Below are 461,373 nucleotides of genomic sequence, written 5' to 3' on the forward strand. Positions count from 1 at the left end.
GGCAAAATGAAGGCCCCGATGCGGAACCTGTCTACAATCATTTTCGCATCTCCGTTGACCCTTCCGTGCCTGACGGACGCTACGAAGTTCGAGCCGGTGGGCGATTCGGGATATCCAACCCGCGTTCGATCATTGTTGATCATCGAGTCAAGGTTTTAGGCAAAGATCCTCCGAGCAAAGTTAATCCGCTTCAGGTCGAAACGGGCCAGATCTACGCGACACAGGTCCAGCCCGCGAAGCGTTCTTACGTTACTTTTCGAACTGCAGCCGGCACGCCGTACCGGTTGCAATTGATTGCCAACGCCATCGACTCGCAATTGATCGGAAGGGTCTCGATTATCGATCACGATGGACGAATCATCGAAAGCCGCTTTGGCAGCGATCAAACGGATTCGATCGTGACATTCGCATCCCAATTCGATTCCGACGTCACCATTGTGTTCGGAGATGCGCTTTATCGAGGTGGGAACGGATTCGAGTGTGGGTTGTTGATCGAACCGGCGAGTGAGCAACAGGCCGAGTATTTAAATCAGCTTCGAACACCGAAGTCGATCACCAGTCGCTCTGATGAAGTTCCGGTTGCGGAGCCTGGCACGACCAAGCCGCATACCGTTCCATTCCAAGTTGAAGGCTACTTTGATACATCCGATCAACGGGAAAGCTTTCTTGTTGACCTAGCCAAGGGGCATCCCGTTTTCATCGAAGTTGTCTCGGATCAAATTGCACAGCCAACGGACGTTCGTTTGATCGTCAAACAGTCGGTTGATAGCGGGAACGGTGATATCCAGTGGAAGCCGATCGCGACAGCGGACGACAGTGCGAACATCGGAGACAGCGTAGTTCGTTTGACCAGCAAGGATCCTCGCTTGCGATTTGATGCTCCCGCTGACGGGACGTATCAGATCGTCGTGTGGGACCAGGATAATGGCGGCGCGTTGGGAAATCAGCAGTCCTATCGTTTGATCGTCCGACCTGAATTGGATGACTTCGATCTGCTTGCCTATCACGTTTTGCCTAGCAAGGATCTGAATCTATCCGAAGCGTCAGGGATCTATCTACCACGCGGCGCTTCAGAGACGATTCGCGTCTTCGCTACACGTCGTGGCCGAGCGATGCCAATCAAAGTCGACGTCGATGGTTTGCCTGAAGGCGTGACATGTCGGTCGGGATGGATCGCTGCCAATCAAACACATGTCGACCTGACGATCTCGGCAGCTATCGATGCGCCGCCTAATCAGTTGGTGCTCGATATTCACGGGCAATGTCAATTCGGTGACCAATCGGTATCATGTCGGGCGAAAGCTGCAAGCGTCATCTGGGGAACAGATGCCTTTCGATCAAAGCCGATCGTTCGACTGTGTGAAAATCTCCGCATGGTTGTCAGCGACATGGACCGCTGTCCTTTGACGTTGCAAACCAAGACGGCAGAGCCAATCAAGGTCAAGAAAGGCGACAAAGCGGAAGCCACGGTGACCGTTCAACGTGTTGAAGGGAATAAGTCAAGTTTGGTGCTCCGCGCGAAGCATTCGCCCCCCGGTGTAAAAGTGCCGGATTTAACGATCGCGGCCGACAAAAGTGAAGGTCAATGGAAAATCGAGGTGACCGATAAAGCGATTCCCGGAACCTATACTTTCTGGGGGCAGGCCGAATCAAAAGTCAAGTTTGCGACGAACCCACAAGCTCTCGATCGTGCCAAAGCTGAAGTCGAAACGCTGAAGAAGCAACTCGAAACGACTTCAGAAGCTGAGGCCCGGACGGCGCTCGAGAAAGTAATCCAGCAAGCTGAACAACGGGTGCAAACCGTGGCGAAGCAAGCGGCCGCCAAGGATATCACGCTTTACCTGCCCTCTCCGCTGATTACTGTTGTCGTAGAGTGACGGTGCTTCCGTCCAAGCGAGTGAATTGAAGCATCATGTCACCGATGGATGTGACCAAGTTTGCTCGCCATCTTGTTTGCGTTTTTTTTGATTCGCGATCGCTTTATCCCGCCAGTGTTTCTCGCCCCGCCTTTCCCACCCAGACCCCTCACCAGTCCAGTTTGCCGCCATGATTCGCTACGCAACTTTCTTGGGTCTAGTCGCAGCCGTTTCGTTAATTGGCGCCGCGTCTGAAAAACAGCCTGCTGAACCGATCAGTTTTGCTCGTGATATCGCACCATTGCTGCAACGAAATTGTTTGGCGTGTCATCGTGAAGGTCAGGCCGAGGGCGGACTTTCATTGGAGAGTGCGACCGCGATCGAAACCGGTGGGGACAGCGGCGAATTGGTCGATATCAAGCAGCCCAGCGACAGTCTGCTGCTCACACGGATCACCGATCCTGATGAAATCATGCCGCCGGATGATAATTCTGTTGGTGCCAAACGATTAACGGCTCCTGAAGTCGACCTTGTTCGCCGTTGGATCGAATCTGGTGCAAAGATCGATCGAATGGTTGACGATTCGGCCGATTGGGAACCAATTCCCGAGTCGATTCGGACAAGTTTGTCGATGGCCTTTTCACCCGATTCGCAGTCGCTTGCGGTCGCCCATGCCAACCGTGTTGACGTTGTTGCTGCTCCGGCACTGAGTGAGTCAACAAGCCTAGTCGACAGCGGCTTGCAACAAAGTGGCGTCGCATCGGTCGACTTCGTTGCCTCGATTGCTTATTCACCGACGGGAATGCAACTAGCCACCGGTGGCTTCAAAACCGTTCGCATTTGGAACCGTGTAGCCGGAACCGCTACACCCTGGCAATGGGCGATGCCGATCGCTGGCATGAGCGTATTGTCGCCAGACGCAAAGAATATCGCGTTTATCGATTCAGTGGGTGACGTTCAAGTTTGGTCCATTGAACAGCAACAATATGTCGCCACGTTTTCGATTCCGCAAAAAGCGACACTGGTAAATTGGAATTGCGATCAACAGCTGGTGATCATCGACCGGGCCCAAACTCTGCGTCTGTTCGACGTTGCCCAACGGGCTGAAACTTCGTCCAGCCTGTTATCTTCCAATGCAGATTCGCTTGACCAGTCGTCTGACGGGCAATGGGTGGCGGTGGTCGCAAGCAGCGGAAAAATACAAGCCTATTCCAAAGGGCAGCCAGTTGAAATGAATTCGCTTGCCGCGATTCAAGATGCAGCGGTGGTGAAATTCGCTTCGCCAACAGAACTGTTGGTTGGGACCAAAGGCGGCAGCGTTCAGCAGATCGATTTAAGCTCTGATAGCGTTGTCCGAACCATCTCTGCCGAGTTTTCGGTATCGGCAATCGGTTTTGATACTGACCGTTTGCTGGTTGGTAGCGCTAATGGCCAAGCAAAAGCTTTTAAACGAGGCGATGGTAGTTTGCTGAGCACGACAGCGGGCGACTGGGAAATGCAACTTGCTCGTGCAGGCTTGCAGCGTGAATTGAAGCAACAAACCAATTGGACTGATGGGTTAAAGAAACAATCCGAATCGCTTCAGGCAAACGTTGATAAAGAAAAAAAGTCGCTCGAAGAATCTTCAAAGGCACACGCCGAAGCCAAGCAAAAGGTCGATGAGAATCGCAAAAAACGTGATGACTCCAATGCTCAGCTAGCAGCCGCCAAAACCGCGGTCGCCAAGTCAGAAGAGTCAAAGAAAGTGGCGAACACCGAGTCCGTTCAACTTGCAAAAGATGTCGCAGAGCTTGAACAGCAATCGGTAGCGATGAAGCAATCCATGATGCCTTTGCAGCAAAGCGTCGATCAGGCGAACAAAGTTGTCAGTGACGCCGAAGCGAAGCTTGCCGAGGCAATGAAAGAATTGCAAACGGCAAAGGAACAAGCAGTCGCTGAAACTGCAAAGCTTCAAGCAGCTCAAAAGGCTTACGAACAGAAAGAGGAACGGAAACAGGAATCAAAAGCAAAATTGGAGACCGTCAACAAGCAATTGGCTGACCTGGAGAAATCCATTGCCGATCAAAACAAACAGATCGAACAAGTTGGTAAGACTTTGGCGGAACAAGAGAAGGCGTTAACTCAATCAGAGCAGACATTGGCCAATCGCCTGCAAGCTCTTGAGGCGACCAAAGAAGCACACAAAATCGCATCGGATCGGATTCCTGAACATCAGCGTGAAATCTTGGTCCGGTCGCTGCGGGTCGAAAACTTGCAGGCGTCGATCGATTCGATCGATCAGCAAAGGCTTCAAAGTGAGCCCGTCGTGTCCGTGCAGATTTCTGCCGATGGAAAATCATTCGATCTGCTGGATCGCGGAGGTCAACTTCGACAATTTGATCTTTCGACTGGCCGTGCGGTCGGACCGGCAACGGATACCGGGCTGACCGACGTATCCGAAACTGCCGAACTGGGAATGATCGATGATACGATTTGTATCGTTGGGGATTTCCAACCCAGATCGATCAAGGTGCCAGAGCAATGGAAACTTCATGCGGTCGTCGGCGGTTTACAGTCTGAATTGATCAGCGACCGAGTCATGTCGATTGCCTTTAGCCCCGATGGGAATTCGATCGCTTTTGGCAGTGGAGTACCGAGTCGAAGCGGCATGATTTCGATCGCCGATGCGAAAACCGGTGAAGTTGTCCGCGAGTTCCAGGGTGTGCACAGTGACGTCGTCTTGGCATTGCGTTTCTCGCCCAGTGGAGACCTACTGGCGAGCGGTTCGGCGGATAAGTCCATTCGATTGATTGATTTTCGAAAAGGTGCCATCGTCAAATCGCTCGATGGCCACACCCATCATGTAATGGCTCTCGATTGGCAGCACGACGGACGAGTCTTGGCTAGCGGTGGTGCTGACAAAAACATCAAAGTCTGGGATGTTCTCAGCGGTCAGCAAAAACGCAATATCGGCGCGTTATCAGAAGAGCTGACATCGGTCCGCTTCATTGGCGAAACGTCCAAAGTTGTCAGTGCGACCTTGGATGGCCAGATTCGAATTCACGAAACCACCAACGGGGCTCAGGCAAGCGCCACGGGTGCGGGCGACTTGGTCTACTGCTTGGACGTTTCACCCGATGCTCAATTCGTTTCCGCAGCGGGGCAGCGTGGCGAGGTCAAAATGTGGAACGTCGAAGGCCTGAAACCGATCCAGGCGAGCACATCTGCACAATGATCGGGCGGTCAATTGAGGTGTGTTAGACGCCTGATTTGATTGCAAATCGGTTCTATTTCAATGCGATCACGCGTAGACGATTGGGGCGTTAGCATCGCCTTGTGGTGCGTTGTCCGCATTAAGCCTCAAAACTATCTTCGTCTATTCGCTCTTGCGGGGAGTCGCTCTAGGAACGATGGCCATTGATCACTAGAACGTGAATTGTCGCCTTCGCACCTAGTAACCCTTCACCGACTGCTCATCGACCAGTGTCATTTGACCGATGTCAGTGGGCTGCGAAATCGAGGCCGGTTCATAAAACGACTTGCTCACAGTGTGCAACCGTTTTTGTGTTCTGCCCCTTTTTTTGTGTCGTGGGTTTTGGGTGATGAAACGCCAGTCATCCGGATGACTCCACCCCAATGTCAAATATGAGACGGCACGGACTTAGCCTTTTCTGCTTCTTCGCACTCGTTGTGTTCAATGGATTCTCTCCAACGCAACTTTTTGCGCAGTTGACCCTTCCAGAGGCGAAGGAAACGCCGACAGTAGTCGAGCCTGTCGACGACGGATTGACTGTTGCCGCGATCGATAAAGAGCTTGTCGATGTAGAGGCCAATTCGCAGCTCGAGGAGGCCCTCAAAGGCCGCTTGGTTGAATCGCTTAAACGGGCCAAAGATTCATTGGCTGCTGTGACCGCGAACCAGGAAGCAACCAAACGCTTTCAATCGATGCTGCAACAAGCACCGGTTCGGCAAGGCCAGCTTGAGGATTCGATCAAGCAACTTGCTGAAAAGAAAGTGACTGTCGACGAAAACCAGTCAACGACTGCCCTGACTACCAAGCTAGCAACGGTCACCAACGAGATCACTTCAACGGCTAAAAGGGTTTCGGATCTCACATCGGAGCCAACTCGCCGGCGTATTCGATTGACTGAGATACCAGAGCTCATTTCCAAAGCGGAGCAGCAAGCAAGTGAAGCGAAAACTCTGCTAGAGCAACCTCCTGCTGAAAACGCGAGCGAGCTGGAACGTCGTGTTCAGAAAAACTCACTGAGAGCCAAAGTCAAAGAGCAAACCGCGGTCGCCGAGGCGCTCCGTGCTGAGCAGGCTGCCTACATGGCGACAGCAGAGCTATTGCCGCTGGAGCGTCAACTTGCAGAAGCAACCACGCAGCAGCTTCGCGTCCAAGCAGAGAAGCTGCAAGCTGTGATCGCAGCCCGGCAGCAGCAGGCCGCCGAGGAAACGACGACGGATATGCGAAAGGCAGTCGACGCGGTTCCTGAAGCTCTGCGAGACCATGCGATCGCAAACATCAAACTTGCCGAGCGCAATCAAGAACTTTTGGCTATCGAAGAAAACGCCGAAATCGAACGTCTTGATGTTCAAGCGGTTTACGATGATGTCCAAGCCGACATGACCACCAGTGAAGAGCGGATCAAGGCCGTTGGATTGACAGACGCACTCGGCTTGATTTTGCGGAAGCAACGCGAAGAAGCCGTCACACTTCGATCAAAATATCAACCTAGGGCAGATCTAACGAAGAAGCTCAATGAGTATCAGATAGCCGCGTTTCAACTCGAGGACAACCTTGAACAAATCGATCAGGAACTATCGGAGCTTGAAGCCGCAACGATCGACTGGAAAGCGACCTCGATTCCATGGGGTGATCTAACCAGAGAAGAAGCCGAGTGGGTCTTGCTGCGTCGTCGCAAGGACTTGATCGATACGACATTGCAAAGCCAAAACCGCGTGTTGCAAACCATGGTCGTGATCGACACGCAGCGACGAAAGCTGGTTAAAGAGGTGGATCGCTTTACCGAATTTGTCGACCAACACCTTTTCTGGACTCGCAGTGCCCCAGCCTTTTCTGTTGACGAATTGTCTCGAGCACCAGCGGCGATCAAGTGGGTTGCCGATCCCCGCGCTTGGCAAAGTGTCTTGGGGCAAGTTTTGGCAACGATATCAAGCTACCCCCTCAAGTCATTCATCTTGACGGTCGCAGTCATCGGTTTGCTGTTGGGGCGATCGCGGATTCGACGGGTGATCGATCGCGAAGGCGACATTGCCCATCGTAGTGACGCAACCTACAGCGCCACATTGATCGCGTTATTGGGAACCGTTGCGGATTCGTTGTGCTGGCCATTGGTCTTTCTAACCTTCAGTTTTTTGCTGACGGCAACGGGAACGGCGGATTCTTTTGTCCGAGGCTTGGGTTTCGGATTTGGCGTTGTCGCGTTGTATGTCGCATCGCGTGAATTGCTTCGTCAGATCTGCCGTGAGAAAGGCCTCGCGATGGCCCACTTCGATTGGGGTGATACATTTCGTAAATACCTTCGTAGGCACCTGCGTTGGTACACTCTGCTGGGAAGTTTGTGTGTCTTGGTGATGGCCGGATTTCACGAGCATCCCGATACGGCGACACGGGCACTCGCGACACGGATTGCAGCGACTTCGCTGTTCATTCTGACGGCGGTCTTTCACCACATCATCATGCGGTCAAAAAGTCCGCTTCACGGCGAAGTTGTTCGGCACAATCCCGAGTCGAATCTTTACCATTTCCGGAAAATGATCTGGGTCGTGGCCATTGCGATACCGATCGTTTTCGGGATTCTGGCGATGGCCGGTTACCTCGACACGACGTCTCGACTTGGCAGGTCGTTGCAGTCAACGTTTTTGTTGTTGGTCGTCGTGGTACTGACGTCCGGTTTGATCTCTCGCTGGATGATGTTGAAGAAGCGAGACCTTGCCCGTCAAAAAGCGAAAGAGTTAAGAGCGCGACGAGCCGCCGAAATGCAGGCCGATGCATCGTCGCCAACAGCCGCAGCGAAAGAAGCCGGAATTGTTTTGCACGAAGAAGACATTGACTTTGGGGCGATTGACCAACAGTCGCGTCAAACTTCATTTGTGATTTCGTCAATTCTAGCAATCGTGGGACTTGGGTATATCTGGAGCGATGTGATCCCGGCGCTCAAGCTGTTTGACGAGTGGGCGATCACAATCGGATCCGGCGAAGAGGCCGAGAAAGTAAGTGTGCTCGATGCTGTTATTGCTTCAATCAGCATCGCGGTGACGATCTATATCACAAGAGTCTTGCCCGGGTTGTTTGACCTGTTGGTGCTTGGACGCACTTCGCTCGATTCGGGGGCTCGTTACGCGATTTCGACCTTGTTGCGGTATGCTTTGATCATTTTCGGTGCTGTGTTTGTGATGAACCTGTTGAGTGTTCCGTACGACAAGCTTGGATGGCTTCTCGCTGCGGCCTCGGTCGGTTTGGGTTTTGGTCTTCAGGAGATCGTCGCGAACTTTATTTCAGGGATTATTTTGCTTCTGGAACGTCCCGTCCGCGTCGGTGACGTGGTCACAATCGATGACACCACGGGGATCGTCAGTCGTATTCAGATGCGAGCGACGACGGTGACGAACTGGGACCGAAAAGAATTGGTGATCCCCAACAAAGACTTGATCACACAGAAACTGTTGAACTGGTCGCTGACCAACGTTGTGAACCGGCTGACGCTAAAGATTGGTGTCGCGTATGGAACAGATCCGAACCAAGTTCGTCGGATTCTCTTTGACGTCGTTACCAGCCATCCCGAGGTGATGGTCGACCCCGCACCGCTGATCAACTTCGAAAGCTTTGGTGACAGTTCGTTGGATTTCGTGATTCGTTTGTATCTTGAGAAACTGGATAATCGAATCGAGATCACGCATCAATTGAACACCGCGATCGCGAACGCGTTGAGCAAAGCGAATATCGAGATTCCATTCCCACAGCGAGATGTCAATTTCTCGTTCTCTGACGGGACCGATATCAAAACGCTAGGAAAGAATTTCGGCCGCGGGTTAGACGGTTGCGGCGACAGTTGAGTGTGTCTCTCCTGAGCCGCAAAGGCGCTAGCCGCGGTTGAGTGCCGCACGAACACGGGTTTTCCGATCAGCCGCTTGGCGCCAGCCTGCGGTTCCCGCTATTGGATCCATTAGAACCGCACGCTTGCGCGTCGCGGCTGATATTTGTAGCGTGAACATGAGTCATCACGATCAGCCGCGGTTGCGTGTGTCTTGCCTGAGCCGCATCGGCGTTAGCCACGGTTGTGTGCAGCGCGAACCCGGGTTTCCCGATCAGCCGCTTGGCGCCAGCCTGCGATTCCCGCTACTGCATCCACTAGAACCGCACGCTGGCGCGTCGCGGCTGATATTTGCGGCTTAGCATGGTGAGTAACTTGTGTATCTCACGAAACCGTCGCTATCGCATTACAGCTCAGTTGGACAGCCATTCGCCAAACCGTTATAGGTCTGACGGGATAAACGACTGGGCTGGTACATCGCCTCGTTTCCAGAACGCTCGAAATGATTGCCGGCGGCGTCGAGACGCTTCGTGTTCTTCTGCGACAGATTGAAATTGCGGGGCAGACTCAATCGTCGGCGGGTAAGAACTCATCTCACGAATAGGCAATGGCCCGATGGATTGTCCGGTTAAGGTATTCAGATCGGCGTCCTTATCCCATCCCACGCAGTGCAGGATGAAATCACGGCGATACCCTTCGGGAGGATCATTCTCTGGGGCTCGGAACTTCATCCGGATCTCGTCACCGCCACTGATCACCACCATTCGATCATCCCAAGCGGCTAGCTTCTCAGTACAGTCGCCGAAGTTGCTAACGGCACCGCGAAGTGGCGGCCATTTCGGGGTCTGGCTGGCATCAGCGTAGTCGTACAGTTCGGGACGCGTTGAATCGGTTTTCGATCGAGCGCTGAAGCCGTGGTACGTCAATGTCGCGGCATCAATCGGAAGCGGCCGTTCGATCACATCCGCATCAAGACTGGTGATCGCCAGTGACGCGCTATCCCAATAGATTTGCGCACTCGTCCGAATGCGTACTCGCGGGTCGTTGCGAAGCAGATGATCGGTCACATCAACGATAATGGTTTTCGTCTTGCCACCGGGAAAACCCATGAAGGCGATCGCTTGATTCCATTCGCTCGAGCCGCTTTCCTTGGGAACCCAAACCGACGGAAACTCGATCGCCGGCAGTTCGGGATTTTGATCGATTTGAATGTTCAGCGAAGTATCGGTCGGAAGAATCCATCCACGGAGGATCACACAGACACGGCGCTCGTCTTTGGCCTTTTGAAGCTCTTTCGCAGCACGGTCACCGAAATCGAGATCGATCCAGTGCGGCGGACATAGCCCCTGACGTAAGCGACGGTCAAATCCTTGAACGTAGTTTTCGTCAGCATTCGAAAGTTTGGCGGTCACATCGGTGCCAGACGTATCGGTTGCAGAATGCAAAGGAAATCGATCGTTCTGGTCGAAAGCAAAAACGGTCGGTTCGGCAATCGTTGGTGGACCCACCTTCTCGTTGGTCCAGATTTCGACGTCTTCGGGGCGGTCGACTGCGATCAATTCGACGTGATCTACGTAGGCAACTTCCCACAGCTCTTCGGTAAGTCTTAGGTCGTAATAGCCATCTGCAGTTTTCGCGATTGAGTCACTGTTGAGTTTTAAATATTCCCAGGGGCGATCTTTTTGGACCACACCGGCGGCGACTTGCAGACCAAGTGGCGCCGCCCAGAGACAATCGGTTTGGAAGGCGAGTTTTTCACCGTCCCAGCTATAGAGATAGGGGCAAGAACCTTTAAGCGTTTGTTCTTCTTCGACGACCGTATTGATTTTTGGGCTCGTCAACGTTTGAGTCAGACCGTTGGGCATGATCACACGAATGTTGTCGATAGTGGTCAGGCCGTCGAGTCCGAAGTACGTTTCGGGGCTGGTCACTATCTGGCTGCGATAATAGGGCCCACTGCGTAGTTCTAAGACCGAACCGATCGCGTAGTGATTGACGCGGCCACTGGCTGCGGCGTTGTCTGCGATACCTTTGAATCGAACTTTGACAAAGCCCGGTTTCGATCCGATCTTATTGGTCAGGACTTGCAGTTGATCTTCCCATGCGACCGCGTCGATCTTGCCGTCCGCGTTCCAATCGCCTGCCGCAATCGGGGACGATGGGATAGCCGGTTTGCTTTCCAGCTCAGCAATTCCCCACGGGCCTAAGCGGACAGCCGAGGAGCCACCAAGGATTTCCAGATAGCTATCGCCGTCAAAGTCTGCGATCGCTGGTCGATTTGAAAATCCTTTTCCCGTTTCAACTCGATCGACCGCCCAGACACCGATGTCGGATGAATTTCCCAGGGCGACCAGCGATTGCTGGCTGCTGGTCGCGACAATATCCCAGCCAACATTCGAATCGACGTCTTGAATCGAAACGGTCAGTGCGGGATCGCTTTCGCTTACTTTTAACGCAGGAACTTGTTTGATTTCGCGATGACGAAATTGCAGGTGAAGCAGGTTCTCAAGCTGGCTGATACGGCCAGAAGCATGAATCGCGATGACGTCCAGGTCGATGTCACGATCAAGGTCTCCGATGGTCATATCGGCGATCGCATCATCCGCTGGAACGGTTGATGTTTTTACGGGGGCTTCGAAGAAAGTTCGGTTCCCGCGATTGATAAAGACACGGATGCCGTTGTCTTTCGTTGCGAGAATCAAATCCAAGTCTCCGTCGCCTTCCAGGTCGCCTGTCGTCGCGGCGGTGACCGTGCCGACTGTTTGCAGTCCGGTGTCGCCTTCTAAGAATGCTAGACGTTGGTCGGCTGCGGTTTCAGATCTTGCATCGATCCGCACCATTTGAACGCCAGATTCGCCAAACAGGACGAATCCTTGAAACGTGTTGTGCCGTGCCTTGGATGAATAGTCTTGCTGTTCCGGTGTGGAAGCAGCTTGGCTCTGTTTAATTCGGTCCGTATCACTGCTGTCGACCATGAATAGGTCGGCTGCAATCATTCCCGATGGTTGGTTCTCAAGCTGAAGCGAGGCGTAGGATGTCCACTGAGTGTTGTCGTTTTCGATCAGCTGCAACTTGCCGTCGGATGTGATGACAGCCAGATCCAAGTCCAGGTCCAGGTCAAAGTCGATCGGCAGTGTTGCCACGACTGAGCCGCCTGTTTCGAAGACCGTTTCAGAAAAGCTGATTGGCTGTTTTGCCCGTGCCAGGGGATTGTCTTGGGTAATGGCCGAAGAAAGACGCCGTACAGCATCGAAATTCAAACGATCCAAAGGGTGCGGGTTTGCACGTCGACGATCCGCACGAACGATCTCAAGCGGATTTAGCACATTGGACCACAAGACGTAGGACTGATCAGCCTTTGCCCAATCGCCGTCTTGGATTGCCGTTTTGATTCGCTCGGCAAGCTCTTGCGGTTCGATGCCAATCGGTTTGGTGTAGGCACTCAAGGTCGGTTCGACAGCGGTGGCCAATTCCCATGTGCGATCGACCAGATCACCCGCAGACTTGTCGCGACTGTCGATTGCCAAACGAAGCGCCTGCATTGCGATGAATAGGTTGTCTGGATTCGAATCCGAAAGCCGCTTGAGCGTTTTCATCGCGGGACTTTGAATCTCCGCAGGCAGGCCATCAACAGGGTCGGACATCTTGTCCAGCAGTTCGATGTATGGGCCGCCAAGAATGACTGCTTGTGGCGCACCGCCTGTCTTTCCTGCGATGGCGGTGGTCAAGCGATTGAGTAGCTCTTTGCGAAGCGACTTGCCAATGGTGGCTCCCAAAAGGGCCGCCTCGTGCGCGTCAATTCGAGCGGCGAGCCATAGCTTGGTGACTTCGTCGCCCGAAACGATCGAGTAAGCTTCGATTGCCGAACGGGCGGTATCGATCGCCGATGGAAGTTTTGACCGAGCCGCCTTTTGCTCCTCTTTGGATTTCACCGAATCGGTCGCGATTCCGGTCAACTGGTCGACTCGAAGGACCGACGCGAGAGCCCGATTGAGTTCGACAGACGGATCCTCTGGCAACACCTGACCGAGCTGTTGCCACAATTGGACGGCTTGATCGGCTTCTAGATTCTCTGTAGCGGCCAACGCACTGTTTAATTTGACAAGCGTTGCCTCGGATTCACCCGAAACGCTGGGCGTGGTACCGTTTGTATTTGCCGGTTTCTTGCGACAGCCGCTGCTGGTCCCGACTGCGGTCAGCATGCACATCGCGAACACGGCAAAGTGGTTTCTGTACATAAATCCGGTCTCGGTCAGGTTCCGCAAGAAAAGAATTGAAACTCGATTCATTATGAAGTTAGCAAAATTTATCGACTCTTCCGACTCGGTGCGATTCGGTCGCGTCATCGAAAACGAATTAATTCCGCTGGTTGCTAGCGACGAATATCCGACCTTGGCTGCGATTATCGCCGCTCCCTCTCCAGCAGAGGCCGTGGATAGTCTTGCGACCGAAGATGCGATCGCCATCTCCCCGGCAGTGCGATGGCTGCCACCGATCGATCAGCAAGAGGTGTGGGCGGCAGGCGTGACCTATAAACGTAGCCAGACCGCTCGGATGGAAGAGTCTGAGGCTGCCGCTTCATGTTACGATCGAGTTTACAACGCGGATCGCCCCGAATTGTTTTTTAAAGCGACGCCGCACCGAGTTGCGGGGCATTTGCAGCCTCTTCGCATCCGTTCCGATGCGACTTGGAACGTTCCTGAGCCCGAAATTACCCTAGTTTTAAATCCATCGATGGACATTGTCGGTTTAACCGTCGGCAATGATATGAGTTCCCGCGACATCGAAGGTGAAAACCCGCTGTATCTGCCACAGGCGAAATGCTACGACCAATGTGCCGGACTTGGGCCATGGGTCGTCCTGTTCGATTCGTTACCCGCACCAAGCGAACTTCAGGTTGATCTAAAAATCGAGCGAGACGGCGAGGTTGTGTTTGATCAACAAACAGCCGGTGATCAGATGGCCCGAACGTTTACCGATTTGGTCGGTTGGCTTGCCAAAGACAACTCATTTCCTGCCGGTGCGTTCTTGATGACCGGAACCGGAATCGTCCCGACAAGCGACTTTACACTGCTTCCCGGTGATCAGGTCCACATATCGATTGCTGGTGTCGGAACCCTCAGCAATCCCATCGTCCAAGGTTAGCGTTCACGTTCGCCAACTTGTCATTCCACCGTTCATCCAAACTTTCAACAGCGCTGATCCTATGCCTGCCAAAGTGTTAATCGCCGGTACTTGGCGTGATGCCGATTTCACCGGAACATTCCAAGCGACCAATCCAAATACGAATGAAAAGTTAGCAACCGAATTCCCGATCAGCTCGTGGGCGGATTGCGATGCGGCTCTTGACGCGGCTGTCGAAGCTGCTCGCGAAATGCGTCGGCTTCCCGCTGCAAAAATAGCGGAGTTCATGGAGTGCTACGCGGACAAGATCGATGCGGCCAAAGACAGCTTGACCGAAGCCGCCTTTGCAGAGACAGGCTTGGCCAAGTCACCTCGATTGGCCGATGTCGAATTGCCACGGACGAGCAACCAGTTGCGCACCGCAGCAGCGGCTTGCCGCAGCGGTGATTGGGCTCACGCGACGGTCGACACCGCGACCGGGATCCGTTCGTGCTTGGAAGCTCTTGGTCCCGTTTGCGTTTTCGGTCCCAACAACTTTCCATTCGCCTTCGGAAGTGTTTCCGGTGGCGACTTTGCAGCAGCGATCGCGGCAGGGAACCCCGTCATTGGAAAGGCAAACAGTTCTCATCCTGATACGACTCGAATCTTCGCCGAACTCGCCTTGGCCGCTGCCGAAGAAACTGGCGTCCCTAAGGCAATCGTTCAGCTGATCTATCGAACCGGTCACGCCGATGGAGAACGCTTGGTTTCCGACCCACGTGTCGGAGCAACGGGTTATACGGGAAGCCGTCACGCAGGTTTGAAACTAAAGGAAGCAGCCGACAAGGCAGGCAAGCCGATCTACTTGGAATTGTCCAGCGTGAATCCCGTTGTGATCTTGCCAGGTGCGATGAGTTCACGCGGTGATGAGATTCTTAACGAGTTCACCACAAGTGCTTTAATGGGGACCGGGCAGTTCTGCACCAATCCTGGTTTGGTCTTGCTACTTGCCGGTGAAGAGACCGAAGCATTCATCGAACAGGTCAAGCAACGCTACGGCGGCGCGGCACCCGGAACTCTGTTATCACCTGCGGTCGCGTCAAGCTTGAAGTCGAGCGTGGAAACTTTGTGTGGATTCGGTGCTCAGTTGCTCGTTGGTGGCGGTGAAACCGAGCCCGGTCGATGTGCTCTCGCTAACACGCTTCTCCGAGCGTCCGCGGCGCAGTTCATCGACAATCCAGAAGGATTCCAGACGGAAGCGTTCGGAAATGCTTCGTTAATTGTCGTCGCAGATGATCTCGAACAATTGTGCAGCGTGATTGCCAGTCTTGAAGGCAACTTGACCGGATGCGTCTATAGCGACCCTGCAGGAAGTGATGACGAGGCCTACGATAAAGTTGCGTTCGAACTGATCCCTAAAGTCGGTCGTGTGCTGAACGACAAAATGCCGACCGGTGTAGCGGTTTCGGCAGCAATGAATCATGGCGGTCCATTCCCATCGACAGGACATCCCGGATTCACTGCGGTTGGTGTTCCGGCTAGCTTGATCCGTTTTGGAAAGCTGACCAGTTATGACAACGTACGGGCCGGTCGTTTGCCCGCGCTTCTTGGTGACAAGAACCCGACCGGAAGCACATTCCGGTTGATCGATGGTGCTTGGACCACCGGTGACGTCGGTTAAGACGTCGGTTAATTCGATCTCGCAAGCTTGATCTAGTGCTCGGCGAAGGGTCGCTTGTTGAAACGACCCAAAGCGGAGTCCTCTACGGAGTCAATGATCCAGATCGATTGTTATTCCATCGCGGCTATAGAAAGCCGTATCCGATTTAGCTGAAAACGCGACAGCCTCTGTCGCGTTTGGCAATGTGACCGGTTTTTCCGCCGGTCATCGGCTAGCGACGACGACGGCGTAGGAAGACGAGTCCGGCCACGCAAAGTGCGCTCGCATGGCTGGGTTCTGGGATCGCCGTGATAGCGGTGGATGTGATTCGCAATCCCCATCCGCCCAATGAACCTGTGTCGGCAGACACATGATCGCTGATGGTCAGTTTCCAATCACCAGCAGTCGCTTCACCGGCAAAGGTCGATACCAGGCTGGTGAAGTTTCCGTTGTCTGTCGCGGCGAAGTAAACACCTGACGCGGCAGCTGTGGCACCGTTGATCGAAGCCAGTTCGGTTTCAAGATCCGCACCCGAATCTGCAAACGTGTAGTCACCATTGAAATCCGAGCCGTCGCCATATTGCCCAGCCCCGGGACGATAGAACAAGCTGGTCGTCGAACCGTGTGGTGATTCAAGCGTCGCGATCAAGTCGCCTGCCCATTCATGAGTCAGGCCGAACAAGTCGACTTCGATACCGGAAATCATTTCATTTTGAGTAATGGAAATGATTGAGCTAAACCCTGGACTCGAGTCATCTGGGATCGCAAAACCGCTACCCGACGAATCGATGATGTCCGCAAACGAAACGCTGTGTAATGCAGCGCTAAGTGCGACGACAACCGCGCATCGCATGACATTATTCACTGATCTTCCCCCTGTGCTGTAAGGCCGAAAAATGTCAGCGAGCAGCATTAGGTTTCAATCAGATCAACGTAAGGGATTTCCCTCAAAACGTTTTAAAGTTGTTGACATCGCGCCCAGAAACGCAGCCTGTACTGATTAGTCCAATCCGTTCAGGGGAGCTGCGTGGCGGTTAGTTGACTTGTACGGTTGGGGACAGGCTGCGGGGCGTATCAAATATTCGGAAAATGCAGCCAGCGACCAAGCTGGCTCGCCATCGATTGTCGGTCCTAGCTTGTCGCTGTATCACTTGTGCTCAGCTGAGAAGTGCACTGTGGGCATCGCGTTGCACGATAAGGAATGGTCGATCGACAGAACTCGCATTTCTTGTCGCTGGGTTCTTCCGGCGCTGGAGGGTCGCCAAAACGCTCGTCCAGTTCTTCGTCCAATCGGTTGGCCGCTCGAATGATGATGAACATAGCAACCGCGACGATCAGCAACGAAAGGCAGTTGTTCAAGAACATGCCGTAGTTAAGCGTGACAGCACCGGCAGCTTGGGCATCGGCGAGAGTGGCAAATCCACCCTCGGGGATCTCTCCTTTCAAGACGATGAACAGATCGGAGAAATCGGCATTTCCGGTGACCAAACCGATCGGCGGCATGATGACATCGCTGACCAGTGATTTCACAACTGTTGTGAATGCCGCCCCCACCGTAAAACCGATGGCCAAGTCCAGCATGTTTCCACGCAATGCGAATTTTTTAAAGTCTTTGATCAGCGCCATGGTTTTAAAAGGTTTGAGCGAGAAGGATTCAGCCGGATAACAACGAGATCGAACCGACACCGTAGCATTATCACCGACCGTCCAGCGGAGTCGATCCTTAGCCGCGGTTGAGTGTGATTATGAGCCGCGATGGCGCTAGCCGCGGTTGTGTGTAGCGGCAGCCGGGAGGCTGCCATTCATAGCGTGACAAGGCGGGAGCCTTGTCACGAGAGGACGCGAGTAAATCAATCAACCGTCGCTAGCGCGAAAGCGGCTCAGCCTCAGTACCCATTAGCCGCTTCGGCGTTAGCCGCGGTTGAATGATCAACAACGATGCAGCACATCAAAGGTCGCTAGCGCGATTACGGCTCAGTTGTGTGTGAATGAGCCGCGATGGCGCTAGCCGCGGTTGTGTGTAGCGGCAGCCGGGAGGCTGCCATGCATAACGTGACAAGGCGGGAGCCTTGTCACGAGAGGGCCCGAGTAAATCAATCAACCGTCGCTAGCGCGAAAGCGGCTCAGCCTCAGTACCCATGAGCCGCTTCGGCGTTAGCCGCGGTTGAATGATCAACAACGATGCAGCGCATCAACCGTCGCTAGCGCGATTACGGCTCAGTTGCGTGTGACTATGAGCCGCAATGGCGCTAGCCACGGTTGAGTATGGCGGCAGCCGGGAGGCTGCCATGCATTGCGTGACAAGGCGGGAGACTTGTCACGAGAGGGCGCGAATAAATCAACCAACCGTCGCTAGCGCGAAAGCGGCTCCGTTCAATCCATTAAACCGCCACTCAAAACAATCTCGCTCTAAAAATCGCTTAATTCCAACCAGCGTTCTTCTGCCGATTCCAACTCTTCGGTAACCCTGGTCAGTTCTTCATGAAGCTTGACGGCTTTACTGGGATCCGTCTCCGTCAACAATTTGTCGTTGATGCTTTTCTTCTCTTCATCAAGACGAGCAATCTTCTTCTCGAGATTCTTGATTTCCTTCTCGGCCTTACGCGATTCACGTTGGCTCTCGCGATAGTCGAGCGCTGTTGACTTGGATTTGCTGCCTGAGGTCGATGCCGAATTGTTGGAGGCGCGTTCACGTTCGCCTTGGTCAATTTCGCTCTCGACGCTTTGCAGGTACGACTCGTAGTCACCGAAGTAGTTCTTAACCGTTCCGTCACGAACTTCGATGACATTCGTAGCGACGCGACTCATGAAGTGTCGGTCGTGCGAGGTAAAGATCACCGTGCCTTCGTATTGGATCAATGCCTCGGCCAACGCTTCGACGGTTTCGACGTCCAAGTGGTTGCCGGGTTCGTCAAGTACGAGAACATTGGCGGTGCCCAGCAGCAAGCCTGCCATGCACAATCGGGCACGCTCACCTCCGGACAGGACTTTGACTTTCTTGTGAATGTGGCTATCGCGGAATAGCAGCGCGCCGGCCATGTTCAAGCAATCTTGACGGGTTGTTTCCGCATTGGATTCGTATTCAAGGTGTTCCAAGACGGTTCGTCGTTCATCGATGCTGGTATAGACGTGCTGGGCGTAAGTGCCCAGTTCGGTCCCGTGCCCCCATTTAATTTGGCCTTCGATGGGAGCCAATGAATCAACCAGCGTCCGCAACAGCGTTGTTTTACCTTGACCGTTATCACCGACGATTGCGGCTCGCTGACCATGTTCGATCTCGATCGAAATATTGTCGGCAACGGTGTGATCGGGGTACCCAATCGCCAGACCGTCGGCACGCATCACCGTGCCTTGTCGAGGGTTCACCAATGGGGCGCGAATTTGCACGGTTCGCTCATCGGTTTCGACTTCCGTTGTCTGAAGTCGTTCCAGTTGCTTCGCTTTACTACGAGCTTGGCTGGCCGTCGCCGCGTTGGCACGGTTTTTGTCGATGAATCGCTTGAGTTGCTTTTGCTTGGCGGCAACCGTCGCATTAACGCGGCGATCATGTTCGCGACGTTCTTCGCGGTATTCCAAAAACCGATCGATCGTGCCGGAAAACATCGTCAGTTGGCCGCGGGACAGTTCTAACGTCTGAGAACAAGTCGCCTTCAGAAACGCACGGTCGTGGCTGACAATCAGCGCTGCCTTGTTGAAGTTGCGCAGAAAATGTTCCAGCAGAATCTGCGTACGCAAATCAAGGAAGTTTGTCGGTTCGTCCAACATCAGCATGTTGGGATCATTCAGCAGAAGGCCGGCTAGCTTAACCCGAGTTTGCCATCCGCCCGAAAGCGACTTGACGGGGCCATTGAGGTAGTCGCCTTTAAGCTCGAATTGGCCGGCAACTTCACCGCATTTCCAATCCGGTTGGCCGCTTTCACGCATCAGGAAATCGAGTGCCGATTCGCCTGGTTTGAAGGGGTCGTGCTGTCGCAGATAGCCGATGCGCAGCGAGGGATGGTGAATGACTTCGCCTTTTTCAAGTTCTTCGTCACCGAGGATTGCACGCAGAAACGTACTTTTACCGGCCCCGTTTCGTCCGATAAATCCGACTTTGACATCGTCCGTCAACGAAACTTCGGCGCCATCGAGAAGAACCTGATCTCCATAGCGTTTGTGAGCATCACGAACTTGGATCAGAACTGCCATAAGTGTCGAAAAAGTTTAGAACGAGAATGGTTTGAAAGGTGCTGGGTCCTTGAAGATCAAGCCTTCATCACCGTGATGGCAATGAAGGCTTTCGATTGAAGCATGACTTCAACAGGGATCTTTCATCAGGATATCGGCTAGGCGTTCAGCTTCGCCTTCATCGAGTCTTTGGCGTCTGCCAAAGCTTCAGGAAGTTTGGCTGGGTCTTTACCGCCGGCTTGTGCCATGTCGGGCCGACCGCCTCCGCCCCCGCCAACGATCTTGGCAGCCGCACCGACCCACTGACCAGCTTTTAAACCTTGATCGACCAGTGAATTAGAAAGACCGCCGACCAGCAAGACTTTGTCGCCTTGGACGGTCCCTAGAAGCACCGCCGAACCGCCTGGGCTTTTCTTGCGAATTTGATCGATCCAGCCACGCATGACGTTGGGGTTGGCGCCAGGGACTTCGGCAACAACGACCATGCAGTCGCCAACCTTTTCGCCTTGGGCGATCAAGTCATCTGCGGTGATCTTACCGCCGGCTGTTGCTTGTTTGAGTTGTTTGATCAGTTCTGATCGTTCACCCAAAAGCGATTCGACGCGGGTAAGCACATCGTCCTGCGAGACATTCAGTCGACGCGAGACCTGACGCACAACATCACGAACGCCGAAATAATCATCGATGTAGTCTTTGGGGCAATCGCCAGCGATCGCGAACGCTTCGGCATGATCGCCGGGCTTTCCGCTTGTCAGTTCTTTACGAAGCTGACGAACGTCATCGGCAAGTTGCTCCAGTGCGCCGTTGACTTTCGATTCATCGGTGCCAAGCAACTTGGCGAGTTTGCCAAGCAACTGCTGGGTCTGTTCGCGATGCTCTTCGGCCCGTTGCCCGGTCAAGGCAACAATTCGGCGAGTTCCAGCGGAGACGCTTTCTTCGGCCATCAATTCAAATGATGCGACGTCGCCGGTATTGCTGACGTGCGTTCCGGCACAAAGCTCTTTGCTGTAATCGCCAATGGACACCATGCGAACTGGATCGGGGTATTTTTCCCCGAACAGCATCATCGCACCGGCTTGTCGAGCGTCGGCCAGCGGTACGGTTTTCCAGCTGACATCTGACTTTTCGCCAATGCGTGCGACCACATCGCGTTCGATCTTGGCGAGAATACTGTCGTCGATTGGTTTCTGGTTGGTAAAGTCAAATCGCAAGCGGTCTTCTTCAACCTTGCTACCCTGTTGTTGGGCATGTTGCCCGACGTTGTTGTGCAGCGCGTGGTGAAGAATATGTGTCGCCGAGTGGGCACGTGCGAGGGCTCCACGTCGATCGGTGTCAACGGTGGCTTTGCAAGTCACGCCTTCTTTGATCTCGCCACTGACCAGCTTTCCGTGGTGAACGATCAGGCCACCATGTTTTTGGGTATCGATGACTTGGAATTCAAATTCGTCCGAAGAGATCGTTCCGGTATCGCCGATTTGCCCGCCGGATTCACCATAAAACGGTGAATGATCCAGTACGAGACGCAGTTCCGCGTCGTCGGGGCGGCTGAGCTTGCTAAGCAGTTGTCCTTCGTCGTCTTTGCCTTTACCGTCGCCGGTAATGATCCCTTTGACGATGGCCTCGGATTCGACAGTGTCGTATCCGACAAATGGCGTTTCACGAAGAGCTTCTTTCAGCGTTTCCAGCGGTCCGGTCTGGAACAGTTCGACTTGGCCAGCACCGCTATCGATCGCGTGTTGGTGCATCGCGTTTTTGTAGCCGTCCCAATCGAACGTAAAATTACGTTCGGCAGCGATTGTCTGCAGCAATTCTGGAGGTACGCCGTAGGTCGTGTTCAGCGAGGCGGCTTCTTTGCCCGGAACCATCACTGCGGCTTCTTCTTCCATTTCGCCGAACAGTTGTTCGATCCGTTTCATACCGCCATCGATCGTACCGAAGAAAGCTTTCTCTTCGGCTTCGATGACTTCGCTAACGCGTTCGAGTGTTTCGGCCAATTCCGGATAAGGCGTCTTGCTGGCTTCGGCAACCGCAGGAACAAGCTTGTGCAGGAACGGCTCGCGCAGATCCATTTGGTAGCCGTCTAGGACGGCGCGGCGGATCAAACGACGCACGACATACTTTGCTTTGTCGCGGCCGGGATAGACGTTTTCGTGAATGGCAAACGTGCAAGCACGTGCATGGTCCGTGATTCGTCGAAGTCGGCGACCGTTGTCACTATCGAGTTCGTACTTCACACCGCAAACTTCGCTGGCTGCGTCGACGATCGGACGCAGCGTATCGATGTGGAAGTTCGTCGGAACACCTTGCAGAACACTGGCGGTACGTTCTAGTCCCATTCCGGTGTCGATATTTTGACTCGGAAGTGGCTTGAGGTTATCCGGTGGGTCGCCGACTCGGTTGAACTGCGTGAAGACCAGGTTCCAGATTTCGACATCGCTGCCGTCATCCAGGTTGTAATAAATTTCGCTGCAAGGACCGCAGACGCCATCGGGGCCTTCGCTGGGAGCCGACGCGGGCCAGAAGTTTTCGTCTTCGTCCATCCGCGTGATGCGGCTTTCTGGCAATCCGATCGAGTCATGCCAGATTCCGAACGCTTCGTCATCGTCCTTGTAGACCGTCACGGTCAAACGTTCCGGCGCGATGCCCAGCCATTTCTTGTCGGTCAAAAATTCCCACGCCCAAGCGATCGCTTCTTTCTTGAAGTAGTCACCGAACGAGAAGTTGCCCAGCATTTCAAAAAACGTGTGGTGGAACGCGGTGCGTCCGACGTTTTCGATATCCCCGGTTCGCAGGCATTTTTGGCAAGTTGTCGCGCGGGTGAAGTCCAGTTTGACTTTCCCCAAAAAGTGGTCCTTGAACTGGTTCATCCCCGCGGGGGTGAACAGGACCGATGGGTCCCAGGTAGGGACGAGCACGTCACTCGGTTTGCGGACACAGCCTTTGGTTTCAAAGAAGTCGAGGTACTTTTCGCGTAATTCGTCTGTCTTCATGGATCGCGAACGGACGGGGGGATATGGGGCGGGACAACAATGGGCCCGCAAACGTTGCCGATGATATCGGATGGAGAGGGTTTCTCGAAGGCGGCAAGTTGAATCGATCAGCGGATCGATCGGTTTGTGTCGCCTGGGCAATCCGCTTGCCGATAGGTCCAAATGATTGGATCAAAGACGGATCTATTCGGGGCTAATCGGATCTGTTCGGGGGGAAAGCCGGTTCGGATTGGCATGTCTGTCTGCCCGAGGTGATCTGAACCAAGGTTGCATTCGGCAGATCGAGCTGGCACCTGAGCGAAAAATGATGCGAGCCATCGAGGAAATTAGATTTCCTCGGCAGGAGTCGGAATATTCGCGACCCGCAACAGGATGATGGTTTGCTCTTCAAGCTGGTTCACGTCTTTTCCACCGAGCATCATTTTTCCGATGCCTTGGCGAGTTGGCGTTTCGGCGATCACAAACAGATCGCCCTCTCCGGCCTTGAGGTCGAATGCAAGTCGATCCAGCACCCAGGCTTCGCGACGCACGTCGATGCGGAAAGCGGCGCTCGCCTGCAATCCGTCCATCTGGACATCGCCGTAGGGGATCTCCGGTCGGATCGAAAGCCGGACTTCAGCCGGAGCACGCGATGGCTGAGGTGTGATCGCGAACAGGAAGTACGGATTGACTAGCGTTCGCCCGATGGGCTGAGGTTCATCGTCGACGATGATGATTTGTGGACCGGCCATCGGATTGCAAACGGGCAACTCATGTCGCCTTCCCAAACGCATCGGGATGGTTTGCTTGCCTTCGGTTTTATGGCTCGCGACACCAGCTGAGGCAAGGAACGCGTCTAGCTCGCCACGCGCTTCTTGGCTTCGTAGGTTTTCCAGTCGCGAGGTAAGCCGTTGGGGCTGCACTGCTTTACCCACGCGCAGGCCGTTGGCTTGCAGTGCACGACGCGTATCGGGGGGCAGCACGGTTTCGTCGACCCACTGCCACATTGATTGCAATTGATCAGGGTCGCTTGGGTTGAAACGAATTTTGACGAACTGGGCATCCAATTCGATCGAGCGACGGATTTTTCGCAGAGGCGATTGCCCGTTGGCTGCGGAACTTTCGTTCGCATCTGGTTCGGACCAAGTTGATAGCGAAGCGCAGCCACAAACGGTGATGGCGAACGCTGTTGCGGCCAACACGAAAAAATTGAAAAGACGGCTAAATGGTCGACATAAGGGGTTCACACGCCGGGGAGTACGATTTTTGCCACAGCGGCGTCAAGGCGGTTCTGAAATCGACCTTTCCGTGAAACTCGCTTTTCACTAAAGTTCGACCGTCCCGCATCAGAGGTCACTCAATCCCGCAATCTGCCTGTGCTGGTTTGCCAGGCATCCCGAGTGACTACATACAATGCAATCGAGGCCAAGGAGGAGCCTGACCATGTTGTTGGATCGCATTGACATTGACACACATGGCCCACTCAATCGTGTCGAACTGGGGCCTTTCTCGGAAGGCTTGAACGTTGTTTGCACTCCTGAAGGATCAGGCAAAACGGCGTTAGTTCGGTTCATCCGTGACTCTTTGGTACGTCGCGAATACCCGTTGGGAATGATGAGTTCTTCATCTGGTCGAGTCGTCTGGGCCGATCGGAATGGAAAGATCCATTGCCGACGCGAACACGACGGCACAGCGAACGGTCGACGAACCATCGAATTCGAAACTCGCGGCGAAACCGCACATCGTTTTGACTGGCTGCACGGCAGTTGGGTCAACGGTATCGCTGACTCCAATGACGCCTCGCGTGCTTTGGAAGCGATGCGAATTCCGGATTCGATCGTCGATGGGATCGCCACTGATACTGCGGTTACAAGCGTTTCAAGAGTGATCGCGGCTTGTTTGACCGCAGGTTTAAACGACCCGTCTTTGTTTGCGCAACTGCCGCACAATACTTCGGCCGTCAGCGGTCTGTCGCCAGCTGAAAATCGCGACGCAGAAGCAGCTCGACGCGCGATTCGCGATGAGCTTGCTCGCATTGAAGCTGAGCTGGCAACTCTTCCGACGCAAGACACAACAGAGTCTTATGACGCTTCTTCAAGCCATTTTGCGTCCAAGCAAGCGCGGCGTGAAAGCTTGCAAGCACGACTGGAATATCTCAATTCATTGCCTCGCCATGCAAACTTCGATGGCTTGGGTGCATACACCGATAACTATGGCTATTCAGCTCATTCCCGGAAGACACGTGACGAGCTGAATTCACTGCACCATCGCATTTGGCAACTTCGCGTGCGTCATGGCGAATTGGTTCGCTGGCTCGACCACTTGCAAGCAGATCGCAACCGGCTGCGTTATTCGTCACCGATCACTTCGTCGCCTTATTCGAATGCGGCAATGTCGCCTTCATTGCCGAATCATTTAGCGACAACGCGAGTCGAAATCGATTCTCGGCTACGTGAGCGTTTGGTCGAAGTCGATGGACAGATCATCCGTTGGCGTCGGATTCAGGCGGAGCTCAATAGCCTTCGTGAAATTGTTTTTGCCGATCGGCATCGCCAAGCGTTGCATCACTTCGCCACCCGTGCCGGTTCGTTGCCGCTTTCGGATACCTTGTTGCAACGTGAGCGAATGGGATACGTCGCATCATCGTTGGACTACTTTGCAGGCCACCCAGGTGTTGCGCCTTCGCAATTAAAAAGCTGGGCCGAGATCGCGACAGCTCAGTCATACGCATGGCCGGACGAAATCGATTTGCATGTCGAGGCTTTGATTCGCAAAGTCGACAGTCTGCAGCAGTACTATGGCCGAGCCGGTCAGGCCGTCTGGTCTTGGTACGGCGAATTGGCCGGACAACAAGGTCTGGACCTGCCGTTTGCCTGGACTCGACATCAGGATTCGAGCCTCTTGGGGCACCTGCGTGCACTGCGAGAAGACCTTGCCGCTTCACGCCGGTATGGTTTTGGCTTTGCACGGCACTACGCCGAAGCAAACGCGGCTCCGGTTGCGGTTCGACGCGAACGCGAGTTGATGGATTTGCAGGCGACGGAAAAGTGGATCATCGCTTCGATCGAACGTCTGTTGGTTTATCGAACTCAGCTGATTCGCGATCATCGCCAACTTGATTTGGTTCGGTATCCGTCATGGCTTGATGATCGTTATCACAACCAATCATGGTCGCCATGGTATGTCGATCATCTGCAGCAAGAAATCTCTGCACGAACCGTCGAGCTTCAGCAAACAGCCGAAGAGCTGGATCGTTGTGTCAGCCGTGCTACCGATTTAAGACTGTCGTTGAATCGGTCGTCTCAATTCTCGGCAAATTACTACCTGAATGACCAAGCCAATTGGGCAGTCGATACCGAGATCCAGTCGATCGTTTCAGAATTGAATCAGCTCAATCAACAGCCCGTTGTTTTTGCTGTGTCGCCACGTGTCCAATGGTTGCAACGTCGACGGGCAGAGCTGCTCGAAAAACTCGGTGCACCACAGTCAAACTACCGAAGTGCGGTTCCGCTGGCGGATGAAGCGAGTGCATGGTTGGTTCGATTGTCAGGCGGACGTTTGCGACGCGTCGATTGGAATCCGGCCGAATTTACAACCGGGAACGCTAACGACGGTCGCGCACATCTTGATGGACAAGACGAAGCGAGTTGCCCGGCGGTCGATCGTGCTCTCGCCGCTTTGGCTGTTCGCTTGGCCGCAGGTGATTTGCTGGCCAGAACAGGACGCGCGATTCCACTGGTCGTTGAAGCCCATCGTGAACTGCTGCATTCCGTAGAACAAGTCGCTGGGACACAGCCAGTTCCACAAGCCGATGCGATCTACAATGTCGCTTCGGAAGTAAACTTGGCCGTGATCGCAGCGCTGAATGACTATGCAAAAAGCGCTCGGCAGCTGATTGTGCTGACCAGCGATGCGATGCTTGCTGACCAAGTCAGTCGACGTGGCGGACGTGTCTTCCAGATCCAGGGCGAACGCGTCGCACACGAACATCGACCCGTTTGGCGTCCACATTACACCGAAGAGACCTATGTCGGTCCACACGCCGGAATGCATGTCGGGGCACACGTTTCAGGTCAGACGCCTGACCCGTTGATGCAAAGCGATGCGATGATCGATCGCTACTACGACGAGTATTTCCAGGGCATGCCTGTCGCACAGTCCTTCGCGGATATCAACCGCAATTTGGACGCGATCTGGCAAGAAGCCTACGGGATTGCCGGGTATCCAGCGGTAGCACCTGCCAGCTATCCGGTTCAGGCCGGGCAAGTGGGCGGAAACCAATGGCACAGCGGATCGGTCGGCAATCCAGCCGCGGTCGCTCCCAATATGCCATCGAGCAGCTACATGTATGCAGCCCCACCGCAGCAAGCACCGGTCCCAGGTGCTAATCACGGTGGCCAGAATCACGGTATTCCGAGTCACAGTGGATCAATTCCCAACGCAGCTTTCGCATCACACCTGAGCGGAAACGGGAACCACTGGAACGATGGGTACTACTACTGTGATACCTACACGACATCACCGGTCAGTCGTCCCGCCGCTTCGCGACAGCAGTCCGAACCGGCAGCTCGCACGCGATCAAACGAACGTCCGCCGGCATCACCTTTTTTTTTAACGGTTGATAGTCCGATCGATCAGGCTCCATCGGTTGATGCGGTCGCGGCAGCCAGGCTGCGTGCATTGAATGTGACTCACATCACTCATCTGATGAATCAAGATCCCAATCGGATGGCCGATGCGTTGGGTCTTGCGAGCGTGACCGCGGCAACGATCCGACGTTGGCAGTCAGAGTGTCGATTGGTTTGCAACGTTCCACAACTGCGAGGTTTCGACGCTCGTGTGCTGGTCGGATGCGGAATTACCGATCCGGGGCACCTTGCTGCGACCGACCCAAGCGATCTGTTGGACCGTGTCGAAGCCTTCTTGGCGACCGAACGTGGACAACGAATCTTGCTCAGCGGTACAAGCTACGAGCTGTCTCGAATCACAAGCTGGATCGCCGCCGCAGGCGTTCAACCTGCGGTTGACCAAGTCAATGGGCACGACAGCCACCGGCAAACGATTGACGGCCGCGTTGTTCGGCAAGGTCAGAAACGTCAGGGAATCAATCAGCACGCCAATCACAACGTGCTGAGCCAAGACCGCTACGAGTATCAGTTCACTGATGACCATGGTCGAGTCGTTCGGGCAAGTTCTGGACGTGCTCGAACCGGGCAATCGCGAACCAGCCAATCGAGTTCGAGTGAAACCAGAACTGGTCGTTCCAGCGGCTATTCGGCTAACGGCAATGCCCGTCACCAATTAAACGGGGACGGACAGGGCAACGAGCGCTCGGGACGCAGTGGGCTGCGGAGCGGCAGTCGCAGAAGCCGTCGTGATCGTGACCTGTCAAGAAACCGAGTGTCTCAGTCGGAACGATCGAGTCGTTCGCTTTCGAGCCGTGATTCGGAAAGCTCAGAGTCTCAGCGAGCCGAGCGTCCGGCACGAAGTTTGAAGACGCGTTCGGCATCGTCAAAGCGTTCGGGGCGTCCGTACGAAACTCGTTCTAGCGAATCGAGTTCAAGGCAATACCGCGAGCACAGTGCCGATGACGGTGAACTGAAGTTCTACTTGCAGCGAAGCAGTCCCATTGTCGATGCACCGTCGATCGGTGCACGGATGGCGGAAAGGCTGGAAGCTGTCGGCATCTGTGATGTGAACGATCTGCTGGAAGCCGATCCTGAGGGTTTGGCTGACGAACTGGGACATCGGCGAATCGATGCTGACGTGATCCGAATTTGGCAAAGTCAGTCGATTTTGGTTTGTCGGATTCCGATGCTTCGAGGTCACGACGCACAGTTGCTGGTTGCAGCCGATGTGACAACCGCCGAAGAGGTTGCCGCGTTTGATCCTGACGAATTGTTTGAGCTGATCCTTCCGATCGCGAAGAGCAATGAAGGCAAGCGAATCATTCGCGGTGGAAAGCTTCCGGACCTGGAAGAGATCAACGAGTGGATCGCCAACGCAAAGCAAAACCGCGATCTAGTCGCGGCATGAGAAATCGGTACCAAAGAAGCCGTGTGTCCTACTGAGCCGCAACGGCGCTAGCCGCGGTTGAGTGCAGCACGAACACGGGGTTTCCCGATCAGCCGCTTGGCGCCAGCCTGCGGTTGCCGCAACTGCATCCACTGGAACCGCACGCTGGCGCGTCGCGGCTGATATTTGCAGCACGAACATGAGCCCTCACGATCAGCAACGATTGCGTGTGCCTGCCCTGAGCCGCAGAGGTGCTAGCCGCGGTTGAGTGTGTTTGGCAGCCGGAGGCTGCGTGCATTGCGTGACAAGGCGGGAGCCTTGTCACGAGCAAGTGGCTGCTCGTCTCGTGCGAGGCTCCTGCCTCGCATGAACTGTCTCGCAGGCTCCGCCTGCAGTGACCAACATCTCACGCAACCGTCGCTAGCGCGATTACGGCTCAGTTGCATGTTCCCCTGAGCCGCGGTTGGGTGTGCAGCACGAACTCGGGGGTTCACGATCAGCCGCTTGGCGTCAGCCTGCGGTTGCCGCAACTGCATCCACTGGAACCGCACGCTGGCGCGTCGCGGCTGATACTTTTAGCACGAACAGGAGCCCTCACGATCAGCAACGGTTGCGTGTGCCTGCCCTGAGCCGCAAAGGCGCTAGCCGCGGTTGAGTGTGCAGCACGAACTCGGGGGTTCACGATCAGCCGCTTGGCGCCAGCCTGCGGTTGCCGCTACTGCATCCACTGGAACCGCACGCTGGCGCGTCGCGGCTGATATTTGCAGCACGAACAGGAGCCCTCGCGATCAGCAACGGTTGCGTGTGCCTGCCCTGAGCCGCAAAGGCACTAGCCGCGGTTGGGTGTGCAGCACGAACTCGGGGGTTCACGATCAGCCGCTTGGCGCCAGCCTGCGGTTACTGCTACTGCATCCACTAGAACCGCACGCTGGCGCGTAGCGGCTGATATTTGCAGCACGAACATGAGTCTTCACGATCAGCGACGGTTGGGTGTGCCTGCCTTGAGCCGCAAAGGCGCTAGCCGCGGTTGAGTGAATACGCAGTTGCTAACCGCGAGCCAACGCTCTGCGGCTGATGCGGCAACAAGGAACCATCGTCGCTTTCGCAAGTCCGACTCAGGTGATTTCCTCGCGACAAAAAAAATGCCAGGGACTTGCCCTGGCATTTTCTAAATTCGATTGACCGGTTTTGTTCGGACGAACAAAAGTCGGCTACAGGGTCGCACGAAGCTTTGCACCGTTACCGGCTTGACCGAAGGCGGTCATACGTGCGACGCAAACAGCTTTCATCGCGGCACGAGCTGGTTTCAGGTATGCACGTGGATCGAATGCCGCAGGATCTTCGCTGAAGACCTTTCGGATCGCACCGGTGATCGCCATACGGCAGTCGGTGTCGACGTTGATCTTACGAACGCCACTCTTGATGCCGCGTTGGATCTCTTCGACAGGCACGCCGTAAGTTTGCTTCATTTCACCACCGAACTGGTTGATGATGTCTTGAAGTTCTTGTGGCACGCTGCTGCTGCCGTGCATGACCAAGTGGGTGTTAGGGATCTTCGCGTGAATCGCTTCGATTCGGTCCATCGCCAGAACTTCGCCGGTTGGCTTTGCAGTGAACTTGTAAGCACCGTGGCTGGTTCCGATCGCGACAGCCAGAGCGTCGACGCCGGTTTCTTCGACGAAGCGAGCAGCTTCTTCTGGATCGGTCAGCAGTTGGTCGTGTGACAATTCACCGACCGCACCGTGACCATCTTCTTGTTCTCCACCACCGGTTTCTAGCGAGCCCAAGCAGCCCAATTCGCCTTCGACGCTGACGTTCTGTGCGTGAGCAAGCTCGACGACTTTCTTGGTGACAGCGACGTTGTAGTCGTAGTCTGCAGGAGTCTTGCCGTCTTCTTTCAGCGAACCGTCCATCATGACGCTGGTGAAGCCGTTTTCGATGGCCGACTGGCAAGTTTCGGGGCTGTTACCGTGATCCTGGTGCATCACGATAGGAATGTGCGGGTAAAGTTCGGTTGCGGCGATCATCAAATGACGCAAGTATGCGTCTTGGCTGTAGGCCCGTGCGCCACGCGATGCTTGGATGATCACAGGAGAATCTGTCTCCTCGGCGGCTTCCATGATCGACTGGATCTGTTCCATATTGTTGACGTTGAATGCCGCGACGCCGTAATCGTTTTCCGCAGCGTGGTCCAAGACGACGCGAAGAGGGACCAATGCCATGATCGAGTACCTTGAGCTAAAGATGGAGTTTGAAATTCGTAATTCGTCCGGCGATTATCCCACCGTGACGACTGGCCGCAAGGGCGGGCGACAATGATTCTGCTGTTGGACAATCAGGATTCCTTTGTGCATAACTTGGCGCGTTATTTTCGCCTTAGCGGGGCGGAAACGCGGGTTGTGCGCAGTAACCAAATTGCCGCCGAACAGGCGTTGGCGATGTCCCCCCACGCGATTGTGCTTTCCCCAGGACCTTTGGGCCCCAACGAGGCGGGATGCTGCGTCGAATTGGTCCAAAAGGCACCTGCCGACCTTCCAATCCTGGGGGTGTGTTTAGGGCACCAGGCCATCGGTGCAGCCTTTGGCGGAACGATCCAACGCAGCCAACCACGCCACGGATTGGCCAGCCCGATTCGCCATGATGAACAAGCTTTGTTTGCCGGATGCCCAAATCCGGTGGACGTTGCACGTTATCATTCGTTGGTGGTTTCGCACTCAGATTTGCCTAGCTGTTTAGAAGTTGCCGCGACCAGTTTGGATGACAATTGCATCATGGCACTTCGGCATCGGCAGCGACCTGTGTTCGGGGTCCAGTTTCATCCCGAGTCGGTGCTCAGCCCCTGTGGCCAGCAAATCGTCAACAACTTTGTTCGTCTCATTCGTGAGCCCCACGGCTCCAAGCCCACTGCCGAAAGTCCCACTACCCAGAACCCCTCTGTCCAAAAACCACTCCGTCCAGAGCCTACGTAGACATCGTGATTCTTGAATCGATCGTGACCACCATCGACCATGCTGGGCAGGTCAACATCGCACCGATGGGACCGCTGGTTCAGTTCCCCGACCGTTTAAAGACGGTAGGTGACCAGGACCCTGGGTTCCTGCTGCGTCCTTACGAAGGCTCGCGAACATTCCGAAATCTGATGCAAACCGGACGGGCAACGATTCATCTGACCGATGACGCATTGCTAATCGCGAAAGCGGCCATCGGTCCTATCGAGTCACCCGAACGGTTGGTCGGTCGCAAAGCAATTCAAACCGATTCGTCAACCGAGCACGCAGAATTCAGTCATGCGGTCTTAAACGATTGCCATCGATGGTTTGCCGTCGAGGTGGAATCAATGGTTCAATCGCCTCCACGATATGAGATGTCCTGTAAGTTACTAAGCCAGGCGATCCAAGGGCCATTCATCGGTTTCAACCGAGCCAAGCATGCCGTTATTGAGGCCGCGATTTTGGCAACACGTGTCGGTATCCTTGACGATGATGACATCCGGCGGCAGCTGGAAAGTTTGCGATCACCGATCGATAAGACAGCCGGTGATGACGAGTTTAAGGCTTGGGAATTGATCCAAGATTACATCGGACAAAAACTTTCGAAGCAGCCCTCGAGGCACTCCTCATGAAACGAGGCGACCGGAAAATTTATATCCGAACGGGCGCTCGTTTGCACTTCGGTTTGCTCGATTGCCACGCGCCGTTTGGTGGCTTGGGTTTGATGGTCGATCAACCGGAAACCGTGATCGAAGTGATCGAGGCTGATGCGTATCAATTGAGTGATTCGGTGATGCAGGTCGGATTTGCCGAACGCTCCGATGCGATTGTCAGTCGTGCTTGTGAGCACTTCGGGGTTGATGGTTTGCCACCCATCAAGATTTCCATCCTCGCAACGCCTCCGTTGCACCAAGGGTTCGGAAGTGGGACACAGTATTCTTTGGCGCTTGCCGAAGCATGCTGTCGCGTCCTTGGCGATGATTCAGTTCCGATCGAAACGATGGTCTTGGACATCGCCGGAAGGGCTCGCCGTAGTGCGATCGGTGCACACGGGTATTTTGTCGGTGGCTTAATCTTTGAATCGAATTCCGATGACGCCCGGTTAAATCCGATTCAGCAGCGGTCAGCGATTCCAGATTCGTGGTGCATGGCCTTGTTCCAACCGGCGAGTCAAATGCCAGTCATTGCTGGACAGCAAGAACAGGCTCATTTCGATCAGTTGAAATGTCAGCCGGAGCGAACCGAATTGCTTCGTCAAATCGCAACCGACGAATTGATGCCGGCCGCTCATCAAGCTGACTTTGCAGCGTTCTCATTGGCGATCCAGCGCTACAACCGCGAGAGTGGTTTGTTGTTCGAGTCGATCCAGGGCGGTCCCTATAACGGGACCTTTGTCAGTGAAACGGTGGATCGCCTAAAGCAATGCGGTGTGAACGGGGTTGGCCAAAGTAGCTGGGGGCCAACGGTTTTTGCTTGGTGCGAAGACCGCGCGTCAGCGGAATCGCTGGTGTCATCATGGGATGTGGGAGATTCTATCGCCACGGTCGTGACCGCTCGAAACCAAGGCCGCGCGTTGCAGCAAAGTTGTCTCGAGAGGCAATCGAATCATAGCTAAGCCGTAATCGCAATTTTAGGCTGAGCCGCAATCGCGCTAGCGACGGTTGCTTCAGATAGACAAGGCTCTTTCATACCAAGCCAATCTCAGCACAAGCATCACTTCTCGTGACAAGGCTCCCGCCTTGTCACGCAATGCATGGCAGCCTCTGGCTGCCGAATACACACAACCGTTGCTGATCGTGAAGACTCATGTTCGTGCTGCAAATATCAGCCGCTACGCGCCAGCGTGCGGTTCTAGTGGATGCAGTAGCGGTAACCGCAGGCTGGCGCCAAGCGGCTGATTGTGAAACCCTGTGTTCGTGCTGCACACCTAACCGCGGCTAGCGCCTTTGCGGCTCAGGAGGCATGCTAACTGAGCCGCAATCGCGCTAGCGACGGTTGCGTGAGTTGACGGGGCATTGCGGGCGGAGCCCGCGGGACATGTCATGCGAGGCAGAGCCTCGCACGAGAATGGGGATTGCTCTTGGTAAGGCCTCCCGGCAGCCGAATACACACAACCGTTGCTGATCGTGAAGACTCATGTTCGTTCTGCAAACATCAGCCGCTACGCGCCAGCGTGCGGTTCTAATGGATGCAGTAGCAGTAACCGGAGGCTGGCGCCAAGCGGCTGATCGTGAGATCCCGTGTTCGTGCTGCACACCCAACCGCGGCTAGCGCCTTTGCGGCTCAGGGGACGTGCAAACTGAGCCGTAATCGCGCTAGCGACGGTTTCGTGAGTTGCTGGTCACTGCGAGGCATAGCCTCGCACATGAACCGCGATCGTGCTGACGCGGTTTCACCGTCGATCAATCGCCACCGATAATTGGTCCGCCGTCTTTGCGTTGATTCGGCTTGAACGAGAACTTTGTCGTCGATTGTTTTCGGCCGGTACGGCGAGCCACGACGTCGGAACGGCTTTCGGCTTGATTGCGATTGCTGCTTCGCTTCTTCGTCGACTTGCGTCTTGTGCCTGCCGAACCCTTTCCGGCACTGCGGCGTTGACGACGTGTCTCGTCTTCTTCGTCGACCTCGTTGCGACTGTGTTCAATCGCCTTATGCAAACGCGCGACTTCTTCGCGAGTCAACTTGCGATACGCTCCGGGCGGAATGTCACCCAAGCGTAGCGGCCCGATCGCGATACGGCTTAGGACTTGGACTTTGTGACCGAGTCGAGCCAGGATGCGCCGGATCTCGCGGTTTTTACCTTCGCGAAGTGTGATTTCCAGTTCGGTCGATCGGCCGCGTGTTTTTAGAATCTTGGCTCCTTCAACACGAACAAAACCGTCGGAGATGTAAATCCCCTTCCGCATGTTCTTCATCGTCTCCGAGTCGATCTTTCCGGCAACGGTGACGCGATAGACTTTACGAACACCGTACTTTGGGTGGGCGAGCTGTTGTGCCAAGTCACCGTCGTTGGTCAGCAGCATCAAACCTTGGCTGCTTTGGTCCAGCCTGCCGACGGGAAAGACACGTTCGCTCCGTGGGACCAAGTCGATCACACGTTGTCGTCCGCGCGGGTCTGCGTTGGTGCTGAGGTATCCGGTCGGTTTGTTGACGGCATAGTACACGAGTTTCTGTTGACGAAGCTCGACACCATCGACACGGACTTTGCTGGTCTTCGGATCGACCGTGGTACCGAGTTCGACAACGGTTTTGCCATCGACGTCGACACGACCTTCCTCGATCAGTTCTTCGCATTGGCGTCGGCTTCCGTAGCCGGCTGCAGCTAGCAGCCGTTGGAGCCGTTGTGGCTGATCGCGTGTGGTCGTCGGCTTGCTGCTTCGTCGACTGGTTTTGGCAACCGGTTCGGAGTCAGCCTCTGTTTCGACTGGTTTTCGTCGTGTTCGCTTTGCGGCTGGCTTCGCTGATGACTTTGACGTCGGCTTTGCTGAACGCGAAGCTGGGCCGGTCGAACGCGAACGTTTGGCCTGCTTACGTGGTGCCGAGGATCTCTTTTTCTTCGCCATGATGACGTTCTAACTTATTCGGTGTGTTGATAGCCTTGGGGGGCCATGCGGATGTATTTTCCGGATTGCATTTTCCACAGTCCGGTGCGGCCGATGATTTTCCCGACGGCTGTTAACGGGGCGGGCAAGTCGGTGGCCAATAGTCGTTCGGCATCATCGGGACTGACAGCCAAAAGCAGTTCAAAGTCCTCGCCGTCACTCCAGGCATGATGAAATGCGGATTTCCCCGATTTGGCGCTCATCGAAGTCGCATCGGGGTGAATCGGAATGGCATCGACATCGAGCTCGACGCCGTAGCCGCTTGACGCGCAAAGTCGATCCAGATCGAGTGAGAAACCGTCGCTGACGTCGATTGCGGCATGAACGTCGACCAACTGCCGAACAGCCTGTGCCAAGTCGATCCGTGGCTCGGGCCGTAGGTGCCGGCCTCGAAGTGATCCGCCAAAGCTTCCGGTCGCAAGGACCACGTCGCCTTCTTGAGCTTCACTTCGCAGCCAAGGTTTGCCGTTCTCGGGAACATGTCCGAGCATCGTCACGTTGATCGACAATGGGCCGTCATACGTGGAGAGGTCTCCACCGGCGATGGCCACGTCAAACTTTCGGGCCGCTTCGAGAATACCTTCGTAGCACTCGCCGGCAATCTTTGTCGCGTCGGTTTGGGGAAGCGCTAACGTCACGATCGCGCTGTCCGCAACCGCACCCATCGCCGCGATATCACTCAGGTTGATCGCCATCGATTTGTAACCGATGTCTGCCAAGCTTTGCTTTTCGGAATCAAAGTCGACCCCATCGATAATCTGATCGGCGCAAGCGATCGTTAATGGCCCAGGATTCTCAATGACTGCAGCGTCATCCCCGATTCCGATCTGAACTTGCCGAAGGTCACGGGTACGTCCGCGCAAGTAAGCGAGAAATGATTGTTCCATTGTATGCAGGCGTCTGTATGCAGGCGTCTTGGTGGTGCTCGGACGTCGCCGATGCGCCGAAGTAATGAAGATCGCGCGAAAGTATCGCGTTGTATAGCCAGGGTGAGGACTAATTGACTAGTAGATAAACGGATGATCGCGCAGGATTAGTTCTGTAGCGGGGCTAGTTGTGGTCGCCCGTGAACAATTCCATCAAGTCGTTAGAGCAGCGACTGACGTTCGGATCTGGTTTGACCGCCAAAACCGACGTCAATCACAATCCGTTCTGCCTCGGATCCAAGAACGATCCACAGTGACTGTACTGTCTTGGGGCATGCACACCCTAAAGACGTGCTGGACCGACAGAAGGCCGCTGTTTGGGGTTTGGCAGGGTTCTGTGCCCTTTCGCCGTGATCATACGCTGAATTCGTTTGATGTCACTGCGGAAGTTACTGCGGAATCGTATGTCCTACCGATTTTTGGTTCAATCCCGTCGGTGGGACGAATTCGATCGTCTCTGGTTCTCACGAGAAAGGATTTTCACGGTTCAATGGCGTTGCCGTCGTTTGGGCAGCGGGGGGCCGGCAAGTTCATGAATCAACCGTGAAGAGTTCGGCTTTGCAGCAGGCCGTGTTTCGATACGCGATATAGTGGTGACTTCGGTCCGCCCAATTAGATACAGCGTAATTCGATACAGCGCAATGGTGGCTTTCTGGATGGACTCAAATATACGATCGGTCGTTCTCGCGCGGCCAGTCTGCGACGCGGTGAACCTGCTTCGCGGCGAATCACCGCATGACTCCTAAATCAAGATTTCGATGAAGACTCTGTTGAAACTCTTTTGCGCCAATGTTTGGTGTGTGGCGATTTCAGTTCTGCCACTTGGCACCGCCGTCGCACAGTCAACAACCGTGGACGATCAGCCACGCTATTGGAAAGGCAATCTGCACACCCATTCGTTGTGGAGTGACGGGGATCAGTTTCCAGAAATGATTGCCGATTGGTATCGCGAACGCGGGTACAACTTTTTGGCTTTGACCGATCACAATGTGATCAGCGAAGGCCATCGCTGGATGAGTCTGAAGAAGATCGTTGATCGTAGCGATGATGGAATCGTCGAACGCTATGTGCAGCGATTTGGAGAACATTGGGTCGAGCAACGGACGTCACCTGACAACGGCGAAGCCGAGGTCCGACTGAAGCCGCTCAATGAGTTTCGTGCGTTACTAGAAAGCCGGAACGAATTCATCATGATCCAGGCCGAGGAGATCAGTGACCGCAGCGAAGGCAAACCGGTTCACATCAACGCGACCAACGTTGCCGAAGCATTGCAGCCCGTCGGTGGAGCAACCGTGCGGGAAGCGATGCAGAATAATCTGAGGATGATTTTGGAACACGAGAAGTCACACGGGCGACCGGTACTTCCACACGTCAATCATCCAAACTTTGGCTACGCGATGACCGCCGAGGATTTAGCTGCGGTTGTCGCCGAACAGTTTTTTGAAGTCTACAACGGCCATCCCGGAGTCAACCATCTCGGTGATGACGAACATCCCAGCATCGAATTGATGTGGGATCAAATCAACGCGATTCGTTATGCGGCTGGCGTTCAGCCGATTCTGGGGATCGCCACCGACGACTCGCACGAATATCACGGACGTCCCGGTTCTCGCCCCGGTCGTGGTTGGGTGATGGTGAAGAGTCGTTTCTTAACGCCAGAGCATTTGATCCATGCGATGCGCAAGGCCGATTTTTATGCGTCCAGCGGAGTCTCGCTGCTGCGGCATGACTTCGATGAGGAATCACGCACATTGACTGTCGAGGTTGATGCTGTCGAAGGCGAAGACTATCAGATCGATTTTTTCACCACACTGAAACCGGGGACAGATCCGCACAAGATTGGCCTGACCGTTCATTCGGCCAAAGGTAACTCGGCGAGTTACCAGATGAAGGAAGCTGAGTGCTACGTTCGGGCTGTCGTTACCAGCACCGTGGCTCATTCAGATCCGTCGTTCAAAGATCAGAAAAAGCAAGCTTGGACGCAGCCAGTTGGTTGGGCGAAGTAGCCGCCGAGTTAAAAGTAGATTTGCAGCCCCATGAGCCGCACCGCGTTAGCGGCGGTTATCGCATGGGCAACCGGGGCTAACGCCCAATCGGTTAATCCGGAAGTCAAGCTGGAGATTTATCAGCCGCACCGCGTTAGCGGCGGTTAAATGACTTGCAGAACCTGACAAAGGACACGGAACCGCGCGCTCGCGCGTGGCGGCTGATCGTTCGTCAATCAGCTCATTGCCTTATCAGCCGCTGGCGCCAGCCCGCGGTTCCTGCAGCGAACCGACCTTGCACACAGAACTGCACGCTCGCGCGTTGCGGCTGATCGTTCTTCAATCAGCTCATTGCCTTATCAGCCGCTGGCGCCAGCCCGCGGTTCCTGCAGCGAACCGACCCTGCACACAGAACCGCACGCTCGCGCGCCCGCGGCTGATGAAAATTACCCTATCAGCCGCAACGCGCCAGCGTGCGGTTCTCGCACTTGGACTCCTATCAGCCGCACCGCGTTAGCGGCGGTTATTGCACGGACAACCGGGGCTAACACCCAATCGACTAATCCGAAAATCAAATTGCCGCGCGTCATCGCGTTTGGCGTTATGCATTCGCCGAACTGTTCTCCAGCGATTCGATCGCTTGGTCGATTTCGACATTGATCGGTCGCCTTGAACGAAAATAGCGGACTTCTTCATAACCCGCGTCCTTTAACAATCCCATCGCAGTCACATAGCCATCGCCGACGCGTTCGGGAACGTGTGCATCCGCACCGAGGGTGACCGGAATGTTTCGCAATTTCATTTCGCGAAGCATCTCTGGAAACGGATTCATTTCTGGAATTCGCTTCAGCACACCGCTGGTATTTAGCTCCATCGCGACGCCTGTTTGCGCGATCCGGTCCAATGCCGGACGAATCAGGTCCAACGCGACGGTGGTATCCCAGGCTTCGTCGGTAAAGTTCTTGATCAAATCAGGGTGCGAGATCGAATCAAACATCTCGGTCTCAGCAGCTTTGGCGAGCAGGTTAAAATAAGTCCGTTGGACCTCAATCAAGTCGCCTTGCCAATACTTGTCACGCCATTCGGCGATCTGTGGATGGACCGAGCCGAGCACGAAATGAAACTCGGCGCTGGCAAGCTGCTTTTCCAGAAAAGCCTCGTAGCCTTCGAAGTAGTCTGCTTCGAGACCTAGGCAGACATCGACCCGGTTTTGAAATTCATCGGTGGCCTTCGCAACCAAGTCAACATATTCATCGAATTCGTCGATACCCATGCGGACATTTGCAGAAAACCCGTCGGGCATGGGGTTGTGACAGGTAATGTGAATCCCAGAAAGTCCGCGAGATTCGGCGACTGCGGCGTACTCAACCGGATCACCCGTCGCGTGTTTGCATAGAGGTGTGTGTGAATGCGATTCAAACAGCATCAGTCTCGATGGGGTCGGAGCCTAGTGTGTCGTTGTAAAACCGTTTTCTAGCTGACGTGACAACTTAGGGTTCGCCTTCTAAGTCTTCATCATCATCGATCGGGTCGCCACACCATCGTGTTAGTGCTGCGACCACGTCGTCACGTCCCTTTTGTGTGGTGAAGAGCGATTCGTTCGATTCCAGACGAACTTCGTATTCCCCCTCCACCTGGCATTCTTCCTCGCCGCAAAAATGAGGCAAGTCAGCGACCCAGACGATTCGGTACAACGGAACGTGCTTATCGTCGATCAGAACGATTGATGAATCCACTTCAATACTCCGGTAAAAAAGATCAATTAGCCAACTTCTTTATCGTCGCTAAGGCGAATTTCTACAATGGTTGGGCGGTTTTGTTTTGTCGCAATGACGTCGATTCTCGCGCATGATCGACTCACACGGTGGCAATGCCGAGTGGTTAAACTGGCTGCGCGGCACCTTCTTAAATTACCAGTTTAAACGCACATTTGCTCATGCGCCCTTTGCAAACCGCGTCTCGCGTTTGTTTGAATCATCAAGCTGTATCCATCTCGCAGGCGGAACAATGTCGACGGCACACTGGCCCCTTGATCGGTGGGGGTGTGGTGTCTGTGTTTGCGCAAGTGGTCGTACTGCTGTCGGCTCTGTTGTTCCATCCGGCTGTGGCTGCCGACGATTCGACATCGACGAATGTCGATCCAAAGACATCCGCTTCGTCGATTCAGGTTCGCGGGGGATTGGCCAGCAGTCTTGCGGCATTTCAATCAGGCGAAGGAACTGTGGCGTTCATGGGAGGGTCGATCACCGAGATGGAAGGCTATCGGCCAATGGTGATCGAGTCGATCAAGGAAAGATTTCCCAGCACCGAATTCGATTTTATCAACGCAGGTATATCATCAACTTGTTCGCACACCGGAGCCTTTCGGTTCAAGCAAGATGTACTCGCCAAGGAGCCTGATCTGCTGCTGGTCGAGTTTGCGGTCAACGATGATCAAGACGCGTCGCACTCTTATCAAGATGCGGTCCGTGGAATGGAAGGCATCGTACGAGCCGCTCGCCAATCACGTCCGCAAATGGATATCGTGATGGTGTTTTTCGTTAACGAATCGATGTTGAAAACCGTTCAGTCCGGTAAGGTCCCAGTCAGCATCGCGGCGCACCTTTCGGTCGCAGAACGCTACGGTGTTTCGACATGCAATGTCGCTGTCGAACTGGCTCGATTGATTGAACAGGGAAAGATGACCTGGCTGGAATATGGTGGAGTTCATCCGAAGCGTCCTGGCAACCGTGTTGCTGCTGATCTAGTCGATCAAGTGTTCGAGCGATGTGAGTTTCGCGAAGGTTCGAAACCGAAGTCTGCAGATCAGGGACCATCCGAATCAGCAAATCTTCCTTCAGCGCTGGATCCCTTCAGTTTCGCGAAAGGAGATTTTCTTCCACGTGAAAACGTCAATGTGTCTGACGATTGGCAGTGGAAACAACCGGACTGGGATTCGATCGGCGGGGGCTTCCGTTCACGCTTTGCTGGGCGGGAACTTTGTGTAGCCGAATCACCCAGTAGCGAATGTGAGATCGCATTTCATGGCAATGCGTTTGGGCTCTACGTTTTGGCAGGCCCCGATGCCGGCGTGGTTGAATACTCAGTCGATGGTGGCGTTTGGGAAAAGCAAGATTTGTATCATCGCTTCAGTCGAGGTTTGCATTACCCGCGGACCGTGGTGCTGAAATCAGAGTTGTCTGACGGTGATCACAAAGTCCGTTTGCGTGTTAGCCGTGAAAAGAATCCGGAAAGCAACGGCCATGCCGTCCGTGTACTCGAGTTCGTTGCATCGTGACCGCTGCCGTCGAAGCTGTGCGGAATTGTTGGTGCGGCAGAATGCTTGGGTTCAGTCACGCATCGGTTTAGGCAGGTAGTTTTACCAGGCCGCCGAGTGGCTTAAGCGTTTCGATCAGCCAGTCCTGTTGGTCGTCTTCGGCAAGTAAAGCACGATGATCGACCAGGCAGAGCTGATCTCCCAGGTCTTGGCATCGAGTTAAATCTTCCGTTCGGTCGCAACGGCGTCGACTGCTGCGGTGCATGGATCGGAAGCCAGCTCCACAGGGGATACCGAGTTCCGAAATGGCATTCAGCACTTCGTTGCGATTCTGGCACCTCAAGGCGAGCTTGTAGCAGGTCGCGCTCGAAGCGGGCTCCACACCGAAGGTTGCTTGTCGAATCCAGTCGACTTCGTCTAAGAGGCGGCGCACTGTATCAAAACGCTTTTGATTGCATTCGGCGACACGATCGAGTTGTGGTAGCAAAACTGCTGCCTGCAACGGGCTCAGCGGGGACGCATCGCTGGGGCGTTCGAGCATCGAACTAAGTTTGCTGGCGAAAAGTGCGCTGTCGGTCAGGATCGCGCCACCGTTTCCTGATGTTAGTGGTTTGCTACCACCAAAGCTGAGCGTGCCAAGATCTCCGTGGCTTCCAGCGAATTTGCTAGCAATTGGCATCAGCGGGGTCTGGCAGGCGTCTTCGATCCATTTCCATCCTTTGTCCCGGCAGATCATTTTGATGGCATTTACATCCGCAGGAATGCCGTAGAGATGAGACGCAATCACGAACTGGATTTCGTCGGCTGGGATCGATTTGAGTTGCTTTGGGGAAATTGAATAGCTGTCAAAGGCGGCGTCGACAAGGTACGGACGGGCACCCACAGCCTCGATTGCTCGCAGATTTCCGGGATAGTCGTAAGCACACACCGCAACTTTATTTTGCTGTCCTGCTCCCAGAACACGTAGAGCCATCTCGACGGCCAGGGATCCACTGCTGACAAGCCGGCAGTGCCAAGTGGGGACGTTTTGCGAGGTTTTCACAGGGGCCAAGCGAATTTCCGCTGCTATCGCCTCGTCCGGGGCCTGTCCCCGAACGTCTTTGGGGTCTGTCCCTGTTTGTTTGGGGTCTGTCCCTGTTTGTTTGGGGTCTGTCCCTGTTTGTTTGGGGTCTGTCCCTGTTTGTTTGGGGTCTGTCCCTGTTTGTTTGGGGTCTGTCCCTGTTTGTTTGGGGTCTGTCCCTGCAATGGCGGCTAGCCGACTGGCCAGTTGGGAGGTTTGGGGGCTTTGGTAGTCGCCCCACCAGCCTTGTTCGATTGATAGCTCGATCGAGCTTCGTATTTCCGGCCAATCGGGTGGCCAGGGTGGCAATTGGGCCGTCGAAGCGCAAAAGCCGTCAAACTTAGTTGTAGGCTGGGCTTGTGACCGTTTTTGCCCTTCCATATCATGCCGCACTTGTATTTTGCCCGCAAAGCTATCGAAATGTCCCCCCTCCGGTCCGGATTGTGATCCAAACCGTCGTTGAACTCATCCCACCACTTCTGCTGTTTGCCGAAGAAGCTGTGCCTCCGCAGGATAAACCGCTGCTGATGCACATCCTTGAAGGTCCGTGGATTTTAATCGTCGGATTTGTGGTGATTTTCTATTTCACCTTCGTCATTCCAGAAAAGCGACGAAAGGCAGAAGAAGTCAAACGACTGGCTTCAATCACGAAAGGAAGCCGGGTTGTGACGGTCGGTGGTTTGCACGGAACGGTTGTCAGCACGAATGCCGAAAGCGACGTGTTGACATTAAAACTGGACGAAAGCGGCAACGTGCGGGTTAAGGTCAGTCGCTGGGCGCTGACAGTCGTCGACGACAAGAAAGAAAAAGATAAGGACAGCGAGTAGTCCAAAGATTTTGAACAGAATTCCGAATGGTGACTCGTCGCCTTTAAGGCGATCTTGCGAGAAACCCGGTGGGTTAAAACGAAATCAATTGGGCCTAGCGCTCATCAATTACACATCACTCTAGAACGCCTACTATGGAATCGTTAACTCTCGCCCAATCGCTGATCGGATCGAGCGCAGCGGCTGACTATCTCGGTTCATTCGCTTCGTTGGTCGCTCAAGCTGAGCAGCAAAAAGGCGTTTCCTGGGAACAGCTTCTGTGGGTTGCCGGCGCATTCGCCGTCATCATCGTGCCCTTCATCGTTGGTGGTTTTCTGGCCAAGCAGTTGAAGATGCCCGCACATTCCGTGCGAATCGGTTTCTTCCTGTTGGCGGTCACCGCGAGCGTCGCTGTGCTACTAAACCGTCTGCCCGGACTCGGCGTCGACCTTCGTGGCGGCACCATCTTGGTATACGAAATTGACCCCAGTAAATCGAATCCCGAATCGGAAAGTCAGGTCAAAAGCCAGGACTTGATTGGTCCGCTAACCAAGCGGATCAACCCCGCGGGTACTCGCGAGATCGTGATTCGGCCTTACGGCGACAGCCAAATCGAAATCATTATCCCCGAAGTCGATCAACGCGAAGTTGCCACAATCGAAGAAGTGCTGCAGCAAGCCGGTATCCTTCGTTTTGCCATCGTTGCCAATCGTATCGACCACCAGCGTCTGATCGACTTGGCTACCGAGCAAGCTTCGTCACCTGATCGCGCTGTTCGCCTGAGCGAAATGATTCAGGACGAAGATGGACGCGTTATCGGTCGTTGGGCCGAAGTGGATCGCGAAACATCGGCGAAGTCCGACGTCAAGCCGCTTCGTGTCGATGTCGGAAGTGCGATCGTCCGCAATCCAGACACCGGAGACCTCGTTGACCTGCCCAACAGCGTTCGCGGGATCGATAGCGAATACAAGCAAGCTCAATGGATCGACGAAAACGGTTTGAGCGGCTTGGAAGTCCTGATGGTGATCAACCCCGATGTTGACGTCAAAGGTGAAGACCTCGCGTTCGCGTCGACCACCTTTGATGAAAAAGGTGCTCCCGCAGTTGCATTCAACCTTACCGAGTCAGGTAGCCGCAAGTTCCGCTTTTTGACAACAGAAAATTCGCCCCAGGGGACTCGCCAGCGTCAGTTGGGCATCGTGATGGATGACCGTTTGTTGTCTGCACCAAACATTCTTCAGCCGATTAGCAAGCAGGGACGAATCACCGGTAACTTCACGACTGAAGAAGTTCGTTCACTGGTCGACGTCTTGAAAGCTGGCCAGCTACCTGCCGCTTTGACAAAGCAACCGATCGCGAAGAATCAGATCGATGCGACTTTGGGAGCGGACACGATCAAGAAAGGCGTTTACGCAATTGGCGTTTCGCTGGCTTTGGTCCTGTTGTTCATTCTGTACTACTATCGCTTTGCCGGTGTCATCGCATGTACCGCGTTGATTTTGAACCTGGCAATGATTCTGGCGACGATGGTTCTAATCAACCAACCGTTGACCTTGCCAGGTTTGGCCGGTTTGGTTTTGACCGTCGGTATGTCGGTTGACGCAAACGTTTTGATCTTTGAACGGATCCGTGAAGAGATCAACAAAGGTGCGAAAAACCGCATGGCGATTCGCAACGGTTTCGCCAAAGCGACCGTCACCATCGTCGACGCTAACTTGACGACGTTGTTCACCGCAATCGTCCTTTATGCGATCGGTACCGACCAGATTCGTGGCTTTGCCGTCACGTTGATCTTGGGCATTTTGTACTCGATGTTCACGGCGATTCACATGTCGCGAACATTCTTTGATATCGCCGAGCGTCACAACAAGTTGACTCTCAGCATGTCCGATTCGGTCAACAGTCTCCGTAATGCCATCTCTGGTGGAGGAATGTTCGACTTCATCGGCAAAGGCAAGATCGCATTGGCTGTTTCGACGGTCCTGATCATCATCGGTGTCGCTTCTCTTGTCGTCCGTGGCAAAGGCATCTTGGACATCGACTTCGCTGGCGGTTCTTCGGTTCAATTCCGAGTTGCCGAGTCGACTTCGACCGCTGACATTCGAACCATTGTTGGCGATGGCATCGGTGAACAAGACGGTTCCCCCGTTCAATTCACCGTTAACGGTGTAAAGATGGACGAAGCCGAGCCAGGTACGGTCTTCAAAGTTGACTCGTCGATCGAATCAGTCGGTGAACTACAAAATCGAATCGTCGCAGCTTTCGCTAACGCCGGTGGTGCCGAGTTGGTGACTTACGATGTGACGATCACCGGTGACGGCGAGTCGACTTCATCGATCGATAATTCCAATGGCGTGATGTTGACCGCCGCTCAGGACACATCCGAAGAGCCAGCCGAACCGGCGGCCGATTCTGCAGATGACGAACTGGCAGCCCAATCGGCAGTTCGTCGGATTTCGCTTGGTGTGGACGGTTCTGATTCAGCGGCTGCAATCAGCGGCCCTGCTTTGATTCAGCGTCTCAAGCAAGCCGCTGACGAGCTATCGATTCCGTTGAACGACCGTGCGGTCAAATTGCTGCCCGATGGCGAAGGATCCGAAGATTGGAAGAGCGGATCGAGTGTTCCGTTTTCGAATTGGAAGATCACTTTGCCGATGGATGAGCAAAAGGCTGCTCAGGTCATGCAAGGTGTCGAGAAGTCACTTGGCAACGAACCCGTGTGGGTCAGCAGCAGCAGCGTCGGTGCCCGTGTCGCCGGTCAAATGATTGGACGAGCATCGGTCGCACTGTTTGCCAGTTTGATGGTGATCATTCTCTACATCTGGTTCCGATTCCAACGTGTGATTTACGGTTTTGCCGCTGTGGCAGCACTTGTTCACGACGTCTTGATCACCTTGGGTGCGATCGCGATCAGTTACTACGTTGCCGATGCTCTCGGTTTCTTGCTGATCGATCCATTCAAGATCAGTCTGACTGTCGTCGCGGCACTACTGACGATCATCGGTTATTCGTTGAACGATACGATCGTTGTCTTTGACCGTATTCGCGAGACGAAAGGCAAAGCACCACGTTTGACCGGCGAGATGATCAACACCAGCATCAACCAGACCTTGAGCCGAACATTGTTGACTTCGTTGACAACGTTGATCGTGGTCGTGTTGTTGTACGCGTTCGGCGGTGAAGGCATTCACGCGTTTGCGTTCGCCTTGGTCGTCGGTGTTCTGGTCGGGACATACAGTTCGATCTTCGTCGCCAGCCCCATTTTGTTGTGGTTGGTTCAGCGAGGCGAAAAGTCCACGCCGGCTGCATAGCCTGGGTCTGGTACTGACACCCTTGTGCCTTTCACCAGCGCGAACTGTGCTGCAAAGCTGGGTACGAGGGTGTTTCGTGATCGAGTGATCACAACTCTTGATCGTATGTGCGATTGAGCTTTTCGGTTAGAACAGTTCAATCGCCTCTGAAGTTCTTTGGTTCGGCATCATCCTCGGCTATGATGATTTCAACAATGATGCCCGAACGGTCCCCAAGAGTTCTCTTGCTCTTGTCGGTGTTGGGCAACGCTTACATGTCCCTTGCTCAGCATGGTCGAAGCACCAGTTGAGACATTCGTGACCGATTTGGTGAGTCGATGTTTTTTAGCATGATGCGAAGGTGCGTTTCGGCTGGGTTGCTCGCTCTGGCAAGCATAGTTGTTGCTCCCGCTGCCTTCGCCGTTGAAGTCGGCACCGACAGCGATTCCGGCGTTGATGTCGCACCCGGCTCGGTTCAAGAAGATCCTGTTCGCTCGGTTCAAGAAGACTCGGTTCGCTTGATTCAAGAAGACATCCAGTACCTTGCGTCTGAAGAGCTTCGCGGTCGTAGCGTAACGGACGAAACGATCGATCAGGCACGTGACTATATCAAAGGGCGGATGCAGTCGATCGGTTTGGAGATGAACCTAGTCGGTGGCGATGGGCTGCAGCCCGTTGAGATCTCGGTCGGAAGTGAAGTTCGCAGTGTCGAAAAGAACTATGCCGAGTTCAACTTTGGGGCGGGCGATACGATCCTGAAGAAGGCGGTTTTAGGCAATGGTTTTTCGCCACTCTCGGTTGGCATTGATTCCGCCGAGGTAAGTGGACGTCTCGTCTTCGCTGGGTACGGGATCAGTAGTGAGGAACATCAGTACGATGATTTTGCCGGTGTCGATGTGAAAGACGCGTTCGTGGTCATCTTGCGTAAGGAGCCTGGGGCGGACGATCCTGAAAGCCGATTCGACGGGGTTCAAAACACACGTCATGCGTACTTCGCGGTCAAGATTCAAAACGCGATCCGCCATGGCGCTGCAGGAGTCTTGATCGTGAATGATCCGGCCAGCATTCGCGATGCGGTTGGGAAAGAGCAGGACCGAATCACCTTGGAAGAAATGAGGTTGGTCGAGCTACGTGAGTTGCTTAATGATCTGCCACCCGAAGCGGTTCGCAACATTGCCGCGACGAAAGATAAAATCGCGCGTGCGGAGAGCTTAATCGCGTCGATCCGCAAAGACGTCGAAAACGCGCGGCGTGGGGTTTTGAATCTAAGCGATGCGGGGACGCAAACTAAAGAGTCAGCAAAGATTCTCGTCGCGTCGATCGCCCGCGACATCGCCGACCAACTGGTCCGTCATGCTGGTCGGGAGTCTCTTGATGCGATCGAGAATCAAATCAACGAGAGCTATGTCCCCGAAAGCTTTGCTATCGAAAATGCAACCGCGACTGTGTCGGTCGACCTAAAACCGGCGGTCTTAAAAAGTGACAACGTGATCGGTCAGATTGCTGGCAAAGGACCGCTTTCCTCGCAAACAATTGTCATTGGTGGCCACTATGATCATGTCGGCATGGGGGGCTACGCTTCCTTGGCTCCAGGAACCATCGCCGTTCACAACGGGGCTGACGACAACGCCAGTGGAACAGCTGCAATGCTAGCTTGTGCTCGGCTGCTTCGCGAAAAGCTTTCCGGTGTCAGTAACCACCGCACGATGGTGTTCATCGCATTTACTGGCGAGGAACGCGGGTTAGTCGGCAGCCAGTATTACGTTGAGCATCCGGCATATCCGATCGAGCAGACGACCACCATGATCAACTTTGACATGGTAGGACGATTGCGAGACAACGAGTTGACGGTGTATGGGACAGGGACGGCAAGCGATTTAGAAGGGTTGGTTGATGAGGCCAACGAATCGATGGGATTCGATCTCTATAAAGTTGCTAGCGGATATGGCCCAAGCGATCACCAATCGTTCTATCGAGCCGGTGTGCCGGTCCTGTTTTTCTTCACTGGTTTGCACAATGACTATCACCGGCCTTCTGACGATTTCGACAAAATCGATTTCGGTTCGCTAGGCCGCATAACCGATATGGTTTCCAACGTGGCTTATCGCTTGGCGGTTATGCCCCGACGACCTGTTTATGCAGACACCGACCCACGCATTCAGATCCGTCGCCAAATGACGGCCTATTTAGGGATTCGTGTTTCTCTGCTGGCAGGCAGTGTTGAAATTGTCGAAGTGACGTCCGGTGGGCCGGCATCACAGGCAGGATTGCAAGTTGGTGATCGAATTAAATCGATCGGCCGCAAACAGATTCAGACCACGAATGATTTACTATCGTGGGTTCGGAATCATTCGGCTGGCGACGAATTTGAGATCAAAATCGAACGCCAAGGCAGCGAAATGACACGTCGGGGAAAGCTTGAAAAACGTCCTGAATAATGGGCTGATCAATCTTTACGCAGCATGGCGGTATTGCCACAATCGAAAAACTGTCACTGGAATCGGTCAACCGACCGGTGTGTCGGAAGCTCATCCGAATCATCATAGGCAAAGGATGTCTGTGCGGCTGATGTTTCTGAAGCAATAAGGACGCGCGACTCATAACGCAAGGAGAGCGAAAGTGCGAACCGTTCGCCACCAAGTCTATGGAATCGCCATCGGATTGGCTGCCGTGTTGGCGCCCGGTCTCATGGCCACTCAAGCACAGGCGCAGAACACGGAACCGCATCGCGTTGCGGTTGTTGATGTCGCCTCTATCTTCAAAAATCACCCAGGCATTCGATCGCAAGTAAAAAAGATCGAAGCGGACCTGAAAGCCTTCGATGCAGAATTGAAGGAAAAGCGTGAGCAACTTCGTCTCTCGGCTGCAAAGCTGAAAGACCTGACACCTGGCACCCCCGACTATGCTGCTCTCGAAGAGCAGATCACGGACATGGATGCCAAGTTGCGTTTGGAGATGAATCGTAAACGTAAAGAGCTAGCTGACGCTGAAGCGAAGATCTACTTCGACAACTATCAGCACATCGCTGCTGGTGTGAAGTTCCTCGCCGGTCACTACAAGATCAACTTGGTTCTTCGCTATAACAGCGAGGAAATGGAACCAGGTGTTGGTGAGTCTGTCATCCGTGGCGTCATGAAAAACATCGTTTACCACGACGATCAGTTGGACATGACCCCAGGTGTGATGCAGTACTTGGATCGAGTGATCAAAACTCAAGTCGCTGCGAATCCAGGTGCAAGCCTCAAGTAGGCCCATCACCCGACTAACGAAGTCATAAAAATCAGTCGCCGACCGATTCGTTCGGTCGCGTGGAAGTCACCGGCAGGATTTATTTTGCCATTAGAGCATCGAACGGATTTGATGCGTGACAACTGCGATTCCATCGGACGGATCCGATGGGCGACTTTTTAAGACACCTAAGAGCGACGTGTCGAATTCGACCGTCGCTTTTATTTTTTTCATCATCGAATGGGAGGGCTCGACGTGATGTTTTCTCGCAATCAGCATACGATCGCTTCAACTTGTGCTGTTTCTGGCCGCGGCTATTGGTCGGCCAAAGAAGTCACCGTCGTTATGCACCCTGCCCCGATCGGCACGGGCATCCGCCTCGTCCGAACAGACTTGCCATCGAGCCCCAGCTGCGATGCCAATGTTTTGAATCGAAGCGACGCAAACCTGAGAACGAATCTTGAATCAGGTGACGCGAAGTTTCAGATGGTCGAGCATCTGATGGCAGCTCTTTACGCGTTGGAAATCGACAACTGCATTGTCGAAATTGACGGCGAAGAATTGCCCGGTCTCGACGGTAGCAGCAAGCCTTATGTCGATGCCCTGTCGCACGCCGGTTTGATTGTCCAAGCAGAGCAACGTAAACGCCTTGTCATTCAACAAGTCATCACGCTCCGTGAAGGTTCATCCTGGATTACCGCTTCGCCGGTTCCTACGGGAGTGAGCCACTTCGGATACCAATTGGCGTTTGATTGCGACGGTCCAATTTCGGAACAGTCGTACGGATTCAGTTGCACCCCGATCAACTTTACCCGTGACGTCGCACCTGCCAGAACTTTCGTGACGCTCGAACAAGCGACCGCCCTACACCAGCGCGGTGTGGCACGTCATGTTGGGTACAACGAACTGTTGGTGTTCGGCGATGACGGTCCGGTCGACAACGAATTGAAGTACCGAAACGAGTGTGCTCGCCACAAAGCTCTTGACTTGGTTGGCGATCTGTCGCTGGTCGGTGTTGAGCTTATCGGAAAGTTTATTTCGCATCGCGGCGGACATAGCTTGAATGGCCGTATGGCGAAAGCGTTGTACGAGCTGATGGTTCAGCAGCAGTACCGTGAATCGGAACTGTCGCAGCGACGCGCTGCGTAATCGATCCGGACTGTTTGCCCAGACGCTCGCGGATTCGCTAGAGCGTCTTCTCTATTGCATGTGGTTTAGTTGCTACTGGTAGCAGTCGTTGGTAGGCGACCGGTGTACGCAACCTCGTTTGTTCCCGCTTCTGCATGACGATTCTGAATAAACGTCGGAGCGTTAAAGTTTCGGTTGATCCGTCAGTCATACACCTGGCGATTACCGGACCAAGGAGAGATTGCGGTTGGGAATAACGGGATTTTTGAGTTGTGAAAATTTCGTCAAAAATCATCCCAAACCGATCTCGATTCCAAAGCGGTTCATCCGCTAATGTCACTTTGCCCGCGCGGCTCTGCTCACTTTCTTACCCCTGAATTGACGTTTTAATATGAGCGTTGTTATTGCACCGACGGCCATCGTTGATCCGAAAGCCCAACTTGGCAGCAACGTTCGCATCGGACACTTCTCGGTCATTGGGCCGGATGTGACGATTGGCGATGGAACTGTGGTCGACCAACATGTCGTGATCACTGCTCAAACCACAATCGGTGAAAACAACCGGATCTTTGCCGGCACCGTCATCGGTGGTGATCCCCAGGACACTAGCTACAAAAATTCGCCGACTCAAATCATTATTGGCGACAACAATATTTTCCGCGAACACTGCACCGTGAATCGCGCGACCGAAAAAGAAGACGGGATCACGGAAATCGGTCACGACAACTATTTGATGGCCGGCACTCACGTTGCGCATGATTGCAAAGTTGGTGACCGCATCGTGATTGCAAACAACGGGATGCTCGGTGGCCATGTGCGTGTCGGAAACGACGTCACGATCGCCGGTGGCGTTGGTGTCTCGCACTTCGCAAGTATCGGTCAGCTGAGTTTTGTCAGCGCGATGAGCCGAGTTCTGCATGATGTTCCACCCTACACAATCGTGGATGGTCAGCCCAGCAAGCCACGTGCGGTCAATACGATCGGTTTGAAGCGTCATGGCTACACGTCAGATGACGTCGAAGCTTTGACTCAAGCGTTTCGATTGCTCTATCGTGCACGTGTCGGTGTGGATAAAGCCCGTCAAGAGATTTATACCAATGGTCCTATTCGTCCGGTGATCAAGCACCTGTTTGATTCCATCGAACGATCTTGTTCTGGTCGGCACGGACGTGGCCAAGACCAACGAGGAAAGAAGAAAGCGGCATGACAAGTTTGCGAGTTGCTGTTATCGGTGCAGGCCACTTAGGTCGGATTCACAGTAAACTTCTAGGCAGCGTTGACGGCGCCAAATTGGTTGCGATCAGCGATCCGATGGAACCGGCTCGCAATCGGGCCGCCGAGATGTTCTCGGTTCCGGTTGTCGAAGACTATCGTGAGCTAATTGATTCGATCGATGCAGCTGTCATTGCTTCGCCAACAGATTCTCATGCAGAGATCGCGACCGAATTGCTGAAAGCCGGCAAGCATCTGTTTGTCGAAAAACCTTTGGCAATTTCTTCTGCCGATGCGGACCGACTTGTCATGTTGGCCGCCTCGAAACGTTTGACTTTGCAAGTCGGTCACGTGGAACGATTCAACCCGGCGTTTACTGCCTTGGGTAAAATCGGCGTCGATTCGAAATACGTCGAAGCAGTACGTGCGTCACGCTTTCCAGGTCGTTGCCTTGATGTGGGCGTTGTTATGGATCTGATGATCCACGACATCGACCTCGTCTGTTCGATGACGGAAGCCGCCGTGAAAAGCGTCAGCGCCAGCGGACTAGCTGTTGTCAGCGATCACGAAGATATCGCCGAAGCTCGCGTCGAATTCGAATGTGGTTTGGTTGCCAACCTGAAAGCTTCACGTATCAGTCCGACACCGGCTCGATCAATGCAGGTGTATGGTCCAAACGGATTTGCCGAAATCGATTTCTCTGGTCCCGCATTGCACACCGTGCAGACCAGCGATGCGTTGATCGATCGAGAATTTGATTTGGAAGATGCGACTGACAATCCGCTCGGTTACGCCGACGAACTGTTCAGCGAACACCTGCAGTTGGGAACGCAGCAGCTAGAGCCACGGAACGCCATTTTGGATGAACTGCATGACTTCGTCATCAGCATTCAGTCTGGCATTTCACCGACCGTCAGCGGCGCCGCCGGTGCTCGAGCGGTTGCAATTGCAGAGCAAATCCTGAATTCGATCGAGGAGCGAGCTTGGTATCAAGACGCCACACCTAGCGAGACTGGATCGCTTGCATCGGTCCGAACAAGAATCGAAGCAAAGCCACGGCTCCGAAAAGTTGCTTAGGCGGCAGCTTGTTGACGACTCAATTACGCCAATTTGGCGATCAATTACAGACGCTTCGCTGTTTCCCAGCGAAGCGTTTTTCGTAAACGTGACTGCCTTCGCAGGTCGCTCTCCCTCGATAGGCGGAAATGGTCCTTTCAGGGCCATTCGCGGCACCGCGTTGTTCGCATTCGCTGGGCCCGCCATGTAAGATATCTATGGTACGAGTATCTGTACTCGCCTCCCCGCCTCAGCCGCCCTGCGATAGTTTCTGATGCTTCCGATTGTTGAGCACCCCGCCGCTGCGAAAGAGTTTGTTACCAACCCAGATCGCTCTCGATGGCACGATCGGGCGTTGTGGTTTGTTCGCAGCAAGCGCGATCTGCAGGCATCGTCGTTGCCCGAGTGGGAGTATCTGCGTCAGACGGCTTCGCAAATAAAGACGCATACAATCGCGAACTTGGCTCACTACCTGGAGCAGTTCGAGCAGAACGCGATCGCCGCCGGCGCGAAAGTTTATTGGGCCGAAGACGCCGCCGAGCATAACGAAATCGTGCTTCAGATTCTTCGCGAACACCGCACGTCACGGATCGTGAAAAGTAAGTCGATGTTGACTGAAGAGTGCGGACTAAATCATCACTTGGAAGCGAACGGAATTGACGTCGTCGACACGGACTTGGGCGAACGGATCGTTCAGCTGCGAAAGGAAACTCCCAGCCACATCGTCTTGCCGGCGATCCATATCAAGAAAGAAGAAGTCGGCGAAACGTTTCATGAGCATCTCGGTACTGAGGCAGGTGCTTCGGATCCAAAGTACCTGACCGAAGCGGCGCGAGGCCATCTACGCGATAAGTTCCTTGCCGGTCAGATCGGAATCACCGGTGTAAACTTTGCGATCGCTGAGACTGGGGGAATTGTCGTCTGCACAAACGAAGGCAATGCGGACCTGGGTACCTCGATTCCTAAAGTTCATATCGCGTGCATGGGAATCGAAAAACTGGTTCCACGTCAACGAGACCTTGGCGTGTTCACACGTCTTCTTGCACGTTCGGCAACCGGACAGCCTATCACAAGCTACACATCGCATTTCATCGGTCCAAAAGATGACCAAAGCGAACTGCATATCATCCTTGTTGACAATGGCCGAACCAAGCTGCGAAGCAGTCCTACCTTCCGCGCCGCGATGCACTGTATCCGCTGCGGCGCATGCATGAATACGTGCCCTGTTTATCGACGAAGCGGTGGCCATAGCTATCGTGCGACGGTGCCAGGTCCCATCGGCAGTGTGCTTTCGCCGACACGTGATCCGAACTCATATAAGAGTTTGCCTTACGCGTGCAGTCTATGTGGGTCTTGCAGTGATGTTTGCCCGGTCAAGATTCCATTGCACCATCAGCTGTTAGCTTGGCGTGGTGAACTGGTTGGTAAGAAATTGCTGCCGATGGGTAAACGTGTCGCAATGACATTGGCTTCGCATCTGTTTCGCCATCCGCGACTGTTCACAACAGCAGGGGCGATCGGAAGACTATCGCTAAGAGTGATGCCTCGGTGGATGACCCACAACCGATTCAATAAATGGTCGATTGCGAGGGACATGCCAAAGCCACCACAGGAAAGTTTTCGAAACTGGCATCGACGCCATCGTGGCAACTAATTTTTTTTGCCATCGCGAAAATAGATACTTTCCAGCACCATTCACTTTGCAATTTTGATGATTCAGCAAACTCCATCTCGAAGAGCGATTTTAGACCGGATCAAAACGCAGCCTGTCGAAGGCCCCGCGTTACCGGATGTCGATCCAAATATCGTGATCGCGTTTGATGATCCGGTAGCGAAGTTCCAGGAGATGTTGATTGCCGTCGGTGGTCAGTCCCATGTGGTCAGTTCATACGAGGCGGTTGGAAAGACTCTGCAAACGTTTGACGAGTTTGCATCCGCAAAGCATCTTGTATCACTTGTGCCCGAAGCTGTAGCGGGCACGGTGTCGACTGAATCGGTTCGTGACCCATTAGCTTACGCGACAGTCGATTGGACCATCGCCAAGGGCGAATTTATGGTCGCGGAAAATGGTGCGATTTGGGTCGATGGAAAGACACTGCCGCATCGCGTCCTGCTATTCATCGCGCAGTACTTAGCGATCGTGGTGAAGAAGTCCGAAATCGTTTCCAACATGCATCAAGCCTATGAAAGGGTGGATGGCTTTGGAGGACCGTTCGGGATTTTCGTTTCGGGACCGAGTAAGACTGCGGACATCGAACAATCGCTAGTCTTAGGCGCTCACGGATGCCGAAAGTTGCAGGTCTTTATCGTTGATGACAAATGATCTATCGAATGCTCTAGCCGGCCGCCGCGACGGCTAGCTCTTCCGTATTCGCCTCCGTTTCGGCAACGGCGTCTCCTTCGGCGGTTGATGCGTCTGGATTATCAGTCTCTTGCTGATTTGCAGCCTGCTGATTCGAAACGGATGCATCGCCCTCTTCGCCAATTGGCAGTTTGAACTTGCGGAAGATCTCTTCAAGCTCTGGCGTGGACTTTCCCGTCGCGATGTGGCTGACAGTGTAGCGTGGTAATTTCAACAGCTTGAAACACCGGTCGATGATCTTGTCGGTTTTGTGTGGGATCATCACTTCGTCTAGCTCGGCGTCTAGTTCAAATTGAATCGCACCGGTCTTCTTCGGAAATGATTTCCATCGCATTGATGGCCATGGAACCTGCTTTGCGCAGATGCGTCGGTCCAGAAAACCAATCTCGGAAAACTCCAGGACTGGCTCTTTTAGCTTGAATGTGCGAAACGTCTGAAGGCTCATCAACAACGCGGATGTGAAGAGCATGACGCCAACGGTGGAGACGAACAGGCCGACCAGGATGCTTTTGGGTAGCAGTAATGCAATTCCGAAAACGGATAGCACCAACGATAGCACAGACATGACTGCCCAAACTGCGAGGTGGATGGTTGCTTGCTGCTTATGAAGATCGATTTGGACAGGTTCACTCATGTTATTCTCCTACGGACTTCAAAAGCTTGGGGCAGAAGTCAGAACAGAGCATGAGGATTTATCGGGCAATGTCGGATCGATGCAGGCGTCGACATTGGATTGCATCAGTTGGAATGACCATGCCGTAGCATCAGCTGTCAATGTCCGTAATCGCCCCCACGAGATGTTGGATGTGAAGGGAAACCTTCACGCGGCGTTTCAGCTGAGCTTAGGCTCTGGCGACGCCTTCAAAATCGATGAATTGAAGCGGGGTGTTGGACAGAGGTTGTGGCAAGTCAACACGATCGAAATTGATGCATTGTACGAACCGATAGGTGAACTGCGACAACGATGGTTCGGTGACGCGTTGTAATTCTAGGCCGACTGATGAAGCCACGCATCGATGACTGATTTCCGTGTTGGGCTATGGCAACTGATTCTTTCAAGGATGAATCAAGAACGAAACAGCACGCTGGTGAAATGGCATGCTGGCTGCGGGAAAACAGTAGGTCTTGTTTAAGACCAAGTGTGCTGATTCGACACCGGATGTGAATCGCTGAGCGGTTATTTTGCCGGGAATGTTCGCCACATGTCACGGGTGGCTGTCGAACATCCCGAATGCTGCAAACTTCGCGAGCGTACGCACGGTATGTTTGAGTGCTTCAAAAGAGGAGGGGCAAATAGGTGCATTGAATGGTTCTGTGTGATGAAGGTCAAAGCAATTATTCATTGCAGATTTGCAACTTCTCGAAAATGGCCACCGCTACTCTTACAGAGGAGATTGCCATGATCACCCCAGTGAATTCGGTACTCGCTAGTTCAATACATATCAATTTGAACAACCACGCCAATGCCGCCGAGAAGCTTGCGACTCCGGATCGTTCAGAAGATGTCGACGCTATCATCCAGATGAAGCGATCGAAACAAGCCGCCGAAGCTGCGATGGCAGCGATGCAGCGGGTGAACGAGACTGCGGAACACTTGCTCGATATCGTTGTCTGATTAAAGACCACGACGGTTTGCCCTCATCGTTTTTCCTGCTAACCCTAAGTGCAATTTATCCTGCGGTCATCGCAACGACGTTGTTGCCGCGTTTTACGTGGCATTTGACGCTATCGTTGTGTCTGCAAACCGCATCCCGTGATTCTGTTACATCGATCAATGAAGGTCATTCCGCAACTGAGTGGTTTTTTATCGCTCGGACGACCTAGGGCTTCATAACTGCGTCCTAATCTTGCAGCGGGAATGCTTCATTCGCCAGCGCACTTCTGGCAACGATTTGATGTGTCTCCAATGGTCGGGACATTTAGATCCGCTGATTGATATCACGAGGCGAGCTGATCTAGGTGTTTGCTTCATTGCCAAAGCAGCCGACCCGATTGCACGCTCTATAAGCAAAACACTCCAATGCCGTTCGGTTTGTCCGTATGAACTACAACAATTTCTCTATGCGTACGAAGCTGTATCTGATGATCAGCCTCTATGCAGCAGGTTTTCTAGCTTTCGGCATTTGGTCGTACATGGCACTTTCAGCCTCGAAAGTGCAAGGGCCGTACTACCAGCGGATCATCCAAAGCAAAGACTTGATCGCGGATGTCCTGCCACCGCCAAACTACATCATCGAATCCTATTTGAACGTTTTGCGATTGACCGATGCGATCGAACGCAAAGCTTCACAGGCTGAAGTAGAAGAGATGCTTTCCGAAGCGAAGGCCTTGCAGGATGAGTACAAAGTTCGGCAAAAGCACTGGCAAACAGATCTATCCGGTGGCGAACTTAAAGAGACGATGACGGTTGCTTCACGAGAACCGGCGGAACGGTTCTATGAAATTCGCAACAACCAATTCATTCCTGCTTGTTTGAATGGTGACTTGGATCAGGCGAAGGCTCTCGCTCGAGGACCACTGAAGGACAACTACGACGCACACCGAGCCGCGATCGATCGAGTTGTCGAATTGGCAACGGCGGCACACCAACATGAAGAAGCGGACGTCGCCGCGCTTGTCAAAAACCGAACGGTCGGATCCGTGGTTCTGGTTGTTGTAATCTTGATATTGGCATGTGGCTTTGGTGGATACACATTGATTAATACGGTGACTCCTTTCCGCAAGCAAGCAGACTCGACTCGGATTCTAGCTCAAACAGTTAAAGACAACGTGAGTGAGCTGACCGGCGCGGTGCAGCAACTAGAGGTCAGTATCCAAGAAATTTCTGGTAACGCCAGCAACGCGGTCAGCGTGGTTCGTTCAGCGGTCGATGCCGCTGAATCAACCAGTATGACGCTCGGTAAGCTGGGCGAAAGCAGCACCGAAATTGGTAACGTGATCAAAACCATCAACTCGATTGCCGAGCAGACCAACCTTCTCGCTTTGAATGCGACGATCGAAGCGGCTCGAGCAGGTGAAGCCGGAAAGGGTTTTGCCGTTGTTGCCAACGAAGTCAAAGACTTGGCAATGGAAACAAGTCATGCAACCGAAGAGATCATTTCACGCATCGACTCGATTCGGGCCGAGACAGTTGACGCGGTGAAGTCGATCGAAAGCGTCTGCACCGTGATCGCCGAAATCAATTCGACCCAGGAAGCGATTGCGGCTGCTGTCGAGGAACAGTCTGCGATGACACGTGAGATTTCTCATACGATCCTGACGGTGGCCAACGATACCGAATCGATCGCGACGGACGTCAAGACACTGGCACAAGCGGCCAGCTCCGCCAGCACTGACTTGCCAAAACAAAATCGCTTTTCAAAGTTCTCGATCGGCTCGATGTCACCTGCAACGGCAAGCTAGTCGAGTGTTTGTATAGCGATCATGAAATGAAAAAGCTCATCTGCAACATAGTTACAGATGAGCTTTTTTCTTTGAAGTTGCGTGGGGCAACCTTAGATTATTTGCACTACCGGGCGGCTCGCAATTGGCCGCGGGCGCGGCGGATTGCGGTCTCACGAAGCTGAGCCTGCTCGGGTGTCTTTGCCGACATTTCGAGTGCTTCTTGCAGCGACTTCTCGGCTTCACCCACGTCCAGCAGATCGACTGGAATCGATCGGCTGGTAAGAAGGTTGACCGTATTGCCTTCGACTTGGGCAAAGCCACCGTCGACAAAGAAACGCTGCGGGCCGGCTGCGGTTTCCAATTCTAGTTTGCCGTAGCCAAGGCGACCGATCATCGGGGCTCGGTTGGGCAGGACTCCCAGCGAGCCGTCGAACATGGGCAGGGTGACCGAAGTGGCTTCGGTGTCCAATTCCGTTCGCTCGGGCGTGACAACGATACAGCGAATCGCCATGGTTTATTTCTTCTCCATCTTCTTGGCTTGCGCCTCGGCTTGCTCGATCGAGCCGACGTACATGAAGGCTTGCTCGGGCAGGTGATCCCACTTTCCATCGCAGATTTCTTCGAAGCTGCGGATGGTGTCTTCCAAGGGGGTGATTTCACCAGCTTTACCGGTGAAGACTTCCGCGACCAAGAAGGGCTGCGAAAGGAATCGCTCGATACGACGAGCGCGGTGTACGACGGTCTTGTCGTCTTCGCTCAATTCATCAACACCCAAAATGGCGATGATGTCTTGCAGTTCACGGTAACGTTGCAAGATCGTTTGAACCCGTCGTGCGATCGTATAGTGACGGTCACCGACGTATTGTGGATCAAGAATACGCGAATTCGATGCGAGTGGATCGATCGCAGGGTAGATACCCTTTTCCGAGATCGAACGCTCGAGATAGATAAACGCGTCAAGCTGACCGAACGCGGTCGCAGGTGCGGGGTCAGTCGGGTCATCCGCAGGAACGTAGACCGCTTGAACCGAGGTGATCGCACCCTTCTTCGTCGAGGTAATTCGTTCTTGAAGTGCACCCATTTCGGTTGCCAGTGTTGGCTGGTAACCCACCGCTGATGGCATCCGTCCAAGAAGTGCTGATACTTCCGAACCTGCTTGCGAGAAGCGGAAAATGTTATCAACAAACAACAGGGTGTCTGCACCGGTCGTGTCACGGAAGAATTCCGCCATGGTCAAAGCGGATAGCGCGACACGAAGACGCGATCCTGGTGGCTCGTTCATTTGGCCGAAGACCATGCAAGTTTGCTCGATAACCTTACGGCCGGTTTGACCGATCTCGGTTTCTTGCATTTCCAACCAGAGGTCGGTGCCTTCACGAGTCCGCTCACCCACACCGGCGAAGACCGAGTAACCACCGTGGCTGCTAGCGATACGAGCGATCAATTCGGTCAAAATAACGGTCTTACCCAGACCCGCACCACCAAACAGACCCGCTTTACCACCACGAACAAACGGGGTCAAAAGGTCGACAACCTTGATACCGGTTTCGAACAACTCGGTGTTTGTCGAAAGTTCGTTAACCGGAGGAGCTTGGCGGTGGATGGGCCAGTGATCTTCTGCGGTGACTGGACCGCGGTTATCGATGGGGTTACCCAGAACGTTGAAGACGCGTCCCAGTGTTTCCTTACCAACAGGAACCGATACTGGCGAACCGGTGTCGGCGACATCCATTCCACGCATCATGCCTTCGGTACTGCCGAGTGCGATTGCACGGACACGCCCACCACCGAGGTGCTGTTGCACTTCACCGACCAAGTCAATGGTGACTCCCTTGTGCTCACTCTTGATTTCCAGAGCGTTGTAGATTTCGGGAAGCTTACCTTCGGGGAACTCGGCGTCGAATGTCGACCCGATGACCTGCGTGACTTTTCCGACGACGCGTGTTTCCGTTGCGGTGGACATGCTTTTCTTTCTTCGGGTGTTGGATGTTAAGGGGTCGTCGCAGCGACCGATGTGATTGAATTTAGTGGGTGGATTAGTTTTCCAGAGCTTCGACGCCGCCGATGATTTCCATGATTTCACCGGTAATTTGGCTTTGGCGAGCTCGGTTGTATGTCATCGAAAGTTCTTTGATCATTTCGCCTGCGTTTTCGGTCGCACCTTTCATCGCAATCATACGAGCGACTTGTTCGCTAACCGCGGCATCCAAGAAACACTTGAACAATCGAACTTTGAAACTGGTCGGTACGACCTCTTCCAAGATGCTTTCTGCCGACGGTAGGAATTCGTAATCGACGTTGCTGCCGCCTGCTTCTTCGTCTGCACCTTCACCGCCTTCCAATGAGCCAAGTGGCAGCAATGTTTCGACGACAGGAATTTGCTTGGAAGTGCTGATGAACTTGGTGTAGACAACATCCAGGCGATCGATTTCGCCGGTGATGTAACGGGCCAGGTACGAGTTAGCAATCGCTTCGACTTCGTCGTACTTCGGTTGGTCTTCGAAGTTCAGGTGACGTTCGTCCGTTTTGACACCGCGAAAACGCAAGCCATCGACTCCGCGTTTGCCACTGACATCGACAACAGTGCTGGGAACGGTTTCTTGCAAATGGCGAATGCGGCTCATCGCTTCACGAAGAACGGCCGCGTTGTAACCGCCACACAAGCCGCGGTTGCTGGTCAATACCAGCGTGCGTGCACTTTTGACTTCGTCTCGTTGTTCCAACAACGGGTGTTTGACATCCAGACCGGCCGCTGCCAATCGCGAGACGATCTTCGTGATCTGTGCGGTGTAAGCGGTTGCCGCCTGGGCCCGCTCCATCGCTTTCTTGTAGCGAGCCGTGGCGATCAATTCCATTGTCCGCGTGATCTTGCGGATGTTCTTGATCGACTTACGTCGTTTATCAAGCGCTCTTGCGTTGGCCATGAAACGTAAAAGGAATGGTGTTGTTCGTTGTTAAGACAATCGGATCGGTTGATCCGTCCGTAAAGCCGACGTGGCCCGACTTAGGCAGCAGGCTTGTAGCCGGCTTTGAAGTCTTTGATAGCTGTTTCCAGCATACCGACGACTTCATCGGTCAAATCGCCGACTTCAACGATCTTGGTCAGCAGGCCGCTGTGCTTATCGTGGATGTACTGCAAGAAGTCCTGTTCCCACTGCTGAACCGTCTTGATTTCGACGTCGTCCAGGAAGCCTTTGGTGCCGGCGTACAGCGAGCAAACTTGCTCGGCAACGGACAGCGGCTGGTACTGTGGCTGCTTGAGCAACTCGACCATTCGGTAACCGCGATCCAGCTGTGCTTGGGTGGCGGGATCAAGGTCGGTACCAAGCTGTGCGAACGCTTCGAGTGCACGGAACGCAGCCAAGTCAAGACGCAGACCACCGGCGACTTTCTTCATCGCTTTGATCTGTGCGTTACCACCGACGCGAGAAACCGAAATACCAGGGTTCATCGCGGGACGAACGCCGGAGAAGAACAAGTCAGGCTGAACGTAGATCTGACCGTCGGTGATCGAGATCACGTTCGTCGGGATATACGCAGAAACTTCGCCTTCAAGCGTTTCGATGATTGGCAAGCTGGTGATCGATCCGCCGCCGAGTTCATCCGACAGTTTGCTGGAACGTTCGAGCAAACGGCTGTGGCAGTAGAAAACGTCACCGGGGTACGCTTCACGTCCTGGTGGACGACGCATCAGCAAGCTCATCTGACGGTAGGCTGTCGCTTGCTTGCTCAAGTCATCGTAGACAACCAAAGCGTGTCCGCCGTTGAACATGAAGTGTTCGGCCATCGCGGTCCCTGCGTAAGGAGCGATGTACTGCAAAGGAGCGGGAGCACTAGCACCGGCAGCGATGACGGTGGTGTATTCCATTGCACCGTGCTTTTCCAGAACGTCAACGACACCGGCGACTGAGCTGTCTTTTTGGCCGATCGCGATGTAGAAGCACTTAACGCCTTTGCCTTTTTGGTTCAGGATTGCGTCGATGGCGATAGCGGTCTTGCCGGTCTTACGGTCACCGATGACGAGTTCACGTTGGCCACGTCCGATCGGGGTCATCGCGTCGATCGCTTTGATACCGGTCTGCATCGGCTCCATCACGGGCTGACGCTCTGCAACGCCGGTCGCGATGATTTCGACGGGGCGTGTGATGTCGGTTTGAACGGGGCCTTTCCCGTCCAGTGGGTTGCCCAGTGGATCAAGCACGCGGCCGACGACGGCGTCACCGGCAGGAACGCTTAGCAGGGTTCCAAGTGCTTTGACTTCTTCGCCTTCTTGAATGGTCAGGTAGTCACCAAGGATGATCACACCGACGCTGTTTTCTTCCAGGTTAAACGCCAGTCCGATCGAGCCGTTTTCGAACTCGACCATTTCACCGGCCATCACGCCGGAGAGTCCATAAACGCGAGCGATACCGTCACCGACTTCGAGGACCGAACCGACTTCGCGGACGTCGATCTTGCTATCGAAGTTTTCGATCTCTTGCTGCAAGACCGTTGCGATTTCGTCGCTATTGAATTTCATGGCAATCTAAAGCGGATGTTAAAGTGACTTTTGTATGGTTTGATCGCCACCGCTGGGGAACGCCAGGTGGCATCATTAGGTTATTCAACTAGGTTTGCAAACTTCTCGGAGAGCTTAGCCGAGAAGCCTTGTTTTGCCCGCTTGCCGATCGAATCGATCCGCCCAGCGACGCTGTTATCAAACACGGTGTCACCGACTCGGATCACCATGCCGCCGATCAATTTTGCGTCGACAACCTCTTGCAATCGAACCTGCTTGCCTAGCTTTCCGCCAAGGCTTTCGATGATTGAAGCACGAAGTGTGTCGTCCAGTGGCACCGCCGTTTTGACTTTCGCCAGCACGCGGCCGCTCATTTCATCAAGCTGCTTTTGCGCACCTTCGTACACGGTACTGACGTATCCGAGACGTCCGCGTGTCGCCATGACTTTGAGAAAATTGACCACCAACGGATCGAATTCGCCTTCGAAGATCCGTCCGATGATCCGCTGTTTCTCTTCGACGTCGATACGTGGTGAAGCGAACGCAGAGGCCAGCTTGGGACTGCCGGCCAAGTATTCATTGACCAGGGTACCAAGTTGATCGACCACCTTTTCGGCGATACCGGACTTGCTTGCCGCAGCCATCAGTGCCTGTGCATAGGTCTTGCCCAGCTGTTCGGCACCGGTGTCCATCACCGTTTCGTGTTCAACCGCTTGAGGATTTTCCATCGATGATTCCAAACGTTAGCGATGCCACGCGGGTGTGACATCGCGATCAGTTTTTATTCTTCAGTTCTTACTCGGGATCTGGTCGAGTGCGTTGCGGATCAGGTCCGCGTGGTCACTCGGTTGCAATTCACGACCGACGACTTGCTTCGCGACGCTCATCGCGACCGCCGAAGTTTGGTCGGCGATCTCCGCCAACGCGACTTTCTTAGCGGTTTCGATGTCTGCCTGAGCGCGTTCGCTTTGGCGAGCCGCTTCGACTTTGGCATCGTCGACGATTCGTGTGGCGTTTGCTTGGGCGTCCTTGCGAGCTTCGGCCAAGATCGTTTGAGCTTCGGCAGAAGCTTCGGCGACCTTCTTTTCGTAGTCAGCGAGGATCTGCTGAGCTTTCTCGTTCGCTTCCTGAGCCTGATGCAAATCGCTGTGGATCTTATCTTCGCGGGCTTTCAGGCCACCGAGGATGACCGGCCAGACAAATTTCGCCAGGATCAAAAAGACACCCAAGAAGATCGCCAAGTTGGCAACCGCGGCACCTGGATCGAACGACAAAATGGGTGGCATCGGGCCCGCGGCATGATCGCCGTGTTCGCCGTCAGTGTGTGCTTCGTCACCCGCGACGTCGTGATCATCATGGGTGTCCGTCACATGTGCCTGACCTGCGTCGGCTTCATCGGCGGCGCTAGCAACGTTGCTTGCGGGAACCGTCAAAACGAGAACGCAAGCGAGCAGCAAGGTTTTCAACATCGACATCAATTTACCTTGATGGGTGCATCAGGATCGGTCTGCATCGGGCAGCTTTCGGCACAACGAACTGCACCGAACTGCGTCAGACACAACACCGGGATGGACTAGATGAACCGCGAACCAAACCGTTCGGGCCGAGAGCGATCCCTGCGGCCACCGATCGATTCGCCAGCGTTCACTTATTTCAGGAACATCAGAATCAAAGCGACAACAGTCACACCTTCGATAAGAGCGGCCGAAATCAGCATCTGGGTGCTGATCGTTCCGCTGGCTTCAGGCTGACGTGCGATCGCTTCAACGGCGTTACCGCCAATTCGACCAATGCCCAAGCTGGCACCGATAATCGCCAAACCCATGGCCAGACCGACACCCATCGTGCCGAAACCTGCGTCCTGTGCCAACAACATTGCGAAGTCAATCATCTCTCGTTTCGCTCCTAGGAATTCTTTCGTCGCCCGCACCGAGCGGGAAATCAAAAAAGGGGAAAGTCAAAGGGTTAAGTAAACAAAGTTATGCGTCAGCCAAACCGGCCAAGCGAGCCGGATCGGTAAACTTATCCAAGTCCATTTGAGCTTCGTCGCCAAGTGGATCATGTGCATGTTCGTCATCGTGATCGTGGTGGTCATGCGAGACCGTCGCGATAAACAACACCGTCAAAAACGTGAAGATGAACGCCTGCAACAAGCAGATGAACAGTTCCAACAACGTTAACGCGATGCAGCCCAGTACAACTGCGACCCAGACACCATAACCAAGCAATTGCGAGACGGAAGCGGCGGCGAACACCAATCCGACGATTGCCGCGACAACCAAGTGACCCGCCATCATGGTGCCAAACAAACGCATGGCCAAGACGACGCACTTGATAATTAAGCCCATCCATTCAAGGACGTAAAGCGGCAAACCGATGCCATAGGACATCAGCTTGGGGCCGTCCCATCCGATCGGATTGAAGTGCGAAAAGAATGTTTTCGCTCCGGTCTCGTAAATACCGATGCCAACGATCGCGATGAAGCTACACATCGCAAGCATGATATTGAGTGAAAGGTTGCCTGTTGCCGTGCCGCCCCAGTGACCGAAGTGCGACGCATGATCGGACACCGGCATCGCACCCATGTGCAGACCGGCACCGAAGGGGATCAGCCCCAGGACGTTGGCGAACAGGATGAAGAAAAACACCGTCCACACGTATGGAATGTAACGGTCAGTTTTCTCGTGTAGGTTTGGACGGACAACTTCGTCGCGGATGAACCAGCAGATGGTTTCAAACATCTGAGCCAAACGGCCTTTCGTTTGGTAAGCGTCCAATCCCTGACCTTTGACGCGGACCTTCATCGCCACGTACGCAAACACCAGCAGGACCGCCAATGCTGTGACAGCGGTCATCATCAAGTGGTTGGTCAGATAAAAGCTGTACTTGCCGTCTTCGATAAACAGCGCGGGAATGTCCCCACCACCAACGTCAATCGTGAACAGCGGCTTCTCGTGCAACCTGTGTGGCACGACGTGCGAAATCGGATTGTCGGCAGCGGCGATAAACAGATTCATTGAACCGATGGATTGACTTTTGAGCGGGATGAGTCCGCGAACTTGTGACTTGGGCTTACCATCAAATCACGCTTTGATAAGGCGCGGGCAAGCGTGATGACTTCCGTGGACGTCAAGTAGACGTACCAAATCAAGATCGCCGCAGCGATCTGTTCACCTGCGGCGGGCAATTGATACCTGCACAATGCCGCAAGTGCAACAGTCCCAGCGAGACGAATCAGTACTCCGACAAAAAAACCTGCAGCGACAGGCATAACGTTGTTCACGCTATCCTCTGACGGTTGCTTGCGAAACGCCTCGATCAACGCTCCGGGTAAGCTGGCCGCGAGTGCAACGAGACCGCTTCCGATACAGGCCGCGATCATCAGTTCACCTGTTTCGACATCGCTGTTGAACACTCCTACGACAGTCACTCCCGCACCGGTCAACCATGCAGTCCCAACCGCAATCATCCCCTTTAAGGAGATCGAGTTAGTCGGCTGTGCTGAAATCGTGGCCAAGGTCTGGTTCGCGTTTGAGTTGGATGGCTTTGTTGCCGCAGCAGGTGATGTGGTGTTCTTCGTTTGGTGTTGGTGATGACTGTTTTCGTGGTGCCCAATCACTCGGGAGCCACGATTGTCGATCTGTTTGCTCGGTCACGGATGGCTTTCAGGAGGCTGCTGATGCCTACTTTCGTGCCGCCGTTCCTCTTGTCGTCTTTGGGCATTGGAGGTTTGGGTCGCTAGCCGGATGAATCGAAACATCCCCAGCCCGAACCCGATAAGCCCTCCAAATGCGAGTCCAATCGGACGCTCTAGACTAGCAGCTTTGTCGACGAGAGATCCGATGCCACCGAAGACCAAGCCGATGAATGCCAGTTCTAAACCGGCACCTGTCAAACGCATCCAAGGAGGCGACGTGCGGATTCTTGTCTCTCTGCCTTCGGTCGTTAGCTTTGCAATTGCCGCTTGCGGAGTGTTCGAATCGCCGGTCCGGTCGTTCGGTCGCGGATCTTGATCTTCGTTCAAGGTGACCTCTCGCCGGATCGTTGCGTCACTGCCCCGCGACTGGCGGAGGCAGACTCGACGCCACAGAGTTTGACTACGTCTGCCAAAAGAGATAGGAGGGGCGACCGTTAGCCGCAGGTTTTGTCGGCCTGTTGCAGGTTTTATCAGCCAGTTGATCGTGCAAGTTTGCCTGGGAGGCGAACTGCAGATCACTTCGATATTCGAACTTGCAGTCGTTGCTCAGTTCTGGCTGCTGGTGCGGCAGTCGTGGGAGGTTTCAGCGTTCAGCGGAATGTTGGAGGGTGTAGTCGTCTTGATCTCGCATGGGTGGCGTTTGGCTGAAGGGTGGGGCCGCGGCCGAGTGGGTCGAGTGACCATCTGCTTAACACTTGAACCTGATCATGTTAGGGGGGCTGGGATCGCTTAGGCAAGCTTTCACACGTGCGGTCTGCCGCGGTCAGCGAAAAAGGGGCGAAAAATCATCCCCGAACCGACTGAAACAAGGATTCTGAGTCTAGAAGTTTTTCGATTGGTTGCCATAATGGTTGTGGTGTTGATTACTCCTTTAGAGGCTCCTGAGCGGCTCGGTGACCCCGCCAAACCCCACTCTTTGGGATCTGTTGCACCCGATTTGGGAGAGCTGGGAGAAATCAACACAATTGGCCTGGAATATCGTGCGTCATCAAATTGTGAACTGCGAAGCCCCATGCAGATCGGTGAACAGATGGTTTTAAGAGCATTTGACGGCTCTGTTACCTTGGACGTGCGAAGTGTTTTGACCGCTGACATGGTTGAAGTGAACCTGATCGTTCGAGCGCCGAAGTTTTGGCTCAGGCATTCTGGTGTCTGCCAGCGTCGCGGATCGAGAACGATTGGATTTCCTGCCAATCGCCCCGCCCTAGCCGCATGACTAAATAGAATTTCCGGAGATAGAGCTTTGATTACGACTGCAGATCTCAAGTCCCAGACTCGTCGCGAGCTCGCCACCCTGGCCAAGAATTATGGCATCGCGGGTTGGCATGGGATGAGAAAAGACGAACTGGTCGATGCGATCAGTAAAACGCAGCGGCGACTTCGTCGTAAAGCCAAGGCATCGACCGGGGCGGCGACCAAAACAAAATCGACGAAAGCTTCAACGACGGTTTCCGCCAGCAGTCGAACGGCTCCGGATGCGAAATCAAAGAAGGCGACACGGCTGCCCGCGGAAACAACTTCGAAGATCAATCAAGCCAAAAACACCACTCGCCGTGCTGCTCCCGCAGCCAAACGCGGCCGCGCCAAGGGACGAAACGCTGTTTCGCTAAACGATCGTCCATTGCCAGAAATGCGAGCACCCAAGGTGTCGGCAAAAACAGCCCGTATTCGGGCTCAGTTGCGACGTCAAAAGGAGCAAGCTGATCGCCATCGGGACCTTTCCACCGGAACGTTGGTCGGCGGTGCTGCGATGCGAAATGGTGCCCAGAAGTCAAGTGAAGCTCATCGTGATCGCATCATTTTGATGGTTCGAGATTCTTACTGGCTGCAAGCGACTTGGGAGATCACCCGAGCAAGCGTCTCGCGAGCTGAGTCGTCACTTTCTGAACGTTGGCACACCGCAACACCCGTTCTTCGCGTGATGGCGGTCGAAGATGTTTCGAACAATTGTGCCGAAACAGTCATGCGAGATATCCCGATCCACGGTGGTGTCGATACTTGGTACATCGATGTGCAGGATCCGCCATCGCGATTCCGTGTCGCGATCGGGTATCTGACATCTGACGATGAGTTTCATTCGCTTTGCCGCAGCAACGTTGTCGAAACACCCAGCCCTGGTGAGTGCGAGCGTTTGGACGAACACTGGCATGACATTGCCGACGACTACGAGCGTATTTATTCGCTAAGCGGCGGCTACGAAAACGAAAGCAGCGACCTCAAAGAGATCTTTGAAGAGCGACTTCATCGAGCCATGCCTTCACGGAATGGTGCAATGTCATCGTCTGCCGACCCGACCCTGCTTCGGCAATCGAAGCTACCCTTCGAAGTCGATGCGGAACTGATTGTCTTCGGCAAAACTTCGGCCGGATCGTCCGTTTCGCTTGGCGGAAGGCCCGTTAAGTTGCAGAGCGACGGCACGTTCACGGTTCGAATGAAATTGCCCGATAAACGCCAAGTGCTGCCCGTTACCGCCGAAAGCCGCGATGGTATGCGGCAGCGGACAACGGTTATCGCGGTCGAGCGAAATACCAAAGTTCTCGAAGCCGTCGACGTCAAAGACAACCTGTAATTCAACCGACGTTCAGCGAGGCATCGGGAGCAACGAGAATGATTCGCCATTCTCCTTGCTCTCGGTGCCTTGTTTCGTTTTCGGGCTAGTGCGTCGTTCTAGCTCGGTTTTAGGACTGGCCGAATGGCATTAGCCACGGTTTCAGTGCAACAACCGGGGCTATGGCCCGTCGGCTGATCAATTTGATTCGCTGGCAACCACACTTAAAGACATCCTTTCGTCATCTAAACCTGCAGTCACCATGATCCAAACTCGTCCCTTCACTTTCCTTCTCGCGTTCGTCTTTGCTTCTTTGCTTTCGGTAAGCCAATCGCAAGTGTTTGCAGATGAAACGCGAGGAATTTCCGATAGCAAAGCAATTCGCGTGCTGCTAATCACTAGTGGTTGCTGCCACGACTACGATTTCCAGACGAAAACAATGCAGCTGGCTTTTGAGAAGCACGGGGTGCCAGTTCAGTGGACTGTGGTGAATGAAGGTGGCAACGGTACTGAAGCTCAAATCGACTTCTACAAAGATTCCAGTTGGGCAAAGAACTTTGACGTCTGCATCCACAACGAATGCTTCGCTGATACCACGGATCCAGCGTATATACGCAGCATTACGAAGCCTCACCAAGAGGGTTTGAATGCGGTTGTGATCCACTGCGCGATGCACACCTACCGAAGTGCAGAAATCGATGACTGGCGTCAATTGCTGGGGGTGACCAGTCGTCGTCACGATCACCGCAGTGCATACAAGCTGAAGGTCGCAGAGAAGCAGCACCCGATTATGAAGTCATTCCCGGATGGTCACACAATCGCAGACGACGAGTTGTACATCATCGAAAAGGTTTGGCCGAACACGACCGTATTGGCAACCAGTACTAGCGAGCGAACGGGCAAAGATCATCCGGTTGTCTGGACGAATCGCTACGGGAAGGCGAGAGTTTTCGGAACGACTTACGGTCACTCAAATTCGACCTTTGAGGATCCAGTCTTTTTAGATCTAGTCGTCCGAGGCACCGTTTGGGCCGCTGGACAAGAAAAGTAAAGCCTGACGCTATCGAGCTTGAATATTTTTAGCGACCGCCCATCGTCGCACTGATAGCAATGGATTGAAAATGCCCGAGTTGGGGGCGCAGCGCTCACTCGCTTGGTGAAGTTGCTGTCGCCCCGACCAACTTGGTGGGCAACACGCTTATGCCTCCGCTCGGCTCGCTACGGCGATTCGGTGTCCACCCATCGGGGCTGTGTTTGGGGTGGCTTCACCGCGAGCGGGCGTCGCCTTGTTCAGTTCACCGCGAACGATGCGCACATCCTTGGGGGCTTCAATGCCGATTGCGACGCGGTTTCCAGAGATTCGATTGACCGTAAGGATGATATCATCGCCAATCATCAACTTTTCACCAGCTTTGCGACTCAGGACCAACATTAGCTCTACTTCCTTGATTTCCATGAGGAAAGAAAAATTTGTCAAACGGTTCCGTACGACCGGTACAAACCGTATGCCAATCCGGTAATAACTACGCCCAAAGAGGCCATGTTTAACAGCGAACTTGAGAGAAACCGAGAAAAAACGCGGGATCCTTCTTTTTCCGAACCTCGGTAGCCTGCTAGCAATCTCAGATTGTCTCGCTCAACATGGAACCCTTGTCGCGAAATGAGACGCTCGGGAAACTCATCCTGCGACTTATTCGCTTCACCGGCACAGTTATCTGCAGCGTGTTGACACAGTTGGTCCACCCGCAGGAACGTGCCCACAAGAACTTATGATTTAATGGAGCGTGGAGGGCGAATGGCCTTTGTGGGTGAACCCACGATGGTCGTTCTGCAACGTTCAGGTGGAGGATTTGACCGACTGGGCCACTGCTAGCAAGCCATGCAGTTTCGGTCTCGTTCGACCGCCCATACGCCGATGCTATACTCCTGCTGAGGCGTGCTTCGTGCCCCGCCGCTCCAGAACGGACCGATGAAACGAACAATGCATCTAGACGACTTATTGAAGGATTGGGAATTTGACCCGCATACGCTAAACGTGCGGATGGTCAAAGGAAGTGACGGGCGGGATGTCATTCAGATGCGAGTTGACATGGGCGTGTTGCAATTGGAAACGACCGACCGGCCTGACGGTCAGATTGTCGAGGGGTATCCGACTTTTTTGCAGTACTTGCAGGAAGCGATTCTTGAAAAACCAGAGCTCGTCCTCGACGAAGACCAATGCATGGAAGTCGATCGCGAGTTCATGCAGTTTTACCATCGCCGAATCTGCTGGCTGAGATTGCAGTACTACAATCGGGCCGTCATGGACGCCGATCACACACTTCGCTTGATGGACGTCAGTGAGCGTGTCAGTCCAGATGAGGATTGGACTCGGTCCCACGAACAGTACCGACCGTTCGTTTTATTCCACCGAACCCAGGCTGCGGCCTTAGGTGCACTCGAGGACGATGAGTCTGGCGAAGAAGCGGTTCAAGCGATCAATATCGGCTTGGAAACGATTCGTGAATTCTTTACCAAGCACGAAGCCGAAGAGCACTTCGATGAAGACGAATTGGTTGTGCGGTTGGTTGAGCTCCGCGAAACACTCCGAAGTGAATACGAAGTCGGTCAAACGCTCCGCGAAAAACTCTCGGCTGCGGTTGAGCAAGAGCAGTACGAATTGGCCGCAAAGCTAAGAGACGAATTGAATCGCCGCGAATTGGACTGAGCGGTGTTCGACCGAAACGCTCGTTCTGGAGCGAACGGAGCGTCAATCGGGCATAGAAAAACCTGGCTCAGGAGGCCCGAGCCAGGTTTCTACTTTTGGCTGATCTTTGCATCAAAGCGGTTTATCAAAGGATTAAACCGCTTGAAGCAAATCCATTTCCTTAGCCAGTCGCTTACGAGCCACGTGTAGACGTCGCTTGATCGTACCGATCGGCGCTTGGAATTCATTGCTCATTTCGATCAAGGTCCGACCGTGTAGGTAGAACGCGGTCAAGGTTTCTTGGTCGAGTGAACCCAGACGATCGATTCCGTTTCGGACCGCTTCGGCTTGTTCACGGCTTTCGGCAACGTCTTCAGGAGCGTCGTCATCGGCACAGGTCGCCGCCAAGGTTTCCGGATCGCATGCGACAGCACCGCGGTTACGGGTGACGCGATTGATCGCCATTCGGTGAACGATTTGACGCAACCATCCACCGAAGGCTTCCGGGACACGCAACTGGTTGATCTTTTGCATCGCTTGGATGAAGACGTCTTGAGCAAGCTCGTCTGCTTCGTCGGCATTTCGAACTCGGCTCATCGCTCCGGCGACAATTGCGGGTCGGTATCGGTCAAACAGTTCACCAAAGGCTTCACGGTCGCCAGCTTGTGCGCGGACGACGAGTTCAGCAACGGTCAGTTCTCGTAAATCAAATTGGATCTCAGTATTGATGTTCATTGCTCGGTTCCTTCCGAAAACTGACGGGAACAAGGCTCTCGTTGGCCGTTGCGTTCCTGGAAAGTCAGCGTTTTCGGTAGTGGCTTGGCAACTCGATCTGCAAACACAGACCGGGCGTACAAACCGCGTACGTTGACGGATAAAGCAAGCCTGAGCGGGTGAGCGTGATCTGAGGTCGGGTTTTGACCTGCAGGTCTGTTTCACGCATTCAGGGGTCATGTATCAATCGCGGATGCCGATCGTTCCCGGTGAGGTTCGAAGCTGCGCCGAAGTCTGCTGAGCGAAGTGTTGTGAAAACTTCGATGCGTTTGTGCAAAGCCAGCAAACGCGATAGCGACAGTGGGCGAGCTACGAATGATTGGAACAGTCGCGACGAAGTCCAATAAAGGACGCGTGCGGCTGGTCAATCACCGGAGTTCGGCAAAGCTAAATTGAGTTGTCAGCGAAAACGATTTTGTCGGGTCCGCTGTAAGGCTCGATTCAGCAGTCTCTGCAGTGCAGAGCGTTGGGGCCGAAGCCGGTTAGGCCTAGCAGCCGTTTGGCTAGCGAACGTTTCCGTTTACTTGCCGTTATGGCTGTGGCCGGATCGGCGGTCGATGTATTCCAGTCCCAATTCCAATGGTGTTGCAGCTGATGCAACATTGGTTGGTGTCCTAGATACATGCCCTTCCCGGGTGATACAGACGCCATACAAAGACAGAGGTCTGATACGCGTGCAAACGTACCAACGCTCTTGACTTCACGGACACCGGCAATGACCAGGCTACGTGCGACAACTGCGATGATTTGTTCAAAACGCATTTCAAACCTCCCGGCACCTTTTGCGGTGCGGCGTGGAGCAGAGTTAATTGGACAATTGCGAAAACGCTCCCATGAGCGTCAGCGATGAAATATTAATGCACGACAAGCCCTTTGGCCCGTCAATTCACTGACGCGAAGCGGCAAATTTGCTAATGTACCGCCAGGGGTGGGTTCGCTTACCTACGCTAACCGTAGCGTAAGTGGTTCTGAAAGGCTAGTGAGTCAGACTAGTCCTTCCTTCTTGATGATCGTACAGACTCGGTCGGCAAAAAAAGGTTCACCGAAAAGTTTTCTTTTTTTGAGGGCGAACCAATGACCTCCAGGCAGATGTCTCGCCAACCACCACCACAGGATCATTTTCCCCGGAAATTGTGGGGTGAAATGCTTGGATTGCTACTGCCGCCAACGTGCAGGCTCTGTGACAGCTGTGTTTCCGAAGGCGAAGATTTTTGCGGCCAATGCGAAAAAGTGTTTCGGTCAAGCGAACATGTCATGCAGTCGGCTTGCCCGGTTTGTGGGCTTCCCGGGGCCGGTGCGTTCCGGTCACGAGCAGGCGTTTTTGCAGACACGGCCAAATTGGACCTAACTGTCCAGGCCGATCCGCAGCTACTGAATAAAGCCTCGTTGCCCGGCAACCATGCCGATACAGCGTTGGATCCAACGGCAGAGGGATGTTTGGGTTGTATCGGTAAATCGATTCATTTTGACGCCTGTGTCGCGATGTGGGTGTACCACGACTTAATTCGGGATGCTGTGATCGCATCAAAGTACGGACATCAAATGGCATTGGCTGATGCTTTGGGGCGTCGGCTCGGGAATTGCCTGTGCCGACATTTTTCAGATTCACCGCATGAAGTTGGTGTTCCGGACATCATCACGGCGGTGCCTTCCCACGTTTGGAGGCGAATTTCTCGTGGTGCTGGTGGCAGCCGGGTGATCGCAATGGGGCTTCGTGATGCGAATGCTGACGCATGGCCGCAGACAAAGCTTGTCGATTGTCTCGCGATGACGCGGCGGGTTCGCAAGCAAGCCTTGTTGGGCGAAAAAGAGCGGCAGGCCAATATTCGAGGGGCATTTCGGGTGACCGTGCCTGGTTGGCGTAGCCGAAAGCGTCCGTATTTAACGGGTAAGCACGTCCTTTTGGTCGACGATGTGATGACCACAGGAGCAACGGCGAACGAAATTGCGCAAACTTTAAAGAACGCAGGTGCGTCGCGTGTGACCGTTGCTGTTGTTGCGCGGGCATCCAGTTAGACGAGGTTTTTGAGCCAAAACTCGAGGATTTTCAGGCTGATAGTGTTCGTTTGAATCGTGTGAATTCGAGATCCTTACCAACGACTTTTTTTAAAGTGGATTTGGGTACTTGGAAAAATCGGCGGATTGCACGAAAAAGGCTCGATCAGAACAAAACGAATGCAAAGATGTTTGCGAAGACGCCGATTGCGCCTAGGGTGATGATGGTCGCCCGCGGGCGACTACTTTTCGATGGGGTCACTCCGAAGGCGAAGGGCTGGAGATTTCGGACCCAAATCACAAGCGATAGCGTAGATTTTCCTAGCATATGTGCCCTCGTCAGCCATCCAGGCTGAATTGATATTCCAGGTCATCCGTGAACGAGAAACCACAAACATCCCGATCAGCGCACTTCCGCGGCTTCATTCTTCGCGGCTTGGGCGTTGTCCTGCCGCCGCTGTTGACGATATCGGTGTTGATCTGGGCGTGGAACACAACCGAAAGCTACGTCTTGCGGCCGATGGAGTCGATGACGCGGACGGCGATCGTTTGGTACCAGGAAAGCCAATTTGGTGGCGGCGTGCTGGAAACCATTCCTGCCGAAGCGGTTACCCAGGGCGATAACTCGTTCACCTACGATGGCGTTCTGTATGTTCCTGGTCCAACTGGGCGTAAGTACCTGCCAGAGAAGGTTGTCGACACGGTTGATGAGAACGCGGACTACTTCACCGCTGACTCGCCTGCGTTGACATCGGCAAGTGGATATTGGCACCGCTACATTCAAGTGAAGTTGTTGCCACGGAAGTACGTGCTGCCCATCTTCATGATCGTGTTTGTCACGGTCCTCTATTTTGTGGGGCGGCTATTCACGTTCAGCCTTGGCCGCTGGTTTGTCAGCGGTTTTGATGCAGCGATCTTGAGGATTCCGATCGTCAACAAGGTCTATGGCAGCGTCAAACAGGTTACTGATTTTGCATTCAGCGAACGCGAAATTGAATTCAACAACGTGGTTGCCGTTCAGTATCCCAGCCAGGGCATCTGGTCATTGGGGTTTGTCACCGGCAACAGCATTCTGCAGCTTGCTGACGCGACAGGCGAGCCGATGCTAAGTGTGTTGATGCCCACGAGTCCGATGCCGATGACGGGATTTACAGTCACGGTGCGCCGCTGCGATACGATCGATGTCGATATGACGGTCGATGAAGCCATCCAATTCGTCGTCAGCTGTGGCGTCGTGGTTCCTCCGAATCAACGAATCACCCGCAACGGTAACGGCGGCGAAGGACGACCCAGAGCCAAGTATCGTGACGGAGCGGTTGTGTTGCCAAGCACGTCCACCGCTGAAAGCGATCCTTCGAGGGTTTAGGTTTCTTCGACGACGTTGCTCGGTTTTGCCTCGAGACGGCCCCGTAAAGATGTTTGACGCTTTGGGCAAACAACGTCTGTGAGAGTCAATGTTTTGCAGGAGAGTAGCAGGGGCTTTTCCCTGCCAGCATTTAGTCAGACTTTGATTGAGAAGCCTTTACAAGCTCTCGATACTTCTTGATTTGTGTGTGCAGGTGCCAATCGTCTGGCGTATCCAGCAAACATGCCGACTCGATCGCAAGTGCTTGCTGATTGTCGCCAATGCGATGCATCACTTCGGCTAAGGTATCGCGAAAGACGACACTGTCGGGCTCGAGGAAGACTGCCTGGCGACTGAGCCTTCGTGCGTCGTCGATTCGTTGGTTATTAACCGCCGCGGTCCAGGCAAAGTTATTCAGTGAGGTCGCGTCAAACGGATAGCGTTCGACATGCTTCAGACCGCGATCCATGAGACGGTCCATTGCTTCGGCTGCGATCGAATCCATTCCGGCTTCTTTGACTTTAGGAAGCAGTCGTTCGCCAAAATCGATATTCAGGCGATCGTAGTGTTCAATTTGTGCGATCGATTTTTTCGCAAGCGCTGAATCATCGGTATCAATTGCATGCTGCAGTTTGGTTGTACGAACACTTAGCGGCATCGCAATGTAGGTGCGTTCCAGATAGGGATCGTTCAAGATGCCTAAAACGGCGATGTCGCTCCACTTAACGACTTCATCCAGTGCAACGTTCAGTTGCGAAAAAGTTTCGGGGGCATCTTCATGCAGATTGCTGATAGCGCTCACATATGAAACGCTAACGCCAAATTGATCCGGGGCATCAGGGCCGGCGTAGCTGTTCTGAATGACAAGATTTCGAAGGATGGAAATCGCGAGCACTTCTTGATCATGCTCACGGACATAGTCAGAGAGTTCGTGTCGGAGTTTTAGCGAAGGTGACATCGCGATTAACGCGATCCGCGTTTCGTACTCCTTGGCAAGTTCTTGGTATCCAGAGCGTTTTGCGATCAACCATTTGCCCACTAGTGCTTTGGCAAAACCGACGCTGTGATCAAGCGTGATCACATTGGTGGTAGCTGTGAGCGCGCCACTGTCATTGACGACTTCGTCCCATAACGCCAGCGAGGCTTTCAGTTCGCCTTGCTCATAGGCGTTTTCGGCCAAGCGTATCATTGCGTCTGTGTCGCCTTGCATCGCAAGTAGTTGGTCACCCTGTCGCATCAAATCCAGGCGTCCGTGCAGCTGGAACAGCTCAAGAACGCTAGAAAACAGCTCTGCCGATAATTTACTTGTGTTCGTCTGAGATCTAGAACGCCAGTCCGATTGCGATTCGCCCATCTCCGCATTGGACAACATCAAGAACATCTTGTCGAAAAATGCTTGCTTGTCGAACTCGACCGCAAAGCGTCCTGTGAATGTGGGCGTTCGTCCTCGGAATAGATCGAATGTCGCGTTGAACCTTTGGAAGTAAGTGATTCGCGGGAACATCTGCTGCATCATCGCGAGGACGAAATCGAAGGTTTCGCGATCCGTTCCGGCTGCCTTCGCGATGACTTCGCGAGTCCGTGGGTTGGTGCTGTTGTCATTTTCTGTGACCGCAATCTTCGCTACCCAATCCATCTGCCGCACCCACGTCAGCTCCGTTAACGTTAGATCCAACAGAGAATGCCCCCAAGGAGTCACCATGAAGTCACGGCTGATCAAGCGTTCGTAGATCCGAAAGGCGGAATCTTTGTCATCGATGCGGATCAACAATCGGCAAAACGCGTAGAGCTGTTCGATCGACGGTGCCAATTCGCCGACACCGCGATTGGAAAGTTCGCGTTGCTCGGCCAAGGCGATATCGATCCATTGTTCAAGTTCACCCGATATTAACTGCGGATCATAGCCGCAATGAGCGATCGCCCGATCATGACGCGAGGCCGCAACGGCTATCTTTGCGGCACTTGCTTTGTCCGCTCGTGCCGCAACCTCGATCGCATCATCAACATTGTCGTGAAGAGCCAGAATGCGCCAACGCAGTTCATTCAACGTGCTGGCTTCGTTGCCGGGGTTGCTCAGCAAGAACTTCTTCGCGTCTTGTTCGATATCCGTTGCACCGGTGCGATGTGCGGCTGCGAAAAGCCAGGCATACGCTTCGACACGTTCCGGCTGATCAGCGACCGCATTGAGTTTGCTCTGTTCGGCAGCCAGGATCGCTTCCCAGTCCCCGGCGATAACTTTGGTCATTCGGATCATATCCGCATCGCCGGCTTGTTCGGCAAGCTTGATCGCAAGGGACGGATCACCATGAAGCGAAGCGAATAAAGATCGGCAAATCAATTGATCTGTCTGAGACCAAGTCCGCGCCGCTTTTGGCAAGCAGCTATCAACATCAATGGCCATACCGAGGTGATGCTTTAGATCCCAGATGGTACACGCTATCTCCTTGTTAATCGCAACCGTATCGAGTAGCTGCAATAGCGCTTCAAGTCGATCCAACTCAGCAGCTCGATCGACATAGATCGGAAAACGTTCGGTCAGCATTCGAGCGACTTGACGTTGGATCTGTTCGAATTCGATTGTGCCAGCTGACTCTTCGACGGCTATCAAGACGGCTTCGAAGGCACCTTGTTCAAGGACAGCGCCCAATGCAGCGTTGCGTGAAAGGCTTGTGCCAGAAGTTTTTGGCTGTGATTCGAGTTCGTTGACTCCAGGCAAGATTCCGCTTCGCCATTGGCGGAGGATCCATTCGGCACGTTCGGCAACTTCGGGGTCCTGATTCCGCGCGGCGTTTTGGACCGCTTGACGAGACAGTTCACGTTGACGCCACATCTCCAACGTGGCTCGTTGCCGATCGGCATAGCTACCGGTTGCCAACTGTTGCGGGCTGATTGCTTTTTCGGATCGCTGGCCAGTCTGAGTCTGTTCTGAAGCTGGCATCTGGGGCGTCCCGGATGCGGACTGTGCAACCGGTGTTGGTGCCGATGGATTTGTCGACGTCTGACCCCAGCCGAAGGGTAAGTCGGCGGCCAAACCGATCAAAAGCACAACAGACAGGCGTCTGGTTTGGGTGAGAAAGCTGGGCATCGCAAAACCACGACTGTACCTTCGGCAGCCGCCGACTCCATCGTCGATTCCGTTCATGCCGATAGGGTAAAGCAGCCTTTTCATTTTTCTCTGTTCAAACAACGCGGCGTGCACAACAGTGTTATCATTCGGGCTGATTCATCATACCATATCGGCATCAACCCTCCGATCTCATTGCTCAATTGCCCCGCTTCACACGGTGACTGCGACGCCCGCATTGTTAGGTGCTAGGTGTCCTCGTTGTACCGCGTGAGGCGATTCACATTGCAGGAATCCCGCCATGCGTCTCACCTCAATACTATCCGTCGCGATTGCCACCATCTGCTGCGTGGCAGCAATCGATTGTTCATCAGTCCAGGCGGAAAACTCCGCATCTTGGCCGCAATGGCGTGGTCCGCACCAGAACGGCGTCGCTCCACAGGGTGATTATCCGATCGAGTGGACAGAGTCTCAGAATGTTCGTTGGAAACAACCAATGGTCGGTCGGGGTGGAAGCACACCCGTCATCTCAGGTGACTATGCATTTGTGACATCCGGAATCGATGGCAGCAATGTCTTGCTGGCGTACGACCTAAAAAATGGTGGACAGTTGGCATGGAAAACCGCTGTCGGCGAGGATCGCCAAGGGAAGCACAAGAAAGGAAGTGGCGCGAATCCTTCGGCGGTCACCGACGGGCAGTACGTCTTTGCCTACTACCGCAGTGGCGATTTGGCTTGCGTGGATATGTCCGGCGATGTCGTTTGGAAAATTAACCTGCAAGACGAATACGAAAAGGATTTGCTCTGGTGGGATTTGGGATCTAGCCCAACGCTGATCGGTGACTTGATCGTGATCGCGGTCATGCAATCACCGGAAGAGGGCAAGGAGGTTAAGATGCCTGTCGATACAGATGTCAGTTACCTAGTCGCATTTGATCGCAAGAGTGGCAAGCAAGCATGGAAGGTCAGTCGAAACCTTGACGCTCCACGTGAAGCCTCGCAAAGCTACACCACGCCGGTTGCGATTCCTGACAGAAACCTGATCGCGGTCATGGGTGCTGACCACTTAACAATTCACTCAGCCGAAGATGGCAAAGAGCTTGGACGCGTCGGAGGTTTCAATCCGACGAAACACCAATTTTTTCGGTCAATTTCATCGCCGATTGTTCAAGGCGACATCGTGGTCTGCCCGTATTCTCGCGGCGATACGGTTACAGCTTGCCGAATCAGCGATGTCATCGCTGGCGAGGGCCGTGAAAGTGTCATTTGGGAACGAGACGATATCGGTAGCGATGTGCCAACACCAGTCGTCGACGGCGATCGTGTTTATGTCGTCGATGATGGAAACGAACGAGGGCTCGTGACGGCAGTGAATATCCAAACCGGCGAAACGATTTGGGAATGTCAAATTGATAAGACTCGCATCGGCTATAGCAGCTCGCCCTTGGTCGCCAACAACCATCTGTATGCGACGCTAGAAAACGGCACGACCTCCGTTGTCGGTCCCCTGGATTCGGCCGAACCGACCGTGGTCGCGACGAACCCTGTTGCTGACGATGACCAGTTCACCGTCGCCAGCGTTGTTCCATACAACGGTGATTCGTTGCTGATGCGAACACGTCATTCGCTTTATCTGATCGGAAAATAGTTTCCGTCGGCAAAGCTCAGAACCTCTCTCAACAAGCGTGTGCAATCGCCGCTGCAAGTCGGCGGCGATTGTCATCGTGTTTACGGCTCATCGGTGTCAATGCGTCTCGCGTGATTGACCGTTTCCTCGGATCAAGCTCGGATCCTGCGATAACTTTCGACCAGCAGTTCTGCGGCTCGGTCAATCTCGGTAGCTGAATTGAATTTGCCGATTCCAAACCGTACGCTGCGACGAGCATCGCTTTCGGTTCTGCCAAGACCCATGATCACATGGCTCGCCTTCGCATCGACGCTGCTGCAGGCTGATCCGCTGCTGAACGCGACGTCGCGGCACGCTGTCATCCACGCTTCGCCTTCAATGTCAGGAAGCATGATGTTGATGTTCCCAGCTAAGCGGCTGGTCGATTCAAGCGGTTGACCATTCACTTCGATGCCTTCAACAGCATCTGCAAGTCTTGCGAACAGCCGATTGCGAAGGCTCTGGACGTTGCGATGCGACTCCGATTGTTCCTCGGTCGCCAGCTGAAGGGCCAGTGCCATTGCAACGGTATTGGCTGGTGACATCGTGCCACTACGCAAGTTTCTTTGTTGGCCGCCGCCGACGATCAGCGGTTTGAGGCGGACGCGGCGTCGCTCTGAACCACCTGCGATGGTCAACAGTCCTGTTCCTTTGGGACCATAGAATTTATGCGCCGATGCGCTTATTAAGTCCACGTCCATCGCCTTCGCATCGACTTCGATACGTCCCGCGGCCTGAGTCGCATCGCTGTGCAGCAAGGCTCCTGCTTGATGAGCGATGTTTGCGATCGATTCGATTGGCTGAATGCCACCGATTTCGTTGTTTGCCCAATGGATCGAAACGAGTGCGGTGTCTTCGTCGATAAGATCACGAAGTTCATCCAAGTCGACTTGGCCGGCCAGCTTATGGGTTTGCGGATGAACACTGACGTAGCTAACGCGATAGCCATCACGCTCTAGTCGCTTGGCCACGTCGAGTACCGACGGGTGCTCGATCGTCGAGGTGATAAGATGTTTGCGTTTCTGTCGCGGATGGCGACAGATACCGTCGATTGCCAAGTTGTTGCTTTCTGTGGCGCCACTGGTGATGAGCACATCTTCCGGAGTCACACCGAGGATTTGTGCGATCTGTTGTATCGACGTGTCGATCGCTTCAGCCGCTTCTCGCCCCATTTCGTGCGAGCTACTATGCGGATTGCCGTAGCGTTCGACAAGCCATGTCATCATCGACTCGGCAACTCGTTGGTCACACGGCGTCGTGGCGTGATTGTCTAGGTAAATCAACGCAATCTCACTGTCGGGTGCAGGTGGCTATGTAAGCCAGTGATTCGATGTCACGAATTGGGGAACAAAGCATCGAGCGCCAGTTGGCTCCATGTTTCCAGGTTTTCACGCTGTTGACGCAGTTCGGCTACGGAAACAAATCCGCCTTCGGCCAAATCATCTTCACGGCTCGAAACGTTGGGGGCGGACAAACGAAAGCGATGAACAACGCCCAGGTGGACTTGCCCGACCTCATTGGATGGATCGTAAATCAGTCCTTCTTGGGTATCGGAGTATTCGGCGTCAAGTTGGATCTCTTCTTCTAATTCACGACGCATGCCGACTTGGTAGGCGTCTTCGTTTCCTGCAGAGTCTTCTTGGCTGATGTGCCCTCCGATCCCGATGCTTCGTTTTGCATGCAACCGCTTTTCACCGCCCCCTCCGCCACGTGTATAGGTGAAAACCTGTGGTTCACCGTTTTCGTTTTGCCATTCCAACACAACGTATGGGATTAGCTGTTTAAAGCTGGGGTCGACTTCCATCGCGCCGCGCGGTTGATAGGAAAGTTGATCGCTGTTGAGGATCGGTCCCAGATAACGATCGATATCGGATTCGAATCCTTCGAAGGCCCCGATCGATTCGATGACAGAGGCCGGAATGACAAGCACATGTTCTTCGGTGGTTGGCATAGCGTCGCGTGCGGTATGGATTTGGCGGATGCCTAAAAGAATAGGCGTCTGTGAGAATAGGCTCTGGCAGAAAGCGAAACAGCGAGCGTCATCACGCAGGGGCGATCATAGAAAGAGTGTCGCCAGCCTGCAGTGAACGCTTTTAGGCAATAGGCAACTGCTGGCCATTATTTGCGTTAACGCTGCAGGCAAAGCCTAGCAGGATCGCAACCGTCGTCGAAGTAGGCGAGGCGTGGGCATTGTTTTCGCGGCACATCCCCCCTGGCGAGACCATTCCCCACAGATGGGCTGTTTAGGCCAAGCGATGTTATTCGGGAAATGCCAAGCACAGCACCCGGCGGTCACCGCGGATCAAGACGCGATTTCCGATGGCGATCGGGGCCGCCCAGCAGGGAGGCGTCAGCTGTTCGTTGAAGTCGTGTTCGGCAATCAAGTCAAACTTGTCTGGGCTGGGATGAACGACTTGCAGTTTTGCGAACTCATCCATGATCAACAGTTCCGCCCCTACACGAGTGACGGAACTTCGGCGTCGACGGCCGTCTTCCCACATCAGCTTTCCGGTCGCAAATTCGATACACCGAAAATCACTGTCTGGATTGTTTCGCCCGCTGCAACCGTAAAGATATCCGTCAATCAAAACGGGGGTGGACCAGTGGCAGCGCATCGCATGACGGCGCAAGCTTGGTGATTCATCTTTCCAGACAACCGTGGCTTGATCGCGATCAACATCCAGTAGGGTACTGCCAATGTCGTAGCACTCGCTGATAAAGACTTGGCGGCTATCAACGACGGGCATCATCGCATTTACGCTTTCAAGTTTTTCCGCGCGGTGATGGTGCTTCCACAGCACTTTGCCCGCGCTCGGATCGACGGCGATCAAGTGATCTCGGCAGAACGCAAGAATGATTGTCGAACCATCGATCTGCATCGTTCGTGGACTACTGTAACCGGCTAAATCATCGCCACAGTGCCAACGTTCCTCGCCGGTCGAAAGATCGAACGCGACTAAAGCGGTGCCATTCGGGATGACTCGGTCAAGTCGTCCTGGGGCGATCGCCTGGTCTTCCGGAGGACTGCCACCGACCGGAACGATCACCATTTGATCGAGGATCAAAGGCGAGGCCCCGACACCGAAGAAGTTTTGGACAACGCCATACTTTTCGTTGGTCGAAACGCTCCAGATTTCTTTGCCATCACTACGATCTCGGCACGTCAATTCGCCTTCGACACCGAACGTGACGATGCGGTCTCCTGCGATCGCGGGAGTTCCTCGCGGTCCGCTCTCGTAGCCATACAGGTCCGCATAGTCGAACGGCTTTTCGACTGACCAGATCGTCGTTCCAGACTTTAGCTCAATTGCACGCAGCCTTTGTTTCAGCTGTCGCCCTTCGCGAGTTGCGTCAAAGTGATAGTAAACTTCGTCAGAAACGCTTCCCAAGCCATACCCGTCACCCACCATCAATGTCCAGGTGATCTGTGGCTTCTTTGTATAGTCCGGTTTTGCCGCTGTGGCCGGTGCGACACCGTCGAAGTCACTGCCCAGCAAGCGTGGCCACTGTGCGGTGGTCCCACGCATCGGAATCAAATCATCTTCGGCAGTCTCGGCGGGTGTGCTGACTTGGTTGGCCGTTTCGGTCGCCACGACGGAATCGAGCTTCGCATCCGCTGTGATTGTTGGTGCCGCCGATACATGCGCAGTCTGGGTCTGCGTTAATTCAGGGCTATTCTCTTTTCCACAGCCAACGAATCCAAAGGCGAACAAGGCGAAGCCGGAAAACGGGATCGCGAGGCATTGGCAACGCATAGAAGTCTCACTGCTTGAAATATGATCTGGTGAAGCGGTGGTGTGACCGTCGTCAATTAGAACGTCTGGTCTGCCGCATTACCAATCCGAGGCGAAGTCATTGTCCGCCCGAGCATTGTCCGCCCGAGAAATATTGCATGCCTGAGCAAAAACAATTGTGATGCGTTTGGATTGCTGGCAGCTCGGATCAAGTTCCCTTAAGTTGCTGACCAGATTCAGCAACTTGTTGGCGAAGCGTTTGCTAACACAAACAGCAATCAAGATGTAGCAACCGTTTCTGATTGAGCTGGCGACTTTGTCATCTTGGAAACCACGATCAGCGTCACGAACGCTAGTGGAATCGTGACAATCCCTGGCTGGCTGAACGGTGCGATTGCGGTTTCTGGATCCCAGCCATAGACGGACTTGTAGGTGTCGCTGGAAACGAGAATCCAGCCGAGCGAGCTGATCATTCCAACCAGAACGCTGGCAACAATGCCCTGTTTGCTTGTGCCCTGCCAGAACAGCAGCATTACCAGCGCAGGTAAATTGGCGCTGGCAGCCACGCTGAATGCCCAGCCTACCAGGTAACCCACGTTCATTTCCTTGAATAGGATTCCCAGGACAATGGCGATACCGCCGACCACGACGGCAGCCATTTTCGCGATACGAACTTTCTTTTCTTCCGAAAGATTGATTCCCATCACGCCGACCAACAAATCGTGCGCGACCGCGCCGCTACTGGCGAGGATCAATCCGCTGACCGTTCCAAGTACGGTTGTAAATGCGATCGCCGAGATGATCGCGAATAGCCACGTGCTGATACTGCGAGCAAGCAATGGGGCAGCCATGTTGCTGTCCGTCAAATCCATCGATCCGCTGGTCATCGCGCCCAAGCCGATATAAAGCGTTAGCACATAGAAAAAACCGATGCTGGCGATGCCAACAATTGTGCTCTTTCGTGCCGCCGCACCATCCTTGACGGTGTAGTAACGGATCAGGATGTGTGGCAGCGAAGCGGTGCCGCAGAACAGTGCCAGCATCAGCGACAGGAAGTTCAATTTTCCAATGATCGAGTCGCCACGGATGCCGGCGAACTTGGGATGTTCACCCGGACGCAATACTTCGTTCCCTTTGGTGAGCTTTTGGAAATACACCGTCGATTTGCTACCGTCGGCGTGTGTCACCGTTTTGTTGCGCCAAAGGACGATCTCGCTGTCTTTCAGCGTTGTGAAGAAACTGACCAGACCTAAGCCGCCCGTCTCCTGTTTGTCATCGGGCAGCTTTTCGATCGTTCCGACCGGCAAGAACTGTTTCTCGCCTTCGCCCCGGCCAAAAGGAACACCGTCGACGAAGTTTCCGTCGTTCGTTTTGCGCATTGCCTGGGCCTTTCGCAGAACGACTTGGCCTTCGTTTTCGGCCGGATATACATGAAACACCTCGAATCCGTTGCCGTTGGGATCTTCCAAGCGAACCAAGTCCGGGTGTTCTTCCCAGCCATCGCTAGGGGCGATGACTGTTCTTCCCTCGATCGTTTCGCCATCAACAGCCGACGATGCCATTGGGCCTAACTTTTCAAAGGCATCTGGCTTTGCCTGAAAGCCTCGGCCGATCAAAAGCATGACTAAGATCGCGCTGAAAATGACCAGCAGCGATCCCTTCAGAAATTGCACCCAAGTTGTCGAGACCATGCCCGCTGTGACCACAATCGTGATGACAACAATGCCGACCAGGACGACGCCGACCCAATGAGGGAAGCCAAGCAGTGGCTGGATCAAAGAACCGGCACCGACCATCTGTGGGATCAAATAAAAGACGCTAACGACAAGCGTGCTGATACCGGCAGCGGCCTTGATGCCGCGAGAATCAAATTTGGAGTCCAACGCATCGGCAAACGTGAACCGCCCGAGCTTTTTCATCGGTTCGGCAATCACAAACAATGCGACGATCCAACCGGCTAGAAAGCCGATGGAATACAGAAAGCCATCGTAGCCATACGACGCAATCATGCCGCAGATGCCAAGGAATGATGCCGCGGAGAGATAATCTCCTGCGAACGCGATTCCGTTGACCGCCCATGGGATTTGGCCATGAGCGGCGAAGTAGCCTTCGGATGATTTGGCTTTGCGACCCAAGAAAAAACTTAGGCCAACCGTGGCACCGACAAACCCAAAAAAGACAAATACCGCAACCCAAGAAGGATCGTAAATCACTCGTTGTCTCCCAACGTCCCCGTCGATTCTGTTTCGCGTTTACAGAACGCACCGTAGATAAGGGCCATCACTAGGGCGCCGATGATCAGTCCGAAACCATAGACAATCGCGAGGTTCAAGCCGGCCAAGACGGGGCGTTCCATGACGGATGCAGCAAATGCACTTAGCAGAACAAAGCCCAGATAGAGCAGCAGGTAAATCGCGAATAGCCAAAGTCCCAAACGTGCGTTGAAGCGACTGGCATCAGGCAGCGATGACATCGAAACCTCAGGCGGGGAGAGGATGGTGGGATGAATGGAAGGGTGGGCAAATATGCAGGCGGGACGCGTAGTATAGCAGACCTGGACTGCGGATGTGTTCAGTCGACACTCGACAATGATAATGCTGCCAATTGAAGTGCCGCTAGGTGGTTTCCAACTGAAGTCCAACGTGCAGGCGACAACATGGAATGTTGGTAGCCTGTTGCCTTCCATTGTCGCCCTTCACTCCGTGAAGGTAGCGTTCTTTCTCCGCTGATATCTCTCGGTTGATATCGCAGAGAAGAAGAACGCTCATTGCGAAATCAAACCTGAAAATCAGCAGGTCGCAGAGCTTTGGAGTTCTTCACAGGAACGAAAGCGCTGGAAGCCGCTGTGGAACAATCAAAACGATCTTTGTTGCCAGTGTTCGCCGGTGGCTATGAGAGCTCTATCGGAACCTGCATCCCGTCGTAAGCCAGTTCGATCCCGTCGGGTAGCTCACTATTGGTGGTCGAATAATCGAGCTGGTGTCCGGTGTGTGTCAGCAGTGTTCGCGAAGCTTTGATCTCCTTGGCGACTTCGATCGCTTCGCTCAGGTTGAAATGAGTCGGGTGGTGCTCTTCTCGTAAAGCCCCGACAACAAAGGTGTGGACACCGCGAAGTTTCTCGATCGACGCTTCAGGAATGTGATTGGTGTCGGTGCAGTAGGCAAAGTCGCCGATCCGGAACCCAAGCACGTTGAAATGAGGGCCGTGCTTCATCGGGATTGGCGTAATTTCGACTCCGAGGATTTCAATCTTCGATTCATCGATCGGCACGAGGTCTAGTTTCGGCGTTGCTCCCGGGTGGGTGTCTTCGCGGTTGGAGAACGCATAGCTATAGGCAGCACGAATTTGTTGTTCGACGGCGGGTGGGCAGAACAGTGGAATGGCGTGACCCAGTTTGAAGGGCATTAGACGCAGATCGTCCAGTCCAAAGATGTGGTCGGCATGTTCGTGTGTGTAGAGCACCGAGTGGACCAGTCGGATCCGTTCACGAAGAAGTTGCTGGCGTAAATCCGGCGGTGTGTCAATCAGTAGGGTGCCTTGGGGGAGCCGAACTGTGATCGCGCATCGAGTCCGTTTGTTTTTCGGGTCGTCGCTTTGGCAGACCGCACATCCACATCCGATCGCGGGAACCCCGACGCTGGTCCCGGTTCCCAAAAACGTGACCACACCTTTGCCTGGGTCGCTGGTTTCTGGAACGAACATCATCACCAAAACTCACGGAGCAGCCAAGAAGCGGGGGGATCAACCGGTGTCCACCATCTTATCGATAGCAAGCTAAGTTGACCAAGCGGGGCGACAAATCAGCAATCCATCGGGGAAGCAATCCATCGGGGACATAGCACGCGATCCGTTGGGGACATAGCACGCGATCCGTTGGGGACATAGCACGCGATTCGTTGGGGACATAGCACGCAACGAGTAGGACGGGGACATAGCACTACCAGCAAAACAAAATGAACGGGGACATAGCACTACGAGAAGATTTGCGGCGATCCGACCAAATGCTAGCTGCCCTAGATGATCCTTGCTCTGTCCCTGTTGCGGATGTGCTCTGTCCGTGTTGCGGATGTGCTCTGTCCCTGTTGCGGATGTGCTCTGTCCCTGTTGCGGATGTGCTCTGTCCCTGTTGCGGATGTGCTCTGTCCCTGTTGCGGATGTGCTCTGTCCCTGTTGCGGATGTGCTCTGTCCCTGGATTTGCTGGCAATTCGCAGTTGGGAGAGTTTGAAGGTGCGGTAAAAAGCAGTGATTGGTCCGATTGGGACGGTTCTGGCTGGCTTTCTGGGTGGGCTAACTCGCTGTTCAAAAGCTGTCAGGCTACTGTTGAAGGTGGAACTTTGTCGATCAGTTATCAATTGACGGCAATCCTTGTGCCGTTTGGGCTTGCAGAGAATCGCGGGCGTGACATACTTACCCGCTTCGCTGCGAGTTGCGGCGATGACGAGGGCCCCGTTGAGTTCTAAAAACGGATTGAGAGGCCAGCCGCGATTCGGCTGCATCATTCCGCTGCAGAGATGGATTCAACTGCGGGCATGGAAACAACAGAACAGAACAATTTGTCAGGGTGATCCGCGATGGCGGAAGTGGTACAGGTCCAAAAGCGAGAAGGCAAGCTCGGCACGGCGGCTTCGCAACGGCTGCGCAAGACCGGCCAGGTGCCGGCAGTCTTGTACGGTCACAAACAAGAAAACGAACACCTTTCAGTTGATCGCAAGACCGTCGAGTCGATCCTGCGTCATCACAGCAAAATTGTTGAGCTTGAAGGTGCAGTCAAAGAGACCGCTCTGGTTAGCGATTTGCAATTTGATCCGTTGGGGATCGAAGTTTTGCACATCGACCTTCAGCGTGTCGACATGAATGAGCGTGTGAACGTCACCGTTCCGATCAAGTTCAAAGGTGATCCGGCCGGCGGTAAGCAAGGCGGCATCGTGATTGAAAATGCTCACGAAGTCGAAGTTAGCTGCCCCGCTGTTGCGATCCCAGATTCGATCGCACTGAACGTGACTCCGGTTAAGGCTGGCGAAAACCGCACCGCTGGTGATTTGGTATTGCCCGAAAACGTCGAGTTGGTCACCCCTGCGGACACCGTTGTCTTCCACATCGAGAAGCCAAAGGGTGCGAAATCGGTCGAAGCGGAAGAAGGTGCTGACGAGTAGGTCGCCCGTCTTGGCTTGTTTCTCTGCAATCGATTTGTAGTGGAACGTGGCCTGTTTGGAATTGCATGATGAAGTTGATCGTAGGCCTAGGGAATCCAGGTCGAAAGTACGAACAGACCCGGCATAACGTCGGCTTTATCGTGGCCCACAAAGTTGCGGTGCTCACCTCGGCTGGCGGGACGAAAGTTAAATTCGAAGGCGAGCTTGCTGAGTCTTCGATCGGAGGCGAAAAGGCGGCGATCCTCCTGCCGCAAACATTCATGAACGCCAGTGGGCAAAGCGTCCGCAAGGCAATGGATTTTTACAAGTTGCAACCCTCAGATTTGCTGGTCATTTGTGATGACTTGAATCTGCCGGGTGGCAAAATTAGGTTGCGGCCGTCCGGTAGTGCCGGGGGCCAAAACGGATTGAAGGACATCATCCGACATCTCGGTACCGAGTCGTTTCCACGACTGCGGGTCGGGATCGGACGCCCTCCTGAAGGTTGGGCGGTAACCGACTATGTCTTGGGAAAATTTTCCAAGCAAGAACAAGAGACCTTCGAGGCTGCGACAACGCGTGCGGCTTATGCGGCAATCAGCTTTGTTACCGACGGAGTTGATCAGACGATGAGCCAATTCAACGCGAGTTCGGCAGAACCGAAGTAACCTGACAAAAGTGAAAGAGTAACGTCGTGGCGAAGAACACTTACGAAACACTGTGCATCCTAGACAGCAACCACTACGCTCGGGATCCCGGTGGGGTTAGCAAGCAGATCGAAGATCTGATCACCGAAGCTGGTGGCAAAGTCGAAGTCAACCGACTTTGGATGGAGCAGAAGTTGGCCTACCCAATCGAAGGTCACCAAAAAGGTACCTATTGGTTGACTTACTTCGAAATGGAAGGACGCGAAGTTCCTAAGTTGGATCGTGCATTCCAACTTTGCGAGCCAGTTCTGCGTCAGATGACGATCAAGTTGGATCCTCGTTTGGTCGAGCCAATCCTGGCGAACGCACGTGGTGCATCACCCGTCGCTCCGTCAGGCGAAGCTGCTGCGGCTAGCGATGATAATGACGACAGTGACAGCGATAGCGACGACTGATTCGACCGAGATTCGTTGTTGAGCGGGCAAGTTTGATTGTGTCAGGCTGTCCTCGATGTCGTCCCATTGCGTTTTCGCAGTCACGGCGGAGGAATCGTCGCAATCAGCCCTGTTCATCACCGGTTTGATCTCTAGAATAGAGTCCTCGTTTTGCGGCCGGGTTGCGGCGGCATGTTTCCTCATCGAACTACGCTAGCACAACCAGGGTCAAAATGGCCAGTTTTAACCGAGTCATTCTGGTCGGGAATCTGACGCGTGATATTGAATTGCGTTACATTCCCAGCGGCCAAGCCGTCTCCGACGTCACGATTGCCGTCAATGATCGTCGGAAAACTGCCAACGGAGACTGGGTCGAGGAAGCCTGCTTTGTCGATGTGACATTGTGGGGCCGAAACGCGGAAGTCGCGAGCGAATACCTGTCCAAGGGTTCGCCGGTCTTGATTGAAGGCCGACTGAAACTGGATCGTTGGGAAACCGACGGTCAAAAGCGGAGTAAGCTGCGAGTGATTTGTGAGAAAATGCAAATGCTCGGAGGACGCTCCGGTTCCGGTGGTCCTGGCGGACCGTCGCGACAACATACGGGGGAATACGAAAGTCATTACGATTCCTCCGACCATGATTCGCATTCAGGTGCCGGTGCACGTGATGCGCAACCTACCGGCGGCGGAGCCGGGTACGAAGACCCAAACATTCCATTCTGATTGCAGCAACTTGATCGAAACCGCCACGACGCAAGGATCGGTCAAGTATCACGACGCTAAGTCGGTCAAGTAATCAGATCATCCCATAACCACTCGCACAGAAATAGAACGATGCCACGTCACGGACGCACCGTCAAACGACCCTTCAAGCGGCTTCCACAAGGTCCTAATGGCGGAATTCAATTGCTGCTCATTCACAACGTTGAGCACCTTGGAAAGCAAGGCGAGATCGTCGAAGTCAAGCCAGGCTTCGCTCGCAACTACTTGCTGCCACAAGGGATGGCAACGATCGCGACCGAGCACCACAAGCGAATGGTCGAGAAGCACCGTGAAAAGTTGCGTGCGATCGAATTGGAAAAGCTCAAGAGCTACCGCGATCTGGCCGACGAACTAGGCAAGCAGTCGATCACGATCGAAGCCAATGCGAACGACGAAGGTCATTTGTACGGCAGCGTCGGACCTCACGAAATCGTCGGTGCTTTGAAAGAAGCTGGCTTCAACATGGCCAACGATCAGATTCGCCTCGACGGTCCACTTCGTGAACTTGGTCTGTACACAGTGAAGATTCACTTGCATAGCGAAGTCGACGCAAGCCTCAAGGTCTGGGTTGTTCCAACCGCAACCGAAGACGCACCTACCGCTGGCTAATCACTGGCGAAATACTGACTCGCTCCATGAGATGGTGTGAGTCTTTGAGGCAATAGAAAGGTACATGCATGGCGATCTTGCCATGCATCTTGTGCCAAATCAAATCACCAGGGGCTGTGGCGGAACTGGCAGACGCGCTGGATTTAGGTTCCAGTTTCTTCGGAAGTGCAGGTTCGACTCCTGTCAGCCCTATCGCCGCTTCTCTTCATTGAGAAGCGGCTTTTTTATGCGCAAAGGATGCGGTTGTTACAGATTACTGATCTGGTCTCCGCATAACTCATTCCTCGACAACCGTCGGCGGTTCAATGACCCTTGGTGTCGAGAATCGGAGGGCTGGCAGGAGCAAGAAGGTGGCCAACGCACCTAGGCCTATCAGCAAAAGCAAGAATCGCAGTGGGTTGAATCGGCGAGATTGTTCCGAAGGCTTGCTCGGTGGCTCGTAAGGATTTGAGTTATTCATGTCGCTAGTTTAGCGAGGTGAGAGAGCACTCGGGGCGAGCCAATCGGTTTGGTTTCCTCGCCGGGTCGCCTCGTTTATTCCGAGCCTGCAAAGCTGAAGCGAATTGGGAGAATGGAAGAGCGGAGAAGGCGTCGAAGTTGAAGTTCGATAACCGTGGCTAACGCCATGCGGCTAATGGGGATGGAAGTTGAAGTTCGATAACCGTGGCTAACGCCATGCGGCTAATGGATGATGGAAGTTGAAGTTTGACAACCGTGGATAACGCTATGCGGCTGATGGAGGATGGAAATCCTGGAGGAGGCGTCGACTAAGCGTTGCTTGGTGCTAGTTGTGGCGTAAGAGCGGCTTTTTCAGACGACGGAAATATGAATCTGAATGTGGTACCCGTATGGGGTTCCGATTCTATTTCTATCTGTCCTCCAAGCATCTGGCAGGCCTCTTTTACCGCCGCCATTCCCACGCCACGTCCGGATATCTCCGTGACTGTTTCTTTCGTGGACAAGCCGTCTGCAAGAATTGCATCGGCTAATTCGTCTTCGGTTTCGCAGGGCAGTCCAAGCATTTTGCAGCGGGCTGCAACTTTGACCCAGTTGATACCTCCGCCGTCGTCAGCGACTTCAAAAACGAATAAGTCTGAAGACTCTTGCGCTTTCAAATGGACGTGACCACTGGAGTCTTTTCCGAGCTGAGCTCGTTCATCAGCGGACTCAATCCCATGATCGATGGCGTTGCGTACCACGTGTACCACGGAACTCCAAAAAGCATTCCAGCCGTCGCATTGGGGTTGTCGGATATCTTCGGCGAGTACATCGACTTCCAAATGCTCCTTTCCTAAACGCTGAGCCAGCTGACGCGCACGTTCCGCGATTAGCTCTAGGCGTTTGCTGACCTTGTCCCAGCTCCATTGCCGCATCATCATCGCGAGATTTTCACTCGATTCGCCGTTTTCAGCGGCCTGCACCGCGGCGTCATAAGCTTTCTTGTCGATCGAGATTTGGTCGGCTCGTTCGATATCGATGATTGTTGAGATCCGGCCGCGGATCGATGTCCATTGAGCTGCGATTAGGTCTCGCTGTGTGTTGGTGCAACCACCATTTTCATCGCGTAATTCATTCTCCAGCTCATGAATCCATCGGGCGAATTGATGCATCCCGAAGAGACCACAGTTACCTTTGAGCGTATGGATCCAGCGACGTTGTTCCGCGTCGGATCCTTGTCCACAGGTAAGCTTCGAAACCAAGCGATCGGATTCTTTGACAAACTCGAGCAAGCTTTTGGGGTCACGAACGAAATGTGAGAAAATCGCCATCTGTTCGCGTTGTACTTCGCTGGCTCGTTCGGCCTCCAACTCGGATGTGATATCAGTGCAGATGACCAAGATGTGTTCCAGCCGATCTCCCAGAAGAACCGGTCTGTAACCAAGTCGGAATTCTTTTCCGTCGTGGTGAAAACGGCTTGGCAGTTGATCGATCCCCAGTTCGATCGGCATCCAGTCGTAAGAGAGTTGTTCCCATCCGACTTCAAGGCTGTCTGCTAGGGTTTGATCATAACCTTGTAGCCAATCCCAGATCGTTTGGCCTGCCTCGGGTGGCTCAAACCAGTCACAAAATCGTGCCGACGGATCGTTGGCAAACGTGCCATCAAGGCGAACCATGACCAATCCCTCTGCAACATTGTTGACGACCAACATTGCGGAGGCATGTGCGAGTTCGGCTTTCTCGCAGGCCTGCTCCGCAATCGCGGTCGCGGACTGCAGTTTCGTCGCTGAAACTTTTTGCGCGGCACCAAATGAAAGGGCTGCGGCGACGACTACGGTGATCAACCCCACTGCGATGATCAGCCGGTAGGTGCTCTCGAAGGCATCCGGAATGGGAGTGGTCGGAAACGGATAGTAGTCATCGAGGCAGTACAGTAGCACTATCGTCGCCAATGACACGCCGTACCAAAACAGACCCGAGCGGCAACCTCCGATCATCGTCGCGATCAGGGGTGCAAAGTAGAACCAGCATAGACCGGTCGCATTGATCCCGCCGGTTGTGAAGATCACCCCGGCGACCCCGTAAAAGCACGTCATCGCCATCAAGTTGCCGGCGATCTTGGTCGATTCCGTCCACCGGAACATCAAGAATGCCAGTGGAGCGGTAAAGAAAGCTTGCCCGGGGGCCATTGCCGGTAAGGGCAACCCCATCGCAAGGTAGACCAATGAATAAGTCGACCCCGCGAAGAACACGATGATGGCGCTATTGATCGTAAGGCGACCGATGCGCAGCTTCTCGGCGTCACCTGTTCGGTAGGCGCTCGGTAGTGCCTGATCGACCCAGCGAACCACTCGTTCGCGTGCGCGGTGAAGGCATGACAGGTTCAAGGTAGGAATCCTTAATTGGGGATTCCCAACCCTAGCCCATCGGCTACTCCGCGATGTTGGCACTTTTCCCGATTTATTTAGGGCTATCCCTATAAGGATGTCCGTTTGTGATCAGGTCACAAGAGACGGTCCGTACTCGAACGGCGTTTAACGCGATCGCTTCGGATTACTCGCTTGCCAAATCGACGTGATCTTCGAGCCACGCGAATCTGGCTAGGATTTCTAGCATCCCGCCGTGCTCGACCAGGCTGCGGACTTCACCACGGCGGGCGAATAGACCCTGTTCGGTTTTATGACGACGCAGCGTATTGTCGAGGCATCGCTTGAACGCGCGAACGTACTTCAAATCGGAATTGTGTTTGAGCAGATGCTGATAGGCTCGTAGTAGAACCGCGTTGAACCAGTAGTCGTCGCGGAAGCGATCGCGTCCGTAAAAATACTCCAACGAGCTTTCGGCAATTGCATTGGCCTCGTTTAGATACTTTGCTTCGCCGGTGATCTCATACAGGTACAGATTCGATTGAAGCATCGTACCGGTGTTGTAGGAGAAGATCGCCTTGTTGATGCTGCCATCTTTGGGGCTGATGTTGTCGTAGTACAGCTTTGATGGAGTCTGCAGAGTTTTGTTGGTCCAATCGTAAATCTTTAGAGCCGAATCGAGATACTTTTCATCCTTGGTCGCCAAATACATCTGCAAAGCGACCAAGACTCCCGGACCGTTGGAGCATGCATTCTTGGTTTCTTTTGAAATGTCCTTCCAGTAGATCCCTCCGCCGAGCACATCATCGTAGCCACCCATCATGAAGTCATACATTGACTTTCCTAGGCTTAGGTACGATTCCTTGCCCGTACGTTCGTATGCGTCCAAAGCGGTGATGCCGATCCATTGGTTGTCGTCGTAATATCGTTCGCCTGGTTTCAGAGCCATGAGGTAGTCTGAGTACCCAGCCACTGGCGGAGCCGGATCCCAGTATGGATCCATGCTCTCGATCATCGCATCGACTAGCTTTGACTTAGGATCAACTTTTTCAATCTCATTGACCGCTTGGAACATCGCGCACAAAGACCAGATATAGGTGTACTCGCGAAGGTAGCCGTCCTTTCGTTCACGCTTGTTCGGGTCGACGACCAGTAGGTAGTTGCCAGATGTCTGATCGACAAAGTGCTTCTGGATTGCCGCCTGAAGCGACTTCATTTCTTGTTTGTAGAACTCGTTCTTATTTGAGTCGGAATCCTGCGCAAATGCAGGCACAAAGGGCTGGATGCAGATCAGCAGGAACGCGAGGCAGGTAATCTTTTTTGTCATCGTTAACTGAGGAAGTGTAGGTAGGAGCCCGTCGTATGGGGCACGAGACAGAGACGATTTTGTAAGCGGTGATGACTGATTTTTCTTTGCGAACGCTTCCCTAACTTTTAAAAAGTACCGAGATATCGACACGTCTTTTAGTGGTCTAGATCCCCCCGCCCAACTCGTGTCGAACATGCGTTTCGACAAGAAGCTGGCTTAATGGCGGCTCTGACTACCTGGAGGCTGCTTTCGTGCCGGTATACCGATCACAAGAGGCTTCAAAGTTGGCCATGCCCGAATGGCGAATCGCGGAGGTTGATTTTGTGCTGGGCAAGCGTTTCTTGTGCCCGCATTTACCATGCAAGCTAGGTTTGAACGAGGCTGCGCGGATCAGCCAATGGGGTGCTTCGGACTGGCACGATTAGGTCGGATGCACTTTGGAACGTCGTCAGTTTGTAGCGAATAGTCCGATGAAGTATGCACTTGTCATCACCGGTGTACTGGCTGGGCTAGTACTCGCCGCTCCGGGTTTGGTTGTGATCGGATATTTATTTCTGATCATTCCGGGGCTAGTCCTGACCTATGTGCCGACCGTTTTCGTGTATCTACTGACGACAGCGATCATTCGTCGGCTGCTACCTGTAGAAACATCCGCTCGGTCGACGCTAATCGCGATTGGCATCGCAATCTTGCTCGGTTGGGCAGCCATGCAGCCCTCGCGATATGTGGCGAAGCAGGAATATGAACGACAGTGCTCGCCTGATGTGATACCTGTCGAACCAATCAAGCTCCATGGGCATGTTCGACTGGAGTTGCCCAATCGGCGAAGGACACTTGATTGCGACTACCTGTGCACTGCACTTCTCGATTTGCCCGAGGTTAAATCTGTGACAGTGGCAACAGGAAAGGAAGCCGCAGCGTCTAAGCCCAATACCATTGCGTACTCACTTACGACCGAAGCTGCCAACTCACCTGCCGGTTTGTATCCAATCGACCCAGGCCAGATAGTACGAGAGTACCCGCCGCTGGCAAAAAAGCACGGCGGCCGTGAACTGATTGTTTCGATGAAAGCTGTGAAAGCAGAATGGGCGATGCGGCTATGTGGAAGCGAGCGGCTGCGCGAAGTCAGCCCGGTCGAGGCGAGCCAAGCTGACTGGGTCATTCGCTTGGACGAGCGAACCGAGGGGCGGCGACTCAAGATCCGAAAGGTTGCGATCACTGATGGTGCTGGCGCTGATCGTTTTCGCAAGAGTTATCGAAAGCAAGCGATACCAGCTCAGTTCTTTCATTTCGATTTCGATGCGAATCTCTTTTCCGGTGGTCTTTCCAATGCGAAGTTCTATATCGCTCGGCAGCGTTTGGAATCAGGTTCGTCAGCCCTGCAACTTGAGCCATCGCTTCTGTCAGCCATCGAACTGAACCTGCCAATATGTGATCCCAATGCAATCGATTCGCTTCGTGAACAGGTTGTACGAACGCTGGATAATCCGAACGCGACTGTAGTTCAGTTGGATCTTGCGAAGCAGTTCTTGGGGATGTTCTGGTTCAATGCCAAGGATTCTGATCACGGTTTGATCGAAAGGATCGTGGCGGACGAGCGAATTCTTGCGATCGATGAACAAATTAAAAACGTCTTCTCAAGCCAGAAGACTCCGGTCGAAATGCAAGATGCCTACGCAAAGCGGATCGTGATGGAACACACATCGGTTAGCTTGCGGAATTTCCTTGCCGAGCGACTCGCTGGTTTCCCAGCAGGCACTTTTTCAAAGCCGACAGCGGAACAACGAATAATTTGGAAAACACCTGACCTTTATCAACAAGCCGCACCGTTCATCGTTGGACTTGCCGATATCGATCCAGAACAATCGCTACCGATTTTGAACGCGGTCTTGGATGACGCACTTGGATTGGAGGATCGGTTGCAGCGACGCCGCGTGATGCAAGGCATCTGTGATGCCATGGTTCGGATGGGGCCAAATGCGAAGTCCTTGGAGCCGAGAATCCGTGAACTATTCCTGCGCCGTCCTTCGCCAATCATGACAAGATCCAAGCAAGCCGATCAGTGGCGATTCGCGATCGCCCGAACCGGGGTCAGTATCGAAAACCTGCCTTTCTTCCCGAACCAGTCCGAGCATGTTGTCCGGCAGATCAGTCGCCGCATTACAAGCAAGCTCGATCGGTATCGCCAAGAACGCACCGAGGAGAACGAGTCGTAGCGGATTGCGTCGGAGGTTGTTGATTGGATGTGCGAGCATGTCCAAATCGATGAAGCCTGCCTATTGTCTCCCGTTTTGTATTTGAGACTGTCATCAATCGAGGCAGTCGCCAAGGTTTGTGCATTGTTCCAACTCGATTTTAGGATTAGCCGTATGGCGTTAGCCACGGTTTCAGTGCAATAACCGGGTCTATCGCCCGTCGGCTGATGACCCGAACCCGTATTTTCATATGGAACGAGGCACTGGTCGCTGCTCGGCGAAGAATGGCTTTCGGCGGATTGGCTGATTCGCTACCCTGCCCTTTCGCTACAGTGAAGCAGGAATTGCGCGCACGCCACGGATCAGTTGTGCAGGATGCCAATTAGGAGCTTGGAAATGACGATGAAAAATCGGTTGCTATTGTGTGTTTTGGGCTGCGCATTGATCACGACGGGATGTCGTTCAGCCGCGAAACGTAGCGACGAAATTCCGTCCGAGTTTCTGTCTGCTGACGTTGCAGAGACTCCTGCGGCCCCAGCACCGTGGAATAGCGTCACATTTTTCGATAGGCCGGATTTTCAAACGGGTACCGGACCGGTCGACGCAGGGGAAAAGCCAGAGTTTATTGCGACCGATTCGGGATTGCGTTACCGTGTCCTTAGAGCGACCGACAGAAAGAAGCCAACCGCTGGCAGTACCGTCACCGTCAATTATCGTGGTTGGCTGCATAGCGGCAAAGTCTTTGACAGCTCTTATGAGCGTGGCAAGCCAACAACATTTCCATTGGGGAATGTTATCGCCGGTTGGACCGAGGGCATGCAATTGGTTGGTGAAGGCGGCATGATCGAACTTTGGATCCCATCAAAATTGGGGTATGGCGAAGGCGGTTCACCGGGATCGATCCCTCCGCATTCGCATCTGCACTTCATCGTCGAACTCGTCGACGTCCAGTAGTTAGCTGAACCTTCTTTTGGTTGCGCTTTGCAGCGATCGTGCCCTGGCATGGCGTGACCGCTTGGAACTGGTTTCTATCGCGATTTAACCTTCGCTGAATTTTCAGAAACCCGGTCGCAAAGATTCGCCGTGTGGCAGAATCGGTCTACCCGATTGTGCTCAACGTTTTCTTCGTCGAGCTACCAGCAGCAGCGAAGTGAAACCAAGTAGCGAAGCGGCGGACGGTTCGGGGATGGCACGAACCATCAATCCTGTCAGATGGGACCGCTGTGCCGCGTCAATGGCGATTCGCAAATCTTGAGTGGTCGCATCGGCTGTAAAGTTGCCGATGACAAAGTTTCCGAATCCGTTGGCTCCACGTCCCGGAAGCGTCACCACGCTCTCGGTCGATTCATTGTCGCCAAAGATGGCGGTCCGAGGATCAAGCCAAGTCCGTTCGTCGGTGTACCACAGTTGGATCAAGTAATTCTGGCCAGCGGTCAATCCTTGGATCGGGTAGACCGCGTTTGTGTTCGTCCCCGACAGGCCTGTGTTCGCAGTGTTTGTCGCGTTGGATGTGTTCACGAACGCGACATGATTTAGAAATACGTCGTAGTCTGCATCGCCGGTGGTACGTCCTTCGGGAAGCGACAGTGAACGTTGATCGTCGATTGCCGATGCTCCGAGAAACTGATCGTAATCGAGAGATTGGAATGTGATGCCATCGAGGACCACTGATCCGGGGCGTCGCGAGCTGCTATTGAGTTGGCTCTGACCATTGATTGCCAGGATGACTTCACCACCGTCGACGATGTCATCGGCAGCACTGGTCGTCGTCGCTTGGACGGCTCCCCAGGTAATGACCGCAGCGGTGGAAGAATCGGGAAAACAAGAAACTCCGATCGCAAAGATCGCGATTGAATAGAAAACCTGTCGCATCAGAAGAACCAAATCATGGGGAACTGACAAAGGAATGTCGCGCGTCCAATCGAACAAACGCTGAAGAGGTGATGCCGATTGTAAGCCCCCCCGCCAGGGCTTGTGTGGAGGCAGGTGTTCAAACGTCGCCTTTTGTCAGTTTTTCGCAGTTCTAAGCCTCTTCAATGATTTTTGCCCACGGGTCTACAGAGACTGCGATTTGTCCCTATTGGTAGCGATGAGGTGGCATCAACGCGACAGGGAATGAGTTGGAATTCTTCTGTTGTTGAAATTGAGTGTCGGTCGAAATTAGCTTTTTCGACGCTGAGGATCCGCATGGATACACGTGGATATTGAACATCTATTACGGGACAACCGCTTGCTCATTGCGTTCCATCAATCAACGTGTTCTCGCCCTTTCGGATCTGTTCGATCTGCAACGCTAGGTCGTCGGTGAAGGTTGGCAGTTTGAGCGTTTGGACGCCTTGTCGCCGACTGGCTTCGATTGCGATGGTCTGACCGATCACCTTGCCAGACGCCGGTTTGTAGAACGCTACTCTATAACGACCGTCTTGCAGTCGCAGTAGCACGTTCTGATCCTTGATCTCTAAACCGCCACTGCGTGTGAATAAATAGGCCAGTGTGAGGTCTTTGGTTTGTGATGTAAGGACAGCCGGGATCAACTCGTTTCGATTTGGGTCGGTGTCTGACAAAGTAAGCGTGGTAAAGGTGGGGTCGACGCGCCAAAAATCTCTCGCAGACCACCAGTCAACAAATGGGCGAACATACTGTTCCCCTTTCGCGGCATAGACCGAATCGTCGATGCCTTCACAACCGTCCCAGGAATGCCAAGTCGTGTAGCCACCGGAGGCTGCTGCGATCCAAAGTTGTTTGCGGCGGTGGACGGCATCGTTGTTGGCATGACGGCGTTCACGTCCGGGTTCATTGTTGAATGCGGGTTTGCCAAAGACGCGAAGGTTGCGTGCAATCGCAAGGTACCAGTCACGCAAGTCATACGTCGGAGTGCTGCCGGTGCAGTGATGGACCAACGCCATGTCCATCCAGTCCGCATTGGGCCAAAGTGGATTGTCGGTCGTTCCGTTGGAAGAAATCACAGGTCGTTTGAATGGGTCATTGGTTTTCATGAACCGACCCACCTGTGCTTGAAAGTCGGGGTTATTTGAATGTTCATTGTGTACCTCCCAACAAAAAATGTTCGGGTACTTGGCCAAGCGATCGATGACGCGTCGCAGGTAGGGAAGGACTCGCTGGAATGACTCCGGTCGATCGGGCAGTTTCAGCTTCATGAACAAAGTCAGGTTCAGCCCAATGCCTCGTTCGCCAGCGGCTTTGATACGTGATTCAACTTCATCCCAGTAGTCATCGTTAAAGCTGTCGAAGTCCGGTGATTGTCGAGATCCACCCCAGGGCCACGCATCCAAGCCCAACGCTTCGTTGTACGGGTTCCCTTCCAGATGAACGCGAATGACATTGGCACCGATCCTTTGTGCGCGATCGAGTGTAATTTCAGGATGTCGACAAGTGAAATAATGCCAAGCAGTCTTGTTGAAGATGAATGGATGATCGTTGTCTTCATTGCGGAAATGGTGTGGGTATTTCGCATCGACACGCAATGGCTGAGTCCAGGTGGCAGCCCGGTTTAGTTGCACGTCGGAAGTAGATTTTTGCGGCTGATTTTCAGGCGACAGGGCGACGAGTCTAAAATTGCGATAAGTGATCTTGGGAAGCTCGTTGTGCAACTTGTTGTCCCTTCCCGGTGCACTGCCGAGCCAAATACGTTGTTCGAGGGGAGCATATTCGAAGGGTGCGTTTTGGACCGCCCAAACCTGTTTGCCATCGATGGCGACTTCGAAACGACCTTCGCCCCAGGCGACGCGAAATTTATGCCATCGTTTCGGGTCCCAATCGAAGTTGTCACCGGTCGGTTCTTCTGACCAATCACGGTTGGCTTTGCCGTTCTTGGTTTCAAAGATCGCCGGCGTCGTCTCGTTGTTATCTTGGCTTGGACGAGCACAGGAGATGACGGCTTTGAATGAATTGCGGTTTTGCCGCCAGTGTCCATGGAATCGGAAATGGTTCTCGCGAAAATCCATCGCGTATTTGATTGGCTCTTCCAGGCCTCGGCCCTCGTACATGCCAAAGAAGGCATGAGACGAATCCTCTGGAATGTCAGGGCTCATTCCGTGGACTTCGAATTCCATGTAGCCGTGTCTTATCGTGAGAGGCAGCCGATAGAGAATATGTCTCGTTTTCTCTTTCGGTTGATAGCCGTTTGGCGAAAGCTGGCCGCCGACAACGGTGCCTTTGGTCGAACCGACCAAGCTGTCTTCGATGATGATCCGTTCGTCGGCGCGAGCGAAGGCCGCGAGCCAAAACACGCTCGTTAACACTGCGGATTGAACGAGCTGTGAAGTGCAAACTGAAGTATTGAAGTTCGTTCGTGTCATTAAACAGTTCAGCCAAATACGGAGCGTTAAATAGCCATGTGCCAGTTATCAGGCTTGAAAAAGCAAACAAGGTTTGCAACATGGCCTGCGTGGTTCGGCTCACGAAATCGCGTTACACTCAATCGATCGAGTTTGCTCGCCAACGAAGCCTTTTAGGACTTTAGAATTTTAACTCAGAAGTCTCGACATGATGTATCGAACGATCACCACCATCGCTTTTCTAATTGTCATTCCGTTCGCTGATGTTACTTCGGCTCAGCCAAGCAACGAGATTTCTTCAGTCCAAAAACAGAGTCTGAAAGGTGGCGCGTTGGCCGGTCAGCGGATGCGAGTGTTGATCTCGACTGACATCGGTGGCTCTGACCCCGACGATTTTCAATCTTTGGTGCATCTGCTGCTCTACGCTGATGTATTGGACATCGAAGGATTGATCTCATCGCCACCAAATGCCGGACGATTGCAGCACATTCACGAAGTCTTGGACGCTTACGAGTCTGACTACCATCGATTGCTCGACAACTCGGGGAGGTCATTTCCATCGCCTGATGAACTGCGCAAACTGTCCGTTCAAGGCGCGATCGCGTCAGCGTCTCCAAAAGGCTGGGACGAGCCGAGCGATGGTTCAAGATTGCTAATCGAGAAAGCCAAAGCAAACGACGAACGCCCGCTGTGGGTTTTGGTTTGGGGCAGTCTCACTGATGTCGCACAAGCGGTTCACGATGATCCATCAATCAAATCACAACTTCGTGTCTATTCGATCGGATCTTGGAATACACGCCAGGACGAAGCGTCGCGAGCGTATCTATTCGAGCAGCATTCTGATTTATGGTGGATCGAAAGCGACACGACGTTTCGCGGAATGTATATCGGCGGCGATCAAGAGGGCGATCAGGACAACAAAGCTTTTCCGCGACGCCATGTTCAAGGACATGGTGCCCTGGGAGATCTTTTCTGGAGCAAGAAACGCGATATCAAAATGGGCGATACTCCGTCGCTGCTGTACCTGCTGAAAGGTCAGGCCGATAAGCCGGAGTCTGCTCATTGGGGCGGAGCATTTGTAAAGACCGATCACGGGCCCAACTACTGGACGGACAACCCGTCGCCGGCACTAAGCGACGGAAATCGACCTGGAGCAAAAACAGTGAATCGTTGGCGATCCGATTTTTTAATCGATTGGCAACAACGAATGGATTGGTTGAGAGATTAGCCCTTTGGTTCGTTTGCGACCTGGCAGCGCAGGCACCGGTTTGACGCTATCGGTTCGCTCAATCGCCCCCTAGCACGACGGTTGCGACTTATAGGGGCAACAGGTTCATCGATACAAAAACGACGGGAAAGAGACCCAAGCATTCGGATCGACGTACCATGTCTAAACATGGCGACGAAGTTATTCCTGCGGAGTTTAGACCGAGGAATGATTGACGCTGTGTTTGTTGTCGGTGCTGCGTCTACAGATTGACGGTGCGGATCCAGCGATGGGATCGGCTGTCTCGGTGCTTGCCGGGTTTGCGTTCGGCGGCAAGCTGCATCGTTTCGGGGTATTCGGCGAAAACTAAAGCAATCAACTTTTCGCCGTTGCTGATTCCCAGGCGTTGATTGACGTGAGGCAGTTTAAGGATTCCACCGCTGGACCAGTAGGTGCCCATACCTGATGCGGTTAGTAACAGCAACAAATTTTGTACCATTGCTGATGTGGCCGCCAAGTGTTCGTCATCGACATCGACCTGCTCCTGCTTGGCTTCAGCGGCGTTGCGGAACTGTGGCAGCCACGTGATCAACACGGCGGCGCCGCAAGCCGAAAACATTGCCGGCAGTTTTCCTGCAGAGCTTTCAGATCCGCCCCATTGATCCAGCAGAGCTGCGACACGGCGACAATCTTCGTGCCATAGCACCGACGCTCGCCACGGCTCTGCAATCGAGTCGACTCCACGATCGTAGTGAAAGGGAGCCATGCCAGCGACTTCAAGTGATTCAAGTACGATCGCATTGTTTGATTGGACGTTTGCCTCGGATAGCTCGAACGGATTTGCGGTATCGGCAAGGACTTTCAATGTCACACGCGACTTGATGGTCTTGGCAACGGAACGAAATTCTGGCGTCGTCAATTCAGTAGGATCGGGCACGAAAGGATGCTTGTTGGAGTTCGGCAATCAGTGAACAGTGATGCCGGAATTGGACATGGGGTTCGAACATCTTGAGTCAGTCCAAACCCTCTGGCAATCCCTACTTGTTTCGTGTGAGCAACAATGTTTTGCGGACTTCAATGACTTGTAATCGAGTACTGTTCGTGAACCGACCGTAGGAGCCATGTTATTCGGTGTGGGGCCCGATGAAGACGTTCATCATTCTGGGCCACCGGGCTTTCAGTTTCTCAGCAGTCGACATGTTCTCAGCAGTCGACATGTTCTCAGCAGTCAACAGGGAGATTTTCGAATCTCTCAAATCCAATTCGATTATCGCGGAGAGATTCCAGGTCAACAGTGTTGATTCCCGGATTTGTAACTTGGGTAGCGACAAGTATTGAAGTTCACCCCAGTCGAATCCCTCAGCTTTTTCAGGTGCGAGATGCAGGTTTCTGATTTCGATGCTATTCGTGATTTGGGACAGTTCGATGGGAAGGTCTGTCAAGTTTGAACCGTCGATGGTCAAGTCGGATAGGTAGGGTGCCTGATTGATCAGCTGGCGGAGGATGTCAATGGAAGGGGCGAAGTTGGGAGCGTGAATGGATTCAACTGATGTTTGCCCATCCATCGGCCAAGACCGATTTGCGTCATCGAATTCGCAGTCCGCAAATTCGATTCGCGCGGCATTTGGCAGGGCAGCAATCACTTCCGAAGAAACTTTGATGCCACGCAACGAAATCGTGTTCGTGATGAATTGATCAGGCCAACATTGAATTCCACGAATAAAGGACTCGCATGCCAGTGGCGTCGAATCGGGGATTGATACACCGGAAAACCCACAGAGCGCGACGTGCTCGAAAGGGTGTTTCGCTGAGGGACCTAGATCAATATTCTCGCATTCGGACAAGTCGAGTGCGATGCGATTGAGCGAAGTTGGCCCATTGATCTGAAGTGATGTTAAACGTGCTTCATGGAAGGTGACTCGATCAAAGTAACCAGTCAGGCTTGCCAGTTTTGGCGCCTCGTCGATCGACAGATTGATGCGCTGATAGTTGTCTAGGGAAATGATTTGGAGTTCTGGAACGTCTTCCAAGGAAATCGTACAAACGGTTTGTGGGATGTAACCCACGGTGTTGTGAACATCCAATTTGAGAAGGTTGTCTCCTCCAGAGATCCTGAATTCCGAATCGGAATCATTGGGCACGATCAATTCCAATTTGACGATTGATTCGGGGACTTCCAATGCACATCCTGAGACTTCGAAGGTCGCTTCGTGGAATTGATTGCCCTTGCCTTGGGGTGATCCTTTCAAGAAGGGCTCGCACGCAGAAAAACGAATCCTGCGGTCTTCATCTGTGATTGAGAACTGGTCGAGGTTTTGTGATTGCAGAATATGCTTGACGGTTTCCCATGGCAATTTGCAGTCGTGTATCGTCAGTTCGTTCAACTTCGGATGTTCGAGGATGTCGCTGATGTTGGATGACGACAGGCCGCACGCGTAGAACTCAATTTTTTCAATCGTTGGCGTTGCCAGCACTCGAGAAATCGACTCGGCACCAGCCCGTTCGAGCATGACCGAGCTTGGTGCTCGAAGGGAAAAGACATGATCGTCGGTTGCGAGGGCGTTCGCAAATCGTATCGAAAATTGAATCGGATCGAGGACGATATCAGCGTCTTGCGCCAGCACTGTCACACCGGGCAGTTGCTCTAGCCCGCGATGGCGATTCATCGGTTCGACGAATCCTTTATAGATAACCAAGGTCACGAATAGTGATACAAGTGACAACCGTGCGAGCTTCAACGACCGGTTGGAAAACCGTTTGCGAATGCGTTGAGTTGGCAGGATGATTGTGGCGACCGCAAGCGTAAAGCACACGTCCAGGATCAAGGATGGCCAATGGAACACCGTGGTCGACCAGTCCGCCATGTCGATCCAATACCATGGAATCGTCGTGTGAGAATCACGCCATGCGATCCAGTACTGTAGTGGCCAACCTGCAACTCGGTAGTTGCTGCTGTAGGAGACGGATTGGGTAAAGGGGAATAGAGTCAGAAGTGAAACGGCCGCTACAAAAGTTAACTGCCGAGTCAGTGGAGCGAATTTGCTGGGTGCGATGTCTGCAATTGCTTTCGTCGCTGAAAGGGTTTGATCGGTTCCTTCAACTGTTGGTAGCGACTGTTTGGTGCGAGTGGTATCGAGCGTGATCCCACACTGTCGGCAGATGCATGGAAAAATCGCGATCAGCAAACTGGAAAATCCCAACGTCAAATTGTTCAGTTCGATGACGTCGATTTCAGAAAGCCACGGAGGATTCGCTAACCACGATTGTCTAGCCAACATGATCAGCCAAATGGTGGCTCGTAGAGTGGCAAACCCTGCCGCCCAGAGAAGAAGCAAATTAAGTATGGCAGCCGACGAACTGCAGCGAGCGTTCGCACGCATCGCGATGATTCCGATGATCGAATACAGAATCGCTAGGATCGCTGTCCAACTCGGTGTAAGGGAATCTCGGAAAGTATCCCAATCTTGTCGTAGGCAAACTAACACGACAGCGCAAAGGCATGATAGCGCGAGCAAGTCTGAGATCCCGGCACGAGATCGTTCTGTTTTGTTCGCTTTAACCGCAGGATGTTGGATCAGCTGATGATCCATTCCGGCGGTGAGAGAGCGGCGAGACCACAAGCGAAACAGTATTGGGACGATTCCTGTTGCCGAGATCGAGATCAGCACATGGGAAACATCTTCGGAGCGACTTGGCTGCCAAGAGTTCAATCGCGGATCTGTTGACTCTAGCCACGACCAGATCGAAGGAAATACGATCTGAAAACTGAGTATCAGGCCAACGACAGAAAAGAAAATCAGGTAGCGAGATTTGCTTCGAGGATGCCGAAGCCAGAGCCAAAGATGCAGCATGCTGGCGGGAACTGCCAATGGGACATCACCAAAAAAGCTGATGATGATCACGGCAAATGCGACGGGCACGGCGTCGACAACGCGGTCACGAGGGACTCGGAGAGATGTCATTTCCCGATCGGTATACTCTGCGAAAGGCTGTGCGGGTGGATCCATTCCACCCTGGCGGGGAGTTTAGCAGAGTTTGTGATCGTGGGTGCGTCAGTGTGAAATAAAAGTCGTTCCCTTTCAGGTCCGTCTGGCCCGATCGAAAGGCCGCGGAATTAGATGTCAACGCGAACCAAAAAGTCGGCCGATCCGCTACTTTTCTGATCGCGGCTAGCTTGTCTTAGAAACGCAGGCGGGGTCCAACGAATCACGCCACCTCGTTTGACGCTTGGATGGCGTTATTTGCGTTCGGTGTTCTGAGTAATGCTCACGCCTTCACCGTTTTCGGCGACAACGACGTGTAGAACACGGTCATCTTTGCTGAGCCCGATCATCCACATCGTGTCACCTTGCTTGGCGAGCGTTTCTTCTTTCCAGCCTGCTTCGGCTGTGGATGATTTATAGAAGTCGACGACTTTCTGGAAGTCGTCTTGAGTGCTGGCTTGAACGACAAAAGCACCTTGGGCTGCGTTTGAATGCGCCATGTTGACGGTGATGTTTTTGTAGACAGGAATATCCTTTGGTAAATCAGCAGGAACTTTGGCATTTGGGCCGACAGTGTATTGAGCGGTGCCCTCGGCTCCGTTGACTTGAATATCGAAGCCGCCATCGTTCAAGTCAACGCTCGATGTCATGCCTTCTTCGGCCATCCGAGCTTCAATTGCTTTCTCGGTTGCGGTCTCAGCGATTTTTGAACAACCGGAAATCGAAACAAGTAGTGCGATCAGTACGGATTTAATTGTTGTTTTCATGGCGAGACACTCGCTAACGGGTGAAAGGGGTTTTGGTTGTGCGTGACAATTCAACCCAACAGTTAATCATCGCACAAGATCGCATTGCAACCGCGCGGCCGGAACCGCTCTGGTAGAATTTCGGCGGCGAATAAAATTGACCAACACCACTGGTTTTTCGGGGAACACAAAGTGACAGAAACAGCTCCGTTATCGGGCTATCGGCGGATATTATTGTTGACCGATGGTTATTCAACACCTTTCCTTGCGAAGACTGCGATCAGCTTGTTGCGGTACCGAACGGAGGACGTGATCGCGGTGTTGGATAGCGAGCATGCTGGAAAAGATGCGGGCGAGCTGTTTGCTACGGGGCATGGTGTTCCTGTGGTTGATTACTTGGTCGAGGGGACTGATGCGATCTTCATTGGAATCGCGCCACCGGGCGGTAAATTGCCAGCGGCGTGGCATCCGATCCTTCGTGAGGCGCTTACTAAAGGCATCGATGTCGTTTCCGGTTTGCACGACTTTCTTTCCGCCGATGAGGCATTGGTCGCGCTGGCTGAGCAAAACGGAAGGCAGCTTATTGACGTCCGTAAGAACACCGAGAAAGAGACCGCGACGGGACAGCCTTTTCGCCAAGGGTGTTTGAGAATTCATACCGTCGGTCAAGATTGTTCGGTCGGCAAAATGGTCGCTTCGGTCGAGGTCCAGCAGGAGCTTTCACGGCGTGGGCATGACGCAAAGTTTTTGGCCACTGGGCAAACCGGGATCATGATTTCCGGCGAAGGCGTGCCCATCGATTGCGTCGTCGCTGACTTCGTTAACGGGGCTGCCGAACGCTTGGTGCGTCGCAACGACCAACACGAAATATTGTTAATCGAAGGACAAGGTTCGATATCGCATCCGGCGTTTTCCGCCGTGACCCATGGATTGTTACATGGTTGTGCGCCCGACGGATTGATCTTTGTCTACGAGGTTGGACGTAAAGAAGTCAAAGGGCTCGATGGGATACCTCTGCTGCCACTGAAGCGACTGATTGAAACTTATGAACTCGTGGCTTCGTTGCGAAACCCATGTCGAATGATTGGCATCGCGATGAACGGTCGAAAAATCAGTGAGGATGAAGCGGCTCGCGAAAAAGCAACGCTGGAAGCGGAGCTAGGGCTACCGGTTTGCGACGTCTATCGAGACGGTGCGGGAGTCCTCGCAGACGCTGTCGAGAAATTGCAAAAGGAGCTGAACCCGTGAAGATTCGGTTGCATCCGGTCAAGCTACCGCTCGAGTATGAATTCACGATTGCTCGTGGTTCCATGACGACTCAAGAATCGTTGGTCGTCGAATTGGAACACGAAGGCCAACGCGGATTTGGCGAAGTCACCGCCAATGAGTACTACGGACATTCGATCGAATCGATGTCCGACTCTGTGCTGGCATGCGCCGAGGCAATTGAGTCCTATCAGTTCGGGCACCCAGCGGAATTGTGGCAGCTTCTGCAGCCCAAGCTTTATAAGGACATGTTCGCGCTGTCTGCACTTGATCTCGCGGCCTATGACTTGTTTGGCAAGCTAAGTGCAAGATGGACCTACGAGATCTTGGGTTTGGCATGGGAGCAGATTCCACAGTCAAGTTACACGATAGGGATCGACGAGATCGATGTAATGGTTTCCAAGCTGCGGGCGAATGCCGGATGGGAAATCTACAAAATCAAACTGGGGACTAAGCATGACGTCGAAATCGTTCGCCGATTGCGTGAGGTCACTTCGGCAGTTTTCCGTATCGACGCGAACTGCGGTTGGACCGCCGAGCAAGCGATCGAATATTCCCACGAGCTGAAAGAATTGGGAGTCGAATTTATTGAGCAGCCGTTGCCAGCAGACTCGAAAAAGAAGCATCACCGGAAAGTCTTCGAAGAGTCGTCTTTGCCAATCATTGCCGACGAAAATTGCCTTGTCGAAGCGGACGTCGCACGCTGCGAAGGCCTGTTCCATGGTGTGAATGTCAAACTATGCAAATGTGGCGGGCTGACCCCAGCGGTGCGGATGTTGCAAGAGGCAAAACGGCTGGGAATGAAGACGATGGTCGGTTGCATGGTCGAAAGCTCCGTTGGCATTTCCGGCGCTGCACAGCTTGCTCCGCTTTTGGACTATGCCGATTTAGACGGGGCTGTCTTGATATCCAAAGACGTCGCCGAGGGCGTGACGATCGAAAAAGGTAAGATCAAGTTGAACGACCTATTCGGTAGCGGCGTGAACTACTTCAGTGAAATGACGCCGCCTTAGAAGCCTGATGACTTTCGATCATCGCCAAACACTCCTTGAGCGTAGCGTCTGTTCCTTCTGGGGTTGCGAAACCGTCGCGACTTCGGGGAAGACCGAAAGTTGGTATCAACAAGACGCTAGGCGGCACATTCTTCAACGTGGGGCAACGTCAGGCTTTACAATCGTGGCGTGCGGTTGATTGAAAAGTTGATCGTACTAATCGAGGCGATCACTTTCCCAATCATCCAAGTTGAGCCCAATGTCGCTGTCTTCGATATCACAGTGTCTGCCCCGCCCGCTTCTGTTCGCGATGCTGTTAAGCTTCGCTGCGATCACCGAGGCTAGCGATGATTATTCCCAAGCCATCAAAACGCTAAAGGAAGCAGTGATTCATGAAGTCCAGCAAAAGGACCTGCCCGCGTTTTCGATCGCGATGATCGATGGTGATCACACCGTTTGGGCCGAAGGGTTCGGATTTCAAGATGCCGATGGGAAGGTGAAAGCGACGGCCGAAACGGTCTATCGTGTCGGTTCGGTTTCGAAGCTGTTTACAGATATCGCTGTCTTTCAGCTTGTCGAACAGGGCAAGATCGATTTGGACGTTCCGGTTCAACGCTACCTTCCGGAATTCAATCCTACGAATCCTTACGGGGTACCGCTGACGCTTCGTCAGATGATGTCTCACCGATCCGGTTTGGTGCGTGAGTCACCGGTGGGGAATTACTTTGACCCGACCGAGCCATCGTTATCGGACACCGTGGCAAGTTTGAATCAGACGTCACTGGTTTATCCGCCCGAAACGAAAACGAAATACTCCAACGCTGCCGTTGCGGTGATCGGCGCCGCTTTGGAAAAACAACTTAGCACGACGCATCCTGAACGCGTTAAATCCTCGATCCTTGATCCGCTCAAAATGAATTCGAGCGACTTTGTCGTGCAACCCGGAATGGAACCGAAGATTGCAACGGGCTGGATGCGGACCTACGACGGTCGGCGATTCGAAGCACCAACTTTCTTGTTGGGCACCGGGCCGGCGGGCAATCTGTACTCCAGTGTGTTAGATCTATCCAAGTTTGTTCGTTGTCTGTTCAAGGACGGTCAGACGGACGATGGACAGATCTTGCGACCGGCATCACTTCAAGAGATGACGACACCGATCCAAGATTCCGAAGGGAATGCGCAAGGTTTCGGTCTGGGGTTTCATGTTCAAAGTCTAGATGGATACAAAAAGATCGGTCATGGTGGCGCCGTCTATGGGTTTTCGACACAACTCGAAGCTTTGCCAGAACGCAAGCTTGGTGTCGTCGCGGCGTCGTCGCTGGACGGAACCAACGGAGTCGTTCGGCGTTTGAGCGACTACGCATTGCGATTGATGATCGCAGTCCAGGATGACCAGCCATTGCCGGAATATTCTCGTACGGTTTCGGTTCCTAGGGAACGAGCAAAGTCGCTTTTGGGGAGATACAAAGAGATCGATGGTGATCGTTTTGCGATCGTCAATGAGCTCGATGGCGATGTTTATCTGCAGCGTGGATCGTTTCGCCACCAAGTTCGTAGTGATTCCAAATCAGGTGCCTTGGTTATCGATGATGAAATCAGCTACGGGACAAAGCTACAGCTTGCGTCAGATCAATCGCTGAGCATTGGTGATTTAACACTGAGTCGAGAGGCGAACTCTCCGCCAAATGAGATTCCTGATCGCTGGAAAGGGCTGGTGGGTGAATACGGTTGGGATCACAATACGCTTTATATCTTGGAAGAGCACGGCCAGCTGTATGCGTTAATCGAGTGGTTCTACTACTATCCGCTGACGGAGCTAGGCAAGGATGAGTTCGCGTTTCCTGACTATGGCCTTTACCACGGCGAAGGCTTGAAATTCCTTCGCGATGAAAATGGCATGGCAACCGAAGTGGTCGCTGCCGAGGTCAAATTCCTGCGGCGAGAGGTGGGAACGAAAGACGGAGAGACCTTCAAGATCGAACCGGTCCAACCGATCGATACTCTTCGCGAGGGAGCCTTGGCTGCAAAGCCACCGACAGAAGCCGGCAAGTTTTACGATTCCAACCTTGTCGAAGTCATTGCGTTTGATCCCGAAGTCAATCTTGATATCCGATACGCGACGACGAACAACTTTACCGGTGCGGTGTTCTATAAGCAGCCGCGTGCATTCATGCAGTCGGATGCGGCCAAAGCGGTTGCCGACGCAAATCAGAAACTAAAGTCTCACCAGTTGGGATTGCTTATTCATGACGCTTATCGCCCTTGGCATGTCACGAAGATGTTTTGGGATGCAACACCGGGAGAGTTCAAGGATTTTGTTGCCAACCCCGCAAACGGGTCGCGACACAACCGGGGTTGCGCGGTCGATATTACTCTGTACGAGCGCGAAACAGGTGAGCCGATCCAGATGGTCGCTGGGTACGACGAGTTTTCAAATCGCTCGTTCCCTTTGTACCCCGGAGGGACGGCGAGACAACGTTGGTACCGTGATCTGTTGCGACGAACGATGGAGTCCGTCGGGTTCACGGTTTACGAATTCGAATGGTGGCACTTTGACTACAAGGATTGGAAGAAATATCGGATTGGCAACGCGACTTTTGAAGAGCTACTGGCGAAGTAAGCGGTGCGAAATATTTGAACCGACCGAATCGGTAAATTTTGAGTCAATGTGGCGCGCCTCGTATGTTCAATCGAATGAGAAAGGTGGACAATTCGCGGCCAATATGGAAACGTCCATTCGAAATCATTAGGAATCTTGGACTGTGGATAGCGAAGTAAGCTTGCTGGTCGGGACCGCATTTTCCGTCGGAATGTTGCACACACTGATGGGGCCGGATCACTATGTGCCATTCGTGGCGATGAGTCGAAGCCAAGGATGGTCGATGCGGAAAACGATTGCCATCACAGCCGTTTGCGGTATCGGGCATGTGCTGGGATCGGTTGTGATCGGCTCGTTAGGATTGTTGCTCGGTACAGCGGTCTTCCATCTGGAGTCGCTCGAATCGTTTCGAGGTGATGGGGCTTCGTGGCTGTTGATTGGGTTCGGTTTGGCCTATTTGACTTGGGCGATTGCTCAGCGAGTGCGTGGAATTTCACACCACCATGAACACATCGATGACACGGTTCATGGTCCTTCTGGAGATCACCACCATCATTCGGTCACCCCGTGGGTTTTGTTCCTGATCTTTGTTTTCGGCCCCTGCGAAGTGCTGATTCCGCTATTGATGTATCCCGCGGCCGAAGCGAATGTCAGTGCAATCTTGATGGTCGTTGCGGCGTTCACGGTCGCTACGCTAGGCACGATGCTGGTTTCAGTTTTGGGGCTGACATACGGACTAAAATTCATTCGCATGCCTAAGATGCACGAGTACGGGCATACCGCTGCGGCATTGGCGGTTTTAGGCTGCGGCACGCTGATGAAGGTTGGCTTGTAGTGCCACGAATCCGGCTTGTTTGTCAGGCCAACATCGCATCGCATTTGATAGCTGGCGGCGGATTTCTTAAGACCGCCGATCGCTAGGAAATGTCGTCGGCGAGTGGCTCGTGAAAGTAGTAGCACAGTCCGTCCGGTGCGACGACAAAAAAGACTTTGAACTTTTTTCCGTCCCGGTCATCAATTCGCCAGTCACCGATATTTAGGCCTTCGCCTTCAAATTGCTCACGGATCGTTTCGATTTCGTTGACCAAGACTGCGGCACCATCTTGTGTCGCATCGCCACCGTTGATCGCGAACCCAATCTGGGTTCCGTCGCGTTCTAGGATCACCGTCGGAGTCGGCGAATCGATCCGTTGGACTTCTGTCATTGAGAAATGTTTGCTGTACCAAGCAGACGCTTCATCGATATCTTTGACTGGTAGCGCGAGTACATCATCTTGGTACGGGAAAGCTTGGACAAACTTTGCTGTAGAAGTCATTCGCTTGCCTGCGACTTAAGAGAACGCAAAAAAGAATGGCTCGATTGAAGGTCGATCCGAATATGGTGATCACGGAGCGGAGGAAAGACGTCTCCACTAGCCGTTTCGATCGACATGTTCTTGGTCGCCCTTCGAGGCATATGGCAATCGATGCAGTTCGATGTGATTGAATCGCCGACTTCTTCAGCCATTCCGCAGTGCGAGCTTTCATGGCATTTTAGGCACTTCTGTGAAAACAGTTCCAGTTGGCCTCGATCATTGCGATGTGGGTTATGGCAATCCACACATGCCATCGTTGTTTCTTGAAAGCAACGGCTTTCGGAAAGCCGTTCAAGTTGGTTGCTGGTGTGAACGCCGTTGGCACTGGCGCCACTGCTATTGGCGACGTAGTGATCGTCGAGTTGGTCCCCCGGTCGGAACTGAAATCCGTGAGGATCTTTCAACTGTTTGACACCTGTATGGCATTGACCACAAACTTGCATTTGTTGCTGGCGTGAAAGATCCGACGGAACCGTGATCGCATGTGCTTCGTTGGATTCGGGATTCTCTTGGTGAAACAGCACATGCGATTTGCCAGGCCCATGGCAGCGTTCACAGGAAACACCAAGGATCAAGGTGCTTGGTGTGAAATGCGAGTCATCTTGCCGGGCGTCAACGTAGGTTGCGTGGCATTCCAAGCAGGCCGTGTGGATGTCTCGGGCGAAACTGGCGTCACCGTCGACGAATCCGGGACTATTGGCCCATTCATTGGGTGCGGTCAGATAGGAGGCGTGTAGCTGATAGAGCTTGTCGCCGTGCCAGTAGAGATATGATTCGCCAAGAAGGTTTGAACCGACGGTGATGTCGATGGGGACTTCAAACATCCAGTCAAAAAAATGGACACGTTGGAAACTCTTGTCCTCCCGTCGAAACATCTCAAAAGAGACATCCGGGCTGTGTGTTTTTAACTTGTTTGCATCGTCGCTAAATGAACCCGCGATGTTGTCCGGTGTCGCCGATCGTGAGGTTCGAAAATGCGCCGTTTCGACAAACGAATCGTAAATTGATTCGTGACAGGATCGACATGCTTCGGCGCCCAGGAATCCTGGGTTAGCGTGCTCCGGTTCAAGATTCGGGGCTGGATTGGGCAAGTGTCCAGGTTCGAAAGGGATTTCGACACCGACCTTGTATTTCTCGCGACCGACGAACCACGAGTTGGAATCCGACATCGGCCACGCGACTAGCGTCTTGGGCAGTTTCTGTCCCCGTCCTTCGATCGCAAGCTGTGCGATTTCTTCGGCACTAAGGCTTTCATCCAACGACGCCAATTCCTGACGGCTCTGACGTTGTGATTCTCGACGCATTAGCGCATCAAGATCGACATCGTCGTTTTGGCTGGTCGCGCTATAAATCGCATATGCCAAACAGGCGACCACGATGACAGCGATAGAAATTGTAAGAGGCGATTTCAGCATTCAACCAAAGCGGCGTTGGACGCAAACGAACCGAGAGAAAAGCGTTGGGTGCCGACCCATTGTAGCTAATCTTACACGGCAAAGATCGTGTGATTGAACGTTATCGAAATCGCGTTCATTCCGGGAACGAACTGTCATCGAAGCGATGCGTCGAGGCGCCATTGTGAGACGTGCGTCCCATTAGGAACGGTCAAATTGAACGCCAGCGAGACACGCCAGATTCAGTCGCCTCTCCTAAACGCTCTAAGCGGCTCGCTTTTGAAAGACGATTTGCGTTGGCTGTGGTCGCTGGGGGCTGTCTCGGGTCGCTGGTGGACACTGCCGCGACGACCGGATGATATGGCCGGCGGATTCAGAATGGGAAAACCCTGGCGAGCTTTCTTCGGAAACCAATCGTTGGAACCACTGGGGAAGATGGAAGCCTCGCTTCGACGCAAGTTGCGCATAGAAAAAACGCTCGTTGGGTTCGAGCTGTCGCAATTCGACCTCTTCGAGCGGTTGGTTCGTTGCCAGCGTTTTTCTATAAAATTGAAAGTTAACCATTGGTGAAACTTACGAGGAAAAGCATTGGCGAACATTGAGGGCGCCAGTGACCGTGTTTTTGATGCGAGGCGTTTGCCCCCGAACGGTCGTGCAACATTGGCAGTCGTGCAACATTGGCAATCCAGCGTTTTTTGAATCATCGGACAGGTTGACAAACCGATCGAGCCAATCTGATTAATGATCGTGAAACTATGCGGTGACCGACGCGTCAATTGACCGTTTGTTTGGCCTAATTAGCTAGGATTTTCAGATTCCGCTACAGAATCACTCAGGGTCCGTCATTGTGGGGTTTGGGTACCAGTGATGAATTGTGCCGCTCGGCGGAATGTCGCTATGGCGGCGATCAAATTGGTCATCCAACAAGTTTGGCTAACGCGAACTGGTTCCATCGGTAGATATCACACCGATATTTTGCGCAGCTACGAATTACCCAGAACGAAAACTTGAACATTGCAGGCTACGCACTACTGATCGCGGCAGGTTTTTTCGCAGGCATTGTCAACACCATCGCCGGTGGTGGTTCTTTCTTAACGCTGCCGGCTTTGATGTTTTTTGGACTCGATCCGAAGTTGGCAAACGGTACCAACCGAGTCGCGGTTTTGTTTTCTAGCAGTGCTGCTGTGGCAACGTTTCACAAGCACGGACACTTGGATCGTAAGTTGGCTCAGCAGCTAACCTGGCCGACGATGTTTGGGGTTCCTGTTGGCGCGATTGCTGCTGTCTATCTTCCAGCGAACGCATTTGAACCTGTCTTTGGTGTCATCTTTATTGCGATGGCGTTTTTATTAGCCAAGAATCCGAAACGCTTGGCAAAATCGATGGTGCCTTCGAGAGATTCAGAGCGTTGGATTAAGCCGATTTTCTTCGCGATTGGTGTCTACGTCGGGTTCATTCAGGCCGGGATGGGGATCTTGGTCTTGTTAGCGATGAGTTGGACGACTGGAGGCGACTTATTGGCCAGCAACGCGGTGAAAAACTGGGTTGCGTTTCTAGTCACGCTAACGGCAACGATCGTGTTCGCGCTCTACGACCTGATTCAATGGGGCCCTGGACTAGCGATGGCATTCGGGAATCTGCTGGGAGGCGTGGTGGGGGCGAAGTTAGCGATCAAGAAAGGCAATCGACTAATCTTTTGGTTTTTGATCGTGGTGATGATTCTTACCGGGACGAAGCTATTGGTCGCCCAGTTCATTTAGCTTGGCGAATCACCGGTGCGTTGCCGGAAACCGGTCGACTGTTGCAGGAACTGACGCAAATCGTTCCGGCAGTCCGTTGCGAATTTGGCAACCGCTTCGGTGCGATAGTCTGGGTAGGACCAGCGATGGTGCACCCATTTCTTAGCGGTGTAAGTCAGCGTGATCTCACCAAAGATACCGTCTCGAAGATAGACACGGTGGTCACGGTCTTTTGTCGTGGCAAGAACCAGTTTTGCTTGAGTGATGTAACCCGGGTCTAAATTGACCGGACGCGTTTCTGGAAAACCATCGTTTGCCAGTTCCGCTTCCACCTCATTCGTCCAGAGTTTCCAAGCGGACATGGAATCAGCTTGGATTGGGTCGCCGAAAGAGACAAGCACTTTACGAAGGTCTTCACCCATCGAACTGGTGTAGTAGCCACCGGCGACGAATGGCAGCGGTTCGCTTCGCCGAGTGATTGTTCCCCACTCTGCCCTTAGACGTTCGATCGCTGCTTCGCGAAGCGTTTCGTACCGCGAGATGACAGCACAGAAACGGACCACCGGTTCGACGTATAGCACCTCTGCCACAATGCAACTCTCGTGTAGAATTCAAAATCTGGTTGAAGATCAGGCTTCGCTTTTAACTGAAACGCCCGAAGACAGTCTTTCGCTATCGTTCTTTTGAATACGCCGTCAGAAGGTGTGCGTGCACCCCTTCCTAGGTCAATTTGTTTCACCATTGGTCAGCATAGCAAACCCATGCATCCTTGGATCGCACAACGCACAACGACATTTGACGCCAGCGGTATCCGCAAAGTATTCGACTTGGCGGCCAAGCTAAAAGATCCGATCAACCTTTCGATCGGTCAACCAGACTTTGACGTTCCCGAATCGATTCAGGATGCGGCAGTCGAAGCGATCCGAAGTGGCAAAAACGCATACTCCCCGACCCAGGGGATTGCTCCGCTTCGCGAGGCGTTGGCAAAAGAGATCGGCGCCAAGTATTCGCATGCAGATCGAGACGTCTTCGTCTGCAGCGGGACCAGCGGCGGTTTGATGCTTTCGATGATGTCGATGGTTGATCCCGGTGACGAAGTGATCTATTTGGATCCGTTCTTCGTCATGTACCCGGCACTGCTGAAAATGTGTGGTGGTGTGCCGGTCCCGATCGATTCCTATCCGTCATTCGAACTGGATCCTGACAAGATCGCGGCGGCAGTCACTGACAAGACAAAGATGATCTTGTTGAACAGTCCGGCCAACCCGACCGGCGTGACGGCGACGGCCGAGCAGTTGGAAGCGGTCGCGAAGCTTGCCCAGGAAAAAGGGATCGCGCTGATCAGTGACGAGATCTATTCGCGATTTCACTACGACGGTGAATTCGTTTCGCCAGCACAGTTCAACCCCGAAACCATCGTTATCGATGGATTCAGCAAGAGCCACGCGATGACCGGATGGCGGGTTGGCTATGTGCACGGGCCGCGAGAAATCATTGCGACCATGCTTAAAGTCCAGCAGTACTCCTTCGTTTGTTCGCCACAGCCCGCCCAGTGGGGAGCGGTTCGTGCGATGGAGGTTTCGCTGGATGGTCATATCGCGGACTATCGGCGAAAAAGGGATTTGATCTGCGAGCTACTTCAGGATCAATTCGAATTTACCAAGCCAGGCGGGGCGTTCTACTTGTTCGCCAAGGCTCCCAACGGCGAAGGCGGCGAGGCGTTTGTGCATCGGGCAATTGAGCGTGGATTGCTTATCATTCCCGGAAATATCTTCAGCAGCAAAGACAGCCACTTCCGGATTAGCTTCGCAGCAACTGACGAAACGCTCCGCAAAGGTGCCGCATTGCTTTGTGAATTGGCGCAAGGTTAACTCGCTCAAAATCGTCCACTTGGGCGAAATGAGACGCCGGTAAAAGGGGCGTTCTATCGCCCCTTCCGCAAATTATCTCGGCGCGAGACACTAGCGGCATTTTGATGAATCGAAATTCTGGCCACAGTGCCAACAACCCTGCTAAAAGAACCATGAAGTACGTCATCGTAATCCCGGATGGATGTGCGGACGAACCGATCGAAGCCCTCGGTGGCAAAACGCCATTGCAAGCGGCAACGCTTCCCAACATGGATTCCATCGCAAAACGCGGGGTGCTCGCACTTTCCAATAACACACCGGCGCACTACCCGGCGGGAAGCGAAGTCGCGAATTTGTGCCTGTTTGGCTATGACCCGGACCAATATTTCACCGGCCGAGCACCTTTGGAAGCCGCAGCGGGGGGCATCAGCTTAGGCCCTAACGACTTCGCAGTGCGTTGCAATCTGGTCACCATCGAAGACCAGATCATGATCGATTTCACTGCCGATCATATCAGTACCGAAGAGGCGACTGAGCTACTGCGTGATGCGGGTGAAAAGTTGCTCGGTGAATTCGGCGGTCGATTCGAATTCGTCCCCGGTGTCAGCTATCGGAATTTGTTGATCTACCGTGGCGAAGAAGGCATCGCGGCACCGTTTTCGACCGAAACCCGAACGCGAGCGCCTCACGACATTACGGATTTGCCGGTGACCGATGATTTCCCACGCGGTCCGGGAAGCGATCTGCTGGTGAAGCTGATGAACGGGTCAGCTGAAGTGTTTGCCGATCACCCGATCAACAAAAAGCGAGTCGCCGAAGGTAAACGCCCAGCGACCAATGTATGGCTGTGGGGCTTAGGTGGCGCACCGTCGATGCCCAGTTTTGAGGATCGTTTCGGTGTCAAAGGGGCGATGATCACGGCGGTCGACTTGCTCCGCGGGATTGCTGCTCTTGCGGGTTGGCCAAGGATCGAAGTCAAAGGGGCTACCGGCTATTTAGACACCGACTATGCTGCCAAGGGTCAAGCCGCGGTCGCTGCCCTGGACGATTACGATCTGGTCTGCGTTCATATCGAGGCACCCGACGAGGCGTCACACGAAGGACGTCACGACGCAAAGATCGAAGCGTTGCAAGAAATCGATCGGCATATCGTTGGCCCACTTGCCGAGGCTTTGCAAAACTCCGGCGAGCATCGAATCTTGGTGATGCCCGACCACCCAACGTTTTGCAGCACCAAAAAGCATACGCACGGCATGGTTCCGCTGGCGATGGCTGGATCCGGCATCGATGCCGATTCCCAGGAGACTTACGACGAAGTCGCTGCCGAAGCTGCCGGGAAACGTTTTGATCAAGGCTGGGACTTGATGGACGAATTCATCGTGCCATCCAAAGTGACCTCCTAACCCACCCGTGATGGTTCGACCGAACCGTCTCAACCACCTCATCCATTTCTGTTACTTCGATGTCATTGATCGTTCAAAAGTTCGGCGGAACCAGTGTCGCCGATGTCGAAAAAATCCGTGCAGCAGCCCGCAAAGCCATTCGCGCGCAACATCAGGGCAACCGGGTTGTCATGGTGGTTAGCGCGATGGGAAAAAACACCGACCGCTTGTTGGAATTGGCTGGTGAGTTCGGCCCGAATCCGCCGGCGCGCGAGATGGACATGCTGCTAAGCACTGGCGAACAAGTCAGTGTTTCTTTGGTCGCGATGGCGATCGCTTCCCTGGGAAGCCGCGCCGTGAGTTTGACCGGCGGTCAAATTGGGTTGCACACCGACAGCAGCTTTAGCAAAGCGCGTATCCGATCGATTTCGACCGAGCGGATCGAAAAGCTTTTGGACGACGGAAACATCGTCGTCGCGGCTGGATTCCAAGGGATCGATGACGAGATGAATATCACCACGCTCGGACGTGGTGGCAGTGATACAACCGCGGTCGCGCTCGCCGCGGTATTGGGCGCCGACGCATGTGAAATTTACACTGATGTCGATGGTGTTTACACAACGGATCCTCGGCTCCTGCCCGAAGCTCGTCGTGTCGATGTCATCAGCTACGACGAGATGCTGGAATTGGCAAGCCTCGGTGCGAGCGTGATGCATAACCGTAGCATCGAGTTTGCGAAAAAGTTTGGCGTGCCGATCCATGTCCGCAGCAGTTTTTCGGATGCCCAAGGCACCATGATCGTTGCCGAACAGGAGTCCGAATCCGCACCTGTCAGCGGTGCGGCAATGACGCCCGATGAAGCCCGTGTGACGGTCCTTGGCGTTCCGGACATTCCGGGCAAGAGTTTGCAGATATTTTCGGCAATCGCCGAACGCAAAATTGCTGTCGATATGGTGGTGCAAAACATCGGCGACGGTGGCAAAGCAGACGTTTCGTTCACGGTTCAACGCGCCGATTTGGCCGCAACACTGGCTGCACTGGAACCGATTCTTGCCAAGGTCGGTGCAGACGGTATCACTCACGATGACAACCTCAGCAAGGTATCAGTCGTCGGTGCAAACATGGCCGATCAGGCAGGCGTCGCTTGCCAAATGTTCCGCGCATTAGCCGATGCCGGCGTCAACATTCACATGATCACAACCAGCGAAATCAAAATCAGCGCGTTGGTCGAACGTGATCAAGCGTCGGAGGCTCTTCGTGCGGTTCACCAGTCATTCAAATTGCACGAGGCACCGACTGACGCAAAGTCATGGAGTCAGATCAAAGCGGACCGCGAAGCGCGTGGTGTCGAAGTCGAAACACTGATCAGCCGGTTGCGTGACGATGCACTCGAAGCGTTGACGCTGACCGGAATTTCGTTGCTCGACAAGCAAGCACGCGTCACGCTTTCTGGTGTCCCGGACGTGCCCGGAATTGCAGCCGACATGTTCGAACGGATCGGAAACGCCGGAATCTCGGTGGACATGATTGTCCAGGGCTACGACGGCGAAGATGGCTCCACCAGCGTAAGCTTTACCGTTGGCGAAGACGCCTTGGATGCGAGTTTGAAAGTTGCAAACGAAATCGCCGCTTCACATGGCATGCGTGGTGTTCAAGGAGAATCCGGGATCGCCAAAGTCACCGTCAGCGGCATTGGACTTCGTAGTCACACCCACGTTGCGACCCTGCTGTTCCGAACGCTCAGCGAATCCGACATCAACGTCGAGATGATCGGAACGAGCGAGTTGCAAGTGAACGCCGTCATCGACAGCAAGAAAGCCGAGACTGCCAAAAGCGGGCTTGAGAAGGTCTTCGCAGGTTCGCTGTATTAATCGCGACTTGGCGGTTTAGCCGCGGTCGTTCAGCGGTGAAAATCTTAGGACTGGGGACGCGGGATCGGCGAACGATCAGTCTCCCAGTCCAAAGTGCGGATCGACTTTGCTAACGGTAATCGATCCCGAAAAGCAACGATCAACATCCCGGCCGTCCTCTCTTGGACGGGCATGGAAATCGAGCTGGAATTGGACCGATCCATCGCCATTGAAGACGCCGGTCCGTTCGATCGGTTTCCGGTCCACACCGCAATAGACTCGGGGCGGAGTAACATTTGGCTCTGGGTGGACCGCTGGCAGGTTCACGTTCCATAAGGGCGCCGGATCAGATCGGTCTTGGGAATGTGCACGTGCGACATCCAGGTATTCGCTGATCGTTTCTTCTAACCAGCGCGGCGCATGGTCCCAGAGCTTGGGAACGTCGGGACGGCGATAATGAGAGATCGCCATTGCCGGTACGCCTTGCAGGCTGGCTTCTCTTGCGGCCGCAAAGGTTCCGCTGACCAGCAGGTTGATCCCAAGATTCGCGCCGGCGTTGACTCCGGAGAAAACGACATCCGGGGTAAAGTCCATCGCTTGTAGCGCGACTCGAACACAATCGACGGGCGTTCCGGCGACGGCATGCCAACCCGCTTGGACTTCCTCGATACGCAGTGGACGCAGCGATTCCAGGCTATGGCCGCACTCACTGCGGCAACGATCTGGCGCGACAACCAAGACATCTGCCGCGTCAGTCAGTTGCCTTCGGCTTAACACATGATGCAGGCTTTCAGATAACGCTTTCAGTCCTGGTGCGTGGACACCGTCGTCGTTGGTCAGCAGGATTTTCACAGTTACAGCTTGCGCAAGACGAAGTCGATAGAGTGGCTTTGAAAGCGAGACGTTTGCAGGATTGAAGTCGGCAGAACCGCAAGGTTACTGAGCGACAGATTTGCTGGCGATCAGCGTATCGAGTTCCTGTTGCAAACGAGGCAGGATTTCGTCGTACCCGAACGCACCGAGTGGTTCGGGGCCTTTCTTCAAGTTGACTTTAGCGGGGCCGCACCACAGTCCCAAATCGGCATCGTCGGTTTCACCGGGCCCGTTCACGCGGCAGCCCATGACGGCGATCGTGATGTCGTAGTCCTTTGCGTATTCGGTCATCTCTTTGACCTGTTGTGCTAAGTCGATGAACGCTTCGTTTTCGACGCGTGAACAGCTCGGGCAGCTGATGATATTCAGCGATTTCTCGTTCAGTTTGACGACCGTCCGCACGCGCCCGGAATAAATGTCTTCGACGATCTGTTTGCCCGCATCGATTTCTTCGGGCTTGCGATCGTTTGGTAACGTGAGGGAGACCCGAACCGTGTCACCGATTCCACGACCGATCAGTTGTTCAAAAGCGATCCGGGTTTTAATGATCCCTTCGGGTGGCATACCGGCTTCGGTGACGCCGAGGTGCAACGGAACGTCGGGACGCATTTCGGCGAATCGAGTATTTACCTCGATAACTTTCTGCGGGTCGCTGTCTTTAAGCGAGACAACGTAGCGGGTGAAGCCCAGCGAATCGACGAACTCGCAGTGCTCCAGAGCACTTTCTAACATTGGTGTGATCGAGTCACTGGGATCGTATTGCTCTTTCTTGTCGGGATCGACACTGCCGCAGTTCACGCCGATCCGAATCGCGCAGTCATGTTCGATCGCTTGGTTGATGATAAATCGGACCTTGTCCTGCCAGGGTTTATCACGCTGGTGGTGGTACAAGTGCCCGGGGTTGTAGCGGATCTTGTCGACATGTGGCGCGACCAGTTCGGCCAGGCGGAAGTTTTCCTGCAAGTCGACCGCTAAGTTCGCTGTGGTCTGTTTGCGAATTTCGGCTAGTGCCTCAGCGTCCTTGTTGCTGTCGACGGCGACGCGGACGACCCCTGCACCGGCAGCACGATAGGCTTCGGCCTGGGCAACGGTTGCGTCGATGTCTTGTGTTTTGGTCGCGGTCATGCTTTGTACCGCGATGGGGTTGAAGTCACCAACCGTGATATCGCCAATCGAGACAGGGCGTGTCGCGTTTCGTTTTATTTCCATGGATCGATTTGTTTCAGTGTTTCGCGAATCGCTGGCAAGAATTGGCAGGCCGATGAGGTAACCGTGGCACCATTTTGATCGTCACAGGCAAATCTGCGAAGGCGGCTTGCAAGTGAACCTTTCTGGCGTTCCGCCAATACGAATTGCGTCCAAGCGAATTCGGGGGCCAGCTCGCTGGGGCGGTATCAACGATGGGGGGGCAGGTTTCGTTCTGTAAGTTGGCTGTGTTGACGCTGGGCTGCATTGTAGGTCGGCAAATTGGAATCGTCACCTGTGCCCATTGTGGTTTGGAAGCCACCTTTAAGGGTGTCTGCGTTTCGTAGCGTTACAGAACGTCAGGCAATTGTGAACGGTAGAGTTCGTCGTACTTTGCGACCATTCGTTCGACGGTAAAGTTTTCGCGAACGGATTGTCGATTGGCTTTCCCGAGACGGGCTCTGAGATCGTCGTCCCGGAGCAGGTTCAAGATCCGGACTCGCATCGCGTCACCATCGCCTTTCGGGAATGATTGCGGAGTCGCGCGATCGAGGTTCGCCGCATCACCTTGGACCTTTGGGCCAGCGGCATTTGGACTGTTCAGCAGCAGTTCCGCTGTCCCTTCGATCTGACTGCACACCACCGCTTTCCCGGTTGCCATCGCTTCCAAAGCCACGTTAGCCATCCCTTCATAATGACTCGGCAGCACAAACAGGTCACACGCGGCGATGTATGGTCGCAGGTCTTTTTGAAATGGCAGCAGCCGCGCCCGGTCACCCGCATGGCTAGCGATCCAACCGGCAAGTTCAGCTTCCAGGGGGCCGTGACCGATCAGTACCAATCGAATCGAGGGATCTGCATCGACAAGTTTTGCGAACTGCTGCTGCAGCAATTCCAGTCCCTTTTGAGGGTGAAATCGTCCGGCGAAAAGTAGAACTTTGCAGTAGTTGTCAAACCCGAGTGTGGTCCAGTCAAAAGGCTCGATTTGGCTATGGTCGATCAGCTCGGTGCCATTTGCGATGACACTTGACTGGCCCTCGGCAATCGCTAGCTTTCGCCGGGCGAAGGTCTGCACCGCTTGGCTGACACAGACGACATGGTCGAAGTTTCGAAGGGCTCTGGATTCGATGAAACATCGCAGGCGGTTGTCCTCGGCGACTCGGATGCCAGCGATCGTACGTTTGACTCCCGATCGTTTCGCGGTCCACCCGCCTAAGCAGTTCGCATGAAATAGAAACGTCTGGCAGAGATCCGGTTTGCGGGAATGGAATTTCTGGCCCAGCCACCGAGCCGCACTTATCAATCGGCTTGTCGAATCAAATCCACCGAATTCGACATTGATATTCCTGGTGCGAAGTTGGTCAACGAGTCCTGCATGCAGCGCGTCTGGCTCGGACCCGATAGAGAGAACGCGAACGTCATAGTCGCGTTGTTGCAAGCCAAGGGCCAACCGGGTCAGGGCCTTTTCGGCGCCGCCCATGTTTAGCTCTGTGATGACCAAGTCAATTTTCATACGTACCGCTACGTCACCATCGACGGTTTGGTTGTCCGGCTTTCGGAGGTACACCCGACGCGATGTGCTGGCTGATTTTGGTTTTCCCTCATCGTCCACGCGTGCTCGTTCCAATCGATTCAACCGGGTGCTTATCGCAACCACCGAACGACTTTCCCGGCGCTCCGTTTCGTGATGGGGATCGGACATGGGCGAAAGTGAATTATCGCGTTCGCTCGGGACCGCAATGCCGTGGTTCCGGAACTCCCCCAGCTAACGAATACTGAGCAATCAGATGATTACCCCTCCTTGTCCAACATCACAACCAGTTCTGACTATCGAATCCGTCCACGGTTATAGAGAAACCATATGGGTGGGGCCTTCGGTCAGTGACCGATCCACCCATGGTTTGGCGTGTGACAGATCGCTCGGGTCATGTGAAACAGCCGTTCAGCAGCCCACCAGGGATGCTGCAAAGACGCGTTAGTTCATCGAATTGTATCGAAAACGTAATATATCGCTCGAATTGCAACCGTCGCACGGCCCCTTGGAAACGTGTAACTCGTTTGCCACCAATGGCTTCGGTGCGACGGATGACGGATTGGCGTCTGTTTGACGCGGTTTCGATTTTTGCAATGCTTATCCGGTGCGATCGTCCGAAGGAAACGTTGAGGCGAAACGTTTTCCGGCGTTCCCTATCGAAGAGCGATTGTTGATGAGCACCGTTACGCCAAGCGATAAAGATTCTAAACACAGCGAATCGAACCGAAATGGATCGACCCATCGGGAGAGCGACACGAAGCCGCAACGACGTAGGCGGTTAGGTGTCCCCCACGCGGCGAAGTTGTACCATAATCTGGTTCCTGCCTACCAAGCGGTGTGGCCTGCGGTTGCAGGACGAAACATCCGTATGGCTATTGGGCGAATGAACCTGGATTCCGGTTCAAAAGTTCTAGAAGTAGGTGTTGGAACCGGACTGTCGCTTCCAAACTATCCCAAGCACATTGATTTGACAGGCATCGATCTGTCCGAATCGATGCTTGCTGAAGCGGAGTCGTTAATCCGACGCCAACGCTGGGACCATATCGGCGTTCAAGCGATGAACGCTGAAAGCCTGGATTTTGACGACAACCAGTTCGATGTTGTCACCTCGTTTCACACTGTCAGTGTGGTTTCGAATCCCGGACGGATGATGAGCGAGATAGTTCGCGTTTGTCGTCCCGGTGGTCAAATTTTGATTATCAACCACTTCCGAAGTGAAAACCCATTGATCGCGCGTGTGATCGATTCGGCTGGCAATGTTACGCGTCGATTGGGGTGGCGAACCGATCTTGAGCTTCAAGAGATCATGAGCGAATTGCCCATTCGCATCGAAGAACGCTACAAGCCAAACCCATTTTCGTTCTTCACGATCATGCGTGCGACCTGCAAGCCAGATTTGATCGGTTAAGTTCGGTTGGTGTTTTGGTCTAGCTTGATTTTCGGATTAGCCGATTGGGCGTTAGCCCCGGTTGGACGAGTGAGAACCGCCGCTAACGCGGTGCGGCTAATAGGGCTGCAGATTGATTCTTCCGATTAGCCGAATGGGCGTTAGCCCCGGTTGCCCATGCGAGAACCGCAGCTAATGCGGGGCGGCTGATGTCCATTGTCGCCCTACACTCCGTGTAGGTAGCGTTCTCCCCGGCGGGTACCGCCGAACGGAACACGACTCGTAAACAACAAGTCGCTACCCTTCGTCGGTTTGCTTCGATAGCAGCCGGGCTCGAATACGGTTTCCGTGCTCTTGTGGAGCCCCTTCACGTTTGTAGATTTCGATCGCGCGATCGGTCTGTCCTAACGCTTCGGCGAGTCGTCCTAGGTTGTAGCGAGCCGGTTCGACCCACTCCGAAACTTGGCTTTCGTCCAACACACGATCATCGATCCAGCGTTCTGCCGTTTCGGTTCGGCCGTCATCAGCTTGCAGCAAACTTAGCCAGTAGGTTGCCAAGCGTTTGCCCATTCGCATCATCGCTTGAATCTGAGCAATCTGGCGATCGTATTCGGCCGCATCGACATCCAAATCGCTTCGACGGATTCCATAGGCAATTTGGAGGTCGACATCGATGCGGAGGTCTTCGATTTCAAATTCCGGAGCTCGCTGTTCCAAGTACAGCGTTCTGGCTCCCTTGATGTTCTCGTCTTCGACATCAGAGAACTGGCCGGTCAAATGCCGCCAACGCCCGCTGATAAGGTTTTTTGCGCTATCCATGTCAGCTTCCAACATGGCCCAGCGAGCGACATACCAGAAGTTAAAAATCGGATCGCGCTCAGCGTATTGGTCGCACACGGCTCGGTAGATTTCGGCCAGTACCGGAACGTCCCACATGCGAACGCTGCTGATACCAGTGACGGCGTCGAATTTCTTTGCCAGATCATCGGGGTCGACATAAACGTTCATGCGGCGATTGCCAGTCAGGCCCTGTTGCAATTGCTGCATTCGTGGACTGATCGCGATCGCAGAAAGGTTAAACATCGCGGCGCACTGCTGGACGTCGTTCTTGTCGATCGGATAAGTGAACTCATCCAAGCCAGCGATGCTAAGCCGGCGAAGGACCAATTCGTCACGTCGAGCCTGAGCCAGCGTCGCAATGCCTTCCTGACCGGGGCCCGGAACAAAGATTCCCAAACGCGGCTCGAACAAGTAGATGTCATCTGCGACGAGTACACCGACAAAAAACGGGGTGACTTTTCCGGACTTACCATCGATCGTTCCGATGACAGCCGCTGGGATATTCGCTTGTCGGCAAAGTTCGGTGAAGACTCCTGCCCTTTGCAAGCCATCGCCCATTCCTCGCATCACAGCTTGATAATCGGTCTGGCGATATCCGGGGCCTCGAAAGGTCATTCCGAAGGGAAATTTTGGACCGGGGGGGGCACCCGTGGTAGGCACATCAGGTTCGAATGAAACGTTGCGGATCGTCCAATCGAATAGGCGAGTCGCCGTTCGCAGTTGATCAAGTTGTTCTTCGGGCAATGACGCTGACAAGCTTTTGAACCAATCGTCCAAAAGTGTTTCGTTCATCAAGTCGCTGTCGACCCACGACGCGATCGAATGAAACAGGTAGCAATCTCGAAGATGCTGAGCGTCGGCGACTTGGAAAGTCTGCTCGTCGATCAGTTTAGAAAGTTCTTCAGGCGGATAGAGATCCGCGATCGACTTGGTAAGGTCGGGGCGTTTCGCAGTTGCCGCGGGCTGGTTTTCGCTCCATCGATTCAAATGGTAAGCGATCTGTCGGCGTGCTTTTTTAGGTTCCAGTTCGACGTATTGCTTCAGCAGCGCGAAGACTTCACCCAGGTGGTCTTGTTGGGACCGCGACTGTTGCTCGACTTGGCGTTTGTATTGAATTTTTCGTACCAGCGCCGTGTCGTCTTGGCATCCGCACAGTGACAACAAGGCTAGCGATAACATTGCCATCGGGGCGAGCGTCAGATGTGTCCAAGCTTTACTGATGTGGCAAATGCTTGGCTGGGGGCGACGAGGCCGGTGCGTGGGTGGGTTAGGGAGTGCCATGAATGGGGCGGAAAGCTTGAATCGTTTCTCGGATAGCCAGCAGTCGCTGAACCAGTTCAGGAAACTGAGTGAGAGGAACCATGTTGGCACCATCACTGGGGGAGGTTTCCGGATTGGGGTGGGTTTCAAAAAAGACTGCGTCGATACCCACTGCTACGGCAGCCCGGGCCAAAGGTTCAACCATTTCTCGGTTTCCACCCGTGCTTCCTTGTCCGGATCCCGGTCGCTGCACGCTATGGGTGGCATCGAAGACAACCGGAACGCCAAAGGACCGCATGGTAGGCAGTGATTGCATGTCGTTGACCAAGCGACCGTAGCCGAAAAAGGTGCCTCGTTCGCACAGCATGACGCCACCATCACCGCTGCTACGCGCCTTCTGGACAACATATTGCATGTCTTCAGGAGCCATAAATTGGCCCTTTTTAATGTTGACCGGTTTGCCGGTGGAGGCTGCCGCAACGACAAGGTCCGTTTGACGCGCCAGGAACGCCGGTATTTGCAATAGATCGCAAACTTGTGCGACGGGAGCGGCTTGCTCTGGCAGATGAAGGTCGGTTGTCGTCGGTAGGTCGAACTGCTTGCCGACGGTTTCCAGCATTGCCAGGCCCTCTTCCAGGCCCGGACCGCGGATTGCTGTCGCACTGGTTCGATTTGCTTTGTCGAACGAGGCTTTGAAGACAACATTGATGTTGGCCGATTCGTTTAGTTTGGCCAGTACCTCCGCAATTTGCGATGTGATCGCCTCGTTTTGCAGGACGCATGGCCCAGCGATCAGCAGCAGTGGCTGGTCATCGCCACACAGGTAGGGGCCGATCTGGACCGGTTGGACGGGTGAAGATTCCATGATTGACACGTTCAGCGAAACAGTGAAAGGCGAATGGCACGACCGATCGAGACTCGGCCGTCGTCAAGATTCAGTTTCGACGATCAATCCGAAGCACGCAATCGCAGTCTTCGCTGCAAGGCGACTGGAAAGCAGAATGAAGCCACTGCGCTAACGCGACAAGTTTGGCGGGGCAACCGGTTTGGTACGTCAATCAAACTTGGGCGATGTCGCTGACCGGCGCTCGCGCGATCTTTTAGATCAGTGCTCTTTCAAATTGGCAACCGCTTGGCGAGCCCGTTTTAGGAACGCATGTTTCGGTTCGCCCGTTTCTAAAAAGATTGGGGCTCCGATCGTGATGCAGCTAAGCAGCGGTACGGGCAGCACTTCGCCACGCGGTAGGATGCGATTAACGTTGTCGATATAGACCGGAACCAGTTCAAGGTCAGGGCGTTTCTTGCCCATGTAGTACAGGCCGCTTTTGAACTGCCCCATTTCTTCACCCGAGCTTCGGCCGCCTTCGGGGAACACGATAAGCGAATAGATATCGCCCATCTCTTCGAGCATCACATCGATCGGGCTGCGGTGAACTTTGATCTCTTTGCGATCGATCAACAGCGCATTGAAGCTGGCCGCCATATGGGGCTTGATCCAACCGCGGCTCCAGTAATCTTTGGCCGCGACCGGGCGGGTTACTGCACGTATCTCTCGGGGCAGCGCCGACCACAACACCACGGCATCCAAATGACTGGTGTGATTGGCGAAATAAATGCGCTGGCACGTGTCCGGTTGGCAATCTACCCAACGGACCGTGAAACCACTAAAGAGTTTCGCAAGCAGAACGATTACATGACTCGTCAATGTCATCGCAACAGTCTACTCACGCGAGAAATATGATGGCAGTGGGGGCAGCCAAAGTCAGACTCCGATTCTTTGATCTATCAGCCTGTTGATTTTTTATTGTCCCCGTTCATTCAGTGAAGGTAGCGTTCTTTCCCGCTAGGTTTGCAGAGGCGGTTGGTGGGATATTTCAACACAGAGGCACCGAGTTCATTAAGTGATCGGTGTCGTTTTTGAACGCCGAACCGCCGAGACGCAGAGTTCGAAGAGAACGGCTGGGTCGGCGGCATAGCACGATCGATACTGCGAACGCGAATTAAGTCGCGTGATGTTCAGACGGAATTGAACTCGGCTGGCTACCGATCACCGCTGCCGCTTGTCGCTCCGGTTGGCTGACCCGATCGTACAAGGATGTGATCAAATCTTGGTACCCACCCACCATCGATTGAAGGGATCCGGTTCGCAGAACCAATTGTCGGCCCGCGCGGCCCATCGCTTGACTTTCGGTTCGGTTGGAAATCAGTCGATCCACCGAGGCTACCATGCCTTCTACATCTTCCGATTCGAAGAGCAGCCCCGTCTGATCGGGGATGATGGACTCACTGACTGAGCCGACATCGGTTGCCGCGACCGGAACTTCACACGCCAGAGCTTCAAGGATAGAAACCGGCGAGGCTTCATTTAGTGAGCAAAGCGTGAATACATCCAAAGCCGCCACGAGCTGCGGTGTGTCATGGCGTGTGCCCAGCAAGTGAATGCGATCTCGAATTCCGAGATCATTCGCTTCGGTTTCGATCGATTCTCGTTCGGGTCCGTCGCCGACGATGACCCAATGTAGATCCGGGTGACGCTCGCGTAGTTGTGATGCCGATCGAACCAACAGTCGGTGATTCTTTTCCGACCTCAATGCGGCAACGATCCCGGCCAACGGCGTTTCGGGGGGGAGTCCGAGTTCATCACGAAGTGCAATTCGTGCTTCCGTGCTGGGGCGAAATCGATCGCAATCCACCCCGTTGCGAATCACGTGGACTTTGCTTTCCGGAAAGCGTTCAAATTCGTGCAGGAACTTTCCGTGAGAATCCGCGACGGCGATAAAGGCATCCGTGATGGGGGTTAGCATGCGGTTCAGTTTGCCAACGCCGTCCGGCCATCCGGTACTGTGAAGCGCCGACGCGATGACGGGGACACCGGCAACGAAGGCGGCCAGCCGTCCCCAGAACATCTTATCACCCGCACCGACCGTGATGACGGCGTCAGCACGACGCATCTTCTTGGCCAAACGGGCGATAACCATGGCGTCCCACTTTCCGCCAATCAAATGGCTATGGACGGGAAACTCGTCAGCGATTTGCTCACCAAGCGGTCCCGGTTCTTTTAAGCAAATGACTTCGGGGCGAACCAATGCCGGATCCATTCGCCGCAGCATGTTGACCAATAGAGTTTCCGCACCACCGACCGGCATCGAGGTGATCACGAATTGGCATCGAAGCGGTCCGACATTCCGTCGAGCAGGAATGGGGCGCCAAAGTTGTCGAAGAATCATTGCGGATCTAAGAAAAGCTAGGGATGGAACGTTCACCGAAGCCTAGCTCATGTGATCGATCAGACACGCAGTTCCTGCGGTCAAAGCGGACTTCTTTATCGGATCCGAAGGAGGGGGAGGAACGCAGTCTCGGTGTGCTCAATATCGCGACGACTTGAGCGAATTCGTGGCTTTGGAACCAAAAAGTAGGGTTTTTCTCGGAAGTGGACTTTCCGCAAATTTATTGCTTTTGTTAAAGCCAGCCTGAACCCTCTTCCTCAGCAGGCTTTCAAAATGCGTCGAATGCTCCGCCCATCAAAAATCCCCGCCGCCGCGATCGTTAGTTCCGCTGCGTTGCTGCTGATTTGCGGCTGCAGGAATACGACAACGGGAGCCGTCGGTCCGCTGGGCCAATCGACGACGTTGGCTCCAGTTCAGGGCGGGATTCCACTATCGCCAATCCAGCCCACATCGGGCGTCAGCGCATTTGGATCGCCAACGCGAGTCCCGCCGCCACCGACCGGTTCGTACAGCGTTCCGGGTGGCTATGGAGGATCGGCGAACTACGCACCGACGAACAGCAGTTCTGCAGTTCCATCGGGGGCAGCCTACAACCAAGCCGGGTTGACTCGCGGTGTTACCGATTTAACCAACGGAAACGCTGGCTACGATAACTCGATCCGTCAAACGGGTTGGGTATCCGAGACTCCTCAAGCTCTGCCGACCCAACAATTCGCACCTGCACCATTGGCTACACCGACGGACTCGATCCGATCAGGTGGGATGCAAGTGATTGATTTAACCGGGTCGCCTTACCCTCCCGGATACGTTCCACCACAGAACCGTCCTGGCGTCTACGATGCGTCGACGTATGGAACATCAACCTACGGAACGTCGACATACAGCGGCAGCAACTCGGTCGCATTGCCGCAGTCTGCACCCTATCCAAACGCCGTAAACCAGAACTTCGTTCCAACGTCAGGATACCAGCAAGCTCAGGATTCGTTTGCCAGTCAGCAAACCAATGTCAATCTTGGGCAGCCAGTTAATTCGACGTTCGTTTCGACTCCGAACGGTTTTGCAAATTCTCCAACGCCACAAGTCGCAGCCCAGCACACCGCATCGTTGCCATCGACAGAACCGATTGCCGATGGTGGTGATTCGAGTTTGCAATGGCGTCGACCACAGCCGCGTTTCTAAGAACCAGGCGCGGTCGACCCACAAGTTCGGATCACGTTTTCCGTTAACGCGGAACGAGACGCAGGTGGTCGATCGCCACCACGGTGGCAACAGTTGGCTTGACCATTCCGATGTCGATGAATTGGATGTGTGACAAGTCCAAACCGTGTTCGGCCATCGCTTCAAATTCTTGTTGGGTGACTGTGATCTGCTGCCGTGTTCCGCGAGTCAGCTGAACGATCTTTTCGAATTCGCCGTTGTGCGATTGATGGTCGATAAATTTTAAGACCAATGTCGCATTCGATACCGGTGAATCATCTGGCAACATGGCGTCGACTTGGAAATCAAATTTCCCACGCCAATCATGATGAAACGCGATTTGCGTGATCGCCGGAAAGTCCCCCGGTAAAAAGATGATTTCACCGCCGTAGGTACCTTCGGTGACATAGCGACTGCTTCGACGTAGCTTCGATCCATTGCAGTACCAGCGGGTCAGTTCTGTATCGCTTTCGAACGATGACAATCGAGGAAAGTTCAGGTGCATCGCGGCAACATCCGAAAGCATCCGCACCGGTGCGACCCAGGCCATCATGAAGAACGCGAATGCGGTGAGATAGCAGCTGATTTCAAGTGCGCTCTTTAGCATCCGTCGAACAGCGCGACCGAGATAGATTGCGATTGCCGCGGCGACTCCCAACGTGTTGGCGATGGCGTCGTGGCGCGACATACTTCGTCCGAATTCGCTTTGGGCAAATTCCATCGCGATGCCAAAACCGACCAATGTTGAACCGGCAATCAAGCAGCGGAAAAGCAACTTTCGGAATTCGCGATCAATGCCGCTAAGGGCCAAGGGGCGTAGGCGTTGCCAGCTGTAGAGCCACGCCAGGGTCAAAGTGCCGAACAGAGGGGCATGGACTAAGTCACCAATCGCGCTCGCTGCACGGCCGTGGAAAGGGATCGGCACAAGCAATGCAAGGATCACAAGAACCAACGTGAGGCCGATCGCTTTGACAACCCGGGCCGAGTCAACCGGTTGCGAACGGACTTGATCGCCTGCGGTGGATTGAGGCAAACGCGAGCGGGCACCGAAGCTCATTCGTTCGCCGCCATCCATCGCGTCCATTCGGGTTCATCTTTGATCGGCAATGTCGGTTCCGGGATGGTCGCCAAACGTTTGCTTTCGGGAGTGCCTGGGGTTTGCGCACGAACCGTGAGTAATCCATCGACCGATAGCTCGAACGAAATCATACGTGTGCGTTTCGCCTTGCCTTCCTCTTGTCGATCAACTTCGAAGGTATAGCGTCCCAGTGAATGCCAGGATTCACCTCGGACGCCCGATGATTCGACTACCGAGAGCGTCATTGATTCGCGATCTTGTGCGATAGAGATCTTGCGGTTCGTTCGCGCGGGCAGTTTCTCGCCACGTTTGATAATCGGTAGGATTCTGCGACGCCGCTGCGCGTCCTCAATAACGATTCCGATCGATTGCCCAGCAACGCTCTTCGGGGGAACGAGCACCTGTGATCGCTGTGGCAGTTCGGCTTCCAGGCAAGCGGCGGCACCACGGGCAACATCACTGCGGTCCGTGATGCGAATAGGCATATGCTCGGGAAGTCGTTTGAATACCCGCTCGCGCAGAGCTTCAATTTTTAACAACGATCCAAGTGTGACTGCCGATCCGATTTTCTTGGGGTGGACACCGGTCGTTTCACAAACCCGATGCATGTCTTGCCGGATCCCATGAATCAGGTCCGCGCATCGTTCTAGCCAACGTTCACGCGATACGGTGATCGAGTAGGGGCGATCGTCCATTTCAACGCTGACGGTAACATCCGGAAGCAGCAGCAACGAGTTCAACGCCCGTTCGCATGACATTTGCAAACGCGATGCGGTGACCGTTTTGCGGCGGGGGTCAAAGCCATGTAATGTTCGAAACGCTTCCGATGCGAGTTCGACTAGGCGATGCTGCCAGGTCAACGTTCCGGTGTGCCAATGCCCTGAGGTCGCCAACTGGCGAAGTTGGGTGCCATCGCGATCGATCAGTGCCACTTCTGTGGCTTGTCCGGAAAGCCCGATGAAGAGGATCGTTTCGCTGGCGTTGAGGTCCATGGGGCCTTCGTCATCATCGCAGACGCCGCTATCTGCGGCCGCCAGCAGTGACTGTACCGCAGCGAGGCTTCGATCGACTAGTCGAACGGATTCAAGACCGGCAAGACGACATGCCTGTTTAATGCTGCGTCGATGAAACTGGTCATAGCTTGCCGGAACGCTAACCGCACTTAGTTTGGGAAAGTTGTCATCGGGATAGCTATTGGCGATCGCGCGTCGAACGGACATCGCGATCAATACTTCTGGCGGACATTGTTTTCCTGCGATCGCACGCTCGACGGTGTCTTTGCCGATGTACATGGGCAAGCAATGAACCACTCGCCTTGGCATTGCCATCCGCATCTGGTTCGCGTCGACATCGTATAGAACTTGATCATCACCGTTGGCGATGGACATTCGCAGCAAGGGTTGACCTTCGGCCCCGGCGGATAGGTTGTGGATTCCGACTCCGGGAATCGCCTCGGCGGTTGCGATATAGGTCATACCGAGATCGATTCCAAAAACGGGCACCGAACCGATCGTGGTGGAGCTTCCCGAAAGTGTCGAGGCATCTAATCCCGATTGACGATGCACGAATTCCGAAAGCCATGCGGGGCTGTGGGAATCTTCGGCATAGCTACCAAGGTCTTCGATGACTTCGTCAAGCGAACCGTAACGCTCGCTCAATCGTTTGGCCATCATTCGACGCAAGATATTTGCGAAACCAAGATCGACGTCGTCTCGCAATTGCATCAAATCAGGCACCTCACCGTGGCGGTGCCCATAGACTTGTTCCAAGTACTCGCCCTGATACGGCGGTTTGCCAGTAAGCAGAAAGAACATCACCGCGCCAAGCGAGTAGATATCGCTTCGCGGATCGACTTCGTCCGGCTGTTCTAACTGCTCCGGCGACATGTACGCCAGCGTGCCGACAAGTTTACCTTTGCGTTTGTGATATGAATTGGGGTCTTGGATGCGTCCCAATTCACGACCATCATCTGACCAAAGGACGTTGCTGATTTGGGCAAGTCCCAGGTCCAGAAGCTTGATGGTCCCGTCGTTTGCGCGGATTAAGTTTCCTGGTTTGACATCGCGATGCACGATGCCGTTTCGATGGGCATGCAGCAATCCCAGGGCAGCTTGTCGGATGATCGAAGCGGCAAGTCCAGGATTCAACGGGCCGTTCTTGGACACAAACCGTGTCAGCGTCATGCCTTCGACGTATTCCATCACCAGAAAGTGAATCGTTTCGTGTTCGCCAGCGTCGAATGCGGTGACAACATTGGGGTGCATCACACGCGAAGCGGCGCGGACTTCGTCATAGAACCGTTCGACAGAGGCGGCATCTTTGACACGGTCGCCACGCAACATCTTTAACGCGACAAGACGCTGCATCCGAACGTGTTCCGCCAGGTAAACCTGCCCCATGCCGCCGGATCCGATCAGCTTTTTGATCCGGTAGTCGCCGATCTGTTCGGGAAGGTTTTCCGGGATGCGAAACTTTTCTTTGCGATTGCTGGGCTTGGAATCTTGCTGGATCGAAGACCCATCCATCAGAGAAAGCGATGCTGATGACTCGGCCGCATCGTCGAACTCCTGTGTGATCCCATCGGTGATCATGGGAGCAGCCGGAACGTCTTGGGAAGACAAACGCCAAAGCGCAGACGAATCGCCTGCAGATTTATCGTCCGCAGGTTCGTTCGAAACGGATTTGGATTTTTCGGATGACACGTTCAATGTCCGGTCCGGAGATGGTCTGCCGATCGTCGGTCCGGCCGCGGGACAAAGACGAGCGGGCTGAATGAGCTGGCTGAGTTAAGTTGTCGGTATCGGTCGCGTTGTCTCGGTCCTGCACCGTCCTATTGTATTTCTTTCCCGGCCGAGGCTGCAGGTACCCTGGCTGTGGGGATCGCTTGATGTTGCGAAATTTTAGGACAGGAAAAAAATCGAGCGTCGTCAATTAGAACGCCGAAATACAAAACCAGTCCTCAACAACTTGCCTTTCTAACGCTGGTGGAACGCTAATTAGTTCTGTCTGTTAGAGGAAATTCGCTTGGCCCCGTCGCTGATTTCCATCTGAAACTCCATCGCGGACGCCGAATTGTGGCATTCCGAAGGCCATTCCGGATGGGCTTGCCTGCTGTCAGAGACGGTTCTGGGCAGGTAAGTTGGAAATGTCTCAGAATGTACGTTTTGCCTAGGTGTCGTGACGCAGCGGCAAGGCGACCACCGTTTTAAAACTCCAGCCCCCTGCCGACGTTTTGCCAAAGCCGGACCAATCGTCATTATCGTCATCGAAAGCCGTACATCCGGATGGACGCGTTTTGCGGATCGCGACACGCGAAAGCCCCTTGGCGATGTGGCAGGCGGAGCACGTTCAATCGCTGCTCGCTTCATATGTCCAGACGCCACAAATCGTCCCCATGGTCAGCAGTGGTGATGTTGACATGCGCCCAATCGACGGGAAACGATCCGTTGGGGTTTTTACGAAGCGAATTCAACAAGCGCTCCTTGAGGATGAGGGTGATGTCGCGGTCCATTCGATGAAGGACTTGCCAACCGAAGTTCATCCTTCGTTGGTAATGATCGCTTCGCCCGAACGCGAGAATGTTGCCGATTCGCTGGTCTCACCCCAAGCGTACTCGTTGGATCAACTGCCCAAGGGGGCAAAGGTTGGAACCGGGAGCCGACGGCGTGCGGCGCAGTTGCTTCGCGAACGACCCGATCTGGATGTCCAGCCAATACGCGGCAACGTGCAAACGCGTTTAAAGAAAATGACAGATGGGGAATACGACGCGATCGTTCTTGCTTCAGCAGGGATCGAGCGTCTGAAAATGTCTGACCTGCCAAGGGTCGAGTTGCCGCTCGAAATCATGTTACCTGCACCTGGCCAGGGTGCATTGGCAATCGAAGTCCGTAGCGATGATTCGTCTGCAATGGAAATCGTATCGAAAATCAATCTGCCAGAATCCAACGCCTGTACGCTGGCTGAACGAACCCTGCTGTCGCAGCTTCACGGTGGGTGTTTGGCACCGATCGCCGCATTGGCTGTCATTGACAATCAAGGAATACTGCGGCTTTCTGCACGCGTGCTGTCGCTCGAGGGGACGACCTGCTTGGAATACACCACGGAGCAAGCCATCAAGACCGATGATGATTCTTGGCGCTCGACGGCGATCGAACTTGGCAAGCGAGCCAGTGCGACGCTGATTGATCAAGGCGCCCGCGAGTTGATCGAAGCCGGACGCTGAGAACGATTCTTCCTGTTTCGGTCGGTGCCAACGGGTGGCCAACCACATCGACGCAATCGTGGTTCGGCAGGCAGGTTCGCATCGAAAGTCTCACATGGCGAACTTCGTCCAAAAGTTCGCTCTTGTTCATTTTTTGATACACCCGGTGGATGTAGACGGTTTAAATGAAGCAGCGATTCGAATGGCATTGCCGTTCGTTTCTTACTTTCCCCATCAGCCTGCCGCTTCATTTAATCTGCAATGCCGAACGCCCACCATGCTTCTCGTCGTCAGTTTTTGTCTACAGCCGGTTTGATTGCCGGTGCCGGGTGCTTGTCTTCCCAAGCTCCTACGCTCGCAACAGAGGCGTTCGCTCGCAAGGGCGATCCGAGATTCAAAGTCGGATTGGCCGCCTATTCTTTACGCGACTACTTTTCTTTTATGAAGGGGAAAGCAAAGAAGCCAGTCGATCCCGCCAAGGCCATCGATATGGTTGGATTCTTGGATTACTGCGTCGCGCAAGGTTTCGATGCGGCAGAGCTCACAAGCTATTTTTTCAAGCCGGACGCCAACGACGCGTATTATCTGGAACTTAAAAGACAAGCGTTTCTGAAAGGTGTGACGATCTCAGGGACCGCGATCGGAAACAATTTCACCAGGGGAGCCGGCGACAAACTGGATCAGGAAATCGAGACCGCAATCGAATGGATTGATCGAGCCGCAACGCTTGGCGCACCACACATTCGATTCTTTGCCGGGACGGGAAAGGAGTTGGACGATCATCCCGAGCGTTTCGACGATGCTGTTGCGGCGATGAAGAAGTGTGCTGAACACGCTGCCCAAAAAGGTGTCTTCCTGGGCATTGAAAACCACGGAAACCTACGATCGGATCAATTGATCGCCTTGATCAATGCGGTCGATCATCCGTGGGTCGGAATCAATTTGGATACCGGCAATTTCTTCACCGATGATCCTTACGGTGATCTGGAAAAGTGTGTCCCCTACGCGGTCAATGTTCAGGTCAAGGTCAGCATGCGAAAACCTGATCGCACCAAATATCCGGCGGACATCCCTCGTGTGGGCAGGCTACTCAAGGACGCCGGATACCAAGGGTTTGTGATTTTGGAATACGAGGATGAAGATCCATACGAGAACATTCCGCAAGCTCATCAGCAACTCCGAGAAGCCTTGTTGTAGGCGAGTAGCAGCACGGTCGCCGCCGCGGTCGGCAGGCAACTCGTCAGCTGAGGCGGTACAGATTACGCAGGTGTCGCAGTCCAAGCGATTCAACCGATACAGCCGGAATTGTTTCGTACCAGTCGAATCGAATTCCGAGTCAATTAATCAAGTAGACGCTTCGTCAGGGACGGAATCGGACTAGTTTCTTGTTGTGCGAGGGACGCGACCCAGCGAGATCGTGACAACAAGATATTAAGCGTCCCCCCGTGCGAGGCGTGGTCGGTTCTTCGGAGCTGGCCTCGCCTTTTTTTATGCGCCGATCACTTCCAGATTTGGGGCTCTTCCCCTCATGTGCCTGTTCGCACGATCGCGGCGTTTCTGACTAGACAGTTGGTTTGGAACGTTACAGCGAACAACCACGCGATTTCAGCGGGTTTCCAACGTTCTTTTCGCTCGAAATCCGGCTTCGAAACGCCCTTCTCGCCGATTCAAAGCGGCCCGCCAACATCCTGTGACCGAATGTGTCCCCGGTGTCGCGATATTACTCCTGCAAGCGACGAGGAACTCACCGCACAACTTACTCCTCTCGCTACCACCCAGAACAATGCGACTTAACTGACGGAGAAAGCGATGAAAGATATTTTGCGTCGAGCCATGATCGACTCGGAAACGTTCGTTGTAGAAATGGAATACGCGGACGCCAAAGGCAATCTCACACGACGGATCGTCAGCCCAATTCGATTTGTGGGCAGTGACCGAGTCCTGGCGTTGTGCCTGTGCCGTGAAGAGCCACGGCAATTCTATCTATCACGGTGCTCGAACCTGCGTTTGATCCCGGCTGCCGAGGTGATCATGCCAGTTCCAATGATGCCGGTCGCCGCACCGATGGTGGGCGCTGGGATGGAAGTTTGCGCGGTCTGATGCGTGCTTGATCAGCGTTTCAAACAAGGAAGTCATAGTGCAGACGACAGCGTGCAGCAACGATTCGCAGCGGCATCACAATCGCTCAACCACAACATCATGCCGAATGAGTTTTCTCACGCGTTGCGGCGCCTCTCATTCGGTTGCGCCCCGTAATAAGTCGTGCCGATCGATCGCGGTTAAAGAATGCCCACCCCCACTGGACCAATACCAAAATTCGGTTGCGAAACCGGGTGATGTACATCAGGTGGATCAGCAGCCAAATCGCCCATGCGACAAAGCCATGCAATTTGAATTTGCCAATACTTCCAACAGCATGCAGCCTTCCGATGACAGCCAAGCTGCCTTTGTCAAAGTACCGGAACGTTTTGCGGGGTTGTTTCGCTAAATCGGCACGGATGCACTTCGCCGCATGATGGCCCATTTGACTAGCGACCGGAGCCAAGCCAGGAAGTTCTCCCTTCTTAGCGTCGTTGAACGAAGCCAGATCACCGCAAACAAAAATGTGATCATTCGATTCCAAACTGCAATCCGATGTCACCGGAACTCGTCCGCCACGAGCAGCCGTCAATCCGGCTTGTTGGCACAATTGAACTCCCAGTGGTGAAGCCTTTACTCCGGCTGCCCAAATGATATTCCGTGTGCCAATGGTTTCCTTCGAATCACCATCACGTGACGTAAGCAAGACGCTATGACGTTGAACATCAGTTACATGAAAGCCAGTCATGACTTTGACGCCCAGTGCTTTCAACGCACGGGTTGCTTTCTGTGGCAAAGGGCTCGGGAAAAAGTGAAGCGGTGCGTCGGAGGGTTCGACCAGGATGACCTTTGCTTGGGTCGGATCGATTTTGCGAAACTCATGCTTCAGCGTCCGATACGCGACCTCTGCCAACGCACCGGCAAGTTCACATCCGGTCGGTCCGCCACCAACAATGACAAAGGTAAGCAGTTCATCGATGACATTCGGATCGTCTTCCAACTCGGCCGCTTCGAAAGCTTCCAGAATCTTGGCGCGGATTTCAGTCGCGTCCTCGACTGTCTTCAAGCCCGGCGCAAATTCAGACCAGTGGTCGTTTCCAAAATAATGGTGGGTCGACCCTGTCGCGACGACCAGATAGTCAAAGTGAAGCTCCGAATGGCTCAGTTGGACACGTCGGCTTTCCAAATCAAATTCTTCGACTTCGTCCAACAACACTTCGACGTTGTCGTGTTTTTCAAGAATTGCACGCAGGGGGCTGGCGATATTGGCTGGAGACAATTCCCCCGTTGCAACCTGATAAAGCAGCGGCTGGAACAAATGAAAGTTGCGCCGATCGACCAGTGTCACGTCAACCGGCGCCCGCTTGAGTTGTTGTGCCGCGGCAAGCCCCGCAAAACCACCACCAATAATCACGACGTGTGGAGTGGATTTTTGTTCCAGTTGAGTGTTCATCGGGCCGGGACCATCTCCGGAATATCAGGCAAAAAGGGTGCGAGCAAGCAACGTGATTTCGTTTAATCGAAACGGGCGTTTACCAATACAAAGTCCCATTATTGACCCTACTTGCCGATTCGCCCATGACCGGCGTAGGCAAACGAGAAGGTTTCTCAGCGACTTTACAAAAGGCAATTTGGTGCTTTGCATGTCCACCGCGGGTTTCGCTGTCCAAAGAGGCAGCCTGGCTGGTTTTCGTCCAAGTTTTCTAGGTGATTCACGAATCTGCGAATGATTCGGTCCGTTCGGCACATCATCTGCTGATGTGTGGAGCAAGTTTTCCGACTGACAAATGTGATGAAGGTTTAGTCCGATGAATGGTTCATACCGGCTTGGGAAGTTCGCTGATATCGACGTTTACGTCCACTGGACGTTCATGCTGTTACTCGCATGGGTTGGTGGATCCGCAATCTGGGGTGGGGCTACATTTGCCGCTGCGATCGTTAACGTGACACTCGTCATTTGTGTGTTCGCGTGCGTCTTGGCCCACGAATACGGGCATGCGCTCGCAGCCCGACGTTATGGGATCCCCACTCACGATATCACCCTACTGCCCATTGGCGGGGTCGCGCGATTGCGTGAGATCCCCGAGCGTCCACGTGAGGAGCTTGTGGTGGCAATCGCTGGCCCAGCGGTCAACGTTGTCATCGCGACATTTCTCGCAGGTGTGCTCGCATTCTTAGGAAGTCCGATGGTTCCGGAGTCGATGTTGGCCGGAACCGGAGGTGCGATTCCATTTCTGCAAAGCCTGATGTCGATCAACGTCATGCTTGTGCTGTTCAACTTGATTCCCGCTTTCCCGATGGACGGCGGTCGCATGCTACGCGCACTGCTAGCGATGAAGTTGAATCGAATCCGTGCGACGGATATTGCCGCAACCGTTGGGCAAGTACTTTCGTTCGGACTTGGGTTTATGGGCCTGTTCGGAAATCCGTTTCTGATCTTGATTGCTGTTTTTGTATTCTTCGGGGCTCGTGCTGAGGCACAGCATGTTCGTTCGACAACATTGGTTAGCGATCTACCAGTTCGCGCCGCAATGATCGCGCACATGCAGACTGCTCAAGGTGATGACCATCTTCAGCATTTGCGAGACCTGTTATTGGACGGTTCACAACAAGACTTCCCCGTTCTAGACGAGCATGGTGATCCGGTCGGGCTGATCTATCGCAATGACATTGTCAACGGATTGCAGCGAGGAATGCAGCATGCCCGAGTTCACACCATGATGCACCCACTCGATGAAGTTTCGATGGCACCATCGGACTCATTGCGCTCCGCTATGGTACGATTGCAGGATGCCGAAGTTCCCGCCTTGCTGGTAATCAACGGTGGTCGGTTGGTCGGATTGTTAACTCGCGAAAACATCGCGGAGCTGCTGATCTTTCGCGAAACTGATCCGGAGTTCGTCCCACCAGTAGCATTCCGTCGCGAGTCGATGGTGCATTAGTTCGAGCCAACGTGACGGCTGGGTTGATTCCGGTATCGCAAGTTTCGATCGGAGTAGCACACCTGCCGCTCCGAACTTAGAACCCGCGAAATTATTCCGGTCAGTGATTTCTTTCGCAGGCGTTACGCATTGAGTTTGCTGATGAGGCTACACTGCAGGCAATGACACATACCGAATGTGTCAATCTGCAGTCGCTGGTCTCTCCACAAACGAGTTGCGAACGATGTTTGGTCGAACTCCATCTGTGATCGTCTTCATTGCGGTCTTGCTTGCGGTTATCGGAAAACCTTGCTCGTTCACCGTGGCTGATGACTCGCATCCAAATGTGCTGTTGATCATTACCGATGAGCATAATTTCCGAACGCTCGGCTGCTATCGCAAATTACTGCCTCCAGTGCAGGCCGAAATGTGGGGTAAAAATGCAATCGTTGAAACGCTGAATCTCGATCGCCTTGCCGATGAAGGATTAATTGGGACCCGGGCCTATGCTACAGCGCCAGTCTGCACGCCATCGCGTGCCGCGATGATCACCGGTCGCTACCCACACAATACCGGTGCGCCGCAGAACAACATGATTCTTGACCGCAGTATCCCGACGCTTGCGGATCGGTTGAACGAAGCTGGATACCGAACTTCGTTTATCGGCAAATGGCATTTGGGCGGTGCGGGGAAACCAGAGTGGGCTCCGAAAATAGACGGAGGCTTTGACAACAAGGACTTCATGTTCAATCGCGGCCATTGGAAGAAGTTCGAGATACTCGATGGCAAGCCACGTGTCGCTGCCCGTAAAAATGGACAACCGAACTACAACGTGGATGGTGCTGACGAACAATCCTTTGCGACCGACTGGTTAACCGATCGAGCACTCGACTTTATCAGTCAGCCATCGGAATCGCCGTTTTTCGCGGTGATCAGCTATCCTGATCCACACGGACCCAATACCGTTCGCGAACCCTACGATCATCGATTTGATGACCTACCATTCATGCCGCCACGGACCTATGAAACTGGAATCGAGCCGCCCGGTTGGCTGGGTGGTGGCTCAAAACATCCGCTGTTCAAGGGACCTGACATGTCTCGGTACTTTGGCATGGTGCAATGTATCGATGACAACTTTGGTCGCCTTTTGGCTAAGCTCGATCAACTGGACCAGCTCGATAACACCTTGATTGTGATGACAAGTGATCACGGAGACTTATGTTACGAGCACGATCGGCAGAACAAAGGCAACCCATACGAAGGTTCAGCGCGTGTTCCGTTGCTGATGAGGCTACCGGCAAAGATCAAAGCCGGGACCGTGTATCGCCATCCGGTTGGAACAGTCGATATCACACCCACTGTCATGGGACTGCTAGAACTGCCCAGTGAAAGTGGCGACGAAGGTCGTGATCTTTCGTCGGGCTTTACCGATCCCAAACGCGCGGCAGGTGAGACAATCACATTCCTTCGAAATGCGGGAACGAAGGCCGCTTGGGTTGCGGCTGTTGATGATCGCTACAAACTGATACTGTCAATCAGTGACCGACCATGGCTGTTTGATAATGAACAGGACCCAGATGAGCTGCTCAACTACTACCGTCGCCCCGGAACTGAAGGCGTGGCCGAACGTTTGGCAAAAGAACTCGTCAAATATGGCGAACGGACCGACGATCCATATCTGAACGATCCTAAAATTCAGCAGGCCTTGAATCAAATCTTGGGGCCAGCGTCAACAAGCACAACGAGTTCTACAGAGTGACAGGCAATTTGATCTACAAGATTCTTCCGCGTTCGGCATGGGAAGTCGCTTTGGAGAAGAAGGTGTTGTCCGGCCACGGTATAGATCTGGAGGACGGCTTCATCCATTTCTCTGCTGGCTCTCAGGTTGCAGGAACGCTGGGTCGTTACTTTACCGGTCAAGCCGATCTAGTTCTGTTAGCGGTCCGCGCCGATGGATTATCGAACTCTTTGCGATGGGAAGAGTCACGTGACGGAGAACAGTTTCCACATGTCTACGGCAACGTGCCCATCGAGGTCATCGAAGAGGTTTACGAGCTGCCGTTGGATGACAATGGTCTGCATCAACTACCAGAGTCGCTTGAATAGCTGCCCAGCGAGGTAGATCAGTAAGCCGATACACGGTTCAAGCCTATCGTGTTCTGGAACGGGGACCTCACGCCTCGTCCTGGACCTTTCAGCCAGGGCTAAAGCTGAAAAGTATCGTCGACTTTGCTGTAGTGGCGACGGCCAACGCGTCCAATTGTTTGCAGCACGCGCTCGTCTACCAAGTCATCATTGATGTGGAAGTAGACCACGTTCCCGATCACTAAATTGGCACCACCTGGACCGGTCCCCAATCCGATCGCGGAGTGCAAAGTACACTCCATCGTCGCGATAGATTCCTTGACCCGTGGAACATCGATTTTGACGCAAGCATCCGGAGTCACGCCGACTAGTTCGAATTCACTAATCTCGGCTGCAACCGGATCGGCAGATTGGTGCATCGGCCGAGCGGTTTCTTCGGTGACGATATTGACTGCGAATTGCCCGGTTTGCTGAATGTTTTTAAGCGTGTCTTTGGGCGATCCGTCAGGGTTGTTTGCCGGCGCGAAGCAAAGTGTTGGAGGGTTCGCACCGATTCCACTGAAGAAAGAAAATGGAGCGACGTTGTGGATGCCTTCGGACGATTTTGTCGAGACCCACGCGATTGGGCGTGGTGTGATCATCTGCACCATCCGCAAGTAGATCTCTTGAACAGACAGATTCGCAACGTCGAATTCCATTTCGATCAGTTCCCTTGTAGAAGTCCGACCATTGTGTCTTGCATCGGCTTTGACGCAGTGACACAGAATTTTGGTAACCAGTCGTCCAGTTCCGATCCGTCGTAGGCCGTCAGTTGTGCGCCCGCTTCACGCGCGATCACAGTGCCCGCTGCGGAATCCCACGCGCAGACATTGGTCGCCCAATACCCATCCAAACGACCTGCGGCGACGTAGCACATATTTAATGCACATGACCCCAAGCGACGCAGTGAGCGGCAACGCTCAAGAACTTTCACAAACCGAACGACTTCGGGTGAGTCGCCTTTGACACCGGCTGGAAAGCTGCATGCGACTAAAGCTTGTGAAAGATCGGTGCAATCGCTGACGTGAATCGGTTCACCATTAAGATGGGCACCCTGCCCGTCGACGGCTGAGTAAAGCTCGTTGGAAACTGGGTCCAGGATCACACCTAAGCGCATTTTGCCGTTGTGGTACAAACCGATCGAGACGGCAAATGACTGCAGTCGATGGACGTAGTTAACGGTGCCGTCTAACGGATCGACAACCCAGCACGGCGGTGCTTCGGGGGAGCCCTGGCGAACGGCTTCTGGTGGATCGTTCTCGCCTTCTTCTTCACCGACAAAGGCGTAGCCTTCGAAAGCGTCCATCAATATCGAGCGGATCGCTTTTTGGGACGCCAGGTCCGCATCGGTGACCAAGTCTTTGGGAGCTTTTTCAGAAACGGTGCGGCTGCCCCATCGGCTTAACAGTTCTGCAGCCCCGGCCCGGGCGGCTTCGATGGCAACGTCGAGGTGTTGTTGATTCACGGTTCAATTTCAAGTCGTCGAAGTTCTTCTAGCCATAAACGAATGTCATTGTTGTACTCGGTAGCCATGTCGCCGATAACCAGTTGACGGTGAAAAGCTGCGGCTCCGGTATCGACATGCTCGGCCGCTTCGGCGTTGGGGAACCGGCGTGTCGGGTCTGGAGAGATCAGACCGAGCAGAAACTGCATCAACAATTCGTTGCGACAAACTTCGCTAGGCAGGACTTCGCGTAGGCGACTAGGCAATTCGATCTTTGCGTTGATCAAATCACGTAGGTTTTCGTTACCGGCAAAGATGTTCCGTCCACTCAGCAACTCGATCAGAACATAGCCGACGCTAGCCAAGTCACTTCGCGGGGTCGCTCGTTCGTTTTCGAGCACTTCCGGTGCGGCGTAAAGCGGCGTGCACTCACGTTCCCGGGGTGGGTTCTTGTATTCGATCGCCGAACCCATATCGATCAACTTCGCATGACCGCTTCGTTTCAACATGATGTTGGCGGGTTTGACATCGCCATGCACGATGCCTTCGCGGTGTAACGCCGCAAGTGCCGCCAAGCAATCACGCATAATCGCAACCGCGACACCGGCCTTGAAACGCAAAAAGTCGTGGCCCTGCGTGATGATGACATCGTTGATGTAGCGGAAACGGCGGTTATCAAGATTACGTTTCAGCAGTGCTAAGCAGTCGGGCGATAGCAGTTGGCGAAGGTCATATCCATCGACCCATTCCATCATCATGATGCGGATGCGATGACGTTCAAAAAAGTTTTGTACCGCCAGCAGGTTGTCGTGCTGGATCAAGGCGACTTTGGAAGCGATCGTTGCAATGCGTCGCATCGCGTCTTCGTAAGCACGCGCGCTCTGGTAGTGTTCCGGCGAAAAAATCTTCATCGCGACCGGGACGGTAAATCCGTCCGTGCCGCGATATTCCGTCAAGTAAACTTCGCCTTGCCCACCACGTCCGAGCAGTCGAATCATGTGGTGGTGACCGGTCCAACTGATTTTTCGCCGATCGATTAAATGATCGTACCAATGGACAAGATCCGCGTCACCGGCGGCCCGGGGATGGCCGTCTCGGGTGATCGTCAAGTTAGGTTCGAAACGGGTTGTCGACTCCATCGAAGTGACGTTCCATCATGTTTGTTGTGGTAGACCGAATCTCGGTGGATCAGCAGGGTACCGAGTCGTTGATAGGAGGACGGTCCAACCAGGGGAAAAGTTCCACAGCGTTTGCTGCACCCTATTGTCACAGTGTACACCGTCGCGAGCATTGAAAAAGGCTCGTAAGGAGGGAATCAAGCCCGATCGAAAGGTGGGAGAGCGGACCTGAGGACGATTATTGCCCCTTGCGATGTCGATTCGTCCGGTCTAGACGATGACTTTTTTCTTCTTCCGTCAGCATGCCCCACCGCAACGCACGGTCCTGTTCGTACTGTTTGCCTAGCTGCAAAGCGATCGCCGCCTTTGCCATCTCGTAGCCAAGATAAAACGCATGTCCCGCATCGACATTGTCGGAGATCGGTTGCTGAAGTAGTTGACCGAACACTTCAAACGGGTCTCGGTCAGAGAGATGCAGGTCACGCGAGACGAGGTGAATGTTTTCATCTTGCGCGAACAGTCGATAGTTGTTGTCTTTGATCGACGACGCCAATTCATCGAACATTTCTGGGGAGAACGGCGTTTGCCTCGGATCACGTAACATGATCAGTGCGTCCGACATGTTTTTGGGTGGCGTTTGACGACTGACCGACGCGTACGCTAGCCGCCTTGCCGCATCGCATTCACGTACGCTGCTACGAGCCCAGTTGATGACCTCGGTCGTTAGAACGCTTTCGATTCCCAGTTCCTGGCAGATGCCCATTAGCAGCAGATTCACGCCAGCGGAATCAACATCGGAAAGCTCCGTCAAGTTGCCAATACCCATCATCATTGGCAGCTCCGGATAGCGTCGACGAACTTCCCAATATCTCACAAGGCTGTTTGCAAGACCGGCGCCGATCGGTTCCAAAATCGGATCCAATCGCATCGGAACATTTCTTCTCGCGAGATACTCAATTGTGTCATCTAAACTGTCCAAGTCGTCCGGCGTATCGGGAATTGCGACGACCTCGGTTTGCCAATTTTCGGCAAACTGGCGATTGCTCGAGTTGACACTTAGGACCAATGAGGCCCCGGCAGCGATCGCCTGTTCAGTTTCTTGGGGATTGAAGGTGTCAATGCTTACACTAGTCCCGAGTTCAACGACGGCCGAAACGTATTTTCCGATCTCGCTAGAAGGTAAAGACGGATCGCATCCAATATCGATGCGGTCTGCTCCATCGGCGATCATTCGCGCGGCGCGAAGAACCACCGAATCAACGCTCTGGCGAGTGACGTGGTTGATCTCGGCGATGATTTCGATGTCGTATCGATCCAGATTGACCGGTTCAGCAAGTTGACCAAACAGCGTTCCGATGTCGCGGCAATCTTTGGGGCCGATCACCAGCTTGGCGCCGATTTGATTCTCAAGAAGGTCTAAGTCTCGGTCGCAGTAACCAGGCAAAACAACATGTGTGACCGAAGGCGGCAGCGAAAAAGCAGGCCGTGAAAGATGCTTGGCAATCCAGCGAGGCGTCATCAGTGCCGCAACCGTGATGGGCATCACGCCGACGGAGTACTGAAATCCATGACGCGCGGCCAACTTTGAAACGACATCACGCACTGCCGGAGCAGCCAATTTGCCGGTGACGAAGTGATAGTGTTGGTCTTTGTAATCAGAGTTCATGCAGGTTCAGTTTCTGCAACGCGTCATCGGTAATGGAGCGGCGAATTGCACATGGCGTTCATTTTGATTTCGATCATTCGCTTTGAACGATTGGCAGACGCCAATTGAGCGTCGAAGCGATGAAACTTATCTCCGACAACGCAACCTGTTTCGCGATGCAGGGTATCGCAAATACCACCTTCTTAAATGCCTGTGCTGTCCGCTTTGTTGAACGAGTAGGCTTCCTTCAAGCAACAGTGATCTCGAAGTGTGGTATCGCAGCGTGCAAGTCTCGCAGGTCACCGATCAGTGTATCGTAATTGATCAACGGTACGTAGTCGCGTTGCGTCTTGTAATGCGATCGTCAGTCGATCAATTCAGGCTCTGTTGAAAGGCTGGTGGTAGCGTTTTCGAATGCTGTATCGATGATGCGATGAAGGTGACAATCAATGCGGCCGAACAAGTTTTTTAGAACCACCGCTTGACATGCTATTGACGTTTGCGAGCCAGTCCGTACAACTTCAATTAGCGAGAGATTCGTGATCGATTTTAATGAGCTTGTTGGATACGAGCGAGTTAACTTCGACGTGGCCGGGATCTCTCGTTTTTTTATGCGCTCACATGTCGGATCGTTACTTCTACACGATCGCCTAACAACGCGTTGTCTTGCGTTTCATGGCTGGATCAAACTGGCCGACTATTTGTCTGCCGAATGAACGAATTCAAGACAAAGGCCACGCACGCGTTGATCGCAACCCGTCTTCGCAGAGTGTGTGAACAAAGCTGGGGTGTGAACAAAGTTTTCCCTTCCTGTTGTGATTCGCCATGAACGATTCGTCTGGATTAGATTCGCCAATTGAAATCGTTTGGCAGTGTGACATCGCGATCGCCGTTAATAAACCAAGCGGAATCGCAACTCAGGCACCGGCCGGTATCGACAGTGTTGAGACACGATTGACCAGTCAACTCGGTCGTGAGGAGGACTACTTGGCTTTCCCACACCGTTTGGATCGCGCGGTGAGCGGAGTATTGTTGGTCGCGTTAAGCAAACGGGCTGCGCGACTGTTGTCAGGACAGTTTGCAACTCGCAAAACCAGCAAGCAGTACATCGCGATTGTTGAAGGGACGGCTGATGTCGATGAGTGTTGGGAGGACTACCTTTGTAAGCTTCAAGGTAAGCCACAAACCGAAGTCGTTTCGGCTGAAACCGAAGGGGCAAAACGTGCAACGACAAATGTGTCAACGATCGAGATCGACCGTGACAACAATCAAACCAGACTGTTGCTCAAACCGCACACCGGCCGGATGCACCAGCTGCGTGTGCAAACGTCTTCTCGCGGATTTCCGATCGTCGGCGACGACTTGTATGGTGCGGAACATCCCGTTGATGCGGTTTCTAGCTCCGGGAATGAAAGCCATAGGCGAATCTTGCTTCACGCCTGTCAGTTGGACTTTCATCATCCGGTGAGCGGCAAACGCATCAGCGTGTTTGCACCCTGCCCATTTTAGACGCCATCGAATTGATTCCCGTCGAAGCGGAAAAATGGACGCCATGTGACGGCTCGTCCGGTCCGGCAATCTCTCTGGCGGATGAAAACTTTTGTGTTCCTCGCAGCAGCGTCGAACAGCGGGTTACTTGGGACCGCCGATCTGCGGTATCTAGACTGAAAGACAGATGTGGGGCACACTCTGGGTGGTCGCATTTCACCAGTTAGGCGTTCTAAAATGACTCGTATCGGTGCCGTCTCGTACTTAAACACCAAGCCATTGATTTATGGTTTGCGTGAATCGCTACGCGATGGTGATTCACTTGTCTTGAATCTACCCAGTCGACTTGCGGAGCAATTGGATCGAGGCGAATTGGATGTCGCTTTGATCCCATCGGTCGAGTACTTCCGTGGGCTGGCTTCGCACCGTCCGAGTGATCCGGCTGCCAACACAGGTGCTTCCGCTGCAAACGGTGTGTCGGCATCTAAATCGAATGCCGGTTCGACTGGTAGCTACCGAGTGATTTCGGATGCGGCGATTGCTTGTCGCGGTCCGGTTTGGAGCGTCCGATTGGTCAGTCGGGTGCCCGTTGATAAAATTCGCACTTTGGCGCTCGATGAGGGTAGTCGAACGAGTGCGGCTTTGGTTCGCGTCTTGCTATGGCAGATGTATCGGCTGCGGCCGGAAACAAAAGTGCTGCCCATCGAACAGCCGCCTGAGACTGCCGATGCGGACGCGATGTTGATTATTGGCGACAGGGCGATGCACCCAGAGACCGGTTTGTATGAAGAGATTTGGGATCTTGGTGATCGTTGGTGCCGCCACACCGAATTACCGTTTGTGTTTGCGATGTGGGTGGCGCGCCCCGGTGTCGATGTGGACTACTTGATTCCGCTTTTGGAATCGTGTCGCGACAATGGTTTGGAGGCGGCCGAATCGATCGCCCGGCGGTACGCAGCGTCGCATGGGCTGACAACCGAAGACCTGTATCGGTATTTTGCAGAGAACCTACACTTTACGCTTGGAACCCAAGAGCGCGCCGGTTTGTCAAAATTTCGGCTTGGCTGCGAAGAATTGGGGCTCGTGCCTGCTAGCGGGCAGCAACATGTTCGGACTAACGACTGAGATTGGTGATGATCGCAGAGATTTTGGATAAAGCAGTCGCGGGTGAGCGGATCAGCGGCGACGAAGCACTACAGTTGCTCAACAGCCATGACTTGGCTGCAATCGGCGCGGCCGCTGACAAGGTTTCACGGCGAATGCATCCCGAGCCGTATCGGACGTACAACGTCGATCGGAATATCAATTACACCAATATCTGCACCGCCGTTTGCCACTTTTGCGCCTTCTATCGCGGGCCGAAAAGTGATGAAGGCTATGTGCTGCCTCGTGAAGAACTGCTCAAAAAAGTCGAAGAGACCGCAGCGGTCGGTGGGAACCAGATCTTGCTGCAAGGCGGTTTGCATCCCAAGTACAAACTGGATTGGTACGAGGAGATGCTTCGGGACATCAAAACGGCGTTTCCGCAGATCAATATTCATGGATTCAGTCCACCGGAACTTCATCACTTCACCAAAGTCAACAAACTGTCCATCGAAGAAGTTCTGTCGCGTCTGAAAGAAGCTGGCTTGGGAAGCATCCCTGGCGGTGGCGCGGAAATTTTGGTCGACCGAGTTCGCGACGAGCTGACTCGTGGAAAGGTGATGAGTGATGATTGGCTGAACGTCATGCGCGTTTGGCACAAACTTGGCGGAATCAGTACCGCGACGATGATGTTCGGGCACGTCGAAACGCTCGCCGAACGTGTCGAGCATTTACAGCGAGTCCGCGACCTGCAAGACGAAACGAAAGGCTTTACCGCGTTCATTTGCTGGACATTCCAGCCCGATAACACCGACCTAAGCCATGTCCCCGCTAGCGGTTCATTCGAGTACCTGAAAACCCAAGCCGTTTCGCGATTGTTCCTCGACAACATTCCCAACATCCAAAGCAGCTGGGTGACCCAGGGCTTGAAGATGGGGCAATTGGCCATGCTGTACGGTGCCAATGATATGGGAAGCTTGATGCTCGAAGAAAACGTGGTTGCGGAAGCCGGAACAGTCCATTTTCTTTCGTTAATGCAGATTCGCGAGGCGATCGAAGAACTTGGGTTTCAGCCGCGCCAGCGAGACGTTTTCTACAATTTGGTCTCCGACGAATTGGAGCGTCAGGCGATCGAGGCCAACGGACAAAGCGGTCCAAAGGATCTCGTCCAGTTGGCTGTCTAGCATGTGCAGGCAAGACGGATTCGCAGCTGCAGGATATAATGGCTTCTCAGATTGCTGATCCGGACGTTGTTGGGCATTCGCATTGCGACCACGTCTTCGGTTGGCAAATGCCAGTCAACGCGCCTGCGGATCACAACGCATGACCTTTCGAGTTCAATTAGCGACCTACAACGGGCCGATGGACCTGTTGCTCTACTTGGCTCGGCGGCAGGAGGTCAGTTTGCATGAACTTTCACTCGCCAAAGTCATCAATCAATACGGCGAGTATCTTGAGTTGCTTCAGGAATTGGACCTGACCGATATCGGGGACTTCTTGGATCTGGCAAGCACCTTGGTCGAATTGAAGAGCCAAGCCGTGTTGCCAAAAACGATCGAGGAAGATGAGCCACAGGCCGAGCAACTGGACGATCCGCAAACGGAACTAGTCGAACGACTGTTGCAATACAAGGAAATCCGTGACGCGGCGTCGGTTCTGGATGAAATGGCCGGCCGCTGGCAGATGCGGTATCCTCGGTTGTCAGACGATCTTCCCAAACGTCGTATCGATCCCGGAGACCAGCCGATTGCCGACCTCGAAATTTGGGACTTGGTCAGTGCTTTCGGGCGGATCATGCGTGAGGCGTCTGGGCCTCCGCCTACAGAGGTGATCTACGACGATACGCCGATCCACGTTTACATGAAGCGAATCCACGTGCAGCTTTCCCACGTGTCACGTGTCCCATTGATGGACCTTTTGGATACCGGGTTGCACAAGTCCGCCGTGATCGGATGGTTTTTAGCAACGCTAGAATTGACCCGTCACCACGGGGCAGCTGTCGAAGAGGACGAAGGTGGCGACATTGTGATTGTCAAAACCGAGCATTATTCATCGGAGCTTTCGGTCAACGAGGTCGATAACTACGGCAGCAACGGTAAAGTGGCAACCAATTTGCCCAACCAGCCTCGCTAAGTTGTCATCAGCGACTAAGTCATCAATACTTTCGCTGAGTTTCCTTTAAACTCGAAAGCGGATTTTGATTTCAGCAAAGCTGGCATCAGGCCATTGCCAAGCCTCCGATAGGGCCACACGACACAACTTGATCGATCTTGTAGCAAACGGATTCCGTGACTTTTCCAAACATCGCCATCCTGCATTGCCACTACCGTCGAGGCGGCGTGACTCAGGTGGTCGAAAACCAAGTCGCCGCGTTGGCATCACGTCGCCCGGATCGTGATGCATCCGGAACCGATGGCAAGATCATCCTGATGTCTGGTGGTCGTGATGAAGGGCTTAGTGAAGCGACGAACAAGCTGTGTTCTCGGATCACCATCAAAGGCATGGAGTACGATGATGTACTCGCTCAGCAATCAGAGACCCTTGCGTGGGATCATGATCCTGTTCAACGCGGGAACAGACTCGCTCATCAGCTCCACCTCGCATTGGAAAATGCAGGTTGTCCGGCTGACCAGACGATTGTCCATTGGCACAATCATTCCCTGGGAAAGAACGTTGCCGCTCCGGTCGCAATTCGTCAGTTGACTTCCCAATATGGCTATCGAGTTCTGCTGCAAATTCATGACTTTGCGGAGGACTTCCGGCCGGAAAACTATGCACGAGTCATGCGAGCCGCTCAGCTTGTTTGTGGTTCGAATCTATCGGACAAGCCGCTTGCTTCGTTGGTCAATCAGTATTTGTATCCGGTTTCCGAACGGATTCGTTATGCCACGCTTACATCGGGTGATGCCGAGCTTTTGCAGGCTGTGGGGCTTCCATCATCTCTTGTCGATGTCTTGCCCAATGGAGTGCGGCTAGCCGCAGATCATGAACTTGATCGTGAAGCTTCATTGAGAAAAATTCGAGGGGCCGCAGCGTTAGGCGATGACGTTTCTTGGTGCGTCTATCCTGTTCGAGGCATCCGTCGAAAGAACGTTGGCGAATTTTTGTTGCTCTCGCGATTGATGCCTGAAAATAGGTTCTCGGGAATCACGTTGCCACCAGCAACTCCTATCGAATCAGCTTCCTATCAACGTTGGATGCATTTGGGCAAAGACCTCGCGCCGAGGGCGGTTTTCGACTGCGGAGTTTTCGATGATGTGACCTTTCTCGACAATCTTGCTGCTTCTTCGTTGATCGTTTCAACCAGTGTGGCCGAAGGGTTCGGGATGGCGTTTCTTGAACCTTGGCTTGCAGGTCGCGGCGTTGTCGCGAGACGCTTGCCCCATGTCACGGATGACTTTGAGCGTGAGGGCGTTTGTCTCGATAGGCTTTATAGCCAAATTTGCATTCCTGGTACGCCAGATTGGCTTTCAACATGTCGATCGGAAGCTCGACATGTCTTTCAAAAGTCTTGGCATTTGATACGAGACCAATTCGGCGATGCGATTGAGTTCGAGGCTTTGTCTTCATCTGTAAACGGAGACTCGGCTGATGGAATTGACTTCGCGATGCTGACGACCAATCGGCAAATTGAGGTGTTGCGGCGCATGGCTCACGATACCGGGTTTGAGTCAGAGATCCGGAATCTTAATCCGCAGCTACTTCGCTGTCTCGAAACGCCATTCACGACCGAAGTGTTGGATTCGAATAGGTCACAGATTCAACAAACCTATTCAATCGAATCGACAACACGGCGATTGCTGCAGTCGTATCAACGGCTTTTGAAGGCTGAAGAACCTGATGCAAAATCCCAGGTTGAATTGACATCGGATGAAGCGTCACTGGCCGAAGTGATTTGCAAGACCCGACCGTTCTATCCTTGTCGCGTCGAAACGGAGATTGATTGATGGGGCATCCATGGTACCAATCGATATTAGACAACCGAAGTGAGATCCGGCCGATCCCGACGGAGATCACCGCGGACTTGAACAAACTTGAAGGTGTTCGAGCCGTGATCTTTGACATCTACGGGACGCTGGTTGTCAGCGGAAGTGGCGATGTCGGATCTGCAGATCAGGAGGATCGCGGAACGTTCATTTCGCAAGCGATTGCGGCGGCAGGAATCGATTGCTCAGCCGCTCGTGAACCTTCGATCGAAGATTTGCACAATGCGATTCGCTCGAGTAATCAAGCTCGTCTGAGTGAGACCTGCACAAAGCCTGAAGTCGAAATCGTTGACGTTTGGCGGACAACGCTTTTTAACTGTGGTGTTCAGAACGTTCCGACGCAGTCGCTGCATCGATTGGCTGCCGAGTATGAATCGCGAGCGAACCCGACTTGGCCGATGCCGGGGGCGGCTGAGCTACTGGCGGAACTTCACGATCGTGGCATCCGTTTGGGTATCGTTAGCAACGCACAGGGCTTTACTTTGCCACTAATTGAAGAAATTGCCGGAAGCTTTGGCGGGGATTCTTTGTTTGACCCTAACTTATGCGTTTTTTCTTACCGCTACCGTCATGCGAAGCCGGACGCGTGTTTGTTTAACGTATTGTGTGACAGGCTTTCGAGCCTGCAGATCGATCCCGGCGAGGCGGTTTACGTCGGAAATGACCGTTTAAACGATATTTGGGCCGCTTCGGTCGCCGGACTTCGAACCGCATGGTTCGTCGGTGATCAGCGAAGCTGCCGTTCGCGTGAAGGCGACATGCGGATGCAAGGTTTGGCTCAAGATATTGTTTTGACCCGTTTGGAAGAATTGTCACGGTGTGTTTGATACAGCGACGGTGGATCGTCGTTGGTCGCGCGCCGACACAAGCCTTGTTCGAAAAGATTGACGAGATATGGGTGTACAAATCGGATTTGTCGGAACTCGTTTTGCCGGAACCGACGGCGTCTCATTAGAGAGCGCAAAATGGGCGCAGGTGCTTTGGGATCACCGTCATGTGAGTCACTGGTATTCGGGGCTTAGCGACCGTGATCGTGATACATCGATGGTTGTGCCGCACGCTTACTTTGGGCACCCCGATATCGAATGGATTAACCGACGAGCTTTCGGAACGCGGACACGGACTCCCGACGTGACGCGCCGAATTTACGCTCTGGCAGACTATCTAAAAGGCACGCTGTACGAATTCACTCGCCGCTATGATCTTGATCTACTGATCGTTCAGAATGCGCTTTGCATTCCGATGAACATTCCACTCGGGATCGCGTTGACTCACTTTATCGCCGAAACCGGATTTCCGACGATCGCTCACCATCATGATTTTTATTGGGAACGCGATCGATTCAGTGTTTCGGCAGTGACCGACATGTTGTGGATGGCGTTTCCGCCGGCGCTTCCGCAAATTCAGAACGTCACGATTAACTCATTCGCGCAGGAAGATCTCGCGCACCGACGAGGCGTCTCCTCGATTCTCGTTCCAAACGTATTGGACTTTGAAACCGAACCCGACGAAGTTGATGATTACGCGCGAGGTTTCCGAAAAGACATCGGTCTCGAAGAAGACGATATCCTGTTTTTGCAGCCGACCCGCGTCGTTCCGCGAAAAGGAATCGAGCACTCGATCAGTTTGGTTTCGGCGCTGAAAAATGATAAGTGCAAGTTGGTGATCTCGCACGCCAGTGGCGACGAGGGCAACGAGTACCTTGCGGCTTTGAAAGACTTGGCCGAATCCAGCGGCGTTCATCTGCTGCTGTGTGACCAACAAGTTGGTGACAAGCGAGGACTGAACGAAGACGGCAGCAAGATTTACACGCTTGCCGACGCGTATTCGCAAGCGGACTTCATCACTTATCCCAGCTTGTACGAAGGCTTCGGAAACGCACTTTTGGAAGCGTTCTATTTCCGAAAACCCGTGCTCGTGAATCGTTATTCCATTTACGTCGCTGACATTGAACCCAAGGGTGCCAAAGTCATTTCGATGCAAGGGTATCTGACGAAGGACGTCGTCGCACAGGTCCAGCGAATCATTGACGATCGCGAGTATCGCGAGCAGATGGTCGACTTTAACTACGAAATCGGGAAGTCGTTCTTTAGTTACAGTGTGCTGCGTCGCAAGCTTCGAGCATTGGTGACCAACTTTACCGGCCAAGACAACCTTTAGCAGCCTGTTATGTGCTGCATCGGCGAACCGCACGCTGGTGTGTTGCGGCTGATGATAGTTTTGATCGGGTTAGGTTTCTCTATCAGCCGGCATGCATTAGCGTCCGGTTATGTGCGCTGTATCGGCGAACCGCACGCTGGCGCGTCGCGGCTGATGCTTGTTTTGATCGGGGGTTGGTTTCTCTATCAGCCGGCACGCGTTAGCGTCCGGTTCTGTGCGCTGAATCAGCAAACCGCACGTTGGCGCGTTGTGGCTGATGCTTGGTTTGATCGGGTTTAGGTTTCCTATCAGCCGGCACGCGCCAGCGTCCGGTTCTGTGCGCTGAATCAGCAAACCGCACGTTGGCGTGTTGCGGCTGATGCTTGTTTTGATCGGGCTAGGTTTCTCTATCAGCCGGCACGCGTTAGCGTCCGGTTACGTGCGCTGAATCAGCAAACCGCACGTTGGCGTGTTGCGGCTGATGCTTGGTTTGATCGGGCTAGGTTTCTCTATCAGCCGGCACGCATTAGCGTCCGGTTCTGTGCGCTGTATCAGCAAGCCGCACGCTGGCGCGTTGCGGCTGATGCTTGTTTTGATCGGGTTTAGGTTTCCTATCAGCCGGCATGCGTTAGCGTCCGGTTATGTGCGTTGTGTCGGCGAACCGCACGCTGGCGCGTAGCGGATGATGCTTGTTTTGATCGGGGGTTGGTTTCTCTATCAGCCGGCACGCGTTAGCGTCCGGTTCTGTGCGTTGCATCGGCGAACCGCACGCTGGCGCGTTGCGGCTGATAATTGTTTTGATCGGGTTAGGTTTCCTATCAGCCGGCACGCGCCAGCGTCCGGTTCTGTGCGGCAGCCTGCAAGTCGCATGCGATCACGCTACTGCTGATATTCATTTCAGTCGAGGCCAGCGTGGCTTTACACCGATCTCCCCAACCAACGCCGCACCATCTGTTCCTAGCGTCGACGGCGGTTTAACAACAGCGCTGGCAGTCCAATTAGAAAGAGACCGAAAGATCCCGGTTCGGGAACCGCAGTTGTGTTAAGTGTGAGTCCAAAGTTGTCGGCACTTCCAGTTCCGAAAATTTGACTGTCCAGCTCGGTCCCAATACCGCTCAGCCAAGAGGCGTTTGCCGTCCCGCTGCCGGGCGTCAGATCCGAAAAAAGGAAGTTTGACTCACCAGCTCCGGTCGATGCGAATTCGAAATCGCCAAGGAAAATGCTTGAGCCTGTCGGCACGGGATTGGTAAAGATGGCTGATTCCATTGTGATGGACTGCGAAGTGAAGGCTTCACCGGTGTTGAAGTCGAAAACTGGGTTGGTTGTTACCGAGGTGATCGTTCCCGGGCTAGCGGCCTCCAGCGTTCCGGTTAGACCAAAGCCAAGCAGCCCTTCATCGGTCAGGATGCTGGTATTGCCGCTTTCAGAAAGGAAGATGCCGATCTTGGTCACTGAGCCTTCTTCGATTGTGAACGAGTTTCCAAACGAGGCTCCGTCGTCAACCGAAAAATTGATCATCAACGCCGCATCCGCATTGTGGCTGAATCCGCAGAGGATTGTGAAAAAGACGCCCATGACCGTTGTTTTGTGAAGGTTCATTGTTTTCTCGCTTGCGTACCGCGGCTATAGATCTCGTTCCACCAATTCGAACGCAAAGGAGCCGAAGAACCCTTCACAAAATTTTGGAAGGCTCCGGAATCATGATCGTCCGGTGCTATCCGCCGGAACGCGGTAGCGTGCGGTTCTGCGCGTTGTATCGGCGAACCGCACGCTGGCGCGTTGCGGCTGATGCTTGATTTGATCGGTGTAGGATTCCTATCAGCCGGCACGCGTTAGCGTCCGGTTACGTGCGCTGAATCGGCGAACCGCACGCTGGCGCGCTGCGGCTGATGCATGGTTTGATCGGGCTAGGTTTCCTATCAGCCGGCACGGGATAGCGTCCGGTTCCGTGCGCTGAATCGGCGAACCGCACGCTGGCGCGTTGCGGCTGATGAAAGTTTTGATCGGGGTTAGGATTCCTATCAGCCGGCACGCGCCAGCGTCCGGTTCCGCACGCTGAATCGGCGAACCGCACGCTGGCGCGTTGCGGCTGATGATTGGTTTGATCAGGTTTTGGTTTCTCTATCAGCCGGCACGGGATAGCGTCCGGTTCTGTGCGCTGTATCAGCAAACCGCACGCTGGCGTGTTGCGGCTGATGATAGTTTTGATCGGGGGCTGGTTTCTCTATCTGTCGGCACGGGTTCGCGTGCGGTTCTGTGCGCTGAATCGGCGAACCGCACGCTGGCGCGTTGCGGCTGATGCTTGTTTTGATCGGGTTTAGGTTTCCTATCAGCCGGCACGCGTTAGCGTCCGGTTATGGGCGGCAGCCTGCGAACCGCACGCGATCACGTTGCGGCTGATGTTCATTTCAGTCGAGGCCAGTGCGGCTTTACACCGATCTCCCAAACCGACTGCGGAACTGAAAAAAGTCCACGATATTAACGACCCCGTCACCGTTAAAATCAAAACGCTCATCGAGCGTTTCACTACCAAACGCGTTACGGAATTGGAAGAAATCGATGATGTTGACTGTTCGGTCCCCGTTGACGTCACCATAGAGTCGGAAAAACTCGTCAGTCGCGTTTCCACCTGCTGCACCGTCTCCATCACCGTCAAGCACGTTGCCTGAAACGTCCTTGATGCTGTCTAAAACAGTCAATCGGTAGTTGCCGTCGGCAAGTGATCCGCCGAGGATCCCGTCGCCGCTGAACGTCAACGTCGCGATCGTCTTATCGTTGATGATCTTTGTTGTCAGAACAGATGTGATCGTTGCTCCGCTATCCACGTTTTCGATCAGAAAATCTGACGCCGTCGCGTTGACAATTTCGCTGAACGCAACCGTAATTTCGGTCACACGACTTCGTTGACGATCACCGCCATTGATCAGGATCGATTCAACTTGTGGGCTTACAAAATCGACCACGTCTGATTCGAAAGCCCCAATGTCGACCGAGCTTCCAAAGACACGGTCAAATCCCTCGCCGCGCTGGTCGAACTGTAGCGGATTGTCGTCGGCATCCACGGCAAGTGCGTTATTTCCTGCATTTAACGCCGGGCTGCCAGGTTGTAAGGCGTGCGTTGGTGTGGGGCCACCGTTATCAGCTAGTGGTGCCAGTTTCGCGTCGGTTTCTCGCTGATCTCCCAATGCCGCGGCATGCAACGCGTCACCGATCGGCGTGTCTTCGAGAATGTTGTGTCCTAGCGAGATGATCGACAGACCTTGCAAGCCAGACTCACTCCCTTGTGCTCGGATACTGCCGCGGCTTCCGTTGTTGGCGAACAACGTGTTTTGATATTCCAGCGTCGTCGTGGAGTCTCCCGAAGCAACCGCTTCGACACCGCCGAATGCGTTGTTGGCGATCGTCGCGTTACGAAGCGAGAGGCGGTCTGCCGTCGATCCAAAGTTGAATACGACAATGCCGCTTGTCGCATTGTTGCTAATCGTCGAATTCACGATGGTTGAATTGCTGTCCAGCAAGCGGATCGCTCCCGCCGCGGCGCCGAGGTTGCCAACGATCGCACTGTCATGAATTTCTAGCCTGCCCTCTCGCATGTGCAACGTGCTGCCGTTGCCGTTGGAAGCGTTGCCAGTCATCACGACGCGATGAAAGAATGCGTCCGAGCCTTCGGAGAGGAACGCGCTTCCTCCAACCCCTGCAGGTGTAAAACCATCCGCAATGGTCACGTCCGTGATAGTCACATCGATCGGATCGCTGCTCGTTTCCGTGAAGACACGAAATTGGTTGTTACCACTGATTTTCAGTTTGTCGGCGCCTAGTCCAATAATTGTGACGGTAAAGGAAAGCTCAATGCCGCCCTCGGTCAGCTGAATTGTTGAACCCGAAAGACTCGGGTCGAATGTGATCGTATCTTTGGTCAGTCTGCTATTGGCAAAATTGATCGCCTCGCGAAGCGAAGTTAAGCCGTCGCGGGAGTCCACCACATCGAGGTTGGTGGTGACAAAAAGACTTGGATTTTCATCTGCTTCAAAGGCACCGATGTCGACCGAGCTAACGACCCGTTCAAAACCTTCGCCGCGCTGGTCGGACGCTAGTGTGTTGCCATTCGCATCGACCGCAAGAGTATTGTTGCCGGCGTCGATTGCGGGGCTGCCTTCGAGCAACGCATGTGTCGGAGTCGGACCGCCGTTGTCTGCCAGTGGTGCCAACAAGGCGTCGGTATCACGCAAATCGCCTGCCGCTGCATCATGCGCCGCGTCACCGGTCGGTGTGTCGTCAAGCAAGTTGTGACCGAGTGATACAATCGACAAGCTGGGTAGGCCGTTCTCGTTACCGCGAGCGACGATGTTTCCTTGAGAACCATTGTTGGCGAACAGTGTGTTTTGGTATTCAAGCTGTGTTGAGGTGCCGAAGGCGACGACTTCGATACCAGCTGCGACATTGTTCGCGATCGTGACATTCGCGAGCGAAAGGAGGTCGGAACTTGAGTTGGTGTTGAAGACGCTGATGCCGCGGGTCGCGTTGCCGCTGATGGTCGTGTTGGTGATTGTCGTTTGGTTGTCTTGTAGGCGGAGCGTCCCAATCCCCGTGCCCAGGTTGTTGACGATCGCACTGTCAGAGATTGCGAGGTTGCCGAACGCCATCACGATTGCGCTTCCGTTGCCGCCAGTCGTGTCATTGTTCGACAGGACAACACGGCTGAGCGTGATGTCGCCACCGTTTGAGAAGAACGCTCCTCCACCTCCCGATTCGACTGCCTTACCATCCGCAATCGTTAGGTCGCTTATGGTGATGATCCTCTGACCGTTGCCAAGCTCGGCAAACACTCGGCTGACTCCGCCTCCGCTGATCGTCAATTGGTCGGCACCGAGACCTTCGACTACCAGTGAACTCCGAAGTTCTAATTCACCTTCGGTAAGTGTGATGGTTGCACCAGCAAGACTTTCGTCAAATGTGATCGTGTCTGAACCAGATGTGTTGTTCGCCAAAATGATCGCTTCACGCAGGGAGGTCAGTCCGTCCTGAGAGTCGACCACGTCGAGATCCGTTGTGACGACAAAACTAGGCAACTCTTCGGCTTCAAAGGCACCGATATCGACCGTTCCGCTGACGACACGGGCAAAGCCTTCGCCCCGCTGATCGAACTGCAACGGACTGCCGTTGGCATCCACAGCAAGAGCATTGTTCCCAGCATCGATAACCGGGCTGCCAGCTAGCGATGCGTGTGTCGGTGTCAGTCCACCGTTGTTGGCAAGATCAGCCAATCGCGGATCCAGTGGGTTGGCTGTTGATCCGAACAGGCTTCCGCTTACGAGCGTGGAAGCGCTGAGTGTGTCTGCATTGCCGATTAGACTGTGAATAAGCGTTAGCGTCGCTTCCGGATCGGGCAATACATCATTGGAAACACTTGATGCTGTATTGTTGGCGACGATCGTGTTTTTAATCGCGACCGGAGCGTTCGCTGAGGTGTTGTTGACAAAGATGCCACCTCCCTGGCCAGCACTCTCGTTGGCAACAATTGTACCGTTGGTGATCGTCAACGCTTCAAGACCGAACGTTTGGATCGCTCCTCCATCACCGTCGCTGCTGTTGCCGCTGAACGTACTGTTGATGACGTTCAAGTCGCCAAAAACGAACATTCTAAAGCCGCCGCCATCTTCACCGCTGGTGTTGTTGCTGAAAGTGCTGTTGGTGATCAATGTGTCACCGCCGGCGGTGGCGCCACCACCGCCACCGTCGCTTTGGTTTTCGCTGACCAAGCTGCCGGACACCGTCAACATCTTAGCGGCACGAATACCGCCACCGTCGCCGCCACTGCTGTTGCCAATCACCTGACTATTCGTGATGAAGGTATCGCCACCGAAAACCGCGATTCCGCCGCCATCGATTGCGGCGTTGTTGTTTTCAACGACGCTATCGACCAGATGGAATTCGCCATTGAGCGAAAAGATTCCTCCGCCGAAACCCGTGTCAGGTGTTTCGTTGTTTCGAACTACGCTGTTGCGAAGGGTGAACGTGCCATCGGATTCGAATCGAATTCCGCCACCGTTTTCATCGCCCAGTTGAGTGCCCCCGGTGACGATGAAGCTGTCGAGCGTCAAGTTGCCGTTTGCAGAATCGAAGTTCAATACACGCGATTGGCCAGCTGCGTCAATGGTTAGCCGTTCCGAAAGCGAAGAAGCATCAATCGTGAGCCCGTCGGTGATGTTTAGCTGGCTTCCAGCGAGTGTGATCGTCGCACCTGACAGACCTGGGGCGAAACTGATTGTGTCTTCACCGGGCGAGCTGTCTGCGAAAGCGATTGCCTCGCGCAGTGAGGTCAATGTGTCGTTCTCGTCGACGACGTCAAGGTTGGTGTTGACCAGCAGTCCAAGTTCCGTGTCTGCCGCGAAGGCAGCGATCGGGCCGCTATCGAAGCTCCGCGCAATGCTCTCCTCGCCCTGAACCAACTGTGGAAGGCATTGCAGTGTGTCACCAAAATCTGAAGCGAGCAGCCTTCGGCCTTCCAGTTGTTCGAGCGTTGGGCGGCTACTTTTTTTTCTCTTCACGCAGAAACGACGACGGTCAATTCGATGAGCGGAGCGTTGGCGACGATTCATGGTCAGGGCTACAGAAATGGATGCGAAGGTGGTGGCGTGGGGCTGCATTGGCTGCTCGCCCGATACCTTCAAACGCAAATTGTTTCCCTGCCCCTTCGAACTGTGGATCAAATCCGAATCAAATTATTTGCTGCAACGGCGTCCGTCGGCTCTGCCGGACCAAAGCAAGTTGAATCGTCCCGCTCTTTCCGGGGGGCGGGATTTCCGAGGTCACTTGCTCTTCAATCGTGAACCCTTTCCGAGATTTCGATAACAATAGGCCCCCGAAACTGCATTCCTGTTGCTGGCGAAGGACCGTTTTTGCGGCCGTTTTTGTAAAGCGATTCCGGTCTGGTCCAATTTTGGCAGAAAATGCTCGGGATTCAGAAAAACGCCGTTAGGAATGAACTGCAAAAGGAGAAAGGCTGATCGATGGGCATTTGCGCAGCGTTGCTTGCCCACTTTTGGTGTTTCTTAAAGAGTTCGAACCAGGTAGTGGCGGAATGATTGCTCCAGACAACGAAAGCATCACTCTCTGTCTTGAAGCTGTAGCGGAAGGAAAAGCGGAGGCAAAAGAGCGACTATTTGAGCTGAGTTATCCGGAACTGCACCGTGTCGCACGGCGGCTGATTTCGTGGCAGGCCGCGGGACACACCCTTGAGGCAACGGCATTGGTCAACGAGTCAGCGATGCGTCTGATGAAGGCTGGAAACTTCGCTGAATTTGTCAATCGCAAAACTTTTTACGCGGCCATCGCCAAAGCAATGCGTTGCGTCCTGGTTGACTATGCCCGCAAACGTAACTCGCTAAAACGCGGCGGCGAGAAAACGAAAGTCGATCTCGATGTCGCGCTGGAGCAAATCGAATCAAGCAACCAAGTGAAGTTGCTCGATTTGGATGAAGCCCTTTCGGAGCTGACCAAATACAACGAGCGTTACGCCAATCTCGTTCAGTGTCGATTCTTTCTGGGGATGACCGTTGACGAAATCGCGGCCGACCAAGGTGTTTCCAGATCAACGGTCGAACGCGATTGGCGATTCACTCGAGCTTGGCTAGCAGAATTTTTGGAGGGAGCCTGATCCGTTTTGCGTTTTACAGTGTGGGGTAGCACGAATGCCTCGACGCTCGCATTGAAAGTGTGTTTGATGTCTGGGAAAACGAGCGGAGCAAACGATCCAAAGGCAGGGAACAAAGGCTGGAAACCATGCCAAGACGTCTCGCGATGAACATCGAACGACTGCAATTGCTCGAGTCACTCTTTCGTGAAGCGGTTGACCTTGATGAAGGTAGCGTCGATGCGCTGCTAAATGAATGATGTGGCGATGACTTGTCACTCAAGCGGTCCGTCATGTCACTCCTCACGCGAGACCGCGATCTCGAAAATTCGCAGTACCTCGCCGCCCCGGAATCCTTTTCAATGCGTTTCAGCGTTGGTGATCAAAGCAAAATCGTTAAAAATACAAATCAAACTTCGCTAGCTAATCGCTCTTTAAAAATCGAAAACCCAACGCACTATTCAATGCCCCGTTGGATTCGCCTACCTCTCAGCGGTCTCTGCATCATATTCTAGAACGAAAGTGAACTTGCAGTCTCTAAGCAGACTGCCACTATCAAAGTGAAGATGCTCAGTACAGTCACCCGCGGAGAAGTAAAACGTTGGTTGGTAATTTTGGACGATATTTAACAGGTGGAAAAATGTACCTAGTCAAAATTCATCGAATGTTACCCGTGCCCCGGCATGCAGGACATGCAATTTTTCCCCGTTTACAACGAGGACAGTCCCGCTGAAATGTTTTCGGAGCAGTAATCGGGCTACCATCAAGCGCGTAGCTAACAATTACAATTTGGCGAACACTGATCTTTCCGCTGGCACAATTCGGACATGCTACGAACGTACGGCCACCACACCACAGGCAACAGTCATCAGCAATCAGGGAATGCTGAGATGGCGATCGGTTACCACGCGACGATCCGTTTCTCGATTGATCATCCGAAGACGATGGAGGAACTGACGAGTAGCAATGTACCATCATGACCGCTCCGCGACAGGCTTCAATTGTATCGGCGAATGTCGAGTGCGTTGCCGACATTGGCTCAGGCAGTTTGATGCCCGATGCTTTTGCGAATCGACTCGCGTCCTCAGATAGGACGGCATAGTTGCGGATCTCTTTCTGGCGATCGGTCGCGTAATTGATCCCTACCACTTGCCCGGAAAGATCTACACACGGCCCCCCGCTGTTTCCGGGTTCAACAGTGGCTGTATGAAGCATGTTTTTCCCGTCAGCCATGAATTTGCTAATGCTGCCACGATTAGACATTAGCGATGGTTCGTAACGTCCTGGAAGTGGGTAGCCCAACGCAATAATTTCTTCTTCTTGGCGGGGAGGGCTTTGGCGGATTGACATTGGCTGGATATCAAGCGACCGTTCAAGCTTCAGAATTGCCAGATCGGAATTTGGGTCCCTACTGGTTGCAAAAACTGTTGCCCTGACTTCTAAACCTTGGTCATTTGTCAGCAAAAATCCATCAATGTTTTCAACTACGTGACGATTGGTCATCACATGTTGAGGTGTTAAAAGAAATGCACTGCCCGAACTTACCAAGTTTAGGTTATCAAGATTAATCGGAGCGGTACTAGCTGATGCACCCGTAGATTCCTCACTCGACGAACTTGTACCGGTCGAGTCCATCTCAAATACAAATGGATCATGAGCGAACGTGTAAAGCAACCGATCCTGAACTCGAGGACCGGGTTCGGGCTTACCGCTTCCAAGTACGTCCGATAGCTTTTGGGCAGCATTCCCGAGCTCGAGCTTTGTTGACAACATAAGCGATGCATTGTGGTGCGTAGCGAATGATAGCGTTCCTGGTGTCGCTTCGCCGGAAAGTTTGAGGAAGTTAGCGAATCCCTCAGCACTCCCGTTTCGAGCCGCTACGACGGCTTGATTGTTATAGACAGATGCAAGTGTTCTGGAGTGAACCCCGGGGAAATGCTGATGAATGTTTTTAATTGCCGCGATAGCTTTCTGATTGATTCGGATCGACTCCTTGATTTCCAGTTCCTTGCGAGTTTGTACGGGCTTGAGACCACCTAAATAGAAATCCGATACGATACCCTCTGGTAACGATTTACTGATCGATTCGAGGGCTGCCATTACAGTTGCATCCCGTAGGTTGTCTGTTTCCAGTTGAGCTTTAATCTGGCGGGCTTGATCGGCTGATTGACGAATCACGTTGCAGACTTTCACGTACTCACGATCAGCTACGCTGAGCCTATTAATTTTGAGTGTTACCGTTCGTTCGCCGGTGTCTAGTTTTACCGAGCTGTCATCAAAGTCCCGCATGTTAGCGTCGATCGAATACCGACCGCTTACATCGGCCCACGTCCGTCGTTGTGACAGATTTTGTGACAACGTTACATTGACAAAAACAGCAATGTTCAGGAACGTCATCGCGAAAAAGCACAGGGCGAATCGGATTGTAGAAAGAGGCGGGGCAATGTTTGAAGAATCGCAGGGCATTGTTGCAACTTTGGGCATTAGACGGGGCTCCCTTGGATTGGTTGGGAGTTGCCTTACAGGAAATTTGCAGGGTCGAAGGAATGCAAGATGTATCGGGAGTATCCAGATCTGTTGTTTCTATTGGACTCGGTTTCGACCAACTCCATAAGAGACTTGGAGTGGTTCGCCGGCGCTTTGGATCCAGAGTTCGTAATTCATTCCGTATGATTTAAACGCGTCCCTTACTGGTCCGAATTGATGATAACTGTCTGGATAAACGGCTATGATCAACGTGCTGTCTTTGAGTGCTAGGCGACGGGCCGTTTCTCGTATTGCAACGATGGACTTCTCACTTCCGAGGGTGATTCCTTTTCCAATACGTGGCTTGATTTCATAACTGTACGAATCGGTGTCCGGGATCGGCTTAGAAGTTACATGTTTTTCAAAGAAATCACCCTCAGCATCATCTGGCGATGCGACTAAGAAAAGTTCATTGTGAGAAAGTAAAATAATCCCGCGCGCTCCCGCACCTACGCGTTCAAGCGGCACTTGCATGGTCTTTGCTTTTTTCGCTCGAACGACTTGCCATTCTGCTTTAGCAATTGCTAACGCAATGCTTGTTTCACTGAGCTCTTCCTCCGCTTGTTTTATGCGGTCAGGAATCTCAGCTGCTTTAGAGGCGATGTTAATCAGGTTTTCTGCGAGATGCTTCCTCTGGCTAACTAATTGACTTTCAGCGACAGATAACTTCTTTATTTCTTCGCTGTATTCAACGAGATTCGTCATCGTGGCATCTGTTTTTGGGGTAGGCACCGTTTCATAGATCTTTTGCAGGTCACGCAAGCGGGCCTGCTGGCGGGCCAGTTGAAGCTCCAAATTTCGCATGACCAACGGAGTGATCGGTTGATTGGCGTGTTCATTGCCGCTTGGGTCGTGTCGGATTTTCACCAAGAGTGCCACTAGAATGGCTAGGAATACGATTCCGCCAAACGTATTGCAAATCGTGTCGAGGAATAGGTCAAAGCTGTCGCCCTGGTCGGAAACGCGTCGTTTCATGATTCATCCAATTCGAACAACAGTTTTATGTCGGCATCTCGTCCGATGACGTCAAAACCATACCGTATAGATGTTGCGATTCTAAATCGCCCGGACGAAGAAGGCCGGTGTGTGGAGTCAAAGAACTCTCTCAAAGTATCGAAGTCTTTCGCTCCACCTGGCGCTACCAAGACCATAAAGTGAGTTTTTCGAGCATCCCGCTGTTTGATTGCGGATATCAGGTCTTCAATTCCAGCGAATGCACGGTCGGACTTGCGGTCGCCCTCACGCATCGAAATATGTACTGAACGATTTGGGTGGTCCCCTAAACGCACGATGACCAATGCTCGGCCGTCACGCAATTGGTCGTTGTAAAGCGGGGTGTTGTTTCCTGCAAGTTTTCGTGTACGTTCCTCCAATTCTGTAAGCGTCGAACTTAATCGCTGATTATCGTCTTTCACTTTGCGAATTGTCTCTTCCGCGAGGAGCGAGTTCGTTTTATAGCGTTTTTCGGTGTCCTCTAGTTGTCGTTCGACGGTAGCAACCTGACTGGCAAGTTGTTCGTTCCGGCGTCTTTGCTCTGCAATTTGCGTGAGTAATTGTTCTTCTGTCGCTATCCCTGTTGCTGTGAGCGCATCATTCTCTCTCTGTTGTCGTTTTTGGATTTGTTGAAGTCGAGCTTGTATCGCATCAGCATCCGCTTTGGTCTGATCAATGATTCGAGTTACAGCGGCGGCATCACCTGATGGAGTGTGGGACGCCGCATCGACTTTTTCGAGTAGCTCTAAAACCATGATCAATGTGATCAGGATGAAGATCCCAACCACAGCCGTAATGATGTCTTGAAAGGCGAAGAACGAAACGCCAGGGCCATTAAGTTTTCGTCGCATCAGTTTTTGATTTCGGAGGTCGTGGCCGATGCGTGCGTTGGTGCTGTGGAAGGCGGGTTCATTTCGGGCGGGGGCTCTTTGCGATTTAATGCCACTTCATCGGCTCGCATGCGGGACACAATTTGGCTAAGGCAGTAATCCTGGCATTGGTCTAGGAATTCCTCTTCCGCCTTTTTCTGAACGGTAATCCAAAGCTGCAAGAGTAGAGCGATGACAAGTGCGACCAGTGTTGTTTCGAACGCGGTCGACAGTCCTCCGGTCACTTCACGTAGTGAACTGACAATCCCTGCTACGTCACTGTCGTCAGTCAGGAGTGAGGAGAAATTCCCGATCGCACCAGCGAGTCCAAGAACTGTTCCGATGAATCCCAGGACTGGGATTGCCCATAGGAATCCTGAGAGCATTCCAAACGAAGTCGCCGAGGCCGATTCGTCTCGATCCGCCATTGATTGCAGGACTTCGTCGACGTCTCCTATGCGTCCCAGGTTTTTCAGGCTTGACAATGCGATCAATATTCTTCGGAAGACAAGGAATTGATCTGGGAAATCAGCGATCGCATGGATCGTGGTCAGGACATCGGGTGCTGTTTGACGGGTGAGGGTGAAGCGCTGGTTTTCCGGTATTACCGGATGTTCCAATGCGCGGCGTTGGATCGATAGTTTCATGCGTTTGAACACCAGGATTACGGCTGCCCAGAATCCCAGTAAAACCGCAGCGTATTGTGTTGGCCCACGATCCAGCATCATCGACTTGAATGAGCTGGCAGGAAGGAATGAGATGACGCCGAAAAACGTAGCGGTGAATATCAATGCGATCAAACCGCAGAACGCAGTGCGTGTAGACGTACCAGGTGCGGGCGACAATCCGAACATCGCCTCGGGGTCGCCTCGACGGACTGATAGGCGTTCAGGCGACTGCGAGTGGGGCGAGTTCATCTTTTGGCTCTAAGTCGCTTGTGCGATCGTGAATAGTAAGAAAATAGCGAAAACAATTTGGTTGGCGATGATGAAAGCCATTGATAGACCCGCGAACATCCAGACGCGATGTTCGTGTCTCGCGATCGCAACAGAGTCATCTGATCCGTATTGACGGTGCAATTGCCCGAGGAGTTTCGTCATCGCGATGGCCGCCATCAGTAGCAGGATGGCGAAGACTAATGAGCTTAGCGCCCATAGTGCGACCAGACCGCTATTTTCAACTCGCCGCGTTGCTACCGCGGTGTAGATTTGAAAGATCCCTAGTGCAAAGGATTCAGCGGAGAAAATGTATGTGATGACACAGGTGGAAAGGATCCAGAACAAGCGGCGTGAGCGTAAGTCTCGCAAGGCGTAATTCTGATCCTCTCGGTTGACTTCGACTGAAGACGGCGAGAGGTTTAGCGAGGTATGGTCAATTGAGGTCGTTGGGGAAGAAATTAATGCTGCTGGCAATGCTTCTCGGACCGTCGACCACTCATGCATGCCGGTGCGCCAAACAAGCGTCTGTGCATTAATGCGTCGTTCGCTGATCCATCTTCCCAAGGTGTGTTCATCAATTGGTCCATGCCGTTCACCCTCGATGGCGACATACCATTCGCCGGTTTCGGCACCGCTGTTTTGGGTCGGGGGCGACAGTTCATTTGAGGTGCCGTCAGCCTTGGCAGCAGCAGCGTCATCGGGTTTAGGTTCAGAGGTGATAGGGCCTAGTCGGTCCGCTTGCCACTGATCTACTCGTTGCCAATGGTTAATTCCGGCCGTGCTGATTTCATCTTTCGGGCCTAGTTGTTGCCTGGCAATCATGCGATCGATTTGATCGTGACTAAACGGGCCAAGACGGCGTCCCTGTCGACGTACATGGAATCTATCGTCAGTATCAGAACTGGGGCTCATAAAGAAATGTTCGCCAATGAGTGAGAGCTGTAAGACGCGTTATTGGTCAAGGTGGACTCGGTTCGGATTGAGATGAAGATCGGTTCGCCAGCTAACAAAGTGAATGACGAGTCGGTGACCTTTATCTGGCCATTTATCATTTCCCCAATGGGGACCCAACGGCATTTCAGGGGCACCTCTGAATCACGACGGACCACCATTAACGTGCCCGACCGCAAGGATTCTCTCGGTTCCCAGAAGTGAATGACTTGGTTGGATCCCGATTTTTTTAATGAGGAGTTGCTAGTGATGTCCCAGATTCCGATCGGTCGTACTCTCATTTGAGCTATCGATTTAAGCTCCTTTAGCGGATCAGGATTTCGGCGATACAGTTGGGCTAAGGCTGGCATGACATCCTGTACGACAAAGTCGGTCGGCTGAACCGATCTTTCAGCTGACCGATACCAGTCGTCCCAGGCTGCTCGACGCGCAACAAGAGAAAGGTGGATCTTGGCGAAGTGTTCTTTCGCAACAGAACCTTTCATGATTTTCTCAATTGCTTGTGCTATCAAGATTTCTTTGATTGTGGCGTCGAGCTCTCCACGATTGCATAGCTCAGCCAGCCACTTGAGCATTGTTCCGTCCCAATCGGCCATGGCTTCGGATCGCTTCGCATTCCATTTGGCTTTAAGCGTTGCTGCGCTATTTGCTGGTTCTAGTTCGATGAGTAGCGGAGTGTCGAGGGTTTCCTGTCCGATGGCACCGTCGCCAGTTTTGATGACTTCTATGCGGGAAAGCAATTTCTGGTTGTCGCCGATCGAAAATCTGTCTCGCTCGCGATCGTAAAAATTCTTGTAAATATAAACTCGTTCTCCATGTCCATCTTTCTGTGTTATGGAGATGATTTGGGAGAACAGTGACCTATCTAGGAAGCTCTCGAACTGATTCAGGATTTCTCGCCGAGTTTCAGCTTGTTCGATACAAAAGTGAACTGGTCTGGGGATGCTAAATGGAGGCTCAACGCAAGCTTTGGAGAAATCTATGCCGGACTGTGATGCAGTTGATGCGGATTGAGGGTCAAAACGCCTTGCGAATGCTTCTTGTATTTTCCGGATATGAGAGTTCCAGGCATCGGCAGTTTTCCAGAATTCGGCCGAGTCGAGCGTTTGTTTGAACACTGAAGACTTTTGATCGAGGGGAAGCTTTGAAATGTAGTCTTCCATTCTCGATTTCAGGTTCGGCAGTGATCTTGCAGCTAGCAGGTCTTCAAGAGCTCCGGCGGATTGGATGAGTGTTAGCTCCTTGTCTTTCATTCGGGATTTCAAAGCGGTGATGCGCCGGATCTGGTTTTCTCCTTCCTGTGTAGCTGACGAGCTTGCATGTGGAAAATCGGCGATGATCCGGTTGATCTCGCTAACTGCTTCGTCAAGCCGGTTGGCTTGGTTGCGCAGTTCATCAAGGGATGATTCATTTAGGTCGATCTTTGATTGCTGCGTTACGATTTCGCCAGTTTCGCGAAGCTGGGAGATCAAGAGCTCTGTCTGGCCCTTTCGTCTGTTGTTCACGAACTTTTCATAGCGTTCACGCTGTTTTAGGATTCGAAGTTTTTCGTCATCAGTGGTCGCTTGTTCTTCCAGGCGGGATAGCGTTGCTGGCTGAATTGCCTCATCGTCAAGAGATTCTAGTTCGACCATCTGTTGATCGAATCGGGCGATCCTATCCGCTTCATTTTGCTCCATTGAATCGTGCAGTACGATCAGTTCTGCCACCTTCGGATCAGATGCCAGTTTGGGTTGTGTACGTTTTACTGTTTCGATGAATTGCTTCGCCTCGTCCAGCGATCCGGAATCCAAAAATTGTTGTATTTGACCGGCTACAGTAGCAACTCGCTCGGTGTGGCTTCGTTGCATTTGCCAATTCGCAAGGTAGCCGGTCAAGAGAAGCGTCGCGATCGCTACACCACACACGGCAAGCTGGAATTTTCGCTTTCCACGAGTCCTTAGGTCATCGATCGTGATGCGGTATCGATTAAAAAGTTCAGGCGGAAGCGGTTCGTCAAAGGCAACGGCTTTTTGGTATGCCGATTCGATTTGAGATATACTCGCATTTCTGCGGTCCATCGTGTTTTCGAGTACGGACATAGCCAAGATCCGCGATTCTATCCGCTGCTTTTCAGTCTCTAGCTCCGCAACATACTTCAGGCCTGGTGCTGCGAGGTCTTCTGCTTTAGCAGGGACTGATGACGAACCAAAGTTCTCGACGATTTCCTGGCGTATTTTCTGAAAGCGAACCGCTGCTTGATGTATTCCGGGTTCGTCAAATTGTTCTATGCATTCCTGCATGGTGGTCGCTGCGAAAGTCAGCTCGTCCTTTTTCTCTGCTAATCGCAGTTCACGAAGGTGGCGATCTACAGCAGATCGTAGCGAGGCCGGTGGATCAGTTTGCCAGGTCGAATTCAGTTCATTTTGAAGATGTGTTAGCTTTGCCAGGTCATTTGTTTGGATGGCATGCTGAACGTCCGTAGATAGTTCTTTAAGGCGTGCTGTCTCATGCTTTTCAATGTCTTCGAACCAATGTGGGCTGGTCGAGTCGGCAGCTGCGATTGCCCGAAGGGTTCGAAGTCGCCAAGCCAACGGTGCACGCGCCAGGACGAGTTTGCGTTGACGCCTGAGCAATCCATCAATGGATTGCAGTTCGACCATCGCGTCTCCGAGCAGTTCAATTGCTGCGGTATCCACGACTGAAATTCGGGGTAGGTCGTAGAGTTCGGTCAGTTCAACTAGCTCATCGAGCCGAGGAATGGCCAGTTCGTTAGCACGGTCAATCAGCGATGGTGAAGAGCCGATGATTGCCATTGCTTCGCTACGGAGTCCGCGACGGACGAGGTCGACCGCATCGCCAAGTTTTTGATTGACGACCGATAGTTCGCCCTCGTAAAGTTCAACAATCTCGCGAACATCATCTTCGGAGATGCTGTGGCTATCGAGTAATCGGTTGATTCGTAGGGTAATGGCGGGCATGAATGGCTCAGTTGTTAATCTTTGGGAGGTGGGCCATAGAAAAGTTCAGGGAAGAAAAACATGTCGAAAGATTCGATTGTCTCAAACGAGGACTGTCCATAGTCTACTCCCGGGGTGACTTTGCCAAATTCAATTTGTGCATTGAAATCTATTAAACCATTATTGATCGTGAGTGCATGATATTTCTCTTTGAGGTCTCTGAGGTTCATGATGTGCTCATCGAGTTTTTTCTCAATTTCTATTTCAGGATCTTTGAATATTTTGGAAATGCTCGGCTGGAGTCTTTTGAGGTCAACGGCTGCCTGGTTCGTTTGCACGATATATAGTTGATTTAACTTATTTGCCGGCGCCTGCTTGATCACTTTGGCCAGCTTTTCTATGTCTTGCTTCTGTTCTTGGAGATTCGCCTTTTCGACCGCGCTTGCATTGCTTTGATTGGCTTCTTCTAGCTTCTTTGCGATTTCCTCTTCCGCTTTTCTGCGGTTGGCGGCGAATGCCTTACTTAAGCGTTCGGCGGAATTGAATGTTAAGTCTTGTTGCTGTATGAAAAGCTCAAGTTGTTTAAGTATCGGATACTCTTGGCGAACATCGTTAGGGATGTTATTTTGGTTAAGATTCAGCCGTAGTGTGATTCCAGTTTCAGTTGATGAAATTGTAAGCCAGCCTTCGAATTCGCCAGGTAGGTTAATTTCGTGGTTTAGTTGTGGTAGGCGGATCGGCCTGCTGTCGTTAACTTTCAAGTGGTCAATTGTCCTGGCATCACTTGGGCCTAGCGCGATCTTGCAGAGAGGCTCAATGTGGAGTCGGTTCTCCCTGCGACGAGAGTCGCCGTCAAAATAGATGTCCAAGCTATGGGAGTCGCGGCGGCGTTGAAGTTCAGCTTCTAAGTTCGCTCGCAATGAACTTAGTTTCTTTCTATTCGATGAGGCGAGTTCAGAATTCAGAGTCGCTAGTTCTTCGTGTTGTTGCAAGCTATCGGTTATTGACTTGAAACGTTCTGTGGTTTTCGAACGCACCGTGTCGATGTTTCGTTCGACCTTGTAGCTGCTGTTGGCCGACTTTGCTAATTCCGGTTGTTTTGTTCGTTTCTGTTCCCATCTCGTTGCTTCAGTATTCCACGTTTCATATTTTTGGTTCAAACGTGCTTGCTGAGATTTTAGGTCTTCAGTGTTCGCGTGCGTTGCGAGCGCGCTGAGGAGTTTCTCTTGATCGGCAATGAATTGGGTCACTTGATTCTTGCTGTCTGCTAGTCGAACCCAGGACGATAGCTTTTCATCAGAAGGAAGTAAGGTCAAGTTTGATAGTTGTTTGTTTTGCTCTTCGAGTAGTTCTAGGTTTTTATGAATTTCTCTGGAAAGTTTAGTTACCGGGTTCTCAGGATCATTAAAGGAAGCTGCGCCTTTTATGATGGTTTCCGCGAGTTCTTCAATTGCGTGCCGTTGTTTTTCTTCAGTATCTCTTTTCTCATTGATGTCTGGATCGGCATCGATTCCGGATGCAGGTTCGTTAGGTTCCGGCTGTTGCTCGATGTCAGGTTCGGGTAGCACCTTCTTGGGGATGTTTTCTTTGGGGGGTGCCTTGATCCCTGCCTCAGCGTTTAGTTCGGTTAGAAGAGCTTCCGAGTCAGATCGCAGTAGGAATATCGAAGCCACGACACCGAGGATCAGCGGTGCTAACGCGGCGATTGCGAGTAGTGTCAGGCGATTGTTTTCATTCTGTGAATATTGCGGTTGAAATGGAGGTGGTGCCTGTCCGGGGATTGGCTGGGGTGGTGGTCCCGGAGACTTGGGATCCGCGCTTTGACGGTTAGTCGCTTCGTTTGTTGGTTCTTGAGGTGATGTTTGCCCAAATCGAGAGACGCCGGGCGCCAGGACTGGGCGGGCGGGGGCAACCGAACTGAGGCGTCCTGACCGCGCCGCTTCGACTAGCGGTCCATCTGGCGGGGCCTCTAGGTTTCCTGATGACAGGTCAAGTTGCAGCGCCGTAGGTGGGAGTGATAAAGCTTCCGGGGATCCCGCTATCAAGCAGCGCAAGCGACACTGGACTCCTGGTGGCAGTTCGCAAGCGTGTGTAGAGAACGTTGCGTTCCATCGTTTGGGTTCCGGAAGCAGGCAAATTGCTTCGTCGACTAACGCCAATAATTCGGTGTTCTGCTCAGGACGGTAGATCAGATAGAGCAATGAGCTAGGTGTTTGACTGTCGAAGATCGAGGCGACTGTCCCAGCCCAGCCGGCGTCACCGGTTTGTTGCTCCCAGCTTTTCGCGATTCGAAGGGGTGAGTCTACCCTTGGGATTGCTTTCGCTGTTGAAATCGTCCGAACTTCACCGTCCCAGGTTTCAATCGAAAATCCTGGTGTGCGTAAGATGGCGGCGGGCCCGCTTGCCGTCCGGTCGGCCGCTGAGACGACCACGTGGTGGGCTAGCTTGTTTGATCGGCCCGTGTAATCCGGCGGCGCTTCAGCGATTCTTGATAGCACATTGACCAGTCGTCCAGCCACTTTCAGTTGCACGTGCATGTAGTTGACCGGAGAAGGCCCGTGCGTAACGGCGGGTTGATACGCAGATAGGCTTTCCAGCGGCCCGACTAGTCCAGCAGGCATGCTCTCGGACATTGCAACAGTGCAGAAACCTCGGCTACCCGGACGGAGCCCCCGTGGTGCCGACGTGTAAATCAATTCGCTACTTTGGGACATGCTATTCCGAGCCTGGCTGGTCTTCTTTTCGGTGTCCGACGTCGATGAGTCCTCGGAACCGTCGAGCGAGCAAATAGATCAAACTTACTTCGGCCCATTGAGGGCGGATGTCTTTCGGACGAATGCCCAACTGGCCGGTTTTCGGATCCATTTCGGGGCGGCGGCCCGTTGCGGAAACTGGCATGTAAACCACGGAGTTGCTGACCGTTGCCGCAGCCGCAGTTAGTTCAGGACAAGTTTGGCGCAGTAGGTCACGGAGTTTGCTTGAAGTTTCAAGTATCCTGTCTTCATCGATCGCTTCACGATCGCGACTAACTTTTCCGAATGGTGGATTGGCATTTACGTCTGGAAGCAGTTTTTGCCAGGCGTCCCATTTGGTAACTAAGATTACCAAGGTCGCATTGATCTTTTCATCTTCTCTCATGCCGGCTTTCTGCCGGACTCGATTAATTGCCTCGAGAAGAATGCTATCTTGGCGGATCGTTTGACCTGCCGAGCGTCCCTCTCCAGTCATTTGTGGATCAGCACTAAGGCCACTGCATGCGGCACGAAAACGAGGGTCTTGGGTTGGGTCGAAGCAAAACAGTAGTGCCTCGCTGCGGGCCAGATGGCCGGTGACCGGCCCGGTCGATTCATCCGCACCGGGCAGGAACGATTCGCCCGCATTGTCGTAAAGGCATAATACCCTCGATAGCGTTGCTTTTTTATCCTCGTGTGGATGGCCTTCGCCGGGGCTGAGAGTGAATAAGAACGGACGGGGCAGGTTGACCGCTCGGTCGCCCAATTGCACACGGTTGTACAATGTTCCCTGTTCTTCAGTTTTGGGAAGGGACGTCAACTGATCTGGATTATTAGACAGGAACTGACGTTCCTCATACTCGATTAGCCGGGCATTCATCGCCGCGTCGGCATCAGTCAGCAGTATTTGAAACCGCTCCGCCATTGACCGCCGTGCCTGCCAAATCATAGACGCGAGAAGGTAGCTCTTGCCGCTACCTGGAGCGCCGAGGATTGAGAAGAAGGCCACGGGGATCTCAAATAAGCGACGTGGAATCTTCAGGTGGCACTGTGGGCATCCGGTTTCAGTAGCTTCGGAACCTTCGGGATCGATTGCTCTATTGTTTGGCGTGAATCGCGTCGGCAAAAAACGACGTAGTTCGCTTTCACCAAGTTTTTCATCTCCATAAAGTGAAGAGTGGGTTGCGATCCAAACGGCGTCTTCAGAGGCGAACTCGGCCCAGCAGTGCGGGCAAACCACTTTTTCGAGTAACCTTAGCGATGATGGACCAGATAAAGGCGAAGTGAAAGTCATTTCGTGGGCTGCCGGTGACTGATTGTGAGACTTGTCCGTAGGGCCGCGAGCCGGATTCGTCTCCAGTGTCCAAGTTGGGGAGCGATTGTACCGCCTTGGCGAGTGGTGGACAACTAGGCACCTAGGGAGTCCAGATTGATAGCTTTCCCGTAACTTGGTGTTGGTTTGATCTGGTAATTTGAAAGCCGGGTGTGTTTGGTTTGCGAGATGTTAGGCTGGGACTGCGATCGTTCTCACTGTTTTATAGTCGACTACAGAACGAGCGTTTGTCGAATGATTGGAGATGAAGATTCATTAAAAGTATGTGCTGAAAGGATCGATGCTAAATAGGGCGAGCTTGATGAAGTTCGTCGAAAAAAATCCAGTATGAGGCAGCTTTGCCGTAGATGGTAAAAGATTCTGCATCCGAGAAATGAGCGAATGTAGTTTTAAGGTTGTTATATAAGAAACGCAGGTGTTGGTTTTTTTGCAATGGATCAAGCGTTGGATGAATATCGAACGACTGCAATTGCTCGAGTCACTCTTTCGTGAAGCGGTTGACCTTGATGAAGGTAGCGTCGATGCGCTGCTAAATGAACGTTGTGGCGACGACTTGTCACTCAAGCGATCCGTCCTGTCACTTCTCACGCGAGACCGCGATCTCGAAAATTCGCAGTACCTTGCCGCCCCGCCCCACGGAACTGTGCGTTCCGATGCCGAATCGATTTGCGGCACGTACTGTGGCGCATTCAAGCTGGTTCGGCATCTCGGCAGCGGCGGAATGGGCGACGTCTTTCTGGGGGTTCGCGATGATGAATTCAAACAGCAAGCCGCGATCAAAATCGTCCGTACCGGCTTTGGCGGCGAAAAGGTGGTCCGGCGGTTTGATAAGAGATGCAGTTCCTTGCTTCGCTCGGGGAACACGCCAACATCACCAGCATCCTTGACGCCGGAACCACTCAGCACGGGCAACTCTATATCGCGATGGAGTTTGTCGATGGCTTGCAGATCAACAACTATTGTGACAACCACCGAATGACAGTTCGGGAACGGCTTGAACTGTTTTGCAAAGCCAGTCAAGCCGTTCAGTTTGCTCATCAAAACGCGATCCTTCATCGTGATTTGAAACCGAGCAATCTGATGGTGACCACCGATGGCAAGCCCATGCTGATCGATTTCGGTGTTGCCAAGTTGGCGGCATCCAGCTAAGGACATCCTGCAGCTGATATCGAACACCATGCCACTAGATGGCAAATCCGCACCGAACATGAGACCTTTGACTACTCACCAACGCTTGACGTAACAACCACCGAGGCACTTTAGCAGATCGAGGTGCCGGCGGGTATTCTGGTGCCAAATCAACGATACTTTTGGGGTGTTGCTCATGTGGGAAAGAATCGCCTGCAGTCCGACTTCTCAGAGAAGCAAGAGTTTGCGACAGGTGAACTCGACTATCGACTGGAGCCATTCGAGCTTGGCAAACATTTCAATTGTGACGTTGTCAAAAGCCCTGGCGATCAAACCGAAGATGCGTTTCAAGTTTCGTCAACGCAGTTACTAATTGATGGTTTTCGGCCGGAAGGCGGCAATGAAAAGTATCGGGGGCTTCCCGAGAATCATCGGATCGGTCCGCATCGTCTTGGCGAACATCAGAAGCCAAATGCGATTCAATTTGGAAAGCACTCCGCGGCTATTCGTTTGAAGCTTCCTCGGACTAAAACGAAAGCCCTACGTTTTCTACTTGCGTCCGCTTTGTCTGCGTACGAGCCAGACGGTGCTGCGATCGAAGTGTTATTAGAGTACGCCGATGGAACGGGCGAGAAACGCGTTGTGAATTGCCCCGATTGGACGATGAAGTCCGACTGTCAACTGCCCGACGATGGGGTATTGCCAACCAATATCGTTCGCCATGGGATCGATCGGGGAACGGTTGCTGGTGCTGCTTTTAATGCGAACTACGCATTGTTCGACACCATGATTGCCGTCGACTCTAGCCGTGAACTACTTGCGATCGTCATTCCTGCCAAACAGGAATGCACACGTTTCAGCAGCGAAGCACGAATCAATATCCTTGCGATTACTGGCGTTGTATCCAAATAAGTTTTGTCCCGGAAAGCATCGAGCAAATGGGCCAGCCAACAATCGCCTCTGAAATTTGACTTGGGCGTTGGCAACGAACAAACTATCGGTTCGACCCAAGATCGCATCCTTGCTGCGTGTTTAAAACGATAGGTTCAACAACGCCGATTCTTTGGCGTTTTGGTCTGATGAAGAAAGGCGGCGTGAACCACGGAGCACAATGTCTACAGGTGCGGTCGAAATGCTACAGATGGTTTGCGCATCCGAATGAACGGGATTTAAAATGTTACAGTTTCTGGATTCGAGCCATCTAGTTTGCCGCTCAGTCAGTACCCATCGATTTCTATTTCGAATAAGGGCAATTGCGATTGTCGCAGCACTCGGCCTGATAATGCCGAGCACCTTGCTCTGTACGGCTAAAGTTGATGCCGCTGAACATCCCAATGTCGTCATTATGCTGGCCGATGACATGGGGTTCGGCGAGCTTCAATGTTTGAATCCAGAACGGGGCAAGATCCCAACACCACAGCTCGACCGCATCGCCGCATCAGGAATGGTCTTTTCGGATGCCCATAGCGGATCAAGCGTTTGCACGCCTACTCGCTATGGCCTGTTGACCGGAAGATATGCTTGGCGGACACGTTTGCAGTCAGGGGTTCTGACAGGCGGTCAATCGCTGATCGCAGAAGACCGCTGTACCATCGCCAAACTTCTGACCGATGCTGGCTACGATACGGCGGTAATCGGCAAGTGGCATTTGGGGATGTTGTTTGACGGTGAGCATCAAACGAAAGATGTCGAGGTTGGAGTTAAGGTCACACACGGTCCGATCGATCGAGGTGGCTTTCAAACGTTTCATGGGTTTCATCATGCAAGACAAATCAAGACTTGGATCGATGGTTCGGTTGTCACCGAGAACATCCAGCCAGTCGAGATGTTGCCGCGATTAACCGAAGCCGCTGTAAGCTTCATCGAATCACGAAACGCCGAATCGAAGCCGTTTCTTCTCTATGTGCCATGGAGTTCACCACACAGCCCCGTCGTGCCATCTAAGAAGTGGGCTGGAAAAAGTGGCTTGAACGAGCACGCAGACTTTGTGATGCAATCCGACGATAGCTTTGGACAGGTTATTGACGCACTGGAGCGTACTGGGCTTCGTCAGAATACTTTGATCATCTGCAGCAGCGACAACGGAACGTCTGCCCCAACGTCTAAGATGTCCGAATTGCAAAGTAAGGGCCACTTCTCCAGTGGCGATTTGCGTGGATCAAAGGCTGATATTTGGGACGGAGGACATCGGGTTCCATTCATCGTATCTTGGCCCGAACACGTTCAAGCAGGATCGTCCTGCGATCAGTTGGTTGGTCTTCAAGACGTATTGGCAACGTTAGCCGAAATGATCAACGTTCCAGTTCCGTCTGGATGCGGAGAAGATAGTGTGAGCTTTTACTCGCTCTTGAAAGGTGATCGTTCACCAACGCGAACAAGTTTGGTGCATCACAGCGTCTCGGGATACTTTGCGATTCGGCAAGGCGATTGGAAATTATCCTTGTGTCCCGATTCGGGCGGCTGGACGGGAAAACGACCGAGTAAAAAAACGTGGAGAAGCTATCAGGAACAGGGGCTTCCAATGGTTCAACTCGTTAATATCGCCAAAGATCTTGGCGAACAGCAGAACTTGGCCAACGAATACCCAGAAAAGGTTGTCGCCCTAAAAAATAAGCTCACCCAAATCGTCAACGAACATCCCAACGATACCCAAATCACAATCGAAAAGTCGCCCCGAAAGTAGACGTGCCGGAAACCTTTTAGGTGTCTTGGCCGATCAGTTCGCTGATGTTGAGGATACCTTGGTGGCCTAGCTTTTGGCTTAAGTCATGATTGATTGACCTTACCAGTTTCGGGCCATGGTAGATCAATGCGGTGTAGAGTTGGACGATCGAGGCGCCGAGCCTGACGCGTCGCAACACGTCATCGGCATTCTCGATTCCCCCAGCCGATATTAAATGAAGCCGTGTCTGACGAGTCTTGCGGTAAAGCCACGCCGTTTTCTGGTCCATCCAGTGCTTGATTGGCTGGCCTGAGATTGCCCCTGGGAGACGCTGCAAACGCTGATGTTTGATCTTGAATGTGGAGCCCGATTGTGAGGATAGGTTCAACATCAGGCCGGAAACATTTGCATTTTGGAGAGCGATATCGATTACTTCGTCAATCAAATGGTCATTCCAGTCCGGTGAGACTTTCAGAAAAATGGGAATGTCGAAAGCTTTGAATTGAATGTCCTTCAGCAGTCCTGCCAGTCGAGATGTTGTTTCGAAGAAGCCCCTTCCGTCCGAAGTGTTGGGGCAACTGAGATTTAGCATCAGATAGGACGCGAACGGCGCAAGAAGCTTTGCGGACTGTAGATAGTCGTCGAGAATCTGATCTTCAGTCGCATCATCGGAAGGGCCGTCGTTGGTGTTGACGATGTTGATTCCCAGAGGGACGACTAATGTGCCACGTTCGCTTAACATCTGCAGGCGTTTTGCGACAACGGATGCACCGTCATTAGGAAGACCATAATGAACCTTGATCCCTCGGTCTTTCGTTAGTCTCCATAGTCTCGGGCGTGGGTTTCCAAGCGAGGGCCGTGCCGAAACTGAACCGATCTCAAGATGTCCAAATCCGAGTGATTGAAGCGACGCGATCGCGTGTCCGGATTTGTCGAGACCGGCCGCCAAGCCAATCGGCGATCGCAAACGTAGACCAGCGATCGTGGTGGCAAGGCGACTATCGATCCGCTGAGTTGTTCTTGGTTGAGCCCCAAAACGCGGCAGTGCTTGTGTGACGCGTGCCCCACCGATCACGAGATTGTGCGCCGTCTCGGCATTTAAACGAAATAGTAGTGGACGCAGCAAACGATAGGGAAACACTGCAATGGACCGAATGATGGGGGCAAGCGATGCTACTTCGCATCGTTTAGCAATCGAGCAAGATGTTTTGAAAAGCTCTGTAGCTGCGACTCATTATAGGTGAACTGCCCGGCAAGCTTTGCGGATTCTTTATCCCAGTTGACTTCATTTCCCGGAGGAAGATCCACCAATCCAAAGGCTCTCTCACTGGGGAAGCCGAAGAAATTAAATTCGTTGGCATCGACATGGATGTGCCGCGCTTCGACGGTCTTGAATGGAGTCATACGAAAAGGTGAGTCAATGACTGGGAAACTGGTCTTTCCCTGTTCCACTCCCAGAGGCGCCAAGAGCCATGTGATCATCGCACCTTCGCCCGTCATTGGATCGATGTAGACAAAGTGTCGCGTGATATAGGGGCGATTCTGACCGCGGCGATGCATCATCGAGGGTGCGTCGAAGATGATAATTTCCTCTGATCTTCCAACAACCTGGACTTTTTTGAGCTGCTGTTCGCTAGTCTTGAGCACTTGATTCGGAATCAATCCTAGTGACACACCAAGCTCTGCTGCTTTATCAGAGGAGACAATGATTCTGCCTTGGTCAGTGGCGACACTGTAGCCAGCAGCGACATCGGCCAGTCGAAACTGTTTCTGCTGTGGGGCAGCATTTGTTGTCTGGATTACCGACGCCATCAACGTGAGTGAGCACTTCGTTGCCGCATCGCGAACTGTACTGCTAACGCCTTTTGCATCCCCTGAGGACAGCTTCGGAATCGCTAGTAAAATTAATCGATTGAAGGGCGAATTGGCCTGCGGCGACTCGATATCTACCCCCGGTGGGATCACCGTGATTGCATGAGGAATCGCTTGGGTCGGACTGACCGCAAAGACCGACGATGATACCGCTGTGGCGATGATCATTCCGATGGCCAGCGTCACGCCTATTTTGCGTCTCGCCGGTCGCATTGTGCCGCTTCGGGAGTTATGTTCCATCGGATCACCCATCTCTCAAGTCGATTAGTCCACCACAAAATGTCGGATCGTGTACCCAACGATGATAACGCCGACGCGATCATCAAGACAATTTCACTCTCACGCTACTTTCCCGAAGGTGACGTGCACGCGCTGCGGGATGTGTCGCTAGAAATCCCTCGCCAGTCACATGTGGCGATTGTCGGGAAAAGCGGAAGCGGCAAGTCGACACTCTTGAATTTGATCGGCGGAATGGATCAACCCAGTTCAGGATCGATCCAGTTCAATGGGCAGCCATTGAAATCATTGAATTTGGATCGCTACCGTTGTGATCAGATCGGTTTTGTTTTTCAACGTTACTATTTGCTTCCCAATCTGACAGCGGTTGAGAATGTACAGATCCCGATGTTCGAGACGACGTTGAATGCGTCAGAGAGAATCGAAAAAGCACGGCAGCTTTTGTCGCAGGTCGGTCTGTCAGGAAGGGAGCGGCACCTGCCGAGACAGCTATCGGGTGGTGAGTGCCAGAGGGTTGCGATTGCTCGAGCGATTGCGAATGATCCGAAGCTGATTCTTGCTGATGAACCGACCGGGGCATTGGATAGCGACACCGGCTCGCAAATCTTGACCCTACTGGAATCGCTGCAGCAGTCGAATCAAACCGCATTGGTTGTCGTCACCCACGATGATGTTATCGCGGGACGAGCCGGTTCGCAGATTGAGCTGAAAGATGGCGAGATCGCAGACATCAGGTGACAAGAAGATCTAGCAGCCTGTTGACTTTCGATTGTCGCCCTTCACTCCGTGAAGGTAGCGCTCATTCCAGCAAGTCTTGCGAAGTCGAAAGCGACTTTGTGAGACATCAAATCTGAAAATCAACAGGTCGCTTGGTTCAGCTTGACACTTGATCGACTAGGACGTCCGCACGCGGAATTCCTTGACCTGAGTTCGATGTGCGGTTATTCACCGCTAACGCTGTATTCGAACTGGTCGTCCTTCATGTCAATCGCGACTTTGGTGATCGGTTCACCTGCCGCCAAGCTTGATAGAACGCGAGACGACAACTCGGGTAGCATTGTTCGATTGAGAATGTGATCGATGTTTCGTGCGCCGGTATCGACTTCGGTACAGCGGCTTCGAATCGAATCGACCACCGCATCGGTGTATTCGAATTCGGCACCGTAGCTTTCGGCGACCCGGCGGGCAACTTTTCCAAGCTTCAGCCGAATGATACGACTCATCACATCGTCGCTGAGCGGGTAGTAGGGAATCACGCTAACACGTCCCAAGAACGCTGGCTTGAATGTATTAAGTAGTTCTGGGAAGACCGCTTCGACAAACCCATCCGTATCCGGCATCGTGTCTTCGTCCGCACAGAGACTTTTGATCAAGTCGGTTCCGGCGTTGGTCGTCATGATGATGACCGTGTTTTTGAAGTCGATATCTCGGCCTTCGCCATCCTTCATTTGCCCTTTGTCAAACACCTGATAGAAGATGTCTTGAACACCGGGGTGGGCTTTTTCAACTTCGTCCAGCAAGACAACCGAGTAAGGTTTACGCCGAACAGCCTCGGTCAGGACGCCACCTTCGCCGTATCCCACATATCCGGGAGGCGATCCCATCAACAAAGAAACTTTGTGTTCTTCCTTGAATTCGGACATGTTGATCGTGGTCATGTTTTGCTCTCCGCCATAGAGCAAGTTGGCCAAGGTAATCGCGGTTTCGGTTTTGCCGACACCACTCGTACCGGCAAGCAGAAAGACACCGATCGGGGTTCTTGGGTCACGAAGTCCGGCACGGCTGGTGCGAATGCTTTGGGCGATTCGGTCAAGCGCGTGAGACTGTCCAACGATCGATTCTTCCATCAGCTCTTTCAACTGAAGGACGGTATTGATTTCATTGCTGACCATCCGGCCGACGGGAATGCCGGTCCATGCTGCAACCGTTTCGGCGATCGCACCGGCGTCAACGGACGGGAACAGCAGCGGTTGCTCTCCTTGCAGTTTTTGAAGTTCTTGCTCGGCGGCAACCAATTCGGATTTCCACGCCGCGATCTGCTCTTCGCTGGGTTCTTCAGGCTCGTCTGCGGAGGCTGTTTCAGATGATTCGGTATCCTGCTTAGATTCGTCGGATGTTGGTTCGGCTGCCAAATGTTCCGGCGCATCTTTGTCGAGTTTCTTGCGCAGGTCGATGATGGTTTTCAGCAAACGTTTTTCTTCGGCCCATTGGGCACGTAGTGTTTCTAGTTCTTGCTCGACCTGAGTAATCTCGGCTTCGGCAGCCTGAATCGATTCGCTTTGGTCGGCGCCGGTCTGTTGCTCTCGCTTCAATATTCGGATCGAAACATCCAACTGGTCTCGTCGTCGCTGTGCGTCTTCGATTGCTGGCGGCGTCGATGACTGGCTAAGCCGGATTCGAGCGCAGGCTGTGTCTAACAGGCTGACCGCTTTATCGGGAAGTTGTCGTCCCGAGATATATCGTTTGGAGAGCTTGACCGCTTCGACGACCGCTTCGTTCATGATGCGAACGCGATGGTGTTTTTCGAGGGTGCCGACAAGGCCACGCATCATTTCCACCGCCACCGGCTCATCCGGTTCGTTGACAATCACGACTTGGAAACGACGCGCCAGTGCGGCGTCCTTTTCAAAGTACTTTTTGTATTCGGCCCAGGTTGTCGCCGCGATTGTCCGCAGTTCACCACGCGCCAGGGCTGGTTTAAGCAGGTTTGCCGCGTCCCCTTGTCCTGCCTGACCACCGGCACCAATCAACGTGTGGGCTTCGTCGATGAATAGGATGATCGGAACGGGCGAGCCTTTTACTTCATCGATCACGCCGCGAAGACGATTTTCGAATTCGCCCTTCATTCCGGCACCGGCTTGTAGCAATCCCAAGTCCAGGGTGTGGATGCGGATGTTGCGAATCGCTTCGGGGACATCACCGGCAGCGACTCGCAATGCAAAGCCTTCGACGACGGCTGTTTTTCCGACCCCGGCTTCGCCGGTGAGAATCGGGTTGTTTTGCCGGCGCCGGGTGAGGATGTCGATCAACTGACGGATTTCTGGATCGCGACCGAGCACCGGATCGATGTGTCCCGATTCGGCACGTTCGGTTAAATCGATGGTGAATTGGTCCAGTGCCGGAGTTTTCGTCGGTCCCGTTTTTCCGTCTTTGCCTTTCCCAGCAGCTGCCGATTTTGCAGCGGTTGAGCCGACGCCCATCGGGACATCCGTTTCCTCGCTTTCGGAAAGGATATTGCTGAAATCTTGTGCGAGTGAATCACCGTTGATCGCATCAAATTCATCGGATGCATCTCGGGCTACCGGGCGCAGCGCCGACGATGTCAGCAATGCGATTAGTACATGTCCGCTGCGGACCTTGGCAGAACCGTGATCAACAGATGCGATCAGCCAAGCTTCACGGACAAGGTCAACAACGTTGGGTGACAATGCGGGGGGACGACCGTTTCCGGTTTGAAGCTTGTCAATCGCCTTGTTTAGGTCCGCTTGTAAGGTGCTGATGTCGACACCCGAAACTTTACATGCAATCGTCAGATCAGCCCGGTCGTTCTCCAGCAGCTTAAGCAACCAATGTTCGATCTCGATGTTGTAGTTGGTTCTCGAAAGGCACAAGCCGGCTGCGGATTCCAAAGCACCTCGACAGGTGTCGTTCAGCTTGCCAACTAATTCTTTTAAGTTGATCTGGGCCATTTGTCTTCGAGAGTTCGTGTGTGGTGATGAGTTGTAAACGTGAATTGATACGGTTCAATTGACTAATGAATTGGTGCGCCGTCATGTTGGAATACGGCGGCGTCGCTGTTGCTTGTCGGTTGATGGCTGCAAAGCCAAGTGTTCCAACCCAAGTGTGGTGACGTTTGATTGGGCGACTGCTGGCTGCCTGACCCCTGACCACCTGACAGCTGATGGGGCTTCTGCTTACTAGGCTTCTGCTCACTAGGCAACTGGGGAGCGGACGGTGCGAGTTGGCACGCAGGGATTTCGCTTGCCAAAAGGATGACCTGTAGATCAAAGTCAAATTCCATTCCGACATAGCTGCGGATGAATTGGCAGGTCTGTGCGAGCGTGTTACCGGTCGGCATCAGACGCGTAAAGTCCTCGAGTTTGACTGGCCCGATTTGAATCCGAAATTTTGATCCTGGGTCCCAGGTTCGTCCGCCAAGGATGGTGTCTGTCCCGACGATGCTGTGTCCGCCCAGGGTACCAAGGCGAGAACATTCGTTGGGAGGTAGGACCAGCCATTGTCCGAACAACGAGATGACTTTTGCGGGTAAGTCTAGGTAGTCAGAAACGATCGCACGCAGTGATTCGGCGGTTGGGCGGTCGTTGAAAACGCCGCCGTAGTAAATCAAGGCGTCGTCGGTGACATGAAGTCGATCGCGTGTCTTTTGGGTCCCACGACCGACGATGGCCAGCAACGTCTCACGAATCAAGTCGGCTTCGGGACGTGAATCGTATTGGGCAGTTTCGTATCCAACGGCCAAGGAGTACTTTTCCCAGGACCGGAAAAAGAACGACAACTGGCGGTGCGAAAACATATCAAAGAAGCTTCGCATCGCGTGATCTTTCGCATGAACACGATCGATCACCATCTGGGTGTAATGCGTCGGCAACGCACCTGCAGGTCCTGTCAATCCCCAGAAACTGACTTGCATGTCGATAAGGCCGCCAGATGCAGCGTCGCCGTCGGCGGATGATTGTTCGCCGGAATCATGCGGCGTGACCGACAGGACTTCGGAAGGCGCAAAACGAAGTGCCGGCTGGACTTGGAAACGCACCGGTTCTTCGTTGATGTTGCTGATCGTTCCGATCCGACCACGCCGTTGACGTTGTGGCGTGTCAGTGAGCGATGTGGAACCGGCATCCTCTGGTCGTAATGTCGATGGCTCCGCTGACGTATCACTGCCCTTGGGAAACGCGGACAGCAACAACCGGACGGCTTGATAGAACGTGAACTTATAAGGTTGACGTCGTAATCTTTCTTTGACAGAAACCTTGGTTTTCACAGGAACTCCTGTCTGCCGGAGCGGGCGGGCCATTTCGCGATATCTTGTTCGCGGAGGCTGCTACGAAGGGTTGTTCGTGTGAAGGAATTGATCGAAGCATACAGCGCGAAAAATCTTTCCAGCACGCTGCCTAGCAAGTACGCACCACCGCTGCTTAGTTTTTCTTCGTCAATGGTCAGTTGCAAATCGAGCCCTCGGCACATCGAAAGGCCGCCTGTAGGAGCTTTGCATCGCGCGACGCTCGGTTGGCAGATGACGGATCGGATCGAGTCGATACGTTGCTGTGAATCACCTTTGCCGATGAATTCATACAGCCCTAGGATTTCACGAATCGCACTGGCACCTTCACGTCCGTCGAAAAGCGAAACGTGTCCGAGTGACAAGTGGCTGATCAATCGCCAATAAGTTCCTTTTCCGAGCGGAGGTCGTAGCGGCACACGCGGCTGCGTGATGCACTTCGGCGGCAACAGCGGACCGCCTCGGACCAATGTCATCGATGGCTTGCCACCACCGAATTCCAAACGTTGCGGTAAGTTCCTGCTGGTGCACAACGCACGGATGTCCAACACCGTTCCGTCTTGAACATCTGGATCGAAATCCAAATCGACGAGCGAAAGATACATTTCTGTCGCCGAATCCTGAGCACCACCGCTGAAGTCGCTTCGTCGACGATGGGTATGAAAGAACCCGCGTCGGTCACGCTGCTCGCCGGCATGCCGGATCGAATAGAAAGGATGGAAATCTCGATCCGGGGATTCCGAATCGATCGCTCGAACGCTTTGGATCGAGTGGATTTCGAATGCCCTCGGTTGACGAGCATCCGGAACAACGTGGTACTCGTGATCGGTATGACCAACGCGAATCGGTTCGCATCGATGTTCGAAAAGGTTGACGATCGGCGTGCAACCGATGCGAAGCGTATCAGGTTCGACAAATTGCTCGACCGAGCTGACGTGTCGCTTCAGCAGCACAAAAAGATGGAGCGAATTTCCAAAGCCCTTCAGTCGGTCTTTCGGGATTCCGCAAATATCAAAGAACATGAACTTTTCCGGAGCAGCGAAGTACTCCGTTAGCAGGCGATATCCGCTGAATGTTCGTGGCTCTTCCGGGAAAATACACTCGTCCGATTCAAAGCCGATAACGCGCAGGTTCTCTTTGGAAAGCCGGATCGGATTGGGATCATTGGCTGACTTTGCGATCAGCATTTCGATCGAGTCGTTATGAATCAGCTCGTATAGATCCATTGCGGCATGCGAGATTCCTCGGATGAAGAATCTTAGCTTGTCGAGTTCCATCATCTCGAAGGTGACAGATTCACGAAAGGTTTGCAGTTCAACGTGGACCGACGATTCCGCTTTGGGTAGCAATGGGCTTGGCGGACTTTGGAACGGTTGACCTTTGTAGGATGCCGACGCGACTCGCATCGGAAAAAGCTTTAGCGGGTAAACGGTTCGGAATTGGCAAACACCATCCTCGGTCGAGTCCGTTTCGATTTCCGAATCGGATTCGATGTCATAGCCAGCGACCAAGTCGGCTTGTCGCGGATCGAGGCTGAATTCGACGATCGCGGTCGACGGGACCGGAGCGAGGTAATGCGGGTAGAGCACACCGAGTAGCGCATGCGTGATTTCGGGGAAATCATCGTCAAGCTTTAAACGAGTCCGCGCCGACAGCAACGCGAAGGATTCAATGATTCGCGAGACGTGTGGGTCTTCACTAAGGTCATCGCCAAGTCGCAATCGTGCCGCGATCTTAGGATGCTGCTTTGCGAACTCAGATCCGAATCGGCGCAGAAACTGAAGTTCCTGGTTGTAGTACGGAAGCAAGCGATCGGTCATCGACGGACTCCTTTGACGACAAAGTCACCGCTCGTCGCATCTAGCTCGCTGTCGTAGACAACGGGTTCGGGGGCAGGATCAATTTTTAACATCGCGTCGATTCGGAAACGCAAAGCACGGTCGGTTGGATCGTTTGTATCGGCAAGCTGCACACGAACTTTCGTCAGCCTCGGTTCAAAGACTTCGATCGCCCGTGTGATCATTTTGCGAAGGGTTTCTTGTTGCTCTCGCGATCCCGTACTGATGCCGACACAGTCAGGGATGCCATAAGCAAAGACCGAACGGTCCAATTCCTTTAGATCATCCGGCCAGGATGTTGCTCGACAGCGAGTATTCAAAAGAGCTTGCAAGTCTCGTCCGACAGATTCTTTCATCTGCGAAAGGACCTGTGTCCGATTCATCGGCACTTCGCTTTTCCGGTGTGGTTCTAGATCGATCAACCGATCGAGAACACTGGGGATAAGCGGGCGATCGTTCGGGACACGGGACATTGATGTAAATAGTTATTCGCAGGAGGAATGAATTCAAAGGCAACCGATCAGTTTATTCTTCGCGAGCGATCGACTGCAGTTCCATGAATGCCATGTCTGCATCACCAGCGAGGATCATACGTTGGCCTCGCCCCCGGACGATACCTGATTCTGTCTCTACCCAATCGGTCCCACGCCCGAGTCGCAGGTTAGCGTCGGCCAGCGAATCCTTGTCGGGTTCCAAGTAGATAGCGGGAATATAGACTTCGCCATCGGGACCGGATTCGATCGACAAGCTGGCCTGTCGCCAAAGCAAATCGAAAGGCCGTTTTGGGGGATGCATTTCCAAGTGCAGGATCTGATTCCAGTCGACCCAAAAGTATTTACCGGTGGTTGTGTAAACTTCTAGAACCGGGGCAAGTAAATCATCCAGGTCGCGAATGTCGTCGACTTGATTACCGTTGACGCTGATCGGTTGACGTAGGATCGCTTGGTCAGCAAACGGTGCCAGTTCGCTCGCTGCACCGGCCTGATCGCCATCGCGATAAAGCGTCAACGCACGAAGATGCGCGGTGAGACGTTCGGAGGGTTCGCCGAGAAATTCGGGGACGCGGCCATCGTAGAAACTTTCGCGCCGAGCGAGTTCTGCACGAACAAGTTGCCTTAGCAGTGCCGCGCCGATTGCCGCTTGGGCGTCTTGATTACCAACAGTGTCCAGCTGCTTGTCAGCGCGTTCAAGGTTGCCCGCGATGCATGAAAGTTCGGCCAACTGAAAGCGGTACGCGACGTTCGCAGGTTTGGCTTTGACTAGCTGAAGCGACGCTTCCATCGCCTCGTCCAACTTTCCCGCTTCATACAACTCCATGGGGGACGTTGTCATTGCGTTGATCCTTGCTGATAGATTCGGAGAAGTTTTGAATGGGAAACTATGATCGGCCGATACGCGTCTGCAGGCGGATGCTGCCGACCATTTCGTCAAGTTCGTAATGTGGCGCAAGTCGCATCATACAGTAGTAAGCACCTGGATTACTGGGGTCCGGTTGGACGGTAATCGCCGCTTCTCGCAGAGGCTTACGACTCTTTACATCCGCGCTCGCTTCACGATCGGCGGTGACGTATTCGATGATCCAATCGTGAAGCATTTGTTGCAGATCATCCGCGGTCGCGAACGAACCGGTTTTGGTTCTCGCGATGACTTTGACGTAGTGGGCAAAACGTGAAACGGTCAAAACATAAGGCAGCATCGCACTGATCTTTGCGTTTGTCGTCGCTTCGGCGGTGTCGTAAGTTTTCGCCCGTTGCAGAGACTGCCCACTGGCAAAGACGGCCATCGGGGTGTCTTTGCAATCACAGATTGGCAGCAGTCCTAATTCACTGAGTTGTCTTTCGAGAGTATCACTGACAGCGATTTCGGTGATGGGCCGCGGGATCACACCTTTCGAATCGGTCGGAAACGAAAGTGCCGGAAGATCCGCGACCAAGCCGCCGCCTTCGACGTCTTGCCGCAGTCCCCGAATGTCAGCCAACCAGCCGCTGTTGGCGAATGACCGCATCAACACCGAAACATAAGCGTAGGATGGATTGCCCCAGAGGTAATCCTGTCCGTCAGGGTTGCTGACGTCTTCTTCGAAAATGAACCCGTCAATTCGGCTACCGTCGTCTTCGTAGGGGCCACGCATCAAAATACGCGGTAACACGACGCCTAGAAAACGCGAATCGTCATCGTCACGAATCGCATTCCATTTCAGATAGTCTGGTCGCGAAAGCCTGGCTGAGTGATCGCGTGTGATTTGCAGGTCACCAAAGGATTCCAAGTCCAACAGCGTCGGACTGGCAGCCATCAAGATCGGGCAAAAAGAACTAGCCGCGACACCGGCGAGCGATCGAACGACAAATAGATCGTCCGTCGTTCGTTCCGGAGAAACTTTCGGGTGGATGTCATAGTCGCCGATCAACACGCCAAACGGTTCACCGCCGGGTGAGCCGAATTCGTCTTCGTAGATCTTCTTGAAGATCGTGCTTTGGTCGAATTCGACGCTGCGTTCAAAGTCCTTTTCAAGCTCCTTCCACCGCGCTGTCAACACGCGGATCTTGATCATCGGATCGGCTTCGATTTCGGCACGGTTGACCAAGAATTGAAGCCCACGCCACGAGGATTCCAATTTCTGGAATCGTGGGTGATGGAGAATCGCGTTGATCTGTTCGTTTAGCCAATGATCGATCTGAGCGATATCACTCGAAAGGCGGCCAAGGATATGATCTTTCTGCTGTGGCGAGCTATCTTGATTCCAGTCGGTGCCCAACCAACGATCAAGTGATTGGCCAACGGTTTTAGCCGCCAGAAATTCCTTGAGAGGATCACGTTGTGATTGGGCAGGTCTATCAGCGGATGATGTCGCTGGCTGATCGAGAACCTGATCCAGCAGACTCGAGGCAAGCCCTGATTCAGTCGTTCGCGCCGAAGCGACGTCGTGATTGGGAAGCTCGGCGGAAGACATGCGTGGTATTGGGTTCCAGAATCGGATGACGAATTCACCTGACGCCATCGTCAAGTGAGTTGCGTGTCCAAGGGGAGAGTGAATTCAGTGATTGAACGTTGAACGATTTGGAGAAAAACAGATGCCGCGGATCACTTCATGTAAGCCACGCTACTCTCGCGAAGTGATGCGGCTGCGGAATCGTTGGTTGTCCAATCGCGTCTGCTTGCAATGGGAATTGATCAAGCAGACGCGTTTTAAATTCCGTTTTATCGAGGCCGCTTAGCCGCCTAGCTTTGGAATACTGGCAACCATACGCATGCTGGTTGTCAATTCTTCCATTTGTAGCCAAGGACGCATCCAAGCGACCGCGTTGTAGGAACCAGGCTTTCCTGGGATTTCCTTGACTTCGACGCGAGCTTCGGCGAGCGGATAACGAGCACGCACATCGGCCGGAGGGTTTGCGTCGCTCGTCACGTAATTGTGAATCCAGCGATCAAGCCAAGCTTCACAATCACTCGCTTCCATGAACGATCCGATCTTATCGCGACCGAGCACTTTGAGGTAATGCGAGAAGCGGCTGGTTGCCATGATGTAAGGCAGGCGTGCACTGATGGCCGCATTGGCGGTCGCTTCGGGGCGATCGTACAAGGTCGGCTTCTGGCAAGTTTGTGCTCCAAAGAAGACCGAGTAGTCGGTGTTCTTGAAGTGACAGAGCGGCAGGAAGCCAAGATCGCTGAGTTCTTTTTCACGGCGATCGGTAATCGCGATTTCCGTTGGACACTTCAAGTCGGTGTCACCGTCGTCAGCTTTAAAGATGTACGTCGGCAAGTCCTCGACTTTACCACCATTTTCGACGCCACGGATCGTGGTGCAGAAACCGGTTTTGGCAAAAGCATCGGTCAGTTTTGCGCCCATTACATAGGCTGTGTTCATCCAGCAAAACTGGTCATGTTCGACATGGACCGATTCGCCTTTGCTGCCGACGGGGACTTCTTCGTATGCGAATTCGTCGATTGTCTTGGTGTTCGCACCGTAGGGCAAACGGGCCAAAGTTCGCGGCATGGTGAGTACACAGAATCGGCTGTCTTCGCTTTCGCGGAAGGCTTTCCATTTAGTGTATTCGGCGCTTTCAAAAATTCGGGCCAAGTCACGTGGTTTGGAAAGTTCTGTCCATTCGTCGAACCCGAACAGCTGTGGCGCCGTGGCCGAGATGAAGGGGCAGAATGCGGACGCCGCTACCCCGCTGACCTTGCTCATCAAGTCCACGTCTTCGGGGTGATTGGTGAATTCATAGTCACCGATCAGGGCACCGTATGGGGCACCACCGGGTGTGCCGAACTCGTCCTCGTAAATCTTCTTGAACAGTTGGCTTTGGTCAAATTCGACCGCGCGGTCCATGTCTTTGAACAGTTCACGTTTGCCACAGTTAAGCACACGGATCTTTAGCGATTCGCCAGTTTCGCTGTTCATGACCAGGTGCTGTAGGCCGCGCCAGGAGCCTTCTAGCTTTTGGAACTTTTCGTTGTGCATGATGGCAGCGAGTTGCTTGCTCATCTTTGCGTCGATGCCGGCAATTGCGGCATTGATCGATCGCATGACATCTTTGTCAAAACTGACGGTGCCTTTGAGGGCTTCTTCGGTCAAGGTTTTGATCAGTTCTTCGGCGCGTGAACGCTCGGTTTTCTTGGTCGCTGCGATGGCAGATTCCAGCAGACTGGTGCCGGCTTCGGCGGTCACTTCGGCTTGCTGTTCTGGTTGGCTTTCGGTCTCGCCGGAACTCATGGCCAGGGACTCCTAAAGATCAATGGAATGTTGTACGTGATGTTGGGATTGAGATCGCGACGCGCGTTTATTCGTCATCTTTGGATGCGTCGACACCCAATTCACCGGATAGTTGCTTCAGCTGTTCGCTGTTGGTCAGCACTTGTTCGAGCACGTTTTCCAGGTCGTCGCTGCGATCGATTTTGGTGGCCAAGTCGCGAAGCTTGTCGCGAGTTTCCATCAGTTTCTTTAGCGGTTCGACTTTCTCGACGATATTGGCCGGTTCGAAGTCTTCCATGGATTGGAAGTCCAGATTGACCGACATTTCGCTGCCGTCGCCGGCGAGCGTGTTTTCCACACGCATGTTCAGACCGGGGGTCATGCGTTGGAGAACGTCGTTGAAATTGTCTCGATCGATTTGGATAAACTTCCGATCTTTCAGGGGTTTCAGCTTGGACGTCGGGTCACCAGAAAAATCACCCATCACGCCAACGACGAATGGCAACTCTTTGACGACTTGTGCCCCTTCGGTCTCGACCTCATAGGTAATGTGTACGCGAGGCTTTCGGACGCGATTTAGCTTTTGCTGTTGGCTTTCAGCCATCTCAAATTCTCCAGACGCAATTGCGGATCACTTAAACGGAATTTTCCCACTCCAAATCCTTGCCTGCGAAACGGGAACCCTCGGGTATCGGTTGTAAAACACCATCGGGGGTCAGGCAACCTTTCGCCGTCACGCAGCTAGCAAGAAACTTGCGAAATTTAACGGTCAATCATCTTCGTAAGACTCCTCTTTTATCGGCACGCCGACACGATCAGAGAAGTTCTTGAGGACGTCTTCATCACGAATCAATGTTTGCAACAGCGTTGGCAAGTCCATTCGGCCGAATTCGACTGCCTGTTGCAGCATGTAGCTGACCGGCGAATGAGGTTCTGTTTTGCGAAAGAATTCACTCGCTTTCATCAGCATGCGGAACGCATCTTCGCGATTGTTGACCTGAGCCTGTGCCAGGTCGACTTTAGGTGTCGCGGGGCTAGTCATTCCGGTCGAATCGCTGTCCTCGGCGACTTCTGAGGTCACTTCGCCGGAACCGCCGTCGCTGAGCAAATTTCGTGTCAGCGTGGCAAAGGATTGTTGTACGGATTGCAATGCGCGACGAATTTGACTGCTCGGTGGCGTGCAATCTTCATGTTCGTCGCTTTGGCACTTCGCTTCCAAGATATCGCACATTCGCGAGAACTCTGAAATTGCCGAAGCGATATCGCTTTCGTGGGTTCGCAGCGTTGCCAAGTCGACCTGGCGAGCGGCGTTTTGGAAGTCATTCTCGGTGACTTCACCACCACCACGTTCGACAGCCTCGCGATAGGCCGCATAGGTCAGCGCGCCATAGCTGGGCACAAGCTCGACTTCTTCGATCGGGGAAATCAGTGTTCCTGCCCCTTCGAGTCCGTTGAGGCTGGTCAGTTGCGAGACCGTATCGGCATAGCCTTCGTCTTCGTCGAACGGCGGGTAAATCCCGTCCCAATACTGTTCACTTAGATCGGCGACCAGCTTGAACCCATCGCGCGCTCCGGCGATGCCGTTGATTCGGGTGTTCGCTTCGATTAGCCAAGTCGCGACCCAAAGATCTTTGGAATGATTCGCCAGAATTTCCGTGCATTGCTTGAGAACGGAACGCCAATCGGGAGGACTGGGCGATTGAACGCTTTGCCCTTGCGCGTCAAGTTCGGCAAGGTCGTCTTCGCTGTACAACGCAAATTCACGAATCTTGCGTTCGATCGCAACCGCCTCATTGCGTGAATCTTTCGCCTGTTGAAAACGTTCAAAGTCGGAACGCTTCAAAAAATCGCCGGTTGGACTGTCATCCGAAATCGGTGCCAGCAGGGCGTCAAAATCAAGCGTCGGTTCGGATGCCATTGTCAGATGCCGTTCGTTAAAAAGTGAGGCGAGATGGTTATTTTCGGTCACTTCACCGAATAGTTGCGGAGAAGTTTCAAAATCATCGCCAAGTTCCTTTCGGCGCAAAACTCACGAGATCGATGGCTTTGTTTGCCAGGCCATCTGTGTCAGTCCATCCCGCCGCATCGTCTGCACCATCGCAAGCTGACACGTCGATGATTAACGCGTGGCGGTTCGCGGTGGTGTGTTCAATGCTAAAGCGGGATGTCGAATCAATCGTTACCGGATCTGCGCAAAGATTGTGCCAATTGGTCCAAACCTTTGGCGTGGATTCGGCTTGCCCAACTCTTGCTGATTCCCGCCCTTTCGGCGGCCTCGGTCAGCGAAAAACCTTCGAAGTAAATACTGGTGATAAGCCGTCGAGCGTCAGCGGGTAGCTGAGCGACGAGCTTTCTGAGGGTTGTTTGCATTTCACGGTTGGCAACGACTTTGCTGGGAATCTCGTTGCGATCAGGCGCGTCGGACAGGGCTCCGGTAGCGTCCGAGCTTTCTTCACCGCTGGCCAGATAGACGATTGCCAACCGTTCGGACATTCGGCCGAGCCAATCGGCGTCGTTTTCGTTTGGTGTTTCAGGTTCACCTTCGGCGGTTGCGCTCGCATCCGATTTTAAAACGTCGTCCGCCATTTCACGAAAACGTGCCCTTCGCAGTCGTGCCCGACTGGTCCAGTTCATTTTCGAAACACCGTCGTAGATCGCACCGCGGACTCGATAGTATGCAAACGTCGTGAACCGAACGCCTTCATCGGGATCGTACTTCTGGGCAGCTTCGGCCAGGCCCAGTTGCCCATAGGCGATCAGGTCGTCCAGATCCATCGGGATCGGCAGTGACCGATGAACACGCATCGCGAGCGAGCGCACCAGGCCTTGAGCCTCGCTGATCAATTCGGAAACACTCGGTCGTTCTTCCGGAGGCTGGCTCAATTGTCCGCTCCCAAGGTGGACCAAAAATGCTGAATACGGTGACGTGATTGGTCGTTGTTCCAGAAAGCTTTGCCGACTTCGGCGAAGCAATCTCGTGGAAGTCTCGCACAACGTTCGCCCAGTCGATGTTCAAGGACTTGGCGAGCGATTTCGACGAACAGCAGTTCATCGCAGGGCTGGTCAACTCGTGTTTGTCTTAGACGCACCAACGCGTCGATTAACGATGTGGAATCCTCTTGGTGCCGCGCCAGTGTCTCACCCAAAACATCGTTCAGCAACTGCTGGTTCTTTGACAATTCGAACCCACTAATGTCCGCGGCCTTTTCATCGGCACCATCGCCATCGATCTGAGGCTCGTAGTGAGCCTCAGGCTGTGGTTCGGATTGTGGCTGTTGGGCGGACATCGTGACGGACGTTCGAAGTGTTGGGCTAGGCGTTGATGTTGTAGTGATAGATGAGCAAACCGATGATCGTGGCGACAAGAGCACCGTTGACCACCATCAGTGCTCGCACACCCGCTTGCATCCGGTCTTCTTCGGCGACAGCTTCGCTGCCCCATTCCAATTCTTCTTCTTCGTTTTGAGCCTTCTTAAACACGCTGGCTAAGAAGGCTTGTCGGTCTGGCATTTGTCCACTGGCGACGAAGTAGCAACCGCTGAACAGCAACGGTTCGGAGTCGCTGAGGTGGGGGCCTGAGGGATTGATTCCGTAAGCCGATTTGATCAAGTGTGACAGACGTGGCTGGAAGGTCGATCGAATCCGGCAAAGCAGCGAATAGAGGTGACGGTTACCGGCTTTGTTCAAGCCATCGCCTTCGCGGAATAGCAGATACGACCAGTCTTCAAAAGCCCCGCATGCGTGTTTGACGACGGCATCAAGTTGTTGCGCGTTTGGCAGGTTCCAAAGACCGTAGCCTTTGCCGAAACGCTGAACTGACGATCGTTCGGCACCAACACGGCGGACCAGTTCACGGAAACCGGTTTCCATCTCCATCGAATCGACAACGTGGGTCACGCTGCAGCGGATCCGCAAACTGCCTCGCAAGCAGGCCATGTCGGCTTTAAGTGCGATCAGGATTTGGTTCACCATCTCTTGCGAACCGTCAGCCAAAAATCGGAATGGTGTCGAGACAATGACTCCGTTGATCGGGCATAGCGGATCGCGAAGTTGTTTGAACAGTTTCGCCAAATGGGCCAAACGGTTGGTCGCCTCGCTGGCTTCGCTCGGTGTCATCGAAACACCGGCGATTCCGCCGCCTTGGGGTGCTGTTGGGTTCCGAGTTCCGCCCGACAGATCGCCCACCATCATTGTGCCACGCATTTCACCGCCGGCACCCTGGTTGGGAGTCGGGATGTTCAGTGCCGCGATCGTGTTGCGAACTTCATTTGAATAGCTGCCACCCGGATTGGCAGCAGCCGGCGGAATCGGAGGACCGCTAAAAGCGCCACCGCTGTTCATCGCACTGACGTCCATGGTCGCGTTTGGCGAAAATGGTGGCGGTGGGGCACCGGGCATTTGGTCAGGAACGATCGTCGCATCACGCGGTGCACCGATCAGTTTGCTCAGTTGGCAGCACTCGGTGCAGATCACATAGATGGCTTGCTGATTGGCAAAAACATGAATCGGGGCTGGGCCAAGCGGTGTGCGAACCGGGAACTGCGTGTTGCTGCTGGCCATGAACGAGTTGACGTTGTCGACTGTCCCGGGACCCAGGATCATAAAGATCGGCGTTTCACCGGGGTCGATCGAATGCTCTTTCATCGCTTGCAGAGCGTTTTCCCAGGCCCGATCCAGATCCGGGTATTGTGACGGTTCGCCTTCGAGCCAAAGCTTTAATGCGTACCAAGCGACCGCGGGTATCGCAAAGCAGAGCAGCAAGACGATGGGCAATTCCATCTTCAGGAAGCCACCGAACTGCTCTCGGTCGTCGGTATAGAAACGGACGATTCCCCACAGGATTGCCACGAATAGCAAGCCCAGCCACAGTAGCACCGCTGCGCGTGTTTGCAGCGACAGCCCAAGGACACGTTTGGGAGTGCTGATAACGCTGCTGGGGATCCGTGCCATCAGGCGGAACGGATACAGGACCGCATCGATAAAGCTTCGAATGGCGCTTCCCATCCTAGCAGGACCTCATGAAGAAACGTTGTCGGTTGGAGCGTGCGAAGAAATCCCGCAAGTGGAGTCGGTTCACCGGTTCAATCGCCGCCACGATCAGGTGTCGTTTGTCGTTGGCATTGTTCATTCGGCGAGGACCATTCTGGCGATTCCGACGGTGATGGCGGACAGGAGCACGCAGCAGATGACCGAGCTGATCATCAAGTATTTTCCTTCCAGCGGTGGCGCACCCATGCCGGGACGGCCTTGTTCCAGAATCGGTGGGCGTCCCTGGCCCAGCTGAATTGTCATCCCGGTACGCCGTGCCCATTCGTTAAGCGAAGGGGGCACGCCGAAGTGTTCGTGCTGGGCGGTGGCTTCGGGATCACCGTAAAGTCCTCGGAATCCCAGCACCACGCAGACATAGAAGACTTCCAACGCGTCTTTGCGTGGCAACTGTGACGCTTTCTGGCTCTGCTCGTAAAATTTCGAAAACGCACTGGTGGTGTTGAAGATCTGGAATTCCAACCGGTTTTGTTCCCACCACTGGCTGCCATCCCAGGCGGCTTCGATCAACAAGTCGTCGACCCACGCGACGAGCGCGTATTTGGCTAGCCGCCAATCTTCACTGCTGCCGAGCGAGTTTTCGGCAGCATCCAACAGGCCGCGGACTTTGGCGTTGACGTCTTCCGGGTTGGGGCTTCGATTGATCTCAATCTCGTCGATCACCGACGAGACGTACATAAAAATCGGATCGACCGCTTTGGCAAATTCAGGCGACATGAATCCTGTCGGATGGGCAATTCCAAGGTGATGTTCGGTACGTTCTCATGCGAAAACTGATCAAGCCATCTGGACCAGGATGGCTTTTGCAGCCAGCACTGACGATGTCAATGTTCAGGTTTCCATCGAGCCGATCGGTGATCGTGTCTCGGTTCCGGGCCAGTTCGTTCGCGCTCGATCGCCAGATGACGAAATCAACCGCTATCCGCTATTCAACGGGAACCGCAAAGAGGCTCAGCCGCAATGTGCCTTCGATTCCATCCACGTTGATTTGCAATTCTTTCTTTCCCTGCAAAGTTTCCAAGTTGGTGATCAGCGCCTCTTTGAATCGAACACCCAGCCGAGGTGAGTCATCTGATTTGAGGTCTTCCCAAGCCGGTCCACTTTTATTGACGCTGTAAAACAACCAGTTGTCCCCTTGCGGCAGTGCGCGAGGCGCTTTGGTTTCTGTAATGTTCAGGCCTTCTTGTCGATATCGGAACATGAAATCGACTTTTTCACTTTTTCCCAATTTCCAGTCTAAACGACCAGGGACCAAAAAGTCGCGGCACTGGGCTGAGTTGATCCGTTCATATTGCACCCCAATGTACCATTCCCAGCCCTGCCCCATCCATTTCTGGTCGAGCGAGACTTCCTGACCTCGTCCGGCGCCGATGAAGTCACGACGCTCGAATTTGTATTCCTGCACTTCCGTGATCAATGAGCGGATCTCTTCACGAACCCAGCGGAATATTTTTGCCAAGTCATCATGGTCATACAGCGGGACTTCACCGGGGCGTCGATCGGGACGGAAAATCGACAGCGAACCGACGATTCGGCAAAGTTCGGTGTAGGCGACGTGAGGGTGGACTCCACGCGCAAACGCCAGTGAACGAAGCGCGGCGTAACCGCTGTTGAGCGCCGTCAGCATCAGCAGTCGATTCATATCACCCGCTTCGGGGGATCCTTGCATGATGCCCCGAGTGTTGACTTGCTGGGCGAGGACTTCGAGTTTTTGGCCGATGATGTCGTAAACTGCACGAACATAGTCCCGTGCCAGTTCGGGCCAAGCGTCGCAGCCGAGCACGGGCGGGATGTAGTCGTGGTCAATCTCCGGTGCCGCTTCGGCCGCGCCGCTTCGCTTGATTCTTGCGATCGGCAATGTTTCATAGCCGCCGAGGTTATCGGTGCCGAGCAGGATTTGAGCGTTCAGGCTGCGCGTTGTGATCTCCTGCTCGTTTCCGCCTGCGTTTTCATCCGCAACGGAGCTGGACTGGCTAACAAAGCGGTGTTGTCCGCCCGTTTCTTCCAGCGTGTTGGCGCGACCGAGCCGTAACTTCGGGACGGCTAGAAAGACGTCGATTGATTCGACGTCGTCGAACGCGTCGGCGAGGCTTCGTTTCGACGCACCACCGGTTTTTCCGAGGTCAACGCGGTCTGGCTGAGACGCCGCGTCAATCCAGATGACGGTGCCATCACGTAATCTCGCCTGACATTCAGACAATTCGAATTGCCCGTTTGCAATCGCGTCTCGCGAAAAGCTGATATGACGAATGCCGTAGTTGTATCCGTGATCGAGCGAAACCTGTTGGCGGGCGTTTTCGTCGATGCTGCGCTCAGCTGCCTGCATATGATGAGGCCGAAGGAACATTCCTTCCAGCCAAGCAACGCTCTCGTTATGCATCGGTGCTGATTACTCCAGTGACAAGTTGTCCATTGACTGATTCGACTATCAGCAGCCCTTCTAGCTGCCTGCAGATCGTCGATCGGCATCGCAATTTTGGTCGGTGTCGCTCACGATACTCTAGCAACTGACGCGTTGGTCTTGCACGGGGCATGTCAGGGATGGACATCTCAGCCAGCCGTTCGTTCGCAAGTGTTCATCGGGTTGGATGGACAACGGAATCTCTGGTCAGTTTGCCCAATATCAACGACGCGTAGGGCATTCTGTTTTCCCGTCCCTGGAAGATCTCCGAACTTCAGCGACTTCTTTTCTGTTGTCGTGAATTCTTGGGTGAGGCTATGACGAATTGGGATAAAAAATTCACATTTCGAATTGATAATTTTACAGTTTGCCAAAGTCGCCCTGTTTCTCGAAATCCTTCACTCCAGAGTGCTTCTTGTGCCCCTTTCCGCTGGCCACCAATTCCTGGCTGCGTGTAAACTTTTTTATCCGAATTCATCCCGGCGACGATTTGTAAATCGAATATGAGTACAGCAGGCAAATATGGCGAGCGGCAATCTTGGCGTCGCCAGAACGGAGGCGAAGCCGAAAAACGACGAACGGCGAAATCGGTTTTAACGCTGTTTGCCATCGTGCTGCTGGCATTATTCCTATTCATTCTGCTGCGGCCTCGGCCCAGTCGTGATCTAGTCACTTTGGTCGTCGCGCCGTCCTATAACCTGGACATCGTTACGCCTGGGATGTTTGCGGAATCTGCCAGGCGAGCGTTTCGCGATCAGTTGGCGGGTGAGGTTTTCAACGAATCGGCCGATGCGATTCGCACCCGATTTCAAGACACGACACAGCTGGCGAAATATTTCGAGGACGATGATGACACGCTACTGATCGTTGTCCGCGGTTACCTGCTCGAAGACTCCAACGGTGAACCGGCGCTGGCATGTAGCGATCTTGGGATCGATCCCTCGACGGACGAAACCGTCGGGCTTTTGCCGTTAAAAGAAATCTTGTCGCCCCTGGCCAACGATGCCCCCGAATCCTTCAGCGGGACTCGATTGGTATTACTCGATGTCGAACCTCTAGCGGCGCATCCGACGTTGGGACAATTCAATGAATCTGTCTTTGCCTCGTTGGAAACGCTCGCCAAAAGCTTGGAAGGGCCATTCGCGTCAAGCGTTTGGGTCATGGCAACGCGCGGTCCGATGCAAAACGTCAGCTGGGACCTGGAAAGCAATCTGCCGCTGTCGACGAAATATTTTATCGACGCAATGGCTGGTCAGGCGGAGTCCGATGGCGACGGAGTGATCGAGCTGTCGGAGCTTTGTGCGTTCATGTCAGAACGCTACAAACGTTTGCCTCTCAATCAAGATACCGCGCCGGAACTGATTCTGTTTCGAGGCGGACAAGGTGCCGTGACCGCACAAGATGTATCAGCCGGCGAATTGGATCTTTGGGTCAATCGAACGGCTGAGCAAACTGATTCGTCATCGGAAGCTCCTTCGGAGTCGGTAGAGAATGATTCAGATGAGTCCGGCGATCCACCGGCCTCCGCGCAAGCTGCTGCGAAAACAAGTACGCAGCAGCGATTCGATCGCAGCACCAAAGAATTGCAAGTCAGGCTTGTTGCAGCACAAAGCGAGACGCCAGACGAATCAGAAGAAAATTTACCAGCGAAAGACGACTCCACTGAGCCAACCGGGGCGAAAGACGTCGGCAATGAATCGGACGTTGCAGGCAGCGATGCCAGCGAAAAGCCCTCGGCGGAAAGACAAACTGCGGCCAAGACGGATGCCGCGATGAGCTTTTGGGATTTCCGCGACCAATTCGAATCCGTTCCTGTGAATTTGGGGCAGCATTCAGATTTAATCAGTCCCGCAGCGCTTGCGCCGCAGTTGTGGCGGCAATTGACGCTTGAGGTTCTTGCGGCCGAAATTCAAGGTTGGGATCAGACGATGGCTGACCAAACTTCGCTGCAAATTCCGTCCATCGTCACGGCAGATTTGGAGCAGTTGTTGCGAGTCGTGCAAGGCAAAGCAACGACGCAATCGATCCATGACGACTTGGTCACCAAGCTGCGCGACTTTGTCCTAAGAGAGCAGCAACGTCGTCGCGAGATGCGAATCGATCGCCGTGTCGAGACAGCCGATCAGCTGCAACATGCGATTGCCGTGGCGTACAACCGACTGTGGGCGTTGGCTGAATTTGAGCGTCAAGCGATTTTGGCCAATACGGAAGCGCCCACCGCACGCCTATTGAACGCGGCGAGAAATGCCGAGCGAACGCTCGTGGCTGCATCCTCTGGGCAAACCGTCTCTCAGGCGGTGATCGATCGGCAAAGTAATGATCTGGAAGATTCGATCCAGGTTTTCGACCGAAACGTGCAGCTTTCGGTGGCAGACTTGCTACGCGAATATTCTCGCAACGATCCTCAGCGAAGTTGGCAGCTCAATCGCGCCGCGTTCGCTTGGCTGCGAAGTCCGCTGCCGACCGCGAAGCAGCGACGTGAACTGTTCAATGCGATCAAAAATGCTCCGGTCGATCCTAGCGATTCTGAATCGATCTCCGTTGAAAAGTATCGTGTGACATTTGGGGATTCCACCGCAAGTGAAACGAGCTTGCAGCGAGTGGACCAGTATAGGGCCGAGATTGCGGACTTCTATTCCTCACCAAGTTCCTCGATCGATGCCAGTGACGAGCGTCAGTGGCGATCGATCTTGATAAAGAATGATGGTCTTTCATTCGAGCAAACGATTGCTGCAATACTGCGGGTCAGTCCAAGGTTGAATTCTGCGTCGGGTCAGCAGGCCGCGTTGATCAACAACGTGCAACCAGAACCGATCATTCGTCAGCCAAGTGTTTCGGTTCTTGATTCGGCCGGCGCCGTGATGAACGAGACTTCGGCTGTGCGTTTGGAGACATCCGAGGATCTCGAAAACCTGGTCCTGCAAATCAATCCGGATAGACCAGAGCCGACTCGATTGTTGGTCAGCTATCTGGTGCGTTCGAGCGCAAGCGACTTTAGGGATCCGCCTGTCGACGTCAGTTTTTCGATTCCCGGACAGGGAAAGGTCGGCCCCGACGAATCGATCGAGTTTTCCGTTGGGGCCGATTCACAGCGAGAACTGCCGATCAGGATTCGAGCAACCGGCGTTGCCGAGCCGAGTGAAAAGCTGACACTTGAAGTACGGATTCGTGGTGATCGCACCAGTGATCAAGTCGATGGGGTCGTTGGCGTCTATCGAATCCCATTGGAATTGCCAATCGAAAACCGTCTGGTTGCGGTCGCGTCCAGTTATCGTGGGATCGGTTGTAGCCGTCCGACGGTCAGCGGTGAAGGCAGTTTGCCGGGTGGAATGTGGCTGCGAACATTTAACGATCGCAAAACGCCGTTCCAGCTGAGCCTGTACAACGAATCCGGCAAAGCCTGTCGGGCGAAAGTTTGGTTGGTTCGTTTGCCAAATCCGATGCCACCGAATGTTCGCGCGTACTGGCCCGATTTCGCCGTCCGCCGCTATTCCGATCCGGTTGACGGCCGCGTTGTCGATAACGATGGTCGTATTGAAGATCGATATTTGCGTCCGGAGCGAATCGTCTTGGGGCCTGCGGTAATGGATGTTCCCAAGGATGCTGAGCAGGTTCCGTTGAACTTTGCCGGCGGAAAAAAACAGGGAGCTGACGAAGAGGCGGCAACCCCGGCAGTTGGCCAAACCAGCGCGAGCGATTTAGATGTCAGCCACGGGCTTGCATTGGTTTGCCGCATGGTCGATGCGCAGGATGAGCCGTTGCCTGAAAGGGACCAAGTGATCTATCTGGTCGCTAGACCTTGGGCCCCGCGGGACTACGTCGATACCAAAGTCACCTTTGCCAATGGGCGTGTGGAGGTCAGCGCGAGCCTACGTCGAACACTGGACGGTGATCAGCAACGCGATGAAATCCCCGAGTTAGAAAGCCGCCCTGTCGAAGTCGTTTGGCAGCAGGACGATCAATGGGAGGGATTTGTTGTCGCGAGCGAACAAGAACCGGATTCGCGGCCTTTGAAGCTAACCGCATCTGGCGGTGCGACCGCAAAGTTTATCAGCGTTCCGGTCAATTCACGAAATGCTCGATCTTGGGTCCGATTGAATGTGGATGGTTGGCCGAGGGCGATCACTTCGATTGTCGATCATCAGCCAGGAAGCCAGGGCCAGAACCGAACGCAGAATGAGATCCGCTTTGGCTCGGTGACTCATTTGAAACGCACACTCGCTGACAAGACACCGCCTCCAGAAGCGACATACTTTCCGCGTCGTGAGGTCTATTACAAAGGCGGCGGCGAGGCTTTGCGGGCGGTCGTTCAAGCCGATTTCTCCGATCGCGATTTCATTCCCTCGAGCCAACCGACGGTCGTCGTCGAAGTCGAAGGTCGTCCCTACGCCACCTATCAAACCGATCGGATCGTAAAAACATGGCTCGCCGAAGCGACCAGTGACGGTGTGATTACGTTAAAAACCACCGTCACCGATATCACCGAGGATTTGCCTCAGGGACGATATGCGGACCAGCGTGTTCCCATTACCGCGACGTTGTCGATCCAGGGGCGTGAGGAGGCATCCGCATCGGTAACGGCGATCATGGATTCGACGCCGCCCAACTTCATTGGGGTCAGCGCCAAAAGCAAAGGTTTGATTACCCAAGGGGCAACGGTGCCGTTCGCAATTTCGGCGATTGACGGTGGTGGCTCCAGTCCGGATCGTCAACCACCTGCCGGGATCCAAAGGATCGAGTTCGGGCTTGATACCACCGGTGATGGTCAGGCCAACACGCAACGAGGCAGTTACGACTTTGATCCGCCGGTATCCAATGGCGTCGCTGTGGTTCCGTTAACACGAACGTCCTTCACTTTTCCACTAGCCCAGAACTATCACATCGCCGTCAAAGCGTTCGACGCAGCGGGCAATGAGTTCGCTTCGCAATACCCGGTGGAAGTGATTAAGCGTTCGAACCCTTCAATGAACGGTTCCGGTGAAACAGGTGTGAAACCGGGGCCTGCCAAGAAAGGTTGGTTGCACGGAAAGATCGATACTCGCGCCGGCCTTAACGGTGTGCTAACGCTTTCCCCTGCACCGAGCCCCGTAAATATGTCGTCCAAAGAGATCGTTGGGCAGGATCGCAGTTTTGATTTTGGGCTGCTTCCCGAAGGTGAATACACACTGAAATTCAAAGGCTCGATCAGCAACAAAGCACGTACGTTGACTTGGGAGGGCCTAAAGATCGACACGAGTGCTCGTAAAACCAATCCGATCGCACTTGATCTGTCGGAGGCGAAATCGGAGTAGCCGGACTGCTTCGTTTAAGGCGGCAAAAAACGAGGTATTTCGAGTCCACGGAAAAAGTCAGATTTTTTCTTGGGTGATAGGAAACTTTCCGAGGGTGCATGCGAGAACGGTAGTGTGCATGGCGGCGACACCCCTCGCCAAACAATATTCACCTTTACTTTCTGACCTTTCTGCAAATTAGGACGAATCATGGCTGCTTACATCAAATTCGACGGTGTCGATGGCGAATCGAAAGACAAAGACCACAAGGGTTGGAGCGACTTGTTGTCGTTCGGCCAAGCGGTTCATCAGCCAGGCGGTGGCGGAACCGGAGCATCGCGTCGTCGCGGCGACGTGATCATGGAAGACTTGACCTGCACCAAGGAATTGGACAAGGCAAGTCCCAAGATTGCCGAGTCGGTTTGCAAGGGCAAGGTTTACCCCAAGGTTGAAATCGATCTGACTGCTTCCTACACCGACAAAGGCCGCGTGACTTACTACAAGTACACGCTGACCAATGTTCTGGTCACCAGCTACAACATCAGTGGTGCCGGCCAAAGCGAATCCGTTCCAGTTGAAGATTTTTCGATGAACTTCGAAGAAATCAAAGTGACTTACACAGAGAACGATTCCAAGGGCAAGAAGAAAGGCAACGTCGAGTACAGCTGGAAAGTTGAAGAAGGCGAAAGCTGATTCAACCGCTACGGCCAACATGACAACGGTCCGTTCGCCGATTTCGGGCGGACGGGCTTGTTTTTTTAGACGGCATGCAAGAAAGCTAAATCCTGCTAGCGAACAACGATCAACCTTCCTTCCCTTAAGGATCATTGATCGCATCAGGCATATCGCCGACAATCTTTATTGAAGTTTCTCGTACCGAACTATTCGTGACTGAACGATGGCACTGCAACAACAAAACCGTCTCCTGAATCTCAACACGGTTCTTGGTGAGGATGTGTTGTTCCTGACATCATTCTCGGGCACCGAAGAAATGGGGCGGTTGTTCAACTATCAGTTGGATCTGATCAGCGATGATCCGGCAATCAAGCCCGAAGACCTCGTCGGCACGGCAATCGGATGGAGTATCGAGCTTCCCGACAAGAGCCGACGTCATTGGCACGGCTACATCAACAGCCTCTCACGCGGCGACATCGATTTTGAGAATCGACGTAATTACCGAGTCAACGTGGTACCGTGGCTCTGGTTTTTGACGCAGACGAGCGACTGCAAGATATTTCAGGAGCAGAACGTTCCTGACATCATCGGTGAAGTGCTGGGTGATTACTCGTTCGCCGATTACACGCCTAAGTTTCAGCTCGATCACAAGCAGTGGGAATACTGCGTTCAATACCGTGAAACCGATTTCAATTTTTTGACTCGGCTGATGGAACAGGAAGGGATGTTCTTCTTCTTTGAACATTCCGAAGGTGCCCACAAGATGATCATTGCCGATCACCAGACCGGGTACTACGACCTTCCGGAAAACAGGGTTGATTACCCCGATGACCTCGGTTCACGCGCGATCCAAGATCACTTGACCAGTTGGGAACGCAAGTATCAGTTCATCCCCGGCAAGTACGCGCAAACCGACTACAACTTTAAGACACCCAGCACTTCGTTGGCCAGCAACAGTAGTAGCGTTGTTAACTTGAACGACATCAGCAACTACGAGTTGTACGACTATCCAGGTGAATACGAAGACAAAGGTGTTGGTGATTCAGAAACCCGTGTCCGTATCGAAGCCGAGGAGACTCGTCACGATATCGTTTCGGCAACAAGCTTTTGCAAGACGTTCCAAGTTGGCGGTCGCTTCACCGTGGGCGAGCATCGTGATCCGTCAGAACAAGGCGCAAACTTTGTTTTGACCTCGATCCAGCACATGGCAAGCGAGCCGATGGCATACGAAACCGGGGGCGACAATTCGCTCATCTATCGTAACTCCCTCAGTTGTATTCCGGCCGCCCGTGTCTTTCGGACTTCACGCAGCACGGCCAAGCCGATCATCAGTGGGATTCAGACCGCTGTCGTTACCGGCCCTCCGGGTGAAGAGATCTATCCGGATGAGTTCGGCCGTGTGAAATGCCAGTTTCACTGGGATCGATATGGTGAAAACAACGACAACAGCAGCTGCTGGATTCGCGTTTCGCAAAGTCACGCTGGAGCCGGTTTTGGTGCGATTAGTCTGCCCCGGATCGGTGAAGAAGTCGTGGTCAGTTTTCTGGAAGGCGATCCCGATCGTCCTCTGATTACCGGGCGTGTTTACCATGCTCAAAACATGCCGCCCTATGGCTTGCCGGATTCAAAGAACATCAGCGGTGTAAAAACCAACAGCACCAAAGGTGGTGGCGGTTACAACGAATTGATCATGGACGATACCAAAGGCAATGAGCTGATCAGGCTGCATGCCGAGTACGACATGGATTCAACGGTCGAGCACGATGACCGGCAAACGGTTCACAACGATCGATCAATCGATGTCGATGGGACTCATACCGAAACGATCAAGAAAGATACTTCGATCACGGTTACCGAAGGAAACTGGAGCCGCACAGTCACCAAAGGAATGTCATCGACGACGGTCAACAAGGAAATCCTCGTTGATTCAGAAACACAGCACATTCATATCACCGCTGCGACCGAGATCAAACTAGAAGTCGGCAAATCAAAGCTATTGATGAAGGCGGACGGGACGATCGAGTTAAGCGGAATGAACATCGCAATCGATGGGAAAGAATCGGTCAACATTCACGGAGCCGCGGTGACATCCAAGGCTGACAACAACAACGTGATGGAAGGGGCCATGGTGCTTTCCAAAGCCAAGGCGAACAACATGATCAAAGGCGGAATGATCATGCTGAATTAGCATCGTCTAACTGGTCGCCTTTCACGTAATGTGTCAAAAACCTGCGTCAACTCGCAATCACTAATCACGCCATGCTTTGTTTTGATGACTGACCCCTCTGTCCCTGCAACCGAAAAGCCGCGTCAAACGATGGTTTTGCCTAGCGTCGATGATGCTGGGCGATCGGTCCTTGCAGTCATCACAAAGCAAACGTACGCGATCGGCAATGACGGAATTCTGGAACGCTGTGATGATGACGCTCCGATCCGAGAGGTCGACGAGTACTACGGTGAAGGCGATCCGGAAACTTGTTCGGTAAAGTTTGAATCGGATCTTGCTCCCTTTAAAACCGTCACCGACCTTGTTGTTGTCGGATCAGCACATGCGCCGGATGACAAGCCGCTTCGACAACTAGACGTTGCTGTTGATGTTGGCTCGAAACGAAAAATGATTCGAGTGTACGGAGATCGGTTTTGTCGCTATCGCGAAGGCGAAGCCCCGGAATTCTCTGCACCGGAACCCTTCACTGTGATGCCGATCCGATATGAAAATGCGTACGGCGGAGTTGATCGGCTCAGCGAGCCCGGTTTGGAATTCAGTTATCCAAGAAACCATCTTGGCAAAGGGTTCGTTTGCAAGAATACGGCTGAGACGATCGACGGTTTGCCGCTGCCCAATTTAGAAGATCCCAACGACCCGATCACTCCAGCAGGATTGTGTCTCGAATCGGTTGGGTCTTGGAACCGATTGCCCCTGCCGCAAGGATTCGGCTGGTTTCAGAAAACATGGTACCCACGCTGTTCGTTTGTCGGATCTGTTCCAGGATTCATTGATCCAGATGAAACGATGCGCGAAGAATCCTTGGGATTGGTGCCCGCAAATCAAATCGCTCTCGCTCGGCAATTCAAGCTGCCCAGTTTCGATATCCGTTTCAACAGTGGCGCGTCAATCGGATTGGCATTTGATCGCTTGAGTGGTGATGAAACCTTAGCGATTCATCACATGACTCCGGATCGGCTGTTGCTGGCGAAGCTACCTGGGCTGCCACCACAGATCACATTGGATATCGGTAACGGTCCAGAATCATTGCAGCCCGTTTTGCAAACGGTTTGTGTTCGAGTGGAGGATCGTCAAGTCGACTTGGTCTGGCGAGGTTCTTTAGCGAAGAACGATCGCCATTGGTTGACGCAAATTGAAAACCTGGAGGCGACAGCGACATAGGCCGTTGAGCAATCGATGCTCGACCGGAACTGTTCCAGCGTTTTTATCATGCGAATAGTCTTGACCGTTATCGCAGGGCCCGCGACCGGCAAAAAGCTTTGGCGACGCAATGACGGATCGATGAAAATCGGTCGGTCGGAGTATGCCGATTTCGTAGTCGCCAGCGATCCGGCGATGTCATCATTGCACTTCGAATTGCGATACGGTCGAACCGGTTGTGCGTTGCGAGATTTGCAAAGTAGCAATGGCACGATCGTTAACGGACAGCGGGTTACCGAATCGAAAATAGCTGATGGCGACCGGATCGTGGCGGGGTCAACGGAGTTTCTCGTTTCGATCGAAGGGCTTGCTGATGGACTTGCGAAAAAGCAGCAACAGTCTCAACCCGCGTCGACCGGGACCGATGGTCGTGAAGAACAGCAAATCGTTCTGCCGGGGCAAACACCCCAGGGGCAACATGTTCTCTCGATCTTAGTCAAACGCACCTACGACCTGAATACGGGAACTCGCTGCATTCGTGCTTCCAAAGATGAGCCGATCAATCCCGGAGATTTGTTTTTCGACGATCCGATGAACACGTCGGTCAAAATGGAAAGCGATTTCTGTCCGTTCAAGCTTGCAACCGACGTCGTGTTGTTAGGCAAGGCATACGCACCGGCTGGGCAAACCACGCGGCAGATGATCGCTTCGTTGGCGGTTGGTGAATTCCAAAAACACCTTCTGATGATCGGCGACCGCGAATGTCGTTATCGTGCCGGTCAAGCACCTCAGATTTCCGATCCGGCGCCTTTTGAGCAGATCGATTTGAAATACGAGAATGCTTATGGTGGCGTTGATATCTATAGCGATTCCAATTTGCCCTACCCTTATCCACGCAATCACCTAGGCAAGGGATTCGCGGTCAAAGCGACCAAGAAAACACTTGATGGTCTGCGTTTGCCAAACATCGAAGACCCCAATGATCCGTTGACGCCCGACAGGATTTGTGTTGAAGACTATCACCTTTGGGAGAGGCAGCCGATGCCGCAGGGTTTCGGTTGGTACTCAAAGTATTGCCAGCCTCGTGCGAAGCTGGCAGGGATCATGCCCGCCGATCGCGCGACCGAACAAGAGCTTCGGCAGATGTACGCGCAAGCGGTTCCAGACGAACAGCGTCAACAGTACTTGGATGCGCAAATTCCAGATATGGATTTTCGATTCTTTAACGGCGCATCACCGGGGCTGGTTTTAGAATTCCTCGATGGCAGCGAGCACGTATCGACGCGTGGCGTGACAGCGGAGGGCCAGTTCGATTTCCAGTTGCCGGGCGAGCGTCCGCTGCTGGGGTTGGACATCGGGAGCGGACCACAGCAACCCGAAGTCGTCCTGCACACGGTTCAGATTCGGATGGAAGATCGCCAAGTGGACTTGGTATGGCGAGCCGCGGTTCCCTATCCAGGCCTGGATTGGTTGCCTGAAATGCCAATGATGGAGGTCACTGTCGCATGACAAGCGAGCAAACCGGATCCGATTTTGATTCTGCGAATTTGCCTGGCCCGAATCGATTTATCTATGTGGTGTCAGGCTGTCTGCTCGTTGCAGTGGCTGGGTACTATGCCTTTACCGCGATGAACACCATGGGGCTGGCGACACATCACGGCAACGCGATCGTGGTGGGCAAGTATTTTCAGGAAGCGGGTACCTCCAGCTTCAGTCAGCCGATCGGCAATCAACAGATTGTCCGGGTCCAAGAAACGCCCGAAGCTTACATCGCAAAAGTTAAGATTAACGAGCAACAAACTGAATGTGCGCTCGATAAACCGTTGTACGAAGAAGTCTCTCCCGGTGATCAATTGAACGTGGAATACCAAGTCACGCGATTGACCGGGGCAATCCGAATCACCAAAGCGACTCGCTAGGTGGCGAAAAGGTCGTCATGGCACACTATCCCGCAGCAAAGCTATTCGATTCCGTCGTCGGCGTGGACGTTCATGCTGTCGTGGGCGTCCCGGTGCATCCGTATTTCGGGCCGATTTACCTATGGCATACCCCTGCCTTCCCAAAGGCTGACGTGTTGATCAATGGGATGCCAGCATGCGGTGTCGGTGCGATGGGGTACTTTTTTCATATTCCCCAAGGTGCTCCCGTTCCTCCGACACCGACAAATATGCCTTACTGGAAAAGGTACCTGACCAACGTCGCGATGGGGATGACGTTGATGACGCTAACCATTTTTGCCAACATCGCGATCGCGGCGATCGCTGCGATGATTCCCAAACCCAAAAGCGTGGAAAAGTTCGTCAAAGATGTCACCGGCATCGACACCACCAACACGATGACCACGCTATCGACGATCAGTTCAACGTTCGGTGCATTCACACAGTGGATGACCTGGGTCAAGCTTCTGATGCCCCCGATTCCTTTTCCCGGCGCTCAAGGTTCGACTGCGGTCGGAAGCCCAACGGTAACGGTCAACGGCGGGCCACTGGCATTTGTTTGTCCTCTAATGGCGACCAGTTGCAGTGACATTCCGGTCGTTCCGAATGCCGCAACGATTGGTTTTTCGAATGTGCTTGTCGGAATGTCGATGGCCCAACTGGCTCGTCAGCTCGCCGTGAGCACGGCAAAATCGGCTGTCAGTGCCAGCATTCAAGGTGGCTTGAAGCGAATGCAAGGAAGAAGTGATTGCGGGTGCCGTTAATCCAGTTTGATGTCTTAATTGAGCGGCAGGAAAGGTCATGACTTCAAAGCAAGGCGCGGTCAGTGCGGGGCACCCCGTTGATGTTGCATCTGGCGTCCTATTCGAAGCGAGTACGGATTTCAAAATCAATGGCCGTATGCCGCTGCAATTCACACGGCACTACTCGACGGCGTTGCTGGAAAGTGAACCTGGGATTTTCGGACAAGGTTGGGCCGGATCGTTGTCTTGTCGCCTTCGCCAAGTTGAAGGCACGGTCGAGTTTGTTGACGAATCGGGCGGGGCGATTCGTTTCGGATGCACCCTCGATAGTCTTCGGCCGGACACTCCCGTCCTTTCGCTAGGGGCCTTTTTAGAGTTGTCTCGTCGTGATACCGGCGAGTTCGTCGTCACGTCCTGGAACACCGATACCTTCCTTGTAACGCGCTACGTTTTCGAAGCCGTTTTGCAAGGCGAGATGAAGCTTCGTGCGATCGAAAACACGGCCGGATTTGCAATCGATCTTTTCTACAACGAACAAGATCAATTGGTGCGAGCAGCACAGCGGCGTGAGCGACGTGCTTTGACGTTCCAGTACAACACGTCAGGGCGGCTGATTGTGCTTGGGGCCCAAGGTAGTGATGGTGATAATCGACCCATCATGCATTACGAGTATGATCGCCTGGGGCGTCTAGCATCCGTTCGCGACCCCGTGGGTGCGAGCGAGCAATATGAATATCAAGCAGACGGACGGCTGACCCGTGTTGTTCAAAAAGACGGTGCGGTGTGGTCGTTTCAGTTTGACCAACAAGGCCGCTGCGTTGTCGCAACTGGTTTAGAAAACTATGACTTCAAAAGTTTTCGTTACTTCGAAGCGACCCGGCTGACCGAGGTCACCGACAGTCACGGATTCACGACAAAGTATCATTGGCTGCAATCAGGTCAGGTTTGGCAGCAGGTTTCTCCGACCGGCGCGACAACCTTTAGACGATATGACGAGCATGGCAGAATCACCGAGTCGGTCGATGCCAACGGCGGCGTCGAAGCGAACGTGTATGACGAAGTTGGCAATCTTGCCATGTCTTCGAACGCTTTGGGACAAGCGACTGCGTACACACACAACGCTCGTCGTCAAATCACTTCGGTCACGCTGCCCAATGGGGCCGTGATCGAGCGTCAATATGATCGACAAGGGCGTATTGCCGAAGTCAACGGTCCCTGCGGATCAACCGGAAAGTTCCATTGGAACCGCAACGGCGATCTTGAATCGTATGTCAACGCACGTGGTGAGCAGCAGCGTTTCGAATACAACGCGTTTGGCGATCCCGTCCACACTGAAGACTGTGACGGAACGGTCGTCAAGTTTGACTACGACGCCTTCGGCAAGAAAACGAAGCGAGTCAATCATGTGGGGATGGAAACATCACTGACATATGACGCGATGTTCCGCCTGACCTCGGTCAGTGATTCGACAGGTCGAACGACTCGTTTTCGATACGATCGCGCCGGAAACCGCATTCGGGAGTCAGGATCCGATGGGCTTGTTCGCACCTATACCTACGGAACATGTGGCCGCATCGCCGAAGTGGCTGAGCCGGACGGACGGCGGATCCGCTATCGATGGGACACTGAACCCGGGCGTTTGCTGAGCCTCTCGATCAACGCGACGCAAACGTATCGCTATGAATACGATGCCGATGGAAAGACCATTCGGGAAATCAGTTACGACGGTCGAACACTACAGCTCAAACGTGATGCCGCTGGTTTGATCCGTTCGGTGACTAATGGCGCCGGTGAGGTCACCGAGTTCGATCGAGATATCGCAGGTCAGATCACTCGGATTACCAATTCCGAAGGTGAGATCAAAGAGTACCAGTACGACGAACTTAACTTGATGGTTGCCGCCGTCAACGACGCCTGCGAAGTTCAGTTCGAACGCGATGAACTGGGACGCATCGTTGTTGAATCCCAGAATGGCGTCGCTATCACTAGTGACTACGATGGCTTTGGGATTCGAACGAAGCTTTCGTCCGATCTGGGGCTTGATGTTCAATTCGAATACCAGTCAGCCCTGACGCCAGGATCGATGTTGATCAATGGCGTCGACCGATTCGACTTTCAGCATGACTATGCCGCTCGCGAAACCAATCGGCTGCGAGACGGCAGCTTCGAGATGAAATTGGCTTATGGCGATTCTGGGCAACTGACCGAACAATGGGTTGGCCGTCCCGGGGATCATCCCAGCGATCCTGAAAAGCTTTACCTCTCAGATTCGGTGATGGTCCATCGTCGCTATTCATACGACGATGCGGATGAATTGCTAACCGTCGAAGATGCTCGATACGGAACGACGCGGTATGAATATGATTCCGTCGGTCGTCTCAAAGAGGCGAATCGGATCGATCAAGCGGTCGAGCAATTCGAGTACACGCCCGACGGGGCTCGTTCAAGCTGGATCGTCTCTGGCAAAGCATCGCCCATCAATGGGCAGCATCCGGTCGAACTCGGATTGGCAAACCAGACGCTGGCCCAAGGACTATCCGAATACCAATATGATGCCGAAGGCCGTTTGGTCCAAAAGACATCACATCCCGGTACCGATTCGGAACAGGTGTGGACCTATCAATGGGATAGTGAAGGCTTTTTAAGGGCGATCCATTGCCCCGGCGACCAACGCTGGGAATACCAGTACGATGCCTTGGGCAGGCGAGTTGGCAAACGTGGCCCCGATTGCGAAACACGATTTGTCTGGGACGACCGGTTCATCATCCACGAGGTCCGCGATCAACAGTCGACGCAAACTGATACCTGGGTTTACGAACCCGAAGGACTAGCACCGCTTGCGACAATACAAAACGGTCAGTGTTACGCCTGCATCACCGACCAAGTCGGCAAGCCACGCGAGTTTATCGATGCCGAGGGAAACGTCGTTTGGCATGCGAGTTACCTGGCCTGGGGGCAGATTGACGAGCAAGTTGGCCAGCAACTTAGCTCAGATTCGCAACTACGCTGCGACTTGCGATTTCCCGGTCAATGGTTTGATGCCGAAAGCGGATTGCACTACAACCGATTTCGATACTACAGTCCAGAAACTGCGGTCTACATTTCGCGTGATCCGATTCGCCTTGATGGTGGGTTATTGGAATACGCCTATGTTCCAAACCCCTGTCTTTGGGTCGACTTTTTCGGACTCGATGCGGCCGGGGTTGAATCCGGCCCATCAGATGAAACCGTTTATGTCGTCCGAGAGGGGAATAAGCCTGACGGTGATGTGATTTACACCGGGATTACAAAACAGGATGTCTCCGATCGACAGTCACAGCACAGGCAAGATCCCAGTCGTAAAAACTGGGTGTTAATGCCGCTAACCGATGCCGAAGGCAACGAGATTCGGGTGCGGCACGGAGTTGCCAAAGGAATTGAACAAGGGCTAATCGAACACTACGGTATCAAAAACCCAAGCGAAGGCCAGAAGCTGAAAACAGGGCCTCTGGTGAACGAAATCAACAGCATGTCGCCCAACCGTGATCCAAACGTGCGAAAGCCGCGCATGGAGGCAGGCAAACCCTATGTTGACGAGTTCTTGGAAAACGAAAAAAGTAAAGACAAGTCGAAGCGTGGTCAGTGTTCCAAATAGGCCACGTCGTTTACAGGATGTGAATTATGGCAAAAACGAAGTGGACTAGCGTCACGAAGGGAAAGCAAGCCATCGACACCAGCGATGCTGCTGAATCGATGACGAATGAGTTTCTGGCCAAGTTTGCCGTCGAGTACAAATCTTCGGAACTGCATCGTTTGCCTCAGCTTTCCGAGTTGTGCAACTGCCTTCAAATCGTTCTGCGTTCAGATCTCGGTCGGTATTGCAGCGAAGGCCAAGACAAGGATCTTGTGTCGGTATCTGCAAAGACAAAGGCATAAACTACGATCACGTTCGATGTCACTACAGCGACAAACGCGAGTCATCGCGGTCGGATAGAAGGATACAAAATGGGTTGGCTGAAAACAGAAAACGATGGTGCCGGGCTTTACTTTAGCGATAGCGGCTTGGACGTTTGTGCTGACTTTTTGCAGCAGTTTGCACTGCATTATCAGGAAGAACTTGGACGGCAACCGAGTCTTGCTGAACTGACATACCATCTGGAGCAGGGATTGAATCAAAACCTCGATGATTTGGTCGAGGACCCGATCAAGGCGGTTTCCGCGATCAGTGTCAAAACAAAAAAGCGTCCTGCGAAACCAAAGGCCGTCTTAGGCGACCTGCTCGCGATTCCCCTTGGTGGGCATCGTACGATCTATGGTCAAGTCGTCGAGGTGCTAAAACGCGATGATGTTGTTGTCGAGGTTCTTGATTGCGTGTCCGATGGGACACCCAACCTCGCACTGGCGATGCAGGCGAAACCTTTGGCTCAGTTCCGAGTCGAACAGACAGGCGTATATTGGAGCCACTGGAAGGTAATTGGGAACCGATCGGTTCCAGATGGCTATCCGGTTAAAAAGGTCGCCTACAGTTTGCCGTGTTTCGTCGCAGAAATTGAATTCGTGGAAACACTCCGCGATTCCAGCAAGTTGCCGAAAGATTATCGGCTCTATGCCGATATCGGCGCTTCGCATCCGGATCTACGCGAAGGCGAATTGGGTTCGATGGTAGAAGTCTTGACGTTTCTGAAAAAGAAGAAACTGCTGTCCAAATCTGGATTGGCTGAATTCGGATCAGGTGAACTGCCAGCGGACTTTGCCTTGCATTCGGAGTTGCTGACCGATCAAGGAGCGGCGTTCTACGACAAAGTCTTCAAAAAGGATTACCAGTCAGGCTACTTCGCAACCGATACCACTCAGAAGATCGAACAATTCTGGGCAGAGAATCACTGATGGTTGTGATGCAGTGAATCGCGTGATGAAGTAATTAAACATTCGCTACAAGTTTTAGATACGCCGCGGCGACAATGGCAGCGATCTCTTGGGCAGACGTTTTCTGCTGGCGATATTCAGGGAATTGTTTTCCGAAACTGAAACGGATGGCACTTCGGCTGGCTTCAGGTGATTGTCCCATCGCACGCAACACATGGTTGTCGGACGATTCCTTAGTCGCACAAGCGGATCGTCGGCTCACAGCGATGCTTGGCATTTGACGAATCAGCTCTCCTGCGTCAACGCCGGGGAATTGAACATTGCTGATGCTGGGAAGTCGGTAGGCGACGTTGCCGTTGATCGACACATCTGACGCCAAGCTTCGCAATCGATCTTCGAACTGTGTTTGGAATCGCTGAAGTTCTGTTTGGTGTTGCTGCATTTCCTCTGCTGCGAGTTCGCAGGCTTTGCCGAAGCCGACGATAGCCGGCACGTTTTGAGTTCCAGCCAGTAAACCTCGTTCTTGTCTGCCGCCTACGACCAGCGGTTCCAATGGAATCCTGGCGATACCGCCGCGTATAAAAAGTGCACCTGCACCCTTGGGGCCGTAAATCTTGTGCGATGAAAACGCCATCAAGTCAACTTGCATGTCACGCACATCGATCGCGACTTTGCCAAACGATTGCGTAGCATCGCAGAATACCAGTGCCTCGTTCCGGATGCCGATTTCGGTAATTGCTTCCATCGGATTCAGGTTGCCGATTTCGTTGTTCGCATGCATCAATGCGATCGCAAAAACACTAGGCCGCTTTGCTGTTTCGTTCAGCCAATCCAGATCGATGTTTCCGTAGGTGTCGACCGGGACTTGATCAACATCGATGGCACCGTGACGCTGAAGTTGTCGGCACGTTTGCAGTGCGGCAGCATGTTCTAGCGGACTGGTAACGATCCGCTGCTGTTGCTTCCGGTTTGCGAAGGCGATTCCTTTTAAGGCCAAATTGATCGCTTCGGTGGCGCTGTTCGTGAAAACGATTTCGTTGGGCGACGCGTTGATTGAATTCGCGATTTGAAATCGAGCCTTTTCGATCGCATCATTCGCGTCCCATCCGAATCGATGATCGCGGCTTCCCGGGTTGCCAAAGCGATCGGCCAGAAATGGCTGCATCTCTAGCAGCACCCGAGGGTCAATTGGGGTGGTTGCGGCGTGATCAAGATAGATCGGCAAATCGATCTCGTTTGTCATGATCGACCCAGGAATCGAGTGATCTGCCAGATCACCAGGGAGCTGACAAATCCGACGTAGCACCAAGTTTCCTTAAAGATAAACATCAGACCGACGAACGCTAGCGTGCTCGCGAAGGTCGTCGCCCCCAACAGGATCAACGTGCTGTGGTAGATACTGTTGCGTCTGATTCCTTGTCGGATGGTTTCGAATGATTCGCTCGAATCGCTGTCTTGTAGTGGCTTTTTGATGCCATCAAGCAACTCCAACATGGCCCCTAATGTCTGCTGCGGAACACTTGGATTTGTGGAAACAGCTTCCTTCAAAACGTCGATGTCGAATCGCTCCTTTTCAACTTGATCGACGATGTCACGAAGCCAAGCGTGAATTATCGCGGTGTCTCGGGCGACATGGATGCCAACGAGAACGATGATCAATGACCATGCGATCAAAAATCGAAGGTCCCAAAAGCAGATTGACGCAGCTATGACCAGCAAGAAACAGACAACGAATTGGATCACCATGTTCCGGTGACGACGCGATCGTCGTTCGATGACCGCTAACGTGTCACGGATCGCGTCGGTCAGTGAGCAAGAGGCGTCGATCGACCCGACTTGAACGTTCCCGGATATTTGGACGTTGGACATAAGGCGGTGGGGATCGAAAGGCGAATGGTCGTTTGAATGAACAGGACCTTTTTGTAACAAAGTCGGTCGATTAAGAAAGCTCGAATCACAAACTGCTCCGTCCCGAATGCCCTCGAATCGATCGCCGGCGAATCAATCAATGTGATTTATGGCCGGAGTCGCGACGAGCACTTCGCGTTTTCCGCCAATCGGGCCCGCAACACGTTCGACGTCCCAGCCGGCGGCCGACATCGCATCTCGGACCACTCGACTACAACTGTACGTGGTCAATGTCGCGTGTGAGGCGACGTATGTTCGCATGCGTTTGAAACAATCGCTCGTCCAAAGCTCGGGGGCAGTATCGGGACAAAACGGATCGTAGTACACCGCATCAAAGGGCATTAAGTGACAGGGGCACTGTGAATGATCGGGGCTCCAATTTAACGCGTCGGTCAGGTGAATATCCACCGTTCGTTTTGCATCGACCGACCAACGAAAGGTACCCGGTCCCGTTGTGTTTGCGTGTGAGCTGCGAAAGTCCAAGTATCGATCGACCAAACCTGGGTAGCTTGACCAAGTCTCTGGATCGAGATAACGCATCGTCGAAGCCGCGATCCAATCGGTTTCCAAGGCCGCGTAATAAAGCTCGGTGTCGTGAAGCAGAGATTGTTCGAGCGTGACGAGTAATCCCATCGCGGTGCCCAGGCCGACTTCAAGCACACTGGTGGGCTGCCGTGAAGTGAGACGTGTGGCGATTCCGCTATTTTGCAAGTAGACATGCTTGGTTTCAGATAACGCACCACAGCCGCTATGAAACGAATCGTGTGTTCCGGTCTTCAAAAGCGTTCGGCTTCCGTCATCGGTGACCATGACTTGCAGATCCGGTCGGTCGGTAGCAAAAGTCTCGCGGATAGGGATTGGCATCGTGATCGACGATCAGCGTGAAGGTGAATTGCAACGGCGTCTGAATCCCCGACATTCTAGCGACCGTTGGCGATTTTTTAATTGTGGCTCCCTGGCGAAGTGCTCTTTCTGTCTCGATGACCCCGAAGCCCGGGGCCACCTCACATGACGGTGAGACAGGGCTTCAGTACTTCCGAGATCGGTACTATCACACCGGCAGGGGAAGATTCTGCTCCAGAGATCCGATAGCGTATCGCAATGGGAAGAACTTGAGGTCATATGTTGGTGATTCTCCGCTCAAGTTCTTGGGGCCACGAGGTCTTGAGCAAAACAGTTCACTGGTGATTGACACTGGTTCGTTTGGTGAAGGAATGGTAATTGTGGGCTTTCCACCGAGCGGGATTTCGTCACGAGAGGCGGCTAACTGTTTTACACAGGTCTACGGAGAATTCAAAACAAAGAAAGCGGGCTTTGTCGTTTGTTGCAAAGGCAAGGAAGTTGCCTGCGCGAGTATTCCAAAGTCTGATTCCATGCAGGCGGATGCGATTCTTGCGGTTTGCATCAGAGAGCATGAAAAGACTCGATGATATATTGAACAGCAGAGAAAGGGAACGCTATGAGCCGCCATGGTGGCTCAAACCACACGAGCAGGACGAACGAGAGTGTATCGCCTAACAGAAACAGCTTGAATGTATGCGGAGCGGTCTTGATCGTTGTCGTGATCAAGCCTGTAAAGGGGAGCTGCAAGAGAAAATCGATGACTATGAAAAGATTAAAGATGCGATATGTGGTACCGAATAGTCGCAATCCGATTTCACGGATTCTATGCCAGATGCTCATTCTGTTGCCACCACTTACTTTCAGCTGGATCGAGATGCCAAGCAGTGCGGCACTAGAATTGCCAATCACAATTTCCGCGAGTGCTTCTGGCGGAATGCAATTCCATCAATCGTGGTTTCTCAGCGTCAATTCCGAGGGCGATGCGGTGCTTACGATTGGGATGATAGATCCAAAGGTTGTTAAGTTCTCAGTTTCAAAAGAGCGACTGGAGGAGTTGGCAAAATCTGTTCGGAATGGACCGTTCAAAGAGAATCCGATATGGATCGGCCGTGGAAGCCCGGATGATGTTGTATGCTCACTTACAATTACGAGGGGGGGAAGGACTTGGATGTTTACCTACCAATCTGTGACGAACAACGATGTCGATTCAGAGATGGTCGAGCAATTCCGCAAGGCGTATGACTTAAGGCACAGGGTGCGCAGATTGTTTGATGGATTACAAGGCGTTGATGGAATTCTGGATATGCGTGAACATGACAAAATAGTTCTTTCAAAACTCGATGCTTTCAAGCAAAGTAAGAGAGAGGATGACGCAACCGTACATTCCCTAAAGCATGAACCGCGAGGCAGCGGCGAGAACACTGACTGACGGTTTCTTTATCGCAACCTCGAAGAAGAAAACAGGTCACCTCAACTGGTTCGCTACGTCGCCGAGGAATGCGAGATCGAAGAACCTCTTGGCAAGCGAGAAGTTTGTGGAATCTTCCGCTCGCTAAAGACTCACATCGAATTTCAGACCGATTCAAGTTATCGAAATCAGTTCGCTCTACTTTATCTTCGTTCCGAGCCACTGCTCGTGGCTCAATCAAGTCGATTGAGGTGACTCGCCCGAAAAAACAACGGAGTGATGTGGGAAATACCATGTGACTGACTTATTGCTCCCAGTAGGCAACGACTTCCTGGCAGCCTCGCGACCGATTGTGGCGGGCGCAGCTCAAAACCGTGTTGTCGATCGAATACTCGCCTCCTCTTTTGCCTGGATTAATGCGATTAGGTTCCGAACTGGCACTCATGCAAGCTCTTCCAACTTAAACGACGTTGAGCCTTCTCAAGCAGGAAGCGACAGCCAGGTGTGGAGTGAAGAATAATCTGCTCAAATCTGGTTAGGATGTCGACTAGTTAGCAAAAGTCTCGTTCGCGGCATTTCTTTCGGTGCAATCGCCTTTGATCGATTCTGAACCGACATTGATTTGATTCGTCCGTGTGAGATTTGTTAGAATTTGGGTAGTCGGCCATTTGGATCTCCGGTCCAGTTCTCCTCCACAAACGGGCGAGGGGAATCTTTTCTAGGCTGTTCCTCGATCTGCGAGGTGCGACATGACAATTCCAGTCGCGTTGGAATCCCTTGAATCGGATCATCGATGTGATCTCGACCGTCATTTACATCGGATCGACATCTTTAAAGTCGGTTTGGTCAATTCCTTTGGTGTGAATCTGCGGTCGGTGCGAAGACGGGTCGATTCGAATGATTCGAGCCGGCGACAGCCTTTTCACTATTTGCCGGAAGTGATCCCCTTCATCCAGCCTCGGGTCACGCAGCTATCCGCAAAGCAACGTGTCGCATTTGAGTCGATCAAGGAATACGCGATTGAGTCCTTTTGGACGTTGTATGCGAGCTTCCTTCCCTTGTCGCATTCGATCAGTCAAAACGCGGGAATCGATTCCGAAGAGATCGAGCCCACGTTGGGACGTTCCATCATCCTATTTGATGTCTCGCGCGGGACCAAGTTCGCGACCTACGTCGATAAAAGCTTGCGTGAGTCAGTCAAGAATGTGCGAGGCCGCCGGTTTGCCGAGTCGTTGCAAATTCCTGTCTCGGCTGGGCGACTGGTCCATAAACTCAATTGGCTTCTTCAGCAGCGGGAGTTCGATCTTGGGCGTTCATTGTCGATCGACGAAAGCGAGCAAACGGTGATGGACTTCCTGTTGGCACAGCCGGTTCGCTTTCACCCTACCACGATGCGTCGCGTCGCAGAGGCGGTTCGCGACGGGCGTCCCAAGCTTTCGCTGGACCGTTGTTTAGAGTGGATGGAACCGTCGTCAAATGCGGCGGCCGAATCCAGCTTTGGGCATGATGGCTATGTCGAGCATGTCGACCAATGCCAGTATCAGCTTCGGCAGATTCATGAAGCCATGCAAAGGGCCTCGTTTAGCGACGAGGAGCGAGCGATAGTGCTTGGCAGTTTGGAATTGCCGCATGATGCCAGTCGGCTTCGCGCCGTCAGTCGAAACTGCACCAGCGCGACCCTTCGGAAACGATCCACACGTCTGCTGATCCGATTGATGGCGGCGAGGTACGCTCCTCAGTCCCCCCGATTCGGATGGATGATCAACACGACAGCTGTCGGCGCATTGGAGCGTCTTCGTGAGCAAATTGAAAAGATCGAGTCGGCTCGCGTTTCAGAAACTGCCGTTTCATCTTTGCCTGAAGCGTCCAAGCAAAGCCGCCTTGGTGCGAAGTATGGCGAGAAGTTCGTCGAAGAGCTTTTGAACTGGATGTCGGTAAGCAGTTCCGTGTATCGGATTTCGATCGCCGAGCGGGGGCACATCGCACAGTATTTGTTGGACGCGCAGCGATTGGAGAATTCCGGGCCGCCAGATAAACCTAGTCTGGCGGGCAGTTCGCAGTCCACCGAAACGGACAGGACGTCTGGCGGGGGGCATGGTCTATCGTCATTGGCGTTCAGTAAATTGCGGGCGGCTCTGATCGAGCAAGATCGATTGGGATTTCCCTGTTGTTCCGAATAAGACGGCCGGATCCAGAAATCGAGACCATGATGCCCTGGCTTTTGCGATGCCTGAAAGTCGATTTCATCGCCTGATCGGACTGGAAAATGCCTCCTACCAGCAAAAACGGCAGCTTTCATTGGTCAACCGCTAGGGACCGACTAGAATTTACTGTGGACCTTTCCTACGAAATCGCCCAACTCGCACCTACGGGTTCGCTGGAGTAAGGGCATCCCTGCGGGGCTTAGCCCGGCAGTGCTAGCGACGGGAAGGACCTACCCTTTTTTACTTGTCAAAATTCGACGCCGAAGATTCGTCAGTCATGATGCACCGCGCCAAAACGATGTTCCGCGCCAAATCTCTGTTGGCATGCTGTTTAACCGTTGCCAGCTCCCTTGCCGTTCCGCAGCCCAAACCCGTCAACGCGGGCGAACTGATGTCGCCTTCGGTGGCAACGCAGTTGGGGCTAGAGCAAGCTTGGCGGCGACAGCTGCGTGTCGCCTACGGTGCTCAGTCGATTGTTGATTTTCAGATCTATGTCAGTAAATCAAATCCCCGCGAGTACGTCGAAGTCGTCGGGCCCGCTCCTGAGGGCGGCGAAGCACCGGTAATGTTCCGGATCGCAACCGACCAGAAGGACGCCGCTGGTCAAGCGGTCGGCACAGACGAAGCTCAACGATTGGCCCGCCGTGAAGTCACTCGTATGGCTCGCCGCGTTCCGGGGGCGACAATCCGCACGACCTCGGTGCCACGCGTTTACGTCTACACGGTCGCCTCCAACGGAACGGTCGATTGCCGCGATGCCGAATCAGGACAGCCGATTTGGGTGTCTCAAGTTGGCAACCCAGAGCTGAACTATGGAAAGCTGGGCATCGACGATCAGTACATCAGTGTGCCCAACGGCGGAAACATCATTCTGCTTGATGCGACTGATGGACGCGAAATCGATACAAAGGCAACAATCGACGTGCCACTGTACGGCGCGATCAATTCCGGCGGGTTTGTCCTCGTCCCGACCATCCGAAAAGGCGTCGAAGGCTACCGCCTGTCTGACTTGGCAGAAAAAGTCACGACGGTTCGATACATGCAAACCGTGGAAGGATTGGCTTTGGAGCCACTGGCGAAATCCCCAACTTCGCCAATCGTCTCATGGGGTACCGATCGTGGATTCGTCTATTTTATGGACGTCACTAGTTCTCCCTCGGTCATTTTCAGGCTCGATACCGCCGGTATCGTCAGTGGTCGTCCGGCAGCCGCTGGTGGCGACCGATTCTTCTTCGCAAGTGAAGGCGGCCAGGCTTACGCCGTCCACGCGACCCGATTGGGCGACGTTCTTTGGAGCCAACCGTTGGGTGAGCCGTTCTATGACACACCGTTTCTGTTGGGTGATAAAGTCTTTGTGAACTCGGCCTACGGAAACCTGTTCGCGCTTAGTGAAACGTCTGGGATTCCAGTTTGGAACGAACCCACGGGAAGCGTCGCGAAGATTTTAGGTGGGATTCCGGGTCAACTGTTTGTTCGCTTGATGAGCGGTCACTTCGCTTCGATCAATGTCAAAGACGGATCGATAAGTCACGTTGTTCCGTTGGCGAAATCTGACTTTCTGGCCATCAACCGGCTAACCGATCGACTGTATGTGGTCGATTCACGCGGAGTCGCCCAGTGTCTACGCCCCATCGGTAGCAAAGACCCGAGTATCCTGCATCCCGACGACGCTGTACCTGAAGCTGCGGTTGAAGAGGAAACGACGCCATCCACTCCTGCAGAAACCAACCCTACAACTGACCCATTCGGCGCTGGTGGCGACAATCCATTTGGCGGCGGAGCTGGAGCAGATCCCTTCGGTGCTGGCGGTAACGATGGCGGTCAGATGGACGATCCCTTCGGTGCACCTGCCGGTGGCGGCGGCGATCCGTTCGGCGGCGACCCGTTCGGGAACTAACAGGCTGTTGAATTTCAATCGTCGCCTTTCGCTCCATGAAAGTAGGGTTCTTTCCCGCTGGTTTTGCAGAATACAAGGCGACTTGGCTATGCATCCAACCTGAATTCGCCAAGTCACAAAGCTGCGGATTGGCAATCGGTGAGATCGGTTGCTAAGCAAAACAAGTCGAAAACCGATTGATCAAACGACACAAAAAAACCTCCGACCAGCGGTCGGAGGTTTTTTATTTGGCTTGTCTTGTTGAGGTCACTTCGCTTGCCGGTCGATCAGTCTTAAAACCGCAGCCGTGACGTTTAATTCGGCTGATTATTCAACGCTGTCTTGTTCTTGGTCGTCCCAGGACTCATCCCATTCAACCGAGTCCTCGTCACATTCGTCGAGGCCCAGGGCGTCGATTTGGTCGTCGTTAAGTTTGTAGTAGCCGAGTTCCTTGATCACTTCGAGGACTTCGCTGCAGGTTGGGAACATGCGTCCGCTGCGGCGTTTGTAGTCGTCCATCGCTCGCATGAATTCGATTTCTGGATTCGAATAGTCTCGCTCGCAGGTTGTCGGATCGATGTGGCGACGACGCTGTTTCTTGCGACGCGGATTGGTCATCGCTCCAACATCAGTCGCGTTTGGATCGCCGCCACGGCGTTCTGCACCGGGGGTGCGTCGGTCGATCGTGACAACTTCTTGAGAAGCGTTGTTGACAGTAGGGTTGGAATCAGCTGTCGAAGGCATGCAAATAGTCCTTGTGATTCAAATAAACCATCCGGCCCCGTGCGGGTGCCAGAACGACGCGGTCAGCTATGTCGATCTGGTAAGGTTTAGCGATGGTTCGTGCTGGTAGGCGGTTGAACGCTGGGCCACAAAAAGTTAGCACGCGGATTAGGTAAGAAACTCCGATTGGCGACTAGATTCCGTTTAAAGGAAGGTTGATATCTAGCGAAGATTTCCGGTGGTAACGATCGCAACGATCGAGAGCTAATCTAGCGGCGGGTAAGTCGACTTCTAGAACCAGTCCAAGGCGATTCATTGTGCCGCCTGTATCACTGTGCAAATTCGCTGTGCAGATATTCGAGCCCGGGAGATTTCGCGCTGCGGGGACTATGGAAGGTTCCCGGGGCAAAAGAAGATGTGAGCTCGGATTTGCCGAGCTGGTCGATTGGATCGTTCAGTGACCGTCCACGGGCAAAGAATTACGCCCCAAGCGGTTCCGGCATTTTTCCCTGATAGCGATCATCGGCGAATCGGCGGTACCAAGTGGCGATTCGACTAAGCAGCTGAGGATCGGTGGATTCGTCCGCGGCCTGTTCGACACGCATTGCAAATTGGTGCAGCGTTTCGCCTGGCCCACGGACCAGCGAGTGTTTGCGAAGCCGTCGATCGACGCGGGACAGCATTTGACGGCTTTCGTATTCTGCAGGATCACCGAACGCCATCAGTTTGCGTCGATGCCGGAACCAAAGCAGGATGACGACTAGCCCGAACATCGGTAGCTGTGCGACTTGGAACAGGAAGGTTAGCGAATCTGATGTTCGAAACGAGAGCAACCAACCGGTCAGCCGTGCAAGGATCGAACGCTCTTCGGTTTCTTCAAAAAAGCCATCCGAAGCGCTGCCGAGTTCATCGGTCAAACTTTCAGGATCGCTGAATGTTCGATAGCTTCGTCCAACAGTCGCCTCGACCGGAAACCATCGCTCCGTGATGTCGTCGTAGGCTTCGATCCACGCATGTGCATCCCGGTTTCTAGCGATGTAATATTCGCGATCGTCGCTCAACTCACTCATCACATATCCGGTTACGTAACGAGTGGGAACGTTGACGGTACGCAGCATCAATGCTGCTGCGGAGGCAAAGAATTCGCAGTGCGCGGGGTGCTTTGAAGTCAGAAAATGGGCGACCGGATCGACATCTCGGGGACTTGGGTGGCTATCCAAGGAATACTTGAAGTTGTTTTGAAAGTAGTCTTCGATCGCTTTGGCTTTCGAACGAGCTGTCAGTCGGCCGTCGCAAACATCTTCGGAAAGCGATTTGATGAAACCACGTAAGGTTGCTGGAACCTGCAGCATGACGTTGCGACGAATTTGTGGCAGTTCCTCAAACGGTGGTTCTGGCCCGATTCCAAGCACGTATGGCCGTTGTGTATCGACGCCTTGCGTGATGACATCTTGGTGAGTCAAGCGAATGCCGTAGACGGATGCTTCGATCCACTCGGTCGATAGGGCGGAAAAGACAAACTGGCCTTTCATCGGGACATTGTGAACTTCGACTGTCCCAACGATGTCGCTTTCCGGATTCTTTCGGACCGAAAAACGAAGGCGGTCGTCTTGGTCGCCACCACGTTTCAATGGTGTTTCTGCTGGCTCGTTCGGGTCGACGAAACGGGACCGGAGGTACATCACGTCGGTCGTTCTGCTTTTGTAGGTCCGTTCCGTCATCGGAGCCCAGGCACCGCGTCGGTAAGTATCAAACACCGTACCACGAAGGTATCCGGGTTCGTTTTCGGCGAATGCCCGCAATGCAATTTCCTTTGGGTCACCGACCATGTGTCGACGGATTTGCCCCAGGCGGCTTCCGCGAACGTATCGCGAACTTCCGATCATCGATCCGCCCGCGACTCGCTCCAGTGAATCACTAAGCCGATCGAGCAAGTCAACGCGAAGCCCAGGAACCATATTGTTGGCGATATGACCTGCGGCCGTTGTGGACATCAACAGCAGCGAAAATGCCAGGATGTAAAACAGCATTGGACTACGCTTGTCGCCGCTGTTTATTGAAACGGTTGATATCGGCAACGGAGCCTTCGCCTTTTCATGCATCCCGTTGTTGAAACGCTGCTCACGGGATTTCAATCGCCGCGTAAAAAGTTTCTGCCGCTTGCGAATCGAGTTGAAAAGTTGCGTCCGGCTGAGGATATGTTCGGCACCCACCAAGTATCCGGCCAGGGTTGCCAGTGCGGCGACCAACTGGCCGCTGATGGTGTGGCTGACTCCGCCGCCGGTAACGGTCATTAACATCGCTATCAAGCCGCACGCCAACATTGCGGGATGCCCGTGATAGGGATTGAGCACCCAAAAGCCCAGGGACACAAAAAGCGTGCCATGTGCGACCGAGTCCACAATCATGGCAACGAAGTTCATGTTGCCAGAGACGTGTGCGTCGACACGTGAAAGGACACCAAAGAGCGTGATGAGCAGCAGCAGAATCGGAGAAGCGAACTTTCGTATCAATCGAAAACGGGCCCGACGTTTTCGCATCGCTTCGGCTTTGGTGAACGAAGCACTCTTGCGACGTGAGCCTTGTGAATCGTGCTTCTTGCCGGATCGAGAGGCGTTTAGACCTTTGGATCGTGTTGCGGATTCGGATGCCGATTGAACGATGTCTTTGGTCAAGCCGTCATATCCGCCCATCAGATAAACGATGGCGACAACTAAGGACGCGGCGCTAGCGAACACCAACATCGTAAAGCCAAGCGTACCGAAAGCCGAACCGACAAATACGGATTGTATGAATAGGATTGTCGGCAGGATGGCAATTCGCCAACGTTGTGGTCGAACGTCATCCGCAGCGATCATCGCGCGTCGTCGGTGGACAGGCTTGGTGGCCATCAATCATTCCCTCGATCGGAAAAAACAGTCGACGCGTTGGGCTGATCATCGACGGTGATGTATTTGGCCGTCGACGGAACCAAGTTGGCAAGCTCCGTTCGTTCCGGTGAATCAAGACCGAACATCGAAAGGATCAGCACGGGCCGTCGGCGACATGCTTCGAGCACTTCGGCAATTTCCGCTTGAGCCTTTTCTGGTGAAACCGGTTTGGCGGCGGCAAGTCGTATCAGCATCGAATCAGATGCTTCACCTGACGTTTGTTGATTATTGAAGCTTTCTTGGTCTGGCTGGTCGGTCACATGCAGTGTGAGCTGCACTCGGCGACTCGTGATCTCGTTAATTGCCGTTGTCGCGATCGACATCAGTCTTTCGAACTTGCGTTGATCTTCTGTCAATTCCACCGCGTTATTGGCGTCGGTAGGAATTCGCTTCTGTGACGTATCCACAATCAGCGTGACCGCTTGGATCGATGGCGATTGGTATTCGCGAACGATGGGGCGTCCCAATCGCGCCCACGAGGCGAAATCCCAACGGCGGACCGGGACACCGACTTGGTATTCTCGATTACCGACATACTCAACCGGTGCACCGGCGACGAGCTGCTGAGTCCAGTCACCAATCTCCGCCAGCATCATTCGTGACGTCGGGTCATCATGAGGATTCGCTGGTATGGGAGTGATCGCGATCTTGGTATCGCAGTCCAGTTCTGATCGATAGTGAAAAAGGTGAAATGGGAATGACGAGACGACTCGAAATGGAGGCAGCGAGTGGATTCCACGCGCATCGAATCGCATCGCACCGTGCCACTGCATCTGTTCGCCACTTCGCAAAATCATGACCGATACCGGTGGCGACGCGTCCCAGTGACGCAGTAGCAACGCACGACTGATCGCACGCAAGCCCTCGCGATGGAAGCCGACTCGCAGGTTGATCGCCGGCAATAAACGTGGGTTGGAAAGGCGGACGCTAAGGGAAAACGCTTCACCTGCCACGGCGACGCGTGGCAGCGAAACATTGATTTTCAACTGAGGACGCATGAAGCGATTGATGCTGAACCCTACGATCAGGATCGCAAAGAACGCTCCCATCATGCCGCTCCAAGGGAACCCCCAGATAACGTTCAGCGTCATGAATACGCCTAGCAGCGCAAACACGGACGCGTACGTCATGCTGTTTCGCAGCGATAGATATCCACGCAGTGGCGCGGTAATGGTTTGACGCAGACGTCGAAGCCAAATTTGAATCTGCCGATTCATGTCGAACGCATCGGATTCCGGGGTGCCGACCGGTGGAGTCCCCTTGGTCGAGATCCCTTTGCGTCCTGAATTATCGGGGCGTCCTGAATAGCCCGCCGAAGCTGAACCTCGGTCGGTTGATTCGCCCGAGACGTCCAGACTCACACAATCACCTCAGTTTGGCGGAGCAGTTCGTCGATCACTGCGGCAGCATCGTTCCATGACCCGGAAACCGATCGCATCGATATTCGGTGTGCCAACACCGCAACGGCAACTTCTTGGATGTCGTCGGGCAACACGTAGCTGCGGCGACTGAGCACTGCCCTTGCTTGTGCAGCACGAAGCAGCATCTTTGATCCACGGGGGCTGCATCCGACACGCAGTCGACTGTCTTGCCGAGTGGCATTGACTACCTCGACAAGGTAGCGCGCGACTTTGGGATCAACGCTGACTTCACGAACGTAGCGTTGCAAGCTGGCCAGTTCATCGCGGTGCATCACCGGTGTCAGTTCGCTTGACGGATCTTTGGCGGCTTGATCGAGCAACAAGTCAACTTCGCTTTCGACGTCCGGATAGTCCATCGACAGTCTGAACAAGAATCGGTCCAGCTGTGATTCGGGCAGCGGATAGGTGCCTTCAAAGCCACTGGGGTTCTGTGTGGCAATGACGATGAACGGTCGTTCCAATCGGTACTGCGACGAATCGATCGTGACCTGCGATTCGGCCATCGCTTCGAGCAACGCACTTTGAGTCCGCGGTGACGCACGGTTGATTTCGTCAGCGATCAACAAGTTGCAAAAAATCGGACCACGCCGAAAATGAAACTCGCCACTGGTGGGCTGAAAGATCGCATTGCCCAAAATGTCCGAAGGAAGCAAGTCAGGCGTGCATTGGATGCGTTTGAAGTCCAGGTCGATTAGCGACGCGATCGACTTCGCCAGTGTTGTTTTGCCGACTCCGGGGACGTCTTCCAGCAGAACCGAACCCTCGGCCAGAATGCATGTCAGCACGGAATCGATAACGTCGGCCTTGCCGCGAATGACGCCCTGCAGTTGATCACGGACCTGTTCAAGTTTGGCCAGCAGTTGATCAGGGGTTTGCTGATCAGTGCTTTGCTGACCAGTGTCTTGCTTATTTGGGGGTTGTCCGTCAGAGCCAGCTTTCGCGACGACTTCGGCGGTTGAAACGGATGTCTCTAGAGGGTCGCTGCCAGCTGTCATCGCTTCGTGCTCTCGATTCAATTCGGAGTGATGCTGCTCGCCTGAAGTAGGAGGCGATTGGTCCGCAGACTCGGACCCGAAATCGTTTTCTTGGGTGAACACGCTGTTCCTCCAAAAGCAACAGGGCTACCTACAATCGTACCGCTACGACTAGGTCGCTGCGACTGCGTGCTGATAGAACCGGTTGCCGGAAATTGGATAAGTCGGAAAAGTCAGCGAGAGAGATTCATGCGGGCGTTATCGCAATCACTAGCGAAACTTTGCCCTGCGATGAAGTTTGCGTTTTTCGACTCCAGCGATTAACGCCCAACCGGATTGCTTGCGGCGTTTGCCAGTTTCGGCGGTTTTGGAAGCCGAACCTGCGAATGCAACTGCCGTTTCAGATCAAACAAACGATTAGTAACGTGGAACCTCTGGATCGATCTGCAAACTCCATGCATCGATCCCCCCGGCCATGTTTTGTGTCTTGTCGAACCCTCGGCTTCGCAACGCTTGCGTCACTTGCATGCTTCGTCCGCCATGGTGGCATTGGACAACGATGCGAGAATCCTTGTGGGATTCTAGTTCACTGATGCGTTCAAGTATCTCCCCCATAGGGATCAAGACACTTCCCTCGATCTTCGCCACCGAGTACTCCTCTGGCTGGCGAACATCAAGCAGCAAAAACTCTTCGTCCGACTGACGTAGGTCTTGTACGGTTTGAACGTCGATTTCGATCGGAAAGTCGTCAGACATATTCGATTAAATGTTTCGCGGAGGGGGGCTTACAAGCGGCAGTTGGAAATCGTGGTCTGGAAGATCGCCGTCGCACCCAATCGTTCCAGCTTTTCCATGACATCGATGATTTCATCGCGACGCACCATGACGCGGACGCTTCGAAGCGTTTCGTCTTCCAACGTTCCGATGGTGGGGGAATTGAACCCCGGAGTGATTTTTTCCGCATCGGCAAGCTTCGACAGCGGGACGTTGTATTCTAGCAATGCGAAGTCTCTCGCGATCACAACGCCTTCAAGCCGCCTGACAACGCGGTCGGCCATTTCTTTGTCGCGGCAGCGATCGTTTTGAATGAGCACCGTTTCATACGAGCCGATTTCTTCTAAGACACGCAGCCGATTGGCCGCCAGCGTGCTGCCGGTTTCGACCAGGTCGACGATCGCATCGGCAACGCCAAGGCTGATCATCACTTCGACACTGCCGGACAGAGAAACCATGTGAGCCAACGCGTTGTGTTGTCCCAGGTAGGCTTTCGTGATGGCGGGAAAGCTGGTGGCGATTCGTTTGCCGTCGAGTTCGTTGGCCGAACGAATCTCGCTGTCTTCGGGAATGCAGATCGCCAAACGACAACGTCCGACACCCAATCGCATGCGGGTGGTGACATTGGCGTTGGCTTCTTCGACCAAGTCACTACCGGTAATGCCCATGTCGATTGCGCCTTCGGCAACCAGGGTTGGGATATCGTCGGTGCGAAGGAAAATCATATCGATCGGCAGCCCTTTGACTTTGGCAAAGAGGCCACGATTCTGACGCCGGAAGTTCAGCCCCGCTTGCAGCAACAGCTCTCCGGAAAGTTCACTCAAACGCCCTTTGCTAGGGATTCCAATACGCAGGTTTTTATCTGTGAGTCCCATCGATCGTTCTTACTTTATTATCTTTTGTTCGATTGCTGGATCTGCCGTAGCGGCAGCTAAGATTGGTTTTGGCGGCTGGCTTTTTCTTCCAACCCTGACGTGCCTTCGCGACGGGCAAGCTCGGCAGCGATTTCGTCCAAGCTGACTCCGCGATAGGCCAACATCACCAGCGTGTGATAAATCAAATCGCCGGCTTCATAGACAAAGTGATTGCGTCCTTCTTCGCCGGGTTCGTCGGCAGCCTCGATCAATTCGGCTGCCTCTTCTAGGATTTTCGAACCGATCTTCGCCGTTCCGGCCTCCATCAATTTGGTCGTGTAAGACCCTTCTGGGCGGGTTTCGGCTCGTTCGGCGAGTGTCTTCATCAACCGGTCAAGCGGCAATAATGAGTCTGGCATTGGCTCTTTTCAACTATTCCGTTTTTCTACATCGTTCTTTTGCTGCGGATCGTAAATCAGACGGGCCATTTCGTCCACCTAGCCGTTCACCCCAGCTGTGTGCAGAAGCAGGCGTATCTGTCGGGGGGATCTCGCTAAAGGTTCACAATATCGATAACGCGGCCCTCGAAAATGGTTGCCAACACATCGCGGTCGAAACGGTCGTTTTGGCGACGAAGTGATCGGGACTACACGCCGAACACTTTTCGTACTAACGTGTCCGGACAATGTTCCAGTTTCCCATATTCGATAAGCCATCATTTCCGCCTCCGACATTCCTATGATCACAATCGTCGACTACCAGATGGGAAATCTCCGCAGCGTCCAAAAAGCGGTCCAGCGAGTCGGGGGGGAAGCCAAGATTTCTTCAGATCCTCATGAAATCGCTGACGCTGAGCAGCTGATTTTGCCCGGCGTCGGTGCATTTGGCGATGCGATGGCGGAAATCAATCGCCGCGATCTGGCTCAGCCGATTCGCGACTATTGCAGCACCGGCCGACCTTTTCTGGGCATTTGTCTGGGGCTGCAGTTGCTCTTTGACGAAGGCTTCGAGCACGGCAGCCACAAAGGTTTGGGCATTTTGCCGGGTGAAGTCGTGCGGTTCGAGCTTCCAGACCAGTACAAGGTTCCACACATGGGATGGAACACTGTCAAAAAACAGAACGAGTGTGCTTTGCTAAGCGATGTCGACGACGAAACTCATTTCTACTTCGTGCACTCGTACTATGTGCGCCCTGCCGATTCCGATGTCGTCGCGCTAACATGCGACTACGGACATGAATTTTGTGCGATGGTTTCGCGAGACAACCTTTTCGCCACACAGTTTCACCCCGAGAAAAGCCAAGCAAACGGTCTGCAGTTGCTTCGGCGTTTCACGCAGCTTGTTGCCTGCTGATTTGCCATTCATCATCGCGAGCACATCTGGTGCGTCATCTTCGCATTGAGAACGTGATGTGAGCGTCAACGCGTTGTAGGCGGGCGGCTTAACAGATCTGCTATCCAGTGCGGCAGTTTCAAATCAAAACAATCGAACAAAGATCATACGAGTGAGTCAGCAAGTTCAACCCGTCCAGCTTGTCCATCCCGATGGAAAGCGTCGCGTCGATTTCACCTGGAATGGCGATCGATTCATTCATCAATTGGTATGCGGCGATTCCGTCGTCGAGTCATTTGAGGAAGCTGAAGAGTTACCCTGGCCGGCATCTCCTCCGCTGCAGCAGCTCTCTGTCGAAGTGATCAATGATCAGGAAGTTGCTTTGGGAGTCGGTTGTGCAGGAACGAGCCACTGGAGCTTGAGTGTGCAGCCGATCGAAAACGGTTTCCACTTTGAATGGGCCTGCCGGACCAAGGTGTCGCCAGAGAGACTGCTTTCGACATATCAAATCCGTGGCACCTCGGAACCGGCTTGGAACCTGGAACCCGTCGGATCATCGACTCGCACCGATGGCAACGGAGTCACCGAGCTGAAGCCAACAGCCTCGCTTTCAGAAGCCGGAACTTTTCAGTGGGCTTACACTGCAACCGCCTAGCAGCCGTTAATTTCCGATTGTCGCCCTTCACTCCGTGAAGGTAACGCTCTTCCCGCTGGATTTCTGTCGTCCAAGGCGACTTTGTAAGGACTCTGACCCGAAAAGCAGGTCGCGAATCTGATCTTCCACGGCAGCGACGCTGGCTGATCAATCGAGAAACAATTCGACTGCTAGGATTCTGTTCTCGAATGGTCCTCGATAGCACGGCAAAAGCATCGATCGGTCCGACTCGGGCCGGATTGAAACCCTCCGGTTGCGAATTTGCCCAGCTTTCCCAGCTTCGCCTCGTTCAAAAGTTGATGAAAAATATTTCGGTGCAGATTGGCAATTGCAAGCCATTACGCAGTCTGAAGTTGGGGCGTGCCAAATTGTGCAAACCGAAAAACTTTTGCCTTTGCCCTATCTTTCCCCTTCCGGTTCATCCGCGGATCGGGATTCTTTGCGGCCTTCCAGAAAAGCCCATCGCCGAATGCTTGGGCTGGTGAATCTGGGAAACAGGACATGAGAACAGGGACATGGCAGGAATGGGCCACATTCGCGTGACGAACACCCTGACGGTGATTGTTGATGGAGCATGCGGTCCCTGGTCGATGAACTCAAAAAGGAATGTTTTGTGCGTTTGAATCCATTTGGATGTTTCCAGAAGCTGTTTGCAGCTGTGTGCGTCATCCTGCCGATGTTTATCTCGTCGGTGGATGCCCAATCCGTCACGTCGGTCCGACAAGCGAGCCCTTCATACACGCTGGAAACCTATCGGTGCCAGCAATGTGGACGGCTGCACGAGCGAAAAGTGTCCGTTGAACCGGTCCGGCAAGGGGCGGAAACTTCGGTACCTACCGGAGCAACCCAGCCACAGTCGGCAGCGGTTGTTACTGTGAATGCCACTGCGAGTGCTCAGGATCGTGGAGTCAGCAATGCTGCTGTCGAAAGCGAGCTGGTGACGAAAGCGAGCCAAAATTCCGCGGATCTTTCTGGGGAACTGACGGTGCGTTCGGCTAGCGGTGCAAGCGTCAGCGGCAGTATCAGTCGTGAACGCGGCGGAATACAAAATGTGCTTTCCACCTTGAATCAACAACGTCAACGGAAAGGATTGCGAGCGTTGCGTTTCGATCCCGCGCTTCAGGCGGTTGCCGAGCGTCGGGCGCAAATGATGGCGAGCATGGGGACGAAGTCGCATCCGCCAGGATCGTTTTCGCCCGGACGATACGAAGGAGTGGGCTGGTCGAGTTCTTATTCGCCCAATGGGGTTCATGCGTGCTACACAAGCGACCCAAGAATGACAGTTGCCGGTGCCGCGATGGCGACGGGACGCGACGGAGTTTACTTCGCGGTTGTCTATCGCTAGACAGCATCCGGCGGCTGATTTGTCCACCACGTCGTTTTGATCCGACCGAACATCGGTTCCGAAGGCGTCACTTTGTCTCTGTTTTGGCGCCGGCGTTTGCCGGCGCGTGGGCGGCATTGGCCAAGCATTCTCAGCGGTCAGCTCATGCGGCGAGTGTCAGCACGTTTCTTTCGGCGGACCAGGCACGCCGTACCGTGCAGGAGTTGCTCGATACATCGCTGCAGTACTGCCCCAGGACCTATGAGAACGATAAGCACTGGGGAGAGACCAAAAAAGTCTGGGCCGGTGTGCGAATCGGGCACGAAGGCTTCAAAATCACCACGCACCGTCGCTGGAAAGAAGTCAAACACGGGTTGCAAACGAAGTACAAAATCGCCTTCCCTGGTGATGACAAGGCGCCGCTTCCGGTGCACGTGGACGTACGGTCAGTTTCGCCGAATCTGACAGACGACGCATCGAGCGCGAAAGGTTGGAAGATCGACTGCTATCTGATCACGCCACTGGATTTCCAGGCTCGGGTCGAACGCTGGAATCGCGGCGTCAAGTTTTATAGCGTCGAAATCCTGGGCAAGATGAAAATCGGTTTGCGGATCGACGGGCAGCTCGATGCCTATCCAGATTATGCGGAACTGCCGCCCGCCATCGTCATTGATCCTGCGGTTCAGCAAGCAGAGTTGACGTTGATGTCGCTTGATGTCGATCGAGTGAGTAAAATCGGGGGTGAAGTTGCCGAGCAGTGGGGCGAATTAATGGAAAAAGTGATTCGCGCGGTGTTGCTCGATGATTTCAACGAAGGGCTTGCCAAAAAACTGAATCGTGCGATCGACAAAAAACGGGATCGATTGCGATTGTCTATCTCTGATTGGATGAAGCAAATCAATCAGGCATAAGCCAATTGCCCCCAATTTGAACGGTCAAATGGACATGACCAACGCGATCATGAAACATTTGTGATTGTCCTGACGGACCGGCAAGCACCACCCATCGAGCGATAATTCTCGATAAACCCCAGGTTCGGAGCGGGGGAGTTCAAGGTAGACTCTCCGTTGGACCTGCTTATCTTGTGGTGATTAATGGATACAACGGCTTGCCCATCTTGTCACGAAATCGTCCGTGTGGCCTCCATGAAGGTGCCTGCGGATTGCTCAATCCAATGCCCTTGGTGCGACGAGGTCATACCTGCGGAGCAATGGTTTTCAAAATTGCCGCCGCTAGCGAGATTGCTGGATGCTGATGGCAACCCATTGCAAGTTGATTCGGCAAATGCGTTTGGTGATATCCGCAAGACCGACATGGCAAAGAACGAGCTGTGTAGCGTCGATCCGTCGCCCTCGCGTGTTTCTCTAGATGACGAATCCTTAGACACCGGAACACCGATCGGTCTGACCGGGCTGGCGCTGCCGTCGGATGAGCACGATGAATCGCTCTCGAAGAAGTCGCCTGTGGTGACCTTGGATGAACTTTCGCAAACATCCCAGCAACAAGATGAGCTGGTTCAAAAGGTCAACGAGGAACTGGAAAGTCTACGAAGCGATAGCCTTCCAAAAGACGTTCCAGCTTGGATGACGACTGTTGCGACTAGCACCGGTGCAGCGAACAGTCCGGCTAGCGAAAACGAGGTGTCATTGGCGACCGGGGATCAGCAGGGCAAGCTGGAACGTCCGCAGCTTGTTAGCCATCCTGGCGACCAAGCAGAACATCGGCAGGAAATCGCTGAGCATGATACCGCATCAGAAAACGATGGCTTAGCCGAGACCGAACCACAGACCGATCGTCGGCGACCAACACTTGAAGAAGTCGAGGAAGCTTGGGCGGAAAGCGAATCCTACGTGGACGCAGAAGATGACGGGTTGGCCTTTGACGATATTGAAGGTTTCGATTCATCGGACGATGGCTACGAAGACGACCTGGACGAATCGGATGTTGAATACGACGAAGAAATCCTGCTGACCGGGGCGGCAATCTCAGATCAGGGGGTTGATACCAGCGATCGAGCCGATAGCAGTTCGTCCGTCTATCTCGACGATGATCGGCCTTACTATCGAAGCAACGGTTGGGGAAAGCAGCGCCGCAGCGCGATACGTTTTTTGAAGATCGCGTCCCCTAGTTTGCTTGCGATCCCTGCTCTTGTTTTCATCCTGCTGCAGTCCAACATCAACCTCGGGTTCTATCCCTTTGACGGTGCATGGAATCCCAAGCAGGATGCGTCGAACGAGAATCAATTTGCCGCGTTATCGGGCAACGGGACCGCTCAAAACAGTTCTGGCCTCGGTGATTCGCTCGATCCTCCTGAAACCGAAGATGGCGAAACGACAATTCCAGATTCAGTCATTCAGCAGGGGCCAATTGAGGAATCAGAATTTGTTGTTTCAACAGACGACGCTTCCGATCTAGCAGATGCTCAGCCTGTCGTTACATCGCAACAGTTGATTGATTCCGATGCGAAGGTGGCTGACGTCGATCCTCCATTTCAATCGGCGATGGATCCTTCCGGTGACACTGATGTTTTTGCTGATGCAGAGTCTTCGAACGCGATCACGTCGACCGGTCCAACTGAAGATGATCCTTCGAGCGATACCGGGTCGCCCGCCGTTGGGAACATCGTCGATCGTCAGTGGGATTTACCTATGGACGATGTCATGGAGGAATTGAAAAACAACCTGACACCATTCGATGGTCAGATGGATCAACCCGGTGTCACCGTGGAGATGATCGCTAAACGCCAACAAGAGGAGCGTTGGCAGAGAAGGCAACGAGCAACAGAAGATCTCGATTCTGAATCCTTCGCGAGCAGTGTCTCTGATTCGGGAAATGAATCAGAAGTAAACGCCGTACCAGACAGCGAACTAAACAGTGAAGATGCCGGCGTGGATTCGATCGCCAAATCAGATGCGGCATCAACGATCGATCGGCAGGAGCTTGACACAACCGCGTTGGAAAATCCGGTGCGTCAAGCGAGCGCCCAAAGCGATGTCGAACAACAATCCTTAGGGTTGGTTGCCAACAGCCACACGCCGATCGCGGACGCAGGTCCGGTCCAAGACATCAATCCGCTGCCTTCGGATATATTCGCGACTGACCCCAGCCATCTAGAAGCGGCGGAATCGGCTTGTTTGAAGGTTGTTGAATCACTTGAGTCTTTGCATCCATCCGATCAAAACGATCGCCAAGCAACCATCGCGAATCTGAAAGCGTATCGCGAAGTTTGTCGTCTCGTGGACGTCGAAGGTATTGCGGATGCGCCGTCGCTAAAGGCTGTTTTGCATCAAGTGGCAGAGAAGCCAATCCATCGTCAATTCACATCACTAAGTGGTGCTTGGATTCAGTGGCCCAAACGCCAGACGAAAGGCGTATTACTTTTGGGAAAAGTCGAAACCGAAGATGGGCAGACAACTCTGCGTTTCGACGACGGATCGCAAGTCGCACTTGAGCATGATTTCGGCGATCGACGTTCTCTGGTCGAAGGAGAGTCGATCGTCGGGCTTGCCGAGATCATCTCTGCCGAATCGCCGCGATCGGTGCGCCTCATCGAGATTGTCTCCGGGCCTTGATCGTTGGTGTGATACTTTCGCCATTTGATCGGCTGTGTACTATGCTCGATCGGCACTATTCGCTGACCTTCTATGAATCAAGCAATCGATCCTGACTCCCCTGTTGAACCAGGCTCCCCTATTGAACCGGGGGAATCGTCTTCACTGTTGGCAACGCTTAGCTATGGCTTGTCGATCCCGGAGCGGACCGCACGTAGTGCATCGGCGGTTGTGGGGGGACTCGTCAACGAAACCGCAGGGTGGGTGATTCCGGCTGCGTTTCGATCTTCGAAAACATACTCAGCTTTCATCGGCCAAGCTTTGGACATGATGATCCACGATGTCGGTGGAGTCACGAAGAAGCAAATCGCACCCGCTGAAAACCAAGAAGCTGCGTTAGCACAGAAAGCTGTCGGTGGACTACTGGATTTAGCCGGCGCGGCGACCTTGCACCTTTCACCGCTGACAGTCTTAGCCGTTTTCAATGATGTCGCCTATGGATCGAGTCACTACCTCAAGCGTCTAAGCGAAGAGCTGAAGCGTGAAGGGATTATCGATGAAGCGTCCAGCATTGATCGCGTTTCGGATTTAATTGATGCGCTTCATCAGACTGGCAGTCGTGCTTCAAAAGCTGCCGAAGCACCACCGTTAAGTCTTGAAGCGATGACCATCACGATCACGGAGATCGCCGCTCAGGTTCAGCAGGTTGATCCAACAGACATTTTGCCGCAAAGCGAAATCAACCGGATCTGGCAGGAAATGGAAGCGGCGGCCGATCAGACTGGCGTGGGGATTTGGGATATCGGAACGACGATGACCATGTTTGCAATCGACAGATTGTCATTGTCGACGCGCGGTGCACTGTCCACCGTTCGCGTTGCCGGTAGCTTGTTGGATGAACACTTCTTTTCACACTATGGCGAAGCACTTGTCGCGATCCGTGAAGACGGATTCTATGAGACGTTGTCAAAGTCGTCGGCACCGTACCTTGATGCGGTATGGCATAACTTCGACAGTGGACGCGAGACGTGGACTGAAGAATTGATCACTGGACGTATGCCCAGAAAGTGGTGGTCAAGCTTCGTTGGTTGGTTCAAAAGTCGGTCTGAATAAAGAAAGATTGCAGAGCGTTCTCCTTGCGAACCGTTAAACTATTGGACGGAAGAGTGAACATTTTCCGTCCCTCTTAGCGGCTGTTTTCGCCTGCCCCGACAGCTGAACCTTCCCGCCAAACAGAAAGGGCAATTGCAATGCCGGCTTTCGAAGTTTCTCAGTCGATCGACATCAACGCCGACGCTAACCACGTCTTCGACTACTTGCGAGATTACGCCAAGTGGAGCGAGTGGTCGCCATGGTTGCTTGCCGATCCCGATTGCGAAATGACGTTCAAGGGTGAAACAGATCAAGTCGGTGGGGGCTACAGCTGGGACAGTGATATCGTCGGTTCGGGGCAGATGGAGCACACCGAAATCGTTCCGCCTTCGGAAGGTAAGCAAGGACTGCTGCGTGCGGACCTAAAGTTTCTGAAACCTTGGAAGTCAGAATCGGATGTCGAGTTCGTTGTCCGTTCCACAAGTGACAGCGAAGGCATGGTTGGAACCATTGTCACTTGGAAGATGAAAGGTGCTTTGCCGTTCTTTTTGTTTTGGATGAAGCGGCTGATGGTCTCCATGATTGGGATGGATTACGACCGCGGTCTGAAGATGCTGAAGTCCCAGATCGAAACCGGCAAAGTCGATTCCGCACTAAACGTTCACGGCGTTCAACAGATCGAAGGGCGACGAGTGATTGGCCGTTCGACTAGCGTTCGCCTTCAAGAAATTTCCGCGGCGATGGAAAAGGACATCACCGAGATCAATCGCAAGCTGAAAACGGCAGGGGTGGACGCCGAGGGAACTTGGTTGGCGGCGTATAGCAAGCTGAATCTAAAGACTCAGACGTTGACCTACTTCGTCGGTATGGAACTTGACGAAAGCATCGCTGCCCCAGATGGTCTACAAGCACAGGTGATAGAACCGTTGCAGTGCATGCACGTTAGACACACCGGCAGCTACACCCATCTTGGTAACGCATGGTTCACGGCGCATCAGCGAATTCGATCCGACGGTCATAAAGCCGCTTATCGCAAACCGTCACTCGAAATTTATCGCAACAACCCGGAAACAACTCCGCCAGAAGAATTGATCACCGACGTTTATGTTCCGGTGAAATGACGCCTTGATTTCAGCTCTGGAAGTTTCAGCCCAATTCTAATCTGCGGCCGATACTGAAGCCTTTAGTCGAAACCAGGTTAGACGCTTGGTGTAGAATCACGCTTCAGGATTCACGATCGCTTTTTGTGCTGGGGCTTGCGACTGGACCGATCTGCAATGCGTCAGCATGGATACGAAAAAGGAGTCCATGATCCAATGAATGGACCGGACTCCTGAGATTCAATTGCCATGATGCGCGCAGGCTTGGCGATTGCGCACCGAGCTGACTGACGATGTCAGTTCTAGCTTGTCGAATTCATGTCTTTGAGTGATTTGCCCAAACGCTTTCGACTTGCCGCTGTGGTGGCTTTCTTGCGTGTGCGCGTCGTTGTGCTGGTGGAGCTTGAGTCGTTTCCCAACAAAGCGGCCAGCGTTGGCTGGGCATCCGCATTGTTTTCAGGGAGGCCGATTTGTTCGACCGCATCGCTAACGCCCATCAGTACTGATTGACGAACGCCATCACGGAGCCATTGGAAGAAGTTCATATTCATCGTTGACTGACTTTTCAATCATGTAGGTTCTGATTTAACAGCCACCGAGATCTGCGGGCAGACCTGCGGGGCACGCTAGGTCAGAGCAGATGCGATTGATTAAACCCATAGCGAAACCGACTGCATCAATACTCTTCAGGTCGGCTTCTAGAAAGATTGGCGGGTCCAAGTCCAGGCTAGTTTCAGGCGAGGCGTTATTTCGGGGCCAAGCTAATCCGCCTTCGGAGGATCAATCCAATCAAATTCCGATAGTGCGATGACCTTGACCGCGTCTTGTCGTTTTTCTGCGATCGTCGCTAGCATTTTGGCGGGCAGTTCGCCTGCATCAGAATCGGCCTTTAAGTTCGCTAGTGGGCTTAGAAAGTAGGCTGTGCTGCACGCTTCGGCATCCGTCGCTGATTCGGCGACCACGGTTAGCGATAGCAGTTCCCCGGCGGGATAGCCCGTGCGTGGGTCAATGACATGCCCGTATCGGCGGCCGCGATGGTGAAAAAACTGTTTTCCCGATCCGCTGGTTGAAAGGGCAGCGTCGATCAAACGGATGCCAGCCAGCCTTTGATTGGGTTTTGTCGGGTGTGCGATCCCTACGGCCCATCCATTTCGTGTCTCAGCCAAGTTGTCTTGATCGCCGCGTGCAAGCACGCTGCTGCCGCCGCCATGGATCAAAAAGTTCTTCAGCCCCGCTTCGGTCAATGTCGCGGCCAATCGATCGAGCGCATAGCCTTTGCCGATCGCCCCCAGATTGATTTCCATTCCCGGTCGTTCGAAATGAACGGAAGAATCGTCACGGCGAAGTTTCAGGTGATCATGCCCCACTTTCTGTAGCGCATCCTGAATCTCTTGGCCATTGGGTTTGCGCCCTTGCCGGCTGAGGAACCCCCAGGAACGGATCAACGGTCCGGCAGTGATATCGAATGCGCCGTCGGTTCGCTGACTCCACAGCTGCGATTGCTCGATCAGTCCGAACGTGGAAGCAGAGACTGGCACCCATTCGTTTTCCGCATTCGCGTTGATTTTGGAAATCTCACTACCGGGTTGATAGACCGTCAATTCGGCTTCGATTTCATCCAGGCATTCCAGAGCGGCAAAGGCAGCATCAATTAGGGGGGCATCCGACGGGGGCAGCATCACAACGAACTCGCAGGCCATCGCGCGGTGTGTGATTGTTGTCAGCATGAGCGAAGAAAAATTTTTGAAAAAGATTTGAGAACCAAACGACAATTTGGCGACTCTATCAGTCTGTACACTGTGCGTTTAAACGCTGTGGACTGGGGTTTTAGCCTGTTCAACAGTTTTTAAAGAGGCCGGGATCGGGTCGATTGGTTGGATTTTTAGTTGGCCAGACAAGGGTTGCCAAAATAAGTTCCATCCAGCACAATCTCGCCTCAAGGGTAAGCGTCAGTCTTACCGAAAGCCGAAGGTAACGGAGCGGTGGCTGAGTGGTCGAAAGCGCCGGTTTGCTAAATCGGTGAACCGGGAAACTGGTTCCGCAGGTTCGAATCCTGTCCGCTCCGCTTGACCGAGTAAGTTTGTGCTTGCACATTACTCGGGCGGAGTTTGCCCTCTGGCTAATTTTTGGCCCGGGCACATGTTGCTTCGTCAACCTAGATTACGGTTGTCAAAGCAAGGTGGATCGCAAGGCGATTCGGGTGTCGTGACCGGCCCCGCGAGATTATCTCGTCAGCCCTTGAACGATCATGAGAGTGTAGCTCAGTCGGTAGAGCATTCGACTTTTAATCGAATGGTCCTGGGTTCAAGTCCCAGCACTCTCACTTTTTTATCTGGCAACGATGGATGCCTCGGACCACCGGCGACTCTCGCCGGTGCGGCACTCGAAGTTGTCCAAGCGGATGTAAAGCCGCTTGAGAATTCTTAGCAGTCCACCGAACGAAAAGCGTCCCAGATCAGCCGCAACGCGCCAGCGTGCGGTTCCCAGCGCTAACCGCAGGCTGGCGCCAGGCGGCTGATAAATCACATGCCGTGCATTGGGGCATTCTCATATGGCACCGATGCTAACCCTGGCTGCAGAAAACCAGCGACCGACATGCGTCCCAGATCAGCCGCAACGCGCCAGCGTACGGTTCCCAGCACTAACCGCAGGCTGGCGCCTTGCGGCTGATAAAACTTGTTGCTGCTGTGTGATTAGCCGAGGACTTCTTTGATGACGTGGCCTTCGACATTTGTTAGGCGTCGCTGAATGCCGTTGTGCTGGAATGTCAGACGCTCGTGATCGAGTCCCAGTAGATGCAGGATCGTCGCGTTGAAGTCATATAGCGGGTGAACGTCTTCGACGGCCTTCTGCCCGAGTTCGTCGGTGGTTCCGTGGCTGACACCAGGTTTCACACCCGCGCCGGCGAGCCAGCAGGTGAAACCGTCGGGATTGTGATCTCGGCCCTTGGAGCCTTTTTGAAAAAATGGCATGCGACCGAATTCGGTACACCAAACGACGAGCGTGTCGCTGAGCAAACCACGTGATTTCAGATCCTTGATCAATGCCGCCGCCGGCTGGTCGAGGATGGCCGCGTGTTTATCGTATTGTTCCTTCAGTTTGTTGTGACCGTCCCAGTTGAGTTCTCCTCCACTGGCGTAGGCACCGTTGAAAAGTTGAACAAAGCGAACTCCGCTTTCAATCATCCTTCTGGCGAGAATGCAATTGCGGGCGAAAGCCGCTCGATTCGGGTTGGACTCGTCATCGGCGCCATAGTCCTTCAAAACGTATGCCGGTTCTGAGCTCAAGTCTGTTATCTCTGGTACGCTCAGTTGCATTCGCGCTGCCAGTTGATAGCTGGCGATGCGAGCGGCAAGCTTTTCGTCGCCTAGGTTTTGTTCGAGATGTCTTTGGTTGACTTTTTGTAGCAGTTCCCTGGCCGCGCGATCGTTCGCATCGCTAATGCCTTCCGGGCGAAGATGTCGGATCGGATCTTTCGAGCTGAGCGGTGTTCCTTGGAATGCAGACGGCAGGAAGCCTGAACCCCAATTGTTGGAACCGTTTTGTGGAACGCCACGAGGATCGGGCATCGCGACATATGCTGGAAGGTTCTGGTTTTCGCTGCCGAGTGCGTAGCTGACCCAGGCACCGAGGCTCGGAAATCCATCGAGCGGTGTGCCCGTTGATAGAAAGTTCTCGGCGGGACCATGCGTGTTGCTTTTGCTGGTCAGCGAATGAACGAAAGCGATCTCATCGGTGAGTTCTGCGAGATGGGGAATCATCTCGCTGACCCATTTTCCGGTTTGGCCGTGCTGACGGAAACGGTATTGAGGACGCGCCAAGTTTCCAGCCGGGCCTTGGAATGTAACTGCCGGTCCGCCTTCAAGTGGCTTGCCGTCACGTTTGATTAGTTCCGGTTTATAGTCCCACGTTTCTAGTTGACTAACAGCTCCCGCACAGAAGATCACGATCACATTCTTAGCCTTGGCAGCTGTGTGCGGCTGCCGTGGTGCGAAGGGACGCGTCGGGTCAATTGTGGGGCTTTCGGCAAGAACTTGATCGCCGAGCAACAGGTCCAAAAGCGCAATCGAACTGAGCGCTGTCGCGGAGTTTGCTAAGAAGCCACGGCGGTTGAAAACAGGTTCAATCATTCGGTCGGTTGAGTTGCTCATGCGAATGTCAATTTTGTCATGGCAGAAATAGAAACTCGTTGCTGTTGAACAGGACTCTGCAAAGGGTGGGTAGGCCGTAGCGCTGGACGGTTTGCTCCGCATCGGAGAGCTCCACTGCCGATGGCGGGCGTCCCAAAGCAATCGTGTAAGCGAGCTGGACCTGTGACTCGGTATCGTCGCCAACTTCCGCGATGACACGGTCGGCGAACGCATCGGATTGCTCAAGCGTCAGGCGGCTGTTGAACAGGTTCAATGCCTGAATCGGTGTTGTCGACTGCACACGTCTCGGTGTGCTTTGCCCTGCGTCTGGGCAATCGAACGCGCCAAAGACGCCGTCTCGTTCGCGACGAACTTTGTGGGCATAGATCATGCGTCGAAGTCCCTCACCGCTAAACGATTCGATTGGCGAAAACCCAGTCAGTCCACCACGACGATTGAAAAGGTCGAATCCACGTCCGCCCATGGAAAGATTTAGCTGGCCGCTGACGGCAAGCATGCTGTCGCGTATCGCTTCGCCTTCCAATCGTCGCGATGGGTAACGCCACAACAGCCGAACGTCGGCGTCGACTGCTGTAGCTTTGGCGTTGGAAGAGCCTGACTGGCGATAGGTTGACGATAAGACGATCAATCGGTGCATGTGTTTGACAGACCAGTCCGAATCGATCAACTCCAACGCCAACCGATCGAGCAATTCTGGATGGGATGGCAACGCCCCGTTTCTTCCAAAGTCGTTGGCCGTTTCGACCAGTCCGATTCCGAAGTGCCACTGCCAAATCCGATTTGCCATGACTCGCGCGGTCAGCGGGTTCTGCGGGCTAGTTATCCATTCGGCGAGTGCAACGCGTCGACGTTGTTCTGGTGTCGAGTTCGGCAATCGCAAATCACCGATAGCACTTAGAGCGGCAGGAGTCACCAAGTCGGCTGGTTGTTCAGGGTCGCCGCGACGAAGCAAATGGATTTCATCGGGTTGACGGAACTGCCCCGCAAACGCCTTTTGCCTGTTCTGCAACTTGGCAATTCGTGATTCGAGTTTCTTCTTCTGCCGCAGCAAACGAGACGCATCACGGGCGTCTTGTTCGGGAAGGCCACCAACCGTAAATGACTTTTCGGATGGACGGTCTGGATTCCAAGGTTGTCGATCGGTTGCGTCAGCCAAAAGTTGCCATCGATCATCGATTGCGATTTCGATTCGGTAGTCTGTTGGGAGTCGATCTTTGAACTTGCCGTTTCGGTCCCTGCCCCAGACGACGCGGTCGATCAGCTGTGCTTCCGCAAATTCCAGCTCAATCCAGCCGGTACCAACAGCGTTGGACAGCCAGCTTCTTGAGTTGCCGTATTCGCCATCGTTGATGAAATCCGGTTGATGTCGGTCGGCAACAATGATGTCCCCGGATGTACGGATGGTCGTCCCCTGACTCGAAAGGGCGACGTTCTCGCCAGCCGTGTTGAGTACTTCGAGTTCGTCGATACACGGTTCGAGGTTGTTGGTCGACAGGACTGTGAAACGTAGTTTCTTTGCCAGCACCGGCGTAAAGCGATCGATATTCTTGATTGGTGAAATCTGTTGGCGCGGTGGCAGTATCGCGGCAACAGTCTGTAGTGAGTCCGGTGTAGATCCCACCTCTAACCTGAACGCCGTCGCCAAGCGGTCATCGAGTTCGCCGTTTCGATCTCGCCCCCAGACAACTTTCGAGATCGCAGTTGTCGTCGGAAGTTCGAACATCAACCAACCGCGTCCTTTGGAATCCGACATCCAGCTCGATTCATTCCCATAGCGTCCGTCGTTAACATGTTCCAGTTTGTGTCGTGCGGACGTTCGACTTCCCGAAGCACTGACCTTGGTTCCTGCGGAAGCCAACGCAATATTTTTTGGTTCCGAATCGGCGGTGAAGATCTCGAATTCATCGATGCATGGTTCGATCAGTCCCAGCGAAGGGTGAAGGTTCGAATCGTGAATGGTGAAGCGAACAAACTTCGCATTGATCGGCGAAAAAGAGTGAACGTTCGATTTTGCATTGGGCATTTCCCGTTCTGAATGAGCCTCTTCACGAGGCTTTGCCAGGGGAACAAATTCAGTGAGTTGGCTATCCAGCTTTGCAACTTGATGATGCAGTGTTTTAGCTTCTTTTCGTTTCGCTTCTGACTCGGGGGTTTGGATTTCACGGTCCGCGTATTCGACACCGGCGACAAAGGCTTGCATCGAGTAATAGTCTTTGGCGGTGATTGGGTCGAACTTGTGGTCGTGACAGCGGGCGCAACCTACGCTTAGCCCTAAAAAGCCTTGACCGATATTGTTCACGATTTCGTCAAGTGAATCTTGTCGGGCGAGACGAATCGACGGTGCATCTTTACCGATTTGCCCCGGCAGCAAAACAGATGCGGTGACTAGAAATCCCGTTGCAGCATCGACTCCCATTGCATCGCCAACGAGTTGTTCTCTGATGAATTGATCGTAGGGCGTGTCATTGTTGAACGCTGCGATAACGTAGTCTCGATAAGGCCACGCATTAGGACGCTCTGTGTTGACTTCGAACCCGTGGGTGTCGGCATACCGGGCAACGTCAAGCCAGTGTTGACCCCATCGTTCGCCGTATCGCGGTGATTTTAACAGGCGATCAACGACCGCTACGTAGGCTGCTTCGCCCTGCTTTTCTGCATCCTGCAAGAAGGCCGTGACTTCGCTTGGTGTTGGCGGAAGTCCGGTAAGATCAAGCGTGACACGACGAAGCCACACGGTGTGATCCGCAGACGCGGAGGGTGATAGACCTTCCTGCGACAAACGCGATTGAATGAATCGATCGATGAAGTTGTGTGCCCAGCTTGGATCATCAACAGTAGGAATCTCAGGACTCTTCATCGGTTTGAAGGACCAGTGATCGAGCCGGTTTTCCAGCTTTGCTAAATCGACACCGTCTGGCCAAATCGCACCCGCATCGATCCAGGCTTTCAGGATGCTGATCTCCTCTGCAGAAAGTGGGGCCGTGGACTCCGAATCGTCAGCAGGTGGCATGCGTGAGTATTCATCGTCACTGGTGACCAATTCGAACAACGGACTATCCGCCGCGTTGCCCGCAACCAAACTTGGGCCATATCCATCGCCTCCGTTGAACGCGGCGGATTTGATATCCAGTCTTAAACCACTTTTCTGTTTGTCTGGACCGTGGCAGGAGTAGCAGTGCTTTTGAAAGATCGGGCGAACGTCGCGGACAAAATCGATATCAGATGCTTGTGTCGCGGCATTCCCGAAAACCGAGAGCAGAAATAACAAGAGCAGAAGCAGAGCGGAAAACCGGGGACTTAACGAGAAGTGGCGCCGCATCACATTTTTGCAGTTCACAACACACCTTCCGCTGCCAGGACCAGGATTAGGACCAAATACAGAATGCCAAGTTACTTAATCACTCGAGTGTAAAGGATAGTCTCCCTGGGCGCGTCCATGGTGCAGATGAGGTCGCGAAGTCGTGACGATGATCGAATGCTCGCCGATCTACCAAGGTGGGCGGTGATATGAAGCAACGGAATCCCATTGTCGCATCGTTCGATTGGCGAACTGAAGCCGCGTATTTTAGAGCAGATGCTTGGCTTTGACTTCAAGATATTGGTTGACCAGCGGCGCGGTCAGCTCATCGGGATAGCTATCGACCAGCAGCACACCACGATGTTCGAGATCCTTGAGCACCTGTTCTCGCCAGACCAGAATGTCGGCAGCTGCGGCGGCGCGATACATATTCATTTCAGAGCCGTCAGGATTGTCGGCCGCTTCAAAGATGGTGCGGTCACGCAGCAAGACTCCCATGGGTAAATGTTGACCGTTGAGGTTAACCAGGTAGTCCGTGATTGCACCACCGTTGACTTCGTCGATCACATTGGTTGTCAACACCACCAGCGAGCGACGCTTGCAATGGTTTCGGAGATACAGGAAAGCTTGGTCATAGCGTGATTCGACCATACGTGGAAACTGATCAAACCCGGCATGCAATAAACGATTCATCTGACTCGGTCCGCCACGAGGCGGAATGTACGCGTGAATCGAGTCGGAAAAACAAAGCATGCCGACGGCGTCGCCTTGATGAAGCGCCACGTAGGCCATCATCAGGCAAGCGTTCAATGAGTGATCCAGTAGTGAATAACCGTCTCGCGTTCCTGTCATCATGCGTCCGCAGTCAAGCAGAAAGATGACGCGTTGACTTTGGTCGCTTTGGAATTGGCGAACGGTCAGCTTGTTGCGCCGAGCGGTGCTTCGCCAATCGATATGACGAAAGTTGTCGTCGCGGCTGTAGTCACGAAGCCTTTCGAAGTCACTGTCCTGTCCGATGCGCCGGGTACGACGAACGCCGATCAGGCTCAAGCGATTTGTGCGTGCCAGAATGGCGTAGTCACTCAACTGCTTCATGTCCGGATAGACATTGATGCCGTTGTCCAGTGGCAGCTCCAGGTATCGCGTCCATAGACGCATCGGACTGGCAAACCGCAGCGTCACACTTTCGAGTCGAAACGCGCCACGCTGGGAAGGCGTCAGTTTGCGCTGAAAGCTCGCGCGACCATTGGGAGGTAGACGCAGCGAATGTTGATCCGGATTGGATGCAAAACTATCTGGCGTGTCATCACGCACCTGGCCGAGCAGAGTCGATGAACATCGATTTTCGATCGTCAACGTGCTTTCGATCGGAACACCTTGCGAACATGTATGTGGAATTTCGCGAGATGCGGAAATGCCTCGGTTCGTCGTCAAATACAGGGTCAGAAAATCGACGCTGGCGACGATCAATAACAGCCAGTCGGTCGCCAGCACCCAAACAAACAGGTTGGGATTGAAAACAGTTGCGACGCTCCCCACCAAGGTCAGGGCCAATACACCCATCCAGACCATTGTCGGAAACATTTTGAATTTCCATGCCGCAACAATCAGGGGAACGGCGAATATCGCCAGCATCAGCCAAGGTAATTGAGAGTAGGCCTGAAACTGGTTTTCGGTGATGTCGCGGACAATTTCATTCATGCCGACATATTACCGGAGGGTGATCAGGCAAGATACGCGGCGGTGAAGGAATCGGTGTTGGATTTGGCAACTCGGTCCGTTATCGCATCCGCTCACTGGATCGACTGTCCGGGTGCGATTGTCCGGGTGCGATTGTTCGGGTGCGACTTTCCGAGCGTGACAAATGGTCGCCACTAGTATGACGATGATACTGGAAAGTTTTTTGAGCGGATTTATTTGCAATCACCCCGTTGTCGTTCGATCCGATTGGTTGGAAACTTCAGTCGTACGAAGTTCAACAAATCAGTCACGCAAAGCTATAAAGATCGCATGCGAATCGTCCTGTGCTACCCTGTCGGCGAACGGCACATCAAGCAAATCCGTGCCGCCGCGCCGGACTACGAAGTCATCAATGCCGGTCAGGAAAAAATAGACGAACTGCTGCCGACGGCCGAAATTTTCATCGGCCACGCCAAGGTTCCGGTCAACTGGGATCGAGTGCTCGATGCGGGGAAACTGCGTTGGATTCAATCTTCGGCCGCAGGGCTGGATCACTGTCTTGTTCCAGGTGTAATCGCCAACGACCAGATCACCGTTAGCAGCGCATCAGGATTGTTCGCCCCTCAAGTTGCCGAGCAAACATTCTCACTTTTGTTTGGTGTGATTCGCAGAGCACCTTTGTTTTTCCGGGCGGAGCGAAAACGAGAATTCGTACGACTGCCGACCGATGATTTGCGCGGCAAAACGGTTGGAATAGTCGGACTCGGTGGAAACGGGCGAGCGCTCGCTCGAATGCTTTCACCTTGGGACGTGCGAATTGTTGCGACGGACTACTATCCCGTTGATTGCCCCCCCGAGGTCGATGAATTGTGGCCCGCCGACGAGCTGGACGTACTGCTTGAGCAGAGTGACGTGGTCATCCTTGCTTTGCCTCTAAATCGCTCGACACGAGGGCTGTTTGACGAAGAACGTTTCAGCAAGATGAAGCGTGGTTCATACTTGATCAATGTCGCTCGTGGTGCGATCGTTCAAGAGGCCGCGTTGTGTGCTGCGCTCGAAAGCGGTCATCTCGCAGGTGCGGGCCTGGACGTGACAGAAGTCGAACCACTTCCCGAAGATAGTTTGCTGTGGGACGATCCGAAGGTGATGATTTCACCCCACGTGGGTGCACAGTCCAATCGTCGAGTTGACGATTCGACCAACATGACGGCGATCAACCTGAAACGCTACCAAGCGGGGCTGCCAGTTTATAATCGGGTCGACAAGCAGCTTGGATTTCCGCACCCCTCGGCGGCCTATCGAGGCGAAGCGAGCTGAGGACGGAACGCAACCGTGAGTACTAGTGCTTTGTTCCAACTCGATTTTAGGATTAGCCGTATGGCGTTAGCCACGGTTTCAGTGCAACGACTGGGACTACCGCCCGTCGGCTGATGACCCGAACCCGTATTTTCATATGGAACGAAGCACTAGCGATGAGTAGCAGTAATCGAGAGGCTGTTGAGTACGACGCAACGATCTTTCATTCCGACAAAGCGGTAGGCCCAATTCGCTTGCCCATGAAACATTCATCGTCGTTTGTTGAACAGTTCAATCGCATCTATGGACACCGGCACTACCGATTGGTTGGGCGTCCGAAGGTTGCACCGGAATCGGAGCGATCACGACTGTGGCCGTCGTCGGCGGCGCAGACCGATTAGACAGCCAACGCACCCGATCAAAACTGCGGATGATGGCTCCGGAATCGCTGTGACTTGGATTGTCATCAGCTGATAACCATCGGCCGCAAGGATACCGGACAGTTGGTCTTCATAAGGGGCAAGCAGTGTCGAAAAGCTGTCGTAACGATCGCCCGCGGCAGCGCTTGATCCCGCCGGAACGTCGATGCCCATGTGGGTGCCAAGGATCCCAAGCGTCCCATTGATCGACATCAAAGCCGTGCCACCTGAATCGCCAGTGAGCAATCCGATCTCGTCTTGGCCTAGCCCCCCGCTGCCCGAGTTGCTGTCGGTGTCGTACGAAAACTGCATGGCTACCGTATCGCCCGAACCGGTGTCAAATTGAACGATGCCAATGTTATCGATGATGTTGCGTCCGGCCCAATCATGTTGCTCAAACGCGATCAGCTCCCTTCCGATTAGATCCGCAGCGGTTCCCACCACGATGGGCAATGGTTGAATCGCCGCGTCGACTTCCGAATCGATTCGATGGACGCGAATGTCACTGCCAACTGATCCGAGGCCTGGGATATACGTTGTCAGTCGCTGGGACGAAGTGGACAAGTAAGTCCGCTCGACTCCGTCGAGGCCGACAAAGGTGGCGGACGTGCCAGCGATATGGTTCGCGGTCACATAATGCCGTGGACTGATCAACACGGCTCGTTGACGAGCGACACCGGACAGTTGGGAATGATCGAGAAAGAAATTCGGGTTCGCACTGTCATCGCTTAGGAATCGGGCGTGCCGATCGGAGTCGAATTCGTCGATAATTCCCGCCCTCGAGTAATCGGCTGCCAGAAACAAACTAACCAGGACTGTGAATGCGGGAATGAAAACGCCCGGTTGATAGGGTTTTGGCATATTTGGCAAGCAGCGGCGGAGGAGCGATTTGGAGGTCGGTTAGTTTAATTCGCAGGCAATCGAATGCTGATTAATAGTCGATTGATCGCGATACAGTGTCGAGAACTGTTCATCAATCGGCGACGTATGATAGATTCGCCGCGCGGCGGTAGCGCGATGTAATACTCTGCTTTGCGACACCAAGTGGAGCGACTGTACTGTAATCGATCGGTCTGGTCTTAGTCGCGCCGAGTCAATGATTACGCCGTCGTGACAGATGCCAGTTTCACTTCGCAAGCAACGTTTTCGATTCGTCCCGGGCACCATTTCGCATCGAATTGTGGCGAGTGCTGCGGTAGCATATTTCATACCAAGGGGCACGATTTCGTGCTTGTCGGCTTTTTGTCAATGATCGCCTTTTCTAAAAACCGGTCCCCCATGCTCTGATGCTTCGACTGCTGCAGCGTTTTGGCGTCAACCGAGCTGTTTCTTATGCGATGGCGACACGGATTTGGCAAATTCCTTCGGGCGTTATCACGACGCTTCTGATCGCATTTTGCCTACGGCCGGAACAGCAAGGAATCTATTTCCTGATTCTTTCGATCACCGGTCTGCAGGCATTGGCTGATGCCGGGCTGTTGAACACGATCATGCACGCCGCCAGCCACGAAATTGCGGGGATGCGAGTCGATTCTGGTGGAGTGATTCGAGGCCCCAAGTCAAACCGGTCGCGACTGGCCGCAATTACCAGGTTTGCCGTAACGTGGTTTGCGATTGCAGCGGCCATTCTGATCATCGGCGGGGTAATTTTCGGCTACCTGATGCTGCTCCGGAAACAGATGGTGTCGATGGCGTTTATGCCATTGGCGTTTGCGGTCCTGGCAAGTGGATTAACGCTTTCGATTGCTCCACTGGTTGCCCTCTTGGAAGGCTGCAACCAAGTTCAGGTGGTCAATCGGTATCGTCTGGGCCAAGTGATCACAGGCAGCTTAGCGGTTTGGGCTTTCCTTGCCCTGAATGCTCATGTTTGGGCGATTGCTGCGTCCGTCCTGGTTCAGTTGGTTTGGGAGCTGAGCTTGGTGCTAGGACGCTATCGAAAGCTGTTTGTGCAGCTGTGGCGAACCAAGCCGGGGCAATTTCAATGGCGAACGGAGATTTGGCCATTGCAGTGGCGAATTGGAGTTCAGTCCGTCGTACGCTACTTGGCATTGATGCCGATGGTACCGGTCCTGTTCGATGTTCACGGACCCGAAATCGCAGGACGCTACGGAATGACTTGGCAGATTTTCAGCAACCTATTGATGGTGTCGTATGTCTATGCGAGGACGAAATCGCCGGACTTTGGCAGGCTGATAGCCGAGCGTAAACGCCATGAAAGTTTCGTCTTGCTGAAGCGAGTCACGCTCGGGTCGACATTTGTGTTGACGATATTGGTGGTCGCTTTTTGCGCCACCTTGTTCGTCATGAACGGTCTTGGATTTTGGTTTGCGGTCCTGATTTCGTCGCGTTTCTTAACGCCTTGGACTTGCGTGTTGTTTGCCTTCGCAATGGTTCCGATGCACTTGGCCCAGTGTTTTTCGCTTTACATACGCTCGCAGCGTTTTGACCCCATCTGGCGGGTCAGCATTCCTGCGTCGATCTGTTTGGGATTGGCAGGTTACTCGGCAAGCTATTTCGGTCGGCCTGATTGGATTGCTCTGGCGATGCTGGGCACCTTTAGCGTGACATCTGCCGTCCTTTCTGTCATGACGTTGCACTACCACAAACATTTCGAAACCCAGGCCTAGTGCTGCGTTCCAACTCGATTTTAGGATTAGCCGTCTGGCGTTGGCCACGGTTTCATTGCAGCAACCGGGACTAACGCTCATCGGCTGATGACCCGAACCCGTATTTTCTTATAAAACGAAACAGTTTCTCGGTCGGTGCCACCCACCATCTGAACTAACTCGATCCTAGGATTAGCCGTATGGCGTTAGCCACGGTTTCAGTGCAGTAACTGGGACTAACGCCCATCGGCTGATGACCCGAACCCGTATTTTCACATGGAACGGAGCGCTCGTGGGTCGGTCGGTTCATCCCCACAGCAACGAATTGGCTTGCTGTGCGGGATGCTACCTTTGTGAGCTCTATGTGGGGCGGCACACCGCTGAACCGGAGCTTTGCGAAAAGCAAGAGTGGTGAAAAATCCAGCATCGGGACCGCGATTGGTGAGTTCATCGCATTGATCCTTGTGAGCTGGCCAGGGGGTAGGGAAAGTCCCAGTCGTGTCGGCTTCGGTGAAGGTCGCTCTGGTGACCTGCAGGCAGCGTATTTTTGCCCGATAAGACTCGTTTTTTGCGGTATGATGCTGTTGCGGTGCCCAATGATCCCACTATCGGATTTTGTTCGCTGGGACGGATCAATGTCGCTATTTAAAGTGGTCAAGCTCGGCTTTGGTTATTGGCTTGGACCCTCGTATCGAATGCGTTTCTGGCTAAAATACCGCCACAACAGCCGATTAATTAGTCGGTTCTTCGGTTCCTACTCGATCAATCATCACCGATGAAAAACCTGTTCGGATTGCTCGTCTTATCTCTCGTCGCTTTCTCGGCTCAATCTGCCTCGGCCTATACACCTGAAGATCCTGTCGTGATCCAGATGGTCGACCGGGGTGTTCGGTTTATTGAGCAATCGAAACCGACGATCAAAGGTGAACATGTTGTTTGTGCCTACGCACATTACAAGGTCGAGCACGACGACCAAAATCCCTTCGTCGCTGAAGGGATTCGGATCGCGCAAGAATACGCGCGGACAATTGTTGGCGGTCAGGGGCAAAAATCAAATTACGAATGTGCGGTCGCAGTGTTGCTGCTCTGTGAAGTCAGCCCCACCCGATATCGCAATGAACTGACAACGTTCAAGCGGTACTTCGATGAGATTCAAATGTCGCACGGCGGCTATGGATACCCGAACGAGCACGAAGGTGACGTGTCCCAAACGCAGTATGCGATTCTTGCGATTTGGACGTTGGACCGTCATGGCTTCAAGATGGATTTCAACCGTCTCTACAAAGCGATGGAATGGCTGTTGATTGTCCAAGACGTCAACGGGCCTTGGCCATACCACGGCATCGTCCCTCGAAATCCCGGACTGGCATCGCAGAAAGACACTTCGATGTCGATGGCACTAGCTGGCGCTGCGAGCCTATTGATTGGCGGTGATGCTTTTCGAATGTGGGGTGATACCGCACCGGAAGAAGAAGACACCGGATATGTCGGATTGCCAAAAGCGGTCAAGCTTTATCAAGAAGACGCGAACATCGAACGTCGCCAAAAGACGAAGAAGCCTTCCGAGGCGGCGATCAAAAACGCTATCGGCCGAATGGAAGTCTGGCGAAAGGGGCACCCCGAAACCTTCGGCGGGAACCTTTATTGGTTCTTCTATACGGCCTATACAACGGAGCGATACGAGAGCTTCGTCGAGATTGCATCTGGGCAACCGATTTCGAAGAGTCCGGCTTGGTACAACAGCTTGGTAACGGAGCTGATGGAGCTTCAATCAAAGGACAGTGGCGGTTGGGAAACTCGTGCTCACACCGCACCGCACGTCAGCACCGCGTTTGCCGTGCTGTTTCTAATCCGCAGCACGCAAAAATCGCTCGGTACTGGTGCGAGTGCGACAACGATCGGCGGTCAGGGGTTTAGTGACAACGTCAGTAAAGCTCAGCTGGTCAACGGTAAAGCAGTCACGAAGTCACCGGCACAGACGGTGTCAGGCATGTTGGAATTGCTTGAAGGCGACGGAGCTGATTCGTTAGACGGAAAGTCACTTGCCGATTCAGCAACACTCGCGACCACTCCCGTCGAACGGTCGGCTCAACTTGATCGCCTGGAGCGGCTGGTTCGCGGAAGTCAATCATGGCAGGCTCGCCGTGTTTCGGCACGATTGCTTGGGATGAGTGATGAACTTCGAGTGGTGCCGGCTTTGATTTATGCCCTCAGCGATCCCGACAAGCCGGTGCGTTTGTACGCTCGTGACGGATTGCGATTCATTAGTCGAAAGTTCGAAGGATTCGACATGCCTGATGAGCCCTCGAATTCGGAGCTGCGTCAAGCTCAACGCAAATGGCGTGATTGGTTCCTGACGATGAAACCGGATTACGTTTTCGTCGACGATTTTTAGGATTCAGCCCGCCACCGAGCCGGTTCACGCTCGTGACGGTTTCTCGGGTGTGGTGGTCGTTGATTGATTCAACCGCGGCTAGCGCCTTCGCGGCTCAGGGGCAATCAAACTGAGCCGTTTCGCGCTAGCGACGGTTGAATGAGTTGCACGCGTTTTTGGCGGGCAGAGCCCGCGAGACATTGCATGCGAGGCGGGAGCCTCGCACGAGCGAATTTTTCAAACTCGTGGCAAGGCTCCCGCCTTGCCACGTACCTGTCTCGCAGCCTCCTGGCTGCCGGTGCTTTGAAGGAACAGCCACTCAACCGCGGCTAGCGCCTTTGCGGCTCAGTGATATTTCACTTATCCACCTACAAAAAAACCGCTTGCCAACAATTGCTGTGGCAAGCGGTTTGTGTTTCGGGCAATCGGCTTGAAGGAGGGTGAAGCAAAGCCAATTGCTCCGATAGGACTCCAGCGGTCGCGAATCACCGGACCCGCAAATGGTGATTCGCGTCGAAAGCCCGGTTCATGATGCGTTGCACGTCACCGGGCTCAATTGGGTCGGTGACCGAAATTAGGCCGCGACTTTGATAAACGATGCGAGGCGATCAGCTCGGCTCGGGCTTTGCAGTTTGGCAACCGCTTTGGCTTCGATCTGGCGTACACGTTCACGGGTTACTTTAAAGATCCGGCCGCATTCTTCCAGCGTGTAGCTGTAGCCATCAACCAAGCCATATCGCAGGCGAATGATTTCGCGTTCGCGATACGTCAGCGTCTTAAGCAGTTCTTCGATCTTGCTTTTCAGCAAGCCTGTTGCCGCCATGTGGACAGGGTTCAAGCTATCGTTGTCTTCGATGAATTCACCGAAGCTGCTGTCTTCGCCTTCACCAACAGGACGATCCAGGCTGGCTGGGTGACGTCCGATGTCCATGACGCGTTGGACTTCTTCCAACGGAACTTCGGTCGCTTCAGCGATTTCTTCGTAGGTCGGTTCGCGGCGAAGCGTTTGGACCAACTTTTTCTGTGCCTGGCGAAGTTTGCTAAGCACATCGATCATGTGAACCGGAATTCGAATGGTGCGGGCTTGATCCGCGATCGCACGGGTGATTGCTTGGCGAATCCACCAAGTCGCGTAAGTGCTAAACTTGAACCCGCGACGGTATTCGTATTTATCAACCGCACGCATCAGGCCGGTGTTGCCCTCTTGAATCAGATCCAAGAACGATAGGCCACGGTTTCGATACTTCTTCGCGATCGAGACAACGAGACGGAGGTTGCCGCTGCTCAGTTGGCGTTTGGTCGCTTCGAAACGCTCGAAGTACTCGCGAGCCTTTTTGACTCGCTTGTCCAAGCTTTCTGGCGTTTCCTGTGTCAGCATCATTAGCTCACGCAATTCTTGACGAAGGTCAGCAGCTTCGTCGCGGCTGACAGCATCGGTTCCAAGCTCTGCAAGGCGGAAGCGAACGTAGTTCATACGCTTTGAAAATTCTTCCAGTCGAGCGAGCATTGGCGTGACGCGGCGGCTTCGCAAGCTCAGTTCTTCGACAAGTTCCAAAGCCTTTTTGCGGCGTGAGATGAACCGTCGGCGGACTTCCGCTTTCAGGCGTGGCGGGGTGCTCTTACGGACCATCGCTTCGAAGTCTTCGCGGTTTTGGACGATCAGGTGATCGAGTGTGCGAAGGTTGTGTGGCATCCGCGCCGAGATTTGTTCTTTGGTCAGGTGTTCGGTCAAAGAAACCTTGATGGTGCGATCGAAAGGAAGTTCTCCACCGTGGACTCGGTGAAGGACCTCGACGGTGTGACGCAGTGCGTAGTCGCTTTCCAGCAAGCAGCGACGGAACTGGCGACGGGTGACTTCGATCTTTTTTGCCAGGGAGATTTCTTCGTCGCGAGAAAGCAACGGGATCTCAGCCATTTGGCTAAGGTACATCCGGATCGGATCGTCGCTCGCTTTTGGCAGATCCGCGCTGGAAAGGTCAGCGGTGATGTCTTCTTCAGGCAGGTCATCGCGATCAACGCTGCCTTCGATCTCGCGACGGGTTTCGCGTACGTTGGGTTCGGGCTTGCGGATGCGACGGGCGGCGACGCTATCGCCATCAACCAGTTTGATTCCGAAGCGTTCGATCGCTTCGATCAGACGGTTTAGCTTTTTTGGGCTTCCGTCTTCGTCGGGGAGGTAGCTATTGATCTCTTCGTACGTCAAGCAACCTTGCTCGTGGAAACGTTCGACCAAATCAGCCAATTCTTGATCCATCAAAAGCATGATTCAAAACCTCTTGTTTGAGTTGCCCCTCATGGGCATTTGCGGGTGCTGGGTCCTGCTGCCACATTGCTGCTTCGGGCGCCGTGGCAGTTGTTAATCTCGTTAGAGATTGTGCGGTGCGAAGGTGTTTGCTAATCAAACACCGTCAGAGCGGATTCGATCCTCCTATCGATCGAGTTGTTGACTCGTTTTAGCGCTCTCGAAAAGTTGTTTTAGAAGTTCCAACTCTTGTTCTTCATCCAAGCTCAATGATTCTAGCTGAGCAATCTTCCTTTGCTTGTCAGCCTTCTCCTCGCGATCATGATATTGCTTGAGAACACTTTGGAACCGTTGTTCGGCAGATAGCGTACTGCGTCCTTCACGACGTGCTAGTCGAAACTGCATCGATACGACTTCATTTTTCAAAAAGTCGTTCTCTAATAATAGCAAAAGACTGTCAGCACTAAGGTCGCGTCCGTCCAGATCCAGCTCTTGATAAGCCGACAGCAGCATCTTTGCCGCATAGGTATCAAGCCAGTCTGGGTCGATCGTTTCCACTGCTCTTCCGGCTAAATCCGGCGACTCAATCATGGCTTCAAATAGCTCACGATCGATGGAGCTTAATGGAATATCTTTCTGTGGTTTTGGTTTAGAGACCGGTGCGTCAAACGAAGGTTCGGCGACTTCGGAGTAATAGCTCGCGTCGTCGAAATACATCTCGCCAGGATCGCTATCGAACTCAGCGGCTTCGTTAAGCAGCATGTTGGGGTCGAAGTTACCATCATCGAAAGATGGCTTGGACTTTGACGGAGACGGTTTGGACCGAGTCGGCTTTGAACCTGTGGTTTGTTGTTGAGGCGAAGGTTGATCTGCCTGTACTGAAGCCGAGTTCGGTTTGTCTTGGTTAGCTTGTTGTGTTTGACGAAACCGCTTGGCCTTTTGATCGCGTTCTTTTTGCTCAACACGCTTTTGTTTTAAGCGTTCTTCCAATCGTTCTTTGCTGATGCCAAAGGTGCGCGACAGTCGCAGCATCATTTGGTCCAGCTTGATCGGATCAAGCTTGGTTGCTTTGGCTAAGATCGATGTCATTGTGTCGATTGCCGACATCACTTGGTGTGTGTCGTTGGTGACATCAATGCCTTCGGTTAGCGAATGCAGTTTGTGTTCCAGGGCATCGGGAGCCTGTTCGATGAGGGCTTCCATTGCGGTACGACCGTGTTCGGCCAAGTAGTCAGCCGGGTCCATTCCGTCGGGTAACGTCAGCACACGTAGGTCTGCATCGGCTTTGACGAATAGTTCTAAAACTTCGTCAGCTCGCCTGCGCCCGGCCGCGTCACCGTCTAGTACTAAGACGACTCGATCGGTCCAGCGTTTGAGCAGTTTGACGTGGCCTTCGCCAAGCGCTGTCCCCAAGACCGCGACAGCGGGTTCGATGCCAGCTTGGTGAGCCGCGATAACATCGGTGTAGCCTTCCATGACCAAGGCTTGTCCACCTTTGCGGATCGCTTCTTTCGATTTGTCTAACGCATAGAGCTGCTGCGATTTTCGAAACAGTATGGTTTCAGGACCATTGATGTACTTTCCACCCGCCTTATCGCCATGTCGAGCAGCGATCGGCGGGATGACTCGTCCGCCCATCGAAATCGGGCGTCCTTGCGAGTCATGGATGGGGAACATCAATCGACCACGGAACAGGTCGTAGCTTCCGCCACCACGACGGTTCAGTGCGATTCCTGCGGCGGGGCCAATCTCGTCACGAAACTTGTTTTGTTGCAACAGGTTTGTCGCGAAGTCCCAGCTATCGGGCGAAAAGCCGATTTGAAATTTCTGGCGTTGCTGGTCATCAATCCCTCGCTCTTCTAGGTAGGCTCGGGCGATCTTGGCATCGTCTGACGCGGGCGAGTCGAGTAGATCGTAGTAGGCTTTGCAAACGAGCTGAACGGCAGCGAGCAAAGTTGACTTGTCGTCTTTGGATCCTGGCTCGGCTTTGGGGCCGACCTGGTACTCGATTCCCGCTTCATCGGCGAGCATCTTGAGGGCGGTGATAAAGTCGACGCCTTCGCGTTTCATGACGAAGCTAAATACGTCGCCTCCGATGTCACAGACCCAACATTTCCAGGTTTGCCGTTCTTTGTTGACAGTTAATGAGGGCGAGCGATCGTCATGCCAAGGGCAGCGCGCTGCCAGCATGCGACCTTTCGGCGACAGGGTAAGCGATGTGCCAATCACGTCGACAATGTCGACCGCTGCACGCACACGTTCTTTGAGATCGAGGTCCAACATTGCGGACGCAGCAACTCGCTGAAATAATCCCGCTTGATGGGTCAGGTCGGTTTGCCAATCAAACCAGCTGACAGTCATCGCGCAGGGGCCTGCGAAACCATCCGGATCGGTCCACCCGTGCCAAGTTTTGGCAGTGCCTTTTCCTGAAGGCAGGCGGGCAAATTTCGATCACACGCACTCCTTTGCAGCGTAACACATTTTGCCCGGTTCCTTCAGATACACTGTCGGGGGACCGGCACAAATGGTGTCTCGCATGCGAGCAGGGAGGAGTTTCACGATCTGCAGATTTTGCGTCAATATCAGTTTCACGACAAAATTTTGTTCATGAATCTGTCCACCGGTACCGAACCGGGGGCCATTCGTGAAGGCAACCGCGGTTAGCGCCTTTGCGGTTCAGGGGCAATCGAAGTGAGCCGTTTCGCGCTAGCGACGGTTAAATGAATTGCAGACTTATTGGCGGGCAGAGCCCGCGAGACATCGCATGCGAGGCGGGAGCCTCGCACGAGGGAATTTTTCAAACTCGTCGCAAGGCTCCTGCCTTGCGACGTACCTGTCTCGCAGCCTCCTGGCTGCCAGAGCGCCGATTCATTGAAATCTCAACCGCGGCTAGCGCCTTCGCGGTTCAGGGGCAATCAAAGTGAGCCGGTTCTCGCTAGCGACGGTTTCTCGGGTGTCGTGGTCGTTGGTTGATTCAACCGTGGCGAGCGTCTTTGCGGCTCAGGGATGAAGTGCTGCCGGCCATCGATCACTCGTAATCCCACTTCATGATCCAAGGATCCTGGTACTGCTTTTGTAGCTCTTTTAGCTTCTTCTTGTACGTCTCCAGAACATCTGCATGTCCGGGGCTGTCGGCAAGGTTGGTCGACTCGTTCGGATCCGTTTGCATATCGAACAATTCAAATTCGGGTCGTTGCACGTAGCTGCCGACCGTCATTTGTCCGTATGGTGCGTCGTTTCCTTTGGCCAGTTGGGCTTGCCAGCTGCTCGCTGCCCAAAGGTCGGACGCGAATGGGTAGGGCAACGGGTGGGCGATGTTCCAAATCAGCTTGTACTTGTCATCGCGAACGACTCGCATCGGGTAATACATTTGGATTTCGTGAAACGTGTGCGATGCCATGATCACGTCGTGGTGAGTTTGATCGGGATCGCTCAAGCATCCGAGCCATGATTTGCCATGGTAGCTGTTGAATGGCTTGCCTCCGTTGCGATTGCTCACCGCTGCAGCTTCGTTTTCCTTCCAAAACTGATTGACCTTTTGCATCTTTTTGGGTGCGTTGGCTTTTTGATCCAGGCCACCCGCAAAGTCCAGCAGGGTCGGTGTGATATCGATGTGGCTAATTAAGGCTTGGCTTTTGAAACCGCGTTCTGGCTGATAGGGATCACGCACCACCATCGGAACGTGAAGGCCGCCTTCGTAAACCGTCGTTTTTCCTCCGGCGAATGCCATTCCATGATCGCTAGTGAAGACGATCAGAGTTTTATCGTAGAGGTCTGCTTCCTTTAGGATCTTGACCAAGCGTGCAACCCCCGCGTCGACACGCGAGCATGATTGGTAGTACTGCGCGAGTTCTTCCCGTGTTTCAGTCGTGTCAGGAAGGAACGGCGGAACGGTCACTTCGTTGGGATCAAAGAATGTCTCGTCGACGCCTGGGAAGGAGCCTTTGTTGGGCTTGTTTCCGAACAGGTTCGGTTTGAATTTGGATTCGCTTGTTTGGTCTGTTCCGCCACCACGGTGTGGATCGGAAGTGCCAAAGTACAAGAAGAACGGGCGGTCGTCGTCGCGGTCGATGATGAAGTCTTGGCACTTGTCGGCCATTTCGACTGCATTGCGACCATTGCCCTTCAGGTAGGTCTCGAAGTGATAGACGGTTTCCGGAGCGACGTGGTACTTGCCAATGTGCCCCGTTCGGTACCCTGCACGCTGCATCACTCGGGGCAGCGCCAGTCCGACAACATCCTGGAACGTTGTGAACTTGTGATAGGCATGTTCGTGCCCGAACTGGCCGTTGCGATGATTGTGAAGCCCGCTCATGACGACGCTTCGGCTGGCACTGCACGAAGCTGTCGTCGCGAATGCTCGGTCGAACACGACGCCGTCCTTTGCAATCGCATCGATCGCGGGCGTCTTGGCTGCTAGGTCACCGTAGCAGCCGAGCGTGGGGCTTTCGTCGTCGGTGATGATGAAGATGACATTTCGCTCTGCCGCTTGGCTTCGAAGGGCAAAGCCGATGAGTGCGATAAAGATTGCGGTGGCAAATCGGATCGGCATAAGAAAGGTGGGGTTTGGTGGGGCGATGGAGGAATGTCGCGAAATTGATTCGCGGCACTCCTATAGCCTACACTCAATCCACTGCGCCAACTTAAGTACATGGCCGGTCATACGCTGGGCCGACAGTCGATGCAGAACTGGCACCAAGCGAATGGAGCAGCCTGCACCTCGCTGTTGAGACCAAGCTTGGCGAATCTTGGTCGTCGAAAGGTGCTGCCTTTGGCGTATTAGCGACCTTCGGCGCCGATCCAAGTGCCGACGGTTTCACCGTTAACCGCACGGACAATGCTGCCGGATTGTTTGAAGTTGAATACCAGGATGGGCTTGTTGTGCTCGGCGCAAAGTGCGATTGCGGTGGCGTCCATCACACGCAGTTGTTTCTCGCTAACGTCTCGGAATGTCAGGGAGTCGTAAAGCACTGCGTGTGGATTCTTTTCAGGGTCGTCGCTATAGACGCCGTCAACACGGGTGGCTTTCAAGACAACGTCGGCATCGATCTCTAGCGCGCGCTGTGCGGCAGCGGTATCGGTGGTCACGAATGGGTTGCCAATTCCTGCGGCCAATATGATCACACGCCCCTTTTCTAGATGTCTGATCGCACGGCGGCGGATGAATGTTTCAGCAATCTTGTCCATCGGGACTGCAGACATCACGCGTGTCGACAGGCCTGTTTTCTCAATCGCATCTTGCATTGCGAGTGAATTGATCACTGTCGCGAGCATACCCATATAGTGTGCGGTGGCTTCTTGGACCAACGCGTTGGTACCAGAGAATTGCGCACCACGAAGGATGTTGCCTCCGCCAACGACGATCGCAATTTGGCAGCCGCTTTCGTGAGCCTGTTTAATTTGGTTTGCGATCTCACCCATTTCTTTGCTGCTGATCCCTCGCCCCCCGGAATCGGCGAGGCTTTCCCCGCTGAGTTTGAGGATCACTCGTTTGTAGCGAAGGTTGCTGTCGTTTGATTCGGGCATGACGGTGCAGGATCTGTGGGGAAGCAGTGATGGTCTTGGGTGACCGTGGCAAGGTTTCAAGAGCATACGAAAAAACCTCGTTCATCCGCAGGGGACGAACGAGGTTTCTTGGATGGGAGAGTTTGGACGGTTTTAACACCGTCCGGCGGCACCACTGCGTGGCTTAGCCACCAACGGAAACTCGCTTGAACGCGACAACTTCGGCGCCGTCGCTGAATTCTGCGATTGCGGCTTCGACTGTCTTGGTGTCATCAAGAGCGTAGAACTGGCTTAGCAAGCACTTCTCTTGGTCCAACAAGGTGTTGTCGGCGACGAAGCGTTCCATTTTTCCGGGAACGATCTTGTCCCAGATCTTTTCTGGTTTGCCTTCAGCCTTTAGTTCAGCCTTGATTGCTTCTTCTGCGGCAGCCAAAACTTCTGGGGTCAGTTGTTTGCGGCTAGCGTACTGAGGGACGTTCTTGAGTGGTTTGCCAAGGCGTTCGCGGTCTTCGTTTTCGATCTTGATTTGTCCTTGAAGCGATTCGGCTTCTTTGGCGACGTATTCGGCATCGAACTCGTCTGGGGTCAAGATTGAAGGGCTCATCGCTGCGATGTGCATTGCAACGCTGCGGAAAAACTGTGCCGCCTCGTCTTTGCCGCCGTCCTTGTAGGAAACAAGGACACCGATCTTGCTGCCGGCGTGGATGTAAGAAGCGAGTTGGTCGCCTTCGACAACTTGGAAGTCCGCGACTTCGATTTTCTCGCCAACGGTACCGGTGCGTTCGACCAGTTTCTCGGCAACAGTGCTGCCTTCGAATTCCATTGCGGCGACTTCTTCTTTGGTCTTCAGGCCTTTTGCAAGGGCCGCTTGGGCGAGTTGTTCGGCAAGCTTGAGGTGGTCTTCGTTTTTGGCAACGAAGTCGGTTTCGCAGCTCAGTGCCAGCAGGACGCCTTTGTCGCCCTCGGCGACTGCGACGACAACGCCTTCGTTTGCTTCGCGGTCAGCACGCTTTGCAGCGACTTTTTGACCTTTCTTGCGCAAGTAATCCAGTGCACCTTCCAGGTCGCCGCCGGACTCTTCGAGTGCTTTTTTGCAGTCCATCATGCCTGCGCCGGTGGACTTTCTAAGTTCGCTAACGTCTTTGGCTGAGATCGCCATGGCTGCCTCCGATACGTCTAAATCTGAGTTGTCTTATGTGAAGTGTTGCCGGCGGTCATGTGATCGCTGGCAGATGATTTAACGGTGACGGTCCCGCTGTCGGTGGGCCAATGCGAATGGCCGATTCGATTGACAGGGGCTCTCTTAAAAACAAAGCGTCAGGGTTTTGAAGTTCTGACGCTCAGCGGATTTCGTTCGTGTCTGGCGCGGCACCGTGGTTTCAGGTGCCGCATCGATCGTTAGAGCTTACGCTTCAGGAGCGGCGGCTTCAGCAGCAGGTTCGGCCGCTGGGGCTTCAGCTGCAGGTGCGGAATCGTTTGCACCAGGAACTTCGGTCATTCCGCGTCCCTTGATGACAGCTTCGGAGAGTTGCTTCAGGATCAATTCGATGCTGCGAATACCGTCGTCGTTACCTGGGATCGGCAGGTCGATCAGCGAAGGATCACTGTCGGTGTCGATCAGGCCAACGGTGGTGATGCCGAGGCGTTTTGCTTCGCGAACGGCGTTGCGTTCTTTGCCTGGGTCAACGATGAATAAGCATTCGGGCAAGCGGTTCATGGTTCGCAAGCCGTTCAGGTTGCGATACATCTTGCGATATTCACGATTCAGGGCCGACTGCATCTTCTTGCTGTAGCCGTTGATCGCGTCGCTGTTGCGGATTTGCTCCAGCTCTTCCAAACGGCCCAGTCGGCTACGAATGGTGCGGAAGTTTGTCAGCGTACCACCAAGCCAGCGTTCGCTGACAAATGGCATGCCGCAGCGTGATGCTTGTTCTTCGATCGCTTCGCCGGCTTGACGCTTGGTGCCGACGAACAAGATCAACGATCCGCCAGAAGCAACTTGGCCGAGGTATTTCTTTGCTCGCAACATGCCGCGAAGGGTTTCGCGGATGTCCAAGATGTGAATTTGGTTTTTGCTACCGAAGATGTATGGCTTCATCTTCGGGTTCCAGAGACTGGTGCGGTGTCCGAAGTGAACACCAGCTTCAATCATTTCCTGAACAATTGGATTCGACATCGACAGATTTTCTCCGTTCTGTGATCAGCCAAGGCTCGCACGAAACAGTGACGCAAACGGAAACGACAGTTTCCAACACGGCTGTTCCCAGGGGCTGGCACCGAAGGCAGCGAACGCTGCAGGTGCCCCCGCAAATAGCGGGGCCCTTCGTCCCATCAAAGCTGACGGTTTGGGGGTTAAAAAACATTTCACCCGCATTTGCAGGTGAGGGGGTCAGAAGTTAGCGAAAGGAATTCGATTCGACAAGGCATCAAATTTGCTTCGCAGGTACGGATATCGGACGCCGATCAGCGTTTGTCCTCCTGAATCGATCGTTTTCCGGCATTGCACCCGCTGCTGGTGTAGGCACTTTTGCTGTCGATCGGTGTTCTAGCCTAAAAATGACCGATATTTGAGTCTCTGCGCAACCTGGGATGGTTGATCATCGAGTCTGGCCTGAATAATCCACTGGCATCTCCATTGAGGGGGCGGGGGCATTCAAATAGCAGCTCCGACAGGGGCGAAAACATCGTTCTGTCTTGCCATGCACCCGCCGACTTCGCTATGTCGAGTATGGATGCCAGCTTTTAGGCATTTCGCAACGGGCAAACTTGACGCTTCAGTGACAGGTCCGCGGTGGCTGGTTCCCTAATGTGACCGACCGCAGCTCTGGAATCGGCTTCAAACGAATCAAATTAGACGGATAAGCAGACATGGATGTCTTCGCACCGAATCGCAGCGTTTCACACCAAGCTAAACGTACACTCCTAAGGAAACAAATTGCGAAGTTGTTTTCGGTAGGGCTGGTGGCTTCTTCGGCTGCGGTTTTCGTCGGCGCTATCGCATCGAATGCAAATGCCGCACAGCCGTTGACTGATCCCATTGTCGCTTCTGCTGGTCAGGCTCCCGTGGACAGCAGTCAGGCTGCCGCGGACACCAGTTCCGAGGCGGCGGGAGAACCGTATGTCGTCTTTGTTGCTGATCAAAAAGCGTATACACGATGCGGCCCAGGCGAAAAGCACTATCGGACTGATGAGCTTCGCGTCGGACAAGAGCTTGAGGTCTATGTCGAAACCGAGGACGGTTGGCTGGGGATTCGGCCAACAGAAGACAGTTTCTGCTGGGTTTCAGGCGACTCCGTCCGGTTGGACAGCAATGGTGAGGTCGCCACTGTCCTAGAGGACAAGACGATCGCTTGGATCGGAACCAATTTGGGACAGGCGCGTCGCTATCGTTGGCAGGTGCAGCTGCAATCTGGCGAAGAGGTTGCCGTGATCGATGTCGCAACCCGACAAGATGGAGCCGCAGAAAAGAAATGGATGCGTATCGTCCCACCCTCGGGCGAATTCCGCTGGGTGCACCGGGATCAGGTTGTCGATTCCGCTGAAGCATTGGCGGCGGTGATCGCCAAAAACGCTGCTTCGGCGAAGTTGGCTTCTGCAAAAACGCAAGCGAAGCCCGCTAATTCGGTTGGCAAGACGCTTCAGCCGGTTCGTCCCATCGCCGCTGCGAAGCCGCAAGAGGTCAAAGCGTCCCCTGCTGTGCAGAGAGTTGCATCAGAGTCTGTTGCTGAATCGTCAACAACTCAGCGAGTCGCGGAGGCCGATGTCAATGCATCGAAGTCAGCGGAGCCTCGTTCGGCCGATCCGGGCTTAAGGGTCGTCAATAACGTTCCACAATTGCAACCGATTCGGCAAACACCTCGAGCCGTCGTTCAGGATCGAGCCATTCAGTTTCACCGCGGTGTAGACGTTGAAGAATTTGAAGACCGTGGCGCGGTGATCGGCAGTGGCCTTCGTCGTGACTGGGGATCGGAAGATGCTGCGTTGGCAGATGCCGCAGGCGATAGTTTTGATCGTTTGGCAGGCGACTTGGATGCATCGTCGGTCTTGTCCGAGGATGCGATTTCGGCACCTCCGGCTAACGGTGCTGCTGCGGCGGCATCCGCGATCGCCAGTCCGTTTAAAAAGGTTTCTGAGGTCGTCGCCAACTTTATCAGTCCACCTCGGATCGTTCAGATCGATACTCGCGACCAGAACGCGATGGCCGCGCAGGCTAGCTTTGATCAGCAGTGGTCTGTCGGTCCAGGAAGGCAATCTCCGGTTCAGCCAAACTTGATGCCGCCGCAATCACTTGGTGCGATCGCTTCTTACAATACTTCACCTATTGCTACCGCGGCTCCGGTAGGCGGAAACGCGCTCAGTCAGATCGGGAGTCGTTTAGGTGAGCCGCAGGTAAGCCCAGCAAATCATGTCGCGCAGGCCAGTCGCGTTGCTCAGGCCAGTGCGGCAGAAACTGCGAAGCGTCGAGAGGTTTCGGTTGAACAGATCGCACGTATTGCTGACGCGATGGTAACGGCGGATGTTGGAAATGTAGACCGTTGGCTTTCAAAGCTGATTGCCGAGAGCGCCAGTGCGGACGAGATGGATCCGTTGATCCGTCGTGCGGAAGACCTGCTTCGAACCGGCGTCATTGCGGATGCGAATCGAACTCGCGAATTGCTGTCGCGGGCTAGGGAGTACCGCTACATTGCCGCGCGTCGTGACGGTCCGACTTTGGTGCGAGGCAACGGTGTTGGAGTTCGCAGTGAACCGGTTTTAACCGCTTCGCAGTCCCACGCCCCTGCGTCGCAGTCCATTACCACCGCTTCGCAGGCTGTTGCCCCTGCTTCAGCGACAGTTGAGATGCCACTACAGACGCAGGTTCCCGCAAAGGTTGTTCCTGTCGAAGATCCTAAGCCAGTTCGTGAGAATGCGACGGGGTATTTGGTGCAAGTTTATTCTTCGCGTCCCAACAGTCCGCCATACGCACTGACTGATGAAACAGGCGTCACAACTGCTTACGTCACACCGTTTCCGGGGATCAATTTGCGAACTCACCTCAATAGCCGAGTTGCTGTGAAGGGTCAGCAAAAGTTGCTCGAGGGGATGAGTACGCCACACTTTCTGGTCGACGAAGTCATTCGCCGCTAATCAGTTCAGTCAGGCGATTGTTTTCAGAGATGTAGGTGGCAGTCGCCGAACTGCAGATCAAGGCACGCATTCTGTCGTGCCTTGTTTTTGTAGAGCGTGAATGCTTTCACGTATCCGCTCGCAATTACTCCGCAACGAGACGCGCGAGCGTTTCCGTCTGCGTTGACGTTGGGGGCTAAGGCAAGCTATGCCAGCTGTTACGCCGGCAATCTTTTTAGCAGCGTAGCGGGAGCATTTGGCTGAGGTACTGTCGGGTGTGATCTAAGACGTCGTCGTAGCCGATGTGTTCGACGTCTTCACCGATCAGTTCAACTTCGAGTGCGCCTTGATAGCTGTAGCGGACCAGCAGGTCCATCAGATCCATGATCGGAACTCGCCCATCGCCGAGAAGGCAGCGATTCATTTCACCCAGAGGGCTGTGACGGCCGTCGCCCAGTTGGACGAGTTGGATGTAAGGTGCGACTTCACTAAATAGCTGAAGTGCATCGTCTTCCATGCCCAGATGGTAGGTGTCAAAGACTATGCCAAGCGACCGATTGTTGACGCGATCAATGATGTCCATGGTCGCATCAAGCTCGTTGATGAAAGACCATTCGTCACCACATCCTGGGTGCATCGGTTCGATAGCGACTTTAACACCGTGTTCGGATGCGACCGCAGTGATCCGCCTTAAGGCTTGGCACAATACACGTCGCAAGTGAGTGCTGATGTGATTGTTTTTACCACCAGCGAGAATGATCAGTGATTCGGCACCGAGTTCGGCTGCCTGCATCACGGCTGCGATTCCGTCGGAAACGGAGTCCTCAAAGGATCGGCCATCGCTTCCGGTGAAACCCCCTGCCCACGATAAAGAAGTCGCGGTCATGGAGTGTTCGGCAAGCAGCTCGGCTGTCCGTTCGATTCCGTAGTCTTCGACCTTCGGACGATACAAACCGATGCCGGTAAAGCCACGCTCGAAGTACGCGTGGACGTCTGCTTCCAAATCCCAACGCAGGGTTGATATTTGGCTGACAGATAACTTGTTCATCCGTGTTTGACCAATCAGGTAGTGATCCCCGCTTGGCGGAATCGCTCAAGCGGCTAGTGCCACGAGCGATTGTAATAGATCTTCGAATCCAGCGATGCGCGAACCCTTTGATGGCAAAACACTTTTTTCAAAAGTCTAAGCGAGATCTTCGAAAGCGGCTTCGATCAGTTCACGTTGTTCCAAGACGTGTGCAGCCATACTGCCGGTGCTCGGGCTAGCCGATTCCGCACGTGTGACTGGTTTGAGCTGCCAGCCTGCTGCGGAAAGGTCATCGCCGAAGTTTAGTTTCACGTAGGGCCACGAACCCATGTTAAGCGGTTCGTCTTGAACGAAGAACAGTTCTGCGTCGCGAGGTGCGCCATCGAGTGCGCTGATCAGCTCTTCGCTGGAAAGCGGATAAAGCTGTTCTAGTCGGATCATCGAAACATCTTCACGACCGAGTTCTTCGCGATGCTTCTTCAGGTCGTAGTAGATCTTTCCGGTGCAAAGGATCACACGTTTGGCGTCTTTAACAGCGACGTTCGGATCGGCTAGCAGTTTCTTGAAGCTTCCGTTGGCGATTTCGGCACGTTGGCTAATCACTTCGGGGTGACGCAGCAGGCTCTTTGGGGTGAGGACAACAAGAGGCTTGCGCCATTTGCGAATGACCTGTCGACGCAGCAAGTGAAAGTATTGCGCCGGAGTTGTCGGTTGGCAGACTTGGATGTTGTGTTCAGCGCTCATGGCCAAGAAACGTTCAACACGAGCGCTGCAGTGTTCGGGGCCTTGGCCTTCGAAACCGTGTGGCAACAGCATGACCAATCCGCTGAGCCGATTCCATTTGTCTTCGGCGCTGGCGATAAACTGGTCAACAATCACCTGAGCACAATTCCAGAAGTCACCGAACTGCGCTTCCCACATGACGAGGTCGTTGGGTGCATCAAGTGAGTAGCCGTATTCGAATCCTAGGACACCAGCTTCGCTGAGCGGGCTGTTGTGGATTTCGATACTGACGTCATCGTTGGCCAGCGAAGTCAACGGCATGAAGGTCTCGCCGGTTTTAACATCATGCTGAACCGCATGTCGTTGTGAAAACGTTCCGCGTTGACAGTCTTGTCCGGTCAGGCGAACGGAATGTCCGCCGGACATCAATGTTGCAAACGCGGCCAATTCAGCCGTCGCCCAGTCGAAGGGCAATTCGCCTTTTGACATCTTCCGGCGGTTGGCGATCAGTCGCTTCAGTTTCTTGTGCGGCGCGAACTCATCGGGCAGGCGAGTGATCTCGTCGACAAGTTCGCCGAGTTTTTCTTCATCAACGGTGGTGTCTGTCGGTTCGACGGGTTCGGGGCCACCGAAGTATTCGGCCCAGCCAGCGGCCAGGGTTTGTGTATCTGGAACGAAGGGTTCGTGCTGGCTGGCTTCAAATTCCGATTCGAGTTTTTCGGTTCGTTTCTTTTGGATCTCTTCTGCATCGGCATCTGTGATCTTGCCGAGCGTTTTAAGACTGTTGAGGTACTGTTCGCGAACGCTGGGACGTTGGTCGATCGTCGCGTACATCCGTGGCTGAGTAAATCGCGGCTCGTCGCCTTCGTTGTGTCCCCAGCGGCGGTAGGCGTATAGGTCGATCACCACATCGCGTTGGAATTCGTTGCGGAAATCCATCGCCAGTGACACAACCTGGGCAACGGCCTCGGGGTCTTCACCGTTGACGTGGAAAATCGGGATTTGCAGCATCCGTGCGATGTCGGTCGCATAGGTTGTGCTGCGACCGCACTCCGGTTCGGTGGTGAAGCCGACTTGGTTGTTGATCACGATGTGCAAGGTTCCGCCGACGCGGTAGCCATTAAGTTGGCTGAGGTTCAGGGTTTCTTGCACGATGCCTTCGCCCGCGAATGCGGCGTCGCCGTGAATCAGCATCGTCATGACTTCACGACGGTTTTTGTCACCGCGATGGTCTTGTTTGCAACGGGCTCGTCCCATCGCCACGGTGTTGACGAATTCCAAGTGGCTGGGGTTAAAGCACAGCGAGATGTGCAACCGGTCTCCGCTGGCGGTTTTCCAGTCACTGCTGTAACCCAAGTGATAGCGAACGTCACCGCCACCACGGTTCATCTCTGGATTTGGATCATCAAATGACCAGAAAATATTCATTGCACGCTTCTTCATGATGTTTGCCATCACGTTCAAGCGTCCGCGGTGGGCCATTCCCATCACGACTTCTTTGACGCCGTGTTCGCCGGCCTTTTCCAGGGCCAAGTCGATCATCGGGATCAGTGTTTCGGCGCCTTCGAGCGAAAACGTCTTGGCACCAACGAATTTGCGGCGGACGAATTCTTCGAAAATCGACGCATCGGCCAGTCGGGCATAGATCCGGCGCTGGACCTGGCGTGACAGTTCAAGCCGATTTTCGGTGCTTTCCATCCGTTGCTGCAGCCAATCGCGAATGTTGCGATTGTCGATATGCATGAACTGCGCACCGATGGAACGGCAGTAGGTGTTCTGCAGTTTTGTAAGGATGGCGTCCAGTGTGTCGCCTTTGACATGCTCGACCGCCGAGGAATCGAGCCGCCGCTGCAAGTCGGTTTTGCTAAGCCCATAGCGTGTCGGGCTCAGCTCTGGTGGCATCGAGCGATCAATCCCCAGTGGGTCCAGCTGAGCGCGGAGGTGTCCTCGCACACGATACTCACGCACCAATTGGTTGACCCGGTCCTGCATCCGCGACATCCAAAGGGCTTGGTCGGTCGCTTCGTCACCGGTTGATCCCTTGGCTGCGCGAGCGATCGCGGCGCCAATCGAGGGTGGTGCAGGTGCTTCGGCAACGGCGGTCTGCTGGCCATTGCCGGAGGACTTTGCCAAACTGGCGCCGCCCGAACTTGATGCGGTCTTCGCGGCGCTGCCTTTGCCAGGCGAGACAACCATGAATTGTTCGAAATATTGCCGCCAGGTCTCCGGGACACTTTCGGAATCCTGGACATATTGGACATACAGTTCATCGATGTAGTCCAAGCTAAACGTATTCATATCAACCGATGCCGATTGCGAATGTCGTCGACCACATTGGGAAGGTTGTGCCGACGAGTGTACTTCTTAATTGACGGAGCGAATCGCGACGTTGTCGCAGGCCGATGAAGGCGAATTGGCCGACGCGATAGCGACACTCCCAATTGTCCTGCCGCTACTTTTGTCAGTCTAGAATTCCTTCGTTTAATCGTCACCTACAGCCAGACGCCCCGCAGTTCGTTTTCTGCAAAATTCCCAAACTGGTTTTTTCGTTTCAGTTTGTGCGGATTCCCAGTTCGATATCAGGGACCGCCCTCAGCGTTTCGGCGATCAGCGAAGCGTATTTGAGTTAATGCAGACAGACTTTGCTCGAATCCTCTGCAATTCGCCAAACGCAAAGCCCGGTCGGTGCTTGCACGGGCGATTTGGCTGGTCAGTCACACGAGTGCTTCGTTCCAACTCGATTTTAGGATTAGCCGTATGGCTTTAGCCACGGTTTCAGTGCAGTAACCGGGGCTAACGCCCGTCGGCTGATGACCCGAACCCGTATTTTCTTATGGAACGAAGCACTCGATTGATCATTCGCTGATCACTTTTTGACCAACGACAACGCAACCCGCTTTCCTAGTGCCGGCCCGCCACGATAACTCTTGTTGGCTGATCGGCTGCGTAAACGCTATCCTAGCGGTGCATTCACGGCATCGCACCGAACGCTCTTTGAACGGTTCGGTATGCCAGAGGCGAATTATGACGATCATGGAGGTGAAAAGTGCAGGTAATGAAACGCAATCAAAGGCAGCTGTCTCGATCTCGGTCAAAGTTGATTGTTGCCGGGGTGATGGGACTCGCCGTAACTGCGGCGATTGGCAGTGCGGCGATTTCCAGCGATGACGCCCCTATCCAGACAAAACCTGCCCAAACAAGACCGACCCAGAATGCTGCCCAGCCGGCCAATCAACGCTGGGTAAATCAACACTGGGCCAATCAACGCTGGGCACAGCTTTCCAATGGTCAAGCACGCACGCCAGTCGGGACGGCTACGACTGACACGGGGCTGGCAAAAGAAACGCCCGATGCCAGAACGCCAGCTTTTGAGCCGCTGACGATCGAGAAGACGCCGCTGGGGACCGCGATTACAATGCCCCAGGGCGTGACACCGCCTTCGGCTGATATTCAGGACAACCCTGCGATCGAGGAAGCGATTCGTCGAGCACTGGATTCTCCGAACGATGTCGGGCCGATTAATAACCCAATGCTGGGGGACGTCATCAATGTCATCCGCGGGCAAAAAAGCGTGCTAGCCGGGTCGACGCTTGAAGAGATGCTTCGAGAGGACCAACCGGAAACGTCCCAGTCCGATCCAAGTTCAAGTCGGCGTGATCAGTCATCGCGTCAAATGCGCGCTGCGGAGTCATTGTTGAGGTCGAGCCGATTGTTGGAGCAAACTGGTGCAGGCGGTGATTCGCGGGATCAGTTGATTCGTCAAATGCGTTCGGAGGCAGCAAGGTTATTGAATGAAGCGTTGAAGCCGGCCGAATCGTCACCGGCGAACCAGCCAGCCGAAATTCCTGTGAAGCAAACTTTGGATCAGGCGACTGCCACCGGATCAGGCAATGCTCCAGAGCATCGCAACCGATGATGTCCGACGGAGGGGGAATAAACCGAGAGCGAGCTGATTGCTTCGTTGTCATCCCTCCCTGAACCTTCCCCCTTACCTTCAAACCATCACGCGACCACGGTCGCTTCGATTCATTGTCCGCACGTCGTCACAAGAAACAGTCTGTTCGTCCACTGGACGCGAAGAAATCGCCGAGTGCTTCGTCGGATGCGGATCAAGGCGTTCCGCCATCGACCGATACCATCGCCAATGACGGAGCACGTGCGAATGTGAAACGCCCGCGCTGGCTTTTATTCGCCTCGGTAATCGTGTTGCTAGCCGCGGGAGGGGTGTTTGCAGATTACTTCTCCGCGATGCCGGAAGGGATCACGCCCACTTTCGTTGGACGTCAAGCTTGCGTGGATTGCCATCAAGCGGAAACCAAAGCCTTCATCGGATCCGATCACGATAAAGCCATGGATTTGGCGACCGATGAAACGGTTTTGGGTGACTTCAATGATGTCACGTTCGAGCACGATGGGCTGCAAAATCGAATGTACCGAGACGGCAAGCGTTTTATGGTGCATACCGATGGCGAAGACGGCCAGATGCACGACTTCGAAGTCAAGTATGTCTTTGGGGTCTATCCACTGCAGCAGTACATGGTCGAATTTGATGATGACAAGCCGTCGCCGGACAAAGGAAAATCGTCTGAAAGTGCCGATTCGAATTCTGGCCCTGATCAAGCCGAGCCTGCGACGTGCGAAGTCGGGCGACTGCAAGTGCTGCGTATTTCCTGGGACAGTCGCGATAAACGCTGGTTTTATCTGCGACCGCCAGATGTGAGCGACAAACTTGCCGCGGACGACCCTTTGCACTGGACCGGAATCGCACAACGTTGGCAAACGATGTGTGCGGAATGTCACTCGACGAATTTGCAAACCAATTTCGATCCGAAAACGGTGACTTATCACACAACTTTTTCCGAGATCGATGTCAGCTGCGAGGCATGTCACGGACCGGCGTCTTTGCACGTTGAGCTAGCGAACAAGAAATCCATGTTCTGGGATCGACGCTATGGTTACGGTCTTGTCAATCAGCTCAAGGGTGACGATCCCGAACCGCAGCTGCAGACATGTGCCCCATGCCACAGTCGGCGTGGTGTGATGGATGACAGTGGGACCGGTGGTCCGAATTACTGTGATCACTATCGATTAGAGACGCTTGGTGAGTTGACGTACCACGGCGACGGTCAAATCAAAGATGAAGACTATGTTTATGGTTCGTTCATCCAAAGCAAGATGTACCACAAGAGCATTCGTTGTACCGACTGTCATGATCCACACTCACTAAAGCTTAAACACCCAGGCAATCAGACCTGTACGTCGTGCCATCAGCACCCTGCCGGAAAGTACGATGTTGTTTCGCACCATCAGCACGCACCAGGATCCGAAGGTGCAAAGTGCGTGAATTGTCATATGCCCGAGACGACTTATATGGAAGTCGACCCACGGCGTGACCACAGCATTCGAGTGCCTCGCCCGGATTTGTCGGTCTCATTGGGGACGCCCAACGCTTGCAGTCGCTGTCACGTTCAGGACCAGCTGAAAAACTTGGCACCGGAGCAGAAGAGCCGATTCGAAGCCTATGACTATGCACGGTGGCTTCGGGTTGCCGAAGAGACTCCCGAGATGCCGATTGGGAATGATGGTGAATCGATTCGACAGTTGATCAAAGAGACGGATCAGTGGTGCGACGCTGCGTGTGACCAATGGTATGGAGCAGAACGCAAAAAGGAGCCGCATTTCGCAGAAGCTCTTGTGCCGCTCCGCCAAGGTGATCCCGAAGGCATTGAACGCGCAGCGGAGTTTCTCTCTTATGACGACCACCGGGCTCCGGCAATCGCGCGTGCGACACTTTTGGAAGAGCTCGCCCGGCGGCGTGTGATGGGGCTGCCCAACTTGGTCAATTCAATTTTGAATGACCAAGATGAACACCCAATGGTTCGTTCCAGTGCCGCATCCATTCTGCCTTCGACCGGTTCGACCCAAACTCGCGAACAGCTTGTCAAGTTGCTCGACGATCCATCGCGTTTGGTGCGCTCGACGGCTGCCCAAAGTTTGGTGCATTCACAAGAGCTATCGCGTTTGTCAGCTGCTCAACGTGCCAAGTTAAATACCGCTTTGGATGAAGTTCACGACGAGTTGATGGTTTCATCGGACCGTTCGGGAGCCCACCTTGGCTGGGGGATCATTTGCGAACGATTGGGGCGAATTCCGGATGCGATCAATGCGTATCAAGATGCCATTCGTGTCGAGCCGAGGACGACCGGTCCGCATGCAAATCTGGCATCGCTTTATGAGCGAATCGCTGAGAGCGTTAATCCAGCCGAGCGCGAAAAATACCTTGCCGCAGCAGCTAAACTTAGGAAACAGAATTTGGGGCTTTTGGCTCGCGATGCGGAACTGGCTCCGGAATTGGCACCGATCCAATTTCAGTACGGTTTGGCTCTTTATCTGGATGGGCAACTCGACAAGTCGTTGGAACAATTGAAAAAAGCTGTCGATCTTGATCCCGAAAACCCGCAGTTCAAAGTGGCCTATGATGAGCTTCGGGCCAAACTGGAGTCGGATGCCGGGCAGTAAACATGACAGGTTTTGCAGCCAGCAGATTTTGATTGTCGCCCTTCACTCCGTGAAGGTAGCGTTCCGTCCCCAGGATCATGCGGAGGAGAAGGTGCAAAACAAAGTCATCAGGCTGCTCAGCGACGAGGCGTTTAACAACCACTTTGCTCCGATAATGTCGAACGTGAATGCGTGCTTTGCTAAAATACTTCGCCGATTTATGGAACAATTGGACCGGTGATCGTGAGATGGAGTTGGCGATCCGCAAGTATCTCAACAGCAACGGATACTTCGGTAGCTCCATGAAGCTACAAAATGTGCGATTGGTCGCGGTCCAGCGCCCCGGTTGGCTTCAGATCTATCGGTTCGAAGCGGTGGCGCGTGTCGAGCTACCGGCTTCTGATGGTCCGGAACCGGAACCGGTGTATCATCAGCTCTACGGGTTGGTGAAGGACGACATTCGGCACAAAATACTGGTGGTTCGGGCATTCGAGTCGTCTTTGCAGCGACGCAAACTGTATCGCGAATGGGCCGAGGATTTGATCGAGCTGCGCGGGGCGCATGGCTTAGGCTAGTGGTCAGTCGATTTGCGACTGCCGCCTTTCAATCCGCGGGAGTAGCGGTTTTCCGGCTGGGTTGGCAGAATCGAAGGTGACTTTAGAAAAGGCCAAAGCTGAAGATCAACAAGTCCTTTGCGTTCGGGCGAACCACACGATTCCTTTTGATGAAACTACAACAACGTTGACAACGTGATGCGAATTTATCAATCACTGCTCGTTCTTTTGTTCGCCACCACACAGGTAGCGATTCCCCAAGAGCCGGCTAGTAAAGAAGACGTCCAAACGAGTGATCCCGCTGCGGCTGTCGACGAGCAAGAGCTATCTGCGGAAAAAGAAGCCGAGTTGATTTCGTCCACACGGCAGATCACGTTCGAAGGCCGCCGCGCCGGTGAAGGCTACTTCAGTCGTGACGGGCAGAAGATGGTCTTCCAAAGTGAGCGTGATCCAGCCAATCCGTTCTATCAAATCTTCTTGATGGACTTGGCAACCGGTGACATTGAAAAGGTTTCGCCGGGACAGGGCCGAACAACCTGTGCTTGGATTCATCCCGAAGGCGACCGGGTATTGTTTTCGAGTACACATCATGACCCGACCTCGGTCGCCCAGCAACAAGACCTGCTGCAGCGTCGGCTGACCGGTGATGTGCCACGCTACGAATGGAACTACGACCCGGAATATGAGCTTTATGAACGTCTCGACGACGGATCGTACAAGCGATTGTCCAATGCGAGGGGCTATGATGCCGAGGCGAGCTACAGCCCCGACGGAACACAGATCGTTTTCGCATCCAACCGCGCTGCCTATCAAAAACAGCTTTCGGAGCGAGAAACAGAACTGCTGAAGCATGATCAGCAGTACTTCATCGACCTCTATATCATGGATGCAGATGGTTCGAACGTCCGGCAGCTAACCGATGTTCCAGGCTACGATGGCGGGCCGTTCTTTTCACCTGATGGCGAACGCATCTGCTGGCGACGTTTTGCCGAAGACGGCCTGACTGCCGAAATCTATACGATGAAACGGGACGGTTCGGACGTCCGACGATTGACCGAAATCAATGCCATGAGTTGGGCGCCATTTTTTCATCCCAGTGGCGACTATCTGATCTTCACGACCAATCGCCATGGGTTTGGCAACTTTGAACTCTATTGCGTGCGGGCGGATGGCAAGGGCGAACCAGTGCGTGTGACTTACACCGATGGCTTTGACGGGTTGCCAGTGTTCCTGCCGGATGGGAATCAACTGTCTTGGACAAGCAATCGTACTCCGGAAAAACGTTCGCAGATCTTTTTGGGGAAATGGAACGATGCCGAGATTCGCAAGCGATTGGGGATCGGCGAATCCGGTGATCAAACAGACGCTTCGGAAGCAGCGAAGTTGGCTGCGGAGGAATCGTTGCCCGATTTTTCACCTCAGGATGTGGCTCGACACGTCGACTATCTAACTCGCCCTGAACTGGAAGGCCGATTGACCGGAACCGAAGGGGAGAAACGGGCGACCGCTTACGTCGCGGCTTATTTGGAAAGCCTGGGGTTTGTACCAGCGGGCCAAGACGGAACGTTCTTTGATGAATTTGAATTTCCCGCAGGTTGTGAAATTGCGGACGGAAATGAGCTATCGATTGGGGACACCAAAGCGGAGCTGAATCGCGATTGGCGTCCGCTCGCGTTTTCCGCAGATATCGAAATTGAGCCCACCGAAGTTGTCTTTGCGGGCTATGGAATGCGAGTGCCAGGCTCGGATGAAGTTCAGGAGTATGACAGCTATGTGCACCTGAACGTTGCCGGTCGATGGGTGATGGTTTTTCGCGATATGCCACAAGACATTTCTCCCGAACGTCGGCAGCAAATGGCTCGTTACAGTTCGCCGCGTCGAAAAGCATCCTTTGCTCGTGATCTCGGTGCGAAAGGGATCATCTTCGTCGCTGGCCCGACCAGTAAAGTTCGCAATCAACTGATCCAATTTGATTCCGCAGCGTCAGCATCGGGAGTCAGCATCGCGGCCATTTCGATCACCAACGAGATGGCGGAAAAATTGTTCTCAGAGGCTGACGGCAAGCTTGCCGAGCAACAAGCGTCACTCGATGGCGGTGAGATGGCGTTGGGCTACCTTCTTGAAGGTGAACGTGTCGGGACGTCAATCACGGTTGAGAGGAAAACGGGAGTCGGTCGCAACGTCATTGCTCGATTGCCCGCTGATGAGTCAAAGGATGAACCGACTTATCCTTTCGTTTCGATCGGTGCTCACGTGGATCACCTCGGTCGCGGAGCGGGTAGCAATTCGCTCGCGCGTGAAGACGAACTTGATCAGGTTCACCAAGGCGCCGATGACAACGCATCTGGTGTCGCTGCTATGCTGGAAATCGCCCAGTATCTGGCTTCGGAAAAGAACGCCGGTCGCTTAAAGATGCAGCGTGATCTGCTGATCGCGGCTTGGAGTGGTGAGGAACTGGGCTTGTATGGTTCGCAGGCATTTGTTGAATCGTTCGATGAATTTTTTCCAGATGCGCCGAAGTCAGAAATTGATCCCGAAGCGGAACGGATCGCCCAAGCACATGGGATGACCAACAACGCAAAGCCACTGACCAAAGCTGTCGCGGTTTATTTGAATTTGGATATGGTCGGTCGCTTGCGTGAAAAGTTGATCGTTCAAGGGATCGGATCGTCGCCAAAGTTTGAAGCGTTGGTGAATCGCCGAAACGTGCCTGTTGGGTTGCCGCTGACGCTGGACAAGACCAGCACGCGTTTGCCTACCGACGCGTCAGCATTTGTGTCACGCGATGTGCCAATCCTTTCGGCCTTCACAGGAGCTCATGAGGACTATCACACTCCACGTGATACGAAGGAAAAGCTCAACTACGACGGTGCCGCTGACACGGCGAAGTTGTTTGCTCTGCTGTCGCGAGGCTTTTTGACAGATGATTCCGTACCGGAGTTCAAGCTCGAAGAAGGGCCTCGCGATGAAGAGGAAGTCCCGCGTGCGAGGTTGACTGCTTCACTCGGGACAGTTCCAGACTACGGTGCCGGCAAAATCAAAGGGCAAAAGCTGAGCGGTGTGCGACCGGGAACCCCTGCCGCCGATGCCGGTCTGCAAGGCGGCGATATTGTCGTCGAGTTGGCAGGTCGCAAGATCGAAGATATCTACGACTACACCTACGCGATCGAAGCGTTGAAGATTGGGGAAGAGACAACGATCAAGGTTCAGCGTGATGACAAAACGTTGAGCATCAAGATCACGCCTGCAGCTCGCGAGTAGTCATGCACATCGCCATTGCGGCGAAGCTTTGCTTTCGCAGTGGAGCTTCGCTGTCGATGACTAACGTCGTCGGTTACAAACGAGCTAGCGGATAAGATCCCAAAACTTCTAGGCGTCTGGTGAACGTGCCGAGATCTTCAATTGCTTTTTGAGCATCCGCATTAGCGCGATGCCCAGCAAATTCGACGAAAAAGAGGTATTCGTTTCGAGAGTCAGGTGAGGGAAAGGATTCAATCCAAGTCAGGTTCAAGTTTGCCTCGCTAAAGACTGTCATCGCTTGGGCAAGAGCACCAGGCTGATGTTCGACTTGAAACAAGATGGAGGTTTTGTCGTCACCGGTCGGTTCGGTTTCGTCCCGACCGAGGACTGCAAATCGTGTTACGTTGTCTTGTCGATCTTCGATGTCGGCGTTCAACACCGTCAATCCGTAGGCTTGTCCAGCAGCCATACTTGCGACCGCCGCGATATGGGGCGATTGCGATGCCGATTCCGCCGCCGCAGTCGTGCTGCTGACCTCGATCAGCTTGGCAGCGGGAAAGTTGGCGGCCAGCCAGTCGCGACACTGTGACAGCGCTTGTGGTTTGCTATGGATTTCGGTGATCTGCTCGCGAGTCCCGCTTGCCAACAAGTTGTGATGAATCGGCAGTAGGACCTCACCGCAGATTTGCATGTGACGCCGTACAAACATTCCCAACGTGTCAACGATTCTGCCGTCGGTACTGTTTTCGATCGGCACCATGCCACAGACCGCATCGCCACGATGGACCGCATCGAAAACCGCCGGGATGCTGGAAACGGGTGCAAAATCTGCGGATTCACCAAAATGCTTGATCGCAGCGAGATGGCTATAGCTATAGATCGGGCCAAGAAATGCGACCGCCCCGGTGCGAACCTGCTGGCGGCTGTGGCTTGCGATGTGACGAAGAACGCTCGCACAAGACTGTAGAACTTCTGCATCCATCACCGCATCCGATCCTTTGGCAAAGTCCTGCAATAGCTTTGCAAGTTGGATGTTTTCGGTGCCGACAGTTGGTAGCTTTCCGTCTTTTGCCATGTCCTGAACGATTTGATCTCGTTTTTGGATCATCGAAAGTAAGTCGAGATCAATTTGCCGCAAGGAATCGGGTTGATTGGCGGAAGGATCGTTGGCGGCCATGGCGAGACAGGTTGGGAAGATCAGTCGTTGCGTGATGTAACTTCAGAACTAAACGTTCAAAAGGAATCTTACCTCGCAGTGACTTCGATGACGACCGGGACTTCTGTAACGACCGGAGCACACTTCGGGGCTCGTGTTGTCGTCAATGATCCATCAGCAACCCATCTGATCCGGTTGTTTTGCCCACCATGTTTGTCAGCCCACCATATCCAACCGGCGTTTCCAACCTTTTGCCTTGTTGCTTTCCACTTTGGTCCAGCTGTAAACCCGCAGTGGAGGCAGGTTTCGCGGGACGTTCTGTTTTCGTGGCTGCCCGAAGAGCGGGTGCGCGACCTTGGTGACGTCGTCGCGAAGCTGATACGCCAGGAAAACTCCGGTGTTGTCCAAGACGTCATAGATCTGTCTGGTGATCTGTCGCGCTGCTTGTGCCGGAATGGCGCTGAAGGGGATGCCCGAAACCACTACGTCGCACTTGCGGATCCCATGTTTGCGTGCGATCGATCGAAGGTCTACCGCGTCGCCAATTTCGTAGGCGAATCGGGAATCAGAGATTTCGCTTAGTGCGTCCCCGAATACAGCTGTCTTTTCGATCGACAATAGCCGAGAGCTTTTCGGCATTTGGTCGAGCAAGGCGGTAGAAGTTCCGCCAGCTCCTGGACCAAGTTCGATCACCGTTTCCGCTTCACGGATGCATGTTCGATATGCCAAACACTCCATCAATTGCGTCGAACTGGGAAGGACGGTTGCGACCTGACGGGGGTTTTGAAGCCACGCCCTAAATACGCACCAAGTGCGTTGTGCAAAAGACGGCTGAGGAACGTCGATCGGGCGACCCGACGGAGGTGTGATTGCTTCGGCTGTGGATGTCATAGAAGTATTTCGTTGCGAACCGTGCGAGTTGCAAAACGTGCGCGTTGCATACCGTGCGAAATGTCACCGAGGCGATCCGTCACCAGGGGTTGGTGAATGCGAAACGCCAACAAAGGTTGGTGAAGTTGCCGCAGAGATAGCAAGCCGCGTGCCGACGTGAAACACAATGGTTTCCAACGTTGTAAAACTGCAACCGTCCCGCATCAGAGGGTGGCATGGCGATTGCATCTGGCTGACTGTTCGTATCCGCAGCAACTGTGACGATTTGTCCAAACGCTCCGCGATACGAGCAGGCCGTTCCTGACGCATTCCCAGCGATGAGGACGCAAATCACCCGCATTGCTCTCAGATCGATCGGCCTTTGAATACACACCATGATGCCCTAGGCGAAACAATGAGCAAAATTGAAGACCTCGAATGCGATGATCCTTCGCTTGTCGAAAGTGCTTGCGATGGAAATTCCGAAGCATTCACACGACTTGTGCAGTGCAACCGAGACAAACTGTTTGCCTCACTGTGTCGTTTTTTGGACTCTCCCAACGATGCCGAAGAGGCCTTGCAGGAGGCATTTGTCCGCGCCTTTACGCGGATCGAATCGTTTAAGCGGAACAGTAAGTTTTCGACATGGCTTTACCGGATCGCGTTCAATACGGCGATCACAAATCGGCAGAGTCGACGCCGCGCGGTATCGATCTACGGCGATGATCAGCAATACTCGTTTGACTTTGAAGATACGCATGCGGGTTCAGCTGATGAGTCAATGATTCGCGAGGAGCAGAAGCAACTGGTTCATTCGGCCTTGGATCGTTTAAATCATGATCATCGCGCGATCTTGATCTTGCGCGAGATGGACGAACTGGCGTATGAAGACATCGCGTCGGTATTGAACATCCCGATCAATACTGTCCGAAGTCGCCTATCGCGAGCACGTGAACGGATGCGAGAGGCGGTTGAGGAATTGCAACAGTTCGTGGCAACTCCCGTGTCAGTCTAAGCGAGGTCCCACGACCGCGGGATCGCGATGCATTGCTGAGCCGTAACGCGATAGCGTCGTTTGTATGTGCACACATTGATTGCACAATCACTCAACCGCGGCTAGCGCCTTTGCGGCTCAGGGGCAATCAAACTGAGCCGGTTCGCGCTAGCGACGGTTGGATGAGTTGCAGACTCATTGGCGGGCAGAGCCCGCGAGACATCGCATGCGAGGCGGGAGCCTCGCACGAGCGAATTTTTAAACTCGTTGCAAGGCTCCCGCCTTGCGACGCACTCGTCTCGCAGCCTCTTGGCTGCCGGTGCGCCGATGGGTTGAAATCTCAACCGCGGCAAAGGCCTTTGCGGCTCATGTTGGACTGAGCCGGTTCGCGCTAGCGACGGTTTCTCGGGTGAGGTGGTGGTTGGTTTATTCAACCGCGGCTAGCGCCTTTGCGGCTCACAGGACAATCAAACTGAGCCGGTTCGCGCTAGCGACGGTTTCTCGGGTAAGGCGGTCGTTGGTTTATTCAACCGCGGCTAACGCCTTTGCGGCTCATGCTGGACTGAGCCGATACGCGTTAGCGTCGGTTAAAAATCCACACACACCCTCCTTACGCCAGCCTCTTAAATCGATCATCCGGTCAGTTGTATTCCACGTGTACCCTTTCGCAATCAGCGTCTTCCTCAACCGGATCGCCAACTTGATCGACGGGATGGGTGTAAAGGTATTTCCAAACCGGATCAAAAATCAAATCTCCTTGATCATCCTTCGGAGACGACCCGCCGGGGGTCACTGACGAGTGCGCCCGTCCGGCGTCACCACCAACGTCCGCATCGGTGATTAAACGACGGCTGTTTTCATAGGGTGGTTGCGTTTCATCGATGTTGACGATCGGCCCGTACTGATGCAAGCCAAGCAATTCCCAAGATCGACAATAGTGGTCGCCAGTCCAACCACCGTCGAGCACGTGAGTGAAACCAAAGAAGCGATTCGCCGGGGTCGCCGAAGGCAACGCTTGCCAATCCTGATCTTGATCGCGCGGACCACAGAGCATCACGACTCGGTCTACACGTTGATGCTTCGCAAATCGGGCAGCCGTTGTGCTTCCGTGGGATGCACCTGAGATGATGACCTTGTCCCATCGGATTCGAGAACCATCGTCGGCCAAAAACTGATCCCAATTTCCTTCCGGGTTTTCTCTAACGAGCCACAGTAGGAACTGCCTCGCCCGTTCAGCCGCTCCGTCCGGAGTTTCAAGGTCCAGCTCGTCGCTAAAATCTTGTCCGGTTGCCGCTTCAAGACGTACCTGGCCGCGAGCGAATGCGTCGGACGGTTGGGGGCGACATAGTTTTCCAAACCAGCCTCTCGCATAGCTGACGCCGATGGTATGAATTCCTTCTGCATTCAAACGCTCGAACAGTCCGCTGTTGTACCCCATCAGCCAGATCATTAACTTGCCTTTTGGATCGACGCGAGTGTCGACCGATGCATACTCCTTATCAGCCGGCTTTTTAGCGGTACCGAATGTAAAGTTGATCTCAGGGTATTCTTTGGTGCGTTGATCAATTTCGCTGGCGCGGGCGGTCAGCGTGTAACGTTGAGGGGTGGCGTCCTTCACCATCGCTTGGGATTGGTCCTGTACACCGCGGACAATATCACCACCTTGATTTGCCGCTTGATGAGCGGTCGTTTGCAGAAACGACGCATACGATTTGTCCAAGCCAGTTGGGATAAAATCATTCCCGATAACGTTGGCATCAAACAAACAGTCAAACCAGACGCAGGCTCCCAGGTATTCACCGGCGAGATTGGCGTGATGTCCGTCCATTTGGATCACTCGTTCGCCCTTCACCGACCGCCATCGATATCCGACATGAAGGGAATGAGTTTGATCCGGCAACTGATTTGCTGACGATGTATCAAATGGTCTTGCTTTGAAGCCGAAGTCGGCGTCGTTGTCTGCCGCCCAGAACGCATCACCAACTGGGATACGTTTGGCGGCTAGCTCCTCCACGATCGTAGAATACGACTTGGAAATCCCACGATACATCTCTGCTTGCGTCTTTGGCTCGCCAGGTTTGGGGCTCGCTTTTCGGAATCTTGGGTCATCGATTCGATAGGCCCATGTCTGATGAACCAATAATTGAGCTTGCGGCGCGTATCGGTGGATGATGTCCGCTAGTTGCGAAGCATATGGACGATAGGTTGTGACGTCGTGACTTTTGATGCTGAGTTGCTGGATGGTGACAAAGTCCCACTCTTCACTCATCAGTGCTTCCTGCAAACTTTCACCGACTGAGTATTTGGCGGAGTTGTCTTGCCGATCGACCTCAAAGGCAGCGGCTTTTGAAGCATGCAGCTCCAGCGGTGAACCACCGATATCCAACTTTTTGAGTGACAGTCGGTATCCGGCAGCCTCCGCCAGATCGTCTAAGTAGTTTGTCGCATTGCGTGTAAAGCTGTTGCCGATGGCAAGCACTCGCACGTGTTTTGTTTCGCTAGGGTCGGCAGATCGAACACAGGATGAGTATCCGGCGACGAGGAAAAGCGATAGGACAAATCGAAGGTGGGGCATTCTTAATCGAACTGGGGAGAGAGGATGGGGCGGGAGGGACTCGTATCTTAGATCAAATCGACGGATGCTGTCGGTGCAGAACTGCTCCAGATACTTTCGGCGATCGATGACGCAGTTCGGCGACAATTTTATCTGAATACGACGTGAGCGACCGGGGCACTCTGATAGCGAATTCACTGAAAGTACTCGTATTTGGCGCCAACTTGATTTTCGGATCATGCCTCATCAAATGGCGAGATCTCGCAGTCGTCTCTGGAACATGTTGGATTTCAAAGCGGATAGAATACCACCCTGCATTTCGATGCATCCCTGCCTATTAACTCGCCCACCGGAACGATCGATGAAATATTTGTCTGAAACGATCTGTCTTGCTTTACTCGGCCTGATTTGTACCTGTTCGACTTTGTTTGCCGCACATCCAACGGTGAATGTGTTCCAAGAAGGTGAATCCGGGTACAAGGTTTTTCGAATTCCGGCTGTCATTAAGGCTTCCAATGGACACTTGCTCGCATTCTGTGAAGCCCGACAAGGTGGCGACGCCAGTGAGATCGATCTGGTCCAAAAGCGTTCTACAGACGGTGGTAAATCTTGGTCGGATATCGAAGTCATCCAAGAAAGCGATGACTTCAAGTCTTACTTTAAAGGCGATGAGCCACAAATTACGATCGGAAACCCGGCACCGGTTGTCGACCATTTAGACAAAGAACACGTCGGTCGCATTTGGATGCCCTTCACTTTAGAGAACGATCGTGTCTTTGTGATCTATAGCGACGACAATGGCCAGTCTTGGTCAGAACGCCGAGAGATCACTGCAGATGTCAAACTTGAACAATGGGGCTGGTATGCGACCGGGCCGGTCCAATCGATTCAGATTCAACACGGCCCCAATCGTGGCAGGATCGTCGTCCCTGCAGACCATCGTCTAGGTGACGATGGTGAAGATCGAGGCGCCCTCGGGGCACATCTGATCTACAGCGATGATCATGGGCAATCATGGAAGATCGGTGCGGTGGATGACGACTACGAGGATGGAATGGATTCAAACGAGACGACGGTTGTCGAGCTAGGTGACGGAACGCTTTACATCAATACGAGAGACCAAAACGGAAAAGCACCGGGCACTCGCGGCGAAGCATGGAGCCACGATGGGGGCAAGTCTTTTGTCAGTCAGGATGCAACGTACAAGCACTTTCGTCCGGTTGCAGATGTACTCGATCCCCCCGTCGTCCAGTGCAGTCTGATCGCCGTGGGGCAAAACAAAATCGTGTTCTGTGGTCCTGACTCAAATGGACCGACTGGCAAAGGTCGCAGCGACCTTCGACTGCGTTATTCCAACGATGAAACCGAGTCTTGGGTGGATGGTCCGATGATCCATGTCGGTCCGGCGGCCTATAGCGGAATGGTGTCGATCGACGATGATCATCTTGGCGTGATTTACGAAGCCGGCGAAAAGAATCCCTATCAATCGATCAAGTTTTCAATCGTCGATGTCGGCTCGTTGCGATAGTTGATCATTATTGCGAACCAGGTTTGGGAATCACGATCGTCGGTTTGGTGCATTGCCGCTGTCTTCACCACAAGGCAGCTGAATTTGCATCTCTTCAAAGTCAGCTCGATATCCACCTGTACCAGCGTTGCTTGACGTCAGTCTGCCGTCGGCGGGACGGCAACCAAATAAACAGCTTTAAACACGCGGGGATCGCTATGGATCTATGGAAGTTTGTCTTTGACAACGAGTATCGCCAAAGGGCTGATATCGAGTCGCTTCGCGAAACGTCCAAAACGGTTCGCCGCGATCGGATGCGGCAAAGTCGCGCTCTAAAGAGTCAAGAATCTCGTATCGAAGAGCTTGAAAACCAAGTTGGCGAATTGGCTTTGCTCTGCCGGTCGATGCTCACGGTTTTGCGTGAGAATGGCAGTATCGATCCGACCCAATTTCAGGAAACGCTCAGCAAGATCGATCTAGAAGACGGTGTAGCTGATGGCAAGATCACCAAAGACCCTCCCTCGGATAATCAACCGATCATTCCAGACCTTGATGCTTGGTAAAGACGCCTATTCGATCTGTGAACGGATCTCGTGAACTTTGACTTTGGTGCCGAGGATTAACTCGGCACCTTTCTTCTTGTCGAACGCATGCACGTCTGAAGATCGGCCTTCCTGTTGACGTTCCCATCGCACCCTCGCTCGTTCATGATCGCGCCAATCGACGAACTCCAATGGTCGATCTTTCTTCAGGATTTGTTCTGTCGTTTCCGTTGAAGCGCGTCGCAGGGTTTCGGGACGAATGTCGATGACTTCCTTTTCGATCTCAGCGTAAATGGACTTCAAGTGCCGCGTTTGGTACGGATGTTTGGTTTCCGCAAAGCTCGGTTGGCCGTAATGCTGCGAAACGTGATGGGGACTATACGGTCGATGGTAATAGTCCAATTGCATCGCATCATAGGGGTATCGAGGGTGAAGATCTCCAACCGGCTCGGTCAGCATCCACGTTTCGATTTCGCTAGTGCAGGTTAGCGACGAATCGCTTTGGTCCCCGTCGCAGAACTGCGCCGGAAGAGCATCGTCGCACGTCTCTGTAGCAAGCACGATGCAAGGCAATGCGGTGAAGTTTGCGGCCACCACCATCAACACAAGCAGATGAATGCGTGCGGTTGTGAAATGGTACAAGCCTTTGTGGGTGCACATGGTGGGGCCATCGCGTGGGGCAATCGATCAATCGTCATTGACGCCTTTCGTTATTCGGACGAATCACTCGCCTGCTTCGCTCGTTTTGCGATCCGCGTCTACCTTGACGCCGCTGACGTTCACCAGCTTGCGTGAATTGACTCATTTGAGGCAAAGCCGATCGAGATAAGTTTCCTATCTTTACATCCGGCCCCTTCCGGCGGTGGGTTGCTTTAGGGGAAACCCTCGATTGCCCTTTCGCCAGTCAGTTTGGTTTGCGTATTTCACACATGAGCCAATCTTCGAAAAACTGACAAACTTTTTCAATTCGCGTTCCTTGAACGAAACTCGCCCTCGCCCTCACCGACGAATTCGCTTCGTGATCCCTGCGATCATTGTTGTGTTTGCGGTATGCGCCACTGGGCAGCAAAAGGGGATGGCGCAAGCACTTGCCAGTCGCCCAGTCGCTGACAAATCCGGGCCACTGGAAAACCCTTCGCAGATTTCGATCGAGAAAGAAAACTCGTTGATCGAAGAAATCTACGAACCCGAAATGTTGCTTCGTGTGGAGCCATCGCAGTCGAAAATCATTCGTACCAAGGTGCCGGTTCGAAGGACGGCGATTACCGATCCCAACATTTTGGACATCCATCTCTTTGATGATGATGAAATCGAAATCATCGGGAAGGAAGTCGGCGAAACCACGATCACGTTCTGGTTTGAAGTTCCCGGAAAGGGAACGCAGGTGCTCCGGTACTACGTTGAAGTTGACAACGCTCAGCAAGAGCAGCGACGTCGTGAAGCTCGCTACAAATCCCTTCAGTCTCGCATCAACGAGCTGTTCCCAAATAGCCAAATCTTCCTTTTTCCGATCGACGACAAAGTGATCGTTCGCGGGCAAGCTCGCGATGCGAAGGAAGCTGCCGAGATCATGCGATTGCTTGGCGATAATCCATACAACCGCAATCAGTACGATCGTGTGCTCGGGCGAGTTGCTGACGATGCAGACATCGACGACCACGATGATCATTTTGACGATTTGGATTCAAGCCACTTCATCAATCTGCTACGAGTCCCTGGCGAGCAGCAGGTGATGTTGAAGGTTCGGGTTGCTGAACTGGTCCGTAACTCGAGTCGTGGGGCTGGCGCGAATTTTTCGTCACTCGTCAAATCGCTCGATTTAAGCAGCACGATCACTGGCGGAAGCAACCTCTCTGTCATTTTAGATGATGGTGACGTTGAATTCTTTCTTAGCGCAATCGCCACCCATGGTTATGGCAAAGTCCTAGCCGAACCCACGCTGGTAACGATCAGTGGAAAGCCAGCAAGATTCATTGCAGGCGGCGAATTTGCGGTGCCTACTACTGTTGGTGTCAACGGAGTTGGTGCTGCCACAACCACCTTCCGAGGTTTCGGTACCGAACTCAATTTTACTCCCACGGTGACAGACAAAGACCTTGTCAGGCTTGAAGTCGCGCCGTCCTTTAGCACGCTCAATTCTGATGCGACTGTCGGGGGGATCCCGGGACTGAACTTGCGACGAGTCGAAACGACAGTGGATTTAAGAGAAGGACAATGGCTGGCCATTGCCGGGTTGATTCAAGAGGAACAAGGTGGTCAGAAAACTCGGGTTCCGTACTTGGGTGACCTGCCAATGCTCGGCCAACTCTTCTCTTCTCGCCAAACGTCACGTTTCGAAACAGAGTTGGTGGTATTGGTCAGCCCGGAACTGGTTCACCCTTTAGAAACCGATGAAGTGCCTTTGTTCTTGCCGGGAATGCATGTGACGGATCCGACCGACGCAGACTTTTTCGCACGTCAAATGATCGAAGGCTATGAAGGGTTTGATCACCGTAGCACAGTTTGGCCCGAAGTTGCCCAGCAGCGATTGGGGCAAGATCCACGTACCGTGACCGAACGCATCAAGACCTCGGTGAAGCGTACCCTTGCGAGACAGAAAGCCTATTTGGCCGGCGAGTGTGGGGTTTCGCAATGAATTCAATCCATGGTCGTGTGAATAGACGTGTTGCGAGACAATGGATCGCAGGCGGGTTCAGTTTGCTGACTTTCCTATTAGGATGCCACGTTTCGACTCCGCAAGGAAATGTGATTGAACCGCGTACGCTGGGAAGTCAACTTGACGAAATCAATCAACGCCAGGAAGACAACGCGGAACTTGCAAAGTTCATCGTGTACATGCACGAATTCGAAATCAATTTGCAAGAGGATCCCGCTCGTAGGGCTGCCAATGAAAAGGCCGCAAGTCTGTTTGACTATATCGGTGAGATCAGGCCACACGGACTGCGTTTAACACCCGACGGCGAAGACCACGTTCGTCAAATCGCTCATCTTGTTCAAGCTGATCCGACGACGGAGATCCGGCCTCAAGTCATCGTTGAACGAAGCGTGACAAGCAAGCAATGGGATACCGAGCACTATTACCCGGTTCACTACAACGAAGAATTGGACGAGCTTCGTCGCCGAGTTGTCGTCAAGGTGCTGCAAGCGTACGGGATCGAGTTTGCGGACCAAATTGTCGTCGTCGCGCCGGCGTTTCCGACAGGATTGGAAGCGACCGAAGCCGCGGCAGCATTCGAAAATTCTGTTAACAGTTATCGCGGCAATTCACGCAACTTCGGATCGAGAAACTAGATCATGCGTCGTCGGTCAGTCCGGAATCAACGTGTTCAGCTTGGAAGCACGATCTTGCGTGTCGGAAATCAACTTTCACGCCGATTCGTATTGATCACGGCGATCCTGTTTATGCTTCTGTCGCATGGCGGCTGCGCATCTTTGTTAAACCAAAGTGCGATTGCGCTGACTGTTCCCGATACGGATCAAGTCGACGTGCGTTTTGGTGTGGCGCGGATGCTCGAACGCAACGGCGAGATTCAAAATGCGAAGAAGCTCTACGAAGAGATTTTGGAAGAAGTTCCAGCCCATCAACCCACTCGGCATCGGCTTGGTGTCGTTTTGCTGAAACAAGAGCGTCTGGACGAAGCGATCGAGCACTTGCGATTTGCAGCCGAGGGAGTAGATCCTGAGGTCGAAGCGATCGGTGATTTGGGATTCGCGTTGTTCCTTAACGATGATCTTGCTGAGGCAGAAAAAAGTCTTCGAATGGCGATCGAACGTGATCCGACCAACGAGCGTTGCACCAACAATTTGGCGATTGTTCTTGGGCACCAGAAACGCTATCAGGAGAGTTTGCAGTTGTTTAGGAAAGTCGGATCGGAAGTCGAATCGCAAGTCAACATTGCCTACGTCATGGCTGTGACTGGCGAGCTTGAATTGGCAAAGCAACATTACCACCGAGCTTTAGAGCTTGAGCCGAACAATGTTCAAGCGGCAAAAGGGTTGTCCGAGTTTTCGCGTCTTGAGCAATCCAGATAGACGTTGAAGCGGACGTCGAGCGGAAGGAATTGAACGCCGAAAGAGGTTTCCCGACTAGCGTTTTAATGATTACGTCATTCAACCGTCGCTAGCGCGATCGCGGCTCAAGGGGGGCTGAGCCGTGATCGCGCAAGCGACGGTTGTGTGTTTTGGCTTGGATGGCTGTATCACTTAACCGCGGCTAACGCCGTTGCGGCTCATATTGTTTGGCCTGAGCCGGTATCGCGCTAGCGACGGTTGTGTGTTTTGGCTTGGCTAGCTGTGTCCCTTAACCGCGGCTAGCGCCGTTGCGGCTCATATTGTTTGTCCTGAGCCGTGATCGCGCTAGCGACGGTTGTGTGTTGCGATTTGGATTTCCAGGTCATTTAACCGCGGCTAGCGCCGTTGCGGCTCATATTGTTTGGGCTGAGCCGTGATCGCGCTAGCGACGGTTGTGTGTTTTGGCTTGGCTAGCTGTGCCACTTAACCGCGGCTAGCGCCGTTGCGGCTCATGTTGTTTGGGCTGAGCCGTGATCGCGCTAGCGACGGTTGCGCGTTTTGGTTTGGATGGCTGTGTCACCTAACCGCGGCTAACGCCGTTGCGGCTCAGTGGATCCGCCACTCCCCCCGGAAATTTGTGCCAATTTTCCTTTTTTTGGTGGCGTGAGGGGCAACCCTCATTCTTTGACCTAGGTTTTGTTCGAGTGGATTCAATTTCACTCGATTACGGCTGGCTGGTCAGTTCATAAGCCAGTCGTTCACTCTAATCCTTGGAGATTCAAACAGTGAAAATCACTGCTCAAAAACTTTGGAATGACGAGGCAGGTTTTGTTGTCTCGATCGAATTGGTTCTGATTTCGACAATCTGCGTTATCGGTCTGTTGACCGGTTTGACCGCCGTTCGTGACGGTGTTGTCAGCGAACTGTCGGACACCGCTGGTGCCGTTCAGGACATGAACCAATCGTACAGCTACAACGGTGTTACCGGACACAGCGCTACGACCGCAGGTTCGAACTTCAGTGACGCTTTGGACTGGTGCGATTCGCCTGACGATGTCTCTGGCGAAGCTGACAACTGCATCACGTTCACCGGCGCGCCGACGAACGAACTGTAATCGTTGTTTCGTATTTAATCGAATCTAACGGCAGGCTGGTGCACGCCGTTGTACCAGCCTGTTTTTTCTTGCACTGTTGGAACTAGTTGTGGATCGTTCATTTAAAAAACTGATAAACGACGCCAACGGCTCTGTCATTTCGATCGAGTTGGTTGCTGTTGCGACCACGATTGCGATCGGGTTGTTGGTCGGGTTTACTGCCGTTCGTGACGGGATCGTCGTCGAGTTGGCTGACACGGCGAGCAGCGTCCAAGAGATGAATCAGAGTTTTAGTTATCAAGGTGCCGCCGGGCATTCTGGCACAACTGTCGGTTCGGACTTTATTGACGGATCTGACTACATGATGGGCCAGACACAAGCATGTATTAGCTTCAGCATTCCTCCTTCGAACAACGAAGGAAAGTGGGACGTTTCAGACTACGGTGCCGCCGTCGTCTTCGGACCTGCACCCTAATCATTCGCGCAAGATAGTCGAGCATAGCCATGGGGGCTTTTCAAACTCGCTCGATCGTCTTTGACACCAAACACCTGTTCGCGGCTCTTTGGCAAGACGAACGGGGTTTTGTCATCTCGATCGAACTCATCTTAATCGTCACCATCATGGTGATCGGTTTGATTGCCGGTTTGACCGCGCTGCGCGATGCGGTCGTCTCGGAATTGACTGACGTCGCCAAAGGCGTTCAGCAACTCAACCAATCCTATCAAGCCAACGGCGTCGTCGGTCACGGGGCCTCAACCATGGGATCGGATTTTCAAGATGCCAGTGACCCTGGATCTGATGGTCCTGCGTTCTGCACATCAGTTTATGGACTAGGCGAGTCTCCATAGACGCGAGTCTCCTGCATTGCAGGTCTGTCGACGTAAGAATCGCGTCGTCTTCTTCTGCAGACATGACGCAAGCCGAAGAATCGGCACAGGGCGTAAGGTCCACCGGACCTGAAACTTTTCGCAATTCGTCAGATTGTCTCACCTTCTTGGACGAAGACATCTTCGCCGACGTGCTCGTGAAACAATCGTTGGCAACCCCACACCCCACATGCCCCAGAATCGTCGCCGTGTCTACTAATCTAAGGCAGGCTGCTTCGGCACATCAGCTCGAAGTGATGCTACCTGAAAGCTGCGTTTTGCGCTGGCCTCACGCCCTTCTATGTAGCGTGTTCGTCGGATTGTTTTTGATCCTCAGCTATTTTCCAGTGTCGTATCCGGGTACCTGGGAAAGCATTTTGCAAGGCAACGCCGCGGCCTTTGAAACGCGAGTTCCGTTGTCTGAAGGCATTCGCCATTTCCGCATCGGATGGGCTTCCGATCAAATCATCGCCGGTTTGTTTCGGACTGGTGGTGCCGAACTTGTTTCATTCTCGTTCGCGGTACTTCAGACGATCGCAATCATCACTGTCGCCGCAATCTCGGTTCAAGCGAGTCGTCGGTGGTGGGCTGCTCTCCTGATGGTGCCGGCCGTCTTGGCTAGTTTTCCATCCATGACTGGTTTGACCAGCCACACCTTCGGCCAAGTTTGTTTGGCCGTCTGTGTCGCTTTGTTAATGAATCAGTTTCAATGTGAACGTCGTTCCATAGAGTGGCGGCATGCTTCGGTTCGTATTTGGATTTCGATGGCATTGTTGTTCATCATCTGGGCGAACCTTGACGCATCGTTCCTAGTCGGGCTGGGCGTGCTTGCCCTTCTGGCAGTTGCCCAAGTTGCAAACGACATGAAAGTGGGATCATGGCGTTCCGCTTTCGACTCCGTCGAACTGAAGCAACGCTTGCTGCTGCTAGAGGTTTGTGGACTGGTCACGCTGGTCAATCCGGATGGCTGGAAACTTTGGGACGCGTTGCTATGGGCAACAGAAAACCCAGTTGTGGATTCGATCGGCGGCTGGGAGCCCGCAGCGATGGCAAGCCCATTGGGTTTGATGTTGATGATCGCTTGGGCCGGTTGGATGGTGGTCGCCAGACGTCACAAAATTGATGCATTCTGGGTGATGCTGCCAGTCGCTGGCACCGTTTTGATGGCGATCAATCCTGTCTACTCGTTGTGGTTTGCACCGCTGTTTGCACTGTCCGTTGCCGCTGTGGCGATTTCGAAAAACGATGCTGTTTCCGAAACACATGCACAACCCAAGCAGCAGCCGCTGAAATTTACATTCACATTGATCTGTGGATTGATCCTCTGGATGGGATTCAGTTTTTCACCTTGGGGATCGACTGTCCTCGGTGGCAAGCCCCGCAGTCAATCTCAATTAATCGGATCGAACTTTCCGATCGGGCTTAGTCAATACCTTGGTGAGCGTCGCTTTCGTTCATTGGTGTATTGCCCAGTTCAATGGAGCGACTGGTTGCAAACGCGATCTGATATTGCAGTGATGGCTGGTAGTGGTACCAGTCGTCTGCCAGAGAGTGTGCGGCAAGACTATCAAGCGATCTATGAAGGACATCCGATGTGGAATCGCATTGCCGAGAAGTACGCATTCGACGCAATGATTATCGACAAGGGCCAACAACAAAACTTGGTCCGTCAAATCCGGAGAGGAACTCCATCGTGGAGAATTGCCTTTGAGGATCAGCAGGCGATTGTGCTTACCGCGGTTGCTAAATAATTACACCGGTGTGGTTGCGAAAGGCATTCGCTTGGCAAGCCACCGTTGTAACTCATCCAGTGCTCTCTCTGTGCTAATCAATTTCGGTTGCTCATCAAATTTGTGATGTATCAATGACAAAGTTCTATTCGATTCAGATACTTGTGTTTGTCGCCCTGGGGTTGGTCGCGTGGAAGCGACATGACGATGTCAATGATCGTCCAATGATGCCGGCGCTGCGTGATCAACCGCGAGAGGTTGGGCCGCTGTACGATTATCCAATGGCGGTCACTGACCAGCAGTTAACCGAAGTGCTCTATAAGCTGCGTCCGCGATTCAATGAGCAGCCGACGAAAGTGAATTTCGTTGATCATGCGATTCGCATGTGGGGCAAAGATGCGACGTTTGGTGATGATTCTCTTTCCGGCCCGCGAATGCAGGAACTGCTGTTGAATCATGACGCGTTTGAATCCATGTGGTCGGCTCCTGCTCCGCTGCTGCAACGGTCCGAGGGTGGCATTGCCGTTTCGACACAGGTCGGACGCGAATCGGTCAGCCACGTTGACCATTTGATGGGAACGCTTTGCGAAATTGGTGTCCCATTGTCGCAGCCCGTGAAGACAGCGAACGGAGATGGCCGCCTGGGGGAAATCATCGAGTACGGATTGAACCATTTCAGTCTGAATCAACGCGAGTATGAATGGACTTCGTTGGCCACCGCGTTTTATGCGATCGACGGTCAGCATTGGTTTACGCGTGAAGGCCAGGCCATCGATTTCGACACATTTGCAAGTCGATTGATGCGTCAACAACAGCCCGAAGGCGTTTGCTATGGCCAACACCGACTGTACACATTGACGATGCTGCTACGCATCGATGATCAGATGCGGGATGAGGGAGTCACAACGTTGTTGACGTCTCAGGTGAGAGATCAGATCTGTGATTACTTACTCGTTATGAATCAACGTTTGCTCTGTTCGCAAGCGGAGCACGGCTATTGGGATGGGAACTGGCCCAACGCATCGTTGCCTGTGCCCGATCCAGGAACGAACGAGCTTAGCCGTCGGATTCTTGCGACCGGACATGTTTTGGAATGGTGGGCGATGGCTCCCGAAGAACTACAGCCACCACGCGAATCCATCATTCGTGCAGCTCAGTGGCTCAGTCGCGAAATCATCGCGATGGATGAGACCACGATTGAAAAGAATTTTACATTCCTGTCACATGCGGGACGTGCACTCGCTCTATGGCGTGGCTGTTTGCCAGCTGACTTTCTGCAACGCCAGGAAGGCAAATTGGCCAGTCGGTAAACGTTTCGACGCCATTCTTCGCAACTACACCAACACAATTGATCATCCATGGAACTCAATACGATTACCATCGCGGCAATGATTCTGTTTACATCCGTCGCAACCTATCTGGATCTCAAAGACCGGCGGATACCGAACTGGTTGACCGTCTCGGCTGCTGTTCTCGGACTGACATGGAACGTTTTCGATTCCGGCTTTGCAGGAATGGTGACTTCTCTGGGAGGTTTCGCGACCGGATTTGGAATCCTGCTGCTGCTGTGGCTGATCGGTGGTGGCGGTGGAGGCGATGTGAAGATGATGGGAGCGATTGGGGCATGGATCGGAGCGATGCCAACATTGATCGTTTTCATCGCGAGCACCGTTTTCGCCGTGCTTTGTACTGTGGTGCTGCTCGCCCGCAGTGCTTCCGCCCAGAAATCTATGCCTGTGCCAAATGAAGGGGGCGAATCAAGTACGGATGATGGCAGCGGTACGGTGGTTCTTCAACATTCGGTGCCGTATGCACTTCCGGTAGCAATGTCAGTTTGGGCGTTGCTGTTGTTCCACGTTATTCGTGCTTAAGTCGAAGAATTAGTTTCGACAAACAAATCGAGCTGCAAGCGACGATTCGTAACTTTCAGGACACCGCAATTGTTCATGGATGAACCTTCAACCAGAGCCTGCAGACTTCGTCCAAGCGATTGGCTTGCACGTTGCAAATGCGATCACATCCATGTCGGGTTAGTCCAAAATGAAACCCAATGCACAATCAAAAGTGAACTCGGGAACGATTCTGATCGGAATGTTTGCCGTGACAGTCGGTCTTGCTGGGACCTACGTGTTGCGCACCGTTCTAAAAAAGGAGCCCCCTGTGGTGGTCGCGGAAAAGCCTGAGCCGCCTCCAGCACCTCCCAAGCGAATTACCGTTCCGCTTGCCAGTCGTGATATTCCGACAGGAACCGAAATCACGCTCGATGATGTCGCTCTTTACCAACTGACCGAAGCCGAGATCGAGAAGCTTATCGGCAAAGCTGCCTTCATGACCAATCCGAAGCAGATCATCGGCAAGGTGTTGCAGGTGGACATGAAACGAAGTGAGCCGTTTAGCACGATGAAGCTTCTGCCGCTGGGTAAGTTTCCGGGCGTTGGCGGAAGGATCAAAGCAGGTCAGCGTGCCGTGACGATCTCGCTGACCCCCAATAGCGCCTTGTTGGGATTTGCGAGTCCGGGACAACGGGTCGATGTCTTGTTTCATTATGGGCAGAGCGAAGGAACGACAGGCGACTTGAGCAACAAGACTGGCGGATTTGTTCCCGAGCACCACGCTTTCAATCCTCCAAGGCTTCGTGACTACAACGGGAACACCATCGGGGCGACTGGGATATCGGGTGAGTCAGAATTAATCGGTGCGACATCGACTTTGATTCAGGACGCAGAGATCCTTGCCATTGGCATGTCGAGCACTCCGACGGACCTCGCCAGTCCCTTACCCGATGATAAATCGGTTCGTGTAACTTTGGCGGTCGCACCAAAGCAAGCGGAGATGATCCGCGTTGCTTGTGGGCATGGCGAACTGTCGTTGACACTTCGTGGTCCAGAAGACAGCCAATTGGTCAGTTTGGTTGACCCCGTGACAATCGATCAGATTATCGATTTCGATAACACCGTCCATGAGATGGAGATCTATCGCGGAACAGCACTTTCGAAGGTCCATTTCGGTTCAAACCGCTCGATCAAAGAACGCGTCTTTACGAATGTCCCGGCACCTTCACCGGCAGCAACTTCGCCTTCGATGATTCCCGCGATGGTTCCGGCAGCTGGGTACTACGGTATGCCATACCCGATGTCACCCTACGCTGGCTATCCACCAGCACCAGCGGCAGCCAGTGCAGCACCCGGAGCCGCAAAATGATTTCGTTTGCAAAAACAGAAACTCAGCCGGATGTTCGCCAATTCCATCCTCACGATGATGTCCAACGTGAGATTGCCTTTCAGGCGAAGAAGCAACGCGTGCATCAGCGAATAGTCGAAAACCTCGATGTTGCAACAGCCGAGGAGATGGAGCGAGATCAGCTGATCGAAGAACTCCGTTACTTCATCGAAATGTTCAACGATCAAGACGAATTCGATGATGACGAAACTGAACGGTTGATGACCGAGCTACCTTGGGAAATGTTCGGCAACGGTCCGTTAGAGTACTTGTTGCAGCAGGCTGATGTCAGCGACATTTTGGTCAATCATTCGCATGAAGTCTTTATCGAAAGCAACGGTGTTCTGAAACCATCACCGGTTGTTTTTGCTGACGATGCACACCTGATGCGGATCATTCGCAGGATTGTCACACGAGTTGGCCGCCGAATTGATGAGTCATGTCCGCTCGTCGATGCACGCCTCGAAGACGGTTCGCGGATCAATGCGGTCATCCCACCGCTAGCTCTAGACGGACCCAAACTTTCGGTGCGGCGATTCGGTAACCGACATGCAAATCTAACAAACTTGGTTGGCAACGGGACGCTGAACGAAACGATGGCAAGTTTTCTGGAAGCAGCCGTTCAGGCTCGAGAGAATATCTTGATCTCTGGAGGTACCGGTTCTGGAAAGACGACGATGCTAAATGCGATGTCATCCTGTATTCCGGATGATCAGCGGATAATCACGATTGAGGATTCGGCTGAGCTTCGGTTGCAGCATCGACATGTCGCTCGTTTGGAAACCAGACCTGCCGGCAGCGAAAGTGTTGGCGAATACAGTCAACGCGACTTGGTGAAGAACAGTTTGCGGATGCGACCGGATCGCATCATCGTCGGAGAAGTCCGGGGTGCCGAAGCGCTCGACATGCTGCAAGCGATGAATACCGGTCACGAAGGCTCGCTGACCACCATTCACGCAAACGATACCGTCGATGCGATCTCCCGGTTGGAACTGATGATCGCAATGGCAGGCCTTGAATTGCCTTTGTCCGTTCTACGCTCATACATTTGTAGCGGGCTGTCCTTGATCGTTCACGTCGTTAGGCTGCCTGGCGGGGCACGCCGGGTGATGCGAATTTCAGAGCTGAACGCGACGAAAGATGGCTACACACTAACCGACATCTTTTCGCTTCGCCGAACCGGATTGGACAAGGACGGTCATGCCACTGGCGAATTTGTGATCGGAGATCGGCCACGCTGCATCGATCGTTTTTCGGAATACGGCGTGCACTTTGATGATTCGATTTTTGCATCGGACGATCTTTGCACCGGAGATGCCAATGATGCCGTCTTCAGTTGAAATTGCGATCTTCTGTGGCATCACTGTTGTCGCCGCGCTGGCGGCCATCATGGTGCGCCGCAAAGCCGATTCGTCTGCATCTGAACCCGCTGTCGCAAAATTACAACTGCGACGCGACGCCAAGTTGGCAACGGCTTCAGAATCCGATTCGGTCGGTAGCGGCTTTGATCGTTGGCTTGAACTGGTTCTGATCCGTGCAGGAATCTCGATGGATCGCTTGACCTTCATGACTCTGCTGTGCGCGATCGCATTCACCATTGGCGGCGCCGGGGTGGCATTGGACATCAATCCGTTGCTGATCGTGCCCTTCGTGTTTGTGGTCCCGTTGATTGGGATGATCGGTGTCTATGTCAAAATGAAATTGCGATTGGGCAAGTTTGAAAAACTGTTTCCGACATCACTCGAACTACTCGCAAGGGCGACGCGTGCCGGTGAAAACCTGGAAAACGCATTTCAGATCGCAGCCGACTCATGCGAAACGCCTGTCAAAGAAGAACTGACACAGTGCGTTCGTCAGATGCGGTTGGGTATGCCACCGACAGCAGTGGTGGCTGATTTGGCCAGACGCGTCGATTCCAGCAACGTTCACTTGCTGTCGCATTCGATTTCAATTCACCATGTACTCGGTGGGCGACTGGCCGAATCGCTTGATCGACTTTCGCTAGTGATTCACAACCGCAGTGAGTGTGAGCAGAAGATCAAGTCGATGACCAGCATCGGTCGATTCGCCATCCTTTCGATCGTTCTGATGGGGTTCTTTGTTCTGATCTACCTAACGATGGCGGAGCCTGATTACATCAGCAATCTTTTCAGTAGCAGTCTTGGGCACAAAATGTTGGCGTATGCCGCCGTTTCGGAACTGATCGGTCTTGTTTGGGTCGGGTACACATTGAAGTCGGATCTCTAAGATGGAAATCGCCCTTCTAATCGTCATCTTCGCGATGTTGACAACCAGTGTTTTCATGTTGTCACGGCGACTGACACTCGCATCAAACGAGACTCTTGCCGACCAGCCGATGCTGTTTTCTGCTCCTGCGTTGGGCGGTTTCAATCGCGCATTGGCGGACTCGATCCCTGTTTCAGACTCACAGCGTCAGCGATTGAGCCAAGACTTAAGCCTTTCCGGTTCGCATCATCTCAACGCGCTCGACGATTTTCTAGCCAAACGCAATATAGGAATTTTGGTTTGCATCACGTTGGACGCGGCGGGATTGGCTGCCGGAATCGCGGATGGTGTCGAAGCGATCTACTTCAGCGTCGCCGGGACCACGCTATTGATGAGCTATTGCGTTCCACGATTAATTTTGACGAGTCAATCTTCCAAGCGGCGCAAAGAGCTAGAACGCGCTATTCCAGATGTGATCGATATGGTCGCCATGTCAATCGATGGCGGCGTGCCGCTTCCAAAGGCGATCGATCAGGTCGAGCTACACTGTAGGGAGATGTACCCTGCGTTAGCCAGCGAGCTACGAATTGTCAGCAGGCAAGCTCAATCAGGAAGTGCGGAAAAGGCGTTTGACTCGTTTTCCAAACGCATCGAAATGACCGAAGTCGCGGCATGGTGCGCGATGATGCGTCAGAGTCAAAAATTGGGTGGAAAGCTCGCCGATTCGCTTCGTGAATATGCGATGCGAATTCGCTTGGATCGTCAAAACCGCGTGGAGCGAGCAGGAAATTCAGCTTCGCTAAAGCTGTTGCTTCCGGTGGTTCTTTGCTTGGCCCCGCCAATTGCGATTCTGTTAGTGGGGCCCGCTGTGATCGAATTTCGAGATTTCATCAACCGAAATAAAGATGCAACGCAAACCGTCATCGACAAGGCACAAAGCGGGGACGTTAACGCCCCGATCTAATCGCCATATGAGCCAGTCAGATAGATCCTTAGCCTGATGGAGACGGCTCAACCGCGATCATTTCCGCTGGCGGAACAACCGGATCGTCGGATTGTGCATCACGAAGTTGCAGTTCGTGGTTGAGGATTTCCAACAAGGTTTGCAAGAACACCACGACCATTGGGCCAATCAGAATCCCGATGGGGCCAAATACCGGAACGCCACCAAGGACACTGAGCAATGCGATCAGCGGATGAAGTTCCGAATGACCATGCAGCACGATGGCTTTGATCACGTTATCAATTGAAGAGACCAATGCTGCGCCATAGATAAACAGGAAGATGGCTGCACCATATCGCTGATCAACTGCGGCGAGGTACACCGTGCAAGGCAGCCAAACGGAGGCAGCACCCAAGAACGGGACCAAGGCCATCACCGTCGTTACCAGGAATAGTAAGACGTAGGATTCGAATCCTAGGAAGAAGAATGCGATCGCGGCGAGTAAACCTTGCACCAAGGCACTTAAAACGCTCGCTAGAACCACCGCTCGACTTGTCTTTTCGAATTCGTGCAGCAGTTGCAGTTCATAGTTGTCATCCAGTGGGCTCAGACGCATCAGCGTTCTGACCATGGCGGGACCGTCAACAAAGAAAAAGTAGATCGAGATCACCATGATCAACAAACTGAACGCCATGTGGATCAAGGCTTGGCCGGTCGCGCCTGAAAACTTGACAAAACGCGGTTGCAGGAATTCGCGAACGGACCTGATTGCTTCGGCAAAGTCACGTTCGCTTGGGTTTGTCAGCAGTTTTGCTTGGGCGCGAAACGAACCACCAAGTTTGGCATTGATCCAGCTGTGAATCGCTGCTGAGGCGACGACCCCTTGGCGGTGAAATCGTTCTGCCAGGGCGATTTTGTCGACGGGGTCAACATCTTCGGCCGATTGCATTTCTTTTAGTTCGTCAACCGTCTCGCCAAGTTCCGAAAGTCGCTCGACAGCGACGTCGCTGGTATCACCAGTCGGTGAAGCACCACTGGTCTTCTGGTCCAAGAAGACGATCAGCTCTTCGGACTCTTGGATGTAGGAGGTGACTTCGTCCGGTTTGTCGATATCGCCAACCATCCCTGCAAGGGCGTCAAGCCGGCGATACCGATCCGCAAACTCAAGCTTCAAACCGAGCTGCTCGCGAGCACGTTCCATCGCTGACTTTACGTCATCCAGATCTGTCCGTCCGACCAGGCCTGTCAATTGTCCGACGGCAACGGTGATCAGCAAGATGAACGGCAGCAACACGATTGTCAGAATGACGGATGTCGTTGCTACCGCGGCGACTGACTTGCGTCCTTTGAACTTTTTTACAAACCACTCGTGAACTGGGTGAAAAATCACAACCAGAGCCGCAGCCATGAACAGCGGGATAAAGAATCCCACCATGACTTTGTAAAACAGCATTCCGACAACCAAAATGCCGGCGAGCAGGACGACGACCGATAAGACGCGTGACAGCGACGGCATCTCGGCTAAGGTCGATGCACTGAACTGGGCAGCCGAAACCTCTGGCGAGGATTCATCTTTCGAAACTGATACGGGGGCTGTTGGCTCAGACGCTGCTTCGGAATCCTCAGATGATTGCACGCTGCTTTACTCCGTAGTCGTTCTATCGATGAAGGGCGTGAATTCGATTCTCTGGTGCCCCGTTTAATCGTCACTTCAAACCGTGGGCACAGGAAATCGTCGACCGCCAGTGGTCAGCTTACCGACCGTTACCAGCGACCGGTGTGGTGGTCAGTTTCGACAATCTTACGTGCTTCCGCACTGATCCCATACGGCAAGTCGGGATGATTTAACTCAAAGAACACCGTGTACTTCTGATGAACCGCATCGCTGAAAACGACGGGCGCGTGCGTGAGCCGCAGGAAGTGTGTAGGACGTCCGTTCCAACGTTTGGTATACGCACCGGCTTCCAAAGCAGGTTCCCGTTGAAGGCCGTATCCACTAACCATAAGACGTTCAAGTTTCGAGGGATCGCCCGTGAACCCATGAAACGTGACCCGCTGTAAATGGTCGGAGCTGTCAAAGTAGTAGGTCAGAGTGCCGGCGAGATCATCGGCCCTAATCCCCGTGACGATGGGGACTCGAAGGCCTTTCAGGTTCAAATTCGCTAGCACCGTGCTAACACGCGAGAACTGCGAAATGACCCAGTTTGGGCCGATATCAAAACGCAGCAATTGCCCGATGTCAGCAACTTGATGACCGCTGAGCGTTGGGCGTTCCTCCGGGTCATCGGATATCGCGCCAAGCTTCTGCGCAAGTTCGGTCTCGTAGCGGAACTCTTTGTGACGCACTTCACGAAGTTTCTCAACCTCGTAGAGAGAATTGTTCGCGTATCCGCGCTCTCGTTGCTCTTCAGTCGCTCCGATCCCATGCGCCAAATCATCTTTCGCTTCACTGACAACTGGCGCACTTGAGCCAAAGAGGCCATTGACCGACTGCACGGTATTTCGACCTAGATCGGTTTCAGTGGCCACATAGGGACCGATTCCTGCAGCGGCGAGGGCAGCAGCAATTCTGTAGCGAACGGGAACCATGTCAGTACTCATGATTTGGGAACAGGCACACATTCTCCTTCATCGGAGCGCTACTACGTTAACTTTCCCAATTCAAACAGATGCCTGTTGGCGATGAATTTGACGGTCGTGCGATCACGACATGTTTAGTCGGGTGCTCGAATCGAAGAAGTTGCGATCGATTCTCACCATCAAATTATTGGCGGTGGCAGTAGGTCGCTATCAATGGGTGCCCCCTGACGTTGTGACATCGATCGACCAAAGTAACCAACGCATAGCGTTTTATTGTTCAACTTCAAACTCAGATGAAGCTCACAACCGGTTCCGACTTAAGAGCGCGTGATGATGTTTCAACACAGTCGATTGAGTGTCGAACTGGCGACAAACATCACTCTGACAAGTGGCATTGCAATTGGTTCTTTAGCAAAAGTTTTGAAAATGCCGGGTAGCCGCCATTTTGGTACTGTCAATGATAAATAAGTGCGATAAATTCTGCGCAGTAAGGATGGGCCTCAAGGGGCACGACGCCCACCGCGATCGCCGCCAGCTTGCAAAAGTTGGCGGCGATCAACTTTTGATAACAGACGCGTCACACTCACCACGGCATGCGATCCTTGCACGCCAAATATGATCGCGGTTTCAGAATGCAGATCTCGTCGAAGCTGAAATCAAGCTTCGAGTTCTTCCCAGCGAGTGTAATATTCCTGCAGTTCTGATTCGAGAGACTTCAGTTGCACGGCATCGTTGGCAACCTTGTCGCCACCGCTTTGGTAGTACGCCGGGTCAGCCATCATGGTATGCATCTCTGCGATTTTTGTTTCTGTCGCTTCGATTTTTTCCGGAAGGCTGTCTAGCTCACGTTGCTCTTTGTAGCTGAGCTTTTTCTTTGCCGGCTGAGTTTGTGTCGGTGGCTGAGTTTGCTTTGATTCTGTTTTCGCTGGCTGGCTTGCTGGCGAATTGTTCTTTGGCTTCTCTACCGTTTTGGGCGTTGAATCGCTACGCCGTTTGACTGCTTGTTGCCAGTCGTCATATCCGCCCACGTACGCCCGCACATTGTTGTCTTCGAAAACCAACGTGCTCGTAACAACGTTGTTCAAGAACGTCCGGTCGTGGCTGACCAACAGAAGTGTACCTTCAAAGCTGACCAATACATCTTCGAGTAGCTCGAGCGTTTCGGCATCAAGATCGTTTGTCGGTTCGTCCAAGATCAAGACGTTTGCTGGCTTCGTCATCAACTTCGCAAGCAAAGCTCGGTTGCGTTCTCCGCCGGAAAGGAATTTGACTTTGGTACGGGCTCGCTCGGGTGTGAAAAGGTAGTCTTGAAGGTATCCGAGGATGTGCTTCTTGGCCCCGCCAATCGTTAACTCATCGCTACCTTCGCCGACATTTTCCTGGACGGTCTGTTCGGGATCGAGAGTGTCACGCAATTGGTCGAAGTAAGCGATTTCCAGTTTTGTACCCAGACGGACGGTCCCCGAATCGGGAGCCAATTGGCCGAGCAGCAACTTCAGCAAGGTCGACTTTCCCGCACCGTTGGGGCCGATCAAGCCGATCTTGTCACCGCGCATAATAGTGGTGGAAAAGTCACGAACAATTTCGTGGTCCCCGTAGGCGAAGCTCATGTCTTTCACATCAGCGACAAGGACACCACTGCGTTCGGCTTCGTGAACTGAAAGCTTCGCTTTGCCAACTTGCTTTTGGCGATCCTGCCGTTGGACCCGCATTTCTTTCAACCTTCGAACACGTCCTTCGTTGCGTGTCCGGCGTGCCTTGATGCCTTGACGAATCCAAGCTTCCTCTTCGGCAAGCCGCTTGTCGAACAAAGCGTTTTGCTTTTCCTCTGCCTCAATCGCTTGCTCTTTGCGCTTCAAAAATGTGGAATAGTCGCACGTCCAGTCGAATAACTTGCCGCGATCGATTTCCCAAATGCGAGACGCCAGCGCTTGTAAAAACGATCGGTCGTGGGTGATGAAAATTAGCGTCTTCGACCAGCGCTTCAAAAAATCTTCGAGCCACAAAATGGATTCGACGTCCAAGTGGTTGGTCGGTTCGTCGAGCAATAACACATCAGGTTGGCTGACGATTGAGCGGGCCAACAAGACACGTCGCTTCATCCCGCTGGAGAGAGACTGGAAATCCAGAGTCGGATCCAATTGCATGTCGCTAAGCGTTCGTTCGACACTATGGTCGACCTGCCAAGCGGAAGCGGGGTCTGAAAGCAATGTCTTGGAGATGCCTGCACGGACCATCTGTTCGATCGTTCCGGACTCGTCCTGCGGTACGTCTTGAACCAGTCGGCGGATCACTACGGAATCCGATGCGATGATCTCTCCGTGATCTGGCGTCAATTCACCGGCGAGCATTTTTAGCAGCGTCGTTTTGCCCGCTCCGTTTCGACCTAGCAAGCCGATTCGGTCGCCTTGTTCGACCTGAGCCGTGACTTCATCAAGAAGATTGGGTCCGCGAAAGCCGATTGAGATGTTCGCGAGGGAAAGGACTGCCATGGCGCTAAAGACCGAACTTCAAATGCTAGAAACGATTGCCGCTCGCAAAGCGCAAAGCTGGCAAGGATTTCTGCACAGTTTGGACGACGGATGGCCAAGATCGCAACCCGGCATTTGTCCGCGCCAGTCAGGGGAGGCCCATTCGAAAACCTTGGCGACGCAGGCTCAGCGTGGGCCGGTCTAGCCAGTTGAGGTGGGAGTGCGTGGGCGGGTGGTCTCGACAACTCGCACCGCACCGCGTTGCGGCTGAATGCCTCCGCCGTACTTGATGGAGTACGCCTTGGTCGCTTCTGCGCCCAGTAAAAAGATCATACTGCTGTAATAGACCCAAACCAGGATCACGGCCAGCGACGCAGCTGCACTTCCGAGTTCCGCACCCGGCTTGCTCTCGCTCAGATAGTGAGACAAAGCGAACCGGCCGATTAGAAACAGTGTCGTTGTGAACGCCGCGCCGACCGCAACGTCTCGCCATCGAGTGTTCGCATCGGGCATGAATTTGAAGATCGATGCGAACAGTACATAGGTAACGAAGGTCTGTACGACGTAGTTGATGAACTGAGCTAGAAGGTTGCCGCTACCCACCATCGAGGCGACATGGTTACCGATGAGCGACAGCATGGTCGATACAACCAAAGAGACCAGCAGCAAAAAGCCAAGTCCAAGAATCATCGCCAGTGATAAGAGTCGCTTAAGAAAGAAGTCTTTGATTCCAGATCGGCGCGGGTCCGGTTTGACGGACCAAACTCGGTTGAGCGAATCTTGAATCGCGCTGACGACACCGGTGGCGCTAACAATGATCGCGATAAAGCTGACGGTGGACTTCCACCACTGTCCGCCAGTCTCGCGATCACTTTGGATAATCGAGGCAATTTCATCGGATGCTGCAGAATTGCCAATCATCTGAGCCGTCTGCTGCTCAAGCAATGTCTGTGCTTGTTCCTCGGCCTGGCTGGACTCGTATGCCAGCGACAACCCAAAGGTCATGATGATGATCAGTAGATACAGTAGTGGCGGCAGCGCGAATACTGTGTAGTAAGCCAAGGCGGCTGACATCGTCATGCAACGATCTTCAAAGAAATCGGCAAACGTCTTTTTGAAGATGTCCATGGAATTTGAACTGATTGGTGCCCGCCCTTAAGCGGGTTCTTTTAGCTTTGGACGATCAAGTTTAATGAACCTGAACAGCCAATGTTTTCGACCACAAGACTAGGGCCGGTTTTACAAGCCAACACAAAGAGATTGTTGGCTGGGTTGATCTTCTGAGGATCCATACGACGATTAATCGTATCCACATGCGAACAAGGCGTGAGCGGTGTGTCCCACGCTTGTTTCCAACGTTGCGTCCTCACCCAGGGATGAGGACGCCAACATTCAAGCAGCAAGCTTCAGGATCTTCGATCGCCTGACTACAGGATGACCGCCAACGCGTGGATGATACCGATAATCCAGAATCCGATCAGGGTTAGGACGATATTCAGGAAAAACTGAGTTCCGATGCCGCGTTCCATGAAGACCGCAAGCGGTGGAAGGAGAACGGCGAGGATAACTTTCAGTAGGGTGTTGGTACTAGTTGGGGTCGCGGTAGACATGATTGATCCGTTTATTGTTCGGTGTGAGTTCGATGAGTGTTCGGCGTTGGGAAAGTTGCGTTGGTTGAACGCACTTGCCTCGCGGACTACTCGTTCTCGTTTTCTTCTGGAATGTCGATGTCAACATCGGGGACTTCGATGTCGGTCTTCTTCATCTTCACGTCGACATCAGGGACTTCGATCTCTTTTGTTTTCGTCGAAACATCGACGTCTGGACCTTCAACGTCGAATTCAGGTAACTGTCCAGCGTCGCCGGTTACTTCGACGTCCAGGTCGGGCATTTCGCCTTCTTTGGTTTGATCAACATCGCAACCAGTCATCGCGATAGCGGCAAGTGCACAACAAAAAGCGGTACGCAATTGAGTCTTCATGGTGATACCTTTCAACTTGAGTTCTAGAGCCGAGTCGGAGCGGCCATCAGTAATGCTTCATTCGAATTCAAGACAGGAAGACGAATGCCGACGGCGGCGATTCACCCAAGGTGACTCGCGCGGATAAGCCTGCAAATGCAAGCACCGTGCCAATGACGAATCATCCTTTTAAAACTCCTTTGACTGGTCAATTCCGTGTCAAAGTGAAAGCAAACAGTCCAGAGATTCGCTTGCAGCTTTGAAGGTCCTCTGCGTTGCAAATTTTCTTGGTCGCGAACGTGCACCGTAGGCAGATTACGTCCGCGTTTGGAGTGGCTATTCCTGTGATAAAGAAGACTGCATCGACAAATGCCGACTCATTAGCCATCCGTAGGTAGTGCACAGATGGCTGCCGAAGTGCTCGCATCTAACTTTGCGTGATAGTGGCAACCCCGTTTTTGAAAATTAAAGCCGCGAAAACAAACAAGTTCTGGCCAAAACGATGCAAATCAGCATCGCAGGGTGGTCCGATAGTCTATCTTCGGAGCTATGTGCTGCTTGAGATGGTTCGTTTGTCGGAGATCTGCCATGGTGGTGCCCCAATGCTATGGCAGGAAAGTCATTGGTTCTGGTCGGGTCTTCTTTGTCGCTCAATGATTCCGAGAAGCTATCAGGAAACGTTGCCGCTTCCTTGGAGGCTATGCGGTTCGTTTGAGTTCCAATTGTTTGAAAGCCATCGTTTTAAAGGGGAGGAGCAGGTCCCTTTGGGAGAGGCTCGAGTTGAAACTCGAGATGAAAACAGTGCAGCGCTCGCGAGTCGGGGAAAAGGATTTTGAGGCGGACCGTCCACACGAATACATCAGGTGTGTTTGTGGTAGTAAAGATTCGATGATTCGAAACCAATCATCTGCAAACGGTGTGGGATGAAACGACCAAATGAGACATCCAAGACGGATGTCTCGGCCAACGCTACGGATGTGATTGAATCCAATCCATCCAATGATGACGACAACATTCATCTTTCCACAACGCCCTCATTCGTTGTTGGGATCGGTTCTTCTGCGGGTGGGCTGGAATCACTCGAAAAGATCTTTTGCTCGATGCCAATCGATCTGGGGTTGGCGTTCGTCGTTGTTCAACACCTCTCGCCTACGATGGAAAGTCGTTTAGACGAATTGTTGTCAAGAATGACTGAGATGGACGTGAATTTGGTTACCGATGGGATCCAGGTGCAGCCAAATACGATCTATGTCATACCTCCGGGACACGGCATCGAGTATCGAGACGGATGCCTTTGGCTCTTCAGTCGCCCCACAGACGGTACCGCTCATCGATCCATCGACCAGTTCTTTCGATCCCTCGCAGAGAATCTAAAAGAGCGGTCAATCGGAATTGTACTATCAGGGGCGGGTGATGACGGCAGCCGCGGATCTCGTTTGATTGACGAGCAGATGGGATTGGTGATTGTCCAAGAGCCTGCGTCATGTCGATTCCCAACGATGCCTCAGCACGTCATGGCCGCGGGAACTCAGTGTATCGTTTCGAAACCTGAATTGATCGGGGATGTTTTACAACGCTATGTGGACAACGAAGACAGACATTCCTTTGTCCGGCAGTTCATGACGGGAGACAAAGAAGAATCCGGAATCGATCTTGTGCTTTCACATTTGAAGGCAACGTTTCAACTCGATTTTACCAACTACAAGACCAAGACCATCGAAAGGCGGATCCTGCGCCGCATGAGTCTCACTGGATACGATCGTATTGATGACTACTCGTCGTATCTATCCAATAATGTGAATGAAACGCATTGCTTGTATCAAGATTTGCTGATCAATGTCACGCAGTTTTTTAGAGACGCGGAGGCTTTCGAGTTTTTAAAACAATCTGTATTTCCAGAGATGATCCGTTCGAAGTCCTCTGGAACTCTTCGCGTGTGGACATGTGCATGCGCAACCGGCGAAGAAGCGTACTCAACTGCGATTGTTCTGCAGGAATGTATCGAAGAGTTGGGGTCCGATGTTGAATTCAAAATCTTTGCGACCGATATACAGGAGCAATCGCTGGCGAAAGCTGCCGCCGGAGTCTACTCGCGTTCTGAGCTTACCGGGGTGAGCCCGGCACGCCTGTCGAAGTATTTTGACGAGGTTGAAAACGGCTATTTGGTCAAAAGCGAATTGCGTAGTCGCATCGTTTTCGCGAACCACAACATGCTTCAGAATCCTCCGTTCGCCAAACTAGATCTTGTGACGTGTCGAAACTTTTTGATCTATCTCAAACGCGAAGTTCAGGCTTGGTGCCTTGAAGAGTTTAAATTCGCTTTGAAACATGAAGGCGTCTTATTTCTAGGGCCCAGCGAGACAACGAGCGGATTTGAAAACGCGTTTGAAACGTTGAATCCGCATTGGCGAATCTATCGAAGACGATCGCTACCTGACACTAAAGAAGCAAGTCCGTTCGCTGCGGCGCGATTGCCCGATTCGTCGTTGCCGCGTGCTCCGTCTGAAGATCTTTCCGGCAAACCTGACCGACTGCTCGCTCTCTATGACTTGGTGCTTGCGAAAGCGATTCCACCCAGCATTTTGGTGGCAGACGACCTACGTGTCATGCACACTTTTCCTGGCGGCGAGCGTTTCATGCAGGTCCCGACCGGACGTTCGACATCGCATCTTTATGATCTACTGAAGCCGCATCTGTTGGCATCTGTGGCTGATGCATTAGATCAAGCTCAAATGGGGCATCCTGCGGAGCAGCAAGCGGTGGTGTCATTGCAGGAAAAAGGCAAGCCGGAAATCCTGATTTCAGTTCAGACGCTACTCGATCACGCGACTTCGACCAGATATTTTTTGATACAATTCGGCAGCGAAACAGACGGAGTAAGTGTTGCGTCGTGGGAAAGTTTAAAGGATCCCTTTGAAGCAGGTCGTGCCGATCCAAAATATCTTCATGAATGTGAGAAAGAGCTAGAATTCGCCAAACAAGACATTCAGGTTCTGACCGAACAACTGGGATTAGCAAATCACGAGCTTGAATCACTGACGAAGGATTTCAATACCGCAGTCACCGGGTTCGAACTGTGTGAAGAAGAGCTGCGCAGCGTTCACGAAGAGTTGTCCGCGGTGAATGCGGACCATCAGAAAAAGATTAGCGAACTAGAACGTGCGAGCACTGATATCGACAACCTTATCGAGCTGATAGAGGCCTGCGTCGTTTACTTTGACAATCGTCTGCTCATCCGGCGGTTCTCTCCCAGCGCTGCCGAACTGCTAAACCTTGAGATGAAAGACATCGGACGCAATGCAGATATCGTTAGCCGTCGTCTTGGGATCGCGGGTTTGCGTCCTATTTTGGAACGGGCACACCAAGAAGGTGGAAGGGAAAAGATTCAGTGCGAGACTAAGTTCGGGACAAAAACCTTAGTCGCCCTTGCCTATCGTGAAAAGGACTTAGTCTCGGGTGTCATGGTCAGCATCCAGCCAAAGGAATAGGACGATGCATCCTAGGTTTGACGGTCGATGTCGAGATCGTTCAAGAAGTCATCTATTCCTAGAAGGCTTCCACCATCGACGATCTGTTTGGCAATCTCCGCCAGCCGACGCCTTGTTCGACGCGCGGTGTTTTGGAGATAGCGGTGTGCTTCCGGTTCATCCAATTGCCGCACCTGCATGATGATACCTTTCGCTTTCTCGATCTGTTTTCGATCGTCTAGCTTTTGCTGAAGCGAAGTCACCTGCTCTTCCAACGACTGCAGATGCCGAAATCGTTTCTGGCACAGAAAGATGGCGGGCTGCAGAGATTCGGCGGTGACCGGCTCGACCAAATACGCCATTACATGATCTTCCATGGCGCGTTCGACTTTGTCCAGATCGTCGTTTTTAGCGACGATGATACTGGGCGTCGGTTTGACATAGCCAACCTGTATCAACGCTTCGATCCCATCCATATCCGATAGGCCAGGTGAAGCGATCAACACATCAGCCGGTTTTGAGACAGCGGCATCGATCAACTCTTTCCCGGAATCGGTCGTGACGGGTAGCTTGTGACCAAGCGTGATGATGATCGTTGTTAGGACCTTGCGCACCGACGTGTCGCCGTGTGCCAAATAAATTGTCTGTTGTCTATTGACCCTATCTATCATCGTTCATCCTCCGAACCTTGATCAGCGAGTTTGTTTATCTCGCTTCTGATCTCCCTACAACGCTTTTCCAAGCTTTTCGCTTGTTCAAAACGACGTCCTGCCAAGTAAAGCGCAGGCCGAAGATCGCGATCACTGACTGGCGAAACTATGACGCCCGTTAAATTGTCCGACATCAGTCTTTCGACTCGGTCGATATCCTCGGGGTAGATGATCATCACAACAGGGCATGTGTTTACCTGCGATAATTCATTGGCAACAGCAAAGACATCGGTGTCTTGAAAATCCGTCCCGACAATAGCTATATCGGGAGGGTTCTCCTGACATCGCCGAAGGAATGTCGCCGGATGATCCGTTGACAGTTCGATTCGATGCCGGAGTTTCTCAAGCGTTGCTTCGATGATATGGCGCGAAGCCGGATCACCGTGAACGAGATACACTCGAAGTTTTTGCTCCTTCATTTCTTATCGCTTTGGTGCACAGCGTTTAGTGAAAAATCATCGCCAAGGAAACCAACTCGACTTGGACATCCGCCTGTTGGCGATTGTCGCAATAGGAAGCAAAGGCTGCGCCAATTCTGCCATGCGTTGGCAACTGTTCAGCAAATCGAGCACGTCATGCCGGAAATCAGTCGATCCGAAGAAGTCAGCCGGCCCATTGGTTGTTTTTCAACCACCGTGACGGTTCATTCAGGGGTTTTTGGCAGCTGATATTGCAGAGTTCGGGGAGGTTCAGAACGCCCGATGTTGATCAATCACGGCATCGCTGGGCGGGAACCTGCGTTTAGTTGTCGTCGCAAAGTCCGTCGACAAGACGAAGAAGTTTGTTTGCGTCAATCGGTTTGCTTAAATAATCATCGCAGCCGCTGGCAATACATCGGTTCGAATCGCCGTCCATTGCTTCTGCGGTCACCGCGATGATCGGACCATGAAAGTCCATTTTCCGGAGCCTTGAAGCTGTCCGGTATCCGTCAAGGCGAGGCATTTGCATATCGAGAATAATGCAATCGATAGTTTTGTTTGCTTGGACGGATTCGTTGTATCGATCGATCGCGTCCAAGCCATCAACGGCCTCGACAACGGTCGCGCCTGCCTTGGTCAAGATTCGTTTGCTAAGCAAGCGAATGTCGGGTCGGTCGTCGACAACCAAGATGCGTTTTTCCAAACGAATGTTGGCTACCGAGTACTCGCTGCGTTTTTGCACGGTCTCTTTGATCGGGCTGACCATCGTGACGCCTGGTAGCGGTGGCGCTTTGACTTGGAAGGTAAACGTGCTGCCTTCGCCGATCTTACTTTCGCAGTTGATCTCGCCGCCAAGTATGTTTGCTAGGCGTTGACTGATCGCCAGGCCGAGACCCGTGCCACCAAACTGGCGATTGATACGCGCGTCACCTTGGGTGAAGGGTTCGAACAAAAGGTTTTGTTGCTTTTGTGTCATCCCGATTCCTGTGTCGGAAACTTGGAATTCCAAGTACCCCTCGTCGCCTTCGATATAGCGTACCGTAACGGTGACACCGCCCTGTTTTGTAAACTTGATCGCGTTGCCGATAAGGTTGATCAAAATCTGCTTCAGTCGCTTTGGATCCGTTCGGATCACTTCCGGCAATAAGCCATCATATTGAACCTCAAGTTCCAATTGATTTTCGGCAGCACGAACGCTCATGATCGATTGAACGTCAGCGACTAGGCTAGCCGGTTCGAATCGTTGCCTCGCAATTTCGATTTTACCGGCTTCAATTTTGGAAAGATCCAAAATGTCGTTGATGATCTCGAGCAGATAGTAACCGTTGCGTCGAATGGTGCTGAGGTGTTCGTCGCGTTCGCGAGCATCGCCGGTCGACTGGGCCAACTCGGTGTAGCCCAAAATCGCAGTCATCGGCGTCCGAATTTCATGGCTCATGTTCGCTAGGAAGGCACTTTTGGAGACGTTGGCCTCTTCGGCAGCGCGGCGTGCTTCGTCCAGTTTTAGTTCGGTCAACTTGCGATCGGTGATGTCCAGTTCGACACCGATCAACTGCAATGGCGCGTCGTCTTCATCAATGCTGACGTGCGCCAATGCAAGAATCCAGCGTGTTTTGCTGTCCCGCACAACGCGATACTCTTCGCGAAAAGCGGTGCGGTCGTCCAAGCAGGCACACAGTTTCGATTCGACGCGTGCACGGTCCTCGGGGTGAATGCTTTCGATGAACGTCGCCAGAGAATCCGTTGGTCGCGATGCCAACTGGCCGCTCGAGGCTTCTTCACCAAAACTTGAGAACCAACGATCCTCTCCAACATTCCACTGCCACAGTTTTAGGTCGGCAGCGTTGAGTGCTAAGCGTAACCGTTGTTCGCTTTTGCGAATTTGTGCTTGCTGAACGATCGATTCGGTAACGTCCTGTCCTGTCGCGACGACAAACTGAATCTCACCGTCATCTCCGATGGCCGGCTGATAGATGAAGTCTGTGTACCGAAGAATTCCACCGGGACCGTTGAATGCGATCACCTCGCGATAGGGTTTACCTTGCAGGGCGTCTTTGAAGTGGTGTTGTAATTTGGTTTGGGAATCGGGGTGTCCGGTCCACCATGGCGTGTCCCAGAACTTGGTGCCCAAAACTTCATCGGAAGCAAAGCCGAATGGAACCGTCGCCGCTTCGTTGATATCGATCAAGTTGCCTTCCAGATCGATGACGCCTGTATAAAAGAAACTTTGGTCGAACAGGACGCGAAGCTTGCTTTCGGCAGAACTGATTTGCGTTAACGCTTCGGCAAGTTTCTGAGTTTCGCGTAAAAGGTAAACTTGGTTTTCCTTCAGCCGCTGTTCGTATCTTTTTCGATGCGTCACGTCCGTGGCCAACACATACACACCGATCTGGTTTTCATCGGTATCGAATTCCGGGATGAACGTGACATCCTTGATGACGGATCCGCCGTCTTGAAGCAGTGGTAGCTCAAATTTGCAACGTTCACCGGCAAGCGAACGCATCAGGTTCGACTGCAGCGACTTGTAGGTCTCTTCGCCAAGGATTTCGAACACGGATTTCCCAACGGCTTCATCGACGGTGCAGGAAAACTGTGCCGCGAAGGCTTCGTTGGCAAATTGAATTTTCTCTTCCGTGTCGATCAATGCGATCAGTGCCGGCATCGCATCGGTGACCGAACGCAGTTGACGAGACTTCGCTTTGAGTCTTCGTTCGATTCGCTTTTGATCGGTGATGTCCATGATCGCACCGATCAACAGGGTTGGATTGCCCTGCGAATCTCGCTCGACTGATCCGTCGCCGCAAACCCAAAGCCACTTGCCACCCTGATGTCGCATACGACATTCGATGTGGTAATCATCGCATCGACCGACCAGAGTCTTTTGAATCTCTCGCTCGACTTTTTCGGTGTCATCGGGATGCACCAGCTCACGAAACGCACCGAATGTTCCGCCGAATTCCTCGTTGCCAAATCCCAATAACTGATGCAACGAATCAGACCAGGTCACCAGGTCACTGCCGATGTCCCACTTCCACGTTCCCAATCCACCTGCGGTGAGTGCGATTTCAACTTCGCGTCGGGACCGCGCTAACGAGCGTTCGAGTTGACGTCGTTCGGTAGCATCCCATGCCACGCCAATTAGGCTCGTTTTTCCATCGGAGTCACGGATGTACTTGCCACGCATGACGATCCAGTTGACGCGTTTGGGATCACGTCGGACTCGGAATTCAGCGTTGTACTCGGTGCAATTGGTGCAAGCGTCTGCAACACGTTTGCGTACCTCGGCCGCGTCATTCTCGTGAATCTGGGAAAACAGCTGCTCGCCATGCGTCAACGATCCGGGACGTTTTCCGAACAGACTGCAAAAGACTTCGCTGGCGATCAATTCGTCGGTTTGTGGATCGAGATCGAACACACCCATGCTGGAGGCCTGCGTCGCGAGAGCCAAACGCTGCCGCTTGTCCTCCACATTCCGACGCAATGAGTCAACCTGAGTCACGTCTTCAAAAGTGACCAAGTATCGCGGTTCGGAATCACCTAGATCGCTGATGCTGCTAAAATCCGCTTCAGATTCCGCTGCAATCTGTTGGACGAGGACTTGCAGATGTCGACGCGAATTTCCGTCAAACCACGATCCGGTCGCACTTGCCGAATTTCCAGAGTTCAGCGTAGTCGCTAGGGGCTGGTCCAGGATTTCAAGGATTGCGGACGGCAGCGTGGCAGAAAGTTGTTGGCCAAGAAGATCCTCATTGACAAATCCATCGAAGTGACCATGCCGGTCGATAATCTGTCGCGTCTGATCGATCACGATCGCGGCGGGGGCAAATTGCTGAAGCAACTTGCTACGCATCAGTTCGCCGCAGTCGCCTTCACGCTTCATGTCGATTAAAAGTTGATGCTACAAAAAAAGGATCGCGGCTGACGCTTCGCCGCGATCTCGAAAACTGTTTAGCTAATTTAGAGCAGACGCCAACGAGTGACCACACCGGAGGGCGATGATTCTCGGTGAAGGTCAAGTTCGAGTGGACTGTCAGGGGGGCTGATAACCGAGCCTAGCACCAACCGCGAGAAAGTTACCCGTCGGGATTCACCTTCAAACCGATTGCCAAGCCTGGGTCGGGAACGCGCCGATTTTGCTTTTCCTCATCCGATTGACGTTTTCCACCAAGGAATTCGGCAATGCCGCGGGAGCATTCGTAGTGTTCGCTAGCCATTCGGATCGCTATCAGGATAGGTACCGATAGCAACACACCAGCAAGTCCCCACATCCACCCCCAGAAAACCGTTGCGATGAAGACTAAAACCGGATTCATTTGCATGGACCGCCCAAGGACGGTGGGGGTAATGAACTGGCCTTCGATCGTTGTCAGCATCAAAAAGGTCGACGTGATGATGATCGCGTAGTACAGCGGATCAAAAGTCAAAAGTGCGACGACGAAGATGATCGCCGAACCGGCGAACGCACCTAAAACAGGAACAAAGTTGAACACACATGCCATTACGCCCCACAAGAGTGGCGTGGGCATGCCCAACAACCACATCGCGATCGATACACAAACACCCAAGATGATGTTGATCGTGGTGACATGCGCAAGATAGAGACTCAATCCGTCTTGCACACCATCGATCGCGGCGAAGAAATTTCGCTTCGTTCGAAAGTCAGGAAGCGTGTGAAGCATGTTTCTTATCAAGTCGTCGCCAAAGGCCAGCAGAAAGTACAGAAGCACGATGGTGACGATGACTAACGAAACGAAGTTCCCGGTTCCGCTAATGAACGTCAGATTGGCGTTCCAATTTGGTTGCTTAATCTCAACCGGGACCGGCGCCTCGGAAATGTCTTTTTCACGTTCCTCTTCTGCCAACTTCGTGGTCGCGTCACTAACGGCGTCCAGCTTATTGAAGACGAAACTCAGCCGCTCTTTGACGTTGTCGACATATTCAGGGGCTTGGTCTAGAGTTTGCCTTGCGGGCTCCATCACCAAGTAAGCTGGGATCACAGTAATGACAATGCTGGTTCCCAAAATTAAGCCTGATGCGACAGACGATGGGATACCAAGGTGTCGTCCACGTCGGACAAGAGGTCGAAGAGTGAGATAGGCAAACGCAGCGATCAAGATGGGAATGATCAGCGTGCGGGCGAAGTACAACGCATATAAGACAAGCATCGAGGCGCACACGATGTTTGCTTTCGCACTTGGTAATCGCTTGGGCTTGGCGATTGCGTCAGGGGCAGAAGATTGATTCGATCCTTTGTCGTCTGGCATGGATCAGTCCCTGTGCTGTTGATTGAACATGAGCGATAGCGTCGAAGCGAACTACGTCTGGGAAACTTGTGCGTGTGTCGATTATTCGTTCCACAAGTCGAACCGATCCAGATTCAACGATCGGAAGTCGGCCCATCTTGCGTCACAAATTGTGCTGTTACGTTCGGTCGGAAAAGTTTGCTTGGTAAATCAGAATGCAACCGATAATCGACGAGAGTAGGAACATAGATGTTGCTAAGGCGGGATAGCCGAACAACATCCAATCGGTCTTCAGTTGCATGATGATCGAAGCCCCAACGATCATCGAGGCTACGATTAGCCCTGATGTGATGCGGTTGGCAATCTTATGAACGCCCGAGAGCAGCATCGCTTCATCGATCGCGTCAACGTTGACCCGCAGTTGGTTTTCCGACAGTAGCCGAGTAATCCGATTTACCCGCTCGGGCAGGTGAGATGCCAATTCTGCTGATTCAAGCAAAGCTGCGGCGACGCGTCCTGGCTTCGCTTGCTCCTTTGCACGGTTGAGCAGCAAGGTTGCTGTGCGTGCACGAATCATTTGATGAATGTCGAATCGTGGGTTCAGCAAATAGAGCGTGGTTTCAAGTTGTAAGAACGCTTTGCTTAGCAGTATCAGCTCGAACGGCATTGTCAGCCCGTTCTGACCCGCGATGGAAAGAAAACGAACGAGGGTATGACCAACGGACATCGACTCGAATCTGCCACCAGAGCTGGCGACGACCCTCGCGCCTTCGACCCGGAATTTTTCAGCGTCGAAGTCTTCGTCGGCATGCCCAATTTCCTGGGCTATCGTTGCAGCCCGCTCGCCTTCCTGCTCCCCAAACGCTAGCAGTAAAGAACCTAACTTTCTTCGCATCATCGGGGGCAGTTCAATCACCATTCCGGCGTCGATTAACGCCATTTCGGCGTGTTCTTCGCAAGAGTTGCTCTGTTGCTCCTCTTGCCCATCCGACGTGAGCAACATCAAATTGCCTGGGTGCGGATCGGCATGGAACACACCATCGACAAGGATCTGTTTTAAGTAGGCGTTTACCAAGTCTTGCGCAATCTTTTCGCAGTTGCGTTCGATTAGAACTGAACCGCTTGCGTCCTTGATTGGGACTCCCGAAACGTATTCCATCACGAGAACGTCTTCGGCGACCAGTTGTGGAACCGGGCGTGGAATACAGATTGACGGATAGTCCGCTAGGTTTTCGCCGAGTGTGATCAGGTGGTCGGCTTCACGGCGAAAATCGATTTCGGACTCGAAGGCATATTCGACTGCCTTGATCAATGCGCCAAACCGAAATTGTTTGCCCACTGACGTTTCTCGATCAACGAACTCGGCAATCCTTTTCAGGCTCCGGATCTGTTGTTCTATTTCGGCCGTTATGCCAGGTCGACGGACTTTGACAACGACATCACGACCGTCTCGCAGTTTTGCGCGGTGAACTTGTCCCAACGAAGCCGATGCAAGAGGACGCTCGTCAATTGAAGCGAACAACTGGTTCGGCTTCGCGTCAAATCGACTCGAAATCAGCTCTTCGATTTGATCCCATGGAAGCGGATTGACGTTGTCTTGAAGCCGTGCAAAAGCCTCGATGTATTCACGTGGGACGATGTCGTCACGGGTGCTGACGATCTGCGCTAACTTCACATAGGCACAACCTAGTTTTTCAATGTCGGAAGCGAGTTGCTCAGCCGATTCACATGCTGCAGCACTGTCGGAGCTTTGGTCGTGACGGAGCCCCATCAGCCTAGCCACGTCGGTCAATCCGTGGCGTAGAAGCAGCGAAGTCAAAGCGGCATACTGTTTCCCGTCTTCTTTCAACAATTGAATCATCTGAATGTCTTAACCGTCTTTATGTTCCAACCTGCCGTAGCGTTGCCTGATTTCGCGACGTCCGGTGATGGGTAAACAGTTCGTTGCGACGCTTCGGTAGCTAGCTGCGGCACATTGCGGAATGGGCAATGTTTCGCGCGACTTAGGAAGTTGGATACCGAGCTAGGAAAACGACCAAACGCGGAAAGTCCACGCTCGTCGATAGATGGCAGCTTGGCAGGTTGCGAATCTGAGATGATTGATGCTCAGAGCTTCGCATTGCCTATGCCGCCCCAATAAGATGTCGAGTCGATGTAGCTACGCTCGCCAGAGCGTGGGGCTTGGATATCACCACCGTCTGACGACGGTAGCTACATCACTTCGACGTATGGCTGCACGATCACATGTGATCATCGCAGGCAAACTAGACGGCGGTGCGGCGTCCCATGATCAGGCTGACGATGAACAGCACCAGGAACACGAAGAACAAAATCTTCGCGACACCGGCTGCACCGGCAGCGAGTCCACCAAAACCAAAGACAGCGGCGATCAAAGCGATAACGAAAAATACGGCGGCCCAGTAAAGCATGGGAGTCCTCAAAGGAGTAGGAGTAAGCGAGTCGCATCGAATTGATGGCTCGAACAGTGACAAGCCTTGTGGCTCGTTCGTGATGGAGCGGAATCGCAAACGCCGGGCCAATTGCTAAGTTCAGCCCGCCGAAACTTGCGAGATACCGTTTTTCGCCGATTGAGATTGATTTGTATGGTCGATGAGCGACCATGTTGATTCAGGTATCTGGGATGTAGCGATCGTTGATTAACCATCAAATCACGATCAGGTCTATCGCGAATCACGTTTCGGTCTGTGGGCCATGTTTAGGCGTGGCTCGAAACAGCCAATGGAAGAATGTTGGCCCTGACATTGCCCCTGTTTGTTCCAGGCTGGGGATCGATGTCGTGAGTTGGCATGAAATATGCTCGTAGGGAATTGGACCACAGACACCGGAGAATCGATGTTCCCAAAGCATTCACACGACCGCTGTTTCGACACTTCAGCACCAAAGCGGGTGCTGGTAGTGGACGATTTACCAGCAAGTCGTTTGCTATTGCTTCGGGTGCTCACTTCACTCAGCTATGACGTTTCACTCGCCTCTGATGGTGATGAAGCTTGGCGTCTGATGGTCTCCCGCCGTCCGTTCGACTTGATTTTGACAGACCTGGAGATGCCTTCGCTCAACGGGCTTCAGCTCACACGAAAGATGCGACAATGCGGTCGTGCTGATATCTGCGAAAAGCCCGTCATCATTCACAGCTCAACAGACCCTGCTCAGTTGCGTGATCCGATTGCCTCGGATCCATTGACGTTCTGCCTGCCAAAGCCACTTGAAGTTACTCGCCTGAAAGAGATGCTTGGTCGTGTGCAGGCGACTTCTGAAGACGTTGCCGCGGAAGCTTAACTCGCACTGCGATCTATCGTTTATCGATCGCCGACACCATCCGGCTTCCCTGTGAAGAATATCTCGGCGGTATCTATAAAAGTGCGGCCAGCCGTTGTCGCACGGAAGGAGTACAACGACTGGCACGCGACGGTGACGGGCGATGGCTGCGCACCAGTCACCGTGGGGCGTGTACGCCAATTAGTCAGGCCGCTAAAGGGAGTTGTTCGCGGCTGGTAAGAGTTGAACTTGCCTGCGAACCTAGCGAGCGCCTGGTGGCTACGCCATCGTTCTAAAGGGCCAATGCCGCATTGATCGCATCGTCGGGGCTCGGGCGTTCACCTTGCAGGTAGGCCTTACCTGCTTTGATCAGGTACTTAAGCCCTTGTACGCCTGAATTGTCCCAGTATTCACCGCGCACGGGGTCGACACGCAACAGGATGATCGAGGGGTCCGCCTTGCCTTCAGGAAACCAGACCTTGAACGCTTCGCTCCAAAGTTGCTCAATCTTCTGCCTGTCTTCGACGGCTTGGCATTGACCGGAGATCGAGACGAACTTGCTGGAGCTTTGCATCGTAACGGCGACATCTTGATCCAGCATCAGATCGGCGATTTTTCCTGAACTTCGGTCGCTAACAAACCAAAGTGTTCCGTCGTCCTCAACCTCGGCAATCGCCATTGGTCGAGCGTCAAGTTCGCCTTGGCTGGTACGAGTTGTCAGCATCGCGTTGCGAAAATCGCCGATAAGGTCAAGAAGTTTTTGATGAGTATCCATGGCACCATTTTCCGTTTGAGTCAATTGATTGACGGAAGGGCAGCGTCAACCGCGAGTCTTCGTCGATGCGGGAGCTGTCTTCCCATAACGCTTGAAATGGTGTGCAAGCAATGTGCCAATTGACGTTGCCATTGAACGCTGGAACGCGTTGGCGATTCGCGGCTACGCGTTGGCTTGTTGGCGACTTTCGACGGCAGTCTTGATCCCGCGGATCATCACTGGGAAAACAAAGCCATGTAGCGGATAGACGCTGTACCAATATGCCAGCCCGAGTAAACCACGTGGACGAAATCTGGCAGTCATTTCTACCAACGTCTCGGAGTCTTTCGCAGAGACAACGAAATCCAATTCGGCGTCACCGGGCAGCCACATTTCGGCACGTAGCCGCAATTGCTGATTGAAAGTCAACTTCGTCACTCTCCAGAAGTCGAGCGCTTCGCCATAATGAAGTTCGGTGGGGTGTCGCCGACCCCGGCGCAGGCCCGGTCCGCCGATCAACTGGTCTAGCCAGCCTCTTAAACTCCAAAGTGGTCCGGCACCCCAATAGCCATGCTCGCCCCCGATGCGAATGATTTCCGCAAAGGTTTCTGCAGGCGTTGCGTCGACCAAGATCGTGCGTTTATCTTGCAGCGTCGTGCCACCAGCCCAATCGGGGTCGTGAGGCATCTCGCCGGCTGTAGACCAACGGGTTTCGATGATCCCATCGCGAGTTCGGTCCACGGCTGCTTCAATTGCTGCTTCGATTCCCAAGCACTCACCCGGCATTAATCGCGTCGCTTCATCATTTCGGCAGACGGTCCGGTTGCGCAGCCCTTCTGCCAGCGGTCGTGCGATTCTGCTGCTGACCGGCGTGACCAATCCGATCCAAAGACTGCTCAGCTTTGGGGTGAGCACCGGAACCGGGACAATCGTGCGTTTTCCGAGTCCCAATTTCTGGGCCGCGATCTGCATGATTGTCTCGTACGTCATGATGTCTTTGCCGCCGATGTCGATCACTCTGCCAGCCGTCGCGGGTACATCAAGACAATCAACGAGGTAGCGGAGCACATCACGGATCGCAATCGGTTGCGTTTCCGTCGTTACCCATCGAGGGGTAATCATGATTGGTAATCGTTCGACAAGGTAACGAAGCGTTTCGAACGACGCCGAGCCGGATCCGACAATCATTGCGGCTCGAAAGACAGTTGCCGAGATGGAACCGCTTTGCAAAATGTCCGCGACCTCGCGACGGCTATTGAGGTGGTCCGACAGATTCGATCCCATTTCGCCTAGGCCACCGAGGTAGATGATCCGTTGGCATTGGGAAGATTCAACCGCGTTTAAAAACGAGGTCGCCAGTTCCCGGTCACGTTCGGCATACGCCCCACCTGCGGACTGCATCGAGTGCACAAGGTAGTAGGCCGCGTCGACACCTTCGAGTGCCTTGCTCATTTGTTCGCGCTCGGAAACTCCGCCTTCGACAATTCGAAGCTTGGGATCTTTATTCCAAGAGAACTTTGTCAGCTTTCCCGGGCTGCGTACCAGGCAAACAACTTCGTAGCCCTTGTCCAACAGTCGCCGAACCAATCGGCCTCCGACGTAACCAGTTGCTCCGCAAACGAGAATACGATTTATCGTTGTCATGACTTTCCGGATTGGCGAATACTCCCCCAAAACGGCAGTGCGTCAAGAAGGTCGAACTGGAATGAAGAAATTGCAGGACAGCATTCCGTTGACGTCTCGGGCCCGAAAGGCTGCCCACCGGAGCCTGGGAAGTGCGGCACTCCTGCTCTGAGGTCAACCTCGCGACAGACGTCAAGTTGTCCCACGAGTTTCGAAATCAACCTCACTTCGCGATGAGGACAGACTGCCTATGTGCACAATACTTTGAAGAAAAGTCCTGCGAGTGCACACAGACCGTTCGGTCGGGTAAACCCAACGAGTGGAAGTCACTGCGAATGCGTGATGTTGCCGCGTCGAACCGGATTAAACGGCTACGGCTGAACCGAAGCGAGGCGTTTGAGCCTATTCTTCATCAATCAGTTCGCCGAAGTTCAGTTCACCGTCGAAGCTTCGAGGGTTAGTTTTAGGTGCGGTCAAGTCTTCCGCATTGGAAGGCTGCAGCGCCGATCGACGTGTTGAGTTCGGCTTGCTGTAGCCGGGAGCAGTGTTTCTAGGAGCAGAGTAAACGTCCAGGCCTGCATCGGGCTGAGCCTCGGAGGCGGTTGGCGACGTTTCGAATTTTGGCGGTGCGATCGCTGGGATTTCAACGATCCCTGGCATAACAAAGTCCAACGAATCAGATTCGATCAAACTTGCATCGCGACAAGCCACCTGCTTCTTACAGCAGCGGTCGCAGGTTTGGCTGCCTTTGACGTAGGCCAACATCTCTTCGCAAAACGACTGTCGCGCGACAAAGATTCGGTCACCCGGTTTTAGGTGATAGTTGGTTGTCGAGTCGCCCAATTGTGTGATCGAGCGATAGCAGACCGGCAGCGTGACCCGGCAGGAACAGGGGCTCGTCGGCCGTGCGAGCAAGATGTCGCATGCCGAAGCTCGCGCGGTCAAACCACCGGCTTCCATAATTCCGTCAAGCACCGTTTCGTGCCCGGTGAGCGTGTAGGCGCCCGGTGAGTTGACTTCGCCGATGACATAGTACCGATGGATCGGTTGAAGCAGACGAATGTTGACCTGGATCGACTCTTTTTCCGCATTGCTGACGATCGATTGAACTGTCGATTCCGCCTCTTCGATTGTCATGCTCGCGATCACGACTCGACCATACAGTCCGAGGTCGATCGTTCCGTCGGCCATCACCCGCTGGTCGGCAGGCAGTTGAATCGACAAGTCTTCTGCTTTGACAACTTCGACCAGCAATTCATCGCCTGGTGCCACTTGATGCGTCGGACGCACCTGTTTAGCAAGCTCACGTGGAACATTGGGGTGGCGCGTCGTCTTGTCGAGGATGTCTTTGGTATCCTGCGTCATGACATGTGCGATGGGATAGGCTGAAAATCCCAGCACACTACATCCTGCCGAGCATAAGATCGGAAGCAGTAACAACGCCGTCAGACCGTATCGGTAAATTGTCTTGCACATATCGCAATTAATCGACCGATCGTCCGTGTTAATTTGGAATCGCGTGTCAAGGCGTCACAACTTACCGATGCTCTCAGTTGCTATTAAAAGCAGTTGGCTGGCATCGCAGCCGTCGGTCGTCCATTCAAAGCCAGAGTGATTTCTGCACGCACATTATCCCTGGCGACTTGTTGATTTTGAGGTTTGATTCCTCACGAAGTCGCCCACTATCCCACATTGCCAGCGTTAGGCATCGCTACCTTCGGCGAGTGATCGGTGACAGTAGGGAATTAATAGCGTGCCAAGTGATCCGAGCCAGCGGTCAATTCGCGAACAGACTGTCTGCGATCGATACCGTGATCAGCTCTTGAAAGGCGTACCTTCGCAAGTTAGCTCGCACCGATTCGCCCGGTAGCAGACGGACGATAGGGCTTCGCGCCGAGCCATTGATCTCGAGGACAAACGTACGATCGCTCAACACGCGATTGATTTGTCCAAACGGAGTTGTGAGCAGAAGGTCGGAGAGTCCGATCATGTCGACAAGCAAATCTTGTCCTTGGAAGTTGCCTGTCGAGAGCACCACCCCGACATCCATGCGGGTGTCCAGCAGGCCGACTCGGCCGGCGGCTTTGACCGCAACGCGATCAGAAACCATCGCGACCTCGTCAAGCATGATCGCACCCGACGCGATGCGTCCTGACGCGACACCTTCATTGAACCTCGTTCCGACTAAAGACGTCGCACCGAGTAATACGCCGGCTGTCGACAGTCCAGGGACAGCGCTCGCGTCGGTGCCGCCCAAGTGAAAACGGAAGTTTCCACGCAGGTTTCGGGCGTCGACAATGCGACGTCCGCTGAGCGCCAAGTCGCCGGTGACATCACCTTGCCCGATCGTTGCGGTACCAACGTAGGTGCTCAACAGCCGTTCAAAATCGACATGTGCCACACGCCAGCGACTGTCCAAATCCAGGGCTCCACGATTGGAGGCCGGTGAAGCGAGGTGCAGTTTTCCGGAGACGCGGCCACCGGCAAGTTTCGATTTGACGTTCGGGAAATCTGCGGTCCATCGTCCGCTAGACGTATCGAAGGTCACGACGAGTGAACTATGCGCGTCACCGACTGGCAGATTAAATGTTGCGGCATTATCGACCATCGCGTTACCTGAGATTCGCAGCTTTTCGACAACGCCTTTCCCCGACCCCGTGACTGTTACTTGACCGCTAACAATCCCTGAAACCCAGTCTTTCGCGTCCGGGCTGATCGGTAACAAGAGGTGGCTGCCGATTGCACGAGACAGTCGCAGTGAAAGAGATTTTCTTCCTTGTGGTGTCAGCGCCCAAACACCTTGTCCGTCGAGACGTCCTCCCGCATAAACGCCTTGGATAGAACTGATCTCGATCCATCCTGGATGAACTGCGACTGATGCAGCTAGGGTTGGCGCGATATCGACGTTGCCGATTCGAAAAGCCCGAATGTTGACAGAAGCATCGAATGGCTGATCCGGTTTTTGCAGATCGAGATTCCCGATTTTCAAATCGGCGCGTCCGCTGTAGGTGCCCGGCTGCTGTCCGACAACAACACTTGCCTGGTCCAGCGAAACGTCTTGCAAAGAAAGTTGATCTACGACAGTATGCTGCAGCAAGTTTTCCCAAGAGGCTTGCGCGTCTGGGGCGGTCGTCGTGTGTATAGACAAACGCCCGCCAAGGATCTCACCATCAACGGCGGCTTCCAAACCGTCATCAGAAATGCTGACCTCTGCGATCAATCGTCCCAGGTTTTCACCACCGGCGACGAATTGGTTGACTCGTAAAATCGCCGATCCGTTGTGAGCAAACGGTTGGTCTAGTTTCGCTGCAGGCACTCGCCAGTCGACTTTTCCAGTGGTCGATGCCTCGATCGCGATAGGGCGTGATGCGATGGGAAGCTGTACGGTATATCGTGGTGCCAGATTTTCCCAATCGACTTTGAATTGATGGATCCCGTCCGGTTCCACCGCCAAGTTCAATCCGCCTTGGATCCGACCGCCAAACAGGTTCGCATCCAGGTTGGTGATCGATATCGCCGCCGGCGTGAAATCGTAGTCTGCTGAAATGGATCGGAGAATCGCCAGTTCATCGACTTCAGTGGACGGCTGTTGGCGTGGCGTCAATGAAACGCTTTTCTGATCGACGACAATGTCGTGTTCCAATCTTCCTAGATCGAGTCCGGCAACCTTCAATCGAGGTGAAGCTAAGGCGGCTTTGACCTTCAAGCGATCGGGCGTGTTGGGCGCAGTCGTTAGCACACCGGTAACTTTTCCAGAAACGTCGATCTTGCCTTCAACAACCTCGGTGAACGAACCGACGGGGAAATCGTCTGCGGCGAATGTCAACGCCAACTTCGGCGTATCGGATATGTCGACTGTCCCATCCAGGTTCGCTTCGAAACGAGGTTCACTCGTGGAGGTTACGCTCGCTTTGCTGATCTGAAACTGTTTGTTTTGTAGCTTGAATCCGGGGACTTCGACATCGAAAGCAATCTTCGGTCCGTACTGGACATTTCGTGCGTTCACCTGGCCATCGATATTCCATGAAAGCGGATCGTCGATCTTGGCCGTTTTGCCGGTGACGTTAACCTGACCTTCAAGAGTCGCAATGGACCAGGCTTCCGCCCAATCGCCACCGAACTTCGATAGCAGCTCAAACACCGCTTCGGTGCGAAAACGCGATAGGGTCAACGTGCCAGCGAAATCTCCTTTCGGAATCAGCTTCATCGAAGCTGTCCCTTGTAACTGACCCTCGCCTTGTTTGGCGTCCAGATTTTTCAGCAGCAACTTTCCATCGCGGTAATCCACTTCCGCTCGCAGGGAATCAAAAACCAACCGATCCGACTGTAGGTTGCGTCCGGTCAAAGTTCCTTCAATGCGGTAAGCCTCGGGAGTCCGCAGCGCATTGAGTGGGATCGAAACTTGGAAATTGACTGATGCAACACCATCGAGTTTGACTGGGATTTCAATTCCGATGCGTTCCAAACGATCGGCGAGCGTTCCGATTTCGATATCTTCGAATGACCAGTCCGATGTCCAGTACCGATACTTGGCCGCCTGTGGGGCCGGTGCTTGCTGAGCATTGGCTCGTTGAGCAAAGACTTGTTGCCGACCAGCATCCGAATACGCGATCATCGTCGCGATCAAAGCAATAACCACTCGGCACATGTTCGTGCGGATTGATTTCATAGATTTGTTGAGTGGTGGCATGGTTGCTCGGTAGCTGGGATTGCCTGTTCGAATTCGCGTGTCCGTCTTCACTTGCGGCGACTGACGATCGATTTTAGTCATCAGCCAAGCGTGGAAGCCCACGCGATTCCGAAATCAGCCGCAAGGCGCCAGCCTGCGGTTACATGGGACGGTCGCGTGGTTCCCTATGCACACGGGTTTGATTTTGTCTATCGGGAATCGGCATGGGGTTTGCACTTCGATGTCCGTCAGTTCTCAACTCATTTCTTGAATATTGACTCAGTTATCGGAGGTCACTTTATCATGTCCACTGCTACGGCTAGCTATCAGACTGTACACGGATTGTCGTTCCCAACTACGATCGCGATTTTGAAAGCCCAAGACAAGGAACGTCAAAGTCATCGTCAAAGCACGAACGGGAAGTCGAAAACGAAAAACAACCAGTCGAGGTTGGATCTCAAGCAGTCTGCGGAATTTTCGACCACCGCTTGATTCGTCACTTGGTAAAACTTCTGCTCACGAAAGCGATTGCCTGTTAAAGCTGCAGCTCGCCGATAGTTTGTGACCTCGCAGTTCTCTCAGACAGTTTTTGATGTCAGTTCTAAGTGCCTAGGCGGAGCACTTCAGGCTCGATCGGGAATGCAGCACGAGACGCGTCAGGCTTGCAGCCGCTCGCCACAACGATGGCAATAATTCGCGTCTTTCAAATGTGGTTGATTTGCGCAACGCGGACATTCGCTCGTTTTCAGCTCAGTTCCGCCATCGTCGCTTCCTCGCGAAGTCAGTTCAGCGGTGACAAACCCGCTCGGCACGATGATCAAGCTATAGCCGAGTAGAATCAGCGTTGCCGAAATGACTTTTCCTGTTGTCGTTGTCGGAACGATATCGCCATATCCCACGGTGGTCATTGTCACCACGGCCCAGTACATCGCTTGTGGAATTGAATCAAAGCGACTGTTGTATTCTTCGGGCTGAACTCCGGCGAGCAAAGCCGGAACAATTGTCTCGACGAAGTACATCAGCGTACCGCTAAGTGTCACCGCGACGAGCACAACGATCAGGAACACGGCGATTTTATGCCGAGCGTTCCACACAGCGTGCCACAGCTCATCAGCGTCGCTCATCATCCGCCAGAGCTTCAGCACCCGGAACGCACGTAGCAGTCGAATGCTACGCAGGATGACAAACGAACGAGCTTGGTTTTGGGTGATCCAAAAATAGCCAACATAGGTTGGCAGGATACTGAGCAGGTCGACGAGCCCCCAAAAGCTAAGCGCGTACTTGAGCGGATGCCGCGCACACACCAACCTGGCGACGTACTCGATTGTGAAGAGAATGGTCAAAAACCATTCGATTCCTTCTAGAACAGCAATTTCCCGGCGCGCGATCGTCGGTATCGTTTCGAGCGAGACGACGGTGACGCTGCAAAGGATCGCGATCAGAAGCCCGACGTCGAACGCCCATCCAGAAGGCGTGTCAGATTCAAAAATCACGTCATGCATGACGACACGCCAGTGCGGGCCGTCAGGACGTTGAGGGGCTCTCGACTTCTTATCGGTTTGCTTTTTCATCCGTCATTCTTGATCGTGTGCATCCGAAAGCGGATGCCCAAGATTATTTCGGTGAGCCACTGCGTCGCATCGCAAGTCCACCGCTGCTGACGCACTTCCCGCTGGTGAACTTTGGCGGTTCCAATCGGGTTCGGGATGCGTCAGAAACGATTTCTCGCTTTGGATACAAAAAGGCACAGAATCCATCAAACCGCTTCCCTTCGATTCGGTGGAGACTGTGCCAGATGCCCGAATCCTTCAGGCATTTCGTTCAGAAGCCCCTGAACGCAGGGCCTTCATCAATTCGTGTGTTATTTCTGCTGCGACGTCGGTCGCATCTCGATTCTTCGCGGTGCGGTTACCGATCGTGATGCTTGTCGGACGGCCGAGCGATTCGCCGACGCGTCGGTCATTTCCGCACTGGCAGCCATGATCGGTGACGTTTTCTGTAGCATTGGAATATCGATCGATGGTGTTTCGCCATTGCTCGCGATCGCTTGCGTCTCAGCCGCGATTGCTTGAATCCGTTTTCGGATCGATGGTTCCACTGGGTTAGCCAGCCCGTTTTCCAATGTCGACTTGGTACGATGGATCGTAGTCGTAACGAGTCCACTCGGTCGCGTCGCGTAATTGTCAACAGCGTCACGGTGTCGTTGGAAATCGGGAGCGTAAACCAATGATGAATCCGTCATCGTGTTTTCAGCTTTGTTGCCGGGTAGAACGATGGTTGTCGGAGCACCTTGGATGACTTTGCCTTCTTTTGATTGGAACGTTGCAACCAAGGAAACTCGTTTTTCTTCACCGCCGGCGGCATCCCATGGGATCCACACGCTGTAGCTGGCGCCAAAGTCGCTTTGGCTGAAGTGCTGCGTGAATTGTTCGGGTGTGAACTTGAACGGACGAATTGACTTGTCTTTACCGGTTGCTCCGATCTCGAACCCATGCACCGTCAGCGTGCCTTCAACGGGAACGGCCTTCGACTTTGGATCAAAGAAGAAAAGTCGACCACCAAAACCTCGAGTCGGGGTTTTGCCGGCTTGGACCAGAACGTCGCTGGTCCAAGTCGCCGCCAGCTTCGCCGGGTTGGGATAGGGCTTCGGTGGCTCATCCGCTTTTTTCGACCAAGGTGCTCTTGTCAACCAATCTGGTGTATTAAAGAACGACTTGAGTTTGGCTTCTTCGCGAGTTGCCGGTGCGGTGCACCCGGTCATCATCAGTGGCCCTGCTGCCAAGGCGACGATAATCGCGGTTCTCAATGAGCGTCGTTTCATGGGTCAAACCGTTCTAATGATGGTTCGTATGTCAGGTGAATCAGTAGTGCGAGCGAGCCGGTAGTCCAGCGATCCCGATGAGACGTTCTGCATCCCAAGGGAATGGTATGTCGGCCAATGACGTCCCCACGAAGCGGACGTTTTCAAGTGTTGCGTTGCAGGGCAGTCAAGACGATTCCTGACTGCCCTCGCTTTCCTAGTCTTGTTCCAGACCAGCCAGGCTATCGCTGAGTCTTCGTCCAGCTTGCAGGCAGGGTCTGGTCGCCACCGATCATCCCTGAGGCCGAGTTGAACGATGATTGGTTGATGCCCGACTCTGGCAAAACGCTGTCGTCAGCCGGCGACGCGATGTCGCTTTCATCGATAATGATCGATGGTGGAGCAATCGTCGGTGCGATCCCTGGGGCCGGCGTGATTACCGGTCCGGTTCCGACGCGGCCTTGAACCGATGTCATCGGGGCGGACAGTTCGGCTTCCAAGTCACGGCTACGTCCCGGGATGATACCTTCAGGCAAGTCGCCGATGACCATCTCGCCGTCAACGGTCGGTTGGACGTCGGGGTAGATCGTCGGTCCGATCGCTGGCCCCCACAATCCGTAGCCACCGCTGAGGCCGACATCACCGTGGGCTTCGACAACGTCTGCCAAGCACCAGCTCATTCGGCTTGACTCGGTCTGTTTGACGTATTCGAGGTCCTGGTCGCCGGTGATCAGCATCGGTGTCATCACGATCAACAGTTCGCTACGGGTCTCCGATTCAAAGTCATACTTGAACAGGTTGCCGAGGACGGGAATGTTGGACAGGTAAGGCAATCGGCGGCTTTGGTTGGCACGCGATTTTTGGATCAAACCACCCACGATGACCGTTTGTCCGCTGTAGACCGACAAGGTGACTTGGGCTGTCGTGTTGATGATGTCTTCGATCAGAACCGTCTCGCCTTCGACACCTGTTGGGACCAGCGTACCGGTCCCTTGATCACGGTCCGAACGGGTGATATCTAGGTTCAAGGAGATCGTTCCGTCACGACCGATTCGTGGCAAGACTTCCATGATCAAACCGACTTGGATGTCTTCGATCTGTGGTGAGATCACACCGTTGCCAGACACCGTGTTGCCACGGAATCGAGCGATTTCGCGACCGACTTCGATACGGGCGTTCGTGTTGTCAGCGGTCATCAACTTTGGAGTACTGATGATTTGAGCACGACCTGCGTCTTGCAGCGTGCGGAACAACAGGCTGACCGATTCGCTGGCCGCGTTGAGCACGAAGCCACCGTATCCGATCGACGGATTGGATTGTCCAAGACCAAAGGTCGAGACCGCACCGCCAACGACATCTTCGCGATTCAAGTCATTGACGTTGGCGACGCCAGCGTTGTTGAAGTTGAACCCTGATGCACCTGTCGCTCGCGTTCCGAATACGTCCGCAACCGCTTGGTCGCGACTGAAGGCAAGCGAGTCTTGCAGTCCCAACTCGGTGCCGATTTCGAACTGGTCGGTTAGCGAAACCTCAGCAAGTACAACTTTGATCAAGACCATCGGGCGACGGCGATCGAGTCGGTCGATCAGCGAACGGACCTCTTCGTAAAGTCGTGGCGAAACGCTTAGCAGAAGACTGTTCGAGTAGGCTTCGGCAACCGCGATGATGTCACGATCAAGCAGGTCGTAAGCACTGAGGCCTGACTGGAATTGCTGGATCTGTGATTGCGACTGCAATCGTGAGTTCACGTAGCTGGTGATGGCCGCGGCAACGTCTTCGGCGTTGTTGTTCTTCAGCCAAATGACCTCGGTGATTCGTTCGGCAAAGCCTTCGCTATCCAAACGGATCAGGATACTTTCGACAACTTCAAGGTCAGACGCCGAACCGCTGGCAACGATGCTATTGGTGCGAATGTCGGTCGTGAAACGAAGTGGTACCAGCGAACTGTCGCTTGACGCGGTCGACGATGGCAATCCTGCAAGGTTTGCACCACCGACGCCGGTGCCCGAGGTTGCCGCTTCGGAACCGAACAGTTGCTCCAACGCGGTTGACAGTTGCGTCGCGTCACCGTTTTCGATGGTGAATACCTTGACCAGCGAATCGATTCCGGGGGCACGATCCAACTGGCGGATCAGTTCAGCGATCAGGGGCATGCTGGACGAAGAGGCCCGAACGACGATCGAGTTGCCCGTTGTTTCTGCGGTGATCGATGCACCCGAAAGGATGCCGGATTCGACCGTGCGACGTTCATCGCTATCGACAGCGACGATAGACAGTGATGCCGAAGGTGCGGTCGCATCTTCACTGGATGAAACGTCGCCGCCGGTGAAGGCGTCTTGCAACGTTGTTGCCAAGTCTTCGGCGATCGCGTTCTGCAGTTGGAAGACACGTAGCTCCATTTTCGCCGTTGTCTTCTCGACATCCAGTTCGTTGATCAGCCGAGTGACTTCGGTCATGTCACGTGGCGAGGCACTGACGATCAGCGAGTTGGTGCGGTAGTCGGCTGAGATGCGAACTCTGGTGCCCAGCCCGGGACGGACGTCTTCTTCGGATCCTGGTCGATCGACAAAGAAACCGCGGATCGTTTCTTCTGCATCGGTCGCCGAAGCATTCTGAAGACGGAAGACTCGCAGACGGCTACGCGGATCTACCGGTTGGTCGATCTTGGCGATCAGTTCTTCCAGCGAGCTAATCGCTTCGGTACGGCCGATCAACAACAAGGCATTGGGGTTGTCCAACGACGTGATGCTGACGTCGCCTTGTCGGCTGGACAAGACGTCTTCGTAAAGCTGCGTCAGTAGCTCGGAAACCGCGTTCGCGTCTGCATGTTCGAGCGTGACGACTTTCGAATCGGGTTGAGTCAACTCCGCTTTGGATTCGATCTCTTTGATCAAGTCCATCACCCGTTGGACGTCACGGGTGGTTCCTTTGACAATGATCTGTCCAAGTTCTGGGACGTATTCGATTTGTACGTCACCCAGCGGGCCGCTGCCTTCTTCACCGGCTTCGCCCGTTTCGACATCGCTTGGCGGGGGCGTGTCGGCAGATTGGTCCGCTTGCATGACCGCGTTTTGGAATACGCTGCCTGGGGCTTCCGGCAACGGTTCATTGCGCAACGCACGCAGCAAACGCATTGTCCGTTGCACCGGTGCCATGTCGGCGTTTTCCAGGCGATGAACTTCGGTGATGTCGTCGTATCGGTTCGGGACACGATCGAGTGCGCGAATCATCTTTTCCCAACCGGGGATTGCCGGGTCGGGAGCATGGACGGTGACGAAGTTTTGTCGTCGGTCGACTTGAACCATCGTGCCACGCATCGGGGCCACATTCATTTGAAATGTGACTTCGTTCCCGTTGTTGCGAGTCGTCATTGGGATTTCGGTACCGGCGGCTTGCTTCAAGTCCCGTTCGAATTCCCGCCAAGAGATGTTTTCCAAACGCATCGATAACGGAGCATTGATCGATGCCGACGCTTGTTGGATGGCACCAGCGACCATGTGTTTTACATGTCCGGCGATGGTGGCCTGCGTCGTTGGCGGGGCCATGACGACCAGTTGGCCGTTTCGTGCGTCCGGTGCGATTGTTACGCCAGGCAAATCCTGGAATCGCATATTTAATGCGTTCGCGATCGATTGGACGTGCTGCGGAGGCACCGCCAGCTTTCGCAACTGTGGCGCTTGGTTGGTCATCGCAGTCGACTGTGCGGCAGTCTGCTGCGGGGTGACCGTTACAGTCGAAGCCGAAGCCGGACGCACCATCGCGCCAGCGGAGCTTGCACTGCCAACGCTTTCGCCGGTCATCGAAGGCAGCCGGAACGGTGTCGTCTGAGACGCTCCGTTTGGAATGCCCGACTGAGGGCCATAGTTTTGGCCGACAGCCGTTGGGCCGCAGCAGGCCGCAGCGACGACAAGCGTGCTGACTTTGGCTGCAACGAACATCCTTGTACGGCCGGTCACCGGAGAGATTAACTGCAACAGTTTGCTGCGGCAGCTATCGGAGATCGCGTTGGGGTGCACGGGTAACACCTATTGGTTCATTCGGTATCAAATCGACGATCGACGGAGCTCCAAGAGCGCTTCCTCCGCCTAACAGCACAGATCGTCGCTGCCGTTGCATTCCCTACAGTCAAACTTACCTCGATAGTGGTCGACAATCGTCCGAACACGCACCATTCTCACAATGCATACCGGCAACAAAGTCCAGGGAAGATGGGTGGTTTGTGCCGGTCAATCGCCGTGACGGTGGCGTTATATCTTTCCTATTTATGCAGCGTTAATGCTTGGACTCCGATATTGGAGAATGGTGCAAGTCGCATTTGATCGAAATGAAGGGCGGCCGACATTTTCAGGGTGATAGGGAAGGTGAAGTTTCGAGTGAATCATTTAACCGTGGCTAGCGCCAAAACGGCTCAGTAATGTTGTGTTCGATGAGCCGAAACGCGTTAGCGTCGGTTAGGCGTGTTGGGTTGAGGTAGATCACTTAACCGTGGCTAGCGCCAAAACGGCTCAGTTTGGTTGTGTTGGATGAGCCGAAACGCGTTAGCGTCGGTTAGGTGTGCGTTGGGTTCAGGCAGATCACTCAACCGTGGCTAGCGCCAAAACGGCTCAGTATCGTTGTGATTGATGAGCCGAGACGCGTTAGCGTCGGTTGGCTGTGCGTTGGATTCAGGCAGATCATTCAACCGTGGCTAGCGCCAAAACGGCTCAGTTTGGTTGTGTTCGATGAGCCGAAACGCGTTAGCGTCGGTTACGTGCGTTGGGATTAGACAGATCATTCAACCGTGGCTAGCGCCAAAACGGCTCAGTTTGGTTGTGTTTGATGAGCCGAAACGCGCTAGCGTCGGTTAGGTGTGCGTTGGGTTGAGGCAGATTATTCAACCGCGGCTAGCGCCAAAACGGCTCAGTTTGGTCGGGATCGATGAGCCGAAACGCGTTAGCGTCGGTTAGGTGTGCGTTGGGTTCAGGCAGATCATTCAACCGTGGCTAGCGCCAAAACGGCTCAGTTTGGTTGGTTCCGATGAGCCGAAACGCGTTAGCGTCGGTTACGTGCGTTGGGTTCAGGTAGATCACTTAACCGTGGCTAGCGCCAAAACGGCTCAGTATGGTTGGGATCGATGAGCCGAAACGCGTTAGCGTCGGTTACGTGCGTTGGGTTCAGGTAGATCACTCAACCGTGGCTAGCTCCAAAACGGCTCAGTTTGATTGTGATCGATGAGCCGAAACGCGTTAGCGTCGGTTACGTGCCAAGGTTCGTTTCAAACAACTGCCGCTCGTATCGTGAAACAATTCGTTTGTGAAACAACGTAAGGATCTAAATTCAATGACAACGTTTGGTGGACAGATTCTTTTGAACGACGCCAAAGGTGTTAGTGAAATTCGATCCGGAGTGATCACCGTCGACGATGGCCACATCAAAGAGATCGAATTTGGAGACGTCCCCAAGTCGGTGGACCACGGCGATGATCAAACCTTGCTGACGCCAGGGTTCATCGATACTCATCTGCACCTACCGCAATTCGATTCGATCGGCGCCTTTGGAATGCCTCTGCTCGATTGGCTTTCCGAAGTCATCTTTCCGGCTGAGGCCAAATGGAACGATCTTGACTACGCAAAGTCGATGATTGCGCGTGTGATCGAACAATGCCGGTCTGTGGGAACGACGGGGGTATGCGCGTACGCGACGTCCTCGTTTGAAGCCACGATCGCGGCACTGGAAATGTTCAGCGATGCGGGCATTCGTGGCGTCATTGGTCAAGCCATGATGGACCAGTTCTCACCCGACTCCTTAACGGTGCCATCGGACCAGTTGATTGAAGAAGTTGAACTGACTCTGCGACGTTTTCCTTCGACCGGATCGATGGCTGCTGCCGTCACACCGCGATGGGCACTCTCCTGCACCGAAAAGACCTTACGGGCGGCAGCCGGGCTTGCGAAGCAGTACGGGGCAACAATACAGACTCACCTTTCCGAAACGACGCGTGAATGCGAGCTCGTATCAAAGCATTACGACGGGCTCAGCTATGTCGATGTTTATGACACGATGGGGCTAGTGACCGAGCGAAGTGTTTTCGGTCATGGCATCTACCTCGACAAAGCTTCCGTCACGACGCTTTCGAAAGCGAATTCGGTGATCGCCCATTGTCCTACAGCCAATTCATTTTTAGGAAGCGGCACGATGGATCGCCAATCTCATTTGGCGAGTGGCTTGAGAATCTCTTTGGGAAGCGATGTGGGGGCGGGGTACGAAAGGTCAATGGTGCGAGTCGGCCGATCCATGATTGAGGCGGCTTTGTCGGTCCAATTTCAATCGTCTTCGTTTCAACAATCCGGCGTCGCTGACTTTTCGAGCGTCCCGAGCGCGCCGGAAGCTTGGTACCAAATCACCGCCGGAAATGCGGAAGCTGTTCGAATGCGAGATGCCGGGCGATTGGCGATTGGGCTACCCGCGGACTTGTTGGTCATTCAACCGAGCGTTCCTTGGCTGACCACCAGCTGTCCACTGTCCACCGTGATGTTTTCCTGGGATGATCGGTGGCTAAAGCAAACGCTATTGGGTGGGCAAGTCGTCTGGCAATGATTCCGGACATCAGATCAAGTCTCCTCCGGCCGTAAACTGTGTTGCGGCGATTGACCGATGGACTGCCCGAATAAAGTCGACTTGTCATTATGATTCTTCACATCGATATGGATGCGTTCTACGCTTCCATTGAACAACGAGACGACCCAACGTTGCGTGGGAAACCCGTTGTTGTCGGTGGTGGAGGCGGACGTGGGGTGGTTGCGGCGGCAAGCTACGAAGCTCGGGAATATGGGATTCACAGTGCGATGCCTGGTCGACGTGCCGCACAGTTGTGTCCGCACGCGGTGTTCTTGCGAGGCAGGCATGCTCACTATGCCGACGTTGGGCGACAGGTACGCGAGATCTTTTCGCGATACACTCCGTTGGTGCAACCGCTGTCTTTGGATGAAGCCTTTCTGGATGTCAGCGGAACGATGCGGTTGTTCGGTGACGCTGAAGTGATCGGGCGGAGAATCAAAAATGAAATCGCCGAGGAACTAGGGTTAACGGCTAGCGTAGGCGTCGCGCCGCGAAAGTTTATCGCCAAGATTGCCAGCGACATCGAAAAGCCCAACGGTTTTGTCGTGGTGCATGAGGACGAGATTCAAAGTTTTTTGGATCCCCTTCCTGTCGAACGTGTTTGGGGCGTCGGAAAGGTCGGTGCCAAACGTCTACATCGAATCGGCCTGAGACGAATTGAGGACATCCGCCGCTATGATGCCGACATCCTAAAAACGAAGCTTGGTTCTTGGGGGATGCATCTCTGGCGATTGGCCAATGGAATCGATGCTCGCGAAGTCGTCCCAGACCGGAATGCGAAACAGATCAGTCATGAGCGAACGTTTTCGGAGGATCAATCAGACTTTGACTTCTTGCATTCGGTTGTCTGTTTCCTCTGCGAGCAAACTGCGATGCGCCTTCGCCGGCACGATCGCAAGGCAGGATCAATCGGCCTGAAATACCGGCGAGAAGACTTTCGCACGTTTTCCAAATCCAAGGTCCTTGAAACGCCGATCGACGAAACGTCCGGGATCATCCGTGTGGCATCCGAACTTCTCGAAATGATGCGCAACACGGAACCGCGGCCGGTGCGACTAATCGGGGTCTCATTGTCATCGCTCGTTTCCAGTGATACTCCGACGCAGCTGTCACTTTTTGATGATCCCGGCCAAGCACAAGCGGAGCGAAAGGTTGATCGAGTAATTGACAAGCTCGCAGACCAACTTGGAGATCGCGGTGTTTATCGGGCAGGTAGCCACAATTGGCGTCATCGGCCAAAAACATAGCGGACGGGCTCTGTTTCCGTTTGCAGCCTCTGTATGCGCGCGTTAGCTGATCTGCGACCGCAACTCTGTTGTTTAATCCATTGCGGAAATGAAGTGGAGCGAAATAAACGCGAGGCAGAAATAGGAGGTAGCAACGAAGGGCGAACTGAAGTTGGGCTAGCTGGGGCTCACGACGGTTGTTGCGGTACCCCGGAATGGGAAGGGCTTGATCGTTGCCGATACTGTTGGATCAAATAGTTAGAATCCTACTCTTCCCAGACGAACGACTCGCACCCCCAATCTTCTCCATGACCTCGATTCATACGCTGGCAACGGACCTGGACGGAACGTTGATCCCGCTGGACGATTCAGCCCAGTTCACAGACGCACTCTCGTCTCTAAAGCAATTCGTCAACGAACGTGAAATTCAGTTGCTATACGTGAGCGGGCGGTCTTGGAATCTGGTCAGTGATGCGATCGAGCAATCCGGTTTGCCATTTCCGGATGCGGCTATTTGTGATGTCGGGACCACGATCTACGTTAGAAATGAATCGAAGTACGAAGTTTCGGACGAATATGCGGACTGCCTGCGAAGCATCTTGTCAGGTTGGCGTGCACCGCAGGTCTTGGCGGCGATCGACGAACTAGACGACGCAGTTTGGCAACAACCGGCGGATTGCCAGACTGAATTCAAGATGAGTTTCTTTTTCGAGTTAAGCCAGCAAGCACAAGTTTGCGAGAAGGTCGACGATTGGATTGCCACGAACGCGGCACCTGTTTCGACGGTTGTCAGTCGGCAAATCGAGGGGCCTCTCGGATTAATCGATGTCTTGCCGAGCGGCGTTCACAAAGGTTTCGCACTTCGTTGGTGGTTTGAAAATCATGATGCCCCGCTGTCATCCGCAGTCTACTGTGGTGATTCGGGTAATGACTCGGCCGCGATGACTTGTGGGGTCAATGGTGTCGTCGTTGGAAACGCGGACGATCACCTGTGTTCGGCCATGAAGAAAGCTCCTGATGCGAACGTCTATTTTGCCAAAGGAAAATCGACGATAGGGGTTTTCGAAGGGTTGCGCCATTTCTGTGACAGAAACTAAGTCGCGGCCGTTCAACGAACAATTCGCGGTTTGTTAGATTAGCGATCAATCCGACCGCAAGTGAATCAGGTCGCTGGCTACAATCGGCTTTTTTTACGAAAGACTAGCCGAGCGATCGGGGACTGCGAGAACCGAATAACACTGCACCGATAGCAAGGCATGTATAGCGAAACCACCGGAAGCCGCAAAACGTTGGGTGACGTTGATATCCTGTTCCATGACGGGATCTATCACTTGTTTCACCTGGTCTTGCCGAATCATGACTACATCGCTCACGCGGTAAGCAATGATTGTTTTCATTGGCGGCGAGTCGAAAATGCTCTGCACATCGGGCACCCCGGCAGTTGGGACGATTCGATGCTGTGGACGATGCACGTCACCGCCGATCCGCATCGTCCTGGTCGTTGGCGGATGTTCTATACAGGGTTGTCGCGGCGTGATCACGGTTTGAAACAGCGGATCGGGATGGCGACCAGTGACAACCTTTATGAATGGACCAAATCGAGTGTGCATTGGGTCGATCGCCGTTCGTCGCTTCCCTATGATCTACCGGGCCGTCCCCCACAGCCCTCCTACGATTTTGATCCCAACAGCAACTATCCGGTTGGGCCAGATTCTCTGTACTACGAATCGTCTGTCGACGAAGGCCGACACTGGGTTTCATGGCGTGATCCGTTTTACTACCGCGATGACGACAGAGGTTGGTTGTTGTGTGCGGGGCGTGTCAAAGACGGGCCGGTAGTCCGTCGAGGTTGTGTCGCCGTGATGGAAGAGACAAGCCCTGATGTCTTCAGCCCCCGGCCTCCGCTGCATCACCCAGGGCTCTACGATGACATCGAAGTGCCAAACTTGGTAAAGCTCTCTGGCGAATACTATCTCATCGGCAGTATTCGTGAAGACGCGAAGATTCGCTATTGGCATACGACCAACATCGGCGAGCCTTGGAAGAGTTACGATGACAATGTCTTGATGGCCTCAGGCAACTATGCCGGAAGGATTTGCCATGATGACAAAGGTGTCTTGCTCTGGTGCTTCTTCACACCAGGACGCCATGGGGCTGATCGCACAGTGCAAAATTTGATGCCGCCTCCCAAGCGACTGATCTGCGAAGAAGGCGGACGCCTTCGCGTTAGGTCGTTCGAAGGGTTTGGAAATCGAGTTCGTGGGCGTCTTTCAACAGGCCATTTGACCCCGATGAAGCCAGCTCGGCCGGGCGACGAGGCGATCTGTGATGACGGCGTCGCGACCATCAAAAGCCATAGTGGATTCCAGGCGTTCTTGTTCGAAGATGACGCCGATTGTTTCCGCTTGGCAGCGAAGTTGAAGATGGTAGACCAAGGCAAGTGTGGCTTGGTATTTCGTATCAATCGTGCAACACATGACGGATACTATTTGTCGCTTGACCTTGTAAAAGGAGTCGCCCAATTGCGATCTTGGGGGACGGGCAGTGAAAATAGCGGCGAGACGATGATGCAGTTTTCGGCCTTGCAAGGCGGGTATTGGTACAACCCTGTCGTCGGTGAAGCAAAGCTACAGTTGATTGCACACGGCAGCTACATCGAACTCACCATCGACGGCCGGGTAATCCTTTCCCTGGCAAACCAAGATTTCGATCGCGGTGCGGTCGGGATCTACGCTGAAAGCACCGAGCTTGAATTGAAAGACCTCGTGTTCGAAAGATTGGTCTCTCCAGTCCAATCGGACGAGCATTTGACGATCGGATAGTTGAACGCCAATCGCCGGTGTAAATAAGATTGGCAATGTGGCATTAAAAACCTCCCGTCATGTCAACGACGGGAGGATTTTTAATTGTCTATCTACGCTATGCGGCTATGAAGTTGACTAGCGGTTGAGCCAAAGGCCGACCGAGATCGCTATGGTAACGATCGCGAGTACGAGTAGGTACGACCACCCAACAATTGCGAATGGTGCACCGGGAGCACGTTCACCCAACGGTGCTTTTTTGTCGGAGTTGGCAACGTTGTGTTGCTTCGGGTTGGGGTTCAGCGTTGTCTTCGTTGAAGTGGCGGTTGATTCAGCCATCTTATGTTCCTCGGTATTTATTGCTGGGTGTGATCGCTGTTGCGATATTGAGCGTCTGCGAGATGCACGGTTGAGTGGTTGCCGGCGGAGATCGCTGTTTAATCCACAGTGGCATGCAGGATTTCTGCACGTTGCTGCGAAATGAGTTCGCTCGATCGAAACGCAGACGACGTGATGTTGCATTCAGCATGCCAAACCGGGGGCGGATTACCGGGTGTTGGCGCACCATCGTGCTGATATTGTTCTTTCTTATCAGCCGCTGGCGATTGGCCTGCGGTTATTGGTTTGGTGCTTGGGTCTCGGAACCGCACGCTGGCGCGTGGCGGCTGATGGTGGTGTGATCGCTTGGGTTGGTTTCTTATCAGCCGCTGTCGATTGGCCTGCGGTTTTTGGATTTGTTGCTCGGGGCTTGGAACCGCACGCTGGCGCGTGGCGGCTGATGGTGGTTGGACGTCGGGTTGGTTTCTTATCAGCCGCTGTCGATTGGCCTGCGGTTTTGGGATTTGGTGCTTGGGTCTCGGAACCGCGCGCTGGCGCGTGGCGGCTGATGGTGGTTGGACGTCGGGGTTGGTTTCTTACCAGCCGCTGGCGATTGGCCTGCGGTAGTTGGATTTGGTACTCGGGGCTTGGAACCGCACGCTGGCGCGTTGCGGCTGATGGTGGTGTGAACGTCGGGTTGGTTTCTTAACAGCCGCTGGCGATTGACTTGCGGTTGTTGGATTTGTTGCTTGGGTCTCGGAACCGCACGCTGGCGCGTGGCGGCTGATGGTGTTGGACGTCGGTTGATTTCTTATCAGCCGCTGGCGCTAGCCCGCGGTTCCCAGTTTGGTACTGCAGAAACCTGACCGCACGCTGGCGCGTGGCGGCTGGTGGTGCGGTTTTGCTCGGAAATCGTTCAGGTGGGACGGGAAACGATCACCGGGTTCGGCGTCTTGATGTCGAGAGTGTGTTTCTGGCTTCGCAGCGGCCAGCTTAGGCTTAATTCCGACCGCAACCGGATCTGAAAATCACGAACCAAACTTCGGTTCCCGTTGGCATAGTTGTTGCTTAGCTATTCAACCATCGCATGTGCGAGCCTCGGTTTCGACCATTCAAAAATCGGGCGGGTTGCTTTGCCTACTGGACCAAGCTCGATGGCAATCGCTGAGGCTCATCGCGGGCAAATGCGGTCAATACAACACGGCAAGCTAAAGATCGCCTTTGAGTTGCAGGCTCGCTCGGTCTCGAAGGCTTGGAAGTCCGGTCTGGACTTGAGGTGCCGTAGTATCAATTCGACCTGAAGATGAGCAGATAAATTATGAATCTCGAAACTCAAACAGATCTGGATAAGACGACGCTGCGGGCGGCGAACAACCTCGTTCAGGCTAATATCGATTCGGCAAAAGGCTTCGAGGAGATCGCCAGCGAAGTTTCGGACAAACAGCTTTCTGAGTTGTTCCGCAGCATTGGTGAAACGCGACGGACGCTCATCGAAGAATTGCAACAGCACATCAAGTTATCTGGCGAGACTCCACCGAGTGATGGAACTTGGCTCGCAGCGTTACATCGTTCTTGGATTGACTTGCGCTCAGCTATTTCAGGCGGCGATCCGAAGGGCATCCTAATTGAGGCGGAACGAGGTGAAGACTACATCAAGCAGGCTTACGAAGATGTAATCAAGAGAACTGCCGGCAGTGCACTGAATGCGGTTTTGCTGCGGCAGTATGAAACCGTCAAAAAGGGGCACGCCTCAATCCGTACGCTACGTGAAGCACTGGTGGAGTAATCGATGAGCAAGAAATGTATTCTATTCGTCATCGACGCGATGGCGTTCGATGTTGTACGGGACTGGTTGGCTAGCGACCGCCTACCGAATATTGCGAAGATGATAAGCCGAGGCGGATCTTTGCATCCGTGCATCTCGATTTTCCCTTCGATCACGCCAGCTGCAACATGCTCGATCGCATCGGGCTCCTATCCCAAAGACCACGGAATCGAAGGTGCATGTTGGTACGACGCGGAATCAGCGGACACAGCCTATTTTGGCGATGACCTTCGGCTTGTCCTTCAAGAAGGCATGCGTGACTATTTGATCGACTTTGGAGATCGGCTGAACTTCGAACGGCTACGTACCCCGTTGATCTACGAACAGCTACATGCTCAAGGTATCGAATCAGCGTGCTTGAACTTTATGTGGTTCCGTGGTCCTCACGTTCATCCTCGGACAACACCGCTGGGGATCCGGCTCGCCGCCGGAAAGTTGTCTGACGAAATTTGCGGGCCCAAATACATGAAGCTTGGTGACTTCGTGCATAGCCTTCCAGAAGGCGTCGGCGAGGTCGAAGGAATGGAAGCGGGCATGTTTGGAAAGTTCGGCTTTCACGACGAAACGACCGCAGCGTGTCTGAAAGCGATGGCGGAAGCGGATGAGCTGCCACCGGTGACAGTTGCGTATTTCCCGCTGAATGATAGTGATGCACATGAAGAAGGCTTGACTGCCGCTGCGTCGAAACGTCTGACAAGTTTTGATCAGCACCTTGGCGAATTGGTTGAGCTGATCGGCGGATGGGATCGTGTCGGAACAGAATTCTCGTTCATCATGGTTGGAGACCATTCGCAATCGGAGCCCCATGGCGATTCGATGAATTTGATCGAGCTGGAAAACTACCTGCAGGAATTCAAGCGAGCTGATTTTTCTACAGGGCTGGAAGACGATTCTCAGCTTTTGATTTGTCCCAATATGCGAGCCGCGGCGATCTATTTCGCCGATGATTGCCTCGATGTCCGAAGAGAGGTTGTCTATCGCGTTCTGAAAGATCCGAATGTCGATCAGATCGTCATGGAGAACCTGGAATTGGATGGGGCGAAGAAGTATGTCGTCGCGACATCCGACCGGGGCCGATTGGAGTTTTGGCGTGCCGACAGCGAACACGATGATGGCAACTGCGATATCGAAGGCTACGAGAAGGTTGACCACTTTACCGATGCACACGGGAACAAGTGGGCAATGTGCGGCGATCTAGAAGCACTCGATTATCAGGTCGATAGTGATGGTAACCTAGTCGATGGCCTTTACCCGAATGCGTGCGAGCGTATCGAAGGTGCTTTCACCAGCGGTTCATCACCTATTTGGGTCACCGCTATTCCTGGTGCCGAGTTCTCAGTGCGTGAGACAAACCAGCATCCCGGTGGAAGCCACGGTTCGCTGCACAAAGACGATTCGATCTCAGGCTTGATCGTTAGTCCCGATCTGTCGGCCAAGATGAACGATCCTGAACGCCCAATGTCACGGATCACGGACATCATGGAGTATTGTCTCCATAGCATTGGAGCGAAGCGACTTCCCAGTGACCAAGTCCCAATGAGCCATTTCTCAATCACAGAAAGCTAGTCAATGGCTTCACCTCTGCTCGGCCGCTGTACTTTTGCTCGCCGCTGTGGCAGTCGGCCACAAAGGCTGTGACCGAAATCCAACCAATCTTCCAACACTGTAAACGTCTTACTGAATTCTAAGCTCCATGCAATTTGTTTTTCTCTTTACGTTCTTAGCTGCACTTTCTGTTGGTGGGTCGCCAGTCGAAACCACGGATGCTGCGTCGACGGACGGATCGGAAACCAGCGTGCAGGAGGAGAGTCCGGTTGAAGTCGAAGCGGTGATCGCCGATGAGGCGATCGAAAATCGGTTGCGATCGATCTTCTCCGCTCGCGAACGTTTCGAAGACGTGAAGGTATCCGTCCGCAGCGGAGTTGCGACGTTGTCGGGCAGATTTGAGACTCAGGAAGATGCCGATTGGGCTGAGCGGCTTGTTGAGAGAACGAAAGGTGTTGTCGTCGTCGAAGACGAGGCTAGGATCGACAGTGAAATTGACTTCGCAGAAAACTGGACAGTCATTTCAAGCAGTCTCGGAAAACTTTGGAAAGACTTTCTGCGTCGATCACCGCTTTTGATCGCGGGTGTGATCACCCTGTTCTTGACAGTCGTGGTTTCCAAATCCGTTCAATGGGGTTTGGCTAAACTGTTCAAGCGACAGTCCAGGGTCCGAGCTAGCTTGAGAGATTTGGTCCTACAGCTAGCGACTATCGGCGTTTGGGTCGCGGGACTTTTGATTACCGCAGTGGTCGTATTCCCAGGAATGACGCCAACACGCGCCCTGACGTTACTTGGGGTTGGTTCGGTAGCGATCGGCTTCGCGTTCAAAGACATCTTCGAAAATTTCTTTGCCGGGATTTTGATTCTCTGGCGATACCCCTTCGACATGGGCGACTTTATCTCTAGCGATGATCTGACCGGACAGGTTGAAGAGATCAATATCCGCAACACCCTCATTCGACGACTGGACGGAGAGCTTTCGGTTATCCCAAACGCTGCACTGTTCAAGACAGCGGTCGATGTGTTGACGGATCGTCCTAATCGACGCGTCAGGATCATCTGTGGAGTTGCGTACGGAGAAAACGTGGACCAAGCTCGTGATGTGATTGCTGATGCCGTAAGAAGTTGTTTGACCGTCGATGGAGAACGAATGGTCGAAGTTTTCGCCAACGAGTTTGCCGACTCCAGCATCAACTTCGAGGTCGCGTGGTGGACCGGGTCGAAACCTGGAGAGGTACGCCGAAGCCGCGATGAAGTGGTCTCTGCGATCAAGTCTGCTTTGGACAGCGAAGGTATTGAGATTCCATTCCCGTATCGAACCTTGACGTTTTCAAAATCTATCCCTGTATCAATTTGGAAGGGTTCCGAAAAACAGGACGCCGATAGGGACGGTGCCAACAATCGGCAACACGTCCCTGTCGACGCGATGACATCTAGTCATCACAATGGGCATGACTAACTTGGTCACGAAGCCATCCCAGAAATCGCCCGTAGTGACTGAACAAAACCGGGGTTCGATCTGCCAGATCGCCCTCAACGAGTGACTTAACGAATGCCAACTGTACTTGTAATTGACGACGACCCTTCTGTTTTTCTTTTGACGAGGAAAGCATTGGACGGGGTCGCTGATATCGTCACCGCGGAGACTGCGGACGAAGGTCTCGAACTGATTAATCGTCACCAATTCGATGCGGTCCTGCTGGATATCATGTTGCCGGACCGAAACGGTTTGGCGGTGTATTGCGAGATCCGAGAAAAGGATCGACGGCTGCCGGTGATCTTCATGACGGTGGAGGCCGCCAGCGGAACGGCGATCGAGGCGATGCAGTTAGGTGCTTTCGACTACGTCGCAAAACCACTGTCGGTGACGGCGCTTCGGCACTTGATTTCACGTGCGATCGAACAACGAGAGTTGGCATCGGTTCCTGTCGCGATCGTCGCTGATGAAAATCTGGCAAAGGAGTCGGGCGAGCTGTTTATCGGCCGCAGTACTCCGATGCTGGAAGTGTTCAAGGCGATCGGACGGGTTAGCAAACAGAACGTTCCCGTGTTAGTGCGTGGAGAGAGCGGAACCGGTAAAGAGTTAGTTGCACGGGCGCTGTTCCAGTACAGCCACCGTGCCGATGGCCCATTTCTAGCGGTCAACTGTGCGGCGCTACCCGACACGTTGCTGGAAAGCGAGCTATTTGGGTACGAGAAGGGAGCTTTCACCGGTGCGGATTCACGACGCATCGGTAAGTTCGAGCAGTGCAACAAAGGCACGCTGTTCTTGGACGAAATTGGTGACATGGCATCGATCGTCCAAGCCAAGGTCTTGCGAGTGCTGCAGGACCAGCGGTTTGAACGCATCGGCGGCAACAACGAACTGAAGACTGACGTGCGGATCGTTGCCGCAACGAACCGGCCGCTAGAGGAGATGGTTTCCGAGTCAACTTTTCGAGAAGACCTGTTGTACCGTCTTAATGCGGTCACGATCTATCTTCCGCCGCTGCGGGAACGGCCGAGCGACATTCCGATGCTGATTCAGCACTTCTTAAGTCAAGCGAAAGTCGAGTTCAATAAGCCAGATTTGGAAGGTGCGTCTCCGGAAACGGTTGAGATGCTTAAAGGCTATTCGTGGCCTGGGAACGTTCGACAATTGCGAGCGGTCGTCCGTCGCTGCGTTCTGGACTCCGCACTTCCTGTACTTGTTCCAGAAGTCTTGCCGAAGGTCATCAAGGATGAACTTGCGGGAAGCCCAAACAAAGCAACGTCGGTAGCTGCGAACCCGGTCGATCATACGGATGCTGCCGAAGCGACCGTTGTTGATTCCGATTCGGCAGCAAGCCATCTTCCCACTGCGGCGAATTCCAACTTGTCACCATCATCGGTTCCCGCGGACTTGGGGGCACCTCAGTTCGCACCCGATGATTCAGACGCGGACGAACCGAGTGGCCTCGGTCTGCCGGCGTTGGTTGATAACTTGTTCGAAGAGAAATCGACGGACATGTATTCAGAGGTCATTGCGTATGCGGAACGCTACTTGTTATTGCGAGTGCTCCGCGAAACTGAAGGTAACCAGAGTAAGGCGGCGGCTATTCTCGGTATCACTCGAGGGAAGCTTCGGGACCGTATCGCCAGCTACGATATCCGACTCGAGAGTGGAGTAAGAATCGGTGAATGAACAACTTGCAGTAAAAGAACGGTTTGCAGGCGCGCTACAGCGTCTTGATGGCGACTTTGAACTTCTTTGTGAGATGGCAGCGGTGACGCTACCGGACTGCCCAGACGTTATTGCCAGGATTCAAAGTGAACTTGAAGATGGAGATGCGGCTAAGGCGGCCTCTTCGCTTCATAAGTTGAAAGGCATGCTGAGCACCTATGAAACGGAAGGCGTCGTCATCGAAATCCAAGAAATGCTGGCGATGGCGCGACGCGGTAGCGTTCAAGAATGCAAGTCAATGTTCGAAAAAGAGCTGCCTCGCATCAATGCGTTAACCGAAGAAATTCAAGTGCTATGCGATCAAGCGAATTCCAATTCTTGACGGTTTTGCAGATCGTTTGAGTCGAATGAATGTAGATGCGTTCTTTGCGAGCTGCATCCTGAATTAAAGTCATCGTTCCATCGGACGGTGGCTTTATCGTATTAATGCTGGTCCAGTCGTGTCGGGGTTACATCCGATCGCGACAACGTCTTCTTTGCCCGGTATTCGCAGCAGTTTCACTGCCAAGCTTCGCTATCGCGATAGCCTCGTAGTCTCTGGTTTGGCTTTCAAGATTGGCTGATTGCCCGGGTTCCTCGGCACGTTTAGTTCGATAGGACAACCTTTGGCCTAGGTCACAAGTCAAAGGTTTGAAGTGACCCGACTTTTGAATTTGGATGTCAAGTCGCGTCAATCTCCATCCTCGTCTTCTGACGAAGCTGTAACGCGTATCGAATCGAACGCGACATTGGAGACACCTAGAGCGATTCGATCCGCGGTCCAAAAATAATCTTTAACGATCCGTCGTGCGTGGGTGTTTGGTCACGCCAATTGCAGTGACGAACTCCAGAATTGGCTAGTTGAGTCTCTCCCCTTTTGAAACGGCACCCATGAGTGAGAAAGTTGCACCCACACTAAATTTCTATCTGGTCATCCTTGTTGCAATCGTCGCTGCAGTATCGCTTTGGCTGGCGTACGAAGTTCTGCTTGTTCTATTTCTCGGTTTGATTTTCGGTGTGTTTCTGAAGCACACCAGTGATGCCGTCACACGTTATCTCGGCATCTCGAATACTTGGTCGCTGGCTGTTGTCGTTGGGGCACTGTTAACGTTGATGACCATCGGCGGGCTAATTTTCTTTGTGCAGGCACAGAGCCAAGTCGATCGTATGGCTCAAACGATCGATCAAGGTGCAAAGCAGTTAATGGAGCGTGCGAAGGACTACCCCACGATTCAATCGGTTTTGGTATCCACTCCTGTTCTAAATGAGTTTGTGAACGCATCGTTCGGTGAAACGGAGGAAACAAATTCGAAGGCTGAATCGCGTGATGACAGCGATCGCCAAAAGGACTCAAGCGGGGATCCAAGCGCCGAGAAGGATCAATCCAGTGAGACTAGTCAATCGAAGGACTCGTCCGGAGATGCTGGTAGTTGGTCCTCGCCGGTGAAAAACGCGATCGGTGCGGTTAGCCAACTGTTCCAAACCACACTCGGCTTCTTAGTCAATGCACTGTTGATCTTCTTTGTCGGCATTTTTCTAGCGAGTGCCCCGAAGGTCTATCATGACGGGTTCTTGCGTCTGTTTCCCATGCGAACTCGCCACCGGGTTTCGGAGATAATGTCCAAGTCGGTGGAAACACTTTGGCGATGGACGTTGGGACGATTGGCGACGATGGCAATCACCGGTTTTGGTGCGTTTCTATTGTTGACAGTTTTGGGAATTCCCATGGCAACGACCATTGGGATTCTGACAGCGCTTTTGACATTCGTGCCGAACATTGGTGCCGCCGTCGCATTCGGTTTGTCGTTGTTGGTTGCGCTGCCTGAGGGAACCTCGCAAGCTGTGATGGTATCGATCGGCTACATCGGCCTACAGCTGTTAGAAAGCTATGTCATCACGCCTCTGATTCAACAGAAGCAAGTTGCGATGCCACCAGCTTTACTGATTTCATTCCAGGCGTTCTTAGGAGTCGCCCTGGGGTTTCTAGGTGCCGTGGTTGCTTCGCCAATGTTGGCGGTGGGTTCGGTGATTGTCAAAATGGCTTACGTCGAAGACGTCTTGGGCGACGACGGGGTTTCAAACAGTTAAAGTATCGTGTTATGGATTTGCCGTTTCGTGCCACGGCCTGTTCGATAGTCAGATGCAGGATGGCCGTGCATGTCCATGCAGATCGATTGAGTTGACGCTATAAAAACAGAGCATGCTATGAAATATGACGGACCGCTGGACACGCTCGACGATTGGGAAGACGATCTCGCACAGCGCTACCCTGCACCCGGGAAGCCAGCTGAAGAGTTTCGCGATTACAGCGAACAGACTCGGCCTGGCGTTCGAGAGTTCTATCGTCAAAACCATGCGAATCAAACGTTCGGCTTCGTCAGTCAGAAACGTGCGGAATACTTGCAGCTGAACCGTCGCAAGATGACCGTGTGGCAAGCGATGGAGTACTTGAATCAGTTGGTTGACGAAAGTGATCCGGATACCGATTTATCGCAAATCGAACACCTGATGCAGACTGCCGAAGGGATTCGCGCTGATGGACATCCTAGATGGATGATTATCACTGGCTTGATTCATGACTTAGGGAAGATCCTTTGCCTGTTCGGCGAACCCCAGTGGGCGGTCGTTGGGGATACCTTTCCAGTCGGTTGCGCTTTCTCGGATCGGATCGTGCTGTCTGAATTCTTTTCCGAAAACCCCGATTCGGAAGACGTAAGGTACAACAGCAAGTTTGGGGTCTATGAACCCAATACAGGACTCGACAATGTCCTGATGTCCTGGGGACACGATGAGTACCTGTACCACGTGGTAAAAGATTATTTGCCTGAAGAGGCGCTTTACATGATCCGCTACCACTCGTTCTACCCGCAGCATCGTGAATCGGCTTACGATCACTTGATGAGCGAACATGACCAACACATGTTCAAGTGGGTGCAGCTATTCAACCCGTATGATCTCTATACCAAAAGCGATCAACGTCCCGACGTCGAATCGTTGAAGCCCTACTACATGGAACTGATCGATGAATTCCTACCGGGTGAATTGTCGTGGTGAGCGAATCGATCGGTCTGTCGAATATTAAACGATTTGGTTGAGCGTCCGCTAAGGCAGTTGAAATAGCCGCCGAGCATTCTCGGTGGTGATTTCGGCCAGTTCTTCGGGACGAACACCACGGACTTCGGCAAGACAGCGAAGCGTATGTTCGACTCGAGCGGGTTCGTTGGGGCGTTTGCCCCGCAGTGGTTCTGGGCTCAAATAAGGGCAATCGGTTTCGACGAGCAGTCGGTTTGCTGGAATTCGCTTGGCGACGTCTCGAAGGTCATCGCTCTTTTTAAACGTGACCATTCCGGCAAAGCTAACATGCAATCCGTGGTCGAGGCATTTCGATGCGCATTCCCAATCGCCGGTGAATGAGTGCATGATGCCGGGCGGGACGGTGCTTTGGCGATCGAGTTGTTCGACGATCAGTCCGCCACTTTCTCGCATATGGATCACCATCGGCAGGGCCGTTTGTCGACACAGTTCCATGTGCCGGTCAAAATAGTCCTGTTGCATCTCCATCGGCGTGTCGTCCCAGTAGCAATCGAGTCCTGTCTCGCCGATAGCGCGAACGCCAGGGTATCCCGCCAGTTCTTCGATGATCGCGAAGTCTGCCGGATCAGCCTCGGCTGCGGAGTTGGGTTGGATTCCGACAGCGGCGTAGAGGTAGTTGGGAAATTGCGCCGCAAGCTCGCATGCCCGTTTACTGGTCGCGGCATCGATCCCAATCACCATGATCGCTTCGACACCCGCGTCTTTTGCACGATTGACGACGTCGTCAAGGTTTTCATCAAAAGCGTTGACGTTCAAATGAGCGTGTGTATCGAACAGTCGCAGTGTCATCAGGCGGAAAAAAAGAATCGAGTGAGGTGATAGAACACCGGTGCGGCGAAACAGACGCTGTCAATCTGGTCCAGCACACCCGCGTGGCCTTGGACAAGCGTCCCTGTATCGGTAACCCCGCGATCGCGTTTGATCGCGCTCATCGTCATCGCGCCACCGCAAGCCATCACGGTAACGACAGCCGCCAAGACGCCGGCTTCCCAGGGATAGAAAGGCGTTGCCCAGCACAAGGCGGCGGCGATCAAACCTGTTGTCACCATCGAACCGAGCACACCTTCCCAGGTTCGAGACCCATTGATCTTTTCGGCGATCACGTGTTTGCCGGCAAGCTTGCTCCAACCGCGTTCAAGCACGGCGGCTAACTGCGCAACAACAACCAGGAAGATCAACACGCTGACGTTGCTGCCCTTCCATGGGGCACCACCAGTACGGACCAGATCCAAATCTAATAGCGCCGGTGCGTAGCTGAGTGCGTAAACACAGATTAGCAATCCCGCTTGGATTTTCGCACTGCGTTCCAGGAACCGCTTGTAGTCACCGGCGATCGCGGCTCGCGCCGGGATGAACAGGCTCGCATAGACCGGGATCATGATGCTGTAGAGACCATAGTAATCGTTCTGAGGAACGTAACTTGGTGGGTGGCTGCCCAGAGCGACGAAGATGTATTGCAGCGGAGTGAAGAAGAAGAACACCCAAAACAGTGTCCGATGGTCACCGCGCCGGGTTGGAGTCATCGTGATGAATTCACGCAGCGCCCAAAACGAAACGAGACCGAACAGGACAACGACTCCGATCCGTTGCAATAAAAAGCCGACGACAAAGATTGCCGTCATGAGCCACCAGACCCGTAGCTTTTGATTAAACCGGGCAACAAGCGCCGCGTCGACACCCATCGTTTCTCTGCGAGCGAGCAGAAAGCCGACGAGCGACGCGATTCCCAAGGCGGTCAGAATGACCGCGATTAAAATCATCGAGCGCGTTGTCAACCAAACGCGAACGGCAGCATCGGCTACCGACGAAACATCGCCGCTTTCCGGTACTGCTGCGGTTACGCCTTGGACTAGCAGCGCTACTTTTTCGAGCATCTTGTTGCGTCTTTTTAGACCGTCGCTTTAAAAAAGGTTGGGAGCACGGTGGTTACACCGCAGCCCTATGCCTGGAGACGTTCCAGCACTGCTTCACCCATCGCTTCGGTACCGATCGAATCAGCACCACGTGATAAATCGGCGGTTCGCAATCCGTCCGCAAGCACGTTGCTGACTGCGGTTTCGATGGCGGTTGCTTCGGCTTCCAATCCCAGCGAATGACGCAGCAACATGGCTGCCGCAAGGATCGTTGCCAACGGGTTGGCGATGCCTTTACCGGCAATGTCTGGTGCGGAACCGTGGATCGGTTCGTATAGTCCAGGGCCGTCGCTGCCGAGAGAAGCGCTGGGCAACATTCCAAGTGATCCAGGCAGCATCGACGCTTCATCGGTCAAGATATCGCCAAACATGTTGCCGGTGACGACAACGTCAAAATCTTTCGGGCGATTGATCAAGTGCATCGCCATCGCGTCGACAAGCACAACGTCATATTCGACATCGGGGAATTCGGTTTCCATAACACGCGCCGCAACCTGACGCCACAATCGGCTCGGTTCCAGAACGTTCGCTTTATCAACACTGGTCAGTTTGTTGCGTCGGCCCTGGGCGGCTTTCGCTGCCAAACGGACGATTCGTTCGACTTCGCTAACCGAGTAAACCATCGACTGTGACGCCGACTCGTCAGCACCGCTGCCGGTTCGACCTGATGGGCCAAAATAGATCCCGCCGGTCAATTCACGAAGAAACAGAATGTCGGTGCCTTCGATGATCTCGCGACGCAGTGGCGATGAATCAACCAGTTGGTCGAACAATTTGATTGGACGTAGGTTCGCAAACAGACCTAGCTCTTTGCGAATCTTCAGCAAACCGGCTTCGGGACGAGTTTTCGCACTGGGGTCATCCCATTTAGGACCACCAACGGCACCCAGCAAAATGGCTTGTGCATTGCGGCAGGCATCGATCGTCGCTTGTGGCAGCGGATCGCCCGTTTCGTCGATCGCGATTCCGCCGATCAGGTGGGACGAGAACTCGAATTCGTGACCGAACAGGGAGGCAACTTTTTCTAGAACAAGGTGCGCCTGAGCGGTAATTTCTGGGCCGATGCCGTCGCCGGGCAGCAAAACGATGGACGCTTTCAAGGTGATTGCTTTAGTGCGGGAGGGGAATGGTCGATTCGTTTGACGAAAGATTCGCTACTTTAACGCAGGGCAGCGTCTTTCCCCAGTGGTGCAAAGCTCTTTGTTGCAAGTCGCCGATTCGATGCACCGTTTCAGTTTGATGGGGACCGTGCCACGTTTTTTGGACCACCAATCGGCCGCTGAGAGGTGATTCGAGGATTGCCCGGCGGTGGCAGGAATTCTTCACTGTCTCTTCGTTGTGGTGAGTGTCAGCACACAGCGGAATAATCCCTGCAACTGTCAGTGTCATTGTGACCCGGCGTGTTTCCTTCGATGCGATGGCGAAGCCGCGCGATTTGATCGCCCGAAGCTTTCCTGCGTTGCACGGTCACTTTAAACACTTCCGATCCGAACGCCGCATTCCGCTAACCGGGACTTGCCGACATCATGCTTCCTCTTGAGCCCTCGACGAAAGCGTCCTCATGGGGCCAGACGCTTGATCCGATTGTCGTCCAACCGTCCGAAGCGAGCGTCGTGTCGGTTGCCGATGCACAACTTGACCGGCACCCATCGACCCAACAGGCATCGGTTCTACATTTGGTCAATGGCGAACACTTTAGTGGTGCCGAACGGGTGCAATCGCATTTAGGGCGTTGCCTGCCCGAATGGGGAGTCAAAGCGGATTTTGTTTGTCTAAAGCCCGGCAAGTTCGCTGCTATCTTGTCTGAGCAAGGCGGACAATGGGGAAAGTGCTTCGAAGCTCCCATGGCGAATCGTTTTGATCTGCGTTGTGTATGGAAGGTCCGCAAACTGATTCACCGTGAAGGCTATCAAGTACTGCACGCACATACGCCGCGAACGGCGATGATCGCATCGATGGCCGCTCGGTTGGCAGGGATCCCTTGGGTCTATCACGTCCACAGTCCCGCCGCACGTGATTCGGCGAACCCGATCAGCAACCGAATCAATTCATTGATCGAGAACATGTCGCTGATCGGATGCAGTCACCTGATCACGGTCTCGGAAAGTTTGCGTTTGGAATGCATGCGGCAAGGCGTAAACGAAGACAACGTCACTGTTGTCCACAATGGTGTGCCCGCAATTTGCCCGCCGCGCGATCATGTACCTTCTGTCGGTGGACGATGGGTGATCGGGATGGTCGCTTTGATGCGGCCACGCAAAGGACTGGAAGTCGTCTTGGAAGCCTTAACGAAGCTTCGTGAACAAGTCGACGTCACACTACGCATCATCGGTCCGTTCGAGACGGCCGAGTACGAAGAACAAATCAACGATCAGATCGCTCATCTACAAGTATCGAGTCTGATCGAACGAGTTGGCTTTACCAACGACGTCCCTGCTGAGTTAGCGAAGCTGGACGCAATGATTCTGCCCAGTCTGTACGGTGAGGGGCTTCCGATGGTGGTCCTTGAAGCGATGGCAGCAGGATTGCCAGTGATTGCCACACGCGTCGAAGGCACACCCGAAGCGATCACCGACGGGATCGAAGGCCTATTAGCAGAGCCTCGCAACGCTGCTTCTTTGGCAGCGAAGATCGAAGACCTGGTCACCGGCAAGCATGACTGGAATCAGATGTCCGAAGCAGCACGCACCCGACACGAGAAAGACTTCTCCGATCAGTCGATGGCGAAAGGCACCGCACAGGTTTATCACAAAGTCATCGAGCAATATTCTCGTCGATAAACCATCGCGATTCGAGCGCTCAGCCTACGGCTGCTGGTCGTGAAGCTTTCGGGCGACGGGAGCAGATTCCCAAGAAACTATTTCGTCGCTTTCAGCTGAGCACGTGCTTCCATTCCGGCCTGCAATGTCGCAATGATTTCGTCGACATCATAGACGCAGCCTCCCCATGCACCTCCACCGACTTGTTGCAGTGCTGCCCATAATCGAGTGTCATCGGGAATGTCTTTTTCGACTGCAAGGCTTGGGTGTGGTGGCCGTTCGGCGAGCAACTGCTCTGCTGGTGTTCCGTCGGCTGATTCGATCAAGTTGACGGTGCCTTCGAGCGACTTGCGGTTGACTTCGATTTCGATGATGTCGCCGTCACGAACCTTCGCGATCGGACCACCTGCGAGTGCTTCGGGACCGACATGCCCAATGCATGCGCCCGTGCTTACACCAGAAAACCTAGCGTCGGTGATCAACGCGACGTGTTTTCCGAATGACAGGTACTTCAGCGCCGAAGTGATTTGGTAGGTTTCTTCCATGCCACATCCAAGTGGGCCGCGGCCGATCAGAACGATCACGTCGCCTTCTTTGATCGCCGGATCGAGTTGCCCTTTGACCGCGGCGATCGCATCACGCTCGCTGGTGAAGACTCTCGCCGGACCGCGTTTTCGATAGACGTCGTCATCATCGATCACCGATGGGTCGATCGAAGTTGCTTTTATCACGGAGCCCTCTGGGCAGAGGTTTCCAAATGGAAAGCAAACCGTTGGGGTCAGTCCCTTTTGGGCTACACGATTTGGTGGGACGATGACGTCATCGGGATCAACTTTGTCTGATTCGAAAAGTCGCTCGCGGCAGAATTGACGTCGATCAGAATCCTTCCACTGATCCAAGATTTCATTCCAGGTCATTCCGCTGACCGTCATCGCTTCACTACGCAGCAAACCCATTTCACGCAAGTGAAGTGCGACTTCGGGGACACCACCGGCAAGGAAGAATCGAACCGTCGGATGGCCAACCGGGCCGTTTGGCAGGCAATCGACAAAACGCGGAACCATCCGGTTGATGCGGCTGAATTCGTCGGCATCAGGACGCGTTAACCCCGCCGCTGCTGCGATCGCTGGAATGTGTAACAGCAGGTTTGTGCTGCCGCCGACGGCCGCGTGAATTAGCATCGCATTGAACATCGAGTCATCCGTCAAGACATCGCCTATTGATGTTCCGTTGGCGACCATCTGCATGGAAGCCGCGGCCGAATCGCGTGCCATCTGTGTCCAGATCGGCAAACCGCTGGGAGCCAACGCAGCATGTGGGATCGTCATCCCCAAAGCTTCGGCGACGACTTGGCTGGTTGCTGCGGTGCCGAGGAACTGGCAACCACCGCCGGGGGTTCCGCACGCGCGGCAACCTTCCAGCGAAGCCTCTTCCAGTGACATCTCACCACGGGTGTATCGCACGCCAATCGATTGAACCTTTCCAGTGTCTTCACCAACCGTTGCAGGCAAAGTGACACCGCCGGGCACCAATACGCAAGCAAGGTCTTTGCTGCCGGCAAGCGCCATCATCATCGCAGGCAAGCCTTTATCGCAGGTTGCGATTCCGATGACACCTTTGCGTTGTGGAAGAGAGCGTATCAATCGTCGGAAGACGATTGCAGCGTCGTTCCGGTAGGGAAGCGAATCGAACATCCCACGGGTGCCTTGGCTGCGTCCGTCGCATGGATCGCTACAGTAGGCCGCAAATGGAACCGCTTTGTTGGCCGACAACTGTTCCGCAGCCGCGCGAACGAGCAAGCCGATTTCCCAGTGACCGGTGTGATAACCCAATGCCGTCGCGGTGCCATCCTGTTCGCGCAAACCACCTTGGGTACTAAGAATCAAATACTGATCGCCCAGAACTCGTCGCGGGTCGTAGCCCATGCCGACGCTTTGGGTCAGCCCAAATAGATCGCCCGAGGACCACGATCGCAGAATCTCGTCCGATAGCGGCAATGAGCCGGACGGGCCCGCCGCATGAGTGATCAGTTCATCAGGATCGACAGGGGTATCGAAGTAGGTGGGCACGGCAGCAATCACAGGGCGGGGACAATGAAAAGAAGCAAAACGCAGTTTACCCCCACCCACAAACAATCCCAACCGGGCAATAGTTTACCGCCCGGATTGCGAAACAAATGCTCCCTGAGTCGCAACGGCGTTAGATCAATTGACTATCGTCAGGACATAGGAAACCGTCGCTAGCGCGAACCGGCTCAGTTTGATTGCTCGCCCTGAGCCGCAACGGCGTTAGCCGCGGTTACGTGCATTCCCGGCAGCCGGGAGGCTGCTAGACATGTGCATCTCAAGGCGGAGCCTTGCGACGAGTTTGAAGGACCGCTCGTGCGAGGCTCCTGCCTCGCATGCGATGTCTCGCGGGCTCCGCCCGCCAATAGTTGACACCGGGAACCGCATGCTGGCGCATAGCGGCTGACAAGCCATGTAAAATTGCGACCGTTGGAGAACCAGGCCTAAAGCTTGACCGTGACGGTTTTGGATTCGGTGTAGGGCTTGAGACCTTCTTCACCAAGTTCTCGGCCGTAGCCACTCATCTTGAATCCACCGAAGGGCGCTGCTGCGTCGAAGACGTCGTAGCAGTTCACCCAGACGGTCCCTGCACGAACCCTTGCGGCAAAGTCATGGGCGTTGGCTATGTCGCGCGTCCACACCGCCGCGGCCAAGCCATAGAACGTATTGTTCGCTCGGTGGATCATGTCTTCCTTGTCGTCGAAGGTCAGCACGCTCATCACGGGGCCGAAAATTTCGTCGGTCGCGATTGACATGTCGTCGGTCACGTTGTTGAAGATCGTCGGTTCAACAAAGTAACCTTGCTCACCAACTCGACCGCCACCGGCAACGCAATCGGCGCCTTCGTTCTTACCTTTGTCGATGTATGACATGATCTTGTCGAATTGTGCTTGATCGACTTGAGGGCCTTGATCTGTGTCCGACGCGAATGGATCGCCGACTTTGCGTTTCAATGTCAACGCCGTCAGCTTTTCAATAAATTCGTCGTGGCAAGACTTTTCAACAAACACTCGGCTGCCGGCACAGCAGCACTGCCCTTGGTTCAAGAACAAACCGATGTAAGCCCCTTGGACCGCGGCGTCCATGTCGGCATCGGCGAAGACTACGTTGGGGCTCTTGCCTCCCAATTCAAACGTCAAACGCTTGAGCGTATCGGCTGAATCACGCGTGATGATTTGCGCCGTTCTGTGTTCGCCGGTAAAGGCAATCTTGTCAATCAGCGGATGCTTGACGCAAGCCGCACCGGCAGTGGGGCCAAAACCTGGGACGATGTTGATCACGCCGTCAGGGAATCCAACTTCTTTCGCCATCTGTGCCATCGCGAGGCAAGTCAGTGGCGTCTGTTCAGCCGGCTTCATCACGACGGTACAACCGGCGGCCAGTGCGGGTCCCCATTTCCATGCCAGCATCAACAATGGGAAGTTCCAAGGGATGATTTGGCCGGCAACGCCGATCGGTTCGCGTCGGGTGTAGCACAGGTATTTGCCACGAATCGGAATGGTGCTGCCGTGAAGCTTGTCGGCATATCCGGCATAGTAACGGATCGCGTCGATTGCCAACGGAAGGTCTCCGCCCAAGCTGTCTTTGAGTGGCTTGCCGTTGTCGAGGGTTTCTAGTGCCGCCAAGTAATGGATTTCTTCTTCCATCCGATCGGCAAGCTTGTAAAGCAAGCGACCGCGATCACGGGCATCCATTTTGGGCCAATCACCCGTTTCGAACGCGTGGCGTGCCGCTTTGGCTGCGGCATCGACATCGGCCGCGTCACCTTCGGCGATCTGTGCGATTTCTTGTTCGGTTGCCGGGTTAAAGGTCGCAAACGTTTTACCGCTGGCTGCCGGAACCCATTTACCGTCAATAAAACACTCGGTGTGCTTCACTTCGACTTCGGCCGCAGACTTTGGTGGCTGTGACAACGTCGTACTCATCGATAACCTCGTGGACTGGTCGCGAACTACGCATGTAAATCAAGCCGCAGATCGATTCGGTCGCAGTTCGTTAAACACATACAGGGAAAGGGGCGAAGGAAGGTTTCAACACATCAGCAAAGGCAAATCAAATCACCGACTGCATTGCTATGGGTTCCTGCGATCGCGTTGCATGCCGAAACATCCCTGTTGTTGTACACGATCGGCTAGCCTTGGTGGGAATTTGGGGGGCAATGTCACCGGACCAGTGCCAAGCGGCGATGTCAAAGCGTTCGCAGGTATTTAAAGTGCTATTGACCTTGGTTTGTCACTCGTCCTAGGGTGGCCTCAAAGCATGGGTGACATCCGATGGAACATGGATACCCGGCTGGCAGGGCTGGCGTGAAGTTAGGAAAACTTTGGCGTTTGCGAATTCTGCCCCGAAAATGCTGGCCCTGTGCTTTCGTCATTGCCGATCACCATGGACGGTGTGTGATTTCAAATAGGAAGAAAGAAGGCCGCAAGGATGCCGAATAGAAAGCAGCTAAGAACGCAACTGTTGGTTACCGGATGTGCAGCCATGGTTGCTTGTTCGACAGGATGCCGCAGTGCGATGCCCAAATGGAATATGTTTGGCTTCCGCAAAGCTCCGTCAGCTGAAATGCTTGCCGGAAACGGTCCCAGCCATACTTATCCTGCTCCGCCAAGTTCATCGGCAACTCCGATGGCGATCGCATCCAATGCTGCTGGAACCAGCGACATGGTTGCTGATGCGGGGAAAACACCAGGCGTTGGCACCGCAGGGTTCAATCCTGGCGTACCGACCGCAGGGCCGACTTCACCAGCAGCGAATATGGCTGCAGCTCAGGCAAACGGATTCGCATTGGCAAGTGGTCCCGCGGCAAGCCAGTCTGGCCCGGCTCACTACTCGCTAAGCTCGAACGTTTCGACCGACAAGAATTCGTCTGTGCCAGCGATCCCAGCCGGCTACCAGTTCGGAACCAAAGCGACTCCACCGGGCGCCACCGCAACAGCCGCAAACACGACGGGATATCAAATCCCTTCGTCGTACCCGGCTCCGTCAGCTGGGGGAACAGGATCGAGCTACAGCTTGCCCTCGTCTGCGACCTCTCCCATCAGTCCTTCAAGTATTCCACCGAGTACGTCCTATGCGATGCCCGGTACAGGAGCATCTGTAGCTAGCGAGCCAAGTGCAGGCCCAACAACATCGGGATTTGCGTTGCCCGACGATGTGATGGCCAGTGTCAAACAAGCTTCGGCAACCGCAACCAATGCGGCACCGTTCACACCCAAAACCAATACACCTTCGGCTGGTCTAGAGGCCACACCGAACACCGCCGTGGCAGCGATTTCGATGCCAGCGGCCGGATCTTCTTCGTCGAACAGCATGACTTTGCCTACGGGCACTCCGGCTTCAACCGTCGGTACTGGAAGCACAAAGCCATCGTTCTCTACCGCTAGCGCGTCTTTCCCTACGGGCGACAAGACTTTGTCACTGCCATCTAATGGCGTGATGAGCAACGGTAGTGTCGGTGGTTCGTACGCACCAGGTAGTACTGGTACAACATCGGGGTATCCAGCCACAAGCGGCTATCCCGGTACAGGCACCAATGGCAGTTTTTACCGCTAGGCAAAGTACGGTTCGCATCGTCGGTTAGCGACGTGCGGTCATCGCCTTGAAAGGCAAAGAATCCAGTTTGAGCATCACTGATTTTCAGGGTGCTCGGTCGTAAAGATGGTGGCCCATCCGCCATCTTTGCGGAACATGATTCGGCGTCGATTAAGGATTCAACGAAGGCAGCATTTCGTTTGGCGCTGAGGCTCGTACTGGATGCAATTGATCGCATCAGGAGTCCACGCCGATGAACGTTTTGTTTCAAGTCATTATGGCTGTTGCTATGGCAGCAGCACCGACGAATTGCGTTGTCACATCTTCGTTAGGTGGCAACCCGACGACTCAAGCGACCGTTGATATGGTCGAGTTGAATCACTTCCTGGACGACAACGGCCGCGAAGTGTTCCGCCAAGTCGTTTTCTATGATTGGTCCAGTAAGAACCGGCAGCTTGAAGTTCGAGCTTGGCGATTGGTCAAGCACCCTTCGCAGTTGCCTCGCCCACAACATCGCGGCGAAGGGTTTGTCACCCGCTGGCAAGACAAGTATGTGACACGTGAAGTCGTCGCCAGGACGATGCGTGAAACGTTCAGTCAAGAAGACCCCGAACGTGTCAATCGCAATGTCTTGCCCGAAAACGAACGCCGACCGCTTTGGCCCTCGGGCGAGTAGGCGGAATAAGAGCTGATGCACTCGATAGTGTCACTCCGCTCTGAAAGTGTCGCTCCGCTCTCCGAGCTGAGAGTACGATAAGAAACCGCGAACGGCGCGGAGAGCGGAGCGACAATAGTTGATCGCAGATGGAAGGCTCCTTTCACCCTCGCTACCAAACGAAAACAGCCCCGAGTGATTCCCGGGGCTGTCTGGCAATTTGATCGCTTTTGATTTGCAGCGGATCATGCATCGGGTGCGATGACTTGATCCTGGTTCATGCAATCAGATCAGTCGCGAACGATGGTGCGGCCGTGCTTGGTGATCACGACGTCGACGCACTTGTCGCAGCAGGTGAACTTGTAGGTCAGGATCTTGCGGCCGAGGAAGCCAGGACGGCAACCGACGTAGCAAGGAACGGTGCCAGCGCATTCTGCAGGAACGCAAACGCTAACTGGGTACTTGCAACCGGTGCAAGGATCGACAACGCAGAAGGTAACTTCTACTGGAGGTGCTGGGCAGCAAACTGGTGCTGGTTCGCAGCAAGGAGCAGGTGCTGGCTCGCAGCATCCAGCGTTGGCGACGGATGGTGCCAGGCTGGCAACGCAAAGTGCGGCAACGGCCACAACGAACGAAACGCTTTTCATCTTGTATTCCTTCGGAATCAAAGTTGCTTGAACAGGTGCCGTTACTTGAAGGAAGGTGGGCACCAACTAGGTGGTAAAGCTTTGCTCTTAGTTAAAGCTTGTGCAAGCCCCCTATCCCACCACGTGCCGTCGTGATTCTTCGTTGCATTCACATTTAGCGATTGCACCGAGGCAGGCGCGCCGCTTGAGACCATTAGGGCTCCACACAAGTTGGCGTCAGTCGTAAAGAAACCCAGGTTTTGTAAATGAAGCAGCCAATTCAGATCGTGCATCCACGCGGAGGGCTCAGCCGATGACCCGGCGGATGCCGGTAAATTAATGCGTCGATTGATCCGCAATCGTGGTCCTTGCGATGGACCATTCCTCGTTAAGGATCTAGTCGCGAATCGTGCGTCGAAAGTATGGAACGAGAGTCTGAGAACAAGACGCAATTCGCGATCGGCCAGCAACCAATGTTTGAGTCTCAGATTGAGAGGCAATTGTTGCGGCGAGGTCTTTCGCGTGCGAATTTGTCTCAGGCTGAAGCTGACAACCGTGTCGCAAGACGGTCATGCGAAAAACCGCTGCGGCCCCAAATTTTTTTCGGGAATCGTTGACAGTTTTGCAGAGTCGCGGGGTTCAGGGCTGCCAGGAACATCAGCTCGCGCGAACGTATCAGAGAGGCCTGATTCGCGGACCGAAGCAAATTCCTGAAACGGATCTACAGACGGAAGCGGATCGGCATCCGTTCGATGCTTTCCACGGGGACGCCCCAGCGTTTGGCGGGCTTACCTTGCCATTTCGAAACCGCATCAACCGCGGCTTGATCTAAAACGGCGTGGCCACTGGATTGGTGGACTCGCACGTCTTCGACCCGTCCGTTCGAAGTGATCTTGAGCTCAAGAATTACAACACCTTGCCAGTTTTCCGCGATGGCTTTTTGGGGGTATTGCGGTGGCGCGTTGTTTGACAAGTCGGGCGAGTCTTCCTTCTCAAGTCCGACGAACTGTTCGATTGGGATCGCCGCAGGCTTGGGGACTGCGGTGACAATCGGCGTGGTCGCTTTGCGTCGCGGTTGGACGGGACTGATCTCAGGCATCGGTTCGGTCAAGGTTTGACGTTGAAGCTGTGTTTCGTCTGCGATCGAGTTCCGCGCTGAAGGCACGGTGACGCGAGGCAGATCACGTTGGCTACGTTCCAAGCGATGATGCTGGGTTGGTTCAGCCGGTTGTTGTTCAGGCGGCGAAAGGTCCGCGTCAGGCGGAATGTCTTGTGTCTGGATGGCTGGTTCGACCAGCGGACGGATTGACGGTTCGATCACACTGACCGGGGTGACAGCCGTCATCGACTGGGTTGCCTGGATTGTGATGACCTGTGATTGCCCTTTCGAAGCAAAACGCTGGTGGACCGACATCGGCACCGCGTACAGAACCGCAAGCATCGAACCGTGAAGCAGCAGCGAAAAACAGTACGATTTTAACGTTGGGGCCAACGGACTTCCGCTGCGGGGGTTGGGTCGGACCCTTGATTCATACATTGCCAGCGGGGTCACATTACTTGCTCAAGTATAACTTGCCGGATGAAGTTAACCGAAGGCGGTACATTTCTTTGTTGTGTCGGATCCAAACTTCGCGTTCCCCATGCAGAATTGTCTCTGAATCGATGATTCGTGGCCGCTCGTTCGGACGCTCCGATTCTTTCGGATTGCGTTCCTGATCATCACCCATCTTTACTCCTACGTTGCAATTTTCATGCATGCTTCATGCATGGGAGCGCAGCGTTAGCAGTTTGCGGGCCATTCGCCCAAGTATCACCAGATCGGTCAAAAACCTCGTGATTTCGAGTAGGTGACGTCCCTGTTAAAGTTGGATTTTTAGTCAACGGTGATGATTTATCCGCCGCGTCGATTCCCATCCACGACAGGGCTCATCGATGACCGGTCCTGCTCCGATCAGGCTGCAGCGGTTAGACTGGGGGGCGAGTGCAGTCATGATTGTCGTTAAGACGTTCGGCCATTAGCTTGTCAGGATCGTCACCGGGTTTTCCGGTCATGCGGAATCGACAGTTGGCCTAGAGCGATGACTTGGCACAAATTGCCTGATTCACAGACCGGTGTCGGGCGGAACGGACGGTCAATGCCGAAGATGACTCGTTGAAGCCCCGATTGTTGAAACCGGTCACTGGTTCCATCCAAGCCACGGCGAGTTGAGCGAATCGTGAAATTCGATGCGTGACTACCAACTTAGAATTTGATCTTAGATAAGTCTTATGAGCCAATCGATTCAATGTTCTCCCGTCGAAAGCCGCGCCGATCAGAAAGCGTTTATTCAATTGGAGAAGGATCTCTACAAGAATGATCCGAATTGGGTGGCTCCGCTTTGGGGTGAACGCAAGCAGCTTTGTGGTTTTTCTGGCAAGCACCCGTTTTATAATGATGCCGAATGCAAAGCGTTCCTTGCGCGTAAAGACGGGAAGGTTTGTGGCCGCGTTTTGGCGATCGTCAATCACGCCCACAACCGGTACCACAAAGAGCAGCGTGGCTTCTTTGGCTTCTTCGAATGTGTTGATGATGCTGAAGTCGCCAAGGAGTTGTTTGATCAGGCTTGTCAGTGGTTATCCGGCAAAGGCATGACTGACGTTCGCGGCCCGGTGAATCCCAGTTTGAATTATGAGTGCGGATTGCTGGTCGATGGCTTTGATTCACCGCCAACGTTCCTGATTACTTACAACCAGCCATACTACGAAGATCTAGTTGTTGCCGCGGGCTTTGAAAAATCACAGGACTTGTTTTGCTACGAGGCCAGCATTGAAGACCTTGACGATTTGGATCCGAAGCTTCAGTTCGTGATCGATGAAGCGACCAAACGATTCAAGGTCAACTGTCGCCCGATTAGTCGAAAGACGTTCGACGAAGACGTAAAAACGTTCCTGCGAATTTACAACCAGTCGCTGCAGCGGACTTGGGGGTATGTGCCGATGAGCGATGAAGAACTGGTTCACCAAGCGGGGCAATTAAAACTTTTGATCGTTCCTGAGTTGACCAGCATCGCCGAAATCGATGGACAGCCGGTCGGTGCGGGATTTGGTCTGTTGGACTACAACCAAGTTCTCAAAAACATGAATGGGAATTTGTTTCCGTTCGGCTGGCTCAGACTGGTGCTCGGCAAACGCAAAATCACTCGGTTGCGACTGGTCAGTACCAACGTATTGCCCGAATATCAGAAGTGGGGTTTGGGACTGGTTACGTTGGCGAGGATTTTGCCGGACGCGATCAAATTTGGAATCCAAACGGGCGAATTCTCTTGGGTTCTGGAAAGCAATTCGCTGTCGCGAGGTACGATCGAACGTGGTGGCGCTCGAAAAGCCAAAACACAGCGACTTTACGATCGCAAGCTGTAACGGCGGTCCCTGCGGTGGATCAACATTCGGATCCGATCGCGAATTGACTCAGGTGTCGGGGGAACCTGACCACTGTTCAGTCGGCCCGATAGGCTTCATACTCTTGAACCCACCTGTCTTTCGCCTGTCAAAAAGTCGATTTCAGGTGGTTTAAATTTTGCACTTCTCATCTTTGCTTTCTGCCGATTAGCCATGACACGTCAACCTGCCGTGATTACTGGGATCGGTATCGTCAGTGCAATTGGGATCGGTCAGCAGACATTCTTTGACGGTCTGCTAGAAGGACGTAGCGGCGTACGGTCGCTTGCCGATCGGACTGACGAAGAGGCAAAACCTGGACCCGACGATCCGCAAGACGGAGTTTGGATCGGGGCACCTGTTGTCGACTTTGATGCCAAGCAGTTTGTGCGACCACGCAAAGCCTTGAAGGTCATGTGCCGTGAAATCCAAACGGCATTCGCCTCGGCCCAGTTGGCTGTTGAGCACGCGGGGCTTGGTGATCAGATTCCTGCCTCGGAATCGGGTCTGATTTCACCGGATCGTCTTGGGACAGTTTATGGAGGTGAGATCTATTTCAATCCTCCGACCGAACTGATGGAGTCGATCCGTCGCTGTGTCGACAGCGATGGCCAGATCCAGGCGGGGCAGTTTGGCGATGCCGCGCGAAAAGAAGTCGTTCCGCTTTGGATGCTGAAATACTTACCGAACATGCCGGCCTGCCAAGTCGGGATCTCGATCAATTCGCAAGGTCCCAACAATTCTTTGGTTCTCGGCGACGTTTCCGGTCCAGCAGCATTGCTCGAAGGTTGCTCGTACTTGGATCGTGGTATCGCCGATATCAACGTCGTTGGTGCAACCGGGACGCGCGTCGGATCGATGCGAATGACCTACACCGGTGATCTTCCGATTGTGGAGCGTGGCGAAAATTCTGTTGCCAACGCTTCGCGTCCCTACGATCCCAATTGCACGGGTGTGGTTGGTGGTGAAGGGGCCGCATCGCTGGTGATCGAAACGGCCGAACACGCACAACGTCGCGGCGCAACAGTGCTTGCACGTATCTTGGGAATCGCTTCGCGCTTCGCGCCAACACAAGCGATGAAACAGTGTCAGCGTGGGAACTCCGTCGATCAATCGGAATCAAGGCAGGCCAGTTCCGCGATCAAGCTTGCCATCGAAGCTGCCTTGGAACAAGCCGGTGTCGCTGCCAAGGACATCGCCCTTGTTGTCTCGCATGCGATGGGAGATCGGCAGGTCGATAGCGGTGAAGCGATGGCATTGAATGATTGCCAAATCGATGCTCCAGTGCTGCCTATCATTGCTTCGATCGGGCATACAGGTGCAGCCGCGGGGATGATGGAAATCGCTACCGGAGCATTGGTAATCGCCAACGGAAAAATACCTGCGGCGCTACATGCCGATCAGCTGAAAGATGCCAATCTGGTTGATCACACGAGGGATTTTGATTCCGGCTGTGTGCTATGTGTGACGCACACAACCGAAGGCAGCGCTGTCGCCGTGGTTCTCGGTAAATAAAGTATCGAGTGCTGCGACCGATTTTGTAGAACGCAGCTTTTACTTGCGGCCTTTAGGAACGAATGGATCCAGAGCCGCTAGGTTGGCTCCGTCGTTCGATTCAGCGAATCGGAAACCCAACCCCGCGATCTTGTCGGCCGCTTCGGTAAGCTGTGGCCCGTTGTTGAGTTTCAATTGCACGCTGCCGACAACAGAAAGAATTTCATCCAGGATCGGTTCGTCGACTTTTTGAGCAACGCTCTGCAATCGTTTGCTCGCGCGACTTGCACGTTGGGCTGAAGTGATTCCGAATTTCGCTTTTTCCGTCGCTGCTGCAGTCGCGCGGAGCGAAGCTTCTAATTCAGCGATCATCCCGGCTACAAACATGACGCGCAGCTTTTCAGGAGACCGCGAGGCGTTTGCTTTTCCTTCGCTGGCGACAAAGTTGTGGCGAATTGTGCCCTGGCTCCATGAAACAAACTCAAATTCCAAAGACCCTGCTGAGTGTCCGCCGACATTGACCAGTTCTTCGTCAGCTGTTGTGTGACACCTCAAGCAGCTCTGGGCGACGAGGTAAGCATTCGTCGGGTTGCGCATTCCGGCGGCGATGCTTTTTGAAATTCGGTCCGCTCGGTGTTGTGATGATTCCGTTTGGCGAGTGACATTGGGACCGCCGTAGTCATGGTGCAATTCAAGCCACGCTTTTGCTTCTCCGTGGCACGACTCACAAGAAACGCCTGCGATTACATGTGGACTTTGTCCCGGCTCGGATTGCTGGGTGTAGTGACAACCCACGCATCGGCCAGAGTGCTTGATTGAACTGAGTCCAAGCTTGGAAGCGATTTGTTTCGCTTCAGGTTGACGGTGAAGCAAATCGAACGTCTTAGCATGGGGAGTCGACTGCCAAACCGTGATTTCGGGAGCATGGCATTTCACGCAGGCTTCGTTGCCCAGCACCATGCTTGGATCGACCGGGCGGGCCGGATGAATCGAATGTGATTGATCAGAACTGTTCGCTGAAACGAGACTCGTTTGGGCGTTCGCTCGCTGGCCATATTGCGATACGAGTGACGCTAGGGTGCAAATCGCACATGCGACGAATTGAATACGAGTCATGATCAACGATGGAAATGGTTCTTGGGGCGGTTGTGCGAGCATCGATCGGCGCAACCCGGCTGGTAATCGATTCGGCAAAACGACTGATCCGTAAGTGCGGTTCCGAGGGTCGGTCTCGCCGGATCATCGCGCGGGTTACTCCGCAAAATTGCGAGTCATTGCAAACGTAGCTCACCCTTAGCGGGCGGTATGCGCGAATGAATGAAAACGCTACCTCACATAGGCGGGTGTCGGTTGGTCTGGGGCTGTGCAGGGCGGACGAAGCCACCGAACAGATTGCAGCATTGAAATTGAAATCACCGTTGGTCGGGAATCCACTTCGCGGCAGGTTGCGTTTATGCTAGGAAGGCACAAAACCGCAGTGCGTTGGTCCAGCTTGATTTGGATTGGGCGATAGGCTTGGTATTGTTCGGATGTGCCGAAGGGCGTTAGCCCCGGTGGCCCGTGAGAAAACCGCCGCTAGCGCGGTGCGGCTCATAGGGTTGTAACTTGATTTTGGATTAGCCGATCGGGCTTTGGGCTTGGTATTGTTCGGATTAGCCGAAGGGCGTTAGCCCCGGTTACCCGTGAGAAAACCGCCGCTAGCGCGGTGCGGCTCATTGGGTTCCAGCTCTACTATTCAGTTGGAACATAGCACTCGTTACCCGTTTCACCCGCACCTCAGAATTCTGCAATGCCGCGAAGTCGACTTGGTCCGTTGGCAATTGAGTCAAAATTGGGCGACCACCCGTCGACCAGCTCGGTGTGGCGTGCGGTTCATGTGCAGCAGAAAAAATCAATCGCGGTCAAGCTCTTTAGTGCACCCTTTGGCGGTACTCCCGAGGCTCGTCAGGCGTTTGCCGATGAATGGGAGCGATTAAAGAAACTTTCGCACCCTGGATTGGCGCGATGTTTCGGAGGCGGTTTTGAAGACGCCGATGCGTACTTGGCCTATGAGTTGATTGAAGGCGAGACGCTACAGACGCAGATTGATCGAAGCGGACGACTTAGTTGGGAGAACGCACTTGAGATCGCTCAAGGCATTGCCGAGGCTCTCGAGTACTTGCATTCGCAGCAGGCGGTGCATGGCGCGATTCTGCCTGACAAAATCATCATCTCCGGATTCTCGCCCGTCTTAGTCGACATGCGATTGGACCGTTTCGGTTCGCCGTTTCGTGCATCGCGACCACCAAGCATGGACCAAGTCGCACGACAGGCACCTGAACTTGTCAGCGGGAATATCAGTAGTGCGCCCGAGAGCATTACTGCGTCAGCAGATTTGTATGCGTTGGGTGTGCTGCTCTACCATGCGATCACGGGACGTCTTCCGATCCAAGGCGATTCAATCGAAGAAGTTCGTCAAGCGGTCCAAATGCAAGTGCCAGAGTCACCGGCCAGCATAGTGCTGCAATGCCCGGTCTGGTTTGACAAGTTGATCATGCAGCTGTTGGAAAAAAATCCGATCAATCGGCCACAGTCTGCCACAGCGGTCAAATTGCAATTGGCCGAAGTGCGTAAGCGATCGCTTTCTCGGGCCGGTGTGGCTGAGCACGTCAGCAGCGGATTCAGTCCATTGCAAGTCACCAATCAGCAGGACAAGGACGAAGCAAGGCAGTTGCTCGGGCGAGGCGTTGTGGATCTTAGCCTTGCCGATGAAGACGAAGATGAAATCCCAGACGCGACCGTTTGGCATGATCAACCGTGGTTTCTATTCGGCGGCTTACTCGCAATCCTATTGCTGTTGGCCTATGTGGCTTGGCCGGCTAGTGAAGCATCGTTGCGAAAGCGGGCGGAAGCATTGATCGCTCAGGACACTCGATCCGCATTGTCCGAGGCTGAGAATCATCCCCTACGCCAGTTGATCGTCCGGTTTCCTGAAAGCCCCAATGCCGAATGGGCGCAACAACAAATTGATCGAATCAATGTCATTCAGTTCTTGCATCAACTGAAGATAAAAATCAAAAACAAGCTACCGATCAAAGACCAGGGCGAGTTGTTGCACAAGCAGGCACAAGCCTTCGAGGACAATGGCGATATCGCCGAAGCGCTCGACAAGTATCGCAGTATGGTGACGGTGCTAGGCGAAGACGAGAAATACGAAACCGCAGTTAATGCCGCTCGGTATAAGATCGCGTTGCTCGAAGAGCTTGCCGAAAAGGCAAGTGATGCACGCAGTATTGTTCAAGCTCGATTGGATGAGGCAGAGCAACTGATGTCGGAAGGACGCGTCGCCGAAGCGAGGATCATCTGGTACAGCCTCGTTGAACTTTATGGCAGTAATTCGGATCTGAAGCCGTTGATCGATCTTGCTCAGTCCAAGCTGGCTGAGAATCTAAACACGCAGCAATAGCGGAGCTGCAATCGCTCGATAGCCGACCTCGGTAGCAGTCCCAATTCTAAGATCGGGGAAAGCTCCGCAAGACTGAATGTTTGTCCGCTGCCGAGCAATGCATGGGGCAGTCAAGGCGAACTTCCGCTGCCAAAAATGATGTTTTCAACACACATTCTTACGGCAACCTGTTTGGTGTGTTAACAAGATATCAACAATCCTTCGCTATGCTCCTGCCCAGATCGTAAGACACTTTACTTACACCTCCATGAGGAGAGGGGCCGGTGCCATGCGTTTAGAAACGCCAGTGGCGATGGGGGATTGCCCGCTATCAACCACGCCATCAACCGTCGCTGCAACAACGACGGTCACTAAGCCGCCACCACCGAAGTTGGTTGACAAGCCAAATTCGATTCAAAATCCAACAGTGGCCCAAAAAACAACAGCGGCCCAAAAAACAACAGCGGCCCAAAAACCAACAGCGGTCAGAACGCTATTGGTGAGCGATGTCCATCTTGGCTGCAAACATGCTCGGACCGAAGAGTTCCTGAAGTTTTTGACAGGCTATCGACCGGAAACTCTCTACCTTATCGGCGACTTTATTGACGCCTGGAAGATCAACGCGGGATGGCATTGGTCGGTTCAATGTGACCGGATCATCAATCACCTAGTGGAGCTGACAGAACAAGGAACGAAGATCTATTACGCGTCTGGTAATCATGATTCCTTTTTGCGGGGACCTGCCTTTCGAACTTTGTTGCCAGCAGGATTTCCTCACGTCAACATCGCCGATGAGTTCGTTTTCGAAACTCTGCGAGGCTACCGGCTGTTGGTGATTCACGGGGATCTTTTCGATCTATTTGAAACCCGGGCGCAGTGGATTTCCAAAGGTAGTTCGGCTTTCTACGACGCTTGCCTTAGTCTCAATCGCTGGGTTCAGCAACGTTTTTTGGGGGACCATCGCAATCCTTATGGAGCCTGCGCGGCGATCAAGGGACGTGTCAAGCGTGGTGTGAAGTTCATCAGTCGTTATGAGCGAAAGATCATGAATCATGCTTCGGAAAAGAAGTGCGACGGTGTGATTTGTGGGCACATTCATACACCGGTGCTGAAGCATTCCGCCGACACGTTTTATTGCAATACGGGCGATTGGGTCGAGAACTGTACCGGGATTGTGGAGCATCACAATGGTGCACTGCAGTTGGTCAGTCGCTATGGAAAAGAAGTCACTTTGGATTTGAAGCAAGTTGCGAGCGAACCGGCCTTGAAAGAAATGGAGATGTCAGTCGCATGATTCGAAATTGGATAGGGCGTCGTTGTTTTTCCGCCATTCACGGACGCAATCTGGTCTACAACACCTGCTGGGAAGATCCACGTTTGGATCGCGAAGCCCTACAGCTGAGTAGCGATGACACCGTCTTGGTGATTACATCTGCTGGGTGCAATGCTTTGGATTACGCATTGCAGCAGCCCCAAGCCGTTCATGCTGTGGACGTCAATCCGCTACAAAATGCTTTGTTGGAACTGAAGAAGGCCTCGATCAAATCGCTTTCATTCGATGACTTTTTTGCGGTTTTCGGACGAGGGTACCACGAGGGCTGGGATCAGCTTTATCACCGGCAAGTGCGTCCAAATCTTCATCCATCGGTCGCGATGATTTGGGACAAGAGAACGAGCTTCTTCGATGGAACCGGTCGACGAAAGAGTTTCTACTTTCGAGGCACCTCCGGTCTATTCGCGTGGATGATCAATGGGTACATCAATCGTCCGCGGGGACTACGCGAAGCTGTTCATGAGATTTTGCAAGCCGAAACTGTGGACGATCAAGCCAAGATCTATCAAGACCGCGGTGTTCAAAACATGCTGTTTTCAAGGCCTATGCGATGGGCTCTTCGTCGTGACAGTGTGATGGCGATGCTTGGTGTTCCGCGAAGCCAACGGATGCAACTGGATCGTGGTTATCCTGGCGGCATTGGTAAGTTCATTCAGGATCGAATCGAACATGTCTTTACCCGAATTCCACTACACGACAACTATTTTTGGCGTGTCTATTTGACAGGAAGTTACTCACGCGACTGCTGCCCCGATTACTTAACCGAGGAAGGCTTCCAACAGCTTGCAGATGGTTTGGCTGACCGGATCAAGACTCACACCAAAACGGTCGAGTCATTTCTAAGTTCACACGATGGCGTGATCTCTCGATTCGTGCTGCTCGATCATATGGACTGGTTGTACGAGCACCATCCGCAATCTTTGTCTGACGAATGGCAGCGGATTGTGGAGCGGGCCGCTCCTGAAACAAGGATCCTGTGGCGAAGTGCGGCCTTTGATGTCGACTTTGTTGACCCGCTGATCGTCGCTTCTGACGGAAAGCAAACACGATTGGGTGAGCTACTGCGCTACCAAAGTGACTTGGCGAATCAATTGCATCAACGCGATCGAGTTCACACGTACGGAAGTTTCTATATCGCGGACCTGATTGGAGCAGCGGCGTGAGCGACACCGCACCCGTCCAACGATTGGAAACGTCAAAAGGTCGACTCTCTGACCTGAGAGTGCTTTGGCACCTAATGTTACATCCCGTCAAAGGCAAAACACATGCAGAACGGCTGGAGAGTTTCTATGGCGGACAGGCCGGAGACTACGACTCGTTTCGAGAACGTCTGTTGCATGGCCGCGACGACGTTCTGGAACATTTGAATTTCAATCCAGGAATGTCCTGGGTCGATATGGGAGCCGGGACCGGTCGAAACGTACTGCAAGTTGCCGATCGGATCGGGCAGCTGAAAGACATTTTGCTGGTTGACCTTTCCAGTTCGATGTTGAAGGTCGCAACTGAAAAGCTGAAGCAGAACCGACTGAACAATGCGTCGTGCTTAAACGTCGATGCGACGATGTTGGACTTGCCATCCGAAAGCGTCGACATCGTGACGTTCTTCTATTCGTTGACAATGATTCCGAATTGGTTTGCCGCGATCGAAGTCGCTCATCGAATTCTAAAACCAGGTGGAACGATCGCTGTCGCTGATTTCCATGTTTCCCGCAAGTATCCCGAAGCCGGGCAACGGCAGCATTCGTCATTAACACGGATGTTTTGGACCAATTGGTTTTCTGCCGATGGTGTTTATCTCAGTTCAGACCATCTGGCGATGCTGCAGCACCATTTTGAAACCGGTTACTTAAGCGAACGTTTTGGCAAAGTCCCGTACATGCCTTTGCTAAGAGCACCGTACTACACTTTCATCGGACGAAAGTCGGAGGCCGCTTAGAAACGTGTTTCTTCCCCCCATGTCGAGCGCTGGGTGCGGGAATCGGTATATCCAAGAAATGTGTTTCATCAAGCTTTGCTATGACCACTGATTCCGCGACACTTGATCCTGTGTCTCCAACGAATGCTGAAGCTGCGAAGTTCGCTGGACCCTCAGCAGCAAGCGATCAAAGCGACGATCCAGGACGAACTCGGTTTGCCCGTGTCTGCCGCGGGTTCATTCGCTACCACACTCGTCCGATCAACGTTGCCTTGCACTGTTTGACAACGCCCATGGCGATCGTCGGGACGTATGTTATTGCCTGTTGGTTTCATCCGGCAGCCTTGGTCGTGCTGGCTGTTTCACACGCGGTCTGGATTGTGGCTTTGACGCCGCTGCTGGTTTGCCTCAGCAGTACAGCAGCGATTGCGGCAATGGCAACGACAGCATGGTATGTATCGTCGAACCCCTGGCTGGGTTTGGCTTTGTTTCTCACTGGTTACCTCGGCCAAGAAGCCTCGCATTGGATTTCTGGCGAAGCGACATTTCAAAGCAGCTACAGGAGCTCCAGGCATCGGCTTTTGGAGTTCATCGATCACACCGTGTTGTTGTTGCCGTTGCTAATTGTGTCGGCGACACGGCGAAAGAGTTCTCCGCTGCGCATCCTTGTCGCGCGGCAAGCGGTACTACAAACAAGGTTGTCGCCAGAGGATTATCGAGCTGACTTCGACGCAATTTTGAACTGGGTGCGTGAGCGTACGCCGACATTGGAATCAAGCACGCACTGGTGGCAACACGATCTCGAAGGTGAAGCGGGCGAGGCTTTTAACAGGCTTTCATCAGATCCGACGTTGTTCCGAACAATCACCCGATTTCACGGGGCAGGCTATGAAGTCAAACCCGCGCTCGGGATGAACGAAGTCTATGTGACGGGGCCGCCGAAGAAGGTCTCTTCGGACACAGTTTTTTACATGGGCCACGTGGATGGCCCTTGGGCGGTATTCCCAGGTGCGACTTTATACCGATGCATGTTGGCGCTGAACGAGAACCTCGAGGTCACGACGCACTTTTCTATGGCTGGACTTTCGTCCGAGGAACCGGTTAGCCTTCGGTTATGCCATGGCGATGCCGCACTGTTTGATTTCAATCGTGAGTTGCACTACATCACTCGTGAATCAAATCCCTGTCAGCCTGAACCGCGGATCAACCTCAAGCTGCATTTCGTTGCCTATCCCAAAACGATGCGTTGGTATGGCGGATTGCTGGAATGGCTGACCACGACCTACGACATCCAGGCGCGAAACCTGTTTTTGCAGACAATCCAACCGAACGGTTGGATCGCTGGCGTCAAAGCTCGTTGGGTTCTTTCGTGGACAAGGATCTTCGAGGGGATGGTACAGCACGTCGGTTGGACCAACTTGGCGTACGTGGGGCTGGTCGGAGCCGTTTCCGGTGTGCTTTGGTTGAATGGCTTTGCTGACGCGTTTGCACTTTTTGTTGCCGCGACGAGCTTTGTCCACTATGGGATCTATGTGGGGACACTGTTGGAGCGTCGATCGGTCGCGTTTGCGCGTTTTCGCCGCGATGCGATGTTCTTCAAGGTGTTGTCGATGGGGCTTTTCCTGACCTTTTATGCCACGAACATTCTGGTAGGCGGCGTATCGGGACTAGAAATTCTTTCAGTGATCGTGGTGTGCCTTGGATTTTCTTTGGCTGGTTGGGCCGCGCAAGTGTTGGGCATGACGCGAACGCTGTATTCATCCGAGCTTGGGCTTGAGCCGCCGATGCGGATTCAGCGGGCGCCATTCGGATATATTTCACATCCGATGATTCTCGGGGCCGCGATCGCGATATCGGCGACGGGTATGGTAAATGAGTTTCGAGAGCGATTTGGCTGGTTAATCCTGGGGCATCTGGTTTGCTACGCGATCGTTTTGGCGCAAGAGATTCGCGTTGACCGCTCGTTCGAAAAATCTCAAGAAACCTCGCAAACTGCGGGGCAATAACGCAGGCCGAATCAGATTTTTTCGGCTGAAGAGCTTTCCTGGGAAACTAGATTTCGGCGAGTCAAACGGCGTTTCGATCCGAACGCATCTTTTGTGGCTTGCCCAAATGTCCCGAAAAACGCGATTCGGGGTCAGGCGAATGGGGCTAAGTCCCTTCCGAAAATGGTCCGAGAACGGTACGATTTTGGAAAATTTCGACAGTCTATTTCAACTTTACTTTTGCCCAAATTAAATCACGCCAATGAGTGTTGCATCGACCGATATCGATACCCTTGCCGTCGACACCATCCGCACGCTCAGCATGGACGCGGTTCAGACTGCCAATAGCGGTCACCCTGGCACGCCAATGGCTTTGGCACCAATCGCGTATCAGCTGTTCAACCACACGATGCAATACGATCCGGCCAACCCAAACTGGCCAAACCGGGATCGCTTTGTTCTGTCTTGTGGTCATGCTTCGATGCTGCTTTACAGCGTGTTGCACTTGGCAGGCGTCAAAGCCACTGACAAGGACGGCAAAGTTCTGGATGAGCTGTCGATCAAACTGGATGACATCAAGAATTTCCGTCAAATCGGAAGCGTCTGTGCTGGTCACCCCGAGTACGCCGAAGCTGCCGGGATCGAAACCACAACGGGCCCACTTGGTGCGGGTGTCAGCAACAGTGTTGGCATGGCGATGGCACAAAAATGGTTGGCCGAGAATTACAACACGGCTGATCACAAGTTGTTCGATTACAACGTCTACGCGTTGTGCAGCGATGGCGACTTGATGGAAGGCGTCGCTTGCGAAGCCGCGTCACTTGGCGGTCACCTCAAGCTCGACAACCTTTGCTGGATCTACGACGACAACAAGATCACGATCGAAGGCGACACCGATATCTCGTTCTCCGAAGATGTTGGAAAACGCTTCGAAGGCCTCGGTTGGAACGTCATCCACGTTTCTGACGTCAACAAGCTTTCCAACCTTGCCGACGCGATCGAGCAGTTCAAGGCATGCAGCGGAAAGCCAACGATCATTATCTGCAAGACCGTCATCGCTTGGGGATCGCCCAACAAAGCGAATACTCACGGAGCACACGGTGCACCGCTTGGCTGGGACGAAGTCGAACTGACCAAGAAAGCCTACGGGTTCCCTGCGGAAGAAAAGTTCTACGTTCCAGATGGCGTTGTCGAGCACTTCGACAGCAACCTTGGAAAACGTGGACAAGCAGGCTACGAAAAATGGGATGGCGTCTGGTCTAGCTACAAAGCGGCCAATCCGGAGAAAGCGGCCCAATTGGAAGCCGTCTTCGCCGGAAAGCTTCCCGCCGGATGGGATGCAGATATTCCTGTCTTTGAAGCCAGCGAGAAAGGCGATGCGACGCGAAATAGCAGTGGCAAAGTCCTGAACGCGATCGCAAAGAACGTTCCGTTCATGATCGGCGGTTCGGCTGACTTGGCACCAAGTAACAAAAGCGATCTAACCTTCGAAGGTGCCGGTGATTTTCTGCCCAACCAATACGGCGGACGAAACCTTCACTTCGGTATTCGTGAACACGCGATGGCGGGTGCGGTCAACGGGATCAGCCTGACTGGGCTTCGTGGATACGCAGCGACGTTCTTCGTCTTTACCGATTACATGCGTGGTGCGATGCGGTTGTCGTCGATCATGCACCAGCCAGTTCTTTACATCCTGACACACGATTCGATCGGTGTTGGTGAAGACGGGCCAACCCACCAGCCAATCGAGCATTTGACCGCTTGCCGTTCAATCCCAGGGCTTTATGTGTTCCGCCCAGGTGACGCCAATGAAGTCGCCGAGTGCTATCGCAAAGCGATGCTCACCGATGATCATCCTTCGGCCATGGTGTTGTCTCGTCAAAACATGCCGACCCTGTGCCGAACCAAATATGCGTCAGCCGAAGGTTGTGCCAACGGTGGTTACATCCTATCGGATTGCGAAGGCACCCCGGATGTGATCTTGATGGGAAGCGGAAGCGAATTGAACCTCTGCATCACCGCCGGTGAAAAATTGACCGAAGCCGGTAAGAAGGTTCGCATCGTCAGCATGCCATGCCTGGACCTGTTTGCCGAGCAAAGCAAGGAATACCAAGACCAAGTGTTGCCACCTTCGGTTACCAAACGTGTTGCCGTTGAAGCCGGCTTGCGAATGAGCTGGGACCGATGGTTGGGATTCGATGGCGAGTTCATCGGAATGCATGGCTATGGTGCTAGCGGACCATACGCACTGGTTTACGAGCACTTCGGTATCACCGCCGATGCCGTTGTCAAAGCTGCTGGTGGTTGATCTTTGAAAGTTCCCAATCAGCAGAACCGCCCTTTCACCGGAGCGAACATGACGCCGATGATCGACGTCGTGTTTCTGCTGATTATCTTCTTTCTGGTCTCCAGCCATCTTGCTAGACAGGAATCAAGGCTGCCGGTCGAGTTGCCGGTAGCCGAGTCTCATGATCCGCTTAGTGTCGAACCGGTTTCGCTGACAATCACGATTAATCGCGATCAGCAATTGCTCGTGGGCGGCAAGCCGGTCGATCAAGACGCACTGCCGTCGCTTTTCGCGGGAGTATTCGAACGTGAAGGTAAGACCGCTTCGTTGCGGATTCGAACCGACGGGGCCGTACCCTACCAGGTTGTCGAACCTGTGCTGCATGCATCCGCATCGGCAGGCGTGCTGGACATCAAGTTAGCCGTCAAGGATTAGCGGAGCAGAATCATGAGACTGCCTGCGGCAAGAGCGAGTGGCGAGCTTGAAGTGAAGATGACGCCGATGATTGACGTTGTCTTTCTGTTGCTGATCTTTTTCGTTTGGACCAGCAGTTTTGAAACGCCCGAATATGATCTTCCCGGCGCGATTTCTAAGAAACCCGAAGGCGGAAGCATCGCAAATACCGATGTGCCGCCGCCGATCGAACCGTATGACGAGGTCATCGTCCGATTGCGTATGCGTAACGGTTTGGTGGCGATTCAGATCGCCGGTGATGAAGTCAGCTCGTTCGATGAATTGCACGAGCGTTTAGAGGCGATCGTTGCCTTGGGGGTTCAGCCACCTGTGATTATCGATCCCGAAGGCACCGTGCAAATGGAGCAAACGGTGAAAGCCTATGACGTAGCGCGCGCGGCGGGTGCCGATCGAGTGTTGTACGCGACATCTGAACGTTGACGTTTCCGGTCGCTGTGAGAACTAAATCGCGAATCGGTAATGCGCAAGAGACTGCAATTGCCGTGATCCGGGTTTTGGTTCCGATTTGGATACAGCGTTGACCACGTTCATTGGTTAACCGGGGGCACCGAACGCGTTGGCAGGGCCACGGCGTCGGTTGCCGTTCCGATTGGGAGAGTTCGGAGCCTGCACGTTACCAGGCTGAATCGGTTGACCCGGCTGATTGGCATCCGGGCCAGGTTGCGATGGGGTGATCCTGCTGCCGAACGCTTGTAGGACCTTTTCGATCGCTTCATCGCTGGTTTTACCCGAGACCGAGATGATTTGCATGTCGCCGGCAGGTTTTGCGGCCATGTCCAATTGATTGATCATGTCGACGACAAGTTCGAGTAGAGGTTCACCTTCGGCGCTGACTAGCAAGGTGTTGCCGATCGCATCGACACCCATCGACAGCTTGCCTTTGAACGAAAAGTCTACGTCTCCACCATCGCGTCCGTTCTCACTGTCGACCAAGCCGCTTCCCTGTTGGCGGTCCCGTCCTGATGATTTTGATGCACCTGGACCGCTTTGGCCTGGCTGATTTCCACCGCCTCCGTTTCCACCGCGGTTGAAGGTTTTATCGTTGCTGCTGAGCAGGTCGCGATACGCTTCTTTTACAGTCTCAGCGATACTTGAAGCACTTCCGTATTCGACTTTTACCAACTTGGTATAACGCATGCGGCGTTTGTTTGCCGGTTCGGCGACGTCCCACAGTTTGATTAGTTCGGCAATGGTTTTCAGCTGCGAGGAAGTGGCTCCGCTGACAACAATCGTGTTGGTATCGGGGTCATAAACAAACCGCAGCTTGTTTGCTTTACCGAGCCCTGAAGGACTGTCATCGTTTTGCTGATCGAAACCATAGATCCAGCGATAGAAACCGTTGTTGGAATCTTCGTCCTCTTCTTCTTCGAAGTACTCTTCCAGGTTCAGTTGAACGTATCCCGCTGACTGGTGTTTGATCTTGAAGACGTGGTAAGGGCGTTTAGGTGGAGCGAATTGCAGCATCAAGTTCTCGAGGCGATCGAGAGCTTTGGGATCCGACCCGACAATGACTAGGTTGCCATCTTCGTCCAGTTCAATGCTGATACCGGTGCCGGGTTCGACATCTGAGGACTCGGCCGCATTACCCTCTGCATTGCGTTGGATTTGATCTGAGTTCTGGAATAGGCGATCAAAATCTGCCGAGGATTGGACCTGCGATCGTATTTTAGGCGAGTCTGCATTGGTGTCGCCTTCGGCATCACTTTCGCCGTTGTCGCCGGATTGATTCGCGACTTGGGTCCGCGTCAACATCACGATCGAAACGTCCGCCGAAGCATTGCGAGATGAAGCTTCTAGGTCATCGGTCTTGGGCGCAGGCGTATCGTTGTCGGTCGAATCATCGTCATCCGATTCAGTTGTTGTAGAATCGGCTGGAGAGTCGTCGATGATCGGATCGACAAATTCGTCTGCGTTCGGAAGCTCAAGAGGCGTGTTCGATATTTGCGACCATTGTTGCTGCAGCCGAAGCAAGTATTCGTAGGTTTCTGGTGCGGACGACGCGTCGATTCGCCGAACCATGCTTTGGCTTCCACCGGGCGGCGGCAGCTCACCGAGTTTGACTAGCAGGTTTCGGACCTGTTCCATTTCGGACTCATTTGCCCACAGTAAAACTTGGCGGTAGCGGGCATTGGCAGCGACTCGAAACTGATCCTTGTCCTTCTTGTCATCGTTGTTTCCGCCGAAACCGTAATAGAAGTATCGCCGCGAGTTATTGTTGTCATCTTCGTCTTTGTCTTTGCCCATTAAAAACGAAATTGACTCGGCAACTTCGGTCGCGTCCAATCGTCGGAGTTGCAGGACTTCGAACGAACGTCCGCTACCGTCAAGCCGTTTGATGAGCCGTTCGATGATGTAGCGATCCGCAGCCGAGCCCGAAACGATCAAAGCATGATTGTTATCGTCCGCTTGGATTTGCGTAGCCGGTTCCAAGACATTCATTTGCGAAATGATTTCAATCAGCTTGTCGGGCGAGATTGAATACAGGCGAAACACATCGACTCGCGATTCGACATCCGACAAGGAATTGATTCCCTGGCCGGGGACATCGATGCGGGTGAGAAATTCGGTTGCCACCGCAATTCGATCGACCGGTGCGCGGATGAAGACCGAATTCTGTCGGGTGTTGGCGACAATCGAAATGTCAGGGGCTTTGCTTGCCGCCGGCTGTTGACCTCCGTTTTGACGTGCCATCTGTTGCATCATCTGCATCTGCTGCGGCGTCATCGGCGCCGCTTGTTTCTTCTCGACTCCCAGGAATTCTTCCAGCATCTTTTTGGCTACTTCGGCTGGAATGTGCCGCAGTTTAAATTCCGGGGCGAGTGCTTCACGGCTCGACTCATTTCGCTCTTGTGACAAGAGCCTAGCGATCTGTTGCAGGTTGATCGCCGCATCCATTGCTTCGAGTCGATTGGTTGTCGTTAATGCGGTGAGCTGACCGTTGCCACTGACCATCGGCTTAAGTTCTTCAGCCATCTTCTGGCTCGAAAGCCAACCCGTTTCCAGTGATACCCGCACGAACTTGTGTGGGGAAAGGTTTTCAAGGTCCGCTTCTGCGACACGTGGCACCATCGCTGGGTTGATCCCCTGTGTTTTCGCGACAGTGATCCCTCCAGGCATTTCCAGCAAGGTGTAGCCGCGTGCCAGCAAGTGGCGATTAAATAAGTCCTTGGTCTGTTCGACGGTGTAGCGACCCGGCGATCGCAAATTGACGCGGTCACCAGGAAGTTCCTGCCAGTCGAGCGGCTGGTCGGCGATTTGCGCGAGCCATTGAACCAAGTCGACCCAAGGCTGGTTCCGAAACTGGAACGCGACACGACCGTCCTCACCTACCGTCGCTTTAAGTTCCTGCGGATTGGCATCGCCAACTTTCTGATCGCCACGACGAATGATCTTTGGTTCTGGCGGTTCCTCTTTCTTATCTCCACCCGGAGCTGGGGCATTACCGTTTTCGCCGGGCTTTTGATTTGGATTTGGCGGCTGTGCTGGCTGTGGGCCAGTCGGCGTTGCTCCCGGTGGAACGACTGCGACCGGTTTTCCTCCTGGTCCAACCGCCATCACCGCTTGGGAATAAGCGGATCCAGAGGCAAGGCAGAGTGAGCCGATGAGGACAGCAAGGATTCGCATACCGAAATAAATGGCTCGGGAGGACGCTTGGGTTTTATGGAGAACACCCCGCCAGTATGGCCAGCTGGAAGGGTGTCGTCCAATCATTCAATCAAGGTAGACGATCCAAGATAGACGTTGTGTCTCTTTTTCGGGGCGATTTGGGTGATTTTTCACCAAAAAATCGCACTATCTGTCCGCTCCAGAGCTTTGCTAATTTCCCCACGGAAAACCAAGTGGACTGCATCGTCGAGTGACGCCCTGGACTAAGGATGCCAACCCGGCTTACCCGTTACATTTTGGCGGAAATCCTGAAGATTTTCGTCGTCGCGCTGATCGCACTGACGCTTCTGATCTTGTTGATCGGCGTCGGTCGGACGCTGTTGCGCGAAGGGTTGGGCCCTTTGGCAATCGTCCAGCTTTTGCCGTACCTGTTGCCGCTGTCATTGCAGTTCGCCTTTCCAGCGACAGCACTTTTTGCCGTTTCGTGTGTCTACGGACGGATGGCGGGTGATGGTGAGGTTTCCACGGTGAAGGCATCGGGGATTTCACCGCTGCGGATTCTGCAGCCAGCGTTTATCTTCGCGTTCTTGCTCAGCCCTTTCGCCGTCTATATCAGTGATTTGGCGGTATCCTGGGGGCGCCCTGGGATGAACCGAGTCGTCATGCTTTCGATTGAAGACATTGTGTATCGAAAGATGCGCAGTCAGCATTCGTACACCGATGACGGTTTCTCGATCCATGTGCGAGACGTCAAAGGGAAGATTCTCGAGTATCCGACGGTGACCATCCATAGTGGTGGCGTGCCGATGAAGTTCGAGGCTCGCGAAGGTCAGTTGTCATTGGACGTCGAAAGCGAGCAGTTGATGCTAAAGCTGGTCGATAGCCGCTGGGTGCGGGGCGACTCCCTTCAGATTATTGCCAACGGTCCGACGGAAGTTCCGATCCCGTTGTCTGAATCGCCGCAGGCGAAAGATCAGGAATCGACTCGCCCAGGCGATTTGCCGCTCTGCGTGATCAACGACGAGCGATTGCGACAGGATGCGCGAACGCACGAGGCGGCGGGTGAGCTTGCTGCCCAAACCAGTTTTTCGATTCTGACCAGTCGTTACGAAGAGATCGCCGACACCAAAGGACGCGATAGGCGGGCCGAACTGGATTCTTGTCGGCGTCGACTAATGCGATTGAAAATTGCGCCTTGGCGGCGATGGGCCGAGGGATTCAGCTGCTTTTTCTTCGTTTTGATCGGTGCCCCGCTGGCCATGATTTCAAGAACCAGCGACTACTGGACAACGTTTGGGCGGTGTTTTTTGCCAACCCTGCTGATGTACTACCCCCTGTTCATCCTGGGGCTCAACCAGGCAAAGGACGGCATGATCCCTCCCTATGGGGTCTGGCTGGGGAATGTAGCACTTGGCGCGATCGGAATGATTTTGGTGAATCGAGTCCGACGCTACTGAGCAAGTTGTCTGTCGCACCAGCTAGCGACAAACCGTTCTGAGAATAAACTGCGCGTTTCAGACCTCGCGATCGATCGTAATCTCCAGAGCTGGGTGTCTGAATTTCGGGGTATCTGCCGCGAGTTTTTGCCGCTGCTTTTCCGACGTCTTGTCTCTATTTCAACCGCACCATCAATTGCCTGCTATGACGAGTGCCGCAAGCCAATCATTTGTAAAAGCCGTCGAAGATCGCACCTGCAAGGTCGGCGTTATCGGGCTCGGCTATGTCGGTTTACCGCTGATTGACGCATTTATCAACGCGGGGTTCAGCTGCTTTGGTTTCGACGTTGATGCAAAGAAAGTCGACTCGTTGCTGGATGGGAAAAGCTACATCAAACACATCGGCGATGACAAAATCCAAGCTTGGCTCACGAAAGAGAAATTCGAGGCGAGTTCGGACATGTCACGATTGTCCGAACCTGATGTTCTGCTGATTTGCGTGCCGACACCTCTAGATTCGGCTCGCGATCCCGATCTGTCGTATGTGGTGGGTACCTGCGAATCAATCAGCAAGGCTCTTCGCAAAGGCCAATTGGTCGTTCTGGAAAGCACGACTTACCCGACAACGACTCGGGACGTCATGGTGCCGATTCTAGAGCAAAGTGGACTCACTGCCGGGCAAGATTTCTTTGTTGCCTACAGCCCGGAACGTGAAGATCCCGGCAACCCTGATTTCTCCGCTGCAGGCATTCCTAAGGTTGTCGGTGCTTTAAACGAAGATAGCCAAGCATGTGCTGCAGCGCTCTATGGCGCAGCTGTTGCCGGTGTGATTCCGGTAGGCAACTGTGAAATCGCAGAAGCAGCGAAAGTGCTGGAGAATATCTACCGAGCGGTCAACATTGCGTTGGTTAATGAGTTGAAAACACTCTTTGACAAGATGGACATCGATGTCTGGGATGTGATTAACGCCGCGAAGACAAAGCCATTCGGTTTTCAGGCGTTTTATCCCGGCCCCGGTTTGGGCGGTCACTGTATTCCGATCGACCCGTTCTACTTGTCATGGCTAGCTCGTAAGCAAGGCAGTACCGCCCGTTTCATCGAATTGGCTGGTGAAGTCAATCGATCGATGCCCACGTACGTCGTTTCGCGTACGGCGGAGTTTCTTAATGAATTCCGAAAGCCGATCAATGGCAGCAAGATTTGCTTGCTTGGAATGGCATACAAGAAAGACGTCGATGATCCACGTGAAAGCCCATCATTTGAATTGATGGAGTTGTTGTTGGAGCAAGGTGCAGAACTGAGTTACAGCGATCCACATGTTCCGTCGCTACCTCCAATGCGTCACTATGATCTGCCTGCGATGAACAGTCAGGAACTCACCGATGGGTTTCTCGCTAGCCAAGACGCTGTGTTAATCGCAACCGATCACTCCGCGTTTGACTATGACCAGATCGTCAAGCATAGCACTTTGGTCATCGATACTCGAAACGCGACGCAGGGTGTCAGCGACGGGCGCGAAAAAATCCGCAAGTGTTAGATGCTGAGCCGGTTTTATTTTCAGCGGCAGCCTTCGCGTCGGATGTAAAAAGCATCCAGCGCGTCAACGATCAGCCATTCCCTTGCGTGTTTTGAAAGCCGGTTTCTATGGCATCAGCCAAGGCGAAACCTGGTTTTTCATTTGGTTCCGAACCGGTAACGCGATCGGATTTTGGTAGTCCGGTGGGCGCATCGATTTGTCATCGGGTCCAATGTCTGGCAGCGGGAACGGGTCATGGATAACAGCATTGGCCTGTTGATAATTCATCGGACCCGGTGGTGCGATCCAGCCGCGTTGGACGGCCGTTTGGCAACCTGGTGCGACGACTAGCAGTGAGCACAGCGTCAGAGCGATTGGTGTTTTCTTCATCGATCGATTGTGTGTTGCCGCCGCCGAACCGTGATTGCCTTCTTGATGAATCTCACCGTAGCAAAATCGAGCGTTCTGTGTGTAGTCCGTTTTCGGTAGTCGCGATCTGGTCAGATGTTATCGAAGAGCCTGTGAGCTGCTGTGCGGATGCTCAGCAGACGCAGCAGCATTAGCCGTTCTTTGTGCATGATTTCGCGTGTGCGGAGTGAAGTCCCCCCGCGGTCAGTCCGCCTAGACTTTCACCGAACGAACATCAAAGCTGGCTTGTTTCTTAAGCGAACGTTCACGACGGTTCCCTATATTCCTCTGCATTCTCAATAACGGAACGAATTAACTCTGCACCGGTATTGCAGCTTGCTAAAGATCTCCTTGCTACAGACGAATGGTTCTCGAAAGGGCACGCGTTATCGTGTCGCCGGTTCGCCATTCCTTATCGGTCGAAACGACGAATGCGATTTGACCCTGGCATCGCGTACGGTCAGTCGCAAGCACTGCATGATTGTTTTTGACAGTTCCAGTGTCTTGGTCAAAGACTTGAAAAGCCGCAACGGAACCCAGGTAGGCGGATCCACCGCTTCACCTGACACTCCGGTGCAACTGTCCCACCATGGTGAGCTTCAAGTGGGGAAGTATTCGTTTCGTATATCGATACGTGACGCCACAACGAATGAGCCGTACCGCCCTTCGCTGATTGATCTATCAACTCTTTCGGGAGTCGATGGGGATGCTGGGGTGGAGACGCAGGAGGCGCAGCGGCTGATTAGCGAACTGGATGACTTGGCATCCAAGCTCGAACGTGCCGAACCAACCGCCCTCGGTGTGGGAATTCAATCTGCTGGTGGCTCCATCAATGAAGCCTCACAAACGAATGCGGATCGTACTTCTACTGAAGAAGCTTCAACGGAGATGCTGAGCAGGGCCATGGAAAACAGTGGCACAGAAGACAGCGTCGCCGATCGAAAGGACGCTGGTGACGAAGAGACGATCGAAGAGCAAGGTCCAAAGAAGCTTCCAGAGCACCTTCGTCCCAAGGCTCCTCGCGATAGTAAGGATGCGGCTGCGGTAGCCCTTCGAAATCTCTTTGTTCGCTAGTGCTTCGTTCCAAATCGATTTTAGGATTAGCCGTATGGCGTTAGCCACGGTTTCAGTGCAATAACCGCGGCTAACGCCCGTCGGCTGATGACCCGAACCCGTATTTTTATATGGAACGAAGCATTAGCCTGCTTCTCAGATCAGTTTGTTTGCTCTGGAAGAGGCGCATGGGACATGCACGAATTAAAACAGGGACGCGGTATTCCACGTCCCTGTCAGTACATTCATTGAATTGATGAAATCAGCGAGATTGCGTATCTCGGTTGATTCAGTTGGTGAAACTAGGCTGATTCAGCAGCCGCTGTCATTTCAAGTAGGACGTCTTTACCGATCCGATCGCAGAACTCGCCAAGCGACTCACCATCGTTGCGGTTCGTCTTAAACACTTTGGCGACACTGACGATTTCGTTGACGATATCGTCGGACGGAACCAAGTCTTTATAGATATAAGCGAGTCGGTTACCGAGCCAGCCGCCGCCGAGGTAAAGCGTGTACTTGTCCTTGGCTTTTCCAACCAACGCGATATCAGCGTTGTATGGGCGTGCGCAACCGTTTGGGCAACCCGTCATACGAATGGTGAATCGCTCGCTATCGAGTCCAAGCTTGGCGAGAGGTTGTTCCAGGTCATCGATCAAGCTTGGTAGGCGACGTTCGCTTTCGGTGATCGCTAAGCCGCAGGTTGGCAGTGCGACGCAGGCCATCGACCAGCGACGAACGGTGCTCGTTTCTTCGGTTGTTGGTGCACCGTATTTCTTGACGATCGCGATCAGCTTGTCTTTGTCGGCTTCTTGGATGTCGGTGAAAATGATGCTTTGGTAGCCCGTCATTCGCAATTCGGTGCCGAATGTCTCGCAAATTTCACGCATCATCTTTTTGAGTTGAATCTGGTCGTTGTCATAAAGCCGACCATTTTCGATGCTCAACCCATAGGACCACTTTCCGTCGCCCTGTTCTTGCCAACCCATGTGATCGTCAACGCCGGTCACGTCGTCTTCGGCGCAGTCTTTCAATTGGGCGCCGAAGTACTCTTCGACGGCGCGGCGGAATTTTTCGATTCCCCATTTATCGACAAGGTACTTCATCCGTGCGACTTTTCGGTCGGCGCGATTGCCGTAGTCGCGTTGGACTTTAATGATCGCTTTGGCTACATCGATCACTTGATCTGGCGTACAGAAAGCCATGCGTTTGGCGAGCGCCGGATATGTCTTTTTCAATGCTGGCGTCGTGCCCATTCCACCGCCAACGAGTACGTTGTAGCCGATGATTTCGCCATCACGGACGACAGCCAGATATCCCAAGTCCTGGGTGTAGATATCGATGCAATTGTCTTCGGGCAATGCGATGCCCATTTTAAATTTCCGCGGCAGGTAACGCGGACCATAAAGCGGCTCGATGACTGGACCGCCGCCTTCTAGAGTTTTCTCGCCAGTTTCGGGGTCGGTGACCCACAGTTCATGGTAGGCGGGGGTTTCAGGAGCAAGGGCGACGGTCAGTTCGTCCGTCATTTTTTCCATTTGCTCATGAATGCCGCCAACCCGTTTGGCTGGGCAGCACATGATGTTTCGGTTGACGTCGCCACATGCGGCAAGCGTCGACAGTTCCATCTCATTGATTCGATTGATGGTTTCCCGAAGGTCTTTTTTCAGGATGCCGTGCAGCTGCAAAGTCTGACGCGTGGTGATTTTTAGCGTCGAATTGCCAAGCTCATCGCAAAGATCCAGCTGAGCCAACATTTGGGAACTGGTGATGCGTCCGCCTGGAATTCGGCAGCGAACCATCATCGAAAATGCCTTCCCACCGCCCTGTTTTTTCAGCTCCGCTCGTTTATCACGATCGTCTTGCTGATAAGTCCCGTGAAACTTCAGTAGCTGAAGATCGTCTTTGTTAAAGTGATCGGAATCGGCTGCCAACTCTTCGCCGATCGAGCCACGCAAAAACTGGCTCTCTTCTTTGATCTTTTCAACGGGGCTAAGCTTTGACGCTTCGGTAGACATCGAGTGAAAAATCCTGTGTGATAACGACTGGCGGTTCGACAGTCGGTCGACTGTGAATCTGAGCAAACTATAACGGGCGCACCGCATCTTCACTATGGCGATGTCACCTTCGGCAAAATGGTTTTTTGCAGTATCGGTGCGACAGGAAAAGTATGAACGAGGCTGGCACGATGGCAGAAAGGCTGGATGGAAAGAAAGTCGCGGCAGAAATCCGCGCCGAAGTTGCTGCGGAAGTGGAGCAATTTGTCGCAAATGGGGCTCAACCACCGTGTTTGGCTGCCGTTCTTGTTGGTGAAGACCCGGCAAGTCAGGTTTATGTTCGCAACAAAGCTCGGGCGTGCGAAAAAGCTGGGATCGAAGGTAGGACACACCGTTTGCCAGCTGATGCAGGACAGAAAGAGCTGCTTGCAGTCGTCAACAGCCTGAACACTGATAAGGCCGTGAACGGGATTTTGGTGCAGCTACCGCTGCCATCCGGTCATGGGTACGACGAGCGAGAGATTCTTGACGCGGTAGACCCGCTGAAGGATGTCGACGCATTCTCCCCGATCAATGTCGGATTTTTGATGCAGGGCCGCCCGCGTTTCCTGCCTTGCACCCCCCACGGGATCGTGCAGCTATTGCACCGATACAAGATTTCCACATCGGGGAAAAAGGTTTGCGTGGTTGGGCGTAGCGACATTGTCGGTAAACCGATGGCGATGATGTTGGCTCAGAAATCAGGTTCCTGCGGGCCGGACGTTGCCAACGCTACTGTGACGCTTGCTCACAGCCGTACCGATGACTTGGCCAGTACTTGCCGAGACGCTGACATCTTGATTGCCGCTGTCGGAAGACCGGAAATGATCACTGCCGAGATGATCAAACCCGGTGCTGTTGTGATCGACGTTGGGATTAACCGAGTTGGTGACAAGCTGGTTGGAGACGTGGACTTTGCTGGTGCCATCGAAGTCGCTTCCGCGATCACGCCGGTTCCAGGAGGAGTCGGACCGTTGACGATCGCAATGCTTCTGCACAACACGTTGCTGGCGGCAAAGCTTCAGGCACAAGCTTAACGCGAAGCGGTTCAGCTAGCGGTCTCCGTCGACCACGGCAGATCGCTTCAAACCACGCGTCTTTTCAGAAGTAACGCTAGTGGTTCGTTCCAGCTCGATTTTAGGATTCGCCGTATGGCGTTAGCCACGGTTTCAGTGCAGTAACCGGGGCGTTAACGCCCGTCGGCTGATGACCCGAACCCGTATTTTCATATGGAACGAAGCACTAGCGGATGCTTCATCCCGTGTTTTACCTATCCGCGTGAATGATCTCTCGACATCGCTTTCGATGGTGATGCGATTCGCGGGCGTTTAGAAAAATACCGCAAGGCTGGGGCGGAGACGGCGACCAGTAAAATTGCGACAGGGACTGGAAACGGCACAAAGAAACAGCCCAACAAGGCAATCGCGACGAGCCATGTCGTTGGATGTTCAAGCCAATAGCGGTACCGGCCGCGAAATGGCCAAAGCAGAATGATTGCCAGCGCAAAAGTGATCAACGTGATGATGTTGAACAGCCCCCTCTGTAAGCCATCGTGTTTAGCGAACCGCTGCTTCAGAACTGGTAGATCATCAAGAGATTTCAGCCGACGTGTTTCGAGACGTTCATAGTCACGGAACCGAATGGGCGAAAGCAGTGGCTTGGGCAATTCGGTTTCTGGTGTCAGGAAACGTCCTGCAAAAGTTAGTAAACGTCGATCGAGTTCTGTCCAACGCGGGTCGACTCGTTCCGGTGTCACTGTCGGGACAGACTCGACCGGGATCGATGCTTCATCGGTTGCACTTTCGGATTCGGACTCCTCAGGTGTCGAAGTCTTGTCTGCTGTGTCGGCCTTCGGTTTGTCTGATTGCAAATTGGAATCGAATCGATGTCCTGCAAGCGTCGCAATGGATTCGTAACGGGCGACCCATGGCAGTAACCATTGCGATATTTCTGCGTCGCTACGTTCGGCCAGTAAGTCGCGTGAACGCTCGATCGCCAAGACAACACTTTGTGCAAATGCGATCGCCATTTCATTGGGATCCGTTCCGATAGGATCGAATCCGCGACTCTCGTCTGCTTGCAGTGTTAGCACATGTGTTGAGTGAGCTGACGGTGCTTGATAAACGGATAGCCATTGTCGCCGCAGTGGAATTCCCACCGGGGCACATAGGTAGTCGCGTGTTTCCTTCTCCGTTGCGGTGATTTCAAGAAAAACCTCCAGCGATTGCGGAAGCCGACTATAGGCAAGCGGAATGACAAGGTTTTGTTTCGGGGAGGGGCTGACGGCGCTGGCATCGACAGGGGTGATGCTCTGCGGTGAAAAGTCAATTTCGCGACCACCGGCCCATACCCCAATACACTTTGCCGAACTCGGCAACGCCAGGACAACTTCTGTGCCTTGTTCGGGGAGGATGTCGAAACGTTGGAATACGATCGCTCGATCGCCGGTGAGAAATAACCTTGCGTCACAACATAGCGCGACCGGATCGATGGCGGCTTGTGACAGCGGTTCGAGCTGAATCGACCAGTTCTCTGCAACGATGTTGTACGCAGAATACATCGTTGGATCTTCGAGAATGTTGCCGAACAAAATCGGTAAAGTTGGGTCAAGCTGGGTTTCGCGAGCACCTCGTCGTCGCCAATCAATCGCCTCCGTCGTTAAACGTTGTGGTAGCAGGACGACACGGCGTCCGTCGACGTTTCCAAGTACCTTGATCTTGGGAACCGTCACGCGACCCTGATCACGGTTGTCTAATGTGCATGTCACCAAGACACGTCGTGTTTCAACACCACGGTCTTCGCTTTCGGATTCACCGAAATGAATTCTTGCGACGCTGACTACAGAATCGTTTGAATTGCGTACCGCCCAGACGTCTGCATCATCGACAATTACCGACCTAGCCCAGGCTCCGGGGATCTCAACGTCGACAAAGTCAGGTATTCGATTGGCTGGCAATTGTAAAAGTGTGTGACAGACCCATTGTCCATCGACATAACGCATCAATGAGGTCTGATTGCATTTCACCGACGCATCGCGAGGTTGCTTTCGCACTCGAAGATTACTTGGCAGCAACGATGTGTTTGACGAACTATCAAGCAGTTCTGAGACCGCCGTGGGGCTAAGTTCAAAAACTGGAATCTGTCCTGCCAGAAGTTCCTGTCGTCCGACGACGGGGCGATTTAGTACCAATGGTTGTGGCACATCGCCCACTTCAACTCGAACGCCGCTAGATCGTGTCACTTGGTAGTTGATCGTCGGGTTGATCGCGCCCAGTGCTTCAATTCGAGGCAATGCGACTTTGCCATCTGACGGAAGGTTTGCTTGGCAGACAAGCTTGATTTCCATCTGCCCATCGATCCTTCGATCGCCCAGTGAAACGACGATGTTACCGTTGGGAAGCTTCGTTTGTGACGAGATTGCAAGTGGTTCGCCATTGATCGATTGCCGTAGCAACTGAAATCCGGCAGGAATCGCCATCGAGATACGATTCGTTACCGGTCTTGGGTCGATAACGATCGCATTCAAAGTCAGAGTTAGTCGGTTGGTGTCAACATGCAAATGATGCTGCATCACCAACGAAGACTCTGCGTCACGATCTCGCCAAAGGGCGAATGATGGAAAGTCTGATTCGGCAACAAATGCTCTCGCCAATGGGCCGGAGTACCCGACCCAGCGATTCAAAAAGTCGTCGGAGCTGACCGCAACCGATGACGATGCCGACTCGGTGAGCCGGACCGATGGCGCGGACTCAATTCCGAACATCGTTTGCATCGATTGTGCCGAATTGGTCGCGACGACGTCAGGCACGGGAAGCAGTTTGCGGTCTTCTGTGGAAGTCGGGTCATTCAGCAGCGATGGTAAACGCCAGAACAATCGAACGGGGGCCGGTGCATCGGACTGTTTGATGAACTGATAAACCCCGACGGAGCTGATCAGAGTTTCTTCATCAAGTGGCCCTTCTGCACGAGCACGTTGGCTCAATTTCCAGGTCGTCGGATCTAGATTCGTCGGTGGCGGGCCGAGGATGGTCAGCGAAAGGCTTTGCCCACTTTCGATCGGAGTGATCGATTCGATTTCGCATTCAACAATCGTTGACTGAACCCCCGCGGCAATGCGATAGGTCCGACGCAGTGATTGCATACGTCCCGATTCGCCACGCCGCTCGCGATGGCATTTGATCAAAAGTTCGTTGATAGGTCCCAAGTCGGCTTCGTAGCGGCCTAGCTCGGGGCGAGTCAGTGTTTTTCCAAATGGCGTTCCGAGTGACTCGATCAAAATTTCACGTGGTGCTTCGACGATCAAGTTTGCCATGTGCACGATCGGTATCGGCAGCCGGATCGTGTGGGTTAAACCATCGGGTTCGTTAAGTGTAGTGGCTTCTGGATCCGTCTCCGAAGTTTCCGATGACTCCGAAGCGGCAGTGTCAGTGTTGGTAGAACCAGGTGGTGGACTTTTTTTGGCGATGGTGACATTGGGAATGAATGTCACACGCAGTCCGAATTGTCGGGCTCGCGGGATGTCCACAATGACGGATGTCGCATTGGATACGATGTATCGAGCAATTTGAGATTCGTCGCCATTGATCAATTCGATCCGTCGAATCGCATCCGAGCGAATCGGCAAAAGCAACTTTGTCGATTCACGGGCCGTTGTGATTTGATATTCGGCCTGAATCTCTGCTGTTAAATCGCGAGAGCTATCCCGTGATGGTTCAAGAATGACGCGATAGCTTGCTGCCTGGAATTGTGCTTCGACTGCAAGTTCCGAATTCACACGATCGCGAATCCGTTCGTAGTCGGACTTAGATAGGTAAACCTTGTCGCCGGTCGGATGATGGGTCTGATCCAGCGGAAGCAATAGCTCGATGGGGGCTTGGAAATCAGTTTTTGCAGCGTCGGCAGCTATCGCCTGAGCTGAAACCGTATTCGCCATCAGGCCGAATATCGTTCCGAATACCGCAATCCAAATCGAGAGCGTTAGTGAAAAGTCGGCACCCTCGTGAATTCTCGACTGATGGAACGATCCGTTTCCATGTTGTGTGATGTCATCATACGAATCCGATTTCGAAGGCTTTCGAGTGATGACGTGCAATAACCCGCCGAGAGCAAGTGGTACTGTTACCCAAATCAGGATTGGGAGCTGGTACTGCCAGAAAATCACAGCGCCGCTAGCCGACAAAACCATCGCGACAAACAGAACGTTCAAGCCTTTAGGGACGTACTTGCAAAGCATCCAGGAAAGCTGAACCAACGACAACGCGACCAGCCAACCGATGCCCAACGCAATATGCCGAGGCATGATCCAAAGGCCAACGCGTGAATCCAGAGAATGAGTCGATTCCGATTCCGGGTCTGTAGCACCGTTCTGAGACTGTGCCTGCAAATGCTCGATGTGCAATAGGAATGAGGTCGGGTCGACTTCGTATGCAGCTTGCTGTTCCAGCACGTGTCCTTCGATTTGCACATCGGGTGCCATGCACTGTCGTAACCAACCGCTGGACTGATGTCGTCGACGCATCGAGATCGCGACTCGGTCGGTCGGTAGCTCAGGATCGATCCAAATCCCATCAACGGATTGTTCAATCGCTGGAAATTTGCCATTCAGATTGATGGAGATCAGTTCGAGGTCATCGTCGTGAATGATATGGATCGGTTTGCGAGTTGAAAGCTCGGCAGACAGATACACCAAATCTTCCATTCGACCGCTGGCTGTGACCTCAATCGATTGCTTCCAGATCAAGCAGGTGCGTGAATCGGTATGCAGCCGCCGAATGGTCAATTCTGGACGCAGCGCGGGATCGTATCGCACGCGTTGGGAAAGATCACTTGGCTCATGCTCATCGTCGGTTTCAGGAATAAGGTCGTCTCCTGGAACCAGCAGAACGCCTTCGGGAACATTCATCACTTCCCATGGAGCCGACAAAAACAATTCAGCATTCTGACTGGTGTCGTCTCGGACGCTGGGCAATTGGATTGATAGTTGTTCCTGACCGGACGGCAAAAATCGCCGACCGACAAGTTCATAGTCGTTGAATTCGCGTCCATCGAGTCGAATGATGTATGTCCCCAACGGATCGCCATTGGGTGGCTGAATATCCGAGGGAGGCAAACTGACTGTTGCTGACTGATCTATCCGGCGCAACAGCCAATCAAAGGGCAGTGAATGTAATGTTCCCGTGAGGACTCCCAATTCTTTGATCGGCTGTGATGTCGCGGACCGAATCACGATCGTTTCAACGACACCGCCCGGTTCATTCGTCACGACATGCTTAAGCGAGACACCAATCGCGATGTCGATCGGTTCCAGCTCAAGCGCAGGAACTTGACCTGAATCGGATTGCAGCAAAATTGTTTCGGACGTCGGTTGAAGAAACGAGACCGCTTGTTCGTCCAGCGACTTCAATTCGACACGGTCTGCGATTAAAACCGAGTCACCGTTCCAGCGGCGACGTCCTGGTGCTTGGACTGCGATCACATGCGGAGTGATCGCGCCTCGTGGTCGTATGACCCACGAAGCAGGAAGACGTAAGTTTTCGCGATTGCCCAATAGGTTTCGTCGCGATGTGATTTCGATATCGAGTTCTGCCAGGCTCGCTTCAGATGGGGTTGGCCAGATCGAGAAGACTCGAGATTTCGGACCGACATTGATACGTCGACCCGACTGAATGATCCGCACCTCTTCGATGATCCAATCCTGATTGACATCAAACGTCATCGGCGAAAGATCAGCATCCAGCAATCGATAGTGAATGCGAGTGGTCGCCTTGATTGCCTGCACCGGTTGTTCGCTGACACGCATTCGTGTCCAAATATGGTCTGACGTACGATTGGTCTTTCGGATCAGTCCGATACTTGACCATGCTTGCGAGTCTGTCGATGCTTCTGAAGCCGGTACCGGACTGGTCGAGGGGCCTTCGCCGGTCAGAATCGTTTGGTTCTGATTGACGACTTGTTGAACCGACTGTTGCCATCCGATCGGGAGGTTCCACTTGGCGACTTCCAGAGGACCTGTAATGGTGACACGAGCCGTGGTCGTTGTCGGGCTCCAATAGACGTTTTCATCCATCGGTATTACCGAAGGGAGCGAACACATGCCATCGCCGAGGTTCCAATCGGAGTTCCCGGTGATCGTCAATGTCATTAATTCCGATGCCGCCTCATCGGTGCCAACACCAGATGAAACGCCTTCGGGAGATGGAGGCGATTCATTTTCTGGGAACTTTCCCGGAATCTGAATGCTGATGACCGCTTGGCCGTCGGTTCTTCGAATCACTTGAAATCTTGATTCGAGGAAATTCAAACGCACGTCTGACACTGAACCGACTGGACAACGGAATCGCAGCTCGTCACGGCGGACCGGCATTTCCAGCGAAAGGTGATGTGTCCACTTTGCACCACCGAGATCCACTTCGTACTGTTTGGATTCGCGACGAACGATTAAGGCATTGCTACTAGCTTCAGAGACGCGTTTTCTGGCAAACAATTCGATGCGATTTAAGCCTCCCGCTTCAAGGACGTACCAACGTATTTCGCCAGATCGTGTTTGAACGTCAGCATCCGGTGGCGGCCCTGGTCGTTCGACGAGAACACCTTGCCGTGATTCCAAGGTGACGTCACTGTCGACAGAGATTACCAGGCGTGATTGCGGACAACGCGGCAGACGAAGATCAAATTTTCGAACGGCTCCGACGTTTTCGCCACGCAAGGTCCAACCAAACTGTAGTTCTGATCGGCGGCTCGAAATCTGACTTGAGACTTCAGAGCTCTCTTCCGTCGCGGTGGATTCAGTGGCAGAGTTGTTCGTCGCTTTGTTGGCAACCTCACGACTTGGAATAACCGCGATCAGTTGGCCTTGCGCATCCGCTTCGAAACGTGATTGCGTGTTCGCTGACGTGGCGGCAGTGCCTCTGGATAACGGGCGACGAGGCGTGATTGCCAGATTCACACGTCCAAGATTTTGCCGAACGGTCTGTCCTGTCGGATGGTCAAATACCAGGACACTTCGATCGCTAAGTAAAAGCTGGTCATCAAGACGGACATCGTAAAACGAACTCAATAAACGAGCTTGGGTCTTGTTTTGATTCTGCTCGTCGATTTGCGATAACAGCTGTCGAAGCTCACCTAGCGCAACAGGAATAAAGTCCTGAGGGACGAGTCCAACTAACTGCGATTGATAGACACCGATAGGACGGAAGGGGCGGCCATCGAAATGATCGATCGGAAGAGTAACTCCGATCACTTCATTATCGGATGGCATGTCCTCGATCGATTCCTCCTGCTCTGGTATTTCCTGCTCTGGTATTTCCTGCTCTGGTATTTCCTGCTCTGGTATTTCCTTCGCCGGTGCGGGAGTCTCATCCATCCCTGTCGACTCGGCAGGTGTTTCTGCAGCAGGTTGGTCCGTGTTCGCTTCCGCTACCGAATCCGATGCTGATTCAGTCGATTGCGAGTCAGCACTGGGTGTCGTTGCGGTACTCTCCGCGGTGACCTCAGGCGGCGACTCGTTGTTGGCTTCTTGAGCGATCCCGATTGTTCCGATTAACAGCCAGAACATCGGCACCACTATGCAGCGACGAAGTGACTGATGGACTATCACGACGAAACCTCATCGGGGGCTGTCGTGACGTCTTCAGGACCAATCGAATGGGTGACTGCGATACTACTTGGCGAGCGGAACTCCGCGGGGCGTCCATTGCGAGTTGACGGTTCGAATCGTGAGGCCGATGTTCGTGAAACATGGCTGCTGCTGAGAACCCGTGACGGTGTCGGGATCACCAAGCTGCGAATTGCCAACATGACCGCGACGACAATCAACGCGAGCATCGATACTTGCCCTAAAAGGACCGTGGCATCTGGGGCGATCGACAGCAAACCCGCGAGACCAACAATGCCCAGCAAAAGTGTCACGGGGTGCCGCGTTGCCGGAAAGTACGTTAGTACCGACGTACATATCACAACAAAACTTGCGACCAGCATCCAAATCAATGTCCGTGTACCAGTCAATGCTTCGAACGCCCGATCGTCCATTGCAGAAAACAAATAACGGTTTCCGCTGTTTGGCATCGGAGTCAGTTCGACATACTCCGCATCACCTTGAACCATTCGATTGACCAAGGCGGTTTCGGCGAGCAACGGTTGTCTGACAAGCCAGCGATCAAATGTCCAGCGCATCAGTCGACCGACCGATGGATTCGTTCGCAACAGATGGCAGTTTGGCGGTGTGGTCAGCTGCCAATAAACTTCCTGCTGTCCAGGGCCGAGCGAAACCATGGGGGAAATGTCTTCAATCAAACCCGTCGCCGAACGATCCGTCCACAAGCGGATGTCAACGATATGATGCGAGCTGGCTTCGTCAGTTAATCGGATTTGCAGTTTCTGCTCCGAGATGCGAAATGCTGCCGGTTTGCCATCGATCATCACTTTCGTTTCGGGAGCTTCCTTTCCCAACAAACTGATATCGAATTCGCCTGAGCCGTCGATAACTGCGATGACCTGGTCGTGCTGAGCGATTTCGTTGACGATCGTTCTGATAAAGACTTTTCCGATCTGCACTTCGCTTTGCACGCGTGCTTGAGGTGAAAGTTTCAGTTTGATCGGTGCTTTTGGCAGATTGCGAAAACGCAAGTCGTTGCCTTCGATGAAATCATCAACTGGCTCAAGCACGTTTTCTTGATCGCCAATCAAATCGACTGTGACCTCACCCCGCAACGTGATGTCTTGCACCAACGGGTATGGCATCGAGAACTGTGTGGTTGCCGATTGATCTTGCTGTGCCTTTGCGACCGGCCAAGTTCGCTGAAAACGAATCTCCATGGTTCCGTCGGCTAACGCATCAGAAACGACATCGAAATAATCGAGTGTCGGTGAAGTGCGTCCAGACGCATCGTTCTCGGAATTGGCTTCATCGCTACTTACCGGAACAATGCTGGCGGGCCTGCCTTGCACCAGAACCGACCATGTGTTGGCCGTACCCGATTCGGATTTTGTCGAGTTTGAATCTGTGTTTGCTGCGTCGAGTGTCGTACCAGCACTGGTGGTCGCCACTGGCTGGTTGTTCAAACGAGGCACAGCAACACGAAGTCTGCCTTCGAGGTCCGTTTGCGATTGAATCTTCCAACGCACGACCGTATCGATTTGATCGACTTCTAGCTGAACGTTGGCATCAAGTGATTCAAAGACAAGACGCGGCGGCTGTTCAACCAAGTCGCCGATGACACGCGCTTCGGCATCAGCAGGAACAATCGCAAACCTTCGCAAACTGTTGTCCTGCTTTGAATCGTCAACAGGCTGTCGTTGTAGGTTTTGGGATCTTCCCAGATCGACAACTAAGGCTCGACGTCCACGGCTGCTCAGTTCCAGCGTCGATTCGGTGACCGTGACTGGTTCCTGACCATCGCCATCCAAAACCACTCGTGGGATCGTCAGATCAATCTGTTGAGTTTTCGTTTCGTTGTTTTCGGAATCAAAGACTAGACGAGCTTTGATAAGCACCGGAATCGATTCTTCCATTCCCGTATAGGCGTTTTCAATTTCGATGAATTGATCGCGATCGTATCGAGAAATCCTGGCACCCGTTCGTGCGTTTTCGACCGAAAGAATTTGCCAACCAACCATATCGACCGTCAGCAATCGGCTGGGGCTACTGTTTCCGGCAGAGCGGATTTCCATTGCCAAGTCGGCATAGTTGTCACGCAGTTCGACATGCGATGCGCTGGTGATTCGCATTTCACGTCGTGTCGCATCGAGCCACATGGGAAGAACAAATTCGCCACGAATGAATTGAAACTCGTGGACGTTCTCGCCTCCAGAAGGGTCGTCTGCGTCGCTACCGGCGATCTTGGTGACGCTCGGCCGTTCTCGCCAACGCAATCGATAGTCCGGACCCGCAGTGACCCGTACGGTTCCGCGGCTGCGAACGGCGTCCACAACATGGGGCACTTGGAAACGCAGCGGTGATGCGGCCGATGGTGCGTCGCTGGTGAGTTCGACACGAAACGAGATCGCGAGACTCTTTTGGCGTTCGACTTTGGGGATCGTTACCAGGTACAGTCCCGGGCGATCGGCGCTGACTTCGGACGTTTCGAGTTGGCCAAACTGCCCGCCGCCGATCAGTCGTGGGTTTTCATAGAGGCTGGCGTTCTCTGGCAATTGCAATTGGAAACTGGAGATCGGACCTCGCGGGTCGCGAACGGTCATTTCGACGTTTTGGACGAATTGATCCTGAGGAGAATTCCAGGTGACGGACACGTCGCTGGTCGACTCCAACTGCGGAGTCACGACTGGGTTGTCTTGCTTGCCCCATTGCAGCGTGAAGTTCCCACCACTGCTGACGATGTTGAATCGTGTCCGTCCTGCGGCTTCCGCACTCGTTTCGATCACCTCGTCATCGCGGTCAAGGATTTGGCCAACAACATCCGATGCGTCTGTCAGCAACTTGATTTGCGTTGGGGCGGGTGGTAGCCGAAATTCCAACGATTTAAAGCCATCGTTTTCGACTCGTGCCGACATCTGCATACGAAAGGCAACGGTCGTGTCTGTTTTGACTGCCGCTAGCAGTTGTTGGACACCACTTTGCTGGTCGATATCGAGTGCTAGCTTGTTGTCATTGTCTTGTCCAAGAAAGAATTCCGCTGGCGCGAGTCGGTGAAAGTTCTCCATCGACATTGGGATTTCGACCGTCTCATCGTCTGTGGCGTCAACACTGACGCGAACTTCGACGCTCAGGTCGGCACGGTTGCCTTCGACTCGACCGTCGATCACGACACTTTCAAAAATAAAACGGCGTGTTTGGTTCTCCGATTCTTGTTCAAGCTGCCACCACTTTTCGTAAGTCATCGGTGGCAGGTAGATCGGCGCTTTTGAGACGTCGAAAACGAACATCCCTTTGATGGGGATTTTTCCAGGTTCCACTGCTGCCGAGGTTGCCGGTGGCCGTACCACTTCCGGTGGTGGGTAAGTCCCCGGAGGCTGTGCCAGGACTGGAAACGCAAAGAATTGGACGACGATGGCGCACACCGACATCGCGACAACCCGCCTGAACCAGTCGGCGATATGTTCGATGCGGATCTCTTGGCGAACCATGCGTTACCGGGATGCCGAGCGCGGTGACAGGGCGAATGAAATTGATTCCAACCGTGGAATCATCGCCGTTGTGTCTTGGATAAGTGAAAAGTGCGGCAGGCGGTCACCCATGCAAATACCACCCCGCAATGTTTGTGACATGCCTCTAGTTTACGCAAACTGAACAGTCGGAAACAGCGAATCCTAGCGACTACCGGCAGGTTTAACTGCTCGCTGGGGCCAACGAAGAGCGAAAACCGTAAAACCGTCACAAGCGGATATGTGAAACGGAGAAAAAAAGTCGAGCCGACTCCGAATTGAATTTACCCTCCGCAGTTGTATTGCGCCTTGGCAAGACCGCAATCGCGCGGTCTGCGTCAATTCAATGGGATCGGGCTGGATGCCAATGCCTCGGCCGCTTTCTCGATTGTGGCCACCGAGATTTCTTCACCTGATCGGTCGATCAAAACCCAAGGCTGGGCGCGGCGGATGACGCCTTTTTCAAGGAATTGGCCAAATAGTCTGAGCCGTGTGGACGTTTCACCGGCAACGAAATCCGTGAAGGGTGCGTCGCGTCCCCCTAAAAGGATGGCGACGGATGCCCCATCGACTTTCGATCGGTAAGCCACCGAATTGGTTGCTGGAAGCGTCAGGGTTTCAGACGCACCAAGCCCCTTGGAGGCGTCAATATCACTGACCAGATCGATTGTGGGGTGGGAATCCAGCAGCGTTGTTTGAACTGAGACGATCCATTCAAAGGCACTGCGCCTTTCAAAGACAGTGCGATCTGATGATGCCGACCAATCGGCAATCTCGATCGGGCGAATGACAACGCGGTAGCCGAATTCAAGAGATTCAGTTTGAGGATACGAGAGGTGCAATTCGTCGCCACGAACGAATTGCTCGTCGAGAGCTGGCAGAGTTTGATCGTCGGGATGACGAAGCGAAACCGAATTGCCGCCGATCGATAGTGACGTCCCTCCGCTCGCGTCGATTCGCCAGACGGAATCACCGATTTGCCAAGCTGCGATGCCGAGTCGGTTTGGGGCAGTCAACCACATCCAATCAATTCCGGTCTAAACATGAAGCCGACAAGCGATAGCCGGCAAAGAAAGTTAAAACGAAATGGCCGCAAGTCTCTGCCGATGCGAATTCACATCGGCTTTGCGGCCATTGCTTAGCGAGTCAACAACGTGACTGCTATTGTTTGATCAATGAGCCAAGCAGTGGGTTCGGGGCAGATCTGCCATATCCCGCTGTGTGGGTCACACTGTCAGGACCCCACTGTCAGGCTGCATTTCCAAAACGTGTTCGCTGGCGATTAGCCCGCGTACTCGGCACCAAAGAACTCTTTGCTGTCGTCGACGTTTGGCTTGATCGTGCGGGCACCTTCTTGCCAATTCGCTGGGCAAACTTCGCCGTTCTTTTCGAAGTACTGAAGTGCTTTGACCATTCGAAGTGCTTCATCAACACTTCGTCCCAATGGGAGATCGTTGACGACTTGGTGGCGTACGAGGCCTTCTTGATCGATCAAGAACAAACCACGAAGTGCGACACCGCCATCGAGCAGGACGTCGTAGTCACGCGAGATTTGCTTGTTCAAATCCGAAATCAATGGATAAGAAGTCTTGCCGATACCGCCTTGGTCACGCGCCGTGTTGGTCCAAGCCAAGTGGGTGAAGTGGCTGTCGATCGAAACGCCCAAGATCTGAACGCCTAGGTCTGAGAAATCTTTTTCTCGGTCCGAGAAGGCGATGATTTCCGTTGGGCAGACGAACGTGAAGTCCAGTGGCCAGAAAAACAGCAAGACGTACTTGCCTTTGTAATCACTAAGTGAAACTTCTTTGAATTGCCCGTCGGGCATGACCGCTTGTGCTTTGAAGTCGGGCGCTTGCTGTGCGACTAAAACGCTCATGAAATCTGCTCGGATTTTGAGTTGCGAAGTAAATCGTCGAAGACGGCGCCAAGCAATCGAAGATCGGTGGGCGCCGATTGAACTTTGTTTCGAGCAACACTATCGAACAGGTGGCGTGATCCGACAAGCGGTGGAGAAAAAATCCGGTTGCAGTATCAACACTCGCGAGGCCAACCTAGGTGTCCGGCGATTGCGAACACCTTTGGGTTGGCCAGGCAGGTCGTTTCTACTCCGCTGGTGGGCGACGTGGGCGATCACCACCAGGTGCTCCACCACCATCACGCGGCGGGCCATTTCGGTCCCGTCCCATGGTGCGTCGAGCTTCCATCATTTTGTTCAATTCGTCCTTGGACAGCTTTTGATCGCTGTTTTCGTCAAATCGCTCGATGAAACGAGACATCCATTGGGGCAATTCGTCTTCGGATAGAGCACCGTCGCCATCTTTGTCTTGCTGAAGCAACCGAGACAGCATCTGTTCAGGATCAGCTCCGCCACGGCCCATCATTCCCATGCCGCGTCCGCGTGGCGAACCGGCCTGGTCGCCTCCGCGTGGGCCACGGTCACCGGCACCTCGATCTCCGGGTCCTCGCTCTCCAGGTCCTCGATCGTTCATTCTGCGTTCGCCCTGACCATCGGGGCGTGGGCCCTCTGGTCGCGGACCGTCAGCTCGTGGACCCTCTGGTCGCGGGCCGTCTGGTCGCGGGCCGTCTGGTCGCGGGCCGTCTGGTCGCGGGCCGTTCCCGCGTGGGCCAGCTTCGTCTGGGCGGCGGTCACCGGGGGGGCCAAAATCGTCAGGACGCATTTCGGCGAGATCGATTTTTCCATCTTTGTTGTGGTCGAGCTTCTTCAAAGCGTTTGCCGCGTTATTGATCTCGGCTTCAGAGATCTCCCCATCACGGTTGGCATCCAGAGCCGCAATGATCGGCAGCCGAAGCATCATTTGAGGGCCGCGTCCACCACCAGGACCGCCGGGCCCGGGCGACTCGGCACGGAATCCGGGGCCTTCTCCATCGCGTGGACGTCCTTCGCGGGGCCCACGAGGACCGTCGAAGCCCCGGTCGCCACGAGAGTCTCGTTCGCCGCGAAATTCACGTCGGCCTTCGGGCCGATCGTCTTGCGCCGACGAGTTTTGCGAATCTACGCCAATGCTAATGACTAGCCCCGCGACCCCACAGGCTGCCATACGCCAAAATCGTTTTGCCTTACGTTCCATGGTGAAATACCTATCCGCAAGTTGTCATGAAGAAGAGAAGTGAAAAGGCTGGCGTCATGATACAATTCGACGTAAAGCACCGCCTTGTCGAGAAATCTTGCCGCCCACTTCGTACAACACTGTGTGAACGCGACGGTTTCGAAATATCCACAAGGGAAGACGGAACAAATTATCAGCGGCCAATCCTTTAATGGTGTCACCATGGATGAAACCAATTCTGGCGAGTCGATCGAACGTCTTGATGAGTCCGGCAAAACGGAACTCGTCCAATCAGAATTCTACGAATCGCAATCGGAGAACTTCGACGGCGAGGGCAGCTACATCTGCGAAAACTGTGGCGAAGAAATCGTGATCCCGCTGGATCCCATCGAAGGCTCATCGCAAAGCTATGTCGAAGACTGCCCGGTGTGTTGCACCCCGATGGTGATTCACGTTAATTTCGATGGCGCACACGCGATCGTTTGGGCCGAATCGGAACAAGACCGGTATTAGGCTTCTGCCGATTGCTGAAACATCGCATTGCCTGATCAAATTGCCTCGTCAGGTATGACGCGTGCCGATGCGGATGTCTTGTCCCGAAGGGATGTCGCACAACGTTCACGCATGGCTATGGCTAGGTGTTTGCGTTTGTTGAACATCGATCCGGCTGAAATGCATTCGGTCGAGTGACGTGAATCGAGCGAAATCGTGCGAATACGTATCAGTCGTTCGCCGAGTTTGCACTGCGACGACGTTTCCGGATGAGCGCGATCCCTATCGCGACGGAACAGCCACTGAGTAAATTGGTTGTAGATTCAAGCCATTCAACAGGATTCATCGATAAATGCGTCTACCACCTTGGGCTGTCCAAGCCATCCGTAACGGAGTCGCCGACGTGGCTCGCAAAGCCAGCGATCCGGAAACCATCAAAAAGGTCCGCTCACAAGCCACGGAACTGTTGCGGGATTTGCCTGACAACGCCTCCAAGAGTATCGACGCGATCGTCAAGTCCGCATCGGAGACTGCTCGTGGCGCATTTGATCAAGGTCGTTCGACCATTTTACGTTGGTCCGAGCGTCAAAAGGAAATCGCCTCCCTCGGCTACAACGCCTCGGGCGTCTTGCTAAACGAACTCGGTAGTGGCGTTCCGGTCGGCGATCGTGTGTTGCAATTGGGATGTGACCTATTGCAAGGCGATTGCTTGAAGCTGAATGCCCGAAGTCAGATTGATGAAGCCTTAACGCGGCAATTGGATCAATCCGGCAATCGGATCCTTGTTGCCAACAACTTCGACTCCGCAATTCGCTCGTTAGTCGCCTTGGCTTCACGGCCGAGCAACATCGCGAGTCAAAGTACAGCTGGCCAGCAAGATTCTGGGCAGCAAGGTCGCCGAATCGTAATGCATCGTGCACACGCCATTCGCTTGCCATCAGGCTTGCCGTTGCCGGATTTGTTCGAAGGCTATGCCATTGAGCAGTGTGGCGGAGTAGGCACGGTTGAGCCGAGTGACTTTCGGGATGCCGGGCATTCGATCGTTGTCATGGCTGACGACGGCAAGGAGCCACTGCAATGTTTCGAACTTGCCGCTGACGATACGATTCAAGTCGCGGTATTGCCCATCGCAACCGTTGAAGCGAAATACGCTGATGTCCCGGATGCAAAATCGTTGCTGAAAGCTGGCTTCGACATTGTGGTGCTGCAGGCGGGACCGCTGACCGGATCAGCGAACGCTGGATTGATCGTTGGTAAAACGGCGTTGCTTGAAACGATTGAATCGAGCTTGGTGTGGAACTTCGCGACGGCTAATGATGCGGTTGCGGCAACCGTTTTGGCATCGATTGTCAACGAGCCAAGCCCACTCGGTGTGTTGATCGAAACCGGTGAAGAGAATCTACGAAGTCGAGCCGAGCGCATGGCGACTCGGCTGACAGCTTCTCAGACGATTAAAGGTTGCAAGATTGACAACGCTTCGGCCGTTTTGTCAAAAGGTAAACGTTGGGCTTTGCCATCTCGTCAATTACGGTTGCAACATCAATCGATGGCGGCAACCCAATGGGCCGCCTCACTATTGGAACAATCGCCAGCGGTCATCGCGTCGGTCGACGCAGATGACTTGGTGATCGATCTGCGATGGGTCCCCGCATCGGCGGATGGAGTGATCGCAGACATCTTGGCTCCTATCGACGATGACCAAGACTAAATTGGCGCGTTTCATTGGTGCTGCCTGACGACTATTCGCAGTGCATTACCTGGGGCGATTTGCGTCTTCAATCGCGTTGATCAGTTTCTGTGGTGTGGGGGCAAGCAACACAATTCCTGCGATGCCGACGGCCACAAAAAACAGATGTGCAAAATTGTGATCGATGAAGACGAACACCGCATTGAGCATCGCAGGGCCTTCGAATAACGCTTGCCCAATAAGCGTGCTTGATTGAAACGCGCCCAGGAAGTGCCTTCCCTCGGGCGGCAACGTCGCATTGGTATCGATAGGCTGGGGGAAATCTAAATCCGTTGATCGAAGTCGTTCCGCAGCTTGCCCCTTCATTATCTTAGGCAACACGATCGCGACCGGGATGGTCAATAGTGTTGCCAACCCTCCGATGGCAAGGAACAACCACTCGTCTTGACCAAAACGGATCAATGGCAAGTCTTCAGGAAAGTCGCCTAAGGACAGGTACGACAGGATTCCAGCAACGACGACGACTCCGTTGATCAACGCAAATGTGATCACAAGTCCCGTTTTCGCGGTTTGGGAAATACTATTGGGGGCACGCGTATTTCCCGGACCGGATGAACCGCCTGGTGAGACGTAGGGGTTATTGGGTGAGTCAATCATTGCGTTTCCAAAATCTCCATTCGAATTGACGATTCCGTTGTGAAACTTTTCTATACCGACCACTTCGAGCTGCCGTTGCCAGACAGGCATCGATTTCCGATGGACAAGTATCGGCGACTGCGACGGCATGTTGCAACTAGTGACATCCATCGGGCGGATGTGCTGCTGGTTCCACCGGCCGCGACGGATCAGCAACTGCTGCTCTGTCATGATGAGGGCTATGTTGATCGTGTCAAATCGGGCGGTTTGTCGAAATCTGAAATTCGTCGAATCGGGTTCCCTTGGTCTGAAAAGATGGTGGAGCGTTCGCGGCGGAGCACGGGAGCCACCATTGCGGCGGCGCTTGCGGCTTTGCAGGATGGATTGGCTGCGAACTTAGCCGGCGGCACGCACCACGCATTTTCAGACGCAGGCGAAGGCTACTGTGTGTTCAACGACGCTGCTGTCGCGATTCGCGTTCTACAAACGGAAAAAGTTATCGGTCGAGCCTGTGTGATCGATTTGGATGTTCATCAAGGTAACGGGACAGCTTCTATTTTGGCGGGCGATCAATCCGCGGTCACACTTTCGATGCATGGCGCAAAGAACTTTCCGCTGCGCAAATTTCCCAGCGATATCGATGTGCCTTTGGATGATGGGACTGAAGACGATGCTTATATGGCATCCTTAGAAGTCGCTCTGGGCGCGCTTGATGACTTGCATCGAGCGAAACCATTCGAATTAGCTATTTATCTGGCGGGGGCCGACCCATTTGAAGGAGATCGACTTGGGCGGATGAAGCTATCTAAAGAAGGTTTGAAACGTCGCGATTCGATGGCGCTTCGTTGGTGTCGCGAGAGGTCCTTGCCAGTCGCCATCGCGATGAGCGGAGGCTACGCGCCTGAAATCGACGACATCGTTTCGATTCACGCGGCCACCTTGGAAATCGCATCGGCAATCTGTCGGGGATAAATCAACTCAGGGTCCCTGGATTCGATTGTCCGTGCTGGCGATCGCTTGGGACGCTTTTGTTGTGGGCAGAAAAGCACGGGGAGAAAAGCACGGGGAGAAAAGTTTTTTCGGAAAGTTGGAAACACCTGGAACGTTCGTTCGCTTGGCTTCATGTGTCAAGGAAATCGAAAGCGACGAGCAGCTCGGCAGACTCGCCGTTTTCTCCATAAAACAAACGTTCTGTCGAATCCAATTGAAGGAACCTTACCATGTTGAAGCGAATCCTCCTTACTGTTGCTCCCATCGTCATGATCATGGGCACTGTCAGCGCTGACGATGACTTGCTGAAATCACTTGCCGTTTTGGACGGTGACTCCATCGCATCGGTCTCGAGCGAGATGCCAACTTCGCTAGAAGACGAAGACGACTTCGGCCAAGCCGACGTTGACGCTCTGATGGGCGACGATGAGAAAGACGAAGACGCGATTGCCGCATGCTTCCGTCGAGTGGGCTACGGATACGGGTATAGCCATAGCTACCGCAGCTACGGTTACAGCTACTACCGCCCACACTACAACTACAACTACCACTGCTACCGTCCAGTCACGTACAACTACTGCTACCCAGTGACCTATCACGTGCCTTGCTACACCAGCTACTGGGCATGCTACTAATCGTGACCTTCACGGTGACGTCGACTGACGAACGCTTCGGCTTCGTCAGTCGAGCCAAAGCCAACATCATCGCCCGGTGAATCGGACCCGATCCGATGCCGGGTTTTTTTATGCAACTGCAGTGTGCGACTGGACCGTCATGGGATCAACAGAAAATCACCTGGCAGCAAATTTTGGCTAGTGATGTAACGACGCGCCGCATCGTTCGCTTAGCCGAATGTCGTCACTATCGCCGAGATCTCAGGCCAGCCTCGTTTAGTAGCTCTTCGGTGATATCGACTAATCCAACTTCGCCCAACTTCGGTTCGTTCTCAAACGCTTTCACATCCAACCATCAAAGCAGCCATGAAAACCAAAAGACTTAAACGTTGTGCTCTCGCGTTCGCGATGCTGTTTTCAGCAACGTGTGCTCCTGAGCCATTCCTTTCTACAGCAAGCGCCGACGGCATTGATCTGCATCGACTGATGTCGGGGCCGGATCGATGCGACCACGTGATTTCATTGTTGATGCGCTACGGTGTCAACAATGATGTCGATCAATACAGCAACATGCAGGTCTATCATCCGCTGGGGCCTATTCAGCTGCCCACATCGGAATTGGGAGATTTGCAATTGGTCTCCATCGCCAAACTTGCCGATGTTCATCCCGGTTGCGGACCGACATTCGAAGTCACAATCAAAAACTGCAGCACTCGAGCAGTTCATGGGATGCGGCTTACCTTGGTGGGATTGCTGGGACGAATTTGTCCGACCAGCCCCAGTGTGACCGAGAAAATTGACTGCCTGGCCGCAGGGGCCATCGTACAACTGAACGTCAGCCTTCCGGTGGAAGCGATGGCGATGGGGCAATACAACGGGGCACCGATTCCGATGAATCGATTGCTTGTCGCTGTCGATAGCTATGACCAGTTCATGGAATCGAACGAGGCAAACAATTTGAAAGTGATGGAGATGGGGGCGATCCCGATTGCTTCTGTTGTGGAAGCGAGTGACATCCCAAACGGAAATGTCGCACCGGCCTCTGTCGGTTCCCCTCAAAGACCTTCGCAGGAATCTTCCCAGATGGTTTCCAATATCGGTCCTGACGCGCCAGCGGCATCGATTCAGAACCCAAGTGCTGCCCCCCAACAGAATCCAGGTGGAGCTGGCATCGGGGCTGCCGGTTCAGGTTCAGCGGTTGCACCGTCGGACTTGCGGTCAGCGATCGAGCAATTTGGTCAGCAGAACGCGCAAAACGAGAAATCGGCTGAGCAAGCAACGCTTGATCAAGCGGGTATTCAGTGACCTCGCATTGGTTCCCAGAGTGTTCGCAATCCGTTTTCTCGCAATCGCCAACGCCGCGTTTTCATAACGCGGCGATTTTCCTGGGATTGCCGAAGTGAATCGAGGTCTGCACAGTTAAGAAATAGACAGGCGTGAGCAGCAAAATCGGTGATGCCCTTCATACCCGACATTCGTAATTCGCCTCACTTAAAATATCCTCTGGCCAGATTGAACTTTTGCGTGATACGATCGTATCTGGTTCTGATACGAATCCCACCGGAATTTTAGCTAGTCGAAATGGCCGATCGATCCCTGTTTATTGCCCTGCTGGGCGGGCTATTGTTACTCACCGGATGCTCGTCCGGGTATGGTCCATCCAATTATGATGCTGATGCGCCAACCGAGTTCACGACGACGGAATCCGGTTTGAAATACAGGATTCTTCGCAAGAGCGACAAACGAAAGCCAAAAGAAACCAGCCATGTGAAAGTGCACTACATCGGCACACTGGACGATGGCACGGTGTTTGACAGTACTTACGAACGCGGAAAGCCAGCCACATTGAACCTCTACAATGTCGTTAAAGGTTGGCGTGAAGGGATGCAGCTAATCGGTGAAGGCGGAATGATCGAGTTGGAGATTCCGTCTGAACTCGGCTATGGCGAACTCGGGCAACGCAATGCCGTCCCCCCGAATTCAACGATTCACTTCATCGTCGAACTGGTCCGGGTCTTCGACTGATCGCCCATTGCGCTCATCGCCTGTGATTAGATGTTCTCTGTTAAAGCCAAACTGCCACGGCCGCATCGATCTGCGAAATCCATTTGTCAGTCTTCTTCGCCATCGCGTTCTTGGCGGACGGGACCACACAGTCACCGCTGGTTCTGAAACACGTCCGGCGCTGTGTCTGAGTTATTCCCAAAAACATCACGCTTGGCGAGGTGAAAAAGTGTCGTTCGACTCTCCGAGTCGAAAACGCAATCGATTCGTAGAGTCGAGCGACACTGGCTACCAAGCTCTGCAAATGGGGCTCGGACGGCTTCCTGCTCAAACGCGAGGACCGCGACCAAAGGATTTTTACATTCAACTGATCGACCATTCGTACCTGGAACCGCAGGCTGGCGTTAAGCGGCTGATTATCGACTATTCGTATCTGGAACCGAAGACTGGCGCCAAGCTGCTGATTGAGGTCGGTTCTGATTCTGGGGAATCGCAGGCTGGCGCCTAATGGCAAGGACGTCGACAAGGATCTGTACGATCCGCTGGGTAGCAATGACTATCGCGACAAACTCGCTTCCAGTTCAAGGGCCCGAAGTCGAACGTCGACAGCCTTGGCGTTTTCATACCAAGCTGGATGCGTCGTCGCGATTTGACATTACCAGGCTCATCGTTTGAAGTTTCCGCAGTACAAATTTGTACGCTTTGAACGACGCGAACAGTCCTAGCCCGGTCGCGATTAATGAGACCAGCATCACGTCTCGCGCGTCGGCCTGACTGACCACCAGCAGTGTCACTCCTAGAAGCGGCACGAGGCAAGCGAGATAAAGATGGGCTTCGCAGCGTGCCACCGTTTGGGTCAGCCGTTCATCGAATCGTGTGTCACGCAACGTTTTTCGAACCAGCCTTGGGTAAAGCACGGACACCGCATAGGTGCAAATTCCAAAGTAAGGATAGATCGCAGCGACACCACCACAGATGACGTGCGACATAAAGAAGTGACTGAATTCGCGTTGCGATATCTCCGGATAAATCAGCCACAGGATCAGCGGATACAGGATCGCGGCCAGGCACCACAGCAAGCCTCCGATCACAGCCGCTCGCTGCCCCAACTGGAACGTGGCATTCAAATCATCTTCGGTCGCTTCCTTTCCGTGGTTCACACGTTCCAAGCCTCGTGACACTTGCTGGGTAAAGTAGACGACCAAGAACGCAGCCAATGGAAATGCGATGGAGTTGATGCAGAAGGAAAGCGTTTCGAACGTCGATCGCAATCCGTCGACCTCTTCGAATAAAGTTCCCAGTGTGTCTTTGAAGTTGTAGTAGTACCCATAGATCCCAGCGAGCGCATTGGGAACTAGGATGATCAGCGAGGTCATCAGCCAAGGTGATCGACGGCCAAGCCATGCGATGCGGCTGTTCGGATCAGGGTCAAAGATACGAGCCGCTTCCGGATTGAGCGCGAGTTTTAGACGGGCTTCAAATTCTTTTCCAGTGCCGATGCGTTTGTCGGAATCAAAGTGCAATGCGTCGCGAAGGATCTGTTCCAGGAGCCGACTGACAACGTCTTCGTTTTCCGCACCTGGCGAATCAAGGCTTTGTCGAGCTTGAAGCTGTTGATCAACCGCATCGATCCATGACTGCGGATTCCCAGAACAATCAAAGGGACGTCGGCCTTGCCACAATTCCCACAGCAAAATCGCAAGCGAATACAGGTCGGCTCGAGGGCCGACTTCCTCCGGGACCGTGACAGCGGTTGCCGAGATCGCCCGCAGGTGTTCCGGTGCCATGTATCCGATCGAACCGCCGAAACTGCTCGCCGCTCCGGCACGTCCTGCGCTTCCGGCGAAGCTGACGTTGAAATCGGCGAGCTTGGGAATGCCTTCGGCCGACAGCAGAACGTTGGCAGGTTTTACATCGCGGTGCAGCACTCCCCTACCATGCGCGTTATGCAATGCACGGCAAAGGTGGATGCCGATCCAAGCGACCGCCATCGGCCACGAAAGGTTGCGAAGCTTTTCTCGCAGCATCGATTGCTCGGGGACCGCCTGGGCGGTTCGCAACAAAGCACGGTCGACACAGTTCAAAATCATCTCCCCACGACGCTCATGCCGAGGGGTGTGTTTGACTTGTTGGACGATATCAGCAAGGGTCCCGCCCGGATGGAACTGCATATAGAGCAGGTGTGATGACGGTTTCGTCAGTGTCCTTTGGTCGTAAACTCGGACAATGTTTGGATGGTCAAACTGTGCGAGTGCCTGCGGTTCGTCGCCCGTCCCTTGCGACACTTTCAAAGCCACAAGTCGACTCATCGAATCTTGGCGAGCGAGATAGACATGTGCGAACGCCCCGCTACCTAAAGTTTGCAAGATCACAAAGTCGTCAACAGTCTGTCCGATCGCAAACTCCGGTGGCTTTTTCCGACTAGCCGCGGCCATCGTTGCTTCCGGTTTCGCACTCAGCTGACCGCCGAGCAGTTCGGCAATCATGTCATGATGCTGCGGAAACTGTTTTTGCAATTGGTCCGCGTTAGGAGTCCGGCCGGCTTCCTTATGAAGCTGGATTTCTTCCATGACTAAATCAAGAGGAACGCTGGTCGAAGGCAGCAGGTCTTCGTAGTGCGGAAGGTAGTCTTGGATCTTCGGCAAACGTTGAACCGTCGGTTCCTGTTTACCATCAGCCGTCGCAGTTTCGGCAGAGATGGCTTCTGCCGCACTGGCCATATCCAGCTTGATTAATTCGGTCAGCAAAAATCGCTGGGTTTGCAAATCAGTGGTTGGCAGAAAGCTTCGCAAGCGTGCCGGCGACGCTTCGAAAGACGCGTCGAGGTAGGCTTCCAAACAGGATTCTAGAAGCTCGTCGAGGTGATCGCAGGCATCCTGATGGCTATCCCGCTGAAGGTCCACATTCGAATCGATGACGTTCTGCGAATGGCTATTTGAATCTGAAGAGTTCGAGGAGTGATTTGACAGCAGCTCATTCGGATGAAGTGTACCTTGATCTGCGTTTTCAACCTCGCCAATCCGTTCGATTTCGTAGGGGCTCGGTTGCTTTGTCGTCTCCGCTAACAATTTTTGCAGCGGCTGCTGCGTCGTTTCGTCCGGCGCAGGACTGGCCCCCGGCGATTGCCTATGAAGATTTTCATCGTTATTGGGATTGGCCATGAACGCGTAATTTCCTTCGCCTCGACTTAATCACCCCTATCGGCGTGAATTGACCGCGGCCACCAAAGCTTTGCCGGACTTTTGTGCACCCTCGCTTTTCCAGTCCGTTTCCTTGCGTTGTTCGTGCGATAAGGATTAGGCTGTGCGAACCGCAGACATTTGATCGCTTCACGCGGACGAACGAGAAAGCGGTGGTTCCGTATGGGGGGCGTTTTCCGGCGGACGCAGCGGTCGTCAACCATTCTCCACGATTCATCTGGAAATTCTACAATGTCTGACGGTTCGGATTGTGAATTGATCGATCGGGTCAAAAACAAAGATGAGGCAGCTTTGGCCGCCTACATGCAAGAAAACCATGCTCAGCTGTGTGGCTTTGTTCGTTCAATTACCGGCGAACACCTGTTGGCGATGGTCGAGGTCGATGATTTGGTCCAAGACATTGCCGCGACTGCGTTGACCAGCCTTTCCACCGCGCCGCTTGACCAATATTCCCCGATGGATTGGCTGCAGCAGCTGGCACGCCGACGTGTTGTTGATGCCCATCGATTTCACTTCGATGCGCAGCGGAGAGATGCCAACCGGCAACAGTCACTCAATGCGCCAAGCGGAAATAGCTCATCCGGAGATTCGTCGGGTGGTCTGGAACAGTTGTTGTCGGCAAGCATGACTAGTCCCAGTGCTGTCTACAGTCGCGACGTTCGAATGATGCGAATGCAAGAAGCGGTCGGGACACTAAGCGAAGAACAGCAGCAAGCGATTCAGATGCGGTACGCTGAGGGGCTTCCAACGAAAAAGATCGCCGAAAAGTTGGGCAAGACCGACGTCGCGATTCGTGTTTTGCTTTCGCGGAGCATGCGACAGCTCGAAAAGATCCTTGAAGACGTGCGGCCGACTCGGAATTGAATCTTCGTTCTTAATAGAGAACCAATAGCGAGTCGCAGACGAACCAAACAACAAGCCTATCGGAAACCATGATGAAGTTGACATCGACAGTGTTGCTGCTGCTTTTCCTTGCATGCGGAATGACAACAGCAACTGCAGAATGCAAACAAGAATGGAAAAACGCAACCGCCTGGGGACATGTTGATGCCGCCGGCAGCAAAGTCTCGCTATATGTCAAAGAGTCTCCCGAGAACGGATTTGTTTCGATTCCTCGTTTGAACAATCGCCTCAAAACGGTCAAAGCGGAAGGCTATGAAGGTGAGCTGAAATTCGTACCTGAAATCGATCATTGGCGCATCTTCGTTCCCGAAGACCTGTCACTTCCAGCGACGATTGAGGTCGAGTTGGTCGAAGCGATTCGGCTTTGTGATCAGCCGTTGATGGTGAAGCCAACTGCCGAAGGGAAACTGATTCTGCCCGCCCATCATGCTGAAACCAAAGGCGACAAACTTCGTTTCGAGCCGCAGCCACATAAGAACACGATCGGGTATTGGACCGTTCCGTCGGACACCGCGACTTGGCATTTCGAAGTCGGGAAGCTATCGGACTTTGACGTTATCGTTCACCAAGGATGTGGAAAGGGGCAAGGTGGTAGCGACGTCGAATTTACCGTGACATCGCTATCGGATACCTCCAGCCAATCATTCCCGTTAAAGATCCAAGATACGGGGCACTTTCAGAATTTCGTACCGAGGTCGATTGGGCATATCAAACTGGCGCCAGGCAAATACACACTGACAGTGAGCTGTAAATCCCTCGCCAAAAATGCTGTCTGTGATATCCGGCAAGTTGTCCTGCAGAACTAAGCGGTGTTCGATCTTCAATTCTGGAAAAAGTCGCGGCGCCCTGATCGAAATTAGGCAAGCTCGCCGCTTGCGCTTGAATCGTTCAGCGTCTTGGTCAAAAAGAACTTGGTGTGGTTAAAAGAGTCCCAGTCGGGAATTCGCCCTGCGATTTGATAGCCACACCGGGTGTAGAAGTTTGGGCTTTGAAATTCCATCGTGTCGACGAAGGAGTATTCGCATCCTCGACGATGGGCTTCTTTTTCAGCGGCACCTAATAGCAGTCGCCCAATGCCTCGCCGACGCGAGCATTCTTTGACCGCCATGATTTCGATGCGTAACCACTTTAGAGAGGTTGATCCGATCAAACCGCCGACGAGCTCTTGATCGTTTGAGTAGACCGTGACAAAAAGTGGACGCGCTTGATTTTCTTCTCTTTCAGTCGCGGTCCACCAATCGCCGTTTTCCGCTTGGTTGAACTCACGAAGCCATTGAAAAATGATCGATTGCTCGCCAGGCGTGATTGCGTCACGTGTCTGCTGCTTCATGACATCACGCAGTGTATGCGTTGAAGCTGTGTATGTGTTGATGCAGTGCGTGCGTCGTACCTAAGCCCTATTGAAGAACGCTCTGCTTTGCGATTGGTACGGACTGAGACGGCGATGAAGCCGTGCGCACGTTAGTAGAGAGCAATCGCAAATGATTGGTTCGCAGCCTGTTAGCGGCTGACTTTTATTTCCAGCGAAATTGTGACAACGCCAGGGACCAACCGAGCTGCCACGCCTGCAAGTTGGGCATCTTCACGTGAAGGGGCACGTCCATGAAGCACGTATTTTCCTTCGTCATTGGTGCACTTGAGGTCTGATATCGACGCCACGCGGAGGACAGAGGATTCAACTTTTCGGCAAATGTCGTCAACAGTTGGGTTGGATATCACTTCAGTGCAAACTTGTTGGAGATTATCAGGTAGGTAGCGAGCAAGCTCGACGAATCGTGGTGCGAGACCAGTTGTTAAGTCAGAAAAACATCGAGGCCGGGGTTTCTACACACCGCTGGGCTTCGAGCAACGTTCTTCACATTTTGGCAGATTTCGAAATGGGCTTGTTCAACAGCCTCGTCGTCGAGGCAGGTGGGGTGGACGCGATCAATGATCTTGTCACACCAATGAGATGGGGGTTCCCACCACCGAGGTACTTACTTAGGAGTGAACTCGTGACCATCTTCGGTGGGCCTCAGCGAACTCTACAACATCACGCGTACCAAAACTTTATCAACCACCAGGATGCGAACACATATTTCAAAATTTTCACCAAATTTGGGGTGGGCCGACAGCACCACAGGATGCGTTCAGAATCGAATCAGCTCCGGTGGATGTTTCGATGCTGACCAATCAGGTGGGCGTTGTGACGACTTATCGTTGTCGCCGTTGACGCCAGATGTAAACCAACATTGAACCCAGTCCCGAATATTTAAAATCGGAGTCGATCCAGTGCTCGATCACATAAAACGCAAAGTAGTACGCTCGGCAACAGCTCCATATACAGGTTGCAAGAATCAAGACATCCCGCCACTCGCTCAATCGAGTAATCAGCAGAACACCCGACAATCCGCCAAGCACCACGAATAGCACCGCTTTAAAAACGATCCACTTAGCATTGGGGAGGTCGTCAAATAGCCCCAGCGGCTGACGCGATTCGCTCATCGATTCAAATCGATCCGATGTGGTGTGGGAAGGCACCTCTCGCTACAGCGAAGATGCCAATGAAGGATCCGATTGCCACATGTACAAGAATGTTGGCATCGAACTTCGATCGAGTCCCGGAACTTTGATTGGGAACAAGGTTGGCATGACTGCGCCATCTGACATACTGTCCAACACCGTGTAGGCATGATCCTGGCGACGACGATACAGCACGACTGGCGCATTCGCGTCGATGTTGGCGAGTTGGCATACATGCATGATCGCTTCATCAATGTAGCCGACTTCATCAACCAAGCCGACGTCGACGCATTGGCTTCCCGCAAAGACACTGCCGTCGGTCCATTGTTCTTGGTTGTTCGCCATGGTCGGTCGTCGGCTTTGTATGCGATCGATAAACCGTTGGTGAAACGATTGTGCGATGTCACGAAGCATTGTTTCTTCTTCGATCGCGATCGGTCGTTCAGGCGTACCGGCGTCGATTTTCTGGCCACTCTTGATCGGTGTCGACAGGATGTTGAATTGCCCCATCGTGTCTTCCAAGTTGTAGACATTCAGGATCACGCCGACACCGCCGACCAAACTTGTTGGGTGGCATACGATGTAGTCACACTGCGTTGCCAAAAAGTACGCTCCGCCAGCACCGACATCCATCAGACAAGCGACGATCGGAATGGATCGGGATTCGCGTACGCGATGAATTTCTCGCGCCATCATGTCCGTCGCCGTGACACCTCCACCAGGTGAATTGATTCGCAGCACCATCGCGTGAACCGTTTTGTCAGCGATGACCGCATCGCATTTCTCGCGGAACAATGCGACGGGATTTTCGCTAGCCCCGATGAAGGCACCCGGGGAGCGGTCGACGAGGACGCCATCGACATCCAGGATGGCGACTTTGGATTTAGAGTTTTTCTTACCGGAGACTTCGATCGCGCGAAGCGCACTATCCCGTTTGTCGCCCGCCATCGAAATCTCGGTCCGAAGGCTGCCATCGACACCCATTTTCCCGGCAAGACGCATGTCGCCGGCGATGTTTCCGGACATGCTCACTTTGCCGTCGTGCTTTAAAACACGATCTCGGACAACGCAACCACAGCAGCAGTGCAGCAGGATGACCGCAACGATTAAATAGCTCGTTCCCGCTTTACCCGCTCGGTCTGTGCCCTGTCGTGCAAACCTGGAGCAAATCCATTCACGGCGTGATTCATGTGACTGGATTGGTGACGGCATTGGGTTAGGTATCGAAAGAGAATCGACAAGGAAGGCTGAATCGGACAAACTGCGGTTACCTAATGACTGAATGGTCGCTTGTCATCCTTCCCAACCTGGTGTGGCAAGACCAATCCGCTGACAATGCCAGAAAAAATGCATTTTCACACGCTTGTGTTTCGAAATTTGTCACGCCGGTTCGCTCGAACTCTGCTGACACTGATTGCACTTTCGGTTGCCGTCGCTTCCGTTGTTGCATTGCGAGGAATCGCTGCGGGGTTCACACAGTCGTTTGCGGACATCTATCGATCGCATTCGGTCGATGTCGTTGTTTCACGTCAGGGCACGGCAGATCGACTGAGCAGCAGCGTTGCTGAAGAGTTCATTGGACGCATCGCTGATCTGGACGGTGTTGATCGATCCGCGGGAGTTTTGTTGGAAACGCTCTCTCTGGAAGACCAGCAGGTGTTCGGCATTCCAACGATGGGGATCGAATCAGGCAGCTGGTTGCGCGAAGACTATCAGTGGGTGGAATCCGTCGAGATCAATGATGCGACGACCAAACGACTTTCGTTGGGATCCAACTTGGCCAGCCGAGTCGGCTTGTCCGCCGGTGACACGGCGATGATCTTTGAAGAGCCATATGTTGTCGCTGGCATCTTCAAGAGTCAGAGCGTTTGGGAAAACGGTTCGATGATCATTCCACTAAAGCAGCTACAAGCGTTGACCGATCGAAGCGGCCAAGTCACCTACATCAATGTCGTTTTGGATCCAAAGTTATCGTCAAGCCAAGCGAGCGATGTCGTCGCCGCGATCGAGAATCTTGATGATCGTCTGAACGCATTGCCAACCGAGGAGTTTGTCGGAAGCGATACTCGGATGAAACTTGCATCGGCAATGGCATGGATGACTTCGGTGATCGCATTGGCGATCGGGGCTATCGGGACGCTCAATACGATGATGACCAGTGTGTTGGAGCGAACACGAGAAATCGGCGTGCTGCGAGCGGTAGGATGGACTCGCTTTCGCATCATTCGGATGATCTTGGCCGAATCCTGTGTGCTGGCATTGGTGGCGTCAGCAGTCGGTTGCGGGCTCGCCTACATCACCTGTGCTGGGCTGAGCCGTCATCCTGCGGCAAGCGGAGTCTTAGCACCCGCGATTGGCCCGAGCACGATCCTCGAAGGCGTGCTGTTAGCGGTCGCGATCGGTTTGGCTGGCGCGATTTTTCCTGCTTTCCGAGCCGCATCGGTTTCGCCAACCTTGGCGCTTGGTGCAGCGGACTAGGCGTTTTCGAAAACTTTTGGCCAGTCCTTCTGAACGGCGAAATGGTGCCGAATCGATACCTCCACAATCTGCGAGGATTTAGCGATTGGTTAAACTGCGCTAGCTTGCCAGCCAGCTACACCTATTGAATCACCAACAGCGGAATGGACGACGCTAAGTTTTGCATCTTTTGAAAGGTCAACGATCGAAGTGGGCGACGTCTATCAACCTATTGCAATTATTGGACTTGGCTGCCGTTTTCCCGGTGGATGTGATAGCCCGGAACAATATTGGGACTTGTTAAGCGGTGGTCGAGAAGCGATCAGCATGACGCCCGCGGATCGCTGGTCACTTGAAAAGTTTTATTGCGGAGGACGCGCCCGGCCCGGGAAGACCCAGAGCCGTTGGGGGGGCTACGTCCGGGACATCGACCGTTTCGATCCGGAACTGTTTCGAATTTCACCACGCGAAGCCTCGGCAATGGATCCGCAGCAACGGATGTTGTTGGAAACAGCTTATCGGGCTGCCGAAGATGCTGGCGTTCCGATAACCAAACTGGCTGGTCGCAATGTCTCAGTTCACGTCGGGATCAGCAGCATCGATTATTCGGTCGCCGCGCTGAGCGCACAAGATCGCGCCGTGATCGGCCCGTATAGCAATACAGGCGGCAGCAGCAGTATCGCCGCGAACCGAATCTCTTACTGCTTTGATTTGCGCGGCGAAAGTCTTGCGATCGACACGGCATGTTCGTCATCCTTGATTGCCGTTCACCTCGCCTGCGAAAGCTTGCAAGACTCCGAAAATGAACTGGCATTCGCCGGGGGCGTCAACGCGCTATTGTTGCCAGACTTTTATGTCGCCTTCAGCCAATTGGGTGTCTTGTCACCTGATGGGCGTTGTAAAACCTTCGACGCATCGGCCAATGGCTATGTGCGTAGCGAAGGAGCCGGAATGGTATTGCTAAAGCGGCTTGAGGATGCGGTCAAAGACGGTGATCAGATCTATGCCGTGATTCGTGGCTCGGCCACCAATCAAGATGGGCGTACCGAAGGCCTGACCGTTCCCAGCGGCGAAGCTCAAGCCTCGCTGATCCGCAAGACCATGCAACGCGCCGGTATCGATGCGGCGGACGTCAGCTATGTCGAAGCCCACGGAACTGGGACTTCCGTCGGGGATCCGATCGAAGCCTTTGCAATCGGCAGTTGCTATGGTGACTCCAGCGGGACGCCTTGCACGATTGGCAGCGTTAAAACGAACATCGGTCACTTGGAAGCCGGAGCCGGAATTGCCAGCGTGATCAAGGTCGCATTGGCGATCAAGCAACAAACGATTCCTGCCCATTTGAACTTCGCGACACCCAACCCCGCGATCGACTTTGATGGGCTGGGGCTGACGGTCCCAAAGCAGACGCAGCAATGGCAATATGAAGGTATAAAAGCTGCCGGTATCAACGGCTTCGGCTATGGCGGCGCGAACGCCCATTTGATTCTTAGCGAACCGACTTCAATCGAAGTTGTTCAAAATGGCGAAGTCCCTGCGGTTGCCAGCGTTAATAGTTCGACAGCGAGTGACTACCACTGTTTGCCGATATCCGGACACAGCACCGGCGCGCTGACTGAGACTGCAGGTCGTTGGGCAAGCTATCTTGCAACGGGTGATGCATCTCTTGAATCAGTCGTCTCAACTGCATGGAACCGACGAACGCATCATGCGTTTCGAGCTGCCGCGGTGGCTCAAGATCGTGATGGTCTGATCGCACAATTGCGACAGATTGAAACTGATCCCGACGGTGCAGTCGTCGAGGTCAACCGATCGCTGAATCATTCTGCGGTGCCCAAGGTTGCCTTCGTCTGCAGCGGTCAAGGGCCGCAGTGGTGGGCGATGGGTCGGCAGATGCTGCAGATTTGCAAACCATTTTCCGATGTCATCGATCAGTGCGACCGAGAATTCGCAAAGCATGTTGATTGGTCACTCCGCACGGAATTGTTGCGTTCAGAAGATCAATCTCGGATGCAGCAAACTTCGATCGCCCAACCTGCGCTGTATGCGATTCAGATCGCACTCGCAGCGGTCTGGGAAGACGCCGGTGTGAGACCTGATCTTGTTGTCGGACACAGTGTTGGTGAAATCGCGGCCGCGTATTTATCAGGGGCTTTATCGTTTGCCGATGCGGCCACGGTGGCCGTCCACCGTGGCCGAACGATGGATCTTGCGACCAGTCGCGGGGCAATGATTGCGGTCGGACTAAGCGAAAAAGAAGTGCAGCCGTATCTGTTGGGAAAAGAGGATCAGATTTCAATCGCGGCAATCAACGGTCCGACATCGTTGACGCTTTCGGGATGCAAACTTGCGGTCGAAGAATTGGCGTCGCAGCTTGATCAAAGCAATGTGTTCTGCCGTCAACTGAAGGTCGAATATGCCTTTCACAGTCCGCTTGTCGACCCTGTTCGAGATGAACTGTTACAGTCACTTGCTGCAATTAAGCCGGTTGAAAATCGCTGTCCTATGATCAGCACCGTTACCGGACGGCTGATCCAAGGCAGCAAACTTGATGCGAATTACTGGTGGGACAACGTTCGCCAGCCCGTCTATTTTGCTGACGCGATGGAGACAATGGTCGACGCGGGCATTCAGTTTGCCATCGAGCTTGGGCCGCACCCGGTCCTCGCCTACGCGATCGACGAATGTTACGCAGCACACAATGCGACTTGCGTGACCGTCCCATCGCTTAATCGAAAAGAAGACGACTTAAAACAATTTGCCAAGTCCAAAGGAGAGCTCTTTAAAGCCGGGTTCCCTGCTAGCCTCTTCCCTGGCAGCCTCGCCGGCGAATCCAGTCGTCCATTCCATACGACAAAGCTGCCTTCGCTAGCGATGGTGCCTCGACGATTGTGGTTGGAGTCTGTGGAATCGCGTTCGATGCGAACAGGAGACCATTGGGACGCCGTTCTCGGAAACCGCTGCGATGATCGGCTTCCGACATGGCAGTTGCGAATCGACTTTGAACATCAAACGATCCTCGCCGATCACAAGGTTGGTCAGTCGTGTGTGCTTCCAGCCGCCGCCCTGTTGCGTCTTTGTGTGGCTGTCGGGCAACAAGTTCACCCAGATCTGCTATGCACCATCGCGAACTTTCAGATGGAAGGTGCGTGTCTGTTGTCGAGCGATCAGCCGCAGCGATTACAGACACAGTATGATCCTGACCGTCGGCGGATCACGATCTCTCGAAGCGATGTTGAACAACACGAATGGCATGTCATCGCGACGGCGGACTTGTGCGTCTCGTTGATCGAAACGAAAGAGCGGCCGCAGTCGGCGGACTTGTTGCGTCAGTCGTTGCCCGAGACGATTTCCGCCGAACACCTTTACAATCACTGTGAAAACCTGGGTTTGAAATACGATCACGCATTTCGCGGCGTGGTCGACGCGACCCGAGAAGACCGACACGCGATCGCGAAAATTAAGTTGCCTCGCGAACGAGAACCCGGCGATCAAAACGATGTCTTTTCGGTCGAGGCTTCGCTGCTTGACTGCTGTTTTCACGCGATGGTCATTGCCGACCCCGCCTTTGACGACCCGTCAGGCGGACTGTATCTGCCCAGCAAGATTGCTTCAGTTGATGTCTTTTCACGAATCGAATCTGACTTGGTCGCGGTTGCTCGTATTCGAAGCAAAAATCAATACCGAATGGTGGCAGACCTCGCGATCTACAACGCTGCGGGACGTCGGATCGCCAGTGTCCATGGTTTTGAAAGTGTCCGCGTTTCGGGGACAGAGCACGGTGATTCGACAAGCGAATTGTTGTATCGATATTGCTGGAAGCCGGCCGAGAAAGGCGACTCAGAAAACTACTTGGTCGGACGCAAGTGGCTGCTGTTTTCTGACCTAAGTGGGTTGGCAAGTCAGATCGTCGATCAGTTACCAGCAGATGATCGAGTCATTACGGTGCAGCACGGTACGGCCTTCAAAAGGCTGGGTGACGACGCATTCATCATCGACCCCGAAGATCGAAATCACTTTGACCGGCTGCTGGCCGATGTCGGTGAAGACGTGACCGATGTGGTTTACTTTTGGGGCGTTGATGTCCCTGAGAACGCCGAACTTGATTCCAACGTGCTGGAAAAGTCCACGGTACTAACCTCGTTGGCTCCACTGCACCTTTCCGCCGCTTGGCAGCAAGCACTCGATGGTGGGGAACAAAGCTCAGGGGCTCGATTGACCGTCATCACCAACGGAGCTCAGCCAACCGATCAAAACACAGACTCGATCGTTGTCGCGGCAGGGCCTTTGATTGGTATGACGCGTGTGATCGCCAGCGAGGTCTCGCGACTGACAACGCGTCTGGTCGATCTAGATCTATCTTCGAAACGCTACCGAGAAGATTTAGTTGATGAACTGATTTGTCGAACCGACCGCGAAGACGAAGTGATGTACCGTGACTCGATTCGGTGGGTGCGACGTTTCGAACCTGCTGGCAAGCTTCCGTTACGACCGGAAAGTCTCGCTCGTCAGCGCAGCAAATTACAACGTGGCGATTCTGCATCGATCGATCAATTGCACTATCGATCTGATAAGCAAGTTGATCTGGCGGCTGACGAACTTGAAATCGAAGTCGCCGCGGCGGGATTAAATTTCAGTGACGTGATGAAGGCACTCGATCTGTATCCGGGGCTACCGGACGGACCGCCTATCCTGGGCGCCGAATGCAGTGGACGCGTCATTCGCATCGGATCGGAGGTCGGCGATTTTAAGGTCGGCGATGAAGTGATCGCTGTCGCTCCCGGTTCGTTCGCGACCCATGTCCAAGTGAAGCAAGATCTGGTTGCAGCCAAGCCGACTCGGCTATCCCACGCCGAGGCTGCTGCATTGCCGATCGCGTTTTTGACCGCCGAGTACGCACTGAATGATCTTGCCCGAATCAGGGCCGGCGAAAAGGTTTTGATTCATTCCGCTAGCGGTGGGGTCGGCTTGGCGGGCATGCAATTGGCAAATTTGTGTGGGGCAAGGATTTTTGCGACCGCCGGTACGGATGAGAAACGGGACCATGTGCTCAAACAAGGTGCCGAGATGGTGATGGATTCGCGTTCGCTTCAATTTGCCCGACAGATTCAGGAAAAGACGCGTGGCGACGGCGTCGACGTCATCTTGAATTCCTTGCCGGGAGAAGCGATTCGTCAGGGCTTGTCGGTCCTGTCGATCGGCGGACGATTCCTAGAGATCGGCAAACGAGACATTTATTCCGATGCGCCGCTCGGAATGCTTCCACTTCGCAACAACCTGTCGTTCCTGGCGATCGATCTGGATCAGTTGATCCGGCATCAACCGAAACGACTGGGAGCGATGTTGCGGAGCTTGGTAGATCGCTTCGAAAGCGGCGAACTGCAGCCGTTGCCCATAAAAGTGTTCGAAGCGGACGAGACCGACCAAGCGTTCCGGTTCATGCAGCAAGCGAAGCATATCGGGAAGGTTGTCATCGATTACCAAGCGGAGCCATCACGTGTCTTTGCTAAACCGGGCAATACGGTGTCTTTCAAATCGGATCGCACCTATTGGATCGCCGGTGGGATGGGCGGATTTGGGCTACGAGTCGCACAGTGGCTAGCCGAGAATGGTGCGAAACATCTGGTGCTTGGCGGTCGCAGTCAATCGTTGAACCCAGATGTACGACGACAAGTCGCTGAGATCGAATCGAAATATGGCGTGAAAGTCACGCACAAGCCCGTCGACCTGTCAGACGCGAAAGCATTGCGGTTGGTCGCTCAAGAAATCAGCAGCCAAATGCCACCACTCGCTGGTGTTTTTCATACCGCGATGGTTTTGGAAGACCGACTGTTGGCAGACTTAGATCGACCAACTCTGGAACGTGTTTTACGTCCCAAGGTTCAAGGTGGTTGGAACCTGCACGAGATCGCAAGCGAATACGAACTTGACTACTTCGTTTTGTTTTCGTCGCTTTCAAGTGTGTTCGGCCATGCAGGGCAAGCGAACTACTCAGCCGCAAATGCATTTCTAGATTCGCTGGCACACCACCGGCGGTTTATTGGGATGCACGGTGTCGCAATCAATTGGGGGCACGTCGGCGAAGTTGGCTATCTTGCGGCGCGCGACGAACTCAGTCAACGCTTGGAACGACAGGGGGTGATGACTTTCTCTGCAGATGAGGCGATGTCTTGTTTGCAACATGCCCTGGCAGAAGATGTGACGGATCAAAGCGTCTTGCGAATGGATTGGACAAAGTGGCGTGGCCTCGGTTTGACCGGCGACGTTTCGCTTCGATTTTCACATCTATTGCAAGGCAAAGCCGATGGCCTCAAAAACCTTAACCGTCTGGCAACCATCGATGAGATTCGTGAAGCTGATCCAGGTGACCGACAAAGCCTGATCGAAGCGGTAATTGGCAACAAGGCGGCGATCTTATTGGGGATCGCAGCCGAAGAATTGCCCTGGGACCGGCCGCTATTGAACTTGGGTCTGGATTCGCTAATGGCGGTGGAAATGCGAAATTGGATCGAAAGTCGGCTGCAAATTGATATGCCGATTGCCGATTTGATGCGGGCCGAAGGTTTGAATGACCTGGCGCTAAAAGCGCTAACTGCGTTCAATGGTGGCGTCGATGAAGTACCTTCGTCGGAAACGACAACACAGGAATTGCTCGATCAGCTACCGTCGATGAGTGACGAATCGGTTGACGAACTTTTGGCGAAGATGCTTAGCGAATCCGAAGGTGGGCTCGGCGGTGGTTGAACGACTCGATGAACTATCGGGATCTGAAAAGCGTGAATTGCTGGAGCGTTTGCTAAAAGAGAAAGCCGCGCGGGCTGCCTTGGCGGCAGCGCCAAAACAGTTCCCGCAATCGATCGGGCAACAAGGGCTGTGGTTCGCTTTCCGACGCAATCCTAGTTCGACTGAATCAAACGTTTTCTTTCCGTCACGTTTTCGTTCGAAAATCGACTTGGGTTTGCTTCGTCAATCGATCGAAGCAATGGTGAATCGTCACGACGCGTTTCGGACGGTTTTTGATGAAGACGAAAGTGGGCTGCCAGTTCAGCGTATTCTTGAGCAACAGATCGCAGACTTTCGAATCATTGAAACACCGCATGCTGGCGAAAGCGAATTGAAGCAGTTGATGCTTGGTGAATGCCAAAGCCCATTTGATTTAACAACTGGGCCGCTCCTGCGGATAAGATGCTACCGGATTAGCGACGATGATGTCGTCGTTCTAGCTGTCACACATCACATCATTGTCGACTTTTGGTCTCTAGTCGTGATGCTTTCCGACGCCGCATCACACTACTCGTCGATTGCACGTGGAAAGACGCCGGACCTCGCGCCGGTTCAGAGCAACTACCATGAATTTGTTCGGCAGCAGTCCGATTGGATGAAAACATCGGCAGCGCAAGAAAGCCTCGCCTACTGGGAATCTGCGTTGTCGGAGTCGAGTCCGTTGCTGCGTCTGCCGATCGACTTCGAACGGCCACCGGAGGCCAGTCATCGTGCGGGCGTCGTTCCGGTTAAGTTCTCAAAGCATTTGACCGGACGAGTGCATCAGCTTGCGCGACAGTTCGGTGTGACCGAAAACTCAATCGTGCTCTCCTTGGTGCAGGTGCTTGTCGCGAAGTTCTCCGGGCAGGATCAGTTTGCGATCGGGATGCCGTTTTCGGGAAGGTTCAATCGGCAATTCGAATCTACCATCGGTTTTTTCGTCAACATGCTGCCGATTCCCGCTGACTTGGGAGACAACCCGACATTCGAGTCGTTGGCCAAGTCTGTCGGCAGGTCGTTGATCGATGCTCTTGCACATGAACGTCTGCCGTTTTCGGAAATCGTTCGGCATGTCGCGAAATCGCGAGACAATAGTCATCATCCGCTGTTTCAAGTCTCTTGCACGTTTGAAAAGTCGCATGTGAAAAGCGAACAGGGACGTGCTGGATTTTTGATTGGGGGCGATGCCCGATCCGGGATGTTCGCCGGGTTGCGACAGGAAGCCTTTCCAATTGATTTTCCAACGTGTTTGTATGATTTGGAGTTCGTTTTCGAATTTGATCAGGACCATCTACAGGGGATGATCTGCTACGCAGCGGACCTCTTTGACCCTGCAACGATTGCGTCGATGGCATCGACGCTTGAAACGTTGGCTGTTGAATTACTCGAACGCCCAACCGTTGCAGTGAAAGGTTTGGCACTTGGTTCCAAGCACAGGCCCACCATTCCATGTGAAAGCGGATCTCAACAAACCGTGTGTGAGCTGCTTAGTGAAAGCGATCATCCGATCATCGATCGGGCAAAACGATTTGGTGCCGAATTGGTTCGGATCGGTGTACGGCCCGACGAGGTCGTTCCAGTCGTTCTACCGCGAGGCGAAGATGCTTGGGTTGCGATCATCGGTTTGATGTATTCCGGAGCGGTCCCAGTGCCCTTGGATGATGCGCAACCTGCTGTTCAAGCGAGTGTGCTTTGTGATGATGCGTCAATTCGTTTTGTGATCGCAAACTCCGAATCTTCATGGGCGGATGCAGCCGACTTGCGGCGAATCGATCCAACGGACTTGGGAAAATCCGCTGCAGACCTTGAGGGTCAATTTGAACTACCCGAGGTCGTGCCAGGCCAAGCCGCCTACGTGATCTATACGTCAGGTTCGACCGGAAAACCGAAAGGCGTTGTTGTCGCGCATTCGGCCATTTGCAACACACTTCGTTGGCGTCAAAAAGATGTTTGTCTGCAAAATGAAGACCGAGTGTTGGTGTTGCTTTCACACCAATTTGATGCAGCAATGGGAATCGTCTTGTCGTCGATTCATCAGGGGGCAACGTTGGAGTTTCTTCCTGGTGAGGGGCCAATCGACCTAGATCGGCTAATGGACTTTTCTATTCGCCAACAAGTCAGTGTTCTCCCGGCTGTTCCCAGTCTGCAAGCTGCAGTCGCGGACCATTCCCGTGCTTCGGAACTCGTTTCCCTTCGACAAATTTGGTGCGGAGGGGAGACGCTGACACATGACGTGCTCGGCAAGATTCGCCGTCACTTTGCGGGAGAGTTGTGGAACTTCTATGGTCCGACCGAAGCGGCGGTTGAGGCGACGGCAGTTTCTATTGATCGTGCGGTGGATCGTCGACGCCCCATTCCGATCGGGCGACCGATTGACGGTGTTGGTGTTGATATTGTCGATGAAGGTTGTGCTGTTTTGCCCACAGGGGCGATTGGCCAAATCGCGATCTCTGGAAACGGACTTGCGTCGGGTTATCTCAATCGACCGAGCTTGACCGAACAAGCTTTTGTTCGGTTGTCGAAAATTAATGACGCAACCGGCCACGAAACACGGTTTTATCTGACTGGGGATCGGGGAAGGAAGCTGCCTGACGGTTCGATCGAATTCCTCGGACGGTTAGACAACCAAGTTAAAATATCTGGCTACCGTATCGAGATTGAAGAGGTCGAGCGTTTCATTGATGCGCTTCCCGGTGTCAATCGTTCCGCACTGATCGTGGACGACAATAATGGCCGCGTGAAGAAGCTGGTCGCGTTTGTCGAACTTGATCCTTCGGCGGATCTGCAAACAGTTAAAGACGCCGTACATGCGGGGTTACCAGCCTACAAGCGTCCATCCGCATTCGTGCAGATCGAACGTCTGCCGGTCGGAACAAGTGGAAAGGTCCTGCGAAACCAATTGGTCTACGAAGAGTCCGACCTTGATGACCAAGAAAGCACGCTTCCGGAAACGGCACTAGAGCGTTTTCTTGTGGAGGCATTCTGCGAGTCATTGCCATGTTCGACGATTGGACTGGATCAAAACTTTTTCGAATCCGGAGGTGCGTCACTTGATGCGGCGATGTTAGCAAGTCGACTCAGTCGCGACCTATCGATCAACGTTTCAAGCTCACTGTTGTTTGAGCAGTCAGACGTCCGGTCGATTGCGACACAGCTGTCTCGATTGTATCCAGATGTCATTCGAGATCGGTTTGATAGTCACTCGGTCGAAGCTGCACTGCGTGGCGATTCTGATAACGCGTCGGATTCTCTTGTCGTTCCGATGAAGTCCGGTGGAAGTCGGCCGCCGATTTTTATGATCCATCCTCCCGGCGGTATCGTGTTGTGCTATCGCGAGCTGGCCAAAGAGCTTGATTCAGAACAGCCGCTCTATGCAATTCGATCTCGAGGCTTATTCGGCGAAGAGCCTCTTCCCGAAACCATTCAGTGTCTCGCCTCGGATTATGCTCAAGAAATTGTTCACTTCTGTGGCGAGAATCATGTCGCACGGGAAGGCGTTACCGTTGGCGGTTGGTCGCTCGGTGGCGTGATGGCTTATGAAGTTGCTCGACAATTGATCGCCGATGGGATACGGGTGAATCAAATCGTGTTGCTTGACAGTACGGTACCGGAACGTTGCGATCCGGATGGCCCGCCGGCCGGAAAGGAGTACGGGCTCGAACTCTCACTGGACGACCTTGCTGCGTTGGCACCTGAAGAGCAACTGCCGTATCTCTACGATCATGCGAAGCGTCTTGGAGTGCTCGATGAATCTGAGCCTGAAGCTGTCGTACAGAAAATCATCGAGGATTTGCAGCGACTGTTCGCCCATCACGTACAAATCTGTCAGCAGACTTTGTTGGAGCCGGTCGACGTACCCTTGCTGCTATTTCGGCCTTCTGAATCGCCGGCCGAAACGGATGCACGAAAGGATCGAGGCTGGGGGCGTTGGGCTAGGGATGTCCAAGTGGAAACTGTTAGCGGGCACCACCACAGTATGGTGTCGCAGCCCGGAGCGTCCGAAATTGCAAAACGATTGACAGATCTGAAATCCCAGTCCGCGAAGCCGGAGGCAGGCTAACGGCCGGCTGGTTTTCAGCGTTGGGCTTTCGTGGAGTCGCTTTCTAATGCTTCGCGAAAGGGAGAAGGCATGCTGCCTACACGGAGTGTAGGGCAATATTGGTCGCTGCCTTATCCGAATGATGTGAGGCAATAGAGAATCGACAGGCTGTTAATTGTTGACTGTTGGCATTGGCGTAAACTTTGCATTTCCGAGGTTAGAAACCAAGCAGTGTAGCGCACCGCCATTGGGGCAAAGTTGTGTGCTATCGACAAACGCGACATCCCAGTCCGGCAGCAGCGCACGATAAATGCTCTCCGCTCGGTCTTGCTCTTCCTTGGCTAAATCGGGATAGGAAGGAACAAGCAATAGACCGTTGGCGAACACGACATTGGTGTATGTCGGGAAACATTGACCAGAGGTCGACGGCATCGGAATGCGAACCACATGAAGCGGTTTTTCGTCGACAGAAAAGTGACTGAGTTGTTTCGCGATTTGGTCGAGTAAACCAGCGTTCGGATTGGAGGCGTCATCGTACTGACCGACCACAACGGTACTTGCATCGACAAAGGTCAGGAAAATGTCGACATGTTTTGTCTTCTCGCCGATCATCCAGTCAACAAACGCGATGTCTTTCGCACCGGTCATCCGACGTAGCTGATCGGTGATGGCTTGCTGAGTGAATCCGTATTCGAGATTGTTTTCCAAGATGGCTTTCGAAGCGACAACCAACCCTTGCCCGTTAGAAAGGATCATGCCGCCTTCGACATGAATCGGAACGTCAGCAACACGTGTTTGCCAGTCGCGTCGAATCTCTTGCGGTAAAGCATCGAGAACCAAGCGATCGTCGCGTTTATCGCGTGTGAGCCGTGAATCAAACCAGAGCGGATCTCCAGATTTGGTTCTCGCAATGATCGGTCCATCGTCACGGAACCAAGGTGATTCGCAGTCGCTCATTTGAAATCGAACCGATTCAGTGGAGATACCAGCTCGTTGGAAGGTTGAACGGGCATCATCGAGCGAGTAGGCGTTGTCCGTGACGACAACCAATTGCGATCGTTCAGCAAGATGACCCACCAGCGAGACTGCTGCCGGATGAGTCCAGTCAAACATCCCCCAACCGATCGCGAATCCGTTCTGGTGTTCAAATTCGCCGACCATCATTCCCGAAGTCGATAGGTCAGGTGAAACCATGTCTGTGGTGTTGTCGACCAATCGCCTCCATTGCCAACGATCGGAGTGATAGTGGATCGGATCGCGACCGTCGGTCTCAGTCGATGTTTGCTTGTCTACTACTGCAAGCGATTCGAGTTCATGTTGATTCCGCTTGGTGTATTCGATCGCCGCAATGAATCGGTTTCTCGCAACGACATGTTTGTTGACGGCTTGGTTGTCAAGCTGAGAAAGAAGCCTGTTCAGATTCTGCCGAGTGGACTCAATCAGTGCGATCGCTTCTTCGAAGTTGCCATTTTTCCATTCGAATTCCGCAAGAATCATCCGGAAGTCCTGCAGCATTTCTGCAGTGATTCCTAGAGTCTGACTTTTGCTATTGATACGCAGGAGTTCAACCGCACGACGCACATGCATCATTCCCGCGTCAGACGACGGATTCAGTTTTCTTTCGATTTGCCCTAGGTTGCACAAGCTAATCGCAAGTGGTGTCGTAGGACCGTGCGAGCTTGGGTAGGTCTCAATCGCCGAATCAAACGCAACTTTTGCTGCTTCGTAGTCACCAAGGATTGTCTGTGCACATCCGAGTGAATTGAGAGCGGTTGCGTGCAAGTTGGGATCAGCGAGAACCGACGCGAGGCGAACGGAAAGCTGTATGGAACGCATCGCGGCATCATTCGCACCACGCAACAATTCGACCTGCCCCAGGTAGAGATGTGCTCTGGCGAAGTGATAAGGCAGTTCTTGACGGTTGCGTTTAATCTCGACGAATTGCAAAAGCGAACGTCGGATTTCGCGAAGCAGATAAGCCCATTCCGGGCGAGGTGACGATTGTTTTGCCAGGATTTGGAAGAGATTCCCCTGGCTGGAAAAGAGTTTCGTGATGTGGTTCAGGGAAATGTCGTCAGTTTCTGACAGTTGTTGATTGGCCTCACGAAGTTGCCTTTCAACGCTTTGCAGTTGTTCTTTGACCTCTGTCAGTTGCTGCTCTGAAACATCAAGTTGCTGTGTTGTCTGTTTAAGCGAAGTCGAATTGCTGAAAAGCGCATAGGACAAAAACGCCATGCTCAATATCACGGCGACAATGACGATCCTGGCAAAGGGCGGTCGTCTTGAGCGAGAATTCAATGGGCAATTCGCGGTGCGGCAGCGGATCAACGTCTCGAAAATTTTGCTATTCGAATCGTCTTTCTCTGAACTGGAAGATCGCCATGCGAAGTTGTGCGATCATCGGTGGGAGCACGAAAGTCGACCAAAAATGACATCTTGCGGACGATCGAAATGTCAGATCTGCTCGATCATCCAGGCGTCAAGATTAAATGACTTGTGTACTGCTTTTGAAAACGCACTGATGCGGTTTCATAAACAGACTTTTAAAAGAAGTTGCCAAACTTCTTGGTGCTCAAACTTTCGGTAGGAAGATGCCTACGACGTCGTTCTCGAAAGTTTCATCCATCAGGATTCTGTCGCTAGAAAGTTCCGATAGAACTCTTCACCGCGATCAACGACGCTTTTGAAAAGAAGGTGTCCCATATTCAGCTTCCGATGTTCGGCAGGCTGAATATGGGACACGAGAATGAAAGCGAATGACGTGAGTTGCTTAGTCTCGCATCAGTTCGCGAATCCCAAAGGTGAAGAAGGTTCCGATCCCAAAGTTCGCCAGCTCTTCATGAGGTTTGTAGCGAAGGATCAGAGTATCTCCGGGTTGGACCAGAATGTTTTGACTGGAGTCATTCATTGCTTGCTGGAGGTCAACCATGATGTTGTACGTTCGACCGCAAGGCAATTTCCGAATGATGTACAGCAGCGAAGGTGATGGACCACCTAGGCCGCCTGAAAGACCGCCAAGTCCGCCACCGCCACCGCCACCGCCACCGCTTTGCGATGATGCAATTCCTTTGCCCGCCAACGCGAGAGCACCAAGCACGTCGAGGTCATAGTCTCGAGGTAGTAAGTATTGGCCTCCACGAAGCAAACCGCCCGTGTAATAGAATTCCGTTTCGCGTGATTCGACCATCAGGATATCGCCGTCTTCAAGTTCGATATCTGATGGTTTAATGTTCGGCGTTTGTCCCGGTGGCATCCGCAATGGGATTCTTGTGACGAACTGGTCTTCAACCAACTCGTCGGAATACGCGAAGCATCCGTCGGAGGGCAGTGAAGCTTTCGAATCAATAAAGTAGTCGGTGATGCAAGTGCCACAGCCTTTTTGCGTGGCCATCAATTCCGCAATGATCTCGTTGCGACGTTCGTAAGGCATTCGAGAAGTGCGGTAGATCGTGACTTCATTTTTTTCGTTCACACCCGGAAGGCCGCCAGTCGCAGTCAACGCGTTCAGCACATCGCTTTTGTAAAAGGGCAAGTCGATCGAATAGCCATTCGAAGACTCGTCGCTTCTAGCGCTGACGCCGCTACTGGATCCACCGCCGGAGACATTCGCACGCAGCACCAGGATATTGTTCTGACGTTCCTGCATGACGGAGACGACCGCAGACTCATCCGATTCGCGGATGATTTCTTTGTCCAAGTACGCTTGGACAATCTTCTTGCGAACTTCCTGAACTGACATCCCTCGTACAGAGAACGGAGGAAGCAAAGGAAGGTTCACAATGCCTTTATCCTGAACCGGAATAGGAAATCCGATCGATGGAGGTAGGCTGCTGCCGCCGTTGTTGAAATTGACCGGCGGAGGTGTGGGAACGCTGCCCGGATCTTCGTAGGGCAAGATGCCACGAATATAAACCGCAAGGATATCACCCTCATCAAGAACATATTCGTCGGGACGAGGTCTGGCGAGCATGACGACTGGGACAGATACAAACTCGCTGCGTCGGACTCCCAAAAGCTCTTTGGGGATACGTGTGACAGGCGTGCCGGTCATTGGCACCAGCACCGCAGTGCATCCCGTTGATGCTAGGGCGAGTAGAGCGACAAAGAGAGCGCTCGCGAAGCGAATCGGTTGTGTTGTAGACTTTGACATGACGATCCCAGCATCCGTGCTTAGTTAGTCAAGATTGTCGGTAGGTTCGAATAGCAGCGATCCATTCGCGGCTGTCGGGTTCATTTACGCTGAAGGAGTTTGAGCACCGGTGTGCTACTCGTCTTCGGAATCCAGAGGTGAATCACGAAGCCAACTCGGATCCAAGCGTGATTCCGCTTTGTCAATCGGTGCGGAAGGAGCCTGCCATTGATTTGGGACGTCGCCTACGTCTTCAATGTTTGGACTTTGAACGGTGATTGGTGTCAGATCGAGCGTTTCGTCTTCGATGATTTGTTCTTCGATGACGGTCGGTTCACTAAACGAAACGTTCTCGACACAGGTTTGGTTGCAGCCAGCGATCAGTTGAGGATCAATTGGTGCGAATCGCCATTGATCCACACCATGGGCAACGGCGGACGTATGTCCCATTCGGTACCCGTTGAACCAAGGCACTGCCGCCGGATAGGTGTTGGTCACGCTATAGCAGGAAGCGAATCGACGCTCAGGAATCGGAGGTGCGCATCCTTCGTTACCCAGGGCGGTTTCAACAAAGCCCATTTGGAACCCACGGCGGTAGTCTTCTAAGCAACGATCGTTGGCGTGCTGTGAAGCATACTTGGCCTCCCAGATCGCGTTCGCTTTTCGCAAGGCCTGGCGGCGAAGCGATTTTCGATACGCGAAATCTTGGTAGGGCTGAAATGTTGATTGAACGATTTGTGGTAAGTAGCAACCACACATCGAAATCGGCGAAAGACAGATAATCGCCGCGCTGATAATCGTCCGTGCGCGTTGACGCTTTGGCATCCTTGACCGTCGGCTCACAGGTACGCTCCTCGTCACCTACGAAGCTGCTTGCAGGTTCGGTGTTGGCCGATCCTGTTTCAGACTTGGTCAATCCGTTCGACCAAGTTGAGCCATAGCGGCTCGTTCGAAATCATCGGAATCTGCATGCCACCTCACTTGTCGATCCCAACCGGACAAAACATCAGATTCAACCGGTACAACCCGACGACGAGCTGTGATTCTGTATCGACGATGACGTTTGAATGACTCGGCAACCCAGCTGACACGACGAACAAAGCCCGCAATTGATCGATTAAAGACCAGGTCCCCCCATTGCAGACGGTTTTCAAATCCGCAACGCATCGAATTCGAAGGCAGATCTCCTCGGGGTAGCCGATTCATTCGGCATAACCCTTACGACGTGGAGTGGAGCAATGACGCCGCGAGCCGCTGATCGTTGCCGCGATCGTGACCTACGCCTTCCGATAGGCGGCTCGAACCATTGCCGAACTGTTGCGAATGCACCATTGACGGCCGCACTGCGAACGACGGCATCGGTTTCAACGCCTGAAGTTCAATCTCTGCCTGAAGCTCAAACTGTGCGGGCTGATTTGTGCTGTGATAGAATCAGTGGTCTTCGCACCCCTCCCCATCACCCCGCCTTGGCTTGGTTTCGATGCAGATCGATCAATTTCGATCGCTGTCCATGGCCCTGTTCCGCTGGTCCATGGTTTTTGTGGCGATCTGTTGCCCTGTCTTTTTTTGTTTTGGCCAGGATGAATCGAAGGCCGTTTCCAAAAATAGCAAGGCAAACCCAACATCACAGGTTCGTTTCGAGTCGGACGTGTTTCCAATCTTGAAACGTGCGTGCTTTGAATGTCACGGTGACACAGAACAAGCCGGCGGGTTGCGAATCGACAACCGCGAAGACTTCGAAGATTCCGGTATCGTCGATTCACAAAAGCCTGACGAAAGCGAGTTAATCAGGCGTATCGAATTGCCAGCCGGCCACGATGAAATCATGCCGGCGATTGGCGATCCATTGAGCAAGACTCAACGCGAAACGCTACGAAATTGGATCTCACAAGGCGGCGTTTGGCCGCAAGACTTCATCGAACCGAAGCACTGGTCATACCAGCAGCCAATTCGTTCGACGCTTCCAGCGGTATCAGATTCAAACTGGCCTCGGACACCGCTCGACTATTTCATCCTTGGGCGACTCGATGAAAACGGAATCAGACCGTCCGCGTTAACAAGTCCTGAAAAGTTGGTGCGTCGGCTGTACCTCGATCTCATTGGCCTGCCTCCTGAGCCTTCTGAAATCGACGACTTTCTGGCTGATCCCTCTGAGCGAAGACTTGTTGAGTTGGTTGATCAGTTGCTCGCTCGCCCGGAGTTTGGACAGCGTTGGGCTCGGCAATGGTTAGACCTCGCTCGCTATGCCGATTCGCACGGATTCCAACGAGATAACCTACGAGACATCTGGGCCTATCGCGATTGGGTGATTCAGGCCCTCAACGATGACATGCCGTACGATCAGTTCACGGTCGAACAGATTGCCGGTGATCTGTTGCCGGGGGCGACGGAGTCACAACGGATCGCAACGGGTTTTCATCGATGTACACCGACGAATGTCGAAGCGGGGTCGCTACCTGAAGAAACACGAATTGAACAAGTCATCGACCGAGTCAACACGACGGGTGCCGTTTGGTTAGGAACGACGCTGGAATGTTGTCAGTGTCACGACCACAAGTACGACCCGTTTTCGGCAAAGGAGTACTATCAGCTACTGGCGTTTTTCAATAGCACCGAAATGGAGGCGGATCGCGAGAATCCAAAGACGCCATCGTCAATCAAATTCAATGGCCCCAGTATGCCATTGTCCGATCCCAAAAATGATGCCATTCGGGATGCGTTGAACAGCGAAATTGATGGACTAAAACGACGCAAACAAAACCGCCGAGATGAACTGGTCAATTCCTTTGATGACCAATTCACTTCGATTCAAAAACGAATTTCGAAGGCACCTACAACACATCCGATGCGGGTCGTCGATTTCCATTCCGAAGGGACAACCGACGAATACGAGACCCTGGATGACGGATCTGTTTTGCTTCGCGGTGGGGATCCGCCTGCGAAGGACACGTACACAGTCACGTTGGAAACGGATTGTGAACAAATCAATGCGATTCGGTTGGATGTTCTGACGGACCCGTCGCTTCCGATGGACGGCCCTGGACGCAGCGAACGTCGCAACTTCGTATTGCATGAATTCACTGTGCAGCCAGTGTCGCTAAAGCCATTGTCCGACAAGCAGGTGGCGACACGACCAGTCGCCGTTGCAGATTCTTCTGACGAAGACGGGAACGTTGTTGGCAAAAGTTTGGAATTCAAATCTGCTAAAGCCAGTTTTTCACAAAAGAAATGGGACGTGTTTGGGGCCGTCGACGGAAAGCCCAAAACCGGTTGGGCGATCTCGCCAGAATTTGGAAAGCCGCACTGGGCGACCTTCGTTCTCAAAAAGCCAGTCACATCAGGAGCCGCGTCACGATGGAAAGTCGTCATAACGCAGCAGTTTGGCCGCTCCTTAAATATCGGGCGATTCAAGATTTCCGCGATCGAGGGTGATGTGCAAGCGGAACCCATCCCAAAGGCTGTGATCGTTGCGGCGGCGAAGTCGCTCGATCAACTCAATAAAAAAGATCGAGATGCGATCCTGGATTATGTCATTGCAAGTGACAAACAAATGGATCAGTTGGACAAGCAAATCGATAGCCTTGTGAAGCAGCGGGATGCAAATGCACCTGAGACGACGTTGGTCATGATTGAACTCGATCAACCAAGAATGACAAACGTTTTTAATCGTGGTGATTATCTCAGTCCTGGCGAACCGGTTGTTCCTGGTGTGCCCCAAGTCTTGCACGATTTACCTGCCGGGCCGCCGAACCGTCTGACGCTGGCCAGATGGCTGGTTTCGCCAGAGAACCCATTGGCCGCGCGTGTGGCGGTGAATCGTTGGTGGGAACAGATATTCGGCAGAGGACTCGTCGGCACTCCCGAAGACTTCGGCGTGAAGGGTGATTTGCCCAGCCATCCAAAGCTTCTGGATTGGCTGGCCTTGGAACTGATGGACAACGATTGGTCCATGAAGCACGTGCTGAAGCAAATTGTCCTTTCATCAACTTACCGGCAGTCCTCGGTGATTCGCTATGACTTGGACGAAATCGATCCTGAGAATCGGTTGTTGGCGCGAGGTGCGCGATTTCGTATGGATGCAGAGATGGTTCGAGACAACGCACTCTCGATCGCAGGTCTGCTAGACCGGTCCTTTGAAGGGCCATCGATTCGCCCCTACCAGCCCGATGACATTTGGTCGAAGGTAGGAGGCACCGCATACGATTACGAAGTCAGTCCCGGAAGCGAACAGTATCGCCGTGGGGTTTATGTCGTCATCAAACGAGGCTCGCCATACCCAAGCTTTCTAAATTTTGATGCGACAGCTCGATTAACCTGCACGGTGACACGTGGCCGAACCAATACGCCGCTTCAAGCATTGACGTTGCTAAACGATCAAGTTTACGTCGATGCGGCAAAGTCACTGGCCAGTCGTATCAAATTGGAAGCTGTCTCGAGGGATCCAAACGAACTGATTTCAACGGGATTTCGACTTTGCACGGCACGCGAACCCAACCCCAGCGAGTTGGCGACATTGACGTTCTTGCTCGAAAAACATTCCGATCAGGATGACCCTTTTCTAGGCGTCGCCACAGTCTTGTTGAACCTGCATGAAACCATCACCAAAGATTGAAGGGCATCAAGTCCGGGAGTCTCCCATGAATTCGTCACTCGGCCGCCGAGGATTTTTGAAGACGAGCGGTTTTTCGCTCGGAGGAATCGCTCTCGCTTCGTTGCTCGAAAACGAGGGCTTGGCGACTCAGCCGACATCACTTGCCGGTTTGCCTCATCATCCGCCGCGGGCAAAGCATGTGATCTATTTGCACATGATCGGTGCACCGTCGCACCTGGACCTTTTCGATGCGAAACCGGAATTGGTCAAGCGACACAATGAACCCTGTCCGCCTGAATTGACCAAGGGACGCGACTTTGCGTTCATTGGCAAAACATCGACTTTGGCAGGATCGCCATGGAAGTTTTCAAAGCATGGCGATGCCGGACATTCGATGAGCGAGCTTTGGCCGCATTTAAGTTCTGTTGCTGACGATTTAGCCTTTGTCCATTCGTTGCACACCGATGAGATCAATCATGCCCCCGCCCAAATGTTTTTGCATAGCGGATTTGGACGAGGCGGACGCCCTAGTTTCGGTTCTTGGGTGAGCTACGGACTCGGGTCGGAGAACGAAGACCTACCCGGTTACGTTGTTCTATTAAGTGGCCCCGCCGGCGGAGCGGGAACCAGCATGTGGTCATCCGGCTTTTTGCCAAGTGTCTATCAGGGCATCCAATTTCGTTCCAAAGGTGATCCCGTTCTGTTTCTTTCCAATCCCGATGGACGCAGTCGAGGCGAACGTCGTGATGAACTCAATGCCCTTGCGGAACTCAACCAACAGCAGTTTTTAGCGACCGGTGACCCCGAGATCGAAACTCGGATCAGCCAATATGAAATGGCCTTTCGGATGCAGGCGTCTGTTCCAGAGTTGATGAATCTGGACGGCGAAAGTGCACAGACAATCCAGCGATATGGGGCGACACCTGGAAAAGAATCGTTTGCAAACAATTGCTTGCTCGCCCGTCGTCTTGTCGAACGAGGCGTGAGGTTAGTCGAGTTATATGACAGCGATTGGGATCATCACGGAAACATACAGGAACGGTTGCCGAAGAAGTGCGAGCAAACCGATCAGCCGATCGCAGCATTGCTGACGGACTTGAAAGAACGTGGGATGTTGCAAGACACGCTCGTGATCTGGGGTTCGGAGTTTGGTCGAACCCCACTGAATCAAGGCGGCACCAAAGGCAAGGGAATCAATGGGCGTGATCACCACAAGGATGCCTTCACGTGCTGGCTCGCTGGCGGCGGGATCAAAGGTGGTGCGTCGGTTGGCAAGACAGACGATTTTGGAATGGATGTCATCGAAGATCCCGTGCATGTCCATGATTTGAACGCGACGGTCATGCACTTGCTGGGTGTTGACCATGAGCGTTTGACGTTTCGATACCAAGGACGTGAATTCCGTTTGACCGACGTCCATGGTCATGTTGTTCGGGAACTAATCGTTTAAAGCGAGAACCGTCGCGAACGCGAATTGGCTTATTATCAGCCGCAACGCGCGAGCGTGCGGTTCTGCGGGTTGGAAACGCCAGTCGTTAGGGGATCACGGGTTCATTCAACCGTCGCCAATGCGATTCGGCTTATTATCAGCCGCGACGCGCAAGCGTGCGGTTACGCCGGTTGGGCTAGTTTGCTGTAGGAACCGCGGGCTAGCGCCAGCGGCTAATGAGACACTCGCCCAGGTAGAGCCACGATCAGCCGCTGGCGCGCAAACGCGCGGTTTCCTGTACTGATAGCGAGAACCGTCGCTAGCGCGATTCGGCTCAGGGGGAGTTGTTTTATCAGCCGCGACGCGCGAGCGTGCGGTTCTGCGGGTTGGGTTGGTTTGCTGTAGGAACCGCGGGCTAGCGCCAGCGGCTAATGAGACACTCGCCCAGGTAGAGCCATTATCAGCCGCAACGCGCGAGCGTGCGGTTCTGGGGGTCGGAAACGGCAATCGGTAGGGGATCACAGATTCATTCAACCGTCGCTAACGCGATTCGGCTAAGTATTGGACATATCCTTGTCCAACCACAAACGTAAAACTCAGTTTGACGGTTGCTCAATCTCGATCAGGCGATCGATTCCGTCGATGTCAATCTTGATGGGGTCTTTCCCTGGCCAAACTACTTCGACTGAATCAACCTTTGTGGCTTCGCCAAGCCCAAACGTCAGCTCAATTTCTGACTGGCTCAGATAACTGCGAGTCGGGGAAACAACTCGGGTCTGTTTTTGGCCGTCAGCAACGACGGTCACTTGTGTCCCGATCGCATCGCGGTTGGTTTCTGTACCGGTTAGCCGAAACCGTACATAGTGATGATCACTCGACTGGTCGTTTCGGAACACTTTGGCCGGACCATCGCTGACGGCTATGACGATGTCTTGGTCGCCGTCTTCATCGAAATCTCCATAGGTCGCGCCACGCCCGACGATCGGTTCACAAAACGATTCACCTGTGCAATTGACGTCAAGCAGTACAAGTTCGCTTTGTGCGTCGCGTCCTGCGTTCCAGAACAACTGCGGTGGTTGGGCGTACCGCAAGGTCCGCTGGGTTTTCTCGATCTCTTCTTCGAGGTGACCGTTCGCTCCAAAGATATCCAAGCGTCCGTCTAAGTCAGCATCGAAGAAGAACAGCCCAAACGTTAGGCCGAGCCGAGTCGGAGGACCGAACCCGGTATACATCGCCGCATCGACGAAGGTTGAACGACGAGGCGATGCCATGTAGAGCGCGCTCGCTTCGTTGGCAAAGTTGCCGATGCCAATCGCGATTGTCCCATCATCGCGAAAAATGGCCGCATCGATACCCATGGCACCTCGAGCATTGCCGCTCGCCAAGTCATACGCAATGCCGGATAAGCGGCCGACTTCTTTGAATGTCCCATCTTTCTGGTTCTCGAAAAGGAAGTTTCGAACCGTGTCATTGGCGACAACGATATCCAGAAAGCCATCTCGGTTGACGTCCACCGGAATCACCCCCATCGCTTTGCCTAAGACCACATTCGTGTCTTCACTGCGTTGTTGGATTCCAGCAGATTCCGATACGTCTTTGAACTTTCCGTCCCCTTCGTTGTGATAGAGATACGAGAACGCCCCTTCGAAAGCGTTTGGAGGGCCGTAGCTGCGGCTTTCACCATCGATCGAGAATGTTTGTGACAGATCGAGATCGCGATTCCATGTGACGTAATTGCAGACAAACAGGTCGAGGCGTCCATCATTGTCATAGTCCAAAAAGCACGAACTGGTGCTCCACGCATCACTCGATCCGCCGCACTGGGCTTCTTCAGTCACGTCAACGAATTTGCCACCTTCGTTACGCATCAGTTTGTTGCTACCAACAGCGCTGATATACAAATCACGATCGCCATCGTTGTCGTAGTCCCCGACCGCGACGCCCATGCCATAAAGGGTTAAATCAAGGCCCGCCTGTTCGGTCACGTCAGTAAAATTGAACTTGCCATCACCTCGGTACAGACGACAAGTGGCTGTCTGTGGCGATTCCGCCCAAGGCCAATCCCTCGAATTGACAAAGAAGATGTCTTGGTGGCCATCGTTGTCATAATCAAACACCCCCACACCGCTACCCATCGTCTCGGGCAACAGTTTTTCACCTCTCTTTCCGGCATAGTGAGTGAAGCTGATTCCCGATTCTTCGGTGACATCAACAAGCTTGATTTCTGGCAGGCTTGTGGTGTCGACCTTGCGTCCTTCGGGGGCGACGGCTTCGATTTCAACGCTGACTTCCTCTTTCTTGGTGAGATTTAAATACACCAACAGGAAGATCACAGGAATCATCGCAAAAACAAAAACCAGCAGTGATGCACGCAGTGCGGTGCCGATCACCGCATCGTCTTGCACATCATCTTGCAAATCGGCACGTTTGTCGGATTGGTCGTCTCGTTGAACCGGATCGGGTTCGTTCGGCATCTTACTTTTCGGTTCGGTGCAGGTCGTAAATCACTAGGTTTTCCGCGGCATGGCTTGCCGCCGGGTATTTTCGTCGAGCCGCAGGCAGGGCGACTTCGGCCGCATTGTCATCAAGCTTGTATCGATCATGCAATCTGCGGTGGTGCGATTCGGCATCGGCATCACCAGCAAGAGCAGCGATTTTGGCCAAGTTTGCGTGGGCCGTCGCGTTTTCGGAGTCCGATTCCAGCACCCGAAGGAATTCTTGACGAGATTCATCGAGGAATTTGTTGAATGATTCTTCGTTCCCACGGATGTCGAGCTCACGTTGCGCGATGTCTAGCAAAGTTAACGCGAGTTCGTTGCGAACGACATAGTCCAACGAAAAGTCGAACCCCCGTTCTGGGATCTTGGTATTCAGCGTTCCGCGAAGCTGCTCGGCCGCGATTTCGAGGTTGCCCTGCTGCCGGTTGACTACGCCGGACAACCATGCATGCGTCCAGGAAGGCGGGGCGGGTTCCATTGTCAACGCGGTTTGCAGACTTTCCGTCGCGCCAGCCAAATCGCCTTCGGAGACTTGAACGCGGGCGAGGTTCAGCGGCCCATCGTAGCGTCCGAATTTCGAGACGATGGAGAAGGCTTCTGCAGCCTGTTTGGACTCGTTGCGTCCACGTAGTAACAGCCCAATGCCATAGTCGTTAAAACGCTGCCAGGTTGGTATCGGCTGGCCGTCGTCGGACATTTCCGCAGCCATCCAGGACGGATCGGAAGATTGTTCGACATTGCCAACAGTTAATGTGAGCGAGTCAGAATCGATTTCGATGATCGGTAGGTCATTTGGATCACCTACCGCACCAAGGTCTAGCGGATCGCGATCAGGGTCACGGTCGGCACGAATATAGTCCAGATACTCGGTGTCAAACTTTCGATACAGCAACCGGGCAGTGATTTCGATCGGTTCGTCCGAATCGTCTGGAACGTTCAAAAGGTAGTGCATCGTTTGGCCCGCACCGGGTGGCATCTGATGGTTGTACAGAGCGGTGAAAATGTCTTGAGCGTTCCGGCGATTGATACGGTTGCCTTCGCGGTCAACGATAAAGTTGTTGACAAAGTGAGACCAAGGATCGACCCGTTGACGATCATCGCGATGACCGCTTTTGCCAATGATTCGATCTCCTTGCTTGGCGGTGAATTCCACCCAGATTTGATTGGAATCCGTGGTTCCTTGGGTGAAGTGGTGCCCCAGGGTCAACGTTCGCAATACCGTTTCAATCAGATAGGACTCGCCTTTGACAACAGAGGCGCCGTTGGTCGGTAGTGGTGCGATCAACTCACCATCGATACTTCCTCCACGGCGTAGACCTAGCAGGTCGACTCGTAGTGACCGTTGTAGCAATTTGCGATGGGCTTCGATTCCATCGGCATCACCGGTCCAGTACGACAACGCGGAGTTGGCACTGGGGAATTGATGATCATGAACTGCCAGTTGGTTTAGCTTTTCGTTGTAGCGGGCTCCGAATTCATCACTCGCGACCGGAGGCATGTGGCATTCGTTGCAGTTTGTCTCGGCTTTTGGCGGATAGTAAAAACTGCGGGCACCGTGTCCAGAGACGCCGCTTAAAAGGTAGCTGTCGTAATGGTTTTGGCCGCGCAGCCATTCTTTGTAACCGGTCAGTTCGCCTGGCAATGAAACCTTATGACAAGTCGCACAAAACTCGGCAGTCTTGTGAAACGGCTTTAGCATTTCTGATTTGTGAAATGCCGGCTTGGCTTTGACCATCAAGCTGTTCAGCGATTTTAGAACACGGTTTTCGCTGTACGTGAACGGGTAATGCCGTGGCTCGTCGATCGTATAGTCTGAATTTCCGATGTGCGAATCGATCGACTGAATCGCATGACAAGCGGTGCAGGTGATCCCCGCGTGTGCTGTAGCATCCCCGATATCGTCGTAGTTCGGGTCATCGAATTTACCCGAAAAGAAAGGCACCGGATCATGGCAACCGGCACACCAGCGGGAGGCTTGGACCGAATCGCTGCGTTCGAGGGCGACCTTTCGTGTTTCGCGTACGGAGGCGCGGTAGGCCGGATTGTTAAAACTGCTCAGCTTGTGCGCACTATGCAACCAATCATCGTGAATGTCGTTGTGGCAGTCCAAACAATACTGGTCGTTCATTAGAACCTTTTCTGAAATGAACTTCCCTGTTGCGGTCTTTGCCAATGAAGGTTCAAAGTATTGCTTGCCGCTCGCGGGAGCTTCACGACTGATTGTCGGATCGCTGGCTTGGAACGCGAGCATGACCGCGACGAAGCAACCGATTGCCAAGCTGACTTTGCGTCCGACATGCCATTTGATTTTTGGGCCGACCAGTCGGTGAAGCCAATACAACCAGACGGCGGCCAGAGGTGCTAGGAAGTGTGCCCAGTAGACAACACGGCGAATCGAGGGATTGACGATGTTGAACGAACCGACGCGGGTCAGCAGAATTCCGCTGACTAAAACGATCAGCGAGATCGCGAACAACGCATAGCCAATGTTCACGGCACGTCGGTTCCGCCGGTCCTTGCTCCGCAGCATGTGCGCAAATCCAAAGACGACGACCGGGACAATGATTAATAGCCCCAGACCGAGATGCCCCAAGAACATCAATTGGTAAAAATGGCTTTCGTAGACGTTGCCAGTCAGATACTGCAACCAAGTTACGCCGGTGAGGTACAACCCGTTCGCGGCAAGCGCCCCGAACAATGTTAGGACGACGTACAGCAACACGCGTAGCCGCGGTGTGATGACTCGTTTTGCCTTCTTTGCTGGCGCTGTAGACATGGTTGGGTTCGATCAGGAGACAAGAATTCTCGGCGGGAAGATTCCAGCACTTTCATGACGCAAGTTCAACCGCTTTGGTTTGGCCAAGATCGCATCCTGCGACCAAATTGCGCAACCGAAGTCGTCACCGTTTGGAAAGATCGGTCTTCGCACACCCGCTATCGGACTAGCTGACGGTCAATACACAGCGTGCCAGAACGGATGAGCCACGGCGTCAAATCATCGCTCGCAATCGTCACCGCAACAGACTTTGCAAGCTCCAGCAGCTAAACCTGGATACGGCGACTCGCTCTATTAACCGCACTGGATATCAACAGCCTATGACAGCGCGTAGATCGGTTTTAGCTTTTGCGTCAGATAATTCAGCAGTGGCTCTGATGACAATGGCTTTCCGGTGGCGTTTTCCACCAGCTGGCTTCCTGTATAGCAACGACCGTGGTGATGGACATGCTCACGTAGCCAATGCAGAATCGGTTCGAATTCACCTTTGCTAATCAATGATTCGACATCGCCGATATGTTCGGCAGCAGAATCAAACAGCTGTGCCGCTGCCAAGTTGCCGAGGGTGTAGGTCGGGAAATATCCGATTAATCCGGCGCTCCAGTGAACGTCTTGTAAAACCCCGTTGGCATCCGAAGGGGGCTCGATGCCCAGACTTTCGGCGTACTGGGCATTCCAAGCCTGTGGCAGATCGTCGACTGCCAGATCACCGGCGATCAGCGATTGCTCCAATTCAAAGCGAATCAGGATGTGCAGGTTGTACGTTGCCTCGTCTGCCTCCACACGGATCAGGCTGGGACGAACAACGTTGACGGCGGCATAGAGCGTTTCCGCGGTAAGGCTGCTCAGTAGTTCGGGAAACGTTTCTTTCAAAATGGGGGTCAGCCAATGCGAAAACGCTCGGCTTCGTCCGACTTGGTTTTCCCATAGCCGCGACTGTGATTCATGCATCCCCAGCGACACGAAACTGCCCGGCGGCAACCCAAACCAGTCGCTGCGAAGTCCTTGTTCGTATAGTCCATGTCCGGCTTCGTGCAATGTTCCGTAGAGACCGCTGGGCAGCCAATTGGATTCATAGCGAGTCAAGATGCGGCAATCGTTCGGCCCCAAGGTCGTACAAAAGGGATGGCTCGTTTCGTCCAAGCGGCCGGAGGTGAAATCAAACCCGACGGCTTCGGCGACCTTTCGACTGAGCTTGCGTTGGCCATCGATCGGAAACGTTTGCTGTAACGGACAGGGGTCGGGTTGCTTGGGCGAGTCGACGAGTTCAGTGATCAAAGCGCTTAAGCGAGTCTTCAACTCACTGAAAACCGGACCGAGGTGGCTGATCCTTGCGTCGGGCTCGTATTCATCAAGCAAGGCTTCGTAGGCGGATCGATCGCTGCCTTCGGCCATCCGTTCGCCGGCTTCCCGTTTCAGATGAACGATCTCACTGAGAATGTCTTTGAACATCGCAAATGAGTCTTCTTTGCGTGCCCGGTCCCAAATTTGTTGACCGCGAACGGTCACCGAACTCAGACGAGAAACCAGATCGATCGGCAGTTTGCAATCTCGCTTGAAGTCACGTTTCAGTTCACGAATTGTCGCGGCGTTGTCGCTTGCTGGGGCAAGGTCTTTGCACTGTTCCGAAAGCTGGTCGAGAGACTCGCCATACTTCGGGTCGGTACGAAGTCGGTGCACTGTCGATCGCAACGCACTGACTTGGTCCGCGCGATAAGAACCGCCCTGCACCGGCATGCCGGTGCGTTCGTCCCACTCCAATGCGTCGGCTGCGGATTGAAACAATGCGGCTTGGCGAGCGGTTTGGCAGACAGATTGGAAGATCTTATCGTCGATGGTCATCAGTTCGCTGTGGGCGAGAAGCAGTGGTCGAGAAGCAGTGGGAGAGGATCGGTGAGATCGCAGTCGTGACGTCGCTTGGCTATTGAGCTATCGGAAAATGCTTTTGAACTTCGGCGTCGATACTTTGCAGGATATCGTCTGACAGAGTTGTCGATCGCAGTGTTTCATCAATTTGTTCGGGGCGACGTGCACCGACGAGCGCACCCGTGATACCAGGCTGGGAGACTGCCCACCCGATCGAAAGCTGTGCGACGGATAGGCCGGTTTGGCTTCCGATGTCTGCTAAATGATCGATGATGTCGTGTGCTTTGCGTCGCTGCTCGCCTTGAAAAATGGGATATTTCGGGCGGCTATCACCTTCGGCGAATTGATGATCGCGGCCAATCTTTCCCGCTAGTAAGCCTTTCATCAACGTCCAAAAGACATAGACATCGGCTCCCATTTGCGTCGCCGGTGCAATCAGTTCAGACTGGGTTTGCCGCTGAATAAGGTTCAACGGGCACTGGATCGCATCACAGCCCGCGATCTGGTTGAACAGCCGAACTTGCTCCAGCGAAGCGTTGCAGATCCCTAGTGACTGACAAAGGCCTCGCTCCTTTAACGCCAACATCGCTTCGGCGGATCGTTCCAGTTCAACGTTGGGATCCGGTGAATGAAGATACAGAACGTTGACTTGATCGACTTTCAATCGAGCGAGATGTTCTTCGGCGTCTTTGGTCAACTGGGCAGGTGATCCATCGACAGCGCGTTGACGATCGGCGGTCCAACGTTGTCCGACCTTTCCCATGACAAAAAATTCGTCCGATGGGTTTTGCAGGAACCCGCTAAGGATTCGGTCGCTTTCGCCCTCGTATCCATAGCTATACGCGGTATCGAACTGGGTGATCCCCGCTTCGATGGCCGCTTGAATCGTCTTGTCTGCGTCGCTGCGAGTCACCCCGAGGGTGGTCACTCCGGCAATGGGCCACAGCCCCAGAACTATTTTAGATGTCTTGGTCATCACAAAAGTCGGCTCGGTACCAAGGTAAAACTGGCGTCATCTCAGAACAATCTTGGGACAAGACAGTACCAGATCGGCGTTTTATCAGAACCCGTCCAGTTGCCCATCTGAATCGCCCCGAGGCAACGACACCTGAATGCTGCTGATGAATTCGGATTCGCTGATCTCTGTTTTCTCACTGAAGCTACAAAAAAAAACAGCGCGAGATGCATGGCACCCCGCGCTGTTCGATAGTTTCAGTTCAGATTGGCTAGGTTGATCGATTCTATTGAGAAGCGTCGAATTTCCCGGACGATGCAAATCGCTTCTCGTCGGTTAGAATCGCGACCTTCAAAATCAATCGGACTAGTAGTCGATCGAGGTGCCGAGGCTGATACCTTGGACCCACAGGCTTCCATCAACAATGTCGAAATCTTGGAAGTCGTTGGCCGCGATCACGCGAGCCCCGTCGGTTCCGTCGACGTTGCGGTTGATCTGTTCGCCAGCCAACGCAACTTTGTCGAAGTACAGGAAGTTGTATCCGACGGTGAAGGAAACGTGGTCGCGGAATCGGTAACCCAGCGTCAGGTTCAACTCAGGAATGAAAGTGAAGTCGCTTTCTTCTTGAGTTCCCTGCTCTTCATCAACCAGCAGGCTGCTGTTGTAAACGTTGTTGATGTTGTTATCGAAGCCGTCGTCAGAACGACCGATCTTGGTCACGCTGCGAGACATGTTACCCATGTGGATCTTCGACAGCATCCGAACGGTCCAGCAGCCGCGTGTCACAAGCGACTCGAAGCCGATTTGACCGCCGTGGAATTCGTTCTTGGTATCGAATTCGCTGAAGTCCGACAGGAACGTGTTGGTAACGACGTCAGTGGTTCGGCTGTAGATCGACAAGTTGTCATCAAGACGAACGAAGCTGTAACCGCCCAACAGTTCGACACGTGCTGACTTGTTTTTGCAGTAAGTCATGCGGGCGTAGGCTTCTGCTGTGATCAAGTCGGTTGCGAAGCTCGATTGGACCGTACCGCGTTGGCTGTTGATCAATGGGTTCGTGCTGAACTGATTGACGATCAACGCACTTTCCGAGGCGGTGCCTGGGTTGGTCAACGGGATCTGGAAGAACGGACGTGCGATCGAGTTGCCCGTCCCGTTGCCGGTGATCGAGAAGTCGTCGCCGTTTTCGCTCAGCCACATGAAGCGAGCACCGATGCCAAAGTTGTCCGACAGGTAGCGTCCGACGTCGAATCGTGTGCCACCGGAAACGCCACCGTCAAGCTCTTCGCCGAACACGATCTGCGTCGTCGCTCCAGAACCCGCCCCGTTGTTTGGATCGGGAAGCACTGGAAACTGTGTCGGATCCGCGGTGGTCACCAATGCAGGTGCGGTCCGCGCTTCCATGAACATGATCATGCCTTCGGCGCGAATCCAACCGTCCTTGTCGCAGAGGTTCATCAAACCTGCAAAGGCTTTGTCGTCACAGCTGCTGCCGCATGACGAATCGCATGCACCGTCGCAGCTGGGTGAGTCACATGATGTGCATCCCACTTGTGCGATCTTGCTGCGCAGTTGCATGTCCCCGACCGTCACGGGGGTGTAGCTTGGCAAGTTACCAACATGAGTCGTACGATGAGCGACGGGTTCAACACCCAGGTCGCCGACGAATGCATCGCCAACAAACGCTTGTGAAGCTTGATCGGCGGCGGCATACTCATGGTCGCCGGCGTGAACCGTTACAGAGGCGGACAGCAACAGTGCTGCCAGGGTCATGCCTCGAAAGTTCCTTTTCATTTTGAAGTCTCGCGCAGTCCGGGAATACTGGAATGACTGGTATAAGTCGATCGACGCAATCGGTCGTCAGATCGAGAACCTCCCTCATTAGCCGGATATTTCACCTAGTTAACCTGTCTTGACGGCACAGCTTTCCACGCTTGTGCAACTTCACAGGAAATGGCTCTATCGGGCAGTACAATGACGGTCCGGACCCAAATGAACTGCTGAGATTGGCGTAAAAGTTTTTGCAAAATCGGCCCTTCAAAGAAGCGGAATGACCCAACAAGACAACTCGCAAACGAACTCGGAAGCCCCGTCGACCGCTTCCGCGCCGCCTGCATCTACCGGATCGCCGATGCCCAACGCAAGTCATCCTGACAACGCTCGTACAAATTCCACAGACCTTCAGCAGGATGACGGTGAATCCGCAAATTCGTCTGGTCAACAGGAACAGAACACCAGCGGTACACCGCCACATCAGCCGTCTGAACAAGATGCGGCTGCGAATGCACCTCAAGCCGATTCAGCTGTGTCCGCCGATCTAGCCTTGGCAAGCGGCAGTGCTGTCCAAGGTGAGCTATTGCCTGCGGAAGTGACTAGCGATAGCGACAGCAATTCGGCTGACCAAGGTCCCGCACGGACGCTAGCGCCCGAACGTTTCCAAACCGGCGCTAAAACGGTTTCTTTGTTTTCCGGTTTTAAGACGCCAAAGATGCTGCGCTGGATGCGTACTTTGGATGAAATCGCTGGGTGGGAACCGACACTGCAAAAAGACACCGATGGCGAACTTAAAAAGCGTTCGCTCGCCTTGCGCTATCGTGCGATGGCTGGTGAGAAACTGGCAAAGCTTTTGCCCGAAGGCTACGCGCTGGTTCGTGAAGCGGGGCGCCGAGCC

General features: G+C 53.5%; 317 protein-coding genes and 3 tRNA genes (2 of these 320 running past the window's edge). 157 read left to right on the forward strand and 163 right to left on the reverse strand.

All coding sequences use genetic code 11. The annotated features are described in order from the left end of the window. The 3 genes from LOC67_RS18450 to LOC67_RS18460 form a co-directional block, all read left to right on the forward strand. Positions 1 to 1,877, forward strand: partial view of a hypothetical protein gene (locus tag LOC67_RS18450; RefSeq protein WP_230264168.1) — the 3' portion only. It extends 202 nt beyond the left edge of the window; the window shows 1,877 of its 2,079 coding nt (coding positions 203-2,079); the start codon falls outside the window, past its left edge; its stop codon occupies positions 1,875 to 1,877. Positions 1,878 to 2,046: 169 nt separating this feature from the next. Next, entirely contained in the window at positions 2,047 to 5,070 is a 3,024-nt protein-coding gene (locus LOC67_RS18455; RefSeq protein WP_230264169.1) for a c-type cytochrome domain-containing protein, read from the forward strand. Positions 5,071 to 5,480: 410 nt separating this feature from the next. Then, on the forward strand, positions 5,481 to 8,918 hold the full coding sequence (locus LOC67_RS18460; protein WP_230264170.1) for a mechanosensitive ion channel domain-containing protein: 3,438 nt from the start codon (positions 5,481 to 5,483) through the stop codon (positions 8,916 to 8,918). A 418-nt stretch (positions 8,919 to 9,336) separates the two neighbouring features. On the opposite strand, the gene LOC67_RS18465 is transcribed toward LOC67_RS18460, so the two are convergent. Continuing rightward, positions 9,337 to 13,185 (reverse strand): CRTAC1 family protein, encoded by a 3,849-nt coding sequence (locus LOC67_RS18465; RefSeq protein WP_230264171.1) that lies wholly within the window; start codon positions 13,183 to 13,185, stop codon positions 9,337 to 9,339. Between the two features lies 1 nt (position 13,186). Between LOC67_RS18465 and LOC67_RS18470 the strand changes: the two genes are divergently transcribed. After that, positions 13,187 to 14,041 carry a fumarylacetoacetate hydrolase family protein gene (locus LOC67_RS18470; RefSeq protein WP_230264172.1) on the forward strand — a complete coding sequence of 285 codons (855 nt, stop codon included), beginning with the start codon at positions 13,187 to 13,189 and terminating at the stop codon, positions 14,039 to 14,041. A gap of 61 nt (positions 14,042 to 14,102) precedes the next feature. After that, positions 14,103 to 15,680 (forward strand): aldehyde dehydrogenase (NADP(+)), encoded by a 1,578-nt coding sequence (locus LOC67_RS18475; RefSeq protein WP_230265080.1) that lies wholly within the window; start codon positions 14,103 to 14,105, stop codon positions 15,678 to 15,680. A gap of 211 nt (positions 15,681 to 15,891) precedes the next feature. On the opposite strand, the gene LOC67_RS18480 is transcribed toward LOC67_RS18475, so the two are convergent. The 5 genes from LOC67_RS18480 to LOC67_RS18500 form a co-directional block, all read right to left on the reverse strand. Then, complete coding sequence (locus LOC67_RS18480; protein WP_230264173.1) at positions 15,892 to 16,512, reverse strand: proprotein convertase P-domain-containing protein; 621 nt, start codon at positions 16,510 to 16,512, stop codon at positions 15,892 to 15,894. A 278-nt stretch (positions 16,513 to 16,790) separates the two neighbouring features. Next, entirely contained in the window at positions 16,791 to 17,285 is a 495-nt protein-coding gene (mscL, locus tag LOC67_RS18485) for a large conductance mechanosensitive channel protein MscL (RefSeq protein WP_230264174.1), read from the reverse strand. Positions 17,286 to 18,068: 783 nt separating this feature from the next. Continuing rightward, positions 18,069 to 19,847: an ABC-F family ATP-binding cassette domain-containing protein gene (locus LOC67_RS18490; protein WP_230264176.1), complete on the reverse strand. Its 1,779-nt coding sequence runs from the start codon at positions 19,845 to 19,847 to the stop codon at positions 18,069 to 18,071. Positions 19,848 to 19,984: 137 nt separating this feature from the next. Further along, positions 19,985 to 22,816: an alanine--tRNA ligase gene (gene alaS / locus LOC67_RS18495; protein WP_230264177.1), complete on the reverse strand. Its 2,832-nt coding sequence runs from the start codon at positions 22,814 to 22,816 to the stop codon at positions 19,985 to 19,987. A gap of 326 nt (positions 22,817 to 23,142) precedes the next feature. Then, positions 23,143 to 23,997, reverse strand: coding sequence for a hypothetical protein (locus LOC67_RS18500; RefSeq protein WP_230264178.1), 855 nt, complete (start codon positions 23,995 to 23,997; stop codon positions 23,143 to 23,145). A gap of 241 nt (positions 23,998 to 24,238) precedes the next feature. Between LOC67_RS18500 and LOC67_RS18505 the strand changes: the two genes are divergently transcribed. After that, positions 24,239 to 28,831, forward strand: coding sequence for a DUF4332 domain-containing protein (locus tag LOC67_RS18505; protein ID WP_230264179.1), 4,593 nt, complete (start codon positions 24,239 to 24,241; stop codon positions 28,829 to 28,831). A 1,190-nt stretch (positions 28,832 to 30,021) separates the two neighbouring features. Here LOC67_RS18505 and fba read toward each other — a convergent pair. Then, positions 30,022 to 31,032 (reverse strand): class II fructose-bisphosphate aldolase, encoded by a 1,011-nt coding sequence (fba, locus tag LOC67_RS18510; RefSeq protein WP_230264180.1) that lies wholly within the window; start codon positions 31,030 to 31,032, stop codon positions 30,022 to 30,024. Between the two features lie 93 nt (positions 31,033 to 31,125). On the opposite strand from fba, the gene LOC67_RS18515 reads away from it, so the two are divergent. The 3 genes from LOC67_RS18515 to LOC67_RS18525 are packed head-to-tail and all read left to right on the forward strand — an operon-like array spanning position 31,126 to position 33,415. Next, positions 31,126 to 31,779 carry an anthranilate synthase component II gene (locus tag LOC67_RS18515; RefSeq protein WP_230264181.1) on the forward strand — a complete coding sequence of 218 codons (654 nt, stop codon included), beginning with the start codon at positions 31,126 to 31,128 and terminating at the stop codon, positions 31,777 to 31,779. A 23-nt stretch (positions 31,780 to 31,802) separates the two neighbouring features. Next, positions 31,803 to 32,432: a DUF447 domain-containing protein gene (locus LOC67_RS18520; RefSeq protein WP_230264182.1), complete on the forward strand. Its 630-nt coding sequence runs from the start codon at positions 31,803 to 31,805 to the stop codon at positions 32,430 to 32,432. Continuing rightward, the gene (locus tag LOC67_RS18525; protein ID WP_230264183.1) at positions 32,429 to 33,415 is read left to right on the forward strand and encodes a beta-ribofuranosylaminobenzene 5'-phosphate synthase; all 987 of its coding nucleotides are present in this window, start codon (positions 32,429 to 32,431) and stop codon (positions 33,413 to 33,415) included. The genes LOC67_RS18520 and LOC67_RS18525 overlap by 4 nt, the downstream gene beginning before the upstream one ends. Positions 33,416 to 34,202: 787 nt before the next feature. Here the strand turns inward: LOC67_RS18525 and LOC67_RS18530 are convergent. Further along, a complete protein-coding gene (locus LOC67_RS18530; RefSeq protein WP_230264185.1) occupies positions 34,203 to 35,363 on the reverse strand; it encodes a pseudouridine synthase in 1,161 nt (386 codons plus the stop codon). A gap of 14 nt (positions 35,364 to 35,377) precedes the next feature. Next, positions 35,378 to 36,289 carry a thiamine-phosphate kinase gene (locus tag LOC67_RS18535; protein WP_230264187.1) on the reverse strand — a complete coding sequence of 304 codons (912 nt, stop codon included), beginning with the start codon at positions 36,287 to 36,289 and terminating at the stop codon, positions 35,378 to 35,380. 797 nt (positions 36,290 to 37,086) lie between these two features. Here LOC67_RS18535 and LOC67_RS18540 point away from each other — a divergent pair. After that, complete coding sequence (locus tag LOC67_RS18540) at positions 37,087 to 38,334, forward strand: PHP domain-containing protein (RefSeq protein ID WP_230264189.1); 1,248 nt, start codon at positions 37,087 to 37,089, stop codon at positions 38,332 to 38,334. A gap of 580 nt (positions 38,335 to 38,914) precedes the next feature. On the opposite strand, the gene LOC67_RS18545 is transcribed toward LOC67_RS18540, so the two are convergent. Beyond that, positions 38,915 to 39,739, reverse strand: coding sequence for a histidinol-phosphatase HisJ family protein (locus tag LOC67_RS18545; protein ID WP_230264191.1), 825 nt, complete (start codon positions 39,737 to 39,739; stop codon positions 38,915 to 38,917). A gap of 64 nt (positions 39,740 to 39,803) precedes the next feature. Beyond that, the gene (locus tag LOC67_RS18550; RefSeq protein WP_230264192.1) at positions 39,804 to 40,049 is read right to left on the reverse strand and encodes a hypothetical protein; all 246 of its coding nucleotides are present in this window, start codon (positions 40,047 to 40,049) and stop codon (positions 39,804 to 39,806) included. A 311-nt stretch (positions 40,050 to 40,360) separates the two neighbouring features. On the opposite strand from LOC67_RS18550, the gene LOC67_RS18555 reads away from it, so the two are divergent. After that, positions 40,361 to 41,590, forward strand: coding sequence for an SGNH/GDSL hydrolase family protein (locus tag LOC67_RS18555; protein ID WP_230264193.1), 1,230 nt, complete (start codon positions 40,361 to 40,363; stop codon positions 41,588 to 41,590). A gap of 67 nt (positions 41,591 to 41,657) precedes the next feature. Here the strand turns inward: LOC67_RS18555 and LOC67_RS18560 are convergent, their stop codons facing one another. After that, positions 41,658 to 42,938 carry a DegT/DnrJ/EryC1/StrS family aminotransferase gene (locus LOC67_RS18560; protein ID WP_230264194.1) on the reverse strand — a complete coding sequence of 427 codons (1,281 nt, stop codon included), beginning with the start codon at positions 42,936 to 42,938 and terminating at the stop codon, positions 41,658 to 41,660. A 134-nt stretch (positions 42,939 to 43,072) separates the two neighbouring features. Here LOC67_RS18560 and yajC point away from each other — a divergent pair, with 134 nt between their 5' ends. The 4 genes from yajC (at position 43,073) to LOC67_RS18580 (ending at position 49,974) form a co-directional block, all read left to right on the forward strand. Next, on the forward strand, positions 43,073 to 43,456 hold the full coding sequence (gene yajC / locus LOC67_RS18565; RefSeq protein ID WP_230264195.1) for a preprotein translocase subunit YajC: 384 nt from the start codon (positions 43,073 to 43,075) through the stop codon (positions 43,454 to 43,456). 134 nt (positions 43,457 to 43,590) lie between these two features. After that, the gene (gene secD / locus LOC67_RS18570) at positions 43,591 to 46,746 is read left to right on the forward strand and encodes a protein translocase subunit SecD (RefSeq protein WP_230264196.1); all 3,156 of its coding nucleotides are present in this window, start codon (positions 43,591 to 43,593) and stop codon (positions 46,744 to 46,746) included. Positions 46,747 to 47,075: 329 nt separating this feature from the next. Continuing rightward, positions 47,076 to 49,163, forward strand: coding sequence for a M28 family peptidase (locus LOC67_RS18575; RefSeq protein ID WP_230264197.1), 2,088 nt, complete (start codon positions 47,076 to 47,078; stop codon positions 49,161 to 49,163). A 181-nt stretch (positions 49,164 to 49,344) separates the two neighbouring features. Then, positions 49,345 to 49,974, forward strand: coding sequence for an OmpH family outer membrane protein (locus LOC67_RS18580; RefSeq protein ID WP_230264199.1), 630 nt, complete (start codon positions 49,345 to 49,347; stop codon positions 49,972 to 49,974). Between the two features lie 90 nt (positions 49,975 to 50,064). Here LOC67_RS18580 and LOC67_RS27420 read toward each other — a convergent pair whose 3' ends face one another. Beyond that, positions 50,065 to 50,190: a hypothetical protein gene (locus tag LOC67_RS27420; protein ID WP_261366985.1), complete on the reverse strand. Its 126-nt coding sequence runs from the start codon at positions 50,188 to 50,190 to the stop codon at positions 50,065 to 50,067. Positions 50,191 to 50,193: 3 nt separating this feature from the next. On the opposite strand from LOC67_RS27420, the gene lpxC reads away from it, so the two are divergent. The 5 genes from lpxC (at position 50,194) to LOC67_RS18605 (ending at position 55,672) form a co-directional block, all read left to right on the forward strand. Then, positions 50,194 to 51,102: a UDP-3-O-acyl-N-acetylglucosamine deacetylase gene (gene lpxC / locus LOC67_RS18585; RefSeq protein WP_230264200.1), complete on the forward strand. Its 909-nt coding sequence runs from the start codon at positions 50,194 to 50,196 to the stop codon at positions 51,100 to 51,102. A gap of 370 nt (positions 51,103 to 51,472) precedes the next feature. After that, positions 51,473 to 52,288, forward strand: a complete 816-nt coding sequence (gene lpxA / locus LOC67_RS18590) for an acyl-ACP--UDP-N-acetylglucosamine O-acyltransferase (protein WP_230264201.1) — start codon at positions 51,473 to 51,475, stop codon at positions 52,286 to 52,288. Further along, the gene (locus LOC67_RS18595) at positions 52,285 to 53,370 is read left to right on the forward strand and encodes a Gfo/Idh/MocA family oxidoreductase (protein WP_230264202.1); all 1,086 of its coding nucleotides are present in this window, start codon (positions 52,285 to 52,287) and stop codon (positions 53,368 to 53,370) included. The genes lpxA and LOC67_RS18595 overlap by 4 nt, the downstream gene beginning before the upstream one ends. Before the next feature lie 253 nt (positions 53,371 to 53,623). After that, positions 53,624 to 55,003 (forward strand): lactate utilization protein B, encoded by a 1,380-nt coding sequence (locus LOC67_RS18600; protein WP_230264203.1) that lies wholly within the window; start codon positions 53,624 to 53,626, stop codon positions 55,001 to 55,003. Positions 55,004 to 55,060: 57 nt separating this feature from the next. Then, the gene (locus LOC67_RS18605; protein ID WP_230264204.1) at positions 55,061 to 55,672 is read left to right on the forward strand and encodes a lactate utilization protein C; all 612 of its coding nucleotides are present in this window, start codon (positions 55,061 to 55,063) and stop codon (positions 55,670 to 55,672) included. 13 nt (positions 55,673 to 55,685) lie between these two features. Here the strand turns inward: LOC67_RS18605 and LOC67_RS18610 are convergent, their stop codons facing one another. Continuing rightward, complete coding sequence (locus LOC67_RS18610) at positions 55,686 to 56,345, reverse strand: hypothetical protein (RefSeq protein ID WP_230264205.1); 660 nt, start codon at positions 56,343 to 56,345, stop codon at positions 55,686 to 55,688. On the opposite strand from LOC67_RS18610, the gene LOC67_RS18615 reads away from it, so the two are divergent. From LOC67_RS18615 to LOC67_RS27425, 3 genes are all read left to right on the forward strand, one after another. Next, positions 56,344 to 56,697 (forward strand): hypothetical protein, encoded by a 354-nt coding sequence (locus LOC67_RS18615; RefSeq protein WP_230264206.1) that lies wholly within the window; start codon positions 56,344 to 56,346, stop codon positions 56,695 to 56,697. The two genes, LOC67_RS18610 and LOC67_RS18615, sit on opposite strands and share 2 nt — an antisense overlap. A 380-nt stretch (positions 56,698 to 57,077) precedes the next feature. After that, the gene (locus LOC67_RS18620) at positions 57,078 to 57,326 is read left to right on the forward strand and encodes a hypothetical protein (protein ID WP_230264208.1); all 249 of its coding nucleotides are present in this window, start codon (positions 57,078 to 57,080) and stop codon (positions 57,324 to 57,326) included. A 446-nt stretch (positions 57,327 to 57,772) separates the two neighbouring features. Further along, a complete protein-coding gene (locus LOC67_RS27425; RefSeq protein ID WP_315861068.1) occupies positions 57,773 to 59,113 on the forward strand; it encodes a methyl-accepting chemotaxis protein in 1,341 nt (446 codons plus the stop codon). A 106-nt stretch (positions 59,114 to 59,219) separates the two neighbouring features. Here LOC67_RS27425 and LOC67_RS18630 read toward each other — a convergent pair whose 3' ends face one another. The 10 genes from LOC67_RS18630 to LOC67_RS18675 form a co-directional block, all read right to left on the reverse strand. After that, positions 59,220 to 59,606, reverse strand: a complete 387-nt coding sequence (locus LOC67_RS18630) for a F0F1 ATP synthase subunit epsilon (protein ID WP_230264209.1) — start codon at positions 59,604 to 59,606, stop codon at positions 59,220 to 59,222. 3 nt (positions 59,607 to 59,609) lie between these two features. Beyond that, entirely contained in the window at positions 59,610 to 61,058 is a 1,449-nt protein-coding gene (gene atpD, locus LOC67_RS18635) for a F0F1 ATP synthase subunit beta (RefSeq protein ID WP_230264211.1), read from the reverse strand. Between the two features lie 73 nt (positions 61,059 to 61,131). Continuing rightward, complete coding sequence (gene atpG / locus LOC67_RS18640) at positions 61,132 to 62,019, reverse strand: ATP synthase F1 subunit gamma (RefSeq protein ID WP_230264212.1); 888 nt, start codon at positions 62,017 to 62,019, stop codon at positions 61,132 to 61,134. A gap of 80 nt (positions 62,020 to 62,099) precedes the next feature. After that, positions 62,100 to 63,614: a F0F1 ATP synthase subunit alpha gene (atpA, locus tag LOC67_RS18645; RefSeq protein WP_230264213.1), complete on the reverse strand. Its 1,515-nt coding sequence runs from the start codon at positions 63,612 to 63,614 to the stop codon at positions 62,100 to 62,102. Positions 63,615 to 63,694: 80 nt separating this feature from the next. Continuing rightward, positions 63,695 to 64,321, reverse strand: a complete 627-nt coding sequence (gene atpH / locus LOC67_RS18650) for an ATP synthase F1 subunit delta (protein ID WP_230264214.1) — start codon at positions 64,319 to 64,321, stop codon at positions 63,695 to 63,697. A 60-nt stretch (positions 64,322 to 64,381) separates the two neighbouring features. Further along, positions 64,382 to 65,062, reverse strand: coding sequence for a F0F1 ATP synthase subunit B (atpF, locus tag LOC67_RS18655; protein ID WP_230264215.1), 681 nt, complete (start codon positions 65,060 to 65,062; stop codon positions 64,382 to 64,384). 179 nt (positions 65,063 to 65,241) lie between these two features. Further along, a complete protein-coding gene (atpE, locus tag LOC67_RS18660) occupies positions 65,242 to 65,484 on the reverse strand; it encodes an ATP synthase F0 subunit C (protein ID WP_094415456.1) in 243 nt (80 codons plus the stop codon). 88 nt (positions 65,485 to 65,572) lie between these two features. Further along, positions 65,573 to 66,610 carry a F0F1 ATP synthase subunit A gene (gene atpB / locus LOC67_RS18665; RefSeq protein ID WP_230264216.1) on the reverse strand — a complete coding sequence of 346 codons (1,038 nt, stop codon included), beginning with the start codon at positions 66,608 to 66,610 and terminating at the stop codon, positions 65,573 to 65,575. Next, positions 66,607 to 67,110 carry a hypothetical protein gene (locus tag LOC67_RS18670; RefSeq protein WP_230264218.1) on the reverse strand — a complete coding sequence of 168 codons (504 nt, stop codon included), beginning with the start codon at positions 67,108 to 67,110 and terminating at the stop codon, positions 66,607 to 66,609. The genes atpB and LOC67_RS18670 overlap by 4 nt, the downstream gene beginning before the upstream one ends. A 135-nt stretch (positions 67,111 to 67,245) precedes the next feature. After that, positions 67,246 to 67,617: a hypothetical protein gene (locus LOC67_RS18675; protein WP_230264220.1), complete on the reverse strand. Its 372-nt coding sequence runs from the start codon at positions 67,615 to 67,617 to the stop codon at positions 67,246 to 67,248. 916 nt (positions 67,618 to 68,533) lie between these two features. Between LOC67_RS18675 and LOC67_RS18680 the strand changes: the two genes are divergently transcribed. Together LOC67_RS18680 and LOC67_RS18685 are read left to right on the forward strand one after the other, a co-directional pair. Next, complete coding sequence (locus tag LOC67_RS18680) at positions 68,534 to 69,859, forward strand: DUF4912 domain-containing protein (protein WP_230264222.1); 1,326 nt, start codon at positions 68,534 to 68,536, stop codon at positions 69,857 to 69,859. Positions 69,860 to 70,277: 418 nt separating this feature from the next. Beyond that, positions 70,278 to 70,889: a ThuA domain-containing protein gene (locus tag LOC67_RS18685; RefSeq protein WP_230264223.1), complete on the forward strand. Its 612-nt coding sequence runs from the start codon at positions 70,278 to 70,280 to the stop codon at positions 70,887 to 70,889. Between the two features lie 147 nt (positions 70,890 to 71,036). On the opposite strand, the gene LOC67_RS18690 is transcribed toward LOC67_RS18685, so the two are convergent. Further along, positions 71,037 to 71,294, reverse strand: a complete 258-nt coding sequence (locus LOC67_RS18690; protein WP_410001159.1) for a carbon storage regulator — start codon at positions 71,292 to 71,294, stop codon at positions 71,037 to 71,039. Between the two features lie 513 nt (positions 71,295 to 71,807). Here LOC67_RS18690 and LOC67_RS18695 point away from each other — a divergent pair. Beyond that, positions 71,808 to 72,545, forward strand: coding sequence for a UvrB/UvrC motif-containing protein (locus LOC67_RS18695; RefSeq protein ID WP_230264224.1), 738 nt, complete (start codon positions 71,808 to 71,810; stop codon positions 72,543 to 72,545). A gap of 132 nt (positions 72,546 to 72,677) precedes the next feature. On the opposite strand, the gene LOC67_RS18700 is transcribed toward LOC67_RS18695, so the two are convergent. Together LOC67_RS18700 and LOC67_RS18705 are read right to left on the reverse strand one after the other, a co-directional pair. After that, positions 72,678 to 73,259, reverse strand: a complete 582-nt coding sequence (locus tag LOC67_RS18700) for an RNA polymerase sigma factor (protein WP_230264225.1) — start codon at positions 73,257 to 73,259, stop codon at positions 72,678 to 72,680. A gap of 480 nt (positions 73,260 to 73,739) precedes the next feature. Then, positions 73,740 to 74,060, reverse strand: coding sequence for a hypothetical protein (locus tag LOC67_RS18705; protein WP_230264226.1), 321 nt, complete (start codon positions 74,058 to 74,060; stop codon positions 73,740 to 73,742). Between the two features lie 381 nt (positions 74,061 to 74,441). Here LOC67_RS18705 and LOC67_RS18710 point away from each other — a divergent pair, with 381 nt between their 5' ends. Together LOC67_RS18710 and LOC67_RS18715 are read left to right on the forward strand one after the other, a co-directional pair. Beyond that, positions 74,442 to 75,314: a ComF family protein gene (locus tag LOC67_RS18710; RefSeq protein WP_261367027.1), complete on the forward strand. Its 873-nt coding sequence runs from the start codon at positions 74,442 to 74,444 to the stop codon at positions 75,312 to 75,314. A 355-nt stretch (positions 75,315 to 75,669) separates the two neighbouring features. After that, on the forward strand, positions 75,670 to 76,659 hold the full coding sequence (locus tag LOC67_RS18715) for a DUF502 domain-containing protein (protein ID WP_230264228.1): 990 nt from the start codon (positions 75,670 to 75,672) through the stop codon (positions 76,657 to 76,659). 130 nt (positions 76,660 to 76,789) lie between these two features. On the opposite strand, the gene LOC67_RS18720 is transcribed toward LOC67_RS18715, so the two are convergent. Beyond that, positions 76,790 to 79,807 carry a hypothetical protein gene (locus LOC67_RS18720; protein ID WP_230264229.1) on the reverse strand — a complete coding sequence of 1,006 codons (3,018 nt, stop codon included), beginning with the start codon at positions 79,805 to 79,807 and terminating at the stop codon, positions 76,790 to 76,792. Between the two features lie 196 nt (positions 79,808 to 80,003). On the opposite strand from LOC67_RS18720, the gene LOC67_RS18725 reads away from it, so the two are divergent. Beyond that, a complete protein-coding gene (locus LOC67_RS18725; protein ID WP_230264230.1) occupies positions 80,004 to 81,350 on the forward strand; it encodes a PQQ-binding-like beta-propeller repeat protein in 1,347 nt (448 codons plus the stop codon). Between the two features lie 131 nt (positions 81,351 to 81,481). On the opposite strand, the gene LOC67_RS18730 is transcribed toward LOC67_RS18725, so the two are convergent. The 7 genes from LOC67_RS18730 to LOC67_RS18760 all read right to left on the reverse strand — a co-directional run bounded on the left by LOC67_RS18730 (position 81,482) and on the right by LOC67_RS18760 (position 88,807). After that, a complete protein-coding gene (locus LOC67_RS18730) occupies positions 81,482 to 82,651 on the reverse strand; it encodes a cysteine desulfurase family protein (protein ID WP_261366986.1) in 1,170 nt (389 codons plus the stop codon). A gap of 50 nt (positions 82,652 to 82,701) precedes the next feature. After that, positions 82,702 to 83,319: a phosphoesterase gene (locus LOC67_RS18735; RefSeq protein WP_230264233.1), complete on the reverse strand. Its 618-nt coding sequence runs from the start codon at positions 83,317 to 83,319 to the stop codon at positions 82,702 to 82,704. Between the two features lie 307 nt (positions 83,320 to 83,626). Then, positions 83,627 to 85,123 carry a PQQ-binding-like beta-propeller repeat protein gene (locus tag LOC67_RS18740; RefSeq protein WP_230264234.1) on the reverse strand — a complete coding sequence of 499 codons (1,497 nt, stop codon included), beginning with the start codon at positions 85,121 to 85,123 and terminating at the stop codon, positions 83,627 to 83,629. Between the two features lie 257 nt (positions 85,124 to 85,380). Beyond that, positions 85,381 to 87,315: a cation acetate symporter gene (locus LOC67_RS18745; RefSeq protein WP_230264235.1), complete on the reverse strand. Its 1,935-nt coding sequence runs from the start codon at positions 87,313 to 87,315 to the stop codon at positions 85,381 to 85,383. Continuing rightward, complete coding sequence (locus LOC67_RS18750) at positions 87,312 to 87,575, reverse strand: DUF485 domain-containing protein (RefSeq protein WP_230264236.1); 264 nt, start codon at positions 87,573 to 87,575, stop codon at positions 87,312 to 87,314. The genes LOC67_RS18745 and LOC67_RS18750 overlap by 4 nt, the downstream gene beginning before the upstream one ends. 142 nt (positions 87,576 to 87,717) lie before the next feature. Then, positions 87,718 to 87,870 carry a hypothetical protein gene (locus tag LOC67_RS18755; protein ID WP_230264237.1) on the reverse strand — a complete coding sequence of 51 codons (153 nt, stop codon included), beginning with the start codon at positions 87,868 to 87,870 and terminating at the stop codon, positions 87,718 to 87,720. 121 nt (positions 87,871 to 87,991) lie between these two features. Beyond that, a complete protein-coding gene (locus tag LOC67_RS18760) occupies positions 87,992 to 88,807 on the reverse strand; it encodes an MBL fold metallo-hydrolase (protein ID WP_230264238.1) in 816 nt (271 codons plus the stop codon). Positions 88,808 to 89,674: 867 nt separating this feature from the next. On the opposite strand from LOC67_RS18760, the gene LOC67_RS18765 reads away from it, so the two are divergent. The 6 genes from LOC67_RS18765 (at position 89,675) to LOC67_RS18790 (ending at position 92,878) form a co-directional block, all read left to right on the forward strand. Next, the gene (locus tag LOC67_RS18765) at positions 89,675 to 90,256 is read left to right on the forward strand and encodes a 50S ribosomal protein L25 (protein WP_230264239.1); all 582 of its coding nucleotides are present in this window, start codon (positions 89,675 to 89,677) and stop codon (positions 90,254 to 90,256) included. Between the two features lie 68 nt (positions 90,257 to 90,324). After that, the gene (gene pth / locus LOC67_RS18770) at positions 90,325 to 90,903 is read left to right on the forward strand and encodes an aminoacyl-tRNA hydrolase (RefSeq protein ID WP_230265082.1); all 579 of its coding nucleotides are present in this window, start codon (positions 90,325 to 90,327) and stop codon (positions 90,901 to 90,903) included. 26 nt (positions 90,904 to 90,929) lie between these two features. Then, positions 90,930 to 91,337: a 30S ribosomal protein S6 gene (gene rpsF, locus LOC67_RS18775; RefSeq protein ID WP_315861070.1), complete on the forward strand. Its 408-nt coding sequence runs from the start codon at positions 90,930 to 90,932 to the stop codon at positions 91,335 to 91,337. 212 nt (positions 91,338 to 91,549) lie between these two features. After that, positions 91,550 to 92,038 carry a single-stranded DNA-binding protein gene (ssb, locus tag LOC67_RS18780; RefSeq protein WP_230264240.1) on the forward strand — a complete coding sequence of 163 codons (489 nt, stop codon included), beginning with the start codon at positions 91,550 to 91,552 and terminating at the stop codon, positions 92,036 to 92,038. 111 nt (positions 92,039 to 92,149) lie between these two features. Next, entirely contained in the window at positions 92,150 to 92,686 is a 537-nt protein-coding gene (gene rplI / locus LOC67_RS18785; RefSeq protein ID WP_230264241.1) for a 50S ribosomal protein L9, read from the forward strand. A 110-nt stretch (positions 92,687 to 92,796) separates the two neighbouring features. Next, a tRNA-Leu gene (locus LOC67_RS18790) sits at positions 92,797 to 92,878 on the forward strand. A gap of 575 nt (positions 92,879 to 93,453) precedes the next feature. Here the strand turns inward: LOC67_RS18790 and LOC67_RS18795 are convergent. Together LOC67_RS18795 and LOC67_RS18800 are read right to left on the reverse strand one after the other, a co-directional pair. Next, positions 93,454 to 95,511, reverse strand: coding sequence for an ATP-binding protein (locus LOC67_RS18795; RefSeq protein ID WP_230264242.1), 2,058 nt, complete (start codon positions 95,509 to 95,511; stop codon positions 93,454 to 93,456). A 166-nt stretch (positions 95,512 to 95,677) separates the two neighbouring features. After that, on the reverse strand, positions 95,678 to 96,817 hold the full coding sequence (locus LOC67_RS18800; protein WP_230264243.1) for a glycoside hydrolase family 76 protein: 1,140 nt from the start codon (positions 96,815 to 96,817) through the stop codon (positions 95,678 to 95,680). A 452-nt stretch (positions 96,818 to 97,269) separates the two neighbouring features. Here LOC67_RS18800 and LOC67_RS18805 point away from each other — a divergent pair, with 452 nt between their 5' ends. After that, complete coding sequence (locus LOC67_RS18805) at positions 97,270 to 99,015, forward strand: hypothetical protein (protein WP_230264244.1); 1,746 nt, start codon at positions 97,270 to 97,272, stop codon at positions 99,013 to 99,015. A 381-nt stretch (positions 99,016 to 99,396) separates the two neighbouring features. Continuing rightward, a complete protein-coding gene (locus LOC67_RS18810; protein WP_410001160.1) occupies positions 99,397 to 99,948 on the forward strand; it encodes an FKBP-type peptidyl-prolyl cis-trans isomerase in 552 nt (183 codons plus the stop codon). Positions 99,949 to 100,107: 159 nt separating this feature from the next. On the opposite strand, the gene LOC67_RS18815 is transcribed toward LOC67_RS18810, so the two are convergent. Further along, entirely contained in the window at positions 100,108 to 100,866 is a 759-nt protein-coding gene (locus LOC67_RS18815) for a PEP-CTERM sorting domain-containing protein (RefSeq protein ID WP_230264247.1), read from the reverse strand. A gap of 362 nt (positions 100,867 to 101,228) precedes the next feature. Further along, entirely contained in the window at positions 101,229 to 103,313 is a 2,085-nt protein-coding gene (locus tag LOC67_RS18820) for a DUF4038 domain-containing protein (RefSeq protein ID WP_230264249.1), read from the reverse strand. Positions 103,314 to 103,500: 187 nt separating this feature from the next. Here LOC67_RS18820 and LOC67_RS18825 point away from each other — a divergent pair, with 187 nt between their 5' ends. Continuing rightward, on the forward strand, positions 103,501 to 104,520 hold the full coding sequence (locus LOC67_RS18825) for a DUF1593 domain-containing protein (protein WP_230264251.1): 1,020 nt from the start codon (positions 103,501 to 103,503) through the stop codon (positions 104,518 to 104,520). Positions 104,521 to 104,761: 241 nt separating this feature from the next. Here LOC67_RS18825 and LOC67_RS18830 read toward each other — a convergent pair whose 3' ends face one another. The 3 genes from LOC67_RS18830 to LOC67_RS18840 all read right to left on the reverse strand — a co-directional run bounded on the left by LOC67_RS18830 (position 104,762) and on the right by LOC67_RS18840 (position 109,249). Beyond that, complete coding sequence (locus LOC67_RS18830) at positions 104,762 to 105,436, reverse strand: nitroreductase family protein (protein ID WP_230264252.1); 675 nt, start codon at positions 105,434 to 105,436, stop codon at positions 104,762 to 104,764. 187 nt (positions 105,437 to 105,623) lie between these two features. Further along, positions 105,624 to 108,461, reverse strand: coding sequence for a hypothetical protein (locus LOC67_RS18835; protein ID WP_230264253.1), 2,838 nt, complete (start codon positions 108,459 to 108,461; stop codon positions 105,624 to 105,626). Between the two features lie 275 nt (positions 108,462 to 108,736). Beyond that, positions 108,737 to 109,249: a hypothetical protein gene (locus tag LOC67_RS18840; protein WP_230264254.1), complete on the reverse strand. Its 513-nt coding sequence runs from the start codon at positions 109,247 to 109,249 to the stop codon at positions 108,737 to 108,739. A gap of 171 nt (positions 109,250 to 109,420) precedes the next feature. Between LOC67_RS18840 and LOC67_RS18845 the strand changes: the two genes are divergently transcribed. The 4 genes from LOC67_RS18845 to LOC67_RS18860 all read left to right on the forward strand — a co-directional run bounded on the left by LOC67_RS18845 (position 109,421) and on the right by LOC67_RS18860 (position 114,920). Next, positions 109,421 to 110,476 carry a DUF1611 domain-containing protein gene (locus LOC67_RS18845; protein ID WP_230264255.1) on the forward strand — a complete coding sequence of 352 codons (1,056 nt, stop codon included), beginning with the start codon at positions 109,421 to 109,423 and terminating at the stop codon, positions 110,474 to 110,476. Continuing rightward, positions 110,473 to 111,507 (forward strand): dipeptide epimerase, encoded by a 1,035-nt coding sequence (locus tag LOC67_RS18850; RefSeq protein WP_230264256.1) that lies wholly within the window; start codon positions 110,473 to 110,475, stop codon positions 111,505 to 111,507. The genes LOC67_RS18845 and LOC67_RS18850 overlap by 4 nt, the downstream gene beginning before the upstream one ends. Before the next feature lie 238 nt (positions 111,508 to 111,745). Then, entirely contained in the window at positions 111,746 to 114,106 is a 2,361-nt protein-coding gene (locus LOC67_RS18855; protein WP_230264257.1) for a serine hydrolase, read from the forward strand. A gap of 142 nt (positions 114,107 to 114,248) precedes the next feature. Continuing rightward, complete coding sequence (locus LOC67_RS18860) at positions 114,249 to 114,920, forward strand: sulfite exporter TauE/SafE family protein (RefSeq protein WP_230264258.1); 672 nt, start codon at positions 114,249 to 114,251, stop codon at positions 114,918 to 114,920. A gap of 82 nt (positions 114,921 to 115,002) precedes the next feature. Here LOC67_RS18860 and LOC67_RS18865 read toward each other — a convergent pair whose 3' ends face one another. Further along, on the reverse strand, positions 115,003 to 115,401 hold the full coding sequence (locus LOC67_RS18865; RefSeq protein ID WP_230264259.1) for a VOC family protein: 399 nt from the start codon (positions 115,399 to 115,401) through the stop codon (positions 115,003 to 115,005). Beyond that, positions 115,398 to 116,855 (reverse strand): multiheme c-type cytochrome, encoded by a 1,458-nt coding sequence (locus LOC67_RS18870; RefSeq protein WP_230264261.1) that lies wholly within the window; start codon positions 116,853 to 116,855, stop codon positions 115,398 to 115,400. The genes LOC67_RS18865 and LOC67_RS18870 overlap by 4 nt, the downstream gene beginning before the upstream one ends. 986 nt (positions 116,856 to 117,841) lie before the next feature. Here LOC67_RS18870 and LOC67_RS18875 point away from each other — a divergent pair. After that, positions 117,842 to 118,594: a sulfite exporter TauE/SafE family protein gene (locus LOC67_RS18875; protein WP_230264263.1), complete on the forward strand. Its 753-nt coding sequence runs from the start codon at positions 117,842 to 117,844 to the stop codon at positions 118,592 to 118,594. Here LOC67_RS18875 and LOC67_RS18880 read toward each other — a convergent pair. Continuing rightward, positions 118,591 to 119,163, reverse strand: a complete 573-nt coding sequence (locus LOC67_RS18880; RefSeq protein ID WP_230264265.1) for a DUF4416 family protein — start codon at positions 119,161 to 119,163, stop codon at positions 118,591 to 118,593. The two genes, LOC67_RS18875 and LOC67_RS18880, sit on opposite strands and share 4 nt — an antisense overlap. Positions 119,164 to 119,334: 171 nt before the next feature. Here LOC67_RS18880 and LOC67_RS18885 point away from each other — a divergent pair, with 171 nt between their 5' ends. The 3 genes from LOC67_RS18885 (at position 119,335) to LOC67_RS18895 (ending at position 123,676) form a co-directional block, all read left to right on the forward strand. Then, the gene (locus LOC67_RS18885; RefSeq protein ID WP_230264267.1) at positions 119,335 to 120,444 is read left to right on the forward strand and encodes a pyridoxal phosphate-dependent aminotransferase; all 1,110 of its coding nucleotides are present in this window, start codon (positions 119,335 to 119,337) and stop codon (positions 120,442 to 120,444) included. A 152-nt stretch (positions 120,445 to 120,596) separates the two neighbouring features. Further along, positions 120,597 to 121,826 carry a cofactor-independent phosphoglycerate mutase gene (locus LOC67_RS18890; protein ID WP_230264269.1) on the forward strand — a complete coding sequence of 410 codons (1,230 nt, stop codon included), beginning with the start codon at positions 120,597 to 120,599 and terminating at the stop codon, positions 121,824 to 121,826. A gap of 59 nt (positions 121,827 to 121,885) precedes the next feature. Beyond that, on the forward strand, positions 121,886 to 123,676 hold the full coding sequence (locus LOC67_RS18895) for an aspartate kinase (RefSeq protein ID WP_230264270.1): 1,791 nt from the start codon (positions 121,886 to 121,888) through the stop codon (positions 123,674 to 123,676). Positions 123,677 to 123,751: 75 nt separating this feature from the next. Here LOC67_RS18895 and surE read toward each other — a convergent pair whose 3' ends face one another. The 3 genes from surE to LOC67_RS18910 all read right to left on the reverse strand — a co-directional run bounded on the left by surE (position 123,752) and on the right by LOC67_RS18910 (position 127,280). Beyond that, complete coding sequence (surE, locus tag LOC67_RS18900; protein ID WP_230264271.1) at positions 123,752 to 124,507, reverse strand: 5'/3'-nucleotidase SurE; 756 nt, start codon at positions 124,505 to 124,507, stop codon at positions 123,752 to 123,754. Between the two features lie 84 nt (positions 124,508 to 124,591). Beyond that, a complete protein-coding gene (gene ispG / locus LOC67_RS18905) occupies positions 124,592 to 125,737 on the reverse strand; it encodes a (E)-4-hydroxy-3-methylbut-2-enyl-diphosphate synthase (RefSeq protein ID WP_230264272.1) in 1,146 nt (381 codons plus the stop codon). 325 nt (positions 125,738 to 126,062) lie between these two features. Next, a complete protein-coding gene (locus LOC67_RS18910; protein ID WP_230264273.1) occupies positions 126,063 to 127,280 on the reverse strand; it encodes a glycosyltransferase in 1,218 nt (405 codons plus the stop codon). A 640-nt stretch (positions 127,281 to 127,920) separates the two neighbouring features. Here LOC67_RS18910 and LOC67_RS18915 point away from each other — a divergent pair. After that, positions 127,921 to 128,655, forward strand: coding sequence for a class I SAM-dependent methyltransferase (locus LOC67_RS18915; RefSeq protein ID WP_230264274.1), 735 nt, complete (start codon positions 127,921 to 127,923; stop codon positions 128,653 to 128,655). A gap of 276 nt (positions 128,656 to 128,931) precedes the next feature. Here LOC67_RS18915 and LOC67_RS18920 read toward each other — a convergent pair whose 3' ends face one another. The 4 genes from LOC67_RS18920 to LOC67_RS18935 all read right to left on the reverse strand — a co-directional run bounded on the left by LOC67_RS18920 (position 128,932) and on the right by LOC67_RS18935 (position 133,880). After that, positions 128,932 to 130,653: a tetratricopeptide repeat protein gene (locus tag LOC67_RS18920; protein WP_230264275.1), complete on the reverse strand. Its 1,722-nt coding sequence runs from the start codon at positions 130,651 to 130,653 to the stop codon at positions 128,932 to 128,934. Between the two features lie 88 nt (positions 130,654 to 130,741). Next, positions 130,742 to 131,599, reverse strand: coding sequence for a 3-deoxy-8-phosphooctulonate synthase (kdsA, locus tag LOC67_RS18925; RefSeq protein WP_230264276.1), 858 nt, complete (start codon positions 131,597 to 131,599; stop codon positions 130,742 to 130,744). A gap of 240 nt (positions 131,600 to 131,839) precedes the next feature. Beyond that, positions 131,840 to 132,445, reverse strand: a complete 606-nt coding sequence (locus LOC67_RS18930) for a lysophospholipid acyltransferase family protein (protein ID WP_230264278.1) — start codon at positions 132,443 to 132,445, stop codon at positions 131,840 to 131,842. A gap of 289 nt (positions 132,446 to 132,734) precedes the next feature. Next, positions 132,735 to 133,880 carry a glycosyltransferase gene (locus LOC67_RS18935; RefSeq protein WP_230265083.1) on the reverse strand — a complete coding sequence of 382 codons (1,146 nt, stop codon included), beginning with the start codon at positions 133,878 to 133,880 and terminating at the stop codon, positions 132,735 to 132,737. A 363-nt stretch (positions 133,881 to 134,243) separates the two neighbouring features. Between LOC67_RS18935 and LOC67_RS18940 the strand changes: the two genes are divergently transcribed. After that, positions 134,244 to 135,140: a hypothetical protein gene (locus tag LOC67_RS18940; RefSeq protein WP_230264279.1), complete on the forward strand. Its 897-nt coding sequence runs from the start codon at positions 134,244 to 134,246 to the stop codon at positions 135,138 to 135,140. 43 nt (positions 135,141 to 135,183) lie between these two features. Here the strand turns inward: LOC67_RS18940 and LOC67_RS18945 are convergent, their stop codons facing one another. Both LOC67_RS18945 and LOC67_RS18950 read right to left on the reverse strand, forming a co-directional pair. Beyond that, positions 135,184 to 136,242: a hypothetical protein gene (locus tag LOC67_RS18945; RefSeq protein WP_230264280.1), complete on the reverse strand. Its 1,059-nt coding sequence runs from the start codon at positions 136,240 to 136,242 to the stop codon at positions 135,184 to 135,186. After that, positions 136,212 to 138,938 (reverse strand): protein kinase domain-containing protein, encoded by a 2,727-nt coding sequence (locus LOC67_RS18950; protein WP_230264281.1) that lies wholly within the window; start codon positions 138,936 to 138,938, stop codon positions 136,212 to 136,214. Before LOC67_RS18950 ends, LOC67_RS18945 begins: the two co-directional genes overlap by 31 nt. Positions 138,939 to 139,531: 593 nt before the next feature. On the opposite strand from LOC67_RS18950, the gene hemC reads away from it, so the two are divergent. The 3 genes from hemC to LOC67_RS18965 all read left to right on the forward strand — a co-directional run bounded on the left by hemC (position 139,532) and on the right by LOC67_RS18965 (position 142,537). After that, positions 139,532 to 140,458, forward strand: coding sequence for a hydroxymethylbilane synthase (gene hemC, locus LOC67_RS18955; protein ID WP_230264282.1), 927 nt, complete (start codon positions 139,532 to 139,534; stop codon positions 140,456 to 140,458). A 240-nt stretch (positions 140,459 to 140,698) separates the two neighbouring features. Continuing rightward, a complete protein-coding gene (locus LOC67_RS18960; protein WP_230264283.1) occupies positions 140,699 to 141,634 on the forward strand; it encodes a sugar phosphate isomerase/epimerase family protein in 936 nt (311 codons plus the stop codon). A 612-nt stretch (positions 141,635 to 142,246) separates the two neighbouring features. Continuing rightward, on the forward strand, positions 142,247 to 142,537 hold the full coding sequence (locus LOC67_RS18965) for a hypothetical protein (RefSeq protein WP_230264284.1): 291 nt from the start codon (positions 142,247 to 142,249) through the stop codon (positions 142,535 to 142,537). A 97-nt stretch (positions 142,538 to 142,634) separates the two neighbouring features. Here LOC67_RS18965 and LOC67_RS18970 read toward each other — a convergent pair whose 3' ends face one another. Further along, positions 142,635 to 143,969 carry an NAD(P)/FAD-dependent oxidoreductase gene (locus LOC67_RS18970; protein WP_230264285.1) on the reverse strand — a complete coding sequence of 445 codons (1,335 nt, stop codon included), beginning with the start codon at positions 143,967 to 143,969 and terminating at the stop codon, positions 142,635 to 142,637. Between the two features lie 355 nt (positions 143,970 to 144,324). On the opposite strand from LOC67_RS18970, the gene LOC67_RS18975 reads away from it, so the two are divergent. From LOC67_RS18975 to LOC67_RS18985, 3 genes are all read left to right on the forward strand, one after another. After that, positions 144,325 to 145,458 (forward strand): site-2 protease family protein, encoded by a 1,134-nt coding sequence (locus LOC67_RS18975; protein WP_230264286.1) that lies wholly within the window; start codon positions 144,325 to 144,327, stop codon positions 145,456 to 145,458. Between the two features lie 223 nt (positions 145,459 to 145,681). Then, positions 145,682 to 147,196: a sulfatase gene (locus LOC67_RS18980; RefSeq protein WP_230264288.1), complete on the forward strand. Its 1,515-nt coding sequence runs from the start codon at positions 145,682 to 145,684 to the stop codon at positions 147,194 to 147,196. Then, positions 147,193 to 147,543, forward strand: a complete 351-nt coding sequence (locus LOC67_RS18985) for a DUF952 domain-containing protein (protein WP_230264289.1) — start codon at positions 147,193 to 147,195, stop codon at positions 147,541 to 147,543. Before LOC67_RS18980 ends, LOC67_RS18985 begins: the two co-directional genes overlap by 4 nt. Positions 147,544 to 147,641: 98 nt before the next feature. On the opposite strand, the gene LOC67_RS18990 is transcribed toward LOC67_RS18985, so the two are convergent. The 4 genes from LOC67_RS18990 to LOC67_RS19005 form a co-directional block, all read right to left on the reverse strand. Further along, positions 147,642 to 148,220 carry a flavin reductase family protein gene (locus LOC67_RS18990; protein WP_230264291.1) on the reverse strand — a complete coding sequence of 193 codons (579 nt, stop codon included), beginning with the start codon at positions 148,218 to 148,220 and terminating at the stop codon, positions 147,642 to 147,644. Between the two features lie 5 nt (positions 148,221 to 148,225). Further along, the gene (locus LOC67_RS18995) at positions 148,226 to 149,026 is read right to left on the reverse strand and encodes an inositol monophosphatase family protein (protein WP_230264292.1); all 801 of its coding nucleotides are present in this window, start codon (positions 149,024 to 149,026) and stop codon (positions 148,226 to 148,228) included. Then, positions 149,023 to 150,144 carry a serine/threonine protein kinase gene (locus tag LOC67_RS19000; RefSeq protein WP_230264293.1) on the reverse strand — a complete coding sequence of 374 codons (1,122 nt, stop codon included), beginning with the start codon at positions 150,142 to 150,144 and terminating at the stop codon, positions 149,023 to 149,025. The genes LOC67_RS18995 and LOC67_RS19000 overlap by 4 nt, the downstream gene beginning before the upstream one ends. A gap of 217 nt (positions 150,145 to 150,361) precedes the next feature. Then, positions 150,362 to 151,789, reverse strand: a complete 1,428-nt coding sequence (locus LOC67_RS19005) for a DUF6513 domain-containing protein (RefSeq protein WP_230264294.1) — start codon at positions 151,787 to 151,789, stop codon at positions 150,362 to 150,364. Between the two features lie 804 nt (positions 151,790 to 152,593). Between LOC67_RS19005 and LOC67_RS19010 the strand changes: the two genes are divergently transcribed. The 7 genes from LOC67_RS19010 (at position 152,594) to LOC67_RS19040 (ending at position 160,485) form a co-directional block, all read left to right on the forward strand. Next, positions 152,594 to 153,277: an RluA family pseudouridine synthase gene (locus LOC67_RS19010; protein WP_230264295.1), complete on the forward strand. Its 684-nt coding sequence runs from the start codon at positions 152,594 to 152,596 to the stop codon at positions 153,275 to 153,277. Positions 153,278 to 153,493: 216 nt separating this feature from the next. Beyond that, positions 153,494 to 154,381 (forward strand): menaquinone biosynthetic enzyme MqnA/MqnD family protein, encoded by an 888-nt coding sequence (locus LOC67_RS19015; RefSeq protein ID WP_230264296.1) that lies wholly within the window; start codon positions 153,494 to 153,496, stop codon positions 154,379 to 154,381. Positions 154,382 to 154,389: 8 nt separating this feature from the next. Beyond that, on the forward strand, positions 154,390 to 155,523 hold the full coding sequence (mqnC, locus tag LOC67_RS19020) for a cyclic dehypoxanthinyl futalosine synthase (protein WP_230264297.1): 1,134 nt from the start codon (positions 154,390 to 154,392) through the stop codon (positions 155,521 to 155,523). A gap of 139 nt (positions 155,524 to 155,662) precedes the next feature. Further along, positions 155,663 to 156,472 carry a segregation and condensation protein A gene (locus LOC67_RS19025; protein ID WP_230264298.1) on the forward strand — a complete coding sequence of 270 codons (810 nt, stop codon included), beginning with the start codon at positions 155,663 to 155,665 and terminating at the stop codon, positions 156,470 to 156,472. 155 nt (positions 156,473 to 156,627) lie between these two features. Further along, complete coding sequence (locus LOC67_RS19030; protein WP_230264299.1) at positions 156,628 to 158,286, forward strand: hypothetical protein; 1,659 nt, start codon at positions 156,628 to 156,630, stop codon at positions 158,284 to 158,286. Further along, positions 158,286 to 159,152 (forward strand): HAD family hydrolase, encoded by an 867-nt coding sequence (locus LOC67_RS19035; protein WP_230264300.1) that lies wholly within the window; start codon positions 158,286 to 158,288, stop codon positions 159,150 to 159,152. Before LOC67_RS19030 ends, LOC67_RS19035 begins: the two co-directional genes overlap by 1 nt. 67 nt (positions 159,153 to 159,219) lie before the next feature. Then, positions 159,220 to 160,485, forward strand: coding sequence for a glycosyltransferase family 4 protein (locus tag LOC67_RS19040; RefSeq protein WP_230264302.1), 1,266 nt, complete (start codon positions 159,220 to 159,222; stop codon positions 160,483 to 160,485). A 936-nt stretch (positions 160,486 to 161,421) separates the two neighbouring features. Here LOC67_RS19040 and LOC67_RS19045 read toward each other — a convergent pair. Both LOC67_RS19045 and LOC67_RS27645 read right to left on the reverse strand, forming a co-directional pair. Beyond that, on the reverse strand, positions 161,422 to 162,063 hold the full coding sequence (locus tag LOC67_RS19045; RefSeq protein WP_230264304.1) for a PEP-CTERM sorting domain-containing protein: 642 nt from the start codon (positions 162,061 to 162,063) through the stop codon (positions 161,422 to 161,424). Between the two features lie 830 nt (positions 162,064 to 162,893). Next, on the reverse strand, positions 162,894 to 167,012 hold the full coding sequence (locus LOC67_RS27645) for a choice-of-anchor Q domain-containing protein (RefSeq protein ID WP_230264306.1): 4,119 nt from the start codon (positions 167,010 to 167,012) through the stop codon (positions 162,894 to 162,896). Between the two features lie 470 nt (positions 167,013 to 167,482). Here LOC67_RS27645 and LOC67_RS19055 point away from each other — a divergent pair, with 470 nt between their 5' ends. Further along, positions 167,483 to 168,121, forward strand: a complete 639-nt coding sequence (locus tag LOC67_RS19055) for an ECF-type sigma factor (protein ID WP_230264308.1) — start codon at positions 167,483 to 167,485, stop codon at positions 168,119 to 168,121. Positions 168,122 to 168,754: 633 nt separating this feature from the next. On the opposite strand, the gene LOC67_RS19060 is transcribed toward LOC67_RS19055, so the two are convergent. The 8 genes from LOC67_RS19060 to LOC67_RS19095 all read right to left on the reverse strand — a co-directional run bounded on the left by LOC67_RS19060 (position 168,755) and on the right by LOC67_RS19095 (position 181,339). Then, entirely contained in the window at positions 168,755 to 170,581 is a 1,827-nt protein-coding gene (locus LOC67_RS19060) for a trypsin-like peptidase domain-containing protein (protein ID WP_230264309.1), read from the reverse strand. 99 nt (positions 170,582 to 170,680) lie between these two features. Then, the gene (locus tag LOC67_RS19065) at positions 170,681 to 171,598 is read right to left on the reverse strand and encodes a hypothetical protein (protein ID WP_230264311.1); all 918 of its coding nucleotides are present in this window, start codon (positions 171,596 to 171,598) and stop codon (positions 170,681 to 170,683) included. Continuing rightward, on the reverse strand, positions 171,595 to 172,467 hold the full coding sequence (locus tag LOC67_RS19070; RefSeq protein ID WP_230264312.1) for a hypothetical protein: 873 nt from the start codon (positions 172,465 to 172,467) through the stop codon (positions 171,595 to 171,597). Before LOC67_RS19070 ends, LOC67_RS19065 begins: the two co-directional genes overlap by 4 nt. Beyond that, positions 172,467 to 173,402, reverse strand: coding sequence for a MotA/TolQ/ExbB proton channel family protein (locus LOC67_RS19075; protein WP_230264315.1), 936 nt, complete (start codon positions 173,400 to 173,402; stop codon positions 172,467 to 172,469). Before LOC67_RS19075 ends, LOC67_RS19070 begins: the two co-directional genes overlap by 1 nt. A 9-nt stretch (positions 173,403 to 173,411) precedes the next feature. After that, complete coding sequence (locus LOC67_RS19080) at positions 173,412 to 174,335, reverse strand: DUF4339 domain-containing protein (RefSeq protein ID WP_261366987.1); 924 nt, start codon at positions 174,333 to 174,335, stop codon at positions 173,412 to 173,414. Next, positions 174,332 to 177,334 (reverse strand): hypothetical protein, encoded by a 3,003-nt coding sequence (locus LOC67_RS19085; RefSeq protein ID WP_230264317.1) that lies wholly within the window; start codon positions 177,332 to 177,334, stop codon positions 174,332 to 174,334. Before LOC67_RS19085 ends, LOC67_RS19080 begins: the two co-directional genes overlap by 4 nt. A 14-nt stretch (positions 177,335 to 177,348) precedes the next feature. Then, positions 177,349 to 180,027 (reverse strand): hypothetical protein, encoded by a 2,679-nt coding sequence (locus LOC67_RS19090; protein ID WP_315861071.1) that lies wholly within the window; start codon positions 180,025 to 180,027, stop codon positions 177,349 to 177,351. Between the two features lies 1 nt (position 180,028). After that, complete coding sequence (locus LOC67_RS19095; RefSeq protein ID WP_230264319.1) at positions 180,029 to 181,339, reverse strand: hypothetical protein; 1,311 nt, start codon at positions 181,337 to 181,339, stop codon at positions 180,029 to 180,031. 873 nt (positions 181,340 to 182,212) lie between these two features. Here LOC67_RS19095 and LOC67_RS19100 point away from each other — a divergent pair. The 3 genes from LOC67_RS19100 (at position 182,213) to LOC67_RS19110 (ending at position 185,189) form a co-directional block, all read left to right on the forward strand. Further along, positions 182,213 to 182,527 (forward strand): serine/threonine protein kinase, encoded by a 315-nt coding sequence (locus LOC67_RS19100; protein ID WP_230264320.1) that lies wholly within the window; start codon positions 182,213 to 182,215, stop codon positions 182,525 to 182,527. A 141-nt stretch (positions 182,528 to 182,668) separates the two neighbouring features. After that, positions 182,669 to 183,418, forward strand: a complete 750-nt coding sequence (locus LOC67_RS19105; protein WP_230264321.1) for a hypothetical protein — start codon at positions 182,669 to 182,671, stop codon at positions 183,416 to 183,418. 370 nt (positions 183,419 to 183,788) lie between these two features. After that, positions 183,789 to 185,189 carry a sulfatase family protein gene (locus LOC67_RS19110; protein WP_230264322.1) on the forward strand — a complete coding sequence of 467 codons (1,401 nt, stop codon included), beginning with the start codon at positions 183,789 to 183,791 and terminating at the stop codon, positions 185,187 to 185,189. A gap of 16 nt (positions 185,190 to 185,205) precedes the next feature. Here LOC67_RS19110 and LOC67_RS19115 read toward each other — a convergent pair whose 3' ends face one another. Together LOC67_RS19115 and LOC67_RS19120 are read right to left on the reverse strand one after the other, a co-directional pair. Beyond that, positions 185,206 to 186,309 (reverse strand): quinone-dependent dihydroorotate dehydrogenase, encoded by a 1,104-nt coding sequence (locus LOC67_RS19115; RefSeq protein ID WP_230264323.1) that lies wholly within the window; start codon positions 186,307 to 186,309, stop codon positions 185,206 to 185,208. A 32-nt stretch (positions 186,310 to 186,341) separates the two neighbouring features. Beyond that, complete coding sequence (locus LOC67_RS19120) at positions 186,342 to 187,280, reverse strand: hypothetical protein (RefSeq protein ID WP_230264325.1); 939 nt, start codon at positions 187,278 to 187,280, stop codon at positions 186,342 to 186,344. Positions 187,281 to 187,319: 39 nt separating this feature from the next. On the opposite strand from LOC67_RS19120, the gene LOC67_RS19125 reads away from it, so the two are divergent. Then, a complete protein-coding gene (locus LOC67_RS19125; RefSeq protein WP_230264326.1) occupies positions 187,320 to 188,015 on the forward strand; it encodes an ABC transporter ATP-binding protein in 696 nt (231 codons plus the stop codon). Positions 188,016 to 188,218: 203 nt separating this feature from the next. On the opposite strand, the gene tssH is transcribed toward LOC67_RS19125, so the two are convergent. The 14 genes from tssH to tssK form a co-directional block, all read right to left on the reverse strand. Further along, positions 188,219 to 190,966 carry a type VI secretion system ATPase TssH gene (gene tssH / locus LOC67_RS19130; RefSeq protein WP_230264327.1) on the reverse strand — a complete coding sequence of 916 codons (2,748 nt, stop codon included), beginning with the start codon at positions 190,964 to 190,966 and terminating at the stop codon, positions 188,219 to 188,221. Between the two features lie 62 nt (positions 190,967 to 191,028). Beyond that, positions 191,029 to 192,312 carry a type VI secretion system baseplate subunit TssG gene (tssG, locus tag LOC67_RS19135; protein ID WP_230264328.1) on the reverse strand — a complete coding sequence of 428 codons (1,284 nt, stop codon included), beginning with the start codon at positions 192,310 to 192,312 and terminating at the stop codon, positions 191,029 to 191,031. After that, positions 192,276 to 194,117 (reverse strand): type VI secretion system baseplate subunit TssF, encoded by a 1,842-nt coding sequence (tssF, locus tag LOC67_RS19140; RefSeq protein WP_230264329.1) that lies wholly within the window; start codon positions 194,115 to 194,117, stop codon positions 192,276 to 192,278. The genes tssG and tssF overlap by 37 nt, the downstream gene beginning before the upstream one ends. Beyond that, positions 194,114 to 194,608 carry a type VI secretion system baseplate subunit TssE gene (gene tssE / locus LOC67_RS19145; protein WP_261366988.1) on the reverse strand — a complete coding sequence of 165 codons (495 nt, stop codon included), beginning with the start codon at positions 194,606 to 194,608 and terminating at the stop codon, positions 194,114 to 194,116. The genes tssF and tssE overlap by 4 nt, the downstream gene beginning before the upstream one ends. Before the next feature lie 52 nt (positions 194,609 to 194,660). Continuing rightward, positions 194,661 to 195,467 (reverse strand): type VI secretion system accessory protein TagJ, encoded by an 807-nt coding sequence (locus LOC67_RS19150; RefSeq protein ID WP_230264331.1) that lies wholly within the window; start codon positions 195,465 to 195,467, stop codon positions 194,661 to 194,663. A gap of 46 nt (positions 195,468 to 195,513) precedes the next feature. Beyond that, a complete protein-coding gene (gene tssC / locus LOC67_RS19155; RefSeq protein ID WP_230264332.1) occupies positions 195,514 to 197,085 on the reverse strand; it encodes a type VI secretion system contractile sheath large subunit in 1,572 nt (523 codons plus the stop codon). 261 nt (positions 197,086 to 197,346) lie between these two features. After that, positions 197,347 to 198,849, reverse strand: coding sequence for a type VI secretion system contractile sheath large subunit (tssC, locus tag LOC67_RS19160; RefSeq protein ID WP_230264334.1), 1,503 nt, complete (start codon positions 198,847 to 198,849; stop codon positions 197,347 to 197,349). Between the two features lie 67 nt (positions 198,850 to 198,916). Then, entirely contained in the window at positions 198,917 to 199,432 is a 516-nt protein-coding gene (gene tssB, locus LOC67_RS19165) for a type VI secretion system contractile sheath small subunit (protein ID WP_230264336.1), read from the reverse strand. Between the two features lie 165 nt (positions 199,433 to 199,597). After that, entirely contained in the window at positions 199,598 to 200,854 is a 1,257-nt protein-coding gene (gene tssA, locus LOC67_RS19170) for a type VI secretion system protein TssA (protein ID WP_230264337.1), read from the reverse strand. Positions 200,855 to 201,000: 146 nt separating this feature from the next. Continuing rightward, positions 201,001 to 201,711, reverse strand: a complete 711-nt coding sequence (locus LOC67_RS19175) for a sigma-70 family RNA polymerase sigma factor (RefSeq protein WP_230264338.1) — start codon at positions 201,709 to 201,711, stop codon at positions 201,001 to 201,003. Continuing rightward, entirely contained in the window at positions 201,708 to 202,115 is a 408-nt protein-coding gene (locus LOC67_RS19180) for a hypothetical protein (protein ID WP_230264339.1), read from the reverse strand. The genes LOC67_RS19175 and LOC67_RS19180 overlap by 4 nt, the downstream gene beginning before the upstream one ends. 25 nt (positions 202,116 to 202,140) lie before the next feature. Beyond that, positions 202,141 to 203,832: a type VI secretion system protein gene (locus tag LOC67_RS19185; protein ID WP_230264340.1), complete on the reverse strand. Its 1,692-nt coding sequence runs from the start codon at positions 203,830 to 203,832 to the stop codon at positions 202,141 to 202,143. A gap of 120 nt (positions 203,833 to 203,952) precedes the next feature. Further along, positions 203,953 to 204,591, reverse strand: a complete 639-nt coding sequence (locus tag LOC67_RS19190) for a DotU family type IV/VI secretion system protein (protein ID WP_230264341.1) — start codon at positions 204,589 to 204,591, stop codon at positions 203,953 to 203,955. Between the two features lie 208 nt (positions 204,592 to 204,799). After that, on the reverse strand, positions 204,800 to 206,254 hold the full coding sequence (tssK, locus tag LOC67_RS19195; protein ID WP_230264342.1) for a type VI secretion system baseplate subunit TssK: 1,455 nt from the start codon (positions 206,252 to 206,254) through the stop codon (positions 204,800 to 204,802). Between the two features lie 524 nt (positions 206,255 to 206,778). Here tssK and LOC67_RS19200 point away from each other — a divergent pair. The 10 genes from LOC67_RS19200 (at position 206,779) to LOC67_RS19245 (ending at position 223,133) form a co-directional block, all read left to right on the forward strand. Next, positions 206,779 to 211,566 carry a hypothetical protein gene (locus tag LOC67_RS19200; protein ID WP_230264344.1) on the forward strand — a complete coding sequence of 1,596 codons (4,788 nt, stop codon included), beginning with the start codon at positions 206,779 to 206,781 and terminating at the stop codon, positions 211,564 to 211,566. Between the two features lie 189 nt (positions 211,567 to 211,755). Then, the gene (locus LOC67_RS19205; protein WP_230264346.1) at positions 211,756 to 212,238 is read left to right on the forward strand and encodes an Hcp family type VI secretion system effector; all 483 of its coding nucleotides are present in this window, start codon (positions 211,756 to 211,758) and stop codon (positions 212,236 to 212,238) included. 205 nt (positions 212,239 to 212,443) lie between these two features. Beyond that, positions 212,444 to 214,408 (forward strand): type VI secretion system Vgr family protein, encoded by a 1,965-nt coding sequence (locus LOC67_RS19210; RefSeq protein ID WP_230264347.1) that lies wholly within the window; start codon positions 212,444 to 212,446, stop codon positions 214,406 to 214,408. Between the two features lie 84 nt (positions 214,409 to 214,492). Continuing rightward, complete coding sequence (locus LOC67_RS19215; RefSeq protein ID WP_230264348.1) at positions 214,493 to 215,608, forward strand: DUF2169 domain-containing protein; 1,116 nt, start codon at positions 214,493 to 214,495, stop codon at positions 215,606 to 215,608. A gap of 48 nt (positions 215,609 to 215,656) precedes the next feature. Continuing rightward, positions 215,657 to 217,096, forward strand: a complete 1,440-nt coding sequence (locus LOC67_RS19220) for a DUF2169 domain-containing protein (protein WP_230264349.1) — start codon at positions 215,657 to 215,659, stop codon at positions 217,094 to 217,096. Further along, positions 217,093 to 217,506, forward strand: a complete 414-nt coding sequence (locus LOC67_RS19225) for a hypothetical protein (protein ID WP_230264350.1) — start codon at positions 217,093 to 217,095, stop codon at positions 217,504 to 217,506. The genes LOC67_RS19220 and LOC67_RS19225 overlap by 4 nt, the downstream gene beginning before the upstream one ends. A 17-nt stretch (positions 217,507 to 217,523) precedes the next feature. Further along, positions 217,524 to 218,288: a hypothetical protein gene (locus tag LOC67_RS19230; protein WP_230264351.1), complete on the forward strand. Its 765-nt coding sequence runs from the start codon at positions 217,524 to 217,526 to the stop codon at positions 218,286 to 218,288. 37 nt (positions 218,289 to 218,325) lie between these two features. Next, a complete protein-coding gene (locus tag LOC67_RS19235; RefSeq protein WP_230264352.1) occupies positions 218,326 to 221,901 on the forward strand; it encodes an RHS repeat-associated core domain-containing protein in 3,576 nt (1,191 codons plus the stop codon). 26 nt (positions 221,902 to 221,927) lie between these two features. Beyond that, positions 221,928 to 222,182, forward strand: coding sequence for a hypothetical protein (locus tag LOC67_RS19240; RefSeq protein WP_230264353.1), 255 nt, complete (start codon positions 221,928 to 221,930; stop codon positions 222,180 to 222,182). Between the two features lie 69 nt (positions 222,183 to 222,251). Further along, positions 222,252 to 223,133, forward strand: coding sequence for an immunity 26/phosphotriesterase HocA family protein (locus LOC67_RS19245; protein ID WP_230264354.1), 882 nt, complete (start codon positions 222,252 to 222,254; stop codon positions 223,131 to 223,133). Between the two features lie 34 nt (positions 223,134 to 223,167). Here the strand turns inward: LOC67_RS19245 and LOC67_RS19250 are convergent, their stop codons facing one another. From LOC67_RS19250 to mnmD, 3 genes are all read right to left on the reverse strand, one after another. Continuing rightward, positions 223,168 to 224,355, reverse strand: a complete 1,188-nt coding sequence (locus tag LOC67_RS19250; RefSeq protein ID WP_230264355.1) for a cysteine desulfurase family protein — start codon at positions 224,353 to 224,355, stop codon at positions 223,168 to 223,170. Further along, positions 224,352 to 224,981: a hypothetical protein gene (locus LOC67_RS19255; protein WP_230264356.1), complete on the reverse strand. Its 630-nt coding sequence runs from the start codon at positions 224,979 to 224,981 to the stop codon at positions 224,352 to 224,354. The genes LOC67_RS19250 and LOC67_RS19255 overlap by 4 nt, the downstream gene beginning before the upstream one ends. Positions 224,982 to 225,113: 132 nt before the next feature. Beyond that, positions 225,114 to 225,884, reverse strand: a complete 771-nt coding sequence (gene mnmD, locus LOC67_RS19260) for a tRNA (5-methylaminomethyl-2-thiouridine)(34)-methyltransferase MnmD (protein WP_230264357.1) — start codon at positions 225,882 to 225,884, stop codon at positions 225,114 to 225,116. A 116-nt stretch (positions 225,885 to 226,000) separates the two neighbouring features. On the opposite strand from mnmD, the gene LOC67_RS27770 reads away from it, so the two are divergent. The 4 genes from LOC67_RS27770 (at position 226,001) to LOC67_RS19275 (ending at position 231,372) form a co-directional block, all read left to right on the forward strand. Further along, complete coding sequence (locus tag LOC67_RS27770; protein WP_410001161.1) at positions 226,001 to 226,450, forward strand: RHS repeat domain-containing protein; 450 nt, start codon at positions 226,001 to 226,003, stop codon at positions 226,448 to 226,450. Positions 226,451 to 226,695: 245 nt separating this feature from the next. Beyond that, entirely contained in the window at positions 226,696 to 227,292 is a 597-nt protein-coding gene (locus LOC67_RS19265) for a hypothetical protein (RefSeq protein WP_230264358.1), read from the forward strand. Between the two features lie 728 nt (positions 227,293 to 228,020). Continuing rightward, positions 228,021 to 229,451 (forward strand): hypothetical protein, encoded by a 1,431-nt coding sequence (locus tag LOC67_RS19270; RefSeq protein ID WP_230264359.1) that lies wholly within the window; start codon positions 228,021 to 228,023, stop codon positions 229,449 to 229,451. Between the two features lie 301 nt (positions 229,452 to 229,752). Beyond that, positions 229,753 to 231,372, forward strand: a complete 1,620-nt coding sequence (locus LOC67_RS19275) for a PQQ-binding-like beta-propeller repeat protein (protein WP_230264360.1) — start codon at positions 229,753 to 229,755, stop codon at positions 231,370 to 231,372. A gap of 306 nt (positions 231,373 to 231,678) precedes the next feature. On the opposite strand, the gene LOC67_RS19280 is transcribed toward LOC67_RS19275, so the two are convergent. The 7 genes from LOC67_RS19280 to LOC67_RS19310 all read right to left on the reverse strand — a co-directional run bounded on the left by LOC67_RS19280 (position 231,679) and on the right by LOC67_RS19310 (position 239,446). Then, positions 231,679 to 232,095: a hypothetical protein gene (locus tag LOC67_RS19280; protein WP_230264362.1), complete on the reverse strand. Its 417-nt coding sequence runs from the start codon at positions 232,093 to 232,095 to the stop codon at positions 231,679 to 231,681. Between the two features lie 458 nt (positions 232,096 to 232,553). After that, positions 232,554 to 234,965, reverse strand: coding sequence for a transglutaminase-like domain-containing protein (locus tag LOC67_RS19285; RefSeq protein ID WP_230264364.1), 2,412 nt, complete (start codon positions 234,963 to 234,965; stop codon positions 232,554 to 232,556). Beyond that, the gene (locus LOC67_RS19290) at positions 234,965 to 236,365 is read right to left on the reverse strand and encodes a DUF58 domain-containing protein (protein WP_230264366.1); all 1,401 of its coding nucleotides are present in this window, start codon (positions 236,363 to 236,365) and stop codon (positions 234,965 to 234,967) included. The genes LOC67_RS19285 and LOC67_RS19290 overlap by 1 nt, the downstream gene beginning before the upstream one ends. Continuing rightward, positions 236,362 to 237,522 carry an AAA family ATPase gene (locus tag LOC67_RS19295; RefSeq protein WP_230264367.1) on the reverse strand — a complete coding sequence of 387 codons (1,161 nt, stop codon included), beginning with the start codon at positions 237,520 to 237,522 and terminating at the stop codon, positions 236,362 to 236,364. Before LOC67_RS19295 ends, LOC67_RS19290 begins: the two co-directional genes overlap by 4 nt. 294 nt (positions 237,523 to 237,816) lie before the next feature. Continuing rightward, positions 237,817 to 238,155, reverse strand: a complete 339-nt coding sequence (locus tag LOC67_RS19300) for a rhodanese-like domain-containing protein (RefSeq protein WP_230264368.1) — start codon at positions 238,153 to 238,155, stop codon at positions 237,817 to 237,819. A gap of 29 nt (positions 238,156 to 238,184) precedes the next feature. Then, positions 238,185 to 239,048 carry an ATP phosphoribosyltransferase gene (hisG, locus tag LOC67_RS19305; RefSeq protein WP_230264369.1) on the reverse strand — a complete coding sequence of 288 codons (864 nt, stop codon included), beginning with the start codon at positions 239,046 to 239,048 and terminating at the stop codon, positions 238,185 to 238,187. 56 nt (positions 239,049 to 239,104) lie between these two features. Beyond that, on the reverse strand, positions 239,105 to 239,446 hold the full coding sequence (locus tag LOC67_RS19310) for a phosphoribosyl-ATP diphosphatase (protein WP_230264370.1): 342 nt from the start codon (positions 239,444 to 239,446) through the stop codon (positions 239,105 to 239,107). 319 nt (positions 239,447 to 239,765) lie between these two features. Here LOC67_RS19310 and hisH point away from each other — a divergent pair, with 319 nt between their 5' ends. The 7 genes from hisH (at position 239,766) to LOC67_RS19345 (ending at position 248,102) form a co-directional block, all read left to right on the forward strand. Further along, a complete protein-coding gene (hisH, locus tag LOC67_RS19315) occupies positions 239,766 to 240,380 on the forward strand; it encodes an imidazole glycerol phosphate synthase subunit HisH (RefSeq protein ID WP_230264371.1) in 615 nt (204 codons plus the stop codon). A gap of 151 nt (positions 240,381 to 240,531) precedes the next feature. Further along, entirely contained in the window at positions 240,532 to 241,014 is a 483-nt protein-coding gene (locus LOC67_RS19320) for a hypothetical protein (protein ID WP_230264372.1), read from the forward strand. A gap of 574 nt (positions 241,015 to 241,588) precedes the next feature. Beyond that, positions 241,589 to 242,359: a CAP domain-containing protein gene (locus LOC67_RS19325; protein WP_230264373.1), complete on the forward strand. Its 771-nt coding sequence runs from the start codon at positions 241,589 to 241,591 to the stop codon at positions 242,357 to 242,359. A 116-nt stretch (positions 242,360 to 242,475) separates the two neighbouring features. After that, positions 242,476 to 243,249, forward strand: a complete 774-nt coding sequence (locus LOC67_RS19330) for a hypothetical protein (protein WP_230264375.1) — start codon at positions 242,476 to 242,478, stop codon at positions 243,247 to 243,249. 225 nt (positions 243,250 to 243,474) lie between these two features. Beyond that, a complete protein-coding gene (locus tag LOC67_RS19335) occupies positions 243,475 to 245,910 on the forward strand; it encodes a hypothetical protein (RefSeq protein WP_230264376.1) in 2,436 nt (811 codons plus the stop codon). Between the two features lie 72 nt (positions 245,911 to 245,982). Next, positions 245,983 to 247,002: a hypothetical protein gene (locus tag LOC67_RS19340; protein ID WP_230264377.1), complete on the forward strand. Its 1,020-nt coding sequence runs from the start codon at positions 245,983 to 245,985 to the stop codon at positions 247,000 to 247,002. Positions 247,003 to 247,139: 137 nt separating this feature from the next. Next, the gene (locus LOC67_RS19345; protein ID WP_230264378.1) at positions 247,140 to 248,102 is read left to right on the forward strand and encodes an SRPBCC family protein; all 963 of its coding nucleotides are present in this window, start codon (positions 247,140 to 247,142) and stop codon (positions 248,100 to 248,102) included. 281 nt (positions 248,103 to 248,383) lie between these two features. On the opposite strand, the gene LOC67_RS19350 is transcribed toward LOC67_RS19345, so the two are convergent. Together LOC67_RS19350 and LOC67_RS19355 are read right to left on the reverse strand one after the other, a co-directional pair. Next, entirely contained in the window at positions 248,384 to 248,626 is a 243-nt protein-coding gene (locus tag LOC67_RS19350; RefSeq protein WP_230264379.1) for a hypothetical protein, read from the reverse strand. Positions 248,627 to 248,842: 216 nt separating this feature from the next. Further along, entirely contained in the window at positions 248,843 to 249,808 is a 966-nt protein-coding gene (locus LOC67_RS19355) for an FAD:protein FMN transferase (protein ID WP_230264380.1), read from the reverse strand. A gap of 249 nt (positions 249,809 to 250,057) precedes the next feature. Here LOC67_RS19355 and LOC67_RS19360 point away from each other — a divergent pair. Next, a tRNA-Ser gene (locus LOC67_RS19360) sits at positions 250,058 to 250,146 on the forward strand. A 185-nt stretch (positions 250,147 to 250,331) separates the two neighbouring features. Continuing rightward, positions 250,332 to 250,404: transfer RNA gene (locus LOC67_RS19365), tRNA-Lys, on the forward strand. A gap of 370 nt (positions 250,405 to 250,774) precedes the next feature. On the opposite strand, the gene LOC67_RS19370 is transcribed toward LOC67_RS19365, so the two are convergent. The 3 genes from LOC67_RS19370 to LOC67_RS19380 all read right to left on the reverse strand — a co-directional run bounded on the left by LOC67_RS19370 (position 250,775) and on the right by LOC67_RS19380 (position 257,231). Further along, positions 250,775 to 252,232, reverse strand: a complete 1,458-nt coding sequence (locus LOC67_RS19370; protein WP_230264381.1) for a DUF1501 domain-containing protein — start codon at positions 252,230 to 252,232, stop codon at positions 250,775 to 250,777. 16 nt (positions 252,233 to 252,248) lie between these two features. After that, positions 252,249 to 255,551 (reverse strand): PSD1 and planctomycete cytochrome C domain-containing protein, encoded by a 3,303-nt coding sequence (locus LOC67_RS19375; RefSeq protein ID WP_230264383.1) that lies wholly within the window; start codon positions 255,549 to 255,551, stop codon positions 252,249 to 252,251. Between the two features lie 246 nt (positions 255,552 to 255,797). After that, on the reverse strand, positions 255,798 to 257,231 hold the full coding sequence (locus LOC67_RS19380; protein ID WP_230264384.1) for a DUF58 domain-containing protein: 1,434 nt from the start codon (positions 257,229 to 257,231) through the stop codon (positions 255,798 to 255,800). Positions 257,232 to 257,540: 309 nt separating this feature from the next. Between LOC67_RS19380 and LOC67_RS19385 the strand changes: the two genes are divergently transcribed. Further along, positions 257,541 to 258,527 carry a D-2-hydroxyacid dehydrogenase gene (locus LOC67_RS19385; protein ID WP_230264385.1) on the forward strand — a complete coding sequence of 329 codons (987 nt, stop codon included), beginning with the start codon at positions 257,541 to 257,543 and terminating at the stop codon, positions 258,525 to 258,527. Positions 258,528 to 258,868: 341 nt separating this feature from the next. Here the strand turns inward: LOC67_RS19385 and LOC67_RS19390 are convergent, their stop codons facing one another. Further along, entirely contained in the window at positions 258,869 to 259,786 is a 918-nt protein-coding gene (locus LOC67_RS19390) for a PEP-CTERM sorting domain-containing protein (protein ID WP_230264386.1), read from the reverse strand. A 425-nt stretch (positions 259,787 to 260,211) separates the two neighbouring features. Between LOC67_RS19390 and LOC67_RS19395 the strand changes: the two genes are divergently transcribed. Then, positions 260,212 to 261,552: a hypothetical protein gene (locus LOC67_RS19395; RefSeq protein ID WP_230264387.1), complete on the forward strand. Its 1,341-nt coding sequence runs from the start codon at positions 260,212 to 260,214 to the stop codon at positions 261,550 to 261,552. Positions 261,553 to 262,306: 754 nt separating this feature from the next. After that, positions 262,307 to 263,926 carry a hypothetical protein gene (locus LOC67_RS19400; protein WP_230264388.1) on the forward strand — a complete coding sequence of 540 codons (1,620 nt, stop codon included), beginning with the start codon at positions 262,307 to 262,309 and terminating at the stop codon, positions 263,924 to 263,926. 553 nt (positions 263,927 to 264,479) lie between these two features. On the opposite strand, the gene LOC67_RS19405 is transcribed toward LOC67_RS19400, so the two are convergent. From LOC67_RS19405 to rpsB, 6 genes are all read right to left on the reverse strand, one after another. Then, the gene (locus tag LOC67_RS19405) at positions 264,480 to 266,168 is read right to left on the reverse strand and encodes a sigma-70 family RNA polymerase sigma factor (protein WP_230264389.1); all 1,689 of its coding nucleotides are present in this window, start codon (positions 266,166 to 266,168) and stop codon (positions 264,480 to 264,482) included. A gap of 165 nt (positions 266,169 to 266,333) precedes the next feature. Continuing rightward, positions 266,334 to 268,508 (reverse strand): DNA primase, encoded by a 2,175-nt coding sequence (dnaG, locus tag LOC67_RS19410; protein WP_230264390.1) that lies wholly within the window; start codon positions 268,506 to 268,508, stop codon positions 266,334 to 266,336. A 667-nt stretch (positions 268,509 to 269,175) separates the two neighbouring features. After that, on the reverse strand, positions 269,176 to 270,699 hold the full coding sequence (locus tag LOC67_RS19415; RefSeq protein ID WP_230264392.1) for a sulfatase: 1,524 nt from the start codon (positions 270,697 to 270,699) through the stop codon (positions 269,176 to 269,178). Positions 270,700 to 270,926: 227 nt separating this feature from the next. Further along, positions 270,927 to 271,673 carry a UMP kinase gene (gene pyrH / locus LOC67_RS19420; protein WP_230264393.1) on the reverse strand — a complete coding sequence of 249 codons (747 nt, stop codon included), beginning with the start codon at positions 271,671 to 271,673 and terminating at the stop codon, positions 270,927 to 270,929. 163 nt (positions 271,674 to 271,836) lie between these two features. Beyond that, positions 271,837 to 272,811: a translation elongation factor Ts gene (gene tsf / locus LOC67_RS19425; protein ID WP_230264394.1), complete on the reverse strand. Its 975-nt coding sequence runs from the start codon at positions 272,809 to 272,811 to the stop codon at positions 271,837 to 271,839. Between the two features lie 246 nt (positions 272,812 to 273,057). Continuing rightward, positions 273,058 to 273,828, reverse strand: coding sequence for a 30S ribosomal protein S2 (gene rpsB, locus LOC67_RS19430; RefSeq protein WP_230264395.1), 771 nt, complete (start codon positions 273,826 to 273,828; stop codon positions 273,058 to 273,060). Positions 273,829 to 274,520: 692 nt separating this feature from the next. On the opposite strand from rpsB, the gene LOC67_RS19435 reads away from it, so the two are divergent. Continuing rightward, a complete protein-coding gene (locus tag LOC67_RS19435) occupies positions 274,521 to 276,779 on the forward strand; it encodes a hypothetical protein (RefSeq protein WP_230264396.1) in 2,259 nt (752 codons plus the stop codon). Positions 276,780 to 276,993: 214 nt separating this feature from the next. Here LOC67_RS19435 and LOC67_RS19440 read toward each other — a convergent pair whose 3' ends face one another. Together LOC67_RS19440 and LOC67_RS19445 are read right to left on the reverse strand one after the other, a co-directional pair. Next, positions 276,994 to 277,806, reverse strand: coding sequence for a sugar phosphate isomerase/epimerase family protein (locus tag LOC67_RS19440; RefSeq protein WP_230264397.1), 813 nt, complete (start codon positions 277,804 to 277,806; stop codon positions 276,994 to 276,996). A gap of 135 nt (positions 277,807 to 277,941) precedes the next feature. Beyond that, positions 277,942 to 280,806: a 2-oxoglutarate dehydrogenase E1 component gene (locus LOC67_RS19445; protein ID WP_230264398.1), complete on the reverse strand. Its 2,865-nt coding sequence runs from the start codon at positions 280,804 to 280,806 to the stop codon at positions 277,942 to 277,944. Positions 280,807 to 281,563: 757 nt separating this feature from the next. On the opposite strand from LOC67_RS19445, the gene LOC67_RS19450 reads away from it, so the two are divergent. From LOC67_RS19450 to LOC67_RS19465, 4 genes are all read left to right on the forward strand, one after another. Beyond that, a complete protein-coding gene (locus LOC67_RS19450; RefSeq protein WP_230264399.1) occupies positions 281,564 to 282,424 on the forward strand; it encodes a hypothetical protein in 861 nt (286 codons plus the stop codon). A 113-nt stretch (positions 282,425 to 282,537) separates the two neighbouring features. Then, a complete protein-coding gene (locus LOC67_RS19455; RefSeq protein ID WP_230264400.1) occupies positions 282,538 to 285,027 on the forward strand; it encodes a HEAT repeat domain-containing protein in 2,490 nt (829 codons plus the stop codon). Positions 285,028 to 285,194: 167 nt separating this feature from the next. Continuing rightward, complete coding sequence (locus LOC67_RS19460) at positions 285,195 to 285,581, forward strand: hypothetical protein (protein ID WP_230264401.1); 387 nt, start codon at positions 285,195 to 285,197, stop codon at positions 285,579 to 285,581. A 177-nt stretch (positions 285,582 to 285,758) separates the two neighbouring features. Then, on the forward strand, positions 285,759 to 288,821 hold the full coding sequence (locus LOC67_RS19465) for a M28 family peptidase (protein ID WP_230264402.1): 3,063 nt from the start codon (positions 285,759 to 285,761) through the stop codon (positions 288,819 to 288,821). Between the two features lie 73 nt (positions 288,822 to 288,894). On the opposite strand, the gene pheA is transcribed toward LOC67_RS19465, so the two are convergent. Continuing rightward, positions 288,895 to 289,977: a prephenate dehydratase gene (gene pheA / locus LOC67_RS19470; RefSeq protein WP_230264403.1), complete on the reverse strand. Its 1,083-nt coding sequence runs from the start codon at positions 289,975 to 289,977 to the stop codon at positions 288,895 to 288,897. A 195-nt stretch (positions 289,978 to 290,172) separates the two neighbouring features. Beyond that, a complete protein-coding gene (locus LOC67_RS19475) occupies positions 290,173 to 290,847 on the reverse strand; it encodes a class I SAM-dependent methyltransferase (RefSeq protein WP_230264404.1) in 675 nt (224 codons plus the stop codon). Between the two features lie 394 nt (positions 290,848 to 291,241). Between LOC67_RS19475 and LOC67_RS19480 the strand changes: the two genes are divergently transcribed. Beyond that, complete coding sequence (locus LOC67_RS19480; protein WP_230264405.1) at positions 291,242 to 291,841, forward strand: RNA polymerase sigma factor; 600 nt, start codon at positions 291,242 to 291,244, stop codon at positions 291,839 to 291,841. A gap of 619 nt (positions 291,842 to 292,460) precedes the next feature. Here LOC67_RS19480 and LOC67_RS19485 read toward each other — a convergent pair. Further along, positions 292,461 to 294,395, reverse strand: a complete 1,935-nt coding sequence (locus LOC67_RS19485) for a BPSS1187 family protein (RefSeq protein WP_230264407.1) — start codon at positions 294,393 to 294,395, stop codon at positions 292,461 to 292,463. A gap of 340 nt (positions 294,396 to 294,735) precedes the next feature. On the opposite strand from LOC67_RS19485, the gene LOC67_RS19490 reads away from it, so the two are divergent. Beyond that, positions 294,736 to 295,902, forward strand: coding sequence for a sialidase family protein (locus LOC67_RS19490; RefSeq protein WP_230264408.1), 1,167 nt, complete (start codon positions 294,736 to 294,738; stop codon positions 295,900 to 295,902). Between the two features lie 197 nt (positions 295,903 to 296,099). After that, positions 296,100 to 296,444 (forward strand): hypothetical protein, encoded by a 345-nt coding sequence (locus LOC67_RS19495; protein ID WP_230264409.1) that lies wholly within the window; start codon positions 296,100 to 296,102, stop codon positions 296,442 to 296,444. Positions 296,445 to 296,450: 6 nt separating this feature from the next. On the opposite strand, the gene LOC67_RS19500 is transcribed toward LOC67_RS19495, so the two are convergent. Continuing rightward, positions 296,451 to 297,083: a hypothetical protein gene (locus LOC67_RS19500; RefSeq protein ID WP_230264410.1), complete on the reverse strand. Its 633-nt coding sequence runs from the start codon at positions 297,081 to 297,083 to the stop codon at positions 296,451 to 296,453. 358 nt (positions 297,084 to 297,441) lie between these two features. Here LOC67_RS19500 and LOC67_RS19505 point away from each other — a divergent pair, with 358 nt between their 5' ends. The 13 genes from LOC67_RS19505 to LOC67_RS19565 all read left to right on the forward strand — a co-directional run bounded on the left by LOC67_RS19505 (position 297,442) and on the right by LOC67_RS19565 (position 310,534). Beyond that, a complete protein-coding gene (locus LOC67_RS19505) occupies positions 297,442 to 299,058 on the forward strand; it encodes a type II and III secretion system protein family protein (protein ID WP_230264411.1) in 1,617 nt (538 codons plus the stop codon). Continuing rightward, a complete protein-coding gene (locus LOC67_RS19510; RefSeq protein ID WP_230264412.1) occupies positions 299,055 to 299,714 on the forward strand; it encodes a hypothetical protein in 660 nt (219 codons plus the stop codon). Before LOC67_RS19505 ends, LOC67_RS19510 begins: the two co-directional genes overlap by 4 nt. A 3-nt stretch (positions 299,715 to 299,717) precedes the next feature. Beyond that, a complete protein-coding gene (locus LOC67_RS19515) occupies positions 299,718 to 300,455 on the forward strand; it encodes a tetratricopeptide repeat protein (RefSeq protein ID WP_230264413.1) in 738 nt (245 codons plus the stop codon). 764 nt (positions 300,456 to 301,219) lie between these two features. Continuing rightward, on the forward strand, positions 301,220 to 301,549 hold the full coding sequence (locus tag LOC67_RS19520; protein ID WP_230264415.1) for a hypothetical protein: 330 nt from the start codon (positions 301,220 to 301,222) through the stop codon (positions 301,547 to 301,549). Positions 301,550 to 301,637: 88 nt separating this feature from the next. After that, positions 301,638 to 302,003 (forward strand): hypothetical protein, encoded by a 366-nt coding sequence (locus LOC67_RS19525; protein ID WP_230264416.1) that lies wholly within the window; start codon positions 301,638 to 301,640, stop codon positions 302,001 to 302,003. A gap of 29 nt (positions 302,004 to 302,032) precedes the next feature. After that, the gene (locus LOC67_RS19530) at positions 302,033 to 302,377 is read left to right on the forward strand and encodes a Flp family type IVb pilin (protein ID WP_230264417.1); all 345 of its coding nucleotides are present in this window, start codon (positions 302,033 to 302,035) and stop codon (positions 302,375 to 302,377) included. 227 nt (positions 302,378 to 302,604) lie between these two features. After that, positions 302,605 to 304,146, forward strand: a complete 1,542-nt coding sequence (locus LOC67_RS19535; RefSeq protein ID WP_230264418.1) for a hypothetical protein — start codon at positions 302,605 to 302,607, stop codon at positions 304,144 to 304,146. A gap of 113 nt (positions 304,147 to 304,259) precedes the next feature. Next, positions 304,260 to 305,435 (forward strand): hypothetical protein, encoded by a 1,176-nt coding sequence (locus LOC67_RS19540; protein WP_230264419.1) that lies wholly within the window; start codon positions 304,260 to 304,262, stop codon positions 305,433 to 305,435. Positions 305,436 to 305,483: 48 nt separating this feature from the next. Then, positions 305,484 to 305,996, forward strand: a complete 513-nt coding sequence (locus LOC67_RS19545; protein ID WP_230264420.1) for a prepilin peptidase — start codon at positions 305,484 to 305,486, stop codon at positions 305,994 to 305,996. Between the two features lie 169 nt (positions 305,997 to 306,165). Next, complete coding sequence (gene cpaB, locus LOC67_RS19550) at positions 306,166 to 307,326, forward strand: Flp pilus assembly protein CpaB (protein ID WP_230264421.1); 1,161 nt, start codon at positions 306,166 to 306,168, stop codon at positions 307,324 to 307,326. Next, complete coding sequence (locus tag LOC67_RS19555) at positions 307,323 to 308,684, forward strand: CpaF family protein (protein ID WP_230264422.1); 1,362 nt, start codon at positions 307,323 to 307,325, stop codon at positions 308,682 to 308,684. Before cpaB ends, LOC67_RS19555 begins: the two co-directional genes overlap by 4 nt. After that, a complete protein-coding gene (locus tag LOC67_RS19560) occupies positions 308,665 to 309,591 on the forward strand; it encodes a type II secretion system F family protein (protein WP_230264423.1) in 927 nt (308 codons plus the stop codon). Before LOC67_RS19555 ends, LOC67_RS19560 begins: the two co-directional genes overlap by 20 nt. A gap of 1 nt (position 309,592) precedes the next feature. Next, positions 309,593 to 310,534, forward strand: coding sequence for a type II secretion system F family protein (locus LOC67_RS19565; RefSeq protein ID WP_230264425.1), 942 nt, complete (start codon positions 309,593 to 309,595; stop codon positions 310,532 to 310,534). Between the two features lie 28 nt (positions 310,535 to 310,562). Here LOC67_RS19565 and LOC67_RS19570 read toward each other — a convergent pair whose 3' ends face one another. The 6 genes from LOC67_RS19570 to LOC67_RS19595 all read right to left on the reverse strand — a co-directional run bounded on the left by LOC67_RS19570 (position 310,563) and on the right by LOC67_RS19595 (position 317,545). After that, positions 310,563 to 312,149, reverse strand: coding sequence for an AI-2E family transporter (locus LOC67_RS19570; RefSeq protein ID WP_230264426.1), 1,587 nt, complete (start codon positions 312,147 to 312,149; stop codon positions 310,563 to 310,565). 128 nt (positions 312,150 to 312,277) lie between these two features. Beyond that, entirely contained in the window at positions 312,278 to 313,114 is an 837-nt protein-coding gene (locus LOC67_RS19575; RefSeq protein ID WP_230264428.1) for a DUF6690 family protein, read from the reverse strand. A gap of 635 nt (positions 313,115 to 313,749) precedes the next feature. After that, on the reverse strand, positions 313,750 to 315,585 hold the full coding sequence (locus tag LOC67_RS19580) for an ATP-binding cassette domain-containing protein (RefSeq protein WP_230264430.1): 1,836 nt from the start codon (positions 315,583 to 315,585) through the stop codon (positions 313,750 to 313,752). A gap of 180 nt (positions 315,586 to 315,765) precedes the next feature. Continuing rightward, on the reverse strand, positions 315,766 to 316,692 hold the full coding sequence (locus LOC67_RS19585) for a YihY/virulence factor BrkB family protein (protein WP_230264432.1): 927 nt from the start codon (positions 316,690 to 316,692) through the stop codon (positions 315,766 to 315,768). A 299-nt stretch (positions 316,693 to 316,991) separates the two neighbouring features. Beyond that, positions 316,992 to 317,174: a YqaE/Pmp3 family membrane protein gene (locus LOC67_RS19590; protein WP_230264433.1), complete on the reverse strand. Its 183-nt coding sequence runs from the start codon at positions 317,172 to 317,174 to the stop codon at positions 316,992 to 316,994. 86 nt (positions 317,175 to 317,260) lie between these two features. After that, positions 317,261 to 317,545, reverse strand: coding sequence for a hypothetical protein (locus LOC67_RS19595; RefSeq protein ID WP_230264435.1), 285 nt, complete (start codon positions 317,543 to 317,545; stop codon positions 317,261 to 317,263). A gap of 902 nt (positions 317,546 to 318,447) precedes the next feature. Here LOC67_RS19595 and LOC67_RS19600 point away from each other — a divergent pair. Further along, on the forward strand, positions 318,448 to 321,012 hold the full coding sequence (locus tag LOC67_RS19600) for a CheR family methyltransferase (RefSeq protein ID WP_230264437.1): 2,565 nt from the start codon (positions 318,448 to 318,450) through the stop codon (positions 321,010 to 321,012). An 11-nt stretch (positions 321,013 to 321,023) separates the two neighbouring features. Here LOC67_RS19600 and LOC67_RS19605 read toward each other — a convergent pair whose 3' ends face one another. The 6 genes from LOC67_RS19605 to LOC67_RS19630 all read right to left on the reverse strand — a co-directional run bounded on the left by LOC67_RS19605 (position 321,024) and on the right by LOC67_RS19630 (position 329,792). Further along, positions 321,024 to 321,662 (reverse strand): ANTAR domain-containing response regulator, encoded by a 639-nt coding sequence (locus LOC67_RS19605; protein WP_230264438.1) that lies wholly within the window; start codon positions 321,660 to 321,662, stop codon positions 321,024 to 321,026. Beyond that, positions 321,659 to 322,120 carry an ANTAR domain-containing response regulator gene (locus LOC67_RS19610; RefSeq protein ID WP_230264439.1) on the reverse strand — a complete coding sequence of 154 codons (462 nt, stop codon included), beginning with the start codon at positions 322,118 to 322,120 and terminating at the stop codon, positions 321,659 to 321,661. The genes LOC67_RS19605 and LOC67_RS19610 overlap by 4 nt, the downstream gene beginning before the upstream one ends. Positions 322,121 to 322,442: 322 nt before the next feature. Further along, entirely contained in the window at positions 322,443 to 326,000 is a 3,558-nt protein-coding gene (locus tag LOC67_RS19615; protein ID WP_230264440.1) for a PAS domain S-box protein, read from the reverse strand. A 193-nt stretch (positions 326,001 to 326,193) separates the two neighbouring features. Continuing rightward, positions 326,194 to 327,384, reverse strand: coding sequence for an AI-2E family transporter (locus LOC67_RS19620; protein WP_230264441.1), 1,191 nt, complete (start codon positions 327,382 to 327,384; stop codon positions 326,194 to 326,196). Between the two features lie 157 nt (positions 327,385 to 327,541). Then, positions 327,542 to 329,224, reverse strand: a complete 1,683-nt coding sequence (locus LOC67_RS19625) for an ABC1 kinase family protein (RefSeq protein WP_230264442.1) — start codon at positions 329,222 to 329,224, stop codon at positions 327,542 to 327,544. Positions 329,225 to 329,627: 403 nt separating this feature from the next. Beyond that, positions 329,628 to 329,792: a DUF1328 domain-containing protein gene (locus tag LOC67_RS19630; protein WP_230264443.1), complete on the reverse strand. Its 165-nt coding sequence runs from the start codon at positions 329,790 to 329,792 to the stop codon at positions 329,628 to 329,630. 487 nt (positions 329,793 to 330,279) lie between these two features. On the opposite strand from LOC67_RS19630, the gene LOC67_RS19635 reads away from it, so the two are divergent. Further along, a complete protein-coding gene (locus tag LOC67_RS19635; RefSeq protein WP_230264445.1) occupies positions 330,280 to 330,660 on the forward strand; it encodes a response regulator in 381 nt (126 codons plus the stop codon). 271 nt (positions 330,661 to 330,931) lie between these two features. Here the strand turns inward: LOC67_RS19635 and LOC67_RS19640 are convergent, their stop codons facing one another. The 7 genes from LOC67_RS19640 to LOC67_RS19670 all read right to left on the reverse strand — a co-directional run bounded on the left by LOC67_RS19640 (position 330,932) and on the right by LOC67_RS19670 (position 344,510). After that, complete coding sequence (locus tag LOC67_RS19640; protein ID WP_230264446.1) at positions 330,932 to 331,414, reverse strand: pyridoxamine 5'-phosphate oxidase family protein; 483 nt, start codon at positions 331,412 to 331,414, stop codon at positions 330,932 to 330,934. Between the two features lie 162 nt (positions 331,415 to 331,576). Next, complete coding sequence (locus LOC67_RS19645) at positions 331,577 to 333,037, reverse strand: SDR family oxidoreductase (RefSeq protein ID WP_230264448.1); 1,461 nt, start codon at positions 333,035 to 333,037, stop codon at positions 331,577 to 331,579. A 381-nt stretch (positions 333,038 to 333,418) separates the two neighbouring features. Next, the gene (locus LOC67_RS19650) at positions 333,419 to 334,492 is read right to left on the reverse strand and encodes a polysaccharide biosynthesis/export family protein (protein ID WP_230264450.1); all 1,074 of its coding nucleotides are present in this window, start codon (positions 334,490 to 334,492) and stop codon (positions 333,419 to 333,421) included. A gap of 301 nt (positions 334,493 to 334,793) precedes the next feature. Continuing rightward, positions 334,794 to 337,685 carry a DUF3971 domain-containing protein gene (locus LOC67_RS19655; protein ID WP_230264452.1) on the reverse strand — a complete coding sequence of 964 codons (2,892 nt, stop codon included), beginning with the start codon at positions 337,683 to 337,685 and terminating at the stop codon, positions 334,794 to 334,796. Between the two features lie 656 nt (positions 337,686 to 338,341). Then, complete coding sequence (locus LOC67_RS19660; protein ID WP_230264453.1) at positions 338,342 to 339,256, reverse strand: ion transporter; 915 nt, start codon at positions 339,254 to 339,256, stop codon at positions 338,342 to 338,344. A 290-nt stretch (positions 339,257 to 339,546) separates the two neighbouring features. After that, positions 339,547 to 340,506 carry a hypothetical protein gene (locus tag LOC67_RS19665; protein ID WP_230264455.1) on the reverse strand — a complete coding sequence of 320 codons (960 nt, stop codon included), beginning with the start codon at positions 340,504 to 340,506 and terminating at the stop codon, positions 339,547 to 339,549. A gap of 221 nt (positions 340,507 to 340,727) precedes the next feature. Then, positions 340,728 to 344,510, reverse strand: a complete 3,783-nt coding sequence (locus LOC67_RS19670; RefSeq protein ID WP_230264456.1) for a secretin N-terminal domain-containing protein — start codon at positions 344,508 to 344,510, stop codon at positions 340,728 to 340,730. 1,294 nt (positions 344,511 to 345,804) lie between these two features. Between LOC67_RS19670 and LOC67_RS19675 the strand changes: the two genes are divergently transcribed. The 4 genes from LOC67_RS19675 to LOC67_RS19690 all read left to right on the forward strand — a co-directional run bounded on the left by LOC67_RS19675 (position 345,805) and on the right by LOC67_RS19690 (position 351,130). After that, complete coding sequence (locus LOC67_RS19675; RefSeq protein WP_230264457.1) at positions 345,805 to 347,061, forward strand: amidohydrolase family protein; 1,257 nt, start codon at positions 345,805 to 345,807, stop codon at positions 347,059 to 347,061. Positions 347,062 to 347,150: 89 nt separating this feature from the next. After that, positions 347,151 to 348,329: a DNA polymerase IV gene (locus tag LOC67_RS19680; protein WP_230264458.1), complete on the forward strand. Its 1,179-nt coding sequence runs from the start codon at positions 347,151 to 347,153 to the stop codon at positions 348,327 to 348,329. Between the two features lie 287 nt (positions 348,330 to 348,616). Continuing rightward, positions 348,617 to 349,405, forward strand: coding sequence for an HAD-IIB family hydrolase (locus LOC67_RS19685; RefSeq protein WP_230264459.1), 789 nt, complete (start codon positions 348,617 to 348,619; stop codon positions 349,403 to 349,405). A gap of 159 nt (positions 349,406 to 349,564) precedes the next feature. Then, positions 349,565 to 351,130: a glycosyl hydrolase gene (locus LOC67_RS19690; protein ID WP_230264460.1), complete on the forward strand. Its 1,566-nt coding sequence runs from the start codon at positions 349,565 to 349,567 to the stop codon at positions 351,128 to 351,130. A 117-nt stretch (positions 351,131 to 351,247) separates the two neighbouring features. Here LOC67_RS19690 and LOC67_RS19695 read toward each other — a convergent pair whose 3' ends face one another. Beyond that, positions 351,248 to 351,448 carry a hypothetical protein gene (locus LOC67_RS19695; RefSeq protein ID WP_230264461.1) on the reverse strand — a complete coding sequence of 67 codons (201 nt, stop codon included), beginning with the start codon at positions 351,446 to 351,448 and terminating at the stop codon, positions 351,248 to 351,250. Between the two features lie 1,297 nt (positions 351,449 to 352,745). On the opposite strand from LOC67_RS19695, the gene LOC67_RS19700 reads away from it, so the two are divergent. The 7 genes from LOC67_RS19700 (at position 352,746) to LOC67_RS19730 (ending at position 361,032) form a co-directional block, all read left to right on the forward strand. Beyond that, on the forward strand, positions 352,746 to 353,213 hold the full coding sequence (locus LOC67_RS19700) for a PA2169 family four-helix-bundle protein (RefSeq protein ID WP_230264462.1): 468 nt from the start codon (positions 352,746 to 352,748) through the stop codon (positions 353,211 to 353,213). Positions 353,214 to 353,216: 3 nt separating this feature from the next. Further along, positions 353,217 to 354,818, forward strand: a complete 1,602-nt coding sequence (locus LOC67_RS19705) for an alkaline phosphatase family protein (protein ID WP_230264463.1) — start codon at positions 353,217 to 353,219, stop codon at positions 354,816 to 354,818. A 127-nt stretch (positions 354,819 to 354,945) separates the two neighbouring features. Then, the gene (locus LOC67_RS19710; RefSeq protein ID WP_230264464.1) at positions 354,946 to 356,256 is read left to right on the forward strand and encodes a mechanosensitive ion channel family protein; all 1,311 of its coding nucleotides are present in this window, start codon (positions 354,946 to 354,948) and stop codon (positions 356,254 to 356,256) included. Positions 356,257 to 356,349: 93 nt separating this feature from the next. Then, entirely contained in the window at positions 356,350 to 357,960 is a 1,611-nt protein-coding gene (locus LOC67_RS19715; protein WP_230264465.1) for a sigma-54-dependent transcriptional regulator, read from the forward strand. Continuing rightward, positions 357,953 to 358,321, forward strand: coding sequence for an Hpt domain-containing protein (locus LOC67_RS19720; RefSeq protein ID WP_230264466.1), 369 nt, complete (start codon positions 357,953 to 357,955; stop codon positions 358,319 to 358,321). The genes LOC67_RS19715 and LOC67_RS19720 overlap by 8 nt, the downstream gene beginning before the upstream one ends. Positions 358,322 to 358,869: 548 nt before the next feature. Beyond that, positions 358,870 to 360,066: an AI-2E family transporter gene (locus LOC67_RS19725; protein ID WP_230264467.1), complete on the forward strand. Its 1,197-nt coding sequence runs from the start codon at positions 358,870 to 358,872 to the stop codon at positions 360,064 to 360,066. Positions 360,067 to 360,183: 117 nt separating this feature from the next. Continuing rightward, positions 360,184 to 361,032 carry an inositol oxygenase gene (locus LOC67_RS19730; protein WP_230264468.1) on the forward strand — a complete coding sequence of 283 codons (849 nt, stop codon included), beginning with the start codon at positions 360,184 to 360,186 and terminating at the stop codon, positions 361,030 to 361,032. A 48-nt stretch (positions 361,033 to 361,080) separates the two neighbouring features. On the opposite strand, the gene LOC67_RS19735 is transcribed toward LOC67_RS19730, so the two are convergent. The 3 genes from LOC67_RS19735 to leuB form a co-directional block, all read right to left on the reverse strand. Next, entirely contained in the window at positions 361,081 to 361,860 is a 780-nt protein-coding gene (locus LOC67_RS19735) for a TatD family hydrolase (protein ID WP_230264469.1), read from the reverse strand. After that, a complete protein-coding gene (locus LOC67_RS19740) occupies positions 361,860 to 362,945 on the reverse strand; it encodes a phosphatidate cytidylyltransferase (RefSeq protein ID WP_230264470.1) in 1,086 nt (361 codons plus the stop codon). Before LOC67_RS19740 ends, LOC67_RS19735 begins: the two co-directional genes overlap by 1 nt. A gap of 65 nt (positions 362,946 to 363,010) precedes the next feature. Continuing rightward, the gene (leuB, locus tag LOC67_RS19745; protein ID WP_230264471.1) at positions 363,011 to 364,084 is read right to left on the reverse strand and encodes a 3-isopropylmalate dehydrogenase; all 1,074 of its coding nucleotides are present in this window, start codon (positions 364,082 to 364,084) and stop codon (positions 363,011 to 363,013) included. A gap of 426 nt (positions 364,085 to 364,510) precedes the next feature. Between leuB and LOC67_RS19750 the strand changes: the two genes are divergently transcribed. Beyond that, entirely contained in the window at positions 364,511 to 365,764 is a 1,254-nt protein-coding gene (locus tag LOC67_RS19750; RefSeq protein ID WP_230264472.1) for a glycosyltransferase family 4 protein, read from the forward strand. A gap of 77 nt (positions 365,765 to 365,841) precedes the next feature. Here LOC67_RS19750 and LOC67_RS19755 read toward each other — a convergent pair whose 3' ends face one another. Further along, entirely contained in the window at positions 365,842 to 367,812 is a 1,971-nt protein-coding gene (locus LOC67_RS19755) for a YjhG/YagF family D-xylonate dehydratase (RefSeq protein WP_230264474.1), read from the reverse strand. Between the two features lie 440 nt (positions 367,813 to 368,252). Then, positions 368,253 to 369,734 carry an aldehyde dehydrogenase family protein gene (locus LOC67_RS19760; protein ID WP_230264476.1) on the reverse strand — a complete coding sequence of 494 codons (1,482 nt, stop codon included), beginning with the start codon at positions 369,732 to 369,734 and terminating at the stop codon, positions 368,253 to 368,255. Between the two features lie 505 nt (positions 369,735 to 370,239). Here LOC67_RS19760 and LOC67_RS19765 point away from each other — a divergent pair. After that, complete coding sequence (locus LOC67_RS19765; RefSeq protein WP_230264478.1) at positions 370,240 to 371,364, forward strand: hypothetical protein; 1,125 nt, start codon at positions 370,240 to 370,242, stop codon at positions 371,362 to 371,364. A 232-nt stretch (positions 371,365 to 371,596) separates the two neighbouring features. Then, positions 371,597 to 372,019, forward strand: a complete 423-nt coding sequence (locus tag LOC67_RS19770) for a hypothetical protein (protein ID WP_230264479.1) — start codon at positions 371,597 to 371,599, stop codon at positions 372,017 to 372,019. Between the two features lie 1,326 nt (positions 372,020 to 373,345). Here LOC67_RS19770 and LOC67_RS19775 read toward each other — a convergent pair. Together LOC67_RS19775 and LOC67_RS19780 are read right to left on the reverse strand one after the other, a co-directional pair. Continuing rightward, a complete protein-coding gene (locus tag LOC67_RS19775; RefSeq protein WP_230264480.1) occupies positions 373,346 to 374,116 on the reverse strand; it encodes an energy transducer TonB in 771 nt (256 codons plus the stop codon). A gap of 61 nt (positions 374,117 to 374,177) precedes the next feature. Beyond that, a complete protein-coding gene (locus LOC67_RS19780; protein ID WP_315861072.1) occupies positions 374,178 to 374,381 on the reverse strand; it encodes a hemin uptake protein HemP in 204 nt (67 codons plus the stop codon). A gap of 511 nt (positions 374,382 to 374,892) precedes the next feature. On the opposite strand from LOC67_RS19780, the gene LOC67_RS19785 reads away from it, so the two are divergent. After that, positions 374,893 to 376,023, forward strand: coding sequence for an N-acetyltransferase (locus LOC67_RS19785; RefSeq protein ID WP_230264481.1), 1,131 nt, complete (start codon positions 374,893 to 374,895; stop codon positions 376,021 to 376,023). Positions 376,024 to 376,215: 192 nt separating this feature from the next. Then, positions 376,216 to 377,556, forward strand: coding sequence for a beta-ketoacyl-[acyl-carrier-protein] synthase family protein (locus LOC67_RS19790; protein WP_230264482.1), 1,341 nt, complete (start codon positions 376,216 to 376,218; stop codon positions 377,554 to 377,556). A 39-nt stretch (positions 377,557 to 377,595) separates the two neighbouring features. On the opposite strand, the gene LOC67_RS19795 is transcribed toward LOC67_RS19790, so the two are convergent. After that, entirely contained in the window at positions 377,596 to 378,651 is a 1,056-nt protein-coding gene (locus LOC67_RS19795) for a cytochrome c family protein (protein WP_230264483.1), read from the reverse strand. A 673-nt stretch (positions 378,652 to 379,324) separates the two neighbouring features. On the opposite strand from LOC67_RS19795, the gene LOC67_RS19800 reads away from it, so the two are divergent. The 8 genes from LOC67_RS19800 to LOC67_RS19835 all read left to right on the forward strand — a co-directional run bounded on the left by LOC67_RS19800 (position 379,325) and on the right by LOC67_RS19835 (position 389,373). Further along, positions 379,325 to 380,980: a serine/threonine protein kinase gene (locus LOC67_RS19800; RefSeq protein ID WP_230264484.1), complete on the forward strand. Its 1,656-nt coding sequence runs from the start codon at positions 379,325 to 379,327 to the stop codon at positions 380,978 to 380,980. A 478-nt stretch (positions 380,981 to 381,458) separates the two neighbouring features. Then, complete coding sequence (locus LOC67_RS19805; RefSeq protein ID WP_230264485.1) at positions 381,459 to 382,253, forward strand: UDP-2,3-diacylglucosamine diphosphatase; 795 nt, start codon at positions 381,459 to 381,461, stop codon at positions 382,251 to 382,253. Beyond that, positions 382,250 to 383,455 (forward strand): DUF3419 family protein, encoded by a 1,206-nt coding sequence (locus LOC67_RS19810; protein ID WP_230264487.1) that lies wholly within the window; start codon positions 382,250 to 382,252, stop codon positions 383,453 to 383,455. Before LOC67_RS19805 ends, LOC67_RS19810 begins: the two co-directional genes overlap by 4 nt. After that, a complete protein-coding gene (locus tag LOC67_RS19815; protein WP_315861073.1) occupies positions 383,452 to 384,228 on the forward strand; it encodes a class I SAM-dependent methyltransferase in 777 nt (258 codons plus the stop codon). The genes LOC67_RS19810 and LOC67_RS19815 overlap by 4 nt, the downstream gene beginning before the upstream one ends. Before the next feature lie 80 nt (positions 384,229 to 384,308). Further along, a complete protein-coding gene (locus LOC67_RS19820; protein ID WP_230264489.1) occupies positions 384,309 to 386,213 on the forward strand; it encodes a methyltransferase in 1,905 nt (634 codons plus the stop codon). Positions 386,214 to 386,454: 241 nt separating this feature from the next. Beyond that, positions 386,455 to 388,500: a transketolase gene (tkt, locus tag LOC67_RS19825; RefSeq protein WP_230264491.1), complete on the forward strand. Its 2,046-nt coding sequence runs from the start codon at positions 386,455 to 386,457 to the stop codon at positions 388,498 to 388,500. Between the two features lie 48 nt (positions 388,501 to 388,548). Then, entirely contained in the window at positions 388,549 to 388,914 is a 366-nt protein-coding gene (locus LOC67_RS19830; RefSeq protein ID WP_230264493.1) for an ExbD/TolR family protein, read from the forward strand. A 12-nt stretch (positions 388,915 to 388,926) separates the two neighbouring features. After that, positions 388,927 to 389,373, forward strand: coding sequence for an ExbD/TolR family protein (locus LOC67_RS19835; protein WP_230264495.1), 447 nt, complete (start codon positions 388,927 to 388,929; stop codon positions 389,371 to 389,373). 114 nt (positions 389,374 to 389,487) lie between these two features. Here LOC67_RS19835 and LOC67_RS19840 read toward each other — a convergent pair whose 3' ends face one another. Next, positions 389,488 to 392,577: a secretin N-terminal domain-containing protein gene (locus LOC67_RS19840; RefSeq protein ID WP_230264496.1), complete on the reverse strand. Its 3,090-nt coding sequence runs from the start codon at positions 392,575 to 392,577 to the stop codon at positions 389,488 to 389,490. A 251-nt stretch (positions 392,578 to 392,828) separates the two neighbouring features. On the opposite strand from LOC67_RS19840, the gene LOC67_RS19845 reads away from it, so the two are divergent. Next, a complete protein-coding gene (locus LOC67_RS19845) occupies positions 392,829 to 394,016 on the forward strand; it encodes an LptF/LptG family permease (RefSeq protein WP_230264498.1) in 1,188 nt (395 codons plus the stop codon). A gap of 184 nt (positions 394,017 to 394,200) precedes the next feature. Then, a complete protein-coding gene (locus LOC67_RS19850; protein ID WP_230264499.1) occupies positions 394,201 to 395,532 on the forward strand; it encodes a nucleotide sugar dehydrogenase in 1,332 nt (443 codons plus the stop codon). Positions 395,533 to 395,637: 105 nt separating this feature from the next. Here LOC67_RS19850 and LOC67_RS19855 read toward each other — a convergent pair whose 3' ends face one another. Further along, positions 395,638 to 395,901: a membrane or secreted protein gene (locus LOC67_RS19855; protein ID WP_230264500.1), complete on the reverse strand. Its 264-nt coding sequence runs from the start codon at positions 395,899 to 395,901 to the stop codon at positions 395,638 to 395,640. A gap of 354 nt (positions 395,902 to 396,255) precedes the next feature. Between LOC67_RS19855 and LOC67_RS19860 the strand changes: the two genes are divergently transcribed. Then, positions 396,256 to 396,993, forward strand: coding sequence for an FHA domain-containing protein (locus LOC67_RS19860; protein WP_230264501.1), 738 nt, complete (start codon positions 396,256 to 396,258; stop codon positions 396,991 to 396,993). 281 nt (positions 396,994 to 397,274) lie between these two features. Here the strand turns inward: LOC67_RS19860 and LOC67_RS19865 are convergent, their stop codons facing one another. After that, entirely contained in the window at positions 397,275 to 398,987 is a 1,713-nt protein-coding gene (locus LOC67_RS19865; RefSeq protein ID WP_230264502.1) for an NADPH-dependent assimilatory sulfite reductase hemoprotein subunit, read from the reverse strand. A gap of 170 nt (positions 398,988 to 399,157) precedes the next feature. Here LOC67_RS19865 and folD point away from each other — a divergent pair, with 170 nt between their 5' ends. Continuing rightward, a complete protein-coding gene (gene folD / locus LOC67_RS19870) occupies positions 399,158 to 400,042 on the forward strand; it encodes a bifunctional methylenetetrahydrofolate dehydrogenase/methenyltetrahydrofolate cyclohydrolase FolD (protein WP_230264503.1) in 885 nt (294 codons plus the stop codon). A gap of 233 nt (positions 400,043 to 400,275) precedes the next feature. On the opposite strand, the gene LOC67_RS19875 is transcribed toward folD, so the two are convergent. From LOC67_RS19875 to LOC67_RS19895, 5 genes are all read right to left on the reverse strand, one after another. After that, positions 400,276 to 407,559 carry a hypothetical protein gene (locus tag LOC67_RS19875; RefSeq protein WP_230264504.1) on the reverse strand — a complete coding sequence of 2,428 codons (7,284 nt, stop codon included), beginning with the start codon at positions 407,557 to 407,559 and terminating at the stop codon, positions 400,276 to 400,278. A gap of 38 nt (positions 407,560 to 407,597) precedes the next feature. Then, complete coding sequence (locus tag LOC67_RS19880) at positions 407,598 to 411,086, reverse strand: hypothetical protein (RefSeq protein ID WP_230264506.1); 3,489 nt, start codon at positions 411,084 to 411,086, stop codon at positions 407,598 to 407,600. Positions 411,087 to 411,442: 356 nt separating this feature from the next. Further along, positions 411,443 to 412,126, reverse strand: coding sequence for a hypothetical protein (locus LOC67_RS19885; protein WP_230264507.1), 684 nt, complete (start codon positions 412,124 to 412,126; stop codon positions 411,443 to 411,445). A 260-nt stretch (positions 412,127 to 412,386) separates the two neighbouring features. Then, on the reverse strand, positions 412,387 to 412,980 hold the full coding sequence (locus LOC67_RS19890) for a peroxiredoxin (RefSeq protein ID WP_230264508.1): 594 nt from the start codon (positions 412,978 to 412,980) through the stop codon (positions 412,387 to 412,389). Positions 412,981 to 413,206: 226 nt separating this feature from the next. Continuing rightward, positions 413,207 to 414,193, reverse strand: coding sequence for a hypothetical protein (locus LOC67_RS19895; protein ID WP_230264509.1), 987 nt, complete (start codon positions 414,191 to 414,193; stop codon positions 413,207 to 413,209). A gap of 84 nt (positions 414,194 to 414,277) precedes the next feature. Between LOC67_RS19895 and LOC67_RS19900 the strand changes: the two genes are divergently transcribed. Together LOC67_RS19900 and LOC67_RS19905 are read left to right on the forward strand one after the other, a co-directional pair. Further along, positions 414,278 to 414,685 carry a CPXCG motif-containing cysteine-rich protein gene (locus tag LOC67_RS19900; protein ID WP_230264510.1) on the forward strand — a complete coding sequence of 136 codons (408 nt, stop codon included), beginning with the start codon at positions 414,278 to 414,280 and terminating at the stop codon, positions 414,683 to 414,685. Positions 414,686 to 415,016: 331 nt separating this feature from the next. Continuing rightward, positions 415,017 to 416,372 (forward strand): hypothetical protein, encoded by a 1,356-nt coding sequence (locus LOC67_RS19905; protein WP_230264511.1) that lies wholly within the window; start codon positions 415,017 to 415,019, stop codon positions 416,370 to 416,372. Between the two features lie 45 nt (positions 416,373 to 416,417). On the opposite strand, the gene LOC67_RS19910 is transcribed toward LOC67_RS19905, so the two are convergent. Beyond that, positions 416,418 to 417,098: a hypothetical protein gene (locus LOC67_RS19910; protein ID WP_230264512.1), complete on the reverse strand. Its 681-nt coding sequence runs from the start codon at positions 417,096 to 417,098 to the stop codon at positions 416,418 to 416,420. 9 nt (positions 417,099 to 417,107) lie between these two features. Here LOC67_RS19910 and LOC67_RS19915 point away from each other — a divergent pair, with 9 nt between their 5' ends. The 4 genes from LOC67_RS19915 (at position 417,108) to LOC67_RS19930 (ending at position 420,616) form a co-directional block, all read left to right on the forward strand. Further along, positions 417,108 to 417,959 (forward strand): histone deacetylase, encoded by an 852-nt coding sequence (locus tag LOC67_RS19915; protein WP_230264513.1) that lies wholly within the window; start codon positions 417,108 to 417,110, stop codon positions 417,957 to 417,959. 248 nt (positions 417,960 to 418,207) lie between these two features. Continuing rightward, positions 418,208 to 418,612: a hypothetical protein gene (locus tag LOC67_RS19920; RefSeq protein ID WP_230264514.1), complete on the forward strand. Its 405-nt coding sequence runs from the start codon at positions 418,208 to 418,210 to the stop codon at positions 418,610 to 418,612. Between the two features lie 345 nt (positions 418,613 to 418,957). Next, positions 418,958 to 419,896, forward strand: a complete 939-nt coding sequence (locus tag LOC67_RS19925; protein WP_230264515.1) for a hypothetical protein — start codon at positions 418,958 to 418,960, stop codon at positions 419,894 to 419,896. A 276-nt stretch (positions 419,897 to 420,172) separates the two neighbouring features. Beyond that, positions 420,173 to 420,616: an FKBP-type peptidyl-prolyl cis-trans isomerase gene (locus LOC67_RS19930; RefSeq protein WP_230264516.1), complete on the forward strand. Its 444-nt coding sequence runs from the start codon at positions 420,173 to 420,175 to the stop codon at positions 420,614 to 420,616. Between the two features lie 599 nt (positions 420,617 to 421,215). On the opposite strand, the gene LOC67_RS19935 is transcribed toward LOC67_RS19930, so the two are convergent. Further along, complete coding sequence (locus tag LOC67_RS19935) at positions 421,216 to 423,756, reverse strand: serine/threonine protein kinase (protein ID WP_230264517.1); 2,541 nt, start codon at positions 423,754 to 423,756, stop codon at positions 421,216 to 421,218. 270 nt (positions 423,757 to 424,026) lie between these two features. Here LOC67_RS19935 and LOC67_RS19940 point away from each other — a divergent pair, with 270 nt between their 5' ends. Beyond that, entirely contained in the window at positions 424,027 to 424,659 is a 633-nt protein-coding gene (locus LOC67_RS19940; protein WP_230264518.1) for an RNA polymerase sigma factor, read from the forward strand. Between the two features lie 68 nt (positions 424,660 to 424,727). Further along, positions 424,728 to 425,504, forward strand: coding sequence for a hypothetical protein (locus LOC67_RS19945; RefSeq protein ID WP_230264520.1), 777 nt, complete (start codon positions 424,728 to 424,730; stop codon positions 425,502 to 425,504). Between the two features lie 50 nt (positions 425,505 to 425,554). Here the strand turns inward: LOC67_RS19945 and LOC67_RS19950 are convergent, their stop codons facing one another. The 4 genes from LOC67_RS19950 to LOC67_RS19960 all read right to left on the reverse strand — a co-directional run bounded on the left by LOC67_RS19950 (position 425,555) and on the right by LOC67_RS19960 (position 428,412). Continuing rightward, the gene (locus tag LOC67_RS19950) at positions 425,555 to 426,028 is read right to left on the reverse strand and encodes a GNAT family N-acetyltransferase (protein WP_230264522.1); all 474 of its coding nucleotides are present in this window, start codon (positions 426,026 to 426,028) and stop codon (positions 425,555 to 425,557) included. A gap of 170 nt (positions 426,029 to 426,198) precedes the next feature. Next, on the reverse strand, positions 426,199 to 426,417 hold the full coding sequence (locus LOC67_RS27775) for a BON domain-containing protein (RefSeq protein WP_410001162.1): 219 nt from the start codon (positions 426,415 to 426,417) through the stop codon (positions 426,199 to 426,201). A 474-nt stretch (positions 426,418 to 426,891) separates the two neighbouring features. Continuing rightward, positions 426,892 to 427,182, reverse strand: a complete 291-nt coding sequence (locus LOC67_RS19955) for a hypothetical protein (protein ID WP_230264524.1) — start codon at positions 427,180 to 427,182, stop codon at positions 426,892 to 426,894. Positions 427,183 to 427,224: 42 nt separating this feature from the next. Then, positions 427,225 to 428,412, reverse strand: a complete 1,188-nt coding sequence (locus LOC67_RS19960) for a S49 family peptidase (RefSeq protein WP_230264526.1) — start codon at positions 428,410 to 428,412, stop codon at positions 427,225 to 427,227. Positions 428,413 to 428,490: 78 nt separating this feature from the next. Between LOC67_RS19960 and LOC67_RS19965 the strand changes: the two genes are divergently transcribed. The 3 genes from LOC67_RS19965 to LOC67_RS19975 all read left to right on the forward strand — a co-directional run bounded on the left by LOC67_RS19965 (position 428,491) and on the right by LOC67_RS19975 (position 440,479). Next, a complete protein-coding gene (locus LOC67_RS19965; protein WP_230264528.1) occupies positions 428,491 to 429,678 on the forward strand; it encodes an ABC transporter permease in 1,188 nt (395 codons plus the stop codon). A gap of 189 nt (positions 429,679 to 429,867) precedes the next feature. Beyond that, positions 429,868 to 436,401 carry a type I polyketide synthase gene (locus tag LOC67_RS19970; RefSeq protein WP_230264530.1) on the forward strand — a complete coding sequence of 2,178 codons (6,534 nt, stop codon included), beginning with the start codon at positions 429,868 to 429,870 and terminating at the stop codon, positions 436,399 to 436,401. After that, positions 436,394 to 440,479, forward strand: coding sequence for a non-ribosomal peptide synthetase (locus LOC67_RS19975; protein ID WP_230264532.1), 4,086 nt, complete (start codon positions 436,394 to 436,396; stop codon positions 440,477 to 440,479). Before LOC67_RS19970 ends, LOC67_RS19975 begins: the two co-directional genes overlap by 8 nt. A gap of 150 nt (positions 440,480 to 440,629) precedes the next feature. Here LOC67_RS19975 and LOC67_RS19980 read toward each other — a convergent pair whose 3' ends face one another. The 3 genes from LOC67_RS19980 to LOC67_RS19990 form a co-directional block, all read right to left on the reverse strand. Beyond that, a complete protein-coding gene (locus tag LOC67_RS19980; RefSeq protein ID WP_230264534.1) occupies positions 440,630 to 442,693 on the reverse strand; it encodes an agmatine deiminase family protein in 2,064 nt (687 codons plus the stop codon). Between the two features lie 535 nt (positions 442,694 to 443,228). Beyond that, positions 443,229 to 444,608: a polysaccharide biosynthesis/export family protein gene (locus LOC67_RS19985; RefSeq protein ID WP_230264536.1), complete on the reverse strand. Its 1,380-nt coding sequence runs from the start codon at positions 444,606 to 444,608 to the stop codon at positions 443,229 to 443,231. Positions 444,609 to 444,722: 114 nt separating this feature from the next. Then, entirely contained in the window at positions 444,723 to 445,412 is a 690-nt protein-coding gene (locus tag LOC67_RS19990) for a hypothetical protein (RefSeq protein WP_230264537.1), read from the reverse strand. Positions 445,413 to 446,235: 823 nt separating this feature from the next. On the opposite strand from LOC67_RS19990, the gene LOC67_RS19995 reads away from it, so the two are divergent. Next, positions 446,236 to 449,199 carry a PSD1 and planctomycete cytochrome C domain-containing protein gene (locus LOC67_RS19995; protein ID WP_230264538.1) on the forward strand — a complete coding sequence of 988 codons (2,964 nt, stop codon included), beginning with the start codon at positions 446,236 to 446,238 and terminating at the stop codon, positions 449,197 to 449,199. Beyond that, positions 449,177 to 450,628 carry a DUF1501 domain-containing protein gene (locus LOC67_RS20000; protein ID WP_230264539.1) on the forward strand — a complete coding sequence of 484 codons (1,452 nt, stop codon included), beginning with the start codon at positions 449,177 to 449,179 and terminating at the stop codon, positions 450,626 to 450,628. Before LOC67_RS19995 ends, LOC67_RS20000 begins: the two co-directional genes overlap by 23 nt. 575 nt (positions 450,629 to 451,203) lie before the next feature. Here LOC67_RS20000 and LOC67_RS20005 read toward each other — a convergent pair. The 5 genes from LOC67_RS20005 to LOC67_RS20025 all read right to left on the reverse strand — a co-directional run bounded on the left by LOC67_RS20005 (position 451,204) and on the right by LOC67_RS20025 (position 460,475). Further along, entirely contained in the window at positions 451,204 to 453,081 is a 1,878-nt protein-coding gene (locus tag LOC67_RS20005; RefSeq protein WP_230264540.1) for a CRTAC1 family protein, read from the reverse strand. 1 nt (position 453,082) lies between these two features. Continuing rightward, positions 453,083 to 455,881: a multiheme c-type cytochrome gene (locus LOC67_RS20010; RefSeq protein WP_230264541.1), complete on the reverse strand. Its 2,799-nt coding sequence runs from the start codon at positions 455,879 to 455,881 to the stop codon at positions 453,083 to 453,085. Between the two features lie 318 nt (positions 455,882 to 456,199). Then, on the reverse strand, positions 456,200 to 457,723 hold the full coding sequence (locus tag LOC67_RS20015; RefSeq protein ID WP_230264542.1) for a carboxypeptidase M32: 1,524 nt from the start codon (positions 457,721 to 457,723) through the stop codon (positions 456,200 to 456,202). Positions 457,724 to 457,802: 79 nt separating this feature from the next. Further along, positions 457,803 to 458,723 (reverse strand): aldo/keto reductase, encoded by a 921-nt coding sequence (locus LOC67_RS20020; protein WP_230264543.1) that lies wholly within the window; start codon positions 458,721 to 458,723, stop codon positions 457,803 to 457,805. 345 nt (positions 458,724 to 459,068) lie between these two features. Further along, entirely contained in the window at positions 459,069 to 460,475 is a 1,407-nt protein-coding gene (locus LOC67_RS20025) for a BBP7 family outer membrane beta-barrel protein (protein WP_230264544.1), read from the reverse strand. A gap of 358 nt (positions 460,476 to 460,833) precedes the next feature. Between LOC67_RS20025 and LOC67_RS20030 the strand changes: the two genes are divergently transcribed. Then, positions 460,834 to 461,373, forward strand: the start of a protein-coding gene (locus tag LOC67_RS20030; protein ID WP_230264546.1) for a preprotein translocase subunit SecA. It continues 1,716 nt past the right edge of the window; the window shows 540 of its 2,256 coding nt (coding positions 1-540); the start codon lies at positions 460,834 to 460,836; the stop codon falls past the right edge of the window.

It is taken from the genome of Stieleria sp. JC731 (genome assembly GCF_020966635.1).
GTDB lineage: Bacteria > Planctomycetota > Planctomycetia > Pirellulales > Pirellulaceae > Stieleria.

What these genes read in the sequence shown, in the direction of transcription:
- LOC67_RS18455 (WP_230264169.1), top strand. Translation starts at nt 2,047, where the DNA reads ATGATTCGCTACGCAACTTTCTTGGGTCTAGTCGCAGCCGTTTCGTTA.
- LOC67_RS18460 (WP_230264170.1), top strand. Translation starts at nt 5,481, where the DNA reads ATGAGACGGCACGGACTTAGCCTTTTCTGCTTCTTCGCACTCGTTGTG.
- LOC67_RS18465 (WP_230264171.1), bottom strand. Translation starts at nt 13,185, where the DNA reads ATGAATCGAGTTTCAATTCTTTTCTTGCGGAACCTGACCGAGACCGGA.
- LOC67_RS18470 (WP_230264172.1), top strand. Translation starts at nt 13,187, where the DNA reads ATGAAGTTAGCAAAATTTATCGACTCTTCCGACTCGGTGCGATTCGGT.
- LOC67_RS18475 (WP_230265080.1), top strand. Translation starts at nt 14,103, where the DNA reads ATGCCTGCCAAAGTGTTAATCGCCGGTACTTGGCGTGATGCCGATTTC.
- LOC67_RS18480 (WP_230264173.1), bottom strand. Translation starts at nt 16,512, where the DNA reads ATGCGATGCGCGGTTGTCGTCGCACTTAGCGCTGCATTACACAGCGTT.
- mscL (WP_230264174.1), bottom strand. Translation starts at nt 17,285, where the DNA reads ATGGCGCTGATCAAAGACTTTAAAAAATTCGCATTGCGTGGAAACATG.
- LOC67_RS18490 (WP_230264176.1), bottom strand. Translation starts at nt 19,847, where the DNA reads ATGGCAGTTCTGATCCAAGTTCGTGATGCTCACAAACGCTATGGAGAT.
- alaS (WP_230264177.1), bottom strand. Translation starts at nt 22,816, where the DNA reads ATGAAGACAGACGAATTACGCGAAAAGTACCTCGACTTCTTTGAAACC.
- LOC67_RS18505 (WP_230264179.1), top strand. Translation starts at nt 24,239, where the DNA reads ATGTTGTTGGATCGCATTGACATTGACACACATGGCCCACTCAATCGT.
- fba (WP_230264180.1), bottom strand. Translation starts at nt 31,032, where the DNA reads ATGGCATTGGTCCCTCTTCGCGTCGTCTTGGACCACGCTGCGGAAAAC.
- LOC67_RS18515 (WP_230264181.1), top strand. Translation starts at nt 31,126, where the DNA reads ATGATTCTGCTGTTGGACAATCAGGATTCCTTTGTGCATAACTTGGCG.
- LOC67_RS18525 (WP_230264183.1), top strand. Translation starts at nt 32,429, where the DNA reads ATGAAACGAGGCGACCGGAAAATTTATATCCGAACGGGCGCTCGTTTG.
- LOC67_RS18530 (WP_230264185.1), bottom strand. Translation starts at nt 35,363, where the DNA reads ATGGCGAAGAAAAAGAGATCCTCGGCACCACGTAAGCAGGCCAAACGT.
- LOC67_RS18535 (WP_230264187.1), bottom strand. Translation starts at nt 36,289, where the DNA reads ATGGAACAATCATTTCTCGCTTACTTGCGCGGACGTACCCGTGACCTT.
- LOC67_RS18540 (WP_230264189.1), top strand. Translation starts at nt 37,087, where the DNA reads ATGAAGACTCTGTTGAAACTCTTTTGCGCCAATGTTTGGTGTGTGGCG.
- LOC67_RS18545 (WP_230264191.1), bottom strand. Translation starts at nt 39,739, where the DNA reads ATGCTGTTTGAATCGCATTCACACACACCTCTATGCAAACACGCGACG.
- secD (WP_230264196.1), top strand. Translation starts at nt 43,591, where the DNA reads ATGGAATCGTTAACTCTCGCCCAATCGCTGATCGGATCGAGCGCAGCG.
- LOC67_RS18575 (WP_230264197.1), top strand. Translation starts at nt 47,076, where the DNA reads ATGATGCGAAGGTGCGTTTCGGCTGGGTTGCTCGCTCTGGCAAGCATA.
- LOC67_RS27420 (WP_261366985.1), bottom strand. Translation starts at nt 50,190, where the DNA reads ATGATGAAAAAAATAAAAGCGACGGTCGAATTCGACACGTCGCTCTTA.
- lpxC (WP_230264200.1), top strand. Translation starts at nt 50,194, where the DNA reads ATGGGAGGGCTCGACGTGATGTTTTCTCGCAATCAGCATACGATCGCT.
- lpxA (WP_230264201.1), top strand. Translation starts at nt 51,473, where the DNA reads ATGAGCGTTGTTATTGCACCGACGGCCATCGTTGATCCGAAAGCCCAA.
- LOC67_RS18595 (WP_230264202.1), top strand. Translation starts at nt 52,285, where the DNA reads ATGACAAGTTTGCGAGTTGCTGTTATCGGTGCAGGCCACTTAGGTCGG.
- LOC67_RS18600 (WP_230264203.1), top strand. Translation starts at nt 53,624, where the DNA reads ATGCTTCCGATTGTTGAGCACCCCGCCGCTGCGAAAGAGTTTGTTACC.
- LOC67_RS18605 (WP_230264204.1), top strand. Translation starts at nt 55,061, where the DNA reads ATGATTCAGCAAACTCCATCTCGAAGAGCGATTTTAGACCGGATCAAA.
- LOC67_RS18615 (WP_230264206.1), top strand. Translation starts at nt 56,344, where the DNA reads ATGTTATTCTCCTACGGACTTCAAAAGCTTGGGGCAGAAGTCAGAACA.
- LOC67_RS18610 (WP_230264205.1), bottom strand. Translation starts at nt 56,345, where the DNA reads ATGAGTGAACCTGTCCAAATCGATCTTCATAAGCAGCAAGCAACCATC.
- LOC67_RS18620 (WP_230264208.1), top strand. Translation starts at nt 57,078, where the DNA reads ATGGCCACCGCTACTCTTACAGAGGAGATTGCCATGATCACCCCAGTG.
- LOC67_RS27425 (WP_315861068.1), top strand. Translation starts at nt 57,773, where the DNA reads ATGCGTACGAAGCTGTATCTGATGATCAGCCTCTATGCAGCAGGTTTT.
- LOC67_RS18630 (WP_230264209.1), bottom strand. Translation starts at nt 59,606, where the DNA reads ATGGCGATTCGCTGTATCGTTGTCACGCCCGAGCGAACGGAATTGGAC.
- atpD (WP_230264211.1), bottom strand. Translation starts at nt 61,058, where the DNA reads ATGTCCACCGCAACGGAAACACGCGTCGTCGGAAAAGTCACGCAGGTC.
- atpG (WP_230264212.1), bottom strand. Translation starts at nt 62,019, where the DNA reads ATGGCCAACGCAAGAGCGCTTGATAAACGACGTAAGTCGATCAAGAAC.
- atpA (WP_230264213.1), bottom strand. Translation starts at nt 63,614, where the DNA reads ATGAAATTCAATAGCGACGAAATCGCAACGGTCTTGCAGCAAGAGATC.
- atpH (WP_230264214.1), bottom strand. Translation starts at nt 64,321, where the DNA reads ATGGAAAATCCTCAAGCGGTTGAACACGAAACGGTGATGGACACCGGT.
- atpF (WP_230264215.1), bottom strand. Translation starts at nt 65,062, where the DNA reads ATGTTGAAAACCTTGCTGCTCGCTTGCGTTCTCGTTTTGACGGTTCCC.
- atpE (WP_094415456.1), bottom strand. Translation starts at nt 65,484, where the DNA reads ATGATTGACTTCGCAATGTTGTTGGCACAGGACGCAGGTTTCGGCACG.
- atpB (WP_230264216.1), bottom strand. Translation starts at nt 66,610, where the DNA reads ATGAATCTGTTTATCGCCGCTGCCGACAATCCGATTTCGCACGTCGTG.
- LOC67_RS18685 (WP_230264223.1), top strand. Translation starts at nt 70,278, where the DNA reads ATGCAGCTGGCTTTTGAGAAGCACGGGGTGCCAGTTCAGTGGACTGTG.
- LOC67_RS18690 (WP_410001159.1), bottom strand. Translation starts at nt 71,294, where the DNA reads ATGGAAATCAAGGAAGTAGAGCTAATGTTGGTCCTGAGTCGCAAAGCT.
- LOC67_RS18695 (WP_230264224.1), top strand. Translation starts at nt 71,808, where the DNA reads ATGAAACGAACAATGCATCTAGACGACTTATTGAAGGATTGGGAATTT.
- LOC67_RS18700 (WP_230264225.1), bottom strand. Translation starts at nt 73,259, where the DNA reads ATGAACATCAATACTGAGATCCAATTTGATTTACGAGAACTGACCGTT.
- LOC67_RS18705 (WP_230264226.1), bottom strand. Translation starts at nt 74,060, where the DNA reads ATGCGTTTTGAACAAATCATCGCAGTTGTCGCACGTAGCCTGGTCATT.
- LOC67_RS18710 (WP_261367027.1), top strand. Translation starts at nt 74,442, where the DNA reads ATGCTTGGATTGCTACTGCCGCCAACGTGCAGGCTCTGTGACAGCTGT.
- LOC67_RS18720 (WP_230264229.1), bottom strand. Translation starts at nt 79,807, where the DNA reads ATGAAAAGGCTGCTTTACCCTATCGGCATGAACGGAATCGACGATGGA.
- LOC67_RS18725 (WP_230264230.1), top strand. Translation starts at nt 80,004, where the DNA reads ATGCGTCTCACCTCAATACTATCCGTCGCGATTGCCACCATCTGCTGC.
- LOC67_RS18735 (WP_230264233.1), bottom strand. Translation starts at nt 83,319, where the DNA reads ATGCCAACCACCGAAGAACATGTGCTTGTCATTCCGGCCTCTGTCATC.
- LOC67_RS18740 (WP_230264234.1), bottom strand. Translation starts at nt 85,123, where the DNA reads ATGCGTTGCCAATGCCTCGCGATCCCGTTTTCCGGCTTCGCCTTGTTC.
- LOC67_RS18750 (WP_230264236.1), bottom strand. Translation starts at nt 87,575, where the DNA reads ATGTCATCGCTGCCTGATGCCAGTCGCTTCAACGCACGTTTGGGACTT.
- LOC67_RS18755 (WP_230264237.1), bottom strand. Translation starts at nt 87,870, where the DNA reads ATGAGCGTTCTTCTTCTCTGCGATATCAACCGAGAGATATCAGCGGAG.
- LOC67_RS18760 (WP_230264238.1), bottom strand. Translation starts at nt 88,807, where the DNA reads ATGATGTTCGTTCCAGAAACCAGCGACCCAGGCAAAGGTGTGGTCACG.
- LOC67_RS18765 (WP_230264239.1), top strand. Translation starts at nt 89,675, where the DNA reads ATGGCGGAAGTGGTACAGGTCCAAAAGCGAGAAGGCAAGCTCGGCACG.
- pth (WP_230265082.1), top strand. Translation starts at nt 90,325, where the DNA reads ATGAAGTTGATCGTAGGCCTAGGGAATCCAGGTCGAAAGTACGAACAG.
- ssb (WP_230264240.1), top strand. Translation starts at nt 91,550, where the DNA reads ATGGCCAGTTTTAACCGAGTCATTCTGGTCGGGAATCTGACGCGTGAT.
- rplI (WP_230264241.1), top strand. Translation starts at nt 92,150, where the DNA reads ATGCCACGTCACGGACGCACCGTCAAACGACCCTTCAAGCGGCTTCCA.
- LOC67_RS18800 (WP_230264243.1), bottom strand. Translation starts at nt 96,817, where the DNA reads ATGACAAAAAAGATTACCTGCCTCGCGTTCCTGCTGATCTGCATCCAG.
- LOC67_RS18805 (WP_230264244.1), top strand. Translation starts at nt 97,270, where the DNA reads ATGAAGTATGCACTTGTCATCACCGGTGTACTGGCTGGGCTAGTACTC.
- LOC67_RS18810 (WP_410001160.1), top strand. Translation starts at nt 99,397, where the DNA reads ATGAAAAATCGGTTGCTATTGTGTGTTTTGGGCTGCGCATTGATCACG.
- LOC67_RS18815 (WP_230264247.1), bottom strand. Translation starts at nt 100,866, where the DNA reads ATGCGACAGGTTTTCTATTCAATCGCGATCTTTGCGATCGGAGTTTCT.
- LOC67_RS18820 (WP_230264249.1), bottom strand. Translation starts at nt 103,313, where the DNA reads ATGACACGAACGAACTTCAATACTTCAGTTTGCACTTCACAGCTCGTT.
- LOC67_RS18825 (WP_230264251.1), top strand. Translation starts at nt 103,501, where the DNA reads ATGATGTATCGAACGATCACCACCATCGCTTTTCTAATTGTCATTCCG.
- LOC67_RS18835 (WP_230264253.1), bottom strand. Translation starts at nt 108,461, where the DNA reads ATGACATCTCTCCGAGTCCCTCGTGACCGCGTTGTCGACGCCGTGCCC.
- LOC67_RS18840 (WP_230264254.1), bottom strand. Translation starts at nt 109,249, where the DNA reads ATGAAAACAACAATTAAATCCGTACTGATCGCACTACTTGTTTCGATT.
- LOC67_RS18855 (WP_230264257.1), top strand. Translation starts at nt 111,746, where the DNA reads ATGTCGCTGTCTTCGATATCACAGTGTCTGCCCCGCCCGCTTCTGTTC.
- LOC67_RS18865 (WP_230264259.1), bottom strand. Translation starts at nt 115,401, where the DNA reads ATGACTTCTACAGCAAAGTTTGTCCAAGCTTTCCCGTACCAAGATGAT.
- LOC67_RS18870 (WP_230264261.1), bottom strand. Translation starts at nt 116,855, where the DNA reads ATGCTGAAATCGCCTCTTACAATTTCTATCGCTGTCATCGTGGTCGCC.
- LOC67_RS18885 (WP_230264267.1), top strand. Translation starts at nt 119,335, where the DNA reads ATGCATCCTTGGATCGCACAACGCACAACGACATTTGACGCCAGCGGT.
- LOC67_RS18890 (WP_230264269.1), top strand. Translation starts at nt 120,597, where the DNA reads ATGAAGTACGTCATCGTAATCCCGGATGGATGTGCGGACGAACCGATC.
- LOC67_RS18895 (WP_230264270.1), top strand. Translation starts at nt 121,886, where the DNA reads ATGTCATTGATCGTTCAAAAGTTCGGCGGAACCAGTGTCGCCGATGTC.
- ispG (WP_230264272.1), bottom strand. Translation starts at nt 125,737, where the DNA reads ATGGAAATAAAACGAAACGCGACACGCCCTGTCTCGATTGGCGATATC.
- LOC67_RS18915 (WP_230264274.1), top strand. Translation starts at nt 127,921, where the DNA reads ATGAGCACCGTTACGCCAAGCGATAAAGATTCTAAACACAGCGAATCG.
- LOC67_RS18920 (WP_230264275.1), bottom strand. Translation starts at nt 130,653, where the DNA reads ATGTTATCGCTAGCCTTGTTGTCACTGTGCGGATGCCAAGACGACACG.
- kdsA (WP_230264276.1), bottom strand. Translation starts at nt 131,599, where the DNA reads ATGGAATCTTCACCCGTCCAACCGGTCCAGATCGGCCCCTACCTGTGT.
- LOC67_RS18930 (WP_230264278.1), bottom strand. Translation starts at nt 132,445, where the DNA reads ATGACATTGACGAGTCATGTAATCGTTCTGCTTGCGAAACTCTTTAGT.
- LOC67_RS18935 (WP_230265083.1), bottom strand. Translation starts at nt 133,880, where the DNA reads ATGCCGGTCGGTGGTGCGGAAACTCTATTGGTCAACATGCTGCGGCGA.
- LOC67_RS18940 (WP_230264279.1), top strand. Translation starts at nt 134,244, where the DNA reads ATGCTCCGCCCATCAAAAATCCCCGCCGCCGCGATCGTTAGTTCCGCT.
- LOC67_RS18945 (WP_230264280.1), bottom strand. Translation starts at nt 136,242, where the DNA reads ATGGACGCGATGGATGGCGGCGAACGAATGAGCTTCGGTGCCCGCTCG.
- LOC67_RS18960 (WP_230264283.1), top strand. Translation starts at nt 140,699, where the DNA reads ATGCCGAACGCCCACCATGCTTCTCGTCGTCAGTTTTTGTCTACAGCC.
- LOC67_RS18965 (WP_230264284.1), top strand. Translation starts at nt 142,247, where the DNA reads ATGAAAGATATTTTGCGTCGAGCCATGATCGACTCGGAAACGTTCGTT.
- LOC67_RS18970 (WP_230264285.1), bottom strand. Translation starts at nt 143,969, where the DNA reads ATGAACACTCAACTGGAACAAAAATCCACTCCACACGTCGTGATTATT.
- LOC67_RS18975 (WP_230264286.1), top strand. Translation starts at nt 144,325, where the DNA reads ATGAATGGTTCATACCGGCTTGGGAAGTTCGCTGATATCGACGTTTAC.
- LOC67_RS18980 (WP_230264288.1), top strand. Translation starts at nt 145,682, where the DNA reads ATGTTTGGTCGAACTCCATCTGTGATCGTCTTCATTGCGGTCTTGCTT.
- LOC67_RS18990 (WP_230264291.1), bottom strand. Translation starts at nt 148,220, where the DNA reads ATGGAATTCGACGTTGCGAATCTGTCTGTTCAAGAGATCTACTTGCGG.
- LOC67_RS19000 (WP_230264293.1), bottom strand. Translation starts at nt 150,144, where the DNA reads ATGGAGTCGACAACCCGTTTCGAACCTAACTTGACGATCACCCGAGAC.
- LOC67_RS19005 (WP_230264294.1), bottom strand. Translation starts at nt 151,789, where the DNA reads ATGAACTCTGATTACAAAGACCAACACTATCACTTCGTCACCGGCAAA.
- LOC67_RS19010 (WP_230264295.1), top strand. Translation starts at nt 152,594, where the DNA reads ATGAACGATTCGTCTGGATTAGATTCGCCAATTGAAATCGTTTGGCAG.
- LOC67_RS19015 (WP_230264296.1), top strand. Translation starts at nt 153,494, where the DNA reads ATGACTCGTATCGGTGCCGTCTCGTACTTAAACACCAAGCCATTGATT.
- mqnC (WP_230264297.1), top strand. Translation starts at nt 154,390, where the DNA reads ATGATCGCAGAGATTTTGGATAAAGCAGTCGCGGGTGAGCGGATCAGC.
- LOC67_RS19025 (WP_230264298.1), top strand. Translation starts at nt 155,663, where the DNA reads ATGACCTTTCGAGTTCAATTAGCGACCTACAACGGGCCGATGGACCTG.
- LOC67_RS19035 (WP_230264300.1), top strand. Translation starts at nt 158,286, where the DNA reads ATGGGGCATCCATGGTACCAATCGATATTAGACAACCGAAGTGAGATC.
- LOC67_RS19040 (WP_230264302.1), top strand. Translation starts at nt 159,220, where the DNA reads ATGGGTGTACAAATCGGATTTGTCGGAACTCGTTTTGCCGGAACCGAC.
- LOC67_RS19045 (WP_230264304.1), bottom strand. Translation starts at nt 162,063, where the DNA reads ATGAACCTTCACAAAACAACGGTCATGGGCGTCTTTTTCACAATCCTC.
- LOC67_RS19060 (WP_230264309.1), bottom strand. Translation starts at nt 170,581, where the DNA reads ATGCCCAAAGTTGCAACAATGCCCTGCGATTCTTCAAACATTGCCCCG.
- LOC67_RS19065 (WP_230264311.1), bottom strand. Translation starts at nt 171,598, where the DNA reads ATGAAACGACGCGTTTCCGACCAGGGCGACAGCTTTGACCTATTCCTC.
- LOC67_RS19070 (WP_230264312.1), bottom strand. Translation starts at nt 172,467, where the DNA reads ATGCGACGAAAACTTAATGGCCCTGGCGTTTCGTTCTTCGCCTTTCAA.
- LOC67_RS19075 (WP_230264315.1), bottom strand. Translation starts at nt 173,402, where the DNA reads ATGAACTCGCCCCACTCGCAGTCGCCTGAACGCCTATCAGTCCGTCGA.
- LOC67_RS19080 (WP_261366987.1), bottom strand. Translation starts at nt 174,335, where the DNA reads ATGAGCCCCAGTTCTGATACTGACGATAGATTCCATGTACGTCGACAG.
- LOC67_RS19085 (WP_230264317.1), bottom strand. Translation starts at nt 177,334, where the DNA reads ATGCCCGCCATTACCCTACGAATCAACCGATTACTCGATAGCCACAGC.
- LOC67_RS19090 (WP_315861071.1), bottom strand. Translation starts at nt 180,027, where the DNA reads ATGTCCCAAAGTAGCGAATTGATTTACACGTCGGCACCACGGGGGCTC.
- LOC67_RS19095 (WP_230264319.1), bottom strand. Translation starts at nt 181,339, where the DNA reads ATGACTTTCACTTCGCCTTTATCTGGTCCATCATCGCTAAGGTTACTC.
- LOC67_RS19100 (WP_230264320.1), top strand. Translation starts at nt 182,213, where the DNA reads ATGCAGTTCCTTGCTTCGCTCGGGGAACACGCCAACATCACCAGCATC.
- LOC67_RS19110 (WP_230264322.1), top strand. Translation starts at nt 183,789, where the DNA reads ATGCCGAGCACCTTGCTCTGTACGGCTAAAGTTGATGCCGCTGAACAT.
- LOC67_RS19120 (WP_230264325.1), bottom strand. Translation starts at nt 187,280, where the DNA reads ATGGAACATAACTCCCGAAGCGGCACAATGCGACCGGCGAGACGCAAA.
- LOC67_RS19125 (WP_230264326.1), top strand. Translation starts at nt 187,320, where the DNA reads ATGTCGGATCGTGTACCCAACGATGATAACGCCGACGCGATCATCAAG.
- tssH (WP_230264327.1), bottom strand. Translation starts at nt 190,966, where the DNA reads ATGGCCCAGATCAACTTAAAAGAATTAGTTGGCAAGCTGAACGACACC.
- tssG (WP_230264328.1), bottom strand. Translation starts at nt 192,312, where the DNA reads ATGGCCCGCCCGCTCCGGCAGACAGGAGTTCCTGTGAAAACCAAGGTT.
- tssF (WP_230264329.1), bottom strand. Translation starts at nt 194,117, where the DNA reads ATGACCGATCGCTTGCTTCCGTACTACAACCAGGAACTTCAGTTTCTG.
- tssE (WP_261366988.1), bottom strand. Translation starts at nt 194,608, where the DNA reads ATGTCCCGTGTCCCGAACGATCGCCCGCTTATCCCCAGTGTTCTCGAT.
- LOC67_RS19150 (WP_230264331.1), bottom strand. Translation starts at nt 195,467, where the DNA reads ATGACAACGTCCCCCATGGAGTTGTATGAAGCGGGAAAGTTGGACGAG.
- tssC (WP_230264332.1), bottom strand. Translation starts at nt 197,085, where the DNA reads ATGTCTTCCGCCGAGCTTCCCAATCACGACGTCGCTTCGGCGCGAACG.
- tssC (WP_230264334.1), bottom strand. Translation starts at nt 198,849, where the DNA reads ATGAGTTCCGGCGAGACCGAAAGCCAACCAGAACAGCAAGCCGAAGTG.
- tssB (WP_230264336.1), bottom strand. Translation starts at nt 199,432, where the DNA reads ATGGCTGAAAGCCAACAGCAAAAGCTAAATCGCGTCCGAAAGCCTCGC.
- LOC67_RS19180 (WP_230264339.1), bottom strand. Translation starts at nt 202,115, where the DNA reads ATGTCCGCCCAACAGCCACAATCCGAACCACAGCCTGAGGCTCACTAC.
- LOC67_RS19185 (WP_230264340.1), bottom strand. Translation starts at nt 203,832, where the DNA reads ATGGGAAGCGCCATTCGAAGCTTTATCGATGCGGTCCTGTATCCGTTC.
- LOC67_RS19190 (WP_230264341.1), bottom strand. Translation starts at nt 204,591, where the DNA reads ATGTCGCCTGAATTTGCCAAAGCGGTCGATCCGATTTTTATGTACGTC.
- tssK (WP_230264342.1), bottom strand. Translation starts at nt 206,254, where the DNA reads ATGCATAACGAGAGCGTTGCTTGGCTGGAAGGAATGTTCCTTCGGCCT.
- LOC67_RS19200 (WP_230264344.1), top strand. Translation starts at nt 206,779, where the DNA reads ATGAGTACAGCAGGCAAATATGGCGAGCGGCAATCTTGGCGTCGCCAG.
- LOC67_RS19205 (WP_230264346.1), top strand. Translation starts at nt 211,756, where the DNA reads ATGGCTGCTTACATCAAATTCGACGGTGTCGATGGCGAATCGAAAGAC.
- LOC67_RS19210 (WP_230264347.1), top strand. Translation starts at nt 212,444, where the DNA reads ATGGCACTGCAACAACAAAACCGTCTCCTGAATCTCAACACGGTTCTT.
- LOC67_RS19215 (WP_230264348.1), top strand. Translation starts at nt 214,493, where the DNA reads ATGACTGACCCCTCTGTCCCTGCAACCGAAAAGCCGCGTCAAACGATG.
- LOC67_RS19220 (WP_230264349.1), top strand. Translation starts at nt 215,657, where the DNA reads ATGCGAATAGTCTTGACCGTTATCGCAGGGCCCGCGACCGGCAAAAAG.
- LOC67_RS19225 (WP_230264350.1), top strand. Translation starts at nt 217,093, where the DNA reads ATGACAAGCGAGCAAACCGGATCCGATTTTGATTCTGCGAATTTGCCT.
- LOC67_RS19230 (WP_230264351.1), top strand. Translation starts at nt 217,524, where the DNA reads ATGGCACACTATCCCGCAGCAAAGCTATTCGATTCCGTCGTCGGCGTG.
- LOC67_RS19235 (WP_230264352.1), top strand. Translation starts at nt 218,326, where the DNA reads ATGACTTCAAAGCAAGGCGCGGTCAGTGCGGGGCACCCCGTTGATGTT.
- LOC67_RS19240 (WP_230264353.1), top strand. Translation starts at nt 221,928, where the DNA reads ATGGCAAAAACGAAGTGGACTAGCGTCACGAAGGGAAAGCAAGCCATC.
- LOC67_RS19245 (WP_230264354.1), top strand. Translation starts at nt 222,252, where the DNA reads ATGGGTTGGCTGAAAACAGAAAACGATGGTGCCGGGCTTTACTTTAGC.
- LOC67_RS19250 (WP_230264355.1), bottom strand. Translation starts at nt 224,355, where the DNA reads ATGACAAACGAGATCGATTTGCCGATCTATCTTGATCACGCCGCAACC.
- LOC67_RS19255 (WP_230264356.1), bottom strand. Translation starts at nt 224,981, where the DNA reads ATGTCCAACGTCCAAATATCCGGGAACGTTCAAGTCGGGTCGATCGAC.
- mnmD (WP_230264357.1), bottom strand. Translation starts at nt 225,884, where the DNA reads ATGCCAATCCCTATCCGCGAGACTTTTGCTACCGACCGACCGGATCTG.
- LOC67_RS27770 (WP_410001161.1), top strand. Translation starts at nt 226,001, where the DNA reads ATGACCCCGAAGCCCGGGGCCACCTCACATGACGGTGAGACAGGGCTT.
- LOC67_RS19265 (WP_230264358.1), top strand. Translation starts at nt 226,696, where the DNA reads ATGCTCATTCTGTTGCCACCACTTACTTTCAGCTGGATCGAGATGCCA.
- LOC67_RS19270 (WP_230264359.1), top strand. Translation starts at nt 228,021, where the DNA reads ATGACAATTCCAGTCGCGTTGGAATCCCTTGAATCGGATCATCGATGT.
- LOC67_RS19275 (WP_230264360.1), top strand. Translation starts at nt 229,753, where the DNA reads ATGATGCACCGCGCCAAAACGATGTTCCGCGCCAAATCTCTGTTGGCA.
- LOC67_RS19280 (WP_230264362.1), bottom strand. Translation starts at nt 232,095, where the DNA reads ATGCCTTCGACAGCTGATTCCAACCCTACTGTCAACAACGCTTCTCAA.
- LOC67_RS19285 (WP_230264364.1), bottom strand. Translation starts at nt 234,965, where the DNA reads ATGGCCACCAAGCCTGTCCACCGACGACGCGCGATGATCGCTGCGGAT.
- LOC67_RS19300 (WP_230264368.1), bottom strand. Translation starts at nt 238,155, where the DNA reads ATGTCTGACGACTTTCCGATCGAAATCGACGTTCAAACCGTACAAGAC.
- hisG (WP_230264369.1), bottom strand. Translation starts at nt 239,048, where the DNA reads ATGGGACTCACAGATAAAAACCTGCGTATTGGAATCCCTAGCAAAGGG.
- LOC67_RS19310 (WP_230264370.1), bottom strand. Translation starts at nt 239,446, where the DNA reads ATGCCAGACTCATTATTGCCGCTTGACCGGTTGATGAAGACACTCGCC.
- hisH (WP_230264371.1), top strand. Translation starts at nt 239,766, where the DNA reads ATGATCACAATCGTCGACTACCAGATGGGAAATCTCCGCAGCGTCCAA.
- LOC67_RS19325 (WP_230264373.1), top strand. Translation starts at nt 241,589, where the DNA reads ATGCGGTCCCTGGTCGATGAACTCAAAAAGGAATGTTTTGTGCGTTTG.
- LOC67_RS19340 (WP_230264377.1), top strand. Translation starts at nt 245,983, where the DNA reads ATGAATCAAGCAATCGATCCTGACTCCCCTGTTGAACCAGGCTCCCCT.
- LOC67_RS19345 (WP_230264378.1), top strand. Translation starts at nt 247,140, where the DNA reads ATGCCGGCTTTCGAAGTTTCTCAGTCGATCGACATCAACGCCGACGCT.
- LOC67_RS19350 (WP_230264379.1), bottom strand. Translation starts at nt 248,626, where the DNA reads ATGAACTTCTTCCAATGGCTCCGTGATGGCGTTCGTCAATCAGTACTG.
- LOC67_RS19355 (WP_230264380.1), bottom strand. Translation starts at nt 249,808, where the DNA reads ATGCTGACAACAATCACACACCGCGCGATGGCCTGCGAGTTCGTTGTG.
- LOC67_RS19370 (WP_230264381.1), bottom strand. Translation starts at nt 252,232, where the DNA reads ATGAGCAACTCAACCGACCGAATGATTGAACCTGTTTTCAACCGCCGT.
- LOC67_RS19375 (WP_230264383.1), bottom strand. Translation starts at nt 255,551, where the DNA reads ATGCGGCGCCACTTCTCGTTAAGTCCCCGGTTTTCCGCTCTGCTTCTG.
- LOC67_RS19380 (WP_230264384.1), bottom strand. Translation starts at nt 257,231, where the DNA reads ATGAATGAAATTGTCCGCGACATCACCGAAAACCAGTTTCAGGCCTAC.
- LOC67_RS19385 (WP_230264385.1), top strand. Translation starts at nt 257,541, where the DNA reads ATGCGAATCGTCCTGTGCTACCCTGTCGGCGAACGGCACATCAAGCAA.
- LOC67_RS19390 (WP_230264386.1), bottom strand. Translation starts at nt 259,786, where the DNA reads ATGCCAAAACCCTATCAACCGGGCGTTTTCATTCCCGCATTCACAGTC.
- LOC67_RS19395 (WP_230264387.1), top strand. Translation starts at nt 260,212, where the DNA reads ATGCTTCGACTGCTGCAGCGTTTTGGCGTCAACCGAGCTGTTTCTTAT.
- LOC67_RS19400 (WP_230264388.1), top strand. Translation starts at nt 262,307, where the DNA reads ATGAAAAACCTGTTCGGATTGCTCGTCTTATCTCTCGTCGCTTTCTCG.
- LOC67_RS19405 (WP_230264389.1), bottom strand. Translation starts at nt 266,168, where the DNA reads ATGCTTTTGATGGATCAAGAATTGGCTGATTTGGTCGAACGTTTCCAC.
- dnaG (WP_230264390.1), bottom strand. Translation starts at nt 268,508, where the DNA reads ATGACTGTCAGCTGGTTTGATTGGCAAACCGACCTGACCCATCAAGCG.
- LOC67_RS19415 (WP_230264392.1), bottom strand. Translation starts at nt 270,699, where the DNA reads ATGCCGATCCGATTTGCCACCGCAATCTTTATCGCACTCATCGGCTTT.
- pyrH (WP_230264393.1), bottom strand. Translation starts at nt 271,673, where the DNA reads ATGCCCGAATCAAACGACAGCAACCTTCGCTACAAACGAGTGATCCTC.
- tsf (WP_230264394.1), bottom strand. Translation starts at nt 272,811, where the DNA reads ATGGCGATCTCAGCCAAAGACGTTAGCGAACTTAGAAAGTCCACCGGC.
- rpsB (WP_230264395.1), bottom strand. Translation starts at nt 273,828, where the DNA reads ATGTCGAATCCAATTGTTCAGGAAATGATTGAAGCTGGTGTTCACTTC.
- LOC67_RS19435 (WP_230264396.1), top strand. Translation starts at nt 274,521, where the DNA reads ATGGATGTCTTCGCACCGAATCGCAGCGTTTCACACCAAGCTAAACGT.
- LOC67_RS19440 (WP_230264397.1), bottom strand. Translation starts at nt 277,806, where the DNA reads ATGAACAAGTTATCTGTCAGCCAAATATCAACCCTGCGTTGGGATTTG.
- LOC67_RS19445 (WP_230264398.1), bottom strand. Translation starts at nt 280,806, where the DNA reads ATGAATACGTTTAGCTTGGACTACATCGATGAACTGTATGTCCAATAT.
- LOC67_RS19450 (WP_230264399.1), top strand. Translation starts at nt 281,564, where the DNA reads ATGAAACGCAATCAAAGGCAGCTGTCTCGATCTCGGTCAAAGTTGATT.
- LOC67_RS19460 (WP_230264401.1), top strand. Translation starts at nt 285,195, where the DNA reads ATGCGTGCTTTGCTAAAATACTTCGCCGATTTATGGAACAATTGGACC.
- LOC67_RS19465 (WP_230264402.1), top strand. Translation starts at nt 285,759, where the DNA reads ATGCGAATTTATCAATCACTGCTCGTTCTTTTGTTCGCCACCACACAG.
- pheA (WP_230264403.1), bottom strand. Translation starts at nt 289,977, where the DNA reads ATGGCCGCCAACGATCCTTCCGCCAATCAACCCGATTCCTTGCGGCAA.
- LOC67_RS19475 (WP_230264404.1), bottom strand. Translation starts at nt 290,847, where the DNA reads ATGACATCCACAGCCGAAGCAATCACACCTCCGTCGGGTCGCCCGATC.
- LOC67_RS19480 (WP_230264405.1), top strand. Translation starts at nt 291,242, where the DNA reads ATGAGCAAAATTGAAGACCTCGAATGCGATGATCCTTCGCTTGTCGAA.
- LOC67_RS19485 (WP_230264407.1), bottom strand. Translation starts at nt 294,395, where the DNA reads ATGCCCCACCTTCGATTTGTCCTATCGCTTTTCCTCGTCGCCGGATAC.
- LOC67_RS19490 (WP_230264408.1), top strand. Translation starts at nt 294,736, where the DNA reads ATGAAATATTTGTCTGAAACGATCTGTCTTGCTTTACTCGGCCTGATT.
- LOC67_RS19495 (WP_230264409.1), top strand. Translation starts at nt 296,100, where the DNA reads ATGGATCTATGGAAGTTTGTCTTTGACAACGAGTATCGCCAAAGGGCT.
- LOC67_RS19500 (WP_230264410.1), bottom strand. Translation starts at nt 297,083, where the DNA reads ATGTGCACCCACAAAGGCTTGTACCATTTCACAACCGCACGCATTCAT.
- LOC67_RS19510 (WP_230264412.1), top strand. Translation starts at nt 299,055, where the DNA reads ATGAATTCAATCCATGGTCGTGTGAATAGACGTGTTGCGAGACAATGG.
- LOC67_RS19515 (WP_230264413.1), top strand. Translation starts at nt 299,718, where the DNA reads ATGCGTCGTCGGTCAGTCCGGAATCAACGTGTTCAGCTTGGAAGCACG.
- LOC67_RS19530 (WP_230264417.1), top strand. Translation starts at nt 302,033, where the DNA reads ATGGGGGCTTTTCAAACTCGCTCGATCGTCTTTGACACCAAACACCTG.
- LOC67_RS19540 (WP_230264419.1), top strand. Translation starts at nt 304,260, where the DNA reads ATGACAAAGTTCTATTCGATTCAGATACTTGTGTTTGTCGCCCTGGGG.
- LOC67_RS19545 (WP_230264420.1), top strand. Translation starts at nt 305,484, where the DNA reads ATGGAACTCAATACGATTACCATCGCGGCAATGATTCTGTTTACATCC.
- cpaB (WP_230264421.1), top strand. Translation starts at nt 306,166, where the DNA reads ATGAAACCCAATGCACAATCAAAAGTGAACTCGGGAACGATTCTGATC.
- LOC67_RS19555 (WP_230264422.1), top strand. Translation starts at nt 307,323, where the DNA reads ATGATTTCGTTTGCAAAAACAGAAACTCAGCCGGATGTTCGCCAATTC.
- LOC67_RS19560 (WP_230264423.1), top strand. Translation starts at nt 308,665, where the DNA reads ATGATGCCGTCTTCAGTTGAAATTGCGATCTTCTGTGGCATCACTGTT.
- LOC67_RS19565 (WP_230264425.1), top strand. Translation starts at nt 309,593, where the DNA reads ATGGAAATCGCCCTTCTAATCGTCATCTTCGCGATGTTGACAACCAGT.
- LOC67_RS19575 (WP_230264428.1), bottom strand. Translation starts at nt 313,114, where the DNA reads ATGAGTACTGACATGGTTCCCGTTCGCTACAGAATTGCTGCTGCCCTC.
- LOC67_RS19580 (WP_230264430.1), bottom strand. Translation starts at nt 315,585, where the DNA reads ATGGCAGTCCTTTCCCTCGCGAACATCTCAATCGGCTTTCGCGGACCC.
- LOC67_RS19585 (WP_230264432.1), bottom strand. Translation starts at nt 316,692, where the DNA reads ATGGACATCTTCAAAAAGACGTTTGCCGATTTCTTTGAAGATCGTTGC.
- LOC67_RS19590 (WP_230264433.1), bottom strand. Translation starts at nt 317,174, where the DNA reads ATGTCTACCGCGACCCCAACTAGTACCAACACCCTACTGAAAGTTATC.
- LOC67_RS19595 (WP_230264435.1), bottom strand. Translation starts at nt 317,545, where the DNA reads ATGAAGACTCAATTGCGTACCGCTTTTTGTTGTGCACTTGCCGCTATC.
- LOC67_RS19600 (WP_230264437.1), top strand. Translation starts at nt 318,448, where the DNA reads ATGAAACGACCAAATGAGACATCCAAGACGGATGTCTCGGCCAACGCT.
- LOC67_RS19605 (WP_230264438.1), bottom strand. Translation starts at nt 321,662, where the DNA reads ATGATAGATAGGGTCAATAGACAACAGACAATTTATTTGGCACACGGC.
- LOC67_RS19610 (WP_230264439.1), bottom strand. Translation starts at nt 322,120, where the DNA reads ATGAAGGAGCAAAAACTTCGAGTGTATCTCGTTCACGGTGATCCGGCT.
- LOC67_RS19615 (WP_230264440.1), bottom strand. Translation starts at nt 326,000, where the DNA reads ATGAAGCGTGAAGGCGACTGCGGCGAACTGATGCGTAGCAAGTTGCTT.
- LOC67_RS19620 (WP_230264441.1), bottom strand. Translation starts at nt 327,384, where the DNA reads ATGCCAGACGACAAAGGATCGAATCAATCTTCTGCCCCTGACGCAATC.
- LOC67_RS19625 (WP_230264442.1), bottom strand. Translation starts at nt 329,224, where the DNA reads ATGATTCAATTGTTGAAAGAAGACGGGAAACAGTATGCCGCTTTGACT.
- LOC67_RS19630 (WP_230264443.1), bottom strand. Translation starts at nt 329,792, where the DNA reads ATGCTTTACTGGGCCGCCGTATTTTTCGTTATCGCTTTGATCGCCGCT.
- LOC67_RS19640 (WP_230264446.1), bottom strand. Translation starts at nt 331,414, where the DNA reads ATGGATACTCATCAAAAACTTCTTGACCTTATCGGCGATTTTCGCAAC.
- LOC67_RS19645 (WP_230264448.1), bottom strand. Translation starts at nt 333,037, where the DNA reads ATGACAACGATAAATCGTATTCTCGTTTGCGGAGCAACTGGTTACGTC.
- LOC67_RS19650 (WP_230264450.1), bottom strand. Translation starts at nt 334,492, where the DNA reads ATGTGCAAGACAATTTACCGATACGGTCTGACGGCGTTGTTACTGCTT.
- LOC67_RS19655 (WP_230264452.1), bottom strand. Translation starts at nt 337,685, where the DNA reads ATGAAATCAATCCGCACGAACATGTGCCGAGTGGTTATTGCTTTGATC.
- LOC67_RS19660 (WP_230264453.1), bottom strand. Translation starts at nt 339,256, where the DNA reads ATGAAAAAGCAAACCGATAAGAAGTCGAGAGCCCCTCAACGTCCTGAC.
- LOC67_RS19665 (WP_230264455.1), bottom strand. Translation starts at nt 340,506, where the DNA reads ATGAAACGACGCTCATTGAGAACCGCGATTATCGTCGCCTTGGCAGCA.
- LOC67_RS19675 (WP_230264457.1), top strand. Translation starts at nt 345,805, where the DNA reads ATGACAACGTTTGGTGGACAGATTCTTTTGAACGACGCCAAAGGTGTT.
- LOC67_RS19680 (WP_230264458.1), top strand. Translation starts at nt 347,151, where the DNA reads ATGATTCTTCACATCGATATGGATGCGTTCTACGCTTCCATTGAACAA.
- LOC67_RS19685 (WP_230264459.1), top strand. Translation starts at nt 348,617, where the DNA reads ATGACCTCGATTCATACGCTGGCAACGGACCTGGACGGAACGTTGATC.
- LOC67_RS19690 (WP_230264460.1), top strand. Translation starts at nt 349,565, where the DNA reads ATGTATAGCGAAACCACCGGAAGCCGCAAAACGTTGGGTGACGTTGAT.
- LOC67_RS19695 (WP_230264461.1), bottom strand. Translation starts at nt 351,448, where the DNA reads ATGGCTGAATCAACCGCCACTTCAACGAAGACAACGCTGAACCCCAAC.
- LOC67_RS19700 (WP_230264462.1), top strand. Translation starts at nt 352,746, where the DNA reads ATGAATCTCGAAACTCAAACAGATCTGGATAAGACGACGCTGCGGGCG.
- LOC67_RS19705 (WP_230264463.1), top strand. Translation starts at nt 353,217, where the DNA reads ATGAGCAAGAAATGTATTCTATTCGTCATCGACGCGATGGCGTTCGAT.
- LOC67_RS19710 (WP_230264464.1), top strand. Translation starts at nt 354,946, where the DNA reads ATGCAATTTGTTTTTCTCTTTACGTTCTTAGCTGCACTTTCTGTTGGT.
- LOC67_RS19715 (WP_230264465.1), top strand. Translation starts at nt 356,350, where the DNA reads ATGCCAACTGTACTTGTAATTGACGACGACCCTTCTGTTTTTCTTTTG.
- LOC67_RS19725 (WP_230264467.1), top strand. Translation starts at nt 358,870, where the DNA reads ATGAGTGAGAAAGTTGCACCCACACTAAATTTCTATCTGGTCATCCTT.
- LOC67_RS19730 (WP_230264468.1), top strand. Translation starts at nt 360,184, where the DNA reads ATGAAATATGACGGACCGCTGGACACGCTCGACGATTGGGAAGACGAT.
- LOC67_RS19735 (WP_230264469.1), bottom strand. Translation starts at nt 361,860, where the DNA reads ATGACACTGCGACTGTTCGATACACACGCTCATTTGAACGTCAACGCT.
- LOC67_RS19740 (WP_230264470.1), bottom strand. Translation starts at nt 362,945, where the DNA reads ATGCTCGAAAAAGTAGCGCTGCTAGTCCAAGGCGTAACCGCAGCAGTA.
- LOC67_RS19750 (WP_230264472.1), top strand. Translation starts at nt 364,511, where the DNA reads ATGCTTCCTCTTGAGCCCTCGACGAAAGCGTCCTCATGGGGCCAGACG.
- LOC67_RS19760 (WP_230264476.1), bottom strand. Translation starts at nt 369,734, where the DNA reads ATGAGTACGACGTTGTCACAGCCACCAAAGTCTGCGGCCGAAGTCGAA.
- LOC67_RS19765 (WP_230264478.1), top strand. Translation starts at nt 370,240, where the DNA reads ATGCCGAATAGAAAGCAGCTAAGAACGCAACTGTTGGTTACCGGATGT.
- LOC67_RS19770 (WP_230264479.1), top strand. Translation starts at nt 371,597, where the DNA reads ATGAACGTTTTGTTTCAAGTCATTATGGCTGTTGCTATGGCAGCAGCA.
- LOC67_RS19780 (WP_315861072.1), bottom strand. Translation starts at nt 374,381, where the DNA reads ATGCATGAAAATTGCAACGTAGGAGTAAAGATGGGTGATGATCAGGAA.
- LOC67_RS19785 (WP_230264481.1), top strand. Translation starts at nt 374,893, where the DNA reads ATGAGCCAATCGATTCAATGTTCTCCCGTCGAAAGCCGCGCCGATCAG.
- LOC67_RS19790 (WP_230264482.1), top strand. Translation starts at nt 376,216, where the DNA reads ATGACACGTCAACCTGCCGTGATTACTGGGATCGGTATCGTCAGTGCA.
- LOC67_RS19795 (WP_230264483.1), bottom strand. Translation starts at nt 378,651, where the DNA reads ATGACTCGTATTCAATTCGTCGCATGTGCGATTTGCACCCTAGCGTCA.
- LOC67_RS19800 (WP_230264484.1), top strand. Translation starts at nt 379,325, where the DNA reads ATGCCGCGAAGTCGACTTGGTCCGTTGGCAATTGAGTCAAAATTGGGC.
- LOC67_RS19810 (WP_230264487.1), top strand. Translation starts at nt 382,250, where the DNA reads ATGATTCGAAATTGGATAGGGCGTCGTTGTTTTTCCGCCATTCACGGA.
- LOC67_RS19820 (WP_230264489.1), top strand. Translation starts at nt 384,309, where the DNA reads ATGACCACTGATTCCGCGACACTTGATCCTGTGTCTCCAACGAATGCT.
- tkt (WP_230264491.1), top strand. Translation starts at nt 386,455, where the DNA reads ATGAGTGTTGCATCGACCGATATCGATACCCTTGCCGTCGACACCATC.
- LOC67_RS19830 (WP_230264493.1), top strand. Translation starts at nt 388,549, where the DNA reads ATGACGCCGATGATCGACGTCGTGTTTCTGCTGATTATCTTCTTTCTG.
- LOC67_RS19835 (WP_230264495.1), top strand. Translation starts at nt 388,927, where the DNA reads ATGAGACTGCCTGCGGCAAGAGCGAGTGGCGAGCTTGAAGTGAAGATG.
- LOC67_RS19840 (WP_230264496.1), bottom strand. Translation starts at nt 392,577, where the DNA reads ATGCGAATCCTTGCTGTCCTCATCGGCTCACTCTGCCTTGCCTCTGGA.
- LOC67_RS19845 (WP_230264498.1), top strand. Translation starts at nt 392,829, where the DNA reads ATGCCAACCCGGCTTACCCGTTACATTTTGGCGGAAATCCTGAAGATT.
- LOC67_RS19850 (WP_230264499.1), top strand. Translation starts at nt 394,201, where the DNA reads ATGACGAGTGCCGCAAGCCAATCATTTGTAAAAGCCGTCGAAGATCGC.
- LOC67_RS19855 (WP_230264500.1), bottom strand. Translation starts at nt 395,901, where the DNA reads ATGAAGAAAACACCAATCGCTCTGACGCTGTGCTCACTGCTAGTCGTC.
- LOC67_RS19865 (WP_230264502.1), bottom strand. Translation starts at nt 398,987, where the DNA reads ATGTCTACCGAAGCGTCAAAGCTTAGCCCCGTTGAAAAGATCAAAGAA.
- folD (WP_230264503.1), top strand. Translation starts at nt 399,158, where the DNA reads ATGGCAGAAAGGCTGGATGGAAAGAAAGTCGCGGCAGAAATCCGCGCC.
- LOC67_RS19875 (WP_230264504.1), bottom strand. Translation starts at nt 407,559, where the DNA reads ATGTTCTGGCTGTTAATCGGAACAATCGGGATCGCTCAAGAAGCCAAC.
- LOC67_RS19880 (WP_230264506.1), bottom strand. Translation starts at nt 411,086, where the DNA reads ATGGTTCGCCAAGAGATCCGCATCGAACATATCGCCGACTGGTTCAGG.
- LOC67_RS19885 (WP_230264507.1), bottom strand. Translation starts at nt 412,126, where the DNA reads ATGTGGTTGACTGCCCCAAACCGACTCGGCATCGCAGCTTGGCAAATC.
- LOC67_RS19890 (WP_230264508.1), bottom strand. Translation starts at nt 412,980, where the DNA reads ATGAGCGTTTTAGTCGCACAGCAAGCGCCCGACTTCAAAGCACAAGCG.
- LOC67_RS19895 (WP_230264509.1), bottom strand. Translation starts at nt 414,193, where the DNA reads ATGGAACGTAAGGCAAAACGATTTTGGCGTATGGCAGCCTGTGGGGTC.
- LOC67_RS19905 (WP_230264511.1), top strand. Translation starts at nt 415,017, where the DNA reads ATGCGTCTACCACCTTGGGCTGTCCAAGCCATCCGTAACGGAGTCGCC.
- LOC67_RS19910 (WP_230264512.1), bottom strand. Translation starts at nt 417,098, where the DNA reads ATGCCTGTCTGGCAACGGCAGCTCGAAGTGGTCGGTATAGAAAAGTTT.
- LOC67_RS19915 (WP_230264513.1), top strand. Translation starts at nt 417,108, where the DNA reads ATGGACAAGTATCGGCGACTGCGACGGCATGTTGCAACTAGTGACATC.
- LOC67_RS19920 (WP_230264514.1), top strand. Translation starts at nt 418,208, where the DNA reads ATGTTGAAGCGAATCCTCCTTACTGTTGCTCCCATCGTCATGATCATG.
- LOC67_RS19925 (WP_230264515.1), top strand. Translation starts at nt 418,958, where the DNA reads ATGAAAACCAAAAGACTTAAACGTTGTGCTCTCGCGTTCGCGATGCTG.
- LOC67_RS19930 (WP_230264516.1), top strand. Translation starts at nt 420,173, where the DNA reads ATGGCCGATCGATCCCTGTTTATTGCCCTGCTGGGCGGGCTATTGTTA.
- LOC67_RS19935 (WP_230264517.1), bottom strand. Translation starts at nt 423,756, where the DNA reads ATGGCCAATCCCAATAACGATGAAAATCTTCATAGGCAATCGCCGGGG.
- LOC67_RS19940 (WP_230264518.1), top strand. Translation starts at nt 424,027, where the DNA reads ATGTCTGACGGTTCGGATTGTGAATTGATCGATCGGGTCAAAAACAAA.
- LOC67_RS19945 (WP_230264520.1), top strand. Translation starts at nt 424,728, where the DNA reads ATGATGAAGTTGACATCGACAGTGTTGCTGCTGCTTTTCCTTGCATGC.
- LOC67_RS19950 (WP_230264522.1), bottom strand. Translation starts at nt 426,028, where the DNA reads ATGAAGCAGCAGACACGTGACGCAATCACGCCTGGCGAGCAATCGATC.
- LOC67_RS19955 (WP_230264524.1), bottom strand. Translation starts at nt 427,182, where the DNA reads ATGAGCGAATCGCGTCAGCCGCTGGGGCTATTTGACGACCTCCCCAAT.
- LOC67_RS19960 (WP_230264526.1), bottom strand. Translation starts at nt 428,412, where the DNA reads ATGCCGTCACCAATCCAGTCACATGAATCACGCCGTGAATGGATTTGC.
- LOC67_RS19980 (WP_230264534.1), bottom strand. Translation starts at nt 442,693, where the DNA reads ATGGCGTTTTTGTCCTATGCGCTTTTCAGCAATTCGACTTCGCTTAAA.
- LOC67_RS19985 (WP_230264536.1), bottom strand. Translation starts at nt 444,608, where the DNA reads ATGTCAAAGTCTACAACACAACCGATTCGCTTCGCGAGCGCTCTCTTT.
- LOC67_RS19990 (WP_230264537.1), bottom strand. Translation starts at nt 445,412, where the DNA reads ATGCCAAAGCGTCAACGCGCACGGACGATTATCAGCGCGGCGATTATC.
- LOC67_RS20000 (WP_230264539.1), top strand. Translation starts at nt 449,177, where the DNA reads ATGAAACCATCACCAAAGATTGAAGGGCATCAAGTCCGGGAGTCTCCC.
- LOC67_RS20005 (WP_230264540.1), bottom strand. Translation starts at nt 453,081, where the DNA reads ATGCCGAACGAACCCGATCCGGTTCAACGAGACGACCAATCCGACAAA.
- LOC67_RS20010 (WP_230264541.1), bottom strand. Translation starts at nt 455,881, where the DNA reads ATGTCTACAGCGCCAGCAAAGAAGGCAAAACGAGTCATCACACCGCGG.
- LOC67_RS20015 (WP_230264542.1), bottom strand. Translation starts at nt 457,723, where the DNA reads ATGACCATCGACGATAAGATCTTCCAATCTGTCTGCCAAACCGCTCGC.
- LOC67_RS20020 (WP_230264543.1), bottom strand. Translation starts at nt 458,723, where the DNA reads ATGACCAAGACATCTAAAATAGTTCTGGGGCTGTGGCCCATTGCCGGA.
- LOC67_RS20025 (WP_230264544.1), bottom strand. Translation starts at nt 460,475, where the DNA reads ATGACCCTGGCAGCACTGTTGCTGTCCGCCTCTGTAACGGTTCACGCC.